At 61.5% G+C, this 461,373-nt stretch carries 389 protein-coding genes, 2 tRNA genes and 23 pseudogenes (1 of these 414 only partly in view); 170 read left to right on the plus strand and 244 right to left on the minus strand.

The window, feature by feature from the left end; translation table 11 throughout:
- The first annotated feature begins 22 nt into the window (after positions 1–22).
- The 6 genes from F3Y30_RS18210 to F3Y30_RS18235 all read left to right on the plus strand — a co-directional run bounded on the left by F3Y30_RS18210 (position 23) and on the right by F3Y30_RS18235 (position 5,181).
- Positions 23–958 (plus strand): EAL domain-containing protein, encoded by a 936-nt coding sequence (locus tag F3Y30_RS18210; RefSeq protein ID WP_246752792.1) that lies wholly within the window; start codon positions 23–25, stop codon positions 956–958.
- 200 nt (positions 959–1,158) lie between these two features.
- On the plus strand, positions 1,159–1,614 hold the full coding sequence (locus F3Y30_RS18215) for a hypothetical protein (protein WP_203424097.1): 456 nt from the start codon (positions 1,159–1,161) through the stop codon (positions 1,612–1,614).
- A gap of 151 nt (positions 1,615–1,765) precedes the next feature.
- Positions 1,766–2,908: a PQQ-dependent sugar dehydrogenase gene (locus F3Y30_RS18220; protein ID WP_246752793.1), complete on the plus strand. Its 1,143-nt coding sequence runs from the start codon at positions 1,766–1,768 to the stop codon at positions 2,906–2,908.
- A 146-nt stretch (positions 2,909–3,054) separates the two neighbouring features.
- Positions 3,055–3,954 (plus strand): DMT family transporter, encoded by a 900-nt coding sequence (locus tag F3Y30_RS18225; protein WP_203424099.1) that lies wholly within the window; start codon positions 3,055–3,057, stop codon positions 3,952–3,954.
- A gap of 446 nt (positions 3,955–4,400) precedes the next feature.
- Positions 4,401–4,616 (plus strand): cold-shock protein, encoded by a 216-nt coding sequence (locus F3Y30_RS18230; RefSeq protein WP_203424100.1) that lies wholly within the window; start codon positions 4,401–4,403, stop codon positions 4,614–4,616.
- Between the two features lie 139 nt (positions 4,617–4,755).
- Entirely contained in the window at positions 4,756–5,181 is a 426-nt protein-coding gene (locus F3Y30_RS18235) for a BA14K family protein (RefSeq protein ID WP_203424101.1), read from the plus strand.
- A 67-nt stretch (positions 5,182–5,248) separates the two neighbouring features.
- Here the strand turns inward: F3Y30_RS18235 and F3Y30_RS18240 are convergent, their stop codons facing one another.
- The 3 genes from F3Y30_RS18240 to F3Y30_RS18250 form a co-directional block, all read right to left on the minus strand.
- Positions 5,249–5,890 (minus strand): MBL fold metallo-hydrolase, encoded by a 642-nt coding sequence (locus tag F3Y30_RS18240; RefSeq protein WP_203426674.1) that lies wholly within the window; start codon positions 5,888–5,890, stop codon positions 5,249–5,251.
- A 96-nt stretch (positions 5,891–5,986) separates the two neighbouring features.
- The gene (locus F3Y30_RS18245; protein WP_203424102.1) at positions 5,987–6,151 is read right to left on the minus strand and encodes a hypothetical protein; all 165 of its coding nucleotides are present in this window, start codon (positions 6,149–6,151) and stop codon (positions 5,987–5,989) included.
- Between the two features lie 137 nt (positions 6,152–6,288).
- Positions 6,289–6,753, minus strand: coding sequence for an Lrp/AsnC family transcriptional regulator (locus F3Y30_RS18250; protein WP_203424103.1), 465 nt, complete (start codon positions 6,751–6,753; stop codon positions 6,289–6,291).
- A gap of 129 nt (positions 6,754–6,882) precedes the next feature.
- Between F3Y30_RS18250 and hppD the strand changes: the two genes are divergently transcribed.
- The 5 genes from hppD to F3Y30_RS18275 all read left to right on the plus strand — a co-directional run bounded on the left by hppD (position 6,883) and on the right by F3Y30_RS18275 (position 11,536).
- Positions 6,883–7,992 carry a 4-hydroxyphenylpyruvate dioxygenase gene (hppD, locus tag F3Y30_RS18255; protein ID WP_203424104.1) on the plus strand — a complete coding sequence of 370 codons (1,110 nt, stop codon included), beginning with the start codon at positions 6,883–6,885 and terminating at the stop codon, positions 7,990–7,992.
- 289 nt (positions 7,993–8,281) lie between these two features.
- The gene (locus tag F3Y30_RS18260) at positions 8,282–8,545 is read left to right on the plus strand and encodes a hypothetical protein (RefSeq protein ID WP_203424105.1); all 264 of its coding nucleotides are present in this window, start codon (positions 8,282–8,284) and stop codon (positions 8,543–8,545) included.
- A gap of 408 nt (positions 8,546–8,953) precedes the next feature.
- On the plus strand, positions 8,954–9,388 hold the full coding sequence (locus F3Y30_RS18265; RefSeq protein WP_246752994.1) for a MarR family transcriptional regulator: 435 nt from the start codon (positions 8,954–8,956) through the stop codon (positions 9,386–9,388).
- A 23-nt stretch (positions 9,389–9,411) separates the two neighbouring features.
- Positions 9,412–10,113: a response regulator transcription factor gene (locus F3Y30_RS18270; protein WP_203424107.1), complete on the plus strand. Its 702-nt coding sequence runs from the start codon at positions 9,412–9,414 to the stop codon at positions 10,111–10,113.
- A 43-nt stretch (positions 10,114–10,156) separates the two neighbouring features.
- Complete coding sequence (locus F3Y30_RS18275) at positions 10,157–11,536, plus strand: ATP-binding protein (RefSeq protein WP_203424108.1); 1,380 nt, start codon at positions 10,157–10,159, stop codon at positions 11,534–11,536.
- A gap of 36 nt (positions 11,537–11,572) precedes the next feature.
- Here F3Y30_RS18275 and F3Y30_RS18280 read toward each other — a convergent pair whose 3' ends face one another.
- The 4 genes from F3Y30_RS18280 to F3Y30_RS18295 all read right to left on the minus strand — a co-directional run bounded on the left by F3Y30_RS18280 (position 11,573) and on the right by F3Y30_RS18295 (position 14,000).
- Positions 11,573–11,914 (minus strand): tRNA-binding protein, encoded by a 342-nt coding sequence (locus F3Y30_RS18280; protein WP_203424109.1) that lies wholly within the window; start codon positions 11,912–11,914, stop codon positions 11,573–11,575.
- Between the two features lie 114 nt (positions 11,915–12,028).
- Positions 12,029–12,847 carry a pyrroline-5-carboxylate reductase gene (gene proC / locus F3Y30_RS18285; RefSeq protein WP_203424110.1) on the minus strand — a complete coding sequence of 273 codons (819 nt, stop codon included), beginning with the start codon at positions 12,845–12,847 and terminating at the stop codon, positions 12,029–12,031.
- A 2-nt stretch (positions 12,848–12,849) separates the two neighbouring features.
- Positions 12,850–13,350, minus strand: coding sequence for a YbjN domain-containing protein (locus F3Y30_RS18290; RefSeq protein WP_203424111.1), 501 nt, complete (start codon positions 13,348–13,350; stop codon positions 12,850–12,852).
- A 389-nt stretch (positions 13,351–13,739) separates the two neighbouring features.
- Complete coding sequence (locus F3Y30_RS18295) at positions 13,740–14,000, minus strand: accessory factor UbiK family protein (protein WP_203424112.1); 261 nt, start codon at positions 13,998–14,000, stop codon at positions 13,740–13,742.
- 197 nt (positions 14,001–14,197) lie between these two features.
- On the opposite strand from F3Y30_RS18295, the gene lgt reads away from it, so the two are divergent.
- The 7 genes from lgt to F3Y30_RS18330 all read left to right on the plus strand — a co-directional run bounded on the left by lgt (position 14,198) and on the right by F3Y30_RS18330 (position 20,958).
- The gene (gene lgt, locus F3Y30_RS18300; protein ID WP_203424113.1) at positions 14,198–15,043 is read left to right on the plus strand and encodes a prolipoprotein diacylglyceryl transferase; all 846 of its coding nucleotides are present in this window, start codon (positions 14,198–14,200) and stop codon (positions 15,041–15,043) included.
- An 18-nt stretch (positions 15,044–15,061) separates the two neighbouring features.
- Entirely contained in the window at positions 15,062–16,162 is a 1,101-nt protein-coding gene (locus tag F3Y30_RS18305; protein ID WP_203424114.1) for a class I SAM-dependent methyltransferase, read from the plus strand.
- 108 nt (positions 16,163–16,270) lie between these two features.
- A complete protein-coding gene (gene pgeF / locus F3Y30_RS18310; RefSeq protein WP_203424115.1) occupies positions 16,271–17,062 on the plus strand; it encodes a peptidoglycan editing factor PgeF in 792 nt (263 codons plus the stop codon).
- Positions 17,063–17,077: 15 nt separating this feature from the next.
- A complete protein-coding gene (locus F3Y30_RS18315; protein WP_203424116.1) occupies positions 17,078–18,229 on the plus strand; it encodes a Xaa-Pro peptidase family protein in 1,152 nt (383 codons plus the stop codon).
- Positions 18,230–18,337: 108 nt separating this feature from the next.
- On the plus strand, positions 18,338–19,138 hold the full coding sequence (locus F3Y30_RS18320) for a hypothetical protein (RefSeq protein ID WP_203424117.1): 801 nt from the start codon (positions 18,338–18,340) through the stop codon (positions 19,136–19,138).
- A 106-nt stretch (positions 19,139–19,244) separates the two neighbouring features.
- Positions 19,245–20,177, plus strand: coding sequence for a ribose-phosphate pyrophosphokinase (locus F3Y30_RS18325; protein ID WP_203424118.1), 933 nt, complete (start codon positions 19,245–19,247; stop codon positions 20,175–20,177).
- Positions 20,178–20,358: 181 nt separating this feature from the next.
- Positions 20,359–20,958 (plus strand): Kazal-type serine protease inhibitor domain-containing protein, encoded by a 600-nt coding sequence (locus F3Y30_RS18330; RefSeq protein WP_203424119.1) that lies wholly within the window; start codon positions 20,359–20,361, stop codon positions 20,956–20,958.
- A 110-nt stretch (positions 20,959–21,068) separates the two neighbouring features.
- Here F3Y30_RS18330 and F3Y30_RS18335 read toward each other — a convergent pair whose 3' ends face one another.
- Positions 21,069–21,953, minus strand: coding sequence for a LysR family transcriptional regulator (locus tag F3Y30_RS18335; protein WP_203424120.1), 885 nt, complete (start codon positions 21,951–21,953; stop codon positions 21,069–21,071).
- Between the two features lie 110 nt (positions 21,954–22,063).
- Here F3Y30_RS18335 and blaOXA point away from each other — a divergent pair, with 110 nt between their 5' ends.
- Positions 22,064–22,867, plus strand: coding sequence for a class D beta-lactamase (gene blaOXA / locus F3Y30_RS18340; RefSeq protein ID WP_203424121.1), 804 nt, complete (start codon positions 22,064–22,066; stop codon positions 22,865–22,867).
- Positions 22,868–22,908: 41 nt separating this feature from the next.
- Here the strand turns inward: blaOXA and F3Y30_RS18345 are convergent, their stop codons facing one another.
- From F3Y30_RS18345 to F3Y30_RS18370, 6 genes and pseudogenes are all read right to left on the minus strand, one after another.
- A complete protein-coding gene (locus F3Y30_RS18345; protein ID WP_203424122.1) occupies positions 22,909–23,292 on the minus strand; it encodes a DUF779 domain-containing protein in 384 nt (127 codons plus the stop codon).
- Positions 23,293–23,446: 154 nt separating this feature from the next.
- Positions 23,447–24,955 carry an aldehyde dehydrogenase gene (gene adh / locus F3Y30_RS18350; RefSeq protein WP_203424123.1) on the minus strand — a complete coding sequence of 503 codons (1,509 nt, stop codon included), beginning with the start codon at positions 24,953–24,955 and terminating at the stop codon, positions 23,447–23,449.
- Positions 24,956–25,124: 169 nt separating this feature from the next.
- The gene (locus tag F3Y30_RS18355; protein ID WP_246752794.1) at positions 25,125–26,084 is read right to left on the minus strand and encodes a helix-turn-helix domain-containing protein; all 960 of its coding nucleotides are present in this window, start codon (positions 26,082–26,084) and stop codon (positions 25,125–25,127) included.
- Positions 26,085–26,222: 138 nt separating this feature from the next.
- Positions 26,223–26,987 carry an SDR family oxidoreductase gene (locus tag F3Y30_RS18360; RefSeq protein ID WP_203424125.1) on the minus strand — a complete coding sequence of 255 codons (765 nt, stop codon included), beginning with the start codon at positions 26,985–26,987 and terminating at the stop codon, positions 26,223–26,225.
- A gap of 56 nt (positions 26,988–27,043) precedes the next feature.
- On the minus strand, positions 27,044–27,604 hold the full coding sequence (locus tag F3Y30_RS18365) for an SRPBCC family protein (protein WP_203424126.1): 561 nt from the start codon (positions 27,602–27,604) through the stop codon (positions 27,044–27,046).
- A 2-nt stretch (positions 27,605–27,606) separates the two neighbouring features.
- A pseudogene (locus tag F3Y30_RS18370) lies at positions 27,607–27,956 on the minus strand (metalloregulator ArsR/SmtB family transcription factor).
- Positions 27,957–28,119: 163 nt separating this feature from the next.
- Between F3Y30_RS18370 and F3Y30_RS18375 the strand changes: the two are divergent.
- Positions 28,120–29,343 (plus strand): benzoate/H(+) symporter BenE family transporter, encoded by a 1,224-nt coding sequence (locus F3Y30_RS18375; RefSeq protein WP_203426675.1) that lies wholly within the window; start codon positions 28,120–28,122, stop codon positions 29,341–29,343.
- A gap of 37 nt (positions 29,344–29,380) precedes the next feature.
- Here F3Y30_RS18375 and F3Y30_RS18380 read toward each other — a convergent pair whose 3' ends face one another.
- Positions 29,381–30,826, minus strand: coding sequence for a hypothetical protein (locus F3Y30_RS18380; RefSeq protein WP_203424127.1), 1,446 nt, complete (start codon positions 30,824–30,826; stop codon positions 29,381–29,383).
- A 243-nt stretch (positions 30,827–31,069) separates the two neighbouring features.
- Between F3Y30_RS18380 and F3Y30_RS18385 the strand changes: the two genes are divergently transcribed.
- The 5 genes from F3Y30_RS18385 to F3Y30_RS18405 all read left to right on the plus strand — a co-directional run bounded on the left by F3Y30_RS18385 (position 31,070) and on the right by F3Y30_RS18405 (position 36,996).
- Positions 31,070–31,675, plus strand: coding sequence for a 50S ribosomal protein L25/general stress protein Ctc (locus F3Y30_RS18385; RefSeq protein ID WP_203424128.1), 606 nt, complete (start codon positions 31,070–31,072; stop codon positions 31,673–31,675).
- A gap of 209 nt (positions 31,676–31,884) precedes the next feature.
- Complete coding sequence (locus F3Y30_RS18390; protein WP_203426676.1) at positions 31,885–34,275, plus strand: EAL domain-containing protein; 2,391 nt, start codon at positions 31,885–31,887, stop codon at positions 34,273–34,275.
- 31 nt (positions 34,276–34,306) lie between these two features.
- Complete coding sequence (locus tag F3Y30_RS18395) at positions 34,307–35,044, plus strand: transporter substrate-binding domain-containing protein (protein WP_203424129.1); 738 nt, start codon at positions 34,307–34,309, stop codon at positions 35,042–35,044.
- 94 nt (positions 35,045–35,138) lie between these two features.
- Positions 35,139–35,855 (plus strand): aminoacyl-tRNA hydrolase, encoded by a 717-nt coding sequence (gene pth / locus F3Y30_RS18400; RefSeq protein ID WP_203424130.1) that lies wholly within the window; start codon positions 35,139–35,141, stop codon positions 35,853–35,855.
- Between the two features lie 175 nt (positions 35,856–36,030).
- Positions 36,031–36,996, plus strand: a complete 966-nt coding sequence (locus F3Y30_RS18405; RefSeq protein WP_203424131.1) for an oxygenase MpaB family protein — start codon at positions 36,031–36,033, stop codon at positions 36,994–36,996.
- Here the strand turns inward: F3Y30_RS18405 and clpS are convergent.
- Positions 36,974–37,285, minus strand: a complete 312-nt coding sequence (gene clpS, locus F3Y30_RS18410; protein WP_203424132.1) for an ATP-dependent Clp protease adapter ClpS — start codon at positions 37,283–37,285, stop codon at positions 36,974–36,976. The genes F3Y30_RS18405 and clpS overlap by 23 nt on opposite strands.
- Positions 37,286–37,556: 271 nt before the next feature.
- Between clpS and ychF the strand changes: the two genes are divergently transcribed.
- The 3 genes from ychF (at position 37,557) to F3Y30_RS18425 (ending at position 39,696) form a co-directional block, all read left to right on the plus strand.
- Complete coding sequence (ychF, locus tag F3Y30_RS18415) at positions 37,557–38,660, plus strand: redox-regulated ATPase YchF (RefSeq protein WP_203424133.1); 1,104 nt, start codon at positions 37,557–37,559, stop codon at positions 38,658–38,660.
- A 102-nt stretch (positions 38,661–38,762) separates the two neighbouring features.
- Complete coding sequence (locus F3Y30_RS18420) at positions 38,763–39,242, plus strand: MaoC family dehydratase (protein WP_203424134.1); 480 nt, start codon at positions 38,763–38,765, stop codon at positions 39,240–39,242.
- Complete coding sequence (locus F3Y30_RS18425; protein WP_203424135.1) at positions 39,229–39,696, plus strand: MaoC family dehydratase; 468 nt, start codon at positions 39,229–39,231, stop codon at positions 39,694–39,696. The genes F3Y30_RS18420 and F3Y30_RS18425 overlap by 14 nt, the downstream gene beginning before the upstream one ends.
- A 17-nt stretch (positions 39,697–39,713) precedes the next feature.
- Here the strand turns inward: F3Y30_RS18425 and F3Y30_RS18430 are convergent, their stop codons facing one another.
- The 5 genes from F3Y30_RS18430 to F3Y30_RS18450 form a co-directional block, all read right to left on the minus strand.
- A complete protein-coding gene (locus F3Y30_RS18430) occupies positions 39,714–40,256 on the minus strand; it encodes an adenine phosphoribosyltransferase (RefSeq protein WP_203424136.1) in 543 nt (180 codons plus the stop codon).
- A gap of 113 nt (positions 40,257–40,369) precedes the next feature.
- On the minus strand, positions 40,370–41,242 hold the full coding sequence (locus tag F3Y30_RS18435) for a cytochrome c1 (protein WP_203424137.1): 873 nt from the start codon (positions 41,240–41,242) through the stop codon (positions 40,370–40,372).
- A gap of 30 nt (positions 41,243–41,272) precedes the next feature.
- Complete coding sequence (locus tag F3Y30_RS18440) at positions 41,273–42,541, minus strand: cytochrome b N-terminal domain-containing protein (RefSeq protein ID WP_203424138.1); 1,269 nt, start codon at positions 42,539–42,541, stop codon at positions 41,273–41,275.
- Between the two features lie 14 nt (positions 42,542–42,555).
- Positions 42,556–43,134 (minus strand): ubiquinol-cytochrome c reductase iron-sulfur subunit, encoded by a 579-nt coding sequence (petA, locus tag F3Y30_RS18445; RefSeq protein WP_203424139.1) that lies wholly within the window; start codon positions 43,132–43,134, stop codon positions 42,556–42,558.
- 273 nt (positions 43,135–43,407) lie between these two features.
- Complete coding sequence (locus F3Y30_RS18450) at positions 43,408–45,276, minus strand: ABC transporter ATP-binding protein (RefSeq protein WP_203424140.1); 1,869 nt, start codon at positions 45,274–45,276, stop codon at positions 43,408–43,410.
- A gap of 413 nt (positions 45,277–45,689) precedes the next feature.
- On the opposite strand from F3Y30_RS18450, the gene F3Y30_RS18455 reads away from it, so the two are divergent.
- Positions 45,690–46,934, plus strand: coding sequence for a sugar MFS transporter (locus tag F3Y30_RS18455; protein ID WP_246752995.1), 1,245 nt, complete (start codon positions 45,690–45,692; stop codon positions 46,932–46,934).
- 125 nt (positions 46,935–47,059) lie between these two features.
- Here F3Y30_RS18455 and F3Y30_RS18460 read toward each other — a convergent pair whose 3' ends face one another.
- Complete coding sequence (locus F3Y30_RS18460; protein ID WP_203424141.1) at positions 47,060–48,913, minus strand: ABC transporter ATP-binding protein; 1,854 nt, start codon at positions 48,911–48,913, stop codon at positions 47,060–47,062.
- A 406-nt stretch (positions 48,914–49,319) separates the two neighbouring features.
- Between F3Y30_RS18460 and F3Y30_RS18465 the strand changes: the two genes are divergently transcribed.
- On the plus strand, positions 49,320–49,781 hold the full coding sequence (locus tag F3Y30_RS18465; protein ID WP_203424142.1) for a tRNA (cytidine(34)-2'-O)-methyltransferase: 462 nt from the start codon (positions 49,320–49,322) through the stop codon (positions 49,779–49,781).
- Between the two features lie 55 nt (positions 49,782–49,836).
- On the opposite strand, the gene F3Y30_RS18470 is transcribed toward F3Y30_RS18465, so the two are convergent.
- A complete protein-coding gene (locus F3Y30_RS18470) occupies positions 49,837–50,409 on the minus strand; it encodes an NAD(P)H-dependent oxidoreductase (RefSeq protein WP_203424143.1) in 573 nt (190 codons plus the stop codon).
- A gap of 84 nt (positions 50,410–50,493) precedes the next feature.
- Between F3Y30_RS18470 and soxR the strand changes: the two are divergent.
- Positions 50,494–50,916 (plus strand): annotated as a pseudogene (soxR, locus tag F3Y30_RS18475) (redox-sensitive transcriptional activator SoxR); the annotation flags it as partial.
- A 36-nt stretch (positions 50,917–50,952) separates the two neighbouring features.
- Here the strand turns inward: soxR and F3Y30_RS18480 are convergent.
- On the minus strand, positions 50,953–52,233 hold the full coding sequence (locus F3Y30_RS18480) for a hemolysin family protein (protein ID WP_203424144.1): 1,281 nt from the start codon (positions 52,231–52,233) through the stop codon (positions 50,953–50,955).
- Positions 52,234–52,356: 123 nt separating this feature from the next.
- Positions 52,357–52,614 (minus strand): hypothetical protein, encoded by a 258-nt coding sequence (locus F3Y30_RS18485; RefSeq protein WP_203424145.1) that lies wholly within the window; start codon positions 52,612–52,614, stop codon positions 52,357–52,359.
- Positions 52,615–52,808: 194 nt separating this feature from the next.
- Between F3Y30_RS18485 and hemF the strand changes: the two genes are divergently transcribed.
- The 3 genes from hemF (at position 52,809) to F3Y30_RS18500 (ending at position 54,392) form a co-directional block, all read left to right on the plus strand.
- A complete protein-coding gene (hemF, locus tag F3Y30_RS18490) occupies positions 52,809–53,720 on the plus strand; it encodes an oxygen-dependent coproporphyrinogen oxidase (protein WP_203424146.1) in 912 nt (303 codons plus the stop codon).
- A 112-nt stretch (positions 53,721–53,832) separates the two neighbouring features.
- Positions 53,833–54,054: a hypothetical protein gene (locus F3Y30_RS18495; RefSeq protein WP_203424147.1), complete on the plus strand. Its 222-nt coding sequence runs from the start codon at positions 53,833–53,835 to the stop codon at positions 54,052–54,054.
- Between the two features lie 152 nt (positions 54,055–54,206).
- On the plus strand, positions 54,207–54,392 hold the full coding sequence (locus F3Y30_RS18500; protein WP_203424148.1) for a DUF1059 domain-containing protein: 186 nt from the start codon (positions 54,207–54,209) through the stop codon (positions 54,390–54,392).
- Between the two features lie 21 nt (positions 54,393–54,413).
- Here F3Y30_RS18500 and F3Y30_RS18505 read toward each other — a convergent pair whose 3' ends face one another.
- The 3 genes from F3Y30_RS18505 to F3Y30_RS18515 are packed head-to-tail and all read right to left on the minus strand — an operon-like array spanning position 54,414 to position 56,925.
- Positions 54,414–55,673 carry a CCA tRNA nucleotidyltransferase gene (locus F3Y30_RS18505; RefSeq protein WP_203424149.1) on the minus strand — a complete coding sequence of 420 codons (1,260 nt, stop codon included), beginning with the start codon at positions 55,671–55,673 and terminating at the stop codon, positions 54,414–54,416.
- Complete coding sequence (locus F3Y30_RS18510; RefSeq protein ID WP_203426678.1) at positions 55,670–56,299, minus strand: CoA pyrophosphatase; 630 nt, start codon at positions 56,297–56,299, stop codon at positions 55,670–55,672. The genes F3Y30_RS18505 and F3Y30_RS18510 overlap by 4 nt, the downstream gene beginning before the upstream one ends.
- A 2-nt stretch (positions 56,300–56,301) precedes the next feature.
- Positions 56,302–56,925, minus strand: a complete 624-nt coding sequence (locus F3Y30_RS18515; RefSeq protein ID WP_203424150.1) for a DUF1285 domain-containing protein — start codon at positions 56,923–56,925, stop codon at positions 56,302–56,304.
- 180 nt (positions 56,926–57,105) lie between these two features.
- On the opposite strand from F3Y30_RS18515, the gene F3Y30_RS18520 reads away from it, so the two are divergent.
- The 4 genes and pseudogenes from F3Y30_RS18520 (at position 57,106) to F3Y30_RS18535 (ending at position 63,943) form a co-directional block, all read left to right on the plus strand.
- Positions 57,106–58,119 carry a MoxR family ATPase gene (locus F3Y30_RS18520; protein WP_203424151.1) on the plus strand — a complete coding sequence of 338 codons (1,014 nt, stop codon included), beginning with the start codon at positions 57,106–57,108 and terminating at the stop codon, positions 58,117–58,119.
- Between the two features lie 14 nt (positions 58,120–58,133).
- A complete protein-coding gene (locus F3Y30_RS18525; protein ID WP_203424152.1) occupies positions 58,134–59,054 on the plus strand; it encodes a DUF58 domain-containing protein in 921 nt (306 codons plus the stop codon).
- Positions 59,051–61,873 (plus strand): DUF4159 domain-containing protein, encoded by a 2,823-nt coding sequence (locus F3Y30_RS18530; protein WP_203424153.1) that lies wholly within the window; start codon positions 59,051–59,053, stop codon positions 61,871–61,873. The genes F3Y30_RS18525 and F3Y30_RS18530 overlap by 4 nt, the downstream gene beginning before the upstream one ends.
- Before the next feature lies 1 nt (position 61,874).
- Positions 61,875–63,943: pseudogene (locus tag F3Y30_RS18535) on the plus strand (hypothetical protein).
- A gap of 104 nt (positions 63,944–64,047) precedes the next feature.
- On the opposite strand, the gene F3Y30_RS18540 reads toward F3Y30_RS18535, so the two are convergent.
- Positions 64,048–64,593, minus strand: coding sequence for an N-acetyltransferase (locus F3Y30_RS18540; RefSeq protein WP_203426679.1), 546 nt, complete (start codon positions 64,591–64,593; stop codon positions 64,048–64,050).
- Between the two features lie 298 nt (positions 64,594–64,891).
- Here F3Y30_RS18540 and F3Y30_RS18545 point away from each other — a divergent pair, with 298 nt between their 5' ends.
- Complete coding sequence (locus F3Y30_RS18545; RefSeq protein WP_203424154.1) at positions 64,892–65,878, plus strand: glutathione S-transferase family protein; 987 nt, start codon at positions 64,892–64,894, stop codon at positions 65,876–65,878.
- Positions 65,879–65,884: 6 nt separating this feature from the next.
- Here the strand turns inward: F3Y30_RS18545 and F3Y30_RS18550 are convergent, their stop codons facing one another.
- Positions 65,885–66,388 (minus strand): NUDIX domain-containing protein, encoded by a 504-nt coding sequence (locus tag F3Y30_RS18550; RefSeq protein ID WP_203424155.1) that lies wholly within the window; start codon positions 66,386–66,388, stop codon positions 65,885–65,887.
- Between the two features lie 159 nt (positions 66,389–66,547).
- Between F3Y30_RS18550 and F3Y30_RS18555 the strand changes: the two genes are divergently transcribed.
- From F3Y30_RS18555 to F3Y30_RS18570, 4 genes are all read left to right on the plus strand, one after another.
- Positions 66,548–67,450 carry a metallophosphoesterase gene (locus F3Y30_RS18555; RefSeq protein WP_203424156.1) on the plus strand — a complete coding sequence of 301 codons (903 nt, stop codon included), beginning with the start codon at positions 66,548–66,550 and terminating at the stop codon, positions 67,448–67,450.
- A gap of 125 nt (positions 67,451–67,575) precedes the next feature.
- Positions 67,576–68,169 carry a tetratricopeptide repeat protein gene (locus F3Y30_RS18560; RefSeq protein ID WP_203424157.1) on the plus strand — a complete coding sequence of 198 codons (594 nt, stop codon included), beginning with the start codon at positions 67,576–67,578 and terminating at the stop codon, positions 68,167–68,169.
- 161 nt (positions 68,170–68,330) lie between these two features.
- A complete protein-coding gene (locus tag F3Y30_RS18565; protein WP_203424158.1) occupies positions 68,331–68,849 on the plus strand; it encodes an RNA polymerase sigma factor in 519 nt (172 codons plus the stop codon).
- A gap of 2 nt (positions 68,850–68,851) precedes the next feature.
- Positions 68,852–69,697: an anti-sigma factor gene (locus tag F3Y30_RS18570; RefSeq protein ID WP_203424159.1), complete on the plus strand. Its 846-nt coding sequence runs from the start codon at positions 68,852–68,854 to the stop codon at positions 69,695–69,697.
- Positions 69,698–69,720: 23 nt separating this feature from the next.
- On the opposite strand, the gene F3Y30_RS18575 is transcribed toward F3Y30_RS18570, so the two are convergent.
- From F3Y30_RS18575 to F3Y30_RS18650, 17 genes and pseudogenes are all read right to left on the minus strand, one after another.
- Positions 69,721–70,653: a TIM barrel protein gene (locus F3Y30_RS18575; protein WP_203424160.1), complete on the minus strand. Its 933-nt coding sequence runs from the start codon at positions 70,651–70,653 to the stop codon at positions 69,721–69,723.
- A 15-nt stretch (positions 70,654–70,668) separates the two neighbouring features.
- A pseudogene (locus tag F3Y30_RS18580) lies at positions 70,669–71,501 on the minus strand (TIGR01459 family HAD-type hydrolase).
- Positions 71,502–71,515: 14 nt separating this feature from the next.
- Positions 71,516–72,798 (minus strand): annotated as a pseudogene (locus F3Y30_RS18585) (FGGY-family carbohydrate kinase).
- Positions 72,795–73,073 (minus strand): hypothetical protein, encoded by a 279-nt coding sequence (locus tag F3Y30_RS18590; RefSeq protein ID WP_203424161.1) that lies wholly within the window; start codon positions 73,071–73,073, stop codon positions 72,795–72,797. Before F3Y30_RS18590 ends, F3Y30_RS18585 begins: the two are co-directional and overlap by 4 nt.
- A complete protein-coding gene (locus tag F3Y30_RS18595; RefSeq protein ID WP_203424162.1) occupies positions 73,073–74,620 on the minus strand; it encodes a glycerol-3-phosphate dehydrogenase in 1,548 nt (515 codons plus the stop codon). Before F3Y30_RS18595 ends, F3Y30_RS18590 begins: the two co-directional genes overlap by 1 nt.
- 15 nt (positions 74,621–74,635) lie before the next feature.
- Positions 74,636–75,310 (minus strand): class II aldolase/adducin family protein, encoded by a 675-nt coding sequence (locus F3Y30_RS18600; RefSeq protein ID WP_203424163.1) that lies wholly within the window; start codon positions 75,308–75,310, stop codon positions 74,636–74,638.
- A 10-nt stretch (positions 75,311–75,320) separates the two neighbouring features.
- Positions 75,321–76,361 carry a 2-hydroxyacid dehydrogenase gene (locus tag F3Y30_RS18605; RefSeq protein ID WP_203424164.1) on the minus strand — a complete coding sequence of 347 codons (1,041 nt, stop codon included), beginning with the start codon at positions 76,359–76,361 and terminating at the stop codon, positions 75,321–75,323.
- Entirely contained in the window at positions 76,358–77,917 is a 1,560-nt protein-coding gene (locus tag F3Y30_RS18610) for an FGGY-family carbohydrate kinase (protein WP_203424165.1), read from the minus strand. The genes F3Y30_RS18605 and F3Y30_RS18610 overlap by 4 nt, the downstream gene beginning before the upstream one ends.
- Before the next feature lies 1 nt (position 77,918).
- A complete protein-coding gene (locus F3Y30_RS18615; RefSeq protein ID WP_203424166.1) occupies positions 77,919–79,043 on the minus strand; it encodes an ABC transporter ATP-binding protein in 1,125 nt (374 codons plus the stop codon).
- A complete protein-coding gene (locus F3Y30_RS18620; protein ID WP_203424167.1) occupies positions 79,040–80,158 on the minus strand; it encodes an ABC transporter ATP-binding protein in 1,119 nt (372 codons plus the stop codon). Before F3Y30_RS18620 ends, F3Y30_RS18615 begins: the two co-directional genes overlap by 4 nt.
- A 4-nt stretch (positions 80,159–80,162) precedes the next feature.
- Complete coding sequence (locus F3Y30_RS18625) at positions 80,163–81,020, minus strand: carbohydrate ABC transporter permease (RefSeq protein ID WP_203424168.1); 858 nt, start codon at positions 81,018–81,020, stop codon at positions 80,163–80,165.
- A gap of 10 nt (positions 81,021–81,030) precedes the next feature.
- A complete protein-coding gene (locus F3Y30_RS18630; RefSeq protein ID WP_203424169.1) occupies positions 81,031–81,954 on the minus strand; it encodes a sugar ABC transporter permease in 924 nt (307 codons plus the stop codon).
- 152 nt (positions 81,955–82,106) lie between these two features.
- Positions 82,107–83,552 (minus strand): extracellular solute-binding protein, encoded by a 1,446-nt coding sequence (locus tag F3Y30_RS18635; protein ID WP_203424170.1) that lies wholly within the window; start codon positions 83,550–83,552, stop codon positions 82,107–82,109.
- A gap of 127 nt (positions 83,553–83,679) precedes the next feature.
- On the minus strand, positions 83,680–84,636 hold the full coding sequence (locus tag F3Y30_RS18640) for a sugar-binding transcriptional regulator (protein WP_203424171.1): 957 nt from the start codon (positions 84,634–84,636) through the stop codon (positions 83,680–83,682).
- A 240-nt stretch (positions 84,637–84,876) separates the two neighbouring features.
- Positions 84,877–86,586, minus strand: a complete 1,710-nt coding sequence (gene leuA / locus F3Y30_RS18645) for a 2-isopropylmalate synthase (protein WP_203424172.1) — start codon at positions 86,584–86,586, stop codon at positions 84,877–84,879.
- A gap of 163 nt (positions 86,587–86,749) precedes the next feature.
- Positions 86,750–86,875: a hypothetical protein gene (locus F3Y30_RS26640; RefSeq protein ID WP_281435399.1), complete on the minus strand. Its 126-nt coding sequence runs from the start codon at positions 86,873–86,875 to the stop codon at positions 86,750–86,752.
- Between the two features lie 191 nt (positions 86,876–87,066).
- Complete coding sequence (locus F3Y30_RS18650) at positions 87,067–87,645, minus strand: ATP-dependent Clp protease proteolytic subunit (protein ID WP_203424173.1); 579 nt, start codon at positions 87,643–87,645, stop codon at positions 87,067–87,069.
- Positions 87,646–87,937: 292 nt separating this feature from the next.
- Between F3Y30_RS18650 and F3Y30_RS18655 the strand changes: the two genes are divergently transcribed.
- The gene (locus tag F3Y30_RS18655; RefSeq protein WP_203424174.1) at positions 87,938–88,516 is read left to right on the plus strand and encodes a HupE/UreJ family protein; all 579 of its coding nucleotides are present in this window, start codon (positions 87,938–87,940) and stop codon (positions 88,514–88,516) included.
- A 68-nt stretch (positions 88,517–88,584) separates the two neighbouring features.
- On the opposite strand, the gene queF is transcribed toward F3Y30_RS18655, so the two are convergent.
- The 3 genes from queF to F3Y30_RS18670 all read right to left on the minus strand — a co-directional run bounded on the left by queF (position 88,585) and on the right by F3Y30_RS18670 (position 92,297).
- On the minus strand, positions 88,585–89,049 hold the full coding sequence (gene queF, locus F3Y30_RS18660; RefSeq protein WP_203424175.1) for a preQ(1) synthase: 465 nt from the start codon (positions 89,047–89,049) through the stop codon (positions 88,585–88,587).
- Positions 89,046–89,966, minus strand: coding sequence for a cation diffusion facilitator family transporter (locus tag F3Y30_RS18665; RefSeq protein ID WP_203424176.1), 921 nt, complete (start codon positions 89,964–89,966; stop codon positions 89,046–89,048). Before F3Y30_RS18665 ends, queF begins: the two co-directional genes overlap by 4 nt.
- Positions 89,967–90,107: 141 nt before the next feature.
- Positions 90,108–92,297 (minus strand): anthranilate synthase, encoded by a 2,190-nt coding sequence (locus F3Y30_RS18670; protein ID WP_203424177.1) that lies wholly within the window; start codon positions 92,295–92,297, stop codon positions 90,108–90,110.
- A gap of 393 nt (positions 92,298–92,690) precedes the next feature.
- Between F3Y30_RS18670 and F3Y30_RS18675 the strand changes: the two genes are divergently transcribed.
- From F3Y30_RS18675 to F3Y30_RS18685, 3 genes are all read left to right on the plus strand, one after another.
- On the plus strand, positions 92,691–93,002 hold the full coding sequence (locus tag F3Y30_RS18675) for a hypothetical protein (protein ID WP_203424178.1): 312 nt from the start codon (positions 92,691–92,693) through the stop codon (positions 93,000–93,002).
- Positions 93,003–93,101: 99 nt separating this feature from the next.
- The gene (locus F3Y30_RS18680; protein ID WP_203424179.1) at positions 93,102–93,941 is read left to right on the plus strand and encodes an extensin family protein; all 840 of its coding nucleotides are present in this window, start codon (positions 93,102–93,104) and stop codon (positions 93,939–93,941) included.
- A gap of 131 nt (positions 93,942–94,072) precedes the next feature.
- Positions 94,073–94,582: a DUF1993 domain-containing protein gene (locus F3Y30_RS18685; protein WP_203424180.1), complete on the plus strand. Its 510-nt coding sequence runs from the start codon at positions 94,073–94,075 to the stop codon at positions 94,580–94,582.
- A 108-nt stretch (positions 94,583–94,690) separates the two neighbouring features.
- Here F3Y30_RS18685 and F3Y30_RS18690 read toward each other — a convergent pair whose 3' ends face one another.
- Both F3Y30_RS18690 and F3Y30_RS18695 read right to left on the minus strand, forming a co-directional pair.
- The gene (locus tag F3Y30_RS18690) at positions 94,691–96,880 is read right to left on the minus strand and encodes a TonB-dependent hemoglobin/transferrin/lactoferrin family receptor (protein ID WP_203424181.1); all 2,190 of its coding nucleotides are present in this window, start codon (positions 96,878–96,880) and stop codon (positions 94,691–94,693) included.
- Positions 96,881–97,244: 364 nt separating this feature from the next.
- Positions 97,245–98,924, minus strand: a complete 1,680-nt coding sequence (locus F3Y30_RS18695) for a formate--tetrahydrofolate ligase (protein WP_203424182.1) — start codon at positions 98,922–98,924, stop codon at positions 97,245–97,247.
- Positions 98,925–99,161: 237 nt separating this feature from the next.
- Between F3Y30_RS18695 and F3Y30_RS18700 the strand changes: the two genes are divergently transcribed.
- On the plus strand, positions 99,162–99,623 hold the full coding sequence (locus F3Y30_RS18700; protein WP_203426680.1) for an Lrp/AsnC ligand binding domain-containing protein: 462 nt from the start codon (positions 99,162–99,164) through the stop codon (positions 99,621–99,623).
- Positions 99,624–99,722: 99 nt separating this feature from the next.
- Here the strand turns inward: F3Y30_RS18700 and F3Y30_RS18705 are convergent, their stop codons facing one another.
- From F3Y30_RS18705 to F3Y30_RS18735, 7 genes are all read right to left on the minus strand, one after another.
- Entirely contained in the window at positions 99,723–100,877 is a 1,155-nt protein-coding gene (locus F3Y30_RS18705) for a DUF2333 family protein (protein ID WP_203424183.1), read from the minus strand.
- Positions 100,870–102,171, minus strand: a complete 1,302-nt coding sequence (locus F3Y30_RS18710) for a DUF6638 family protein (RefSeq protein WP_203424184.1) — start codon at positions 102,169–102,171, stop codon at positions 100,870–100,872. The genes F3Y30_RS18705 and F3Y30_RS18710 overlap by 8 nt, the downstream gene beginning before the upstream one ends.
- Positions 102,172–102,349: 178 nt before the next feature.
- Entirely contained in the window at positions 102,350–104,266 is a 1,917-nt protein-coding gene (locus F3Y30_RS18715) for an AAA family ATPase (RefSeq protein WP_203424185.1), read from the minus strand.
- A 3-nt stretch (positions 104,267–104,269) separates the two neighbouring features.
- On the minus strand, positions 104,270–105,418 hold the full coding sequence (locus F3Y30_RS18720; protein ID WP_203424186.1) for a hypothetical protein: 1,149 nt from the start codon (positions 105,416–105,418) through the stop codon (positions 104,270–104,272).
- A gap of 70 nt (positions 105,419–105,488) precedes the next feature.
- Entirely contained in the window at positions 105,489–106,577 is a 1,089-nt protein-coding gene (locus tag F3Y30_RS18725; protein ID WP_203424187.1) for a hypothetical protein, read from the minus strand.
- A 221-nt stretch (positions 106,578–106,798) separates the two neighbouring features.
- Entirely contained in the window at positions 106,799–107,182 is a 384-nt protein-coding gene (locus F3Y30_RS18730) for a cytochrome c family protein (protein WP_203424188.1), read from the minus strand.
- Positions 107,179–107,841, minus strand: a complete 663-nt coding sequence (locus tag F3Y30_RS18735; protein ID WP_203424189.1) for a thymidine kinase — start codon at positions 107,839–107,841, stop codon at positions 107,179–107,181. Before F3Y30_RS18735 ends, F3Y30_RS18730 begins: the two co-directional genes overlap by 4 nt.
- A gap of 244 nt (positions 107,842–108,085) precedes the next feature.
- Here F3Y30_RS18735 and F3Y30_RS18740 point away from each other — a divergent pair, with 244 nt between their 5' ends.
- From F3Y30_RS18740 to ade, 7 genes are all read left to right on the plus strand, one after another.
- Positions 108,086–109,042, plus strand: a complete 957-nt coding sequence (locus F3Y30_RS18740) for a choline ABC transporter substrate-binding protein (protein ID WP_203424190.1) — start codon at positions 108,086–108,088, stop codon at positions 109,040–109,042.
- 84 nt (positions 109,043–109,126) lie between these two features.
- Positions 109,127–110,002 carry a choline ABC transporter permease subunit gene (gene choW / locus F3Y30_RS18745; RefSeq protein WP_203424191.1) on the plus strand — a complete coding sequence of 292 codons (876 nt, stop codon included), beginning with the start codon at positions 109,127–109,129 and terminating at the stop codon, positions 110,000–110,002.
- On the plus strand, positions 109,999–111,042 hold the full coding sequence (gene choV, locus F3Y30_RS18750) for a choline ABC transporter ATP-binding protein (protein ID WP_203424192.1): 1,044 nt from the start codon (positions 109,999–110,001) through the stop codon (positions 111,040–111,042). The genes choW and choV overlap by 4 nt, the downstream gene beginning before the upstream one ends.
- A gap of 47 nt (positions 111,043–111,089) precedes the next feature.
- Positions 111,090–111,860, plus strand: a complete 771-nt coding sequence (locus F3Y30_RS18755) for a HugZ family protein (RefSeq protein ID WP_203424193.1) — start codon at positions 111,090–111,092, stop codon at positions 111,858–111,860.
- 196 nt (positions 111,861–112,056) lie between these two features.
- A complete protein-coding gene (locus tag F3Y30_RS18760; protein ID WP_203426681.1) occupies positions 112,057–112,389 on the plus strand; it encodes a metalloregulator ArsR/SmtB family transcription factor in 333 nt (110 codons plus the stop codon).
- A 326-nt stretch (positions 112,390–112,715) separates the two neighbouring features.
- Positions 112,716–114,041, plus strand: coding sequence for an aspartate aminotransferase family protein (locus F3Y30_RS18765; RefSeq protein WP_203424194.1), 1,326 nt, complete (start codon positions 112,716–112,718; stop codon positions 114,039–114,041).
- A 228-nt stretch (positions 114,042–114,269) separates the two neighbouring features.
- Positions 114,270–115,967, plus strand: a complete 1,698-nt coding sequence (ade, locus tag F3Y30_RS18770) for an adenine deaminase (RefSeq protein ID WP_203424195.1) — start codon at positions 114,270–114,272, stop codon at positions 115,965–115,967.
- Positions 115,968–116,129: 162 nt separating this feature from the next.
- Here ade and F3Y30_RS26750 read toward each other — a convergent pair.
- Both F3Y30_RS26750 and F3Y30_RS18780 read right to left on the minus strand, forming a co-directional pair.
- A pseudogene (locus tag F3Y30_RS26750) lies at positions 116,130–118,559 on the minus strand (glucose/quinate/shikimate family membrane-bound PQQ-dependent dehydrogenase).
- Between the two features lie 278 nt (positions 118,560–118,837).
- Positions 118,838–120,499 (minus strand): alpha-glucosidase, encoded by a 1,662-nt coding sequence (locus F3Y30_RS18780; protein ID WP_203424196.1) that lies wholly within the window; start codon positions 120,497–120,499, stop codon positions 118,838–118,840.
- Between the two features lie 172 nt (positions 120,500–120,671).
- On the opposite strand from F3Y30_RS18780, the gene F3Y30_RS18785 reads away from it, so the two are divergent.
- Both F3Y30_RS18785 and F3Y30_RS18790 read left to right on the plus strand, forming a co-directional pair.
- Positions 120,672–121,685 (plus strand): Ldh family oxidoreductase, encoded by a 1,014-nt coding sequence (locus tag F3Y30_RS18785; RefSeq protein ID WP_203424197.1) that lies wholly within the window; start codon positions 120,672–120,674, stop codon positions 121,683–121,685.
- Positions 121,686–121,700: 15 nt separating this feature from the next.
- Complete coding sequence (locus tag F3Y30_RS18790; RefSeq protein ID WP_203424198.1) at positions 121,701–122,633, plus strand: sugar kinase; 933 nt, start codon at positions 121,701–121,703, stop codon at positions 122,631–122,633.
- Positions 122,634–122,707: 74 nt separating this feature from the next.
- Here F3Y30_RS18790 and der read toward each other — a convergent pair whose 3' ends face one another.
- The 3 genes from der to F3Y30_RS18805 all read right to left on the minus strand — a co-directional run bounded on the left by der (position 122,708) and on the right by F3Y30_RS18805 (position 125,526).
- Entirely contained in the window at positions 122,708–124,144 is a 1,437-nt protein-coding gene (gene der / locus F3Y30_RS18795) for a ribosome biogenesis GTPase Der (RefSeq protein ID WP_203424199.1), read from the minus strand.
- 37 nt (positions 124,145–124,181) lie between these two features.
- Positions 124,182–124,853, minus strand: a complete 672-nt coding sequence (locus F3Y30_RS18800; protein ID WP_203424200.1) for a tetratricopeptide repeat protein — start codon at positions 124,851–124,853, stop codon at positions 124,182–124,184.
- 91 nt (positions 124,854–124,944) lie between these two features.
- Positions 124,945–125,526, minus strand: a complete 582-nt coding sequence (locus F3Y30_RS18805; RefSeq protein ID WP_203424201.1) for an NnrU family protein — start codon at positions 125,524–125,526, stop codon at positions 124,945–124,947.
- Between the two features lie 156 nt (positions 125,527–125,682).
- On the opposite strand from F3Y30_RS18805, the gene F3Y30_RS18810 reads away from it, so the two are divergent.
- Entirely contained in the window at positions 125,683–126,693 is a 1,011-nt protein-coding gene (locus tag F3Y30_RS18810) for a polysaccharide deacetylase (RefSeq protein ID WP_203424202.1), read from the plus strand.
- Between the two features lie 102 nt (positions 126,694–126,795).
- Here the strand turns inward: F3Y30_RS18810 and sbmA are convergent, their stop codons facing one another.
- The 9 genes and pseudogenes from sbmA to glpK form a co-directional block, all read right to left on the minus strand.
- Complete coding sequence (sbmA, locus tag F3Y30_RS18815) at positions 126,796–128,049, minus strand: peptide antibiotic transporter SbmA (RefSeq protein ID WP_203424203.1); 1,254 nt, start codon at positions 128,047–128,049, stop codon at positions 126,796–126,798.
- A 116-nt stretch (positions 128,050–128,165) separates the two neighbouring features.
- Positions 128,166–129,275 carry a YbfB/YjiJ family MFS transporter gene (locus tag F3Y30_RS18820; protein ID WP_348649871.1) on the minus strand — a complete coding sequence of 370 codons (1,110 nt, stop codon included), beginning with the start codon at positions 129,273–129,275 and terminating at the stop codon, positions 128,166–128,168.
- Positions 129,276–129,464: 189 nt separating this feature from the next.
- The gene (gene map / locus F3Y30_RS18825) at positions 129,465–130,214 is read right to left on the minus strand and encodes a type I methionyl aminopeptidase (protein WP_203424205.1); all 750 of its coding nucleotides are present in this window, start codon (positions 130,212–130,214) and stop codon (positions 129,465–129,467) included.
- A 64-nt stretch (positions 130,215–130,278) separates the two neighbouring features.
- Positions 130,279–131,338: pseudogene (locus F3Y30_RS18830) on the minus strand (LLM class flavin-dependent oxidoreductase).
- Between the two features lie 119 nt (positions 131,339–131,457).
- Entirely contained in the window at positions 131,458–131,943 is a 486-nt protein-coding gene (locus tag F3Y30_RS18835; RefSeq protein WP_203424206.1) for an SRPBCC family protein, read from the minus strand.
- A gap of 83 nt (positions 131,944–132,026) precedes the next feature.
- On the minus strand, positions 132,027–133,280 hold the full coding sequence (locus F3Y30_RS18840) for an RNA polymerase sigma factor (RefSeq protein ID WP_203424207.1): 1,254 nt from the start codon (positions 133,278–133,280) through the stop codon (positions 132,027–132,029).
- Positions 133,277–133,651 (minus strand): YciI family protein, encoded by a 375-nt coding sequence (locus tag F3Y30_RS18845; protein ID WP_203424208.1) that lies wholly within the window; start codon positions 133,649–133,651, stop codon positions 133,277–133,279. The genes F3Y30_RS18840 and F3Y30_RS18845 overlap by 4 nt, the downstream gene beginning before the upstream one ends.
- A 126-nt stretch (positions 133,652–133,777) precedes the next feature.
- Positions 133,778–134,830, minus strand: coding sequence for an alpha/beta hydrolase fold domain-containing protein (locus F3Y30_RS18850; protein ID WP_203424209.1), 1,053 nt, complete (start codon positions 134,828–134,830; stop codon positions 133,778–133,780).
- 213 nt (positions 134,831–135,043) lie between these two features.
- Positions 135,044–136,536 (minus strand): annotated as a pseudogene (gene glpK / locus F3Y30_RS18855) (glycerol kinase GlpK).
- Positions 136,537–136,754: 218 nt separating this feature from the next.
- Here glpK and F3Y30_RS18860 point away from each other — a divergent pair.
- The 4 genes and pseudogenes from F3Y30_RS18860 to xdhC all read left to right on the plus strand — a co-directional run bounded on the left by F3Y30_RS18860 (position 136,755) and on the right by xdhC (position 142,272).
- Complete coding sequence (locus F3Y30_RS18860; RefSeq protein WP_203424210.1) at positions 136,755–137,528, plus strand: 3-hydroxybutyrate dehydrogenase; 774 nt, start codon at positions 136,755–136,757, stop codon at positions 137,526–137,528.
- 21 nt (positions 137,529–137,549) lie between these two features.
- Positions 137,550–139,025, plus strand: a complete 1,476-nt coding sequence (gene xdhA, locus F3Y30_RS18865; RefSeq protein WP_203424211.1) for a xanthine dehydrogenase small subunit — start codon at positions 137,550–137,552, stop codon at positions 139,023–139,025.
- A gap of 82 nt (positions 139,026–139,107) precedes the next feature.
- A pseudogene (gene xdhB, locus F3Y30_RS18870) lies at positions 139,108–141,443 on the plus strand (xanthine dehydrogenase molybdopterin binding subunit).
- Positions 141,444–141,447: 4 nt separating this feature from the next.
- Positions 141,448–142,272 carry a xanthine dehydrogenase accessory protein XdhC gene (gene xdhC / locus F3Y30_RS18875; protein ID WP_203424212.1) on the plus strand — a complete coding sequence of 275 codons (825 nt, stop codon included), beginning with the start codon at positions 141,448–141,450 and terminating at the stop codon, positions 142,270–142,272.
- Here the strand turns inward: xdhC and F3Y30_RS18880 are convergent.
- A complete protein-coding gene (locus F3Y30_RS18880) occupies positions 142,248–142,451 on the minus strand; it encodes a hypothetical protein (protein WP_203424213.1) in 204 nt (67 codons plus the stop codon). The genes xdhC and F3Y30_RS18880 overlap by 25 nt on opposite strands.
- 100 nt (positions 142,452–142,551) lie before the next feature.
- Between F3Y30_RS18880 and F3Y30_RS18885 the strand changes: the two genes are divergently transcribed.
- From F3Y30_RS18885 to guaD, 3 genes are all read left to right on the plus strand, one after another.
- The gene (locus F3Y30_RS18885; protein ID WP_203424214.1) at positions 142,552–143,445 is read left to right on the plus strand and encodes a LysR substrate-binding domain-containing protein; all 894 of its coding nucleotides are present in this window, start codon (positions 142,552–142,554) and stop codon (positions 143,443–143,445) included.
- A 161-nt stretch (positions 143,446–143,606) separates the two neighbouring features.
- Positions 143,607–144,848, plus strand: a complete 1,242-nt coding sequence (gene puuD, locus F3Y30_RS18890) for a urate hydroxylase PuuD (protein ID WP_203424215.1) — start codon at positions 143,607–143,609, stop codon at positions 144,846–144,848.
- Positions 144,845–146,155, plus strand: coding sequence for a guanine deaminase (guaD, locus tag F3Y30_RS18895; protein WP_203424216.1), 1,311 nt, complete (start codon positions 144,845–144,847; stop codon positions 146,153–146,155). The genes puuD and guaD overlap by 4 nt, the downstream gene beginning before the upstream one ends.
- Before the next feature lie 84 nt (positions 146,156–146,239).
- Here the strand turns inward: guaD and F3Y30_RS18900 are convergent, their stop codons facing one another.
- The 6 genes and pseudogenes from F3Y30_RS18900 to F3Y30_RS18925 all read right to left on the minus strand — a co-directional run bounded on the left by F3Y30_RS18900 (position 146,240) and on the right by F3Y30_RS18925 (position 151,718).
- Positions 146,240–148,249, minus strand: a complete 2,010-nt coding sequence (locus F3Y30_RS18900; protein WP_203424217.1) for a cadherin domain-containing protein — start codon at positions 148,247–148,249, stop codon at positions 146,240–146,242.
- A 342-nt stretch (positions 148,250–148,591) separates the two neighbouring features.
- Positions 148,592–148,954 (minus strand): hydroxyisourate hydrolase, encoded by a 363-nt coding sequence (uraH, locus tag F3Y30_RS18905; RefSeq protein ID WP_203424218.1) that lies wholly within the window; start codon positions 148,952–148,954, stop codon positions 148,592–148,594.
- Complete coding sequence (locus F3Y30_RS18910; protein ID WP_203424219.1) at positions 148,951–149,484, minus strand: ureidoglycolate lyase; 534 nt, start codon at positions 149,482–149,484, stop codon at positions 148,951–148,953. The genes uraH and F3Y30_RS18910 overlap by 4 nt, the downstream gene beginning before the upstream one ends.
- Positions 149,477–149,983 (minus strand): 2-oxo-4-hydroxy-4-carboxy-5-ureidoimidazoline decarboxylase, encoded by a 507-nt coding sequence (gene uraD / locus F3Y30_RS18915; protein ID WP_203424220.1) that lies wholly within the window; start codon positions 149,981–149,983, stop codon positions 149,477–149,479. Before uraD ends, F3Y30_RS18910 begins: the two co-directional genes overlap by 8 nt.
- Positions 149,980–150,907: pseudogene (gene puuE, locus F3Y30_RS18920) on the minus strand (allantoinase PuuE). Before puuE ends, uraD begins: the two are co-directional and overlap by 4 nt.
- A 103-nt stretch (positions 150,908–151,010) precedes the next feature.
- Positions 151,011–151,718 carry a DUF1045 domain-containing protein gene (locus tag F3Y30_RS18925; RefSeq protein WP_203424221.1) on the minus strand — a complete coding sequence of 236 codons (708 nt, stop codon included), beginning with the start codon at positions 151,716–151,718 and terminating at the stop codon, positions 151,011–151,013.
- Between the two features lie 195 nt (positions 151,719–151,913).
- On the opposite strand from F3Y30_RS18925, the gene F3Y30_RS18930 reads away from it, so the two are divergent.
- Positions 151,914–152,288: a PRC-barrel domain-containing protein gene (locus F3Y30_RS18930; RefSeq protein WP_203424222.1), complete on the plus strand. Its 375-nt coding sequence runs from the start codon at positions 151,914–151,916 to the stop codon at positions 152,286–152,288.
- A 1-nt stretch (position 152,289) separates the two neighbouring features.
- On the opposite strand, the gene F3Y30_RS18935 is transcribed toward F3Y30_RS18930, so the two are convergent.
- Positions 152,290–153,483 (minus strand): FAD-dependent oxidoreductase, encoded by a 1,194-nt coding sequence (locus F3Y30_RS18935; RefSeq protein WP_203424223.1) that lies wholly within the window; start codon positions 153,481–153,483, stop codon positions 152,290–152,292.
- Here F3Y30_RS18935 and mnmD point away from each other — a divergent pair.
- A complete protein-coding gene (gene mnmD, locus F3Y30_RS18940; protein WP_203424224.1) occupies positions 153,482–154,210 on the plus strand; it encodes a tRNA (5-methylaminomethyl-2-thiouridine)(34)-methyltransferase MnmD in 729 nt (242 codons plus the stop codon). The genes F3Y30_RS18935 and mnmD overlap by 2 nt on opposite strands.
- A gap of 12 nt (positions 154,211–154,222) precedes the next feature.
- Here mnmD and F3Y30_RS18945 read toward each other — a convergent pair whose 3' ends face one another.
- Positions 154,223–157,996 carry a PAS-domain containing protein gene (locus F3Y30_RS18945; protein WP_203424225.1) on the minus strand — a complete coding sequence of 1,258 codons (3,774 nt, stop codon included), beginning with the start codon at positions 157,994–157,996 and terminating at the stop codon, positions 154,223–154,225.
- Positions 157,997–158,223: 227 nt separating this feature from the next.
- Here F3Y30_RS18945 and F3Y30_RS18950 point away from each other — a divergent pair.
- Positions 158,224–159,800, plus strand: a pseudogene (locus tag F3Y30_RS18950) (trimethylamine methyltransferase family protein).
- A 196-nt stretch (positions 159,801–159,996) separates the two neighbouring features.
- Here the strand turns inward: F3Y30_RS18950 and F3Y30_RS18955 are convergent.
- Positions 159,997–160,443 (minus strand): host attachment protein, encoded by a 447-nt coding sequence (locus tag F3Y30_RS18955; RefSeq protein ID WP_203424226.1) that lies wholly within the window; start codon positions 160,441–160,443, stop codon positions 159,997–159,999.
- A 425-nt stretch (positions 160,444–160,868) separates the two neighbouring features.
- Here F3Y30_RS18955 and F3Y30_RS18960 point away from each other — a divergent pair, with 425 nt between their 5' ends.
- Positions 160,869–162,380, plus strand: a complete 1,512-nt coding sequence (locus F3Y30_RS18960; protein WP_203424227.1) for a DEAD/DEAH box helicase — start codon at positions 160,869–160,871, stop codon at positions 162,378–162,380.
- Between the two features lie 174 nt (positions 162,381–162,554).
- On the opposite strand, the gene F3Y30_RS18965 is transcribed toward F3Y30_RS18960, so the two are convergent.
- Complete coding sequence (locus tag F3Y30_RS18965; protein ID WP_203424228.1) at positions 162,555–163,445, minus strand: DMT family transporter; 891 nt, start codon at positions 163,443–163,445, stop codon at positions 162,555–162,557.
- A gap of 330 nt (positions 163,446–163,775) precedes the next feature.
- On the opposite strand from F3Y30_RS18965, the gene F3Y30_RS18970 reads away from it, so the two are divergent.
- Genes F3Y30_RS18970 through F3Y30_RS18980 form a run of 3 tightly spaced genes read left to right on the plus strand, consistent with a single transcriptional unit; the run spans position 163,776 to position 166,998 of the window.
- On the plus strand, positions 163,776–165,200 hold the full coding sequence (locus tag F3Y30_RS18970) for a circularly permuted type 2 ATP-grasp protein (protein ID WP_203424229.1): 1,425 nt from the start codon (positions 163,776–163,778) through the stop codon (positions 165,198–165,200).
- Positions 165,201–165,206: 6 nt separating this feature from the next.
- Positions 165,207–166,148 carry an alpha-E domain-containing protein gene (locus F3Y30_RS18975; RefSeq protein ID WP_203424230.1) on the plus strand — a complete coding sequence of 314 codons (942 nt, stop codon included), beginning with the start codon at positions 165,207–165,209 and terminating at the stop codon, positions 166,146–166,148.
- 28 nt (positions 166,149–166,176) lie between these two features.
- Positions 166,177–166,998 carry a transglutaminase family protein gene (locus F3Y30_RS18980; RefSeq protein ID WP_203424231.1) on the plus strand — a complete coding sequence of 274 codons (822 nt, stop codon included), beginning with the start codon at positions 166,177–166,179 and terminating at the stop codon, positions 166,996–166,998.
- A 338-nt stretch (positions 166,999–167,336) separates the two neighbouring features.
- Here the strand turns inward: F3Y30_RS18980 and araD are convergent, their stop codons facing one another.
- From araD to chvE, 6 genes are all read right to left on the minus strand, one after another.
- Positions 167,337–169,076 (minus strand): L-arabinonate dehydratase, encoded by a 1,740-nt coding sequence (gene araD / locus F3Y30_RS18985; protein ID WP_203424232.1) that lies wholly within the window; start codon positions 169,074–169,076, stop codon positions 167,337–167,339.
- Between the two features lie 52 nt (positions 169,077–169,128).
- Positions 169,129–170,562 (minus strand): aldehyde dehydrogenase family protein, encoded by a 1,434-nt coding sequence (locus F3Y30_RS18990; RefSeq protein ID WP_203424233.1) that lies wholly within the window; start codon positions 170,560–170,562, stop codon positions 169,129–169,131.
- 58 nt (positions 170,563–170,620) lie between these two features.
- A complete protein-coding gene (gene araD1 / locus F3Y30_RS18995; protein WP_203424234.1) occupies positions 170,621–171,619 on the minus strand; it encodes an AraD1 family protein in 999 nt (332 codons plus the stop codon).
- A gap of 133 nt (positions 171,620–171,752) precedes the next feature.
- Positions 171,753–172,961 (minus strand): multiple monosaccharide ABC transporter permease, encoded by a 1,209-nt coding sequence (gene mmsB, locus F3Y30_RS19000; RefSeq protein ID WP_203424235.1) that lies wholly within the window; start codon positions 172,959–172,961, stop codon positions 171,753–171,755.
- Positions 172,961–174,496: a multiple monosaccharide ABC transporter ATP-binding protein gene (gene mmsA / locus F3Y30_RS19005; RefSeq protein ID WP_203424236.1), complete on the minus strand. Its 1,536-nt coding sequence runs from the start codon at positions 174,494–174,496 to the stop codon at positions 172,961–172,963. The genes mmsB and mmsA overlap by 1 nt, the downstream gene beginning before the upstream one ends.
- Before the next feature lie 119 nt (positions 174,497–174,615).
- Complete coding sequence (gene chvE / locus F3Y30_RS19010) at positions 174,616–175,683, minus strand: multiple monosaccharide ABC transporter substrate-binding protein (RefSeq protein WP_203424237.1); 1,068 nt, start codon at positions 175,681–175,683, stop codon at positions 174,616–174,618.
- A gap of 280 nt (positions 175,684–175,963) precedes the next feature.
- Between chvE and F3Y30_RS19015 the strand changes: the two genes are divergently transcribed.
- On the plus strand, positions 175,964–176,968 hold the full coding sequence (locus F3Y30_RS19015) for a LysR family transcriptional regulator (protein WP_246752798.1): 1,005 nt from the start codon (positions 175,964–175,966) through the stop codon (positions 176,966–176,968).
- Between the two features lie 27 nt (positions 176,969–176,995).
- Positions 176,996–177,475, plus strand: a complete 480-nt coding sequence (locus F3Y30_RS19020; protein WP_203424238.1) for a hypothetical protein — start codon at positions 176,996–176,998, stop codon at positions 177,473–177,475.
- A 109-nt stretch (positions 177,476–177,584) separates the two neighbouring features.
- Here the strand turns inward: F3Y30_RS19020 and F3Y30_RS19025 are convergent, their stop codons facing one another.
- Positions 177,585–177,809 (minus strand): hypothetical protein, encoded by a 225-nt coding sequence (locus F3Y30_RS19025; protein ID WP_203424239.1) that lies wholly within the window; start codon positions 177,807–177,809, stop codon positions 177,585–177,587.
- A gap of 242 nt (positions 177,810–178,051) precedes the next feature.
- Complete coding sequence (locus tag F3Y30_RS19030) at positions 178,052–179,275, minus strand: ROK family protein (RefSeq protein ID WP_203424240.1); 1,224 nt, start codon at positions 179,273–179,275, stop codon at positions 178,052–178,054.
- 243 nt (positions 179,276–179,518) lie between these two features.
- On the opposite strand from F3Y30_RS19030, the gene xylF reads away from it, so the two are divergent.
- The 3 genes from xylF (at position 179,519) to F3Y30_RS19045 (ending at position 182,928) form a co-directional block, all read left to right on the plus strand.
- On the plus strand, positions 179,519–180,559 hold the full coding sequence (xylF, locus tag F3Y30_RS19035) for a D-xylose ABC transporter substrate-binding protein (protein WP_203424241.1): 1,041 nt from the start codon (positions 179,519–179,521) through the stop codon (positions 180,557–180,559).
- 254 nt (positions 180,560–180,813) lie between these two features.
- Complete coding sequence (locus F3Y30_RS19040) at positions 180,814–182,127, plus strand: sugar ABC transporter permease (protein ID WP_203424242.1); 1,314 nt, start codon at positions 180,814–180,816, stop codon at positions 182,125–182,127.
- A gap of 15 nt (positions 182,128–182,142) precedes the next feature.
- Complete coding sequence (locus F3Y30_RS19045; RefSeq protein ID WP_203424243.1) at positions 182,143–182,928, plus strand: ATP-binding cassette domain-containing protein; 786 nt, start codon at positions 182,143–182,145, stop codon at positions 182,926–182,928.
- A 58-nt stretch (positions 182,929–182,986) separates the two neighbouring features.
- Here the strand turns inward: F3Y30_RS19045 and F3Y30_RS19050 are convergent, their stop codons facing one another.
- Entirely contained in the window at positions 182,987–185,383 is a 2,397-nt protein-coding gene (locus F3Y30_RS19050; RefSeq protein ID WP_246752799.1) for a mechanosensitive ion channel family protein, read from the minus strand.
- A 988-nt stretch (positions 185,384–186,371) separates the two neighbouring features.
- Here F3Y30_RS19050 and F3Y30_RS19055 point away from each other — a divergent pair.
- The 3 genes from F3Y30_RS19055 (at position 186,372) to F3Y30_RS19065 (ending at position 188,831) form a co-directional block, all read left to right on the plus strand.
- Positions 186,372–187,361 (plus strand): glycosyltransferase family 4 protein, encoded by a 990-nt coding sequence (locus F3Y30_RS19055; protein WP_246752800.1) that lies wholly within the window; start codon positions 186,372–186,374, stop codon positions 187,359–187,361.
- Positions 187,362–187,584: 223 nt separating this feature from the next.
- Entirely contained in the window at positions 187,585–188,568 is a 984-nt protein-coding gene (locus tag F3Y30_RS19060) for a glycosyltransferase family A protein (protein ID WP_203424245.1), read from the plus strand.
- 186 nt (positions 188,569–188,754) lie between these two features.
- Positions 188,755–188,831: transfer RNA gene (locus tag F3Y30_RS19065), tRNA-Arg, on the plus strand.
- Here the strand turns inward: F3Y30_RS19065 and F3Y30_RS19070 are convergent.
- From F3Y30_RS19070 to F3Y30_RS19125, 12 genes are all read right to left on the minus strand, one after another.
- Complete coding sequence (locus F3Y30_RS19070; protein WP_203424246.1) at positions 188,802–190,445, minus strand: recombinase family protein; 1,644 nt, start codon at positions 190,443–190,445, stop codon at positions 188,802–188,804. The genes F3Y30_RS19065 and F3Y30_RS19070 overlap by 30 nt on opposite strands.
- 692 nt (positions 190,446–191,137) lie before the next feature.
- Entirely contained in the window at positions 191,138–191,629 is a 492-nt protein-coding gene (locus F3Y30_RS19075) for a hypothetical protein (protein WP_203424247.1), read from the minus strand.
- Complete coding sequence (locus F3Y30_RS19080) at positions 191,620–192,138, minus strand: very short patch repair endonuclease (RefSeq protein WP_348649852.1); 519 nt, start codon at positions 192,136–192,138, stop codon at positions 191,620–191,622. Before F3Y30_RS19080 ends, F3Y30_RS19075 begins: the two co-directional genes overlap by 10 nt.
- Positions 192,081–192,641 (minus strand): hypothetical protein, encoded by a 561-nt coding sequence (locus F3Y30_RS19085; RefSeq protein WP_203424249.1) that lies wholly within the window; start codon positions 192,639–192,641, stop codon positions 192,081–192,083. Before F3Y30_RS19085 ends, F3Y30_RS19080 begins: the two co-directional genes overlap by 58 nt.
- Positions 192,638–194,140: a DNA cytosine methyltransferase gene (locus tag F3Y30_RS19090; protein WP_246752801.1), complete on the minus strand. Its 1,503-nt coding sequence runs from the start codon at positions 194,138–194,140 to the stop codon at positions 192,638–192,640. Before F3Y30_RS19090 ends, F3Y30_RS19085 begins: the two co-directional genes overlap by 4 nt.
- A gap of 88 nt (positions 194,141–194,228) precedes the next feature.
- Entirely contained in the window at positions 194,229–195,968 is a 1,740-nt protein-coding gene (locus tag F3Y30_RS19095; protein ID WP_203424251.1) for an NERD domain-containing protein, read from the minus strand.
- Complete coding sequence (locus F3Y30_RS19100) at positions 195,956–197,851, minus strand: DUF1998 domain-containing protein (RefSeq protein ID WP_203424252.1); 1,896 nt, start codon at positions 197,849–197,851, stop codon at positions 195,956–195,958. The genes F3Y30_RS19095 and F3Y30_RS19100 overlap by 13 nt, the downstream gene beginning before the upstream one ends.
- A gap of 1 nt (position 197,852) precedes the next feature.
- Positions 197,853–198,701 carry a helicase-related protein gene (locus F3Y30_RS19105; protein WP_203424253.1) on the minus strand — a complete coding sequence of 283 codons (849 nt, stop codon included), beginning with the start codon at positions 198,699–198,701 and terminating at the stop codon, positions 197,853–197,855.
- Entirely contained in the window at positions 198,655–201,048 is a 2,394-nt protein-coding gene (locus F3Y30_RS19110) for a hypothetical protein (RefSeq protein ID WP_203424254.1), read from the minus strand. The genes F3Y30_RS19105 and F3Y30_RS19110 overlap by 47 nt, the downstream gene beginning before the upstream one ends.
- Complete coding sequence (locus tag F3Y30_RS19115; protein ID WP_203424255.1) at positions 201,048–203,027, minus strand: UvrD-helicase domain-containing protein; 1,980 nt, start codon at positions 203,025–203,027, stop codon at positions 201,048–201,050. Before F3Y30_RS19115 ends, F3Y30_RS19110 begins: the two co-directional genes overlap by 1 nt.
- 459 nt (positions 203,028–203,486) lie before the next feature.
- On the minus strand, positions 203,487–205,319 hold the full coding sequence (locus F3Y30_RS19120; RefSeq protein ID WP_203424256.1) for an AAA family ATPase: 1,833 nt from the start codon (positions 205,317–205,319) through the stop codon (positions 203,487–203,489).
- Position 205,320: 1 nt separating this feature from the next.
- Positions 205,321–205,620 (minus strand): DUF6634 family protein, encoded by a 300-nt coding sequence (locus F3Y30_RS19125; RefSeq protein ID WP_203424257.1) that lies wholly within the window; start codon positions 205,618–205,620, stop codon positions 205,321–205,323.
- Positions 205,621–205,795: 175 nt separating this feature from the next.
- Between F3Y30_RS19125 and F3Y30_RS19130 the strand changes: the two genes are divergently transcribed.
- From F3Y30_RS19130 to F3Y30_RS19140, 3 genes are all read left to right on the plus strand, one after another.
- Positions 205,796–206,071: a helix-turn-helix domain-containing protein gene (locus F3Y30_RS19130; RefSeq protein WP_246752803.1), complete on the plus strand. Its 276-nt coding sequence runs from the start codon at positions 205,796–205,798 to the stop codon at positions 206,069–206,071.
- A 511-nt stretch (positions 206,072–206,582) separates the two neighbouring features.
- On the plus strand, positions 206,583–206,798 hold the full coding sequence (locus tag F3Y30_RS19135; RefSeq protein ID WP_203424258.1) for a hypothetical protein: 216 nt from the start codon (positions 206,583–206,585) through the stop codon (positions 206,796–206,798).
- A 68-nt stretch (positions 206,799–206,866) separates the two neighbouring features.
- On the plus strand, positions 206,867–207,013 hold the full coding sequence (locus tag F3Y30_RS19140; protein ID WP_203424259.1) for a hypothetical protein: 147 nt from the start codon (positions 206,867–206,869) through the stop codon (positions 207,011–207,013).
- Positions 207,014–207,131: 118 nt separating this feature from the next.
- On the opposite strand, the gene F3Y30_RS26465 is transcribed toward F3Y30_RS19140, so the two are convergent.
- A complete protein-coding gene (locus tag F3Y30_RS26465; protein WP_246752804.1) occupies positions 207,132–207,383 on the minus strand; it encodes a hypothetical protein in 252 nt (83 codons plus the stop codon).
- Between the two features lie 661 nt (positions 207,384–208,044).
- Here F3Y30_RS26465 and F3Y30_RS19150 point away from each other — a divergent pair.
- The gene (locus F3Y30_RS19150; protein WP_203424261.1) at positions 208,045–208,401 is read left to right on the plus strand and encodes a hypothetical protein; all 357 of its coding nucleotides are present in this window, start codon (positions 208,045–208,047) and stop codon (positions 208,399–208,401) included.
- Positions 208,402–208,647: 246 nt separating this feature from the next.
- Here F3Y30_RS19150 and F3Y30_RS19155 read toward each other — a convergent pair whose 3' ends face one another.
- From F3Y30_RS19155 to F3Y30_RS19215, 14 genes are all read right to left on the minus strand, one after another.
- Entirely contained in the window at positions 208,648–209,736 is a 1,089-nt protein-coding gene (locus F3Y30_RS19155; protein WP_203424262.1) for a LuxR C-terminal-related transcriptional regulator, read from the minus strand.
- Positions 209,737–210,327: 591 nt separating this feature from the next.
- Positions 210,328–211,632: a glucoamylase family protein gene (locus tag F3Y30_RS19160; RefSeq protein WP_203424263.1), complete on the minus strand. Its 1,305-nt coding sequence runs from the start codon at positions 211,630–211,632 to the stop codon at positions 210,328–210,330.
- A 295-nt stretch (positions 211,633–211,927) separates the two neighbouring features.
- Positions 211,928–212,410 (minus strand): glycoside hydrolase family 3 N-terminal domain-containing protein, encoded by a 483-nt coding sequence (locus F3Y30_RS26470; RefSeq protein WP_246752805.1) that lies wholly within the window; start codon positions 212,408–212,410, stop codon positions 211,928–211,930.
- The gene (locus F3Y30_RS26475; RefSeq protein WP_246752806.1) at positions 212,398–212,931 is read right to left on the minus strand and encodes a glycoside hydrolase family 3 N-terminal domain-containing protein; all 534 of its coding nucleotides are present in this window, start codon (positions 212,929–212,931) and stop codon (positions 212,398–212,400) included. Before F3Y30_RS26475 ends, F3Y30_RS26470 begins: the two co-directional genes overlap by 13 nt.
- A 30-nt stretch (positions 212,932–212,961) precedes the next feature.
- On the minus strand, positions 212,962–213,744 hold the full coding sequence (locus F3Y30_RS19170; RefSeq protein WP_203424264.1) for a DeoR/GlpR family DNA-binding transcription regulator: 783 nt from the start codon (positions 213,742–213,744) through the stop codon (positions 212,962–212,964).
- On the minus strand, positions 213,741–214,418 hold the full coding sequence (locus tag F3Y30_RS19175; protein ID WP_246752807.1) for an HAD family phosphatase: 678 nt from the start codon (positions 214,416–214,418) through the stop codon (positions 213,741–213,743). The genes F3Y30_RS19170 and F3Y30_RS19175 overlap by 4 nt, the downstream gene beginning before the upstream one ends.
- Positions 214,419–214,696: 278 nt before the next feature.
- Positions 214,697–216,343, minus strand: a complete 1,647-nt coding sequence (locus tag F3Y30_RS19180) for a GMC family oxidoreductase N-terminal domain-containing protein (RefSeq protein ID WP_203424265.1) — start codon at positions 216,341–216,343, stop codon at positions 214,697–214,699.
- Positions 216,343–217,845 carry a GMC family oxidoreductase gene (locus tag F3Y30_RS19185; RefSeq protein WP_203424266.1) on the minus strand — a complete coding sequence of 501 codons (1,503 nt, stop codon included), beginning with the start codon at positions 217,843–217,845 and terminating at the stop codon, positions 216,343–216,345. The genes F3Y30_RS19180 and F3Y30_RS19185 overlap by 1 nt, the downstream gene beginning before the upstream one ends.
- A gap of 9 nt (positions 217,846–217,854) precedes the next feature.
- Positions 217,855–218,955 carry a sn-glycerol-3-phosphate ABC transporter ATP-binding protein UgpC gene (gene ugpC / locus F3Y30_RS19190; protein WP_203424267.1) on the minus strand — a complete coding sequence of 367 codons (1,101 nt, stop codon included), beginning with the start codon at positions 218,953–218,955 and terminating at the stop codon, positions 217,855–217,857.
- 4 nt (positions 218,956–218,959) lie between these two features.
- Positions 218,960–219,835 carry a carbohydrate ABC transporter permease gene (locus F3Y30_RS19195; protein ID WP_203424268.1) on the minus strand — a complete coding sequence of 292 codons (876 nt, stop codon included), beginning with the start codon at positions 219,833–219,835 and terminating at the stop codon, positions 218,960–218,962.
- Positions 219,828–220,721: a sugar ABC transporter permease gene (locus F3Y30_RS19200; RefSeq protein ID WP_203424269.1), complete on the minus strand. Its 894-nt coding sequence runs from the start codon at positions 220,719–220,721 to the stop codon at positions 219,828–219,830. The genes F3Y30_RS19195 and F3Y30_RS19200 overlap by 8 nt, the downstream gene beginning before the upstream one ends.
- Before the next feature lie 71 nt (positions 220,722–220,792).
- Positions 220,793–222,040, minus strand: coding sequence for an ABC transporter substrate-binding protein (locus F3Y30_RS19205; protein WP_203424270.1), 1,248 nt, complete (start codon positions 222,038–222,040; stop codon positions 220,793–220,795).
- 62 nt (positions 222,041–222,102) lie between these two features.
- Positions 222,103–223,413, minus strand: a complete 1,311-nt coding sequence (gene hisD, locus F3Y30_RS19210; RefSeq protein ID WP_203424271.1) for a histidinol dehydrogenase — start codon at positions 223,411–223,413, stop codon at positions 222,103–222,105.
- Between the two features lie 97 nt (positions 223,414–223,510).
- A complete protein-coding gene (locus F3Y30_RS19215) occupies positions 223,511–225,313 on the minus strand; it encodes a thiamine pyrophosphate-binding protein (protein ID WP_203424272.1) in 1,803 nt (600 codons plus the stop codon).
- 396 nt (positions 225,314–225,709) lie between these two features.
- Here F3Y30_RS19215 and F3Y30_RS19220 point away from each other — a divergent pair, with 396 nt between their 5' ends.
- Positions 225,710–226,399: a hypothetical protein gene (locus F3Y30_RS19220; RefSeq protein WP_246752808.1), complete on the plus strand. Its 690-nt coding sequence runs from the start codon at positions 225,710–225,712 to the stop codon at positions 226,397–226,399.
- 44 nt (positions 226,400–226,443) lie between these two features.
- On the opposite strand, the gene F3Y30_RS26480 is transcribed toward F3Y30_RS19220, so the two are convergent.
- Positions 226,444–226,962, minus strand: a complete 519-nt coding sequence (locus F3Y30_RS26480; protein ID WP_246752997.1) for an XRE family transcriptional regulator — start codon at positions 226,960–226,962, stop codon at positions 226,444–226,446.
- Between the two features lie 474 nt (positions 226,963–227,436).
- On the opposite strand from F3Y30_RS26480, the gene F3Y30_RS19230 reads away from it, so the two are divergent.
- A complete protein-coding gene (locus F3Y30_RS19230; RefSeq protein ID WP_203424275.1) occupies positions 227,437–228,393 on the plus strand; it encodes a Gfo/Idh/MocA family oxidoreductase in 957 nt (318 codons plus the stop codon).
- Between the two features lie 38 nt (positions 228,394–228,431).
- Positions 228,432–229,313: a sugar phosphate isomerase/epimerase family protein gene (locus tag F3Y30_RS19235; RefSeq protein WP_203424276.1), complete on the plus strand. Its 882-nt coding sequence runs from the start codon at positions 228,432–228,434 to the stop codon at positions 229,311–229,313.
- Between the two features lie 103 nt (positions 229,314–229,416).
- Here the strand turns inward: F3Y30_RS19235 and F3Y30_RS19240 are convergent, their stop codons facing one another.
- Together F3Y30_RS19240 and F3Y30_RS19245 are read right to left on the minus strand one after the other, a co-directional pair.
- Positions 229,417–230,646, minus strand: coding sequence for an MFS transporter (locus F3Y30_RS19240; protein ID WP_203424277.1), 1,230 nt, complete (start codon positions 230,644–230,646; stop codon positions 229,417–229,419).
- Between the two features lie 580 nt (positions 230,647–231,226).
- Positions 231,227–236,362 carry a hypothetical protein gene (locus tag F3Y30_RS19245; RefSeq protein WP_203424278.1) on the minus strand — a complete coding sequence of 1,712 codons (5,136 nt, stop codon included), beginning with the start codon at positions 236,360–236,362 and terminating at the stop codon, positions 231,227–231,229.
- Positions 236,363–236,926: 564 nt separating this feature from the next.
- On the opposite strand from F3Y30_RS19245, the gene F3Y30_RS19250 reads away from it, so the two are divergent.
- From F3Y30_RS19250 to glf, 3 genes are all read left to right on the plus strand, one after another.
- On the plus strand, positions 236,927–238,918 hold the full coding sequence (locus F3Y30_RS19250; protein WP_246752809.1) for a glycosyl transferase: 1,992 nt from the start codon (positions 236,927–236,929) through the stop codon (positions 238,916–238,918).
- Positions 238,919–239,031: 113 nt separating this feature from the next.
- Positions 239,032–240,285 (plus strand): hypothetical protein, encoded by a 1,254-nt coding sequence (locus F3Y30_RS19255; protein WP_203424280.1) that lies wholly within the window; start codon positions 239,032–239,034, stop codon positions 240,283–240,285.
- Positions 240,286–240,468: 183 nt separating this feature from the next.
- Complete coding sequence (gene glf / locus F3Y30_RS19260) at positions 240,469–241,626, plus strand: UDP-galactopyranose mutase (protein ID WP_203424281.1); 1,158 nt, start codon at positions 240,469–240,471, stop codon at positions 241,624–241,626.
- Positions 241,627–241,748: 122 nt separating this feature from the next.
- Here glf and F3Y30_RS19265 read toward each other — a convergent pair whose 3' ends face one another.
- The 3 genes from F3Y30_RS19265 to F3Y30_RS19275 all read right to left on the minus strand — a co-directional run bounded on the left by F3Y30_RS19265 (position 241,749) and on the right by F3Y30_RS19275 (position 244,942).
- On the minus strand, positions 241,749–242,777 hold the full coding sequence (locus F3Y30_RS19265; protein ID WP_203424282.1) for a class I SAM-dependent methyltransferase: 1,029 nt from the start codon (positions 242,775–242,777) through the stop codon (positions 241,749–241,751).
- A 140-nt stretch (positions 242,778–242,917) separates the two neighbouring features.
- The gene (locus tag F3Y30_RS19270) at positions 242,918–243,292 is read right to left on the minus strand and encodes a DUF488 family protein (protein WP_203424283.1); all 375 of its coding nucleotides are present in this window, start codon (positions 243,290–243,292) and stop codon (positions 242,918–242,920) included.
- Between the two features lie 228 nt (positions 243,293–243,520).
- A complete protein-coding gene (locus F3Y30_RS19275) occupies positions 243,521–244,942 on the minus strand; it encodes an FAD-binding oxidoreductase (protein WP_203424284.1) in 1,422 nt (473 codons plus the stop codon).
- A gap of 400 nt (positions 244,943–245,342) precedes the next feature.
- Here F3Y30_RS19275 and cysD point away from each other — a divergent pair, with 400 nt between their 5' ends.
- The 3 genes and pseudogenes from cysD (at position 245,343) to cysQ (ending at position 248,973) form a co-directional block, all read left to right on the plus strand.
- Positions 245,343–246,242, plus strand: a complete 900-nt coding sequence (gene cysD, locus F3Y30_RS19280) for a sulfate adenylyltransferase subunit CysD (protein WP_203424285.1) — start codon at positions 245,343–245,345, stop codon at positions 246,240–246,242.
- Between the two features lie 2 nt (positions 246,243–246,244).
- A pseudogene (cysN, locus tag F3Y30_RS19285) lies at positions 246,245–248,145 on the plus strand (sulfate adenylyltransferase subunit CysN).
- Between the two features lie 51 nt (positions 248,146–248,196).
- Positions 248,197–248,973, plus strand: a complete 777-nt coding sequence (gene cysQ, locus F3Y30_RS19290; protein ID WP_203424286.1) for a 3'(2'),5'-bisphosphate nucleotidase CysQ — start codon at positions 248,197–248,199, stop codon at positions 248,971–248,973.
- A gap of 42 nt (positions 248,974–249,015) precedes the next feature.
- Here the strand turns inward: cysQ and F3Y30_RS19295 are convergent, their stop codons facing one another.
- Positions 249,016–249,927, minus strand: coding sequence for a methionyl-tRNA formyltransferase (locus tag F3Y30_RS19295; protein WP_203426686.1), 912 nt, complete (start codon positions 249,925–249,927; stop codon positions 249,016–249,018).
- Positions 249,928–250,608: 681 nt separating this feature from the next.
- On the opposite strand from F3Y30_RS19295, the gene F3Y30_RS19300 reads away from it, so the two are divergent.
- Positions 250,609–251,853 (plus strand): hypothetical protein, encoded by a 1,245-nt coding sequence (locus tag F3Y30_RS19300; protein ID WP_203424287.1) that lies wholly within the window; start codon positions 250,609–250,611, stop codon positions 251,851–251,853.
- Positions 251,854–251,921: 68 nt separating this feature from the next.
- Here F3Y30_RS19300 and F3Y30_RS19305 read toward each other — a convergent pair whose 3' ends face one another.
- The 5 genes from F3Y30_RS19305 to F3Y30_RS19325 form a co-directional block, all read right to left on the minus strand.
- Positions 251,922–252,941, minus strand: a complete 1,020-nt coding sequence (locus F3Y30_RS19305) for an NAD-dependent epimerase/dehydratase family protein (protein ID WP_203424288.1) — start codon at positions 252,939–252,941, stop codon at positions 251,922–251,924.
- A gap of 12 nt (positions 252,942–252,953) precedes the next feature.
- Positions 252,954–254,255 (minus strand): UDP-glucose/GDP-mannose dehydrogenase family protein, encoded by a 1,302-nt coding sequence (locus F3Y30_RS19310; protein WP_203424289.1) that lies wholly within the window; start codon positions 254,253–254,255, stop codon positions 252,954–252,956.
- Positions 254,256–254,398: 143 nt separating this feature from the next.
- On the minus strand, positions 254,399–255,589 hold the full coding sequence (locus F3Y30_RS19315) for a DegT/DnrJ/EryC1/StrS aminotransferase family protein (RefSeq protein ID WP_203424290.1): 1,191 nt from the start codon (positions 255,587–255,589) through the stop codon (positions 254,399–254,401).
- 56 nt (positions 255,590–255,645) lie between these two features.
- On the minus strand, positions 255,646–256,332 hold the full coding sequence (locus F3Y30_RS19320) for a PIG-L deacetylase family protein (protein WP_203424291.1): 687 nt from the start codon (positions 256,330–256,332) through the stop codon (positions 255,646–255,648).
- Positions 256,333–256,576: 244 nt separating this feature from the next.
- Positions 256,577–257,827, minus strand: a complete 1,251-nt coding sequence (locus F3Y30_RS19325) for a polysaccharide biosynthesis/export family protein (protein WP_246752810.1) — start codon at positions 257,825–257,827, stop codon at positions 256,577–256,579.
- A 370-nt stretch (positions 257,828–258,197) separates the two neighbouring features.
- Here F3Y30_RS19325 and F3Y30_RS19330 point away from each other — a divergent pair, with 370 nt between their 5' ends.
- Entirely contained in the window at positions 258,198–259,532 is a 1,335-nt protein-coding gene (locus F3Y30_RS19330; protein ID WP_246752998.1) for a lipopolysaccharide biosynthesis protein, read from the plus strand.
- A 344-nt stretch (positions 259,533–259,876) separates the two neighbouring features.
- Here F3Y30_RS19330 and F3Y30_RS19335 read toward each other — a convergent pair whose 3' ends face one another.
- From F3Y30_RS19335 to F3Y30_RS19370, 8 genes are all read right to left on the minus strand, one after another.
- Positions 259,877–262,129, minus strand: a complete 2,253-nt coding sequence (locus tag F3Y30_RS19335) for an exopolysaccharide transport family protein (RefSeq protein WP_203424293.1) — start codon at positions 262,127–262,129, stop codon at positions 259,877–259,879.
- A 323-nt stretch (positions 262,130–262,452) separates the two neighbouring features.
- Positions 262,453–263,610 (minus strand): glycosyltransferase family 4 protein, encoded by a 1,158-nt coding sequence (locus F3Y30_RS19340; protein WP_246752999.1) that lies wholly within the window; start codon positions 263,608–263,610, stop codon positions 262,453–262,455.
- 435 nt (positions 263,611–264,045) lie between these two features.
- Positions 264,046–266,136 (minus strand): nucleoside-diphosphate sugar epimerase/dehydratase, encoded by a 2,091-nt coding sequence (locus F3Y30_RS19345; RefSeq protein WP_203426688.1) that lies wholly within the window; start codon positions 266,134–266,136, stop codon positions 264,046–264,048.
- A 937-nt stretch (positions 266,137–267,073) separates the two neighbouring features.
- Positions 267,074–267,667: a sugar transferase gene (locus F3Y30_RS19350; protein WP_203424295.1), complete on the minus strand. Its 594-nt coding sequence runs from the start codon at positions 267,665–267,667 to the stop codon at positions 267,074–267,076.
- A gap of 94 nt (positions 267,668–267,761) precedes the next feature.
- Positions 267,762–268,400: a response regulator transcription factor gene (locus F3Y30_RS19355; protein WP_246752811.1), complete on the minus strand. Its 639-nt coding sequence runs from the start codon at positions 268,398–268,400 to the stop codon at positions 267,762–267,764.
- Positions 268,401–268,408: 8 nt separating this feature from the next.
- The gene (locus F3Y30_RS19360) at positions 268,409–270,010 is read right to left on the minus strand and encodes an ATP-binding protein (protein WP_203424297.1); all 1,602 of its coding nucleotides are present in this window, start codon (positions 270,008–270,010) and stop codon (positions 268,409–268,411) included.
- Positions 270,011–270,204: 194 nt separating this feature from the next.
- The gene (locus tag F3Y30_RS19365; RefSeq protein WP_203424298.1) at positions 270,205–270,876 is read right to left on the minus strand and encodes a phosphoribosyltransferase; all 672 of its coding nucleotides are present in this window, start codon (positions 270,874–270,876) and stop codon (positions 270,205–270,207) included.
- A 129-nt stretch (positions 270,877–271,005) separates the two neighbouring features.
- Positions 271,006–271,164, minus strand: coding sequence for a hypothetical protein (locus F3Y30_RS19370; RefSeq protein ID WP_203424299.1), 159 nt, complete (start codon positions 271,162–271,164; stop codon positions 271,006–271,008).
- A 550-nt stretch (positions 271,165–271,714) separates the two neighbouring features.
- Here F3Y30_RS19370 and F3Y30_RS19375 point away from each other — a divergent pair.
- The 3 genes from F3Y30_RS19375 to F3Y30_RS19385 all read left to right on the plus strand — a co-directional run bounded on the left by F3Y30_RS19375 (position 271,715) and on the right by F3Y30_RS19385 (position 276,845).
- On the plus strand, positions 271,715–272,830 hold the full coding sequence (locus F3Y30_RS19375) for a polysaccharide biosynthesis/export family protein (protein ID WP_246752812.1): 1,116 nt from the start codon (positions 271,715–271,717) through the stop codon (positions 272,828–272,830).
- Positions 272,831–272,942: 112 nt separating this feature from the next.
- On the plus strand, positions 272,943–275,186 hold the full coding sequence (locus F3Y30_RS19380) for a polysaccharide biosynthesis tyrosine autokinase (protein ID WP_203424300.1): 2,244 nt from the start codon (positions 272,943–272,945) through the stop codon (positions 275,184–275,186).
- A 354-nt stretch (positions 275,187–275,540) separates the two neighbouring features.
- Positions 275,541–276,845, plus strand: a complete 1,305-nt coding sequence (locus F3Y30_RS19385) for a hypothetical protein (protein WP_203424301.1) — start codon at positions 275,541–275,543, stop codon at positions 276,843–276,845.
- Between the two features lie 20 nt (positions 276,846–276,865).
- Here F3Y30_RS19385 and F3Y30_RS19390 read toward each other — a convergent pair whose 3' ends face one another.
- Genes F3Y30_RS19390 through gmd form a run of 9 tightly spaced genes read right to left on the minus strand, consistent with a single transcriptional unit; the run spans position 276,866 to position 286,556 of the window.
- Entirely contained in the window at positions 276,866–277,774 is a 909-nt protein-coding gene (locus tag F3Y30_RS19390) for a glycosyltransferase family 2 protein (RefSeq protein WP_203424302.1), read from the minus strand.
- Positions 277,771–278,349 carry a putative colanic acid biosynthesis acetyltransferase gene (locus tag F3Y30_RS19395; RefSeq protein WP_203424303.1) on the minus strand — a complete coding sequence of 193 codons (579 nt, stop codon included), beginning with the start codon at positions 278,347–278,349 and terminating at the stop codon, positions 277,771–277,773. The genes F3Y30_RS19390 and F3Y30_RS19395 overlap by 4 nt, the downstream gene beginning before the upstream one ends.
- A gap of 4 nt (positions 278,350–278,353) precedes the next feature.
- Positions 278,354–279,571: a glycosyltransferase family 4 protein gene (locus F3Y30_RS19400; RefSeq protein ID WP_203424304.1), complete on the minus strand. Its 1,218-nt coding sequence runs from the start codon at positions 279,569–279,571 to the stop codon at positions 278,354–278,356.
- Positions 279,571–280,863 (minus strand): hypothetical protein, encoded by a 1,293-nt coding sequence (locus F3Y30_RS19405; RefSeq protein WP_203424305.1) that lies wholly within the window; start codon positions 280,861–280,863, stop codon positions 279,571–279,573. The genes F3Y30_RS19400 and F3Y30_RS19405 overlap by 1 nt, the downstream gene beginning before the upstream one ends.
- Complete coding sequence (locus F3Y30_RS19410; RefSeq protein ID WP_203424306.1) at positions 280,860–282,176, minus strand: oligosaccharide flippase family protein; 1,317 nt, start codon at positions 282,174–282,176, stop codon at positions 280,860–280,862. Before F3Y30_RS19410 ends, F3Y30_RS19405 begins: the two co-directional genes overlap by 4 nt.
- Positions 282,173–283,201 carry a hypothetical protein gene (locus F3Y30_RS19415; RefSeq protein WP_203424307.1) on the minus strand — a complete coding sequence of 343 codons (1,029 nt, stop codon included), beginning with the start codon at positions 283,199–283,201 and terminating at the stop codon, positions 282,173–282,175. The genes F3Y30_RS19410 and F3Y30_RS19415 overlap by 4 nt, the downstream gene beginning before the upstream one ends.
- Positions 283,202–283,220: 19 nt before the next feature.
- Positions 283,221–284,495 carry a WcaI family glycosyltransferase gene (locus tag F3Y30_RS19420; protein ID WP_203424308.1) on the minus strand — a complete coding sequence of 425 codons (1,275 nt, stop codon included), beginning with the start codon at positions 284,493–284,495 and terminating at the stop codon, positions 283,221–283,223.
- Positions 284,492–285,460, minus strand: a complete 969-nt coding sequence (locus tag F3Y30_RS19425) for a GDP-L-fucose synthase (RefSeq protein WP_281435403.1) — start codon at positions 285,458–285,460, stop codon at positions 284,492–284,494. The genes F3Y30_RS19420 and F3Y30_RS19425 overlap by 4 nt, the downstream gene beginning before the upstream one ends.
- Entirely contained in the window at positions 285,453–286,556 is a 1,104-nt protein-coding gene (gmd, locus tag F3Y30_RS19430) for a GDP-mannose 4,6-dehydratase (RefSeq protein ID WP_203424309.1), read from the minus strand. The genes F3Y30_RS19425 and gmd overlap by 8 nt, the downstream gene beginning before the upstream one ends.
- A gap of 488 nt (positions 286,557–287,044) precedes the next feature.
- Between gmd and F3Y30_RS19435 the strand changes: the two genes are divergently transcribed.
- The gene (locus tag F3Y30_RS19435) at positions 287,045–288,064 is read left to right on the plus strand and encodes a substrate-binding domain-containing protein (RefSeq protein WP_203424310.1); all 1,020 of its coding nucleotides are present in this window, start codon (positions 287,045–287,047) and stop codon (positions 288,062–288,064) included.
- A gap of 14 nt (positions 288,065–288,078) precedes the next feature.
- Here F3Y30_RS19435 and F3Y30_RS19440 read toward each other — a convergent pair whose 3' ends face one another.
- The 4 genes and pseudogenes from F3Y30_RS19440 to F3Y30_RS19455 all read right to left on the minus strand — a co-directional run bounded on the left by F3Y30_RS19440 (position 288,079) and on the right by F3Y30_RS19455 (position 291,052).
- Complete coding sequence (locus F3Y30_RS19440; RefSeq protein ID WP_203424311.1) at positions 288,079–289,122, minus strand: Gfo/Idh/MocA family oxidoreductase; 1,044 nt, start codon at positions 289,120–289,122, stop codon at positions 288,079–288,081.
- 8 nt (positions 289,123–289,130) lie between these two features.
- Positions 289,131–289,915, minus strand: a pseudogene (locus tag F3Y30_RS19445) (ThuA domain-containing protein).
- Between the two features lie 166 nt (positions 289,916–290,081).
- Complete coding sequence (locus tag F3Y30_RS19450) at positions 290,082–290,423, minus strand: SMR family transporter (RefSeq protein WP_203424312.1); 342 nt, start codon at positions 290,421–290,423, stop codon at positions 290,082–290,084.
- A 68-nt stretch (positions 290,424–290,491) separates the two neighbouring features.
- Complete coding sequence (locus F3Y30_RS19455; RefSeq protein ID WP_203424313.1) at positions 290,492–291,052, minus strand: TetR/AcrR family transcriptional regulator; 561 nt, start codon at positions 291,050–291,052, stop codon at positions 290,492–290,494.
- A gap of 206 nt (positions 291,053–291,258) precedes the next feature.
- Here F3Y30_RS19455 and F3Y30_RS19460 point away from each other — a divergent pair, with 206 nt between their 5' ends.
- Positions 291,259–291,669 (plus strand): group II truncated hemoglobin, encoded by a 411-nt coding sequence (locus tag F3Y30_RS19460; protein WP_203424314.1) that lies wholly within the window; start codon positions 291,259–291,261, stop codon positions 291,667–291,669.
- Positions 291,669–292,040: a DUF423 domain-containing protein gene (locus F3Y30_RS19465; RefSeq protein WP_203424315.1), complete on the plus strand. Its 372-nt coding sequence runs from the start codon at positions 291,669–291,671 to the stop codon at positions 292,038–292,040. The genes F3Y30_RS19460 and F3Y30_RS19465 overlap by 1 nt, the downstream gene beginning before the upstream one ends.
- A 33-nt stretch (positions 292,041–292,073) precedes the next feature.
- Here F3Y30_RS19465 and F3Y30_RS19470 read toward each other — a convergent pair whose 3' ends face one another.
- From F3Y30_RS19470 to F3Y30_RS19495, 6 genes are all read right to left on the minus strand, one after another.
- Positions 292,074–292,445 (minus strand): VOC family protein, encoded by a 372-nt coding sequence (locus tag F3Y30_RS19470; protein ID WP_203424316.1) that lies wholly within the window; start codon positions 292,443–292,445, stop codon positions 292,074–292,076.
- Positions 292,446–292,447: 2 nt separating this feature from the next.
- Entirely contained in the window at positions 292,448–292,762 is a 315-nt protein-coding gene (locus F3Y30_RS19475) for an antibiotic biosynthesis monooxygenase (protein WP_203424317.1), read from the minus strand.
- Positions 292,763–292,784: 22 nt separating this feature from the next.
- A complete protein-coding gene (locus F3Y30_RS19480) occupies positions 292,785–293,042 on the minus strand; it encodes a hypothetical protein (protein ID WP_203426691.1) in 258 nt (85 codons plus the stop codon).
- A gap of 20 nt (positions 293,043–293,062) precedes the next feature.
- Complete coding sequence (locus F3Y30_RS19485) at positions 293,063–293,449, minus strand: DUF2325 domain-containing protein (protein WP_203426692.1); 387 nt, start codon at positions 293,447–293,449, stop codon at positions 293,063–293,065.
- 381 nt (positions 293,450–293,830) lie between these two features.
- Positions 293,831–294,739, minus strand: coding sequence for an energy transducer TonB (locus F3Y30_RS19490; RefSeq protein WP_203424318.1), 909 nt, complete (start codon positions 294,737–294,739; stop codon positions 293,831–293,833).
- Positions 294,740–294,803: 64 nt separating this feature from the next.
- The gene (locus F3Y30_RS19495; protein ID WP_246752813.1) at positions 294,804–295,214 is read right to left on the minus strand and encodes a hypothetical protein; all 411 of its coding nucleotides are present in this window, start codon (positions 295,212–295,214) and stop codon (positions 294,804–294,806) included.
- A gap of 416 nt (positions 295,215–295,630) precedes the next feature.
- Here F3Y30_RS19495 and F3Y30_RS19500 point away from each other — a divergent pair, with 416 nt between their 5' ends.
- From F3Y30_RS19500 to F3Y30_RS19525, 6 genes are all read left to right on the plus strand, one after another.
- Positions 295,631–296,686 (plus strand): ChuX/HutX family heme-like substrate-binding protein, encoded by a 1,056-nt coding sequence (locus F3Y30_RS19500; protein ID WP_203424320.1) that lies wholly within the window; start codon positions 295,631–295,633, stop codon positions 296,684–296,686.
- 23 nt (positions 296,687–296,709) lie between these two features.
- Positions 296,710–297,663 (plus strand): ABC transporter substrate-binding protein, encoded by a 954-nt coding sequence (locus tag F3Y30_RS19505; RefSeq protein WP_203426693.1) that lies wholly within the window; start codon positions 296,710–296,712, stop codon positions 297,661–297,663.
- Positions 297,664–297,667: 4 nt separating this feature from the next.
- Positions 297,668–298,771 (plus strand): iron chelate uptake ABC transporter family permease subunit, encoded by a 1,104-nt coding sequence (locus tag F3Y30_RS19510; RefSeq protein WP_203424321.1) that lies wholly within the window; start codon positions 297,668–297,670, stop codon positions 298,769–298,771.
- Positions 298,772–298,796: 25 nt separating this feature from the next.
- Complete coding sequence (locus tag F3Y30_RS19515; RefSeq protein WP_203424322.1) at positions 298,797–299,585, plus strand: heme ABC transporter ATP-binding protein; 789 nt, start codon at positions 298,797–298,799, stop codon at positions 299,583–299,585.
- Positions 299,586–299,677: 92 nt separating this feature from the next.
- Complete coding sequence (locus tag F3Y30_RS19520; protein ID WP_203424323.1) at positions 299,678–300,067, plus strand: hypothetical protein; 390 nt, start codon at positions 299,678–299,680, stop codon at positions 300,065–300,067.
- Positions 300,068–300,168: 101 nt separating this feature from the next.
- On the plus strand, positions 300,169–300,612 hold the full coding sequence (locus tag F3Y30_RS19525; protein ID WP_203424324.1) for a hypothetical protein: 444 nt from the start codon (positions 300,169–300,171) through the stop codon (positions 300,610–300,612).
- 226 nt (positions 300,613–300,838) lie between these two features.
- On the opposite strand, the gene F3Y30_RS19530 is transcribed toward F3Y30_RS19525, so the two are convergent.
- The 3 genes from F3Y30_RS19530 to F3Y30_RS19540 form a co-directional block, all read right to left on the minus strand.
- Positions 300,839–302,344 carry an HWE histidine kinase domain-containing protein gene (locus F3Y30_RS19530; RefSeq protein WP_203424325.1) on the minus strand — a complete coding sequence of 502 codons (1,506 nt, stop codon included), beginning with the start codon at positions 302,342–302,344 and terminating at the stop codon, positions 300,839–300,841.
- 133 nt (positions 302,345–302,477) lie between these two features.
- Complete coding sequence (locus F3Y30_RS19535) at positions 302,478–303,032, minus strand: RNA polymerase sigma factor (protein ID WP_203424326.1); 555 nt, start codon at positions 303,030–303,032, stop codon at positions 302,478–302,480.
- Positions 303,033–303,040: 8 nt separating this feature from the next.
- Positions 303,041–303,211, minus strand: coding sequence for a NepR family anti-sigma factor (locus tag F3Y30_RS19540; protein WP_203426694.1), 171 nt, complete (start codon positions 303,209–303,211; stop codon positions 303,041–303,043).
- A 254-nt stretch (positions 303,212–303,465) separates the two neighbouring features.
- Between F3Y30_RS19540 and F3Y30_RS19545 the strand changes: the two genes are divergently transcribed.
- Positions 303,466–304,260 (plus strand): response regulator, encoded by a 795-nt coding sequence (locus tag F3Y30_RS19545; RefSeq protein WP_203424327.1) that lies wholly within the window; start codon positions 303,466–303,468, stop codon positions 304,258–304,260.
- A gap of 356 nt (positions 304,261–304,616) precedes the next feature.
- On the opposite strand, the gene F3Y30_RS19550 is transcribed toward F3Y30_RS19545, so the two are convergent.
- The 9 genes from F3Y30_RS19550 to F3Y30_RS19590 form a co-directional block, all read right to left on the minus strand.
- Entirely contained in the window at positions 304,617–306,200 is a 1,584-nt protein-coding gene (locus F3Y30_RS19550; protein WP_203424328.1) for an FGGY-family carbohydrate kinase, read from the minus strand.
- A complete protein-coding gene (locus tag F3Y30_RS19555) occupies positions 306,200–306,892 on the minus strand; it encodes an HAD family hydrolase (protein WP_203426695.1) in 693 nt (230 codons plus the stop codon). The genes F3Y30_RS19550 and F3Y30_RS19555 overlap by 1 nt, the downstream gene beginning before the upstream one ends.
- A 49-nt stretch (positions 306,893–306,941) precedes the next feature.
- Positions 306,942–308,426, minus strand: a complete 1,485-nt coding sequence (locus F3Y30_RS19560; protein ID WP_203424329.1) for a mannitol dehydrogenase family protein — start codon at positions 308,424–308,426, stop codon at positions 306,942–306,944.
- A gap of 81 nt (positions 308,427–308,507) precedes the next feature.
- Positions 308,508–309,281: an L-iditol 2-dehydrogenase gene (locus tag F3Y30_RS19565; RefSeq protein ID WP_203424330.1), complete on the minus strand. Its 774-nt coding sequence runs from the start codon at positions 309,279–309,281 to the stop codon at positions 308,508–308,510.
- A complete protein-coding gene (locus F3Y30_RS19570) occupies positions 309,278–310,279 on the minus strand; it encodes an ABC transporter ATP-binding protein (protein ID WP_203424331.1) in 1,002 nt (333 codons plus the stop codon). The genes F3Y30_RS19565 and F3Y30_RS19570 overlap by 4 nt, the downstream gene beginning before the upstream one ends.
- A gap of 11 nt (positions 310,280–310,290) precedes the next feature.
- Positions 310,291–311,121 (minus strand): carbohydrate ABC transporter permease, encoded by an 831-nt coding sequence (locus tag F3Y30_RS19575; protein WP_203424332.1) that lies wholly within the window; start codon positions 311,119–311,121, stop codon positions 310,291–310,293.
- A gap of 4 nt (positions 311,122–311,125) precedes the next feature.
- The gene (locus tag F3Y30_RS19580; protein ID WP_203424333.1) at positions 311,126–311,998 is read right to left on the minus strand and encodes a sugar ABC transporter permease; all 873 of its coding nucleotides are present in this window, start codon (positions 311,996–311,998) and stop codon (positions 311,126–311,128) included.
- Between the two features lie 233 nt (positions 311,999–312,231).
- Positions 312,232–313,545 carry a sugar ABC transporter substrate-binding protein gene (locus F3Y30_RS19585; protein WP_203424334.1) on the minus strand — a complete coding sequence of 438 codons (1,314 nt, stop codon included), beginning with the start codon at positions 313,543–313,545 and terminating at the stop codon, positions 312,232–312,234.
- Positions 313,546–313,710: 165 nt separating this feature from the next.
- The gene (locus F3Y30_RS19590; protein WP_203424335.1) at positions 313,711–314,667 is read right to left on the minus strand and encodes a sugar-binding transcriptional regulator; all 957 of its coding nucleotides are present in this window, start codon (positions 314,665–314,667) and stop codon (positions 313,711–313,713) included.
- 389 nt (positions 314,668–315,056) lie between these two features.
- On the opposite strand from F3Y30_RS19590, the gene F3Y30_RS19595 reads away from it, so the two are divergent.
- The 4 genes from F3Y30_RS19595 (at position 315,057) to F3Y30_RS19610 (ending at position 319,777) form a co-directional block, all read left to right on the plus strand.
- Entirely contained in the window at positions 315,057–316,418 is a 1,362-nt protein-coding gene (locus F3Y30_RS19595) for an NAD(P)-dependent oxidoreductase (protein WP_203424336.1), read from the plus strand.
- Between the two features lie 15 nt (positions 316,419–316,433).
- The gene (gene preA / locus F3Y30_RS19600) at positions 316,434–317,747 is read left to right on the plus strand and encodes an NAD-dependent dihydropyrimidine dehydrogenase subunit PreA (protein WP_203424337.1); all 1,314 of its coding nucleotides are present in this window, start codon (positions 316,434–316,436) and stop codon (positions 317,745–317,747) included.
- Between the two features lie 148 nt (positions 317,748–317,895).
- Entirely contained in the window at positions 317,896–318,117 is a 222-nt protein-coding gene (locus F3Y30_RS19605) for a hypothetical protein (protein WP_203424338.1), read from the plus strand.
- Positions 318,118–318,166: 49 nt separating this feature from the next.
- Positions 318,167–319,777, plus strand: coding sequence for a winged helix-turn-helix domain-containing protein (locus tag F3Y30_RS19610; protein WP_203424339.1), 1,611 nt, complete (start codon positions 318,167–318,169; stop codon positions 319,775–319,777).
- A gap of 84 nt (positions 319,778–319,861) precedes the next feature.
- On the opposite strand, the gene F3Y30_RS19615 is transcribed toward F3Y30_RS19610, so the two are convergent.
- Positions 319,862–320,512: a TetR family transcriptional regulator C-terminal domain-containing protein gene (locus tag F3Y30_RS19615; protein WP_203424340.1), complete on the minus strand. Its 651-nt coding sequence runs from the start codon at positions 320,510–320,512 to the stop codon at positions 319,862–319,864.
- Positions 320,513–320,799: 287 nt separating this feature from the next.
- On the opposite strand from F3Y30_RS19615, the gene F3Y30_RS19620 reads away from it, so the two are divergent.
- The 3 genes from F3Y30_RS19620 (at position 320,800) to hydA (ending at position 324,001) form a co-directional block, all read left to right on the plus strand.
- Complete coding sequence (locus F3Y30_RS19620) at positions 320,800–322,050, plus strand: Zn-dependent hydrolase (protein WP_203424341.1); 1,251 nt, start codon at positions 320,800–320,802, stop codon at positions 322,048–322,050.
- 124 nt (positions 322,051–322,174) lie between these two features.
- Positions 322,175–322,456 (plus strand): hypothetical protein, encoded by a 282-nt coding sequence (locus F3Y30_RS19625; protein ID WP_203424342.1) that lies wholly within the window; start codon positions 322,175–322,177, stop codon positions 322,454–322,456.
- A gap of 87 nt (positions 322,457–322,543) precedes the next feature.
- Entirely contained in the window at positions 322,544–324,001 is a 1,458-nt protein-coding gene (gene hydA, locus F3Y30_RS19630; protein WP_203424343.1) for a dihydropyrimidinase, read from the plus strand.
- A 21-nt stretch (positions 324,002–324,022) separates the two neighbouring features.
- Here hydA and F3Y30_RS19635 read toward each other — a convergent pair whose 3' ends face one another.
- A complete protein-coding gene (locus F3Y30_RS19635; RefSeq protein ID WP_203424344.1) occupies positions 324,023–324,433 on the minus strand; it encodes a cupin domain-containing protein in 411 nt (136 codons plus the stop codon).
- 126 nt (positions 324,434–324,559) lie between these two features.
- On the opposite strand from F3Y30_RS19635, the gene F3Y30_RS19640 reads away from it, so the two are divergent.
- The 8 genes from F3Y30_RS19640 to F3Y30_RS19675 all read left to right on the plus strand — a co-directional run bounded on the left by F3Y30_RS19640 (position 324,560) and on the right by F3Y30_RS19675 (position 334,452).
- On the plus strand, positions 324,560–325,351 hold the full coding sequence (locus F3Y30_RS19640) for an ABC transporter ATP-binding protein (RefSeq protein WP_203424345.1): 792 nt from the start codon (positions 324,560–324,562) through the stop codon (positions 325,349–325,351).
- A gap of 3 nt (positions 325,352–325,354) precedes the next feature.
- Positions 325,355–325,693 carry a hypothetical protein gene (locus F3Y30_RS19645; protein ID WP_246752814.1) on the plus strand — a complete coding sequence of 113 codons (339 nt, stop codon included), beginning with the start codon at positions 325,355–325,357 and terminating at the stop codon, positions 325,691–325,693.
- A gap of 3 nt (positions 325,694–325,696) precedes the next feature.
- On the plus strand, positions 325,697–326,581 hold the full coding sequence (locus F3Y30_RS19650) for an ABC transporter permease (RefSeq protein WP_203424346.1): 885 nt from the start codon (positions 325,697–325,699) through the stop codon (positions 326,579–326,581).
- Positions 326,578–327,447 carry an ABC transporter permease gene (locus F3Y30_RS19655; RefSeq protein ID WP_203424347.1) on the plus strand — a complete coding sequence of 290 codons (870 nt, stop codon included), beginning with the start codon at positions 326,578–326,580 and terminating at the stop codon, positions 327,445–327,447. The genes F3Y30_RS19650 and F3Y30_RS19655 overlap by 4 nt, the downstream gene beginning before the upstream one ends.
- 27 nt (positions 327,448–327,474) lie before the next feature.
- Complete coding sequence (locus F3Y30_RS19660) at positions 327,475–328,467, plus strand: ABC transporter substrate-binding protein (RefSeq protein WP_203424348.1); 993 nt, start codon at positions 327,475–327,477, stop codon at positions 328,465–328,467.
- A 363-nt stretch (positions 328,468–328,830) separates the two neighbouring features.
- Positions 328,831–330,033 (plus strand): efflux RND transporter periplasmic adaptor subunit, encoded by a 1,203-nt coding sequence (locus F3Y30_RS19665; RefSeq protein ID WP_203424349.1) that lies wholly within the window; start codon positions 328,831–328,833, stop codon positions 330,031–330,033.
- A 140-nt stretch (positions 330,034–330,173) separates the two neighbouring features.
- Positions 330,174–333,497, plus strand: coding sequence for an efflux RND transporter permease subunit (locus F3Y30_RS19670; RefSeq protein ID WP_203424350.1), 3,324 nt, complete (start codon positions 330,174–330,176; stop codon positions 333,495–333,497).
- A gap of 271 nt (positions 333,498–333,768) precedes the next feature.
- Complete coding sequence (locus tag F3Y30_RS19675) at positions 333,769–334,452, plus strand: Crp/Fnr family transcriptional regulator (protein WP_203424351.1); 684 nt, start codon at positions 333,769–333,771, stop codon at positions 334,450–334,452.
- A gap of 72 nt (positions 334,453–334,524) precedes the next feature.
- On the opposite strand, the gene ureG is transcribed toward F3Y30_RS19675, so the two are convergent.
- The 16 genes and pseudogenes from ureG to urtA form a co-directional block, all read right to left on the minus strand.
- Positions 334,525–335,139, minus strand: a complete 615-nt coding sequence (gene ureG / locus F3Y30_RS19680) for an urease accessory protein UreG (RefSeq protein ID WP_203424352.1) — start codon at positions 335,137–335,139, stop codon at positions 334,525–334,527.
- Between the two features lie 97 nt (positions 335,140–335,236).
- Positions 335,237–335,907 (minus strand): annotated as a pseudogene (locus F3Y30_RS19685) (urease accessory protein UreF).
- Complete coding sequence (ureE, locus tag F3Y30_RS19690) at positions 335,900–336,376, minus strand: urease accessory protein UreE (RefSeq protein WP_203424353.1); 477 nt, start codon at positions 336,374–336,376, stop codon at positions 335,900–335,902. Before ureE ends, F3Y30_RS19685 begins: the two are co-directional and overlap by 8 nt.
- Before the next feature lie 168 nt (positions 336,377–336,544).
- Entirely contained in the window at positions 336,545–337,468 is a 924-nt protein-coding gene (locus tag F3Y30_RS19695) for a GGDEF domain-containing protein (protein ID WP_203424354.1), read from the minus strand.
- A 206-nt stretch (positions 337,469–337,674) separates the two neighbouring features.
- A pseudogene (gene ureC, locus F3Y30_RS19700) lies at positions 337,675–339,385 on the minus strand (urease subunit alpha).
- A gap of 57 nt (positions 339,386–339,442) precedes the next feature.
- A complete protein-coding gene (locus F3Y30_RS19705) occupies positions 339,443–340,084 on the minus strand; it encodes a Urease operon accessory protein (protein WP_203426697.1) in 642 nt (213 codons plus the stop codon).
- Between the two features lie 31 nt (positions 340,085–340,115).
- Positions 340,116–340,469 (minus strand): annotated as a pseudogene (locus F3Y30_RS19710) (lysozyme inhibitor LprI family protein); the annotation flags it as partial.
- A gap of 76 nt (positions 340,470–340,545) precedes the next feature.
- Positions 340,546–340,851, minus strand: coding sequence for an urease subunit beta (locus F3Y30_RS19715; RefSeq protein WP_203424356.1), 306 nt, complete (start codon positions 340,849–340,851; stop codon positions 340,546–340,548).
- Between the two features lie 15 nt (positions 340,852–340,866).
- Positions 340,867–341,121, minus strand: a complete 255-nt coding sequence (locus tag F3Y30_RS19720; protein ID WP_203424357.1) for a DUF1272 domain-containing protein — start codon at positions 341,119–341,121, stop codon at positions 340,867–340,869.
- 4 nt (positions 341,122–341,125) lie between these two features.
- Positions 341,126–341,428, minus strand: coding sequence for an urease subunit gamma (locus tag F3Y30_RS19725; RefSeq protein WP_203424358.1), 303 nt, complete (start codon positions 341,426–341,428; stop codon positions 341,126–341,128).
- Positions 341,429–341,448: 20 nt separating this feature from the next.
- Positions 341,449–342,251 (minus strand): annotated as a pseudogene (locus tag F3Y30_RS19730) (urease accessory protein UreD).
- A 76-nt stretch (positions 342,252–342,327) separates the two neighbouring features.
- Positions 342,328–343,023 (minus strand): urea ABC transporter ATP-binding subunit UrtE, encoded by a 696-nt coding sequence (gene urtE / locus F3Y30_RS19735; protein WP_203424360.1) that lies wholly within the window; start codon positions 343,021–343,023, stop codon positions 342,328–342,330.
- 246 nt (positions 343,024–343,269) lie between these two features.
- Positions 343,270–344,022 (minus strand): urea ABC transporter ATP-binding protein UrtD, encoded by a 753-nt coding sequence (urtD, locus tag F3Y30_RS19740; RefSeq protein WP_203424361.1) that lies wholly within the window; start codon positions 344,020–344,022, stop codon positions 343,270–343,272.
- Between the two features lie 5 nt (positions 344,023–344,027).
- Positions 344,028–345,224, minus strand: coding sequence for an urea ABC transporter permease subunit UrtC (gene urtC / locus F3Y30_RS19745; protein WP_203424362.1), 1,197 nt, complete (start codon positions 345,222–345,224; stop codon positions 344,028–344,030).
- Positions 345,221–346,836: pseudogene (gene urtB, locus F3Y30_RS19750) on the minus strand (urea ABC transporter permease subunit UrtB). Before urtB ends, urtC begins: the two are co-directional and overlap by 4 nt.
- Before the next feature lie 291 nt (positions 346,837–347,127).
- Positions 347,128–348,417: an urea ABC transporter substrate-binding protein gene (gene urtA / locus F3Y30_RS19755; protein ID WP_203424363.1), complete on the minus strand. Its 1,290-nt coding sequence runs from the start codon at positions 348,415–348,417 to the stop codon at positions 347,128–347,130.
- A 237-nt stretch (positions 348,418–348,654) separates the two neighbouring features.
- Here urtA and F3Y30_RS19760 point away from each other — a divergent pair.
- Both F3Y30_RS19760 and F3Y30_RS19765 read left to right on the plus strand, forming a co-directional pair.
- Positions 348,655–352,043 (plus strand): annotated as a pseudogene (locus F3Y30_RS19760) (ATP-binding protein).
- On the plus strand, positions 352,036–352,956 hold the full coding sequence (locus tag F3Y30_RS19765) for a response regulator (RefSeq protein ID WP_203424364.1): 921 nt from the start codon (positions 352,036–352,038) through the stop codon (positions 352,954–352,956). Before F3Y30_RS19760 ends, F3Y30_RS19765 begins: the two are co-directional and overlap by 8 nt.
- A gap of 5 nt (positions 352,957–352,961) precedes the next feature.
- Here F3Y30_RS19765 and F3Y30_RS19770 read toward each other — a convergent pair whose 3' ends face one another.
- The 8 genes and pseudogenes from F3Y30_RS19770 to F3Y30_RS19805 all read right to left on the minus strand — a co-directional run bounded on the left by F3Y30_RS19770 (position 352,962) and on the right by F3Y30_RS19805 (position 360,369).
- Positions 352,962–353,249: a hypothetical protein gene (locus F3Y30_RS19770; RefSeq protein WP_246753000.1), complete on the minus strand. Its 288-nt coding sequence runs from the start codon at positions 353,247–353,249 to the stop codon at positions 352,962–352,964.
- Positions 353,250–353,764: 515 nt separating this feature from the next.
- Entirely contained in the window at positions 353,765–354,736 is a 972-nt protein-coding gene (locus tag F3Y30_RS19775) for a D-glycerate dehydrogenase (RefSeq protein WP_203424365.1), read from the minus strand.
- A 126-nt stretch (positions 354,737–354,862) separates the two neighbouring features.
- Positions 354,863–355,980: pseudogene (locus F3Y30_RS19780) on the minus strand (branched-chain amino acid ABC transporter substrate-binding protein).
- A gap of 121 nt (positions 355,981–356,101) precedes the next feature.
- Positions 356,102–356,446: a DUF6867 family protein gene (locus F3Y30_RS19785; RefSeq protein ID WP_203424366.1), complete on the minus strand. Its 345-nt coding sequence runs from the start codon at positions 356,444–356,446 to the stop codon at positions 356,102–356,104.
- A gap of 24 nt (positions 356,447–356,470) precedes the next feature.
- A complete protein-coding gene (locus tag F3Y30_RS19790; protein ID WP_203424367.1) occupies positions 356,471–357,196 on the minus strand; it encodes an ABC transporter ATP-binding protein in 726 nt (241 codons plus the stop codon).
- Positions 357,196–358,071, minus strand: a complete 876-nt coding sequence (locus tag F3Y30_RS19795; RefSeq protein ID WP_203424368.1) for an ABC transporter ATP-binding protein — start codon at positions 358,069–358,071, stop codon at positions 357,196–357,198. The genes F3Y30_RS19790 and F3Y30_RS19795 overlap by 1 nt, the downstream gene beginning before the upstream one ends.
- The gene (gene livM, locus F3Y30_RS19800; RefSeq protein WP_203424369.1) at positions 358,071–359,462 is read right to left on the minus strand and encodes a high-affinity branched-chain amino acid ABC transporter permease LivM; all 1,392 of its coding nucleotides are present in this window, start codon (positions 359,460–359,462) and stop codon (positions 358,071–358,073) included. Before livM ends, F3Y30_RS19795 begins: the two co-directional genes overlap by 1 nt.
- Before the next feature lie 4 nt (positions 359,463–359,466).
- Complete coding sequence (locus tag F3Y30_RS19805; protein WP_203424370.1) at positions 359,467–360,369, minus strand: branched-chain amino acid ABC transporter permease LivH; 903 nt, start codon at positions 360,367–360,369, stop codon at positions 359,467–359,469.
- A gap of 26 nt (positions 360,370–360,395) precedes the next feature.
- Here F3Y30_RS19805 and F3Y30_RS19810 point away from each other — a divergent pair, with 26 nt between their 5' ends.
- From F3Y30_RS19810 to F3Y30_RS19830, 5 genes are all read left to right on the plus strand, one after another.
- Entirely contained in the window at positions 360,396–360,764 is a 369-nt protein-coding gene (locus tag F3Y30_RS19810; protein ID WP_203424371.1) for a hypothetical protein, read from the plus strand.
- A 599-nt stretch (positions 360,765–361,363) separates the two neighbouring features.
- Entirely contained in the window at positions 361,364–362,371 is a 1,008-nt protein-coding gene (locus F3Y30_RS19815; protein WP_203424372.1) for a hypothetical protein, read from the plus strand.
- Between the two features lie 30 nt (positions 362,372–362,401).
- Positions 362,402–363,199 (plus strand): ABC transporter permease, encoded by a 798-nt coding sequence (locus F3Y30_RS19820; RefSeq protein WP_203424373.1) that lies wholly within the window; start codon positions 362,402–362,404, stop codon positions 363,197–363,199.
- Positions 363,196–363,882, plus strand: a complete 687-nt coding sequence (locus tag F3Y30_RS19825) for an ABC transporter ATP-binding protein (RefSeq protein ID WP_203424374.1) — start codon at positions 363,196–363,198, stop codon at positions 363,880–363,882. Before F3Y30_RS19820 ends, F3Y30_RS19825 begins: the two co-directional genes overlap by 4 nt.
- Before the next feature lie 171 nt (positions 363,883–364,053).
- Complete coding sequence (locus F3Y30_RS19830) at positions 364,054–365,091, plus strand: DUF2793 domain-containing protein (protein WP_203424375.1); 1,038 nt, start codon at positions 364,054–364,056, stop codon at positions 365,089–365,091.
- Between the two features lie 49 nt (positions 365,092–365,140).
- On the opposite strand, the gene F3Y30_RS19835 is transcribed toward F3Y30_RS19830, so the two are convergent.
- From F3Y30_RS19835 to F3Y30_RS19860, 6 genes are all read right to left on the minus strand, one after another.
- Positions 365,141–366,589, minus strand: a complete 1,449-nt coding sequence (locus F3Y30_RS19835; protein WP_203424376.1) for a hypothetical protein — start codon at positions 366,587–366,589, stop codon at positions 365,141–365,143.
- A gap of 131 nt (positions 366,590–366,720) precedes the next feature.
- Positions 366,721–367,059, minus strand: a complete 339-nt coding sequence (locus F3Y30_RS26645) for a hypothetical protein (RefSeq protein ID WP_281435406.1) — start codon at positions 367,057–367,059, stop codon at positions 366,721–366,723.
- The gene (locus F3Y30_RS19845) at positions 367,056–368,747 is read right to left on the minus strand and encodes a capsular polysaccharide biosynthesis protein (protein ID WP_203424378.1); all 1,692 of its coding nucleotides are present in this window, start codon (positions 368,745–368,747) and stop codon (positions 367,056–367,058) included. The genes F3Y30_RS26645 and F3Y30_RS19845 overlap by 4 nt, the downstream gene beginning before the upstream one ends.
- A 121-nt stretch (positions 368,748–368,868) precedes the next feature.
- Complete coding sequence (locus F3Y30_RS19850; RefSeq protein ID WP_246752815.1) at positions 368,869–370,086, minus strand: polysaccharide biosynthesis/export family protein; 1,218 nt, start codon at positions 370,084–370,086, stop codon at positions 368,869–368,871.
- Positions 370,087–370,429: 343 nt separating this feature from the next.
- Positions 370,430–372,883 carry an FAD-dependent oxidoreductase gene (locus F3Y30_RS19855; protein ID WP_203424379.1) on the minus strand — a complete coding sequence of 818 codons (2,454 nt, stop codon included), beginning with the start codon at positions 372,881–372,883 and terminating at the stop codon, positions 370,430–370,432.
- 5 nt (positions 372,884–372,888) lie between these two features.
- Positions 372,889–373,854, minus strand: coding sequence for a phosphotransferase (locus tag F3Y30_RS19860; protein WP_203424380.1), 966 nt, complete (start codon positions 373,852–373,854; stop codon positions 372,889–372,891).
- Positions 373,855–374,026: 172 nt separating this feature from the next.
- Between F3Y30_RS19860 and F3Y30_RS19865 the strand changes: the two genes are divergently transcribed.
- The 8 genes from F3Y30_RS19865 to F3Y30_RS19900 all read left to right on the plus strand — a co-directional run bounded on the left by F3Y30_RS19865 (position 374,027) and on the right by F3Y30_RS19900 (position 381,002).
- Complete coding sequence (locus F3Y30_RS19865) at positions 374,027–374,821, plus strand: DeoR/GlpR family DNA-binding transcription regulator (RefSeq protein ID WP_203424381.1); 795 nt, start codon at positions 374,027–374,029, stop codon at positions 374,819–374,821.
- 682 nt (positions 374,822–375,503) lie between these two features.
- The gene (gene rutA, locus F3Y30_RS19870; RefSeq protein WP_203424382.1) at positions 375,504–376,595 is read left to right on the plus strand and encodes a pyrimidine utilization protein A; all 1,092 of its coding nucleotides are present in this window, start codon (positions 375,504–375,506) and stop codon (positions 376,593–376,595) included.
- Positions 376,592–377,338, plus strand: coding sequence for a pyrimidine utilization protein B (gene rutB, locus F3Y30_RS19875; protein ID WP_203424383.1), 747 nt, complete (start codon positions 376,592–376,594; stop codon positions 377,336–377,338). Before rutA ends, rutB begins: the two co-directional genes overlap by 4 nt.
- Before the next feature lie 34 nt (positions 377,339–377,372).
- Positions 377,373–377,762, plus strand: coding sequence for a pyrimidine utilization protein C (gene rutC, locus F3Y30_RS19880; RefSeq protein WP_203424384.1), 390 nt, complete (start codon positions 377,373–377,375; stop codon positions 377,760–377,762).
- A 60-nt stretch (positions 377,763–377,822) separates the two neighbouring features.
- On the plus strand, positions 377,823–378,620 hold the full coding sequence (gene rutD, locus F3Y30_RS19885) for a pyrimidine utilization protein D (protein WP_203426700.1): 798 nt from the start codon (positions 377,823–377,825) through the stop codon (positions 378,618–378,620).
- A 47-nt stretch (positions 378,621–378,667) separates the two neighbouring features.
- A complete protein-coding gene (gene rutF, locus F3Y30_RS19890; protein ID WP_203426701.1) occupies positions 378,668–379,213 on the plus strand; it encodes an NADH-dependent FMN reductase RutF in 546 nt (181 codons plus the stop codon).
- A gap of 202 nt (positions 379,214–379,415) precedes the next feature.
- On the plus strand, positions 379,416–380,369 hold the full coding sequence (locus F3Y30_RS19895) for a ring-cleaving dioxygenase (protein WP_203424385.1): 954 nt from the start codon (positions 379,416–379,418) through the stop codon (positions 380,367–380,369).
- A gap of 81 nt (positions 380,370–380,450) precedes the next feature.
- A complete protein-coding gene (locus F3Y30_RS19900) occupies positions 380,451–381,002 on the plus strand; it encodes an NADPH-dependent FMN reductase (RefSeq protein WP_203426702.1) in 552 nt (183 codons plus the stop codon).
- 31 nt (positions 381,003–381,033) lie between these two features.
- Here F3Y30_RS19900 and F3Y30_RS19905 read toward each other — a convergent pair whose 3' ends face one another.
- The 3 genes from F3Y30_RS19905 to F3Y30_RS19915 form a co-directional block, all read right to left on the minus strand.
- On the minus strand, positions 381,034–382,590 hold the full coding sequence (locus F3Y30_RS19905; protein WP_203424386.1) for a VOC family protein: 1,557 nt from the start codon (positions 382,588–382,590) through the stop codon (positions 381,034–381,036).
- A 153-nt stretch (positions 382,591–382,743) separates the two neighbouring features.
- The gene (locus tag F3Y30_RS19910; protein WP_203424387.1) at positions 382,744–383,601 is read right to left on the minus strand and encodes an SDR family NAD(P)-dependent oxidoreductase; all 858 of its coding nucleotides are present in this window, start codon (positions 383,599–383,601) and stop codon (positions 382,744–382,746) included.
- Between the two features lie 115 nt (positions 383,602–383,716).
- Positions 383,717–383,929: a hypothetical protein gene (locus F3Y30_RS19915; protein ID WP_203424388.1), complete on the minus strand. Its 213-nt coding sequence runs from the start codon at positions 383,927–383,929 to the stop codon at positions 383,717–383,719.
- A gap of 616 nt (positions 383,930–384,545) precedes the next feature.
- Here F3Y30_RS19915 and F3Y30_RS19920 point away from each other — a divergent pair.
- From F3Y30_RS19920 to F3Y30_RS19950, 7 genes are all read left to right on the plus strand, one after another.
- Entirely contained in the window at positions 384,546–385,430 is an 885-nt protein-coding gene (locus F3Y30_RS19920) for an AraC family transcriptional regulator (RefSeq protein WP_203424389.1), read from the plus strand.
- A 168-nt stretch (positions 385,431–385,598) separates the two neighbouring features.
- On the plus strand, positions 385,599–387,779 hold the full coding sequence (locus tag F3Y30_RS19925) for a TonB-dependent siderophore receptor (RefSeq protein ID WP_203424390.1): 2,181 nt from the start codon (positions 385,599–385,601) through the stop codon (positions 387,777–387,779).
- 33 nt (positions 387,780–387,812) lie between these two features.
- Complete coding sequence (locus tag F3Y30_RS19930) at positions 387,813–388,208, plus strand: iron chelate uptake ABC transporter family permease subunit (RefSeq protein WP_203424391.1); 396 nt, start codon at positions 387,813–387,815, stop codon at positions 388,206–388,208.
- Positions 388,205–389,293: a siderophore-interacting protein gene (locus tag F3Y30_RS19935; protein WP_246752816.1), complete on the plus strand. Its 1,089-nt coding sequence runs from the start codon at positions 388,205–388,207 to the stop codon at positions 389,291–389,293. The genes F3Y30_RS19930 and F3Y30_RS19935 overlap by 4 nt, the downstream gene beginning before the upstream one ends.
- A gap of 316 nt (positions 389,294–389,609) precedes the next feature.
- Positions 389,610–390,842, plus strand: coding sequence for an efflux RND transporter periplasmic adaptor subunit (locus F3Y30_RS19940; protein ID WP_246752817.1), 1,233 nt, complete (start codon positions 389,610–389,612; stop codon positions 390,840–390,842).
- 2 nt (positions 390,843–390,844) lie between these two features.
- Positions 390,845–393,955, plus strand: a complete 3,111-nt coding sequence (locus tag F3Y30_RS19945; RefSeq protein ID WP_203424393.1) for an efflux RND transporter permease subunit — start codon at positions 390,845–390,847, stop codon at positions 393,953–393,955.
- A 38-nt stretch (positions 393,956–393,993) separates the two neighbouring features.
- Positions 393,994–395,415, plus strand: coding sequence for an efflux transporter outer membrane subunit (locus tag F3Y30_RS19950; protein WP_203424394.1), 1,422 nt, complete (start codon positions 393,994–393,996; stop codon positions 395,413–395,415).
- 74 nt (positions 395,416–395,489) lie between these two features.
- Here F3Y30_RS19950 and F3Y30_RS19955 read toward each other — a convergent pair whose 3' ends face one another.
- Positions 395,490–396,173: an FCD domain-containing protein gene (locus F3Y30_RS19955; RefSeq protein WP_203424395.1), complete on the minus strand. Its 684-nt coding sequence runs from the start codon at positions 396,171–396,173 to the stop codon at positions 395,490–395,492.
- Between the two features lie 173 nt (positions 396,174–396,346).
- Between F3Y30_RS19955 and F3Y30_RS19960 the strand changes: the two genes are divergently transcribed.
- Positions 396,347–397,186: a fumarylacetoacetate hydrolase family protein gene (locus tag F3Y30_RS19960; protein ID WP_203424396.1), complete on the plus strand. Its 840-nt coding sequence runs from the start codon at positions 396,347–396,349 to the stop codon at positions 397,184–397,186.
- Between the two features lie 72 nt (positions 397,187–397,258).
- Here the strand turns inward: F3Y30_RS19960 and tsaA are convergent, their stop codons facing one another.
- Positions 397,259–397,783 carry a tRNA (N6-threonylcarbamoyladenosine(37)-N6)-methyltransferase TrmO gene (tsaA, locus tag F3Y30_RS19965; protein ID WP_203424397.1) on the minus strand — a complete coding sequence of 175 codons (525 nt, stop codon included), beginning with the start codon at positions 397,781–397,783 and terminating at the stop codon, positions 397,259–397,261.
- Positions 397,784–397,953: 170 nt separating this feature from the next.
- Between tsaA and modA the strand changes: the two genes are divergently transcribed.
- The 3 genes and pseudogenes from modA to modC all read left to right on the plus strand — a co-directional run bounded on the left by modA (position 397,954) and on the right by modC (position 400,562).
- Positions 397,954–398,724 (plus strand): molybdate ABC transporter substrate-binding protein, encoded by a 771-nt coding sequence (modA, locus tag F3Y30_RS19970; RefSeq protein ID WP_246753001.1) that lies wholly within the window; start codon positions 397,954–397,956, stop codon positions 398,722–398,724.
- Between the two features lie 65 nt (positions 398,725–398,789).
- Positions 398,790–399,489 (plus strand): annotated as a pseudogene (gene modB / locus F3Y30_RS19975) (molybdate ABC transporter permease subunit).
- Positions 399,486–400,562, plus strand: a complete 1,077-nt coding sequence (gene modC / locus F3Y30_RS19980) for a molybdenum ABC transporter ATP-binding protein (protein WP_203424399.1) — start codon at positions 399,486–399,488, stop codon at positions 400,560–400,562. The pseudogene modB and the gene modC overlap by 4 nt, the downstream one beginning before the upstream one ends.
- Positions 400,563–400,583: 21 nt before the next feature.
- Here modC and F3Y30_RS26650 read toward each other — a convergent pair whose 3' ends face one another.
- Positions 400,584–400,712, minus strand: a complete 129-nt coding sequence (locus F3Y30_RS26650) for a hypothetical protein (RefSeq protein ID WP_281435407.1) — start codon at positions 400,710–400,712, stop codon at positions 400,584–400,586.
- A gap of 342 nt (positions 400,713–401,054) precedes the next feature.
- On the opposite strand from F3Y30_RS26650, the gene F3Y30_RS19985 reads away from it, so the two are divergent.
- From F3Y30_RS19985 to F3Y30_RS26760, 3 genes and pseudogenes are all read left to right on the plus strand, one after another.
- Positions 401,055–402,641: a phosphoethanolamine--lipid A transferase gene (locus tag F3Y30_RS19985; protein WP_246752818.1), complete on the plus strand. Its 1,587-nt coding sequence runs from the start codon at positions 401,055–401,057 to the stop codon at positions 402,639–402,641.
- The gene (locus tag F3Y30_RS26755) at positions 402,638–402,802 is read left to right on the plus strand and encodes a hypothetical protein (protein WP_348649853.1); all 165 of its coding nucleotides are present in this window, start codon (positions 402,638–402,640) and stop codon (positions 402,800–402,802) included. Before F3Y30_RS19985 ends, F3Y30_RS26755 begins: the two co-directional genes overlap by 4 nt.
- Positions 402,803–402,820: 18 nt before the next feature.
- Positions 402,821–403,030: pseudogene (locus F3Y30_RS26760) on the plus strand (diacylglycerol kinase); the annotation flags it as partial.
- Between the two features lie 74 nt (positions 403,031–403,104).
- Here the strand turns inward: F3Y30_RS26760 and F3Y30_RS19995 are convergent.
- A complete protein-coding gene (locus tag F3Y30_RS19995) occupies positions 403,105–403,644 on the minus strand; it encodes a cytochrome b/b6 domain-containing protein (RefSeq protein ID WP_203424400.1) in 540 nt (179 codons plus the stop codon).
- Between the two features lie 3 nt (positions 403,645–403,647).
- Positions 403,648–403,914 carry a PepSY domain-containing protein gene (locus tag F3Y30_RS20000; RefSeq protein ID WP_203424401.1) on the minus strand — a complete coding sequence of 89 codons (267 nt, stop codon included), beginning with the start codon at positions 403,912–403,914 and terminating at the stop codon, positions 403,648–403,650.
- Positions 403,915–404,148: 234 nt separating this feature from the next.
- Between F3Y30_RS20000 and F3Y30_RS20005 the strand changes: the two genes are divergently transcribed.
- The 3 genes from F3Y30_RS20005 to F3Y30_RS20015 all read left to right on the plus strand — a co-directional run bounded on the left by F3Y30_RS20005 (position 404,149) and on the right by F3Y30_RS20015 (position 406,581).
- A complete protein-coding gene (locus F3Y30_RS20005; protein ID WP_203426705.1) occupies positions 404,149–404,811 on the plus strand; it encodes a response regulator transcription factor in 663 nt (220 codons plus the stop codon).
- Positions 404,808–406,145, plus strand: coding sequence for a HAMP domain-containing sensor histidine kinase (locus F3Y30_RS20010; RefSeq protein ID WP_203424402.1), 1,338 nt, complete (start codon positions 404,808–404,810; stop codon positions 406,143–406,145). The genes F3Y30_RS20005 and F3Y30_RS20010 overlap by 4 nt, the downstream gene beginning before the upstream one ends.
- 160 nt (positions 406,146–406,305) lie before the next feature.
- Positions 406,306–406,581 carry a hypothetical protein gene (locus tag F3Y30_RS20015; protein ID WP_203424403.1) on the plus strand — a complete coding sequence of 92 codons (276 nt, stop codon included), beginning with the start codon at positions 406,306–406,308 and terminating at the stop codon, positions 406,579–406,581.
- A 497-nt stretch (positions 406,582–407,078) separates the two neighbouring features.
- On the opposite strand, the gene F3Y30_RS20020 is transcribed toward F3Y30_RS20015, so the two are convergent.
- The 3 genes from F3Y30_RS20020 to F3Y30_RS20030 all read right to left on the minus strand — a co-directional run bounded on the left by F3Y30_RS20020 (position 407,079) and on the right by F3Y30_RS20030 (position 410,648).
- Positions 407,079–408,083 carry a L,D-transpeptidase gene (locus tag F3Y30_RS20020; protein WP_203424404.1) on the minus strand — a complete coding sequence of 335 codons (1,005 nt, stop codon included), beginning with the start codon at positions 408,081–408,083 and terminating at the stop codon, positions 407,079–407,081.
- 113 nt (positions 408,084–408,196) lie between these two features.
- On the minus strand, positions 408,197–409,543 hold the full coding sequence (locus F3Y30_RS20025) for a hypothetical protein (protein ID WP_203424405.1): 1,347 nt from the start codon (positions 409,541–409,543) through the stop codon (positions 408,197–408,199).
- Between the two features lie 121 nt (positions 409,544–409,664).
- Entirely contained in the window at positions 409,665–410,648 is a 984-nt protein-coding gene (locus F3Y30_RS20030; protein WP_203424406.1) for a class I SAM-dependent methyltransferase, read from the minus strand.
- Between the two features lie 325 nt (positions 410,649–410,973).
- Here F3Y30_RS20030 and F3Y30_RS20035 point away from each other — a divergent pair, with 325 nt between their 5' ends.
- The gene (locus F3Y30_RS20035) at positions 410,974–411,822 is read left to right on the plus strand and encodes an SGNH/GDSL hydrolase family protein (protein ID WP_203424407.1); all 849 of its coding nucleotides are present in this window, start codon (positions 410,974–410,976) and stop codon (positions 411,820–411,822) included.
- A 307-nt stretch (positions 411,823–412,129) separates the two neighbouring features.
- Here F3Y30_RS20035 and F3Y30_RS20040 read toward each other — a convergent pair whose 3' ends face one another.
- From F3Y30_RS20040 to F3Y30_RS20055, 4 genes are all read right to left on the minus strand, one after another.
- Positions 412,130–413,782 (minus strand): arylsulfatase, encoded by a 1,653-nt coding sequence (locus F3Y30_RS20040; RefSeq protein WP_246753002.1) that lies wholly within the window; start codon positions 413,780–413,782, stop codon positions 412,130–412,132.
- Positions 413,783–414,462: 680 nt separating this feature from the next.
- Positions 414,463–414,539 (minus strand) — tRNA-Met (locus F3Y30_RS20045).
- A gap of 131 nt (positions 414,540–414,670) precedes the next feature.
- Positions 414,671–415,867 (minus strand): tRNA 2-thiouridine(34) synthase MnmA, encoded by a 1,197-nt coding sequence (gene mnmA / locus F3Y30_RS20050; RefSeq protein WP_203424409.1) that lies wholly within the window; start codon positions 415,865–415,867, stop codon positions 414,671–414,673.
- A gap of 307 nt (positions 415,868–416,174) precedes the next feature.
- Positions 416,175–416,924: a LuxR C-terminal-related transcriptional regulator gene (locus F3Y30_RS20055; protein WP_203424410.1), complete on the minus strand. Its 750-nt coding sequence runs from the start codon at positions 416,922–416,924 to the stop codon at positions 416,175–416,177.
- A 432-nt stretch (positions 416,925–417,356) separates the two neighbouring features.
- Between F3Y30_RS20055 and F3Y30_RS20060 the strand changes: the two genes are divergently transcribed.
- On the plus strand, positions 417,357–417,632 hold the full coding sequence (locus tag F3Y30_RS20060) for a DUF1153 domain-containing protein (protein WP_007769470.1): 276 nt from the start codon (positions 417,357–417,359) through the stop codon (positions 417,630–417,632).
- 36 nt (positions 417,633–417,668) lie between these two features.
- Here the strand turns inward: F3Y30_RS20060 and F3Y30_RS20065 are convergent, their stop codons facing one another.
- Positions 417,669–418,118, minus strand: coding sequence for a paraquat-inducible protein A (locus F3Y30_RS20065; RefSeq protein ID WP_203424411.1), 450 nt, complete (start codon positions 418,116–418,118; stop codon positions 417,669–417,671).
- A gap of 120 nt (positions 418,119–418,238) precedes the next feature.
- Between F3Y30_RS20065 and F3Y30_RS20070 the strand changes: the two genes are divergently transcribed.
- A complete protein-coding gene (locus tag F3Y30_RS20070; protein WP_203424412.1) occupies positions 418,239–418,520 on the plus strand; it encodes a GNAT family N-acetyltransferase in 282 nt (93 codons plus the stop codon).
- A 130-nt stretch (positions 418,521–418,650) separates the two neighbouring features.
- On the opposite strand, the gene F3Y30_RS20075 is transcribed toward F3Y30_RS20070, so the two are convergent.
- The gene (locus tag F3Y30_RS20075; protein ID WP_203424413.1) at positions 418,651–419,001 is read right to left on the minus strand and encodes a flagellar export protein FliJ; all 351 of its coding nucleotides are present in this window, start codon (positions 418,999–419,001) and stop codon (positions 418,651–418,653) included.
- A 629-nt stretch (positions 419,002–419,630) separates the two neighbouring features.
- On the opposite strand from F3Y30_RS20075, the gene ctrA reads away from it, so the two are divergent.
- The gene (ctrA, locus tag F3Y30_RS20080) at positions 419,631–420,329 is read left to right on the plus strand and encodes a cell cycle two-component system response regulator CtrA (protein WP_203424414.1); all 699 of its coding nucleotides are present in this window, start codon (positions 419,631–419,633) and stop codon (positions 420,327–420,329) included.
- A 269-nt stretch (positions 420,330–420,598) separates the two neighbouring features.
- Here ctrA and F3Y30_RS20085 read toward each other — a convergent pair whose 3' ends face one another.
- Together F3Y30_RS20085 and F3Y30_RS20090 are read right to left on the minus strand one after the other, a co-directional pair.
- The gene (locus tag F3Y30_RS20085; protein ID WP_203424415.1) at positions 420,599–420,961 is read right to left on the minus strand and encodes a response regulator; all 363 of its coding nucleotides are present in this window, start codon (positions 420,959–420,961) and stop codon (positions 420,599–420,601) included.
- 109 nt (positions 420,962–421,070) lie between these two features.
- Positions 421,071–421,718 carry a histidine phosphotransferase family protein gene (locus F3Y30_RS20090; protein ID WP_203424416.1) on the minus strand — a complete coding sequence of 216 codons (648 nt, stop codon included), beginning with the start codon at positions 421,716–421,718 and terminating at the stop codon, positions 421,071–421,073.
- Positions 421,719–421,933: 215 nt separating this feature from the next.
- Here F3Y30_RS20090 and F3Y30_RS20095 point away from each other — a divergent pair, with 215 nt between their 5' ends.
- Together F3Y30_RS20095 and F3Y30_RS20100 are read left to right on the plus strand one after the other, a co-directional pair.
- Positions 421,934–422,512 carry an EipA family protein gene (locus F3Y30_RS20095; protein WP_203424417.1) on the plus strand — a complete coding sequence of 193 codons (579 nt, stop codon included), beginning with the start codon at positions 421,934–421,936 and terminating at the stop codon, positions 422,510–422,512.
- Between the two features lie 152 nt (positions 422,513–422,664).
- Positions 422,665–423,825, plus strand: coding sequence for a hypothetical protein (locus F3Y30_RS20100; RefSeq protein WP_203424418.1), 1,161 nt, complete (start codon positions 422,665–422,667; stop codon positions 423,823–423,825).
- Positions 423,826–423,831: 6 nt separating this feature from the next.
- Here F3Y30_RS20100 and F3Y30_RS20105 read toward each other — a convergent pair.
- Together F3Y30_RS20105 and F3Y30_RS20110 are read right to left on the minus strand one after the other, a co-directional pair.
- Positions 423,832–424,661, minus strand: a pseudogene (locus F3Y30_RS20105) (RNA methyltransferase).
- Between the two features lie 10 nt (positions 424,662–424,671).
- On the minus strand, positions 424,672–425,058 hold the full coding sequence (locus F3Y30_RS20110; protein ID WP_203424419.1) for a hypothetical protein: 387 nt from the start codon (positions 425,056–425,058) through the stop codon (positions 424,672–424,674).
- Between the two features lie 38 nt (positions 425,059–425,096).
- Between F3Y30_RS20110 and F3Y30_RS20115 the strand changes: the two genes are divergently transcribed.
- Both F3Y30_RS20115 and rpoH read left to right on the plus strand, forming a co-directional pair.
- Positions 425,097–426,125, plus strand: coding sequence for an RluA family pseudouridine synthase (locus tag F3Y30_RS20115; RefSeq protein WP_203424420.1), 1,029 nt, complete (start codon positions 425,097–425,099; stop codon positions 426,123–426,125).
- 273 nt (positions 426,126–426,398) lie between these two features.
- On the plus strand, positions 426,399–427,304 hold the full coding sequence (gene rpoH / locus F3Y30_RS20120; RefSeq protein WP_203424421.1) for an RNA polymerase sigma factor RpoH: 906 nt from the start codon (positions 426,399–426,401) through the stop codon (positions 427,302–427,304).
- 161 nt (positions 427,305–427,465) lie between these two features.
- On the opposite strand, the gene F3Y30_RS20125 is transcribed toward rpoH, so the two are convergent.
- Positions 427,466–429,949 carry a hypothetical protein gene (locus F3Y30_RS20125; RefSeq protein ID WP_203424422.1) on the minus strand — a complete coding sequence of 828 codons (2,484 nt, stop codon included), beginning with the start codon at positions 429,947–429,949 and terminating at the stop codon, positions 427,466–427,468.
- Between the two features lie 69 nt (positions 429,950–430,018).
- Entirely contained in the window at positions 430,019–431,323 is a 1,305-nt protein-coding gene (locus F3Y30_RS20130) for an adenylosuccinate synthase (protein WP_203424423.1), read from the minus strand.
- Positions 431,324–431,517: 194 nt separating this feature from the next.
- Between F3Y30_RS20130 and F3Y30_RS20135 the strand changes: the two genes are divergently transcribed.
- Both F3Y30_RS20135 and F3Y30_RS20140 read left to right on the plus strand, forming a co-directional pair.
- Positions 431,518–432,408: a DMT family transporter gene (locus F3Y30_RS20135; RefSeq protein WP_203424424.1), complete on the plus strand. Its 891-nt coding sequence runs from the start codon at positions 431,518–431,520 to the stop codon at positions 432,406–432,408.
- A 186-nt stretch (positions 432,409–432,594) separates the two neighbouring features.
- The gene (locus F3Y30_RS20140; RefSeq protein ID WP_203424425.1) at positions 432,595–434,415 is read left to right on the plus strand and encodes a methyl-accepting chemotaxis protein; all 1,821 of its coding nucleotides are present in this window, start codon (positions 432,595–432,597) and stop codon (positions 434,413–434,415) included.
- 324 nt (positions 434,416–434,739) lie between these two features.
- Here the strand turns inward: F3Y30_RS20140 and serA are convergent, their stop codons facing one another.
- From serA to tolQ, 15 genes are all read right to left on the minus strand, one after another.
- Positions 434,740–436,335, minus strand: coding sequence for a phosphoglycerate dehydrogenase (gene serA / locus F3Y30_RS20145; RefSeq protein ID WP_203424426.1), 1,596 nt, complete (start codon positions 436,333–436,335; stop codon positions 434,740–434,742).
- Between the two features lie 75 nt (positions 436,336–436,410).
- On the minus strand, positions 436,411–437,589 hold the full coding sequence (locus F3Y30_RS20150) for a phosphoserine transaminase (RefSeq protein WP_203424427.1): 1,179 nt from the start codon (positions 437,587–437,589) through the stop codon (positions 436,411–436,413).
- A gap of 191 nt (positions 437,590–437,780) precedes the next feature.
- On the minus strand, positions 437,781–438,884 hold the full coding sequence (locus F3Y30_RS20155) for a hypothetical protein (protein WP_203424428.1): 1,104 nt from the start codon (positions 438,882–438,884) through the stop codon (positions 437,781–437,783).
- Positions 438,885–439,040: 156 nt separating this feature from the next.
- Positions 439,041–439,436 carry a hypothetical protein gene (locus tag F3Y30_RS26765; protein WP_348649854.1) on the minus strand — a complete coding sequence of 132 codons (396 nt, stop codon included), beginning with the start codon at positions 439,434–439,436 and terminating at the stop codon, positions 439,041–439,043.
- Entirely contained in the window at positions 439,436–439,879 is a 444-nt protein-coding gene (locus tag F3Y30_RS26770) for a hypothetical protein (protein ID WP_348649855.1), read from the minus strand. Before F3Y30_RS26770 ends, F3Y30_RS26765 begins: the two co-directional genes overlap by 1 nt.
- 292 nt (positions 439,880–440,171) lie before the next feature.
- Positions 440,172–440,996 (minus strand): outer membrane protein, encoded by an 825-nt coding sequence (locus F3Y30_RS20165; RefSeq protein WP_203424429.1) that lies wholly within the window; start codon positions 440,994–440,996, stop codon positions 440,172–440,174.
- 299 nt (positions 440,997–441,295) lie between these two features.
- Entirely contained in the window at positions 441,296–442,648 is a 1,353-nt protein-coding gene (gene glmM / locus F3Y30_RS20170) for a phosphoglucosamine mutase (protein WP_203424430.1), read from the minus strand.
- A gap of 252 nt (positions 442,649–442,900) precedes the next feature.
- Complete coding sequence (gene ftsH / locus F3Y30_RS20175; RefSeq protein ID WP_203424431.1) at positions 442,901–444,835, minus strand: ATP-dependent zinc metalloprotease FtsH; 1,935 nt, start codon at positions 444,833–444,835, stop codon at positions 442,901–442,903.
- A gap of 207 nt (positions 444,836–445,042) precedes the next feature.
- Entirely contained in the window at positions 445,043–446,419 is a 1,377-nt protein-coding gene (gene tilS / locus F3Y30_RS20180; RefSeq protein ID WP_203424432.1) for a tRNA lysidine(34) synthetase TilS, read from the minus strand.
- A gap of 4 nt (positions 446,420–446,423) precedes the next feature.
- Positions 446,424–447,437: a tol-pal system protein YbgF gene (gene ybgF / locus F3Y30_RS20185; protein WP_203424433.1), complete on the minus strand. Its 1,014-nt coding sequence runs from the start codon at positions 447,435–447,437 to the stop codon at positions 446,424–446,426.
- A gap of 196 nt (positions 447,438–447,633) precedes the next feature.
- Positions 447,634–448,158 (minus strand): peptidoglycan-associated lipoprotein Pal, encoded by a 525-nt coding sequence (pal, locus tag F3Y30_RS20190; RefSeq protein ID WP_203424434.1) that lies wholly within the window; start codon positions 448,156–448,158, stop codon positions 447,634–447,636.
- A gap of 229 nt (positions 448,159–448,387) precedes the next feature.
- On the minus strand, positions 448,388–449,692 hold the full coding sequence (gene tolB / locus F3Y30_RS20195) for a Tol-Pal system beta propeller repeat protein TolB (protein ID WP_203424435.1): 1,305 nt from the start codon (positions 449,690–449,692) through the stop codon (positions 448,388–448,390).
- A 21-nt stretch (positions 449,693–449,713) separates the two neighbouring features.
- Positions 449,714–450,781 (minus strand): hypothetical protein, encoded by a 1,068-nt coding sequence (locus F3Y30_RS20200; protein WP_203424436.1) that lies wholly within the window; start codon positions 450,779–450,781, stop codon positions 449,714–449,716.
- A 9-nt stretch (positions 450,782–450,790) separates the two neighbouring features.
- Positions 450,791–451,243: a protein TolR gene (gene tolR, locus F3Y30_RS20205; RefSeq protein WP_203424437.1), complete on the minus strand. Its 453-nt coding sequence runs from the start codon at positions 451,241–451,243 to the stop codon at positions 450,791–450,793.
- 26 nt (positions 451,244–451,269) lie between these two features.
- On the minus strand, positions 451,270–451,986 hold the full coding sequence (gene tolQ, locus F3Y30_RS20210; RefSeq protein WP_203424438.1) for a protein TolQ: 717 nt from the start codon (positions 451,984–451,986) through the stop codon (positions 451,270–451,272).
- Positions 451,987–452,543: 557 nt separating this feature from the next.
- On the opposite strand from tolQ, the gene F3Y30_RS20215 reads away from it, so the two are divergent.
- Both F3Y30_RS20215 and ligD read left to right on the plus strand, forming a co-directional pair.
- Entirely contained in the window at positions 452,544–453,377 is an 834-nt protein-coding gene (locus F3Y30_RS20215) for a Ku protein (RefSeq protein ID WP_203424439.1), read from the plus strand.
- A gap of 9 nt (positions 453,378–453,386) precedes the next feature.
- Positions 453,387–456,008 (plus strand): DNA ligase D, encoded by a 2,622-nt coding sequence (ligD, locus tag F3Y30_RS20220; RefSeq protein WP_203424440.1) that lies wholly within the window; start codon positions 453,387–453,389, stop codon positions 456,006–456,008.
- Between the two features lie 5 nt (positions 456,009–456,013).
- Here ligD and ybgC read toward each other — a convergent pair whose 3' ends face one another.
- Positions 456,014–456,478: a tol-pal system-associated acyl-CoA thioesterase gene (gene ybgC, locus F3Y30_RS20225; RefSeq protein ID WP_203424441.1), complete on the minus strand. Its 465-nt coding sequence runs from the start codon at positions 456,476–456,478 to the stop codon at positions 456,014–456,016.
- 138 nt (positions 456,479–456,616) lie between these two features.
- Between ybgC and F3Y30_RS20230 the strand changes: the two genes are divergently transcribed.
- From F3Y30_RS20230 to F3Y30_RS20240, 3 genes are read left to right on the plus strand one after another with little or no spacing between them, the layout of a single operon-like run.
- Positions 456,617–457,837 carry an NAD-dependent epimerase/dehydratase family protein gene (locus F3Y30_RS20230; RefSeq protein ID WP_203426706.1) on the plus strand — a complete coding sequence of 407 codons (1,221 nt, stop codon included), beginning with the start codon at positions 456,617–456,619 and terminating at the stop codon, positions 457,835–457,837.
- Complete coding sequence (locus F3Y30_RS20235) at positions 457,834–458,691, plus strand: glycosyltransferase (RefSeq protein ID WP_203424442.1); 858 nt, start codon at positions 457,834–457,836, stop codon at positions 458,689–458,691. The genes F3Y30_RS20230 and F3Y30_RS20235 overlap by 4 nt, the downstream gene beginning before the upstream one ends.
- Positions 458,688–459,590, plus strand: coding sequence for an NAD(P)-dependent oxidoreductase (locus F3Y30_RS20240; protein ID WP_203424443.1), 903 nt, complete (start codon positions 458,688–458,690; stop codon positions 459,588–459,590). Before F3Y30_RS20235 ends, F3Y30_RS20240 begins: the two co-directional genes overlap by 4 nt.
- Before the next feature lie 70 nt (positions 459,591–459,660).
- Here the strand turns inward: F3Y30_RS20240 and F3Y30_RS20245 are convergent, their stop codons facing one another.
- Both F3Y30_RS20245 and ruvB read right to left on the minus strand, forming a co-directional pair.
- A complete protein-coding gene (locus F3Y30_RS20245) occupies positions 459,661–460,584 on the minus strand; it encodes a metallophosphoesterase (RefSeq protein ID WP_203424444.1) in 924 nt (307 codons plus the stop codon).
- Positions 460,585–461,373, minus strand: partial view of a Holliday junction branch migration DNA helicase RuvB gene (gene ruvB, locus F3Y30_RS20250; RefSeq protein ID WP_203424445.1) — the 3' portion only. Its footprint extends 252 nt past the window's final position; 789 of the gene's 1,041 nt are visible here — the last part of the coding sequence; the start codon falls outside the window, past its right edge — the gene reads right to left on this strand; it ends in the stop codon at positions 460,585–460,587. It lies immediately after the preceding gene.

A 461,373-nucleotide genomic window follows, 5' to 3' on the forward strand; every position in this document is an offset into this window, starting at 1 on the left:
GCGATCGACTGGATCCCGGATCATGGAAAAAAGCATCTTCACAAATCTCGTCCGCGCCTCGGATGGCTCCGTCTCCACCATGCACGAGGGGTTCGAACTTCACTCCGCCCTGCAGCCCATTTTTCGCGAGGCTGAGGATGGAACGCTCTACGTGGAGGCCTTCGAGGGCTTGATCCGCGCAGGCGCCGACGGCCGCGCCTACTCCCCCGCCGACTTCTTCTCCCATGTCAGGGATGAGGACCGCGCGATGGTCGACAGCCTGTGCCGCAGCCTGCACATCCTGAACGCCGGCGCCCTCGGAAGGCGGGATGCGATCCTTCTGGTGAACTTCAATCCCGGCCTCTTTACCACGCGCTATGCGATCCGGCAGGAGATCGACCGGATGAAGCTCGTGGCGCACGAGGCGTCCCTTTCGGTCGGGCAGATCGCCTGTGAGATATGTGAACGTCCGGGCGATGATCCGGAAGTTCTTGGCCGCTTCTCCGACCGGCTGCACGACTCCGGCTTCCTTGTGGCAATCGATGAATATTCCGGCGACGACCGCTGCCTGGAGCGCCTGTGGCGGCTGAAGCCTGACCTGGTGAAGTTCGACAGCGCCTGGGTGCGCAGCTTCGTCGAGAATTCGGCGGGCGTCGCGCTGCTGCGGGTCGTGGTCGGTCAGTTTGTGCAGCAGGGAATCAGGCCCCTTCTCGGAGGGATCGAGGAACCCTGGCAGATCGAACTCTGCCGCGATCTCGGCGGCCCCCTCATGCAGGGGTACCTGCTGGCACGGCCGGAAATCGCACCGACCGACTTCAACCAGCGTTTCCCGGAGTCGGATTCGAGCCTTGTCGCGGAGACGAACGCGCAGACTTCACCCCTCCAGCGCAGCCTGCCTGCACCAGTCCACCAGCCGTCCAATGGCGACCAGTCCCGTCCCGGCAGGCCGCAACGGCAATTCGGCAGGCGAGGACTGTGAGCGATTGATAGAAAACGGTTCAGGCACGGCCCTTATTCGCCTGAAAACACGACAAGACCGTCAATTCATCAACTTCATGATTTCGCCACGATAACTGTCGCGGCTTGCCGCAATTCCGTCCCCCTTGCGCCGATTTCGGCGGGCCTCCTGAGCACCTCGAATGGTGAACGTGGTTTGGCAGAAGACCGGGGGACGACGCGATGTTTCTGGACGACGAAAACGCCCGCAGCGCTGTGAAGGCAAACGAGGCGCGCGCGCTTTTCTATATCGCCATGACCGCGCTCGTCGCCTGCATGCTGATGGTCTTCGGCATGATGGGGACGGCACAGGCGGAAACGAGCGTTCCCGCCCCGATCACCGCGGTCGGTCATCTGTCGCCGTCCGCGGTGCTTGCCGTTGCCCAGCAGGCCGATACGCGAACAGTCCCCCACACTGCAGCATCCGACGCGGCAGCTACGGTAGACGTTGCGGCCAATCCCACGACCGGCAGCATTTCCACGACGAATTCGGCCGTGGATGCACCCATTGCCGACCGCGGGCTGCTCATGGTCCTCGTTGTTATTCTTTTCGGCCTGATGGCCTGGGCAGGCCACGTTCTCGTTCGCCAGAGCCTGTTTCAGTCGAAGCGTCCTCGCAAGCACCAGAGCGAGGCCTGAGCCTGGTTACCTGCTTTCGCCGTCCGGTACGCTGGCGTGATCACCGTCGCGTGACCACCCCTTGAACCTTCCCTCTGGTTGGTCCAACTAACCAGCAAAAGGGAGCATGGGATTGATGCACGAGAATGCGGTAACCGGGAGAAGGAAGTCGATGAGACGCTGGCTCGCGCTGACGTCGGCAGCCGCCATGGTGCTTGCCTGCGCCCCGGCATCCTGGGCCGAACCACTTTACGTTCAGAGCAAGAAGGCCGAACTGCAGGTCGATACGCTCATCTCGGGCCTCGATCATCCCTGGTCTGTCGAGGTGCTTCCGGATGGCGCATACATCGTGACGGAACTGGGCGGAAACCTGCGCATCGTCCGCAACGGGGGCCTCTCCGCTCCGATTTCCGGACTGCCCAAGATCGCCTTGCGCGGCCAGGGTGGCCTGCTCGACGTAGCGCTTGCCCCCGATTTCGCACAGAGCCGGACCCTCTTCCTGACCTACAGCACGCCCGGAAAGGGCGGCGCCGGCACGGCGCTCGCACGGGCAAAACTGTCCGAGGACGAAAAGAGCCTGGAAGAACTGAAAACCCTGTTCGTGATGAGCCGTCCAAGCACTCGCGGACAGCATTTTGGGTCCCGCATTGCGATTGCTCCCGATGGCAGCCTCTTCTTCGGCATCGGCGATCGCGGTGAGATGGACCGTGCGCAAAACCCACGCGACCACGCCGGCTCGATCCTGCACATCAACGCCGACGGCAGCATTCCCGCCTCGAACCCCTATGTCGGCACAGGCGACGGTCTTCCGGAAGTCTGGTCCAAAGGACACCGCAACCCGCAGGGCATCGTCTTCGACCCGAAGGACGGGACGCTGCTGACGGTCGAGCACGGCGCCCGAGGCGGCGACGAAATCAATGCCCCTGCTGCGGGCAGGAACTACGGCTGGCCCAACATTTCCTATGGCAAGCACTATAGCGGCGCGGACATCGGCGTCGGGACGACGGCCGAGGGCTACGAGCAGCCGCTGTACTACTGGGACCCCTCGATCGCGCCCGGAGCGATCGATGTGTATCGCGGCAAGATGTTTCCCGAATGGGACGGCAACCTGCTAGTCGCTGCGCTGAAATACCAGATGCTCGCCCGGCTCGAGCGTGACGACGCCGGAGCCATCGTCTCGGAAGAGAGGATGCTGGACGGCGAGTTCGGAAGGATCCGCGACGTCAAGGTCGCTCCTGACGGCTCCATCCTGCTTTTGACGGACGAGGACGACGGGGCCTTGCTGCGTATCTCCCGGGCACCGGCCGACCATTGAGCGAAAAGGGTTGCCTGTCGGCAACCGGCCGCAACCGCGCGGGGGTTGCCTGGCATAGAGACACCTGCTACCCGTCTGCCCGCCGGGGCATGGCAGCACCGGAGTCACCCCTCCACACACTTTCCACGACGTAGAACTTACACGGCATGACGCGCGTTCGAGCGAACCTTCTCCTGTTGCTGGCCGGTTGCATCTGGGGCGCAGGCTTCGTTGCCCAGTCGACCGCGATGGAGACACTTGGCCCCCTCTGGTTCATCGGCCTGCGTTTCTGCGTGGCCACGCTTGTCGCAACACCGCTGGCATTGGTCGAGCGGCGCCGGTCCGGCAGCACTGTCTCCGCCGCCAGCAAAATCGGCTTCATTCTGACGGGCGTCGCCCTCTTCGCCGCCGCCGCGACACAGCAGGTCGGACTTCAGACGACGACCGTCACCAATTCGGGCTTCCTCACGGGTCTCTACGTCGTGTTCACGCCGATCCTGACGGTCGTCCTCTTGCGACGGCGTCCGCACTGGATCATCTGGCCCAGCGCCGCGATGGCAACGGTCGGGATCTACCTGTTGAGCGGTGGTGGGCTCGCGTCACTCGGGACCGGCGATCTCCTGACCATCGGCTGCGCCGTGCTCTGGTCGCTCCAGATGATTCTGGTCGGCATCCATGCCGGCCGTTCGGGGCGCCCGGTTGCGCTGTCGCTCGTCCAGTTCGCTGTCTGCGGCGTCCTCGGCTGCCTGGCAGGCTACCTCTACGAACCGCTCAGCCTTGATGCAATTACGGGAGCGCTGCCGGAGATCCTCTACGCCGGCCTCTTCTCCAGCGGCCTCGCGTTCATTTTCCAGAACGTCGCCCAGCGCTATACCTCCGCCCCACAGGCCGCCATCTTCCTTTCCAGCGAGGCGTTGTTTGCAGCGCTCTTCGGTGTTCTCCTGCTTGGCGAGACGATATCGCCTGCGGGCTACGCCGGATGCGCGATCATCTTCGTCGCAATCCTCGCCACGGAGCTGGTACCGGAGCTCAGTAAGGCAAGGCGCTTGACTGTAGCGAAGGCTTGAACACCTGGGCTCTAGGCCGGATCGGAAGCAGTGCTGACGGCTCCAAAGAGGTGAAACGCACCCTCCTGCAATCTATTTGGTAAAGAGGAAAGAACGACCGTGCCAATATCCTCCACGTTTTTGCGCGGCACGCTCTCACTTTGACCAAAGTGAGGCGAGTGAAATCGATCCGAAAACTTTTGCTTGCCAATTCAAGATAAACACATCACTCTTGCTTCGTTCGGGCAATTTGCGAACATGGGAAGACCTTTGATAACAACGCGCCGGAGACGCGAAAAAATTCTGAGCAGCCAGAACCGATCCACCTTATGGGCGGCCCGGATAGCTGGTTGCGGCAATAATGGGCTCCTTTCCTCACCCTCAAGAACTGCCTGCCTCACGCCCCCCGGGGCAAAACTGTAGTGCTGCCCGCCGCCTAAACGGGCAGAGAGAAAAGGACCTGACGCATGGCCGAGACTGGCACAGTAAAATTCTTCAACACCGAGAAGGGCTTTGGTTTCATCAAGCCTGACAACGGTGGTGCAGATATCTTCGTACACATTTCAGCAGTGCAGGCTTCTGGCCTGAACGGACTGTCTGAAAACCAGAAGGTAAGCTTCGACACCGAACCTGATCGCCGCGGCAAAGGCCCGAAGGCGGTCAATCTGCAGATCTCCGGCTGATCCGGTTTCTGCTGAAAGATTGAAGTTGTATCCCGGCAGAGATGCCGGGTTTTTTTGTTCAGCCTCTGTTCAGCCATATTGACGTAGTCTGTCACCATCATTCCAGTCGCGTGGAGCTGGATATCGGTGGGAATAAGATATGAACAGATTGCTGAAAGTCTTCGTTTTGACAGCTGCTGTCGCCGCCACGACCCTTTCGTCGGTCGGATACGCGAGCGCTGACGATCGCTACTGGAGACGCCATCATCATCACGACAACAATACTGACGACGTGCTGCTCGGCGGCGCGCTGGGACTGGCAACAGGCCTCGTTGTCGGAAGCGCCATTGCCGAACCTGCTCCGCGCTACTATCGCCCGGCACCCCGCCGCGTTTATGTCGAGCCCGGCTACTACCCCGCCCGTCGCGTCTACCGCGAACCGCGGCCCGTTGTCGTCGAGACCCTTGAGCCTTGGAGCAACGGCTGGTTCCGCTACTGCTCCGACCGCTACCGCTCTTTCAATCCCCGCACCGGCACGTTCGTCGGCTATGACGGCATGGAGCATTTCTGCGTAGCCGGCGGCTGAGGCAGCCGCCACTTGTGAATTCCCGGGAAGGGCGGCCGTGCGATGACGCGGCCGCCCTTCCGGTTTTTCAGAGGCCGCGAAGGAATGGATTGGTGCGCCTCTCCTCCCCGATCTGGCTTCCCGGGCCATGGCCGCAGAGGAAGCCGACCGAATCGCCGAGCGGCAGAACCTTGTCGCGGATCGATTCCAGCAGCTGGCGTTCGTTCCCGCCGGGCAGGTCCGTACGACCGATCGAGCCGTGGAAGAGCACGTCGCCCAGATGGGCGAAATTCTGTTTGCGGTTGAAGTAGATGACATGTCCAGGTGCGTGACCGGGCGTGTGGTAGACCTCGAATTCGTGATCGCCGAACGAAACCGTGTCCCCATCTTCCAGCCAGCGGTCCGGCACGACGTTTTTCACCTTGCCAGCCATGCCGAACATGTCCGCCCGGCTCTCGATTGCCTGAAGGATCGGAAGATCGTCCTTGTGCGGGCCAATGATTTCGAGGCCGAGTGCTTCCTTGAGTTCCTTGGCGCCACCAGCATGGTCGATATGGCCATGGGTGATCCAGATAGCCTTCAGCGTGATGCCGTTGTTCTTCGCCGTGTCGATGATCGTATCGACATCGCCGCCCGGATCGATGACCACGCCTTCCTTGGTGTCCATATCGAAAAGGATCGTGCAGTTCTGCTGGAATGGGGTGACGGGAATGATGCCCGCCTGAAGCATGCCCATGATGTCCTCGCTGGGGAAATGTCGGTCGCTCCGGTATAGCGGCAACGACGCGTTTTTACCAACCCCGAGGCGGGCAAACGCAAGCCTGTGCTACCGCATTGCGACGACCTGCTGGTCTGCGGATGCCGGCCCGGGGAACGAAACCGTCGTGACGAGAAGCGTGGCAACGGCGATGTTGACGGCCGCGTAAACGTAGACGACGGGCCGCAGGCGGGCAGCGACGCTGGATTTTTCGGTGACGGCTTCGATGTGCATGGCTCTGTCCCTCTTCTCTCGACCCGGCACCTGATGCCTGCTGTCGTTGCATGATCGAGACATACAATGCCGCGGTTGCGCACTCTGTTCCCAAGGGAACACTGCAAATCGAAACGGCCTTTTTCTTCGGGCTTTCATCACGGCATCAGCGGCAGCGCCGTCGTCTCCTTCAGCGTGTCGAGAACGATCGCCGTCTTCACGTGCGATACCGACTCGTGCGGCAGGAGCACGTCGTTGACAAAGGCCGAAAGCGACTTGAGGTTCGGCACCACGACCTTGATCACGTAGTCCATCTCCCCGGTCAGCGCGAAAGCCTCTAGCACTTCAGGCAAGCTTGAGATGAGCCGGGCGAACCGCTGGGCATTGTCCCTGTTATGCGTGGCAAGGGTCACCGTGACGATTATGACGATGCCGAGGTCAAGCTTCTCCCGGTCCAGCTCCGCGCGATAGGCGCGGATAACCCCCTCCTCCTCGAGACGAGTCCTGCGGCGGGAGCATTGCGAGGGCGAGAGGTTGATGCGCTCGGAAAGCTCGTTGTTGGTGAGGCGAGCATCGAGCTGCAAGTGCGTAAGCAGTTTTCGATCGAAATCGTCAAGATGCACGACACTGTCCTATCAATCCGGATTCTTGCACGGAACATGCATATTCTCCGCCAAGCACGCGCTAAATGCAAGCACTTTGCACCCGATGCGGCGCATACTGTGCACGAATGGGAACTATGGAGGATGATAATGGGCCCTTTTCCGCACGACGCACCGGCCGCCGAAATCACCGCGGAGAACCCCGCCGGCACTGACGGTTTCGAATTTGTTGAATTCGCCCACCCCGAACCGGGCAAGCTCGAGGAACTGTTCGACAGGATGGGCTATCGCAGGGTCGCAAGACACCGCAGCAAGAACATCAGCATCTGGCGGCAGGGTGACATCAACTACGTCCTGAACGCCGAAAAAGGCTCCTTCGCCGACAGATTCGTCGAGAAGCACGGTCCCTGCGCCCCTTCGATGGCATGGCGGGTGGTCGATGCCGCGCACGCGCTGAAGCATGCCGTAAGCATGGGCGCCGAGGAGTACACCGGCACGGACAAATGCATCGACGCCCCCGCGATCGTTGGTATCGGCGGTTCCCTGCTCTATTTCATCGACACCTATGGCGAAAAGGGATCGGCCTACGACGTTGAATTCGAGTGGCTCGGCGAGCGTGATCCGAAACCCGAAGGCGTCGGTTTCTACTACCTCGATCACCTGACGCACAACGTGTTCCGTGGCAACATGGACAAGTGGTGGGCCTTCTACCGGGAACTCTTCAATTTCCGGCAGATCCACTTCTTCGACATAGCCGGCAAGATGAGCGGGCTTGTCTCGCGGGCTATCACATCCCCCTGCGGGAAAATTCGCATACCCTTGAATGAATCCACCGACGACAAGAGCCAGATCGAGGAATTCCTTCGCAAGTATAACGGCGAGGGAATTCAGCATATCGCTGTCGGAACGGAGGACATCTACTTGGCGACCGACAGGCTCGCCAAGAACGGTCTCAAGTTCATGCCGGGTCCGCCGGAGACCTATTATCAAAGGTCGCAGGAACGCGTCACTGGCCACGAGGAACCGATCGACCGGCTGCAAAGACACGGCATCCTCATCGATGGCGAGGGCGTGGTGAACGGTGGCACGACCAAGATCCTTCTCCAGATCTTCTCCAAGACCGTCATCGGACCGATCTTCTTCGAGTTCATCCAGCGCAAGGGCGACGAGGGTTTCGGCGAAGGCAACTTCAAGGCTCTGTTCGAATCAATCGAGGAGGACCAGATTCTCCGCGGAGTCTTCAACGACGCTGCGGAATGAAACTATAGCGCTGGGTTTCGGGGGGCCTTCTTTACCGGGCCCCACTCCTTTGATTCCAAAACAAATTCCCTCGACTTCCTGCACGGTGGGCCAGACACCCGACGCTCCCGCCACCACGTTCCAGCCCCGCTAAATTGACAGGCTGCTAATTTACAACCACGCTGCGAACTGCCGAGGGGTTCGGCAATGGAGGCGACGGACTTTGTGCGTCTCGCTCGCCCCATCGTTGATGCGCAGCGTCCGTTTCGGCATCCGCTCGTGATCCGGCCGGGCAAAAGTGGAGGGAATCATGGAAGCATTGATGCCACTCATCACTCAACTGATTGCCGGCGCCATCGGCGGCAATGCGGCGGGTGCGGCACTGAAGCAGCAGGCCGTCAGCGTTGTCGTCAGAACCATCGTGGGAGCCATCGGGGGTGTAGGCGGGGGATTTCTTGTCCAGATGCTCGGAGGCGAGGCCGCGGTGGCGGGACTCGTATCCAGCGCGATCAGCGGGCTGGTCGGCGGCGGCGTGCTGCAGGCCATCGTAGGCGCCGTGCTGGGCCGGAAATAGAGGAAACACCGATCGGGGAGGCCTCAATCAATGAATGCAGAAGGCGGCGCGGGTGCCGCCTTCTTTGCATATCGTCAAGTCACAGCCGGATTCCGTCATCGCAAACGACTTTCCGCCGTGAGGAGGCCATTCTTTGTGTTGATTGTCGCGGTTGCTAAGGTTTAACCAGTATCGTACGGCAGGCATGGTGTAAGGATCCTGACAGGGGCGCGAGATCCCGCCGATTCCGACCTATGCCGCGTGACGGTGAAGGGCATGCCAGAGGAAAGGCCTTCCTGGGGGTGAGATAGGTCAGTATAACTGACTTTTTACGATGTTTCGTGGGGAACGGAATAGATGAAGCAGAACAGCCATGCGGCAAGACAGGCGCCGGAGAAGCGCTCCGCCACAGAACGCCATGAGGAAGCGATAACCGAAGAAGGTTCGATCGACTTCGAAGTGATTGAAGGTTTCTTTTTCGCCTATCGCGACTTCATCTCCGATCCGGATGCCATTCTCGAAACGATCGGCTTCGGGCGCGCCCATCACCGCGTGGTCTACTTCGTCAGCCGCGAACCCGGAATGACAGTGGCCGATCTGCTGGACACCCTCAGGATCACGAAGCAGAGCCTCGCGCGCGTCCTCAAGCAACTGGTGGATTCAGGTTATATTCGGCAGGTCACCGGCCCGGAAGATCGCCGGCAGCGCAAGCTCTATGCCACACGCGCAGGCCGGGAGCTCGCGCTGGCGCTGGCGGAGCCACAGTCCCGCCGCATATCCCGCGCATTTCAGGACTTCACGGCAGACGACAAGCGTGCGGTAATGCGCTTTCTAGCCGGAATGCAGAACACGCGCGAAAGCTAAAGCGCGGCAAGGGAACGAAGACCATGATCGCGACCGTACGACCTGCGGACGACGCAGCCCATCTCCTTGTTGTGGACGACGACAGGCGAATACGCGAACTGCTCAATCGTTACCTCGTGGAACAGGGGTTTCGCGTGACCGTTGCAGGTGATGCGGACGAGGCGCGGCGCAAGCTCAACGGCATCGATTTCGATCTGATCGTGATGGACGTCATGATGCCGGGCGAAAGCGGCCTGACGCTGACCCAGAGCCTGCGGGAAATCAAGTCGGTGCCGATCATCATGCTGACGGCGCTCGCGGAGTCCGACGCACGCATTGCGGGCCTCGAGGCCGGGGCCGACGACTACCTCCCGAAGCCCTTCGATCCGCGCGAACTGGTCCTGCGGGTCAACAACATATTGAAGCGCAACGCGCAACCGTTCGCGCCCAAGATCGAACAGGTAATCTTCGGGCCCTACACCTTCTCGGTCGTCCGGAAGGAATTGCGCCGCGGTAGCGATAGTATCAAGCTGACAGACCGCGAGCAGGAGATCATGATGCTCTTCTCGCTCAGGGCCGGCGAGACCATTCCCCGGCATGAGCTGATCGCGGGCGATGCCGAGGTCGGTGAGCGCACGATAGACGTGCAGATAAACAGGCTTCGGCGAAAGATAGAGGATGATCCGTCCAATCCGGTGTGGCTTCAGACGGTTCGCGGCATAGGCTACCGCCTCAGTGTAGAGTAACGAGAGCAAGGCGCATCAATTTGCGAATGGCCAGGGCGGCGAAATGACCACGTTCGAAAATTTCAAGCGGGAAATTGCCCGCACGCCAGCGACCGGCTGGCGGCGCGTGGCGCGCTGGATGCGCCATCAGATGCCGACCGGCCTCTATGCGCGCTCGCTGCTCATCATCATCATCCCCATGGTGATTCTGCAGTCGGTGGTTGCCGGCGTGTTCATGGAGCGGCACTGGCAGCTCGTGACGCAGCGCCTGTCGACTGCCGTCACGCGCGATATCGCCGCGATCATCGACATGATCGACACCTTCCCGCCCAACAGCGATGCCGACATTGCCCGCATCGCGCGCGAGCGGCTCGATCTCAACATTTCCATCGACAAGGGCACGGAGCTGCCGCCGCCCCGCCCGAAGCCGTTCTTCAACATTCTCGACCACATCCTGAGCGAGGAAATCTCCGACCAGATCCATCGGCCATTCTGGATCGACACCGTTGGCGATAGCAACCTGGTCGAAATCCGCATCCTGCTGAACGACGAGATCCTCAGGGTCTACGCGCGCCGCAGCCAGACCTATGCCTCCAACACCCATATCTTCCTGGTCTGGATGGTGGGAACGTCCCTCGTGCTGTTGGCAATCTCGATCCTGTTCCTGCGCGGACAGATCCGGCCCATCCTTGCGCTGGCGAAGGCAGCCGAAAGCTTCGGCAAGGGGCAGAAAATGCCCGAGGACTTCGCGCCACGCGGCGCCGACGAGGTACGCCGCGCGGGGCTTGCCTTCATGCTGATGCGCGAACGGATCGAGCGGCAGATCGAGCAGCGTACCGCCATGCTCACCGGCGTCAGCCACGACCTCAGGACGATCCTCACCCGCTTCAAGCTCCAGCTTGCGCTTGCCGGCAACAGCCCCGAGCACGACGCGCTGAGCAAGGACGTCGAGGACATGCAGACGATGCTCGAAGGCTACCTCGCCTTTGCGCGCGGCGAGGCCGAGGAGGACGTCGGGCGCCTGAACCTCGGCGAGCTCTTCGACAAGCTAGGAATGGAGGCAGAACTGCTTGAGCGCGATTTCAGCTGCGAGATCCATGGCGACGATACCGTGCTGGTCCGGCCGAACGCCTTCACGCGCCTCGTTGCGAACATCGTCTCGAATGCCCTGCGCTACGCCGGAAAGGTCCATGTGGAGTCGCGCAATCGCGCAAAGTGGCTGACCATTACGGTCGATGACAATGGGCCCGGTGTTCCCGAGGCTTTCCGCGACGACGTCTTCAAGCCGTTCTTCAGGCTCGACGAAGCGCGCAATCTCGATGCTTCGGGAACGGGCCTTGGGCTGGCGATCGCACGCGACATCGCACGCAGCCACGGCGGTAACGTCACGCTCGCCGACAGTCCCATGGGAGGTCTTCGCGCCGTGATCCGTATTCCCGCCTGACCGCACCTCGGGCCAGCGGATCGTTTGATCAATCCGTCAGCAGAGCTTCTTGCCGTTCGGAACCGGCTTGTCGGCTGCCGCCAGCACGATTGCCCCGGCCTCGTCCTCGAAACCCAGCGTGAGAACTTCGGAGCGTACGGGGCCGATCTGGCGCGGCGGGAAATTGACGACACCGAGCACCTGGCGGCCGACGAGTTCCTCGGCGCTGTAATGCACGGTGATCTGCGCCGACGACTTCTTGAGCCCGATCTCCGGTCCGAAATCGATCAGGAGCTTGTAGGCGGGCTTGCGCGCCTCGGGAAACGTTGCCGCTTCGACGATCGTGCCGACACGAATGTCGACCTTTTCGAAATCGGCATAGGCAATCGTTTCGGTCATGGCAAATCCTTGTCAGATACGAGTTCGCCCGTCATGGACGGGCAGCAGGAAGTTCGAAAGGAAAAGCGAAGGGGCGGTCCGAACGCCGCCCCTGGCTGATCGAAGCAGAAACGATCAGCCGGCAAGCTCTTGCGCGCGCTTGCGCGCTGCCTCGATAGCCGCATCGAAAAGCGGCTGCATGCCGTCCTCCGCCATCAGCACAGCGAGGGCGGCCGCAGTCGTGCCACCAGGTGACGTCACGTTCTGCCTGAGGCGAGAAGCGTCATCGGGGGACTGGTAGAGAAGTTCACCAGCCCCCGCGACAGTCTCCCGTGCGAGGCGCATGGCAAGGTCCGCCTTAAGACCGGCCTTGCGACCGGCCTCCGCCATGCACTCCACGAGATAGAAGACATAGGCAGGCCCGCTGCCCGAAACCGCGGTCACCGCATCGATGTCGGCTTCCGAATCCACCCATTCGACCGGACCGCTCACTTTCAGGAGCGAATGTACGAACTCGCGCTGGCCATCCGAGACGCCGGCGCTGGCATAGGCACCCGTCACGCCGCGGCCGACCATGGCAGGCGTGTTTGGCATGGCCCGCACCATGGCCGCATCGCCCAGATGGGCGCGCAGGTTGGCAAGCGTCTTGCCCGCAGCGACCGACACGACAACCGTCTCCGGCCCGACGAGCGACTTCAGCGGCGGCAGCACCTGGTCGATGACCTGCGGCTTGACGGCGATGAGCAGGACGCCGGCCTTCAGCCCTTCGGGCGCACCGGCTTCATGGCGGATGCCGCTATCGGCAATTACCTTCGCCATGGTGGGATTGGGGGCAGGATCGATGACGACGATGGAACTGCCGGGGACGCCGCTCTTCAGCCAGCCGGACAACATGGCACCACCCATGTTGCCTGCACCGACGAGAACGATCGGACCGGACGCTGCCACCGACATGCTCATGCCTCTCCCACGGTCTCGAACAGAACTGCATCGACAGCGCCCTGCGCGTCCATGCCGGACCAGACGACGAACTGGAACGCCTGAAAATACGCTTCGCAGGTTTCAAGAGCACTGGAGAGCAGGACTTCCACCTGCTGATTCGTAGGCTCCGCCCCGCCTGCGAGAAGAAGAGACTGCCTGAAGATCACGACATCCTCATGGCGCCAGAGATCAAAATGTCCCATCAGCACCTGACCATTCACATGGGACAGAAGGCGGATGACCTCGTTGACGCGGCTCTCGGGAACCTTGATGTCGAAGGCACAGGCCAGATGCAGCGCCTCGAACTCCTCCATCCAGGAAAAGGACACATGGTAGTCGGTCCACTTTCCTTCGACGGTCATCGCGAGCTCATCCTCACCCGATCGCTCGAAAGACCAGTCGTTGTTGGCAGCGACGAATTCGATCGTATCGACCGGATTTGACTGGCGCTCGACTTCCAATTCCATGAGGCTCATGCATCACCTTCTTGACCGGCAGGCATGCGTCGTCGTGTTCACACACGACGCGGCAAACCATACTCCGGATACGACATTGAATGATTGCCCGGCACTCTGCGCAGCTTGAACCAATTACCCTGCCTGAAGCTTGCGCGGCCCGTTTCGAATCATCATTTAAAATCAGTGTATAATGACGGATTCACTGCGCCAGCCCCCCGACGTCAATTTGTCGGGGACCATTGTGGACAGATGCTGTGAAAGAGATTCAGCCCAGGAACTTAAGCGACTCTGCGATAAGCGTTTTTCGCGAGTGTCCACAGGGGTAAAAAAATCATTAAAAAATTTGGTTGGCAGCGCCAGAATCAGCGCAACCGGAAGTCACAACGCGACAAGCAGTGACGGCAGGCTCACTTTCCGCCTGCCGCTAGGGAAGCCTCGAGCGCTTCGATACGCTTCAGGAGCGCGTCGTTCTCGTCGCGGGCCTTGATCGCCATCTCCCTGACAGCCTCGAATTCCTCGCGCTTGACGACGTCGAGATTGTTTATCAGGCGCTCTGCCTGCGCCCGGAAAACAGTCTCCATTTCGCGCCGGACGCCCTGCGCCGCACCGGCGGCATCCGTCATCAGCTTAGCGAAGTCATCCAGAATGCGGTTTGCCCCAGTGCTCATCGTCCGGTCTCCTCGTTCATGTCGTCGGCGGCATCGGCAGACTGCCGCGCCTTTGCCTTGAGGTAGGGTCTGACCCAATCCGTTGCAAGAAGAATCGAACAGCCGGAAGCGCGCCTTCGATCTGGAAATGCCAGAATCGTCTTGACCCGGCCCCGTGCGAACTTCATGTTCCGCGCAAAAACGATCGGATCCAGCCCTTGAACAGCGCCCTCAATCTCCTCGCCACCATGCCGTTTCCGGATATCGATCCGATCGCCTTCTCGATCGGCCCGCTCGCGGTTCATTGGTACGGCCTCGCCTATGTCGCGGGCATTCTCATCGGATGGTTCTATGCAAGCCGCCTGATTGCGCGTCCCAACCTGTGGGCCGGCGGCGCTGCTCCGATGACCCGCGCCCACCTGGACGACTTCCTGGTCTGGGCGGCGGTCGGCGTCATCCTGGGCGGCCGGCTCGGCTACATCTTCTTCTACGATTTCGCAAACGTCGCCGCAGACCCGGTCCGCGCGGTTCAGATATGGAACGGTGGAATGTCCTTCCACGGCGGCCTGACCGGAACGATCGTCGCGATGATCCTCTTTGCACGAAGGAACCGGATCGCGGTCTGGAGCCTGTTCGACATCGTGGCCACGGTCGTGTCTGTAGGCCTCTTCTTCGGACGAATTGCCAATTTCATCAACGGCGAGCTTTGGGGCCGGCTGTCCGACGCCCCCTGGGCCGTGGTCTTCCCAAGCGGTGGCCCCTTCGCGCGCCACCCGAGCCAGCTCTACGAGGCAGGGCTCGAAGGTATCGTTCTGCTCGTCGTGCTCGCGATCGCCGTCTATGGACTGGGGGCCCTCAAGCGACCGGGGCTCGTCTCTGGCCTCTTCGTCAGCGGCTATGCGCTGTCGCGGATCTTTGTCGAATTCTTCCGTGAACCCGATGCGCAACTCGGCTATCTCTATGGCGGATGGCTGACGATGGGCATGGTATTGTCGCTGCCGATGCTCGCTGCCGGCATCTGGGTATGCGCTTCCGCAATCGCCAAGCATCCTGTCAGAGAGTGACCAGCAAGGGAGGATGCCATGACGACACCACTCTCCGACAAGATAAAGTTCCTCATCCGCGCGAGCGGCCCGATCAGCGTCACAGATTACTTCGCCCTGTGCCTCGCTGACCCGCAGCATGGCTACTACCGGACCCGCGAACCTTTCGGGCGGGAGGGCGATTTCATCACGGCCCCCGAGATCAGCCAGCTGTTCGGGGAAATGCTTGGCATATTCCTGGTCCATGCCTGGCAGAAGCACGGCGGCCCTACAGGCGTCCGCATTGCCGAGATCGGCCCCGGCCGGGGTACGATGATGGCCGACATGCTGAGGGTCGTCTCGCGTCTCGCACCCGATCTCTACGAAGGCGCCACAGTGCATCTCGTCGAGACCAGCGAGCGGCTGAGGGAAGTGCAAAGGGAGACGCTCGGCACCCATGTCGGCCGCGTCAGCTGGCACGGCGGCTTCGAGGAAATTCCGCCTGGCTTCTTGCTTCTGGCTGCCAACGAGCTTTTCGATGCCATCCCCCTCCGCCAGTTCATCAAGACAGGGTCGGGCTTCCATGAACGAATGGTCGGTCTCGGGCCGGACGACGAGCTGACTTTTGCAACGGGTGTTGCCAGCCTTGACCCGACCCTTCTTCCCGAAGGACATCGATCGGCCCCCGTCGGCACCGTTTTCGAGATTGCGCCCGCCCGGGAAGCGGTCATGGACGCGATCAGCGAGCGGTTACGGGACCAGGGCGGGACGGCGGTGATCATCGACTACGGTCACGAGGTGACGGGCTTCGGCGATACGCTGCAGGCCGTGCTGAAGCACGCCTTCGACCCGCCGCTCGCCCACCCCGGACTGGCGGACCTGACGAGTCATGTGGACTTTGCCGATCTGGCAAGGACAGCGTCCCGCGGCGGCCTCCATGTACACGGCATCATGCATCAGGGCGATTTCCTGATGGGTCTCGGGCTCGGCGAACGCGCCTCGGCGCTCGGCCGTGGCAGGGACCAGGCGATGCAGCAATCGATCATCGCCGACGTCGAGCGACTGGCCGGATCGGGCGCCGGAAACATGGGGGACCTGTTCAAGGTTCTCGCCGTCAGCAGCGCACCGATCGCGCTGTCGCCGTTCCGGCATCCGGATTGACACGGCGATGTCGAGCGGCCAACATCCCGCGCAAATCGCCCGGACCTTGTCGCCTGCGTCCGCCTGCAACTCCCTTTGCCCCGCCATTGAAGGATGACTGACGAAACGATGATGGATGAAGCCGTGCCGTCTCCCGTCCAAAGCCCGCTGATTGCCGAAAAGGCGAACGCGGCCGTCCGCCACGGGTTCTTCACCCGCGAAGGCGGCGTGTCGACGGGCATTTATGCAGGGCTGAACGTCGGCCTCGGCTCCAGCGACGTGCGCGAAAGCGTGGAGGAAAATCGCGCCCGTGTCAGCCGCTGGTTCGGCGTTCCCGCCGGAAATCTCGCGACCGTCCATCAGGTCCACTCCCCCACGGTCCACATCATCGAAGGGCCGTACGACGGTCGTCGCCCTGAAGCCGATGCCCTGGTGACCTCGACGCCCGGAATTGTCCTCGGCGTGCTCAGCGCCGATTGCGGACCTGTGCTTTTCGTGGACGCCGAGGCCGGGGTCGTCGGTGCGGCCCATGCCGGCTGGAAGGGAGCCCTGACCGGCGTTCTGGAAAACACCATCCGCGCAATGGAAACGCTCGGCGCCCGGCGCGAACGGATCGCCGCCGCGCTCGGTCCCTCGATCAGCCGGCGGCACTACGAGGTCGGTCCCGAGTTCGTGGAGCGCTTCATCGGAACCCAACCGGGCTACGAGAAGTTCTTCGGTCGCTCAACGCGCGAGGGACATGCGATGTTCGACCTGCCGGCCCTTACGATCGAACGCCTGACCGACGCCGGCGTCACAGCAGAAAATCTCGATCTCTGCACCTATCCGGACGAGGACCGTTTCTTCTCGTATCGGCGTACGACCCATCGGCAGGAACCGGACTACGGTCGTCAGATTTCAGCGATAATGATACAAAAGTAATCAGGGAGGGACGCGATGGCGCTTCATTTCGAGACGGAAGAATACGCCAACAGGCTACAGCGCCTGACCGCCCGCATGCGCGAGGAAAAACTCGACGCGGTGCTGCTCTTCGCGCAGGAAAGCATGTACTGGCTGACGGGCTACGACACCTTCGGCTACTGCTTCTTCCAGACGCTTGTGGTCAAGTCGGACGGCGACATGGTGCTTCTGACGCGCTCCGCCGACCTGCGCCAGGCCCGCCACACCTCAACGATTGCCAACATCGAGGTCTGGGTGGATCGGGTGAATGCCGACCCGACGGTGGACCTCAAGAACCTGCTCAGCGAACTCGATCTGCTCGGCGCCCGCATCGGCATCGAATACGATACGCACGGCATGACCGGACGCGTCGCCCGCCTCCTCGACAATCAGATGCAGAGCTTCTGCCAGGTCAGTGATGCCTCGATGTTGGTCAGCCGTCTGAGGCTGATCAAGAGCCCGGCAGAGATCGTCTACGTGGAAAAGGCCGCGAGCCTTGCCGACGACGCGCTGGATGCCGCGCGGCCGCTGATCAGGCCGGGTGCGGACGAGGCAGAAATCCTCGCCGCCATGCAGGGTGCCATCCTCGCCGGCGGCGGCGACTATCCGGCAAACGAGTTCATCATCGGTTCGGGCGCGGATGCCCTTCTGTGCCGCTACAAGTCGGGGCGCCGGAAGCTGGACGCCGAGGACCAGCTCACGCTCGAATGGGCCGGCGTCAGCGCCCACTACCATGCCGCCATGATGCGCACGGTGGTGATCGGCGAACCGACGGACCGCCACCGCGAGCTTTACAGCGCCTGCCGCGATACCATCCAGGCGATCGAGATGGTCCTGCGTCCCGGCAACACATTCGGGACCGTTTTCGATGTTCACGCGAAGATGATGGACGAACGCGGCCTTGCCCGCCACCGGTTGAACGCCTGCGGCTATTCTCTCGGCGCCCGCTTCTCCCCCTCGTGGATGGAGCACCAGATGTTCCATATCGGCAATCCACAGGAAATCGAGCCGGACATGTCTCTGTTCGTCCACATGATCATCATGGATTCGGACACGGGAACGGCGATGACCCTCGGCCAGACCTACCTGACGACGACGGATACGCCGAAGGCGCTTTCGCGCTACGGTCTTGACTTCATCAGTTCCTGATCCACGGGTGGCAAACGGGTCCCCGCGGTTGACAGCCCCCGCCGGCGGGCACCATAAATTCGTCCGGGGAACGGAATCGCGAGCGATTCCGGAACAGGACGGACAAGGATGCACGAGCTGAAGACCCGGCTGGCACTGATCGGACTCCTGGTCGCGGTGACGGGCTGCAGCAGCACCGATGCCCTCACCCCGCAGGTGGACATCCCCGGCGGCTTCCAGTCGCCGCCCGTGACCCAGAACGACCTCGATGCCGTCGGCCGGAACGAGCAGCCGGTCGGAATGGCGCAGCAGCGAACCGTCCGCACGCACAGCCAAGAATACGGCGACACCTCGACCACGACGGCTCTCTCCTCTCCCTCCGGCGGCCGTGACACGGCTGGAACCCTCGAAGGTCAGGCTGCGGCGCTGGCGCGTAACGGAAGCGAGCCCCTCGCGAACGAAACCGTGGAACGCCGCGTCGAAACGGAAGCGGAGGCACCGACACGCGCTGCCCGGCAGGAGCAGAAGCAGGAGCAGGTTGCCGCCGCCAGTTCGTCCTCCGAAGGCGATACAATCCGCTTCCTGCCGATCATCGGCGCTCCCGTGAACGCAGTGACGCCGCTTTCCAAACGCCTCGGTGCCCAGGCGCGCGCCAGCGGGCTGACGATCAAGAGCGCATCCGACACGTCGAGCAAGTTCATCCTGAAGGGTTACTTCTCGGCCATGAACGACAACGGCGGCACGACCGTCGTCTACGTCTGGGACGTTCTGGACGGTTCCGGGGCCCGTCTCCACAGAATTCAGGGACAGGACACGATCGCGAGGACGGCGACCGATCCGTGGGCGGCCGTCCCGCCTGAAGTGATGGAAAACATTGCGGCCGAAACGATCCGGGAATACCTCGAATGGCGGCGACAGGCACCCGGATAATCACAGCGAAAAACAAAGAAACGCTTTTGCACTGCCGCAAAGGCCTTGCATTCACGGGCGACGGCGGTAAAAGGCGCCCATCACGTATTCCACAGGCGGACCATAGATGAAGGTTTTCGCGGGCAACTCGAACAGGCTGCTGGCCGAATCGATCTGCAATTATCTCAATGTGCCCCTGGGTCGAGCTAGCGTCCGGCGCTTCGCGGACCAGGAGATCTTCGTAGAAATCCAGGAGAATGTGCGCGGCGAGGACGTTTTCGTAGTCCAGTCGACATCGTTCCCCACGAACGACCACCTGATGGAACTGCTGATCATGATCGATGCCATGCGGCGCTCCTCGGCCCGCCGCATCACCGCAGTGATCCCCTATTTCGGCTATGCCCGCCAGGACCGCAAGCCCGGCCCGCGCACCCCGATCTCGGCCAAGCTCGTCGCCAACCTGATCACCGAAGCCGGTGCAGACCGCGTCCTGACGCTCGACCTGCACGCCGGCCAGATCCAGGGCTTCTTCGACATTCCGACCGACAACCTCTACGCCGTTCCGATCCTGGCGCGAGACGTGAAGGAAAACTACGATCTGAAGAACGTCATGGTCGTGTCGCCGGACGTCGGCGGCGTGGTCCGTGCGCGTGCGCTCGCCAAGCGGCTCGACTGTCTGCTCGCGATCGTCGACAAGCGCCGCGATCGCCCGGGCGAGTCCGAGGTGATGAACGTCATCGGTGACGTCTCCGGCAAGGATTGCCTGCTTATCGACGATATCGTCGACTCGGGCGGCACGCTCTGCAATGCCGCCGAGGCGCTTCTGAAGAACGGCGCGACCAGCGTGACGGCATATATTACCCACGGCGTGCTTTCCGGTGGCGCGGTTGCCCGCGTCACGTCTTCAAAGCTGAAGGAGCTGGTCATCACCGACTCCATCCAGCCCACCACCGCCGTCCAGTCTGCCCACAACATCCGCGTCATCACCACCGCCAACCTGCTTGGCGAGGCGATCAACCGGACCAGCGCCGAAGAGTCGGTTTCGAGCCTCTTCGACTGATAGCGTCGTCGGCTCGCGCAGCCCTCCCCCTGTGGGACCTGGAAACGGCTCCACATCCGGCGGTCGGTCGACGTGGTCGACAACAGCCTGACCCAGTCTCGATTTCTCCGCCACAAGGGATTCCTCGTTCCCGGCGCATAGGTTATGGTCCCCGCCAAGATTGAATCGACGGGAGGCTGGCATGCGGAAAATCAGGAACATAGTGGCGCGAGTTTCGGCCCTGAAATGGGATCGCGGCTCTGGCACGCCCCTTTCGCGCCGACTGCTCCTCAGCCTGGCTGCATTCCTTGCCATCCCGCTCCTGGCCGCATGCACCGTCGACGTCGAGCAGCCCCGGCCCTACCCTGTCCGGCCCCGGCCGGAGCCCATCTGCACCATGGAGTATGCGCCGGTTTGCGGCGAGAGGGGTGGCCGGTTGCAGACCTTCTCCAATGCGTGCCAGGCCCGTGCCAGTGGCTTCGGCATCGTCGGCCGTGGCGAATGCCGCCCAGAGCCGCGGCCCCGGCCCGAAAGGGCCTGCACGCGCGAATATGCGCCCGTTTGCGCTGAGCGCGGACGCCAGCGCCAGACGTTCTCCAACGCCTGCGAGGCACGCAGCCAGGGCTTCGATGTCGTAAACCGCGGCGAATGCCGCCGCGAGCCCCGGCCCGAAAGGATGTGCACGAGGGAATATGCACCGGTCTGCGCGCAGCGCGGTCGCAACAGCCGCACGTTCGCGAACCGCTGCGAGGCGGACGCAAGCGGGTTCCGCGTCGTGTACCTTGGAGAGTGCAGCCGGTAGGCCGTTCCTCGGCCTACAGCCCAAGCTGCCTTGCGAGGCGATCAACCGGGCCGGCGCCGGAGGGGCGGTATCGAGCCTCTCCGATTGCGGGAGAATCTCGAGACGAAGGATCAGTGAGCGGACTTTTCGATCTCCGTCTCGAGCCACCCCGCGAATGCCGTCATGGCGGGTGTGACAGGGCGCGACTGCAGGCGCGTGAGCCAGTAGCTTCCCAACGAGACGTTTGTCTGGAACGGCTGCACGATCGCTCCGGATAACAGACTGCGCTCGAACATCAACGGCGGTGCCAGTCCGACGCCGACACCCTGCAAGATCGCCTCCATCATGGCGAGCGACGTGTCGAACACGATACTGTCGCGCATCGGCCCGAGATCCTGCACTCCGGCCGCCTGAAACCATCTCTTCCATTCGTCAGGCCGGTAGGAGCGCAGCAGCGTCTTGCCGATCAGATCGGACGGCTGATTTAGCTCCTCCGCCATGTCGGGCCTGCAAAGGACGGAAAGCGGGGCGTCGAACAGCCTCGTGGACTCCGTCGCGTGCCACGCACCGTTTCCGAACCGGATCGCGAGATCGAGCCCTTCCGCCGCAAGGTCGACACGATTGTTGTTCGTCGACAGTCGCAGGTCGATGAAGGGGTAGCGCTGCCTGAATGCCGACAGACGCGGCAGCAACCATCCGACCGCGAAGGTGCCCACTGCGCCGACCGACAGGATCTCCCGGACATGGCCACCGCGAAACCGTTCCACCGCATCGGCCATGCGGTCGAAGCTGTCGCGCAGGACCGGCAGCAGGCTCTCGCCTTCCGTCGTGATCATCAGGCCGCGGGGCAACCGCCGAAACAGCGTGACGGCAAGCTGTTCCTCCAGGGCCTTGACCTGGTGACTGACAGCGGCCTGCGTCACGTTCAGTTCGATGGCTGCGCGCGTGAAGCTCAGGTGACGGGCGGACGCCTCGAAGGCTCGGAACGCATTCAGCGGAAGATGAGGCCGAACCATGGCAATGACCTATTTTTTCTAATAGCTACATTGAGTAATGGTCGTTTGCGAGCGCGTCAAACGATTGCTACCCAGTTCCCGAAACATCATTGAAAAGGGAACAATAGGCGATGATACGTGCCATTTCGCTTGGAGTTATGCTTGTCGGACTTGCGGCTTCCGTGTCTCAAGCCAAAACAATTTGTACGGTCATTGCCGATGCCGCAACAGGTGACGTCGTCTTCAAACAGGGCAATTGCGAGGGGCGCTACACTCCGGCCTCAACCTTCAAGATCCCCTTGAGCGTCATGGGATATGACTCCGGCTTCCTGAAGGATGCCCACAATCCTACCCTGCCCTTCAAGAAGGGCTATGCCGAATGGGGTGGCGAAAACTGGAGACAGCCGACCGACGCCGTTCGTTGGCTGAAGTACTCGGTTGTCTGGTTCTCCCAACAGATCGCCGCCTTCCTGGGAGAGGACAAGTTGCATGAGTACGCCCGCCAGTTCGGCTACGGCAACGCCGACTTCTCCGGCGACCCCGGCAAGAACAATGGACTGGAGCGAGCATGGATCGCCTCATCGCTGAAGATCTCCCCTCTAGAACAGGTCGCGTTCCTGCGCAGGCTCGTGAACCGGCAACTTCCGGTCAGGGATCACGCGGTCGATGAGACGATGAAGGTGGTGGAAGGGAAAAAGCTGGAAAACGGCTGGTTCGTCCAGGGCAAGACAGGAATGGCCTATCCCCGCAACGCCGATTACAGCTTCGACTATAACCATCCCTGGGGCTGGTACATCGGATGGGCGGTCAAGGATGACCGGACCTATGTCTTCGCGCGACTGACCCAGGAAGAGAAGAGAACAGAGGGCAGCGCCGGCGGTCGCGCGCGGGACGCGCTGTTCCGCGAGTTTCCGTCGCTTCTGCCCACCGATTGAAGCAATTCAAAAGCAAGCGGCCAGCGCCTTCGCCCGAGAATTCAACGTCCACCGAGGGGTATGGCGCAAGCCTCGCCACCAGAGAACATCCGGGAACGCGTGAGAAAGCGCCGCTCCCGGCCGTTGTCGAGTGAGAACATCCCGCCCCGCCCCGGAACGACGTCGATGATGAGCTGGGTGTGCTTCCACACTTCAAACTGGCTGGCGCTAATATAGACGGGCACGCCGCCAATCTCGCCCAGTTTCACGTCCCGGTCGCCGACAATGTAGTCGTCAGCCGGATAGCACATGGGCGACGAGCCGTCGCAGCATCCGCCCGACTGGTGGAACAGGATATCGGGATGATCGGCCTGGATTTCGCGAATGAGTTGAAGCGCAGCATCTGTTGCCAGGACGCGCGGCTCCTCGGGCGGTTGGTCTCGCATGGGTAAACCCTTCCTGCGGGGTCGGGCTCCTCTCCCCGGTCATGAGGGAGAGGAGCAAGGGGAAGAGGCATGAACTGGGGGAGTGTTGCCTCTTGCCACCTTAAACCGACCTCCCGTCCCTGACTGGCGGGGGACGGAGAGGCCTGGCGGTCACTCAGAAAAATCCGAGCGCCTTGGGACTGTAGCTCACCAGCATATTCTTGGTTTGCTGGTAGTGGTCGAGCATCATCTTGTGCGTTTCGCGCCCGATGCCGGACTGCTTGTAGCCGCCGAAAGCCGCATGGGCAGGATAGGCATGGTAGCAGTTGGTCCACACCCGGCCGGCCTGGATGTTGCGGCCGAAGTGGTAGCACCGGTTGGCATCGCGGCTCCACACGCCTGCGCCGAGGCCGTAGAGCGTGTCGTTTGCGATCTCGAGGGCTTCGGCGTCATCCTTGAAGGTGGTGACAGAAACCACCGGCCCGAAGATCTCTTCCTGGAAGATCCGCATCTTGTTGTGCCCGCGGAAGACGGTGGGCTTGACGTAGAACCCGCCGGCGAGATCGCCTTCGAGCGTGTTGCGTCCACCGCCCGTGAGCACCTCCGCGCCCTCCTGCCGACCGATATCGATGTAGGAGAGGATCTTTTCGAGCTGCTCGGAAGAGGCCTGCGCACCGATCATTGTCGCCGTGTCGAGCGGGTTGCCCTGGCGGATGGCCTCGACGCGCTTGATCGCTCGCTCCATGAAGCGGTCGTAGATGCTCTCATGCACCAGCGCCCGGCTCGGGCAGGTGCAAACCTCGCCCTGGTTGAGCGCGAACATGGCAAACCCCTCGAGCGCCTTATCGAAGTAGTCGTCGTCCTCGTTCATCACATCGGCGAAGAAGATGTTGGGGGACTTGCCTCCCAGCTCCAGCGTGACGGGGATGAGGTTCTGGCTGGCATATTGCATGATGAGCCGGCCGGTGGTCGTCTCGCCGGTAAAGGCAATCTTGGCGATGCGCGGGTTGGAAGCGAGCGGCTTGCCTGCCTCCAGACCGAAGCCATTGACGATGTTGAGAACCCCGGCGGGCAGGAGATCGCCGACGAGTTCGGCAAAGACCAGGATCGAGGCCGGCGTCTGCTCGGCCGGCTTGAGCACCACGCAGTTACCGGCGGCAAGCGCGGGGGCAAGCTTCCAGGCCGCCATCAGGATCGGGAAGTTCCAGGGAATAATCTGGCCGACGACGCCGAGCGGCTCGTGGAAATGATAGGCAATCGTGTCGTGGTCGATCTCGCCGATGGAGCCTTCCTGCGAGCGCACGCAGGCGGCGAAGTAGCGGAAGTGATCGATTGCGAGCGGGATGTCGGCGGCCATCGTCTCGCGCAAGGGCTTGCCGTTGTCCCAGGTTTCGGCTTTGGCCAGCAGTTCGAGGTTGTCCTCCATCCGCTGAGCCACCTTCATGAGGATGTTGGAGCGTTCGGTCGCAGATGTACGGCCCCACTTCTCCTTGGCGGCGTGCGCGGCATCGAGTGCAAGTTCGATGTCGGCCGCGTCCGAACGAGCGATCTGGCAAAGAACGCCGCCTGTGATCGGCGTCGTGTTCTCGAAATAGCGTCCACCAACCGGCTCGCGCCATTCGCCTCCGATGAAATTGCCGTACTTTGCCTTGTATGGATTCTCCACGATCTTCTGATGCAGCATGTCAATCCTCCCTCGGAACGATGGCTTCCTCAAGCCGTCGAAGCCAAGGTGCATGCTTCCGCATTCGGGCGACAGGGGCGGCGCGCCGAAGAGCGGGCCGACTGTTTCAGTTTTGAGACAGGAGTGGATGCACGGCTGTGCTGCGTTGCAACAACAACGCGATCCGCGGTCAGTTGAGCGACAGCTTCTTCATCTTGCGATAGAGCGTGGCGCGGCTGATGCCCAATGCCTCCGCTGCATGCGAGACGTTGCCGCCCGCACGGCTCAGCACCCGGCGAAGTGCGGCGCGCTCGGCCGCATCGAGGTCCGCGCCTTCTTCCGGGCCGGGCTCGCGAAGCAGATCAGAGGCAGGAACACCAGTGGCGATCTTCCGATCGTCCAGCCCGAGAACCTGCCGGGCGGCGCGCGTGGCACCAATGACGAGATCGTCGCGATCGACTGCGAGCAACGCCGGCGCCGTTCGCCCTTCCACGGGTACCAGAAGGATGCGCGAGACGGAAAAGGCACGCCGGAACAGGCCGGCCTCTATGCGCGCTGCCGCATCCCGGACGGCCTGCGACAGAAGCAACATGGTCATTTCGTTCGCGTCGTCGCGGCAGGTGGAAATATCGAGGGCGGCCGCAAGCTTGCCGGTATGGTCGCGGATCGGGGCGGTTGCGCAGGAAAGTCCGGTATTGCGGCTCAGGAAATGCTGGTCGCGGGAAATGACGACGGAGCGCTCGTCGGCGATCGCAGTACCGATGCCGTTGGTCCCCACGCTCGCCTCGCTCCACACCGTGCCGGACCAGAGACCGACACCGCGGAAATCGAGATCATCGCCTGCGGCACCCCGCCGCTCGAGGGCAATGCCCTTCTCGTCGGTGAGCAGCAGGCAGCAGCCCGCACGGCCGACAGTGGAAAACAGCCGGTCAATCTCGGCGGAGGATTCTTCTATGAGGACGTTGGACCGTTCGCGTGCGTCGCGAAACTCTCGCTCGGAGAGCCTTGTCGGCGTTCGCGCCTCGTCGGGCGAAAGTCCGTGGAGCGTCATGCAGCGCCGCCAGGACGCCGCAACCGGCGAACTTGCTGCCGCCGACGTTCTGCGAACGATCTCATGGACATGGTCGGAGTGATCCAAACCGACAGCCAACTCTTCCTCCCAACCTGCCTTGCCTGCGTCTCCTTCCAGAGACGGTCGAAGCGGAAGCCACGACTTCCGCGGGCGAAATATAGGCATGATTGGTTGCGCGGGTCCACCCTCACCAAAGTCACACGGCCGTGAACATTGTCAGTCGACGCTCATTCCGGCCGTAAGGTTGGCCACCGCGCCCGTCATGGATCGTGCGTGGTCGGAGGCAAGAAAAGCCGCGACGTTGGCGACGTCATCGAGGGTCGGCAATCTTTTCAGAAGCGTCATCTCCGAAAGGAAGCCGCAAAATTCGGCCATGCTCATCGGCAGGTCCGGATCGTCGCCGATCGTCTCGCCGATCCGGTGCGGACGCAGGCAGACGGCGCGCACGCCCGACGGGCCGAGTTCCGCCGCAAGCGTGCGTGTCAGAGCTTCGACGGCGGCACAGGCGACGCCGAAACCGCTGGTCATCGCGATCGCAAGCCGTGCCGGCGAGGCGGAAAGGGTCAGGATCGTTCCGGATCCCTGTCTTTGCATGTGGCGTGCCGCCGCGCGTGCAGTGAGGAACTGGGTCCTGGTCCAGCCGGTGATCGGCGCCTCGAATTCCATGGGAGTGAGATCGGTGAGCAACTTGCCCTGGACAAACTCTACGGCAACAGCGTTGAAGACGATGTCGATCCTGCCTGCCCTTTCCACGACGGCCTCCGCGTGTCGCTCGACCTCCCTCTCGTCGAGTGCATCGACGCGCGCGCCCCTTGCCCGGCCTCCGTCGGCGCGGATGGCGGCCGCGAGCGCCTCCACCTTCTCGCCCGTCCTTCCGGCGAGGTGGAGTTCGGCGCCCTCACGAGCAAATGCCTGGGCGGTTGCGGCTCCGATGGCGCCGGCGGCACCGTGGATGATAGCGACCTTGTTTGCGAGCAGCATGCTAGCCTCCGTGACTGGACGGTTTCGATGTCGGCGATGAATGCAGGATTTCTGGCTCAGGCCGGAATACGTCTGCCGTACTCCGCCTCCAGACGGGTATGCTTGGGCCAGAAGACCTCGTAGGCGCGCCCTTCGAGCGCGTCGCGCAGGATATCGAGATGGGTGTGCCAGCCAGCCGCGAAACTCAACATCGTATCGCGTGAGGCAATCCGGCTGTGCGTCAGCGTCAGGCGTACCCTGTCACCCTCCGGCGCAAGCTCGAAACGGACCTCGGACGGCGTTTCTGTTTCCTCGTTCCAGGTATAGGCGATGACGAACGGAGGATCGCAGGCCGTAACGCGACCGCGAGACCGTGTTTTCCCGGCATGCCGGGCGTATTTCGGCGGCGGGCGGTCCCATTTCGCCGTGAGTTTCGAGTTGTCGGCGATGTGCTCGACCGCACCGCCGTCAAAGAGTTCGATCGCACCCGCAGCCATCCACTGACGGCGCTTGTCCGGTTCCGTAACATAGGCCCAGATACGCTCGATCGGCCCAGGCAGGAGCCGTTCGATGCGAAGGGTGTCGACCGCGGTAACGATCCCGTAGTCGCCTTCCGCCATGGAGATAGGGGCAATCATAGTTACTCCTTTCCGGCCTTCGGTGCCTCCTCGGTGGCAAGCAGGGCCTCGAGTGCATCCAGCCGCTCGTTCCAGAAGCGTTCGTAGTGGCGCATCCACTCCATTCCCGCATGCATGGGACCGGCGTCGAGGCGACAGATGTGAATGCGCCCCCTCACCTCCCGCCGCACCAGTCCGGCGCCCTCCAGCACCTGGATGTGCTTGGAGACGGCTGCAAGCGATATCTCGAAAGGTTCGGCCAGTTCGCCGACCTTCCTTTCCCCTTCGTCAGGGCCTCCAGCATCGCCCGACGGGTCGGGTCGGACAGAGCATGAAAGACCTTGTCGAGACTTGGGGAGCTATATTCAACCATATTATTGAATATAAACTTTGACGCCAATTAGTCAACCATTTTGTTGAATATTGCGATCAACGCCCGAATTCGCTCGGTTACCTCGCTTTTGCAATTCCCATGCCCGCACCGGACTGCTACGGCGTTGACCAGAAGTCCAACCGCCACACAGTTGCCAGCCGTCATGCTTCGCGATTTCTCCGCCCAGTCACTCTTCATGGGACTGCTTACCGCCTTCGTCGGCTTCGCAAGTTCCTTTGCCGTCGTGCTTCACGGCCTGACGGGCGCCGGCGCGACCGAAGTCCAGGCCGCCTCGGGCCTGATGGCGCTGTCGATTTCGATGGGCATTTGTGCGATCGGCTTGAGCCTTGCGACGCGCATGCCCGTATCGATCGCCTGGTCGACGCCCGGCGCGGCATTGCTCGCAAGTTCCGGAGCGGTGGAAGGCGGCTTCAACGCGGCCGTCGGCGGCTTCATCGTCTGCGCGGCCCTGATCGTCGTCGCCGGCCTCTGGAAGCCGCTCGGGCGCATGGTCGCGGCGATCCCGGCCACGCTCGCCAATGCCATGCTGTCGGGGGTCCTCATCGGCCTCTGCTTCGCACCCGTCAAGGCAATCGCCTTCAATCCCCTCCTCGGCCTGCCGATCGTGGCGGCCTGGGTCGTCGTGGGCAGCTTGAACCGGCTCTATGCCGTTCCGGCGGCGCTCGCGGCCTTCGTTCTCGTCCTCGCCTTCGGGATCGACATTCCGGACGGGGCGCTGGACAAGGTTGCCGGCGACCTGGTTCCAGAACTCGTGTTCGTCGCGCCCGTGTTCAACCTCCCCGGATTGGTCAGCATCGCGCTGCCGTTGTTCATCGTGACCATGGCTTCCCAGAACATTCCGGGCATCGCGGTGCTGAAGGTCAACCACTACGATCCGAACCCCCGACCGCTCTTCGCGGTCACCGGCCTGTTCTCGCTGGCCAGCGCCCCCTTCGGCGGCCATGCAGTCAATCTCGCAGCGATTACAGCCGCGATGTGCGCCGGGGAAGACGCACATTCCGACCCGAAGCGACGTTACTGGTCCGCTATCAACGCCGGCATCTTCTACGTGATCTTCGGCCTGCTGGCCGGGGCCGTGACGGCCTTTGTGAGCCTGGCGCCGCCAGTACTGATCCAGGCCGTGGCGGGCCTCGCCCTGATCAGCGCCTTCGCCACATCAGCGGTAAATGCATTCAGGGATGCAGAAACGCGCGAGGCTGCGGCACTCACCTTCCTGATCACGGCGTCCGGCGTGACCTTCGGCGGCGTGTCAGGCGCTTTCTGGGGGCTACTTGCCGGCGGCCTTATGATGGGGTTGACCGGCAAGGTCAGGGCCCGCAAGGCAAAGTCGCACGGAAAACAGCCAGAGCCCCGGGCGGGTTCTTAACCACGGGCTCCAAGGGGCCCATTTCCCGGAGAATGCCTCAGAACGGCAGTGGGTTGCCGTTGACGAGCACTTTGCCGTCCTCTCCAACAACGACGTCCCATCGCTGGCTGCCGTCGCCCTGGTCCTTGGCGATGCCCTTGATCATCAGCAGCATGAAGGCCGCCTGGCCGAATTGCGGAACCGTCGCCGTATTCGCCTGCAGGAAACCGACGGTCTTGTCGAAATCCCGCGCGACGATCGTCACGTCCACATTCTGCCGTCCCTGCTGCTCCGGATAGATTTTAATCCTGCCGGTCAGGGTGACATCGTAGATATCCGAGAGCGCGGATACGTTCTCGAGCTCCACCGTCATGCTGCCATCGGGCAGGATGATGTTGCCGAGGGCCTTGTTCTGTTCGTCGCTGAGCGGCTTCCCGACGGTGAAATCCGCATTGTCGAGCAGGTAGCGGGCGGCTCCCTCGAGATCCAGATCGGTGATCGCCAGCTTGACGTCGGCAGTGCGCGGTACGGCGGGCAGGAAGTTTGCGGGCAAGGTCTCCGGCGGACGTGGTTCCTCCACGCTGACCCCGAAACCGAAGCGCGTCGATTTCGAGATCCCGTTCATGTCGAGCGTATAGGCGATCTTGCGGGCGCCGAAGTCTCCTTGCGGCGTCTCCACGTTGACATTGTTGGCGGTTATCGTCTCGAGAAGATTGTCGAACCCCGGAAGGCTCGCCCGCAGGATTTCCTTGAGGCTATCGGCCTCGGAGGGTCCGAGGGCATCCTTGCTCATGTTCCCGAGAAGGAAATAGACGAGATCGCGAAACGCCCGGTGTCGGGCGCCCTCGAGGGACACGTCGATGTTGACGGTGTCCGCCGCGATCTGGACCCGGCCCGTCTGCGGATCCGTGATGTTCTCGGAGAACGCCTTGAACACGCCGCTCGTGGTGATGTCGAGCGTATCGGGCGAGGCCTTCACGGAGGCAAGGTTCATGGCGATTTCGCCGAACTCAGCCTCGACCACCTGCTTGTCCGTCCTGCTCGTCAGGCGCGCGCCGCGGGCGCTCCAGTTGGCCGACTGGAAGTAGCTGATGGCGGGATCGAAAATGCCCTCCATCTTCAGCGTATCGATCAGGTAGCTGAAGGAGACGGAATCGGCTCCGGCCGCCACGTGTCCCTTGATGTCGAGGTTTTGGTCGGTACGAAACTCATAGAGGCCGCTGTCGAGCGGCTTCAAATAACCGACCATCGGCTTCACGCCGCTGAGTGTGACCTTTTCAGCATCCGTCCGGGCAAGAAGCGGCGCGGGATCGAACCGCAGCTCGTAGACGCTCGCCGCGGCCTGTACGGTGAAAAGCCCCGCCTTGACGAGGTCGGCCGGAATGAACCGCGTCAGGTTGCGCTGGATCTCCTCCGCGCCGGACGGGCTCACCTGCGCGCCCGAGGCTTGACCGAAACCGATCAATATGGCCAATGCCGCGACAGACAGGCGGGGAACGCGCATCAAACTCTCCGATCCTTGAACGGCCGACAGTTTCAAACGGACCGGATCTGTCTGTCAACGCCGGCGCGCGAGGGCCATGGATGCTCCGGCTTGCATTTCCGGCCGTTCTGGGCTATGCGACCCCGTCCGCGTAGACACCCTTGGAGGCAACGCGGATGAGGCTTCACAAAAATCCTCAAGTTTCGAACGGCCAGCATCGCTGTCCGCATGAAACTCTCCAGTAACACTTGAAAGGTCTATACCATGAGCCACGCTACTTACGAGCTCAAGGCCGAGACGCGCGAACGGGTTGGTAAGGGGTCCTCCCGTGAACTCCGTCGCAACGGTCTTATCCCGGCTGTCATCTACGGTGACAAGCAGGCCCCTATTTCCATCGCGCTTTCGACCAAGGAAGTGACGCAGAAGATCCACGCCGGCGGTTTCATGACCACCGTTGCAACGATCGACGTCAATGGCGAAAAGATCAGCGTCCTGCCGAAGGACTACCAGCTCGATCCGGTTCGCGACTTCACGATGCACGTCGATTTCCTGCGCGTTTCGGGCAACACCCGCGTCACGGTTGAAGTTCCGGTTCACTTCGTCAACGAAGAAAAGTCCCCGGGCATCAAGGTCGGCGGCGTTCTCAACATCGTTCGTCACGAAGTCGAAGTCTACTGCCCGGCCAACGACATTCCGGAGTTCCTGACTGCGGACCTTACCGGCCTCAAGATCGGCGAAGGCATTCACATCTCGCACATCACGCTTCCCTCGGGTGTATCGCCGGTCATCGCTGACCGCGACTTCACCATCGCAACGATCGTGGCTCCGGCCGGCGGCGTCAGCGAAGAAGCCGAGACCACCGCAGAGTAATCCTCGCGGACTTGAGAAAGTCAGAAACCCGCCTCCGGCACCGGAGGCGGGTTTTTTCGTGCCCGGTGTCGGGAACCTGGCAAGTTTTACATGGGGATTTCAACAACATTTAAGAATTTGATGAAATTCTCTCTAAGCGAACAAGGCTGAAAAACGACAAAGCCGGCAAACGCGAAACAGAGGGAAGAGAGGGGCCCCGTGCGATGAGAATGCACTCGGTTGAAAGCCGGTTCATTGCGATCGTCAGCGGTGCCTTGCTGGTATTCGTGGCGCCCCTTTTTGCGCTCTTCCTTATCCTCTCTTCCGATCGGGTCGCCCGAGAGCGCCTTCAGAACACCGAGGTGCTGCTCCATGCCAACGTGCAGGCGCTTGGCAAACCGCTCTGGGATTTCGATCGCGACAGCGTGAGCCAGATCGCCACCTCGCTCGCAGGCGACGACCGGATCCGGTTTGTCCGCGTTCGCGACACCTCCAACCTTCTCGACGTCCAGTACCCCCTGACAGCGCCTGATCCCTCGGGCACCCAGTCCCGCGTGACCGCCGATATCCTGTATCGCGCGACGGACGGCATCAGGAAAGTGGGAACGGCCGAGATCTGGATCGCTAGGGACGGCCTGTTTTCCCGTTTCAGCAAGGACGAAATGGCGATCTTCGCCATCTTCTTCTTCGCCGTCGGCACGCTCTTCACGGCAGCCATCATCGCCAACCGCATCACGATGATCCGGCCCCTCATGCGCCTGACCGCCGCCATCGAGGCGACGCGCCGGCTCGGCTCCCGACACCAGGTCGACTGGACGTCGAACGACGAGATGGGCAGCCTTGCACGCAACTTCAACGACATGCAGAGCAGGCTGGAACGCGACGAGGCAGAGTTGAGGCTCGCGCACGTCCGGGCCACGGACATCTACAATCTGACCCCGGCAATGCTGTTCTCGATCGACAACGGCAACCGGCTCACGGCCGTCAGCGACTACTGGCTCGTGGCGACCGGCTATTGCCGCGACCAGGTCATCGGCCGCGAATTCACCGACTTCGTCGACGAAGCGTCCCGGGAAGAGTACCTCAATCGCCGCCAGGACAGTCAGGAAGAGGGCGGCATCTGCGAGGTCACCGCCCGCTTCCACCGCGCGGACGGTACGCTGATGGATGTGCTCATCCTCGAAACGGCGCTCAAGGCCTCAAACGATCGTCAGGCATTGTCACTGTCGGTCATGACGGATGTCAGCGATCTCAAGGAAGCGGAAATCCGCAACCACCGCCAGGCGATCACCGACCACCTCACGGGCCTCCTGAACCGTCAGGGCTTCGAGGCGACGCTCGACGAGATGTTCGACACGGCGATCCAATCGGATCTGCAGCTTGCCTGCCTCTTCGTGGATCTCGATCGTTTCAAGTGGATCAACGACAATCTCGGCCACGCGGCGGGTGACGAGGTCCTTCGGGAAGTGGCGGCACGCCTGCGCAAGCAGCTGCGCGCGAACGACATGATCGCACGGCTGGGCGGCGACGAGTTCGCGATCCTGCTTTGCGCCTCGGATGCGCGGCAGGTCGCCGTCGACGTCTGCGACCGGCTCGCGGCGAGCTTCCGTCAGCCGATGACCGTCAACGGCAGCGAACTCAGCATCAGCGCGAGCATAGGCATCGCGGTCTATCCCGACCACGCCTCGTCGTCGGTCGACCTGCTGCAAAAATCCGACATGGCGATGTATGCGCGAAAGCGCAGCGGCAAGAACGGAGCCCAGATTTTCGACAAGGACATGCTCGACATCGCCCGCAAGCGGCACGAGACCGAGCTGTGCATTGATCAGGGACTGCGGGAAGGCTGGTTCGAAGCCCATCTGCAGCCGATCGTCAGCCTCTCGGACGGCAAGCTCGCCGGCTTCGAGGCCCTCATGCGGCTCCGCCACCCCGTCAGGGGTATCCTTCCTCCCGGCGAGATCATTGGCATCGCCGAGGAAAACGGCTCGATCACCAAAATCGGCGAGGCCATCCTTTCGGATGCGATCGCGAACCTCGCGACGATCTCGCGGGTGCCGGGCCTTGCTGACTGCTATCTGGCCATCAACTTCTCACCGCTCCAGTTCGAACCGCCTCTGCCCAACCACCTCGCCTCGCTCCTGCTAGAGAACGGCATCACCCCGTCGCGCATCGTGATCGAAATCACCGAGGCCGTCCTCATGCTCGACAGCCCCGTGGTGCGCCGCGTACTCCAGGCCCTGAGCGCGCTCGGCTGCCGCATTGCTCTCGACGACTTCGGAACCGGCTACTCCTCACTGAGCTACCTGAACCGTTTTCCCGTCGATATCGTCAAGGTCGACCAGTCCTTCGTCCGGTCCCTCACGAGTGACGCCGCCGATGTCCGCCGCAAGAGCCGGATGCTCGTGGAGGGGATCCGCACGATCTCCCACCAGATGGGCTGCGCCGTGGTCGCCGAGGGAATAGAGACCGAGGAGCAGCGGGAAATGCTCTGCGGCATGGGGCTCGACTTCGGGCAGGGCTACCTGTTCTGCAAGCCGAAGCCGATCCGAGCCTTGCTGGATGACCTCCACAAGCTCGGCGCAGGCCAGCTGCCTGACACTCCGCTGGCGATGAACTCTTGAGACGTGGAGAATGGACGTGGGGCGGACGAAGATGAAGACACTGATCCTTGGCCTCGCGGTCGCTTTCGCCCAGCCGGTCCATGCCGCGGAAATCAAGTTCGTCACCGAGGAGTATGCGCCTTTCAACTACTCGGAAGGCGGCGCCCTCAAGGGCATCGCGGTCGATCAGGTGCACACGATCGCCAAGAGGGCGGGCCTCGACTATTCCATCGAGATCATGCCATGGGCACGAGCCTTCGCGCTGGCACAGACCCAGCCTGACCATTGCGTCTTCACCACTGGCCACAGCAAGGACCGCGATGCGAGCTTCCTCTGGGTCGAGCCCCTTCTCAAGGACGAGATGGTGATGGTTAAGCGCAAGGACTCCCCGGTCGCGGCGTCGACGGTCGAGGAAGCCCGGAAGCTTCGCGTTGGCTCCCAGCGCGGCGATTTTGCCGTCGATATTCTGACAGAACACGGCTTTCGCGACATTGATCTCGCCGCCAACATCGAGATCACCCTCGGCAAGCTGGTGAGTGGCCGCATCGATCTGATGCCGACATCCATAAAGACCTTCCAGATGATGGTGAAGGACGGGAAACCCGTCGAAAAAGCCATGCTCATGGACGGCCAGATCTACGGAATTGCCTGCAACAGGAGCACCCCGCCCGAGGTGGTGACGAAACTGCAGGCTGCCCTCGATGATCTCATCGTCGAGGGAACACAGGACAGGATTTTCGCAAGCTACGGCCTGCCGCCGAACACCCGAACGGCCGCGAACGAAGAATAGGCCCTGCCTGCGGGGGTTGACATCCGGCTCGTTTCGCTGTCGGGAACACGCTAGAAACGAAATCCAGCGACACGCTCTGAACGGACAACCCTTCATGCTGATTATCGCGGGCCTCGGCAATCCGGGCCAGAAATATGCGGGCAACCGCCACAATATCGGCTTCATGGCAGTCGACGCGATCCATCGCAAGCATCCCTTCTCGCCCTGGTCGCGCAAGTTCAAGGGAGAGATCTCCGAGGGCGAGCTGGCAGGCGACAAGGTTTTGCTGATCAAGCCGCAGACCTTCATGAATCTTTCGGGCGATGCTGTCGGCGAAGCGATGCGCTTCTACAAGCTCGGCCCGGAATCGCTGATCGCGATCTACGACGAGCTCGACCTGCCGGCAGGCAAGGCACGCATCAAGACCGGTGGCGGGCATGGCGGCCACAACGGCATCAAGTCCCTGGACGCCCATTGCGGCAAGGACTATCGCCGGCTCAGACTGGGGATTGGCCATCCTGGCGCCAAGGAACTCGTGCACAATCACGTGCTCGGTGACTTTGCGAAAGCGGACGCCGCCTGGCTCGAGCCGCTGCTCGACGAGATCGCTCTCAATGCCGAGATGCTGGTGCGTGGGGAAGACTCCCAGTTCATGAACAAGCTGGCACTCGCCACCAGTTCCACCGCCGGCAACGACGCTGCACAGGAAAAGAAGCCGGTCCAGAAGTCGCACATCCATCAGGCCCGCAACCACGCACAGCCCGCCAAGCTGCCGACAACGGGACCAATGGCGGAGATGCTCAAGAAGATGTTCGGCGGCAAGGGCGACTGACCCGATCCCTCCGGCACCACAGAAAATCGGTATCGATTTTCGCAAGCGGTTGTGCGCAGACTGAAGGCGACAGAGCGTTCGCGCGCCTGCTGCTCGATGCACGACGCGCCCGTTCCGGCAAGGCCCCGGGAACCAACAGATCCTCTTCCGGATTTTCCAGGAAAGGGTTTCGATCATGTTGCATGTGCCACGCATCCTGCCGCTGCCCGGCCCGCTGCACGACCGGCTGGATGGGCTGGTAAGTTCGTTCCTGGCGGAGGCCGGAACGCCTATCGACTTTTCCCGCCCTTATGGCGAGGAAGCGCTCGTTCCTGCAGACTCGATCTCGTGGCGGATCTTCAAGAACCAGGTGTCGCTCTTCATCGGTGGCGTCGCTGCCGTTCTTCTCGAAATGGCGGAACCGAAGGTCAGAGATGGCGTGTGGCATCACACGACCTTCCGCACGGACGCGCTCAGGCGGCTCCAGCGCACCGGACTTGCGGCGATGGTTACCGTCTATGCCGGACGCAGGAGCGCCGAGGCCATGATCGCGAACGTTGTCCGAATGCATGCCCGGATAAGGGGCCGAACCTCCGAGGGCGAGGCCTACGAGGCCAATGACCCGGAACTTCTCGACTGGGTGCAAGCCACCGCCACCTTCGGCTTCATGCAGGCCTACCACACCTATGTCAGCCCCTTGAGCAACCGCGAGAAGGATGAACTCCTTGCCGAGGGCAGGCCGATTGCCGCGCTCTACGGTGCCGTAGGCGCACCCGCATCGATGAAGGAAATGGACGCGCTCTTCGAACGCATGGCGCCGCGGCTCGTCTCCTCCCCAATCATCGGCGAGTTCCTGCGCATCATGTCGGACGTGGACGCCCTGCCCTCGCCGGCCCGCCCGCTGCAGAGGATGCTGCTGAAGGCGGCAGTCGAACTGCTGCCCGGCTGGGTCCGGGCGCGTCTTGCCCTTGGGAACAGCTGGAGCCTTTCTCCCCTGGAGAAGGCGGCCGTGAAAATGGCGGCCAAGCTCAACGATCGCGTGGTCCTCTCGTCGAGCCCGCCAGTGCAGGCCTGCCGGCGGCTGGGACTACCGGATGAGTATCTCTACCGAAGCAGGGCGAAAACGACGGGTGGTACGCCTATTCCTCCGGCTCGGTCGTGAACAGCAGCGGATAGCCGATATCCTTCGCCAGATCGGTTGCTTCCTCCGCCTTCGTCTCGGCTATGTCCTTCGCGCAGACCACCACAACGCAGGAGCCAAGTTTGTGCGCGGTCATCATCACACGATAACCGGTCTCCTCGCTCATCCGGAAAACAGCCTTCAGCACAAGCACGACGAATTCCCGCGGGGTATAGTCGTCGTTGATGAGAATGACCTTGTAGAGCTTCGGCCGATCGAGCTTGGGTTCTACGACTGTCTTGATCTTCGGGGTGGTGACGCTTCCGCTCATCGGAGTACCTCTCCTGATGAAGTGGGCCATAGGGCACATCGACAGACGGTTATAATGCGATGCACGCGGCCACGGTTCAAGCCAAGCAAGGGAAAAAGACTTTGCGAAGACCTCATTCCCGCGGTGTTGGTCCGTGGAACCCATCGAGGACGTGCCCTCAAAGCAAGACAGACCCTCGCAGCCTGCGCATTTGCTGGTCCGACACTTGACCATCCTCTGCCCTTCCCCCATAGCGAGGGCAAAGTTTTCTTAGGACGGACGGACCAGTTCCATGGGTTTCAAATGCGGTATCGTCGGACTGCCGAATGTCGGCAAGTCCACACTCTTCAACGCGCTGACCAAGACGGCGGCTGCACAGGCGGCAAACTACCCGTTCTGCACGATCGAGCCGAACACCGGTGAAGTTGCAGTGCCGGATCCGCGCATGCAGAAGCTCGCCGCCATAGCCGGCTCCAAGGAGATCATCCCGACGCGCATTTCCTTCGTGGACATCGCCGGTCTGGTGCGCGGTGCCTCGAAGGGTGAAGGGCTCGGCAACAAGTTCCTCGCCAACATCCGCGAAGTTGACGCTGTGGTGCATGTTCTGCGTTGCTTCGAAGATGACGACATCACCCATGTAGAGGGCCGCATCAATCCGGTCGGAGACGCGGACACGATCGAGACCGAACTGATGCTCGCCGACCTCGAAAGCCTCGACCGCCGCGTCGAGCAGACCCGCAAGCGCGCGACCGGCAAGGACAAGGAATCCATCGCGCAGCTGCCAGTCATGGAAGCCGTGATCAAGCTCTTGAACGAGGGCAAGCCGGCCCGCCTCCTGCTGAAGACGCTGGCGCCGGAAGAGATCGACATTCTCAAGGGTCTCAACCTGCTGACTTCACATCCGGTTCTCTATGTCTGCAATGTCGCCGAAGCCGACGCCTCGACTGGCAATACCCATACGGAAGCCGTCGCCGCCATGGCCAAGGAACAGGGCGCCGAATGCGTTGTCATCTCCGCTGCGATCGAGTCCGAGGTAGCCCAGCTTCCGGAAGAGGAAGCCGCAGAATTCCTCTCCGCGCTTGGCCTCGAGGAAGCGGGTCTCGACCGTCTGATCCGCGCCGGCTACCACCTTCTCGACCTCATCACCTATTTCACCGTCGGCCCCAAGGAGACGCGTGCCTGGACCATCGTGCGCGGCACGAAGGCCCCGCAGGCCGCCGGCGTCATCCACACCGACTTCGAACGCGGCTTCATCCGCGCCTTCACCATCTCCTATGACGACTACATCGCCTACAAGGGTGAAGTCGGCGCCAAGGAAGCCGGCAAGGGTCGTGACGAAGGGAAGGAATATGTCGTCCAGGACGGCGATGTGATCCATTTCCGCTTCAATACCTGAAGCAGCCTTCTTGAGAGACGGCTTGCCTTGAACGGCAAAATCGAAATGATGCCCGTGCTGTCCGCCAGCGCGGGCATCGTCATATCTGCCGGGAGGAACCGCATGACAGAACCCCAGTTGACCTTCGAGGATTTCCCGCCCGGACGCCGCTTCGACTTCCAGCCACGCCACGTCACTACCGAGGAGATCGTGGCCTTTGCCCGGGAATTCGATCCTCAGCCGATGCACGTCGACGAGGCTGCCGGCAAGGCAAGCATACTCGGTGGTCTTTCCGCCTCAGGCTGGCACACCAGCGCCATGATGATGCGCATGCTCTGCGACAGTTACATCAACAGGACCGCCGCCGAGGGCTCGCCAGGCGTCGACAGGATGGAATGGAAACGTCCCGTCCTTGCCGGCGACACGCTCACCGGTCACTGTACGGTTCTCGAGGCCCGCCGGTCGCGTTCACGCCCGGAAATCGGGATTGCCACCTTCAGGGCGGAACTCTCCAACCAGCGCGGCGAAACAGTCGCGATATGCGACTATGCCAACATGATCCGCGTGGCCAACGTGGGAGGCGACGCCGATGCGCATGGCTGAACTCTATCCCGTTGGAGAGATACAATCCCTAGGCTCCCACCGCTTCGACTCCGAGGAGATCATCCGTTACGCCCGACAATTCGATCCGCAGCCATTCCATCTCGATGCGGAGGCGGCCAGGGATTCGCTCTTCGGCGGCCTCTGCGCGTCCGGATGGCACACCTGTGCCGGGTGGATGAAGTGCTTCACTGCCTTCTGGGCGCGTGAGGAGCAGCGGCTGGCGTCACAAGGCGTAACACCACCAAAGCTCGGCCCCTCCCCGGGCTTTTTGGATCTGCGCTGGCTGAAGCCGGTCTTCGCCGGTGATACGATCACCTATTCGGTGACCCTCACGGGTTCCCGCGCGCTTGCAAGCCGCCCCGGACGGCTGATCAACACGCTTTCCTGCGCCGGCGAGAACCAACACGGCGAACCGGTGATCCGCTTCACGAGCACCGTCCTCGAATTTGAATAGGAACGAGGTGCGGCTCCTCAGTGACCGTCGAAGGCGACCAGCGTACGCACCTCGACGCCGAGCGCCTCGAGCTTGGCCCGACCACCGAGTTCGGGCAGGTCGATGACGAAGCAGGCGGCCACGATATCCGCCCCCATCTGGCGCAGGAGCTTCGTGGCGGCTTCCGCCGTCCCGCCCGTGGCGATCAGGTCGTCGACCAGGATCACCTTTTCTCCGGGCTCCACCGCATCGCGGTGCATCTCCATCTCGTCGATGCCGTATTCCAGGCTGTAGGCGATCCGAACGGTCTCGTAGGGCAGTTTGCCCTTCTTGCGGATCGGCACGAAGCCAGTGGAAAGCTGATGAGCCATGGCCCCGCCGAGGATGAACCCGCGGGCCTCGATCCCGGCGACCTTCGCGACACCAGTGCCCGAATAGGGATGAACCAGTTCGTCGACGGCACGGCGGAAAGCCCGCGGGTTGCCGAGAAGGGTCGTGATGTCGCGAAACATCACGCCGGGCTTCGGATAATCCGGAATGGCGCGGATTGAGGCGACGAGTTCTTCCTGGAGGCTGGGCATGATTGATACCGAAATGTCGACGGGAAATTTGAACCGGTTATTGCAGGAGAGAGCCGAACACTCAAACAAAAAAGGCGGCCCGGGGCCGCCTTTTCGTCTGACCGGTGGATCGATCAGTGTTCCTTGTTGGCGTAGACCGACTTCTTCGTCAGGTAGATCAGGCCGGTGAAGATCACCAGGAAGACCATGACCATGAAGCCGGTGCGCTTGCGCGCTTCGAGATGAGGCTCGGCGGCCCACATGAGGAAGGCGGAAACGTCGTGCGCATACTGGTCGACAGTCTGCGGCGTGCCGTCGTCGTAAGTCACCTGGTCGTCGGACAGCGGCTTTGCCATGGCTAGCGCCGCGGCATTCGCGAAGTACGGGTTGTAGTGCGTACCCTCGGCCACTTCGGTTCCGGCCGGCGGCTCTTCATACCCGGTCAGGAGCGAGTAGATGTAGTCCGGCCCGCCTTCCTGGTACTGCGTGAAGATGTCGATGACGAACTGCGGGAAGCCGCGGGTGATGCCGCGTGCCTTCGCGATCAGCGAGAAGTCCGGCGGAGCCGCACCATTGTTGGCTGCCGCTGCTGCTTCCTTGTTCGGGAAGGGCGACGGGAAGTGGTCGGACGGAACAGCCTTGCGGTTGTACATCTCACCGTCGGAGTTCGGCCCGTCCTGTACTTCGTAGTTCGCGGCGAAGGCCTTCACCTGCGCTTCGGAGTATCCAAGGCCTTCCAGCGTGCGGAAGGCGACAAGGTTCATCGAGTGGCAGGCGGAACAGACTTCGGTGTACACCTTCAGACCGCGCTGCAGTTGGCCCTTGTCGTACTTGCCGAACGGCCCGGCGAAGGACCAGTCCTGTTCCCGCGGGTGATGGATCGGGTAGTGCGGCGTGGCGTGCTCTGCCCCGGCGCCGGCGGCGTGTTCGTCCTGTGCTGCCGCGGAAGAAAGTCCGAGACCGGCGACCACAGCGAGCGACAGAATGCTTGCAACAAGCTTTTTCATGATTTTCAGTTCCCTTTCGTCGCGCCGCGATCAGGCCTTGGCCAGCTTTGCGTTCTTCTGGTCCAGAACCGCTTCCGTGATCGAATTCGGAATACGCTTCGGGGTTTCGATCAGGCCGAGAACCGGCATGATGACGAGGAAGAAACCGAAGTAGTAGAGCGTGCCGAGCTGCGACATCAGGACGTAGATGCCTTCTGCGGGCTGTGCGCCGAGCCAGCCGAGCATGATGGCATTGGCGACGAAGACCCAGAAGAACAGCTTGTACCACGGGCGGTAGACGGCCGAACGTACCTTCGACGTATCGAGCCAGGGCAGGAAGAACAGCACGATGATCGCGCCGAACATCACCAGAACGCCGCCGAGCTTGGAGTCGATCGGGCCGATGTTGAAGGTGATTGCGCGCAGCATCGCGTAGAACGGCAGGTAGTACCATTCCGGAACGATGTGGGCCGGCGTCTTCAGCGGGTCAGCCGGAATGTAGTTGTCCGGGTGGCCGAGATAGTTCGGCATGTAGAAGATGAACCAGGCGAATGCGATCAGGAAGACCGAAACACCGAACGCGTCCTTGAGCGTCGCATAAGGCGTGAACGCGACCGTATCGGTCTTCGACTTCACTTCGACGCCGGTCGGGTTGGTCTGGCCGACGACATGGAGTGCCCAGATGTGCAGGATCACAACGCCTGCGATCATGAAGGGCAGCAGATAGTGCAGCGAGAAGAAGCGGTTGAGCGTCGGCTGGTCAACCGCGAAGCCACCGAGCAGGAACTGCTGGACCCATTCGCCGACGAGCGGGAATGCCGAGAAGAAGCCGGTGATAACGGTCGCACCCCAGAAGGACATCTGACCCCAGGGCAGAACGTAGCCCATGAAGCCCGTCGCCATCATCAGGAGGTAGATCACGCAGCCGAGAATCCAGAGGATTTCGCGCGGCGCCTTGTAGGATCCGTAGTAGAGGCCGCGGGCAATGTGCAGGTACACCGCGATGAAGAAGAAGGATGCGCCGTTTGCGTGCATGTAGCGCAGCAGCCAGCCGTGATTGACGTCGCGCATGATCTTCTCGACCGAGTTGAAGGCGACGGCGGTATCGGCGGCATAGTGCATCGCGAGCACGACGCCGGTCAGAATCTGCGCGATCAGCATGACCGACAGCATGGCGCCGAAGGTGTATGCGTAGTTCAGGTTGCGCGGAACCGGATAGGAGACGAAGCTGTCATGGATCATGCGCGGCAGCGGCAGCCGCGAATCGACCCACTTCTCAATTCCCGTCGACGGTTGGTAGGTTGAATGATCAGCACTCATTATCAGTATTCCCCTCAACCGATCTTGATGACTGTGTCGGAAACGAACGAAAATGTCGGTACGGCGAGGTTCTGCGGCGCCGGGCCTTTGCGGATGCGGCCAGCGGTATCGTAGTGAGAACCATGACAGGGACAGAACCATCCGCCGAAGTCGCCGGCCTGGCCCAGCGGCACACAGCCGAGATGGGTACAGGAGCCGATCATGACGATCCAGTTTTCCTTGCCTTCGCCTGCAGAGCGGTCGAGGTCGGTCGCTTCCGCGTCGGCGGGAATATTGGCGTTACGCGCGACCGGGTCCTTGAGCTCGCCGAGCGGCACAGCCTTGGCTTCCTCGACTTCCTTGTCGGTACGGTTGCGGATGAACACCGGCTTGCCGCGCCACTTGGCCGTCAGGGACATGCCTGGCTCGAGGCTGGAGACATCAACTTCGATCGAAGCGAGCGCCAGCGTCGAGGCGTCCGGACGCATCTGGTCGATGAAGGGCCACGCGACGGCAGCAGCGCCAACGACGCCGGCCATGCCCGTGGTCAGGTAAAGGAAATCTCGGCGAGTGGGCTCGCCCAGGGATTCGCTTGATGTCTCGTGTTCGCTCACGGCTAAACCATCCTCTCACGCAAAGTCTGCGGAAACCGCATCGCCCCCTTGGAAACCGGCAAAATCTGGACACAATACGGCCACAGATTCCCCGCCAATCGGGCGCGTTCTATGCTTGATCGCAAATTATGTCCAGTCTTGGCAAGGGGATGTGGGCACAATGTCGCGGGAAAACCGCACACCCTGAATCCGCTCGGCAACACCCCGATCACCCGGGAACTGAAGATATCAGCGAAACGGAACGCAACCGTGCATTCCGATCGCGCGATCACCCTACTCCGCAGCCTCATCGCGACCGAGAAACCCGCCCGATTGACGCGCCCAGAGGTCGGCATAAAGCCCCCTCCTCGCGACGAGTTCGTTGTGGGTCCCCTCCTCCACGATCCGCCCCCTGTCCATGACCACGAGCCGGTCGAGAGCGGCGATGGTCGAAAGCCGGTGCGCGATCGCAAGTACGGTCTTGCCGTGCATGAGACGTTCGAGGTTCGACTGGATCGCGGCCTCGACCTCCGAATCGAGAGCGGACGTCGCTTCATCGAGCACAAGGATGGGCGCGTCCTTCAGCATCACGCGGGCGATGGCGATCCGCTGGCGTTGCCCGCCGGATAGCTTGACGCCCCTTTCACCGACATGCGCGTCGAATCCCTTCCGCCCGCGCTGGTCCTCCAGCCTCTCGATGAAGTCGAGGGCCTCCGCCTTGCGCGCGGCCTCGATCATCTCTGCCTCGCCGGCATCGGCCTTGCCGAAAAGGATGTTGTCGCGGATCGAGCGATGGAGCAGCGAGGTGTCCTGGCTCACCATTCCGATGCTGGCCCGCAGCGATTCCTGCGTGACCTTGGAAATATCGTGGCCGTCGACCAGGATCCGCCCGCCCTCGAGGTCGTAGAAGCGCAGCAGGAGATTGACGAGCGTCGACTTGCCGGCTCCCGAGCGCCCGACGATGCCGACCTTCTCGCCCGGACGAATGACGAGGCTGAGGTTCTCCATCACGCCCGACTCACGGCCGTAGTGGAAGCGCACGTTTTCGAAACGGATTTCCGGCCGCGCGATGACCAGCGCCTTGGCATCGGCACAGTCGACCAGTCCGATGGGCTGCGAAATCAGTTCGGCCGAATTCTGGATCGTGCCGATATTGCGCATGATCCCGTTCAGTTGCGTCATCAGGCGGGCGAGCAGGAAGTTGAGCCGGAGCACAAGCGCCATGGTGAAGGCCACGGCACCGGAACTGATCGCCTGCGCAAGCCAAAGGTGGACACACAGCACCGCCATGCTGACGATCATGATCCCGGAAAGGAGTGCCATGGAGGCCCGCACGCCCGTCAGGAACCGGGTGAACCCGAGGATCGTGGTCTGGAAGATATTGAAGCCGTCACGAATGTAGCGGTCGTTGACGTCGTCACGTCCGAAGAGCTTCAGCGTCTGGATGTTCGAATAGGCGTCCACCATGCGGCCGTTCAGCATCGACGCCGCCTCGGCCGACGCCTTCGAATGCATGCGGATCCGCGGGACGAAGTAGCGGGCAAGGAGCGAGAACACGACGAGCCACGTACAAACGATGGCCGCAAGGCCGAGATCGAGCCGGCCGATCAAGACCAGCGTGGAGGCCGCATAAATGCCGACGAACCAGATACTCTCCATGAACGAAGTGATCACGTCGCCGGTCGCCTGCCCCGCAGACCACACCTTCGTGACGATCCGTCCGGAGAAGTCGTTCTGGAAGAAGGAAAGCGACTGGCGCGCCACGTGGGAATAGGACTGCCATCGCACGAGATTGTAGAAGCCGGGCGTGATGATCTGCTGGTCGACCAGCGCGATCAGGAAGGTCACGACGAAACGCACGAAGCCGATCAGCACGAGCATGCTCAGCAACTCGCCGCCGTGTGCATCGAACAACCCCGACCAGCCCTCCGATGGCTGCACCGTGGCGAGCATATCTACAAGGCGTCCGACGAACCAGAACGTGGCCGCCTCGATGGCTGCCGTCAGGCCGCCGAGTATGAGCATCGCAACGAAAGGGGCTTTCGCCTGCCGGACATAGAACCAGATGAAGGCGAGAAGACCGGGTGGCGGCTGCAGGTCATCCTGGCGCGCGAACGGCCTGATCCAATTCTCGAAATAAGAAAAGAGCGCGCGCAGAGCCATGCTCGAACATATAGGCTGATTCCGGAGGGCAGCAAATTAAAGTTCGGAAAGGTTGGTCTGCGGCGACCTTCGGCGATGCCATGCGACAAACAGAAAATGATGAGGGACCATTTGATGAGAATCGCTTACGAAGCAAGGACTTAGCTTTCCAGCAGATTTGCAGGTCAGTAAAAACCCGGCGATCGCCCTTGCAAATCAGGTCGTTTTTAGAATAGAGCGCCGCTGTCGCAAGGAACTGCGAAGGATTTCCTCCCATCCACTGCCGGTTTCCTGCGAGCCTTCAACCTGGCGCCGCCGGACTTGTCCTCCCCTATGTCCGGCATTCCTCTCCCAGGGCAGCAGCCCGATTACGCGCCATCACACTAAGGTCAGTAAACTTGGTAGCACTCCCGAACAATTCCTCGAAGGCGGACATTGCCGCCGGGTCGGGCACCACTGCGAGCTATCGCTTTGCCCTGGTCGCCTTGACGTCCCTCTTCTTCATGTGGGGCTTCATCACCTGCCTCAACGACATTCTCGTGCCGCATCTGAAGAACGTCTTCTCGCTGAATTATACCCAGTCGATGCTGATACAGTTCTGCTTCTTCGGCGCCTATTTTCTGGTGTCACTGCCGGCGGGAGCGATCGTCCGCCGCATCAGCTACAAGGGCGGCATCGTTCTTGGGCTTGTGATCGCGGCCATCGGCTGCTCCCTCTTCGTGCCAGCCGCGACCTACCGCGCCTACCCGCTTTTCCTGGGAGCACTCTTCGTGCTCGCGAGCGGCATCACGCTGCTGCAGGTTGCGGCCAACCCCTATGTCACCGTCCTCGGCCCGCCCGACACGGCCGCAAGCCGCCTGACCATGACCCAGGCATTCAACGCGCTCGGCACGACGCTTGCACCGATGTTCGGCGCCTTGCTGATCCTCGGCGCGACGGCGGCCGCCGTCGCAGACATAAGCCTGGCACAGGCTGACGCTCTGAAGGCCGCCGAAGCCGCGGCCGTCAAGGCGCCCTATCTTGGCCTTGCAGCCGCATTCCTGCTGCTGGCAGCTCTGTTTGCCATTCTGAAGCTGCCGCAGGTTTCCGACTATGATGAAGTGGCGCCGATCACCGAGAGCGGCTCTGCCTGGAGCCATCGCCACCTGGTCCTCGGTGCCGTTGGCATCTTCCTCTACGTCGGCGCCGAAGTCAGCATCGGAAGCTTCCTAGTGAACTTCCTCGGCGAGCCCGGTATCGCCGGCATGCCGGAAGCAGACGCCGCCCACTACGTCGCCTACTTCTGGGGCGGCGCGATGCTCGGCCGCTTCATCGGTTCTGCGGCGATGCGCTACATCGACGGCGGCAAGGCACTCGCCTTCAATGCCGTTGCGGCCATGCTGCTGCTTCTCGTCACGGTCTTCACCTCTGGCAACGTGGCCATGTGGGCGGTTCTGGCGATCGGTCTCTTCAACTCGATCATGTTCCCGACGATCTTCTCTCTGGCGCTCTACGGTCTCGGGCGATTTACCAGCCAGGGCTCGGGCATCCTGTGCCTGGCGATCGTCGGCGGCGCGCTGCTGCCTGTGGTGCAGGGCGCACTGGCGGATGCCGTCGGCATTCAGCACGCCTTCCTCATGCCGGTGTTGTGCTACGCCTATATCGCCTTCTACGGCCTGAAGGGTCACCGGCCGACCTGAGGCCCGTTGACCGGCAGGCCGCGCAAACCGGCCCTGAACATGAGAACGGCGCGCTTCCGCAGGAAAGCGCGCCGTTATCATTTTCGCTCAGCCTTCCCGCCGGGGCGGAAAGGCGTCGGCATCCGTCATTCCGCTGCCGCCTCGGACTTCTCGTCGTCGGCGATGAAGCCTCCGGACTGCCGGTTCCACAGGTCGGCATAGATGCCACCGCGCGCCACGAGCTCGCCATGGCTGCCCGTCTCGTGGATGTGTCCCTTTTCCAGGACGACAAGCCGGTCCATCTCCGTCAGCGTCGACAGGCGGTGGGCGATCGCGATCACCGTCTTGCCCTCCATCAGCGCGAAGAGGTTCTCCTGGATCGCGGCCTCGACCTCGCTGTCGAGTGCCGAGGTCGCCTCGTCCAGCACGAGGATCGGCGCATCCTTGAGGAAGACGCGGGCGATCGCAACGCGCTGGCGCTGGCCGCCGGAGAGCTTCACGCCGCGCTCTCCGACCTGAGCGTCGAGACCCTTGCGACCCTGCAGGTCCACGAGGTTCTCGATGAAGTCCCAGGCATTCGCGCGCTTCGCCGCCTCGATGATCTCCGCATCCGTCGCGTCCGGCTTGCCATAGGCGATGTTGTCGCGGATCGAGCGATGAAGCAGGGAAGTGTCCTGCGTGACGACGCCGATCTTGGCGCGCAGGCTATCCTGCGTCACCTTGGCGATGTCCTGGCCGTCGATGGTGATGCGGCCGGCCTCCAGATCGTAGAAGCGCAGGAGCACGTTCATCATCGTGGTCTTGCCAGCGCCCGAGCGGCCAACGAGGCCGATCTTCTCGCCCGCCCTGATCGAGAGCGACAGGTCCTCTATCACGCCCTTGTTCTTGCCGTAGTGGAACCGCACGTGCTCGAAAGCGATCGCCCCCTTGCGGGCAGAAAGCGCAACGGCTTCGGGAGCATCGACGATGTCATGCGCCTTGGTCAGCATGCCCATGCCGTCATAGACGGTGCCGATGTTCTCGAACAGCGCGGACACTTCCCACATGATCCACTGGGACATGCCGTTGATGCGCATGGCAAGCCCGATCGAAATTGCAATCGCACCCACGGAAATCGAGCCGTTCAGCCAGAACCAGATCGACAGCGCCGATATTGCAAAGAGCGCCACGCAATTGTTGAGGTAGACGAGCACATGGAATGTAGTGACCTTGCGCATCTGGCGATGGACGGTCTCCAGAAACTCGTCCATGCCGCTCCGCGCGTAGCTCTCCTCGCGGCCGGCATGCGAAAACAGCTTCACTGTCGCGATGTTGGTGTAGCTGTCGACGATCCGCCCGGTCATCATCGACCGCGCGTCCGCCTGTTCCGAGGATATCTTGCGCAGCTTCGGCACGAAGTAGCTGACGATTGAAACATAGACGACGATCCAGACCAGCAGCGGCGTCACCAGACGCAGGTCCGCCGTCGCGACGACCGCGATCATCGACACGAAATAGGTGACGACGTAGACGAAGACATCGAGAATCTTCATCACGGTGTCGCGCACGGCAAGAGAGGTCTGCATCACCTTCGTCGCGACCCGCCCCGCGAATTCGTTCGCGAAGAAGGTCATACTTTGCCGGATGAGGTAGCGGTGCATCTGCCAGCGCGCGATCATCGGATAGTTGCCGAGCAAGACCTGATGCATGATCACCGAATCGAGCGCCACGACCAGCGGCAGGCCGACGAGCACGATCGCCCCCATCCAGAACAGGCGAGTACCCTCCTGTGCCAGGAATGTCGTCTTGTCTGCGGCAGAAAGCCAGTCGACGATATTGCCGAGGAACCGGAACAGCATCACTTCGCCAACGGCGATCAGCGCCGTGAGGATGGCCATGGCGACAAGCCAGGGCGCTGCAGGCTTTGTGTAGTGCCAGCAGTAGGCAAACAGTCCCTTCGGCGGCAGCGTCGGCTCTTCCGCCGGATAGGGATTCAGTTGTCTCTCGAACCAGCCGAACATTGGCTATCTCCGTATGTGTCAGCCGGGCCGCGACGGGCGCTGCGTGAACGCGCGAAGGTCGCAAGGTCCCGGCGGGGGTGCCGCGCATCGAAAGCGGATGTCACGCGGCAAAACTGAAAGAGGAAGTTACTGGGTGAAAGGGCGTACGAACGCCTATGCGAGCCGGAAACTGATCCAGGCAGGAAGGCGCATTCGATACCGTGTGTCCATCGGAAGCCTCCCCTCGTCTCGCGTTGCAGATGAGAACCTGTTACTCTGAATGGCTGCATTTTTCCAGCGTCTTTTGTCTGACGGGGGCAATCCCGGCCCCGTGTTGCCGGATCAGCACAGCCGTTGCGACAAGGTCTCCGACACTCCTCCGGTCTTTTCTGTTTTTAAGCATGCCGCCTTGCGCTATTGGGGATGCATGCCCGACCTTCGCATTGCCCTTTACCAGCCCGACATCGCCGGCAACACCGGAACCATGCTGCGGTTCGCCGCCTGCCTCGGCATCGGCGTGGACGTCATCGAACCGGCAGGGTTCGACCTTTCCGATCGGAACCTCAAGCGCGCCGGCATGGATTATCTCGCAACCGTCGCTCTTACCCGCCATGTCAGCTGGACGCATTTCCAGGCCTGGCGGGCGGAGAGCGGACGCCGGCTCGTACTGGCGTCTACCAAGGCGGCGGTTCGCTACACCGACTTCGCCTACCGGCCGAACGACATCCTGCTCTTCGGCAGGGAAAGCGCCGGCGTGCCTGATGACGTGCACGCGCTCGCCGATGGCCGCGTGCTCATTCCGATGGTGGAAGGTCAGCGCTCGATCAACGTCGCGCTTTCGGCCGCAATGATCGCGGGGGAAGCCTTGCGGCAGACGGGCTTTGCCTGAATCACCGGCCCTCCCCCTCTCACAGTGGTGCGCGTGCGTACGCACCATCCTGGCTTCAGGCCGCGCGTTCGTCATAGACGGAATCCTTCCGCGCGGCCCTCAACGTGTCTGCCCACCAGCGAAGCCGTTCGAGCATGATGAACAGAGGACCGTTTAACTGTCCCGGACGCATGGGATTGCCGGTGGAATCGAAAAGCGCCCAGGCGTGGGCGAGGCTGACGGTGTCGCGTATCGTGACGGCGTGAAGTTCGGCGAAGACCTGTCGCAACTGCTCCACCGCACGCAATCCCCCCGATATGCCACCGTAGGACACGAAGCCGACCGGCTTTGCCTGCCACTGCTTGGACACACTATCGATGATCGCCTTCAATGGCGCCGGATAGCCGTGGTTGTATTCCGGCGTGACGACCAGGAAAGCGTCGGCACGGCCGACGCGGTCCGCGATGATCTCCTGCGACGCGGGATCGGGACCGGCGGCGGAGAACTGAAGCTGCGCCGGATCGATCGTGACGATTTCGAGGCCCTTCAAGGCTGAAAGCTCCGACAGAACCCAATTCGCGACGGTGTCGCAGAAGCGCCCTTCCCGCGCGCTTCCATAGATCAGGGCCAGCCTCAGTGTCTTGTTCATGGGTAGTCGCTCCGTGTTCTCGTTGTCGGGAGCACATGCTATAAAACCTCAACATTAGTTGAGGTCAACAGTACCATGACAGCAATCGATCACGAGCGGCCTTCGCGCGAATTGAGCGTAGGTGAAGTCGCGGAACGCAGCGGCGTCGCCGTCTCGACCCTCCATTTCTACGAGGCGAAGGGTCTCATTCGCAGCAATCGCAACCGCGGCAATCAACGGCGCTATCCGCGATCGGTCCTGCGAAGGGTGGCTGTCATAAAGGTGGCGCAGAAGACCGGAATACCGCTCGCCGAGATCGGGGACGCGCTGAAGATCCTGCCGCACGATCGTCCGTTGACGGCCGACGACTGGCGCAAGCTTTCTGAACGATGGCACCGTGAACTGGACGATCGCATCGCCCGCCTGACCGCGCTCCGAGACCAACTGACCGGCTGCATCGGCTGCGGCTGTCTTTCGATGCAGGACTGTCCGCTGCGCAACCCCTGGGACGAGCTTTCAAGGGAAGGTGCGGGCCGAGACTGCTCGAGCCCTGAGGGCGAAGGCCTATTGCAGGCGGCTCGCCAAAAGCTTGTCGACACGGCGTCCGTCCATGTCGACGACCTCGAAGCGCCAGCCCTGGGTCTCCGCGATCTCTCCGACCCTCGGAAGCCGCTGAAGGGCCTCGATGACCAGACCCGCCGCGGTCTGATAGGCGCGGCGCGGCGGAAGTTGAAGACCGAGCCGCTCGGCCATCTCGTCGATCGGCATGGATCCGGAAATCAGCCAGGAACCATCCTCTCGCTGAACGGCGTAGTCGTCTTCGCCTTCCTCGATATCGGACCGGAAGACGCCGGCAATGGCTTCAAGCACGTCCGCGGGCGTCACCACGCCTTCGAAGTGGCCGTACTCGTCGTGGACGAGCACCATCGGCACCTCGGCATTGCGAAGCGACTCGAGCACCCGCATGGCATCCATCGAATCGGGCACGATCGGTGCGTGGCGAACGAAGGAGCGGATATCGATGGGCTGGTCCGTCAGAAGCGCCGGGAACAATTCGCGCTTCTGCACGATACCGACGATCGTCTCCGGCCCGCCGTCGGCTACCGGCAGACGGGAGTGCGGGCTTTCGGAAAGCTGGGCGCGAATATCCTCGGGACTGTCGGTCAGATCGATCCAGTCGACGTCGTTGCGGGGCGTCATGAGGCCGCGCGCCGCCCGGTCGCTGAACCGCATGACGCCGGCGATCATGAGCTTCTCACCGCCTTCGATGACGCCAGCAGCTTCCGCCTCGGCAACGATCGTCTTGATTTCCTCGTCCGTCACGGCGCTCTCGGGCATCTGATCCTGGCCGAGGACCCGGAAGATAAGCCGCGCGGACGCATCGAGAAGCCAGACGGCCGGTGCACCTATCTTGGAAAGGATGTTCATCGGAGGGGCAACGAGGCAGGCAAATCGCTCGGGATTACGAAGCGCCACCTGCTTGGGCACCAGTTCGCCGATGACGACCGAAAGATAGGTAATCAGCGAGATGACGATGCCGTAGCCGAGCGGATCGGCGAGCCAGTCGGGAACGCCCTCAGCAAACAGAATATCTCTCAGACGGCCGCCGAGCGCGGCACCGGAAAAGGCACCGGCGAGAACGCCGACCAGCGTGATGCCGATCTGTACCGTGGAGAGAAAGCGCCCGGGGCTTTCGGCAAGGCGGAGCGCGGCCGATGCGCCAGCGACATGTTGAGCCGCCAGTGTCTTGAGGCGGGCCTTGCGGGAGGAAACGATGGAAAGTTCCGAAAGTGCAAAAACACCATTCAGAAGAATGAGGAAGACAGCAATTGCAAGTTCTAGCAAGCGCGACAAGCCGTGCGTGGGAACTGCAACGGCGCCTTTCTGTTGTTTTCGATGCCCGCAAGATAAGGGGACGTACTCTGCGCGTCAATGATCTGTGGCCGCACTAACCGAAATTCGGTTGTATCAATCGGCGCTTGGCAGCCTGCGCATGGTGAACTCGATCTGGTCTCCATCGAGCTGGCGCCAGCTTTCCACCTCGGTCCAGTAGGCGGCTTTTGGCCAAGTGTCGAACCATTCACGCGCCTTGATGCGCGCCGCAGCGCGGTCGAGCTGGAAGGTTTCCCGGATGAAATGGCCGGTGCCGCTCGCAGGCTTTTCCTGTCTGCGCCGGTGTATCTGTCGCCGAAGCCCCTCGAGGGGCGGACCTGGAATACGCGCCATGCACTCATTCTCCTGGGTCTCTACCGTGAAGATAGGATGCCTCGGAGCTTTTGGCCAGCCCCGCGGGCGTTGGTGTCGTCACGGCAAGAAGGCCATTCCAAAGGTTGCCAAAAGGCGCGAAACTATGAAGTGTGGCGAAAATGCGATTCGGCGCCAATTCGGTTGCCGAAAGGACAATACCCCAGGATAGCGCCATGGAACGACCCGACCTGCCGAAAGGCCTCCCCGTCGATATCGAGGAGAAGAAAGGGCGCGCGCGCGCCTGGTTCGAGGACCTGCGCGACCGGCTGTGCGCCGCATTCGAGGCGCTGGAAGACGAGGTGACGGGACCGCTCCGCGACCGCGAACCCGGACGCTTCGTCGCCAAGGACTGGCAGCGGGAGGGAGGTGAAGGCGGCGGCGGACGGATGTCCATGATGGAAGGACGCGTCTTCGAGAAGGTCGGGATCCACACATCGACCGTCTTTGGCGAATTCTCCGAGGAGTTCCGCTCCCAGATACCGGGAGCCGCCGAGGATCCGCGCTTCTGGGCGTCCGGCATCTCGCTCATCGCCCATCCGGTCAATCCGAACGTTCCGACCGTGCACATGAACACCCGCATGGTGGTGACCACCAGCCACTGGTTTGGCGGAGGCGCCGACCTTACCCCGGTTCTGGATCGCCGCCGCGTCATGAGCGATCCGGACACGGCCCTCTTTCACCGCGCCATGGAGATCACCTGCAACCGCCACGCGGTGGCCGATCACCCGAAGTTCAAGGCCTGGTGCGACGAGTACTTCTTCCTGAAGCACCGCAACGAGCCGCGCGGGACCGGCGGCATCTTCTACGACTGGCTGCACTCCTCCGACGACCTGGGAGGATGGGACGCCGACTTCGCATTCACGCAGGACGTCGGCAGGGCCTTCGCATTGGTCTATCCGAAGATCGTGCGGAGCAACTTCAACAATGGATGGACCGAGGAGGACCGAGACGAACAGCTCGTGCGGCGCGGTCGCTATGTGGAGTTCAACCTTCTCTACGACCGTGGCACGATTTTCGGCCTGAAGACCGGCGGAAACGTCGAATCGATTCTCTCGTCCCTGCCACCGGTGGTCCGCTGGCCCTGAGCCAGTCGTTCAAACGTGATCACGTCCGCATGATCGGCCGGCAATCCGCGCAGCACCGCGACCGCTTTCATGGTACACTGCGATGGCATGATTCCATCGGGAGGAGGCTATCATGACAAGTGCGACACACATCTCGGCAGCGCCGAATGTAGCCGGCGCCGGCGAAATCCTTCAACGCCCTCTGCCACAGCCACCGGCACCCGAGATTCGGGATGAAGGATCGAAACTGAAGCCATCCGGCCATACCACCAGCGAACAGTTCCAGACTTCGGCCTGCTTCAACGCATGGGCGGTCCCTGAGGACGATCCCAAGCCTGCCGGCGAGTCCCGTTAGACGGAGCGTCCGGAACCTATGCGCCGCCCGTCCGTTCATCGGCAAGGCGGCGCAGTGCACGTTTCCCGAGGGAAGAATGCCCCACAAACACCGTCGCCGAAGTCATAACGATCTCCAGCCACGTACCGAGCACATACGACAGGAGGAAAATCATGAGACTTTTCGAATGCGGTTCACTCGTTCCAGGCTGCAACTGGCACACCCGTGCCGACAATGATGCCGAAGTCGTGCGTCGTGTCGTGGAACACATGCGCAGCGCTCACGGCGAAACGGTCATTCGTGAGAACATGATCGATAACATCAAGATGCGCATCGTGGACGACACGAAGGCCGCCTGACAAGCCCGCCTCACCTCGTGCTCAAGGCGCGTTGCGGATTTCCTGCAGCCGGGCGAGTAGGCTTTCCCGGCCCTCTTTGAAATTGCCGTCCACCCAGTGTTCCTCGAGCTTTGCAAGCCATTCTCCGACCTGCGGGCCGGGCGTTGCACCTGCCGCCAGCACGTCCGCCCCATTGAGCGGGAATGATGGCTTCTGCCATTGCTGCGCCCGCTTCAACAGCCGCTGGTAGGCTCCCGCGGAGGCAAGCGCCTCTGCATCGCCCTCGGCCTTGCCGCGTGCCTGCGCCAGCGCAAGGCGAAGGCGGGTAACAAGGCCCTGCGGTCCATGGCGGTAGAGCATCCGGTCGAAGACGAGGTCGGCCGTCTTTGCCAGAACCTCGGGTGCAGCAGCCCATTGATCGAAGAATTTCTCCTCGTTGCGCGACATCTTGAGCCGGGCCGACATCTGCTTGATCCGCTCCCGGTCCGGCGGCACGATCGCGGCGAGCCTCAGAAGCGGGTCAGGAGCCCAGTCGAAAGCTCCTTCCGTCGCGACCAGCGCAGGAACGGCGTCGATCCCCCATTTTTCCGTCTCGGGCAAGACCTGCGTCAGGACCCCGGACTGGCGCATCCACAGAAGAGCGCGCCCGGGATCGCGCGCTGCCAGAAGCTTGCGCAATTCGGACCACACACGCTCGGCAGACAGCGTTGCCAGCTTCTCCTTCGCCCGGGCGCAGGCCTTCAGCCCCTCTGCATCCGGACGCCCCGCACCGTAGTGGGCGAAGAAACGGAAGAAGCGCAGGATGCGAAGATAGTCCTCGGCGATACGCTTCGATGCATCGCCGATGAACCGCACTGTCCGTGTTTCTATGTCTGCAAGGCCATCCACCAGATCGATGATCGTCCCGTCCTGGCGGGCATAGAGCGCGTTGATCGTCAGGTCGCGGCGCTCCGCATCGGTCTGCCAATCCGTGCCGAAAGCGACCTCGGCGCGCCTGCCGTCCGTCGCGACGTCGCGACGCAGCGTCGTCACCTCGAAAGGCTTGCCATCGATGACCAGCGTGACGGTGCCATGGTCGATGCCGGTCGGCACGGCCTTGATCCCCGCGCGTTCCGCCCGTGCGACGACCTCCGTCGGAACAAGCGTCGTGGCGATGTCGATGTCGCTGACCGGCAGTCCCATGAGACTGTTTCGGACCGCACCGCCGGCAACGCGGCCCTCGCCGCCGTCTGTGTTCAGCAGTTCCATCACCCGCTTCAGGGGTTTTTCGGAAAACCACGGTTCGTGGGCGACGGAGTTCATGCGTAAAGCCTTTCATAAATCACTCGGACGATCCCGGCGGTGATGCCCCAGATGTTGCGGCCGTCATAGGGCATCCGGTAGTAGTGCCGCTCCCCGCCCATCCACACGCCGCTTCCCTGCTCGTGGTTCCTCGGATCCATGAGGAACGAGAGCGGCACGTCGAAGACGAAATCGACCTCGGTGGGATTCGGCACGAGTTCGAAGCCGGGCTGCACCACCGCGAGGACAGGTGTGATCGAAAAGCCGGAGAGCGCCTTGTAGTGTGGCAGGCGCGCAACCGGTTCGACAAAGCGGCGATCGAGGCTGATTTCCTCCTCCGCCTCGCGCAGTGCGGCAGTCTCCGGGTCCGGATCGGTCTCGTCGATCGCGCCTCCCGGAAAGGCGACCTGGCCGGAATGCTTGCGCAACGTCGAGGTTCGCTGGGTAAAGATCACCCGGGCGTCGTCCCCGTCGTCGATGACCGGCACCAGAACCGCGGCATCCTTCAGCTTCATGCCTTCGAGATGGGGAATGGTGGCGGGATTCAACAGGGAATCTCCGTGATCGCGCCAGGACCCATCCGCCAGATGCGCCGACTGCAACAGCGCACGACGCCGGAACTCATCCGCGCTGTAGGGAGAAGGCATACTCATCGGGAAAGTGCGTCCAGTTCCGCGGCAGGCATGATCGGAAAGACCACCCCTCCCGATCGCACCGAAAACATCGCCGCGCCCTCGACCTCGGTCACTTCTCCGAGCGCCACCAGTTCATACATGACGGCTCTGGAAATCAGCGCCTCCAGGCGGCCGCGGACGGAAATATAGGGCTTCAACTCCTTGTGTTCGCCGGCGATGACGAAACGCAGCGGATGCTCCGCACCGGCCTCGACAACATCGCCGACATTGGTCCGGAAGGTGAGCGTCTGCCCCTCGCCCTCGCCGCTCGCATCGACCTCGACGGCGACGAAAGGGGCATCGACGACGCGGATGCCGACTTTTTCCACAGGTGTTACGAGATAGGTCTTTCCATCCTCGTCCTTGCGAAGGACGGTCGAAAAGAGGCGCACAAGTGGCGCGCGGCCGATCGGGGTTCCGAGGTAGAACCACGTACCGTCGGCTCGTATTTCCATGTCGATGTCGCCGCAAAACGGCGGATTCCAGCGCTCGACCGGCGGCAGCGAGCGGCTTTCACCGCCAGTTTGGGCCGCCGCGCGCGAAATCAATGCGGCAAGTCCGGCCGCGTCAGCGCTCGCGTGAATTTCACCCTTTGCCATTGTTCCGTCCCGGTTGGCCCCTATTTCAATCAAAACAAGGGATAGGCGCGTCTGCTTTCACGAGATAGTCATTTCCCTTCGGCTTGTCAGCCGCAGGCGAGCTTATAAGCTCAATATCGGATGGGTGGAACCGCACTCGACGCGATTCGCCCCGCAATCGCACCGGTCATGGAGACGTTAATGGGCGTTACGAAAACACCGGAAACTGGGCTTGATGAAAAGGCGATCGTCGCCGCTGCGGAAAGCGCCCTGGCCGACATAGCGAGGGTCAAAGTCGAAATCGGAAAGGTCATCTTCGGTCAGGAAAGCGTCGTCGAGCAGACCATGCTTGCCATGCTTTCCGGTGGCCATGCCCTTCTGGTCGGCGTACCTGGGCTCGCCAAGACGAAGCTCGTTGCCACGCTAGGCACCGTGCTCGGCCTTGCCTCCAGCCGCATCCAGTTCACCCCCGACCTCATGCCGTCAGACATTCTGGGCTCCGAGGTCATGGACCAGGACGAGAACGGCAAGCGGTCCTTCCGCTTCGTGCCGGGCCCGATCTTCGCCCAGCTTCTCATGGCCGACGAAATCAACCGTGCGTCGCCGCGCACCCAGTCCGCGCTGCTCCAGGCGATGCAGGAGTACCACGTCACCGTCGCGGGCCAGCGCAACGACCTGCCCAAGCCCTTCCACGTTCTGGCAACGCAGAACCCCCTGGAGCAGGAAGGAACCTACCCGCTCCCGGAGGCGCAGCTCGACCGTTTCCTGCTGCAGGTCGACGTTCATTATCCGGAGCTCGCCGCGGAGCGGCAGATCCTGCTCGAGACCACGGGCATCGCCGAGGCGCAGGCAAGCGAGGCGATTTCGTCCGCAAGGCTGCAGCAGATCCAGACGCTCATCCGCCAGATGCCGGTCAGTGAACGCGTGCTCGATGCGATCCTGTCGCTCGTGCGCTCCGCCCGCCCCGGCAATGGCAACAGTTCCACCGACAAGCATGTCGCCTGGGGCCCGGGCCCGCGCGCCGGCCAGGCGATGATGCTCTGCGCCCGTGCCCGCGCACTCTATGAGGGGCGGCTTGCGCCGTCGGTCGACGACGTGCTCGCCCTAGCCGAGCCGGTGCTGCAGCACCGCATGGCGCTGACCTTCGCTGCACGTGCGGAGGGCATGTCGGTCCGCGACGTCATCGCTTCGCTGGTCAAGCAGGCAGGTGGCTGAGCGGGGCTGGCGCGATGGCTTCCATTGGGCAGATTGTCGAACCGACCCCGGCGAGCGCGACATTGTCGCGAGCGCAGGCCCGCGCGAGCCTCATCCCTGACTGCATGGTGGAGGCCAAGCGTCTCGCCAACACGGTGATCGCCGGCTGGCACGGCAGGCGCAAGCGCGGCATCGGCGAGAACTTCTGGCAGTTCCGCCCCTATGTCGACGGAGAAAGCCTTTCCCGCATCGATTGGCGCCGCTCGGCCCGTGATGACCACACCTATGTGCGCGACAGGGAGTGGGAGGCTGCCCACACGGTCTGGATCTGGGCCGACCTGTCGCCCTCCATGATGTACAAGTCGACCTATGGTTCTGTTTCCAAGGAAAGCCGGGCGCTGGTCCTGATGCTGGCGCTCGCCGAAATTCTCGCACGATCCGGCGAAAGGATAGGCTGCCCCGGCGTGATGGAACCGATCGCCGCCCGCAACGCCGCGGAAAGGCTCGCCACCGCACTGATGCATCGCCACACCACCGCCGGCCTTCCCGACACGGGCATGATCCGCGGCAACAGCGACATCGTGTTGATCGGCGACTTCCTCGATCCGGTCGAGGAGGTGATGGCTCGTCTGTCGCCGCTCGCCCGACGCGGGCTGAGGGGTCACGTCGTCGAGATTGCGGATCCGGCGGAAGAGCTTTTTCCCTATGCCGGCCGTACTGAATTCACTGATCCGGAAACGGGCATGAAGTTGACGGCCGGGCGCGCCGAGACATTGAAGGACGACTACACCCGCGCCTACAATGCCAGACGGGCGGGTCTTGCTGACAACCTCCGGCATCTTGGCTGGAGCTTCGTCGCGCACCGCACAGATCACCTCGCCTCCGAGGCGCTCGTTTCCGTCCATATGTACCTCTCGGGCATGCCCGCGATGAAGACGGAGGGCAGACTGCGATGACGGGCTTTGCCTTCGCCTTCCCGGCGGCCCTTGCTGCGCTCGTGCTCCTGCCTGCCATTTGGTGGTTGTTGCGGCTGACGCCGCCTAAGCCGCTCAAGGAGGCGTTCCCGCCGTTTGCCATCCTCGCCTCGATCATGAAGCGCGAGGAAACACCGGCGCAAAGCCCCTGGTGGCTCACGCTGCTGCGTATGCTGATGGCGGCGGCCGTCATCTTCGCCATTGCCGATCCCGTCTTCAATCCCCGCACCAATACCCTCGCCGGCGGCGGGCCTCTCGCACTGGTGATCGATAACAGCTGGGCGACGGCCACCGACTGGCAGCGACGCGTGGACACGGCCGGGGCGCTCATCGATGATGCCGCCGCGCGCGACCTCCCCGTTTCGATCGTATTTACCGCCGACCGGCAGAACGATGCGGTTCCAACCGACGCGGCGACGGCACGCACGCGTCTTGCCGCTGCCTCGCCCCGGCCCCTCCCCGCCGTCCGTCCGGAGGCCACGGCGGCGCTGACGACCGCGCTGAACGGCACGGCTCCCGGCACGATCGCCTTCCTCTCCGACGGGATCGCCCGCGACGAGACCGACAAGACGGTTGCGGATCTGCAGTCGCTCTCGCCTGCAGAATTCCACCTGATCGAGGGAGATGGCCTGCCCACGGTCGCCATTACCGGCGCCAGCAATGAGGCGGAGGCTCTCTCGGTGACCGTCAGCCGTCTGCTGACCGGCGACGCGCGCACGCTCGGGCTGACCGCACACGATGCGAAGGGCCGGCCGATCGCCACCGGTAGTGTCGCCTTCGGAGCCGGCGATGCCGTAGCAACCGGTGGCATCGCCGCCCCCTTCGAGCTTCGCAACGACTTCGCGCGTGTCACCGTCGACAACATCGCCAATGCCGGCGCATCCTATCTGCTCGACGACGGCTTTCGCCGGCGCCGCGTCGCGTTCCTCAGCGGCGAGACAACGGATATCGCCCAGCCGCTGCTATCGCCGCTGCACTACATCAACCGGGCGCTCGCTCCCTATGCGGACCTCATCGAGCCGGGCGTCGCCGATCTTTCCGTCGCGATCCCGGAACTTCTCGCCCAGAAGCCGTCCGTCCTGATCATGGCCGATATCGGCAGGCTCCCGGAGAACGCCTATGATCCCATTCGCAAATGGATCGAGGCGGGCGGAATGCTCATCCGTTTCGCGGGCCCCCGCCTTGCCGCAGCCCCCGCCGACGACCCGCTTGTCCCCGTGATCCTTCGCAAGGGTGAACGCGCGCTCGGCGGAGCGCTCTCCTGGTCCGAGCCCCAGCCACTCGCGGACTATCCCTCGACGAGCCCCTTCTTCGGCATGCGGAAGCCGCAGGACATCCTCGTGAAGCGGCAGGTGCTGGCGGAACCGACGCCGGACCTTGTGGAACGGACCTGGGCGAGCCTTGCAGACGGCACTCCGCTGGTGACCACCAGCGCGCTCGGCGCCGGCCGCATCATTCTCTTCCACGTCAGCGCCGAGACCGGCTGGTCGAACCTGCCCCTCTCAGGCGACTTCGTGGAGATGCTCCGTCGCAGCGTCCAGCTCTCCCACGGCGGCGGCGTGAACGCCAAGGCGGAAGCGAAGGCGCAGGGCCTGCCGCCCTACCGCCTGCTCACCGCCGTCGGCACGCTTTCGGCGGACACCGGCGAGGCCAAGCCGCTCGAGGCCGGGAAGTCTCCAGCGCCCGCCACCTTTGACAACCCGCCCGGGCTCTATGGGTCAGAGGACGGCTATGTGGCCCACAATCTCTTTCCGCCGGGCTACCGGATCCAGCCGCTCGAAGTCTCCGCCGGGTCATCGGTGATCCGGCAGCCGCTGATCGGCAAGGCGGCATGGTCGATGAAGCCGTCTCTTTTCGCGCTTGCCGCGGCGCTGTTGCTCGTGGATTGCGCGGTCGTCCTCCTGATGGGTGGCGCATTTGCCGCCGTCCGTGGCGCCAATACCCGTGGTGCCAAATCTCGCGGCGCTGTGGCCGGAGCACTTCTGTTCGTCGCGGCCACGGCCCTTGCCATTCATCCCGGTGATGCCCGTGCAGACGACAGCAAGCCCGGGGACGAAACCCTGATGTCGCACCTCGACACGACCCATCTTGCCTATGTGGTGACCGGGGAGCCAGATGTGGACGGCATTTCGGAACGCGGCCTTGCCGGACTGACGGACTTTCTGACCTACCGCACGACCCTCGAACCCGGTGCGCCCGTAGGCCTCGACATCGCGCGCGACGAGCTTTCCGTCTATCCCATCATCTACTGGCCCGTCAGCGCCAACGCCGACATGCCATCCGCCGCGGCGATCAGCCGTATCGACGCCTATATGCGCAATGGCGGCACGGTGCTCTTCGATACGCGCGACCAGTTCGCCTCCCTCGGGGAGAATGGCGACACCAGCCCGAACACGCAGCGGCTCCAGGCCATCCTCGCCAATCTGGACATTCCGCCCCTGGAGCCAGTTCCGGCCGACCACGTCCTGACCAAGTCCTTTTATCTGCTGTCGAACTTCCCGGGGCGCTATTCCGGCAGCCCCCTCTGGATCGAGGCGGAACTCGACCGCAAGGAAGATCCCTCGCGCCCGGCACGCGCCGGCGACGGAGTTTCGCCCATCATGATCACGGGTAACGATTTCGCCGGTGCCTGGGCCATTGACGAGAATGGAATGGCTCTGCTGCCGACGGTTCCGCCCGATGAGGTGCAGCGCGACCACGCGTTCCGCTCCGGCGTCAACATCATGATGTACATGCTGACGGGCAACTACAAGGCGGACCAGGTGCACGTGCCCGCCCTTCTCGAGCGACTGGGGCAGTGACATGAGCATCCAGTTTGCCCCGCTCATTCCATGGCTGGCCATCGCGCTGATGGCACTCGCCGCCGTGTTGCTTGCCGGTCTCGGTTTCTGGCGCGGCCTACGGGGCACGCTCTTGCGTTCCGTCGCGCTTGCCATGCTGCTTGCTGCGCTCGCAAACCCCATTCTGCTCCAGGAGGACCGGGAAGCCCTTTCGACCGTCGTTGCGGTGGTCGTGGACCGCAGCCAGAGCCAGCAGAACGCGGATCGCACGGCCATGACCGATGCGGCACTCGCCGACCTGAAGGAGCGCCTAGCCCGCTATCCACGCATCGAGCCGCGCATCGTCGAAGCGGCCGATGACGGTACGTCTGACACGCCGTCCACCCGCCTTTTCGATGCGCTTACGGCGGCCCTTGCCGATGTCCCCCTTCGCGGGTCGGCGGCGCGATCATGATCACCGACGGCCAGATACATGACATTCCGGATGCCGGATCCTTCACCGGTTTCGACGCCCCGCTGCATGGGTTGATCACCGGCAAACCGGATGAGTTCGACCGGCGCATCGAAGTCGTCAGCGCCCCCCGCTTCGGCATCGTCGGGGAGCCGCAGGAACTGCGGTTCCGCGTGGTGGACGACGGCAAGGGGCCGGGCGGCACGGCTCGCGTTACCATCCGGCTGAACGGCAACGAAGTGGCCTCGGAAACCGCCGAGCCCGGCCTCGAAAAACCGTTCGGCTTCACGGTTCCGCGTGGCGGCAACAACATTCTCGAGTTCGAGGTCGCGCCGGTCGAGGGCGAGATCACCACGGCCAACAACCGCGCCGTCCACCTGATCGACGGCATCAGAGAAAACCTGCGCGTTCTTCTGGTGTCCGGTGAGCCCCATGCCGGCGAGCGAGCCTGGCGCAATCTCCTGAAGTCCGACACCGCGATCGATCTCGTGCATTTCACCATTCTGCGACCGCCGGAGAAGCAGGACGGCACGCCGATCAACGAACTCTCCCTGATCGCCTTCCCGACGCGCGAGCTCTTCGTCGACAAGATCAACGAATTCGACCTGATCATCTTCGACCGCTACCAGCACCGCGGCGTGCTGCCGATCCTCTACTACGACAACATCGCGCAGTATGTCGAAAACGGCGGAGCGCTGCTGATTGCGGCCGGACCGGAGCATGCGGGCAACGACTCGATCGCCATGACGCCGCTGTCTGCGGTTCTACCCGCGAGCCCAACCGGCACGATGAACGAGAAGGCATTCTATCCCCGCCTTTCCGAACAGGGACGCAAGCATCCGGTGACCCGCGGGCTTGAAGGGGCCATGGACGAACCGCCACACTGGGGCCGATGGTTCCGGACGGTCGATGTTGCGCCGCCACAGGGCAACACGGTCATGGAAGGCGCCGATCACGCGCCGTTGCTGGTGCTCAATCGCGCCGGCAAGGGCCGCGTCGCCATGCTGCTCTCCGATCAGGGCTGGTTGTGGGCGCGTGGTTTCGAAGGCGGCGGACCGCATGTCTCGCTCTATCGCCGCATCGCCCACTGGCTGATGCAGGAACCCGCACTCGAAGAAGAGGCATTGACGGCACGCACCTTCGGCCGGACGCTGGAGATCACGCGTCAGACCATTGGCGACACGCCGGGCCCGGCCACCATGAAACTGCCCTCCGGCAAGACTGAACCCGTGACGCTCACACAGGACGGCCCGGGGCTCTATCGTGCAGAGATCAAGACGGCCGAGACCGGTCTCTACGAGATCGAGAACGACGGCCTGAGTGCGCTGGTCCATGTCGGCGCGGTCGATGCGCCCGAGTTCAAGGCGACGATCTCGACGACCGAAACGCTCGCTGCCCTTGCCGACAAGACCAAAGGCCTGGTTCGCCGTGTCGTGGACGAGGACGGCAATCTGTCCATCCCGCCCGTGCTGCCGGTCTCCGGCAGCGTGCGCGCGTCGGATCCGCAGCGGCTCTCGTTGAGAATGACCGACGAGACGGTGCTCAAGGGCATCGACAGCATGCCGCTCTTTGCCGGGTTCATCGGCATCGGCCTTCTGCTTCTCGCCCTGTCGGCGACGTGGTATCGCGAAGGGCGATAGCGCGCACAGTCGAACGCACTTCTAAAGCGCAAAGCGGACTTGTTAATCGTCCGGCGCAAAGCGGATCGCCCGGCACTGCGGGCATCCGCGGGCGCGCTCCGTTGTCAGGATATTGCGAAGGCCCGCTCTTCGGCAAAGTGCACGCCGTCATAGGGCCGCCAGCCGATCATCCCTTTCAGCCGCTCGTGCGTGTCAGCAGCAATCGGCACCACGAGAACCCGGGCAGGATCGACCGGCCCCGGAAAGGTCAGGGCGTTGTAGGCGACCTTCTCGAAGCCGAGGGGCCGATAGTACGGAGGATCGCCGACGAGTATCACCCCCTCCGAACCGCCCCTCTTCGCCGCTTCCACGGCAATCCTCACGAGCTCCCGCCCGATGCCCCTGTTCTTGTGCGAGGGACGGACGGCGAGCGGTCCAAGCAGATGCCCCTTCACCGAACCGGCAAGCACGGGCGTCATGCGCACCGAGGCGATCGTCTCGCCGTCGTCGGCACAAATGAACGAAAGATGCCTGTCGTGCGGCCCCTGCTCGCGGATCCGCGCAGCCGCCCGGACGTGCCGGCCGGGACCGAAGGCCTCTTCATTGATGACTTCGATTGCGGCGTCGTGGGTAGCGTCTTCGGTGAGATAGACGAGGTCGTGCTTATGCATGTTCATGGTAGAGGGAAACCTGACTGCGAGACAAAGGGATGGCATGGCGCCCGAAGGGCGTCAGTTGCATCAGCGTCGTCGCGGGTTTCCTGGCAGGAACATCAATCAAGACCGTAATTAAGAGGGCGCAACCGAAGTGGCCACGTTTCTGGGAAGCGCGGATAGCAGAAATTTCGTCGCAGTCAAAGCCCAAAACGCACTGTTCTCAAAAAAGCGCCTATTCGCCGGCGGCGATTGATCTATCTATTCAGCCAAGTTCGACGGCGGTTTTCTTTCCGCCCACCGCAAGGAGATGATCATGGGCATGCTCGTAGAGGGCGTCTGGAAAGACGTCTGGTATGACACGAAATCGACGAAGGGCCACTTCCAGCGCTCCGCCGCGCAGTTTCGCAACTGGATCACGGCCGACGGCGCCCCCGGACCGACGGGCGAAGGCGGGTTCAAGGCCGAGGCAGACCGCTACCACCTCTATGTATCCCTCGCCTGCCCCTGGGCGCACCGGACGCTGATCTTCCGCAAGCTGAAGAAACTCGAGAACATCATTACCGTCTCGATCGTTGATCCGCTGATGCTGGCAAGCGGATGGGAGTTCAAGGGCGTCGACGGCGGCACCGTGGACCACCTCTACGGATCGCAAGCTCTCTGGCAGATCTATGTCCGCGACACCTCGGACTATACCGGCCGAGTTACGGTGCCCGTCCTCTGGGACAAGAAGCAGCACCGCATCGTCTCCAATGAATCGGCCGAAATCATCCGGATGTTCAATTCCGCCTTCGACGACATCACCGGATCACGCGAGGACTTCTATCCAGCCCCTCTTCGTGCCGAGATCGACGCCCTCAACGACAGGATCTACGACACGGTCAACAACGGCGTTTACAAGGCGGGTTTCGCGACGTCGCAGGAAGCCTACTCCACGAACGTACGACACCTGTTCGAAACGCTCGACGAGCTGGAGGAACACCTTGCCGGCAAGCGCTACCTCACCGGTGACCGCATCACGGAAGCAGACTGGAGACTGTTCACGACCCTCGTGCGCTTCGATCCGGTCTATGTCGGCCACTTCAAGTGCAACATCCGCCGCATTGCCGACTACCCCAATCTCTCGGGCTATCTGCGCGAGCTCTACCAGGTCCCGGGCGTGAGCGACACGGTCAACCTGCGCCACATCAAGGAGCACTACTATCGCAGCCATCTGACGATCAATCCGACCGGGATCGTCCCTGATGGTCCAGAGCTCGCTCTCGAGCGGGCGCACGGGCGGGAGCTTCTGAAGGCCGCCTGAACGGGCCTACCAGAGTTCGGAAAACGGCGTCTCGCCGGAAATCTCCTTGAGACGCCGGACCGTCGCGGAGGTTACGCCGGCAGGCAGGGCGTCGAGCGGGAAAAAGCCCGCTTCGACGATCTCGCGGTCCGGCATCTTCGGCTCTATCTGGCGCACGTCGTCGCAGCGGTAGAACAGCACGTGGTCGCGCTTGCTGGTGCGCCGGTTGTAGTAGATGTGCAGCAGCCTCGGCGGTGCCCCCACCATAAGGTTGCCCTCCTCCCGCATCTCCTTCACCAGCGCCTGCTCGGCGGTTTCGAACCGCTCCACACCGCCGCCCGGCATGTGCCAGCCGGGAACATAGCTGTGACGAACGAGAAACACCCGCCCCTCGGCGTCGAAGCATGCGGCCCTCACGCCGATCGTCATCCCTCGGGCAAGGGCGAAATAGCCGTGCATCGCCCGCGTCAGCATGCGTGCCCACACGCTGCGCATTTCCGGCGGACGAAGACTTTCTAAATCACTGCTCATGCAAGCGACTTGGCCACAGCTTGCGGCAGAATCAAGGCCCAAATCGATCGGTTTCGGCCTTTTCCACGCCAAGCACCGGACAAGGTGCGCGGGGCTGCTTCCCGCAACGCCCGGTATGCTGCCCGTTTCCTTTGCCGTTGCGATGATCTAAGGAAGGATATGTTCAGACTTGCCCATATTTCCGATATCCATCTTGGCCCTCTGCCAGCTTTGACCTTTCTGGAACTCGCCTCGAAACGGATTACGGGCTTCGTCAACTGGCATCGCAATCGCAGGCGCCACCTTTTCGCCAATACACTCGACCTGCTTCTGGAAGATCTGGAAGGTCGCGACCCGGATCATCTCGCCATTACCGGAGACCTCGTAAACCTCGCATCATCGCGGGAAATCAGTGCGGTCGCCGACTGGTTGCCTGAGGCTGGTGTACCGGAGAATGTCTCGCTGGTTCCCGGCAATCACGACGCCTACGTGCCCGGCGCGTACGACAAGAGCACGGAGGCCTGGTACCCCTACATGAAGGGGGACCACGGGCCTGAGGCTTGGCACGACGACTTTCACGTCTTCCCCTATCTGAGAGTGCGCGGCCAGGTCGCGATTATTGGCTGTTCGACAGCGGTGGCAACGCCCCCTTTTGCCGCCAGTGGCTATTTCGGCAGCCGCCAGGCGCGCGAAACCGTGAACCTTCTGAGAGCGGCGGGCGAAGCCGGGCTCTATCGGGTTGTGCTCATCCACCACCCGCCGATCCACGGCGCAACACCCTTCCACAAGCGCATGATAGGCATCCGCCGTTTCGCCGCGACGATTTCCTCCGGCGGAGCGGAACTCGTGCTGCACGGCCACACCCATCTCAACACGGTTTATTCCCTGAAGGGCCAGGTCGGTCCCGTGCCGGTGATAGGCATCGCCTCCGCATCGCAAGGCCCAGGCGGGCACAAACCTCCGGCAGGCTACAACATCTTTTCGATTGCCGGCGGTCCCGGACAATGGAACGTGATGCGCGAGCGCTTCGAACTCGCGTCAGACGGGCTGACGTTCGGGCTCGCCGAGACCACGCGTCTCTAGACCGGCACTCGCGAGGGCGATGCAAGCCTTTGTGAACAAGACCGATCACAGCGAATAAAACGAGCCTCCACGGCGTCTCCTTGCCTCAAGCGTTCCGAAGGAACGGAAAGAAGGAAGGATCCGAGATGTCGACCCCTGCCAACAGACTTATTCGCATCTGCGCTGCCGCCTCGATGACCCTCGTTCCCACCCACTTCGCGGCTGCGGCCAGCAGCGGCTCCTCGAGCTCTTCCGGCAGCACCGAAACCACGACGGTCTGCACCAACGGCAAGATCTGGAGCAAGGACAAGAAGCAGTGCGTGGCACCCGAGGCCCAGCGCACCAAGAAGGGCAAGTCCGACAAGAAGACCGAGAGGCTCCCGGACGACACTCTCTATGAAGCCGCCCGCGAATTCGCCTATGCCGGCCAGTACAAGAACGCGTTGCGCGCGCTCCGCGCCGCGGAAAACCAGAACGATCCCCGCATCCTCAACTACTATGGCTACACCTATCGCAAGCTCGGCAATGTCCAGCTCGGGATGAAGTACTACCACAAGGCCTTGAAGATCGATCCCGACTACATTCTCGCCCGCTCCTACATGGGTCAGGCACTGATCGATCAGGGCGACATCCAGGGTGCACGTGTACAACTCGTCGAGATCCGCGATCGCGGCGGGGAAAACACCTGGGCCTATCGCGCGCTGTGGCAGTCGCTCGACGGGGAGCGCGGGACGTACTGAAGATTGACAGAATTGCCTGGAGCGGCATCGCACCACAGGGAAACTGTGTTTCTTCTGACGCCCCCGCTTGCGGTCCAGCGGATAAACGTTTCATATCAGAACAAGCGGCCCAAGCCCGGCGCGAATAAAAATTTGATCCCGAACGTTTCTTTGGAAATGCGATGCGTCCAACGGCAGAATCAAATGAGTTCCGGCAAGAATTGGTCAGTTTGCTCCCGAAGCTGCGCCGTTTTGCGATGACTTTAACGAGAAACGCGAGTGACGCGGACGATCTGGTCCAGGAAGCGTGCGAGCGTGCGATTACCCGGCATCATCTGTGGAATGGGGAGGGAAGACTGGAAAGCTGGGTATATGCAATGACCCGTAACCTTTGGGTTGACGAAATCAGGAAGCGCAAGGTCCGCACAGGATCAGGCACCGTCGACGCATCCGAGCAGGACGACCTGCACATCGAAGCATCGGCCGATAAGGCGGTCTATGCCAAACAATTGCACAAATTGATCATGACCATGCCGGAAGGACTTTCGAGCGTCTTCCTTCTGGTGAACGTCGAGGGCCACAGCTACCGTGACGCCGCGGAAATCCTTGGAATTCCGATCGGCACGGTAATGAGCAGGCTATCGGCGGCGCGCATTCGTCTTGCGGCCATGATCGCAGAAAACACGGAAAGGAGGGCCTGACGTTGGAAAGTACACAGGGTCTCCCGTTGGAAGTCCGCCTCTCGGCCTATCTGGACGGGCAGCTTCCGGAAACGGAAATAGACGAAATCGACGATATGATTGCCAAGGACGACACCGTCAGAAAGGTCTTCGACCGACTGAAGCTGGGAAGCGATCTGGGCGCCAAGGCATTCAACGATATCCTGAACGAACCGGTTCCCCTGCGGCTGGTCAGAGGCATCAAGCAGGCTCCGAGCGAGCCGTTCGGCAATGGTCCTTCGGCAACCACCGCCTCGCTTCCGGAACCTGCCAACAAGAACACGGGTCCCACAAGCTATTGGCCAAGGGCGCTTCTCGCCTCGCTTGCACTCGTCGTCATCGGTGGCGGTCTCGGCTATGTGATCGGCGAACGCCAGGATTCGGAACCACCTCAACTTGGGTCCGGCCGCACCTGGATCGACGAGATCGCCGACTATCATCGGATCTATTCCCGTCAGAGCGCCCATCTTGTTGAGGTCCCGGCCAGCGAGCGGGATCACATCGTGAGCTGGCTGACGAAGACCACCGGCGTCACGTTCAACGTACCCGACCTTTCGGACAAGAACATTACTTTCCAGGGAGCCCGTCTTCTCGTCACGGGTGGAAAACCAACGGGGCAGCTCCTCTACAAGGGTGAGGATGGGGACGTATTCGCAATCTGTTTCCTCAAGAGCGAGCCGGTGGACGAGCAGACCGACATGATCGACACGATGCGTGACGATATCGGCCTCATCTCCTGGCAAAGAGGCAACGGATCCTTCGTGGTCGTCGGCCCTTCCGCCGATCCCGACCTGGAGGCACTTGCCGCGAGAGTGGCTGCAACGATCTGATCTTTTCCTGCCCGCGCGGCGCTTCAATCCTTTCTGTGATTGAAGCCCGTGTCGACGTGATCTTCCCAGAATGCGACGGACTCCCGGATCATCTCGACGACGAGATGGTCCGTCGGCTCACGCTCGCGGAACGAAAGCTCCAGGCAGATCTCGTTGTCGGTCCCCCCGCCCCTCCTCACTGCGGCCAGCAGCTTGTCCGGCGTGATGCGTCCGTCCTTGTTGTGCGTTGCGGTGAAGGGCCAGTGCCCGCCCTTGTTCATCGAGGACTGCTTGATATGGATGATGGGTGAGCGCGACGGGAATGCTTCCGCCCAGGCATAGGGGTCGACATCGGCCGGATTGCTCGAGGTCACGTCTCCGTGGTCGATGTCCACCATCATGAGGAACGGCAGCGGCAGCCCGGCGCCGGCAAGCCGTTCGTCCAGCCTGCGGCAGGCGTCTATCGTGTGGCCGAATTCCCGTCCGACCGACATCGGTTCCCAGAACACATAGGTCAGGCCCGCGGCCTTGCCGTGCTCGGCGACTTCATGCCAGCAGTCTATGGCGATCTTGATCAGCTCTTCGCGGCGCTCGGGCTCGTCGTAGTCCCTCTGTGTGAAGATGGCGAACTGGGTGCCCATGCCGGATGCGCCGAGTTCCGCAGAGATATCGGCGAAGGTCTTGAACCAGTCGACATAATATCGGCGAACGTCTGAATCGGGGTGACCGAAGTGGTTCAGCCGACCGTAGGGCCCGGTCATTCCCGAAGTCACCTTCACACCCGTTCGCGACAGGGCCTTTCTGAACCGGCGGACATGGCTTGCGATCGTCGCTGTCGGCCAGCCCGGATTGACGAACTCGTGGGTAAGCTGCACGTGGCCGATGCGTATCTTGTCCGCGATCGTGTCCATGAGATCGTCCGCCTCGGCGAAGCGATTGACGAGGGGGTTCGTGTTCAGCGAGAGCGTGAACGCCATGGGTGCTGTCCTTGCTTACCAGTTGAACTGCGGCATGATGAAATCGGGTGTGGCGCCGAGTTCGGCATAAAGCCTTCTGCGATCGTCATCCGTCGCCCGCGCCAGGATCCCCGTGGTGACGAGGATCGAGGCAAGCCCTGCATTGCGGGCGCCGACGACGTCGTGCTCGATGCTGTCGCCAATGCAGGCGACGCGCTCGCCGGGCGGATGGCCGAGAATATCGAGCGCGACCCTGTAGATGTCGGGAAAAGGCTTGCCGATCCAGCGGACCGTACCCCCGAGGTCCTCGTAAAGCTCCGCGATCCGGCCCGCACCGAAGGCTTCTCCGCCTCTGGTCAGCATGATCTTGTCCGGATTGGTGCAGAGACAAGGCACGCCGCGCCGCGCCGCCGGGGCAAGCAGCGTCTCGTAGTAGGAAAGCGGATATCGGTCGCCCTCGCTGGCCGAGATCAGCACGACATCGGCCTCGGCGCCCGTTGCGACGCGTATCAGGTCAAGACCGTCGATCGCGGAAAGGTCGGCGTCGCGGCTTATCAGCAGGCAACGCCGATAGTCCATCGTGCCGCCTTTCTTCTCCTCCGCGAGGATCCTCCACGCGATCTCACCGGAGGTCAGAAGCAGATCCCAGCTCGTGCGGTCGAAGCCGACCTGGACCATCCGCGCACTGTTTTCGGCGGAGCGCTTGCCCGAGTTCGAAAGGATCATGACCCGCTTCCTTGCGAGCCTCAGCCTGAGCAGGGTCTCCGACGCGCGGGATAGGGTCCTCTTCCGTTGCGCAGCACGCCAAACTGATCGACGAGAAAATGGTCGAACCGGTGGACGATTTCGCCAAGGCCGGAAATTGCAATTGGGTTTGCTCCAGTCACAGCACACCCGCCTTTCGCGCTCCCAGGAGCGCCAGATAGGCGGCTCCAGCCGCCGCTTCCTCCGATCGCACCGGAAGAAAGGGAACGCCCAGCCTGCGGGAGCGGATCGATCGCCAGGCTGGATTGGACGCTCCTCCGCCGACGCTTCTGACAGAGAGTAACGCAGGCGCACCGAGCTCTGCCAGCCTCGCGTAGGCCAGCGCCTCGATGCCGGCGATCCCCTCGAAGATCGCCTTCAGGAAGTCTGCATCGCTTGCCGGGCGCGGCACCATCCGCGGCTGCAGCAAGGATCGTTGATCGGAAACCGCTCGCCCTGCCTGGGCAATGGATAGTAGTCGAGGCCCGTATTGGTCGCCGGATCGATATGCTCGGAAAGCGCGGCAATCCTTTCCACGTCGAAATGCTGAGCGAGGACGGCACCGCCGCTGTTCGAGGCGCCGCCCGCGAGCCACAGGTCTCCGATGCGATGGCTGTAGAGGCCGTATTCCGGTGCGAAGAGCGGACGGTCCGAGAGCATCTTCACGGTCAGGGTCGTGCCGAGTGCCGAGACCCCGTCGCCCGGACGATCGGCACCCGTCGCGAGGAACGAGGCACAACCGTCCGTCGTGCCTGTTGCGACCAGCGCCCCCTCGGGCAGACCGAACTCGAGGGTCGCGGCTGCGCTTACCTGTCCAAACGGCGTTCCGGCAGCCAGCACCTCCGGCAACAGGTCGATCCGTGCCCCCGTGTCCGCAATCCACTCGGGCCACTGTCGGGAGACCGGGTCGTACCCCGTCTTCAGGGCGTTATTTTCGTCCGACACGCCAAACCGGCCTGTCAGCAGCCCGGCGAGCCAATCCGCCTGATGGATGATCCGCGATACACCGGCAATCCCCTGAAACACGATCGCCTTCGCCAGCCCTGACGTCGAACCATGGGCAGCACTTTCGCGCGGAGCGTGGCGCTTCACGGCCTCCAGCACCGCCACGTCGGAAACCGGATCGTTGTACATCATCGGCGTTGCGAGCGGCCTGCCCGCTCCGTCGACGGGAAGCATCGTTCCGGAGGTGCCGTCGATCGCGATGGCAACGATGCGTCCAGACTTGACGCCATCGAGCATGCGCGCCACCGCGGAAGCCATCGCCGCACGCCAGCCCGCCGGATCCCGATGGAGCGCCGAATGCTCGCTAAGTTTCGCCGAACCAGTAGCGCGCACTTCAAGCGCCTCGGTAACTGCAACGGCGCGCACGCCCGACGTGCCTATGTCTATGCCGACGACGAGCTTTTCGCCGCTTGTCATTTGAGCGCTCCGCTGACGGAACAGATGGTCAGGGTACGGCTTGCTCCCGCGGACCGGCCGAGGCTTCCGGCACGCTTCTTCCCGAGGCATTCGCGGCGCGCTGCCGAGGAGGTGCGGGAGATCACCTCCTGCAGGCAGCGCGCCATGGCAAGGGCACCCGCAATTGCTTCCATCGGAAACGGAGTGCCCTCGCCGAGGGGGACGATACGGCGGCAACGGTCCCATCCGGCCGTGACGCTGGCAGAAACGATCCCAATGTGCGCGGCTCGCGACATCAGGCGGACGCCTTCTTGGTCATCGTTCCCTGCTCCCGGAACCATTGCCCAAAGGCCGTCTTCTCGGCCTCGTTCATATGCAGCCCATGCTTGGTGCGTCGTTCGAGAACATCCGAGGGCTCCACTGCCCATTCCGTCTCGATGAGGAAGCGCGCCTCACGCTCCTTGAAGTGCGGCCCGAAACTGCGGCCGAGGTCCGCGACTGAAGCGGCGCCCGCCAGAAGCTCGGAAGCGCGCGTGCCGTAGAGCCGCGCATAGTGCTTGGCGAGGTCGGCAGGCAGCCAGCGGTAGCGGGCGCGCAAATCTCCGAGGAACTGATCGAAATCCGCATCCCGGATGTCGCCTCCCGGCAGGTGGGCCTTCGACGTCCAGGCCGCTCCCATCCGGGGAAAGAAAGGCTTCAGCTTCTCCAGCGCATGCTCGGAGAGCTTCCTGAAGGTCGTGATCTTGCCGCCGAACACGGAAAGCAACGGCGCCGTGCCATCCCCGCCGTCGACTTCAAAGATGTAGTCGCGCGTAACGGCACTGGGGTTCTCGGCATTGTCGTCATAGAGCGGGCGCACGCCGGAGAAGGAATGGATGATATCGCTCTCCGCGAGTTGCTGCTTGAAGTAGCGGTTCACCGACTTGATGAGGTAGGCGATCTCGTTCGCGTCGGCGCCCACGTCCTCGGGCCTGCCCTCATAGGGAATGTCGGTGGTGCCGATGAGAGCGAGGTCATTCTGGTAGGGATTGATGAAGATCACCCGTTTGTCGGGGTTCTGCACCAGATAGGCCTGCCGACCCTCCCAGAATTTCGGCACGATGATATGGCTTCCCTTGACCAACCGTACGCTGCGCGTCGAATTGAGCCCGGCGACCCTGCCGATCACGTCGTTCACCCACGGGCCGGCGGTATTGACGAGACAGCGGGCCGTCACGCCGCGCTTCTCTCCGGTCACGGTGTTCGTCAGTTCGACCTGCCACAGGTCCCCCTCGCGCCGGACCTGCGAGCAGGCGGTGCGGGTCATCACCGTCGCACCGCGGCTGTGAGCATCGAGGGCGTTCAGCAGCACGAGGCGCGAGTCGTCGACCCAGCAGTCGGAGTATTCGAAGGCCTTGCCGTATTCCTTCCTGATCGGCGCGCCTTCCGGTGCGGTCCTCAGGTTCAGGCTGCGCGTCCCTGGAAGGCGCTTGCGGCCACCGAGATTGTCGTAGAGGAAGAGCCCGAGGCGAACGAGCCAGGCCGGCCGGTCGGCGGGATTGTGAGGCAGAACGAAACGCATCGGCCATATGATGTGGGGGGCGGCCTCGAGCAGCACCTCGCGCTCGATCAGCGCTTCACGCACGAGCCGGAACTCGTAGTATTCGAGATAGCGCAACCCGCCATGTACCAACTTTCCGGAGCGGGAACTCGTTCCCTGCGCCAGGTCGTCCTTCTCGCAGAGCAGAACCGAGAGCCCCCGACCTGCCGCGTCCCGCGCGATTCCCGCTCCGTTGACGCCACCGCCGATCACGAGCAGGTCATATATGCCGGTTTGCGCACTCACGTCTTTCACTCCTGTCATCTGCCGACGGCGGCCTCACGCGGCCTTGCCGTCCTCTTTCGTCTTGTCCTGCAGCCCGTAGCTCGCAAAACCCTTGAGTACGCCCGCAATCTCCTCGTCCGGCAGGATCACCGGCCCGCCGATCAGCAGAGAGTGGTAGTACTGCTTCGCCAGCGTCTCGAGCTCCACGGCCGCCCACATTGCCTTCTCAAGGGTGGAACCGGTCGCGATCATCCCGTGGTTCGCCATCAGGCAGGCGGAGCGCCCTTCCATTGCCCTCAGAATGTTCTCCGAGAGCTCCCGGGTTCCGTAACGGGCATACTCGCCGACCCTTACGTCGCTGCCGCCGAAAGCCGCGATCATGTAGTGACAGGCCGGGATCGGCTTGCGGGCGATCGAGAGTATCGTCGCGAAGGTCGAATGGGTGTGCACCACGGCACCGACGTCCGGACGCGAGCGCAGTATGTCGAGATGGAAGGGCCACTCCACGGATGGCTTCTTCGGCCCGGTCCACTCGCCATACTCCCCCTCGATCGGCATTGAGGCGATCATGTCCGGCACCATGTCCTTGTAGGGGATCGCGGAGGGCGTGATCAGCATCCGGTCGCCGAAACGCACGCTGATGTTTCCCGACGTTCCCTGGTTCAGGCCCGAGGCGTTCATGCCCCGGCAGTGGTCGATGATGGATTGGCGAATTTCGATCTCGTTCATTGCACGGCCCTCAGCACGGATTGACCGGCGGCAAACCGGCGATGTAGCGACGAACCTCCTCCGCAGCCATTTCGGCGGCATAGGTGACAGTGCGCACGGAAGCGCCGGCGATGTGGGGCGTCAGCGTGACGTTGGGCAACTGCAGCAGCGGCCATTCGGCCGGAACGGGTTCGACGGCGAAGGTTTCCAGCATCGCCCCGCCGAGATGGCCGCTGACGAGCGCATCGTAGAGCGCGTCGTAGTCGCAGAGCGGCCCGCGCGCGGTGTTCACGAAGAGAGCGCCGGGCTTCATCTTGGCGAAGGCCTCCGCGTTCATCATGTTCCGCGTTTCCTCGGTCACGCGCGGATGCAGTGTCACGACGTCGGAGCGACTTAGCAGGTTGTCCAACGATACGTGTTCGACGCCCGCATTCCTGTCCTCCGCCGAGAGTTGCACATAGGGATCGTGAACCAGCACCTTGGTGCCGAAAGCGCGCAGCAGGCGGACCACCTTCGTGCCGATATTGCCGTAGCCGATGACGCCGACGGTCAGCTCGGAAAGTTCCCGCCCGGTCACGTCTGCCCGATAGAGTTCGCCGCGCCACTCGCCCTTGCGCAGCGACTCGTGACCGGTTCGGATCAGCCGCGTTTCGGCAAGGATCGCACCGATCGTGAATTCGGCCACCGCGCTCGAATTCCGGCCGGGCGTGTTGACCACCGTAACGCCGGCCTCGCGCGCCGCCGCCATGTCGATATTGACAGGCCCGCCGCGCGACACGGCTACGAATTTCAAATGGGGTAGCCGCTCGAACATGGTGCGCGAAAGCGGCGCGAGCTGTGTGATGAAGATCTCTGCATCGCCAATGAAATCAACGATTTCGTCGGCGGTTCCGAGATATTCCTTGAGCCCGTCCATGCCTTCAACTGCGTAACCGTGCTCCATCGGCACGTCCGGCCAGGGTAGTTCGAGCAGCCTGATCTCATGGCTGTCGCCGCTTGCTTTGACAAGCTTTTCGCGAAACACGTCCGAGAGCATGAATCGGTCGCCGGCAATGGCAATTTTCTTGGTCATGGGAGGATGTCCTGTTCGTTGTGCAGTGTCCTCCACACGGGCTGCAGCGCCTCGCGCGACTGCCTGTAGGCGGGGAAGACGGTATCGAAATGCTTGACGAGGCCCGCATCGGCTGGCTCCGCCGGTCGCTGGTAGGGTGTGACCCATTGCTTCACGCATTCGGCCATTGATCCGTAAAGCCCGAGCGAGACCGCGGCGATCATCGCGGCACCGGCCGCTCCTGCCTCTTCGCGCTCACTCGTCTGGACGCTGGCGCCGAGAGCGCCCCCAAGGATGCGGCGCAGTGAAGCACTGCGGGCCGCACCTCCGGTCAACCGCACGCGGTCTGGCAGCGGCCCCATGGCGAGATAGCAATCCCGCGCAGCAAGCGCGAGCCCATCGAAGACCGCCCGCACCATGTCCGGAAAGCCGCTAGAAATGTTCAGGCCGATGAAGGAAGCCCGCGCGGACGCGTCGACGAACGGGCCGCGTTCTCCTGCTTCGCTGATGTACGGGTGAAAGATCGGCGGCCGCTCCTTGGCATCAGACAGCCAGTCCTCCATGTGGACGAGCAGGTCCGACTTGGACTTCTCGACCCCCATGCTCTTCAGCAAGCCGCCGGCCACCGCGAGTATCCAGTCGATGTTGAGCGTCGCCGCCATGTTCGACTGCATCTGCGCGTAGATGCCCGGTATCGGCATGCACATCGTGTAGCCTGTGCGATCATCGTTGAGCAGAACGTCGTCCGCGCCCTTCGCCAGCCGCATGTGCATGCCCGTGGAACCGACGATCGAGCAGCCCGTGTCGGTGCCCGGATCGTAGATCCCTGCCCCGAGCGACGTGCAGACGACATCTACATAGCCGAGCACGACGGGCGTTCCGGCAATGAGGCCGGTGAGGTCTGCGGCGGCCTCGCTCAAGGGATGATGCGTCGTCGCACCATCGACAATCTCCGGCAGCAGGAACCGTTGCTTCTCGAGGCCGAGGAAACCAATCACCGTATCGGAATAGGTACGCTCCCGGAAATTGCCGAAGGTGAAATTCGCCTCGGAAGGATCGGTCGCCCGTTTGCCGGTGAGGTTGAAGTAGAGCCAGTCCTTGCAATGGAAGGCGGTCGCCGCACCGGTGAGGTACTCCGGTGCATGATCGCACATCCAGCGAAGCTGCGAGCCCTGCTGGCAGGCTGCAAGCCCCGCGCCGGTGTGGCGGAAGCGTTCCGCATCGCCCTGACGGGTCCGCAGTTCCGCGACGGTGTCGCCGGCCCGGGCGTCGAGCCAGAGCCATCCCTTGCCCACGGGCAGGCCTTGCTTGTCGATAAGCCAGGTGCCGTCGCCCTGCCCCGTCACGGCAATGCCGACCACGCGGGAGGCGAGGTTCTCCACTTTCTGAGACAAATCGCGAAGGGTGCGTGCAGCATCTGCCCAGGTCCTGTCGAGGTCCTGGACCGCACCCGTCCGCCCGATCGTCTCGTAGCTGTTGGGAACCGCCGCCGCCGCAATCTGTCGGCCGGCAGTGTCGAAAGCCACCGACTTTATGACGGAAGTCCCTGCATCGATTCCGATCAGGATATCGCGCATCTCAGGCGAGCTCCTGTCCATGGCTGACGGCCCTGCCGCTTTCGCCGTCGAAGACGTGAAGGCTTCCGGCCGCCAGCGACAGTCCGATGTCTTCACCGGCCTTCAGGGTCGTGCGGTCGTGCTCGACGAGCACCATCGAGCCGCCGGCGAAATCCGCCGCGATGTGGGTCTGGTCGCCAAGCCATTGGTTGACCGCCACCTTCGCGGGAACACCGCCCTCTTTCCGCCGTACGGAGTATGGCCTGATCCCGAGCACCACCTTGTTGCGGCGCAGAAGCTCTCCGCGAACCGCAGGAGAAAAGTCGGAGGTGGGGTAGTCGAGCCGCACACCCTGGTTGAGGCCGAACGAGATGGCATTGTCGTTGCCCGCCACCGTCGCCTCGAACACATTCATTGGTGGCTCGCCAACGAACGTGCCGGTGAACAGATTGGCCGGACGTTCCTTGATCATCTGCGGCGTGTCGAACTGCTGCAGAACGCCGCCTTCCATGACCGCGATCCGGTCGGCCAGGGCGTTCGCTTCCGTCTGGTCGTGCGTCACGAGAATGGCCGTGAGGCCGTTCTCCTTGATGAAGTGCTTGATGCGGCCCCGCAGCACGGCGCGAAGCTGCGGCTCGAGCTGACCCATCGGCTCGTCCAGAAGATGCAGGTCCGCATCACGGATGAGAGCGCGGCCGAGCGATGCCCGCTGCTGCTGGCCGCCCGAGATGGAACTTGGATAGCGGCCCATGATGTCTTCGATCTCCAGAAGCTTGGCGATGTGCGCAACCTTCTGGTCGACGACGTTCTGCGGCAGCCGGGAAGCCTTGAGGGCGAAGGCGATGTTCTCGCGCACGGTCAGTGGCGGATAGAGCGAATAGCCCTCGAAAGCCATGGCGACGTTCCGCTTCACCGGCGGGAATGTCTGGACCTCGCGACCGGCGAGCGTGATCGTCCCGCGCGACACCGGCTCGAAACCGGCGATCATGCGCAAGGTGGAGGTCTTGCCGCAACCGGATGAGCCGAGCAGCGCGACGATCTCGCCCTTGTTGATCTCGATGTTGAGTTTCTTGACGGCGTGAACCCCGAAATCGATCGGGCCGTAGAACTTGTCGACGCCGCTAATCTTCAATCCCGCGCCGCTCATGCTGCTTCTCCCTTGGCACCTCTGTTGGTGTCCTTGCGGCCGATGAGGAGGCCGGTTTCCTTGTCGAAGAGGAATGCGTGCGAACCGTCGACGGCGACATGGGCCGGCCCGGAGACCGGTCCCGGTGTTCCGGCGGGTCGCGACACCAGGATTTCACGCTTGCGTACGGTCAGGACTAGCGTGACCGTCTTTTCGTTCAGCGGGGTCTCCGCCTCGACGGTGACCGGTATCGCGCCCGGCGTGGCTGCGTCGACGAAGCGCAGGATCTCCGGCCGAAGCCCGAGCACTGCGGGTTTTCCTGCTGCCGTTGCGGGAATACCCGGCAGCGGGATGCGGATGTCGGAGAGCTGCACGGAGACACCGTCTGCCTCCGCCTTCGGCGTCACGTCCAGGAGATTGACGGTCGGGTCGCCGAAGAGGCGGGCGATCTCGATGTCCGCGGGCGTGTTGTAGATCTCCTGGGGCGTCCCGATCTGCCGGATGCGCCCCTCGGCCATGACGGCGATCCGGTCGCCGAGCGCCATGGCCTCCTTGTAGTCCTGGGTCACGTAGACGACGGTCGCCCCCTGTGCAGCCAGCAGGCGTGGCAGCTCCAGCCTCATCTCGAAGCGGAGCTTGGCGTCGACGTTGCGCAAGGGATCGTCGAGAAGCAGCAGCGGCGGCGAACCGACGAGCGCGCGGGCAAGCGCCGTGCGTTGCTTCTGGCCGTTCGACAGTGCCTTGGGGTGGTGCGAAAGCACATGGTCGATCTTCAAAAGCTTGGCGACGCGCGCCACGCCGTCCTTGATCGCGTCCGTGGTCGAATGCGCCGCCGTCAGCGGGCTTGCGATGTTGTCGAACGCGTCCATGTGGGGAAACAGCGCGAAGTTCTGGAAGGCCATGCCGATGCCACGGTGTTCCGCGTCGACGTCGGTCATGTCTTCGCCACCGATCAGCACCTTGCCTTCGTCCGGCTCGATCACGCCGGCGACGAGGCGGAGCAGCACCGACTTCCCGGCGCCCGAGGGGCCGAACAGCACGAGCGTCTCACCGTTCTTCACGTCGAGCGAAAGATGATCCAGGACGGTCTGGCTCTTGTAGCGCTTGACGATGTTGTCGAGTTGCAGAGTGGTCATGGAGTTACCCTTTGACTGCGCCGAGCGACAGGCCTTCGACGAGGTAGCGCTGGGCGTAGAGTGCGAGTGCGAGCGTCGGCGTGACCGACAGCACGATCGCCGCCGCGATCTGGCCGTACTGGATGCCGGAGGACGTGATGAAGGCGAGCGCGCCCACCGTCACGGGCTGCTTGTCAGCCGAGGCCAGCACCAGCGCGAAGACGAAGTTGTTCCAGGCGAAGATGAAGGCGAGAAGGCCGGCGGCGGCGATGCCGGGCCCTGCAAGCGGCAGGGCGATCTTCCGGAACGTGGCGAACCAGGAGTGTCCGGCGATGCGGTAGGCATATTCGACGTCGGCCGAGATATCCTCGAAATAGCCGCGCACGATCCAGAGGATGAGCGGCAGGCAGATCAGCTGGTAGACCCAGATCAGTCCGAAGTAAGTGTTGGCGAGGCCAAGCCACTGGAAATACTGGGTGAGCGGCAGAAGAACGAGGAGCGGCGGGGCGAAGCGGAACGACAGGAGCGTGAACGCGATGTCTTCCGAGCCCTTGAACTTGTGGCGCGCGAAGGCATAGGCGGCGGGAACGCCGAGCACGAGGGCGACCGCGACCGACGTCACCGACAGGAAGATCGAGTTCCAGAGATTTCCCATGAACGCAATGTCGAGCGTGCCCGCGGCTGTGGTCAGCTTGCCGGTGATGAGGGCCGCATAGTTCGACAGCGTCGGCGTGAAGGTGAGCGTCGGCGGTATGGTCAGGATCGTCTCGTTCGTCTGGAACGACATCAGGAAGATCCAGACGATCGGGAACATGAAGAATATGACGACAAGCGTCAGCGCGATCACGCGAAGCGTTTTCTCGAGGGGGGAAGTGGATTCCATGGTGTTCTCCTCATGCCTCGCCGCGGGCGCGCTCGCGCAACCGGAGCCAGTTCTTGATGAAGATGTTGGAGAGCGTGTAGGTGATCGCCCAGAGGATGATCAGCAGCGCCGCCGAACGTCCGACATTGGTCGACTGGAAGAAGTTGAGGTAGGCCTCGACTTGGAACACCGTCAGCGTGTCGCCCGGTCCGCCCTGCGTCATCGCGTAGATGATGTCGAACTGCTGGATGGAATCGAGCAGCCGGAACAGGGTGGCCGTCAGGATATAGGGTGTCAGCATCGGCAGCGTGATCCGGAAGAACACGAAGCTGCGTGGGACCCCATCCAGCGCCGCAGCCTCGAAGGGTTGCGTCGGAAGCGAGCGCAGGCCGGCAAGAAGCAGGATCATGATGAAGGGCGTGTAGACCCAGATGTCGACCAGCACGACGGTGAGGAGCGCGGTGTCAGGAGACGAGGCCCAGCGGAAGTCCTGAAGACCGACAAGCGACGCCAGATAGCTGAGGATGCCGAAACCCGGATTGGTCATCAGCTTCCACATCAGTGCGGCGAGCGCCGGCGCGATCATCAGCGGCAGAAGCAGCATGATCGAGATGAAATTGTTCACGGTCGAGCGCCGCTGCAGGAGAAGCGCGATGCCGAGGCCGAGCAGGAGCTCGAGAACGACGGTCAGTCCTGCGTAGAGCAGGGATACCCGAAGCGTGCTCCAGAAGCCGGGATCGGTCAGGAAGTTGATGTAGTTCTCGCCCCAGTTGAACTGGCGCGCCCAGGGCTGGCTCAGGCGATAGCGCTGGAATGAATAGACGACCGACGTGAAGAACGGGACGAGGATGCCGATGCAGACGAGCAGTGCGGGAAGGCTGAGCACATAGGGCAGCGCCCGCCTGCTGATCCGAAATCCGGATGCCTTGTTCTGATAGGTTGCCGGTGAAGCCATGGTGAAGTCCGCTTCATGATTTGGGTGCCGCAGGTGCGCGTTCTCGAACCGCCGGAAATGTCAGGCAGCCTCGTTCGATTGCGGGCACGGTCTTGTGTTTTTCGGTGGGAGCCCGCCTTAAGTGGCGAGCTCCCTCGGATGCATCGCGGCAATCAGCCGAGGCCGGCTTCCTGGAGCTGGCGATTGATGCTGTCGACCAGCATGTCGAGGCCTTCGTCGACCGGCACTTCCTTGGCCACCATCTTCTGCAAGGTCGCCGCCCACTCCGTCGTCACGTCGAAGAAGAGCGGCTGCGCGGTGAACTTGATGCTTGCGCCCGGGGCCGATGCGTTGAACATCTCGACGTATCCCGGGTAGCTCTTGTTCAGACGGTCCGTGAACATCGGGTCTTTCCAGACCGACTGGCGGACCGGGTTCACGAAGTCCATCTTCGTCGCGCCGAAGATCGCGTGCTCGAGGCCCGAAGCCCACTGCATGAAGTACCAGGTGGCGTCCTTGTCCTTCGAGAAGGACGACATGGCGAGCGACCAGATCCAGATGTTCGGCGTCGGTGCGGTGGCTTCCGGATTGGCGGAGAAGGGTGCGAACGCGAGTTGGCCCTTCATCTTGTTCTCGCCGCCGTTCATGAAGTAGCCCAGGATATCGGCATCGAAGATCATCGCCGAAGCACCGGCGCCGAGATCGGCACCGACCTGGTACCAGGTATAGGTCGACCAGTCCTTCGGGCCGCTTTCCTGGATCATCTGCACCCACTTGGCGTGGAAGGCCTTGGATTCGGCCGTCCCCATGGCAGCCGAGAGCTTGCCGTCCTCGGAAACGTTGAGGTCCTTCTGGTTGAAGTTGGCGTAGCCCGACAGGAAGCCCGGATGGATCGTCGCCCAGGAGCGCGAACCGCGCACGCCGATGCCGTAGACACCGCCGCCGACATCCTTGGTGAGCTTGGCCGAGACTTCGACGAGCTCATCGAGGTTTTTCGGCACCGACACGCCGGCCTTCTGGAACATAGCCTGGTTATAGGTGAGGTTGTTCTGTTCGAAGCCCCACGGAATGCACCACTGCTTGGCATCGTCCGAGCCGAGCGCGCCGCCGGGCTGGCCATTCCATGCGCAGGAGTTCTTCACGCCCGGCAGGAAATCGTCCCAGGCATATTGCGGGTTCGTCTTTGCCGGATCGTTGATCCATTCCTTGAGATCGGTGACCCAGCCGGCCGGACCGTAGGTCCAGGTCATGTAGGCACCGGTCATGAAGGCGTCGTACTCGGTGGAGCTTGAAGAAAGAGCGGCTGTCACCTTGTCGAAGTAGACGTCTTCAGGGAACACGTCATAGGTGACTTCGATGCCGGTCAGGTCCTTGAATGTCTGAAGGTTGGCGATCATCGCATCGGCATAGGGATGCTTGTTGAGCAGAAGCTTCAGCTTCTTGCCGGAATGGGCCTTCCAGTCGAAATCGGCGGCGAGCGCCTGCGTCGACATCATATTGTAGAGCATGCCGGCCGAGGCGGCGGTCATGCCCAGCGCGCCGAGCCCTTTCAACAGGCCACGGCGGTCTACCTGTCCGCGCATGAATGCGCTGATGAGGTCTTTCTCTTTCTCATGCATCAGTCTTCTCCTCCATTGCGGGTAGTGCTTGCTTGAATAAGCGCTTCGCCGGCCTACCCCGACCGGTATTCCCTCCCCGCCCGGCGGAAGTCTCCCTCTTCTCGCCCGGCGTTGATTTCTCCTCACCTCATGGCGACACCGCCATAAGTGCCTGTGCGGTCGCCTCGTCCGTTATGAGGCCGCTCAGCAAGCCGCTTGCGAGTACGGCCCGTAAGGCCCTCAGCTTTACCTTGCCGCCAGCCACAGCCACGATCCGCCGCTCGCTTAGCTGGTCACGGGACAGCGTGAACGTGCGGTCCGAGAGCGTCGTCTCGATCGGCGTACCCTGCAGGTCGAAGAAGTGGCCAAGGATTTCGCCGACACCACCTGCCCGCTTCACGTCCTCGATCTCGCCTTTCTCGATCATGCCGGTCGCAACCAGCGATGCCTCCGGCTCGGCGGTACCAATGCCGACCATCAGCAGGTTCGCGCCTGCCGCCAGATCGAAGATTTCCCGCACGCCGCGTTGGTTGAACAGGATGTCGCGGTCCTCGACCGAATTGGCGAAGAATGGAACCGGCATGACATAGGCCTCCGCGCCAGTGCGCTCGGCTAGCCGGTGAATAACGTCGTGGGGGTTGGCGGAAAACTTGCGGGTGAGCCCGCCCAGCAACGAAACGAAGCGAACGTTGCTGGTCACGACACGCGGCAGGTATTCGACGCAGGCGGCGAGCGTACGGCCGTGGCCCATGCCGATCAGCATGTCGTCACTGCGCTCTATCTCGCGCTTCAGGAATTGCGCCCCGGAGATGCCGAGCGCTTTCAGCGGCAGGTCTTCGTCGTCGAAATCGGGGACTACCTCGCAGTAGTCGAGGTCGAACTGCCTGGACAGCGCCTGCTCGAGTTCGACGCACTCGGCGACTTCGCCATCGATGTAAACCTTCACCAGACCTTCCTGGTTGGCCTTGGTGATAAGCCTGTGAGCCTTGAGGGAACTCAGGCCCAGGCGCTTGGCGACCTCGGCCTGCGTCAGGCCGCCGGCATAGTGCAGCCAGGCCGCCCGTGTCGCCATGCTCGAGTCATCGTCTCGCACCAGCCCCAACATGAAATTTCCACCCGACTGATATTTTTTTCATTGTGTGCAAAATTTTTCATAAGAGTCGGAGAATGTCAAGAGCGAGCTACGAGCGGACACACATCCGCAACCTCGCTGCAGCGATCGGCGACAGAACCAAGATGGTTGGAGGAGAGGTAGGAAGGAGGATGCCGCCAAACGCAGAAAGGGGTGCCCGGACGAAGATCCGGACACCCCTTCAAGATATCTGCCGATGGATGCGTGAGGCGCTCAGCGCGCCTTTTCGTCGAGCACCCGGTTTGCCGCAGAGACGATCGCCTCCAGCGAGGCGGTCACGATGTTGGTGTTGATGCCCGCACCGAAGAGCTTGCCGCCCGGATGCTCCATCTCGACATAGGCGATGGCGGCTGCGTTCGAACCGTGCTGCAGCGAATGCTCCGAATAGTCGGCAACGGAAATCGGCACGCCGATGTAGATCGAGAGCGCGTTGATGAAACCGTCGATCGGACCGGTTCCGCGCCCCTCGATGCGCTTCGTCTCGCCCCGGTCGGTGATCTCGGCAGCAACGATGCGAACGCCCTTGTGGTCGGTGTCCGGGTAGGTGTGATGATCCACGAATTTCAAGCGTGCGCCCGGCTGCTCGACGTAGCGTTCGATGAACCGCCCGTGGATTCTCTTCGAAGGGAGCTCGACGCCCTCCTCGTCCGTGATGCGCTGGATATCCTCCCGGAACTCGACCTGCAGGTTGCGGGGCAGGTTGATGCCGTAGTCCTGCTGGAGGATATAGGCGATCCCGCCCTTGCCGGACTGCGAATTGATGCGAATGATCGCCTCATAGGTGCGGCCCACATCCTGCGGATCGATCGGCAGATAGGGAACCTCCCACAACGGCTTGTTGGCCTGCTTGATGGCCTTCATGCCCTTGTTGATCGCGTCCTGGTGCGAACCGGAGAAGGCCGTATAGACCAGTTCCCCGACGTACGGGTGGCGTTCCGGGATCACCATCTCGTTGGAGTATTCATAGACCTCCTTGATGCGCTCGATGTCCGAGCAGTCGAGACCGGGATCGATGCCCTGCGTGTACATGTTGAGCGCCAGCGTCACCACGTCCACGTTGCCCGTGCGCTCGCCATTGCCGAACAGCGTTCCTTCAACGCGGTCCGCTCCGGCCATCAACGCCAGCTCCGTCGCAGCGATGCCGGTGCCCCGGTCGTTGTGCGGATGGAGCGAGATGATGACGTTCTCGCGATTGTCGATGTTGCGGCACATCCATTCGATCTGGTCGGCGTAGATGTTGGGCGTCGCCATCTCGACTGTCGAGGGCAGGTTGAGGATCAGCTTGTTGTCGGCAGTCGGCTTGACGATCTCGACGACCTCGTTGCAGATCTCCAGCGCTACCTCGAGTTCGGTACCGGTAAAGCTTTCCGGCGAATATTCGAAGCGATAGCCGCCGCCCGCCTTTGCCGCCATGTCGGTGATCATCTTGGCGGCATCGGTGGCAATCTGCTTGATGCCGGCGACATCCTTGCCGAACACGACACGGCGCTGCAGCTCGCTCGTGGAATTGTAGAAGTGGATAATCGGCCGGTGTGCGCCTTCCAGGGCCTCGAAGGTCCGGGTGATGAGCTCAGGACGGCACTGCACCAGAACCTGCAGGGAAACGTCGGCGGCGACATTGCCCTCCTCCACGCACCAGCGGGCAAAATCGAAATCGGTCTGGGAAGCCGAGGGGAAGCCGATCTCGATTTCCTTGAAGCCCATGTCCAGCAACAGCTGGAACATGCGCGCCTTGCGGTCGTGGCCCATCGGATTGACGAGTGACTGGTTGCCGTCGCGCAGGTCGACGGAACACCAGACCGGCGCCTTGTCGATCACCTTGCTCGGCCAGGTGCGGTCGGGAATGTTGATTTGCGGATAGGCCTGATACTTCTCGCCGGCGTTCCGCATGCCTTGCTTCGGGCTGTAGGTCTTCACGATCATGAACGTCTCTCTTCGTCTTCCCGGCATTCGCGAATGCGTCATAGCGGATTGCAGATCGCTTGGCGACGGCGAATGGCGACCACGGGGGTCACTTACGGATATCTTCTGATTGGATGATGCGAGGAGCAATTGCCTGACGGGCTTTTCGGCCGCCGGGCGCCCCTCAGCGGACCCGGCAACCGCGCGTAAGGCCGAGAAGAAGAAGCGAGGTGACGGCGCGCGAACGCTCACGCGCGGCAATGCCGCCGCGGGAAATCTGTTCGATGATCTGTGCGCCTGTCTTCAACATGAGCGGGCTTATAGCGGCCAACTGCCGGAAGAGCAAGGGGGAGCGGCGCGAAAGGCACGTTTACGAGCAATCAGGTGTTGCACCGGGTGCAGAAGCACAAGAATTGCGCATACGAGTGGCGTGCCTGACAGACATGGAAAAGCCCTCCCGCCCGTTGGGCGGAAGGGCTTCGATCAGGGCGCATGCAGATATCAGATATCGGCCTGCGACGAGATGATGCGCGAGACGAGGCCGTAGGACTTCGCTTCCTCGGCGGAAAGCCAGTAGTCGCGATCCGTATCCTTCGCGATCTTTTCGATCGGCTGTCCCGTCGCTTCCGAGAAGATCCGGTTCAGGCGCTCGTTCATCTTGAGGATTTCGCGTGCCTGGATCTCGATGTCGGAAGCCATGCCACGCGTGCCGCCGGACGGTTGATGCAGCAGGAAGCGGGTATTCTTCAGGCAAAGGCGGCGCTCCTTCGGAGCCGCCACATAGATCAGCGCGCCTGCGGAAGCCACCCAGCCCGTTCCGATCATCCAGACCTTGGGCTTGATGAACTTGATCATGTCGTGAATGCTGTCGCCGGACTCGACGTGGCCGCCCGGAGAATTGACGAAGATACGGATGTCCTCGTCGCTCGCCGCCGAAAGCGCCACGAGCTGGGAGCACACTTTCTGCGCCAGTTCCTGGGTAATGCCGCCATAGATGAAGATCGAGCGCGACTTGAAAAGGTTCGCCTCGGCTTCCTTGCCAAGAGGCAGTTCGGTTGTCTTGTCTTCCTCGTCGCTCATCAGCAACTCTCCGCCAGATAGAATGAATTGTCTTGCCGCCGTCAGATAGTGCGACTCACTGGCAATGACAATGCAACAAATCGGGCGCAGCGCGAAAGGGGGCGGACCCGCTGTCAACCGGACAAGGTAAACGCGCGCCCCTGGCATGGCACCGGGATGTGGACGTCAAGGGTTCGGACCTACGCATTTCGCGTATGGACATTCGCCGAACGCTCCTCCTAAGATGCCATCCTCATTGACGAAAACGACGGCGCGCCGGCCTCCCACGTGCACGCCTGACAACGGGGACCACATGATCAGACGCTCGCTTCTTTCGCTCGGCATTCTTGCCGCAAGCACCCTTCCCGCTTTTGCGCACCTCAATCCGGAAGAACACGGATCGCTGATGGCAGGGTTCTCCCACCCGCTTTTCGGTCTCGACCACATCCTCGCGATGGTCGCTGTCGGGCTTTGGGCGTCGCAGGTCGGCGGGCGTGCGCTCTGGGCCATTCCCTGCGCCTTCATCGGAACCATGGCCATCGGCTTCGCGCTTGCCCTGGCGGGCGCGCACCTTCCGTTCGTGGAGCCCGCGATCCTCGCCTCGGTCGTGGCGCTGGGACTGCTGGTGGCCATGGCTGTCCGGCTCGACACCGCGCTTGCAGCGGCGGCCGTCAGCGTCTTCGCCCTCTTCCATGGCTTCGCGCACGGCGGTGAACTCGGCAGCGCCGGCGCAATCCAGTTCGGCATAGGCTTCGTCGTTGCGACCGCGCTCCTTCACATCGCCGGCGTCGCGCTCGGCCTTGCCATCCCGCGGATATCCGGCGGAAAGATCTTCGCACGCATTCTGGGCGGGGCGACCGCGCTTGCCGGTCTGGCGCTTGCCTTCGGCTGATTTGCCGAGCCGTGAGGAATTTTAAAGGGCGGCGCCGCAAGGGGCCGCCCTTTTCCGTTCAGCAGGCCTTACCCGCGGCCACGATAAGGCTGCACGCCCTGGTCAGGGAGCCAGACGCCTTCGGGCGGGGCACCGGTCTGCCAGAAGACGTCGATGGGAATTCCCCCTCGCGGATACCAGTAGGCGCCGATCCGCAGCCATTTTGGCTCGAGCAACCCGACCAACCGCTTGGCGATGTCGATTGTGCAATCCTCGTGGAAGGCACCGTGATTACGGAAGGAGTGCAGGTAGAGCTTGAGGGATTTCGACTCGACCAGCCAGCCGTCCGGAACGTAGTCGATGACGATGTGGGCGAAATCGGGCTGGCCGGTCATCGGGCACAGCGAGGTGAATTCAGGGGCAGTGAAGCGCACCACGAATTCTGTCCCCTGGTGGCCGCTTGGCACCCGTTCCAGAACTGCGACCTCCGGCCCGGCCGGAAGTTCGACCTTCTGCCCAAGCTGGGACAGGCCAGACACGTCGGTTGTCGTCATTTCGATATCTCCTCGACTTTCACTTTCACGCCATGTGCCTTCTCCGTCTCCGGCTCCACATGGATCGCGATCTTTGCCCCGGGCTGCACCGCTCTTATGGCATCCTCAAGGCGGTCGCAGATATCGTGGGCGTCGCGAACCGGCATGATGGCGGGAACCACCAGGTGGAAGTCGACGAAGATTGCCTGCCCGGCGCTGCGCGTCTTGAGGTCATGGACGCCGAGAGAGCCGTGAGCGTGCGCGGCGATCGCGGCCTTGATTGCCGCTTCCTCCTCCGGCTCGATCGCATGGTCCATCAGCCCGGAGACCGAATGCGAGATCACCTTCCAGCCCTGATAGAGAATGTTGACGGCGACGAGAACGGCGAGCAGCGGATCGAGGATGGAGTAGCCGGTCAAAAGCGCAAGCACGAGACCGATCAGGACCCCGACCGAGGTAATGACGTCTGAAAGGATGTGTTGTCCGTCTGCGGACAGTGCCGGCGAGCGGTAGAGCCTGCCGGCGCGGATGAGCGTGAAGGCCCATGCCGCGTTGATGACGCTTGCGAGCATGTTGATCGCCATGCCGAGCGCCGGCGCCTCGATCGGACGCGGCGCGAGGACGGCAGGGATCGCCTCCCAGACGATAAGCATCGCCGCGACCGTGATCAGGACGCCCTCGATGACCGCGGAGAAATACTCCGCCTTGTGATGCCCGAACGGGTGGGTCGTATCGGCGGGGCGCGCCGCATAGCGGATCGCAAAGAACGCGACGATCGCCGCAATCACGTTGACGATCGACTCGAGCCCGTCAGAAAGCAGCGCCACCGAGCCCGTGAACTGCCATGCCACGAGCTTCAGGCCCATGACGCCAAGGGCAAGCGGAATGCTCCAGAAGGCCAGCAAACTGACGCGCCGGTTGATATCGCTCGATCCCATTTCCTTGCCCTTGACCTTACCCTTGCAGGTGCGAACGAATTGCAGAATTCGTCGCCCTTAACGCAAAACCGCGCGCACGATGGTCGTGCACGCGGTCTGTTTCGCGGTCATATCGGCCAAAAGAGCCGGCGTGTCAAATGCTCATGCGGCTTTCGTCTTGGCCTTGCGAGAAAGGTGCGCCACGACGTTCTCGATCATGCGCATTCCGGCATCTCCGCCGAGCGTCATGATCGATTCCGGATGGAACTGCACCGCCGCCACCGGCTCCTTCGAATGCTCGATCCCCATGATGGTCCCGTCGTCGCTTTCGGCCGTGATGATGAAGTCGCGCGGGAGCGTCGAGGGATCCGCGAAGATCGAGTGGTAGCGCCCGACGGTCACTTCCTTGCCGAGGCCGGAGAAGACGATGCCGGGCTCCAGAACCCGGATGCGCGATGGCTTGCCGTGCATCGGGATGGCGAGCTGGCGCAGTTCGCCGCCATAGGCCTCGGCCAGGGCCTGGAGACCGAGGCAGACGCCGAAGATCGGCAGGTTGCGGGCACGCGCTTTCTTGATGGTCGCCTTGCAGTCGAAGTCCTTCGGCGAGCCGGGTCCCGGCGAGAGCACGACGAGGTTGGGGTCGACCGTGTCGAAAACCTCTTCGGCGACCGGCGTACGCACGGTCGTGACCGTCGCGCCCGTCTGGCGGAAGTAATTGGCAAGCGTATGGACGAAGCTGTCTTCGTGATCGACCAGCAGGATCTTCACGCCGGCTCCGACAGCAGCGACATCGCGCTTGGTGCGTCCGGCATTGCCGGCCTTGGCGTCTCGTATGGCAGCGATCATGGCGGATGCCTTCAGTTCGGTTTCGGCTTCTTCTTCCTGCGGGTTCGAATCGTAGAGCAGCGTCGCGCCCGCCCTCACCTCGGCAATGCCGTCCTTGATGCGGATCGTGCGCAGGGTGAGGCCCGTGTTCATGTCGCCATTGAAGCCGACCATGCCGATCGCTCCACCATACCAGGCGCGCGGGCTCTTTTCATGCGCTTCGATGAAACGCATGGCCCAGAGTTTGGGCGCACCGGTAACGGTCACGGCCCAGGCGTGGCTGAGAAAACCGTCAAAGGCGTCCATGTCGTCACGCAGACGGCCTTCGATATGGTCGACCGTATGGATCAGGCGGGAATACATCTCGATCTGCCGGCGGCCGATGACCTTCACCGAGCCCGGCTCGCAGACCCGGCTCTTGTCGTTTCGGTCGACGTCCGAGCACATGGTCAGCTCGCTCTCGTCCTTCTTGGAATTGAGCAGCTTGAGGATCTGTTCGCTGTCGGCAATCGGATCGTCGCCGCGCTTGATCGTACCCGAGATCGGGCAGGTCTCGATACGCCGCCCTGAGACCCTCACGAACATTTCCGGTGAGGCGCCGACGAGATATTCCTGATTGCCCAGATTGATGAAGAACGAATAGGGCGACGGATTGATCGCCTTCAGGCGGTTCGAGATCTGCGAAGGCTTGCTGTCGCAGCGCTCGAAGAACTTCTGCCCGGGCACGACCTCGAACAGGTCGCCGCGCCGGAAGCTTTCCTTCGCCTTGACGACCAGCTCGGCATATTCGCCGGGTCGGTGATCGCCATGTGGCGGAATGGAATCGATCGTGCGGAATGGCTCGGGGGTGATGTCCGAAGCCTTGCCTTCTGTCGTCCTGCCATCCCTGGTGAAGTCGTAATGGTCGATCCAGGCCTTGGCCGCATAGTGGTCGACGACAAGGATTTCGTCAGGGAGAAAGAGGACCATGTCGCGCTGGTCGTCCGGACGCTTCAGCTTGAGCTCGATGGCGTCGAACTGGAAGGCGAGATCGTAACCGAAGGCGCCGTAGAGGCCGAGGCTGGCGTCCTCGTCCGAATGGAAGAGATCGGTGACGGCGCGAAGCACGGTGAAAACCGTCGGCATCTTCGAGCGCTCTTCTTCCATGAAGATGCGGTCTGGAACGTTGACGGTGAGGTCGAGACGGGTGGCCGTGGACGTGCCGAGAGTGAGTTCGGCAACGGAGGCGAGCCGCTCCGCGATGAAGGAGAGCAGAACCTCGCCACGGGCATTGTAGGCTTCGATCCAGACGGAACGGCCAAAGGACGAGATGGCGAGCGGCGGGTCGACCACAGCCGTATCCCAGCGGGTGTAGCGGCCAGGATACTCGTAGTTCGAGGAGAAGACCGCGCCGCGCCGCTCGTCGAGACGATCGACATATCCCGCGATCGCGTTCGCATAGTCCGCCTCACGCCTGCGCCGGGTGACGGTGATGCCGCCCCGCGTCACATAGGCCTCGGCACCATCCGCCAGTTCTTTCGTCACCATGTCGCTCACTCCGTTCGAAGCCCGTCTTCTGGCGGCCCGAAAAGAAAAAGCCGCCTCGAAGATTTCGGGCGGCTTGTGCTCTCAATCACGCATGACTGGTCAAGGCCGCCTCAGCGAGCCCACCACCAGATCGAAATTTCACGCACGTTGATCATGGACGCGATTGTTAGCGTGATCCGTGGACGAACGCAAGACGGGATCGCCGCAGATGCAGGGCCTCCAACATGCCTGCCACATAGTCCAATTTCCGCTTTAGGTATTTCGCAACCAAAACCGAAAGAAGCGCGGATTAATCTCGATTCCCGAGAATTCGCTACTCCACCCCCTTTGCAGCAGTTTACGTAACATGATAGATGCTCAGAAAAATGCCTCCATAAGATTTTAGGGTCTTTCATGGTTGAAGCCTTAGTCAACCAATTCCGCGAACTCCAGGACAGGCTCCTGGAACAGAACGAGCGCTACGACACGCCGGAATTCCGTGCCTTGGACGCACGGATTACGGATGTCTTTGAATCCATTTATCGTTACTCGCCTGCCAGCGTTGCCGAAGGCGAGGCGATGATCGGATTGTTCCTCGACATGATCTCGCAGACCAGCGAGGCGGAGAACAGCCGCCTGATCGCTCGCGTCCGCAGGCTGACCTCGGAAGTCGTGGCGCTCGCGCAGAAACAATCCGTGCCCCTCTGCTACGGCGCCGGGATCTGAGCATCCTCGAATAATTCGGCGAACAAACTTTCCTCACGTGCGTTCTGTACTCTCGACCTGGTCTTGCAGGAGAGGAGCGCGACAATCCTGAGGAGAGCGATGGCAGCCATTGCGGCCTTGATGTTCCTTTCCGGTGCCTCCTTGCCGGAGGTTGGGCCGTTGCCCGAGACAAAGCCCTCTCAAGACACCGGCGATACATCAGGCTCGAAGCCTGAAGGAAACTCCGAGGAGACCAAGGGTCCGGTTGGTAGCGACGTTCAAGGCAAGAACCTGCCGGCCGCCAAGGAGGCCTCCCCTCCCGGAGAAACCGAGGGCGACAAGCCGACGGAGATCCCGGTGCCATCCGAAAAGGAGGAACCCGCTCCGCCCGTCGAAAAGGAAGATGCCGCGGCTTTCGCCAGATGTGTGGCAGACCTCAAATCCCTGGGCGCGACATTCAAGGAAACTTCGCGCATCGATGATGGCAACGGTTGCGGGATCGACCGGCCCGTTTCCGTGAGCGCGCTTGGAGGCGGTGTCGACCTGCGCCCCGAGGGGGTGGTGCGGTGCGAGACGGCACTCGCACTCGCGCGATGGACAAAGGAAGCGGTCATTCCGGCACTCGGCACAGCAATGCCAGGCGAGAAGCTCACCACCCTGAACCAGGCGTCCGGCTATGTCTGCCGCAAGAGAAACAACGCGGAGAACGGCAAGATATCCGAGCACGCCCGCGGCAATGCCGTGGACATAGCAGGTCTTCGTCTTGGGAGCGGCAAGACGTTCTCGATCGCTCCGCGCGACAAGGATTCCACGCTGGAGGGGGCATTCCAGCGGGCGATAACCGCCTCGGCCTGCCTCTATTTCACGACCGTGCTGGATCCCGGCAGCGACGCGGCCCACGAGACCCACCTTCATCTCGACGTCATCCACCGCACGAACGGCTACCGCTACTGCTGGTAAATAAACTCCCTCCCCGACCGTTGGGCGGAGACGTCATTTCCGTCACCGGCGACCTCAAATGCGCGACGTCCACCACCTATCTGTACAGCACGCGCCGGCACTGCGGCGTCCCACAGCAAGGATTTCTCCTCATGCCTCTCACGATGTACAAACTCTCCGTTCCCGTCTTTCTGCGCGGTCTGACCGTGCTCTCCACACTGGTCGAGAAGGCTGAAACGCATGCACAGGCCCGCAACATCGCTCCCGAGGTGCTCATCAATGCGCGCCTCTATCCTGACATGCTACCATTCTCGGCCCAGATACAGCGTGTCAGCGATACGTCGAAGAACGCGATCGGCAGATTGACCGGCACAACCCCGCCAAGTTTCCCCGACGAGGAAAAGACATTCGCCGAGCTGAAGGAGCGGATCTCGAACACCATCTCCTACCTTCAGACGGTGAGCGAAGCGGATCTCGACGGTACGGACACGCGCCAGCTGACGCTGAACGTCGGCAAGCTGAAGGTGGATTTCACCGGCGAGGACTATCTGCTGAAGTTCGCCCTGCCCAACTTCTTCTTTCACGTGGCGACCGCCCACGACATCCTGCGCCACAATGGCGTGGAGGTCGGCAAGCGCGACTATCTTGGCCCCTACGACTGACGAGGCATGCCCGGCGAAGGCCAGGCCTGCCCTCGCCGCTCCTCAAGTGCGAAAGCAAATGGAAACGGCGCCCCTCGGGCGCCGCCACCACGAGATGGAACTCCGCTCTCAGAAACTCTGCGTAACCGAGATCTTGAAGTAGCGCCCCGCCTCCGAATAGAGCTGGGAGGCATTGGTGACGTCCTTCACCTCGAGAGCATCGAAGTAGGTCTTGTCGAAGAGATTGTAGACGCCTGCCTGGATCCGCAATCCCTCCGTCTGCTCGGGCTCCCACCAGCCGGTGAGGTTGACGATCCCGTAGCCTCCCGGGCGGGTGCTTGCCGTGGAATCCTCATCCACCGCCGCTGCGGCAACGAGGCTGACATCGGTTCCCCAGGTCTCGGTCTCGTATCCTGCCCCGACGACTGCCTTGAGTGGCGCTACGGAGGCGAGGATCTCGTCGGTGTCGAGGTCGACGCCATAGGCATAGGCGACGGAACCGTGCACGTTGAAGCCGTTCGAGAACTTCTTGTGACCCCTCGCCTCGAAACCGGAAATGCGGACGTTTGCGCGGTTGAAGAACTCGTAGCTGCCGATCATATAGCCGGTTTCTGCGACCACCTCGGTATCGATGAAGTTCTTGTAACGCGTCGTGAAGGCCGCCAGGCGGCCACCAAAGTCCTCGTCACCGAGATTCGCGCCGACCTCGAACCCGTAGCTGGTCTCGGCCTCGAGATCCGGATTTCCGATCTGTCTGTAGTAAGGAGCGTTGTCGTAGGTCGAGTAGAGTTGCGACACGTTCGGCGCCTTGAAGCCGGTGGCGAACTGGGCAAACAGCTCGACATCGGGACGCGCCTGCCATGCCGCACGCAGTTTCGGCGATAGCGCCATGTCGGTCTGCCCATCGGGAAGGCCCGCATAGCCGCCATTGTTCCGGTAGCTTTCGGTTTCCTGCGGCGTGTAGTCGTACCAGTCGAAGCGCAGGCCGGGCGTCAGCGAGAAGCCGCTCTGGCCGATCTCGATCCTGTCTTCAAAGAAGACGCCCACCCTTTTTGCGTCCGTCTCCGGCATGTCCGCCTGGTTGTTGTGGTAGAAGGCGCAGCTGTAGACATAGGTCACGTCGCAGCTGTCGTCGCCGGATGCGAACTGTGTCGTGGTGGATAGCGACAGATCGGTCCCGACCGTCAGCTGGTGGGCCAGAACTCCCGTCGAGAAGGAGCTGTTGGCAAAGCCTGAGAAGCCGATCGAGCGATCTTCGCCCGTGTTGATACGCGTGTAGTCACCGATCGGCGCGGTATTACGATAGCCGGTCGTCCCCTCGATGCGCTCGGTCTTCTGCCAGTAGAGCGTGGCAAAGGCGGAATCGATCAGGCTGTCTTCGGCGATCGCCTCGTAGCGATAGTCGAGCGAGACGCGATCGCGCGTGTTCTCGGAAATGCCGTCATAGTCGTCCTCGGCATAGGTCGTCCCCTGCTGGGACTTCAGGTTCGTGGTCGAGTCGAAATTGTAGTGTTCGGCGGTCACGCCGATCTGGTGTCCGCCTTCAAGGTCCTGGCGAACCTTGAAGAGAAGGTTCCTCCGGTCATAGTCCTCCGGATCGGCCTCGGTGCGCGTCGCCCCGTATCCGCCAACGTCTCCGCCGGTCTCCCGTTCGTGGCCCTTCTTGTAGCTGCCCTGGAAAAGAACGGAGGTGTCGTCGAACTTCTTCGCGATTGCTACCGAACCGCCCAACGAATTGTCTGATCCGTCGAAACCGGTCTTGGCGATGCCGCCGAAGGTCTTGCCCTCGCCGATCAGGTCTTCCGGTTCAAGAGTCCGCAGCAGCACGGCGCCGCCGAGCGCACCCGATCCGGCCCGGCTGGAATCGGCTCCGCGCAGGATGTCGACGCTCGAAAGCGACGCGAAATCGAAACTGTTGGCACCGCCATAGGCGGATCTGACTGAATCCGAAATGTAGGGAATCGGGATACCATCGATCGTCGTGAGCACGCGATCGTTCTCGAGGCCGCGAATGTTGACGCTTTGTGTCGCCTCCACGAAGCTGACGCCCGGCTCGATCGTGTTGCCGAGGTCATCGAGGTCGTCGATGTCCTTCTTGGCGATTTCCTCCTTCGTCGTCTGCGTGGCGAGTGGTGTGTCCGCGACCGATCCTTTCACGACGCGCATGCCCTTGACGACAACAGGTTGAAGTTGCGTTTCGCCGCTTGTTGCGGCGGTCGTGCTCGTGGTCGCATCCTGGGACCAGGCATAGGGGGCTGACGTGACGGCGACGAGTGCGGTGCATGTGAAAAGAAGCGGTCGAAAATGCCGGGCGACCATGAAAAATACGTCCTTTCAACGGCATAGCTCGAGCACTCCCTGAATCAGGGTGCGCGGAGCAAGGCCGGTCTAGATGGAGATAAAAGTCGGGGCGAAGCGATGAATCGCCTCAGTCATGTCACCTATAAAACATGAGTTTTATAATCAAGAATATAAATATGATTATTTTACTCATATTATTTCTGAACGTTTCCGGGCCGTCCCGGACAGTGTGATCCGTGCGCGGGTAACACCGGGAAGACGCGCGAAAAACGTCAGCGAGGCGTCGCTGCGACAAGACGCGCAGCGAGCCTTCGGGTTTGCTCTCTAATATCTCGAAGGTCGCTATCCCGGAGCCGATGGGGCTTTCCGGGGGGACGGGATGCTAGAAGAGCCCCTCGATCTGGCCATGCTCGTTGAGGTGAATCCGTTCCGAAGACGGCACCCTCGGCAGGCCCGGCATGGTCATGATCTCTCCGGTGATGACGACGACGAAGCCGGCACCGGCAGATAGGCGGACTTCACGGATGGGAACGGTGTGCCCTGTCGGCGCGCCGCGGAGGTTCGGATCCGTCGAAAACGAGTACTGCGTCTTCGCCATGCAGATCGGCAGATGGCCGAATCCCTGGCTCTCCCAGGCATGCAACTGGTCGCGCACCGCCTTGTCGGCGATCACCTCGCCCGCATGATAGATGTCCTTGGCGATTGTCTCGATCTTGTGGAACAGCGGCATGTCGTCGGGATAGAGCGGCGAGAACTGCGAGTGCCCTGACCCGGCGAGTTCCACCACGTGATGGGCAAGCTCCTCGATGCCTGCGGAGCCTTCGGCCCAATGGGTGCAGAGAATGGCCTCGGCACCAAGCGTATGGACATAATCCTTCACCGCCTGGATTTCGGCTTCCGTATCCGTCGCGAAGTGGTTGATCGCCACCGCCACCGGCACGCCGAATTTCTTGACGTTCTGCACGTGCCGGCCGAGGTTCGCGCACCCCTTCCTGAGGGCCGCGACATCTTCGGCGCCGAGATCCTCCTTCTTCATGCCCCCGTTCATCTTCATCGCCCGCACGGTCGCGACGATAACGGCTGCATCAGGTTTCAGGCCGGCCTTGCGACACTTTATGTCGAAGAACTTTTCCGCACCCAGATCGGCCCCGAAACCGGCCTCCGTCACCACGTAGTCCGCCAGCTTCAGCGCCGTCGTCGTGGCAATGACCGAATTGCAGCCATGCGCGATGTTGGCGAACGGCCCGCCGTGCACGAACGCCGGATTGTTCTCGAGGGTCTGCACGAGATTTGGCTGCATGGCGTCCTTCAGCAGGACCGTCATTGCGCCGTCGGCCTTGATGTCGCGGGCGAAGACCGGCGTCTTGTCGCGTCGGTAGCCGATGATGATCGAGCCGAGGCGCGTCTCGAGATCCTTGAGATTGGACGACAGACACAGGATCGCCATCACCTCCGAGGCGACGGTTATGTCGAAGCCGGTTTCACGCGGATAGCCGTTGGCGAGACCGCCAAGCGAGCAGACGATGTCGCGCAGAGCACGGTCGTTCATGTCCATGACCCGGCGCCATGTGATCCGCCGCGTGTCGATGTTCTGTTCGTTGCCCCAGTAGATGTGATTGTCGATGAGCGCCGCAAGCAGGTTGTGGGCCGAGGTGATCGCGTGGAAGTCGCCGGTGAAATGCAGGTTCATCTCTTCCATCGGGACGATCTGCGCCCGGCCGCCCCCGGCAGCGCCGCCCTTGACGCCGAAGCAGGGGCCGAGCGACGCCTCGCGGATGCAAACGACGGCCTTCTTCCCGATGCGGTTCAGCCCGTCGACCAGGCCGACCGTCGTCGTCGTCTTCCCCTCTCCCGCCGGAGTCGGGTTGATTGCCGTGACGAGGATGAGCTTGCCGTCCTTGCGGCCCTTCTGCGCCTCGATGAATGCCGCGCCGATCTTGGCCTTGTCATGGCCGTAGGGAATCAAGTGCTCGGGCGGAATGCCGAGCTTCTCCCCTATTTCGTATATGGGCCTCTTGGACGCGGAACGCGCGATTTCGAGATCCGACCTGTTTGCATCCATGCTTGCTCTCCCCTGCATCCCTTAAGCGCACCGCGACGATCGACCGGCAATTGTTGGAGTGTCCGCTTTTGCTATCCCGCACTTTGTCGCCGACTGGACCGAAAGCGACAACTTCCGACGCATGCACAGCGTCGTCAACACACCATATCGGGCGAGGAAGGAAGTTCGACGTGCGTTTCGCCGGCAATCTTGTCATAGTCCGAAACTCCAGGAAACATGCAGATCGGCACTCCACGCATGAAGGAACTCGACCGTCTCGACCGCAAGATTCTCCGTGCCCTCCAGAAGGAGGGACGGCTGACGAATATAGAACTCGCGGAAAAGGTAAACCTGTCCCAGACGGCCACCGCCGAGCGCGTAAAACGCCTGACGCGCGACGGCTACATCACAGGCTACATGGCCGTGCTCTCGCCGGAGCGGCTGGGGCGCGGCCTGCTCGTTTTCATCCAGGTGAAGCTTGACCGCACGACGCCCGACGTCTTCGACGCCTTTGCAGCCGCCGTCCAGCGCAGCGACGACGTGATGGAGTGCCACATGGTCTCGGGCGGTTTCGACTATCTCGTCAAGGCTCGTGTGGCCGGCATGGCTGCCTACCGCAATTTCCTGTCCGACGTCATCCTGCCCCTTCCGGGCGTGCGCGAGACGCACACCTATGCGGTCATGGAAGAGGTCAAGAGCACGGGTTTCCTTCCGGTGTAGACGCGGGGACGAACAGGCACGCGCACCCGGCCGGCCAAACGGAAGCATTCGCGCTTCCCGTCGAGCGGCACCACGTTCCTGTCCACCATTTGCCGCCCGCTATCGCGCCAGGACATCCCGCATTTCGACGAGGTTCGAACGAACCCTCAGAATGTAGAAGCCCATGGTCGCAAGATGCGTCGGCATGATCCAGCCGTCCTCGCGACCGTTGGAAATGATGGCGGGCTGGATCTTGAGGGCAGAGCGAAGCTGCTTGATGCTCTCGTTCCAGAGCGGCTCGATGCCGCGTGACTTGATCACCGCATCGAAGTCCGCACCCGCTGCAGACAGGATGCCGTAGTAGCCGTAGAGCTGGCCGTAGGCGAACCAGAAGCGGTCGTCCGCGCGGGTATCGAACCAACCGCCATTGTGGAACTCCGAACGCTCACGGATCACCGCCGACGTACTGCCGATGTCGTTCGCAATCCGGTCGAGGAACTCGATCAGGTTATCGGAGCGGCCGTCGAAGATCGCATCGCACTTCACGAGCGAATCATTGAACTTGCGCAAGTCACGCATGGCAGCGCGATAGAAGCTCGGCGTCGGCGTCTTCGGACCAAACGGATTGAGCCCGAAATACCAGGTTTCCTCGTCGAACTGGATGTTGCCGCGCGCGCTCTGCAGTTCCGCATTGATTCCGGAGGTGCCGCGGACCCGCCCGAGCGAGTCGACGAGTTCGACTGCCGTGCGGCGCACCGCCTGGTTGATGCCACGCTGGAACGATGCCTTGTTGTCGAGCCAGGGTGTATGATCCCAGTCCATTCCGAAAAGGCCGAGCTTGTAGAGAAGCATGGAGGAAATCCACGCGTTCTGATTGACGTTGTAGTCGATCAGGTCTGCTGCGACATCAACGATCGCCGAGCGCACGCATGTCTTCGGCGCCGGTTCGGCTGCCTCGCCGCCGGCCGTAGCCTGGGTCCCGGCTTGTGCCGCGGCGTCTATCCCGGCATCACGCTTTCGTTCGCCGAAATTGTAGGCGTTGACATAGTCCGGGTTGAAGTTGGTCCAGACCTGCGTCTGCCAGACGAAGTAGCCGTAGTAGGCCACAAGTGCGATCACGAAGAGGCCGAGCGGTCCCTTGATGATCCAGTTTCGAGCCCGATACCAGTTCGCAATGGCCACGAAGGGCCAGAGGATCCAGGAGATTATCAGGCCGATGCCCCGGCCGATCGCCGCAAAGACACGCTGGAAAAAGGCGACGATCGGGTCAAGCATTGTTATCGTCCTCTCGTATTCCGTAAAGTTTGCGGCGGAACGCCGCCTTGTCCTGCAAATATGATCGCGTGAGCGTCGCGACAACATACTCGCGGAAGTTTTCGCTGAAATCTTCGTAGGATGCGTAGAATCCCTGCTTGTCGAATACGAAGCGGGACACGAAGTCGTAGGGCGTCATCTGCGCGATCAGTCGGTTGACCAGCCATTGATCGGGATGGTCCGGTGTCGCGCGCACCAGCAGGAAACGGTAGTGCGGAGGCACATCCGACAACCTGATCCCGCCCGTCGCGGCTATCGTGCGCATCGCGTCCTGAAGAAACGGATAGGTCCCCTCGTTTGCCACCAGGGCGGCATTGCGATGCAGCCAGGTCTGGATACAGATGCGATCCACTTTCGACATGTCCACCGTCGGATCGACCGCGTTGATCAACCCCGTGACGATCATGCTGGCGCGATGCGCCAGCAGGCCGGAGCTTTCGACCCAGGAGGCGCGCGGCAATTCCACCCGCCCGGTTGTCAGAAGAAACTCGAAGATACGCTGATAGTCATCGAGTGAGATATAGCTCACCTGCCACGGCCGCGAGCGGCGGAAGCCGGGCACCGAAGGATTGCACACAACCGTGGTGGACCGGTCGTCCAGGAAGACGTAGACGCCGCCGAAATGATTGGCCCAGAAGGCGTCATGGCGGAAGACCAGCTTGTCCGGCACGAGGGCATTCTGCCGTATGTCACCGGTCTGCTTTGCAAGTTCCACCATGCGGTTCAGCATGGCGTCGTCCTGCCAGGCGTTCGGAACGCTCTTCAGGCGATCTACCAGGGTTCTCAGTTCTCCGGCCTTGTCGAGCAGGTCCTCGGCCGAAAGCACCCTGAAATGCACCTCGTTGATTGAGAGCAAGTCGTCGATATCCTCCACGACCGAAACCGAGTCCTCTATCTCGCCATAGAGCGCGTCGCGAATGGTGATCGCGTTGATCGCCCTCGCATTGGCATTGAAGAACTCGTGCATCAACGCCGCGGTATTCGAGAAGCTGGTGTGGACGACCGGCAGCTCTCTCTGATCGGGCGTCATGATGATGAAGCGGCGATTGACGCGGTTCGGATCGAGATAGTCGCGGTCGCCGAGTTCTTCCGCCACCTCGGGCGAAAAGCCTGTCATGTCGATGCGGAATTCTTGAAGGTTTGTGCGCGGCAGGCCGAATCCATCGAGCGCCTTGTTGTAGCGCTCGACGAGATGGGGCTCCGAGATCTCCAGCAGACGCCCGTATATGAGTTCGGCTTCAAGGAGACGCTTCATGGTTCAAGGTTCATCCGTCGCAGGCAGAAAGACGAAATCGAAAAGGCCCGCCCGCTCGACCAACTGACCGTTGCAGACCGAAGGGACTGTTTCAAGGGCCGACCCACTCCCTGCCAAAACGCTCGTAGGCGGATAGGGTGCAAGGGGTCTCCCCGGTCGTTCGCAAGTGCCGACACTGTCACGTTTCCCACCGCCCGTCCGCTTTCATCGCTCCTATCTCCCGGATCGCCTTTTCGCGCTGGCGCTCGCGGCGGACGATATCGGCAACGGCCGCGTCGTCGGACTTGTCGGTGTAGCGGAACTCGCTGTCGGCGTAGCGGTTGATCTCCTGCAGGACCATCTCCATCGCAATCGGTCCCCGCAACTCTTCGATCATCGCTTTCTTTTCGTCGTAGGACTTGTGCATGAAGGCATCCGCGGTCGTGAACCAGTCATCGGGAAGCTCGACATCCATGGCGCGCATCTTGATCGCATCCGTGATGTTCCTGATCGCGCGACCGGTGAAGCGCGGTTCGGCTTCCTTGATCATGTGCAGATAGGCGCCGATATCGCTGAGCGAGGCGGCCGGGCCGTGCTCCTTCTCATAGCGCTCCCAGACCGCGATCAAGCCGTCCTCCTGCGGCTTGGAATGCTGCGCGTAGGACACCGAAACCGCGCGCTTTATCTCCTGCCCTGCGAAGAGATCGTGTTCGCCGAGCGGGATCGAATGGTTTTTCCCGACGAGGAGCGCGAAGATGTCGATGTAGTCGTCCTCCGTCTGCGGCCCGTCCACGAGCCAGCGGGCGCCGGCACGCTGACGAAGCGCATCGTCCACATTTTCCGGATAGTTGGAAAACATGCCGAAGGTGCAATTGCCGCGTACGACGGTGGAAGCCCCGGCGAAACTCTCCATGAGGACCGCCGTCACCTCGTGCTGGCCGGAAGACGCCCGGTCGTCTGAACGCTTCGCGGTGACCTGGTCCACGTCGTCGATCGTGCCGAAGCCGATCGCCTTCGGATTGATGACATTGTTGACGAATTCCTTGCAGTTCTGGCCGGACTTGCCCTGGTAGGAGGAAATCTGGTCGACGCCGAAATTCTCGTAGTGGAAGGGGTAGCCGGCAACGCTGCAATAGTCGTTGAGCAGCCCCGCCAGCATCTGGATGAGGATGGTCTTGCCCGTTCCGGGCATTCCGTCGCCGATGAAGGTGAAGAGAAAGCCGCCGAGCTCGACGAACGGATTCATCTGGCGCTCGAAGTCATAGGCCATCAGCATCTTGGCGAGCTTCATCGCCTGATACTTGGCAATGTGGTTGCCGATGATCTCGTTCGGCTGCTTGAAGGTCATCGCCAGCGGCTTGCGCTTCCGCCCCGGCGCGACATCGAAGCCGTCGAGCGTAAAATCGTCCTGCTCGATGCGCACATGCGTGTTCTCGAAGCTTTGAAGTCCGGTGAAGCGAGCCCTGCGGGCGATCAGCCCCTCGATAGCGACACGCGACAAGGCCCGTGCCCGGGCGGTCATGGCAATGTCGTCGGGTGCTCCCGAAATTGCGCGGTCGAGGGCGGCGATCAGACTTTTGAGCGCGTCCTGCGGCGTATCGAACAGATAGGCCGGCTCGTCCGTGTCATCGACCGGCTCGCCCTCGCCGGCAAGCGTCGCGCCGAGATAGGCCGCGAAGGTGAAGGCCGCCACATAGGCCGACGCCGACAGCAGGGCCTTGAACTGGCTTGCCTCGTCTCCTGACAGCGGCGCTGTGGCATTGCGTTGCTGCAGCGCCTCGAGCTGGGTCTGGCGAGCGAACACGTCGGCGACCGCAAGCGCGACCTGCGCGCCGCGACGCGCGCGGTAGAGAAGCGCATGCTGCGCAGGAGACATCAGCGGATCGCCGGCGCGCACCGTCTGGATCGTCCTGGCGAGTTCAACCTCGCGCGTGCGTCTCACCCCGGAGGTCGAAACCGTCGGGACGAAGCGGCGCCCCGTGCCGGCAAGGGACGTACCGCCCGCCCCCGTGTCGCCTTCCAGCGTGACAAGTTTCGTCACCAGCGCCTGCGCCACCGCCTGATGCTTGGCGATATCGTCTTCGTGGATCATTGTCAGACCCGTATTGAGGGACATCGCCTATACCTCGCTGATGACCTGATTGCCCGATATCACGTGCACCTTGTAGTCGCCGAAGATGGATTGCGCTTCGCCTGCGGCATAGAGCGTCTGGTAGGCATCGTGCGGTACGAGGGCATGCTTCTCGTAGGCGCTGACGCCCATCCGGGTAGCCTCCAGATTCTCCGTGTCGATATGGAATTCCTCCTGAGCCGGCGTCGAACTCCAGAAACCGTGCTTGGCCGGACGCTCCGCCTTGGAGAACACTTCCTGCACCGTCCACGTGAGCAACCAGGCACTCTCCGGCTTGCGCACCTTGGAGAGAATGGCGTTCACCTTGTCGTTGTTCTCCGTGATCCCTGCCGAATAGAAGGGGCCGAGAATGAAGCGGCGAAGCTGTTTCGGGTGAAGCTCGGGAAAATCCTTGTCGAGGTTCGTCGCGATCGTGATCGGCGTCAGCGAATAGGAACTGTTGTTCTTCGCGAAATCGTCGAAGCGGGATGCGAGCTTGGGGTTGAGAAGTCCTCCGACCGGCAGGGGAATGTCCACCTCGCTGTTGAGCTTGCCGTCGCTTGTGACGAGCATCTCGACGATTTCTTCCGTGGAGTCCTCGACAGTCGCCATGTAGACCATAGGCAGAGTATTCGTGCCGTCGAACGCACCCCAGCAAACAATGTAGTAGGGCCGCATAGTTTTCGGATTGACCGCGACGCGGATCGTTTCGGGAAGGATGAAGGGAGAAAAGATCTCGCCTTTGCCGATCTGTTCCAGATAGATCCGCTCCGCCATCCGCGCCTGGAGCTCGGCCGGAAACGCTCTTTGCCGCAGAATGAAGTCCGCCATCTCCGCGCGCAACGCGTCTGCCGCCGGGATGGCGGAGAGGCGCTTCTCGACGCTCTGCCTGTCGTTTTCCAGTTCCAGCACGTTCTGGAACACGGGAAAACCGCTCTCTGCCCGGGAAATGCGGAACTGGTCCATGAAGCCGACGCGGTTCTCCCAGCACGCGAAGGAGGCCTTCAGCCGGGCGAGGTAGGGCATGATGACCTCGCCGACGACGCTGTTCTTGTAAAGCGGCGAGTTGCGGTCTTCCAGGAAGATGCCGAGGCCAGCAAGGGCCGAACGGATGGATGTGAAATACTGCGCCACCGCGCCTTCGGCAGCGGCGTTCATTGCAGTACCCGCCCCATGCCGGAAGCATGGACCATCGCGTGCGCCCGAGGTCTGTCGATTGCGCGATCCATCACTGTTTCACGTAGTTGGCGGTGTTGTGCTTTTCCATCACCGCCGCAAAGCGCCGGGCAAAGGCATCGTCGGCGAGTTTCTTGCGGCGCTGGATGTCCTGGCTGCCGAGCATGTTCTTTTCGTGCATCTCCAGCAGGTCGCCGATATGGCGCTGCGCCGCCGAGCCGATGCCGGCCATCGTTTCTTCCGCCGCCGTGTCGACCTTGCTGCCAAGCGTGTTGATCCTGTGGGCGACATCCTGCTGCGCCGCTGTCTTCAGAGAGTCCTCCAGGGCCTTGTAGAGGACGATGCGCTGCTCGGTATCGATGGTCAGCTTGTTGATCAGCGTGTTCTGCGCGGCGATCTGGTTGTTCAGCGAATCGACGAACGTCTGGAACATCGACGTGTAGCGCTCCAGGGTCTGGCTCTCCGCCAGGAGTTCCTGCTCCTTCGCCTGCTTCTCGTTGTACTCGGTCGCAAGTCGCGAGCGCTCGCCCTCCAGCTCGGTGCGGACCTTCTGCTCGGTCGAGGCGGCGATCCGGTTTTCGATATCCATGAGCATGGGGTTGAGTTCCTCGATACGCTTCTGGACGGCTTCGAGGCTGGCCGTAGTCCCCTTGCGGCGCTCGATCACCTCGATGAGGCTTGCCTCCGAGGTCTTGTAGCGCTGGTCCAGGATGGACTTCTGCTCCTTGAGAATCCCGACGATCGTGTCGGACTTCGACAGAAGCTCCTGCAGGTTGCCGGCGAGCGACATGTTGCGCACCCGGTCCGTGCGCATCCGCTGCATCTTCTGCTTGGAGAAAACGCCGATGAACTTCTCGTAGCCCGTATAGCTCTTCATGCTCTCGAATTCGGAGCCGAACACGTTCGTCGCATCTTCGAGCCCGATGATGAGGTCGGCGATATTGGCCTCCATCACCTTCTGCTGATTGATCACATCCTGAATGCGGGCATTCTCGATGTCGAAATTGACGTCGCCTAGTTTCGTATCCGCCTTGGCGAACTGGTCGAGAACAGTGCCCGACTGTTCGAGCTTGCCCCGCATCTGCTCCACGACGCTGCGTGTCTGTTCGATCTCCGCGTCGAAATTCTGGAGTGTGGCCATTTCGTTCCCCCTGTTGCTGCGAAACCAGACGCGCCCGTCACGGGAATTATTCTGCCAGCGCCATCAACACATTGTATGATGCAACGGCCGTCAGAATACACCGAAACGGTTCGAGACATGATGTGGGGATGCGCGAACACGTCTCAAGGCCGCGACCGAAGATTGTTCGGCCGACGATCATTTTTTCACGCGGGCAGCGATCGGGGACAACGCGCAGTTCTTCAGTGCGCGGCGCCGGAATCCTTCAGATAGGCAATCAGGTCTGCGATGTCCTGCGGCTTGCGCAGCCCGGGAAACGTCATCGCGGTGCCGGGCACCATCGCCCTCGGCGCGACGAGGTATTCGGCCAGCCGGTTCTCGTCCCAGCGCTTGCCGTCGGCAGCAAATGACCGCATCGCTTGCGAATAGCTGAAGTCCGCAATAGCGGCGACTGGTCGCCCGACGATGCCCTGAAGCGACGGCCCGACGCGATTGACCGGCCCCGTCGAATGGCAGGTGGCGCATTTCCGGAAGACCGCCTTCCCCGCCTCCGCATCGCCCCCGGCTTCCGACGGACCGGCGGAGAGGAATGAAACCAGCAGGCCCGCGATAATCGCCCTCTTCACGTTTGTTCGCTTTCGCAGACCTCGGCAATCATCCGTTTGATGCCGGCGCCCGCGGGCTCGTCCTCGCGTCCGACGGCTTCATTCATCGTGTCTTCCCAATGCCGGCGGCAGAAGGAAACGTACTTGTCGTTCCCGCCCACTTCCACCTGCGCACCTTCCTTCATCACCCTGCCATCGGCCCCGAGCCTCACCACCATCGTCGCCTTGCGTCCGCAGTGGCAGATCGTCCTGACTTCCCGCAGTTCGTCCGCGATGGCGAGCAGCGTATTGGATCCCGGAAAGAGCTTGCCCTGGAAATCCGTGCGAAGTCCGTAGGCCATCACCGGTATGCCGAGCCGATCGGCGATGCGGGCGAGCTGCCAAACCTGCTCGGGAGACAGGAACTGGGCTTCGTCGACGAAAACACAGGCAATGTTCCCTGTACCGTCGCCACCAAGGCGCTCGATCAGGGCGAGAAGATCATCGGATGGATCGAACGCGATTGCATCGGACTGGAGCCCGATACGCGACGAGATGCGTCCTTTGCCGGCGCGGTCATCGAAAGACGCGATCAGGGTCACGGTCCGCATGCCGCGTTCCTGATAGTTGTACGACGCCTGCAACAGCAACGTGGACTTTCCCGCGTTCATTGTCGCGTAGTGGAAGTAGAGTTTGGCCATGAATTTCTCCGCGGCCGTTCATGCCCCGGCGCGCCCGGATTTTCCAGAGTTTGCGGTACAAAAATCACAGGAAAGAGCAGGCCCCGTTCATTACGACATTCATCCGTCAGATTGCGAAACGCAGTAAAATAAACTAGCCGCAGACGAGCTATCGCAAGACGCTAGATGGCTTGAAATGTCATTGGTTTGGTGGTTGGCTTCGGCATTAACAACATCAACAAATAATATTGAGGGGATTACAGGAATGAAATTCGCATCGCGTTTTACCATCGCGCTCGCCGCAGCCGTCTCTGTCTACGCAATCAGCACCTCCGGGGCATCTGCGGCCGAAGCCGAGAGCTGCTCCACCGTCCGCTTCTCGGATGTCGGCTGGACAGACATCACCGCCACGACCGCGACCGTCTCAAGCATATTGAAAGGCCTGGGTTACGAAACGGAAGTGACCGTTCTTTCCGTACCGGTCACTTACACGTCGCTGAAGAACAAGGACATCGACGTCTTCCTCGGTAACTGGATGCCTACGATGGAAGCCGACATCAAGCCCTTCCGCGAAGATGGCTCCGTCGAGACAGTTCGGGAAAATCTGGAAGGCGCAAAGTACACGCTCGCCACGAACGCGAAGGGCGAGGAACTCGGCATCAAGGACTTCAAGGACATCGCGGCCCAGAAGGACGCGCTCGGCGGCAAGATCTACGGCATCGAACCGGGCAATGACGGCAACCGGCTGATCATCGATATGGTCGACAAGGGCACCTTCGACCTGAAGGGCTTCGAGGTGGTCGAATCCTCCGAACAGGGCATGCTTGCGGAAGTCGCCCGCGCCGAACAGGACGGGGCACCGATCGTGTTCCTGGGTTGGGAACCCCACCCGATGAACTCCAACTTCAAGCTGACCTACCTTTCGGGCGGCGACGACATCTTCGGCGCCAACTACGGCGGCGCGACCGTCTACACCAACGTGCGGCAGGGCTACACCACCGAGTGCCCCAACGTCGGCCAGCTTCTGAAGAACCTGAAGTTCTCGCTTCCGATGGAAAACGAGATCATGGGCAAGATCCTGAATGACGGCAAGGATCCGGAAGCCGCCGCCACCGAATGGCTGAAAGCAAATGCCGCGGCGATCGAGCCGTGGCTTGCCGGCGTCACGACGAAGGACGGTGGCGATGGCCTCGCCGCAGTGAAGACCGCGCTCGGTCTCTGATAGACAAAGGAAGGCGGGAAGACACTTCCCGCCTTCCTCGCTCTCGGCGACTCCCTTTCAACCTGTGAACAGGGTTCAGATTCCGTGGATTGGCTCACTAACTTCAAGATCCCCATTGGCCCCCTGGCCAAGGAAGGGGTCAACTGGCTTACCTCGAACGGCAAGGGTGTCTTCGACTTCCTGAAGGTATTCCTGCAGGCAGGCATCGACGCGGTGCTCTTTGTGCTGCAGGGCCCCTTTGCCGGCGGTGGTGATGGCAACCTGGCCTATGCGCTCTTCATCATCGTGCTGGTGACTGCGCTCGCCTGGTACTTCCGGCGCTCCGTTGGCGTCGCGGCCTTCACGTTCGTGGGTCTGCTGCTGATCGTGAACCAGGGCTACTGGAAGGAAACGACGGAGACGCTGGCACTCGTTCTTGCCGCCACCGGCGTCAGCATGGTCGTTGGCGTCCCGCTCGGCATCGCCGCCGCCCGGCGTCCTTGGTTCTATGCCGTCCTGCGCCCGATCCTCGATCTGATGCAGACGATCCCGACCTTCGTCTACCTCATCCCGGCGCTCATTCTCTTCGGCCTAGGCATGGTGCCGGGCCTCATTGCCACGGTGATCTTCGCAATTCCTGCGCCGATCCGCCTGACACGGCTCGGCATCATCTCGACGCCGCCGTCACTGGTGGAAGCCGCGCAGGCGTTCGGAGCGACACCGTCCCAGGTCCTTCGCAAGGTCGAGCTTCCCTTTGCCATGCCGCAGATCATGGCCGGCCTGACGCAGACCATCATGCTGTCGCTTTCAATGGTCGTCATCGCTGCCCTCGTCGGCGCAAAGGGCCTCGGCGTTCCCGTGGTCAGGGCGCTGAACACGGTCAATATCTCCATGGGTTTCGAAGCGGGTCTGTGCATCGTTATCCTCGCGATCATACTCGACCGGCTTTTCCGCGCGCCCGATGAAGGAGATGCAGCATGACCGATGCCGTGGTCTTCAAAGACGTCGACATCATCTTCGGCGAGAATCCGGAACGGGCGCTCGCCATGGTGGACGCCGGCAAGAGCCGTGAGGAGATCGGCTCGGAGACGAGCCTCGTGCTCGGCGTCGCCGGTGCCTCGCTGACCATTACGGAAGGCGAGATTCTGGTGCTGATGGGGCTCTCCGGCTCCGGGAAGTCGACGCTGCTTCGCGCCGTCAACGGGCTTGCCCCGGTTGTCAGGGGCGGCGTAGAAGTCAGGACGCCATCCGGGCCGATCAATCCCTACAAGACCTCGCCGAAGGCGCTCCGCGACTTCCGCATGCACACGGTATCGATGGTCTTCCAGCAGTTCGCCCTGCTGCCCTGGCGCTCGGTCGCCGAGAATGTCGGCTTCGGCCTCGAACTGGCAGGGATGCCCGATGCCGAGCGGAAAACGCGGGTGGCCGAACAGCTCGAGCTCGTCAATCTCACCCGCTGGGCCGATCGCAAGGTCAACGAGTTGTCGGGCGGCATGCAGCAGCGTGTGGGACTGGCGCGTGCCTTTGCGACCGGCGCGCCGATCCTGCTGATGGACGAGCCGTTCTCGGCCCTCGATCCGCTGATCCGCACCCGACTGCAGGACGAGCTTCTCGAGTTCCAGCGCAGGCTCAAGAAGACGATCATTTTTGTCAGCCACGACCTCGACGAAGCCTTCCGCATCGGCAATCGCATCGCCATCATGGAAGGCGGACGCATCATCCAGTGCGGCACGCCGCAGGATATCGTCAAGAATCCCGCCAACCAGTACGTGGCGGATTTCGTGCAGAACATGAACCCGATCAACATGTTGACGGCGCGCGATGTCATGCAGTACGGCGTGGCCGCGGCAAGCGGGGGCGTGACGGCGACGGCCCGGCCCGATACGCCTCTCGTGGATGTTCTCGACGCCATGTCGAAGCAACCCGGACAGATCGGCGTCGTTGACAATGGCGCCGTCATAGGAACCATCAGCGCACAGAATGTGGTCGAGGGCCTGACGCAGCATCGTCGCCGCGAATGACCCTCGCAACGGCGGGTCCGCGAGGCCCCGCCAGATAGGAGGGTGGAATGAACGAACAGAAAGAGGACCGGCCAAGCGTCCTGCGCGAAACGGATGACGAAGCGATCGGGCTCGCCCGCTCCCTGCTTCGTTCTGCGCGCAGCTGCGCGCTCGCGGTCATTGAACCGGAGACCCAGTTTCCTTTCGCCAGCCGCACCCTGACCGGCATCGATGTCGACGGCGTTCCCGTCATCCTCGTCTCCGGGCTCTCGGTGCACACCCGCGCGCTTCGCAGGGATGGACGCTCCTCGCTGCTCGCCGGCGAGCCGGGCAAGGGCGATCCGCTTGCGCATCCACGGCTGACGGTTCTCGCTAAAGCCGAGGAAGTATCACGGGAAAGCACCGTATACGCGCGCTTGCGGGAACGCTTCGTCCGGCGCCATCCCAAGGCCAAGCTTTACGTCGACTTTCCGGACTTCGTATTCTTTCGCCTCGTTCCGGCCCAGGCGCATCTCAACGGCGGGTTCGGAAAGGCCTACGTGCTCACCAGAGGGGACCTGATGATAGGGTCTCCGGCCTGCCTGTCTCTCGCAGAAATCGAAAGCGCTTCGATTGATCACATGAACGCCGACCATGCCGACGCGGTCGGCCTCTATGCGACGCGACTGTGCAAGGCTCAGCCCGGAAACTGGAAACTCACTGCTATCGACGCGGCCGGGCTCGACCTGTCTCTTGGCGACGAACTCGTCCGGCTGGCGTTCGAACAAGAAATTCAGGATCCGATGGAACTCAGACCGCTGCTTGTGCGTTTGGCGACTGAGGCGAGATCTGGAAGCTGAACAGCGAAAACACGCAAGAAACTGCACGAATCCCTCAAAAAATGCCGTGCAGTGACCGAAAACTAGCGTTTAGCGTGTGCTAGCTACCCCCATTTCTTGCCCTTGATGTGTTCGATTTTGTTTATATGCTTAACTTGAGTTGATCAAAAGTCTCATAATTTGCAGCGCACGCATCCGAACGAGGTTTCGTATGGATATGATATCTGACAGTGAACAAGCACAGGCCGTAGTCGCATCGGACTTCCTGTCCGCTATGGCCAATCCAAAGCGTTTGCTGATCTTGCAAACGCTGGTAGAGGGCGAAGTCGCGGTCGGAGCCCTTGCGCATCGAGTTGGCCTGAGCCAATCGGCCCTCTCGCAGCATCTTTCGAAACTGCGGGCCCAAAACCTGGTCACGACCCGTCGTGACGCACAGACCATCTACTATTCGAGCAAGTCCGAAGCCGTGCTGACAATTCTGGCGGCGCTGGACAAGATCTATGGCACACGGAGCCAGGTTTTAGGCGAGAAGAAATTGCGGATCGCCTGATCCGGAGTTGACCGGTTGGAAACTCCGGGCGTCAGGCGATGTTCTGATCACCTGACGCGATGGGGTCATCGCCATTGCGGCGCGGCCATTCTTTGCCCTTGGCCGGCCGATCCCGTGAGACACGCATAAGCTGTCACGGCTTCCTTGCCCAAACCTTGCCGTTTCCTTCATTCCCATTCCCTCGCGGTCCGACAGGGTTGGCCCGTGGCCAGCCGAACTGCGCCGCCGGCGGCTTGACGCCGCAAGGTGCATCGCTACCCTGCCCCGCGGAATGAATCTGTTCACACCACGGGATTGGCCCCCGCCCGAAGACCACGGAGATCTCAATGTCCAATCGCCTGACCGCCCCCAATGACATGCGTGCCTTCTGGATGCCGTTTACCGCAAACCGCCAGTTCAAGAAGGAACCGCGCCTCTTCGTCAGCGCGAAGGACATGCATTACAAGACCCATGACGGCCGCACCGTGCTGGACGGGACCGCGGGCCTTTGGTGCGTCAATGCCGGTCACTGCCGGCCGAAGATCACGGAGGCGATTGCCGAACAGGCCGGCGAACTCGACTATGCGCCAGCCTTCCAGCTTGCCCACCCCAAGGCCTTCGAACTTGCGAACCGCCTGGTCGACATCGCGCCGGAAGGTCTCGATCACGTCCTCTACACCAATTCGGGCTCGGAATCGGTTGAGACCGCCCTCAAGGTGGCGCTTGCCTACCACCGTGCGAAGGGCAATGGATCGCGCACGCGGCTGATCGGTCGCGAACGCGGCTATCATGGCGTCAACTTCGGCGGCATCTCGGTGGGCGGCATCGTCTCCAACCGCAAGATGTTCGGCACGCTCCTCTCGGGCGTCGATCACATGCCCCACACCCACCTCCCAGAAAAGAATGCCTTCTCGCGCGGAGAACCTGAGCATGGCGGCGATCTCGCTTCGGAACTCAACCGCATCATAACGCTCCATGACGCCTCCACCATCGCGGCCGTCATCGTCGAACCCGTGGCGGGCTCCACCGGCGTGCTCATTCCACCGAAGGGCTACCTCCAGAAGCTGCGCGAGATCTGCACGCAGCACGGCATTCTCCTGATCTTCGACGAGGTCATCACCGGCTATGGCCGCCTCGGCGCCCCCTTTGCGGCGCAGTACTTCGACGTGAAGCCGGATATCATCACCACCGCCAAGGGGCTCACCAACGGCGTCATTCCGATGGGCGCGGTGTTCGTCACGTCAGAGATCCACGACGCCTTCATGACGGGCCCCGAGCATCTGATCGAGTTCTTCCACGGCTATACCTACTCCGGCAATCCGATCGCATCCGCCGCGGCACTCGCCACGCTCGACACCTACAAGGAAGAAGGTCTGCTCACCCGGGCTTCGGAGCTTGCCTCCTATTGGGAGGACGCGATCCATTCGCTGAAGGACTGCCCGCACGTCATAGACATCCGCAACGTCGGTCTGATCGGGGCAATCGAACTTGCGCCGATTGCCGGAGAACCGACAAAACGGGCCTTCACCGCCTTCCTGAAAGCCTATGAGAAGGGCCTGCTGATCCGCACGACCGGCGATATCATCGCCCTCTCCCCGCCGCTGATCATCGAGAAGCCGCAGATCGACGAACTGTTTGGCAAGCTTCGGGAAGTCCTGGTCTCCATCGCCTAAGGCGCAGCCCGCCCCTTCCGCGGCAATCGTTCAGCCGGCATCCTCGCGATGCCGGTTTGACCGTTGCTGCGATCTACCTCGACTGTCGAAGCGACCGCTAGTTCCTCCATGCGACAGGAAAAGTCGACCGGGGCTTGATCCGGACCATGCAGCGGGGGCAAAACGATAGGCGAATGCCAGACAACATCCTCCCCGCCATGCAGGGAGACGACACCAACGAGGAACAAGATGTCCAGACGCCTCGAAAACCTCATCGACCAGGGCACGGGCCGCGAACCGGCCGATCTCGTGCTCAAGGGCGGACAATTTTTCGATCTCGTGACAGGCGAGTTGGTGTCCTCGGACATTGCCGTCTGCGGCGACCGTATCGTCGGCACATGCGGGGAGTACCGTGGCGTCGAGGAGATCGACATTTCCGGCAGGATCGTGGTGCCCGGGTTCATCGACACGCATCTGCACATCGAATCCTCTCTCGTCACGCCGCACGAATTCGACCGCTGTGTCCTGCCTTACGGGGTCACGACTGCCATCTGCGATCCCCATGAAATCGCCAATGTTCTGGGTACCGAGGGGATCCAGTTCTTTCTCGACTCGGCGCTCGAGACGATCATGGACATTCGGGTGCAGCTTTCCTCCTGCGTCCCGGCAACTCATCTCGAAACCGCTGGCGCCGACCTGCCGGTCGAAAGGCTGCTGCCGTTCCGGTCGCACTCCAAGGTGATCGGTCTTGCCGAGTTCATGAACTTCCCGGGCGTCGTCCACAAGGACCCGATCTGCCTTGCCAAGCTCGAGGCCTTCCAGGGCGGACATATCGATGGCCACGCCCCCCTGCTCAGCGGCTACGACCTCAACGGCTATCTTTCGACCGGCATCCGCACGGACCACGAATGCACAACCGCCGAGGAGGCGCTGGAGAAGATCAGGAAGGGCATGCACATTCTCGTGCGCGAAGGATCCGTCTCCAAGGATCTGCTAGCGCTGATGCCCGTCATCACCGAGCGGCTCTCCCCTTTCATTGCGCTCTGCACGGACGATCGCAATCCGCTCGACATCGCCGAGCAAGGACACCTCGATTTCATGATCCGCACGGCCATCAACCATGGCAGGGCGCCGCTGGCCGTCTATCGGGCAGCTTCGATTTCCGCCGCGAAGGCCTTCGGCCTCAGGGACCGCGGCCTGGTCGCGCCCGGCTGGCGTGCCGATCTCGTGGTGATCGACACGCTGGAAGACTGCAGGGCGGAGATCGTGTTTTCAGCCGGGCGAAGGGTGACCGACGCGCTGTTCGCTTCCCGAAACACGGTCGCGCCCGTCGGGCTGGACAGCGTCAAGGCGCGTCCGGTCAGCGCAGCACAGTTCGCGGTTCCTGTCTCCGACAGGGAAACTCCGGTCATCGGAGTGATACCCGGAAAGATCATTACCGAGCACAGGCGCTACCGCCTTCCCGGTCGCGGCAACCAGACCACCGTCGACCTCGATCGCGACATCATCAAGGTCGCGGTGATCGAGCGGCATGGCAAGAACGGTAACCATGCCAACGGCTTCGTCCAGGGCTTCGGCCTTAAGAAGGGCGCCATCGCCTCCACGGTCGGGCACGACAGCCACAACATATGCGTCGTGGGCGTCGACGAGGACGACATGGCCGCGGCAGCGAACCGGCTGCGCGAGATCAAGGGCGGCTTCGTCGTGGTCGAGGACGGCAAGGTCACCGGTGAGATCGCCCTACCCGTGGCGGGCCTGATGAGCCTCGAGCCCTACGAGCAGGTGCGCGACACCCTGCACCATCTGCGCCAGGCCGCCTACCGCCTCGGCGCAACACTCGAGGAACCCTTCCTGCAGCTTGCTTTCCTTCCCCTGCCGGTCATTCCCCACCTGAAGATTTCCGACAAGGGCATGGTGGACGTGGACCGGTTCGAGCTCATCGTGTGAACCTGCTGCCGCGCGATCGCCAACGACGGGTGCCGGTTCCGCCAGCAGCGGCCCGAGAAGCTCCGCCAGAAGTCACCATGCGTCCGGCAGCTCCCCACCCATCTGCACGAACAGAAAAGGTGCCCCTGGGGCGCCTTTTCCTTGTGTGCGTCTGCGTCCGGGTCAGTTCGGGAGCGCGAAAGCGATCACATAGTCGCCTCTGTCAGGCGACTGCCGAGCTCCGCCAGCCGAGATCACGATGTACTGCTTTCCGGTGGTCGGCGACTTGTAGCTCATCGGGCCACCCTGACTGCCGACGGGCAGCCGGGCCTTCCAGACCTCTTCCCCCGTCGCGGTATCGAAGGCCCTGAGGTAATAGTCCTGGGTGCCGGCGATGAAGACGAGACCGCCCTGGGTCGCGAGTGTGCCGCCGAGGGTCGGCATGCCGATCGGGATCGGCAGGCCCATCTTGAAGCCGAGCGGCCCCGTATCCTGGACGGTCCCCACCGGCACCTGCCAGGCGACCTTCTGGGTCTTCATGTCGATGGCGGTCATCGTGCCGAAGGGGGCTTCTGGCAAGGAATGCCGAGCGGCGAAAGGAAGCGGTTCTTGACCACAGAATAGGGCGTCCCCTTCATGGGAACCATGCCCATGCCGGTGTTGGTGCTCTCACCCCCGCGTTGGTCGCCCCGCTGTCAGGCTCCTGCTCGAACATCTGGATCCAGAGGCCGAGACGCATGTCGTTGACGAACAGGTAGTCGCTGTTCGGGTCCATCGAAAGACCGCCCCAGTTCATGCCGCCGAGTGAGCCCGGGAAGCTGAGCGAGAGGTCGGTGTCCGGCACCGTATAGAGGCCGTCATAACGCATCTCCTTGAAGGCGATGCGGCACAGCAGCTGGTCGAACGGCGTTGCCCCCCACATGTCGGACTCCGTCAGCGTCTCCGCGCCGATCTGCGGCATGCCGACGGACTTCGGCTGCGTGGCGGAATAGGGCTCGTTCGGAATCGTGCCCGGCTTGACCGGGAAGTCCTTCACTTCCGTCAGCGGCTGGCCGGTAGCCCGGTCGAGAACATAGAGCTGTCCCGCTTTGGTGCCGAAGACCAGTGCCGGAGTGCTGGTGCCGTCGGCCTTCTTGAAGTCGAAGAAGGTCGGCTGCATCGGAACGTCGAAATCCCAAAGGTCGTTGTGGACGGTCTGGTAGACCCACTTCTCACGACCGGTCGTGGCGTCCAGCGCCAGCATCGAGGCGCCGTATTTGTGATCCAGCGGTGTCCGGCTGACGCCCCACAGATCGACGGAGGGGCTGCCGACGGGCATGAACACGGTGTTCAGCGCCGGATCATAGGACATCGCGGCCCAGACGTTGGGCGTGCTGCGGGTATAGCTCTCGCCCGAGGGTGGCAGCAGCGTGATATCAGGATTTCCGGGATCGAACGCCCAGCGCAGCGCGCCTGTCACGACGTCGAAGCCGCGCATGACGCCGCCGGGCATGTCGACCTGCACGTTGTCGGCGACCCGGCCGCCAACGACGACGGTCGTTCCGGCAAGCGTGGGAGCCGAGGTCAGCACATAGCTCGGATCAGGAGCGTCACCCATGCCGATCTTGAGATCGACCCGGCCGTTGGTGCCGAAGTCGGGGCAAAATGCACCCGTGTCGGCATCGAGAGCGATCAGTTCGGCCTTGATGGTGTTCATCAGGATCCGACGCTCGCAAACTGCGCCTGGCGCGACCGTCACGGGGTCACCGGCGTCGAGCCCGGCACCGTCGGCTGTGCGAGGGGAGCCGTCGCGTCGAAGTATGCAAGGCCCCGGCACCGCATCCAGACCGAAGATTCGGCGTTGATTTCAGTCTTCCAGAGTTCCTTGCCCGTATCCGCATTGACGGCGATGACGTTGTTGTGCGGCGTGCAGAGGAAGACGCGATCACCGACCTGCAGCGGGGTCTGCTGATCCTCGGCACCGTTGGCGCCGGGGCTGATCGGAGTGTCTCCCGTGTGATAGGTCCAGGCGACCTGCAGATCCTTGATGTTGTCGCGGTTGATCTGGTCGAGGGCGACGAAACGGCTCCCTCCGGCGGTATTGCCGTAGTGCTCCCAGTTCTTCTGCTCGGTCTCTGGCGTTACCGCCGTCAGAGCCGGCGCATTGCCGCTGGCGCCGACCGTCGGGTGCGGTACGAACATGGCGGCAAGCGCCGCGGCAGACGCGATCGCAAGCACGCCGCCGACCGCAAAGGATGAGGCGTAGGCCGGGGCAAGCCCCGCGGCGCGCCGCAAAAGCGGATAGGAGAACGCGATCACCGATGTGCCGATCGCCATGGCGAGAAGGCGGGAGATCAGGGGCCAGAATTCCAGCCCGGCGTCCCATACTGCCCACACGGCCGTCAACAGGAAGACGAGCCCGAAAAGCAAGCCGCCGGACGGCTTGCGCCGCATGACGAGGATACCGGAGACGACGATACCCACGCCTGCCGCGAGGAAGTACCAGCTTCCTCCCAACGACACGAGCTTTGCCCCGCCGATTGCGAAGGCAAGGCCCGCAAGCGTTACGATCGCTCCGAGAACGAACAACCATAGCCTGGCCGGACGCGAGGTTCCATCAGTTGGGTTTTCCATGGGTGATTCCAGATTCTTATTGCAAGGACTGTGTTGTGGCCGCGGTGGCGACACCATCCTTTCGACGGCGCAACGCACGCGCAGGCGACATTCATTGCACCTATGACAAAAGAAGCCGGGACGGAAGTGCGGATGTAGGATTCAAACGGAAAATCAATACACGATCTCGGTTTCCCGCGAACCCTCAGAGCAAAGCGGAAACAACCATAAGTATTTCAGTCGCGCATAGATTCGCGCAACCTGCTTCTTCATAAGAAGATACTGGCGGCTTGGAGGCGTCAGAGCCTGATGCACGCCATGTCGAGTGCGTCGAGTTCGATCGCTCCTTCCTTGAGCTTCGCACCGAATCCGGGAACGGAAACCGCTTCCCCGAGCTTCATGGATTTCGGTGGCGTGAACTCGGCCTTCTCACGGGTAAGATTGAAGACGAAGAGCAGCTTCTCCCCAGCCTTTTCGCGGGTGAAGGCCAAAAGGTCCTGGTTGGAGGGAACGAAGGTCATTTCCCCGTCCCGAAGCACCGGCATGTCCTTCCGGAAGATCAGCGTACTGCGATAGTGGTTGAGAACGGAGCCGGACATCTTTTCCTGGCTGTCCACCGCGAGACGCGCATGCACCTCGGGCACCGGCAGCCAGGGCTTGCCCGCGCTGAAACCCGCATGGGCCTTGCCGGCCTCCCACGGGATCGGTGTGCGGCAACCGTCCCGTCCCTTGAAGGCCGGCCAGAACCGGATTCCATAGGGGTCGCGTAGATCCTCGAAGGCGAGGTCCGCCTCCGTCAGTCCCAACTCTTCGCCCTGATACAGGCAGATCGATCCGCGCAGGGTGGAAAGCAGCGTGATGGCGAGCTTTGCCACGCGTTCGCGCTCCTCCGGCTGTTCGATAAATCGGCTGAGATGACGAACGACGTCATGGTTGGAAAAGGCCCAGCATACCCAACCGTCTGCCACGAGCTTCTGGAAGCGGGAAACGCAGTCGCGGATGTGCGCCGCGGTGAAATCCGGGCCGAGCAGGTCGAATGTGTAGCACATATGCAGCTTGTCGCCGCCGCTTGTGTACTCGGCAACGGTCTTCAGCGAGCGCGCACCGTCACCCACCTCGCCGACGGACGTTCGCCCCTCGTAGCCGTCGAGAAGCTTGCGGAACCGCTTCAGGAAAGCGACGTTTTCCGGCTGCGTCTTGTCATGGAGGTGATTCTGCATGCCGTAGGGGTTGACGTCGGGGGCGTCGAGCCCGGCCTCTTCCGCGTCCGGCTCGTGGGGCGGATTGTTCCGGAGCTTTCTGTCATGGAAGTAGTAGTTGACGGTATCGAGCCGGAAACCATCGACCCCGCGATCGAGCCAGAACCGTGCCGCATCGAGAACCGCCTGCTGGACTTCCTTGTTGTGAAAGTTCAGGTCCGGTTGCGAGGTCAGGAAGTTGTGCATGTAGTACTGCCGGCGCACGCCGTCCCACTCCCAAGCGGGTCCGCCGAAGACCGATAGCCAGTTGTTGGGAGCCGTCCCGTCGGGTTTGGGGTCGGCCCAGACAAACCAGTCGGCCTTTGCGTTTTCCCGGCTGGAGCGGCTTTCCTTGAACCATGGATGCTGGTCGGATGTGTGCGAGATCACCTGGTCGATGACTACCTTGATCCCAAGCGCGTGAGCTTCGGCAAGCATGGCGTCGAAATCCGCGAGTGTCCCGAACATCGGATCGACGTCGCAGTAGTCCGATACGTCATAGCCCATGTCGGCCATGGGAGACTTGAAGAACGGAGATAACCAGATCGCATCGACCCCGAGCGAAGCGATGTGCGGCAGGCGTTCCTTGATCCCCTTGAGATCCCCGATACCGTCCCCCGTCGTATCCTGGAAAGAGCGGGGATAGACCTGATAGAGCACGGCGCCCCGCCACCAATCCGCATCTGCGGCTTGCTTGGCGGTGTCGCGAACGGATGTCGTCATGGGGAACTCCTGCGGCGGGACAGGTAATGTCTATCGCGCCGGCAGGCATCCGTAAATGCAACCGTCGACGATGGAGGCAGAATGGCCTGCCCTTCGCTGCGGGTTGGTCACGGGCGGGAAAGCGACTATGTTACCTGCGCCCTGAACCCATTGCTCGAAACAGGGGGACACGATGGAAGCTTCGGCCGAAACCATCATCCTGCCAGTGCGCGACGCAATCGCATTGGCGCGATCGGCCCTCCTTTCTGCCGGAGCCAGCGAGGCGATGGCAGCCGTGCTCGCGCGTGCAACGATAGATGCGGAACTGGTTGGCAAGCCATCCGTCGGTCTGCGTCATCTAGTCGTTTTTCTCGAAAGCCTCAGGGCCGGGCGCATCCAGGGGCACGCGGAGCCGCTCATCACGTCGCCGGTCCCGGCCCTGATGAAATGCGATTCGGGCGGCGGCATCTCCCAGCTCGGCTTTGAGATCGCCTTCGACGAACTGGTCACCAAGGCGCGGACCTTCGGACTGGTGATCTTCACCAGCCACAATGGCTACACCACCGGGGAACTCGGCTGGTATACGGCGCGATTGGCCGATGCCGGCCTTGCGGCACTCGCTGCCTGCAACGGCCCGGCGATGCTCGCCACGCCGGCAAGTCGCAGGCCCGTGTTCTGCTCCAACCCCCTCGCTTTCGCCGCGCCACGCGCAAACGGCCCGCCGCTCGTCATTGATCAGGCCTCCAGCGCAACAGCTTTCGCCAACATTGCGGAGGCGGCCGAGCGGGAGGAAGCCATCCCTCCCGGCTGGGCGGTGGACGAGAGCGGCGAGCCGACGACTGACGCACGCGCCGCGATCAGGGGCGCCCTCCTCGCCTTTGGCGGATCGCGCGGGGCCAATATCGCGCTGATGGTCGAGATCCTTGCAGCCGGGATCGGCGGCGCCAACTGGTCGCTCGATGCCCCGGATTTCCGCTCCGGAGAGCGCAGCCCGGGTGCGGGGCTGTTCATTCTCGCGATCGCTCCCCAGCTCCTCGCCGGGGATTTCGAAAGTCGCCTCGGGACTCATCTCGACCGACTCTCTGACGAGTATGGCGTGCATGTGCCCGGAGCGGGTCGCCTCGCCGCCCGAGAAAAGGCGGAGCGCGAGGGGATCTCCTTGCCCCGTCAGCTCTTTGACAGTATCTCCTCGTTCCGTCACAGGTAACAGAGGAGCGACGGAATGGCAGGACGGCTGCTTTCGATTGGCGAATGCATGGTGGAGGTTATGCAGGCGGGCGGTGGCCTTATGCGCAAGAGCTTCGCCGGCGACACGTTCAACACCGCCTATTATGGCCGCCTCTTCCTGCCCTCGGACTGGGAGGTCGATTATTTCACCGCAGTTGGCGACGATTCGATTTCCGACGAGATGCTCGCCTTCATGCGCGAGCGCGGGGTCGGAACCGATTTGATCCGTCGGGTCGAAGGCCGCTCTCCGGGGCTCTACATGATCGACCTCAAGGACGGCGAGCGAAGCTTTACCTACTGGCGGTCCGTTTCCGCCGCCAAGTTGCTGGCAGACGATCCCGCGCGGCTGCGCGAGGCGCTCGAAGCCTCGAGGATGATCGTATTCTCGGGGATCACACTGGCGATCCTTTCCCCGGACGGCGTCGAAACCCTGCTTTCCGAATTGCGCCGCGCCAAGGCTGCGGGCAAGCTTGTCGCCTTCGATCCGAACATCCGCCCGCGGCTCTGGCCCGATAGAGAACGCATGCGGCAGGTGATCAGCGACGGCGCCCGCGCCGCGACACTCGTCATGCCGAGCTTCGAAGATGAGGTGGTCCATTTCGGCGATGGTTCGGTCGCTGAAACGATCGCGCGCTACGCCGGTCTCAGCGTTCGTGACATCCTGGTAAAGGACGGCGCCAACGGCGCGACGCTCTCATTCGACGGCAAGCTTAGCCATGTACCGGCGACGCGCGTCGAGACGATCGTGGACACGACAAGCGCCGGTGACAGCTTCAACGGAGGTTTTCTGGCCCGCTACGCAGTGGACGGCGATGCGGACGCCTCCGCGGCCTTCGCCGCAAGGCTCGCGGCCGCGGTCATCCAGCACCACGGCGCCCTCGTCGCGAAGGAGCTCTTGCCGGAACTCGAATTGCCGCAAAGGCCCTAGTCCCGCGCCAGAAGTTCCAGCTACCGGCAGCCGTGACGGATGCCGGTAGTGGGCCTATCGCCCTGGATGCACTCTCAGTAGATCTTGCGCTTCTTCTTAGGCTCGAACGGATTGTCCGACGCCTTGAAGTGGATGCGGATCGGCACACCCGGCAGCTCGAAATCGTTGCGCAATCCGTTGGTGAGATAGCGCACGTAGGATTCCGGCAGCGCTTCCGGCCGCGAGCAGGCGATCATGAAGCCCGGCGGGCGGGCCTTGACCTGCGTCATGTATTTGAGCTTCAGGCGCCGCCCCGAGACAGCCGGTGGCGGATGCTGGATCTGCTGCGCCTCGAGCCAGCGATTGAGCTTGGCGGTCGAGATGCGGCGGTTCCACGTGCGGTCCGTGTCCACGACCGCCTGCATCAGCTTGTCGAGGCCGCGGCCGGTCTGTCCCGAAACGGGCACCGCGCGGATGCCGCGTGCCTGCGGCAGCAGACGGTCCGTTTTCTCGCGCAGGTCCGCGAGCACGGCCTGCGGATCGTCGATGAGGTCCCATTTGTTGAAGGCGATCACGGCGGCACGCCCCTCGCGGATGACGAGGTCCACCAGCTGCAGATCCTGCTTCTCGAAGGGAATGGTCGAATCGAAAACGATGACCACGGTTTCGGCGAAACGGATGGATCTGAGCGAGTCGGCGACGGAGAGCTTTTCGAGCTTCTCCTGGACCTTTGCCTTCCGGCGCATACCGGCCGTATCGAACATCTTGATCGTCCGGCCGCGCCATTCCCACTCGACCGAGATCGAATCGCGCGTGATGCCGGCCTCCGGGCCGGTCAGCAGTCGATCCTCGCCGAGAAAGCGATTGATCAGCGTCGACTTGCCGGCGTTCGGGCGACCGACGATCGCCACGCGCAGCGGCTTGGTCTCGTCGTAGGCCGCCTCAATTTCCTCCTCGTCGTCCCCTGCCCCGACCTCCTGCGGCCGGACGTCGACGTCAGTCTCCGCCTCGTCCTCCTTCGGCGGGAAGGCACGCTCCTCGCCGATCGCGGCAACGATGGCGTCACGAAGGTCAAGCATGCCCTGCCCATGTTCAGCCGAGATCGGGCAAGGCTCACCAAGCCCGAGGGTGAAGGCATCGTAGAAGCCGCCGTCGGAGCCCCGCGCCTCGGATTTGTTGGCGACGAGCACAACCGGCTTGCCGCGCTTGCGCAGCATTTCGGCGAGCGCCTGATCGACGGGCGTCAGCCCCATCTTCGCATCGACGATGAAGAGCGAGAGATCGGCCTCGTCGATCGCCGCCTCGGTCTGGGCACGCATGCGGCCCTGCAAGGTTTCGGGGCCGGCCTCCTCGAGGCCCGCCGTATCGATGATCCGGAAGCGCAGGTCCACGAGCTTGGCGTCGCCCGGACGGCGATCACGGGTAACACCCGGCGTGTCGTCCACGAGCGCGAGCTTCTTGCCCACCAGCCGGTTGAACAGCGTTGACTTTCCGACATTGGGGCGCCCGACGATGGCGACGGTGAAGCTCATGACGTTTTCCGTTCCGATTGCGCCGCGCGAACGCGGCTCAGGAAAGCTTGCCGTCCGCGGCAATCAGATCAAGCAGCATCTGCGCCCGGTTGGCAACATTGCGCGGGCTTTCCGCGTCGTTGGTAATCTGCTCGAACCATTGCTTGGCGCGGGCAAAGTCGTTGTTCTTGTAGGCGGAAAGTCCGAGAACTTCCCGGGCAGAATGGCGTAGCGCGTTCTGCGGCGTCGCGAGTTGCTCGGCCTGCGCGGACACCTGCTCGTAGGTGCCCGTGTCGATGAGCAGGTAGGCGGCGCGCAGGCGGGCCGCGTCGCGCAGCGCCTCCGGAAGCGATGCATCCTTCGAGATCGCGGTGAAGGCGTTGACGGCACCCTCCGCGTCGCCGTTCTCGGCGAGCAGCGAGGCCGAACGCATGCGTGCGAGCACCGGATAGGAGCCGAAGCCGTTCTTCTCGAGCTCGGAGAGCGCGGAAAGCGCCTCGTCCTTCTTGTTTTCCTTTACCAGCGTCAGCGCGGCCAGGAACTGGTCGCCAGCGGCCGACGCTTCGGAATCGCGCCAATAGTCGTAGCCGACCTTGCCGATGGTCCCGAGAACGACCAGGACCGCCGCCCCGAGGAGGATGCGGCCGAAACGCCGCCAGATGGCGCGCATCTGGTCGGATCGCAGTTCCTCATTGACCTCGCGGATAAAGCTGTCGTCCTGGTTTGCCATAGGCGTTGCCGTTCTCGTTCAAGAAATGATTTTTGGGCCTTCTACCCGATTTTCAGGCCATTGTAAGGGGGCCGCAGCGAAAAGCCGCCTCTCATGCGAGCGGCGAGACGCCGATCAGCCATTCATGCAGCTTCCAGACGATTGCTCCGTAGAGCACGAGGCCGAGAACGACGGCGACGAGGTCGTAGCGCACCGAGACGAACTGCGGCAGCACGGCCTCTCCCCTCGCGATCCTTTTCTTCAGGCTGATGCGCAGGATGACCGCCCAGGCGAGGATCGCGCCGAAGAGCACAACTGAATAGCTTTCGCCGTTGGCGAGCAGATGGGCGAGCGCCCAGATCTTGATGGCAACGAGCACGGGAAACTTCAGCCTGGCGCGAATATGCCCGGCCGGCAGGAAGCCAGCCACGAGACAGATCGACGAGATCAGCATCAAAGTCAGCGCAATGTGCCGCATGGCGACGGGTGGGTTGTAGAGCATGCCGCCGGTCAGCCGTGCCTCGGCGAAACCAAGTGCCATCATCGCAAGGCTGAGAAGCGAGACGAGCCCGTGAATGCCCATCCAGACGGGCTTGCCGAGATGTTGAATTCCCGCTGCCCGGAGGCCTGGCGCAAGCGGGCGGACGAGATGTGTGGCGATGAAAAGTACGATGCCGGCAATGAGCAGTGCCATGAGAATTCACCCTTCGTGAATGAAATGAGAGCGTCGCCCGTCTCCAAATGTGGGACCTGGATGGGATAGCCTCCCGCGGGAATGTTTTCCAGCCCGATCAAAGGAATGCCGCATTCACAATCGATAGACACCCCTTAGCAAATTGTCGCGGTACTCATGTTTCGATTCTTTTCCTTTGCCCTCTGCGCCGCAGTAGCGCCCCTTCATATCCTTCACGCCGAACCGGCTTCTTCCTCCCCACCAGCCCGCAAGCAGCTCGTGGTCGTCTCTTTCGACGGCGCGCACGACAACAGGCTATGGGAGAAGAGCCGGGCGATAGCCAGGAAGACCGGTGCACATTTCACCTACTTCCTGTCCTGCACCTTCCTCTTCGACAAGTCGCAACGCAGCACCTACCAGGCGCCGCATCAGAAACGCGGCCGGTCGAATGTCGGATTTGCCCCCGACAAGGATGACGTCGTGACGAGGCTCGGCGAGATCTGGCTCGCCCACCAGGAAGGCCACGACATCGGAAGCCACGCCTGCGGCCATTTCGACGGAGCAAAATGGAACGAGGCAGACTGGGATGCGGAGTTTTCCTTCTTCCGCGCGGCATTGCGTGACGGCTGGAAGAATGCCGGAGCCGCGGAACGCGAGCCGAAGGAATGGCAGACTTTCGTCAGCAACGACATCAAGGGATTCCGCGCACCCTACCTCGCCTCGGGGAAGGCGCTGGCGGACGCGTTGAAGAAGGCTGGCTTCGTCTATGATGCAAGTCTTGTCTCCAAGGGACCTGTCGTTCCGGCCCAGTCGGATGGCCTTGTCCGCTTCGCTCTTCCTCTCATTCCTGAGGGCGCATCCAGTCGGCCCGTCATTGCGATGGACTACAATCTCTACGTCCGCCATTCGAAGGGAAAGGAAGACGTAGCGAACGGCCCGACGTACGAAGAGCGTACCCTTGCGGCCTATCGCGCCGCGTTCGACAAGCAGCTTGCGGGAGAACGCGTTCCCCTGCAGCTTGGCTTCCATTTCGTGGAAATGAACGGTGGCGCCTACTGGCGCGCGATGGAACGCTTCCTAACGGAAGTCTGCGCCAAGCCGGATGTAGCATGTGTCAGCCATCGGGAAGCGATGGACATTCTGGCGAAGGAAAAGAAGGCGGGCGAGGCCGCCCCTGAAGCACTCTGAGCGCGTAACGCAATCCTTCGGACGCAATCTACGCATTTGCGTAGTCTCTATCCCGGAAACGCCGACCGCTTCCGGGATAATTTCTTGAGCATCAAAGCCCGGTCAGGCGAGCTCCTCGTTGCCGCCGGCGGCAATGAACTCTGCGTCTATCTCAGGAAGAGGCTTGTCGTCGATCGCGGCTTCAAAGGCCTTGAGGCGCTTGTGGATCGACTGCAGTTCGATGATGGTCGACCACTGGTTCACAAGATACTGGAACGAGTTGGAAACCTGCCCGAACGCCGTGAGGATCTGCTGCAGGAGGCCAAACGTGATCGTTCCAGCGACGAACGTCGGGATCAGGAAGAAGTACACGAAGATCGCATCGGCCTGGCCGTAGAGCGCGCTGATTCCGTTGAAGTACAAGTAATTGTAATACATACGGAAATAGTTGACCCTCACATTGTCGTACAGCTGCTTGAGGGTTTGCGGCTCGGCTCGGCCCGTGTCGTCCTCGCCATATACCAGTTCCTTTCGATAGGCGGCTTCCACGCGCTGGTTCTTGAAGTAGAGCCCCGGAAGCCTGATACCGGCCACCATCAGAAGACCCGTTCCGAAGACGGACCAGAACAGCGCCAGCCAGAACAGCGCATGCGGAACGGCACCGATGATCGGCAGTTCGGGAACGTACTGAGACAATCCGAACAGAAGCGGAAGGAACGCAATCAACGTCATCACGGAATCGATCAGGCTGATGCCGAGACCTTCGGTGATCTGCGCAAAGCGCATCGTATCTTCCTGCACACGCTGCGAGGCGCCTTCGATTCCTCTCAGTTCCTGCCAGCGCGACGTATAGTATTCGTTCATGGCAGTCCGCCAGCGGAACACGTAGTGGCTGGCGAAGAAGCGCGTCAGGATGACCGACGCGACACCGATTGCGCCGATCTGGCAGAAGCTGAGTAGCAGGCTGTAGAAATCCCACGCTACGATTCCGGGCTTGTGGTCCAGCGCAGACTGAACCAGATCCCAGAAAGGACGTCGCCAGTTGTTGACTGCAAGAGAGATCTGCACGCCGAAATAAGTCAGGAATACAATCAGCTGGCTTCCCCAAACCGACCAATTGAACCAGCGGTGCGACCCATCGTAGAGCTTCCACGCGCAACCAAACGCCAGGCAGCAGACAAGGAAGAACAGATTGAACCACATCTGGTCGGCGGTAACGAAATAGGCCGCTCCGACCGGCGGTTCCGCAGGTGTCTGTATCCCCAGATAAGCACCCAGGTCTTTCACGGCAAAATACCAAAGACCGATAGCCACGATCGTCCACGCCAGAGCGGAGAGGAAGAATTTTTTCGGTTGGGGGAAGAAGGAATGGAACAAGGCGCTAGACTCTCATTGCAGGAGCGGGTCGTCCGCTCCGGTTCGCGTGGAAACTAAAGCAGTTTCCATGTGGCAACAATGCAGCCATGCCTCCATTACCGAGATTTAATAGAGGATCAGCAGCGCTTCACGGCAAGTGTGACCCAGGCGGAGACCGCGAGAATGACCGCGGCCGCGAGGCTTGGCGCGCCGTAGGAGCCGGTCGCCGACGCCATCCATCCGGCAAGCAGCGGCCCGATGATCTGGCCTATTCCAAACGCCGCCGTCATCGTGGCGAGCACCCGCCGCTGGCTCGAAGGGGCCATGATCCGCCCGAGCTGCAGTCCGTAGGCCGTCACGATCATGAAGGTCGCGCCGAACAGGAAGCCACCGACCAGAGCCGACAGCGGTGGCGGCAACACCACCGTGGCAGCAACCCCAATCGCCTCGAACACCAGGGCAAACCTGTAGGATCGCAGGACACCGATGCGTTTTTCCGACGATTTCCATACGGCGAGCGACGCTGCCGCGCAGAACCCGGTAACAAGCCATGTGAGACATTCGAGGAAGGCGCCCTGCCCGCTTTCTCTCACGATTGCGACGATGAAGGTCGCCGTTACCACGTAGCCGATGCCGAACAGGCCGTAGCTCAGCGTGAGGGCCGCGAGCGATGGCGTCCATTTCAGCCCCGGCTCCGGCTTTGCGTCCCGGCTCGCCTCGCCGCGAGGCAGGAGCACGTGCACGACGGCAACCGCAGCGGCGACAAACGCTGCTCCGGTGAGCCAGTCGATCCGCCACCCCGCAAGATTGCCCCATCCCAGAGATGGAATGGCATAGACGACGAGCGCCGACAGCGCGATCCCCAGGCCGACGCCAGAGAAATGCAGTATCTGCACGCGCCCGTCCCTGCTCTCCAGCCCATGCGAGAGCACGATCCCCGAGGTGAAGATCATCGCCAGCGCACTCGTGACGCCGGCAAGGAAGCGGATGATCATGAAGGCGGGTATTGTGCTGGCAAGCCCCATCGCCGCCAACAGCAGCGCATTGGCGACAAGCGCCGCGAGCGCCAGGCGACGCTCGAGGCCCGCCGCCCAGCCGTACGCGGCAAGGACCGCTCCCGCAAGGTAGCCCGCAAAATTCGCCGATGCGATTAGGCCCGTCTGCGATGCATCGAGGTGGAGATCGGCCATCATCGCCGGCAACACTGGCGTGAAGAAGAACCGCCCGAAGCCCATGGCGGCGGCCATGGCCACGGCACCCCCGATCGCTATTGGGATGGTATGGCGCGGGGACGACTGTGGTGAATGTAGCATGGGCTTTTATTGCACCGCAGCATCGGTGGCGCAAACGACAAATTCTGATTGCTCGGATCGATTTCGCTGAACGAAGCCGGTGCTATTCCTGCCCCCAACCGCCTGCCTAACTGCTCGGCTGAATCAGCCCGGCAGCGTCAAAATCAACGGACCGTTGCGCGTCGCGACCACGGTGTGCTCGAATTGCACCGTCGGCGCGCGCGGATCACTGTAGAGCGTCCACTCGTCGTCACCACCTTCGGCCCAGTTGGCGCCCAGCGACAGGAAGGGTTCGACGGTGAAGACCATGCCTTCGGTCATTTTCCGCTTCTCGCGCGGATCCGGCCAGGTGGCGATTTCAGAAGGCTCCTCGTGCAGCGACCGGCCGACACCGTGGCTCGCGAGGTTGGCGACGAGCGTGTAGCGGTTCCTGCGGGCGAAGGCGCCGATGGCATTGCCGACGGAGGCAAGCGGCCTTCCGGCGCGAACTTCCTTGAGACCGACCCACATGGCGCGCTTGCCGTCGCGGCACAGGCGATCGATCGCAGGTGCGACCCTGCCGACCGTGAAGGAGGCGCCGGTATCGGCGAAGAAGCCATCCCTTTCGGCAGAGACGTCGATGTTGACGAGATCGCCCGGCTCGATGACGCGGTCACCGGGGATACCGTGGGCGACTTCCTCGTTTACGCTGATGCAGGTGGCACCCGGAAAATTGTAGCAGTGCTCCGGCGCGGAACGTGCACCGGCCTTTTCGAGCAGGCGCCGGCCGATCAGGTCGAGTTCGCCGGTCGTCATGCCCGCGCTCAACGCCGTCCCCATATCCTGCAATACGTTTGCACAGATGCGGCCTATCGCCTGCATCTTCTGCAAATCCTCGTCGTTTGTCAGCGTCATCGTCTCTCGCTTTCGCCCGCGCGACGCGTTCGCGTCGTCACGCCTTCCGAAAAGTGGCCGCGCTTCAGGCGTCGGACTTGGCCGCAACAGCTCCCGCCTCGGCCAGCATGGCGCGGACGAGCGGGGCCACCTTGGTGCCGTAGAGCTCGATGCCCCGCATTATCTGCTCGTGGGGCATGACGCCGATCGCCATCTGAAGCATGAACCGGTCATTTCGGAAGATCATGTAGTGGTCGACGATCTTGCGCGCAACCGTTTCCGGATCGCCGAGGAACAGGTGTCCCGATGGACCGTGGGCCTGGTCGAACTGTGCCCGGCTCGTCAGGCCCCATCCGCGTTCGCGCCCGAGGCGGTTCATCACCTCGGCCTGGGGTCCGTAGAACTGGTCCGCGGCAAGGCTGGTTGTGTCGGCAATGAAACCGTGGACATTGATGCTGGTCTTCAGGCTGGCCGGCTCGTGACCTGCTCGCCGCGCTTCCTCCCGATAGAGATCGAACAGCGGCTTGTAGCGGGCCGGCGTTCCGCCGATGATCGCAAGCGCCAGCGGCAATCCGTAGGCGCCGGCGCGGGCGACCGACTCGGGCGTGCCGCCAACGGCGATCCAGATCGGAAGCCGCCCATGGAGCGGTCTCGGATAGACACCGACGCCGTTCAGCGGAGCCCTGAGGGTCCCGCTCCACGAAACCTTCTCGTCGTCGTTCAGCGCCAGAAGCAGATCGAGTTTCTCGGAGAAGAGCTGATCATAGTCTTCGAGGTTGTAGCCGAAGAGCGGAAAGGACTCGATGAAGGACCCGCGCCCTGCCGTTATTTCCGCCCGTCCTCCCGAAAGAAGGTCCAGCGTCGAGAATTGCTGGTAGACACGGACGGGATCGTCGGAGGAGAGCACCGTGACGGCGCTCGTGAGGCGGATCTTCTTCGTGCGCGCCGCGGCAGCGGCAAGGATGACTGCGGGGACAGAGGCCGCATAGTCGGGCCTGTGGTGCTCGCCGAGGCCGAAAACGTCGAGGCCGACCTGATCGGCAAGCTCAATTTCCTCGATCAGGTTCCTGAGCCGCCGTTCACCCTCCCGCCCCTGTCGGGGTATTCGGATCAACATCGGCGAACGTGTAGAGACCAAGTTCCATGGCGGTTTCCTGAGCAATGCGTTTCAGGAGAGATATGCAGCAACGCGCCGCCATGGAAGTCGAGATTTTGAAACAGTCCGTTTTCCGCAGCACCGCAATGGCGAGGCGACGGCGCGGCTCTAGAGCTTCGAGGCTACGGCCTCGAGCTGTCCGGCGACCTGGCCCCATCCCTCGTGGAAACCCATCTTCTCGTGTGCCTTGCAATCCTCCACCGTCCAGTGGCGGGCGTAGGCGGTGTAGCGGGTCTTGCCTCCTCCGAGATCCTCGAGGATCACCTCGGCCACCATGAAGGGCTTTTGCGAGGGGAGCCAGTCCTTGCCGAAGGCATCGGTGAAAACGATGCGGCGATCCTGCTCGAGTTCGAGGAATACGCCGGAGTGCGGATGCTCGGTCCCATCGGGAGCCAGCATCAGCGTCTTCATCATTCCGCCGGGGCGCGCATCGAGCTCGACTTCAGGAGTCTGGTAGGGTTTCGGCGCCCACCACTGCTTGATGAGGTCCGCCGTCGTCCAGGCCTTGAAGAGCTGCGCCGGCGTGGCATCGAGAATCCGGGTCAGCACGAGTTCGCGGTTGTTGGCCGGCTTCGTCTCAGTGGTGGCGTTCATCTGAAGTCTCCTCGGTTTCGATACGGGTTGTGCCCCAAGGACGCGGGAAGGACCGGCGCTCCGACAGAGCCGGGCGGAAAATTCTACTTCGCCCCGCCGGAACTGCCCCGAAGGCTATCGATGTGCTGGCGGATATGCGCTGCTTCCGCCGGTGTAGTGGCGAGCGCGATCGCCCGATCGAAGGCGTGGCATGCCTCTTCCGCGCGTCCGGCCTGCTTGAGAAGCCCGCCCTTCAATCCATGAAAGTAGAAATATCCGGAAAGCCTCTCCTCCAGCGGCGCGATCAAGGCCAGTGCTGCCTCCGGTCCTTCGAGCTTGGACACGGCCACCGCCCTGTTGAGGGTCGCGACCGGCGATGGCTGCATGCGTTCCAGCGAAAGGTAGAGCAGGTTGATCTCGTGCCAGTCGGTGTCCTCTGTCTTTTCCGCGCGCGCATGCAGCGCGGCGATCGCCGCCTGGATCTGGAAAGGCCCGGGCCTTCGATGGCGTAGCGCCTTGTCGATGAGCGCCAGCGCCTCGTTGATCGCACGCCCGTCCCAAAGCCCGCGATCCTGGTCTTCGAGAAGAACGATCTCGCCGCCGGCGTCGAAGCGCGCCTTCAACCTTGAATGCTGCAGCAGGAGGAGCGCGGTAAGCCCCATGACTTCAGGTTCGGCCGGAAATAGCCGCAGCAGCAAACGGGCAAGCCTGATCGCCTCTTCGCAGAAAGGCGCTTCGGCCCTCTGTGCCTCACCGGCGGAATAGCCTTCGTTGAACACGAGGTAGATCATCGAGGCGACGATGCCTAGTCTTTCTGCCCGGGCAATCGCATCGGGCGTCTCGAACGGTATGCCCGCGGCCGCCACCTTCGCCTTCGCGCGGGTGATGCGCTGCTCCATGGCGGCCTCCGAGACGAGGAACGCGCGCGCAATCTGCTTTACGGTGAGCCCCGACACGATGCGAAGCGCCAGGGCCAGCTGCTGGGTCGTCGGCAGATCCGGATGACAGCAGACGAACAGGAGCCGCAGGATGTCGTCACGGTAGTGCGAACCGTCGAGCCGTTCCGCCAGGTCGCCCTCGGCGTCTTCGAGGTTCGATATCGTCTCCTCCGGCGGAAGTGGCTGCTGTCTCGCGCGCTTGCGCACCTGGTCGATGCCGCTGTTTCTCCCGACAAAAATGAGCCAGGCGGCGGGATCGCGCGGCGGGCCCTTGTCAGGCCATGTCTTCAACGCCCGCAGGCATGCCTCCTGAAACGCTTCTTCGGCCAGATCGAGGCTGCGGAAGTAGCGCAGCAAGGCCCCCATCACCTGTGGCCGCGCCGATGTCAGCGCCAGATCGATCCAGACCAGCTCGCTCAATTCGCCCCTCCGCCCGGTTTGAAGATACGCAGCGGACGGATCTCGTAGGCGCCCGTACCGGGATTGGCGACCGAAAGTTCCCGGGCGAACTCGATGGCCTCGTCGAGCGTTTCGACATCGACAATGAAGAACCCGAGAAACTGTTCCTTGGTTTCCGCAAAAGGCCCGTCGAGGACAAAGGTCTCGCCGGCGCCCTTGCGCACGGTTGTCGCAGATGTCGTCGGCATCAGGCGCGCGACGGGGCCGAGCCGGCCCTGATCTGCATACTTCTTCTCGACGACTGCGAGATCGGCCATCACCTTGTCGTCCTGGTCCTTGCTCCAGGCGCAGACGACATCTTCGGAATTATAGCACAGCACGGCATACAGCATGGGTCACTCCTGTCTTGCTGAAGACGAATGAGTACCCCCATCACCGACAGGGCGCATGGAAAAAATCGGAAGAATGGGACCGGAACCGAAAGGCAGGTGGGCGCGGACTGCGTCAAGCTCAGAGCGTTACTCGAGGTGGCGCGTCATGAACGCGTTCAGTTCCTTCAGATGCTCCTGCGCTTCGGGCGTTTCGAAGGCGACCGCATAGTCGCCGCGCGACTGCCCCTCATAGACGTTGAGGTCGGCCTCGACCCCTGCCCGCCTCAGCTTGCGATGGATCAGCGCGGTATCGCTCAGCATCATGTCTCGCGTGCCGGTAATGAGGTAGGTCGGTGGAAAGCCCTGGAAGTTGCCGTAGAGAGGCGAGATGTAGGGATCCTCGTAACGCATCGTCCCGACATAGAGGCTGAGGGCCGCTGCCGGCTCCGCGTCCCAGGTGACCGTGTTCCGGTCGACGCCTTCCATCAGGTACTGGCTGTCGCCTTTCTTGTCGAGGAAGACCTGGGGCGCGCCGAGGAAGAGCGCTCCGGGCAGCGCGAGGTCGAGGTCCTTCATGCGAAGCGCAGCGACAAGCGCGAGATTTGCCCCGGCGGACGTTCCGCCGAGAATGATCGAAGCCGGGGGCGTGCGTTTTACCAGTTCCTGCCACACGGTCATGATGTCGTTCATCGCGGTCGGCGCGGGAAACTCGGGCGGCATGCGGTAGTCGATGGAAATCACCCGGATGCCGGCCGAAGCGGCGATCCCGATCCCTTCGATAGTTCCGCCGATCCCCTTGCCCCGAACGAAATCGCCCCCGTGAATATAGACGAAAAGATGGGTCTTATGGTCCGGGGTGAGCCTGCGCGGGTCGAGGCGGTGGATGGTCACGCCGCCGATGTTTTCCTCCAGGATCCTGACGTTGAGCGTATGCGCCAGCTCGATCGCGGCTGCATCATCCTTGGAGGCCTGCTCCTTGATGCTGGCTTGCCACTCCTCCATCGATTTCGGAACCCTGGCGACGGCTGCGGTCACGTCGGGGGCCGGCGTCTGCGAGAGGATCCGCCGAAACTCCTCGCTCGCCCCCGCCGAGGGCGGAAGGAAGCGTTCCCTGATCTTCCAATCCTGTGCATGGGTAATTATCGACCCCGTCGTTGCGAGCACCGACGCGAGAAGCAAAGCAATACAAAGTTGCCTCATTGGGACCTCAAATCGTCGGATACACCGACTGGACTCCACCCCGCCATCAGGGGAAAGAGGGCACCAACCTTCCGCCAATGGTTCAAGCCGCTGATCCGTCGATCCGCCAACTTGGCAGCAATCTTAGCACAAACTAATCGATTGGCGAGAGCAGGTAAGCGACCGTCTACATAACGGGATCGGGCCTCGACCTGGTGCGTCGTGCGGAGATCGCTACCCGGTGACGAGCGTCCGCCTCACCGCGTCCTTCCAGCCCCGGATCTTCGTCGCCCGCGTCTTGTCGTCCATGTCCGGTTCGAACCGCCTGTCCCGTGCCCATGATTTGGCAAAAGCCTTGCGGCCGGGCCATACGCCGGCGCGATGTCCCGCGAGCCAGGCCGCCCCAAGGGCCGTGGTTTCGCGGATCGTCGGCCTGTCGACGGGAGCGTCGAGGATGTCGGAGAGCCGCTGCATGGTCCAGTCCGAGGCGACCATCCCGCCGTCCACGCGCAGCACGGTCTCCTTGGTCGTCGCCTTCCAGTCCTTGTGCATCGCGTCGAGAAGGTCCCGGGTCTGGTAGCAGACGGCTTCCAAAGCGGCGCGGGCGAACTCCGCAGGGCCGGTATTTCGCGTCATGCCATAGATGGCAGCCCGTGCATCCGGATCCCAATAGGGCGCGCCGAGCCCCGTGAAGGCCGGAACGAGATAGACCTCCTGCGTCGGGTCCGCCTTGGCGGCAAGTTCTCCGGTGTGGGGCGCGGCCTCGATCATCTTCAGCCCGTCCCGCAGCCATTGCACCGCGGCCCCCGCAATGAAGATCGATCCCTCCAACGCATAGGTCGTCTCGCCGTCCAGCCGATAGGCGATCGTCGTCAGAAGCCGGTTCTTCGAGCGCACGATGTCGGTGCCGGTGTTGAGGAGCGCGAAGCATCCGGTGCCGTAGGTGGACTTCAGCATTCCGGGTTCGAAGCAAGCCTGCCCGATGGTCGCCGCCTGCTGGTCGCCGGCAACACCGAGGATCGGTACCTCCGCGCCGAACCAGACCTTGTCGGTGACACCGAAATCCGCGGCGCAGTCCAGCACCTCCGGCAGCATGGCGGGGGAACGCGGAGGATCTCGAGCAATTCCTCGTCCCAGGCATTGGTCGCGATGTTGTACATCAGCGTGCGGCTGGCATTGGTCGCGTCCGTAACGAATGACTTACCACCCGTGAGCCGCCAGATCAGAAACGTATCGATCGTACCGAAGCAGAGCTCACCCTTTGCCGCACGCGCCCTTGCACCCTTCACGTTGGCAAGCGCCCATGAAAGCTTGGTCCCGGAAAAATAGGGGTCGAGCAACAGACCGGTCTTCTTGACGAAGGTCTTTTCAAGACCCTGCTTCTTCAGCTTTTCGCAATAGGAGGCGGTACGGCGGTCCTGCCAGACGATCGCATTGTGGATCGGCTTGCCGGTTTCCCTGTCCCACACGACGACCGTTTCGCGCTGGTTGGTAATGCCGATGGCGGAGATGTCCGAGGCGGAGATTTTCGCCTGCTTGAGCGCTTCACGGACAGACCAGAGCACACTCTCCCAGATCTCTTCGGGGTCGTGCTCCACCCAGCCGGACCGGGGGAAAATCTGCGTGAACTCCTTCTGGCCCGCACCCGCGATCTTCTCCGCATCGCTGAACACGATCGCACGTGTGGAAGTCGTGCCCTGGTCGATTGCTAGAACAAATCCGCCCATTCAAACCCTCCCTCTCCTGCCGCTCCCACGGCCTTGAAATCTTTCAATACGACATCAAAACGAATGTCAAAGGAAAACAAAACGAAAATCTCCTTTGCCCTGAATGCACGGGACGGGATGGAAAAACGCAATTGTCATACGCCGAGCTTTGCGCGTAGGCTGCTGCAACGCAACCAGCATTGGCAGCGCAGAAGCGGATAGAGGTAGGAGAAGAATCCATGAGAACCGTCGTCGTCACCGGCTCCACCAGCGGCATTGGACTGGCAATCGCCACCGCCTTTGCCAAGACCGGCGCGAACGTCGTCATCAACGGCTTCGGGACAGAATCGGAGATCGGGGAAATCACGTCGCGCCTCGACGCGCTCGGCGAAGGAAAGATCCTCTACCACCCCGCCGACATGACCAAGCCAGCGGAGATCGCGGATCTGGTCGCGACCGCAATCTCGACCTTCGGCGGTGTCGACGTGCTCGTCAACAATGCCGGCATCCAGCATGTCGAGAAGATCGAGGACTTCCCGGTCGAGAAGTGGGACCAGATCATTGCCATCAACCTTTCGAGTTCCTTCCACACGATCCGCGCGGCAGTCCCCGCCATGAAGGAAAAGGGCAAGGGGCGCATAATCAACATAGCCTCCGCGCACGGCCTGGTGGCTTCACCCTTCAAATCCGCCTATGTGGCTGCCAAGCATGGTATAATGGGCTTGACCAAGACGGTCGCGCTGGAGCTTGCCGAGAGCGGCATCACGGCAAACGCGATATGCCCCGGTTATGTGCTGACGCCACTCGTCGAGAAGCAGATTCCGGATACGGCAAAAGCTCGTGGTATCACCGAGGCCGAGGTGAAGTCGGAGGTCATGCTGAAATTCCAGCCGACGCGGGAGTTCGTCGCCGTCGAGGAAATTGCCGCCACAGCGCTGTTTCTGGCGAGCGACGAAGCAAAGTCGATTACCGGCACACACATCTCCATCGACGGCGGCTGGACGGCACAGTGACCGCAACACAGAAGGAACGGCATGAGCACTGACGACGACAGCATACGTTTCATCCTGAACGGCGAAGACGTCGTGCTCCGCCACGTGCCTCCCACGCGAACCCTGCTCGACTGGCTGCGCTTGCGCCGGCGGCTTACGGGAACGAAGGAGGGATGCGCGGAAGGCGACTGCGGCGCCTGCACGGTTCTGATCGGACGGCTGCTCGATGGCGAACTCGTCTATGAAGGCGTCAACGCCTGCATCCGGTTACTCGGCTCGATGAACGCCACCCATGTCGTCACGGTCGAGCATCTCGCAGGCAAGGACGGCACGCTTCATCCGGTGCAGCAGGCGATGGCCGACTTTCACGGATCACAGTGTGGCTTCTGCACACCCGGCATCGTGATGTCTCTCTACGGCCTGTGGCTCACGAATGACCGGCCGAGCCGGGCCGAGATCGAGCGGACCCTGCAGGGCAATCTCTGTCGATGCACGGGGTACGAGCCGATCGTCGCCGCAGCCGAGGCCGTCGCCGCGGCGCGGCCAAGCGCAGTTTTCGATCCGATCGTGAGGACACGGGCGGAAATCAGTTCCAAGCTTTCGGCGCTTCAGCCGCAGTCCTCGATACGCGTGAGCGATGGCGACGGCCGGATCATCATCCCGGGCTCCGTCGGCGATCTCGCGGACGCTCTCGCTGACGAGCCGAATGCGACCGTCATTGCCGGCTCGACCGATGTCGGCCTCTGGGTCACCAAGCAGATGCGAGATCTTAATCCAGTGATCTTCATCAACCACCTCCAGGAGCTTCAGGCCATCGAGGTTTCCGACGAAGGTGTCCGGATCGGCGCAGGCGTGACCTACAGCCAGGCCTTTGCAGCCCTGTCGAAGGCAGTCCCGGCGCTACGCACTCTCATCGAGCGAATCGGTGGAGAGCAGGTGCGCAACATGGGAACGATCGGCGGCAACATCGCCAACGGATCACCGATCGGCGATACCCCGCCGCCGCTCATTGCGCTTGGCGCGATCCTGACGCTGCGCTCGAAACAAGGACGCCGGGAAATTCCGCTCGAGTCGTATTTCATCGACTACGGCAAGCAGGATCGACGGAGCGGCGAGTTCGTTGAGAGCGTTTTCGTGCCTGCGCTTCCTTCCGCCGAGCGCTTCGCCGTCTACAAAGTTTCCAAGCGCCGCGACGAGGATATTTCCGCCCTCTGCGGTGCGTTCCGCATCGCCGTTTCCGACAACGGAACGGTGACGAAGGCAGTCATCTGTTTCGGCGGCATGGCCGGAATTCCAAAACGGGCTGCCAATGTGGAGGCGGCACTTACGGGCAAGGCTTGGACAGAGGAAACGGTCCTTGCCGCTCGCGCGCAGTTCGAGAAGGACTTTTCTCCGCTTACCGATTGGCGGGCCACGGCCGAATATCGCTTGCTCGCGGCCAAGAACCTGCTGACGCGGTTCTTCCTGGAGAGCCAGGGAGAGACTGCGCAGGTCGTGCGCTACGAGGTGGTGGCATGAACGGCCGGCAGCCCAAAGATATATCATGCGCTTCCCCTGCGCTCGGGATGATAGGGCGCTTCGCGCCCGGAGGTGAGGGCTGATGGACCGATCTACATTCGACGATCGCAAGACGATCTCCGCGCCAGTGCATTCCTCGCTGCGCCACGATTCCGCGCACAAGCACGTCACCGGCGAGGCAGACTACATCGACGACATTCCCGAACCGGAAGGCACGCTTCACGCAGCGCTCGGCATGAGTGACCGCGCCCATGCCGAGATCCTGTCGATGGATCTCTCCGCCGTCGAGGCCTATCCCGGTGTCGTCTGGGTGATGACGGGCCGCGACATGCCCGGCGTCAACGACATCAGCCCCTCTCACCGCGACGATGAGCCGGTACTGGCGGAAGGCAAGGTGGAGTTTCACGGACAGGCCGTTTTCGCGGTCGTCGCCGAGACGCGTGAGGCTGCGCGGCGCGCGGCACGGCTGGCAAAGATCGAATACCGCGACCTGCCGCACCTGACCGATGTGGCGGACGCGCTGGCTAACGGCGCCCAGCTTGTGACCGAACCGCTCACCCTGTCGCGCGGCGATGCCGAGACGGAGCTCGCAAAAGCGCCGAGAAGGCTGTCGGGCGAGATGCGCATCGGCGGGCAGGAGCATTTCTATCTGGAGAGCCACATCGCCTTCGCGATCCCCGGAGAGGACGACGAGGTTACCGTCTGGTCTTCCACCCAGCATCCGAGCGAGGTCCAGCACATGGTCAGCCACGTGCTCGGCGTTCCCTCCAATGCTGTGACCGTGCAGGTCCGGCGCATGGGCGGCGGCTTCGGCGGCAAGGAAACGCAAGGCAACCAGTTTGCCGCGCTCGCGGCCGTGGCCGCGAAGAGGCTGAAGCGCCCGGTGAAATTCCGGCCCGACCGCGACGAGGACATGACGGCGACCGGCAAGCGCCACGATTTCCTCGTGCAATACGATGCAGGCTTCCACGAAGACGGCCGCATTCACGCCGTCAAGGCCAACTACGCCGCCCGCTGCGGCTATTCCTCCGACCTTTCGGGACCCGTCACCGACCGGGCCCTTTTCCATGCCGACAACGCCTACTTCTATCCGCACGTGAAGCTGACCTCGCAACCCCTCAAGACCCATACCGTTTCCAACACCGCATTCCGCGGCTTCGGCGGTCCCCAGGGCATGGTCGGCGGTGAGCGAATGATCGAGGAGATCGCCTATGCACTGGGCAAGGATCCGCTCGATATCCGCAAGGCAAACTTCTACGGGGAGGCAGGTTCCGGGCGAGACGTTACCCCCTATCACCAGACGGTCGAGGACAACATTGCCCTGCGCATCGTTGAAGAGCTCGAGCAGTCCAGCGACTATCGGGCGCGCCGCGAGGCGATCGTCAACTTCAATCGCACGAGCCGCGTGGTTCGCAAGGGTATTGCGCTTACCCCGTGAAGTTCGGCATCTCCTTCACGGCCACCTGGTACAATCAGGCGGGCGCGCTCGTTCACGTCTATCAGGACGGTTCCATCCACCTGAACCATGGCGGCACGGAAATGGGCCAGGGCCTGTTCACCAAGGTGGCGCAGGTGCTGGCCGATGCCTTCCAGGTCGATATCTCCCGCGTGAAGATCACGGCAACAACCACTGCGAAGGTCCCTAACTCCTCGGCCACCGCCGCCTCCTCGGGGTCCGACCTCAACGGAATGGCCGCCTACGATGCCGCCCGCCAGATCAAGGAACGGCTGGTCGCCTTTGCCGCAGCGAAGTGGAATGTCGCTGCCGAAGAGGTCGCCTTCGTGCCCCACCACGTGCGCGTGGGCGAGACCTTGATCCCGTTTCCGGACTTCATCAAGCAGGCCTACATGGCCCGCGTCCAGCTTTCTGCGGCGGGTTTCTACAAGACCCCGAAGATCCACTGGGACCGCGCCAAGGGCATGGGCACGCCCTTCTACTACTTCGCCTATGGTGCAGCCGTGTCGGAAGTTTCCATCGACACGCTGACGGGCGAGTATGTTGTCGACCGGGTGGATATCCTGCACGACGTGGGCAAGTCGCTCAATCCGGCCATCGACAAGGGTCAGGTCGAAGGCGCCTTCGTTCAGGGCATGGGATGGCTGACGACCGAGGAGCTATGGTGGGACGCCAAGGGAAGGTTGAGAACCCACGCCCCCTCGACCTACAAGATCCCGCTGGCCTCGGACCGGCCGAAAATCTTCAACGTCCGCCTGGCCGAATGGGCGGAGAACGCCGAGCCGACGATAGGCCGCTCGAAAGCGGTCGGTGAACCGCCCTTCATGCTGGCGATTTCCGTCCTGGAGGCCCTCTCCATGGCAATTGCGAGCGTCGCCGAATATCGCCATTGCCCAAGGCTCGACGCACCCGCGACGCCGGAGCGGGTGCTGATGGCCATAGAAAGATTGAAAGTCCTTTGAAAGAATGAACTACCTGCAAGACAGTCTCGACGCCTTCCTCGCGCGTGAGTACCGGCTGGTGATCGTGGAGATCGCCGAGGTCAGAGGATCCACTCCCCGCGACGAAGACGCATTCATGCTCGTGGCACCGACGGATGTCTACGGCACGATCGGCGGTGGCCGGCTCGAATTCATCGCCATCGAGAACGCGCGCAAGCTGCTGGCCGAAGCGGGCGGCGAGAAGTCGCTCGACGTGCCGCTCGGCCCTGACATCGGCCAATGCTGCGGCGGTCGCGTGGCACTCCGCTTCACCATCGGCGATGACGAAGCCCGTTCGGCCTTGTTGCGAAAGCTAAAGGCACGCGAGCAGGCCGAGCCGCAGGTATGGCTCTTCGGTGCGGGGCACGTGGGCCGCGCGCTCTCGGACGCGCTTATCCTGCTGCCGCTGCAGGTCTTCGTCGTGGAAACGCGCCAGGTCGAGCTCGACCTCCTGACCTTCGAGGTGCACGGCCGCCTTGCCGCCATGCCTGAAGCGATGGTCTCCGACATTCCGGCAGGTTCTGCCGTCGTCATCATCACCCATGACCACGCCCTCGATTTCCTCATCGCGCGCGAGGCCCTTGCGAGAACCGATCTCGCCTATGTCGGCATGATCGGCTCAAAAACCAAGCGGGCGAGTTTTGCCAGCTGGCTGGAGCAAGAGGGCGCAGAACGATCGATGGCCGAAGGGCTGGTCCTGCCCATCGGCGGCAAGGCGGTCCATGACAAACGTCCCGAGGTCATCGCGGCGATGACGGCGGCGGAAATCCTGACCGCGATCAGCACCTACCGCGCGAGCGAGCGGTCGTAGCGCGGATCTCGACCGTCCTTGAAACCAAGGTCCCGCTTCATGTGATCGTCGATCGCTTCGACGTCGAGGCGCGGGTAAGGCGTGCGAAGACTTGCAATCCAGCCTGCAAAGGCCGTCAGCCAGCGACGGTCACTCGGCTGTTGGCATTCAGGTATGATCTGCGAGGATTGATACGCCATGATTGCACCTGTTGATCTGATGAATGTATTTGCAAGGTGCACCCAAAAGTGATGAAATTCCAATCGAACATCCGTCTGGACGCATCAAGAGAACTTATCCATGAAAATGTCGAGACAGTTTCCGCTGAATGCGCTGCGCGTGTTCGAGGCCGTGGCGCGGCTCGGCAGTTTCACCAAGGCTGGTGAAGAGCTGGGCATGACCCAGACCGCCGTCAGCTACCAGATCAAGCTTCTCGAGGAGAACATCGGAGAACCTCTTTTCCTGCGATTGCCTCGCCAGATCGCGCTCACCGACAAGGGCGAACGTCTTGCGCCGAAGGTGACGCAGGGGTTTTCCCTTCTCGCCGAGGCCATGGCGGCCGTACGCGAGGAAGTGGAGGAGATGCTCCATATCCACTCCACGCCGACCTTTGCACAACAGTGGATGACCCGGACCCTCGGCTCCTTCCAGCTCAAGCATCCGAAGATCGCCGTGCGCCTTTCGACTTCGCAGGCGGTGATCGATTTCAACCAGGAACCCGCGGACGTGGCGATCCGCTGGGGCAAGGGCGATTGGCCGGGGCTGGTGTCGCACCGGGTCATGCGGCTGGATTTTACGCCGATGCTGAGCCCGAAGCTGGCCGAAGAGGTCGGCGGCATACATGAACCCGCAGACCTCCTGAAGCTACCGATCATCAGCGCCCGTGACCCGTGGTGGCGGCAATGGTTCGCCGCGGCAGGGATCGACGACCCGAAGCTCGAGCGCTTCCCCGCCAACGAACTCGGAACGCAGACGTTCGACGCGGGAGTGGCGATGGCCGGACAGGGTGTTGCCATTCTCAATCCTGACCATTTCCGTGATGACGTGGCAGGCGGTCGTCTCTATCAACCGTTCGACATCACCTGCAATGACGGGCGCGATTACTGGCTCGCCTATCCGGAAGCACGCCGGAACGTGCCAAAGATCCGCGCCTTCCGCGACTGGATGCTCGCCGAATTTCGTGTCGCCGAATGAGAGGATACGGCCCCGGCTGCGACGGGCGGATTGCCCGCAGTCACCAGCATCCCCTTACCGATTCAAAGCTGGGCAATCGCGATCGGGGAATGCAATCTACCCTTTCCTCGCCTTCGAAATTCTCGCAATGTGCGATGTGGGGGGATAGAAAGGGGAACTGAATGTACGAATACGCCATCGCCTGGGAGTGGATCTCCTTCGCGGTCCGCTGGCTCCACGTCATCACCGCCATCGCCTGGATCGGATCGTCCTTCTACTTCATCGCGCTCGACCTCGGGCTCGTGAAGCGCGACCACCTGCCCGTAGGCGCCTACGGCGAGGAGTGGCAGGTGCATGGCGGCGGCTTCTATCACATTCAGAAGTACCTGGTCGCACCCGCCTCGATGCCGGAACATCTCACCTGGTTCAAGTGGGAGTCCTACGCCACATGGATGTCCGGCTTCGCCATGCTCTGTCTCGTCTATTACGGCGGTGCGGACCTGTTTCTGATCGACCGGCAGGTGCTCGACGTGTCGGCGACGACCGCGATCCTGATTTCGCTCGGCTCCCTCGGTCTCGGCTGGATCCTCTACGACCTTCTGTGCAAGTCACCGATCGGCAAGAATACCTGGGGGCTGATGCTGCTCCTCTATATCGTGCTTGTGGCCATGGCCTGGGGCTATACGCAGGTCTTCACCGGCCGCGCCGCCTTCCTGCATCTTGGCGCCTTCACGGCGACGATCATGTCCGCCAATGTCTTCTTCATCATCATTCCCAACCAGAAGATCGTCGTCGCAGACCTGATCGCAGGGCGCACGCCCGACCCGAAATACGGGGTAATCGCCAAGCAGCGCTCGCTCCACAACAACTACCTGACGCTGCCAGTCATCTTCTTCATGCTGTCGAACCACTATCCGCTGGCTTTTGCGACGGCCTTCAACTGGGTCATTGCAGCGCTGGTGTTCCTGATGGGCGTCACCATCCGCCACTGGTTCAACACCACCCACGCCCGCAAGGGCCGCCCTACCTGGACGTGGCTTGCCACTGCCATCCTCTTCGTGATCATCATGTGGCTGTCGACGGCGCCCAAGGTGCTGACAGGCGAAAATGCCGATGCCGCGATCGCGCCGGTCTTCCAGAAGTTTGCAGAGAATGCGCATTTCCCCGCGGTAAGGGACCTTGTCGCAAGCCGCTGCTCGATGTGCCACGCTGCGGAACCCGTCTGGGAAGGCCTGCGTGCGGCGCCGAAAGACGTCGTGTTCGAGAACGATGCGGAGATTGCCGCCCACGCCCGGGAGATCTATATCCAGGCAGGGCGCAGCCACGCGATGCCGCCCGGCAACGTCACCGACATGACGCCGGAGGAACGCAGGCTGCTCGTCGCCTGGTTCGAAAGCGCGGTAACAGGAACGACATCCCGATGACAACCAGACTTCTGCGCGCGCGCCTCCTCAGTTTCCTCCGCCGACCGGACAGCGTCGACGATCGCGGCAGCTACCGATACGAGGAGGACGGCGGCCTGCTTATCGAAGACGGCAAGATCGCCGCGGCCGGAAGTTATGCCAATGTCGCAGCCCTGGCCCCGGCCGATGTCGAAACGGTGGACCATCGCCCCTTCCTGATCCTGCCCGGTCTTATCGACACGCACCTCCATTTCCCGCAGATGCAGGTCGTCGGCTCCTACGCCGCCAACCTGCTCGAGTGGCTGAACACCTACACCTTTCCGGAGGAGTGCCGGTTCGTGGAGCGGGCGCATTCCGAGCGTATCGCGACCCACTTCTACGACGAAATGATCCGCCACGGCACCACGACTGCGGTCGCCTACTGTTCCGTCCACAAGGCCTCGGCCGACGCCTACTTCGCCGAAGCGCTGAAGCGCGGCATGTGCATGGTCGGCGGCAAGGTGATGATGGATCGCAACGCTCCGCAGGGTCTGCTCGACACCGCGCAGATGGGCTACGACGAGACCCGGGCAGTCATCGAGGAGTGGCACGGCAAGGGCCGCAACCATGTGGCGATCACGCCGCGCTTCGCCATCACCTCGACGCCGGCGCAGATGGAGGCAACGGCGACGCTCGCCCGCGAATTCCCGGATCTGCACATCCAGACGCATCTCTCGGAAAACCACGACGAAATCAGCTTTACGCTCGATCTCTATCCCGAAGCGGTGGACTACACGGATGTCTATGCCCGCTACGGGCTCCTCGGGCGCAAGAGCCTGTTCGGACACTGCATTCATCTTTCGGACCGCGAAGCCGATGCCATGAGCGAAACCGGGGCCGTCGCTGTCCACTGCCCGACATCCAACCTCTTCCTGGGCTCGGGACTGTTCCCCTTGAAAGCGCTGGCACGGCGCGAGAAGGGTGTGCGCATGGGTGTCGCGACCGACGTTGGCGGCGGAACGAGCTATTCGATGCTGAAGACAATGGACGAAGCCTACAAGATCCAGCAGCTGCTGGGTGAGCGGCTCAATCCCTTCGAAAGTTTCTACCACATGACACTCGGCAATGCCGAGGCGCTTTCACTCGCCCACTGCATCGGCACGCTCGAACCCGGAACCGATGCGGATCTCGTGGTTCTCGACGCCTCCGCGACGCCCGCGATGGCGCTGAAGATGGAAGTCGTGCGTTCGTTGACGGAGGAGCTGTTTCTCCTCCAGACGATGGGGGACGATCGTGCAATCCACGAGACTTATGTGGCAGGCGCGCCGATGAAGAGCGCTCTGACCTGATAGTGACCATTCCTATTTGAACAGGAAAATGAGAAGGGCCGCGCCGTCTTCCGACGGCGCGGCCCTTTCTCGTAAGCTGCGAGATTAGAACAGGAAGTAGCTTTCGCGAACGTTCACCGCTCCGGCAAGCGCGATGGCGAAGTCCGCCAGACCGTCTCCATCCGTGTCACCGCTAATCAGCGTATTGCCGAGAGCCTTCGTGACACGAAGCTCACCGGCCTCGCCGGAGAACGCGTTCTTCCCGATGTAGGTAAAGTCCTGCATCCCACGCTCGACGCTGTTCGCATCGAAATCCGAAAGATCGATGCGATCGCCCTCTTTTCCGTTGAAATCGAAGATCGTGTCCCTGCCAGCACCATTCACGCGGGATTCGCTCGCCGCCAGGAACACGAAGGTATCCGCACCGGCGCCACCATAGAGCTTGTCGGCTCCCTTGCCGCCGTAGAGCTCGTCGTTCCCGGCGCCGCCCTTCAGCACGTCCTTGCCGTTTCCGCCCTCGAGCACGTCGTTTCCAGCGCCGCCGAGAAGCGTGTCGTTGCCGGCCCCGCCAAAGAGCATATCGTCCCCGTTTCCGCCATCCAGATAGTCTTTACCTAGACCTCCGAACAGCTGGTCATCGCCAGCGTAGCCATAGAGCTTGTCGTTTCCGGCATAACCGGAGATCTTATCGGCGCCACTGTCACCCTTCAGGATATCGGCCTTGCTGGAACCCGCGACGATATCGAGAACGTCGGTGACACCGATCTTGACCGAGGTGGAGCTCGACAGGCCGTCTGCGTCCTTCGCGACGATCTTGATGGTCTGGGACGTGCTGTCCTCGTAGTTCAGCTCCTTTGCGAGGATGAGCTTGTTGCCCTTGATCTCGAAGAAACCGCCAGGATTGGACGACAGGCTGTAGCTGATCGCATCGCCATCCGGATCCGTCGCGCTGAGGACGGCGACGGTCGATCCGACCTTGGCATCTTCTGCAACGGAGTTCTTCGACAAGGTGATGTCGGTTGGCGCTTCGTTGACGTCGGTGACTCCGATCGCGAAGGTCTTGGTCTGCGAGTTTATACCGTCGCTGACCTTGATCGTGACGTCGTAGGAAGCGGAAGCCTCATGATCGAGCACACCGTTGACGACGAGTTGCGTGACGCCGTTCTTCGTTACGAGCGCAAACCGACCGCCCGCATTGTTCGTAAGGGTGTAGGTCAGGGTATCGCCGTTCGGATCGACCGCGGAAACGGTCGCGACAACCGTACCCTTCGCAGAATTTTCAGCCACCTTGCTCTTGGAAATGGAGAGGTTGGAAGGGGTTTCGGCGATGTTGAGGCTGCCGTCGTTGAAGGTGATGGATTCGATGTTGGTGAGCGTCGCGGTCCAGGTTCCGTTTCCGACCGAGAACGTTCCATTGCCGTTGTTGGTCACCGTGAAGGCGGAAAGGTTTCCGCTTACTACGAAGGTGTCGTTTCCGTCTCCGCCGTCGATGGTGTCGTTACCGCCGTTGCCCTCGATGAGGTCGTCAAAGATCGTACCGGTATAGTTGTCGTTGCCAGTGGTGCCGAGGAAGTGCTGGGCGGAAAGCCCGAGCAAGGCGTAGAGCGCATCTACCGATGCGGTGCTGGTGCCAGCGCCCGTAAGTGCATCGTAAAGCGCGTGGACGAGGTTACCCGTGCCGTCGGCGATGTTGTACGTGGTTGCCGAACCCGCGGCGGCATAGAGGTCGAGACCGGAGATGACCAATCCGGGGATGACACCTGTCAGTTCCGAACGGGTCGTTGACGTTTCGGTGTAGGTCGTGCCCGAGTCATAGGAGCCGAACGTCAGCGTATCGACCGAGCCGGTGATCGAATGAACGCCGTTTCCGTAGTGGATGAAGTTGTAGGCGAGATCGGCACCTTCTACGACAACCTGATTGCTCGTGGTTCCGTACGTCATGCCGATTTGCGAACCGTTCATGAAATAGGGACGACCATAGAAGGTATCCACGGTACCGCCATAGAACTTGTAGGAAGATGCCCCGGCGGAAGCGAAATAGTCGTAAAGAAACTGATTGAAATCGATCGAAGAAAACGCTGAAGCATCGATCGTGATCATCGTGGTGGTCGCCATAATCTGTTCCCTAAACACTGAGAAGGTTGAGAAACTCTACCTTCTCCCCCATTGGACTAGTCGGCCGGCCCGTAATTGCAGGCCGGAGGCGGCCCGCCGACACCAGAATGAAGCTCACGGCAAATCGCCCCGAATCGTCATGAGACGATCAGGTGACCGGCGCACGCACGTCTGGCGAGAAGACCAACCCTATGAGGGCGTTTTATGAAACATGACTCTATGAGTCAACATAAATAAGTATACTATTTGCGGAAAGTTTACCTAACGGAAGTTCTACAACTTCCTCACGCTCCATCATCCCGGAAGAGAGCGCGATTTCCGAGCGTACCGATAGGGGTCGCCTCAGCTTCCCCGGTAGGTCGAATAGCCATAGGCCGATAGCAACAGAGGCACGTGGTAGTGGCTGGAGGGATCGGCGACGCCGAAGCGAAGCGGGATGAGGTCCAGGAACGCAGGTTCCGGCACATCCGAGCCGGTCCGGCGGAGATAATCACCGGCGTGAAATACCAGTTCGTACACGCCCGCCATGAAGCCGACGCCCTCCACCAGCGGCGCATCGACACGGCCATCCGCATTGGTTTTCACCGTTGTGATCCGCTGGCGGTCGCCGTTCTCCAGCCAGAACAGCTCGATCGTCAAACCCTCCGCCGGCTTGCCGAGTGACGTATCGAGAACGTGGGTGGTGAGGCGTCCCGCCTTGGTCATGAAGTTGCTCCCGGATGCTCGATAACGAAGGGCCTGTCGTAGAAGAACTCCTCAAGGTTTGCGCTGGAGCTGCTTCGATCGACGACGAGAAAGTCGCTGGCGGCACCGAGAGCCATCAGCGGGTGATGCCAGACATTGCGGCGATAGTTGACGCCCTGCCGGCCGGTGGCGAGAAACACCTGCGGCACTCCCGGCCGCCCGTTCTCATCTTCCGAGACGACTACTAGCCAGGGCCGGTTGTCGATCGGCGAAAAGCTCTGGCTGCCCAGCGGATGGCGTTCCATCATGTCGACCGTATAGGGAAAAGCGCGCGGGCTGCCACGGAAGATGTTGATGATCACCCGTGCATCCGCCCCCGCCACTTCTGCCTCGGCCAGTGCATGATAGCGCTCCGTCGTGCCGCCGTTGATGTGGCGCATGGTCGACGGGTCCGCCTCGATGACCGTTCCGAACGGGGCGAACGCTTCCCTGGTCAAAGGGCGGATGGACAATGCAATCGGCGGGAGGCCGCTCGTGCCGCGGTCAGGCATCTCCGCCTCCGGGAAGCAAGGCGGTCAGCCGCAGCAACGCGATCTTCTCGACCTGCGCCTTTGCCGTCTCGAACTCCTGATCGCGGCCATTGCCGATCCGCGCTTCGAAGGCCGAAAGAATGTCATCCTTCGTCAGCCCTTTTACGGCAATGATGAAGGGAAAGCCGAACTGTCCAACATAGGCGCTGTTGAGTTCGGTGAAGCGTGCGTGCTCCGCCTTGCTCAGCCGATCGAGCCCAGCGCCCGCCTGTTCGTTGCGGCTGTCCTCCGTCAGTTCGCCGGCGATCGCGAGCTTGCCCGCGAGGTCCGGATGCGCGCGAAGGACGCCAAGCTGCTCGTCTCGTGAGGCGGCACGGAACTGCGCCGAGAGCGCCTTGTGGATTGCACCCGACGTGAAGGGTTCTGCCGGTGCGCCCGCGTCGAATGCGCGCTCGGCGATCCAGGGCGAATGTTCGAAAACGCCTCCAAAGCGGTCGATGAACTGCTTGCGCGTCGTCATTCGTTGGTGCTCTCAGGCTTGTGATGCGCATGCCAATGGCGCGCGATGTCTATGCGGCGAGGAACCCAGACCTTCTCGTGACCGAGCACATAATCGACGAACCGCGCAAGGGAGGCAGCCCGCCCGGGCCGTCCCACAAGGCGGCAATGCAGACCGACGTTCAGCATCTTCGGGCTGCCCTCCCTGCCCTCTTCATAGAGCACGTCGAAGGCGTCCTTGAGATAGGTGAAGAACTGGTCGCCCGAGTTGAAACCCTGCGGCGTCGCAAAGCGCATGTCGTTCGTCTCGAGCGTATAGGGGATGATGAGGAAGGGCTCCTTGTCCAGTCCCGGAACCCAGTAAGGGAGATCGTCGGCATAGGAATCCGACGAGTAGACGAAGCCCCCTTCCTCCATCACCAGACGCAACGTATTCTGAGAGGGCTTTCCCTGGTACATGCCGAGGGGTGAGACCCGGTCAGTTCCTTGTGAAGCCGCACCGCCTCTTGAATATGCCAGCGTTCGACGTCCTCCGGAAAGTCCTTGTACTCGAGCCAACGGTAGCCGTGGCTCGCGATTTCCCAGTCTGCCTCCTTCATCGCCGTAACGGCTTCCGGGTTGCGGGCCATCGCAAGCGTCACGCCATAGACGGTCACAGGCACATTGCGGCTGGTGAAAAGCCGCCACAGCCGCCAGAAGCCGGCGCGCGACCCGTATTCGTAGATGGATTCCATGTTGAGATTGCGCTGGCCCGCCCAGGGCTGTGCGCCGACGATCTCCGACAGGAGGCATTCGGATGCCGGATCTCCGTCCAGAACGCAGCTCTCGCCCCCTCCTCGTAGTTCACCACGAACTGCACCGCGATCCGCGCATCGCCCGGCCAACGCACCTCAGGGGGAGTCCGTCCGTAGCCAACGAGTTCGCGCGGATAAGTCTTGTCTGCCATCTGTCTGCCCTTGCCGGTTTCGCCGAACGGTATCATCCGCGATCGGAATGTCGAGGCGAAATTGCTGGCATCCAAAGGACACTGGAACGGGGGCCGAAGCGTCTCAGGCGATCCGCCGGCTGTCGACGCGGCCGATCGGATGGAGCGAGTGGACCCGGAAAGGCGAGCCTGTCTCCTCCTCTACGAAGAGGGCAATGCTCGACACCTCGAGCGGCAGGCACGCCGCGGCGGCGAACTGTTCGCGCAACGCCTGCACGACACGGGCCCCGTCGCTCGGACCGACCGTTCCGGTGAGGCTCATTTGGAAGCGATACTCGTCCATCACGTGCGGATCACCCCAGCGGTGGAGGTTGGCGAACTGCGGGGCCGTGAGGCTGTCGGGATCGCGCCGCTCGATTTCCGCCTCGCTGAGAGGCGCGCGAAAGGCATCGAAAGTCTGCACCACCTTTGCCGCCAGCAGGCTCATCGAGGAATCAGGCAGCGCTGGCGCCAGTCCATAGCTGTCGCCGCAGCGGACGATCTCCATCGGCGCCAGATGAAACGGCTCCATGGCACCTGCAAACAGCATGAGCTCCTTGAGCAGCATTGCTTCGGTCATTCCCTCCGCGAGACGAAAGGGCGCCTTGAGGCTGGCATGGAAACCGTAGCGGCGCGGAAGCGCCGTATAGTAGGCCAGCTCCTGGACGGTGAGCCCACGCAGGGGCGGCGCGTCCACCAGCTCGCCGGAAAAGGCGTTGCGCCCAAGCCACGCCGCCGCGGCCACCGACAAAGGATGGTGCACGGGCGGCGTGAAGTATATCGCGTATCGCATGGGTTATCCTCGTCCCCGGATCGTATTCTTCGCATTGGGGAGAAGGGCTAGGTGATTTGCATGACAGCTTCACGAAGCGCCCATCACCAATTCTGCTGATCGGGAGAACGGGAGTGCCTGTCGTTTCACTGCAATTGCGGGGAACAATTGCCGGATCCCCCCGTTCTACTTCAGCAAAACAAGAAGGAGACACTCATGACCATGCAGGACGCGAGCATCAGGGAAACATCGGAGCTCATTGCGAGTGACAAGGTCGAGGGTACGAGCGTCTACGGCGCAGACGGCAGGCACATAGGTTCGGTCGAACGCCTCATCCTCGACAAGCGGAGCGGCCACGTCTCTTACGCCGTCCTGAGCTTCGGCGGCTTCCTTGGGATTGGGCACGATCACTATCCGTTGCCCTGGGGCAAACTCAACTACGATGAGAGCCTCGGAGGCTATCGTATCGACGTTACCAAGGAGCAGGTTGAAAACGCACCGCACTACGAGAGCGAAGCGGAGTACGAGTGGGACCGCAAGAATGGCAAGGTCATCCACGACTACTACGGCGTGCCGCCCTATTGGATGTAATTCATCTTTTCTCCGGCGCGCGGCTTGCAGCCTTGAGGTGTGAGCCAACCGCGAACGACGGCGGCAGCCCCTCGGGGCTGCCGTTCTCGATTCCGGCAATGACCGCCCGTGCAAGCTCGTGGGCGATGCCGAAGCTGATCTTGAAGCCCCCGGTGAGCAGACTGACATTGTGCAGGTCCGGATGCCTTCCAGCCATCGGATCGCGGCCGATCGCCTTTGGTCGCAGGCCGGCCCATCTTTCGACCACCTCGGCCTTTTCCAGCAGCGGTGCCACCCGCCGAGCCTCATCGATCAAACCTTCCAGCTGGCCGTCCGTGCCTGCCGGATCGGTATACGTGTTCTCGCTCGTGCTGCCGACTGCCACATGACCGTCTTCGTGCGGCACAATATAGAGGCCATCGAAGAAGATCACCGGCATCGACGGGTCGACGGCCGCCTTAAAGAGCGCTGCCTGCCCCTTCACGCCCACACCCAAGGGCCTAGGCAGGGGCGGAGCCATCGACCGTAATAGATCGAAACTCGAAGTGCCCGCAGCAAGGACAAGATGACCGAAGCGCCTGCTGGTACCGTCTTCAAGGACGGCGGTGCCACCGGGCGAATCCACCCGGGCGACGCCCGTGTTCTCTCGGATGGCGACGTTCGGCATCATCTCCAGCGCGGCGCGAAGCAGGGCGAGAAGTCTTCTCGGCGCAACGCGAGCGGCGAGCTCGTCATGCACCAGCCCGCAAGCCGCGACCTCCTCCGCCGGCCAACCGGGCATCGGCACCTGCTCGAGAACGTTGAAGCCGAATGTTGCCGATCCCTGGGCCCAGCTGTCGCCGGCATCGCGGCTATGGCCGAGCGCAAGATCTCTGAGGTGTGGCTTGGGAAGGGGAATCAGCCGCCCCGACCGACGGTAACCGGCCGAAAGACCGGTCTCACGTTCGAGGTGGGCAATCTCCCGCGGCAGCGACACGAGGGCGTCGAACTGGAACTGCTTCTTCTCGTTCCATCGGTCCGGGAGGTGCGACATGAGCGCGCCCAGCACTCCGCCGCTCGCGCCGGAACCGATCGTCGCCCTGTCTACGATCTCGACGGAAAGCCCTCTCCGCGCTGCCATGACGGCGGCCCACAACCCCATGACGCCGCCGCCGACGACCAGCACGTCCGGCGCCTGTTGACCCGGAGCCTTCGTGCGACTATCGGCATTGGTCATGGCTGAGCACGATCTCCTCAATACGGCCGCGCCGAGCGGGCAGACCCTCGAATGGCACGAGGGCGATATGCCCTATTCACGAGAATTTGGCGATCACTTTTATTGCCGCACCGATGGACGCCGGGAATGCGACCATGTCTTCCTCGGCGGCAATGGCTTACCAGCGCGCTGGTGTCGCCCCTCGCTCTTCACCATCGGCGAGCTTGGCTTCGGCACAGGACTGAACTTCTGCGAGACATGGCGACAGTGGCGCGCGACACGTGTACCTGGCGGGATGCTGCGCTTCGTTTCCTTCGAGCGATACCCGATGTCGAACACCGAAATCGACCGGGCGCTTTCGCGGTGGCCGGAAATCGATGCGGAGCGTGCGGCATTGACCGGTCAGTGGCCCGCCGATCCCACGGGCGAGGTCAACCTTGCGCTCGACGAGCAAACCGTCCTTACAGTCGTATGTGGTCCGGCGCTGGAAAACCTGCGGCTGAGCGACCTCGTGTTCGACGCCTGGTATCTGGATGGTTTTGCGCCATCGAGAAACCCCGACATGTGGTCCGACGAACTGATGGGCGAGGTCTTCGGCCACACCGCCCAAGGCGGAAGCTTCGCAACCTATGCCGCGGCCGGTTTCGTTCGCCGCAACCTTTCGACGGCGGGTTTCGCCGTGGAGCGGCGCAAGGGTTTTGCGGGCAAGCGTGAAATGCTCTGCGGGCTCAAGGCGGTGGCGCCCTGATATCGCTGGACCTCAGTGAAGCGTCGCGACCTTGTCGGCTTCCAATCTGACGGGATCCAGCCAGCGCCGGATCTTCTGCTCGAGCCGCTCCATGCTGATCGGCTTGGCGAGATAGTCGTCCATTCCGGCAGCCGCGCATTCTTCGCGATCGCCGTCGAGCACATGCGCGGTGACCGCCACGATCGGAACATGGTGGCCGGTCGTTGCCTCCAGCGCGCGAATTTCTCGGCTCGCCTGGTGGCCGTTCATCACCGGCATGGACACGTCCATCAGGATCATGCCCGGCTTCAGGCTCTGATAGGCCTCCACGGCCTCGCGCCCATTCGCCACGATATGGAAACTCAGGCCGGCTTCCTCGAGAAGTTGCGTGAAGAGGATCTGGTTGACCTCGTTGTCCTCGGCCACGAGGACGTCCACGCCAGCGCGGGCTCCATTGCGCAGCGTGATCACTTCGGCGGTCGCGGCGGGTGAGGACGCTGCCACGGCACCCGACGGCGATGGCGCGGATACGATGGCCGTCCTGTTGCGACCGGCACGAATGACTTCACAGACCGTCTCGCGCAAGAGATCCGTCCGGACCGGCTTCATCAGGTGGGCCTGGATATCGAGAAGGTCAAACAGCTTGTCATCCGAGGGAATGTTCATCGAGGTGAGAGCGATGATCGACACCTCCGCGCATGCTTCCTGTTCGCGGATCGCGTTGACGATCGAGGCACTTCCTGCACCAGCCTGGAAATCCAGGATGACGGCATCCACGGTGACGCCCATCTCCCTCGCCGTCGTCAGCAGGGCGATACCCTCCTCGCCCGTGGCCACGGCTGTCGCATCGAATCCGAGTTCCGAGAGCAGGCGATGGGTCGAATCGCGCGTCATCTCGTGCTGGTCGATGACGAGGACACGCGCACCGGCGATGCCGGCCGGCAATCCGCCGGGTCGGGGTGAAGCCTGCGCAACTCCCATCGGAAGCGAGACGGTAAAGACGGACCTCTTTCCGACCTCGCTTTCGACTTCGAGCGTGCCGCCGAAGAGACGGACAAGCCCGTTGGTGATCGCAAGGCCAAGGCCGGTTCCCTCATGGCGTCGCGTCGAGGAGGAATCGACCTGCGAAAACTTGTCGAAGATGGATGCGAGCTTGTCGGCCGGAATGCCGGCACCGCTGTCTTCGACCCTGATGGTGGCGATGACGCCGCTCCCCTCGTCGTCGGTCGTCGCACTCATGTCGATCAGCACGTGTCCGCGGTCGGTGAACTTGACGGCATTGCCGACGAGGTTGGTGACAATCTGACGGAACCGCCCGGCATCCCCGATAACGCTTGCCGCCATCTCGGCCGCTCCGCGCACCACTAGCTCGATATCCTTTTCCGCCGCTTTCGCAGAGAGAAGCGAGGCGACGTCCTCTACGGCCTCCACGACGTTGAACGGCACCTTGCGGAGCGCCATCTGCCCGGCATCCAGCTTCGAGAAGTCGAGGATGTCGTTGATGATCGTGAGAAGCGCATTGCCGGATTTCACGATGATGTCGATGAATGTCTTCTGGCGCGTGTCGAGATCCGACTTCGCGAGCAGCTCCGCCATCCCCAGCACGCCGTTCATCGGCGTGCGAATTTCGTGGCTCATGTTGGCCAGGAATTCCGACTTCGCCTTGTCGGCGTTCTCCGCGCGCACGACGAGCTGCTGAAGCTGCTCCTCGCGGATCTTGAGTTCAGTGATATCGGAGACCACGAGAACGAGGCGGCCATCGCCGGTTGGCGTGGCATCGAGCTGTAGCCAGCGATTGTCTCGGGTATTGAGCACCATGGAGACGTGGCGATCGGGCCGGATCACGGACGGGAAATCCCGCGCCTCGATCCTTTCGTCGCCGATCAGGCCGACGAGTTCGCGTGCCTCGCATTCGCGGAAGATGTCGTCGAAGTCCGCGCCGGGGCGCAGGAGATGGTCGGAGAAGTCGACCATCGCATGGAGAGCCTCGTTGGCGAGCACAACGCGGCCGGAATCCACGATCAGGAGGCCCTGGCCTATCGACGACAGCGCATCTTCCATCAGATTGCCGACATTCTCGAGCGCACTGCGCGTCTCGAGCACCTCGCGTTCGCGTTCCCGGCGCTCGGTTATGTCGATGTAGGTCAGAAGGCATCGGCCGTTGGAAATGGGCTGACCGGCCTCGATCAGCGTGCGGCCGTTGAGATATGCAACTTCGCGCCTGGCGAAGTTGCCAGAACGGATGGTTTGCAGGCGACGCTGCGCGTCTTCCGTAGGCTCGCCGGGCGACGGCGCTATGGCGGCGTGCTGCTGCTGGTAGCTGAGGAGGACGTCGAAATGCTCACCCTTGATTGCGGGTAGTTCATCGTTCCACAGTCCCTCGAACGCGCCGTTGACCAGCTCAATCGTATCGTTCTCGTCCACCACCAGAACGCCGACATGGAGAGACTCCACGATGTTCTCGAGATCGGACTTGATCACCTCGGCATGCTGTTGCGCCTCGATCAGCTGGTGCTCGCGCTTCTTGAGGACCGAGGTATTGGTGACGGAACCGATCAGGTAGTTCTTGTCATCGATGGTGGTGACCCGGCAAAGCCGGGCGATCGCCGGCACGGTGCTGCCATCTCCGCGGGCGAATTCGATTTCGGACTCGAGCAGGTCTCCTGTGTCGAAAACGGCCTGGCTCTCGCGATAGACGATCTCGCCCCGATCCGGGTACATCTCGATGGCCGTCTTCCCGAGGATCTCCTCGGCGGACTTGCCGGACAGGTCGAGGAACGCGCGGTTGGCGAAGATCAGGCGCTGCTGGTCGTCCCGTACGAAGCTCGCGACCGGCAGCTCGTCGAGCAGCGCCCGATAGAGGCTGATATCCTGGGAGAGCTGCTGCAGGCGGCCTTCCGTCTCCTTGGCCACCGTGACATCGAACCTGAGTGCGACAAGCGTACCGTCGGGTCGGCGTTGCGTGACGAGACGCATCCAGCCACCGGGGGAACGGTTGACCGTTTCGAAAAGGGGCAGATCGTACTTCGCCATCCTGGACGAAATCCAGGCGGACCTTGCCTCCTCGGACACGGGGCCAGCCGACAGTTCGAGATCACAAAGCGCCGTCGCAATGGTCGAAAGGTCGAGCGGGCCATCGACGGCATCGCCGACCAGCACGCGGTAGAATTCCCGCATGCTCCGGTTGGCATAGGCAAGCCGGTTGTCCACCGTGAACACGGCAACCCCTGCCCCCATCACGTCGAGGGCCGCGTGAATGCCGGTTTGCGAGCAAGCCTCCTGCTGCACCGACGGGTCGCTCTCGGGAGGTACGTCACCCCCGCTTTGATCCTGCTGTGCGAAAAGGTCGATCGGTTCCCTCAGCCCGGACGCCACCGGACGGACATGCGCCGAACGTGTCGAAACGGCCCGGCTGTCGTTTGCGGCAAGACCGAGCGCGCTGCCAAGCGCGGCCTCGGACGGGGTAAAGATGCCCACGAGGATCGAAAAGTCCTCGGAAAGGCGTTCTCTTCGCATGGAGATAACGTAGCTTCCGCCGCCGAACGGATGGAAGTAGCGCGCGGTTTCCTCTGAACCGAAAATCAGGCAGCGCCGCTCATGCTCCTCGCGCTCCTCGTGACCCGTCGTCTCGCCGATATCGTCCCCGCGGCTGCCTACGATTTCCGACGCATCCAGGTTGAAGAGGCTGGCATAAGCCGCATTGACCGCGAGAAAGCGCATCTCGCTGCTCTTGATGTAGGCCGGATGTCCATGCTGCCAGATCTGCTCGCAGGCGCTCACCAGCAATTCGTCTTGGATATCAGCCACAAAAAGGTCTTCCGCAAGCAAATGGATTACGGGGGATTGGTACCACGCTGGATTGAACAGATGGTTAAGGGATTCTTGCCGTAACTGGAGGAAGTCCCTCTGGGAGGAGCCCCGAACGCAGATCGTGCGGCCTTCCTCGCTAAGACACCATGCTGTCGCAAATGACCGCGTGGAGCGCGCCGCAGTATGTCACAACAGGCACGTGATAACTCAATTCGGACAGGATCATGGGCGACATTGTCAAACTTGAACGCCGAGCCGAACCTCCTCCGGCGAAAGCTGTGTCAGGCCGCGGACGGGCCGCGACGACGGAGCGTAAAACGCCGGTGGCGTCGCGCTACCTCAATCTCGTCAATGAGAGTGCGAGATGGCCTCTCTTGTCCGACGACGCCCTGGAAGCGGTGCACCAGGCGTCGCTGACCATCCTTGAAGAAATCGGTATGGACATCATCCTTCCCGAGGCCCGCGAACGCATGAAGGCGGCAGGGGCAGAGGTGACCCCTGGCACCGACCGGGTCCGGTTCGACAGGGGTCTGATCCTGGAGATGCTCGCCAGCGTACCAGCCCGCTTCACGATGCATGCCCGCAACCCCGTGCGCAATGTCGACATCGGCGGCAACAGCCTGGTCTTCGCCCAGGTGGGGTCCGCCCCTTCGCGTCCGATCGCGACAACGGACGCCGGGCGGGAAACCAGCGGGATTTCCGCAAGCTCGTCAAGCTCGCGCAATGCTACGACGTCATCCACACCACCGGCGGCTATCCGGTCGAACCGGTGGACCTCGATGCTTCGACGCGCCACCTCGACTGCCTGTCCGACCTCGTGAGGCTGACCGACAAGGTCTTCCAGGTGCCGTCGCTCGGACGGCAGCATAACCTCGACGGCATCGAGATGGCGCGCATAGCCCGCGGCGTCTCGATGGAACAGATGGAGACGGAACCGTCGCTCTTCACGATCGTCAACACGTCGTCGCCGCTGAGGATTGACGGGCCGATGCTGGAGGGGATCATCGAGATGTCCTCTCGAAACCAGGTCGTCGTCGTCACGCCCTTCACGCTGGCGGGCGCAACCGCGCCGGTGACGATCGCGGGGGCGCTTGCCCAGCAGAACGCCGAGGCGCTCGCCGGTATTGCGTTTACGCAGATGGTGCGCCGCGGTTCTCCGGTGATGTATGGCGGCTTCACGACGAACATCGATATGAAGACCGGTGCCCCGGCCTATGGCACTCCGGAATACATGAAGTCCGTGATCGCGGGTGGGCAGCTTGCCCGCAAGTACGGCATTCCGTACCGCACGTCGAACTCCAGCGCGTCGAACACCCTCGACGCCCAGGCGGCGTACGAGGCGGGGTTCTCGTTGTGGGCGCTCGTCCAGGGCGGGGGCAACTTCGTCATGCACGCGGCCGGATGGAGCGAAGGCGGCCTCACCGCCTCCTTCGAGAAGTTCATCCTCGACGTCGAGATGTTGCAGATGGTCGCGGAATTCCTGAGACCCCTTGAGGTCGGCACGGATACGCTGGGACTCGACGTCATGCGCGAAGTCGGGCCCGGAGGGCACTTCTTCGGAATGCCGCATACGCTCGCAAGGCAACAGACCGCTTTCCACGCGCCCATGCTCTCCGACTGGCGGAGCTTCGAAAGCTGGACCGAAGCAGGCAGCCCGACGACCCACGATCACGCCAACCGGGTCTACAAGGAAAAGCTGCGCAGCTATGAGCAACCGCATCTCGAACTGGCGATCAAGGAAGAACTGGAGGCCTTCGTCGCCAGACGAAAGGAAGAAGGCGGCGTCACGGCAGACTTTTGAGACACACATCCGGAAAAGTGCCGCCCCTCGCCCCGGGGGCGACACTTCAAGACGTCGGCGCGTTCGGACTGCCTTCGTCCACGCTGGAGAAATGAATAGCAGTAGTCGCCGCTTCAGCGAATGCCGAAGGCGACTTCTCCATGGTTCCGTCCGTTCTTCGCCCTCTCACCTCAGTGGGCTGACGAGCGGGCGACGGCTACTCGAACATGATCGACCGTACCGAGGAAACCAGTTTGTCTGTCGGGAGGTTGGTGAAGTCCTTGTCGATCTCCGCGGTTGTCTTCTCTCGCGATTTGCTTCCGAGCATGGCGCGCAGATCGCCGAGCGTCTGCGGCGCGGCGCAGACGATCAGGCGGTCGAACGCCCCCTCATGCGCATAGTCCTCCAGGCGGCCCGCCACTTCCGCCGTAAAACGCTGCTGCTCGTCGCGCACCGGGTCGCTGCTGTACTCCATCGCCGAGCCCCCAGGCCCATGCGATGAATAGCTGCGCCCCGGCTTGTCCGACATGATGTCCTTCGCCCGTTTCGGCTCGCTGCGGAAGATCTCCTGCTCCGGGCTCTTCTGCCCGTTCTTCAGAAAATTCACTCCCTTGAGCAGGCGTGCCTGGTTACCGTCGGCGGCGAGGATCCAAGTGTTTGTCATCGTATTGCGCTCCTTGGCGGATCCTTGCCGCGACACCCGTTGCCGCGGCCTTTTCTTGCGAGGTCAGTGCGACGACCCGCCCGGGCCCAACGCAAGGCCCCCGCATTGGTTCCTACCTCGATCGGAACACGGAGGTTCATGCTGCGCTGCGAAACTATTGCTTGACTTTCAGGTACAAAAACACGACATGGGGCCTGCGTCACCTTCCGGCCGCCGCGTGAGCGAGCCCTGCGACAGTCCCAATTGGATCGCGGAAGAAGGCTGAGCGCAAGTAAATAGTTCCGCACGATCGCGGATGACTGCGCCAGACGCCTCTATCAACCTACAAGTTCCCAAATCACGCGGGGTTCTTGACGCCAAACGAAACCGGAACGGCATGGTGCCGTTGCGGGTAACGTGTTTGGCGCCCCGAAAGGCATATTGACTTGACCACTTTTCACGACCTCGGCCTGTCGAAGAATATTCTTGCAGCGCTTGCAGCGCTCGGCTTCGACAAGCCGACGCCGATCCAGGAAAAGGCCATTCCGCTGGTCCTGGCAGGCAACGATCTGATCGGCCTCGCCCAGACGGGTACCGGCAAGACGGCCGCCTTCGGCCTTCCGATGATCGAGCGGCTGCTCGCCGACACCCGGCGCCCTGACCCGCGCAACATCCGCGCCCTGGTACTCGCCCCGACCCGCGAACTGGTGAACCAGATCGCCGACAACCTGCGCGACTTCGTCAAGAAGACGCCGCTGCGCGTCGTCACCGTCGTCGGCGGTGCCTCCATCAACAAGCAGTCGCAGATGCTGGAGCGCGGCACCGACATCCTCGTTGCCACCCCCGGCCGCCTGCTCGACCTTGTCTCCCGGAAATCGGTGACGCTGACGCAAGCCCGCTATCTCGTGCTCGACGAAGCCGACCAGATGCTGGACCTCGGCTTCATCCATGACCTCCGCAAGATTTCGAAGCTCGTGCCGAAGAACCGCCAGACCCTGCTGTTCTCCGCCACCATGCCGAAGCTGATCGCCGAACTTGCCGGTGAATACCTCACCAACCCCATGAAGGTCGAGGTTACGCCTCCCGGCAAGGCTGCCGACAAGGTCGAGCAGTATGTCCACTTCGTGCCCGGAAAGGACCAGAAGACCCAGATCCTCAAGCAGTCCCTGAACGACAATCCGGATGGTCTGTCGCTCATCTTTTCGCGCACGAAGCATGGCGCCGAAAAGCTGATGAAGCATCTGGATCACATCGGCTTCAAGGCCGCCTCGATCCACGGCAACAAGAGCCAGGGCCAGCGCGAGCGCGCCCTCAAGGCATTCCGTGATGGCGAAATCCGCGTTCTCGTCGCAACCGACGTTGCGGCCCGCGGCATCGACATTCCGGGCGTCACCCACGTCTACAACTACGACCTCCCCGAGGTACCGGACGCCTACGTCCACCGCATCGGCCGCACCGCCCGCAACGGACGCGATGGCATTGCGATCGCCTTCTGCGCGCCTGACGACATTCGCCTGCTGCGCGACATCGAGAAGCTGATGGGCATCAACATCGCAGTGGCGAGCGGCGAGCCTCCGGTCTCCGTCCCGGGTCCCGGCGGCAAGTCCCGCAAGGGTCGCGGCGGCAATGGCGGCGGACGCAACGGCGGCCAGCACCGCCAGCCCCGGCCGCAGGGCCAGGGTGCACGCGGCCTGCATGGCCAGCGGCAGTCGGAACACGGCGGCGAGGGGCAGATCGTCGATCGCGGCTTCAGTGACCGCCCGCAGCGCCAGGAACGCCGTGCCGAAGCCGGAGCCCACGAAGGGACCGGCAACGGCAACAGGCACGCACCCGGCCGCCCTGCCCAGAAGCAGGGCGATCCGCGCAATCGCAACCATGCCGGCGGCCGTCCGCAGAACAAGGGCGGCAACCGCGGCCAGACGCGCAAGCCGAACGGGCAGCGTCGCGAACAGGCCTGAAACATGCTCCCCGGAAAAGCTTGGCGGTTCCGGGAGATAGCATGCTGGCAAGGCAATGAGCCAGAGCGTGAATGGCAAATCCGAAGGATTGCGGTACGCCTTGGACCTTGACGAGAGAGAATTCGGAAACGGCGGGCTTCGGTCCGCCGTTTTCATGTCTGCCGGATCTCGCCGCTACTCGGCCGGGACGGACTGCGTATCGCGCCGATTGGCGAGATAGACGCCGGCAGCGACGATGGCTGTCCCAACGATCATCGTCGGGGTCAGTTGCTCCCCGAAAACGACCGCGGCCTGAAGCGCGGCGAGCGGCGGCACGAGGTAGATCAGGGACGCGGCACGCGCCACCTGCCCGCGCCTGAGCAGATAGAGCAGCAGCAGGATTGCGCTCATCGAAATTCCGAGTACCGACCAAACCATCAGGGCCACGAAGCCGAGCGAAATTTCGACGCGCATGGTCTCCAGCATTGCCGCAAGCGGCAGCGTGACGAGAAGCGCACCGAGATATTGCAGCGTTGCGATCGCCCGGATATCGCCCGTGTGCAGGTGCTGCTTCTGGTAAATCGTACCGTAGGTGACCGACACCATCCCGAGGATGTTGATGATGAGGGCTGCAGTCGGAATCGCCGCGGCGCCGACGCCCATCAATTTCGGCAGGATTGCGATCGCCACGCCGAGAAAGCCGAGGCAAAGGCCGGTCTTCTGCATCGCACTCAACCGCTCCCCGATGAAGAAGGGAGCAGCGAGCGCCGTCATCAGGGGCTGCAGCGCCGCGATGATGCTCGACAGCGCGGCAGGTACGCCCTCTCCGATCGCCCACCAGACCGCGCCGAGGTAAAAGCCGTGCAGGAACATCCCGGACACGACCGCATGCAGCACGGTCTTGCGATCCGTGGGCCATTCGACATTGGAGTAGAGACAGAGGAGCAGGAAACAGATGGCTGCGAGCGCGTAGCGCAGCGTCAGGAAGGTAAGCGGCTCCGATACGATCCCCCCGAACTTCGCCGCGACCCACCCGGTAGACCACAGGAGAACGAAGACGGCCGGAGCCATGCGATAGAGACTCATGCAAACTCCGGTGGCGGGAAGCTGGATCAAACGGTGGGCCTGAAGCGTTAAGCCCGGCCACCTGGATCGTCAAAGCAAAAATCCTGATGCTATTGTTCAAGGGGACGCGAAATACCGCACGAGAATGCGGCGATTGCCTATTCCTTGATCAATTTCATCCTTCGACGCCCGGGCTGGAACCGCTTTCCGGCCGGCAAGCGCGGCGGTTTCGCCGATGCTTGCCGCTCCCGAGTATCGGCAAAACCGTTGGAATGCAGTGCAATATTTCTTCCTCGTAAATTGAGCATGGTTCTTGCATTGCCCAAGGCATTGTACTCAAATGGCATAAAAATGGGGAATAAGCCGTTGGCATTTGACGAAATGATGAATACGGGCGAAGACCCGCGCCAACCCTATGAAAACTATCACGATTGGTATTCCAACCAGGACCGGGCCCGCCTGATCGCAAAATCCAGGGATGCAGAAAATCTCTTCCGCAAGACGGGCATCACCTTTGCTGTCTACGGGCATGCGGATTCGTCGGAAAAGCTCATTCCCTTCGACATCATACCCCGCATCATATCCGGCCGCGAATGGCGAAAGCTGGCCCAGGGCATCGAGCAGCGCGTGATCGCGCTCAACTCGTTTCTCGATGACATCTATCACAAGCAGGAGATCATCAAGGCGGGCAGGATCCCCCGCGAACTGATCGAGCGTAACGAGGCTTTCCTGCCGCAGATGATCGGTTTCAAGCCGCCGGGCGGGGTTTACACGCACATCGTCGGCACTGACATTGTGCGCACCGGCGAGGATCAGTTCTACGTGCTGGAAGACAATGCCCGCACGCCGTCCGGGGTCAGCTACATGCTGGAAAACCGCGAGACGATGATGCAGATGTTTCCGGAACTGTTCCAGCGCAACAAGGTGCGCCCCGTCGAAAACTACCCGAACCTGCTGCGCCAGAGCCTTGCTTCGCTTGCACCGCCTGGCTGTTCGGGCCGGCCGCGCGTCGCCGTCCTCACGCCGGGCATCTTCAATTCGGCCTTCTACGAGCACGCATTCCTCGCCGACATGATGGGCGTCGAGCTGGTCGAGGGATCCGATCTGCGGGTGATTGACGGCAAGGTCAAGATGCGCACGACGCGCGGTTACGAGGCCATCGACGTTCTCTACCGCCGCGTCGACGACGACTTTCTCGACCCCCTCACCTTCCGTCCGGATTCGGCGCTCGGCGTTCCCGGTATCATGGACGTCTATCGCGCCGGAAACATCACGATCGCCAATGCCCCCGGCACCGGAATTTCCGACGACAAGGCCATCTATTCCTACATGCCGGAGATCGTCGAGTTCTATACCGGCCGCAAGCCGCTCCTGGAAAACGTTCCCACCTGGCGATGCTCGGAACCGGACAGCCTGAAGTATGTGCTCGAGCATCTGCACGAGCTGGTAGTCAAGGAAGTCCACGGCTCCGGCGGCTACGGAATGCTCGTCGGTCCGACCGCTACGAAGAAGGAGCGGATCGCGTTCGCGGAAAAACTGAAGAGCCGGCCGGCCAACTATATCGCCCAGCCAACGCTCTCGCTTTCCACCGTGCCCATCCTCGTCAACAAGGGGATAGCCCCGAGACACGTGGACCTGCGCCCTTACGTGCTGGTCTCCGACAAGGTGCAGATCATTCCGGGCGGGCTGACCCGCGTTGCCCTGAAGGCCGGGTCCCTGGTGGTGAATTCCAGCCAGGGCGGCGGCACCAAGGACACCTGGGTACTGGAGGACTGAAGCGCGATGCTGGGTAGAACTGCAAACGGGCTCTACTGGATGTTCCGGTACATCGAGCGCGGCGAGAATACCGCGCGCCTGATCGACGCGGGCCTTCGCATGTCACTGACGCGCAGCGGCGCGACGGAGGACGACTGGGACGGCGTTCTGCAAAGCGCGGGCGTGCGCGAAGACTATGACCAGGTCCACAACACGCTGACGAGCGCGGATGCGATCGACTATCTGCTGCGCGATCGTGCGAACCCCTCGAGCGTGATGTCCTGCGTGGAAGCCGCCCGCAACAATGCGCGCATGGTGCGAACTGCGCTCACCCGGGAGACCTGGGAGGCCACCAACGAGTGCTGGATCGAACTCAAGCAGATGTTGTCGAAACGGGCCCGCCCCGCCGACATGCCCGAGATCATCGACAGGATCAAGCACCGGGCGGGGCTGATACGTGGCGCCTTCCACGGCACGATGCTCCGCGACGACATCTACAATTTCTCGCGCATCGGCACCTTCATCGAACGTGCTGACAACACCGCGCGGATCCTGGACGTGAAGTACTACGTGCTCCTGCCGGCGATCTCGCAGGTCGGATCGTCCCTCGACAACATGCAGTGGGAATCGATCCTGCGCTCCGTGTCGGCGCACCGGTCCTACGGCTGGGTCTATGACGGCGAATACAAACCCGCCAACATCGCGGACTTCCTGATCCTCAACGGGCGGATGCCCCGTTCGCTGGCCTACAGCTATGACAAGATCGTCGCCAATCTCGGCTATCTTGCGCGGCTCTACGGCGAAACCCATCCCGCCCATGAGACCGCCTCCGCGACGTTGATGCTCCTGCGCAACCGCGCGATAGAGGAAATCATGGAACAGGGGCTGCATGAATTCATCGAGGAGTTCATCATCCACAACAACAGGCTGGGACAGGAAATCTCGGACGGGTACCGCTTCTACCAGTAGCGGATGTAACGATGAGGAACAGCAGACCATGCGTCTGAAAATCAGCCACACGACGGAATATCACTACGCCAGCCCGGTCCAGTATTCCCTTCAGCGCCTGCGTCTGACGCCGAAGAACCAGCCTGGGCAGACTGTCGTCGAATGGAAGACCACGGTTCACGGCGTGCATGTCGAGGCCGACTACGCCGATCACTTCGGAAATCAGGTCCAGCTCGTCAGCACCGATGCCGAACAGCACACGATCCGCATCGTGGCGGAAGGCGAGGTCGAGACTGAGGACCGTGCGGGTGTCTTCGGTCCTCACCAGGGGTTCGTTCCGCTCTGGCTCTATCTGCGCGAAACGCCGCTGACCAAGCCAGCCAAGCCCGTGCGCAATCTCGCCAAGTCCATGGTTGGCGACAACGAACTGGCGCGCATGCACGCGCTGATGGCCGCAATCCACGAGACGATCGAGTACAGGCCGGGCGAAACGGGAACCCATACCACAGCGGAACAGGCACTCCTCGCCAGGAGCGGCGTCTGCCAGGACCATGCGCACGTGATGATTGCTGCCGCACGGGTACTGGGCCTGCCGGCACGCTATGTCTCGGGCTATCTCAGGATGTCCGGCACAGACGACCAGACGGCCAGCCACGCATGGGCCGAAGTCCATATACCCTCGCTCGGCTGGGTCGGCTTCGATCCCGCAAACGACATCTGCCCCAATGAGAACTACGTGCGGCTGGCAACGGGCCTCGACTACCGTGATGCCGCGCCGGTCTCGGGCCTGGTAAACGGGTCGACGACGGAAACGATGAAGGTGAGCATCAAGGTCGAACCGTCCGGGCAAAGCCAGAGCCAAAGCCAGTAATCGTCCGCTCCAGCGTGACGCATCAGCGGCAACGACATAGAGCCCGGGTCCGTACGGACAGATTCCGCCTTTACCACATGCGGCGGCAGTGCACATGCTGCCGTCTCCAGGAGATCCAACGCCTCTCCGGATCCCACGCGGTCGCATCGCCGCCAAGGCCGAGAAAGAAATCCGGACAGGTACCGAAGAAATGAGAAAAGGCAGGGTCTTCACCCTGCCTTTTCATTGATTTGCGGTTTTGAATGCTGCCCGGCTAGAGCTTGTCCGCTTTTCGCCAGACCACGAAAATGCTCCGACTTTCAGTCTTGGCGCAATTCCGGTCTCAAAGCCGCGTTGCTTTAGTGGCTGTCCTTGCCAACCGCGTTGCCGCGACATCCCTTGAGGAAGTCGAGGTCGGCGCCCGTATCAGCCCCTTGGACATGCTGCTGGTGCAGCCAGGCATAGCCGGACTCCGGCAGCTCATGGTTCGGCTTCCATTCGGCCAGACGCCGCGCCAATTCCTCCTCGGAAATGTCGAGGTGCAGACGACGGTTGGGCACGTCCAGCTCGATCATATCACCGTTCTTAACCACTGCGAGCGGTCCGCCAACCGCCGCTTCCGGCGAGGTGTGGAGCACGACGGTGCCGTAGGCGGTACCGGACATGCGGGCATCGGAGATGCGCACCATGTCGGTGATGCCCTTCTTGAGCACCTTCGGGGGAAGACCCATGTTGCCCACCTCGGCCATGCCCGGATAGCCCTTCGGACCACAGTTCTTCATGACCATGACGCAGGTCTCGTCGATGTCGAGGTTGTCGTCGTTGATCTTGGCCTTGTAGTCGTCGATATCCTCGAACACGACCGCGCGACCACGGTGCGTCAGCAGATGCGGAGACGCAGCCGACGGCTTAAGGACTGCGCCCTTCGGCGCGAGGTTGCCGCGCAGAACGACGATGCCGCCCGATTGCGTCAATGCCTTTTCGGCCGGCAGGATGACGTCCTCGTTCCAGTTGACGACGTCCTTGACCTCATCCCACATGGTTTCGCCCGAGACCGTCAGCGCGTCCTTGTGCAGAAGACCCGCTTCGCCGAGGCGCTTCAACACCACCGGCAGGCCGCCGGCATAGAAGAACTCTTCCATCAGGTACTTGCCCGACGGCATCAGGTTGACGATGGTTGGGATGTCGCGGCCGCAGCGATCCCAGTCATCCAGTGTAAGATCGATGCCGACGCGGCCGGCAATCGCGAGCAGGTGTATGACGGCATTGGTCGAACCGCCAATCGCCGCGTTGGTGCGGATGGCGTTCTCGAAGGCGTCCTTGGTCATAATATCGGAGGGCTTCAGGTCGTCCTTGACCATCTGCACGATCCGCCGGCCGGTGAGCTGGGCCATGACCTTGCGGCGGGAATCGACACCCGGGATCGCTGCATTGCCTGACAGCGCCATGCCGAGGGCTTCCGCCATGGAAGCCATGGTCGAGGCGGTGCCCATGGTGTTGCAGGTGCCCGACGAACGGCTCATCGAGGCTTCCGCCTCGAGGAACTCGGCCTGCGTCATCTCGCCGGCCTTCACCATTTCGGAGAACTTCCACAGATGCGTGCCGGAACCGACTCGCTCGCCACGGAAATAGCCGTTCAGCATCGGACCACCGGTGACGACGATCGAAGGCAGGTCGACTGAGGCAGCTGCCATCAGCAGCGATGGCGTGGTCTTGTCGCAGCCGACCATCAGCACGCAGCCGTCCATCGGCTGGCCACGGATGGTTTCCTCAATCGAGAGCGCGGCGAGGTTGCGGTACATCATCGCGGTCGGGCGGAAGGTGTTTTCGGAGGCCGAGAACACCGGCACTTCCATCGGAAAGCCGCCGGCTTCCCAGATGCCAGCCTTCACCTTTTCGGCAAGCTCGCGCAGGTGGCCATTGCACGGCGTCATATCCGACCAGGTGTTGAGAATGCCGATAACCGGGCGTCCGTCGAAAAGGTCGTGCGGATATCCCTGGTTCTTCATCCAGCCACGGTGATAGATCACGTCGCGGCTCGTGCCGCCGTACCATTCCTGCGACCTCAGCCTGCGCGGCCATTCTGCTTTCTTTTTCATTTCCTAACGTCCTTGAAGAAGATGCCCCGGCTCCACTGCCAGGGCCCTGTAGTCATGCCAGCGTGTAGGCGGTCTTGACGGTTGTGTAGAATTCGGCCGCGTAGCGGCCCTGCTCGCGCGATCCATAGGAGGATCCTTTGCGCCCGCCGAACGGCACGTGGAAATCCACGCCCGCGGTCGGCAGGTTCACCATGACCATGCCGGCCTCCGCATTGCGCTTGAAGTGCGTGGCGTATTTCAGGCTGGTGGTCGCGATTCCCGAGGAAAGGCCGAACGGCGTGTCATTGGCGACAGAAAGCGCTTCCTCGTAGTCCTTGACCCTGATCACCGATGCGACCGGCCCGAAGATCTCCTCGCGCGAGATCCGCATCTGGTTGGTCGCTTCCGTAAACAGCGCCGGCTGCAGGTAGAAGCCGGGCGTCTCCCGCTTCAAGAGATCGCCGCCAAAGGCGAGCTTGGCGCCCTCCTGCTTGCCTATCTCGATATAGTCGGTATCGGTCTTCAGCTGCTTTTCGTCGACCACCGGGCCGATATGCGTGCCGGCCTTCAGCGCGTCGTCTACCATCACGGTCTTCAAACGCTCGGTCACGGCAGCGACGAACTTGTCGTGGATGCCTTCCGTGACGATGACACGCGACGATGCCGTGCAGCGCTGGCCGGTGGCGAAGAAGGCCGAATTGACGGCAGCCTCGACGGCCACGTTGAGGTCGGCATCGTCAAGCACGACGAACGGATTCTTGCCGCCCATCTCCAGCTGGAACTTGCGATTGTGCTCGATGGAAGCCGCCGCCACGCGCTTTCCGGTTCCGGTCGAACCCGTGAAGGTGATGGCATGCACATCGGGGCTGTCGAGCATGGTCTGGCCGACGACGGAGCCCTTGCCCATGACGAGGTTGAGGACACCCTTCGGCAGGCCTGCGCGATGCAGGATGTCGACGATGGCCCAAGAGCACGCAGGCACAAGTTCCGCCGGCTTGAAGACGACGGTGTTGCCATAGCAGAGCGCCGGCGCGATCTTCCAGGCGGGGATGGCGATCGGGAAGTTCCACGGCGTGATGATGCCTACGACGCCCACGGCCTCGCGAGTGATCTCGACGCCGATGCCCGGACGGACGGACGGAATGACCTCTCCGGCAAGCCGCAAGGCTTCGCCCGCGAAGAAATCGAAGATCTGCGCGGCGCGGATGGTCTCGCCGATGCCTTCGGGAAGCGTCTTGCCCTCTTCCCGCGACAGCAGCCGGCCGAGCTCGTCCTTGCGCGCCATGATCTCGTCGGAGGTCTTCTTGAGAACCGCATGGCGCTCGAGGAGCCCCGAGCGCGACCACGCCGGGAATGCCGCCTTCGCGGCGGCGATGGCTGCCTTGGTGTCTTCGGCGGAGGCGCTGGCATACTCGCCGACCACATCGTTGGTGTTCGACGGGTTGATGTTCTTCACCACATCTGAGCCAACCCATTCGCCGGCGATGAGGTTCTGGTGGATCGTCATGGCCGAAGCCTCCTTGTCGTATCCCTCGGGCGATGCGCGGTCGGCGCTGCCCGTTCAATCACAGCTGGCGGACTTCGATCTGCTCTTCCTTGGCCACAGCCAAGGGGTTGCGCAGCGGCAGGCCGAACCCTTCCGCGCCGATTTCGAAGACATCGCCCTCCTGCGTGGAGATACCGTCGCCGAAGGAAAGCGTGGCCGTGCCGAACATGTGCACGTGCACTTCTCCCGGCACGCGGAACAGGCCGTACTTGAAGTGGTGGTACTCGAGGTTCGCGAAGGTGTGGGACATGTTCGCCTCGCCGGAGACGAACGGCTTCTCCCAGAGAACCTTGCCGCCGCGAACGATGCGCGAAAAGCCGCGAATGTCTTCCGGAGCCACTCCAACGCGGATTTCGGGACCGTAGCTCGCCTGGCGCAGCTTGGAATGCGCGAGGTAGAGGTAGTTGATCCGCTCCGTCACGTGATCGGAGAACTCGTTGGCGACAGCAAAGCCGAGCCGGAAAGGCGTACCGTCGCTCGAGATCACGTAGATCCCCGCCATCTCGGGCTCCTCGCCGCCGTCGAGCGCGAAGGAGGGAGACGTGAGCGGCGCGCCCGGGGCGACGGCCTGGGTGCCATTGCCCTTGTAGAACCACTCGGGCTGCACGCCCTTCTCGCCGGCCTTGGGCTTGCCGCCCTCGAGCCCCATCTTGAACATCTTCATCGAATCCGTGAGCGTCTCTTCGGCCGCTTCACTCGTCTTCTTGTGCATCGAATCGCGCGTTGCAGCCGAACCGAGATGGGTAAGGCCGGTACCGGTCAGGTGGAGATGCGCCGGATCGGGATGCGTTATCGGGGGCAGCATGCGGCCATCCGCATAGGCCTTGTCCAGGTCGATCGTCTCGCCAAGCCCGTAGGCATCGACGACCGCCTGAAGGCTGCGGCCACTGTCTGCCGCCTCGAGAGCCAGCGCGTGGACACTGGGCGCGCCTTTGACGACGCGACCGTTTTCGCCCTGCTGCTGGCGCACCACGACGGAAATCGTGCCGTCTTCGTTCTTGACCTGTGAGATAAGCATTGTCGTTTCCCTAGCACTGGGCGGACCGTCAGCTGACAAAGCTCCGCCATTGGCGCGACACGTGCCGCACCGCCCGACCGCCTCTGCGGCCCATGTTCATTGCAACTTGCCTGCGCAGGCTGACCGGTAACGGTCAGCCCTTGTTCTTGTTGTAGACGTCGAAGAAGACGGCAGCGAGCAGCACCAGACCCTTGATGAGCTGCTGGTAGTCGATACCGATACCCATGATCGACATGCCGTTGTTCATCACGCCCATGATGAATGCACCGATGACCGCGCCGGTGATCTTGCCGACGCCGCCCGAAGCCGATGCACCGCCGATGAAGCATGCAGCGATAACGTCGAGCTCGAAGCCGACGCCCGCCTTGGGCGTGGCAGAGTTCAGGCGCGCGGTGATGATCATGCCGGCCAGTGCCGCGAGTACACCCATGTTGGCGAAGGTGTAGAAGGTCAGCCGCTCGGTGTTGATGCCCGAAAGCTTCGCCGCCTTCTCGTTGCCGCCCATGGCATAGATACGCCGGCCGACAGTCGAGCGCGTGGTCACGAAGGAGTAGAGCGCGATCAGTACGCCCATGACGATCAGGACGTTCGGCAGGCCGCGGTAGGTCGACAGCTGGAAGCCGATGAACAGCGCCACGATGGCAATGACCGCCATCTGGATCACGAAGAACACAAAGGGTTCGTTCTCCGTGCCGTGGAGTTCATTGATCCGGCGATTGCGGAAACCGGAGTAGATCGCGAGGCCGACCAGGATCAGAACCGCAACCAGGGCGACCATGTTCTTGATCGTCTCGGGCGCGGGGTTCAGGAAGTAGAGGAAATCGGGCACGAAGCCAGTGGACAGGATCTGGAATTCCTTCGGGAACGGACCGATCGGCCGACCGCCGAGCACGACATAGGTCATGCCGCGGAACACGAGCATGCCAGCCAGCGTCACGATGAACGAAGGAATCTTCTGATAGGCCACCCAGTAGCCTTGGGCCGCCCCCATGATACCGCCTACGATGAGGCAGAGGGGAACCACGATGATGGCCGGCAGGCCCCATTTGACCAGCATGATCGCCGAGATCGCGCCGATGAAGGCGACGATCGAGCCGACCGACAGGTCGATGTGCCCCGCCACGATGATCAGCAGCATGCCCAGCGCCATGATGACGATGAACGAGTTCTGCAGCACCAGGTTCGTGATGTTGACCGGCCGGAACAGAACGCCGTTAGTCAGGATCTGGAAGAACACCATGATGACGACGAGCGCGACCAGCAGGCCGTACTCGCGAATGTTGTTCCTGAGATAGTCCCCGATGGACGGTTTGGAGGTAGGAGCGTTGGTATCGGCGACCATTAGTGTTTCTCCCCGGAGCGCATGATGGCCCGCATTATGGTTTCTTGGCTTGCCTCCTCCTTGGAGAGCTCCGCGACGATACGTCCTTCATTCATGACATAGATGCGATCGCAGGTTCCAAGCAGTTCGGGCATCTCCGAAGAGATCATGAGAATGCCCTTACCCTCGGCTGCAAGCTGGTTGATGATACTGTAGATTTCAAATTTGGCACCGACGTCGATGCCGCGCGTCGGCTCGTCGAGGATCAGCACTTCCGGATTGGTGAACAGCCACTTCGACAGCACCACCTTCTGCTGGTTGCCGCCCGAAAGGTTCACCGTTTCCTGATAGATCGAATGCGAACGGATACGCAGCTTGGTTCGGTAGTCGGTCGCGACCTTCGTTTCCTTGTGGTCGTCAATGATACCGTTCCGCGACACCGCGCCCAGATTGGACAGGGTCGTGTTCTGCTTGATGTTGTTCATCAGGACGAGGCCGAGGTGCTTGCGATCCTCGGTGACATAGGCGAGGCCCGAATCGATCGCCTTCGGGATCGTGCTCACGTCGACGTGCTTGCCACGCATGAGCACTTCGCCGGTGATCTTGTGCCCCCAGGACTTGCCGAAGATGCTCATGGCCGTTTCGGTACGGCCGGCGCCCATCAGCCCGGCGATACCGACGACTTCGCCGGCACGCACCGTGAAATTGACGTTGTGCAGGAACTGGCGGTCGCGGTGATGCTGGTGGAAGACATTCCAGTTCTTCACTTCCAGCAGAGTCTCGCCGATCTTGGGTTCGCGCGCAGGGTAGCGGTCTTCCATGTCGCGGCCGACCATGCCCTTGATGATCCGGTCTTCGCTGATGTCTTCACTATGACAGTCGAGCGTCTCGACCGTGCCGCCATCGCGCAGGATCGTGATCTTGTCGGCGACCTTTTTGATCTCGTTCAGCTTGTGCGAGATGATGATCGAGGTCATGCCCTGCTTGCGGAACTCCATGAGCAGCTTCAGGAGCGCGTCGGAGTCCTTTTCGTTCAGCGAGGCCGTGGGTTCGTCGAGGATCAGCAGCCGGACCTTCTTCGACAGCGCCTTGGCGATTTCGACGAGCTGCTGCTTGCCGACGCCGATGTCCGTGATGAGGGTCGCGGGCGACTCGGTCAGACCGACCTTCTTCAGAAGCTCCTGCGTCCGGGCGAAGGTCTGGGGCCAGTGAATCACACCCTTATCGGCGATCTCGTTGCCGAGGAAGATGTTCTCGGCGATCGAAAGAAGCGGAACGAGTGCGAGTTCCTGGTGGATGATGATGATGCCAAGCTCTTCGCTATCGGAAATCGTCGAAAAGCGGCGGACCTCGCCATCATAGTGGATTTCACCGTCATAGGTTCCGGCGGGATAAACGCCGCTGAGGACCTTCATCAAGGTCGACTTACCGGCGCCATTCTCGCCGACGAGGGCGTGGATCTCGCCTTCGCGAACCTTGAAGCTGACATTATCGAGAGCTTTGACGCCTGGAAACGTCTTCGTGATGCTCTGCATTTCGAGGATGATATTGTCCATGTTCAGGCATTCCAGCGGCAATCTGCGGGGGATGAGGTCAGTCTGCCGACAGTACAGGCTCCCTCATCAAGATAAAAGGGTCCGCAACGGATCGCGGACCCCGGTTTCGTGACGACCGATCAGTTGTTGATCTGGTCTTCGGTGTAGTAGCCAGCGCCGACCAGGATGTCCTTCGCGTTCGTCTTGTCGACTGCGACGGGCTTCAGCAGGTAGGACGGAACAACCTTGACGCCGTTGTCATAGGTCTTGGTGTCGTTGATTTCCGGCTCCTTGCCACCGATGATAGCATCGACCATGCCGACAGTGACCTTCGCGAGTTCGCGCGTGTCCTTGAAGACCGTCGAATACTGTTCGTCAGCGAGGATCGACTTGACGGACGGCAGTTCGGCATCCTGGCCGGTGACGACCGGCATCGGCATGTCGCCCGAGCCGTAGCCAACGCCCTTGAGGGCCGAAATGATACCGATGGAGAGACCATCATACGGCGACAGAACGCCATCAACCTTGGCATCGGTGTAGGTCGAGGAGAGCAGGTTCTCCATGCGAGCCTGGGCAACGGCACCGTCCCAACGCAGCGTGCCGACCTGGTCCATGCCGGTCTGGCCCGACTTCACGACGATCTTGCCGCTGTCGATGAGAGGCTGCAGGACCGACATCGCGCCGTCATAGAAGAAGAAGGCGTTGTTGTCGTCCGGCGAACCGCCGAAGAGTTCGATGTTCTTGGGCTCGGTTGCGCCGTCGAGCTTGAGGCCGTTGACGAGCGAGGTGGCCTGCAGAACGCCGACCTGGAAGTTGTCGAACGTCGCGTAGTAGTCGACGTTGCCCGAGTCGCGGATCAGACGGTCATACGCGATGACCTTGACGCCGGCTTCGTGTGCCTTTGCCAGGATGTCGGAAAGCGTGGTGCCGTCGATGGCGCCGATGACGAGAACTTTGGCACCCTTGGTGACCATGTTTTCGATCTGCGCGAGCTGGTTCGGGATATCGTCGTCAGCAAACTGCAGGTCCGGGGTGTAGCCGGCGTCCTTGAACAGCTTTTCCATGGTCTCGCCGTCGGAAATCCAGCGGGTCGACGTCTTGGTCGGCATGGAGATGCCAACGGTCCCCTTGTCCTGCGCGAATGCAGGCATGGCAAATGACGCCACGCTGATGGCAGCAGCGGCGAGAAGCGAGGTAATCAATTTCATTGCTAGGTCTCTCCCTTATATTTGCTCCGGCCCAGCTGTTGGACCGAACCAGATTCAGTGCATCGCAGCCCGCTGTCGCAGACGACGGTCTCCAACGGAGGAAAAGGATACTGTTACTACCCCTCCCGGCCTCACACTCCCTTGGGCACGAGCGCACATGGGCGCAACCTGTTATGAATTCCCATAACTGTCAAATACAATAATCTTCTAAAGACATATCAATTCTGATATAATAAAAAGAAATCATATGATTTTTGAAAAAATGCGGGAAAACTCGTTAATGCGTGGGCAAGAGTATACGGAAAATCCACAGATTGAAGGGGTAGACGCAGGAGGCTCCGGCCTAGGCCTGCTGCGCTCGGGCCTCAAGCTCACGCACTTGCGCATGATCGTGGCTATCGAAGACCACAAGCAGATCAGCGCAGCGGCCGAGGTGATGAACATTTCGCAGCCCGCCGCATCCCGGATGCTCAACGAGATGGAATCGATCCTGGGAACACCGCTCTGCGAGAGGGTGTCGCGCGGCGTCGCGCTGACGGCATTCGGCCGCGCCTTCGCCAGACGCGCGCGGACCATCCTGCTCGAGCTTCGCGAAGTCGATCGCGAGATCGGGGCGATGAAATCGGGCGCCGGCGGGACGGTGTACCTCGGAAGCGTTGCCGCGCCGGCCGTCAGCCTCGCCGTTCCGGCCATCAACCACGTCAGCGCCGCCTATCCCGGTATTGAAGTGAATGTCCGGATCGAGACCAGCAACGTCCTTTCGCGAGAACTGCTTGCGGCCCGGCACGACTTCATTATTGCGCGCCTGCCCGACGACCTCGATCCGCGCCAGTTCCATGCGGAAGAGATCGGCATCGAACGGGCATGTCTTATCGTACGCAAGGGGCATCCGCTCCTCGACAAGCCGATCGTCAGCCTGTCAGACCTGCACGGCCACGACTGGGTCTTCCAGCCGCCCCGCACGCTTCTCAGGCGCCGGATGGAGGAACTGTTCATTTCCGCCAACGTGCCCCTGCCCTCCACGGTGATCAACACGTCTTCCATCATCCTGACGGTGGCGATCGTCTGCGGCTCGAACGCAATTGCCCCGATTGCCCGCGATATGGCGGACTTCGTTGCCGGAAATGCTGCGGACGCCGGCAATGTCCGCATCCTTCAGACCGATTTCGAGATCGACATCAAGCCGTACAGCCTGATTTCCGTCAAAGGGCGGGCGCTGCCGCCGAGTGCGAAACTGCTCTATGATCTGATTCAGCAGCGAAGCCGGATGCTCGCGACTGACTGAGAAGGAAACCGGGAAAACATGCTGGGTATGACTGTATTCGAGTCCGTTCTCGAACGTCTGAAAGCCGAGATGGCCACAGAAGAGCAAGAGGACGAGGCCGGAAGCAGTACGTCCCGCGGCGGTATCACCGGTCTCCCCTCGGGTTTCGCCGGCCTGAAGGACGGGCATGTCTTCGCGCCGGGCTGGCAGGCCGCTGCAGCCTACCGCGATCTCTATGAGGATATGCCGCCGGCCGAAATCGAGGAGGCGCCGGTCAAACCTCCCTCGCCGCCGCACCTGTTGCGGATCGCTCCGGAAGAGATCGCCGACGACCTCGCCCTGAAGGGCACGGAAACGCTCGATGAACTGGCGGCGCTGCGCCGGGCGTTCGCACGGGAAAACCATCCCGATCTCGTGGACCCCGACCTTCGGGACAATGCGACCCTGCGCATGAAGATTGCCAACATGCTGATCGACGAGACCCTCCGCCGGATCAACGTCGAGTCGTCATTCGGCATCAAGCGCTAGAAGCGCTCCCTCGATCTCTCGGATTTGTCATCGACGCGGCAGCCGCCATTTCGTGCACACGTCCGTGTCCCGGAACCGATGATCGCTTCCCTGAGGAATGTCTTGGCAGTTACTCGTCGGTGGGCTGTTTCGGAGGTTCCTCGGCCCCGGACGACGGCTTGTAGAAGAGGAGGAGCTGCGCGGTGGCGTAAGCGGAGACCACGAGGAAGATGGTGCCCCACATTTCCTCGTTGTTGTAGAATTCCAGCGCCGTCCACCCAACGCACACTGCGACGATCACAAGCCTGATCCAGAGAGGCTTGTAGAATGGATGTCCGGGGTCGATGAACTTCATGAAGGGGCCTCCTGCCCGTATGCACCGTCAGCGAAATCGCCGCCTTACATAGGAGGTTTTGCCTCCGGATGAAACCATCGCCGGAGAGCGAATGAGGCATGGGCTGTTCTATTTTAGCCCGCGTCGGGACCTGACCATTCTTTCGGATATTGTTTCTGGAAGACGACGCTGGCGGAAGCCACATTTGATTGGCCAACGAAGGTCTTCAACGCCACCGTTATCTAGGAGGCATCCCGCCGCCCCTACCCCGCGTGACCGGCCTTTTCCGCCGCGATGCTCTGGTCGAGTTCGCTCAATGCGCGGTCGAGATGGCCCTCGAAGACCAGCATGGCCTCCTCGGACACGATCGAGATCTGCGGGAAACCGAGAAGCCTCACCTGCTGCGACTGACGCAACCCCTCCTCGATGCCGCGGCTGAGCAGGTCGGCGTAGCGCGTGCCCGGTCCCGTTATGTAGATCGGCATGGTTTCGTAGAGGCTCAGCACGCGCGAAAGCCCCTGACCCAGCACCAGGCCTGCCTGCCGGAAGGCGTATTCCGACATCCGATGTCCCTGCCGGGCGCGAAGGGCAATCTTGTCCATTTCCGCCACCGGCACGAACTTCGCCGGGATCGTGTCCGGCGGAACCTCGAATGCCGTGCGCAGGATGCCGTAGAAGCCTGCGGAGGCCTCGATGCACCCGAAGGAGCCGCAGCGGCAGAGTTTCCCGTCCGCCGAGTTCAGCATATGGCCGAAGTTCGGGGCATTGGCGTGAAGTTCGCCTGACGCATCCTTGCGCGCAATGCCGAGACCGACGCTGTGGCCGAGCGACAGCACGAGCAGGGACGGCGACGACGTCTCCGCCGACTTCTCAGCACGGATGGCTAGCGCGTGGGCGACGAGCAGGCTCTCGTTGTTCAGCGTCACTCTTGCGCGCCACTGATCCGAAAGGACCTCTGCGAAATCGATCTGGTTTCCGCCGAAGACGGGCGACCAGACAAGTTGTGCCGACGATGGGTCGACCAGGCCCTTGCTGCTGATCGAAATGGCGAGCACGCGCGAGGGCTCGATGCCGGACCGTTGCGCCAGCCGCATGAGGGCCCGCCGGAAATCCTCTACGAACTGCGCAGTGGAGGCATCGCTTTGCACGCGCGCTTCCTCGAAGCGGTCGATCAGCGTTCCGGCATAGTCGACGAGCGAATACTGGACGACATCCGACGCGATGCGCACTGAGATTAGGTAGCCGCAGTCCCGCCGCTGGGCGAACAGCACGCGCGGCCGCCCTCGCCCGCCGAGCGACTGCTGCTCCTTCTTCTCGATGATGGCAGCGCGCTCGAGATCAGCCGTGATCGCAGAGACGGTTGCGGAGGCAAGTCCGGTGTGCTCGGAAATATCGGTGTGGGAGAGCGCACCGTGCCGGCGCAGCGACGACAGCACAAGCGCGCTGTTGTGCTGACGCACCAACTCGGTGCTGGATTTTGTCAGCATGGCTCGTCGTCGTCCAGGTCCGTCATGTCTTGCAAGAGTCTCCTCCCGAATGCGCTGCAGCCGCCGCCAATACCCCTCCATAAGCATTGTTGACAGCCCTGGAAAACTCTGACATTTATTTTCTCGACTGTCGAGAAAAAAGCCGGAGAGTTGGGGCTATCAATTCCAGACAGTATTCCACGGCCGGCGGCTGACGGGACGGGAGGTTCGTCCGGGCGGCCGGTATTCATTCGGGAGGATAATATGAAATCAGTTTTGAAGCTGATGGCAGGCGTTGCCGTCATCGTATCGCTGCATTCTGCGGCACATGCCAAGGACCTCGTTGTTGGCGTTTCCTGGTCGAACTTCCAGGAAGAGCGCTGGAAAACCGACGAAGCCGCCATCAAGGCCGCTCTTGAGGCCTCCGGCGACAAGTACATTTCCGCCGATGCGCAGTCTTCCGCTGCAAAGCAGCTCACCGATGTTGAGTCGCTGATCTCGCAGGGCGCAAACGCCCTCATCGTTCTTGCCCAGGACTCGGACGCCATCGGCCCGGCCATCGAAAAGGCCGCTGCAGAAGGCATCCCGGTCGTCGGCTACGACCGCCTGATCGAAAACCCGGCCGCCTTCTACATCACCTTCGACAACAAGGAAGTCGGCCGCATGCAGGCCCGTGAAGTCTTCAAGGCGAAGCCGGAAGGCAACTACGTCTTCATCAAGGGCTCCTCGTCCGACCCGAACGCAGACTTCCTGTTCTCCGGCCAGCTCGAAGTGCTCAAGGAAGCGATCGACGCGGGCAAGATCAAGAACGTCGGCGAAGCCTACACCGACGGCTGGAAGCCTGAAAACGCCCAGAAGAACATGGAGCAGTTCCTGACTGCCAACGACAACAAGGTCGACGCAGTTGTCGCTTCCAACGACGGCACCGCCGGTGGCGCCGTCGCCGCACTCGACGCACAGGGCCTCGCCGGTTCCGTTCCGGTCTCCGGACAGGACGCGGACAAGGCCGCCCTCAATCGCGTCGCACTCGGCACCCAGACCGTGTCCGTCTGGAAGGACAGCCGCGAACTGGGCAAGCGGGCAGCTGAAATCGCAGCAGCTCTCGCCGCTGGCAAGACCATGGACGAGATCGAAGGCGTGACGACGTTCAACGGCGGCCCGAAGGGCGTCGAGATGAAGTCGGTATTCCTCGCTCCGCTGCCGATCACCAAGGACAATCTGAACGTCGTCATCGACGCCGGCTGGATCTCCAAGGATGAAGCTTGCCAGGGCGCTGCGGCCGGTTCCGTCGCCGCGTGCAAGTAAATCGCCCTCACCTGGGCTGACCTGAGCCTTCGTCAAGCGCCGCAACGAAAACCGTTGCGGCGCTTGTGCAAGAGCCCCCGGGCAAGCGAGGGATTGCGGTTCGCACCCTCCATGCAACGAAGCCCGGCCGGCCTGCGCGGCCCGAATCCATCCCGGTCCGATCGGTGTTGCGCTATTCTAAACATTGCTGCGTCTCAGGGTCGCCCGGCCGTTCGACGCAGGAAGATCAACAAAAGTGGGGGGAACGGCAGACCATGGCCGACATCACACACAGTACCCAGGCGAACCGCGCCCGAAGCGCGACCGAGGGTCCGGTGAAGCGCTTCTTCCGCGCCACCGAAATCGACACGCGACTGCTCGGCATGGTGGGCGCGCTGGTCATCATCTGGCTCGGCTTCCAGCTCATGACGGGCGGCCTGTTTCTCACGCCGCGCAACCTCTGGAACCTCACCGTCCAGACGTCGTCCGTCGCGGTCATGGCGACCGGCATGGTGCTCATTATCGTGACGCGCAACATCGACCTCTCCGTCGGCTCGGTGCTCGGTTTCTGCGGAATGATCATGGGCGTCCTGCAGGCGCAGATCCTGCCGCAGTATCTCGGCCTCGAGAACCCCGCCACCTGGATCATCACGCTTGCATGCGGCATTCTCGTCGGTGCTGCGATCGGCGCCCTCCACGGCTCCATCATCGCGTTCCTGAATGTGCCCTCTTTCATCGTCACGCTCGGCGGGCTGCTCGTCTGGCGTGGCGCGACCTGGTTCGTCACGAGCGGCCAGACCGTCGCCCCGATGAACAAGACCTTCCGCCTCATGGGTGGTGGAACGGAAGGATCGATTGGTGCCACCGCAAGCTGGATTGTCGGCATTCTAGCCTGCATCGCCATCATCGGCGCAATCCTGAATGCCCGTAAGCAGCGCAAGCGCTTCGGCTTTCCCCGTCGCCCGCTGTGGGCCGAGTACTTCCTCTCGCTTCTCGGCTGCGCACTCGTTCTCGGCGCGGTCTGGGTTGCCAACATCTACTATTGGCCGACCAACATCGCCCGCAAGTACGCAGATGCAAACGGTATCGCGTGGCCAGAGGGTGGTCTGCAGATCCCGCACGGCATCGCCATCCCCGTGCTGATCGCCATCGCCGTCGGCATCGTCATGACGTTCATCGCGACACGTCTGCGCTTCGGTCGGTACGTCTTCGCGATCGGCGGCAACCCGGAGGCGGCAGAACTCGCCGGCATCAAGACCCGTTGGGTAACGGTACGCATCTTCGCGCTGATGGGCGTTCTCTGCGCCATAGCCGCCGCGATCTCGACGGCACGCCTCAACGCAGCGACCAACGCACAGGGCGAGCTTGACGAACTCTACACGATCGCCGCCGCGGTCATCGGCGGCACGTCGCTGGCGGGTGGCACCGGCACCATCGCTGGCGCAATGCTTGGCGCCTTCGTCATGCAATCGCTGCAATCCGGCATGGTGCTGCTGGGTATCGACAGTCCGTTCCAGCGCATCGTGGTTGGCGTCGTCCTTGTCGTTGCCGTGTGGCTCGACACGGTCTACCGCGCCCGCGCGAAGTAAGAAGGAGTACGATCAATGAACGACAAACGCACTCCGCTGGTGGAAATGAAGAATATTTCCATCTCCTTCGGCGGGATCCACGCCGTCGACAACGCATCCGTCGATCTGTTCCCCGGAGAAGTCGTGGCGCTGCTCGGCCACAACGGCGCCGGCAAGTCGACGCTGATCAAGATCCTGTCCGGTGCCTACAGGCGCGATGCCGGAGAGATCCTGATCAACGGTGAACCCGCCGATATCAACAATCCCCGGGATGCCAAGAAGTACGGGATCGAGACGATTTACCAGACGCTCGCAGTCGCCGACAATGTCGATGCCGCCGCCAACCTCTACCTCGGCCGCGAACTCAGAACCCCCTGGGGCACGCTCGACGACGTGGCGATGGAAGCCAAGGCCCGCGAGGTCATGGGTCGGCTCAATCCAAACTTCCAGCGCTTCAAGGAGCCGGTGAAGGCGCTCTCCGGCGGCCAGCGGCAATCGGTGGCAATTGCCCGTGCGATCCTCTTCGATGCCCGTATCCTGATCATGGACGAGCCGACAGCTGCCCTCGGGCCGCAGGAGACCGCCCAGGTCGGCGAACTCATCAAGCAGCTGAAGCGCGAAGGCATCGGCATCTTCCTCATCAGCCACGACATCCACGATGTCTTCGATCTCGCGGACCGCGTGTCGGTGATGAAGAACGGCCAAGTTGTCGGTCACGCCCGCACCGAGGATGTCACCAAGGATGAGGTGCTTGGCATGATCATCATGGGCAAGGTGCCGCCGAAGGCCATTCCCGGCCCGGGGGCGATGCAGACGGCCTGAGGCCATCAGGCGGACGGAAATGAGGAAGGCCGCATGTTTCGCATGCGGCCTTCATGCGTCAGGCGGCGGGTGCGACGCCCGATCCTTCCGGCGGGTGCGAGGCGCGCATCATCTGGCTTGCAGCCGCGGCGATCGCACCGGACTCCGCATCCTCGTGACGCGACACCTGCACGGTCGGAACGGCGAACTCGATGCCGTTGTCCCTGAAGGCTTTCTTGATCTTCACCATCGCATCGCGGCGGATCATGAACTGTTCGCCCGGCTTGGTCGTCATGCCGACCCTCACCTCGATCGCGTACTCCCCGAAGTTCTGCACGCCCTTCATCTTGAGTGGCTCGATGATGCTGGGCCGGTATTCCGGGTTGTCCATCAGCTCCTGGCCGATCCCCTTGATGATTTTCTTCAGCTTGTTGAGGTCCGTGTCGTAGGTCACCCGGATCGTGAACTTGTCGACGGTCCAGTCGCGGCTCGCATTGCGCACCGCGCCGAGTTCCCCGAACGGTACGGTCGTCACCGGCCCGCGATGATGGCGCAGTTTCACCGAGCGCAGGCTGAAGGATTCGACAGTTCCCTTGTGACTTCCCGTCTCGATGTATTCGCCGATGCGGAAGGCGTCGTCCCAGAGGTAGAACATGCCGCTGATCACGTCCTTCACGATGGTCTGCGCCCCGAAGCCGACGGCCACGCCGACCACGCCGGCGCCGGCGATGAGCGGCCCGATCTGAATGCCGAGACCGGCAAGCACCATCAGCACCGCGATCACGCCGATCACTCCGGCAAGTATGTTGCGAAAGATCGGAAGGAGCGTCCGGATGCGGGCAGCCCTCGCCCTCTGTTCGTCGTCGTGCAGCAGGGAATCGGAGGCGGCATCGAGCCTGTCGTTGATGTAGGCCTTGGCCAACGCCCAGATCAGATCCGCCACCAGGAGGATGACGACCCCGCCGAGAACGCCCTTGGCGATCCGGTCCACCACTGTCTCGCCCGCAGCCATCGTCGAGGCCTCGACCCCCAGCACGCCGGCGAGCCACCACGCGGCAAGCGCGATCACCAGGGCGCGAATGCCCCGCTCCAGGAGAACGACAGCCATGCTGTTCTCGCGATAGCCGCTGGAGAAGGCGAGCGCCCTGATCGCACGTACGGTCGCCGAGCAGATTGCAAGCACGCGCGGTAGAAGCACGATGTAGATGCCGATCCACAGCAGCCCGCGCAAACCAGCCACCCAGAGGCACCAGAGTACAATAAAATAGGCGGTGAGCAGCCAGGACATTGCATTGCCCGTGTTGGCGCTACCGGGCGCACGGGGTCGCGACCATACGGCTTCCGTTGCAATGGCCACCAGCCCGATGCCAAGGATATACGCCACCAGAAGCCGCGTACCGTCGCTGAAACCCAAGGGCCGCATCACGATGACCAAAGCCCACCCGATCGCAAAGTAGGACACGAAGAGGAGGCAGCGACTGTACCAGAAGGCAGCCGGCGGCCGTGTGACCGGCAACGGCGCCGTCACGGCAGCGGTCTCTGTCGTGGACGGAACGGACATCTCAGGAACGGGCTGCGTTGCAAGGGTCGTCTCGGAGGTTGGCTCTACCTCCATCCCTGCCCCCGCCAGGACTGGCTCCGCGCTTTCGACTGCCTCAGTGGCACCCTCCGCTTTCACCGGCATCTCGGGACCGGGTTCCGCCTCGAGAACGAGATCTTCCTCGAAACGCTCGGCCAATGCAGCTTGCGCTAGTGCTGGCGGCACCTCCGGTTGGTCGGGCTCGGGCTCGGGAGCGGGGAGCACATGTGCGGCCTGGGCTGCGCGCGCTTCGGCCAGTATCACGAGGGCCTTGCCGACGGCGACGAAGATCCGGATCGCGACGATGACACCCGCAACGGCGAGCGCTGTCCGCAGCAGGAACGGCGGCCACTCGAAGATGAGGAAAGGCACGATGCTCCCGGCCGCGAATGCCACTGCTGCGACCAGTCCCTTCAGCGCCTCAGCTACGGGATGTTCTTCCACGTCCGCGGACACGCCGGCGGCGGACGCGCGCCGCCGTCCGATAAGCCGCACGAGCCACTGACCGGCAAAGGCGAACAGCGGAATGGAGAGCAGGAACGCCAGCGAGGTTGCATGTCCGGTTGTCTCCACATCCTGCTCGACCGTGGTGACAGCATGCTGCGCCTCGACTGGATAGGTCATGAGCGCATTCTTGAGGAGGCCGAAATGAGCCTTGATCTGCGCGAGTTTCGTGACGACAACCGACATCTCCTCGCTGACGACCGGGTTCGATCCGGCGGCACCCGCAGGACCCGCGGTGCCTGCAGCACCTGACGGACTTTCCTTGCCCGCCGCGGACTGCGTTTGCAGCCAATTGCGGACATCGGGTTCATCGAGAAGTTTCAGCAGTTCGCGAACCTTTTCAGGCTGGGCGACCTCCGGCTGTGGTCCCGCAGCCGTACTTTGAGCTCGCACCGGAACCGCTTCGGCCGAAAGGATCAGCAAGGCAAGTAGCGCCCCGCGTGACAGGTATCTTAGGAGAAGTACGCAATTCAAAACCATTCTCCCTGTGTTTATGCACCTCCGGCGCCCGGAGGTGCAGACGGCTGACGTCCCATGCGAGCGGGAGGCGGACCGCCGCCGCCGCGCGGAGGCACGCAGGCGCTGGTAACGTCTGCTGACACCGGTCCGATGCCCCTCCGCATCCACTGCTGGCAACGCTGGGCGCCAACAGCGGTCGAGCCTCGCGATCGCGCGCCCTCTCCCCTCATTTCGCCGACCAGATTGCATCGCTACGTGCATAAGATCAAACAAATTGAATCTCGAGCCTGACAAACGACAAGCGGGCACGGCGCGGAGGGCCTCGGCTGCTCGTCGCCAATGTCGCTGATGTGAGAGCCGAAGCCGTGGGCGTTCGCCCCTTCCCTTGACGACCGCCCCTCCGACCTTCCTGGTGATTGGATACTCGAAAGGCGTATTGAAAACGAAGCAATGCAACAAGAGGAGGTGCGAGCGCGCCTTGTCTACCCACCGACGGGTTTGCCTCGGTCAAAGGGCGGCGTTGCGGCAGCGGGCTACTGTGAGGAAAGTTTGCATCGGGTCAACATACAGGTTGAGACGCCAATGCCGGGGATCGGGCGTGGGTCGAAGACACTGTGACGGAACGACAGGCGTTGGAACCAGAAGAATTCGAGCCATGTTCTGGAGGAACTGGAACACGATGCTAGCCACCATGGTAAGTTCGGCGCGGGCTCAAATCGGCCGAAGAAGCCGCCAGGCCCGTAGCATTCTGGCTGCAGAGGGATACAGAGGGATCATCGATCGCGCGAGATCCAAGGCATCGGATTGGCTCAAACCCCAGACCGAAGCCTGGCCGGTCTTTCCCGATGACGTCCTTGCAGCTGATCTCTCCCACCCCCCCGACATCGCCGAACCTCCCCTTGAAGAAGGAGAGCAAATTACGGTGAACTGGATAATCGGTCCGGCCGGTCCTGGATCGGGCGGGCACACAACGGCATTTCGGATTCTCAACTTTCTCGAGAAGCTTGGCTACCGGAATCGTGTCTATTTCTACGATCCGTATGGCGGAGATCTCCAGTATTTCACCGATATCGCCAGGGACTACTACAAGCTGAACTGCGAGATAGCGAATGCGCGTCGGGGCATGAAGGACGCTCACGCAGTCGTCGCCACCAGCTGGGCTTCGGCCTATGCGGCCTACAATGCGAAATGCTCGGGAAAGCGGTTCTACTTCATCCAGGATTTTGAACCATTCTTCTATCCGACCAGCACGAACAGCCTGCTTGCGGAGAATACATACCGCATGGGCTTTCACGGCATTACTGCGGGCCGCTGGCTCGCCGACAAGCTCACGCGCGAATTCGGCATGAAAACCGACCACTTCCCCTTCGGTTGTGATACGGCACAGTACAGGCGCAGTGCGGGATCAGAACGGAAAGGGATCGCGTTCTACGCCAGGTCCCATACGCCGCGGCGCGCAGTGGAGCTTGGAATTCTCGCGCTCGAAATATTCGCCAAGCGGCATCCGGATGTCGAGCTGCACCTCTTCGGACAGCATCTTGGCGCCTTGCCGTTCAGGTTTACCAACCACGGCCCATCAAATCCGGCAAAGCTGAATGACATTTACAACAAGTGTTTCGCCGGCCTGTGCCTGTCGCTCACGAACGTTTCGCTGGTCCCCTATGAGATGCTCGCATGCGGATGCATACCGATTGTAAACGACGGCCCCCAAAACCGCGTCGTGCTGGAAAATGCCTTCGTTCGCTTTGCGGATCCAACGCCGATATCACTGGCACAGGAGCTGGAAGCCGTCATGGGTGCACCAGACCGGGAAGATATTTCCAGGAAGGCGGCTGAGAGCGTTACGCTCACCTCCTGGGATACAGCTGGCGCGGCCGTTGATGCGGCATTGCGCCGGGCGCTGCAGCCATGAGGCACGATCATTCGAAATCTGTGCATGGACCGGATGCCGGCGAACTCTTCCAGAAACAAAGGGCAAGTGTCCGCGACATCACCCCACCCCGCCAAGGCGCCGTTTTGCCGAACGCCTCGCCACACGACAACGACTGTTTCCCTGAACGCGTAGAACAACGCCCGGGGTGCACACACCCTGGTCCGTTGACCAAACCCGTTTGCCTATGAATTCTGGAGCGCCCATGGCTACGACAGTTGATGTGGTCATCCCCTGCTACAAGTACGGCCGCTACCTGCGGGAATGCGTCGAAAGCGTCCTTGCGCAGGAAGGCGTGGCTGTTCGCATGCTCATTCTGGACGATGCGTCCCCGGACGACTCGGCTGAAGTGGCGCAAGAGCTGGCACGCCAACATCCCGAAGTGGAATTCTGCGGCCACGCCACCAACAAGGGGCACATCGCGACCTACAACGAAGGCATCGAGTGGGCCTCGGGTGATCTCTTCCTGCTCCTGTCGGCAGACGACTATCTCCTGCCCGGCGCTTTCTCCAGGGCCGCAGAGATGATGGCGACGACCGCGGATATGAGCTTCACCTTCGGAAATGCCACGATGCTTTTCGACGACGGTTCGCGCATCGCCAGCGAACCATTCGGACGAGGCGGCACGGCGAGAACCACAGTTCTTCCCTGTGTAGACTTCCTCAAGGCAATGGAGGGCAGGAACATCGTCCCTACCCCCACCGCCGTCGTCAGGACCGAAATGCAGAAGCGTATCGGAGGCTACAGCAGCGACCTGCCGCACAGCGGCGACATGGCGATGTGGATGCGCCTCGCCGCGGAAGGCCCGGTCGGCTTCATCAATACGCCCCAGAGCGTCTACCGAATCCATTCACGCAACATGTCCCACTCCTATTCCTCTCCCCGCCTGCCCGATATTCAACAAAGACAAGCTGCGATCGAGCATTTTCTGGAGCATTGCGGAAGTAAACTGCCGACCGAGGCATTCTCGAACGCTTTGCTGTTCCACCCTCTCGGGCGGGAGGCGACCCGGCAGGCCAGCGCCGCCTTCAATGAGGGAGAGGTCGAGATTTCCCGCGAACTGTCCCGCATCGCGCGAAAGCTCTATCCCGGAATTTGGCACACCGCGCCCTGGCTTCGGCTGCAGATAAACAGGGCTGTCGGCCCGCGCGCATGGAGCGCACTCAGATCGGCCTACCGGGGAAGCTGACGGAGACTCATCGATCTGGAAATGCGCGAGCCCGGCGGATGCGCAGGATCACCAAAGGCGTGGTGGCCGAGACGTAAGCTCTCGCCAGACGACGATCTCGATCCACTTCAATTTTCCACATTGATGCGCGCACGATACTGGGCTAAGAACGCCCCATCGGACCGGCGAGTCGCCTCGCCTGCGGATGCACCCGTAGCTCAGCTGGATAGAGTGTTGGATTCCGATTCCAAAGGTCACAGGTTCGAATCCTGTCGGGTGCGCCATTTCCGTTCAAAAACGCGAACGGGGGGGCATGGCAAATTTCCGCCGGCTACCGCCTTCTCCAGACCAGCATTGATGCCGACTATTCGGATTTCTTCGTCAGCAACTTCAATACGGTGCACGACAGATCTAAAGTAAGCTTTTCGGAAAGACATCTCGCCTTCCGCTATGTTTGTTCGCATAACGGTCGCAAATTCAGAAATCGCGTCTTTTGTAATTATCGGCTGAAGGGCTACCTGCCCACGCGCTAGTTCGAGCGCCAAGGCCGTTTGCTCGTTTTGCCCTCTCAATGAAACGATACGCTCTTTCAGAATTTCATCGAGCGCAATGTCGCCTTCTTCCACCATTCGATAGACCCTAGCGAGTTTCATTTCGATCTGCTTCTTCTCATTTTGCAGCGTAGCAACACGCCCATTGGATTCAGCCGCCTTGTTGCCTCTGTTTTCCGCCACCAAAGCCAATATTTGCGCGATACGTTCTTCGTTCAGCAACCTATCTCTAAGGTGCGACGTCACTAGATCGTCGAGGGTATCCATTCGAACTGATCGCCCGGCGCAGATGTCGGTGCCAGCACGTTGATGCATCGAGCAGTTATAGTATCTGTGTACTTTCCCGTTTCTTGAGGTCCCCGTCCTTAATGTCATAGCGCCACCACATGAGGCACAGAACGCCAAGCCTCCCAAAAGGATCGTGCTTGTAACGGTTCTCGGTGGGGTAATTTTGGGTGAATTAATATGAAGCTTCCGTTGGACTTCCTCAAATTCGTCGACGCTTATGATCGCTGGTACGACAATCGTAATTTGCTCCGACTTCGGCTTCAGTTGTTTCGTTTTTGATTGTCGCCGATTGAAAATGTACTCACCAGTGTATATGCGATTCCTAAGCAACTGACTCACAGAACCTATTCCAAAATGGGCCCCTTTTCGCGTTAGGTACCCTTGGTCGTTGAGGAAACTCACTATTCTCTTAATTCCCATCGGCCCCAAACCTGCTTGTCCTTGCCGATAGAGCCGGAAAATCAAACGGACGATCTCAGCTTCAGCCTCATTCAAGACAATGTGTTTTTTAATCCGGGCACCACGACGCTCCACCTCAACTGCCGAATATCCCAAAGGCAACGGTGCTCCGTTGTAAAAACCTTGCCGCGCGTTCTCCTTCATCGACCTTAGAACGTGCTTCCCGGTCTCTTTCGACTGGTACTCGTCGAAGAGACTAATCATCTGCCTCATCATAACGTGTGCTGGATCATCCCCGAACTCCTGCGTAATCGAAACTAGGCGTACGTCGTGCTTCGAAAGCGACCGGATGTACATTTCAAGGCTAAAATGATCTCGAAATATCCGTGAATACGAATGGATCAGGATCACGTCGTAAGGCCGATCTCGATCCTTGGCCCGCTCAATCATTCGCTGGAATTCTTGACGGTTGTCATCGGTTCCAGTTGTGGCGTCACTGTACACACACACTAACAGCCAGCCCTTGTTGGCGCAGTAAGAAGAAATTTGGTTGATCTGGTCGGGGATTGACAGGTCTGACTCGGCCTGTCGTCCGGTCGAAACTCGAACGTAGGCAACAGCACGCACGACCCCAATACTCTCGATTTCATCTCCAAACATTACCGCGTCCTCCTGTGAGAATGGCAGGAACTAGAGTGCCGTTGTGTTTTTTTACGAGGCGATGGCCGGAGCAGACTGTCCAGGGCCACCAGTAGATAGTGTTCGACTGCCCCAACCTCGCCGTCGAAGACGGGTACGGCAGCATTCCAAGTGTCGACGATAATGATACATTGAGACCCAATATTGGGTTGTTCAAACGAAGCAGCCCCGATTTCGTCAATCGCTCCTTGCCTGAGCGGCGGCCGACTATCGCCTGTCAATTTCCTCATTACGCGACCTCTACTCAATACCGTGAATTGCGCTCTGCGTATTGGACAGTAAGATGCCTGCATCTCGAGGGTCGGACCTCAACCTGCTGCGAGCAATTGATGCCAACCTGAAGCCTACGTGGGAAAATGCCACTTGTGCCTGTTCCCTGCGCAGAGGGGACCACCGAAAAAGTCGCGACGTCAAGCCGGTTCGGAAAGGAGGCCGTGCGGTCGTAACTGTCAGCGTGAGCAGCCGAGATTTGACAAACGAAGGACTAAATCTTTCAGAGGAAGAATTGAGTTCTTGTTAGCCACGGAAGAAGTGGCATTAGCGTAGCGCGATAATCACGAAGAGATCACGAAAACGTGATGAAAAAGAGCCATTGTAGCGGCCAGTGCCCCGCTATTGTGTTCGCGGGTAACGACAACACGACGGAGAGGTCGCTAATATTTCTTCGCTTGCGAGAGCGCCTTGCCTGACAAACCAACATACCAGGCGTTCATACGTTTGTCCCAGCTACGGACACGGACAAACGTTTCCCAATCGAATTCGAAGATTGAATCGAGTGCCCAGTCCGGGGTTAATTTCACCACCAGCAGATATTCAAATAGCTGTCTGTCCGGATACACTGCATCCGGATAGACAGTTCCAGTCTTCTTCGCATCCAATACACCTTTGATCGAATAACGGTCGCCGCGACGCGACAAGGCATCAACATTAGCGGTATTCACCGCTGCCTCGCTAAGATTGGGACATCCTGTATTCGAGTTAAAGAACGATATAGCCAACTTTTCTGCAACTTGGCCAACGCTCAATGCTAGCTTGCGGCGCTTCATCTCTGTATGAAGCTGCGCACGAAGGCGAAGAAGGCTGACATCATCAAAGGCAGTTAGGTCTGGCAGATCGACAGATGGCACCGTGCTGACTATTCCCATTCGCCTGTGATCTCCATTCTCTTGGTATCGCCGTCTAAGAAGCTTTCGCACAGGTCCAACACCTCGCCTACCGGCCTTTTTGCGCGGCCCCTTGTTGAACATTCCCAAATTACGAGTACTCGCCACCCTTGAGCCACCAGCTCCTGAGAGTTCCGTTGATCTCGAAGCCTATTCGCTCCAATTTTTCTGATCCAGAACTCTGTGCGGCTCGCCGGCACTCGAAAAAGCGGACATGTATGGCCATGCCAGAAGCATCCATGAACGAAGAATGCCGCTTGGTGCTTAGGGAAAAGAAGATCGGGGCGACCTGGAACGTTCGGGGTATGGAGACGAAAGCGGCGACCGCGGGCATGTAGGCCGCGCCTAATTAACATCTCGGGAGCAGTATCGACTGACCGGATGCGGCTCATATTGAAGCTGCGAACGGATGGACTGTGGACGTCGGTTCGCTTCAACGCGGGCATCCAATCCCTAATGCTATAGCTGAAGCAGGACGAACCGCCACGCATGCAGGGACCGGCGGGAAAAGCTCGGCAAGAGCATCGAAACCTTGTTCCCCAAACTGAAACAGCGCAACATTATGTTGCAGAGCACCATCTGAAAGCATCGCGGCCAGACCGGCTTGAATGAAACGATGTGACCGCCGACCTACAAACGTTAGCAGGATCGGACTGGAACCATCATTGTGCTTCACCGACCGTAAAAGTGCAAAGTCACGGCTGTCCAAATCTCCGAAAATGGGAGCCTCGAACTGCCTTCCACCTAGCCTCCAGTTCTTGCCGCCTTTATTGATCCGGCGAACTTCGCGGTTGGTGATGGAGCCAAACGAAGTAATGCAATCGAAATCGCCACCGCGAGCCGCAATGACAGCCGGATCCAGCAGGCGTTCGGTGGCAGGCGTGGTAAGTGCAATAGCACGTTGGCGACTAGCAGTCGCTTTGCGATGAGCCGAGAAAAGCCCCATATCGGAGTCGGTGAGCGATCTCACGATGATGATATCTTGATCGTTCAAGTCGCAGTCCTCGACTTAATTGGATAGGCGTCAACATCTGCCACGGCTGCCGTTATTTGTTGCCTAAGGGTAGAGGCGACACGCCAAGCCAAAAGTGGTGGCACGGCATTCCCAATTTGTCGGAATGCAGGGTTCATCGTCCCTGCGAAACTGAAGCCATCCGGAAAGGACTGTAGTCTTGCAGCTTCTCGAACTGAAATTGGTCTTGCTTGACTGCTATCGTGGTGAATATGGCTATATCCATCTTTCCCAAGATGAGCGAGAAGTGTCCTGGCTGGCTGATCCGCCTCCATTTTTCTCCACTTGTTAGGGAATTTCCCAGCGTCGTAAGGAGGCACTATACTTGCCCGGAGTGAGTGCCATTCCACCGTTCCTTCTGCAACTTCCGCACCCTTGCTTTTCAATGCGGCCAACTGCTCTTCGAAGAGCTTCACCGCATACTTATGCGCTTCCGGGTACTGATCGCCTGGTTTAAGACCAGCAAAAATCCTATAGTCTCGCGGCAAGTAGCGAATGACATGGTCATAGACGGCCGCCTTCCCTTCATATCCCGGCCACCGCCGCATCGTATGGACATAGCCTGACTGCGTGGTACCACTGTAAGGAATCGCAACGTCAAAGGCCTTTCGCCCGCGCTTCAGGACACCTTCCTTCAACAAAGTTAAGGCGTTGATCGGTGGAAGATCAGATATAGCATCTCTGGTCGTAACAGCCTTCTCCAGATCCGAAGCCGGCAGCGGTGCTTCAACGTAGTGATGGCGTCCTCCCAATGCGGTCTTCGACGCCAGAAGTTTGAGTGCTACCGCTCTGGAGCCCACGTAACCCTGCGGCAGTTCTATCCAATGCGTAGGCTTTGGCAGCATGACATCGCTGGCGACTTCCCGGTGCACAGCAATCAAGAGCATTCGCTCGCGCATCTGCGGAACGCCGTAGAACGCGGCGTTAAAAAGCGAATAACTGCATACATAGCCTTTTGCCTCGAGGACTTCGGCAATTTCTTCCGCTAGATTGTGCCCACCGTGATTGAGCATGTCCGGAACGTTTTCCATCACCACAGCTAGCGGCGCGAATGCCTCTACGTATCGGAGATACTCAATGTAAAGTCGGGCTCTGCTGTCGTGCCGAAAGGCCTCCGGATGCTCAGCAATCTCCCGAAGCTTCGACCGACCCACCCGCGCAAAAGCCTGGCAAGGAGGGCCGCCAATGAGAACATCGACAGCTAACGAAACATCTCCTAACCTCAATTCTTCCGCGAGCTTCGACGGCGGGGTGCAAGTAATGTCACGTGGTACGGCGTGTTGCCATTCTCCCGGATGGAAGTTGTTTCCGTGGGACTGTGCAGCGTTAGCATCGAACTCCACTGCCGCCACGACGTCATATCCAGCGCGCTTGAAACCTAAGGAAAAACCGCCGCACCCAGCGAATAGGTCAAGGACTCGCGGCGCTCTCCCCCCACCCCTAAGCCGTTGGATCTTCTGGAGAATTGGTCGGACGTCCATTATCAAGCCTTTAGTCTAAAGCACGGATCGTCGCCGTCCGTATACATGGAGACGCACAGATCAGAGCGAGCGTCACCAGTGTTCCATCTCAAGCAATTCGTCCTTTCAGCCGCATACCAAAAGCTTCTGCCTGGCGTTCATAGGCGCGATTCGCCGACGAAGGTAAGAAAACATATAGCAGACACCGAGCTCTCGACAGACCAGCATAGTGCAACATCGACCACCTATCCTGCCCTGTTTCATCCATATCCACTGCTATCACAGTCTGCCGTTCAAGCCCTTTGAACGCATGCATGGTACTGAACAGGATCTCGCCGCTTTTCGGCTGACCCACGCTGACCGGATCAAAGAGCCGTCGTCCGGCCAACTCGCGTTTTCCAGCGAGTAGCGAATTCTGGTGCTTTCTCGTTGAAAGGATTGCGATATCTTCAGGGCGTACATCAGAGCTGACTAGGTCTCGTAAGAGCTTCTCAAGCGAAGCAAGGGCGTCCTCACGATCGGAGTAATATCTGATCTCTGCTTCAGGTCCATCTGGCGCACCTGCAACGGCTAGATCGACGCCGGACACAATCGACGCCTGTACCGCAACTTGGCGTGTATTCCTACAATTCTCGAACAGATCGTCGAAAGCGGGAGCCCCTTCGGCCAGCCGGCCATCAACTTGTGCCGCGATATCGCCCTTATAAATATTCTGTTGTGGGTCTAAAAAAAAGTGCCACCGGCCTCGGCGGAGACCTTCCTTGAGAAGTAGATCGAGAACGTCCAAATGCTGAGGCGTCAATATGTCCTGCGCCTCGTCTACAACCAGGACATCCCAACTATCGTATGGCTTTTCACACAGAGCCTCGGCGGCAATATCTGGAAAACGGGTCGAGAAAAAATCGAGGCTAGCCTCATCTTCACTCTCCAGCTTATGAAGCAGCCCGGCACGCTCAATGATGTCGCGATACAATGCATGAACATGCCTCGCTTCGAGTGAGCCCAAGGGCAGATCTGCCCCGGCACCGCCCCGAACATGCGCTGCAAGTAGCTGGTTGAAACACAGATACAGCACCCGGTGTCCTTCGGACGCGAGCTGGCGGCAGCGATCAATCGCGATCACAGATTTTCCAGTGCCAGCCGCTCCCCTCACCACTGTGCGAGGGTTCGCAGCCATGCGTCGGGACGCACGAATTTGTTCATTGGTGAGATGCACCAATCTCGACTCGACGCCGGTTAGATAGCTGCCGATACTCAAAGCAGTTTCCAGATCCGGACGCAGGATCTGACGTGCTTCTCGGAGCTCTGTTGGCGTTAGGCCGCGGTAGGCCTGACCATGTTTCTTAAACAGCTCCGCGGACCAATATTTTTCAAGGGAATGTATGTAAGAGCTTAGGGACTGTCGAAAGCGCCGCCGATCGAGCAGAACATCCTGCAATATTTCTGCACCGGATGCGGTAAAGGTCGTATACGGCATAACAACACCGTACCCGAAAAGCACCTGACGAAAAGCAGAATTGGCTGATCGAAGTCGATCTCGAATAGCTCCCAACGCACCCATAGCCTGAGACCACGGGCTCTCCCGCTTTGAATAGCTGTTAAAGTCTCCGCCGAAACTCCAGACGCCATTGGTGCAATCAACGGTTCCGCCCTTTACCTCTAGCGCGAAAACGCCGGCAGTCGATAGGACAACGATATCAGCCTCACCCCAGATCTTCGAACCATGGGTCGGCAAGCCAAGAGAATGTAAAACGATCCAGTCTTCAGGAAGCTCTCGACCAAGCCTCTCATAGACATGACGCTCGCTGTTCGGGCAGTTCTTGGGAACGTCGGGAATTAAGATAGCCACAGTTCATCCTCGGCAACACGCCCGAAATATCCGGAAAAGGTGTTTTCGATATCGCCGATGAGCACCGCGCGATCCAGCTCTCTGTTGAACTTCTCACACGCCGTCTCCGGAAGAAGTAGACAGCAGTGACACGCGGCACCGCTAACACGATCTCCGGATTGCTTAGGGTCAGTCTCAAGGCAAACCGGATCACTGCCACACCAGCCAGCACTGCGGAGTGTGCGAAAGACAATCGGCTCGAGCAACTCGGGCGCAGCGAGGCGAACCAAGCCCCCCAAGCTTCCCTCAGAGTCCGGGGATCCGGTATAAACAAGAACCCCATTCATTGCAGCACGGTCAGCGGTAGCTTCAGATACATATAATCGCTCGCGAAGAGCCGACGCTGAATACCCGCACTCTATGCTTATTTGCCGAATGAAGGCATGGGAGAACGAATGTACCAACAGGAGTCTCGGCGTCACCGTGTATTCACGAGTATAACCTCGTTGGTGGGCCAAATGGCTGCTTCTCTCTTCAAGAACTGCCGCCCTACTACTCAGGGCAGGGTTCTTTTCGATCCAATCGTCTATTGCCTCCGTCCTAAACCTCAGAAAAATCCCTTCACCACGAATTTCGGCGGCAGGCAGCCAGTTTCTGGGCGTCTTGGACAGAGGCGAAACAAATCCGTCCCTAATAGCCTGGGCCACACGCTCAGCACTCACTGGATATGGCTCGATCCGGGAGAAGCCAGCTAAGGCGCGCACTTCCCGCAATCGAGAAGCCGCGCCGACCTTGTCGAACCAAGCGTGCAATGACCTCGGTGGCTCAAGGGCATGATTTCTGAATTGAGGAACAACTCCCCCGATGACCGGATCCTCGCGATCCTCGGACAATGCTTCGTATTCCTCCGCACGAGCAAGGTACTCAGTTAGAGACGTACTCCGGGTCTCGATCCCGCGTAGCTGTCGATACGCCGCCAAAAGGGAGTCGACGGAAACGCCGTGCTGAAGTGCTACGCCGCTCAGTACAGCAGGAAGTGTCGCTTCCGGAACGCCGTCCAGAAATGGGCGAATCTCTTGAACGATTAAACTGACTGCTTCAGAGGCAGGCGGGATTGATAAGCTTGAGCAGACAACTCCAAAATGCACATTCGAAGCGCCGCGCTGTAACGTGCGAACGGCTTGGTCGCAATCCTCCTCACGATCGTAGAGCCACGGTCTGAAGCCTGTGCAATTGAAAGCGGACAACGCATCGGGACTGAATGCCTCACCCAGTGAACTCCGCGTGGGCTTCCCTTCTATGCTGCAAGCGTTGCAAGTAACATGCAGATCGGCAAGCGATGCGGAACGACCGTAAGACCCAAGGTAAAGACTTGGCGCATCGCAAATGCCGTCAGGCCTTTCCTTATGCGCCCACCATTCCCAGGGAAAGTCACTAATGTGGCCATGCCGGCATGCCGTCACGAAGCGTACCGGCGTAGTGTATACAGTCGCTTGATGAGCAAGACATACAAGCCTGCCGCCGTCTGCAGCAAGCTCGAATGGCGAGCCTTGCTTGCCTATGCGATGGCACCGGGGGCATTCGTGCCACTCGGGAAAACGCATAGCTGGCGCCGCGCTCCGGGCACGCACTTGGTTCGTCCCTGGAATATCTTCTTTGACCGGACCCAATCTGAAATGCGAAACGCCGAGCATAGCCTGAAGCCGCGGTTCACCTATGCTCAAGGAAGGCAAACCCGTTGCCCGCTCCCAATCCTCGAGCCCCATCGGCATAAAAGAACCTTTTTCTAGGTCGATTATCGCTCCTATCCCAAACGTCGACGTCAACTGGGACCTTCTAACCGCTCCGAGGGGCTCGATGGCATCGGTGGTCATGGTTGCTGGGCTTCGTGTTGCTCTGGCCATGTCAAGACTTTCTTATCAGTCTAAGGGCAAATGCTGTGGACGGTTCGACCTCGCGCATCGAATTGGGCGTCGGCCAAGCCAAACGACCTGGTCGCCCGCCTTCCTCAGCGGAGGTCATTAAATGCGGACGCGTGGCACCGAAGGGAGCTTTTATCTCCCAGTAGAGAAGGTCCTGGCGAGACGAGCGCGCATCTCGGCTGCGCTGTGCCCATTCTCGAGCTATCGCTTCGAGATCCTCAGCGGTTTCGTCTCCCTCAATTTCGCCGGAGCAAGAGCGGGCTCTTTCCTGCAGCTCACGGAGGATTCGTTTCACTTCTTGCGTTGATGGATCAAAAGCCTTGGCATCCGGATCGTATTGCATTCCTGATGCAAGGTGACGGACGGCACTTGCAAAAACGGCGTGAAGAGCCTTGTCTCGAGCGCGCGGTGCCCATGGTGTAACGCTAGTGGCCTCGACACTTCGATATAGCGCACCGTGATAGGTGAGGAAGTGTTCAAAATGGGAGACGTCGCGCGGGCGCCCGAAATTGTACAACGTCAAAACCAGACCGTCTAAGCCACGGCCGACGCGGCTGCTGGCTTGAATATATTCAGCCGTAGATTTCGGCTGGCCGTTCACAAGCATTAGTCCGAGCCGGGGCACATCGACCCCGACAGAGATCATATTGGATGCCAGCACGGAATCGCGAGGTTGTGGACCAAAGGGATCGTTGAGGCCCTGCACTAATCCCACGCCCAGTTGAGTGAGATACTCTGGCAGTCCCCTAGATGGCACGCGGCTACTCAATTCAATTGGATCGGCTTCAAGTGTTCTCCGCGCTCCTCCCATGCGGCTTGCAAGAAAGGTCATTTGCCGGGGATGTCGTCCTGCAAGAGTGCATGCGCTCCTCCGAGCTCTCGCAAACTGTTGAAATATAGCACCGTTGTCCAATATGGATCGAGGAGAACAGGATCAGCACCGTCTTGTCGCAAGGATTCGGCTGCTTGCAGCAGCGCGGCTGCAACAGCTTGGAGCGCGAACTTCGGGCTTCGGCCGGCTGAGGTGAGACCAACGTAAACACGATCGGCTCCTTCGTCATCTCGATACGCGAAAAAGGAGTCCGAAGCCTTGAATCCCGACGGCGGGAACTGCAGAACATTGCGATCAAACAACGCCCGAACTTGGCGAGCCGCCTGCCCAATTGTTGCTGTCGACCCGATGACCTTCGGCCTGATATCGTGACTGGTAGACAACAAGTCCACGACAGCCTCATATAGTCCAGCCATAGACCCAAGGGGCCGGAAATCAGATGAAGCTCGTCCTGTATGATGAGGCCCGGCGGAACACTATCATCGATACCAAAGAGCGTTCTGAGGTCCCTACGCCTCGGGAGCTGTGCGAATTTGTCGACTGTCCCAATCAAAAGACTCGTTGGAGAGAGGTAGATAAAATCGTCTACCGTAATCACTGGCAGAGGATCGCTCTGTGTCTGGCAGGATGCGTTGCTGCACCTAATGTCAATCGCAGACGAATCTGGGCGCATAGAGTAGTTCGAAGGCGTCAAATCGCTGCCGCAGACGGGGCAGTTTAAAAGTTGACATGGCGTCGAACGCGGCTTCTGTCCATCGCGTTCGGCCTGCAGTGCATCGCGAGCGTCAGAAACTCGATTTGGGGTCGCATCGCCTCCAACATAGAGGCCCAAAGATATGGCAGCCTCGCCTAGATCAATGTGCTCTTTTCGAATGCTATCGCACGCGCATATGAGTGAGGCAGCACGTTGGAACTGCTGTACTGTCAACAGTCGCAGCGTGTATCGCATCAAGACATCTACACCGCCCTTCTGCCGTCGCGTATTCGCCGTTAGACGGCGTAGAAAAATCTGGAAAGCGGTAAGGCCCAAGTAGGCTTCGGTCTTACCACCGCCAGTGGGAAACCAAAGAAGATCGACCGTCGTTCGGTCGTCATGTTGCGGCTCAACTAGGGTTGGAATGACAAGCAAAATGTAGGCAAGCTGAAACGGTCGCCATATGAGGGGGCCCTTCCGGTCGCCTTTTGCATCGAACCTCGCTTGGCGATCCATAGCTAAATTCGCTAACGCAAAAGCCCTCCAGGCGTCGTCAGATTCAGTAAGGACTCGAACACCCTGTTCGATCCTACGTGCAGCGGTTCTGCATTGCTCCAGGTTTATTTCTGCAGCCGCCTGAAGCGACGCTTCAATCCCATCTTTCTTGGAAGCGAGTTCTTCAGCTATCCAATGCTGATATGCATTGGCGAACCTCGCCAAGGCGGCAACAACCTCTCCCCTGGCTTCAAAACGAGACAACCACTCTGCACGAAATGCTGAAGGGTATGTTCGATGAAATTCGATGAGCTCAGGGTGTCCGGATGGATCCATGCCCTTCACTATAGCTGCAGGCATCCACGACGTCCTCACGACAGCAATACGCTGATCGATAGGCAGCTCCCAAGTTGCCGCTACGCCGTGCCCGACCGCATACTCAACCACATCTTTGTACAGCAGAGCCGAGGAAAGCGCGTCAGGATCAGACCCCTGTGGTGGGAGAGCTGGACGAGGCTGGATCGCGCCTTGGCCGTTCGGAGTTACAGCTTTGACCTCCAATCCCGATTGGAACAGGCATCGCTCATCACGGAGGCGTTGATCATCATCGCTTGACCGGTTGATCATAGTGATCGTCAAGACCTGGAGGGCACCGCTAACTCTACGGCGCACATGAATTTCCATATCCTGATCAACAAATGTGGCTCCATCAGAACCTATGAATTCGTTGGTGCGCCAAGTCGCAGGTTCGCGTCCGGAAAGCTCGATTCGGTAGTCCAGCTTCTGGCGGCGCCAATGTCGAACTGGCCGGCCACCACCTGCGGGCTCACGTTCGATCGGAACATACCGCGAGGTGTCGAGTGTTGACACAACAATCGTGGCCTCGACGCTAGCTGCAAATGTAAGGCCCAGCGAGCACGGCCTGACGGCTCTATAGCCAGGAACACCAACATCGGTGTCTCCATCATCCGAACTTGAGGCCCCATCGTCTTGATCGTCTTCAATCTGATCCAGCAACTCGCCTTCAGGCCACAGGATACCACTCAGATAAGTATCGGCCGGAGGAGAACGAATGATCTCATCATCGTCCAAAGGCCCTACCAACAAACCCGTAACTCGATGCAAAAGTTCGGCACGGATGGAACGGTGTTGCGTCATCAACGATTACCTTTAACGGTTTTAAAGTCGCCGGTTCCAAATAGGCTCACGCCCAGCCACAATCGGCTGCTGCGCTCAGGCTCCTCTAATGTTCGGTCACCAAGATCTGTAATGGTTCCAACGCTAGAAATGCGCAGGTTCAGTATCCTGTAAGGCAAGGCGTAGCCCTTATCGTGGAGAGCCTGCAGCAAATCGTAGGTCAACTGCGGCGAGGTCCGGCCGATCCGTCGACCAGGGCGATTTCCATTTTGAAGGTGTATGTCCCAATGGGCTTTTCCGCTCTGGACGACTTTGCAAAGCATCACTTTGTGGCCCGCAAGCATCCGTGCGTTTTTAAGAAGGAAATCTTGGTTCTCTTCGATTTCTTGGAGACCAAGATGTAGGCTTGGATCCACGAAGCCATAGGGATCGACATCGCCTCTCAGACCGATTTCGATGTTCATCCAGCCATTCCACCAAAAGCATAACCTCTCACGTCCATTGCTGAACTCTCTAGGAGTTGGGCTTCGGTAAAGGGCGTCGCCACCCAGCCGGTTGAGCTCTGTCCCCGCTCTGGAAATCGCAACAAAGCCAATATTCGCCTCTTCCTCAGAGCTTTCACTCTCCTCAGCGCCTTCGTTGTGGGTCGCGTTCAAAATCGTGACGATGTCGAATTCCATGCCTTTCGACTGGTGTATCGTCGTGACGAGCACGCCTTCGTCGAACACGTTCTGGTCGTCGGGAAATGCGTCGGGCCACCCGATACGGTTCCGGAGAGCGGACAGTTGAATGGAGCTGGCATCGTCTGGCTCGCCTGATGCAAGCGAAAGGCGCGCCCACGCGACCTCTTCTGTCGGCAAGCTCAAGGCAATCCGTGTTTCATCGTCCCAAAGGTTGTGAAGATGGGAATAGATCCTCGAAAACTGCGACCGGGTGATATCCGGAGATCTCACCTTCCGTAGAAGTGCGCCAATCCATGCGGGGGGCAAGGAAGCATAATTCCCGGCATGGAGCCTGACAGGCGACGTCGGCCCCTCAACGCGATTACCTAGCACCCTCTGCATAACACGCAGAGCTTCGCCGTTGGTCCTTGTCAGAATCGCATGCGTTCCTGGACCACTTTGAGTGACGGTTTGCTCATCCTGGAATGACGTCGATGGAGGAAGCTGCGCAATTGCTTCACGTACATACAGCAGTTTCTCTTCATCAGGGCGATCACCCAGCAAGACTGATCGAACTTTTGCTGATAGCTCCGCAAGCGCAGGCTTTGCTCGATAATTGTGTCGTAGAACCTTATGTTGCAGCTCACCGCTATAAGTTTCCCGGATGCGTCGCCAATAGACGGAAGCACTCGCGTCGCTTTGCCCGGCACCCACAGCAAAGCCATAAATTGCCTGCGCGGGATCACCGAGGACGGTGAAGCCACATTCTGCCGCACCGTTTGGCGCCATTAAGCCCAGCAAGCTAAGGACTAACTCCCCCCGGATGCCGGGCATGTCCTGGAATTCATCGACTATTATGTGGCGGCGCTCGCCAATAAAGTTGCGCACCTCGTCTCGTCTCGGTCCTTGGATCAACGTTACGAGTTCGGCAATGTTTTGGTCGTAGTGGCGAGACAAAAGAAGGGTTGGCGAATATCCCATGAGCCGGAGTATACGAAACGTCCACGAATCAAACGTTCTAAGCGAAACGTGTCGAAGCTGCTCGAGCGTCCTGAGATTCGTCTGCGAAATAAGGGATATCCGCCGCGTCAGAGTGCGAACGGCACTCCTTGAGAAACTCAATACGAAAACCTGACCTGGCGACAATGAAGAGTTGACTAGATGACTAAGTCGACGCGCTGCCAGCTCGGTCTTGCCGGTACCCGGTCCCGCCTCAACGAGGATCCGCGCCGTCGCATCTGCCGCGATGATCTGCGCACGATCCAAACTATCATCGGGTTGTTCAAAGTCCTGCTCGAATCCTTGATCCCCGGGGTTCTTTTTTGCTGTCTCAACCATGATTCCCGCCCGCCTCATTGATATTGAAAATCGGCGGGAATTCAAGAAGCGGTTGTATTACAGGTGTTCGACTTGCACGAGGAGTGCAAATAGGCATCAATTACTAGAGCGCGGTGCCGTGGCTCTCAAAAAAATAGAGGATTCGCAGCTACGTTTCCGGACACCTATTCGGCGGTTTCCCTTTCTTCAGAGTTTTCCTTGGTTTCCCTTGTGAGACGATTTTGCGTCCGACTTTGGCCGCCTCGAAACCGTGCTTTGACAAAGCGTCGCCGAGAGTTTCTTTGCTGACCGCTGCTTTCCCCAAGGGGCCATGCTCGCCGGCATTCCCATCGTCCTTCGCATTGTGTGACATGCTCCTCTTTTCCTGACATTCTGTTATGGCGGCAACGATTCCACGGCTGCACCAAGCCAATTGACCAAAGCAGCGATCCATCCGTTGCTGTCTGTACGCGGCAAGAGCTATCCCTCGCGTTCGATCTTCACGTGCAGGTTCAACATTACTTCCTTCGCGAGAGCGATAATTCGATCGCGCTGTGGTTCGAGCATAGCCAGAACTCTCTCGTACTGCGCGTCAAGGATTTCGAAAACGTTGTCCTCCAGACGCCAGTTGATAGCGCTGTCTTTCGCTCTGGGATTCATTTCTGCGACGATCGGTGTGTTGCCCAGGCCGTATGAGTAAACCACTTTCCGAGCAATCATCGTTGCGCGCTCTACATCACTCCCTGATCCCGTCGAGCGGTCTCCGAACACCAGGAATTCGGCCGCCATCCCCGCGTAGGAGACAGCAATGCTGTTACAAAGCGTGGTGTCGGTTGGAATGTGGTTCTCTTCAAACTCGTATTCGGTAACACCTCCCAGTCGCCCCGGTGAGGCAGGATCGAAGCTTGGCTTGATTGTAATCATAGCGCTCGAAGCGTAACCTAAGGATAGGGCAACGAGCGCGTGGCCGGCCTCATGAACAGCCAAGCGAAATAAATTATCTGGTGAAAAGGATCCTCGCTCCGGAATCTTGGCAAGCAGGTCGCCCAGTTCAAGGTCTCGCTCCTGGTGCCGGGATATCGCGCTGGCGTCTCGCACGAGCCTTTCCAGGTCGGAGCCAGACCAACCTTCGAGGTTGTCGGCAATTTCGAGCAAGGATTCGAATTCAATCGTAGCGGCTGTATGCCAGTTGAGAATCTCGGCGCGAGTTTCCCTGTCCGGCAATGAGAGAGCGAACTTGTTCTCAATACGCCCACTTCGCAAAACTGCGGGGTCAATGAGCAGCGGGAAGTTAGTTGCCCCAACCAACAACACATTATCCTGCAACTTGTCCAGGCGGATCAGAAATTCATTGACCACCACCTGCCAGTACTGACCATGGGCATCATCGGCGAAATTGTCTCGGCGGCCAATGCTGTCCAGCTCGTCGATGAAAAGGACGGTTCCGCGACTGTCCTGTGCCGCCTGGAAGCAGGCTCTCATTGCCGCCAGCATGTCTCCAAGGTGACCTTTCGACTGCCAAGCGCCCACGGAGGTCTCGACGAATTTCATCCCCAGAGAACGTGCCAGTGCCTTAGCGGCAAAGGTCTTTCCCACGCCTGTCGGACCGTGGATCAGCACACCTGTGCGTAATTTTTTCCAAGACAGCTTACCCTGTCGGCACAGATCGACATCCTTGGCTAGTTGTCTTGCCCATTGCTTCAGGCTCTCATACCCGGGAAGCTCAAAAAGACTGGGCCCCTCATACGATAAGCTCTCGAAGTCGTCGAGCATGCGGAGTTGCTCTTCGTCGAGCGTCTGACGTGCAATCGCTGCCAGAAGGATACTCTGCGTGCTGGTTGTCAACACGGCCGCAACCTGATCCGGAAAGGGGCGCTTACCCGTTAGGCGTCGAACTGCCTGGATTTGGGCTGGAGAGGGAACCTCAATCGCAAGGATGGCGGCTGCTGCGAAACGCACCTCCAACGATACCTCCTCAATGTTCGTCGCTACCAGGACAGCGAGTCCTTCGAGATCGAAAGCGGAGACACTTTCCTCAAACCTCCCGTTCCTACGTTCAGGAACCGCGGTTCGAATCTTGGAGTTTCCCTCTACCCAATCGAATTCAGGAACGCCCTCAAAGAGGTATCGCGCTGCGGTACAATAGTCCGTCGGTCTGTAGCCTGCAGGTATTATGAAGATCACGAGACCTTTACCAACCAGTGCAAAAGCTTCCGCCTTCCTCAGCGCCCGGCGTATACCGGAATAGGCGAGAAACAGCGAGGGTGATTGCCGAAGTTTGTCGAGGCGATAACTAGGCATATGCTGACCCATCTTAATTTCTCTCGGAGCCGTGGGGCATGCCCAGTCGATACCATCGGTTCAGCGTTCGCGCGACAGCACGTTCGGAATCGAGGAAGAACAACTGGCTCGAAACGATCTCACGACCGTCCGGTATGTATGGATGCCCCGAGACAGTTCCTGACAAGGCATAGGCTGGCCCTAAGGTGAGCCTGTATGAGCGGAGAACGGGCGCCATCGCAAAATCTTCCTCGTCTAGCTCCTTGTTGCTGAAGCGGCGCAGGTCGTCGAGCAGGCGACGGGCGACATGGGGATCAATCAGGTTAAACGCCACGGCAGCAATCCTTCCAAGTTAGACCAATGAGCCTTACTAGCATGCGACGCCCTGGGCGTCACCCGGGCGCCCGCGGCGTCTAGCTTATTTTTTGAATCTTTGTCCGTGATGCTGTGGCGGCTTTTTGCTCAGCCAGCAGATTGCCAGATTCTGCAACTCGTGCGATTTCAAGCCCATGATGATCGTTCCGCCAAACGTGCTGCGCGCAGCACGAGAACTTCTCGGCCTGAAACAGGTGACCGCCGCCGAAGGCGCAGGCATCTCCAGGCGAACCATTCAACGGCTCGAAGCCGGAGATTTCGATCAGAAGCACACCTCGATCGTACTTCGGACTTACTACGAGGGCCAGGGAATCGTTTTCGTTCGGCCGACAGACGGCCACGGTTGGGGGCTGATTGATAACTCGGAGCCGAGCAAAGCCGATCGACTGGGTTCGGTCGAGGGATACTAGGACCTTATTCGCGAGCGTCGAACAAGCTCTGACGGGTTAGCTCGCGCCATCTCGACGAGATCAGTCCGCCGCCACGCACTCACGTACCGAATTTAATTCGTATAATCCAATACTTAGCATGGTTCGCAGTTTCATACGTAGTGGCGCGCCACTATTTTCAGAAACTTGCGAGACGCCATCCAAGCAGATGAAGTATGCGGAGCGGTGTTTGGATTGTGACCAAACACGAGAGCGCTAGCCAGGTATGGCGGCGTCAGCTGAAGCCACGAGATTTTACTAGCATCCAGATGCAGCACCTCGTTCAAAAGCTCGCCTGCACTGACCTAACCAGTGCGGAGGCTATCGACAGCCTAGACCCCGCTGCTCAGGCTTCACATTTGGCGGCAGTACCGCTTGACTCCTCATGTCGCCATGGCAGGTTCCGGACAGAACAGCTCTGTGAATCGCAAGCGAGATGAGCAGAGACCGAGACAAGCAGTAAGTGGAATAGTGACGGATAAGGAAACCTGCCATGACTCCAGCCCGCTTCACCGAATGCCTTCTCCACATCCGTTGGACGCCGATCAATCTTGCGTCGGCACTGCAGTGCCAGCTGTCCTGGGTAGAAGCGTTGGAAGCGGGAAACGAGGAGATACCAGCCGGGCTGGCCGCATGGCTCGAAGAGCTCGCGCAAGCTCATGAGGCTTTGCCTCCGCCTACGAGCTACCGCGGCAAGAGGTCTGCATGACCTTGGCGAACAACCTGGACGGTGATGGCCCGACCAAAGGCGAAGCCTAGGAACGGAGTGGCAAGAATATGGAAAACGGCGATGAATCTGGCTCCCTCTACTATCGGATCGTAGGAGAGAACTCGAACACCAATGAAGGGCTTGGCCGACTGCTCGCGGTGATTGCCGTCTTCATCGTTGTTTTTGGAACGATTTTTTGGGCGCTGATCCCCTGACGACGACAGCAAAGCCGACGAAGCTGCTTTGAGAAGCTTGCCAAGAGGACGGCATTGAAATGGTGGCGTGTTTACTCATATCGCGCCCCTTTTTTTTGTCTGGCCAAGCCCAATCCAATCAATACGTTTGACCCAAAACTTCAGGCTCGACCTTGGTGACGTCATCTCCCACAAAAACAATGAGATAACCGCTTTCGGCTTCAACTTTGTTCGCAAGTATCCGAAGTTGGAGATGATATGGTTCCTGCTTCCATGCATCGGGCCGCTCCGGCGCGACCAGCACGGTTGTTTGCGGTCCCTGACTGTAGATCATCATTTTCGAACGTGACGGCTCCCACTCCGCGCCCAACGCCTCATGGGTCATCCACATGCAGAGAAAATCCCGACAGAGCTGCGGTCGGTTTTCGTAGATCGTGCAACCATGACCCTCGACGCAATTTCCGCACATTTCATTGGCGGGCTTTGCGAACTCATCGATTTCCGGCAGGCGACAGCAAAGGGTGCAGGTCCCGCATGTACGGCCTGGAACTATGTCAACGCGTGTGTTCATGCCTGTGTACTTATCATTTCAATCTCTACCTCAGTAGAGGTAGTGCTTGGCATTAGCGAAGTCGGCAACTGACCAAATGCCTTCCCGGCCTTCCGGCATACCAGCACTCTATCATGGAGCGCCACGGACACATGTTCGGATCAGTGCGTTGTGGGCACGGTTTCCGCTCTGCGCCGCGTTCCTTGGTGCCTCTGTGCTTCTGGATGGTAGGCATTGCCGTTGGGAGCGGCGCCAACTGGTGCATGATCTTCGCCAGATTTTAAGATCTCAGAGGCCCTTGAGACACTTGCAGTTTCAGCGAGACCCAATTCAACACAGGTTTCGTAGAACCAACATCGCTCGCATTAATCAGGCTTGTTAAGCCAGGAGCGCGAGTGCCCAGCTTCGCACTTTAAAGTGTCTGATCTCCCCAATCTGGGTGATGTCACGGGGTCATGTCTGCCGTACCCCTTGGCCGGTCACGCAACAGAAGGGGACAAATATGCGCATTTCTGCCGCAATGATGACGATGGCGATTGCAGCATCTTGGATGACGTTCACCCAGCCGGTCGAAAGCTTCGCCGCGTCGAAGAAAGCCGCTGCTCAGACCACCTCTTGGGACGGCACCTGGTCCGGAAAATGGGGTGGCAAGTCGTCTGGCAAGGTCACTATCAAAAACAATAAAGTGACCTCTTACTACTTTAAAGGTCGGCCCCAGGCCGTCGGCGGCACGAAAGTGTCTGGCAAGACGCTCCGGTTCGGATCGGGATACAGCGTAACGATGACAATGACCGGCGCCAATTCGGCTGACGCGACATGGAAAGGCGACGGAACAGCTACGGCCGCCATGACCCGATAGTGATCCTTGGCTAAAGCAGTCCACAAGTGAACTCGACGCACATTAGAAGGCTGCCGCTGCCAACCGTGGAAAGCGGGTGCAGGACACCAGAGTAACCAGCCCGACTTTTGAAGATGCGCGCCAATCCCCCTGAGAGAGATTTGATCTCATGGGGATTGTATCTTTTGTGTGTAGCTCCGTCGGCAGGCAAACCGGTTCTCGTCGACCGTTTTGCCCTCGTATCAGCCGGGATTTCGGGAAGGGAGCTTACCGCTCGATAGACCTGATACTTGCGACCGCGGCAAGGAAGTCTGCTTGACGAGGCATTCCCGACTTCGAGAGGATTGCCTTGACATGGCTGCGTACCGTTTCCGTGCTTACGGAAAGCTGTAGTGCCACGGACGTGACGTCATGTCCCGTTGCCAGAACACGCGCGACCTTCGCCTCTGCCGGCGTGAGATCGAACAATCCCTGAATGGTTTCGGCGGAAGGCACGCGTTGGCGGTCAATCGGCGTGACAATCAGGAAAACAGCCGCGTTGGTGAAAATGTCGCGTGCATTGCCTTCGACCGCAACGATGTGGACGACGGCGGGAGGCTGGTCGTCTAACTGAGGCAGCGGAAAAGAGCGACTGGCCAGACTTCCGTAAATTCGATGCTGCTCCAAAATGTTCGACAAAAGAGTGTTGGCCGGAACATGGTGAAAGCCGACGCGACCATAGGCTGCCGTCACGATCTGGGGCTTCATTTCCTCCAGAAGCTTGTTCGCGCCAATGACGCGCCCATCGCTTCTCAGTATGGCCGATGGCAATCCACTGATTTGCAGAGCTTCGATGGCGGCATTGATCCTCTCGAATTCCAGCCGACTGGACATCATGGCGGCGCGCGCAAGATGCGGACGAAGCTGATCGAGATAGGAAATTGCAGCCCTCGTGATCGGACCAGTCACTTCCTTTTTCTCAACCGCAAAGATAATGCGGTCACCACTCGGGGCGGTGATGAAAGTAGAAGTACCGAAGCCATAGCCCAACGGCCTCATAACCTCCGTGAAAATTGGCTGTGCGGCACACTCCTCCTCCGTGAACAGCTGCGCCTCGTCAATGAACCCTTGATGATCGACGGTCAGCAGTTTGGCGGCGCGCGTATTTCGGGCAATCCAACCCTCGTCTAGCATCTTCTGACGAAGGTCGGCGAGCGACGCAGATGAGATTGCCCTGCTCGAGGCCGCGTTCGAATTGAACAAAGCCGTGCCGTGAGCGCCCGCTGCTCTCGCCATGTCATCAAGAACCTGTGGCCACGTCTCGGGTACGAAGGCGGCTTCATAGATCAGGTCCAGTGTCCGGGCGGTGTCATGCATGCGCCGTGTTCCCTGCAGCTTTTATCGCAATTCGGATCGATCAAAAGAAAATAGGAGAGTTGTCTCAACCCCTGGTAAACACAGCGCTCATGATCACTCTTTTTGGGAAGATGGAATTTACTTCCAGGACCAAGAAAGCGTTTTCACGACATCACCCAAATTGGTGGTGACGATCACCTATCGTTTCGCAACTATTCGGCGTTCCGCTGCGAGGATGCGTCGCTGATAAAACCTGACGACCATGTGCTTATTGATGTGCTTGCTCATGCATCCCCTCAGGAGAGCGGCGACGCCGCCACGAAAAATGTGCATCGCTCTCCGCATAAAGGTAGCGGAAACGGCACGTGACGTCGTGAGGGCAGGTTGAATCCCGACTGATGGCGCAGTTTTTGCGGGGAGAGCATCCGAAAGGCATGGGATCACGTATGATCCCATGCCTTCCATGCGTTCCGGCAACAGCGGATCACCGGCAGCAAGCGCAGCGGACGGGTGTTCGGTTTGGGATGCTGCGCGGTACTGTTTTTGGGCTGGGCCACACTCCTTGACGCTTCTGTGCTTCTGCTTGACGCGCTCACAACTCCCCAAATGACACTACGACGCCCGCTTGAGATCGTGCCCGTGTTGAATGTCCAGCAGTTCGAGACCGCGCCGGACTTCGGGCGCATTCATGAAGAGCTGCCAGAGAAGGCCGGAACGATAGTTCTCGATCATCGCGACGATCGGTCCCTGGTTTATGGCGAGCCAGGTCTTCGCAATCCACGATCCGTTCGCCGAAAACGAATCCACAAATCCATATTTTCCCCAGAGTGCGCCCTCCCGGAACCGGAAGAAGTGCCGAAGAGCTGCCTCGGCTTCGGCTGGCAGGAAGGGAAAGCTCGAAAGGGCGGCCGTTGGCGCGATGATACCCACGTCATTTTCCGGGCAGCTCGCAATGTATCCATTGGGTCCGTGCGAGGATGTGAGACCCCAGCACGCGGGTCCGTAGCCATCATGTCCGCCCGGGTTGCTTACGCAATGGTGATAGTTGATGCGCGTATGCGCCACGGTCTGCTCCCAGTAGTCGGCGTATCGGTCACGCATGGCCCGCGGATCCAGCGTGCAGAACGAATAGTGGGAGAGGAACAGCGGCCCGCCGTAGGGCGGTCCCATCGGCAAGATCTGACCGTGGTAAGAGTTGTTGTTCGAAATCGTGCCATTGCGCGCCCAACCCGAATGATAGGCACCGGCATCAATACGATGTCGCGTGGCACCTGCGCCAAGGACATAGGCAATCAAGCCTTCGTTCCACCCGGTGATCGGCGTGTTCATGTGCCAGTCGTGTCGGTGGCTCCAGTGCCAGAAGAGGGTGGCCTGCCCTCCCCGCGTGTACCACGACCATTCGACGGCATCCTTGATGGCATTGATCTTCGATCTCACTGCTGCTTCCGTTGCCTCTTCCCGCGAAAAGAACTCCCGGGCGCAGATCATTCCCTGGACCAGCAATGCCGTCTCGACGAGGTCTCCGCCGTCATCGAACTTGGAGAAGGCCACGGCCTCGCTCGTCGCCCCGTTGACGAAATGCGGAAACGCCCCGTGAAATCGTGGAACGCGGTCCAGCGCCTCCAGCATCTGGTTGAGCCGGCCGCAGGCTTCTCCGCGCTCTATCCAGCCGCGACTGACGCCGACAACGATGGCCAGGAACGCAAACCCCGTCCCTCCGATCGAAACGAGATCATTGCGGGGGTTGGAGCGAACCAGCCGCCTGTCATAGGTGAGACCGCTCACAGGGTGAGCACCATCCCAGAAGTAGGCGATCGTCGCATGCTGAAGCCGATCAAGCAGTTCGGCGAGTGGAGTATCCGGGTGCGCCTCCGTTTCTGGTGATTGGGGTTTGAGCTTCGATAGGTAAGACTTCATTTCAAGATGCCGTAGGCCATTGTGGTATTGAATGGAGGGGTAAGCTTCCCGCCCTGGATGACACCGTTGCGAGACGTGAGACTGGGCCGCACACCATCGGCCCAGACCGCATAATGGGGTCGTCCTTCTAAAGTCGCTGGTGATGCGAACCGGACGTTAGGCTCCGCCGCCAGCCAGTTCAATTTCGTCAGGACGAAGGAACTGACGCAACTCGACGCAATCGATGCATCAGCAGGAATGACACCCCGGCGCCTCCTCAGCGGTTGTCGCCCTGCCGTAGTCGGATAGCATCCGCTCAGGCGCCGCCTACGATTTTCCTCACCCGGCTCGCCGCCTCGGACAGGCGTTCGGCAGAAAGGTCCCCCGCCCGCACGGCAGCGGCAACGCCTTCGCACAGGGCGTCGAGATGCGGCCCGCCACCGACGAGCAACAGATCGGCCCCCGCATTGAGGGCCGCCGTCGCCGTTTGCAGCAGCGATTTTCCGCGGATCGTCGCAGGCGCATCGAGATCATCGCTGACAATCAGGCCCCCAAATCCGAACCGTTCGCGCAGGAGACCAATGACGGCGGGCGACGTGCTGGCAGCATTCTCCGCGTCGAGCGCCACCACCGGTGCGGGTCCGGTCATGATTGCCTTGGTCCCGGCTTCAATGGCCGCCGTGAAGGGCAACGCGTTCTTGAGGATGCGGTCGAGGGGCGTATGCAATGAAACATCGACGAGCGCCGGGTCCGCGTCCAGATGGTTGAATCCCGGAAAGTGCTTCGTTACGGCCGACACCCCGCCCGCTGGACACCCCTGACGAATGCCGCCACCATCCTCGCAGTGGCCTGCAGATCGTTGCCGGGCGTGCGACCGCTTAGCCAGGGATTGCTGCCATCAACGATGTCGGCAATCGGTGCGAGGAACATGGTCACGCCAAGCTCGCGCGCCGCTGCCGCGGTTCGGAAGCATCGTTCTTCAAGCATCTCTTCGGACAATGAATTGGCTTCAGCGCGTCCCGGGAGCGGCGAAACCAGCCCCTGTAGCCGTTCGATCCCTCCGATCTCCTGGTCGACGGCGACGATCAACTCCGGCCTTCGGGCCTTGAGCCTTGCAATGCAGGCGCGAAATTTGTCCGGCGTTTCTGCTGCCAGCCTCTCCTTGGACATGGCACGCGCCACGTACTCCGCCCGTGATTCCCCGATCAGAACGGAACAGCCGCCCATCTCGAGAAACGAAACCAGCGCTTCCTCGAACTGAAGATTGTCGAATGCAGGCAAGAAGACCGCCCTGGCATCCTGGTCGATTGAAGAGGTCATCGCAAAACTCCGAAAATAGTGTTGATTTTATTAGACTTTCTCGACGTCGAGGCCGAGTTCCTCGATCCGCTTCAAGATGGGGTTGTCGTGAGCGTCCGTAAAAAGGCTCGAAACGGCGGATAGCGGCGCGACCTCGTGTGTCGCGGCGCGCCCGAGCTTTTCAGATGATGCCAGCAGCAACGTCTTGTTTGATGCCTTCATCATCGCGGCCTTCATAAAGGCGTCGTCGTAGTCATCCGCTCGAACCACCAGATCGTCATCGATGCCGCATGTGCCGAGAACACAGAAATCCGCGCGCAACGCCCGGATTGCTTCCACCGTTGCGGCGCCAGTCGAACTGCGTGTCAGTTTGTTCAGCCGCCCGCCAAGCAGGATCACCTCGGCAAGGGGATGTTCGAGGGCGGCGGCAGCCACATCAATGGCGGTGGTAACCACCCGCACGGGAAGCGTCGCAGGAAGACTACGGATGAAATGAACAATCGTCGTGCTGGAGTCGACCAGCAATGTCGACCCCGCAGGGATCGTGGCAGCCGCCGCCCTGCCGATTAGCTGCTTCTCCTCGTTCCCGAGTGCTTCTCGCCTTTGATATTCAAGGGCCGGGGTCACCAAACGAGATGCTCCCCCATGGAAGCGCTGGACAAGGCCTGCGTCCGAAAGGTCACGCAGGTCGCGCCGGATCGAGTCCTCCGAAACTCCGAATTCGGCAGCCAGTGCCGTGGCAATCACGCGTCCGGTTGAATTCACACGCTGGAGAATGATGGCCTGTCGCTCTTCCGGCGCGAGGGACGCCGCGTCCATTTTCTCTTCGCTCATGCCTGGCTGTCCGCAGATCGAGTAAGGATGCCAAGATCGACAAGGCGGCGCTCAAGATCGCTGGCAGTCCTGAAGTGCTCGGTTTGAAAACCGACCTTCTGCGCGGTCTTGATGTTTGCCAGATTGTCGTCGATGAAAATGCACTGATCAGCAGGAACCCCAGCGCGCTCAAGAAACAGTTCGAAGATCTCCGAACCCGGCTTCACCAGCTGTTCTCTGCCGGACACCACCAGGACGTCGAACAAGCCGAGAAATGGAAAGCGCTCGGAAGCGCGTGGGAACGTTTCGGCCGACCAGTTGGAAATCGCATGAACCGCCACTCCCGAGGACTTCAGGCGCTCGAGTATGCGCGCCGTTCCGGGCACCTCCCCTCCAAGCATTTCATCCCAGCGCAGCCAGTAGGCCTCGATCAGCTCGGCTTTCTCCGGATGAAGCTTTGACAGTTCCGCAATCCCGTCTGCGAAGGGCTTGCCGGCGTCAAACTGCTCGTTCCATGCGCTCGTGCAAACCTTGCCCAGAAACTCGGACACCTCCGCGTCATCGGCGAGCAACTTTCGATAGAGGTAAGCGGGGTTCCAATCGATCAGAACGCCGCCAATATCAAAGACAACTGTGTTGGGGACCATAGCGCACCTTTTCGCATGAAGACAAAAAAATAATGCATGAAAACGCACATAGCCGCAATATCACGCATAAGTATTTATAGTCACACTTTGTCTCACGCATTTACATGCATCTTCGTGCATCCATGGCGAACCTCATTGGAAGCTCCGCTTCACAAGCCGAAAAGGAAGAGCCGGATAGACAGACTGTCGTTTCCATGGAGCGTATTTGCGGAAGCTTCGGCGGTCAGGCCGCTCGCTCCGCCCATGCTGAAGCAGCCGCCAAGCAGGATTTGTCCGTCGGGCTGCTGCCCGGGCAACCTGGCGGGCGTCCGCGCGCATGCTTGCCGTCAGGAGCGAAGGAAATTCGCCGCCCGTTCACCGATCATGATGCAAACAGAATTGGGATTGCCGGAGATCAGCGTCGGCATGACGGACGCGTCGGCCACACGAAGCCCGTCGATGCCTCGCACCCGCAATTGCGGGTCGACCACCGCCATCTCGTCGCCACCCATCCGGCACGTTCCCGAGGGATGCAGCGCCGCGTGCGCATCCCGCTGGCAGAACGCCCTGATGTCCTCGCGGGTCTTGAGCTTCGGGGAAGGAGTGTGTCTCGTCGCCACATATTTCGCGATCGCAGGCTGTTCCATGATGTCGATGGCCGCCATGGTCCCGTCCGTTATCGCTTCCAGATCATAGGCATCCGAGAAATATCGAGGAGCGACGCGCGGATTTGCAGCCGGGTCGGCACTCGCAAGCGTCACCTCCCCCCTGGAACGCGGCCTAATCTGGCCAAGATTGACCGTGCAACCGTTTCCACCGGGCACGGCATCGACCCCTTCCTCGATCCCTGCACCGACGACCATGAAATATTGGATGTCCGGCACCGCTTCACTCTTGTCTCCCCACCAGAAGGCGCCGCCTTCGATGAGGTTCGAGGAAGCAGGGCCATTGCGAAAGAGGGCGTAGTTCAGACCCGCCGCTGCCTTCCAGTGCAGCTTCTTGTACTTGTCGTAGCTGTGCGGCCCGTTGAGTTGGTAGACCAGCGATATCTCAATGTGATCCTGAAGGTTCTGCCCCACGCCCGGCAGATCGGCATGCACCTTGATGCCTTGCCGCCGGATCTGGTCGGCGGGACCAATCCCGGACAGCATCAGGAGCTTGGGCGTGGCAATCGCACCGGTCGAAACGACTATCTCGCCCCGCGCCCTATAGGTGACCTGCCGCTTGCCCTGGATGCACTCGAGACCAACCGCCCTTCCATTCTCGATGATCAGCCGCGTGACCGTCGTCCCGGTCGCGATGCGCAGGTTTCGCCGCTTGCGGGCTGGATTGAGATAGGCAACGGCCGCGGAACTGCGCCGACCATTTCGCGCGGTGATTTGATACAGGCCACATCCGGTCGGATCTCCGGAGTTGAAGTCGGGATTGTAGGGCAGGCCAGCCTGCTGGCACGCCTGCAGCCAGGCGCGCGTCAACGGATGAATGTAGTCGACGTCGGAAACGCCAAGAGGTCCGCCGACACCATGGACCTCATTGCAGAAGCGGTTGTTGTCTTCCGCGCGTTTGAAGTAAGGCAGGACGTCCTCGTAGGCCCAGCCCTCGGCCCCCATGGCAACCCACTGGGCGTAGTCGGACGGAACGCCTCGTATGTAGATCATGGCGTTGACCGAGCTTCCACCTCCGAGCACCCTCGCCTGCACCATGGTGGGAACCTCGGCGCGCCCTTGCTCCGGCATGGACTCCCACGGAATGCGCTTCAGGAGCGGCCCCTGAGCCGTCTTGTAGTATGCGCCAGGAATGTGGATGTACGGATTGAGATCGCGCGGACCTTCCTCGAGAAGCAATACCTTCGCGGTCGGATCTTCGGAGAGCCGGGAGGCGACGACGCATCCGGTGGATCCACCGCCGACGACGATGTAGTCATAGGTATGGAGCTCATCGGCCTCGCCCGAACGCTTCCCCAGCTGTGCCGGTCCTTGATCACCAAATCCCATTAGCCCTGCCTCGAAATGGAGGCTCCGGCCTTGATCGCCAGAGCAGAAATCGTGAGTGCTGGATTGACCGCCGCCGACGTTGGCAAAACCGAGGCGTCGGTGACGTAGAGGTTTTCCACGTCGTGGCTGCGGCAATCCAGATTGACCACCGACGTTCGCGGATCGTTGCCCAGGCGAGCGGTGCCGCACTGGTGAGAGGTCGTCTTTCGACCGAAGGTGTGAGTGAGAACGATTGGAAAGCCGGCCTTGCGCATCACGGCGCGCGTCTTGCTGATCAGTGCCTCGTGAGCCCGCATGTTCGTGCGGACCCAGTGCATCACGATGTGGTCGTCGCGAACCATGACCCGGCTCTCTGGGCTCGGAAGATCCTCGCTGGTCAGGAACCAGCCGTAAGCGTAGCGCGCCAGCAGCCTTGTGAACCAGGCAGGAGCCGGAACTGGAAAGTTGGCCTTCAGAATGTTGCCCGTGATGTGGCCAAGGAGCTGAACGTTCCCTAGCGGGAAACCGAACTCGTTGTCCTCGTTGTAGAAGTCGTTGAACGCGATCGTCTTCTGGTACACGCTGGTGTTCGGCGAGAACGGGTTGATGGTAAGCATCGCGGTCGTGTTGTGGTTCATGAAGTTGCGACCCAGCTGATCGGAGCTGTTTCCGAGACCCGTTGGGTGCGCCTTGTTGGCCGACCGCAGCATGAGTGCCGCGGATTGCACGGCTCCGGCCGCCACAGCGAACAGATCCGCCGAGATGCGATGCTCGACCCCGTCCTTCACATAAACCGCCGCCGTAACCCTGCGTCCGCTCTCGTCCGTTTCCAGCCGTGACACGCTCGCGCCTGTGATCACGGTGACATTTGGATTCTTCAGCGCCTGTGCAAGCGGGCCGGCTTCCGCATCAATCTTGCCTGCGTCGGTGCCGGGAAATGCGTCCCATCCGGTCTTGGCCCTTTTCAGCCAGGCGTCTATGTCAACTGCAAGCGGAAGCGATGACGGGTGGATACCCACCTTTTCCAGTTTCTTGCGAACCGAAGCGATTGCCGGTTCGTCAGGAACTGGCGGAAAGTCGTAGGGCTTGGCGTGGAAAGGTTCCGTCGCATCCTGCTGAGTGGATCCCCGAACCTGGAACACGGTCTCCGCCGCGTCGTACCATGGGGCAAGCTCTTCATACGAGAGCGGCCACCCCGGGGATGCACCATCCATGTGCGGCCTCGGGAGGAAATCCTGCGCGCGGTAGCGATACATGACCGCGCCGTAGAACTTCGAGTTTCCGCCCACATAGTAGTAATTTCCAGGAAGGAAGCTCTCTCCGTCAGTGCCTAGCCACTCCTCGGAAGAGCGGTAGAACCCCTTCTGAAAGATCGCGACGTCATCCCTGGCCTCGGGGCTGTCCTTGAGATAGCCACCCCTTTCGAGAATGACGATGCGTCGCCCGGAAGAGGCCAAGCTGTAAGCCAGCGAGGCTCCACCGATCCCCGACCCGATGATGACGATGTCAGCCGTCTGCGCCATGAATCGTCCTCAGTCGATACGCGTTTCGGTTTCGAGATCGAAAAGAACGACCTTGGAGGTGTCGATCGACAAGCGGGATTCGCGGCCTGCACCAGCCTGCTTGGGCGGCAATCGCGCGGTGACTTCCACACCCCCGAGATGGAAGACGACGAGCGTATCCGGACCTGTAGGCTCGACGACGTCGACGTCCACCGTCACGGTCGATGCCGACGAGCCGTTCGCGAGCGAGAAGTTCTCGGGACGTATGCCGACAAGCAAGCGCTTGCCCGCGTACTTCCGCGCGGCTTCCGCGGAAAGGGAGATCCCGGAAATTCGGCCCGCCGGCTTTCCTTGAATATCCACGACGGCGGTAACGACATCACCCTGCACATCCAGGACGGCGGGAACGATGTTCATCGCTGGAGAGCCGACGAACTTTGCGACATACACGTTGGCTGGGCGGTCATAGACGGCCTGTGGCTCGTCAAGATGCTGCACCACCCCGTCCTTCATGACCGCGACCCGCGTAGCAAGCGTCATTGCCTCGATCTGATCGTGAGTGACGTAGACGATCGTGGTCCCAAGGCGGGCATGCAAACGCTTGATTTCCGTGCGCATGTCGACGCGAAGCTTGGCGTCGAGGTTGGACAGCGGCTCGTCGAACAGGAAGAGTTTCGGCTGCCGGACGATGGCCCGTCCCATCGCGACACGCTGGCGCTGGCCACCCGACAATTGGGCAGGCTTGCGGTCAAGAAGGTGGGTGATCTGCAGCAGGTCCGCCGCTGTTTTTGTGGCCTTGTCGCGCTGGGGCTGGGACAACCCGCGGATCTTCATGCCGAACTCAATGTTCTGGCGCACCGTCATCGTCGGATACAGCGCATAGGACTGGAACACCATCGCGATATCCCGATCCTTGGGTGACAGGTCGTTGACGACCTTGCCCGCGATCCGGATCTGGCCGCCGCTGATGGATTCAAGACCGGCAATCATGTTGAGGAGCGTGGACTTGCCACAACCGGATGGTCCGAGAAGGACGAGAAAATCACCCGTGCCGATGTTGATCGACACCTCCTTGAGGACCTCGACACTGCCGTATGTTTTGCGAACGCGATCAATTTCAAGAGTGGACATGGGATCAGCCTTTCACGGCACCAGCGGTCAGCCCGCGGACGAAGTAGCGCCCTGCGACGATGTAGACCAAAAGGGTTGGGATAGCGGCGATCATGGCAGCGGCCATGTCGACGTTGTATTGCTTGCGCCCGGTCGTCACGTTGACGATGTTGTTGAGCGCGACTGTAATCGGGCTGCTTGAGCCGGATGTGAAGGACACGCCGAACAGGAAGTCGTTCCAGATCTGAGTGAACTGCCAGATGCAGGAGACCACGATGATCGGGATCGACGTCGGCAGAATCACGCTCCAGAAAATGCGGAAGAATCCGGCGCCATCGACCATCGCAGCCTTCGTCAGCTCGTCGGGCAACGACACGAAGTAGTTGCGGAAGAACAGCGTCGTAAAGCAGATGCCGTAGGAAACGTGAACTAGGACGAGGCCTGGAATGGAGCCTGCGAGACCCAGGATTCCGAGGGTTCGTGCCATCGGAATAAGGGTTGCCTGGTATGGCAGGAAGCAGCCGAACAGCAGCAGGCCGAAGACGAAGTTCGAACCCGGAAACTTCCATTTCGTGAGGATGTAACCGTTGATCGCTCCGATGCCCGTCGACAGGATGACGGCCGGGATCACCATCATCAGTGAATTGACGAAATAGGGCTTCAGACCGGTGCATTCGGTCCCGATGCACGCTTGCGACCAGGCGGCCCGCCAGGCATCGAAGGTAACAGCCTTCGGCACGCCGATGAACGACCCGCCATAGATCTCATCGAGTGACTTGAGAGAGGTCACCACCATGACCCAGAGAGGCATGAGGTAGAGCAAAGCAACAACAAACAGACAGCCGTAGACGAACAGGCGCCCGAGGCGGACCTTGCCGGATTGTGAGAGAGCTTCAGCCATTGTTACGCTCCCGGAGTTCGGAATAGAGATACGGGACGATGATGGCCGCGACCGTCATCAGCATCATCACGGCGCTTGCCGCGCCGACCCCCATCTGGTTGCGGCGGAAAGTTGCGGAGAACATGAAGGTGGACGGGAGCTCCGTAGCCGTGCCGGGCCCGCCGTTCGTCAGCGCCAGAACCAGGTCGAAGCTCTTGATGGCGATGTAGCTCAGAAGCACGATCACGCTGAGCATCGCGGGGCGCAACATCGGGATGATGATCTGCCGATAGATCAGGGGCAGGCTCGCTCCCTCGATCTGGGCGGCCTTGATGACGGAATTGTCGATCCCGCGCAGTCCTGCCAGGAAGATCGCCATCGCAAAGCCCGAGGATTGCCACACCCCTGCGACGACAACCGTATAGATCGCCATCTTCGGGTCGGTGATCCAGTCGAACCGGAATGTCGTCCAGCCAAGATCGTTGACGACCTTCTGAACGCCGAGCCCCGGGTTCATGATCCACTTCCAGGCCGTACCCGTCACGATGAACGACAGAGCCATCGGATAGAGATAGATAGCCCGCAGCGCACCCTCGGCGCGTATGTTCTGGTCGAGAAGGATCGCCATCAGCAACCCGAGCCCGGTCGACAACGCAAGGAAGAGCGCAGAAAAGATAAAGAGATTGGCGACAGCCGTATGCCATCGAGGCGTGGCCCAAAGGCGTACGTATTGCTCGAGACCCACGAAATCGTAGACGGGTACGAATTTCGAGGAAGTGACGGAAATCAGACCGGTCCAGAGAATGAACAGGTAGACGACTACGATGACGACGAGCAAGCTGGGAGCAACCACAATGCGCGGAAGCCAGCCTGCCAATCGCGAAGACATGCGCGTGGAGGCGCTCATGGGTCAGCTCCGATGGCGAGTTCTATCGGGGGGCCGGGACAGACCCGGCCCACCCTTTCAACAACCTGGGTTTAGCGGGCGTTATCGATGCCGGAGACCAGCAGCTTCACCGCGTCTTCCGAGCTCATGTCGCCCACGAAGAACTGTGCGGTAACGTCACTGAACACCGACGCGAATTCCGGCTTCGCTGCGAAACCATGGGTCATCGCGCCCTGCATGCTGCCCTTTTCGATAGCGGTTGCACGCTCGGCAAAACCGAGCTTCGCGCAATCGTCGAAGTCATCAACGGCTACGTCCGTGCGGGCAGGAATCGAACCCTTGATGAGGTTGAAGCCCTTCTGAACCTTCGGATCCATGATCGTCTCGGCGAGCGCTACCTGTGCCTTCTGGACGTTTTCATCCTTCACCGTGAACATGCCGAAGCTGTCGATCACGTACTGGAAGGAAGTGATCTGGGCGGGCGTCGCAAAGCAGTAGAAGTCCTTGTTCGGCTTCAGACCCTTTGCGAGGAACTCCCCCTTGGCCCAATCGCCCATGAACTGCATGGCGGCTTCGCCGTTGATCACCATGCCCGTGGCGACAGCCCAGTCACGTCCGACGAAGTTGTCGTCCACCAGGCCACGGACTTCGCGAAGCATGTCGAAGACCTTGACCATCTCGGGGCTGCCGAGAGCTTCCGGATCCAGATCGATCGCCGTCTTCTGGTAGAATTCCGGTCCGTTCACGTCGGAGAGAAGCGCATCGAAGATGATGCCGATCTGCCAGGGTTCGTCACCCATTGCGATCGGAACGATGCCCTTTTCCTTCAGCTTCTTGCCGGATTCGATCAGCTCGGCCCAAGTCTTCGGCACGGCGATGCCCGCGTCGTCGAAGATCTTTTTGTTGGCCCACACCCAGTTCTGGCGGTGCATGTTGATCGGCGCCGCGATGAAGGCATCGCCGGAGGTGACAAACGGCAGGAGCTGGGGAGCCAGAGCTTCGCGCCATTCATGTGTCGTAGCCAGATCATTCAGGTCACGGACGACGCCCTGTTCGGCCCACTGAACGCCTTCCCAGCCGAGAAACTGCATTGCGCCCGGGGGATCGCCGGCGGTGAGACGCGAGCGGAGAGCCTGCTGAGCATTCGCGCCGCTCATGCCGCCGACGGCGGAATCCTTCCACTGATATCCCTTCGCTTCAAGGTCCTTGCGGATGACGTTCAGTGCGTCGACTTCACTCTGGGAAACCCAATGGTGAAGAACTTCGATCGTTCCGTCAGCGCGGGCCGCGACGGGCGCGAGCATCGTTGCGGCAATAAGGGTAGTAAAAAGCTTGTTCATCAAATCACTCCTCTGGTTAGGTTTGGTTCGCAGGCCCTTGGCAGGCTCTTGCGCGAAAGCTCTTAGTTGGGGTCCGCAGGCATCGCGTAGCCGACATTCCTCCCGCCATAGCGGCGGACACGAATGTTTGCCTGTTCGGCATGGCCGGCGAATCCTTCCATCAGGCAAAGCCGTGACCCGTAGGCACCGATCATGGCGGAGGCCTCATCGGTGAGGATCTTCTGGTAGGTGCATGTCTTCAGGAACTTTCCGACCCACAAGCCGCCGGTGTAGCGGGCAGCCTTGTTCGTGGGCAGCGTGTGATTGGTTCCGATCACCTTGTCGCCGAAGGCAACGTTTGTCCGGGCGCCCAGGAAGAGAGCCCCGAAGTTCTTCATATTGTTAAGGAAGTAGTCTGGCTCGCGCGTCATGACCTGAACATGTTCGGAGGCGACGCGATCCCCTTCCGCGACCATCTCCTCGATTGTGTCGCACAGGATGATCTCGCCGCAGTCTTCCCATGCCTTGGCGGCGATACCCGCGGTCGGCAGGATCTCGAGCAGGCGCTCGATCTCGGACAGCGTGTCGCGAGCTAGCTTTTCCGAATTGGTGATGAGGACGGCCGGAGAGTTCGTACCGTGCTCCGCCTGGCCAAGAAGATCGGTCGCTACCAGTTCTCCATCAACGCTGTCGTCGGCGATGATGAGCGTTTCGGTCGGACCAGCGAAGAGGTCGATGCCGACCTTGCCGAACAGCAGACGCTTGGCCTCCGCGACATAGGCGTTGCCCGGTCCGGCCAGCATGTCGACGGGTTCAATTGTCTCCGTGCCATAAGCCATGGCAGCGATCGCCTGGACCCCGCCGAGGCAGTAGATTTCGTCGGCACCCGCAAGCGCCTGGGCAGCGACGATCTTCTCGGCAATCTTGCCCTGGAAGGGCGGTGCACAGGTGATGACGCGCTCGCAGCCAGCGACACGAGCAGTCAGAACCGTCATGTGCGCCGATGCCAGCAGGGGGTATTTGCCGCCCGGCACATAGCAACCGACGTTTTGGATTGGCACGTTCTTGTGGCCGAGGACGATGCCCGGGAGCGTTTCTACCTCGATATCCTTCAGTGCTGCCTTCTGGGCTTCCGCGAACTTGCGGATCTGCTCCTGGGCAAAGTCGAGATCCTCGCGCTCCCGCTTGGTAAGCGAGTTTATGCAGTTCGCGATTTCGTCCTTCGTCAGTCGGTAGGACTCGCGATCGAACTTGTCGAACTGAACGGAGAGTTCGCGCACGGCCTTGTCGCCACCGGTTTTTACCTTGGCGAGGAGAGCTTCGACGGCCTTGGTGACCGCGCTGTCTGTGCTTCCTTCTGCCGAAGCGTGCGCTGTTTTGATGTGTCGTATCATGACAATAGCTCTTCGTTTGCGGAAGCGATGCGCTCCGCCGTCCGAGGGATCTGTGGGAAATCGAGGGGTGCGTATGAACGCACCCCGTCTGGGTTGATTACAGGTGCTGTTCGCGGACCCGCATCTCGGCGTAAGCGGCCTGTTCCTTCTCGTAGTAGGCCGGCGACGGGAAGTCCCACCAGCCGGTCGCGAACGGACCTGCCGCGTCGCGCGACACGATGACTTCGACAAGTGCCGGGCCGCCGCATTCAAGGGCTGCTTTCAGGCTGCTTTCGAGATCCTCGTCCTTTTCGACCTTCCAGGCTTCCAGGCCGAAGGCGCGGGCCGAAGCTGTGATATCCGCCGAGTAAGGCGCACCATTGCCGGCGTGATGATTGAATTCCGACGCGATATGACGGCCCATGAACTTGCGCTGCCCACCGCGGATCGACATGTAACCCTGGTTGTTGAGCACCAGGAACACCACGTTGATCCCGTTCATGACGGCGGTTCCCATTTCCGGAAGCGACATCATGAAGTCGCCGTCGCCGACGATGGCCACGACCTGACGATCCGGGCAAGCGAGCTTCGCGCCAAGTGCGGCCGGAACTGCCCAGCCCATCGGTGAGTATGAGCCAGAGGTGAGGTGCGTGCGGGGCTGGTAGACAGGGAAACTCTGTTTGACGGACCCTTGCGTGTTGCCCGAACCGACAACGACGATGCCGTCGCGATCGAGAACCTTACGAAGGGCTACCAACGGGCGTTGCGACGTGAAGGGGGTTTCGCGGCTGTTTTCACGCGGCTCGACCTGAGCCCGCCAGTCTGCCTTGGCCTTCTGCACGTCTGCAAGGAATGGTTCGCGGCGCGAAAGCGCCTTTTGCGACTGCGCATCCGAAATGAGCGACAGAATTGCCTCGAGCGTCACCTTGGCATCAGCGACGATGCCGACTTCAGTTTCATAGTTCTTGCCGATCTCACGCGGGTCGAGGTCGATATGGATGAGCTTCGCCGACGGGATCGAGAAGGACACACCCTTCGCGTAGGACGATGCCGACCAGTCCGTGAAGCGGCATCCAACCGAGACGACAACGTCAGCGGAGGCAGTGATCTTGTTGCCGCACGTCGTACCCGTCTGACCGACAGCACCAATGAAGAGGGCATGGTCTTCGGAGATCGCACCCTTGCCGTTCCAGGTAATGGACACGGCTGCGCCGAGCTTTTCGGCAAGGCGGGTCAATTCGGACGATGCACCCGAGGTGATCGCGCCACCGCCGGCGACGATCACAGGACGCTCGGCTTCGAGCAGAACCTTGACCGCCGCCTCGATTGCCTTCGGATCCGGGTACGCGACCCCGATCGGCAGGCGCTTCTGAAGCGGATGAATGTTGACGTCGGCAGCTTCAACCTGAACGTCCATCGGCACTTCCACGTGCACTGGTCCAGGGCGGCCCGTCATCATTTCATTGAAGGCACGGTGCATGATGCTTGGGAGGACCTTGACCGAATTTGCCTGCCAGGCGCGCTTCGTCACCTGTTCTGTAATACGGGGGAATGCGTTGTCTTGCTGGCGCTCCAGCTCCTGCATCGTGCCGTGGCCGTGCATATAGGTCTGGGGCGAGCCGGAAACATAGAACAGCGAGGTGGAGTCGCAGTAAGCAGTCGCCAGACCGATGATTGTGTTGGCGGCACCCGGTCCCACGGAAGTCGAGCAAGCCATGGGCTTGCCGGACGCGCGGTAGTAGCCGTCAGCCATGTGAACGGCGCTCTGCTCATGCATCACCTGAATGAAGGGAAGCTCGGAGCCCTCTTGCAGGAAGGCGTCAAAAAGCGACCAGATGCCGTGTCCCGGCACACCCGCCACATACTCGACACCATATTCCTTCAGCGCTCTCGCAACGACTTGGCCACCTGTCAGTTTCATGTGATCGACCCTCTGAACTCGTTATGGTTATGAACTGGAAGCACCCATTCATGGCCCTCCCAACGATGACACCATTCTTCGGCCGGACCGCAAAAGCTTCAAGTTCGCAGGATTTGAAACACTGACGCACACTGACGCACATGTGGTATCGCAACGCATCAGTTGGTTGGCGCGGCGGGAATGCCCTCCCGTCAAAGAGGTCCGGACAAATCGCCAGCAACGCGACGATTCAAATCGGGAGCTGCGGAATCGTAACGGGCGCCTGTTGCGCCCATTCGCAATATGAAGCGCATCTCACTTCGTTATGCGAATAAATAAATTGGGACGCGCACTTCTTTGCGGGCGTACAGTATGGCTTGCTATGGTCACGAAAGTTCCAATGAGGGAAGTCCCGACGTGCAGAACCTGACCAGAGACCTGGCATTCGCGGATGATTTCATCACCGCAAAGCTCGTTGAAAATGTCGTTGATTTTGAGGTGGCGGACGCGGTGGTGGTCAACCTCGGACCGTCGCCCATGGTGACGGGTGATGAACACCCGGCCATCGTGCCCGCCTGGAAGTCGACCTGGCTCAAGGGCGGACGCATCCGGTCCGCTGAGCGGGCCGCGGTCATCAAAGTGGTTAACCCCACGAACCTCGGCGGTTGCATGTTCCGCGGCTGGGACTGGTTGGGAAACCGCATACGAAGCTTCCCCCGCGACACGCCGCTCTACATTTCGGCGCAGGATGAAATCGGCACGGTCACCCTCGATCCGCGGGTCTTTACGAACGAACGGGCGACGTCCGAAGAGCCCCAGGTTTTCAAGCTCAAGCTAAATCTCTGGTGGTCTCCGGGTGATACCGACTGCTTCATACACAACGAGCACCCCTTCCTCGAGACACACACCCAGATCCATGGCGTGGGCCGGATGCAGAAGTTCAGGAAACGGGACCCGTCTACCCTCTACGAGGATGTCGTTATGCCGATCGGTTATTCGCATGACCCATTCTGCCGCGTGACTGGTGCGAACCAGTGGACCTACCCCTGGCACCGTTACTACGCCGACACAGACAGTGTTTGGCTCGCAGTCGAATTGCACCCCTGACGGTCGACACCGTTCGGGCATGTCCGGGCCGAGACTTCGACGCCTCAGCTCATCTGGATCATGTCCGAACCATCTCCGAGGTATTGGAGTGCTTCACGCGGGATCGCAGGGTCGTTGCGGTCCATCACGGTCAAGCTCTTCAGATGCTCCCGGCGCAGCAGGCCCGGACCGCGATAGTGCAAGGCGACCTTCGTGGAGTACGGCTGGCGGAAAACGGTTGCCGCGATACCGCTCGATATGCCGAACATGAACCTCTTCGCATTCCGCTTGACCTGTGCGTAGACGCCGAAGGTCAGTTCGTTGGACTGGATACCCTCGAAATCTGCGGTGAACAGGCGATCAGCGACCGGGAAGCAGAATCCGTAGTATTTGAACACGTATTCCGTTTTCCTGGGATCGTCGAAACTCGGAAATCTCTCGACGTAGTAGTGCTGGAGGAACTCCTTGTTCTGATAGATGCAAAACGCGGACCTCAGCACGAACCCCTTGTAGATCGAAGAGAACTGATAGCGATCATAAATGCCAACTATATCGTTATGATCAGCGTTATTCTCCACGATCATGTTCGATACAAATCGGGAAAATTCGGGCAACTGCCTGGCAGTCGACATGGCGTGGAAAAAATTCCCGTCCACCAACGTTCGGAATTCATCCGGATCCGCAAACAAAATAGAGACGCTGAGACCGAAGTAGTTTGCAATTATCCTGATGTTCGCGGCTGATGGTACATGGGCCCCGGAAAGATACTTGTTAAACTGCTGCCGATTGACATTTATCTTTCGGCACACGGCCGCAACCGAGCCGTGCCTTTCGCACAGTGTCCTCAGATTGACCGCGAGGGCGGCGCTGTTTCGTCCCAGATGTTCCATCGCCATGCCTTCTCGAATGTGAAGCGATATGAAGCTACTTCTACTTCATGGTGATAAGGAGTTCAACAACTTGCGAACTTGTAGCCGCGCGTCGCGCCGTCCAATCTCCATGATGCGAGATCGGAGGAGAGGACTGTGATTTCTTCGGGAAAAGCAGGATGGTCGATAATGGGCACGGGCACCATTGCGACGGAGCACATCGTCGCGGCGATCCGGACCGTCGGCCATGAAGTGCACTGGGTCGTAAGCAGGAATAGGAACTACGCCAAGTACTTTTCCGAGGACATGAGGATCCCGAAGACGTCGGTCGAGGCTCGGCAGGCACTGGGTGATCCGCAAGTCGATTTCGTGTACGTCAGCGCGGCACGCGACAGACGAAAGCACTACATTGCAACCGCCGCAGCCGCTGGCAAACACATCCTTTGCGACGGCCCGATATCGAGCAGCAGCCGCGTCGCAGGCGCTCTGGTGCAAAAATGCAAGGAGGCCGGGATTTCCCTCACCTTGAACCAGCCCTCTCGTGCGTCGACGATCCATCAGACAATGCGCAGACTGCTGATCGAGGGCGAAATCGGAACGCTGCAGTCCCTGTTGATCGTCCGCGGCGCGCCCTTCCAGTCGCCGCCAAACCGCAGGAACGAGGATGAGGAGAAGGAGGGCAACATCCTTCTCGATTTCTCCGCCGAAAGCATCGATCTGGCCCGCTTTCTGACAGGGCAGGAACCGATCGACGTCTCAGCGCTGGAGACGGCGCCGAGTGACACCAGCCAGCAGATTTCATACGCGGTTCGCATGTCCGGGGGCGTGCTGTTCCAGGCCTATGAGAGTTTCGCGACCGCAGAAATCGAGAGTGTCGTGATGCTGGCGGGCAGCCACGGCGCTCTGATCGCCCACGGCACCCTGAACGGCAAAACGTCAGGCACGCTGATCCGCCGGACGAATGCCCGCAACGAGCTAATACCCGTCAGGGAACGGGATCAGCACTTCACGACCATCGAAGGCTTTCTGGCGTCGGTGCGGCAACCCTCGACGTGGATGTGCCAGGGAGACGACTGCGTCACCGCGCTGCGGACCGCCGAAGCGATCAAATCCGCGGGCGGGAAACGCCGAACCATCGTCATTTGACCATCCGCACCAGGCCAGAATCAACAAGGACTTCAGCCATGCCAAACGACGACAAACTGATATTTCACTCGATGGCCTCGAAGATGAATACATTGGCGATCGACATCGACATTGCACGAACGGTCGGATTTGACGGCCTTGAAACATCCGGTCCGAAGATCGCAGCATTTCTTGACGCCGGTTTCACCCAGGTGGAGTTGAGGCAGCGCCTCGAAGGACTTTTATTGCCCGGCATCGGCTTTCTCATCGACCTCGAACGGCAGGGAGACCAGCGGGACGACATGCTGCTGGAAGCCGAGAAGCTGTGCCGGCTCGCAGTTGCAGCTGGAGCAAAGGGTATCGAAGCGATTACCGGCCCTCTGGATCTTCGCGTGTTCGAAGCTGGCTCCGCCGAGCGCCATCCTGAACTGTACCGGGGCCTCATCGATCGCCCGAGAGATCTCCAGACGGCTCTGACCGCCGAGAATTTGCGGGCCGTGGCGGACATCGCCGCAGGTCACGGCCTTCTGGTCTACCTCGAGGCGCTTTCGTGGACGCCGCTGAATACGATGGACGCACAGATGCGCGTCATTGATCTCTGCGGGCGCGACAACGTGCGCGTTGTCATAGACTTCTGGCACTCCTTCACGTCGGGCGACACGCCGGAGCGTATCGCGCGCCTGGACAAGGACCTTATCTACGGAGTGCACGTTTGCGATTCATTGCCCTTTGCGGGCGGAATACCGAATGAGGCTATTCTTCGCGACGTTCCGACAGGAAGCGGCGTACTCGATCTTAAGAGCTGGGTCGATGCCGTCAAAGCCACAGGGTACAAAGGCTGGTGGAGTTGCGAGCTGTTCTGCAATCGCCAGCATCAGGACAACAGCTATGAAGTGGCCGAGGGACTGAAAAAGCTGATGGAACGCCTGATCTTGGAGTGAGGTGACGCGCCTCGCGCGTCGGCTCGATAATCGCCATTTCACCCCTCCCCGGCGATCGGAAATGCCGCGGAGGGACTTTATCGCCCGCGTCGCTGAACTGCGTTCACGCGGGGTTTTCGCTCAAGCGTTCCTTCTTTTGAAAATCCTTGAGGCGTCGGCCGACAAAGAAAGTACCCGCTGAGATCAGTGCGAACGCCACGGCAATGAGCCCGAGACTGACTGTCAGGCTCGAGACCTGCGCGATAAACCCAAGCACGGCGGGACCGAGCAGGAGGCCCGTATACCCCATGGTTGTGACGATCGACATCGCCCTTCCTGCTGCACGCGAGCCGATCCTGCCGGCCGATGCGAACACCGCCGGTATCATGTTGGCCACGCCAAAACCGCAGAAAGCCAGGATGACCAGGCTTACTCCAACGCTCCTGCCAAACAACATTGCAGAAAGCGAAGCGGCGCAAACGATTCCGCCAAATCGCAGAACATTCACGTGTCCTACTCTTCTGGTCACGGAGTCACCGACCAACCGGCCGAGCGCCATCGCAGCCGCAAAGATCGCAAAACCGTAGGCACCGACACTTTCCGAAGCGCCGACCGTGTCGACGAGATAGACCGCCGACCAGTCCATGATTCCGCCCTCCGCGAGAAACGCCAGGAAGGCGATGATCCCGAACATGAAGACGAGCACAGTTTGCGATGAATTCAGTTTGGCTGCAGCGCCGGAAGCAGCGGTCTTCGCGGCATGTGTACCGTGGTGGTCGCTGTTCCTGGCGAACAACAGTGTCGCCAGCGCCGTAAGCACCACCAGAACTCCCGCTCCGCCCAGGCACTCATGCAATCGGCCACCATAGGTCACGATCATTCCGACAAGAAAAGCGCCGATGATGTTGCCGATACTGAACAAGGCATGGAACGAAGACATCAAGTGCCTGTCGGTGTCGCGCTCGATCTCGGAAGCTTCAATGTTCATGGAAACGTCGAGCGTTCCAAAGCCAGCGCCAGCAACGAACAGGAGCATCCCTAGCGACATCAGACCATCTACGAAAGGAACCAGAAATATGGCGAGGCCGAACGCCACACTCCCACAGAGGCTCAGCGCATAGCTCGTAAAGCGGTCACTGAACCGACCGACATTCACCATGAGGACGATCGCCCCGAAGGCAAAACACAGGAGCAAAGTTCCGAGTTGCGCCTTGTCCAGGCCCATCTTTGCGGAAAGCAGCGGCAGGCTCGAAGCCCACGCCCCAATTCCGACGCCGCCCGCAAGGAAGAGAAGGCTGCAACGCACGCGCTTCGAGCTGCGGACGGTGTCAACGGAAATTCCATACTTGGCCATGCAGATAAACCCAAATCGTCGCCATAAATGAAGAGGTGCGGTTGTCGACGCAGGCGAACGGACAGAAACCTCGATTCCAGCCGTTCTAGTGCGTGGCTGGCAAGAAGCAAGCTCGCACTGGTCATTCTTGTAACGCACGCTGATGCACCCGGCGACCTGCGACCCCTCCCTCGCTTCGCTCCATCTCCGATGTGCAGGCTGCGCCGACGTCTTGCCACCATCTCCGTAAATGCGAAATCGTGGGCGTTTCCATGGCGCTTCGAGCCACATCTTCACCAGAGGCATGCTGCCAGGACGATGGGGGAGAGAAATGGTTCGCCCATCCGGCGCCGGAATTATCGTGCTTGCTGGGGAGAGCTTCTTCCAGCTGGATCGGAGTCTCCGGCCGGTCGCCCGGTCCGGTTCAGAGAGATAGCTGGTCGCGTACCCGTGCCGCCCGCCGGCTGGCGTCGCAATTCCCGCCAAACCGCACCAGGCCCTCTCACGCCAATTGCACGGCGCCCTTTTAGAAGAGCGCCGTGCAACGATGGCATAGCTGATGGATGCGTTGGTGGCGCGGCCGGAGCCGCGCCGCCCTCTATTAGATTGCCTGGTAGGCAGCGATGACCGCCGCAACCTGATCCGTGTCCAGTGCCTGCAGCTGGGACGTCGACAGAGCCTGCAGCTGATCGCTGTTGAGGATCGTGATGTCGTCCGTGGACAGACCCGACAGTGCCTTGACGCTTATCGCCGCGATATCGTCGGTCGAGAACGTCGCAATGTCTTCCGTGGACATGGCGGCGATGGAGGCCGACGTGAGGGCTGCGACCTGAGCGGAGGTCAAAGCCTCTACCTGGGCGGAGCTCAGAGCGTCGATCTGGGTGGAGGTCAGAGCTGCCACCGCCTTCGTGTTCAAGGCGACAACCTGGTCAGTGGAGAGCGTGCCGATGCTCTCGGTGCTCAGGGAGCCGATCTGCGTTGCGCTGAGCGCGCCGACCTGCGTGGTGCTGAGCGCCCCGATCTGGTCGGAGGTGATTGCACCGACCTGGCTCGAGGTCAACGCAGCGACCTGGCTCGTCGAGAGGGCACCAATCTGGCCGCTGGAGAGCCCTGCGACCGTAGCCGTGGACAGTCCCGAAAGCGCCTTGGCGCTGATTGCGGCAATATCGGCCGTGTCGAACGTTGCCATGTCGTCCGTGGACATTGCGGCAATGTCTTCCGAGCTCAGGGCGGCGATCTGCGCGGTCGTCAGGTCGTCTACCTGATCGGAGGTCAGAGCCTCGATCTGGCTGGAGCTCAGTCCTGCGATCTGGGTCGTGGACAGGCCGGCGATCTGATCCGACGAGAGCAGCGCGATGTTGTCGGTGCTGATCGCCGTCAGCTGCGTTGCCCGGAGAGCGCCGATCTGCGTGGAGGTAAGACCTGCCAGCTGATCAGTGGTCAGGGCACCGAGCTGGCTCGAGGTCAGCCCTGCGACCTGGCCCGTCGTCAGAGCGCCGATCTGGGCGCTCGACAGTGCTGCGAAGGTGTCGGTGGACAGCCCAGCCACAGCCTTTGCGCTGATAGCCGCGATGTCTGCGGTATCAAACGTTGCGAGGTCTTCCGTCGACATGGCGCCGATTGCGGTCGAGCTCAGTGCTCCGATCTGCGCGGTGGTGAGACCGTCGATCTGGTCGGAGGTGAGTGCCCCGATCTGGCCGGAGGTCAGAGCGGCGACCTGTACCGTGCCGAGCGCGCCGATCTGGTCGGACGAGAGCAGTGCCACGTTGCCGGTGCTGAGAGCTGCGACCTGTGCTGCGCTGAGGACGCCGATCTGTGCCGAGGTCAATGCTTCGGCCTGGTCGGAGGTCAGAGCACCGATCTGGCTCGAGCTCAACACCTTGACCTGGCCGGTCGTCAGGGCAGAGATCTGGTCACTGCCGAGGGTCGCCAGGCTGGCGGTGGAGAGGCCCGAGACAGCCTTCGTGGAGATCGCAGCGATATCGGCGGTGTCGAAGGTCGCGAGGTCCTCGGTCGACATCGCGGCGAGCGCAGCCGAGCTGAGGGCGCCGATCTGCGCGGTGGTCAGATCGTCAACCTGATCGGAGGTCAGAGCGCCGATCTGGCTGGAGCTCAGTCCTGCGATCTGCGTCGTCGTAAGGGCACCGATCTGGTCGCTGGAGAGCAGAGCGATGTTGTCGGTGCTGATTGCCGAGAGCTGCGTCGCCCGGAGAGCGCCGATCTGCGTGGAGGTAAGACCTGCCAGCTGATCAGTGGTCAGGGCACCGATCTGGCCGGAGGTCAGCCCTGCGACCTGGCCCGTCGTCAGGGCGCCGATCTGGGTGCTCGAGAGAGCAGCGAAGGTGTCGGTGGACAGCCCAGCCACAGACTTTGCGCTGATGGCCGCGATGTCTGCGGTATCAAACGTTGCGAGATCTTCCGTCGACATGGCGCCGATTGCGGTCGAGCTCAGTGCTCCGATCTGCGCGGTGGTGAGACCGTCGATCTGGTCGGAGGTGAGTGCCCCGATCTGGCCGGAGGTCAGAGCGGCGACCTGTACCGTGCCGAGCGCGGCGATCTGGTCGGACGAGAGCAGTGCCACGTTGCCGGTGCTGAGAGATGCGACCTGTGCTGCGCTGAGGACGCCGATCTGTGCCGAGGTCAATGCTTCGGCCTGGTCGGAGGTCAGAGCACCGATCTGGCTCGAGCTCAGCACCTTGACCTGGCCGGTCGTCAGGGCAGAGATCTGGTCACTGGAGAGGGTCGCAAGGTTCGCCGTGGACAGGCCCGCCAGAGCCTTCGTGCTGATCGCGGCAATATCGGCGGTGTCGAACGTTGCCAGCTCGTCGGCGGACATGGCGGCGAAGGCAGCCGAACTCAGGGCACCGATCTGGCCGGTGGTCAGGCCAGCGATCTGATCGGAGGTGAGAGCTCCGAACTGGGTGGAGGTGAGGCCGGCGATCTGGCTCGTCGTGAGAGCTGCGATCTGGTCACTGCCGAGCGCTGCAATGTTGTCCGTGGAGAGACCCGACAGGGCCTTCAGGCTGATTGCAGCGACATCCGCCGTCGAGAACGTGGCGATATCGTCCGAGGTCAGTGCGGCAAGGGCAGCGGAGCTCATCACGGCGACCTGCGCGGTGGTGAGTGCCTGGACCTGGTCGGTATCCAGAGCCTCGAACTGCGCGGACGTGAGGGCCGCGATTGCCTTGGTGCCAAGCGTTGCGATCTGGTCGGTGGAGAGTGCGGAGATGTTATCCGTGCTCAGTGCCGCGACCTGGATTGCGCTCAGTGCGCCGATCTGAGCCGACGTCATGGCGCCGAGCTGATCGGAGGTGAGAGCCGCGATCTGGCCAGAGCTCAGCGATGCAACCTGGGCCGTGCTGAGCGCGGCGACCTGGTCGCTTCCGAGTGCTGCGAAGTTGCCGGTCGACAGACCCGACAGGGCCTTTACGCTGATCGCGGCGATGTCGGCGGTCGAGAACGTCGCCATATCTTCCGTGGACATTGCGGCGAAGGCAGCCGAGCTCAGCGCGCCGATCTGCCCGGTGGTCAGGCCGTCGATCTGGTCGGAGGTGAGAGCGCCGATCTGGGTGGAGCTCAGGCCTGCGATCTGGCCAGTCGAAAGTGCCGAGACCTGATCAGACGACAGTGCGGCGATGACGCCGGTGGAAAGTCCCGACAGCGCTTTCACGCTGATCGCGGCGATATCTGCGGTCGAGAACTTCGAAATGTCTTCCGAGGAGAGGACTGCGAGGTCTTCCGAACCCAGTGCGCCGATCTGCGTGGAGGTCAGAGCCTCGACCTGGCCCGTTGTCAAAGCGTCGAGTTGTGCGGAGGTCAAAGCTCCCACGGCCTTGGCAGTAAGAGAAGCGACCTGGTCCGTCGAGAGCGCGGTGACGTTGTCGGTGCTGAGTGCAGTGATCTGCGTCGCGCTCAGGGCAGCGAGCTGCGAAGAGCTCAATGCGCCAACCTGGTCGGACGTCAGCGCGCCGAGCTGGCCGGAGGTCAGGCCAGCGATCTGGGCCGTGGTCAGCGCTCCGATCTGGCTGCTCGAAAGCGTGGCAAAGTTGTCGCTCGTCAGTCCGGCCAGAGCCTTCACGCTGAGTGCAGCGACATCGGCGGTCGAGAACGTTGCCAGATCATCGGTGGACATGGCAGCGATTGCAGTCGAACCGAGTGCACCGATCTGGGCAGTACTGAAGCCGTCGATCTGGTCCGAGGTGAGAGCGTCGATCTGCGCGGACGTAAGGGAGCCGACGATCTTTGCGCTCAGAGCGGAGATCTGGTCGCTGGAGAGGGCGGCGACGTTGCCCGTGCTCAGTGCAGCGACTTGCGTTGCGCTAAGGACGCCGATCTGTGCGGAGGTCAATGCGCCGATCTGGTCGGAAGTGATTGCCCCGATCTGGCTCGATCCCAGTGCCTTGACCTGACCGGTGCTCAGGGCAGCGATCTGGTCGCTTCCAAGCGCGGCAAGGTTGGCGGTGGAGAGACCCGCGAGGGCTTTCACGCTGATCGCCGCGATGTCGGCGGTCGAGAATGCAGCCAGGTCCTCGGTGCTCAAGGCAGCGATGGCAGCCGAGCTGAGCGAGCCGATCTGTGCAGTGCTGAGAACACCGATCTGGTCGGAAGTAAGAGCATCTACCTGTGCGGACGTGAGCGCAGCAACAGCCTTCGTGCTCAGCGAACCGATCTGGCCGGTCGAGAGCGTCACGAGGTTGTCGGTGCTCACTGCTCCAACTTGCGTTGCGCTAAGGGCGGCGACCTGCGTGGTGGTCAGAACGCCGAGCTGGTCCGAGGTCAGAGAGCCGACCTGGCTCGAGCTGAGGGCAGCAACCTGGGCCGTCGTCAGGACGGCGACCTGATCCGTGCCGAGAGCCGAAAGAGTGGCCGTGGACAGGCCCGACAGCGCCTTCACGCTGATCGCTGCGATATCTGCGGTCGAGAACTTCGAGAGGTCGTCCGAGGACAGGACTGCGAGATCCTCTGCAGTGAATGCAGCGATCTGCGCGGAGGTCAGGGCCTCGACCTGATCGGAGGTGAGTGCATCGAGCTGGGCCGAGGTCAATGCCCCTACAGCCTTGGTGCTGAGCGTGGCGATCTGGTCCGTCGAGAGCGCTACGATGTTGCCGGTGCTCAGTGCAGCAACCTGGGTGGCGCTCAGGGCACTCATCTGAGCCGAGCTCAGCACGCCCATCTGGTCGGTCGTCAAGGCGCCGATCTGGCTGGTCTTCAGGGCTGCGATCTGGCCGGTGGACAGGGCGGCGAACTGGTCGGTGGAGAGCGCTGCGAGGTTGCCCGTGGACAGGCCTGCAAGGGCCTTGGCGCTGATCGCCGCAATTTCGGCGGTGGAGAAGGTTGCGAATTCGTCCGAGCTAAGAGCGGCAATCGCGGAAGAGCTCAGGGCGCTGATCTGTGACGTGGACAGACCTTCGATCTGTGCGGAGGTCAGGGCTTCGAACTGGGTGGAGCTCAGAGCTGCGATCTGGGCGGTGGCAAGGCTTCCGATCTGCGCCGAGTCCAGGATCGCCAGCTGGTCAAGGCTGAGACCCTTGATCGCCGTCGTCGATACCGCGCTAAGCTGCGAGCTGCTGAGGGCAGCGAAATCTTCCGTCTCAAGGGCCGCGATCTGGGCCGAGCTCAGCACCTTGATCTGCGCGGTGCTCAGGGCCGCGATGTCGCTGGTGTTCAGAGAAGCGATTGTTGCAGTGGAAAGCGACCGGATCTGATTGACGGTCAAGGAGGAAATGATCGAAGTCATGAACGCGCGCCTATGATGTTAGCCCGTGGCCGTTCGACTCGACGCCACCATCGGCTTCGACCCGTTCAGCGCCCAGTGGGACGGAAACAATGTTGCATGGAACATGGCTCGCAGGAGCCGGCGCGTTGGAATGGCATCATGCATCCAGAGCGCCTAGACGCCCTGATTCCTACGCGTATGACGCGATCGTCTTGCCGGGAGCAAGAACGTTTCACCGAGAACTGGCTGCAGTGCCTCGACGAGTCGCGTTCCTTAAGAGAAACCTTGCGCAACATTTATCCATCAGTTTCTAATTTTGTGTTAACGGCTCGTAAGGAATTCGGTGTTCCGGATTTCGCGAAGCGCTCATTTTTGGGGGATTCGTTTGATGTAAGGACAAGCGCCTTGAGTGGGCGCACGGGGGCCGTTCACAACAAAACGACAAGCTCAAGGCAAGTTAGCACCGATAGAAAGAGAAATGACGCTTTCGCGCATCGTTGCAACTCCAGCTGTGAAGCCGCCTGCACCCGGGATGTCCATGACCATCAACAACGCATCAGACTTCGTTTCCCCCGCGCTGGCCTGTTGGAGCGGGCGCGTAATCAGACCCTCCCCCTCGCCGAAGTATTCCAGATCGCCGAGGGCCTGAATGCAGCCGGACAGCGGGCGCAGGCAGCGGAACTCTACAAGAGCTGGATTGCCTTCAACGATGGCAATCCCCTGCTTCACCTCGTCTACTTCAACTATTCCGTCACTCTGCGGCAGTTGGGCGATATCGCCGGCTCGATCCACGCCCTGCGCGCCTGCCTCAAGCTCGACCCGAAGTTCGGCCCCGCGCATATCAACCTCGGCCGGGCGCTTGAGGATTGCGGTCTGGCCGGCCAGGCCATCCAGCAGTGGCGGAGCTATGCGGAGGCGACGTCGGAAGTCACGCCCGACAGGCTGGGTCATCGCCTGATGACGTTGCAGCACATTGGTCGCGTTCTCGAGGGCGCCGGCATTCTGGAGGAGGCTGAAGCCGCCTTGTGGCAGGCGATCGAGTTGCAGCCCGACAGAACAGAGGCAGGCCAGCACTGGACGTCGCTCAGGCAAACCCAATGCAAGTGGCCGACCCTGGTGCCGTCGCTTCATGTCACGGCGCGGCAATTGCTGGACGCCATGTCCCCCCTCACCCTCGGCTGCTACTCCGACGACCCACTGTTCCAGCTCGCCAAGGCCTATCGCTACAACAAGTCACTTGTCGGCCGACCCGACCTCAGAGGTTTCCCGCGCAAGCCGCCACGCCAGAAGTCCGGCACCGCGCAGCGACTTCGCATCGGCTACGTCTCTTCCGATCTGCGCGATCACGCGGTCGGCTTTGCGTTGAGCGAAGTTCTGGAATTGCACGACAAGAGCAGCGTCGAGATTTTCGCCTACTACTGCGGCGAGGCGCGCGTCAACGATCCCACGCAGGAGCGGATCAAGAGGGCCGTCGATTGCTGGCGCGACATCAGTGCGCAAGGCGACGAGGAAGCGGCCGCGCAGATCTTTGCCGATGAAATCGACGTTCTCGTGGACGTCAACGGTTACACCAAGCACGCGCGCACGAAGATCTTCGCGTATCGCCCGGCACCGGTCATCGTCAATTTCTGCGGCTATCCCGGTTCGATGGCCAGCCCGTTCCATCAGTACATCATCGCCGACGAACACATCCTCCCGCCTGAGAACGAGATCTACTATTCCGAAAAAGTGCTGAGGATTGCCTGCAACCAGCCGATCGACCGCAAACGGCAGATCGGCGCGCGCCCCAGTCGCGCCGAGGCCGGGCTACCCGAGGACGCATTCATCTTTGCCTCCTTCAACGGCATGAAGAAGATTACAGCCAATTGCTTTGCCCGCTGGATGGCAATCCTTTCGGGGACGCCTGGAAGCGTGCTCTGGTTGCTCGGCGGAGATGCGGGCGTCAATGAGCGCCTGCGAGAAGCAGCAACCCAGGCCGGCGTGGCGCCAGAGCGCCTCATCTTTGCGTCCAAGGCCTCCAATCCGAACCATCTCGCCCGGATCGGCCTCGCGGATCTCTTCCTCGACACTTTCCCCTATGGGGCCCATTCCACCGCGGCGGACGCGATCACCATGGGATTGCCGGTGCTCACGATTTCCGGGAAGAGCTTTGCCTCGCGCTTCTGCGGCAGCATCGTTTCGGCGGCCGGCGTTCCGGAGCTGATCTGCAGCGGCCCCGACGAGTATGTCAGCCGGGCCATCGCCTTTGCACACGACCGCCAGAGCCTTGCAGAAATCAGGGAGTCGTTGCAGCGCCAGCGCGAAACCAGCGCATTGCGCGACATACCGGGCCTGGCGAGCCGTCTCGAAGAACTGTTCTGGCAAATGCAGGGAGAGGCCGAGCGTGGAGAAACGCCCGTACCGGACCTTCAGAACCTCGACATCTACTACGAAATCGGTGCCGAGATCGTCCTGCAGAACATCGAGTTCGAGGACGATCATAGCTACAGACAGCGCTATCTCGAAAAGCTGACCGAATGGGACAACTACGCTCCGCTCGCACGCGATTCCCGACTGTGGTCGGAACGGAAGGCTTAGGCGCCTTCAGCGCAGCATTGGTTGAAAGTTGAATTGCCGGAATGTTTTCCTCGCCGCGGCGGACGCTAGCGAGGCGGCTTCAGGCGGCATCGGTTGAAAGCGACGAGGACAGCATGACTCCAGTTATTCTGGTAACATTTGCCGGACGGCAGAAACGAATGGAGATCCTGACGCAATATATCCGCAAGGCGATGGATGACGGCATCATCGACGAGTGGCATATCTGGGACTTTACCCGTTCCGCCGAGGATCATGACTGGGTTACACGCGAGTTCGGCCCGGTTCGGTTCATGGGATCCAAGGCCCCGTATCAGTTGAAAGGAACGGTCACGCCACGTTCCTCCTTCCGGACGAATGCGAGAATAGACAACGACCTCCATATTGCCGTTCTTCCGAATGGCGACACGGACAGCTGCTTTGAAATCGTGGTCGGTGGCTGGAACAACACCCATTCGGTCGTCCGCAAGATCAAACCCGATAACCTGAAGAATTTCGAACGCGCCGAGGCATCGACCATCTGGAGCAGATCGACGCCCAGTGTTCTATCGCCGAGCATGCCAAACCAGGTGATCCTCACGGTCGACTCTGCGGGCGTTCCCACACTTCAGGTCAATGGCGTGGCCATCGGCCGCTGGCCCGACCTTGATTTGAGCGCCGGAGCCAGGGTCATGGTACGCGGCGGATGGGGTGCCGATCTGGAGCTTTGCGACGTGAGCGCCCGCGTGCAGCGCTATGTCGGAAATCCGAACGAGAAGATGCCCTACTGGCAGGCCTATGACTACTACGCAAAGAGAGTGCAGAAATTCTCCGATGCGATTTTCCTGAAATGCGATGACGACATCGTCTATGTCGATCTGGAGAAGCTCAACGGGTTTATCGAGTTCAGACGGGCCAACCCGAACTACTTCGTGGTCTCCGCCAATGTGGTCAACAATGGCGTATGCGCCTACTGGCAACAGGAAGGCGGATCGCTTCCCGATGATCTCGGACATTTCGAGCGCCCACCCGGCGGATTTGGCGGAAGCCTGTGGGAAAGTGCCGAGCGTGCGACCCGGCTTCACGAGTTCTTCCTGCAAAAGAACGACAAGCATCTGCCGTTGCCGGACGATGTTATCGAGTGGAGAGAGCGCCAGTCGATCAACTTCATATCATGGCTCGGGAAAGACCTCCTGCACATGGCGCTCCCGAAGGGAGACGACGAGTTCGCCCTGACCGTCGACCTGCCTGCCTTCCTCAACAGGCCCACCGCCATCTACGCTGACTTTACCGTGAGCCATTTGAGTTTCGGCCCGCAGGAAAGAGGTCTGGACCTCGATCGATTGATCAGCGGGTATGACGCATTGATGCGCGACAAGCTCGCGCTATAGCGGCCGATCCACGGTTCGCGCCGCAACGATGGGAAACCAGGGTCCAGTGTCCAAAGCTACGATGGCAGACATTCATCCCCGGGTCCCGCGCGGCGCAACCGGGGTCAGCGCACGGACGGTAGGGCGCGCTGGATGCTGCTACCGGGACTTCACACGGGAACCATCGGATAGGACTGGCTTCGAATGCACGTGAATGAAAAGATTGCTGTGATTGGAGCCGGCCTCTCGGGTGCGGTCATCGCGCGTGAGCTCGCCCAGGCCGGCTACGAGGTCGAAGTCATCGATACCCGCGACCACATCGCCGGAAACTGCCATACCGAACGCGACAGCGAGACCGGGGTGATGGTCCATGTCTACGGTCCGCACATATTCCATACGGACGATGCAGAAGTGTGGGACTATGTGAACGGCTTCCAGACGTTCATGCCCTACAAGAACCGCGTCAAGACGACGAGTGACGAGCAGGTCTATTCGCTGCCCGTGAACCTGCACACGATCAATCAGTTCTTTGGAAAGACATTCAGGCCCGACGAGGCACGCTCCTTCCTTGAGGAACAGGCCGACAAAACCATTGCGGAGCCGGAGACATTCGAGGAACAGGCCCTGCGCTTCGTCGGGAAGGACCTCTATGAAGCCTTCTTCAAGGGCTACACCCAAAAGCAATGGGGTTGCTCGCCCACGGACCTGCCGGCCTCCATCCTGAAGCGTCTTCCCGTCCGCTTCAACTACGACGACAACTACTTCTTCCACAAATACCAGGGGATGCCCGAGAACGGCTATACGGACATGATCGGGCGCATTCTCGATCATCCCGGCATCGCGGTGAGACTTGGAACGCACTTCAAGCGCGGCGAAGGTCCGGACTACGAGCATGTCTTCTATTCCGGTCCGCTCGACGGCTATTTCGACTACGAGCTTGGCCGGTTGGGATATCGCACGCTCGACTTCGAGCGCTTCACCTATGAGGGTGACTATCAGGGCTGTGCCGTCATGAACTATGGCGATGTCTCGGTGCCCTACACGCGCATTACCGAGCACAAGCATTTCTCTCCGTGGGAAGAGCACAAAGGCTCCGTCTGCTATCGGGAATTCTCCCGCGCCTGCGGCCCCGAGGACGTCCCCTATTACCCAATTCGCCTGGTCCAGGAAAAAGAGCAGCTGGCGCAATACGTCTCGCGCGCCGAACAGGAGACATCCGTCACCTTCGTCGGACGCCTTGGCACCTATCGCTATCTCGACATGGACGTGACGATCCGCGAGGCGCTCGACACCGCACGGCTCTATCTCTCCAGAAAGGTTGAGAAAGCCTCAATGCCGGTATTCCTTCACTCGCCAGTGTAAGCGCGAGCGGATCTGGTGAAGGATTGCCCCTCACCTTGAGCGCGTCGCCGGCGGATACCATCGGCGGGCTTGATCCGGAGCATGTCGCGATCCCAGGGGACCGTCTCCGGCACGGATACTCCCTACGGCTCCAGGAGGAACATGCTCGCAGGCGTGCGCGGCAGTGGCCTCACGGTCGCGCTCCGAAAGCCGGCGAGCCGACCCATCTCGGCGAGTTCCTTCTCCGTGTAGGCATCACCCTTCGGCGTCGTGACGAGCATTTCCCATGAGAACGCTGCCGGGAATGGTGGCGAAATCCGGTCGTCGTTCGGAACGAACTCGACACCCGCGACCCGACCTTTGGCGGACAGGCTGGCCCTGACCTTCGTGAGCAGGTTCACGCATGTGTCGATATCGAAGTGATGAAGGAAGTTCGGCAGCAGCACGAGATCGTAGTCCCCGCCCCAGTCCACGTCGAAGGCGCTGCCCGGCAGCGGCCGGTAGCGGTCGGCGATCCCGGCCTCCTCGGCATGCTCTTGCGAAAGCGAAAGGACGGAAGCCCAGTCCACCGCAACGATTTCCGCGGCAGGAAACACCTTGCCCATCTCGATCCCGAAGAACCCCGGCCCCGCCGCTATATCAAGGATTTTCCTCGGCGCTTCTCCCATAACCGCGACCTCGGCCGCTAGGCCCGCAGCGGCGCCACGCGTGAAGGGACCCATGGCGCGGGCGAACTTTACCCAGACCGGATTGTCAGCCGAGATATTCGCAAGGCCAACCGAACCGCCATTGCGGACGATCGCTGCGGGGTCATCGAGAAAGAGGCGAACCATTTCGGGTGCGGCAATAAATTCGATGGCGTCTCCCAGATAGCTGGGAGAACGACGGTCGAGGAAAGCGATGGTCGAGAGCGTCGGTGTGTAGCGGTCGACGGCCTTTGTCAGGAAGCCGTTTACGACGAGACAGTCACAGAGAATGCGGATACCGCGTTCGGCGGCCCCGAGCGCCGTGGCGACCGATTGCGCGCTGCCCCCTTCGGGACCCAATGTGGTGAAGAGATCAAGCTCGATCGCTGCCTTGATCGCTCCCGTCCTTCGCACGGCAAACATTGCTTCGACAAGGAGGATGGGCGAGATCTCGTCTGCTGCCGTCTCGTCTACGGTGGTCGACATCAGCTGCTCCCATGTTTCCCAGAAAGATATAGGCTCGAGAGTGTATGGATCGCGCTTTCGCATCGGACTTCTACGGCGGTGGATCCTACCAGATTTCTCCGCCCACCGACGGTTGCCTGCCCTACCACATCGGACGTAGATCAGCCGCCCGCGGCAAGCTGACCCTCCAGCCACTCTTTCAGCGCCACGGCATTGTTCCGCTCCTCGTCACGAGCGGCATAGAGAAGCGTCACCGGGCCCTCCCCTATGTGGAGCAAGAGGTCAGCGACGGCAGCCTGTGCCACGGCTTTCTGAAGCTCTTCGGCATAGGCGACGCGGAAATCCTCCCACGCCTCCGGCCTTCCATGAAACTGCTTGCGCAAGGCATCGCTCGGAGCGATGTCCCTGAGCCAGAGGTCGATGCGTGCCTTTTCCTTGGAAATGCCGCGCGGCCATAGACGGTCGACCAGAATACGCATCCCGTCCTCCACGGCCGGGGGCTCGTAAATACGCTTGAGGGAGATGCCTTCCGTCATGCAGCCTCCCGGCAATTGCGGTTGCACTGCCGCAAGGATCGCTTTTCCAAGGGCATTTCCACGGTCCGTAGCTGCCGCAGAACGCGAAAGATCGCGCGCCACGTCAACAGCACCTTGCCCGAGAAACGCGGCAGGGCCGACCGCAGACGCGGCCGGCCCTCGAGCGAAGTTTTGCGCAGACACACACGGCACCCGTCCGGACCCGCAAGCCTCAGAATGTGCCCACTCCTATGCGGGAAGGACATTCTGGTTCATTCGGAAGAGGTTCTGCGGATCATAGCGCCGCTTGATCTCTGCGAGACGGCGGTAGTTGGCGCCGTAGGCAGCCTCGACACGATCGACCTCGTCGGACGGCATGAAGTTGATGTACGCCGTGCCTGCAGAATAGGGCTTGGCTGCCTCGAAAAGCTTCCGTGCCCAGCCGATGCAGGCCTGGTCCATCTCCGGCTCTCGCCAGCGGGCGTGCACGTTCATCACGAAGTGCGAACTACGCTGCGGGAAAGCGGTCGAGTCAGCCGCGATACGGCCGGCAACTCCACCGACATGACCGATGAATATCTCGCATTCCGGTCCCGGAAGGTTCCGCACCGCATCGAGAAGAATATCGATCGTCGCATCCGAAAGCTCCATGAAATCGTGGCTCTTCCAGTAGTTGCGGGCGCCGGGGGCCAGCAGCGGATCGAATGCCTGTTGCCATCCGGCGAACGGGCTGGGACCGACCACGTCGGCGATCGGGGTACCGATGGATCGGAGCGCGGCGGTCTCCCTCTCGCCCGTCTGAAGGTCACCGCAATGGCACATGGCCAGCACCAGGATTTCCTTGCCGTGCCACTCGGCCGGCAGGAAAGGCAATGGGGGTGCCTGGCGCATGACGGCCCAGCAGGTGAGCTCGTCCGGCGCATTCTCGAGCGCCTGCCTGTACTGCTGGAGCACGCTCTTTGCATCGGCGAAGGGGTAAACCACGAGGCCCGCAGTCACCTGTGGCCCGACTTCGTGGAGCTTCAGCTCGAAAGCGGTGACGATGCCGAAATTGCCGCCGCCCCCACGCAGGGCCCAGAAAAGATCAGCGTTCTCACCAGCACTTGCCCGGACGAGCTCGCCATCCGCTGTCACGACGTCGGCCGAGACGAGATTGTCGAGCGTCAAACCGTACTTGCGGGTCAGCCATCCGAAGCCGCCGCCAAGCGTGAGCCCCGCCAGCCCGGTGGTAGAGTTGATACCCGTCGGCACCGCAAGGCCGAAGGCCTGGGTTTCGCCGTCGACATCCGCAAGCGTTGCGCCGGGTTCGACCCAGGCCCGTTTTGATGCCCTGTCGACCCGAACGGACCGCATGCCCGACAAATCGATCATCAGACCGCCGTCGCACACCGCATTGCCCGCGATGTTGTGACCGCCGCCTCGAACCGCCACGAGCAAATCGTTGTCGCGCGCGAAACGTACGGCGCGTATCACGTCGGCAGCTCCTGCGCACCGTGCGATCAGCGCAGGCCGACGATCGATCATACCATTCCAGATAGCGCGCGCCTCGTCATAGGAAGCATGCTGGGAATCGAGCAGGTCTCCCCGCTGCTGCGCCGCGAATTCCTCGATTGCAGCGGCGCTGATCTTGGTCTTTCCGGCATGCAAGTTAGTGAGGCTCATATCGTTCATGATTGGCTCCTCCACGTGAACCATTGCCCCAGCGAGCGGCATCTTGCGCCTTTCCACTGACCCAGGCAACGGGAATGCGGGCGGTGATGTGATGGTGGTCACGATCGGTTCGGCGGATCGTTCAGGCCGTGCGGAACCTGTCGGGAGCGGATGTTGGCGCCAGCGGGCTGGACAACGAGGCCTGCCGTTACTAAACAGTCGGCGTTCGCAAACAGGGACGCGAACGAGCTTAAATCGCGGGAACATCCCTGCAATTTCCGTTTGGCCGCTTGTTTCGAGTTCAATAATATACAAGATAGTTTTTTGGGGACTTCCCCGCGAAACGCGGGTTTCAAGTATAGATTGACAACAACGGCATCGGATTGATTGCAGGTTTATCGTCTAGGAGCAATCGCAGGCTATGCCCCTTACTCATCTTGAGCGTCTGGAAGCGGAAGCGATCCATGTCTTCCGCGAGGTTGCCGCCAATTTCACGAATCCGGTAATGCTGTATTCAGTCGGCAAGGATTCGTCCGTCATGCTTCATCTGGCGATGAAGGCGTTCCATCCGGCCAAGCCGCCTTTTCCCTTCCTGCACGTGGACACCACCTGGAAATTCCGCGAGATGATCGCATTCCGTGACCGGATGGCGGCCGAGCTGGGCTTCGATCTGCTCGTCCACATCAACCAGGATGGCGTCGCTCAGAAGATCTCGCCCTTCACCCACGATTCGACCGTCCACACCCACGTGATGAAGACGCTCGGCCTGCGCCAGGCGCTCGACAAGTACGGCTTCGACGCCGCCTTTGGCGGTGCGCGGCGCGACGAGGAGAAATCACGCGCCAAGGAGCGTATCTTTTCGTTTCGCAACACCAGCCATGGCTGGGACCCGAAGCGCCAGCGGCCGGAGATGTGGAAGACCTACAACACCCGCGTCGGCCCGGGAGAATCGATCCGCGTCTTTCCGTTGTCGAACTGGACTGAGCTCGACATCTGGCAGTACATTCTCAAGGAGGATATCCCGATCGTCCCCTTGTATTTCGCTGCAAAGCGCCCGGTGGTCGAGCGCGACGGCATGCTGATCATGGTGGACGACGAGCGCATGCCGCTGACGGCCGAGGACCGTGTCGAGAATCGTCTCGTCCGCTTCCGCACGCTCGGCTGCTATCCGCTGACAGGCGCGGTGGAGTCGGATGCCACCTCGATCGAGGAGATCGTGCGCGAGATCCTGACGGCGCGGACGTCCGAACGGCAGGGCCGCTTCATCGATCGCGATGAGGCAGGCTCGATGGAAAAGAAAAAACGCGAAGGCTATTTCTGATCATGGACGTTCTCTCCGCCAAAGATCGCAGCGCCGTTCGCGCATACATCTCCGAACAGGAACAAAAGTCCCTGCTCCGCTTCCTGACCTGCGGCTCCGTCGACGACGGGAAATCGACACTGATCGGCCGCCTGCTCTACGACACGAAACTGCTCTTCGACGATCAACTGGCTGCCCTTGAACGCGACAGCGCGAAACACGGGACGACGGGAGAGGACATCGACTTCGCGCTCCTCGTCGACGGCCTCGAGGCCGAGCGTGAACAGGGCATCACCATAGACGTCGCCTACCGTTTCTTCGCCACGTCGAAGCGGAAGTTCATCGTCGCCGACACGCCCGGCCACGAGGAATACACCCGCAACATGGCAACGGGCGCCTCGACGGCCGACCTGGCCATCGTGCTCGTCGACAGCCGGCAGGGGATCCTGCGACAGACGCGCCGGCATTCGTTCATCGCCTCGCTGCTGGGAATTCGCCACATCGTGCTCGCGGTCAACAAGATCGACCTGGTGGACTACGATCAGGCGGTCTTCGACAAGATCGTCGCCGACTACAACGATTTTGCGCAGGATCTCGGCTTCGAGACGATCTTGCCTATCCCGATGTCGGCGCGTTTCGGCGACAACGTCACGGCACCCTCGGAAAAAATGCCCTGGTACCGGGGGCGACGCTGCTCGACCACCTGGAGACCATTCCGATCGAGAACGACAACCGGAACAAGCCCCTGCGCTTTCCGGTGCAGCTGGTACTGCGACCCAACCTCGATTTTCGCGGCTATGCAGGACAGGTCGCGTCCGGCCAAGTCAGCGTCGGCGACAAGATTACCGTCGCCAAGTCGGGGCAGGTGTCCACGGTCCAGCAGATCGTCACGCGGGACGGCAACCTCGAGACCGCGGTCGAGGGTCAGGCGGTGACCATCGTGCTTGAGGACCAGCTCGAGGTGTCGCGCGGCAACATGCTGGTGGCACCCGACTGCCGTCCGCACGTGGCAGACCAGTTCATGGCTCATGTCATCTGGTTCGATTCGAATGCGCTGATGCCCGGCCGCAGCTATATTCTGCGGACCGAAACGGACAGCGTCGCTGCCACGGTGACCTCGCTCAAGCACCAGATCGACGTCAACACCTTCGCGCAGCAGGCGGCGAAATCTCTCCATATGAACGAGATCGGCGTCTGCAACATCGCGACCCAATCGCCCCTCGTGTTCGATCCCTACAAGGAGAACCGCACGACGGGGAATTTTGTGCTGATCGATCGTCTGACCAACGCCACCGCCGGCGCCGGGATGATCGACTATCCGCTCCGCCGGGCACTCAACGTCCACTGGCAGGCACTCGACATCAACAAAGAGTCCCGCGCCCAGCTGAAGCACCAGAAGCCGGCTGTGCTCTGGTTCACGGGCTATCCCGGCTCTGGCAAGTCGACGATCGCCAACATGGTCGACAAGCTGCTTCACGCGCGCGGTAGGCACACCTTCTTGCTGGACGGCGACAACGTGCGCCACGGCTTGAACAAGGATCTTGGTTTCACCCAGGAGGACCGGGTAGAGAACATCCGCCGCATCGCGGAAGTCGCGAAACTGATGACCGACGCCGGCCTCATCGTCATCGTCTCGTTCATCTCGCCCTTCCGGTCCGAACGGCGCATGGCGCGAGAGCTCTTCGAGCCCGGCGAATTCGTCGAGGTCTTCGTCGACACGCCGCTGGAAGAATGCGTCCGGCGCGATCCGAAGGGTCTCTACAAGAAGGCGCAATCGGGCGAGATCGCCAACTTTACCGGCGTCAGTTCGCCCTACGAGCCGCCGGAACATCCCGAAATCCATCTTCACACTGTCGGGCACGAACCGGTGGAACTGGCCCTCCAGATCGAGGAATTCCTCGAACGGGGAGCACATGAGTCCTGAACGCGGCCTGGTGTCCCGCAATGCAGCAGCACCTGAGAGCGAGGAAAAGGAATGCTCGACGTACTGGAAAGAGCGGCGCTGAAGGCAGGCAAGGCCATTCTCGAGGTCTACAATGCCGGTCCCAACGTGGAGTACAAGGATGACCACTCCCCGGTCACGGAAGCCGACGAGCGGGCCGAGCGCATCATCCTCGAGGAACTCGCTGCCGCCTATCCGGACATACCGGTCGTTGCGGAGGAGTCGGTTGCCGCAGGCCACGTGCCGGACGTGGGCGGCCGGTCCTTCTTTCTCGTCGACCCGCTGGACGGCACCAAGGAGTTCATCAACAGGCGCAGCGACTTCACCGTCAACATCGCCCTCATCGAAAACCAGATCCCCGTGGCGGGCATCGTCTACGCGCCCGCCCGCAAGATCGCCTACACGGCCGAGAACCGCACGGCCGCCATGTTCGACGTGAACGACGATTTCGAAGCCGTCAACCGGCGCCCCATCCGTTGCCGTGGCGAGAGTAGCGCCCCGGTCGCTGTCGCAAGCCGGCTGCACAACACCCCGGAAACTGAAGCCTTCCTGAAGGAAAACGCGATTGCCGACTGCACCTCGGTCGGCTCTTCGTTGAAGTTCTGCCTGGTCGCAGAGGGTCTGGCCGATGTCTACCCCCGCTTCGGCCGTACGATGGAATGGGATACGGCGGCGGGCGACGCGATCCTGCGCGCAGCAGGCGGACGCGTCACGCTGCCGGATGGCACCCCCCTCACCTACGGAAAGACCAGCCAGGCTCACGACAGCGACTTTGCCAACCCGAATTTCGTGGGATGGGGCTCGCCGTAAAAGCACAGGCAGGCCCGCCTCTGCTCCAGTCTTTCGCCTCGCTCAGCGACCGTCCGCCAACTTGCAATGCATAGGTGGGCGTTTTTCGAGCGGCGACCGCCATTCCTGGATGTCAATGCAGCGCCCGTCGCCGCACAGCACCGCGAAGCCCTTCTCCGTGTAGGCCTGCACCTGCCCAACGATCCCGATGTACTGCGGCGCTTCCGGGAGAAAGGTGGCGCCGTCGATGTGAATCTTCGTGCCGCCGTGAAAGGTGAAGGCTCCGGGATAAGGATCGCCGACGGCCCGAATGAAACGCAGGACTGTGGATGCCGGCCAGCGCCAGTCGATGAGGCCGTCCTCCGCCGTGCGCTTCGCACAGATCGACGCCATGCCGTGGTCCTGGGGAATCCGCGGAGCCGATCCGGCCTCGATGAGCGCGACGGCCTCAGGCACCATATCCGCGAGGTTCTGCACGTGCTTGGCGTAGAGGCTCCGCGCCGTCTCGTCACTCGCCACCAGAAAGAGCCGCTGAAGCAGGATCGGGCCGGAGTCTACGCCTTCATCGAGCCAGAAGAGGGTGGAGCCGCTGGTCTGCTCGTCCTGGAGAATGGTCCAGGGGATCACGCCGCGCCCCCTCAGTCGCGGCAGGGCTGCGGGGTGAAAGCCGACGCTCCCCCCTCGCGCCACGGCGCGGAACGGCTCCCTGCAGACCTGCGACCAGCCAATCACCAAGGTGAGGTCAGGGTCAACCGCCCTCATGGCTTCCAGTGTCTCCGGTGAGTTGATGTTCGTTGTCTCGAAAACCCGGCTGCCGCAAGCGCGGGCCAGAGACCTCAGGTCGGAGAAATCGGAATGCCTGTGCGCCGCCTCGCGGGGCAGGGTGATGACCAGAGCCGGCGGCCGGCCGGCCCGCACGAGCGCTTCCAGCGCCACCCGAGAGGTTTCGACCGCACCCACGAATACAATTCGCATCATGTACCGCCCAGATTGGAGCAATGAACCGCGACAGGAAGCCGCGAGCGGATTTGATCGACGAAATATAGATCCAGACAACCGCAGAGATATTCTGCGAATGAGATAGAGTTTCTGAAGTCTAGAGCGACGTTATCTCAACAAAATCAAACACTATTTCAAATTCTCTGTCCAGAGCCGGATTGCGCGAAACACATCTCGCGAGTTTGGTTCGGAGGGCTTCCGGTAGGACCGCAGTCGCATTGCCGCGTCGCATGCCCCGAACTGTCCATCCACTCGCGATTTATTGTTCCATGCACCCCCTCCAATCTATTGAATATCGCCAAAAAAAACGTCACCGTGGCGTCGATATGTGCCACAGGTTGCGCATAGGCTGGAATTCCCGAGACATGCCGACAAGGAAGCCTTCGTAGAACGCGGCGCATCTGGAGCGGCAACTACCCGCAGGACAGGGAATAGGCCTGAGGAGGCTGCTCGATGGAAAAGTCTGCACGAATTGCCGGCAGCAGCGGGAGTGCCGCTTGCCGGAGAAACCATTCCCGAGCCGGTTCTAGCCCCGTTTATCTCGGGGCCTTTGCGCTCTTCCTGTCATTGCTGGCCCCTCTTTTGTCCGAGGATCGATCCGCCGCACTCGCCAACGACGGTGTCCCCGCTTTTCCGGGAGCAGAAGGCTTCGGTAAGATGACCCAAGGCGGCCGAGGCGGACAGATCATCGACGTCACCAACCTCGACGATTCCGGTCCGGGCAGCCTGCGCGCCTGCGCCGAGGCGGAAGGTCCGCGAAACTGTGTGTTCCGGGTGTCCGGGGTGATCCGGCTGGAGCGCTCGATCGTCGTGCGCAAGGATAGCAGCAACCTGTCGATTCTCGGCCAGACGGCGCCTGGATCCGGTATCGTCATCACGATCGACGCGACGAACGAAGACAAGAAACACACACCGCTGTATATCCGTGGCGCCAACGACGTCATCGTCCGCCACATTCGGGTGCGTCCCCGCCTGCCGAATACCGTCAGCAACATAGACGGCCTGACAACCGAGAGCAGCGCACGGGTCTATGTCGACCACGTCTCCACCTCATGGGCGACGGACGAGAACATCAACACGCATGCCAACTCAACCGAGATCACGATCGCGAACTCCATCTTCGCCGAAGGCCTCAACAAGCACAGCAAGTGCGCGCTGCTCGGCTCCGATCCTCGGATTCCGCAGCAGCTTACCTTCTGGAAGAACCTCTGCCTGTCCAACCGCGACCGCAATCCGGACAACAACCATTACGGCGACTCCTGCATCGAGATCGTCAACAACGTCTTCTTCAACGCCCGCTCGGAATGGGCTGAGATCTACTCCCAGTTTCCGGGCGGCACGCCGATTTCCTTCGTCGGCAACTACTTCAAGGCCGGCCCGAGCACCGACGACAAGACATACGCGCTTCGCTGGAAGCCAGCCGACAACCAGGCTACGCCGAAGATCTACCAGTCGGACAATGAGACCTGGACGCCATCCGGCAAGACAATCGAGCTCATCGGACCGGACACGCAGCAATTCATGGTCGACAAGCCACCTTGTGCGCTCGCCATCGACAAGGTGCTGCCGGCCAAGCAGGCCTATGACGAGGTGCGCGCAGGCTCGGGCGCTTTCCCGCGGGACGCACTCGACAAAGCCTGGATCGAGGATCTCGGCGACCAGGGCAAGGAAGGTCGCGGCAAGATGGTCATGGAATCGCGGGAGCTTCCCGAAGTCGACGCCGGCACGCCGTACAAGGACGAGGACGCAGACGGAATGGCTGACAGCTGGGAGGCCCAGTCCGGAGCCGAAGTCGGCGTGAACGATGCCTGGACGGACGCCGGCAAGGACGGATGGACCCGCTTCGACCTGTTCATGCAATGGCTATCCGAGGAACGCATCGCCGGCCGCTATCCGCAATAGCGGCCATGTCATGAGAGTAAGCTTCCATGCCGGTCCCGGCTAACCCCGGGAAGGGATAGGTACGGACGCTACGCCGTGAGCTCCCTGCCGGTTTCCAGGTACCACTTGACGAAGGCCCGTATGCCTTCCGGAAGCTCCGTGGTTGGCCGGAAGCCGGTGAGCGCCGAAAGTAATTCGAAGCTCGCATAAGTTCGCGGAACATCGCCCTGCTGCATCGGTAGCATCTTGCGCAAGGCCTTGCGCCCGAGCGCATTTTCCAGTTCATCCACGAATTCGAGGAGCCCGCGCGGTTGCCCCCCGCCGATGTTTACGACCCGATAGGGTGCAATGCGTGAAAGCGTTTCCACCCCGGCAGGGGTTTCCACCCGGTTCGCCTCTGACGGCACGATGTGGGACAGCCGCACGATCGCCTCGACGAGATCGTCGATGTAGGTGAAATCGCGGCTCATCTTTCCTTCGCCGTAGATCTCGATCTCGTTGCCGTCGAGTATGGCCTTCGTGAACTTGAAGAGCGCCATGTCCGGCCGTCCCCATGGACCGTAGACCGTGAAGAAGCGGAAAACCGTCGTAGGGATCTTGTAGAGATGCGCGTGGCAGTGGGCGATCAGCTCCATGCTCTTCTTGGTCGCCGCATAGATGGTCAACGGCTCATCAGCCCTGTCGACCTCACGGAAAGGAATGGAGCTGTTCGCTCCATAAACCGACGAGGTGGAGGCGAGCAGAAGATGCTTGCAGCCGCTCGCCTTGGCAGCTTCCAGAATGTTCCATGAGCCCGTCACGTTCGAATCGAGATAGGCTTCCGGATTTTCGAGGCTGTAGCGAACCCCGGCTTGCGCCGCGAGGTGAATGATGACGTCGGGTCTTGCCTCCGCCACGGCTTCGTTCACCCGTTCGCGTTCCTCCAGCATGGCGATGTGCCTGCTGAACTCCGGAAACTGCATCAGGGCGGCGTGACGCGCCTCCTTGAGCCGAACGTCATAGTAGGGCGTCATGCCGTCGAAGCCGGCCACGACATGGCCATCCTCGAGCAGGCGGCGTGCAAGATGAAAGCCGATGAAGCCGGCCGTTCCGGTGATCAGGTATCGCAACGGCTTCCTCCGTCAGCTTCCGACGCCATAATAGCGGAAGCCTGCTTTCTGCATTTCTACACGATTGTAAATATTACGCAAATCGACAATTGCCGCGCTATGCATGACCGATTTCAGGCGCGGAAGGTCGAGCGCACGGAATGCGTCCCATTCGGTCACGATCACCAGCGCGTCGGCACCCTCGGCGATATCATAAGGGCTCTCGCCGTAGACGACATCGTTGAGGTAGTGCTTTGCGGCCCCCATGCCCTCCGGATCGAAAGCGTGGACGATCGCGCCATTGTCCTGCAGGGCCTGGATGATGGAAAGTGAGGGCGCCTCACGCATGTCGTCGGTGTTCGGCTTGAACGTCAGGCCGAGTATGGCGATCTTCTTGTCGCGCACGCTGCCGTCGCAGGCGGCGACCACCTTGCGCGCCATGGCCCTCTTGCGCTTGTCGTTGAAGCTGACCGTCGCTTCGATCAGGCTGACCGACATATCGTGGTCCTGCGCGGTCTTGACCAGCGCGAGCGTGTCCTTCGGGAAGCACGAGCCGCCATATCCGGGACCGGCATGGAGAAACTTGTCGCCGATCCGCTTGTCGAGACCGATGCCCTTGGCGACCTTCTGCACATCGGCGCCGACCTTTTCGCACAGGTCCGCGATCTCGTTGATGAAGGTGATCTTCATCGCGAGGAAGGCATTTCCGGCATACTTGATGAGCTCGGATGTCCGACGCTCGCAGACGAGGATGGGCGCCTCGTTGAGATAGAGCGGCCGATAGACGGCACGCATGACCTCGGTCGCACGCTCGCTGCTCGTGCCGAGCACGATGCGGTCCGGGCGCTTGAAATCCGCAATCGCGGCGCCCTCGCGCAGAAACTCGGGATTGGAGACGACGTCGATATCGGCATCCGGATTGACACGGCGCACGATCCTTTCAACTTCGTCGCCCGTCCCCACCGGCACGGTGGATTTGGTCACGACGACCGTATAGCCCTTTGCCGCGCGCGCGATCTCTTCGGCCGCTGCATAGACATAGGCAAGGTCCGCATGACCGTCGCCGCGCCGTGAAGGCGTACCGACGGCGACGAAGACGACATCAGCCTCGCTCACGGCTGACGCGAGATCCATCGAGAAGCTGAGGCGGCCGGAATTCATGTTGGTCTGGACGATCTCGCTAAGGCCCGGCTCGAAGATCGGTATGATCCCCTGCTTCAGGGCCTTGATCTTTTCCTCCACGATGTCGACGCAGATCACGTCATGACCGAAGTCTGCGAAACAGGCACCCGAAACGAGACCTACATATCCGGAGCCGATCATCACAAGGCGCATGTTGCCCTACCCATCTTTTTGTTTTCATTATGCGGTCACGTCGAAACAGTGAGCGCGACTCTTGCAGAACGCTCCGGCGCCCGCAAGTCGCTGGCTTGCTCTCGAGCCCGAAACGAAGACGGTATCCAAAGCCGATCGGCAGCCTAAGCCTCCGCCGCCGACAGACTGACATGCGGATCGGTCGCCTGCAGCACGACTGTGCGAACGACCCGCGCGACCTCTTCCATGGCCTGCCGGTCGAAGGACGGATCGACCAGGAAGGCGATGCTCGTTTCCCCAAGCTCCCGCGCGACGGCAAGGCCCCACTTCGGCGAAAGCCCCAGATCCACGAAGCACTTTTCGAGATAGATTTCCGAGCAGCTTCCGTAGAAGCACGGAACGCCCGCGGCGTTTATCTCGGCGATGATCGTGTCCCGGCTGGCGCCGGCACGCAGGAACTCAGGACGAATGAAGGTGTAGAAGCGATAGAAGGCGTGCTCGATACCGGGGCCTGGCATCGGCGTGCGAAGTGCCTCGATATCACCAAGCGCATCGGCAAGGATGCCGGCGTTGCGTGTGCGGATGGCATGCCAGTCATCGAGACGCTCCAGTTGCCTCAGGCCAAGCACCGCCTGGATCGAGGTCATCCGCCAGTTCGTTCCGATCGTTTCGTGCAGCCACCGGAAACCCACCGGATGGGCCGCCTTGAAGACCGTATCGTAGGACTTTCCGTGATCCTTGCGGCTCCACGCCTTTTTCCAGAGAGCTTCGTCGTCGAGAGCGATCAGGCCGCCCTCCCCGCCCGTCGTCAGGATCTTGTCCTGGCAGAACGAGAATGCGGCTATGTCTCCGAAGCTTCCAACCGGGCGACCGTCGATCCGTGCGCCATGCGCCTGGGCACAGTCCTCGATGACCCAGAGCCCCTTCTCGCGGGCAAGCGCCATGATTTCCGGCATGTCGCAGGGCCAGCCCGCCAGGTGGACCACTATGATACCGCGCGTCTTCGCAGTTATCTTGTCGGCAATCGTTTCGGCCGTGATGTTCTGGCTGTTCGGATCGATCTCGGCGAAGATCGGCACGCCGCCGCAGAAGGGAACGCAGGACGCGGAGGCGACGAAGCTGCGGGGGGTGACAATGACCTCGTCACCCGGCTGAAGGTCGAGCGCATAGAGCGCCAGATCCAGGGCAACCGTGCCATTGGCGAGTGCGATCGCATGCCCGCGCCCGAGCAGCTGCGCATAGGCTTCCTCGAAGCGTTTCACATGCGGTCCGGTCCAGGCGTTGACCTCCCCTGACCTCAGGACCGCGACGACATCCTCTATCTGCTCTTCGTCATATATGGGCCAACGCTTCATGAATGGTCCCTCTCGTTTCAGATTCCGTCCCGGCGCGACGTTGCGCGACGGTACGGTCACATCACCTGGCGGATGAGGACAAAAGCCTCTGCGGCACGCCGCATCACGGTGGCCCCGCGCAGGGTCGCCAGCGCCTTCAGGGTCTCGATCGATCTTTCGTGCGGCGCTTCTCTTACCTGCGATGCATAAGCCTTCATCGCGGAAAGCTTTGTCTCCAGGTGATCGGCCACATCCACATAGACGTTTGGCACGAAACTGGGCGTCACATAGGGGGCGTTCCAGTTTGTTTCCGAAACGGTTTCGTAGGCGAGCACCAGCCGTGGATATTCAGCCTGGTGCGGCCGTGCCGAGACGAGCGACGACAGGAAGATCAGCTGGTGATCGATATGCATGTCGCCGATGAACGGCACCAGCAGCGTCTGCGGCCGCAGTTTCTGCACGAGTTCGAGAAGCGCGGCATTGAGCGCCGAATGAGCCGTCTCGGCAATGCCGGCCGCGGGAAAGCCGAGCCAGAAGGTCTCCCTTACGCCGAGCAGGCGATGCGCCTCGCCGGCCTCCGCCTTTGCCCGCGCGACCGTCCCGGCCGGGAAGGCAGGCGGCAGGGCCTGGGTCACGATCGCGACAAAAACGTCGTTTCCTTCCGCGGCAAGCCGCGCCATCGTGCCGCCGGCACCGAGCACCTCATCGTCCGGATGCGGCGCGATGACGAGCGTTCTTCCGAAAGTGTCCAACCGATGTTCCATCACAGAACACCTCTTTCATCGGGGGCGCATTCGCAAAGGCTGGGCTTGCAGGCCAAATGGCTCGCATGCCGCAGCGACATGGCCGCCAGCAGATGAGATGCAGGAGAAGTCTCGAGGGGTGAAAGGCAGGCGGCAGGGATGTTTTCAGCAGCAAGATAGGAATGCGACACTCTCATACAGAGACTCCAGTGAACACAGATCCGGCGTTGAATGGGGTGGTCCGAGGTGGTTTGCCCAAGCCCCGTCACGTGCCCGACAAGGAGACGACGACCACGTCGCCGGGCAACAATTCCGTGAATGTCGAGGCAGTTATGCTCTTGCGTTTTCCGCTCTCCTCGCGCCGCACCTCGTAGGAAAAGGAGATCTTGCTCTTGGCCCTGTCCTTCTCCTCGGACTCGATCGACGCTAGGAGGAAGAACTGCTCTTCGGCGGACTGCCTGGAGGAGATCAACTTCTGAAGCGTTACCTCGCGCTCCTGAAGCTTCATCAGCAGTTCCTTCTCGCGATCGGCGGAAAGCTGCGTCAGCTGAAACTTGAGGTTTCCGAGCTCGCGCCGGGACCGCGACATTTCCGCATAGATGCCGAGCAGGCTTGCCTTTTCACCGGATGCCTGCGTCTTGGCACGGGAAAGGTCCGCTTCCGTGTTGAGTTCGCGGGCTCTGAGCCCAGCTACCCGGTCCAGATCCTTCAGGCTCATCGCAACGACTTCTTTCTGCTGCGCTTCGAGTTCCGTCAGAATCCTCAAGCTTTCGGTGCTCTCGGTAATGCCCTCGTTAAGAATATCGGTCTGAGACTTCATAGTCGCCATGTCCGACTTAAGTATCTTTTCCTCGAGGTCGATGAGACTTTTCAGATTTGTATTCTTGACATAGTTCTCGGCAGCCTTCGGAACCAGCGCAAGATCGAGGTGGTCGAGCCCGCGTAACTGCGACTGAAGCCGAGCCGCATAGACCGCCTCGCTGACGATCAACGCATCTGTTCCATCGATCTCGCCACGCAGGCGTGCACGGACCATCAGCTTGTCCGACGGATTGATGACCGCGGTCTGCGTTCCACCCGCGAGGCCGATTGACTGCTCGACCGTCAGGCCCGGGTAGAACGGAAAAGAACCGGGCGACTTGACGTCACCCAGAACGAAGATAGGCCTGAAAGTAGCGATATTGAGGGAAATCTTCGGGTCTACGAGGATTTCTCTTTTCTTGAACTCTGTGCGCAGCTTATCGAGCGCCTCGGATACCGTCAGCCCTCCGACTTCCACGCCACCGATCAGGGGAAACTGCCCCTGCCCATCGGTCGTGACAATCAGGGTGACCGGAAGTTCCGTGTCATCAAGAAAATCGAACGTCACCGCATCTCCGGGGGCGATGCGGTAGGAGTCCACGCCCGCCAGAGCGCAGTTCACGGAGAACAGTCCGAGGCCCAAAGCGAATGCGGCCGCGATACCCATGCGACCGGCCCGGAGGATCCGACGGCGCACCGAATTCCAGAATGCCATGCAATGCTCCCACAACTAAAACTTCGGATGCAATGCTTTTCCTAGACGTTAGCATATATCTTCAGGCAAATCAGACAATTTTTATGACATAAAGAAAAATAATTTACCCTATGATCGGGAAAATATACACGGTCAATAGGTGTATTTTTTCTGTTTACATTTAAAATCTACACTCACACCACCCTCAGTTGCCTTCTCTCCAAGATATAAATTTTGACTCTCGTATAGTCATAAGTGGAGAACCGGGATAAGCTACGCCGCTGGAACCGCTAAGCGGCGTGCAAACGCGGGAAAGTCGAATTCTATACTCATAGTAAACTGGTGACCTGGTGTTTCGCGAGGGGTTCGGTTTGTGCGTATTCTGAGAAAGATAAGCCATAGAATAGACAACGCGAGATCGAGCTGGCAGATAGAAAAAGGCAGTATCGAACGCATCAAGAGCATCCTCCACCTATTAACGGGTAACTTCGCCAGTTCATTCATCGGGCTTGCAGGTTTTGCATTGACGGCGAGAGCACTCGGCCCGGCAGACTACGGGATGCTTGCGCTTTGCTTCTCCTATTCGCGCGCAATCGAGCGGCTCGTCGCCTTCCGATCGTGGCAACCCCTGATCAAGTTCGGATCGCACGCGCTGCACACCAACGCGATGGCGGACTTCAAGGCGCTCCTCAAGTTCGGCCTGGCGCTGGACGCGGGTGCCGCCCTGCTCGCCTGGGCCGTGGCCATTGTCCTTCTGCTGTTCGCAGCGCCCTATCTGGGCATTTCTTCCCAAACGGCCCATTTCGCGATCATCTATTGTTCGGTCCTGCCGTTCCAGATCACCGGAATGCCCACCGCGGTCCTGCGGCTTTTCGGCCGTTTCCACATCATGGCCTACGGGCAGGTCACGGCGAGTATCATTCGTGTGCTGCTCTGCCTGGCCGGCGTGCTGCTTGGCGGAGGGTTGTACGAATTCCTCTTGATCTGGATGGGCTCCCAGATCATCGGGTCGCTCTGCACCACGACACTCGCCTTCATCGAGTTGCACAGGCGCGGAATCAAGGGGGTTCTCACGGCCCCACTTCGTGGCATCGCCTCGCGGTTTCCCGACATCTGGAAGTTTTCCATCTCCTCGAACTTCTCTCTCGCAATCCGCTCGAGTGCCTTCGAGGTCGACACGTTGCTGGTGGGCTTCCTCGCCGATCCGGCATCGGCGGGCCTGTTCCACATCGCCAAGCGCATCGGCAAGATCGCGCAGCAGGCGGGCCTGCAGGTCCAGGCCGTGCTTTACCCCGACCTTTCAAAGGCCTGGGCCGCGGGAGACTATACGGACTTCCGCAAAATCGTCGGCCAGACACAGTTGATCCTTCTGGCATTCGGCGTCGCTTCGCTGGCCTTCCTCTACGCGACGATCGATCAGGTTCTGTTGTGGACGGCCGGCGCGAGCTTCCTTGCGGCGGGCTCCCTGGTGATGGTGCAAGCGATCGCGGTCACGCTGAACCTCTGCACGCAGATACTGCACTCCGCGCTGCTGTCGATGGGGCTCGCGAGCTACATCCTTCGCAATGTGCTGATGGCGACGGCCGCGTTCCACCTGACGGCAATCACCCTCGTGCCTGAGATCGGCGCGATGGGAGCAAACATCGCGCATATCGTGATGGGTGCGATCTCGCTGATCACCATGACCTATACGTACCGGAAGTATTTTTCCGACCGGGCCATCTGAACCTCCGGCTCCAGCGCGCATGCCCGCAACCCATCGCCGCCGCGCGCGCCCTTTCTGAAGAGCTGTCCTGCCCGAGCTTTCGGGATTTCTCAGGCTCGGAGGTCTGCCATTTCAACAGGAAGCTCTTATCGACCGGCAGCTCGAGCCTGGGCGAGAAGGATAACCGCGATGGCGCAAGGCACCATCGCATTGGCCAAGCTTGAGACCCGAGCGGCCCCACCCCAGAAGGCGCTCTCGCCGCTCTCAAAAAAGCAAAGACCCCGCGCAGCGGCTGCACGGGGTCTTTTGCGTTTCAAGACGCTGGCCATCAGCCGGAAACATCCGGCCGACGATGACAGGGGTGACTAAGCCCGGAGCGGACGTCCGGCGACCCATTCGGCAACCCTCTGTATCCAGGCAGTTCCGCGCTGGGCCGAGGGCGCCTTTCCAAGGAAGTTCGTAACGCTGCCGAGGATGACAGGATGGTTGAGCGAAAGACGCTCGAGGGCATCCTTGACGCTACGCTGCTTCGTGCTCGCGCTCTTGACCACCATGATGATGGAATCGACCTGCGAAGCGAGCCAGACAGAATCTTCCGAGCTTTCGATCGCCGGCGGATCCACGATGATAAGATCGTAGCGATCGCGAAGACCTTCGAAGAGCCGGTCGTAATCCTGCAGGCCGGGTCGCAATGAAATGACTTCGAGGAATGGATAGCTTGCCGAAACGGAGGCCACCTCTCCAAGTTCACCGCGCCCATCTAGGTAACGGCTCAAGGCGGAATCCGATGCGGGCGTTCCGACCTGCTTCGATGCGCTCTCCGGTCCAGGATTGAGATCGATGAGCACCGTACGCATTCCGTTGGTCTTGGCCGTAGCGGCCATGGCCAGGGCGAAGGCCGTCTTGCCTTCTCCCGGTCGCGCCGAACACAGCATCAGCACCTTGTCACCCGGAGCATGATCCATCTTCCGCCAGGCAAGGCATACGGCACGCGCTGCCTTGTCGAGTGCGGAATCCGGATTGCCGAGCATGTGCTGGTACACGGACTGACCCTTTGCCAGAGCCTTGCCCATGTCGGGAACGCTGGCGAGATTCGGGCGATCGATGAGCGCCTCCACGTCAAGCGGCCTGTAGAGCCTCGTGTCGAGGGCATCCCGGATGATGACGATCAGCACGCCGAGGATCATGAATCCGATGATGCCCGCGGTGAACAGCAACGAAGGAACCGGGAAGGTCGGCACCGTGGGAACTTCCGCATAGGAGGCGATGCGCGACGACGGCTTGCCGTCTTCCTTGGCCGGGTCGATCGTTCCCAGTCTCAGGATGACCTGGTCATAGCGCTTCTGGTCGCTGAGCAGGTCGCGCTCGAGCTCGCGGCGACGGATTTCGGCGAGGTTGCGGCTCTTCATGCGCTCCTGCAGAACCCCGACTTCAGCCGAGAACTTGCTGACGCGCACGGAAGCGATCTTGGCGTCGTTCTCCAGTTCCTGCGTGATGCGGGACGCTTCGTCGCCGATCATCCGCCGGTTGGTCTCGAGTTGCGCATCCGTGTCCTGCACGAGAGGATGGTTGCGTCCGAACTTGGCGCTGAGTTGCGCCCGCTGGCGTTCCAGCGTCGCCTCCTCCTTGCGCAGGTTATCGAGGAGTTCCGACGTCACCACGCGGCCGACGGCCTGCTTGCCGGTCGAGGCAAGGCGCAGCTTGGCCTCGTTGAACTTCGCCCATGCCCCCGCCTCGTCAACGCGTGCAATAGTAAGTTGCTCGTTCAACTGCTCCATCCGCGCCCGGATGAGATCATCCTTGGGATCGAATGTCAGGTCGCTCGTGCCGGTGAAGGCCGCGATCTGCCGTTCCTTGTCCGCGATGCCGGTGGCGAGTTCGGCGGCCTGGTTCCGGAGATAGGCGACGGTCTGCTCCGTGGCATCGATCTTCAGCTTGGACGTCCAGAGCACATACTGCTCGGCGATTGCATCCGCGATCGCGGCCGCCTGCAGGGGGTTGGCCTGCTGGACATGGATCGTCAAGGCCAGGCTATCGCCCTTCCTGTCCGCGGAAAAGGTGCTGAGCAACTTGGAGATGGCCCGGTTACGCTGGACGCTTTCCGAGACGATCCGTCTTTGGGGCGTTGCTGCATCCCCGTCGCCTGCTCCGTTCATGAAATTTATGACGCTGTCGATAAGGGAGCCCAGGAACGTGTCGCTCTCCCGCTTCGGTGGCGGCAGGTAGGTGTTGTAGGTGGGATCCTCGACCAGCTTCAGCGCATCGACGACGTTGCCTACGAAAACGCGCGAACGCAGGTTGTCCATTTCCGTTTCCATGGCCGACTTGTCGCGGGCCTGGGTCTGGAATTGCAGATTGACTTCGTAGGGACGGTTGTCGTTGCGGTCGAACACCAGAGCCGAGGAGGCCGTGTAGATCTTGGTCAGGGACGCATTCAGGAGGATCGTGAACAGGATGCCCGCCGCGATGAAGCATACGAGAAACCGCTTGTAGCGCAGGATGATGGCGAGCACGTCCTGCAGGCCATACGCGAACGCCGCCCGAGGCGAACCGGCGCCCAGCGAGTCCTGCCTGTTTCTTATCGTATATGCGTCCAATGTACGATCAGTGGTAAGCATCATGCCTCCGGTAACTATGCCCGATATGACATCACTTCTCGGATCAACCAGATCCTGTCAGGCGACTGCTGCTTCCCTCTCCAGTTGGGGACAAAAAGCAACGGTTGTCAAAACAAAACATCACTCGGGCGAGTGACCTCCCGTTTCTGCGTCAGGCCCGGATATCCGGGCCCCAGTCTCCCGTGGCGCCGCGTTGACGATCAAAATGGGCAACCTGCGATAAGGTCATCCTCCTGATCACGCCCCGCCCGGGCCTCAGCACCACTTCCTCCCACCGCCGGCGCACCTGCCGAAACGGCAGCTCAGCGACACCTGCAGTCATGTCAAACCAGTTGCATTCGCTCCAACAGCACCCGGTTTACCTGATGGACGTCGAACCGCGCCCGAACCAATTCGCGCGACCGCTCTCCCATCGTCCCGGCGAGCCCGAGATCGTCGGCCAGCTTCGCCATTGCTTGCGAAAGCGCCTCGGGGTTTCGAGGCTCGACCGAAAAGCCGTTCACGCCCTCCTCGACCGTGTCACGGCACCCGGGTAGATTCGTCGTAATGACCGCGCGACCCGTCGCCATTGCTTCGAGAAGGCTACGCGGAATTCCTTCTCGGTAGTATGACGGCAGAACGAAGACATTACATCCGGCAAGAAATGGCCGAACGTCCCTCGTCTCTCCCAGGTAGTTCAGGACCCCTTCCGCGACCCAGGCTTCGATCTGGGCAGGAGAGATCGCGGCAGGATTGGGATCGAAGGGTCCAAGAAGCTGGAATTCGGCATCCGGATGCCGCGCCTTGATGCGGCGCGCCGCTTCCACATATTCCTCGATGCCCTTGTCCTTCAGAAGACGTGCAATCAGGAGGAACCGCGGCCGGTCCATCGGCGGAGGCACATGGGCGTAGTGTTCGAGGTCTACGCCCGATCCCGGTATCGCCTTTATCAGGCTGTTGTCCTTCAACATCCGATGGCTGCGGATGTCCGCTTCATCAGCGTCGTTGTAGACGAACACGACCTTCGCTCCTGCAAAGGCCAGGCGGTAGAGAAGAACGCTTACCTTTCGAACGACCTTGCCCTTGAGGCTGGCGTAGCCGGCATCCGAGAACACATGCCCCAGTCCGGTGACGAGGAAGCAGCGATCCTTGACCCCGGCCAGCCGCGCGGCGATTCCGCCATAGACGATGGGTTTCATCGTGTAGGGAACGATGGTGTCCGGTGCGATCTCGCGCAGGTTCTTCCAGAGCGAGAGCAGGGTGGCGAAATCGCCGAAGGGGTTGAGACCGGCCCGAGCCATGGGGATCTGGATGAAGCGGACGCCGATCCTGGCGAGTTCGGCCTTGACGACCTCGTCGTCCTCCGGGGCGAGTGCTGTGACGGAATGGCCGGACTCGACCATGCGCTTTAGCAGCTCCAGCCGGAAATTGGTCAGCGAGCGGCTGTAGCTCGCTATGACGGCCACCCGTTGGCGATTGGCCAGCGTGCGTTCCCGCACCACCGGCGCCGGCGCGGCGCCGTCACGGATGTCACCTGCAATCGATGCGTCTGAATAGGTCACCGCTGGCGCTCCTGAATAGCAGCACCGCCCGGCTTGCCGAGCGCGCGCTCGCCAGCCAGCCGCCCCGTCACCCGGCTGCGAGCCATACGCAGCTTGCCCGAAGCACTTGTGCGCGATCCGGTGGAATGTTCTGGGAGCGGGCCGACTGCCGTCGTTGAGGGACGAACGAGCATTTAGTGGGCCCCGCCGATGTTTGTGCATCCGGTCAGGTCTGAAGTCCGCCTGTTATTCAAGACCACTGCAACTCCGTATTCCGCTTGAGGGGCAGGAGAACCTGCCACTATCGCCATGCTCCCCGGCGCCGGACGAATCCGACACCGGGATAATGCGCAAGTCCGTCCGGCGCTCCGGCAATGCCGGGCGCCGGACGGATATTCAGTTGATGCTCAGCCCGTTGGCCGTCGGAGCCGGTCCACGACCGGAAACCAGCTTCTCGATGAGGCTGTTGCCGGCATCGACCTTGTACTCGTCCTGCGAAATCGTAACCTCGGTCTCGTCAGCGGTGTCGGCGACCGGGGCGGTCGCCGCCTGCTTGCGGTAACCCGGGATCAGGCTGCTGATCAGCGCGAGCACCATGCTCTCATCACCGATTTCCGCGAAGAGCTGCAGCCGCGCGAAGGTCTGCATGAGGATCGGCAGCTCGACCGGGTTCGGAACGGCGCCGAGAACACCGGGAACAGGCGAGCTGACGCGCTGCTCATGCGTATCGAAGAGTTCCTCGTAGAGCTTCTCACCCGGACGCAGCCCGATGATCTTGATGGCGATGTCCTCGTCCGGCGTGAAACCAGCCAGACGGATCATGCGACGCGCTATGTCGATGATGCGGATCGGCTCGCCCATATCGAGCACGAAGATTTCGCCCTGGCCGATATCGCCTTCCAGACCGTAGGCCGAAGCCTGCAGCGTCAGCTCGACGGCTTCGCGGATCGTCATGAAGAAGCGGGTCATCTGCGCGTCGGTCACCGTCAGCGGTCCACCATTCGCGATCTGGCGCTTGAACAAGGGAATGAGCGAACCGCTGGAGCCGAGCACGTTTCCGAAACGAACGGTCATGAAGCGCGGGCCTGTGCCTTCCTTCAGCCCCTGCAGGTCGAGTGCCTGACAGAAGAGTTCGGCGAGACGCTTGGTAGCGCCCATGACGCTGGTGGGATTGACCACCTTGTCGGTCGAGATCTGCACCATGGCCTTAACGCCGATCCGCTTGGCGGCTGTGGCAACGTTCATCGTCCCGATGATGTTGGTAAGCGCTCCCTCGCAGGGATTGAGCTCCACCATCGGCACGTGCTTCAGCGCCGCTGCATGGAACACCAGCTCCGGACGGTGGACGTCGAAGATGTCGTTCACGCGCGTCGCACGGCGTATGTTGCACAGATGGGCGGAGCGCGGCACGTTCGGGAACCGTTCGTTGAGCTCCATGTCGATCGCATAGAGATTGTACTCGCAGTTCTCGATGAGAACGATTTCTGCGGGCTCGCAGGCTGCGACCTGGAGCGTCAACTCGCTGCCGATCGAACCGCCGGCGCCGGTGACCAGCACGCGGCGGCCGCGCACCAGGCGATTGATGGCTTCCTTGTCGAGGGCCGCCTGCGGGCGCTCCAGAAGGTCGGTGAGTTCGATCTGCCGAAGTTCGAAGCGATTCTCGCGCTTTGCATTCTTCAGTTCCGTCATCTGCGACAGGCGCGATACCGTCATGCCGAGGCTTTCGGCCTTCTTGATGAGTTCCTCCGCCTTCTCCTCGCCGAAGACGGACGGAGCTTCCGTGAAGACCACGTGCCTGGGGAGCTGGTTGTCCTGCCGGAAGCGGGCGATCACCTCGTCGAAATCGGAAAGCGAGCCGACGATCGGAACGCCGCGCAGGGTCATCCCCTGCTGGTCGCCGGTCCTGTCGAGGCAGGCGATCGGATGGTGCGTGCAATTGCGGTCGCGTTGCAGCGCGCGCAGATAGAGTTCCGCGGCATCGCCGGCACCGACGAGCAAGGTGGGAACACGCGCGCCATCGCCCGAGCCCGGCCGCTTCTGTGAGAAGCCTTCAAGCTTGAGCGGCAATTCGTCCATCCGGAAACTGAGCCGAGAGGCGACGAGGAACGTCGTCAGCAGCAATGCCTCGACCAGGATGGTGCTACGCGGAATGGCTGTGAGCCGCGTGGAAATGAAGAGGACCCAGACCAGCATCGCCGTGGTGACGATGACGGCACGAAAGATGGTGAAGAGATCCGAGATGGACCCATAGCGCCAGTTGCGGCTGTAGAGACCGGTCAGGGGGAAGACGATCGCGCAGATGGCGAGATACTGCGGTCCCGTGACCAGGAGCACCCGCATCAGCTCCGGACGAGAGATGATGGTGTCCGATCCGTAGCGCAGCACGAAGGCGAAGATCAACGCAAGCATTGCGGAGAGTATATCGGTCACGTAGAGACCGAAGGACTTCTGGACCTTGCGGGCTGACGACCGCCCGACCCCGACCATCGCCTTCCATAGACGATGTCCGATATCAGCAAACGATGCACGCCTGAAAGCCTCGATCAGCACCTGACCTCCAACGCCCTTCCCTGCGGAGAGCTTACCTAGCCTGGTACGTATAGTGGCATCTCTGCGACTCATTTCCGTACTCCCCGATCTGCCGGACACACAGAATTCGCCCGTCCGATCATCGAACCGGAGCGTAACAACCCGACTGATTTTTAGTGCCTGACTCTGACTGAATGCTGGAAGGCATAGAGGACCGCTCCCCGCAATCCCTCATTGCGCGGGCGGGCAGAAATACTTGTAATTTCATCATTATTACATTGAGATAATTCGCATATATATAACTTCTTGTAAATAACTTTCTGCATTGCGGCAGCTGCCGTAGGGGGAGTATTGTATATAGAATTACTAGAATACTCGATCGAAAGATTAGTCTTTTCAATCCTGTCGATCTTCACTTGAATAACTTCAACTTTTGCCTCCTTACGAAATGAGTGTTGAACGAATATTGAAAACATTGAATATTTTGCCGTTTGCAGTGACTGGTGTCACAGCACAACTCACGATCTGGAGTTGTTCGAAAATTGGGCGCGCCCACTGCTTAGTGCACGACTCGTGTCAAATAGAGACGAAAATTCCCCTTACGTGATACGCAAACAGAAATTCTCACCTTTTATTGCCCCCAATTTGTCCAGCACGCCTCGGCGAAACTCGGCCGGATTTGAGCGAACCTACTGCCAAAAGACGGAAAAACGGCCCTGTGGGACACGAAAAGTAGCCAAAACGCCAGCGCTTACATCGTGGACGACACAACGAGAGTGTCTTGCCGCGCAAAGCAGCGGCGAGAAAATATATTGTCGTCCGCAGTATTACGGCGCCTTAATACCAGAAACCGATCACGGCAAACAAAGGACCAGCGTGGACCTTCGCGAAGGAATCAGCAGGTCGCGCGGCGCTGCCGGCGGGCGGCGTCCAGATGGCGCTCGTTCAGTTTCTCGCCGAGAATCATCACCAGGACCGTGGCAGCGAGGATCTGCAGGTCCACACGGAAGGAGCGGTTCTCTATATACCAGAGGTCGAGGTCGAGCTTGTCCTCATTGGTGAGCTTCGCATTGCCGCTGATCTGCGCCCACCCGGTGAGACCCGGCCGAAGCGCGCAGCGCCTTAGGCCCGCCTCGCCCAGGCTGGCGACAGTCTGTGGCAGCAGTGGACGCGGCCCGATCACGCTCATGTCGCCGATAAGGACGTTCCAGAACTCCGGAAGCTCATCAAGGCGCGAACGCCTGAGAAGGCGTCCGAAACCCGTGGCGCGTTCGCTGTCGCTGAGAAGCCGGCCATCCGCATCCCTGGCATCAGACATGGATCGGAACTTGAACATCTTGAATGGCTTGCCGCCCCGGCCCACCCGCTCCTGAATGAAAAGCACCGGACGGCCGAGAAATATGGCAACGAGTACCGCCGTCACGAGCATGATCGGCAGCGTGAGCAAGCCCGCCACGAACGCAAAAACCATATCGAAAACACGCGTCATGAAATCTTCCTGTCGATTGCCTGCCGGCGGAAAATACTTTCGGGCGGCGATCCCGGCCGTACCCCGGTCGGCAGAAGAAATGCCCTTCCTTGCCTTAGGTCTTCAGCGAGATGATCTTCGCCGCCAGTGTCGTGCGGTTGAAGATATTGAGCTTGCTGAAGATGTTGTGGACATGGATCTTCACCGTCCCTTCCGAGACATTCAGCAGGCTCGCGATCTGCTTGTTGGAGTAACCTTCCGCCACCATGTAGGATATTTCCTTCTCGCGGCCGGTCAGCTTGCAGAAGGAATCGAAGAAGGATCGGCTGCTATCGTCCTTTTGCTCGCTCGTTTCCGCCGTGCGTTTCGACGGCAGCCAGAAGCTTCCCTTCCCGACCGCGCGCATGCACTCCACCAGCGCCTCTGGGGCACTTTCCTTGAGGAGGATGCCCCGCGCGCCCATGGCGGTCGCCTGCATGTTCTGCTCTTCCGAGATGAATGCCGTCAGGAATATCACCTTGACGCTCAGCTTCATGCGGTTGAGCTCACGCAGCACGTCGAGCCCGCTGAGGTTGGGCATCAGGATGTCGAGGACGGCGAGATCGGGCTTGCGTGACAGGATTTCCTGGAAGGCCGACTTGCCGTCCGACGCCGCAGCCACCACGTCGAAGTCCGGTTCGTTCGCCAGCAGGTTCACGAGACCGCGCAGAACCAGGGGGTGGTCGTCCGCGATGACAGCCGATGTTCTTGGCAAGCGTGTCTTCATTGGGGCGGCAACTCTATCTGAAGGTGGACCCCTTTGCGCGAGGTCACCAGGTCCAATGTTCCTCCCAGGTCGTCAACCCGCCGGGTTATCGATCGCGGCTTGATCAGGATGGGCATCTGCGTGTCTTCCGGCAGTCCTTTTCCGTCGTCGTCTATCTGTATGCGAAGCCTGTCCTGTCCTTCGACAATGCTGACCTGGACGTGTTTGGCACCCCCATGCCGGACCGCGTTCGCAGTCGCCTCGCACACGAGTTGGAAGATCTCCGAGATCGTCGAGCGGGAGAGTTGAAGATTCGACGGGCTGACCTCGGTGGTTATTCGGCAGCGCCACTGCCTCTCCAGCGTCGCGGCCAGAAGGTCGAGCTGGACAGGCAGGTGATCATTCTCCGTGCCAGGCGTGGACTGCATGTCCTGGATCAGCTTGCGGATGCGCTGCTGCTGGTGCGTGAGGAGCCAGGCGATCTCCTTCAGGGAACTCTCCAGATATCCTGTGACCTGGCTTGTCGAGGCTTTCAGCATCAGGCTTGCTGCGGCAAGATCCTGCAGGATGCTGTCGTGCATGTTCATCGCCAGCCGAATGCGATCCTGGGCGATCGCCGCATCGGCAACCTCCTTCGCCAGCGCCCGCTGCTCCAGCTCGTAGCTGACACGCGTCGCAACGATCTCCGTAAGAGAGACGGTGTCTTCGTTGTGGTACCTGGGATCGAAGACGAATACGCAGCCGCGATAGTGATTGCTGGAAAACGGCGCCACGCAGAAGGTATCGATCTCGTGATCCTGCTGTGCGCGGTCGAGTTGCTCCAGGTCGGCAAGGAGAGGAACGGCGAAGCTCATGAGTTTCGCTCCCGCCCGGCTGTCGCGTCTGTGGAATGCCGCCTGCCCTACCATAGCGATCAACTCGACAATCCGCGCGGAGTTGGACGCCTCACGCAACTCGCTTGAGTCACGAAGGCAAAGGGCGACGCTTGCAGCAGGATGGAGGCTCTCCTGCCAGCACACAACGAGCATCGGGGTGCCAAGCACCTGGGACGCATGCCGGAGCGATTCAATCGTCAGCGGACGATGATAAGGTGTAATCCCGCCGCCGGGCCACGCCGCAAGCTTGTTGATCCTGTATCGGCTACGCTGAAGATAGGCGCCGAGATACCCGAGCATGCCGGCTATGAGGAAGAGCGAAACGCCGCGCATGATCAGAACATTGAGCTTCGAATCCCGCACGAAGTCCATTTCGATCTCCTGCCAGCTGATGGTAACCAGGATGATGGCAAGCACCAGCGCCGTGTGGACCGAGCCACGCCACCCCCAGCGGAACGTCGCCGTGAAGATCGGAAAGATGAAGAAGGTGAAAAAGGGACTCGCAAGACCGTCGGTCAAGTAGATCAGCAGCGACAAAACGGCAATGTCGACCAGGTGAACGAAACTACGCCACAGGACGGATTCGGATCCTCCTCCTGAAAAATAGAAGATGACTGCAGAATAGAAGCCGAAAGCGACGAGGAGCGCATAGGTTTCCTCAACGAAACTCGCAGGACGTGTCGGGTCAAGGTAGACTGCAAGGAGTGCGAAAGCCGAGAAGACCAGTCGGGTAAAGCTGATCAATCTCTCTGGTTGCGCCGCAAACAGAAAGTCACTCAGTTGCAATCGTGAAAACCATAGAATCCGATTGGATTTCATGCCGGAACCCTGAATGCTACATGTTGAGCATACAGGATTTTCATGCAGCAGAAAGCATTTCACCAGGCACGGAAGTAAACAATATTTGTTCTCGTAATTATTCTTGAAGTCATCCTTAATCAGGCGGGCGTTTCATCCGCACTCCCCCTCGCGAGGGCGAGAATTTCGATGACCTCTTCATCGCTCGTCTGGTGGAAGTCCCTGTAGTGCAAGCCCACGGCACGGAAATCTGCCGGCATGTGCAGGCAGACGATGCGGTCGACGTCGGCGCGAAGCTCGCTGATCACTTCAAGTGGTGCGACGGGGATAGCGAGGAGAACGGATCCGCAGCCAAGGCGACGTAGCGCCTTGAGCGCCACCTTCACGGTCGCTCCAGTCGCAATGCCGTCATCGACCAGAATGACATTGCGCCCGGCGAGCGGCAGCGGCATGCGGTTGCCAACATACATTCTGCGTCGCCTGTCGATCTCCGCGAGCTGCCGGCGGGCCTCCACATCGATGTAGCGTGGCGTCACTCCACAAGCCGCCATGATGTCGTCGTTGAGGACGATCTGTGGCTGCGCTCCATCGACGATGGCACCCAAGGCGACCTCCGGATTGGCGGGCGCACCGATCTTGCGCACGAGGAGCACATCCAGCGGCGCACGGAATCGCTTGCAAATCTCGTATGCGACAGGAACTCCGCCGCGAGGCAAGGCGAGAACCACGGGCTTGGCTGGCTCCTCGACTGCAATCTTCGCCGCCAGTTGCGCGCCGGCGTCCTCGCGATCCTCAAAAAATACGTCCAGCATGACAAGTCTCGACAGGACTCTGTAGGGGAGCGAGCGTGCAGCCCGCGAAAGGCAGCACTTCAACGCACTATATCCCATCCCGCCCCTGTCGTTTAGCGCCGATCACGCCTTTGCCCGCCTGTGGCAGGTTCACGCGGACTTCTCCGGTTCCGGGTTTTCGTCGGGATTGGGCAGCGGCACTTCGTCAGGCAAGCGGGCCGGATCCGGCTCCTGCACGGGGATCTGCTCCGGGAAAGGCGGCGGCGGCACCGGCATCGGCGTGGTTTCGGGGATCTGAGGCTTCGGCATGATCTGCTCCTTCGTCCATTGGCAAACCGAATTGGCGCCACGAAGGTTCCTCCGAGTGACGATATTTGACGAATGTGAGTGCCGTCGCTCTCGGACAGAAACCCGGATAATCTACAGGAACCACAATCCAAAGTAGCACGTTTGAGTGCAATCAATAATTGCATATGACAGGGATTTCCCAATCGCACATCGTATCACAAACCAAAGACCGCAGTTGCCCGAGCCGCTGCAACCGTCGTCAACCTACGGTTATTTCTTGTCGAGCTGACCTCGTGAGCGAACGCGGAGTGTGAAGGTCGAAATTGCGGACTCAACAAGCTGAAATACAGGAGACGAACTCGAATCAGAGATGGTTAAAATTGTATTGCGAAATACAACTTATCATGGTTTATTTCTTGCAGGGGATCATCACTGGCGGCTCTCATCCAGCGTGCAGAGAACGCAGTGCATGCGTGCGCGCTGGGCGTCGTCGAGTAAACTCATGGTTGGTAAATACTGTTTACCCAATGGATTTCTGTGCCTGGCGCTGGGTCTCTCCGGTTGTACCGTGATGCCGTCTGCCGGCCCGGACAGCAGGTCGATTGAGGCGAATGCCTATGCTAGGGTCGAAGGTGGTGGGCGAAGTGCGGGAATAGACTACGCGCTTGCCGATATCGATGCGGAGGTGCTGGCCGCAGTCGCCTCAGCCAACGTCAATACTCTCTCCGGTTTCGGGCAGCAGCGCTCCACGCCGGCAGCCCTGCCGCTTGGCGTCGGCGACCTGGTACAGGTTTCGATCTTCGAAGCCCAGGCGGGCGGTCTGTTCATCCCCGTCGACGCGACCGGCAGGCCCGGAAACTTCGTCTCCCTTCCCGTCCAGACGATCGACCGGGACGGATCGATCAGCGTTCCCTATGCAGGACGCCTTCGTGCATCCGGGAGATCCATTGCCGAAGTTGAGGCCGAGGTGCAGCGGCTGCTCTCCAGCCGGGCCATCGAGCCCCAGGCGGTCGTGACCGTCGTGAAGAGCCGATCGAGCCAGGTGGCCGTTCTCGGCGACGTGAAAACGCCAGCGAGACTGGAGCTGAACCCGATCGGTGACCGCATTCTCGATGTCATCTCCGAAGCGGGAGGCCTGAGTGCGCCAAGCATGGAGAGCTATGTCACGCTGCAGCGTGGCCCGCACTCCGTGACCGTCCCCTATACGCACCTTGCGGGCAAGCCGGAGGAGAACATCTATGTGCGGCCCGGCGACACGATCTTCGTCAACCGGGAGCAGCGAACCTTCCTCGCTTTCGGCGCGTCTGGACTGAACGGCCGGTTCGACTTCGAGAATTGCGACCTGACGCTCGGCGAAGCGCTCGCCAAAGCCGGGGGGCTTCTGGATACGCGGGCCGACCCCGCTCAGGTACTCCTCTACAGAAGAGTGCCGCGGGCACTGTCGCGGCAGCTCGGCATTGCTTCGACCCGTTTCGTGGCGGGCGAAGTGCCGATGATTTTCCGGGCGAACCTGCGCGATCCCGCGACCTTCTTCGCCGTTCAGAAGTTCCCCATGCAGGACAAGGACATCATCTACGTTTCCAATGCGCCTGCAACCGAGCTTCTGAAATTTCTCCACCTGATCAACGCCGTCTCCACCACTCCCTCGAACGTCGTCGACACCAGGGACGCTGTACGGACGATGTAGGGAAGCTTCGGACGGCATCGCGTCATGTGAACACCTGCCGACTGATCGGCGAACGATACGAAGGGGATCACCTTGACACTGCTTCAGACCTTCGCGGCCCGTGGGCAACCCGATGCTCCAGATCAACAATAGCCGCATGGCACCGCCCGCGACCGGCCTTTGGGCGAGCGATGCATCGCCGGTCTCTCCGATCGACTTCGACAAGGGCATCGCCGCGATGCGCAGGCAATGGCCGATCGTGGCCGCCTGCACCCTCGCCGCTGGCCTCCTAGGCTTGATCTATGTGATCGCCGCAATACCGCTCTACACAACGCGCACCAGCATTCTCATTGATCGCCAGTACGGCGCGGCCATCCAACAGCTCTCCGGTTCCGCCGGCCTCCTGGACGAGGAAGTGTCGGTGCTGAGCCAGATCGAGCTGCTGAAATCGGAAGCGATCGGCCTTGCCGTCGTCAATCGCTTGCACCTCGCCGACGAGACGGCTGCTGCCCCTTCGAACATGTTTCTTGCCCTGAACCGCTGGATCTTCGGCACTACCGGGAACCCGGCGAAAAGGCCTGCCGCAGACGAGGGAGAAGGCAGGCGGCGCGCGGCTCTCGAGACCATCCGGGCCAACATGGCGGTCACGCGTGCCGGTCGTTCCCGCGTGCTGGAAATCTCCTATGTCTCTCCTTCCCCCGAGCTGTCGCAGCGTGTCGCCGCGGCGATTGCGGACGCCTACCTCGCCGACAGGATTTCCTCGCGATACGAAGCGACGCGGCAGGCATCCGACTGGCTTCTCGCCCGCATGGAGGAACTCAAGCAGCGTGCCGTTTCCTCCGATCTCTCCGTCCAGAAGTTTCGCACCGAACACGGACTTGTGGCGACGAACGTGGAAGGACGGTTGGTCAGTGACCAGCAGCTCACGGAGCTCAACAGCGCCCTGATCGAAGCGAGGGCCGCGGCCGCGCAAGCCGCGGCCCGCTACGAACGAATACAAACCCTCATCGCCGGCAACCGGGAGGAAGCCGTCGTGGCGGAAGTCCTCGGCGGAACGATCTCGAATACTCTTCGCGAAAAATATCTGAGTGCGGCCAAGCGAGAGGCCGAGATATTGGCACGCCTCGGCGCCGGCCATGTCCAGGTGCAGAGGCTGCGCGGCGAGATGGAGGAATACCGTCGCCAGATGTTCGACGAACTCCTTCGCATTGCGCAGGGCAACCGCAGCGAGCTCGATATTGCGAGATCCCGGGTCCAGAGCCTGACGGAAAGCGTCGCTCAGGCGACCCTCGTCAGCGCCTCGGCAAAAGAGAACGAGGTGCAACTGCGTGAACTGGAGCGGGAATCGGAGACCTATCGGAACGTCTATGAAGCATTCCTTCGCCGCTACCAGGAAGCTGTCCAGCAGCAATCCTTTCCCGTGGCCGACGCCCGCATCATCTCGCGTGCCGTGGTTCCCGATCGTCCAAGCCACCCGAAAAAGATGCTCGTCATCCCGCTTGCGCTATTGATCGGTGCCGGAGCCGGTGCCTTCGCCGGCGCCTACCGGGAGTACAGGGAGCGCTCCTTCCGCACCGGAAGCGATGTGCGCCAAGCATTGGACCTTCCCTTCATCGGTGGCATTCCCCTCCTCAAGGCGGAGGATGAGAAGCCATCGGCCGACGGCCTTTCCTTTCACCCGCGGTCCGTCCGCAAGGCGAATGCTATGGTCGACCACGTCATCGACCATCCCTTCTCCCGCTTCACCGAGACGCTGCGCGGCACCAGGATCGCGGTGGACCTCGCCCTGCCGGGAAAGGCGGCCAAAATCATCGGCATCATATCGTTGTTGCCGGCCGAGGGGCGATCAACGATTGCAATCAACCTTGCGGAGCTTCTGGCGGCGGAGGGCGCCCGCACACTTCTCATCGACGCGGACCTCCGCAACGCAGGAGCGACGAAGGTCATCGGCGAACATGCGACGGCCGGACTTGGGGAGGCGCTGGTCGACGAGCGGTCAATCCGCGACCTGTTGCTCGTCAATCCGAAGACGAGACTGGCATTTCTGCCCGCGACCGCCGGACCGCTCGGGTCTAGGTCATCCGTCCTGCTTGCTTCATCACGCATGAATCATTTGCTGGAACAGGCGTCGGCGAGCTTCGACTATATCGTGCTCGACCTACCGCCGCTTGCCCCAGTAGCGGACGCGAGAGCCGTGGCACCCCATGTGAATGCTTTCGTTCTGGTCGCGGAATGGGGAAGAACGAACCGGTACGCCTTGCAGGAAGCGTTGTTTTCCGACAGGTCGATCGCCGCGAAATGCGTCGGCGCAATCCTCAGCAAGATCGACCCCGACAAGGCAAAACTCTACAGCACAGCGAGCGATTTCGAGATGTAGAAGCGAGCCATCACCCCGCGAACAGCTCAATGAAGGTCTACAAAATCAGGAACTTCGTCAAATTTCGGTGCCCCGCACACGGGCAGTGCCCGTTTCTCGCCGTGCCTCGGCGAGCGCCATCCCGAAGCGGGTGCCTTCCAGTACATACCCGGGACAAGGTCGCTTCCCGTCTCCGGCATATAACCTTTCGCCCCTTCGCCTTTTTCCCCGCGCCCGGACGGCGAAATAGGATTCCGGTCCTGTTTCGAGATGGAGGCCTGCGATGGATGAAACTGTACGACCCGTGTCGGGGAAAATGGCGACGGATGGCGCTCGATGGATTTCTACTTCCGCCAAGAGCCGGGTGCTGTTCTCATGACGACACCAGCAATCGGCCTCTCGCTGGGCGGACACGCCATATCCGATGCATCCGTCATTCGAAACATAGCAGCCTGGGGCGATAGCCTGACGGCGGGCGCCGGCGCCTCCACGGCGCTCACCTCCTATCCTGCCCGGGCTTCCTTGCTGTTTGCGCCCGCCCGCGACATCGCCAATTGCGGCGTCGGGGGACAGGATGCAGAACAGATCGCCGCCCGGCAGGGCGGTGTTCCGATCACCGTAACCGTGGAAAACAACAGCATTCCCGAAAGACGCGGCCACGACTGGTCCTGGAATTTTGCCGACGGAGAAGCACAGGGATGGCGTGACACCGTTCTCGCCGGACCGGCGCTCGTAACGGGCGGCTGGATATCCTGCAGTGCGACGAATGTCCTCGATGGTCTGTACCGCCCGTTGGAGGTCACGCTTCCCGCCGGTCTCGATATTCGGATCGCGTTCGACATCGTGATTTCAGCGGGAATGACAGTTTGCGTTAATGGACTTGGCGGCGGTGCATGGGGTGCAAAGACGCCGGATGGCGCCTATGGACACAATCTGTCGTCCTCGGGACACTATTCCGTCGCTCTCGTCAGCGGCGGCGCCATCGCCGATTATGTCGACCAGATCGGTTTCCTGCTGCTGTCGGGCAGCGGTACCTTTTCTGTCGACAACATCGTGGTGTCCGTTGCCGCCGCAGAGGTCCAGCTATCGGTCACAGACCGATCTCCGAATGTCCTGACCGTCGACAACGGCTTTACGGGAATGCTGTCCGGTACGCTCGCCGGCGTGCGCGGAACCATGACGACGGACGCCTCCGGTAACTGGACCTTTCTGCGCGAAAGCGAGGGCGCGGCAGTCGCGTGCCCGGTGGGAACGCGGTTCATCCCCGAAGAGGCTCGATCGCTTCGCAATCGTATCGCCTGGTTCTGGGCCGGCAACAATGGCATCGCGGATGCAGACAGTTCCGCCGCCGGTCTTGCGGCGATCGAGGCGATGATCGCTCATCTCCCGCATCGGCGTTTTCTGGTCGCCCCGGCACTCGCCGCCAGCGACGCCAGTCCGGCGCTGATGGCTGTGATCTCCGATTTCAATGCATCGCTCGCATCCCTATACGGCACGCGTTTCGTGGATCTGCTTGTCGAACTTCAGGCGAGCGGTAACCATTCGGCGGACGACGACGCCGATATCGCGGCCGGCCACGTGCCGCGCTCGCTGAGGGTCGACAGCATTCACCTGAATGATGTCGGCTACGCCGTCGTCGCCGGGGCGATGAAAGCGCGCACACTGGCACTCGGCTGGTGAGAGTGAACGGGATGCGTCGCTCAGAGGTCAAGCCCGGTGACTTGGGCAAGCGACTGTCGCTTTTCATCGATGGTCGAGCACGAGGCGAGTGCCCGTTCGCATTCCAGAACCTTCGCCCCCACCAGGAACCGGTACCAGTAGCCCTGAAGCACGTGGTAGATCAGCCCCTCTCGACCATCGAGAAAGCCCAGTTGCAGGAAGTATCGCAAGACAAAATAACAGGAGGCGGCGAGCGGAAAAGGCAGCCTGTCGTGGATGTAAACCTTGGCAAACCTCTTCGCCCGGGTTGGGGCCGGCGCAGTGCGCCATGGAATGTTGTCCTGCGGAAACAGGCGGTGACGTCGGTTGAGGATTTCGACAGCCTCGCGCGTCGCATAGCCGTTGTGCTTGTCGATGAAGTAGGTGAGTGCATTGAGGTTGTGGTCGGCGAAAGCGGCGCTGAACGTCACCGTCCGGCCTCCGCTGGTCGTGACGTGCTCGTCCATCCAGCGGTCTTCGACATGGCCATGCCCACGCCGCCAGATGCGGGTGAAGATCAACGGATAGCGCCCTCCCCATCGGATCCAGCGGCCCATGAAAATATGTTTTCGTTTCAGGTTTATGCCGACCGTATCGGGAGGAAGACAGGGAATCCGCGCGCTTATCTCGGCCGCAAGCGCCGGTTCGACCACTTCGTCGGCATCAAGGCGCATGATCCATTCGGAGGCGATCGCCGTATGTTCCAGTGCCCAGCGCAGCTGACGGGATTGATTGGCGAAGGGATGCTGCAACACCCTCGCCCCGAGCTCTGTTGCGATTTCCGTGGTCCTGTCGCTGGAAAACGAGTCGACCACGACGACCTCCTCGGCAAAGGAAGCGACGGAGGCGATCGCGCGCTCGATGTGACGCTCCTCATTGTAGGTCAGGATGATCACGCAAAGGGAGATCATTCGACGGGATATCGCTCGCGCAGCAGTCGCGCCGGATTGCCCGCGTAGACGAACATGGGTTCGAGGTCACTGAAGGCAACTGCACGTGCGCCAAGCACTGCACCGTCTCCGACCACGACGCCAGGGCCGACGAATGCCTCTGCGGCGATCCACGCCCGCCGGCCGACCACGATGGGCCGCGCAACCAGTCGGAAATGCGGATCGTCGATGTCGTGGGTCGCGCCGCAGAGCCTCGCCCCTTGCGACACGATCGCATGCTCGCCGAGACGGATGAGGTCCACACAATAGCAATCCACGTCCCGCCCAAGGCAGGAGTGAGCCTCCATGAAGAGATTGGGCGGATACCAGACCCTGACGCGCGGGTAGATCCGCGCTGTCCTATCTATCCGCGCACCGAAGAGCCGCAGGAGAAGCCGCCGCCAGCCATGCGCCGCAACCGGCGTCCATGCCCCCAGGCCATGCCACACGAACCACCAGGCGAGCCGGTGCAGCCGATGGCGAAGAGAAAAGGTCGGCCCACCCTTCAAGGGTTTCGATTGGCGGGTGTCGAGCAGTCCGGCGATAGCGTTTCCCATTCAGTTACTCCGAGCCGCTGGCACTGTATCGGAACGGCGGGTGCCTTTCGCCGTCGTCCCTTTCTTCCACGGTCCCTGACCCTTTCGCGCGCCTCAGGACAGACAGAAGAGCGTCGACGAAAACGGGCGCATCCGCGAGTGCGGCCGTGATGACGGTTCCGCGCCGAAGCGCCTGCCAGTGGGCCTCCGACGACGCCATGAGCTGGAGCGCCCGGATCAGCGGTTCCGGATCGCGATGGTCTATGAGATGGCCGTTCAACCCGCCTTGCACGAGCTCCGAAACCCCACAGGCGCGCGTCACGATCACCGGGACGCCGACGGCCCAGGCCTCGATCGCCACTATCCCGAACTGCTCTTCGCTGCTTGCGAGCACCAGCGCGAGCGAAGCCGAAATGAGGGCCGGCAGTTCGCGGCTCCCGACATATCCGAGAATGTCGACTTGGGCCCGCAGCAAGGCCGACTGCGCGATCCGCGCCCTGAGGGCGGGCTCTTCTACGCCATAGCCACACAGTTGCAGACGCCGATCACTGCCCGAGCGCAGGAGAAAGGCCTCATAGGCATCGAGCAGGAAGAGAAGATTCTTCTTCTTCACAAAGCGAGCGACACAGATGAAATCCCGCTCTTCGTAGGAAACCCTCGGCGACCCGGCGTCCCCACGGACACGCTCGATGTCGATGGCACAACGATAGAGGGCGATGTTTCCCTTGCCGAAATAGTGGAGATAGCCACGCGCTCGCTCCGTCGCGGCCAGGAAACCCCCGTAGGGCGCAAGCAGCAGGAGTTTCGGGAGGTCGAAAACGATGAACCGCCGATAGTCCTCGAAGCCGGAATCGTTGAGCGACACTGCCTGGGCGCCAAGAATCCGGGAAAGAACTGCTGCAAGAAAGCTCGAGATCCGCTGATAGCCGTAGACAATGCAGATATCCGGCCGGAAGCGGCAGAGGTCGACCAGGACGAGCAGGCTGTTCAGCCGGCCAAGTCGGCCCCACCGTTGCGACGGCCGTCGGATGGTCAGGCGCCCCTGCATGTCTTTATCGAGCGTCCAGCGATAGTCCTCGCTGTGCAGGTAGCTCGAGATCCGGACATCGGCGCCAGCCACCATCAGGGCCCGGCAGCGGTCCTCGTCGGGAACGCCCACCTGCCCGCAGACGTAGAGTACCTTGCGCCCGGCAAACGCCCCCCTTTCCTGGCCATTCTCGCCTGACTGGGTGCGGCCGGGCATCACCTATCCTCCCGCCGCCCGGAGGCATAGGCGCGAACGTCCCTTAGCAGGAGGAGCGCCGCGGCGATCGCCACGGGATCGTTCGTCCGGCTGAAGATCGTGATGGGAGAGAACAGGATGTCCCATGCCAGACCGACCAACAGATAGGCGAAGATTGGCAGCATCTGCCGATTTGCGAGGGCGGCGAGGATGGCACGAGGCACGAGGGTGAGGATGTAGATCCAGAACACCCCTCCGAGGATACCCGCCTCCACCCACGAGCCCAAAAGATGAGAATGCGCCGGAATCTCCGTTTGCTCGAAGTCCCTGGGGTCGATTGGCAGGCCGGCCTCATCGAGGCTGACGAGGCGGCCGATCGCCAGGCCGTAGTTCTCCGCCCCCGGACCATGGCCGAGAAGCGGCGCCATGGCGATTGCCTCGAATGAAACGAGAAGCTCGGAGCGGCCCGCGACAAGCAGGTTTATGTCGCCGCTGCTCTGCATCTCGTACTTCGCCAGAGCATCCGCACCGAGGAAGCCGGACGATGCGGCATACTCATAGACCACCTTGGTCGCCAGCAATCCGGCAACGACGAGCAGCGCGACCTGCAGGAGAAGACCGGGACCGGGTGGCCGCCTTCGTGTGACGAACGCTGCAAATTCGAGCGTGAGCGTTCCCATCAGGATCGCGAAGAGGCCCCGCGCGTTGAATGAAAGGCTGGCAAGGGCAAGGACCAGCGTGGCCGGCACCCTCGACAACCTTCCGTGTGCGGTTGCAGGTCCCGCGAGGGAGACGACCGAAAGAACAATGATATTGAGTGCATTGCCCATGCCGAACTTCCAGAAGTCCCGGCCCTGCTCGTCGAGCAATCCGATGATGTCGTCGGGAAAAAGCAGAGCCTTGGCCATCGACGAAGCGCCGAAGATCACCAGGAAGACGAGCATCCGTGGGATCGATCCACGTACGATCCACGAGATCGCCAGCACGTTGGAGGTGATGACGAGAACCTTCGACAGCGAGCGTAACGTGGCCATTGCGTCGCCGGCATTCCACAGTGCGGCCACCACGGTTGCGAGCGCCCATACGCCGGCCAGCAGGACAAACCACTTCGTCCGCTCGTCCCGGTGGAAGACCGCCCCCTGCAGATGGACAGGCAAGAGCGCCAGCGAAAAGAGGTCGAAACCGGTAAGCCTGCCCAGCGGATTGATCTCGGCGATCGTCAGCACGGGCGCGAGGAGCAGGATATCGAACCTTGCAACTACGGGCGGGCGTCTTTCGAGGGAAAGGTCGGAGAGTTGCACCATCGGCTTCACTCAGGAACCGCCCGCAAGGGAATTGCAGGGCGCAAAGTCATGAAATCGCCCTCGTTCCAGTGCTTGGCGATGGCGCCCCCGACAGCCATTGCGACCGAAACCAGCAACACCAGCGGCGGCGCCGCTCCGAACGATCCGACGGCCGTTCCACCGGCGAGAAGCAGCATCAGCGATACAGCATTCGCGAGCATGTTGCCGGCGAGGTTGCCGGTCACGAGCGCCATGTTGTAGGCGGCGGCACCACGAGCATTCATGACAACGCCGAAGGCAAGCAGAAGTACGAAGAGGCTGTAGCGCGCTTCGAAGTGTCCGAACCAGAACCAGGATGCGACCGGCGAAAGCACGACTCCGGCCAATGAAATGCCTGCAACCGATGAAGTGGCGGTCTTCGCAAGCGACCTGTAGAGCGGAGGCGCGCTGTCGGGATCATGTCGCGACAGCGCGGTCAGTGCCGGGACCACGGCGGTGACGCCGCCAATGACCGCGTTTCTCGGCAGCCACAGGCTCTTGAAGGCCAGTTCGAACAGACCCTGCGCCTCCAGTCCGCAAAAGCGGCCCACAAGCAGTTTGGAGAGTGGCTCGAAGAGACCGTTGACTGTGGAGGTCATCTGCTCCCGGACGCCGAAACCGACAAGATCGCGAAGGAGGCGGGGGGATACCCGGATTGGGAGAAGGGCCTCGATCCCGGCTGCGTGCCGCAGGGCAAGCCAGCCAACGGAGAGCAGGAATGCGTATTGCGCCACCTGGGCCAGGGCGAGCCCGGTGAGCCCCTGCCCGGGAACGAGGGCGATCACGAGTGCGAGCTGGACGAGACTGCCCGCCACGGTCAGCTGCGAATTGAGGTAACCCCGGTGCACGCCCTGGAGACCGGAAAGGACGATGCCCGAGACGTTCATCAGGAAGAAGACGAGGCAGACGAGCGGGAGGAGCCCAGGCGCCTGCGGCGTGACGTCCGCCGGAAGGAAATGCCAGAGGAAGGCATCGACGAGCAGGTAGCCTGAAAGGGCCAGCACTGCATGAACGACACATCCGGTGACAAGGGCAGTCTCGAGATAGCTTCGCGCCTTTTGCCTCTCCTGTGCCACATCGCACAGCGCGACATGACGAAGGCATGCGTTCGCAAGGCCAACGTCTGCAATGCGGATCAACGAAATGGCAGAAGCGAGGGCCGACCACAGGCCCACCGCCGCGATCCCGCAATCGGCGATCACCACGCGATAGCTGACCAGGACGAGAACGATATTGGTGACGACCGCTATGACCGCAAAGACGACATTCGCCCGGATGTTCAACTGAGACGAGAGTGTGGTCATGCGGCACGATCCCTCGGCGCGCCGAGCACCTCATGAAGCGTGGTAAGACTGGTTTCTGCGAAGCGTCCGGCAAGCGCCTTGCCCCGGCGATGATCGACCGCCGACAAATCGCGCGCGAGCAGCGCCGAAACGGATTCGGCGGTCGCAGCAAGGTGGGGAATGCCTTCTGTTTCGCACAGCCGATGCGACAGCGATCCCTCCCGGACCAGCACCGGGACGCCGAACTGCACCGCCCGGCCGAGAACCCCGGAGGCCTGATCGTATCCCGGCGCATAGAGACACCAGACGAGATCGCTTGCGGCATAGAGTTCGATCCACTCCTCCTCGGAAAGCCACCTGTCGATGGCGGAGCCGCCAGAGCGCTCAAACCGGCTGACGAGGCCGATGCAGCCGATGCCGCTCTTGCCGCCGAAAACGAAGTGAAAGGGAAGGCCCGCGCGTTTGCTGCCTGCCAGCGTATCCACGAAGAGATCGAAACCCTTGTGCAGGTCCTGTGGACCGAAGGCGCTGAGAACCCTTTGGCTGCCCGCCCGGAAACGAAGGGATGCGGGGAGCTGGCTGATCGCTTCTCCCGGATTTTGACGGATCTTCTCATAGTACCGGTGGTCCTCGTCCGTCAGGTCCCAGAGCTGGAAATCGTAGATCCAGCCATCTGCAATCTCTGCCATCTCGGGTAGGGTCGCAAAGGGCAGGATCGTCAGCGTACGAACGGAAGGGATGCGTTTCAGAAGTTTCAGCGCGCAGCGTTTGAAGGACAGACGCAGGGAACCACCTTCGAGGACAGGCTTCGGCCTGAAAAGCAGGCCCACTGTCCGCCGGCCGAGCGCACTACGCCAGAGACACGCGACCACGTAGAAAAGGAACCCTTCCTCGACCATGAGGAACAGCGCCGGCTCCATCCGGAAGAAGAGATCACCCGCCCGGGCGCGGCAGCCGCCGAGAATCCCCATGGCGAACTGGAAGTACTGCGCGCGGTGCCCGTCCTCGCTCCTGCTGAAGATAAGCACCTCCTCCCCCTTCGCCATGGTCGTGCCACCCCTCCGCTCAGCGATCCACGATACTCAGCATGGCGGCCAGCCCATCTCCTCGCGCCAGCGTGCGACAGAGCTCCTTCCCGTGATCGGGCCTTGTCCGCAGCGCCCCGCTCCTGACCTTCAGGATCGTCGAAACAAGGGCAGCCGGATCCTCCGGCGGAATGACCAGTGCGGCATCCCCGACAAAAGTGGCCAGCTCTGTTTCCGGATCGGCCGTGACCACCACCGGTTTCCCGGAGGCAAGCAGCGCGCCCAGCTTGGACGGCAGCAACAGGTCGGCAGCTCCCCTCCTCTGGGGCAATAGGTGAAGGTCGGCCATGTTGAGGAATTCGTTGAAACGGTGCGCAGGCTGGAGCGGCAGGAAGCGCACGTTGCCTAAAACGCTCCCCAGCCGCTCCAGCTCCGCTTTCGCCGGTCCGTCGCCCCCGATGACGAACCGGATCCCCTGCACGCCTTGCAGTGTCCGCGCGGCTTCGATCAAGAGATCGAGCCCCTGCTTGGCGCCGAGGTTGCCGGAATAGAGCACGACGAAGTCCTCGTCCGCGTAGCCGAGTTCGTCGCGATAAGGACTCGCGCCCGGCAATGGAAAGATTGCCGACAGATCGACCCAGTTTCGCACGACGGCCACGCGGTCGGCGGCCACGCCCTTTTCCAGCAATTTTTCGGCCATTCGCCGCGAGATCGTGACGACGATGTCAAAGCGTTTGCGAACAGCCGTCTCGAAGAATTCTCCTACTCGCATCAGCCAGCGGTGCTTGCCGAGGTGCCCCATTGCAAAGGCTGCATCGATCTCGAGGTCGTGGACATGCAGCACCGTGCGCGCGCCGACAAGCTTTGCCGCGAGCAGGGCAAAGGGGGCTCCCAGCAATGTCGGTTCGACACAGAAGACCACATCCGGTCGCTTGCGCAGGATCTGCCAGAGAACGACCGGCGCGGCACTCGCGGCAAAACTCGCCGGCGCCAGAAGCCTCCACAGCCTCGCCCCCGGCCTGAGGATCAGAGGAACGCGCACAACCGTGATGCCGTCCTCGATCCTTGATGCGTATCGATTGCCGTATCCACGATCCACTTCCCAGGCCGGGTAGTGCGGCGGAGTGGTGACGACCGTGACAGCCATGCCCATGGCTGCGAAATGACCTGCGATATCACCGGTGTAGCGTCCGGCGCCCGTCTTTTCCGGCGCATAGTTCATGGCGTGAACAAGAACGGTTTTTCGCTTTCGAGGCCGTGAGGCAGCCGTCAGGTGTTCGCCACCGACCGGGAAGGCGTCGCTGCGAATGTTCATGCGGCAGCATCCTCGCGGCGCATGGACAGCCCTGCGACATAGGCGGCGTAGGTGGCACCGAGACCGTCGGAAAGCGATATGCTCGGGCTCCAGCCGAGTGCACGAAGGCGCCCGCTGTCGAGCAGCTTTCTCGCCACGCCGTCCGGTTTCTCGGTGTCGTAGCGAAGGCCGCCGCTATATCCAGCCAAGCGGCAGATGAGCTGCGCCAGATCGCGGATCGCGATCTCTTCGCCCGAGCCTATGTTGACGTGCATGTCCCCGGAATAGTGTTTCAGGAGATGCACGCACGCTTCCGCGCAATCGTCCACATGCAGGAATTCCCGCAAGGCCGATCCGGAACCCCATATGCAAACTTCAGGAGCCCCGCTGGCCTTGGCTTCATGCACCTTGCGGATGAGAGCGGGAACGACATGGCTGGACGCAAGGTCGAAATTGTCGCCCGGCCCATAGAGACTGGTCGGCATCGCCGAGATGAAGTCGCACCCGTATTGCCTGCGATATGCGGCACAAAGCTTGATGCCGGCGATCTTTGCTATGGCGTAGGCTTCGTTCGTCGGCTCAAGCGGCCCGGTTAGAAGAGCATCCTCGACGATCGGCTGGAGGGCGTCGCGCGGATAGATGCAGGACGAGCCGAGGAAGAGCAGCCTGCCAACGCCTACGCGCTGGGCGGAGCTGATGATGTTGGTTTCCAAGACCACATTGTCGTAGAGGAAATCCGCAGGTGCTGCACTGTTTGCAAGGATCCCGCCGACTTTCGCCGCAGCGACCACGACGGCGTCCGGCCTCGTGCGGCCCATCCATTCCTCGACTTCCGACTGGCGCGTCAGGTCCAGCTCCGCGCGCGAGGCCGTGAGGATCGCGCAGCCCTCGCGCTGCAGCCGGCGGACGATCGCCGAACCGACCATGCCGCGGTGACCTGCGACGAAGACACGCTTCCCCGACAGCCGATACAACGGCTCAGCCATGAGCCAGCTCCAGGCCGGTTGAACGCGGCGACGATCGCTTCGCCATGCCCCTCAGATCCTCCCGAACCATCTCTCCCACAAGCTGGTCCAGTTCGACTTCGGGCGCCCACCCGAGCCTCTCGTACGCCTTGGTGGCGTCACCGAGCAGGCAGTCCACTTCAGTCGGGCGGAAATAGCGCGGGTCCACTTCCACGATGCACCTGCCGCTATCCGCATCGTATCCCTTCTCGTCCGCGCCGACCCCTTTCCATTCGATGGTCGTGCCCACTTCCGCAAAGCACAGCTCCACGAAGGAGCGCACGCTGTGCGATCGACCGGTGGCCAGCACGTAATCGTCCGGCTCCGGCTGCTGCAGCATCAACCACATTCCGCGCACGTAGTCGCGCGCATGCCCCCAGTCGCGGCGAGCGGCGAGATTGCCGAGGTACAGGCGATCCTGCATGCCGAGATGGATTGCCGCCACGGCCCTGGTGATCTTGCGCGTCACGAAGGTTTCCCCGCGCAGCGGGCTCTCGTGATTGAAGAGAATGCCGTTGCTTGCATGAAGGCCGTAGGCTTCGCGGTAGTTCACCACGATCCAATATGCGTAGAGCTTGGCGGCGGCATAGGGCGAACGCGGAGAGAAGGGCGTGGCTTCGTTCTGAGGCGCGACCGGCGCGTTTCCGTAAAGTTCCGAGGTCGACGCCTGATAGAAACGTGTCTTGTCGGACAGTCCCAGGAGCCGGATCGCCTCGAGAAGCCTGAGCGTACCCATGGCGTCGGCATTCGCGGTGTACTCCGGGGTCTCGAAGGAGACCTGCACATGGCTCTGGGCCGCGAGATTGTAGACCTCGTCCGGCTGCGTCTCCTGGACGATGCGGATGAGGTTCGTCGCATCGGTCATGTCGCCGAAATGCATGACGAACTGCGGATCGTTGACGTGCGGATCCTCGTAGAGGTGCTCTATCCTGCCAGTGTTGAACGACGATGATCGCCGCTTGACGCCGTGGACCTTGTAGCCCTTCTCAAGCAGCAATTCACAAAGATAGGCACCATCCTGCCCCGTCACGCCCGTAACGAGCGCCACCTTGTTGTGTCCGGGCTTCACGATCTTCATGATCACATCCCATACGCGAAAATCTAAAATGCAAAGCAAGCGGAAGCTAACGGTCTCACCGTCCGGCGAGCCGCACTCAGGCAATGAAAATCACTGTCACTCGCAGCTCAGGCTCGAAGAAAAAAGGCCTGATACTTCGGCATTTTCAAAGGGATTACGTGATACAATGCGGCGTGGCGTTGCCCTTGCCGAGAAAATTTTTGACCCCATCAGTCCCCACAACACACTGCAACCATAGTTTGCACAATGCAAGAGGTTGTTAACAGATTTTTTTAACCCTTCGGCAACGCACGCCGGAGTGACTGTTGTGACCGCCGCGCAAAGCACTCTCAGGGGTCTGAAGAGCGAGTTGCCCTTGTCCGGCTGCAACTGTCGGTCGGCGGACCCGCAGCCCGGCGCTAAAATGTTGAAATCGCGCGCGCTGCACCGATGTCGGTTTCGACTTCGGATGTTATGCGCTAAGCTCGCCCCTCCATCGGAAGAAACAGATGAATCTCAAGGAATTCGCCGCCCGGATCGGTCTTTCTCCGACCACCGTGAGCCGTGCGCTGAGCGGTTATCCTGAAGTGCGCAATGAGACCCGCGAGCGCGTACTCAAGGCAGCAGATCAATTCGGCTATCGGCCGAACATGAGCGCCCACAGCCTTGCCACCGGCCGTGCCGGCGCAGTCGGCCTCGTCTTTCAGGGCGGGGCGAAATTTGGTCCCCACACCAGCGAGTTCATGGGCGGCCTGTCGGCCCGCCTGCAGGCCGATGGCATGGATATCCTCGTCTCCACCGTGGATTCGCTCGAGGCGGAGATTGCCACCTATCGGCGTCTTGCCGCGAGCAAGAGGGTCGATGCGATGATTGTGCACACGCCCGCCCGGAAGGACCGACGGATCGGCCTTCTGAGGGAGCTCGGTATGCCCTTCGTGGTCCATGGGCGCAGCGACGATCGCGAGCCCTATGCCTACCTCGATATCGACAATTTCGGCGCGATCGAGGCGGCGACCCGACATCTGCTGGACCTCGGGCACCGCCGCATCGCGCTGATCAACGGCGACACGGCGAATACCTTTGCACGCGATCGCGAGAATGGCTTTCTCCGGGCCCTCGAGGCACGCGGCATCGCACCCTTGGCGCATCTGCTCGGCCACGGCGAATTCACCGACGAAACCGGTTTTCGGCTGATGCAGGGCTTTCTCGCAGCCGAGGAGAAACCGACCGCCGTTCTCGCCGGCTCGATGATGTCGGCGCTCGGGGCGATGCGCGCCATCCGTATCGCGGGCCTGACGCTCGGCGACGACATCTCGCTCATCGCCCACGACGACGTCTTTCCCTACCTCAGCCCGGAAAACCTGGTCCCCACGGTCTCAACCACGCGATCCCCGATCCGCGACGCCGGCGACCGGATCGGCGGCCTGGTCTCGCGCTTGCTGCGGGGCGAACCGGCCGACACGCTGCAGGAGGTCTGGCCGGTCGAGCTTGTGATCCGCCGCTCGACCGGTCCTGCGCCACGCCCCTAGAACGGAAACGTTCGTTATATGGTCAGTTCCCGGCGCTCCCGCTCCGTTTCCATGGCAAGGTCGAGAACCTTCTGCAAATCGGCGGCATGACGGAAACCGGGTTCGACAGGCGTTGCCGCCTTCACCGCAGCGGCAAAGCGCTGATAGTTGGTCGGCACGGTCCCGGCGTCGATCTCGACCCAGGTCGCCGTCTCCACATCGTCGTCAAGGCAGGCCCGCAAGCTCGAACCTTCCGTCGAATGGATCACTTCGATCGCCCCCTTCTCGCCATGCATCCGGAGCCTCAGCTCGTTCAGGTGACCGGTCGCCCAGCGACTGGCGTGGATCACACCCAGCGCGCCGTCGGTAAAATCGACGGTCATGATGAAGCTGTCGTTGGCATCGAGGTCATATTCGCCGATGCGGTTGTTCGGCGCCTTGTCGAAGGCCTTCATGCGGGCGAAGATATGCGACACGTCGCTCGCTGCCCCGTAGCTCACGAAGTCGAGGATGTGGATCCCCACGTCGCCGAGGACGCCGTTGGACCCGTGCTTCGTGGAGAGCCGCCAGAGCCACTGGCTTTCCGTCGCCCAGTCCCCCCAGGCCTTGGAAACCAGCCAGCTTTGCAGGTAGGAGGCCTCGACGTGGCGGATCTTGCCGATACGCCCCGCAAGGACCAGTTCGCGCGCCTTCTGCAATGGCGCCACGTTGCGATAGGTCAGGTTCACCATGTTGACGAGGCCGGATCGCTCGGCGGCATGCGCCATCTCCGCGGCCTTGGCGTAGTTTTCGGCGAGCGGCTTTTCGCAGAGGACGTGCTTGTTGGCCTGCAGGAGGGCGAGCGTCGTGGGATGATGCGCCTTGTCCGGCGTGACGTTCGCCGCGGCATCGAACGCCCCCCAGGCAATAGCTTCCTCGAGTGAGGTGAAGACGTTGGGGATCTTGTGGGTTTGCGCGAAAGCCTTGACGCGGTTCGGATCCACGTCGACCGCGCCGACGAGCTCAACGCCGTCGATCGCCGCGAAATGTTCAGCGTGATTGTTGGCCATCCCGCCGGTTCCCAGAATGAGAAGACGCATGGCAGACCTCAACGATATCCGGCTTCGCCGGCTTGGTGGAGCCGTGGCCCACGCTCGACGATCGCCTCCAAAGCGCTTTCAACGGGGACATTCGGCGCGTCGTGGATCGCGGCATAGGTGCCGAGCGGGTTGTGCGCCCATTTCACGCCGTTGCGCAGCACCTTCTGGACTGTGGCGTCATGGTAGGTTGGATAGGTTTCGTGCCCGGGACGGAAGTAGAAGATGTTGCCGGCGCCGCGGCGCCAGGTCATCCCCGAACGGAAGACTTCCCCGCCCTGGAACCAGGAGATGAATACGGTCTCCAGCGGCTCGGGAACGGAGAACTGTTCGCCGTACATCTCCTCGTTCTCCAGAACGAAGTTGTCGCCGAGCCCCTCCGCGATCGGATGGCGCGGATTGATGACCCACAGGCGCTCCCGTTCCCCTGCCTCGCGCCATTTCAGCGCACAGGGCGTGCCCATCAGCCTTTTGAAGATCTTGGAGAAATGGCCGGAATGGAGGACGATGAGCCCCATACCCTCCCAGACACGCCTGGCGACGCGCTCCACAACCACATCCGAGACGGCACCGTGGTCCTTGTGGCCCACCATAGCAGCACGTCGGTATCGGCGAGCCGGGTCTCTGTCAGGCCATGCTCTGCCTCCTGCAGGGTCGCGGTCGTCGCCTTGATCGCCGGATCTTCGTTCAGCGCGTCGGCAATGGTGCGATGCATCCCGTCGGGATAGATGCTTCGAACGACCTCGTTCGTCTGTTCGTGGATGTTCTCGCCCCACACGACGGTGCGTATCGCCATGATCTCTTCCTCCATGGACTTGGCGGCGCCGGAAGCAGAATGCTTCGCATCGGGGTTGGGTCCCGTTCACCGCAGAATTGAAACCGCTTTCAAATTTGTTCCCTGATTAAAGCATCCCGGTCAGCCTGACAAGACCGGGATCGAGCCAGGCAGCTTTGTTTCGCGGTCAGTGGAACGTGGATTTGGAGAAGAGATTGAGGACCAGAACGCCCGTGACGATGAGGCCGAGACCGACCACGGCGGCGAGATCGAGCTTCTGGCCGAACATGAAGTAGCCGACGAGGGAGATCAGCACGATGCCGAGGCCGCTCCAGATCGCGTAGGCGATGCCAACAGGCACATAGCGCAGGCTCCACGACAGGAAATAGAAGGCGACGGCATAGCAGACAACCATGATCATCGTCGGCACGAGTCGGGAAAAATGCTGGGCGGCCTGCATTGCGGACGTACCGAGCACCTCGAACACGATTGCAATGACAAGCACGGAGTAGACGGCGACCAGGTTCATGATTTCCTCAAAGGCAAAAGGTTACGCGGCAGGGGCAAGTCGCTTGTGCGACCCCTGGCGATCGTTGTTCACAGCATTGAAAGCTCGACGAGCCGGTCCATCAGTTCTCGCTGGCGATCGGGTTCTATCGCATGGCTTTCAACCGCCTCGGCGAGCCACAGGCCGTCGGCCGCAAAACGCACGAGCTCGGCATTGACGGAAGAATCCGTGCCGACGTGCTCGGCAGCCCTTCCCGCAACCCATTGCCGCCAGCGCTCGCGCAGGTACGGCTCGCCCATCAGGGCTATGGTCAGCGACTTCCACGCTTCGCCTTCCGGCATGCCCCCCGGAACAAAGCAAACTGCGAGATAGGCCCTCGTGAACCGTCCGCGGGGCTGAGGATCGATCAGCATTCTCGCCTCGATCGCCTCATCCAGGTTGTCCACGAGGGACTCGAACAGCCCGTCGAGAAGAGAGACCTTGTTGGGAAAGTGGTGCAGCAGCCCGCCCTTGCTGACGCCGGCGGACTGGGAAACGGCATCGAGCGTCACGCTCGGGAGGCCCTTCTCAATCATCAGGCGTGCAGCGACCTTCAACAACTGGCCACGAACCAGCTCCGGCTGCTTCTTTCTGTGATGTGCGCTCGTCATGCACAAACATACCGTCTGGACGGTTTTAAAGTCAAGTGAAAGCAGCAAATGTGAGCTGAACCGACGACCGTGTCGGCGCAAGACACAGTTCCGATGGAGACCGCCCCCGTACGTGCGTCGTAAGGTCCCGGCTTGCGCTTCGTCATTGTGCGCCATGATGTTCCGGGCTAATCCGATTGCAGCAAAATAGAGAGTTCGACGGGGCGATGAGCGAACAGACGGGCGAGACAGTCACGCTTTACCAGGCGATCGGCGGCGATGCTGCCGTACGCGCGCTGACAGAGCGTTTCTATGTTTTGATGGATACCCTGCCGGAAGCAGCCCGCTGCCGTGCGATACATCCGCCAGACCTCTCCGGCAGCCGCGAAAAGCTTTATGAGTATCTGAGCGGCTGGCTCGGCGGCCCTCCCCTCTACACGGACAAGCGTGGTCATCCGATGCTGCGCCGTCGTCACTTCGTCGCCCCCATCGGCCCTCAGGAACGTGACGAATGGCTTCTGTGCTTCACCCGCGCACTGGAAGAAACCGTACCTAGCGCCGAGTTGCGGAAGATCATCCTCGAGCCGGTGACACGCCTCGCCTACCACATGCAGAACAGCGAAGAGGATGCACCCTGATGACCTTATCGCCGGGACGTTCCCTTACCCTCTTCTCTGCAGGCCTGATGGGTATAGCAGGCGTCGTGAGTGCCGCAGCCGCGTCGCATGTGGGCGGTGACCCGCGCCTGCTCGCCGGAGTTTCGGCCATGTGCCTTGCACATGCTCCGGCGCTCATCGCCCTCTATGCTGCCTGGCCAAGCCTGCGCACTGCCCCGATCTCCGTGCTGCTCATTGCGGCCGGCACCGCACTCTTTGCCGGTGACCTGACGATGCGCCACTTCACCGGCGAGGGACTGTTTCCCATGTCGGCTCCAACCGGCGGCTTCATGATGATGGCCGGCTGGCTTGCGGTTTCCGCCGGCGCACTGTTTGGCGAACGAAAGGGCTAATCCGCCGGTTCTGATTTCGGCTGCAGAGCACGCTCAGGCTCCGCCCGGCACGCGCCCGAAACGCAGAAGGTTGCCATGGGGGTCGTGGACATAGAATTCCTCCATGTTCCACGGCCTGATGCTGAGCTCGCTGAGACGCTCAACGCCGCGCGCACTGAATTCGCGGTGCAGGTCGACGATCCCGCCCCCGCGCAAGTAAACGGACGTGTTCTCGCAGAGGCTGCGATTGTCGGTGAGCCAGAAATGCAGCTCGATGCCGTCGCGCCGCAGGATCAGGTAGTCATGAGCCTCGTAGACCGTTGCGGTGAAGCCGAGCTTTGAGCAATAGAAGGCCTGCGTCTCCTGAAGATCAAGGGATGGCAGGACTGGCAGTGCCTCGACCCTGTCTTCGATGGGCCCGCTCACGCTCACGCCCCTTCGATGACCGAGAAGCCTTCGAACTTCGGCGGTCCCATGTACATGGAGAGATTGCCCGCCGCGTTCCTGTGGGCCTGCCGGAAGTTCTCCGATTTCGTCCAGGCCACGAAATCGTCCCTGGATGCCCACACCGAATGAGAAGCGAAGAGGGTGTAGCCGGCCTCGGCCGCCGTATCGCCCCTCAAGAGCTTGAACTCTTTGAAGCCGGGCTGCCCTTCCAGGCTGGAGTCGCGGGTCTGCCAGACCCTTTGAAACGCCTCCTCCTGGCCGATGACAATCTTGAACCGGTTCATCGCGATATACATTTCACACCCTCCCGGGATGCGCTCAGACGGAATCCTTCCGCCGGATCCCTGCCGGCGCAGCTTGCGGGAAGGCTACGACATTGTCCTGCTGTGGTTCAAGGTCGAGGCCATCAGACTCGAATGGCAGTCCGCGGCCCGGAAGGCGCGTTTCCCATGTCGGAAACTCGACGACATTCGGATTCTGCTCGAGCATTTCCGCCCGCCGCGTCATCAGGGCGTAGAGCTCGGGCAGCAGACCGTCGCCATTTTGCGCGGCCAGCTTGTGAAGCCCGATCATCATGAAGCCATCTGGTCTTTCATTCACTGGACAGAATCTCCCTGGCTGAGACTTTGGAGGGCGCGCTCGAAGCTGGACTTGCTGCCGTTGCGAAGCGGGACGAAAGCCTTTTCCCACTTCTTGCAACCCGTCTTCACGCGCAGACACGCATCGTGGCTGATGCAGTCGATGGGGCAGAATACGCAGTCGACGGATGGCAGCACGTTGTCGATCCGCGAGACCGCTTCGCGCAGGCCGCCGTCATGGTGGATGAGGTTGGCGCCGTAGGAACTGGCGATCTGGCGCAGATGCGCAACCTGGCAGTCGCGTCCGCCGACGTAAAGGAAACTCCGCCCTTCAAGCGCCTGCTTGTCGCTGGCGCTCACCTGCTCCTCACGAGCCCTGGCCTGTTGTCTCTGCTTCTCCCGCATGGCTTTTCTCTCCGCTTCCCCGTGACGCCGCTTGACGCGCGTGACCTCTACGGTCCGCGGTTGCCGGGCTGGCGTTTGCTCCGGGCTCTTCACCTGAGGTCTGGCTGTTTCCGATGCGCCGAACCGGGCCTTGAGTTCGGCCACTTCCCGCTCGAGCTGCGCAATGCGCCTGTCGCGCTCGGCGATCGCCGCCCTGAGGGCCGCATTCACGCGACTTTCACTCTCACTCAACATGCATCCGTCCTTGTTGCTGTGCACCGGTGTCATTGGTCGAGGCGGACCTTACAAAACATGAGTATTGGAGTAAAGTATAAACATGATAAAAAAACTCATATTTATACGCACAAAAACGCCCCACGTCGGGGGCGTAATGGAGACCGGTTAGTTGAAGACGATGGGAACGTTGAAGGACCAGGACGCGCGCCCGGCGTCCTCCGGAATCTTCGGGAAGGGCCCGGCCCGGCGAACCGCATCGATCGCCGCCTTGTCGAGCGAGGCAAAGCCGGAACTTCTCGACACCCGGATATTGCCGGCCTGGCCGCCGGAGGACACCACGAAGCTCACGACAACGCTGCCGCTGTCACCACCGGGGACGCGCCGCTTTGCGCGGTTGATCTTGTTGCGAACCTTGCCCGGATAGTTGCTGACCGCCGCATTGCCGGCGCTCGACGAATTGCCGCGCTTCTGGCCTCCCAGGGAGGCGGTCTTCACATCCTCCGAGCCGTCCACCTGTCCCTTGGCGGCATTGGCCTTGCTTTGGCCCTTCTCGCCCGCCTTCTGGGTGATTTTCGGCTTGCGCTTCGGCTCGACCTTCTTGACCGGCTCTTCCTTCTTGACCTCGGGAACGGGCTGGAGAGCCTCGACAGGTTCGTCCTCGATGATCTCAGGCTTGATTTCAGGAATTGGAATGGCCGCGATCTCGACTTCGGCTCCCGGAACGATCAGTTCCTCGATCGGCTCGGCGGCAACGGGCTCCATGTCGATCGGCTGCTGCGGATCGACCGGCAGCGGCTCGATCTCGGTCGGAACGGCCTCGGCAACCTCCTGGACGACCGGCTGCACCTCATCGGGGAGGATCTCCTCCGGCTTGACGATATCCTGCGGGTTTCCGGACTCGAGGGCCTCGAAGGCTCCGTTGCCGAGCATCGCCACTTCGGCGACCACGCCGCCGGCGATGAGCGCCTCTTCCTGCTCGGGCTCGGGCGTCATGGTCAGAATAGCGGCAGCGCCCGCGTGGCCAAGCAGCGACAGCACGATTGCTCCGCTCCAGATCACCCTGCTTCCGATCATGGCATCACCTGTCTATTTGCATTGCCGCCCGGAATTCATTCCGGCGCTGTCTCGCTTTGTCCGCTCACCCTTCAAAGGTGGCGGTGGTGTTGGAACGGGTAACGAGGCCCGTCGCGCATGCGTCCTTGGCCAGCCCCTCGCCTTCGCAGACCGGGGCGTCGTTGATCAGGAGGCGCTTCACCGCCTCGCATTTCGTCCCAGGCAGATCGAACTGGCGCACCTTGGTCTTGCCGAGCGGAAGATCGCGGAAATCGAGAACCACCATGCGCTCGACGGTTCCCTTCTCGTTGAAGATCACAAACTCGAAGGAAACGCGGGAAATCGCCCGCTCGAGATGGTTGCCCGCAACGAAGGTGAAGAGACATCCCTTCTGGGAAGGCGCCAGAGTGTTGAGCTCGACTTCGAGCGCCGCCTTCGCGGGAGCCGGCTCCTGCGCCACCGCGGGCACAACCAGACCCAGCAATGCCGCAGCCACAACCACTCCTCGGAACGCAATCATCTGACTTAACCTTTCAAAACGTCGCCCGGCGGTTTGCGGCCGCCCCTGGCCGGCCAATGGGGCGCGGCTTTCTTCGCCCGGGCATCTTTCCGGCTATCGAGTGCGCAAGGCCATAGCTGCGCAACAATCAAACCGAGCGTGCATCCGGTATTGCCTCCTTAAATAAATATGAGTAAGTAAGTCAAGATAGATATTGGGCGCGAGGCGGCAAATATCTGTTCCAACTTGTGAATTTGGATGAATGTGGAAGCGGCGATGGGAGGAAGCTCTCGGATGCGACAAGAAGAGTTTGCTTGCCGGCGTTCCACCTGCGGATACCGCTGTCCATCCGGTTTGCAGCACGCCCGACGCCACATTTTCAGAGCCAACGGATTTAACCGCATAGGGACCACATGACCGACAACAAACGCCCCAGCCCCGACGAGATTCGCGCCTTCCGTGCCGAGAACCCCAAAATGCGCGAGCGCGACATCGCGGCCCAGCTTGGCATATCCGAAGCAGCCCTGGTCGCTGCCGAGGTCGGCCTCACCGCGGTCCGCATCGACGGCGGCGCCAACCGGTTTCTTGAACGCGCCGAAGCACTTGGCGAGATCATGGCGCTGACGCGCAACGAAAGCGCCGTGCACGAGAAGATCGGCGTCTTCGAAAAGATCAACACCGGTGCGCATGCCTCGATCGTGCTCGGCGAAAACATCGACCTGCGGATCTTCCCGGGACAGTGGGCCCACGGCTTTGCGTTCACGAAGACGGACGGCGAAGAGGTCAGGCGCAGCCTGCAGTTCTTCGACAAGACGGGCAATGCGGTCCACAAGGTTCACCTGCGCCCCGCCTCCAACCTTGCGGCTTACGAATCCATCGTTGCCGACTTCCGCCTCGAGGACCAGTCGCGCGAATTCATCGAGGAGCTTCCGACGGCGAAGCAAGCCGACGAGAACGGTCCCGTCGACGTCGATGCGCTTCGCGACAACTGGAGCCGCATGACCGACACTCACCAGTTCTTCGGCATGTTGAAGAAGCTCAAGATCGGCCGCCAGGATGCCGTACGCAGCGTCGGTCCCGACTTTGCATGGCAGGTGAAGAGCGATGCGGTGGCGACCATGATGCATGGCGCCGCTGCGCGCGCGACCGAGATCATGTGCTTCGTCGGCAACGACGGTACGATCCAGATCCACACCGGCAAGGTTGAGAAAGTCGAGCCGATGGGCCCCTGGCTGAACGTGATGGATCCGACCTTCCATCTCCATCTTCGCATGGACCACATCACCGAATGCTGGGTCGTGCGCAAGCCGACCGTCGACGGCCATGTGACATCGCTTGAAGCCTACGATGCGGCCGGAGAGATGGTCATCCAGTTCTTCGGCAAGCGCAAGGAAGGCAAGACCGAGCTCGCCGAATGGCGGGAAATCCTCGACGGACTGCCACGCCACGAAGACGTCGCAGCCGCCTGAACAAGGTGACAGAGGGACAAATGATGAGCATTCGTTTCGAATTCCGCCGCTCTCGCAGCAGGGCGACGGCCCTTGCCGTGTTCGCGCTCGCCGCGCCCTTCGTCCTGCCGCTCGCGGCCGGCGAGACAATCGGTCCCGTCGCAGTCGCTCATGCCGAAGAGCAGCAGAAGATCGATACCTCGCGCCTCGTCTCGATCGGCGGGGCGGTCACCGAGATCGTCTATGCACTCGGTGAAGAGGGCCGCCTGGTGGCTCGCGATTCCACGAGCACCTTCCCGGAAGCGGCCGCAGCGCTTCCGGACGTCGGCTACATGCGCGCCCTCTCGCCGGAAGGCGTGATCGCGACCAACCCGACCGCCATCCTGGCGGTCGAGGGAAGCGGCCCGCCCGATGCACTCCAGGTCCTGAAGAGCGCGGGCATTCCCTTTGAAACCGTACCCGAGGGCTACGACCGCGACGCGATCGTTCGCAAGATCGAGACCGTCGGCAACTTCCTCGGCGTTTCCGACAAGGCAAAGGCTCTGGCCGATAAAGTCGCGGCGGAGATCGATGCCGCGACGGCCGACTCGGCCAAGCGCGAGGACAAGGATCGCAAGCGCGTTCTCTTTGTTCTGAGCTTCCAGAACGGAAAGGTCATGGCGGCCGGTGCCCATACGGCAGCGGATGGGATCCTGAAACTCTCGGGTGTCGTCAACGCCACCGAGGGAGCATTCCAGGGCTACAAGCCGCTGTCCGACGAGGCGATCGTCGAAGCCAAGCCGGATGTCATCATGCTGATGACCCGCGAGGGCATGCATGGAGGCACGGACGAAGAACTGTTCGCGCATCCGGCATTCGCATTGACCCCGGCTGCCAAGACCAAGTCGGTCATCCGCATGAACAGCCTGCACCTGCTCGGCTTCGGCCCGCGCACGGCAACGGCGATCCGCGATCTGAACGCGGCAGTCTACGGCAAATCCGGTAATGTCTCTCAGTGACACTATGAAGCAAGGGACCTCGCTCAAGGGTGCGGCCCGACGCCTCGCCGGCAGGCATGCACAAGGCGACAGGAGCGCGATCGCAAAGGCGACCGTACTCCTGCTCGCAATCCTCGGCGTGGTGGTATTTCTCTATTCCATGACGACAGGTGCGTCCGGCGCCTCGGCCTGGGACGTGATGACGTCGCTCCTCTCCGGGGGCTCGCTCTCGGACCTCGACGCGCGCGACCGTATCATCGTTCTGGACATACGCCTGCCGCGTGCCGTGCTCGGCGTGCTGATCGGCGCCGCATTGGCTATTTCCGGCACGGTCATGCAGGGTCTGTTCCGCAATCCGCTTGCCGACCCCGGCCTCATCGGCGTCTCTTCAGGTGCCGCTCTCGGCGCCGTCGCCATGATCATCTTCGAGAGCACGCTGCCCGCTGGCGTGGTCGCAGTCATCGGCGCTTTCGCCCTCCCCCTTGCCGCATTCGTCGGCGCACTCGTCTCGACGCTGCTGCTCTACCGGATAGCCACCCTGAACGGCCAGACATCCGTCGCGACCATGCTTCTGGCCGGCATCGCCATCGCCGCCCTGGCCATCGCGATCACCGGTATCCTCATCTACATGGCGGATGACAAGCAGCTGCGTGACATCACCTTCTGGAATCTCGGCTCGCTCTCGGGCATCACCTGGAGCAAGGTTCTTACCGCCGGGCCCATCATTGCCGTCTCGCTGATCGTCATTCCCATGCTGGCGCGCGGGCTGAATGCGATCACGCTGGGCGAAGCCACTGCCTATCACATGGGTGTCTCGGTCCAGCGCCTGAAGAACGTCGCGATCGTCGCAGTTGCCGCCGCGGTCGGAGCATCTGTCGCCGTCAGCGGCGGCATCGGCTTTGTCGGCATCATCGTGCCGCACATGCTGCGGCTCGTGATCGGACCGGATCATCGGTACCTGTTGCCGGCATCGGCGTTGCTTGGCGGCATCCTGCTGCTCGTCGCCGACATGATTGCGCGTGCGATCGTCGCTCCCGCGGAATTGCCGATCGGCATTATCACCGCGCTCGTCGGAGCACCGTTCTTCCTCTGGATCCTCTTGCGGGGCCGCGCCGCACACGGTCTGTGAAGACCGCGCGGCGACTGGAGTGCACATGATTTCCGTTTCCGGCCTTTCGGTAGAGCTTTCCCGCAAATCCATTGTCCGAAACGTCTCCCTGGAGGCGCGAGCGGGCGAGATGACAGCCATCGTCGGCCCCAACGGTTCGGGCAAGACGACGACGATGAAGGCGATCGCGGGAGAACTTGCGAGCACCGGTACCTTGACGATCAACGGCCACGAGATCCGCAGTCTCAAGCCGTCCGAACTTGCCCGCAAGCGCGCCGTCCTGCCCCAGGCGACAAACCTCGCCTTCCCCTTTACCGTGCGCGAGATCGTGCGGATGGGTCTGTCCATCGGCTCGAACATTCACCCGGAACGCATCGATTCGATTGCCGCCGCGGCGCTTGCCGTCGTCGATCTCTCCGGCTTTGCCCCGCGCCTCTACCAGGAGCTTTCCGGCGGAGAGCAGCAGCGCGTCCAGCTGGCACGCGTCCTTTCCCAGATATGGGAGCCCGTGGTGGAGGGCGAAGCGTGCTTCCTGCTCCTCGATGAGCCTGTGTCGAGCCTCGACATCCGCCACCAGCTGACGATCATGACCCTGGCACGGGACTACTGCAGACGCGGCGGCGGCGTCATCGCTGTCATGCACGACCTCAACCTGACCGCGATGTTCGCCGATCGGATGGTCATGATGAAGGATGGCACGGTCTTCGCAGCCGGAGCGCCTGCCGAAATCATGACGGACGAGACGATGGAGGCCGTCTTCGGATGCCGCATGCGCGTCAACGGCCTGCCCGAGGCGGGCGTGCCCTTCGTGTTGCCCCAGACGGCCGCGTGTTAACCGTGCCGCCCGGAAAACCCTCGAACTATTGAACCTTTGTGCTCCCCATGCGTTTAATGTTCCCGTTGAGGACCGCAAAAGGAGAAAACGGCATGGTCAGTGGAATTTTTCCGTCGCGAAGCCGTAGGCACCGTCGTGGCGACTGGAACCCGCAGGTCGAGGATATCGAGCAGCAGCTCTCCGAGTTGCGCGATGAAATTGCCGCCCTCGCCAAGGTGATGAAGCGTGATGCCGCCGCAGGCGTCGCCAGTGCGCGCGAGCATGCGAGCACGGTCAAGGGCAAGGTCGAAGACCTCAAGGATGTTGCAGAAGGCGATATTGCCGATCTCATCGCCGCCGGAGAGGATATCATTGCCGACCTGCGCGAGCGCTATCGAGACTCGGGCCGGCAGGTCCGGGAGACAGTCCGCGAGCATCCGCTGGCAACGATCGGCGCAGCCGTCGCCGCCGGCCTTCTGCTCGCCGCCATCTTCCGTCGCTGATCCGGACGCCGGCACGCAGCATGTGAATGCCGCGCGCCCGGTGCGCTCGCCAGTCAAATCCCGGCGCGCCGGGCATATCAAAAACCCAGGAGCCGGTCAGCATGCTGTCCATCGCAGCGATCATCGCCCAGAACTTGATGTCCCGCGTGGAAAACAACGTCGCGGCAGCGGTTGCGCAGGCGCGCCGCAACTTGATTTTCGGACTTGTTGCTGCGCTGTTCCTGTTGACCGCCTACGTGCTCGCGGTGATCGCCGCATGCATCGAGCTTTCGAACCGCTATGGGGAAGTGCCGGCACTGTTCGGACTGGCCCTGGCCACGCTCATCCTCGCATTGATCGCGATCGGCATTCTCCTCTATCTCAACCGGCGTGATCGCCGCTTGCGGCGGTTGCGGCGCCGGCAGACCCAGATGCAGCGTGATCTCGTCACGGCTGCTGCGGCGATCGCCGCCAAAAGGCCCTTCGCCTCGACCGGACTTGCGCTCGCGCTCGGATATCTGCTTTCGCCAAGGCCGCGCCGTCGCCGCCGTCGCTCTCGCGACTGAACAGTCGCAGACCTGGTCCCCGAATGGCGAAGGGTATTTTTTCGCCCGGATCAGAAAAAGACAGGCTCACACTTGGCTGTCGCGCGCGTGTTCGCCCATCCTTGCGGGGCGATCGCGCACTCAAAGGCCGCATCGCGATCGGCGCGGATCGTTTGAGACGCTCCAGACCACTGATTTCAGATTGTTTGGTCCCGGAGACTATTTTCCCGCTCCAGTCAGTCAAACCTCAAAGCGGAAGGCGCACAACTGCCGTGACGCCCTGTGGCAGGTACTCCACGTGCACGCTGCTACCGAGCACCTTGTCGAGACTGCGCTCGATCAGGATGGTGCCAAAGCCACGCCGCTGCGGCGGTTCCACGGGCGGACCGCCCATCTCGTGCCACGTCATGTTGAGGACACGCTGGCCATCTTCGTCGACGACACGCGCGGTGACGACCACCTTTCCGCTCGGGGTCGAGAGCGCACCATACTTGCGCGCGTTTGTGCTGAGCTCGTGGAGCACGAGCCCGAGGCCCACGGCTTGATCGGGGCCCAGTTCGACCTCGTCCTTGTGGATCTCCACCTGCTCTGCGTAATTCATCGCATAGGGCGAGATCTGCTTCTCGAGAAGCATCTTGAGGTGGATCAGTCCCCATTCATGGTCGCTGAGCAATCCGTGTGCCTCGGAGATGGATTGCAGCCTGCCGGAGAACGCTTCCATGAACTCGGCTGGGTCGCTTGTCTGGCGGAGGGTCTGGCGGGCGAGCGACTGCAGCATTGCCAGGGTATTCTTGACCCGATGGTTGAGCTCCCTGAGAAGCAGCCGGGTACGCGCCGACGCAATGTGCGAGTCCGTCACGTCGATGTTGATGCCGAGAAAGATCCTCGGCCGACCGTCGGCATCCCATTCGTGAACGCGGCCACGCCCCAGGAGCCACCGCTCGGACTTCGCGGTCCGGAACAGTCCGTCATATTCCTCGCCGGTCTTGAGCGCTGCCCGTAGCCGCCCAATCGCCGCCTTGCGGTCGCTCAGGGCGATTGTGGAGAAGAGACCCCGCGCATTGGTCAGTTCGGCAGGACCAAGGCCGAGCATCCTGTAGAAGGGGTCATTTCCGACGACCTTTCCGGTTCGCACATCCCACTGCCAGCTCGAGACATTTGCCGCGTCGAGCGCCAGGGCGTGTCGCTCCTCTTCCCTAGCAAGGACTTCTGCCGCCTTTTTCCGTGCCAAGGCCTCCTCCTTTGCGAGAAGGAGGTTCGAGACCACGGCCGCAAGGCTTATTAGTTGCTCGAGAGTATGTGGCGAGAGCCCCTCGCGCGGAAGATAGTCGAAGACGGAGACCGCACCGATCGCCTGCCCCCGGACAACCACCGGCGCCCCGGCATAGAACCGGACACCGCCATCAGCGCGCACGACTGGCAAACTGGCGAAACGGACGTCGAGACCTGCATCCCCGACGACGAGGCAGACGGGCGTCTCGCCGACCAGCATATGGGCGCCGAAGCTCTCGCACGATGAACCTTGGATATCGCCAAAGCCATGCTGTGCAAGAGCCCATTCCTCGACTTCTCCCAGGAGGGAGACGAGCGCGACCGGCGCTGAAAGAAGGCTCGCCGCAAGCCCTGCAATGCTCTCGAAATCGGGATCCGGCCCGTAGTAGGCGGGAACGGTCTCGGACAGCACGGCCATTCGGGCGGGCGCGCTTAGCGCAGCGACGATGTCGTTTTGCAGGGGTTGGACACTATCATTCATTTGAAACTCTTTTTGACACCCGGCGGCCCGACCTTCAAGGCGTATTCGGGGACAGAGATACCACCTGTTTGCTTCCCTTCCCTCCTCTCCTTTCCGTCCCTTCAGACCGCAATCTAATTTTCGCTCACGGAATTCAGCTCGCGAAAGATCGGGATGTCAGCGGGGCCGACACCGAGTCCGGTCCGTAGTCGCTCTCACCGCTTACGTCGAGAAGCTCCTGGAGCCGCAGGCGGGCCCGGTTCACGCGGCTCTTGATCGTCCCGAGCGCGCAGCCGCAGATTTCAGCCGCCTCTTCATAGGAAAATCCGGAGGCGCCGACGAGCACGATGGCCTCACGCTGCTCGCTCGGCAGCTTTTCCAGTGCTCGCTGGAAATCCTGCATATCAAGCGATCCGTACTGAGAGGGATGCTGCGCGAGATTCTCGGTGAACAGACCATCACTGTCCTGTACCTCGCGGCCCCGCTTACGCAGCTTGCTATAGAGCTCGTTGCGTAGGATCGTAAAGAGCCAGGCCTTCATGTTCGTGCCCATTTCGAACTGCTCCTGCTTCGCCCACGCCTTCATGATGGTGTCCTGCACCAGATCGTCCGCCTGGTCATGGCGCCCGATCAGCGAGATTGCGAAAGCCCTGAGGCTCGGCAACATGGAAAGGAGTTCACGCTTGAAGTCGTTACCTTTGGTTTCCATCATTGCCCTCAATCAGACGCGCGGGTGTTGAAGCGCTGTTCAGCAGCGTCGAGCTTTTCCAGGAGGTCGAGAAATCTTTGCGGCACATCTTCTTCCTGTATGGAACGGTAGAAGCTGCGAAGCCTCAGCGCAATCTGGCTGTTAGGGTTCTCCGACACTCCCGGTAGACCGGGGGTCATTCTGTTTCTGTTGCTGTTATCCACGTTGTCACTTCCGTTTGGTTGCCCTTTGCCAAGCAGTACCGCTGGAAATGCCCAGGGAACAAAAAGGTTCCTGCTGCGGAACTAAAATCTGCATTGAACGTTCCGATCTCGATAACGGCTACTGCGTGGCGCATCAGAATGGCGCGGAGGGGTAGCAAGTTACGCAATTCGCGCGCGGACCGTGCGGCAATCGACCGAAAGTCCACGCGCCCAAGTAAGGGGGAAATATCATGCCTGTTTCCGATCGTATCGTATCGCACCTTCCGTCGTTGCGCCGCTATGCCCGTGCACTCACGGGCAGCCAGACGTCCGGAGACGCCTATGTCGCGGCCACCTTGGAAACGATCCTGACCGACGGAACGCTCTTTCCCGACAGCGCGGGAGACCGTGAATGCCTCTTCCGGCTGCTGACGAGGATAATATCGTCGCTGCCGGTCTCTATGAGCACGGATGGATACATCGAGAGGCAAGGCGAGGGTGTTCCCTTCGACCTCTCGACGGTCCCACCCCGCGCCCGGCAGGCCCTGCTCCTGGTCACCGTCGAAGGGTTCGCGGTGGACCGTGCTGCCGAAATCCTGGAGGCAAGCCACCCGGAAATAGAGGAATTGCTGGAAACCGCCTTCGCGGAGATCGCCGCGCAGCAGGAGACCGGCGTGATGATCATCGAGGATGAGCCGCTGATCGCTCTCGACCTTGCCCATATGGTCAACTCGATGGGCCACCACGTGACCGGAATTGCGCGCACTCAGGCCGAGGCTGAAGCGCTGTGGAGCTCGACCCACCCGGGGCTGATCCTTGCCGACGTCAAGCTGGCGGACGGAAGCTCGGGCATTGACGCGGTGAACAACATTCTCGCGCAGTCCACCCTGCCCATCATTTTCATCACCGCCTATCCGGAGCGGCTTCTGACCGGAGAGCGCCCCGAGCCCACTTTCCTGATCAGCAAGCCCTTCAACCCGGAAACGGTGAAGGTGCTGATAAATCAGGCTTTGCTCGTCACCACACCCACACAAGCTGCCGCCTGATTTCCTGCGCTGGAGCAACTGCGGAGCTGCTCCAGCAACGCTCTGCTGGGTGCCGGCAGCTCTGTCAGCGTGCGCCTCGAACGCTGCCTTAGGCTTCCGGCAGGGTCGGCCAGTTCATCACGGATCGCATTTCCAATTCTCTTCGAAAAATGCCCCTCACAAAAGAAACAGCCAGTGCGAGAGAGAGCACTGGCTGTCTGAATTCTCGCGGACCGGAGGGGGACGCGGTGCCGCGATATGGCACCGGCATGAGGGCCTCGCATTGGGGAATGCGTGTGCCGGTGTCCGACGTAAATGCACAAGTCCGAACTTGGTTCCGGCGTCCCCAAAATTTTTTCGGGATTTTTTTGGGAGCTTCAGTCGATGCTGTCGATCTCTGCGCGATGGCGTGCGAGCGCGAGGAATCGGCGGTAATCGCGGTCGTAACCCTCCTTCAGGGCAGGGTTCGGCGCGAACTCGGAACCACCGGGATACATCGCCTCGCCGGCAGCAGCGAGGTCTGGATAGAGCCCGCCCGCGACGGCCGCGACCATTGCCGTCCCGAGCAGAACCGCATCGTTCGTGTCGGGTACGACCACGCGACATCCCGTAACGTCGCGATAGAGTTCCATCAGGAGGGAATTGCGCACATGGCCGCCCGTCACGTGCAGCGTATCAAGCGGGTAACCGCACTCCGAGAGCTTGTCGAGGATGTGGCGAATGCCGAGAGCAATCGCAACGCAGGTGCGCCAGTAGAGACGGCAGAGACCATCGAACGACGAATCGAGCGTCAGCCCGCTGATCACGCCGAGGGCATGCGGATCGGCAAGCGGAGAGCGGTTGCCATGGAAGTCCGGCAGGACATGCAGCCGTTCCCCGAAGGCTTGTCCTTCTTCCGCCAAAAGCTCGCGGCAGCGCGCAATGATGCGCGCGTGCATTGCCGGGGCGGGATCGCCGCCCGCGCTGTGGCTACGAACGATGTGATCCAGCAGGGCTCCGGTCGCCGATTGTCCGCCTTCCACCAGCCACCATCCGGGCAGCACCGCCTCGAAGTACGGTCCCCACATACCGAACCCGAACTTCTTTTCCTGCGAGAATGCGACGATGCAGCTCGACGTCCCGCCGATCAGGGCAAGCTGGCGCTCGAGCACGGCCGGCTTCCCGGCAAAGGCACCGAGCACGCCGAGTGCGCCGGCATAGGCATCGATGAGACCCGTGCCGACGGCGCACTCGACATCGAGCCCGAGTTCTTGCGCGGCCTGCATGCTCAGCAAGCCGACCGAGGAACCGACCGGCAGGGTATCTTCCGGCAGCGCACCGCGTTCCCGGATGTCCTCCAGCCCGATCGTCTCGAGGAAGTCGGCCTGCCACCCCGTTTCCTCATGCGCGAGATAGTTCCACTTGGCGGTAAGCGTGCAACGCGATCGCCCGGTGGAGCCGGTCGCCTTCCAGGTCAGGAAATCGGCAAGGTCGAACAGATAGCCGGCCCTCGCCCATTGGTCCGGACGATGCAGCTTCAGCCACATGAGCTTCGGCATTTCCATTTCCGGCGACATCACCTTGCCGGAATGATCGAGGACCGAGTGGCGGGTCGCTGTGCAGAAATCCGCTTCTGCAAGTGCTCGGTGGTCGAGCCAGACGATCGTGTCCCAGTGCGGTTCGGCGCCGTCCGAAACGGAGAGCGGGTCGCCGTTCCCGTCACGAACGACGAGTGAACAGGTCGCATCGAAGGCAATCGCCCTTACGCGGCTTCCATCGATACTTGCCTCGGCACAGGCCGCACGCACGGACTTGCACACAGCGTTCCAGATATCTCCGGAATCGTGTTCGGCGTAGTTTTCCCGCGGTCGTCGCATGGCGATCGGATGATCCGCTCGCGCCAGCAGGGCGCCTGCCCTATCGAACACACCCGCACGCGCACTGCCGGTCCCGACGTCCACAGCAACGATCAGATTGCGCATCAGTGTTTCGTCCCATCGCCTTCTTGTTTTGCCACAAAGTGTAGCAATTCCCGCATGTCGTCAAACATGGCGTCGGGTTCGAGCTGCTTCAGGACCGAACGATGCCTCTCGTTGTTGGCGTGAGAGCCACCGGTGAAGGCAAAGACCCGCATGCCCGCAGCCTTTGCCGCCGCAATTCCGGCGGGACTGTCCTCCACCACGGCGCAGCGATCGGCTGGAACATTCATCAAGGAACTCGCGTGGAGGAAGAGATCAGGTGCCGGCTTGCCGCGCGATACCATAGACGCGCTGAAGATGTGCGGCTCGAAGTAGTCGATCAGTCCCGTCACGGAGAGCGAAAGCCTGATGCGTTCCGGCTGGCTCGACGACGCCACGCAATGGGGTGTCCCGAGCAGCTCCACCACCTCGCGCACACCGTCGATCGGGCGGAGTTCGTTGTGGAATCGCTCGTAGAGCGTTTTGCGCATCTTTTCGAGGAAATGATCGTCGATTGCCAGGCCATAATCCTCGTGAAGGATGTCGGACATGCTCTGGAGGCTCTTGCCGAGAAAGCGGTCGCAAGCTTCCTCGACGCTCATCGAAACACCTTCGGCATGCAGTGCGGTCACGAGGACGGAAATGGAGATCGGCTCGCTGTCGACAAGCACGCCGTCGCAGTCGAAGATGACCAGATCGATCGGGTTGGGCGTCATACTCGTCATTCCATTCTCGTTCGGCACGCCGTCTCGGCCCGGCGCCTGATCAATCGGCAAGTTTTCCCGCCTGATAGAGCTGAAGCGTCGCGCGGGTTCCCTTTTCCCAGAGCGTTCTCAATGCGTTGGCAAATCGCTTCTGGAAAAGATTCGAGGCCGCAACTTCGCCGAAAATGTCCGAAAGGGCAAGGAACGCGGCCGGATCTTTCTTCGCTTCCAGTGCCGCTGCTTGAAGGCGATCGGCGCTTGCATCGTTGAACACGATCGGCTTGCCAGTGTCGGACGTGCCGGCGAAGTACCGGCACCAGAGGGCGGATACGAGCGAAAGACCGACGACGTCCTCACCGCGGCGCAGCCGATCCGCCGTGGAGGGCAGGATGAACTTCGGCTGCCGGTTCGAACCGTCCTGCGCCAGCCGCGGTATCGTGTCGCCGATTTTCGGGTTGGAGAACCGCTTTTCGATGAGCTTGAAGTAGTCGTCGAGATTGGTATCGGGCACCGGCGGTATGACCGGAATGATCTCCTCGCGTTCGAGCTTGGCGAGGAACGCGCGAATGTCGGGATCCTCCATCGCCTCGTGCACGAAATGGATGTCGAGCAGCGCGGCCGGATAGGCAATCGCGGCATGGCCGCCATTGAGAATGCGGATTTTCATATGCTCGTAGGGTGCGACGTCAGGCACGAACTGAACTCCGGCCTGCTCGAGCCTGGGTCGTCCCTGCGGGAACTTGTCCTCCAGAACCCATTGCTTGAATTCCTCGCAGAAGACCGGCCACGCATCGTCGATGCCGTAGTCGGAGGCGACCATGCCGATCTCCCGAGGGCCGGTCGCCGGCGTTATGCGGTCCACCATTCCGTTCGGAAAGGCCACATTCGCGTCGACCCAGTCAGCGAAGCCGGGATCCGAAAGCTTCGCGAGCCCCACGACGGCCGCGTGCGTGACCTCGCCATTTCCCGGGATGTTGTCGCAGGACATGACGGTGAAGGGTTCCAGCCCCTTGGCCTTGCGCGCTCTCAATCCGGCGAGGATGAGACCGAACACCGTTTTCGGTCCATCCGGGTTGGTTCCGTCGGCGACGATGGCGGGATGGGCAGGATTGAAGATGCCGGTCGCCGGATCGATGAAGTAGCCGCCCTCGGTGATCGTCAGCGAGACGATGCGGATCGCCGGATCGGAGAGCCGGGCGACGATCGCCGGCACGTCGCCGGGCTTCAGATAGTCGATCATCGCCCCGGTCACATGTGCGCCACTCCGGTTGTTGTCCTGTTCCACGACCGTCGTCAGCCAATCCTGCTTCTCGAGTTTGTCGCGCATCGCCTCGTCGGAAGGCATGACGCCCGCCCCGACGAGCGCCCAGTCGAGGTCGACGCCGGAATTGAACAGCTGGTCGAGATACACCGCCTGGTGCGCCCGGTGGAAATTGCCGACTCCGAAATGCACGATGCCCGCTGTCAGCGACGCCCGATCATAGGAGGGCACGCCGGCGGTCTTCTTCACCGTTTGCAGGTTTGCGAGGGACAGTTTCGTGGTCATGTTTCTTTCCTTCCGGTCAGAACCGGGCAGCGGACGATGCCGGTCTTTCGCATGTTCTCGCGTGGCGGCGGGGGCTTGCGGTCAGCTCATCCAGTTGCCGCCATCGACGTTGTAGGTCTGCGCGACGACGTAGTTGCTTTCGGACGAGGCGAGGAATACGGCCATGCCGGTAAGATCCTCCGCCGTCCCCATGCGGCCGTATGGGACTTCCTGGCCGACGAGACGCTTCTTCTCGCCGAGCGGGCGATTCTCGTATTTGGCGAAGAGCGCATCGACGCCGTCCCAATGTTCCCCGTCGACCACGCCAGGCGCGATCGCATTGACGTTGATGCCGTGCTTGATCAGGTTCAGCCCGGCCGATTGGGTCAGGCTGATGACGGCGGCCTTGGTTGCGCAATAGACCGCCACCAGTGCCTCGCCTCGCCTGCCGGCCTGGCTCGCCATGTTGATGATCTTGCCGCCATTACCCTGGGCGATCATCTGCCTGGCGACGGCCTGTATGGTGAAGAGCGTCCCGGAGACGTTGATCGCGAAAAGCCGCTCGTAGCTTTCGCGGGTGATCTCGACGATCGGCTGAAGGTCGAACAGGGCAGCATTGTTGATGAGGATGTCGATGCTGCCCGCCTCCTCGACGCAGGCCGCGACGGCCGCATCGATCGAGTGCTGGTTCGTCACGTCCATCTCCACCGCATAGGCGGCCGATCCGATCTCGGTTGCCGTCCGGCGAGCCCGCTCGATGTTGATATCGGCGATGGCGACGCGCGCGCCTTCGCGGATGTACGCCTCCGCAAAGGCGCGACCGATACCCCGCGCCGATCCCGTGATCAGCGCGCTTTTTCCCTCAAGCCGTTTCATCGTATTGCCAGTCCTTTTTCATTGAATCGATGCACGCGCCCTTCCTGAGGAGTGAGGAAGACGCTGTCGCCGTGTTTCACCGGGAAGTCGCCGGAGACGCGGGCGGTCATGGTGCCGATGTCGTCGACATTCACATGCAGGAAGGTGTCGGAGCCGAGATGCTCGGCCACGCCGACCGTGCCGCGCCAGGCGCCAGCAGAGGTCGACAGGTCCAGATGCTCGGGCCGTACGCCGATCGTGTCGGCATTGTAGGCCTTGGCATGCGGGCCGGAGACGAAGTTCATCTTCGGCGAGCCTATGAAGCCGGCCACGAAGAGGTTGTCGGGCCGATGATAGAGCTCGAGCGGCGAGCCGACCTGCTCGACGTTGCCGCGGTTCAGCACGACGATCTTGTCCGCCATGGTCATGGCTTCCACCTGGTCGTGGGTGACATAGATCATGGTCGTCTTGAGTTGCTGGTGAAGCTGGCTGATCTCGAGACGCATGTTGACGCGTAGTGCGGCATCGAGGTTCGAAAGCGGCTCGTCGAACAGGAAGGCTGCAGGCTGGCGGACGATCGCCCTGCCGATCGCGACACGCTGGCGCTGCCCGCCCGAAAGCTGGCGCGGCTTGCGCTCCAGATAGTCGGTGAGGTTGAGAACCCTGGCGGCGTCCGCGACCTTCTTGTCGATCACCGACTTGTCCTCTCCCGCCATCTTCAGCGGAAATGCGATGTTGGAGCGCACGCTCATGTGCGGATAGAGCGCGTAGGACTGGAACACCATGGACAGTCTTCTTTTTGACGGAGGAAGGCCGGTGGCGTCCTTTCCGTCGATGACGATCTGCCCGCCCGACACGTCCTCGAGGCCCGCGATGAGCCGTAGTAGCGTCGATTTTCCGCAGCCGGAGGGCCCGACAAAAACGACGAACTCACCCTCGTTGATGTTGAGATCGATCGAGGGAATGACATTGGCTTCCCCGAAGCGCTTGTTGACCTTGCTGAGAGTTATGCTTCCCATTGTCGTTTTCCCTATTTGACCGCGCCGAAGGTAAGGCCGCGAACGAGCTGCTTCTGCGAGAACCAGCCGAGGATGAGGATTGGTGCGATCGCCATGGTCGATGCGGCGGACAGCTTGGCGTAGAACAGGCCCTCGGGACTGGAGTAGGAGGCGATGAAGGCCGTCAGCGGCGCCGCCTTGGAGGCAGTGAGGTTGAGGGTCCAGAACGCCTCGTTCCAGGCGAGGATGATGTTCAGGAGAAGTGTCGAGGCGATGCCGGGGATCGCCATCGGCGTCAGCACGTAGATGATCTCCTTGCCGAGCGAGGCGCCGTCCATGCGGGCGGCCTCCAGGATTTCGCCGGGAATCTCCTTGAAATAGGTGTAGAGCATCCAGACGATGATCGGCAGGTTGATCAGCGTCAGCACGATGACGAGGCCACTGCGCGTGTCCAGGAAGCCGGTGTTGCGGAAGATCAGGTACATGGGCACCAGGACGCCGACGGGCGGCATCATCTTGGTCGATAGCATCCACATCAGCACGTCCTTGGTCTTCGGCGTCGGCGCGAAGGCCATGGCCCAGGCGGCCGGTATGGCGATAATCAGACCGAGCAGCGTGGAACCGAACGAGATCACCACCGAATTCATGAAGTGCTTGAAGTAGTCGGACCGTTCCTGGACCTCGTGATAGTTCTCGAGCGTCCAATCGAAGAAGAGCAGCGAGGGAGGCGATGCGATTGCTTCCGCCTCCGTCTTGAAGCCGGTGAGGAAGGTCCACAGGATCGGGAAGAAGATCAGGATCCCGATGATCCACGCGATGATCGTCACCGCGACTTTGCGTTGGGTGGAAACCTTGCGGGCCATGATCTCATGCCTCCAATGTCTTGCCGATCATCCGCATCAGGAAGAATGCGACGATGTTGGCGAGAATGACCGCGATGATGCCGCCGGCCGATGCACCACCCACGTCGAACTGCAGCAGCGCCTGCGCATAGACGAGGAAGGTCAGGTTGGTGCTCTGCGTACCCGGGCCACCATTGGTCGTGACCAGGATTTCCGCGAAGACCGAGAGCAGGAAGATTGTCTGGATGAGAATGACGACAGTGATGGCACGCGAAAGATGCGGCAGGACGAGATAGATGAACCGTGACAGGGCGCCGGCGCCATCCATCTGCGCGGCCTCCTTCTGCTCTTCATCCAGCGACTGCAGCGCCGTCAGGAGGATGAGCGTCGCGAAAGGCAGCCACTGCCACGCCACGATGACGATGATCGACAGCAGCGGCGAGTTGTTTAGGAAGTCGTAGGGTGCAAGTCCCAGTGCGCGGGCCATGTGGGCGAAGAGACCGTTCACGGGGTTCATGAACATGTTCTTCCACACGAGTGCGGCAACGGTCGGCATGATCAGGAATGGCGCAATGACAAGAATGCGGACGATACCCTGCCCGAACATCGGCTGATCAAGGAGAAGTGCCAGCCCTATTCCGCCGACGACGGTGATGAGCAGCACACCGAGCACGATCGCGAGCGTGTTGAAGATTGCCTGGAAGAAGGCGGGATCCGTCAGGAAGTAGCGGTAATTGTCGAAGCCGGCGAACTCCTCCATGCCGGGCATGAGCAGGTTATAGCGCAGGAAGGAGAAGTAGATCGTCAGTGCAAGCGGGACGATCATCCACAAGAGCAGTAGCAGAACCGAGGGCGCCATCATGGCGCGCGCTGCGGAGCGGGTATGTAAGGTTGCCATGACTGTCCCCGGTCAGGTTGGCCGCCTCCAGTCTCGCGACACGAGGGGTGGCGCGGGAACTGCGGGCAAACGCGGTTGACAAAAAGGCCGGCGCCGCAGGCAGATGGCTTTCGATCGGCTCGAAAGCCATCCTGTGTCCCGGCACCGGCAAGAGGGTCTCTCCGCCGGGAGCGACGTCAAGACCCCACCGCGTCACCGACGGTCGACCCGCCGGCGGCACGGTCCTTGGGAGCTTACTTGATGTAACCGGCCTTGGTCATTTCGCGGGTAGTCAGCTGCTGGGCGCTCTGCAACGCCTGGTCAACCGAGACCTGGCCCGCAAGGGCTGCCGAGAACTGCTGGCCGACTGCCGTGCCAAGTCCCTGGAACTCGGGAATGGCCACGAACTGCACGCCGACATAGGGCACCGGCTTGACCGCAGGATTCTTCGGATCGGCCGCGTTGATGCTGTCGAGTGTCATCTTCGCGAACGGCGCGGCCTTCTGGTACTCGGGGTTTTCGTAGAGCGAGGTGCGCGTACCCGGAGGAACGTTTGCCCAGCCTTCCTTGTCGGCAACGACCTTCAGATAGTCCTTGCCAGTCGCCCAACCGATGAATTTCTCGGCTGCTGCCTGCTTCTGAGTGCCCGCCGGTACTGCCAGGCTCCAGGCCCACAGCCAGTTGCCGCGCTTGCCGAGGCCCGTGTCCGGGGCGAGTGCAAAGCCGACCTTGTCGGCGACGGTCGATTCCTTCGGGTTCGTCACCATGGAGGCAGCAACAGTGGCGTCGATCCACATGCCGCACTTGCCGGTCTGGAACAGTGCGAGGTTTTCGTTGAAGCCGTTGGACGATGCACCGGGAGGGCCGGCATCGTTCATAAGCTTCACATAGAAGTCGAGGGCGTTCTTCCATTCCGGCTGGTCGAACTGAGGCTTCCAGTTTTCATCGAACCAGCGTGCGCCGAAGGCGTTCGCCGTCGCGGTCAGGAAAGCCATGTTCTCGCCCCAGCCGGCCTTGCCGCGAAGGCAGATGCCGTAGATCTCGTTGTCCTTGTCGGAGATCTTGCGGGCTGCGTCGGCAATGAACTCCCAGGTCGGCGCCTCGGGCATGGTCAGGCCGGCCTTCTCGAACAGGTCCTTCCGATACATCACCATCGAACTCTCGCCGTAGAACGGCGCGGCATAGAGCTTGCCGTCCTCGCCCGTGAGACCCGCGCGGATGGCCGGCAGGAGGTCGTCGACGTCATAGTCGGCGCCGAGATTGTCGAGTGGCAGCAGCCAGCCCTGCTTCGCCCAGATCGGTACTTCGTAAGTTCCGATTGTCAGCACATCGTACTGACCGCCCTTGGTGGCGATGTCGGTCGTCACGCGCTGGCGCAGCACATTCTCCTCGAGGGTGACCCATTCGAGCTGGATATCCGGATTCTTGGAGGTGAAGTCGTCCGTCAGTTTTTGCATGCGGATCATGTCACTGTTGTTCACGGTGGCAATCGTCAGGGTTTCCGCATTCGCAAATCCGCACAGGACAACGGCCGAGCACGTGCCCAGCAGAAGGGTTTTCAAATTCATCATCTTCCTCCCAGAAGGTTATGAGCATTTGCTTCGCTCATGGGCAATTACTCACTCAATCACGAAACAAGTCAATAGCAATTCGTTGCTGCAATGCCGAAGGGCGGTCGAGGAATGGAAAATGCCGACGTTGCGGCAGCACCCGATACGAGAGTTTAGGTGCAATCAGGCCGCGGACAGGAGATAGCGCGCGGTGGCTTCGTCGGTGATCAGGCCGTTGATTATCCGGCCTTTCAGGGCCGCAAGGATGGCCTTGTACTTCCGCGCGCCCATGGCGAGGCCGATCACTGCAGTCGTATCGCGGGGCGGCAGCGGGACCGAAGCGACGCGCTCATTGATGCTGCCGGAAAGAAGGACGCCGTTGCTGTCGAACATCCAGCCGCAGATCTCGCCCTCTGCCCCCTGCTCCATCAGACTGGCCATTTCCGTGGGTTCCAGGAAGCCGTCGACGCAAAGGGGCGCGTCTGTGCCGAGCTCGCCGACACCGACGAAGGCGACGTCTGCCTCGCGACCGAGTCGCAGGGTAGTCTGCACCAGGCTCTGCTGATGGAGGAGGTCACGCTCCTCGGCAGACGAGACCAGAACCGGCAACGGCATAGGGAAATGACGACCCTTGATCGCATCGGCCATGCTGAAGATGACGTTGTAGTAGGCTGCCGATCCATCGGGACCGATGCTGCCCGTGAGCGAGAGAATCCTGTGCTGCGGACATTCCATTGCGGGAAGCTGGTCGACCGCAGCTTTCAGCGTGCGTCCCGTGCCGACTGCCAGGACAATCGGATCGGGTCTTTTCAGCCAGCGTTCGATTTCGGCAGCGCCTGCCTCTGCGATGCCGACTGTGGTCGAGCTCGACCCCGGATCGGTCGGAACGACCTCGACATGCACCAGATTGAACTTTTCCTTGAGACGTGCGCCGAGTTCCAGGCACTGCGCAATAGGATGGTCAAGGCGGACCTTGATCAGCCTCTCGGCCACGGCGAGCGATACGAGCCGCTGGGCCGACTGACGCGAAATGCCCATTGCTGCGGCGATCTCGTCCTGTGTCCGCCCGGCGACATAGTAGAGCCATCCGGCCCGCGCCGCATCGTCCAGCCGCCCACTCGATTCCGCGCGCTTTGCCATCATTCCTCCTCGCCACCTTGCAAAGGTGCTGCCATCTTTGATGGGCATCTGTCAAACGCCACGTGCAAAGGCGAAGGCCTACAGCCTGGCCTCGGAGGGAGGCGTTTTGCTTAAGCGACAGCAGGCGCATCATTCCGGAGACCAAATTTGCACCCGGACGGCAATCAAGACATTGAATTCCATTGAACAATGCCAAACAAATGCTGCGATGCACATGAAATACTGCGGCGCACTCAAGAAAACATTACTGCGAAACTCATATTAAATCATTTGGTCAGCACACCTAATCTTGTACTATGCTTCCAGGTCAGAACTTTTACCGTTTGATAAAAAAATAAACCTGAGTTACCGTTTCCTATCCAGTGCTCGTCATTTGGGAGACAACAATAATGGGAACGAAAGAATCCGGAATTCACGAACGGCGGCTCTCCGCACCGGAGTATGAGGCCAACTTCGAGGACCTGCATCCGGGCCTCGGCGGCCATGAGGCGCTGGTGGCATCCGACCGCTGTTACTTCTGCTACGACGCGCCCTGCATGACGGCCTGTCCGACATCCATCGACATTCCCCTGTTCATTCGACAGATCTCCACCGGCAATCCGGTGGGCGCGGCGAAGACCATCTTCGACCAGAACATCTTTGGCGGCATGTGCGCCCGCGTCTGTCCCACCGAAACGCTGTGCGAGCAGGCCTGCGTGCGCAACACCGCCGAAGAGCGCCCGGTGGAAATAGGCCGGCTGCAGCGCTACGCAACAGATATCGCGATGCGAGAAGGCCGCCAGTTCTACGAACGCGCCGAACGATCGGGCAAGAACATCGCCGTGGTCGGTGCCGGCCCGGCCGGTCTCGCCTGTGCGCACCGTCTTGCCGTCAGCGGCCACGACATCGTCGTGTTCGACGGTCGCGAGAAGGCAGGCGGACTGAACGAGTACGGCATCGCCGCCTACAAGGCGATCGACGATTTCGCACAGAAGGAGGTCGACTACGTGCTTGCGGTCGGCGGCATCGACGTCCGCAACGGCCTCAAGCTCGGCCGGGACTTCAGCCTCGCGACACTGACCCAGAACTTCGACGCCGTTTTCCTCGCCATGGGTCTTTCCGGCGTCAACGCCCTACGAATGGAAGGAGAGAGCGCCGAGGGCGTCTCCGACGCGGTGGACTTCATCGCAACGCTCCGCCAGGCAGGCGACAAGGGCACGGTGCCCGTCGGAAGACGGGTGGTCGTGATCGGGGGCGGCATGACCGCCATCGATGCTGCCGTGCAGGCAAAGCTGCTCGGGGCCGAGGACGTCACCATTTGCTATCGCCGCGGCAAGGAAGACATGAACGCCTCGCAGTTCGAGCAGGACCTCGCGACATCCAAGGGCGTGACCATCCGACACTGGCTCCAGCCGAAGCGCGTCATCGCCAAGGATGGCAGGGTTGCCGGCATCGAAGTGGAGTATACTGAAATGCGCGACGGGCGGCTCACGGGTACCGGCGAAACCGGCATCCTCGCCGCGGACCAGATCCTGAAGGCGATCGGCCAGACGTTCGATCCCACAGGTCTCGGCGATATCCGGCTCGAAGGTGGGCGGATCGTCATCGACGACGAGGGCCGCACCTCCATCGAAGGCATTTGGGCGGGCGGGGATTGCGTGGCGCGCGGAGAGGACCTGACCGTCACCGCCGTTGCACAGGGCCGCGACGCGGCCATTTCGATCAATCGCGCGCTCGCCGCCACGGCGCAGCCCAGCGTCGCTGTCGCATGATGGGGAGGATGAACAATGGCTGATCTTCGCAACACTTTCGTCGGCATCAAGTCACCGAACCCATTCTGGCTCGCGTCCGCTCCGCCGACCGACAAGGCCTACAATGTCGAGCGCGCCTTCAAGGCGGGCTGGGGCGGCGTGGTCTGGAAAACGCTCGGCGAGGAAGGCCCGCCGATCGTCAACGTGAACGGCCCGCGCTACGGCGCGATCTGGGGTGCGGACCGACGCCTGCTCGGTCTCAACAACATCGAGCTCATCACGGACCGCGACCTCTACGTGAACCTGCGCGAAATGAAGCAGGTGAAGATGAACTGGCCCGATCGGGCGCTTGTGGCATCCATCATGGTACCCTGCGAGGAGGAGAGCTGGAAGGCGATCCTGCCGCTGGTCGAGGAAACCGGCGCAGACGGCATCGAGCTCAACTTCGGCTGTCCGCACGGCATGTCCGAGCGCGGCATGGGCTCCGCGGTCGGCCAGGTGCCGGAATACATCGAGATGGTCGTGCGGTGGTGCAAGCAGTACACGCGCATGCCCGTCATCACCAAGCTGACGCCGAACATAACCGACATCCGCAAGCCGGCTCGCGCTGCGAAACAGGGCGGCACCGACGCCGTTTCGCTGATCAACACGATCAACTCCATCGTGTCCGTCGACCTCGACAGCTTTGCCCCCAATCCAACGATCGGCGGCATGGGCAGCCACGGCGGCTATTGCGGTCCGGCCGTCAAGCCGATTGCCCTCAACATGGTGGCCGAGATAGCCCGCGATCCGGAAACCTACGGCCTGCCGATCTCCGGCATCGGCGGCATTACCACATGGCGGGACGCCGCGGAGTTCATGGTGCTCGGGGCCGGGAACGTACAGGTCTGCACCGCGGCAATGACCTACGGCTTCAAGGTCGTCCAGGAGATGATCACCGGACTGTCGGACTGGATGGACGCGAAGGGCCACAAGACCCTCGATGACATCACCGGCCGCGCGGTGCCGAACGTCACCGACTGGCAATACCTGAACCTCAACTATGTGGCCAAGGCCCATATCGACCAGGATGCCTGCATCAAGTGCGGACGTTGCCATGTCGTGTGCGAGGATACGTCCCATCAGGCGATCACCTCGATGGTCGATGGCATGCGCCGGTTCGAGGTGATGGAAGACGAATGCGTCGGCTGCAACCTCTGCGTCAACGTCTGCCCGGTGGAGAACTGTATCACCATGGTTGGCCTTGAAGCAGGAACCATCGACCAACGGACAGGCAAGCCGGTCGATCCGAACTACGCCAACTGGACCACGCACCCGAACAATCCAATGGCCCGGCAGGCCGCGGAGTAAGGGACCGCCGCCATCGGGAACGGCTTCGTTTTCCGGTGGCGGCATTGCCCGCCGCTCTTCACGATTTCAGCGAAATTTCAGAACCCGTTCCGGACTTCCGGAACTGGAAGCCGCACACTCTCCGCATCCGTTGAGAGAGGTGACGACGATGACGACGCACTTTCACGAACGAACGATGGATCAGGAGCGGCGGGATCAGGTCCTGGAGATCGTCGCATCCGGTTGCCCTGCCTACCCCGGCTCCGAAATCGCCTACTTCGTCGACATGCTGACGCTCACGGACGCCCCTGCGGAGCCCGGAAAGGCACGCTCGCTCTTCGGAGCATGGAGCACCCTGTTCCCGCAACGCCTCGCCTTTCGCTTGACTTGACGGCAGTGTCGAGGTCCGATGGAAGCGGCGTTCCACGAAGGCTCCATCGGTGGCGGACAAGGTCGAAACGTGCGTGTTCCACATCGGCGACTGCGTACTCGATCTCGGTCGGGGTACGCTTGAGCGTTGTGGCATTCGCGTTCCGATCCGAGCCAAGACATTCAGCATGCTTTCCCACTTTGCCCTGCGGCGCGGACAGGTCCTCTCGAAGGAAGAGCTGATTGCGGCCGTCTGGCCTAGCATCGTCGTTTCGGATGACTCGCTGACCCAGTGCGTTCACGATCTTCGCAAGGCGTTAGGCGACGACGGGCAACGCCTTCTCCAGACGGTGGCCCGCCGCGGATACATTCTCGCAACTTCCGCCGAAGGCGCCGTCAGCTCCGAGGTCCCGCACTCCGCGGTGGCTCAAGCCGCGCCGGGATGCTCCGCCGGCGAGCCCCGGGTGGCGGTGCTGCCCTTCGCCAATGCCGGCAATCCCGAGGATGCGTTCTTCATCGACGGCATAGTCGAGGAGATCACCAACGGCCTTTCCCGCTTCAAGACGGTGACCGTTCTTGCCCGCAACTCGGTATTCGCCTTGCGGTCCGGATCGGCACCGGCACCGGGCAGGCTCGGAGACGAACTCGGCGCCGATTTCGTTGTCGAAGGATCGGTGCGCCGGTATGCCGGCCGCGTCGGCGTCTCCGCCTTTCTGAGCGAGACCAATGGCCGCCGGCTCTGGGGCGAAACCTTTTCCTGCAGCGAGGAGGAGATTTTCGAGACCAGCGATGTGATCGCCTACAAGATCATTGCCCGTCTGATGGCCAACATCGAAGGCGCCGTGCTGCGCCGCCCTCCGGCACCCGCGGCCTCGAGCGTGGAAGCCTTCGAGCAGCTAACGCGCGGCATTGCGCTGCTGCGAAGCTACGGCGAAGGCGTGAACGAGAAGGCGCGCGTGCATTTTTTGAGGGCGGTGGAGCTCGACCCGCGATACGGACTGGCCCATTCCTACCTGTCCCTCGCAGATGCCATCATCGGCGGCTACGGGGGAGCGCCACTCGACGTTCTGACGGCTTGCCGCGAGCGAGCGGCGACGGCGCTCATCGAGGCGCCCGAGGAGGGACGCTGCCATCGGATCATGGCCCAGATCCTGCTCTGCCTGCGCGAATACGATGCCGCCGAACAACACTTCCGGCGCTCGCTGGACCTCAACCCCTACGATGCCGACACACTCGCCCAGATGGCGTATCTGCTGACGCTTCGCGGGCGAGCGCAGGATGCCAGGGCATGGATGGAACGCGCTATTCAGCTCAATCCGCTCCATCCGCTCTGGTACCATCTGGACCGGTCGATGATGCTCTACATGCTCGGCGAATACGCCGAAGCCGCCGAGGCTCTGGCTTGCATCGACTACCACGGACCAATTCACAGGGTCCGGCTGGCGGCCAGCTATGCCATGGCCGGCATGGAGAAGAAGGCCGCGGATTGTCTCAGGCGAACGCTCGAGACTTTTCCGGAGCTGCGCCCGCTTGAGGTCATGGTAACCCGGCTCGAATTCGAGCGAAGGGAGGACAGCGAACAGGTGTTGCACGGTGTTCGCCTCGCCATTGAGTGCCTTGAAGCCAGCGCCATCGAAGGCCCGCAGACATTCAGGCCAGGGCCGGAAGAGCAAAGCTCCTGAGAAGGGCTCGACGCGGTGACAGGCCGCCGGCATCGGCTGCGTTCCGGCAAGCCTCGCCGGGCCCGGTTGGCAGGCAAGAAACCATCAGGACGGCTCGTCCCGCACTTCCAGGCCGCCGAGAAACAGCTGCTCCAGGAACCGCGCCGCATCCTCGAACCGTCCGTCGCCCGAATGCTCCTGCCCGAGAACCGCACGCACCTGCACGTCGAAATCCGCATAGTGCTGCGTCGTCGACCAGATCGAGAAGATCAGGTGGTAGGGGTCGCACTTGGCAATCTTGCCGGCCTTCGCCCAGGTCCGGATGACTTCCGCCTTCTCGTCGACCAGCGACTTCAGGGGTCCCTTCAGCTCGTCCTCGATATTAGGCGCGCCCTGGAGCACCTCGTTTGCGAAAAGGCGGCTTTCACGCGGGAAATCCCGCGCCATTTCGAGCTTGCGCCGGATGTAGCTTCTGATTTCGGCAACCGGACTGCCCTCAGCGTCGAGCTCACGAAGCGGATCGAGCCAGGTGTCGAGCACCCGCGTGATAAGCGCCCGGTGCATCGCTTCCTTGGTGCGGAAATAATAAAGAAGGTTGGGCTTCGACATGCCGGCGACTTCGGCAATCTGGTCCACTGTCGCACCACGAAAGCCATGAAGGGAAAAGACCTCCAGCGCCGCCTCCAGGATACGCTCTTCCTTCTCTTCCTGAATGCGTGTGCGCCGTTGTGTTTTCGCCGCTCTTGGCAGTACCATTTCGCTCCCCGGTCCTTCCGATCAGTCGACTAGATGCCCTCAAATTCACCAATTTTTCAATCGCCATTTTTTTAGGCGAAATCCACGTATTTTTTGGTTTTTCGGCTTGAGTGCAGCAACGGAAGTTGTAATGTTTACCAACCGGTCAAATTATCGGTCAGTTGCTGAGCAAAGGCAACAGTCGATCCGAGGACACAAGAAGAAAAGAAGCATATGCTTCGGAAGAGACCGGTGGGAACAGAATAGGCGAGCCCGCAGAAGGCGCGCGACGATAGGGAGCTATGAACATGGCCGCACCCGGCGAGAACATGCGCGTCAATGCCGACCGCCTTTGGGATTCTCTCATGGAAATGGCGAAGATCGGTCCCGGCGTCGCCGGCGGCAACAATCGCCAGACTCTGACCGACGCGGACGGTGAAGGACGCAATCTCTTCAGGAAGTGGTGCGAGGAAGCCGGTCTGACGCTCGGCGTCGACAAGATGGGCACCATGTTCGCGACCCGCCCCGGCACGGATCCGGATGCCCTGCCCATCTACGTCGGATCGCATCTCGACACCCAACCGACGGGCGGCAAGTTCGACGGCGTCCTCGGCGTGCTCGGCGCGCTCGAGGTCGTGCGCACGATGAACGATCTCGACATCAAGACCAAGCATCCGATCGTCGTCACCAACTGGACCAATGAGGAAGGTGCGCGCTTCGCTCCCGCCATGCTCGCCTCCGGCGTGTTCGCGGGTGTCCACTCGCTGGAATACGCCTATGAGCGCAAGGATCCGGAAGGAAAGTCCTTCGGCGACGAATTGAAGCGCATCGGCTGGCAGGGCGACGAAGACGTCGGCGCCCGCAAGATGCATGCCTACTTCGAGTACCACATCGAGCAAGGCCCGATCCTCGAGGCGGAGGAGAAGCAGATCGGCGTGGTCACCCACTGTCAGGGGCTGTGGTGGCTGGAATTCACGCTGACCGGACGCGAAGCCCACACGGGTTCCACTCCGATGAACATGCGGATCAACGCCGGCCTCGCCATGTCGCGCATTCTCGAAATGGTCCAGACCGTGGCGATGGAAAATCAGCCGGGCGCCGTGGGCGGCGTCGGCCAGGTGTTCTTCTCTCCCAACTCTCGGAACGTCCTGCCCGGAAAGGTCGTCTTCACCGTGGACATCCGTTCGCCGGACAAGACCAAGCTCGACAAGATGCGCGCTCGGATCGAGGCAGAGGCCCCGAAGATCTGCGACGCGATTGCCGTCGGCTGCTCCGTCGAGGCGATCGGGCATTTCGAGCCGGTAACCTTCGATCCGAAGCTGGTCACGGCCGTCCGCAGTGCCGCCGAAAGGCTCGGCTACAGCCACATGAACCTGATTTCCGGCGCCGGGCATGACGCCTGCTGGGCAGCCAAGGTGGCGCCCACGACCATGGTCATGTGCCCCTGCGTCGGCGGGCTTTCGCACAACGAGGCCGAAGACATCTTCAAGGACTGGGCCAGTGCCGGCGCCGACGTGCTCTTCCATGCGGTGGTCGAGACGGCGGAGATCGTGGTGTGAAAGCGCTGCGGACATATTTACGGTCCGCGGCATTTCCGCCCGGTTGGATGAGCGTGCCGTGCGGATCGGCAAGGTCATCGAGCTTGCGGAAGCCTGACGGGTCGCAAATCGCGGAGGAAGCAGCATGACTTCTGATCCGGACGACGATCTGGAAGCGATGCCCCATGCGGAACTGCTAGCGGCGGCAAAAGCGATGCGGGTTGCGATCCGCGCCCATCGGGATGCGACGGGCCACGACCTTTGCTGGCATCATCCGCACATGTGGAACCTGTTGCCCGACCTCGTGAGCCCGGAGATCGCCGTGCCGGACTGGCCGCAGTTCATGCGCGGATGCGTCCGCTATCGCCAGTCGCTCGACGAACAGCTCGCGACGAAACCGCGGACCAAGGAGGAATTCAACGCCTGAGAGGAGCTGCGCCCGAAGAGGACGGGCGCTCCCGGGATATCATCGACTGACGCCCAAGTTTCAAAAGACAAGCAAAGGGAACGTGAAATGGCGAGCACAGTTATCAAGGGCGGCACGATCGTTACCGCCGACCTGACCTACAAGGCCGATGTGAAGGTCGAAGGAGGCAAGATCGTCGAGATCGGCCCGAACCTTTCCGGCGACGAAACACTGGATGCGGCCGGCTGCTACGTGATGCCGGGTGGCATCGATCCGCATACCCATCTCGAAATGCCCTTCATGGGCACCTACTCCTCCGACGACTTCGAGAGCGGAACCCGCGCGGCTTTGGCCGGTGGCACAACCATGGTCGTGGATTTCGCGCTCCCCTCGCCCGGTCAGTCGATGCTGGAAGCGCTGCAGATGTGGGACAACAAGTCGACCCGCGCCAACTGCGACTATTCCTTCCACATGGCAATCACCTGGTGGGGAGAGCAGGTCTTCAACGAGATGGAGACCATCGTCAAGGACAAGGGCATCAACACCTTCAAGCACTTCATGGCCTACAAGGGCGCGCTGATGGTGGACGACGACGAGATGTTCTCCTCCTTCCAGCGTTGTGCCGCCCTCGGCGCGCTTCCGCTCGTCCATGCGGAGAACGGCGACGTCGTGGCGCAGATGCAGGCAAAGCTTCTCGCTGAAGGCAATAACGGTCCCGAGGCTCACGCCTACTCACGTCCCGCCGAGGTCGAGGGAGAAGCCACGAACCGTGCCATCATGATCGCGGACATGGCGGGCTGCCCGGTCTATATCGTGCATACCTCCTGCGAGCAGGCCCATGAGGCGATCCGGCGCGCCCGGCAGAAGGGAATGCGCGTCTTCGGCGAGCCGCTCATCCAGCACCTGACGCTTGACGAGAGCGAGTATGCGAACCCGGACTGGGACCATGCCGCGCGTCGCGTCATGTCGCCGCCCTTCCGCAACAAGCTTCATCAGGATTCCCTGTGGGCGGGCCTTGCCTCGGGTTCCCTGCAGGTCGTAGCGACCGATCACTGCGCCTTCACGACAAAGCAGAAGCGCTTCGGCGTCGGGGACTTCACCAAGATCCCGAACGGCACCGGCGGTCTGGAGGACCGGATGCCGATGCTGTGGACCCATGGCGTGGCGACCGGCCGTATCACCATGAACGAGTTTGTCGCGGTGACCTCGACCAACATCGCCAAGATCCTCAACATCTACCCGAAGAAGGGCGCGATCCTCGTCGGCGCGGATGCCGACATCGTCGTCTGGGATCCGAAGCGCTCCAAGACGATCTCGGCAAGCACGCAGCAGTCGGCGATCGACTACAACGTCTTTGAAGGCAAGAAGGTGACCGGCCTGCCGCGCTTCACGCTGACGCGCGGCGTGGTCGCGATCGAGGAATCGACCATCAGGACGCAGGAGGGACATGGCGAGTTCGTCCGCCGGGATCCCTTCCCGGCAGTCAGCTCCGCGCTTTCGACCTGGAAGGAAGTCACCGCGCCGCGCCAGGTCCAGCGCAGCGGCATTCCGGCAAGCGGAGTGTAAGACTTGATCGTCAACGCGCCTCTAGGGCACCAGCACATCAAGCTCCGGAAGCAGCACGACGCTTTCCTGCTCGTGCGGGTCTGTCCGGGCGATGACGGCCGAACAGGGAGCGTCGGAAAGATTGGCGGGCAGATGGGGCACGCCGGCGGGGATGTAGAACATCTCGCCGGCCTTGACGACCACATGCTCCTCGAGCCGTTCGCCATACCAGGTGTGCGCCTCGCCCGAGAGCACGTAGATGGCCGTCTCATGCGACTCGTGAAGATGCGCCTTGGCGCGCGCGCCCGGCGGTATCGTCAGAAGGTGCATGCAGATTCCCGAGGAGCCTACGGTTTCGCGCGCTATCCCCTCGAAATAGCTGAGCCCCTGCTTGCCGTCATAGGTACTGCCCGGCCGCACTATGCGGCACTCCGCCTTGCCAGAAATACCCATCGAACGTCCCTCAACCAGCTCATGTGAATTTCCATTGCCCTATCTGTTCATCAAGACATTGCCGATTGCAATGCGCATGCCGGACATGCACTCTGCCATCCGCGTCGCCATCCCGAGCGCAAAGCCATGAAGCATCCGTCCTCACCCGTCGTTTCCGCGACCAAACTTGGCCTGACTTTCGAAACGTCGGATGGGCCGGTCAACGCGCTGACCGGCGTCGACCTTACCGTCGAGAAGGGAGATTTCGTCTCCTTCATCGGCCCATCGGGCTGCGGCAAGACGACGTTCCTGCGTGTCATCGCGGATCTCGAGAAGCCGACGTCTGGAACGATCACCGTCAACGGCATGAGCCCGGAGGACGCCCGCCGGCACCGTGCCTATGGCTATGTTTTTCAGGCCGCCGCCCTCTATCCCTGGCGGACGATCGAAAAGAACATCGCCCTCCCGCTCGAGATCATGGGCCATTCGCGCGAACAACAGAAGGAGAGGATCGAGCGGACCCTGGACCTTGTCAATCTCACGGGCTTCGGCAAGAAATACCCCTGGCAACTGTCGGGCGGCATGCAGCAGCGGGCATCCATCGCCCGCGCGCTCGCCTTCGATGCCGACCTGTTGCTGATGGATGAGCCCTTTGGTGCGCTCGACGAGATCGTCCGTGACCACCTAAACGAACAGCTCCTGAAACTCTGGGCCCGCACCAGCAAGACGATCTGCTTCGTGACGCACTCGATCCCGGAGGCGGTTTATCTCTCGACCAAGATCGTCGTGATGAGCCCCCGCCCCGGCCGCGTGACTGACGTGATCGAGTCACCTCTTCCAAAGGATCGCCCGCTCGACATCCGCGAGACGCCCGAGTTCTTGGAGGTCGCCCATCGTGTCCGGGAAGGACTGAGGGCGGGACACAGCTATGAGGAGTGAGGCATGATGAAGCTTCCCTTCATTCTCTGGCTGTTCGGCGCGACGGCAGTGTTCATCGGCGCCGCCACCGCTTCACGTGCCTATCTCAATAACAGCAATGTCCTTTTCCTGCTCTTCTCGATGGCTCTCTACATCGTCGGAAACCTGATGATGCTGAAGGTCATGCGCGATGGAGGGCTCGGGCTTGCCGTCTCGTTGTCGGCGGTCACGCAGCTGATACTCGTCAACATCATAGCTTTTGCAGTCTTCGGCGAACGGTTGAACGGCACCCAGATCGCCGGCGTGGCGCTCGGCGTGGTCTCCATGTGCCTGATGATGCTTCCGAACGTGGAACGGGGCTGAGCGATGCGGGAACACAGCTTCTTCAGGGATCGTCTTCTTCCGATAAGCACGGTCGTCCTGGCGCTCGTCGTCATCTGGTATGTTTTCGTCGTCGTTCTGAACGCGCCCTTCGAGCGCGATACGGCGGCACGCGCGGGCACGACGATAACCTTTTCGGAGATCGTGCCGAAAACCATGTTCCAGGAACGTCCGGTTCTGCCGGCGCCGCACCAGGTGGCAGTCGAGCTCTGGGACACGACCGTCAACAAGGCGGTAACGTCCAAGCGCAGCCTCGTCTACCACGCCTGGGTGACGCTCTCGGCAACTCTTGCCGGTTTCGCCATGGGAACCGTGCTCGGTATCCTGCTGGCAATCGGCATCGTGCACAATCGCGCGATGGATCGGTCGCTGATGCCATGGGTCATCGCGAGCCAGACAATCCCGATCCTGGCAATCGCGCCGATGATCATCGTCGTCCTCAACGCGGTGGGCATATCCGGCCTGATGCCGAAGGCACTCATTTCCACCTATCTCAGCTTCTTTCCCATCGTCGTAGGCATGGTGAAAGGGCTGCGCAGCCCCGAGGCGATCCAGCTCGATCTCATGCACACCTACAATGCCTCACCCCTGCAGACCTTCCTCAAGCTGCGGTGGCCGGCATCCATGCCCTACCTCTTCACCTCGCTGAAGGTGGCCATCGCAATCTCGCTCGTCGGTGCGATCGTCGGCGAGCTGCCGACGGGCGCAGTCGCCGGTCTCGGCGCGCGTCTGCTGGCCGGCTCCTACTACGGGCAAACCGTCCAGATCTGGGCAGCCCTTTTCATGGCCGCCGCCGTCGCGGCCCTGCTCGTCGTGATCGTGGGCATGGCACACACCGCCGTGCTCAAGCGAATGGGGGCAAGGCCATGAATTCTTCCTATCTGGTTGCAGCCCTTCTATTCTGGCTCGTCGCCTGGGCTTTCAACGAATGGCTGGTGCGCCGGCACTTCTCCAGTCCGCTCGCCGAGCGGGCGGCGCGGCTCGCCGTACCCCTGCTCTTCGGCATCACCATACTGGTGCTGTGGGAGGGCATAGTCCGCGGCTTCGCCATTCCTTCCGTGCTCCTGCCGGCACCGACCATGATCTGGGCACGTCTGATCAATTCCGTGCCGACGCTGATGGCGGACTTCCGACAGACCTTCCTGAAATCCGTCATTCCCGGCTACGTGCTCGGATGCGGCCTCGGTTTCCTGATGGCGGTCGCCATCGACCGCTCGCCGTTCCTGCAGAAGGGCCTGCTGCCGCTCGGCAATTTCGTCTCCGCCCTGCCGGTAATCGGCGTAGCACCGATCATGGTGATGTGGTTCGGCTTCGACTGGCAATCCAAGGTCGCAGTCGTGGTCATCATGACCTTCTTCCCCATGCTGGTGAACACCGTGACCGGGCTCGCCTCCGCCAGCCACATGGAGCGCGACCTGATGCGCACCTATGCGGCGAGCTGGTTCCAGACCTTGGTGAAGCTTCGCCTTCCCGCCGCGTGGCCTTTCATCTTCAATGCTCTCAAGATCAATTCCACGCTGGCCCTGATCGGTGCCATTGTGGCGGAATTCTTCGGAACGCCCATCGTCGGCATGGGCTTCCGGATTTCCACGGAAGTGGGCCGCATGAACGTCGACATGGTTTGGGCCGAGATCGCGATCGCCGCGGTGGCTGGCTCCGTCTTCTACGGTATCGTCGCGCTCGTCGAGCGGGCGGTCACCTTCTGGCATCCGTCTGTCCGTGGTGGCCAGGCGTAACTATCCAACAAAAAAGAGGGAACGAACATGAAAACAAAAATCGCATCGCTTCTGATGGCAAGCGCCTTCTCGCTTGCCGCATTCCAGGCCGAGGCCGCAGACAAGCTGACACTGCAGCTGAAGTGGGTGACCCAGGCCCAGTTCGCTGGCTACTACGTGGCGAAGGACAAGGGTTTCTACGAAGAGGAAAACCTCGACGTTGAAATCAAGCCGGGCGGACCGGACATCGCACCGGCACAGGTCATCGCAGGCGGTGGCGCAGACGTGATCGTCGACTGGATGCCGTCGGCGCTGGCGACACGCGAAAAGGGCGTGGCACTCGTCAACATCGCACAGCCCTTCAAGTCCTCGGGCATGATGCTGACCTGCCTGAAGGAATCGGGCGTCGCGACGCCTGCGGATTTCAAGGGCAAGACCCTGGGTGTCTGGTTCTTCGGCAATGAATATCCGTTCCTGTCGTGGATGAGCCATCTCGGGATCAAGACGGATGGTGGCGCCGACGGCGTGACGGTTCTCAAGCAGGGCTTCAACGTCGATCCGCTCATCCAGAAGCAGGCCGCCTGCATCTCCACCATGACCTACAACGAGTACTGGCAGGTCATCGACGCCGGCATCAAGCCGGAAGACCTGATCACCTTCAAGTACGAGGACCAGGGTGTCGCCACCCTCGAGGACGGCCTCTATGTCCTGGAAGACAAGCTTGCCGATCCGGCCTTCAAGGAAAAGATGGTCAGGTTCGTGCGTGCCTCGATGAAGGGCTGGAAGTACGCCGAGGCCAATCCGGACGAAGCAGCTGATATCGTGCTCGAAAACGACTCGACCGGTGCCCAGACTGAAGCGCACCAGAAGCGGATGATGGGCGAAGTGGCAAAGCTGACGGCCGGCTCCAACGGCGCGCTCGACGAGGCCGACTACAAGCGCACCGTTGCCTCCCTTCTTTCCGGCGGCTCCGACCCCGTGATTTCGAAGGAGCCGCAAGGCGCCTGGACCCACGCGGTAACGGATGAGGCCCTGAAGTAGCAGAGGCTGGATCCGGCGGTAGAATCGGGGCGCGGAGCGATTTTCCGCGCCCTTTTCAGTTGGAAATGGTGCGATTGACCGAAATCCCAGTGAGATTCGAGGGTTTTGACTGAGCTCTGTTGCTTTGGCGCACAGCGACGGATAAAATCGTGAGGCACCATTTTGTCGAGGCCTTGCAAGCCTTTGAACCTCTCATTACATAGGTTTGGCAGCTTGGAGCAGGCGATTTCAGCGCGCCGCCGATGCTATCGGAACGAGTGTTCCGGCGGTCGGCCAATCTGGGAAGGAATACGCGTTTCGGCAAGAGGACCATCAGGGGCCGACGCGACTGCACGCTACTCTTGGTTCGAAAGAAGTCGGCCGATGGCTCGTGGATACACAAACGCATTGCGTCTTTCCGTCGCCCTGTTGCTGGCGACCACTCCGGCCGCGTCTTTCGCTGCCGATGCCGTCGCGAGCGTCAATGATACGGATCAGGTCGAGAATTTGCCTGCGATCGTCGTGACCGAGGCGAAGAAGCAGAAGATCGTCGATCGCGTCATCGCCACCGGAACGATCCAACCGGTGCAGGAAATCTACGTTGCCCCGCTGGTCGAGGGCCTTTCCATCCGCACGCTCGAAGCCGATGTCGGCGACAAGGTGGAAGCTGGCGATGTGCTAGCCACGCTGAACGATGACGCGCTCGTGCTCGAGAAGAGCCATCTGGAAGCAACGCTCGCGCGCGCGAACGCCAGCCAGGCGCAGATCGAGGCGCAGTTGGTCGAGACGCAAAGGAACGCGGAGGAGGCGATCCGCGTTCGCGACAGGACCGTAAAGCTCGCCAAGAGTGGCTCTCAGTCCCAGGCGGCCGCAGACGAGGCAACGACTGCCGCGGCGGCATCCGAGGCACGGGTAAGCTGGGCGGAGCGAGCCGTCTCCGTATCACAGGCCGACATCAAGATGGTCGAAGCACAGATTGCCGACATCGAACTCAAGCTGAAACGCACGGCGGTCAAGACGCCGGTCGCCGGCGTGATATCGGCCCGGACCGCGAAGGTCGGCGCAATCGCCGCCGGCAATGCCGAACCCATGTTCTCGCTCATTCGCGACGGCGAGATCGAACTCAAGGCGGACGTCTCAGAAGAGTACATCCAGAAACTTGCGCCGGGTCAGAAGGCGACCGTGACCTTGACCGGTGGGCATACGAAATTGGCCGGCAGCATCCGCCTGATCGAACCGACGCTCGACGCCCAGACGCGCCTCGGCCGCGTGTTCATCCGGATCGAGCAGCCTGAAAAAGCACGCGCCGGCATGTTTGCAAGTGCCGAGATCATCGCAGAGGAAAAGGACGGACTGGTTCTGCCCCTCTCCGCCGTCACGACGTCGCGCAGTCAAACTGTGGCCCGGCGCGTGAAGGATGGCGTGGTGGAGATGGTCAAGGTCGAGACCGGCATACAGGACGGCGAAGTGATCGAGATCGTGGACGGGCTTGCGGCCGGCGACGAAGTGGTCGCGAAGGCCGGAGCCTATGTACGCGACGGCGATCGCATCAAGCCCGTGAAGGCGGCATCGGCCGCGACGAACTGAATGCGCTGACGGATACGGGTGCAATGACTGATGCGCTCGCCGCGGGATACCGGCCCATTGATCCGCCGGATGCTGTAATGTGAGGCACATCGAGGTCCGACGAAGAGACGGTCGGTTCTGACGAGAGGACTTTTGAGCTAATGAACTTTTCTGCTTGGTCCATTCGCAACCCGATTGCGCCTCTCCTGGCCTTTGTTCTTCTCGTATTCGTCGGGATTCAGTCGTTCCTGACGCTGCCGATCACGCGCTTTCCGAATATCGACGTTCCTGTCATGGCGATCACCGTCACGCAGAGCGGCGCGGCTCCTGCCGAGCTCGAACTGCAGGTGACGAAGGAAATCGAGGATGCCGTCGCCGGCATTTCCGGCGTCGACGAGATCATGTCTACGGTGACGGACGGCAGCTCGGTCACGTCGGTGCTGTTCGAGATCGAGGTTCCCACCAACCAGGCGCTCCAGGACGTCAAGGATGCGATCGACAGGATCCGCAGCGACCTGCCCGCATCGGTGGACGAGCCGGTCGTAACCAAGATCGACGTCGAGGGCCAGGCGATCCAGACCTTCGCGGTATCCTCGCCCAACATGACGCTCGAGGAACTCTCCTGGTTCGTCGACGATACGGTCAAGCGAGCGCTGCAGGGCCAGTCCGGCATTGGCAAGATCGAGCGCTACGGTGGCGCGGACCGGGAAATTCGCATCGACCTTAACCAGGACCGGCTGGATTCCTACGGCGTATCGGCGGCCGATGTGAACGCGCAGCTGCGCCGCATGAACACCGACATCGGTTCCGGCCGCGGCCAAATCGCCGGTAGCGAACAGGCAATTCGCGTGCTTGGCGACGCGAGGTCGGTAGAAAAGCTGTCGAATTCGACGATCGCCCTTCCGAACGGGCGCTTCGTGCGGCTGTCGGAGCTCGGCCGGATTTCCGACACCTATGAGGAACCGCGCTCCTTCTCGCGCTTCAACGGCACGCCCGTCGTCACCTTCTCGGTGTTTCGCTCCAAGGGCGCGAGCGAGGTCACGGTCGCGGAATCTGTCCAGAAGTCGCTCGCTACGGTGAGGGAAAAGAACCCGGAAGTTTCGATCGAGCTCGTGGACGATGCCGTATATTTCACCTACGGCAACTATGAATCCGCCATCCACACGCTGATCGAAGGTGCGCTGCTCGCGATCATCGTCGTCCTGCTCTTCCTCAGGAATTGGCGCGCGACCCTCATTTCCGCCGTCGCCCTACCCCTATCCGCGATTCCGACCTTCTGGATCATGGATCTCCTGGGCTTCTCGCTGAACCTCGTCAGCTTCCTCGCGCTGACGCTCGCGACAGGCATCCTCGTCGATGACGCGATCGTTGAGATCGAGAACATCGCCCGCCACATCAAGATGGGCAAGACGCCCTATCGCGCCGCGATCGAGGCGGCGGACGAGATCGGTCTTGCCGTGATCGCCACGACATTCACGATCATCGCTGTGTTCGTGCCCGTCTCCTTCATGCCGGGCATCGCCGGCCAGTATTTCATCCAGTTCGGCCTGACGGTCGCCGTCTCGGTCTTCTTCTCGCTTCTTGTCGCGCGCCTGGTCACACCCGTAATGGCCGCCTACCTCATGCGATCCAGTGACGCCGACGGTCATGAGGAAGAGAAAGACGGGCTGTTCATGCGCGGCTACACCTGGGTCGTCACCGTGACGACCCGCCATTGGTACAGCCGTTACGCGACGCTGCTTGCGGCGATCGGATTCCTCGTCGGATCGGTGATGCTGCTTTCGACCGTTCCGGGCAGCTTCATGCCGCCGGAAGATGCGTCACGCGTCGTCCTCTCGGTAGAACTGCCGCCCGATGCGATGCTGGAGGACACCGACCGCACCACGAGCGAGATCTACGAACGGGTGAAGGACCTCGACGGGGTCGAGAGCGTTTTCGTGCTCGGCGGCTCCTCTCCGAAGGGCGACCTCGAACTGCGCCGGGCCTCTGTGACCGTCATCCTGGAGAAGCTCGACCATTCGCTGGCCTACAAGCTCGTGAACGGCGTGCTGGCCAAGCTTCCCCTGGTCGGGAGCTACGTTCCGAAACTGGAACCGCATGGCCGCATCAGGCCGCAGTGGGAGATCGAAAAGGAACTCTTCGCCACCCTTCGCGACCTGCCCGACGTACGGATCATCAAGCTCAACGACCGCGGCGAGCGCGACCTGGCGTTCAACCTCCTTTCCAATGACGAGGCGGATCTCAACAACACCGTCGGCCTGCTGGAAGCCAAGCTCCGGGCCGACCCGGTCCTGTCGAACGTCAGCTCCGAAGGATCCCTTCCACGGCCGGAACTGCAGATCCGTCCCCGCTATGACCAGATGGCGCGCCTCGGCATCACCACCGCGCAGATTTCCGAAGTGGTGCGCGTCGCCACCATCGGGGACATCGACTCGCAGCTGACCAAGGTCTCGCTCGACGGCCGGCTGATCCCGATCCGCGTGCAGGTCGACCGCGACTTCCGCGCCGACCTTGCTGCAATCCGTAACCTCAAGATCGCCACGGCCACGGGCGCGATGGTCCCGCTTTCGAGCGTCGCCGATATCGATTATTCGGAAGGTCCGAGCGCCATCAAGCGTCACAACCGCAACCGCGTCGTCTCGATCGGCTCCGACCTGCGACCGGGCGTGGCGCTCGATACCGCGACGGCCCGATTCAAGGAAATCGCCTCGAGCATCGACATGCCGCCGACCGTGCAGTTCGCCGAAAGTGGCGACGCCAAGGTTCAGGCCGAGATGGTCGAGAATTTCGGCAAGGCCATGCTGCTCGGCCTGATGCTGGTTCTGATGGTCCTTATCCTGCTGTTCAAGGACGTCATCCAGCCCTTCACCATCCTCTTCTCGCTACCACTCGCGATCGGTGGCGTGGCTGCGGGTCTCATCCTGACGCAGAACGCCCTGTCGATGCCTGTGCTGATCGGCATTCTCATGCTGATGGGCATCGTGACCAAGAATGCCATCCTGCTCGTCGATTTCGCAATCGAGATGATGCACCGGGGCATGGAGCGGAAGGAGGCGATGGTGGAAGCAGGTCGCAAGCGCGCCCGTCCCATCATCATGACGTCGATCGCCATGTCCGCCGGCATGCTGCCGTCTGCGCTCGGTGTTGGCGAAGGCGGCTCGTTCCGCGCGCCGATGGCGATCGCGGTGATCGGCGGAATCATCGTTTCCACGGTGCTGAGCCTCGTGATCGTCCCCTCCTTCTTCCTGATCATGGACGACCTGTCGCGGCTGCTCGCCTGGTCGTTCGGCCGCCTTGTCGGCAAGAAGGACGAGGAAGGCGAGGTGCTGGAGCCCGAAGCACTGACTCGCCTGGCCGAGGAAAATGCGAAGAACGTCGCGGAACTCGGCGAACGCATAGAGTCGCTCGAACAGCAGCTGGAAGGCCAGAAGCGTGCCGTGGGAAAGTCCAACGTTCTCAACCATCCGGCGCTGGCGGCTGAATAGGACATTATCCAGCCACTTGGTCGGCCGTCCTTGATCGGATGGCCGCCGTCTTCGCGCGGCTATGATCGCTGCTTGTTGCATCGCTCATCGAACCGTTGATCGAAATCAATTTCGACCTGCCCCGCGTCCTCTATCGTCAGAACCATCGAATGGCGTCTCGAGCACCCGTGCGCAAAAGGGCGGGCAGTCTGTCGGACGCGTCGAAACGGGAACCTCGCTCCGTCCTTGAGCAATTCGGCTCGGATGAGCGGCCACTGGTTGAGGACGATTGATGAACAGGCATCTCAGACCCACACCGCGTGACGCCGACCTTCTGGTGAACTGCAACGTCCTTTCCCGACTGGACGGTCCTTCGCTGACATCCATGATGGAGATCGTGTCGATCGGGAAGCTGGCCCCCCGGCAGATGCTGTTCCGCGAGGGTGATCCGGCGGAGACGCTCTATTGCATCCTCACCGGCTATGTCCGGGTCTTCAAGGCAAATCCGGACGGACGGGGCGCCGACGTGGCGCTTTACGGCCCCGGGGAACTGATCGGGCCAAGTGCGGCCTTCGGCGATGCCAGCTACTCGGCCAGCGCCCAGGCGGCAGAAACAGCCACCGTCGCAGGCTTCAACCTCAAGCGCGTACGCGATATCGCAAGCCACCACCCGGACGTAGCCGTGGCCCTCCTCGGGACGCTTTCATCCCAGCTTTCGGCCTCCTACGCCTGCGTCGCGAACGATCGCCTTCATACGGCCGTGCAGCGGGTCGCCCGGTATCTTCTCGAAAACTGCGGCCATGACGGCAAGGCCACGACGTTCCGCCTTCCCTATCCGAAGAGTCTGCTTGCCGGCAAACTCGGTCTGGCGCCGGAAGCCCTGTCACGCGCCTTCGCCGCCCTACGGCCGTGCCACGTCACCGTCCGTGGCCGCCAGGTCCAGATCGGCGATCCGCGCTCGCTCGCCCAGTTCTGAAGCACGCCGCAACCCTGGAGGTCTGCTGGTCAGGCCTCAGGGTATCGTACTCGCGCCTGCGGAAGCGGGCCTTCAGTGAAGTCCGCCCTGCACTTTCAGGAAATCGACGATTTCGTCGATGCCGTCTCCCCGCTTCATGTCCGAGAACACGAAGGGGCGGGTTGCGCGCATGCGCGTGGCATCGCTTTCCATGATACCCAGGTCCGCACCGACATGGGGCGCAAGATCCTTCTTGTTGATGACGAGAAGATCGGACCGCGTGATGCCCGGGCCGCCTTTCCGCGGAATTTCCTCTCCCTGACAGACGGAGATCACGTAGATCGTCAGGTCGGCGAGATCAGGTGAGAAGGTGGCCGCAAGGTTGTCGCCGCCGGACTCGATGAACACGACGTCGAGATCGGGGATGCGGCGATTGAGGTCGGCGATCGCCTGCAGATTGATCGTCGCGTCTTCCCGAATCGCGGTGTGCGGGCAGCCGCCCGTCTCGACGCCGACGATTCGGTCGGACGACAGCGCCTGCATGCGCACCAGCGCCTCCGCGTCTTCCTTGGTGTAGATGTCGTTGGTTACTACGGCCACGGAATATTGCTCGCGCATCGCCTTGCAGAGCTTCTCGGTCAGGGCGGTTTTGCCGGATCCGACCGGACCGCCGATGCCAACGCGCAAGGGGCCATTTTTCGATGTCATGGAATGTTACCTCCGGAATGGATGTGTGCTGCGCGCTGAAGGGTGCTTGGCGCAGGATAGGACGCGGAAGACGTGATGGCAAAATCGGAAAGGCCGGTCATGAGCGGAACAGCCTTGACGAAAGGGTCTCATGCCTGAGGCTCGTCACATCGGCGAGGATCGCCGCCGACCCAAGATCGTCGAGGCTGCTTCGCGCCGCCCGTGACGCAGTTTCACTGATCAAACCTTCCGCTTGGGCGAGAGTAGCCACGCCCTCCTTCTGGCCGATCACGCCGCAGCGGATGGCAACCGATATGAGGTTGGAAAGCTGGGCATGGAGGTAGGCGGCGATCGCGGCGTCGGGGCCGGTCTCATGAGCCCCAGCGACCGCACCGACGGCCACTGGGTAGGCCGCGTGCTCGCCGAGGAGGCCGAACACCGGATGTGGCCAGTTGGCGGCCGCAGCAAGGAAAGCTTCACCCTGCAACATCGTTTCCCGATGGCGCTCGGCGGAGCCGGGCAGTGCCTCGGCCAGTTCCATGATTGCCCGCAGGCGCTCCTCGTCTGAGATTGCCCGATAGGCCTCGGCCATGATCACGGCATCGTTCCAGAGTGCCCCGTGCATTATCGATGCCGCCGTCCAGCTCGAAAGGCTCTCCCGGTCCCGGACGCGATTGTCGTGAACGGCCTGCTCGAGCCCCCCGAGTAGGAGAAGGCCCCGACCGGGAAGGCTGGTGAAAGCCAGGCGATGAGGCGAAGGAGCGCGGCGGTGGAACCTGCCTCAGTCATGGTGGTGATGATGGTGTCCGTGACTGTGGCCACCTGAGGAATGATATGCGCCGCGCACCGGATGAAACGGCTCAACGACATCATTGACCGTCGCCCCGAGGCCGATCAGCATGTCGCGGATCACGTGGTCCCTGAGAACAAGGATACGCCCCTCCTCCACCTGGGCCGGAAGGTGGCGGTTGCCGAGGTGCCATGCGAGTTCAACGAGATGCAGCCCGTTGCGTGGAAGGATTTCGTACAGTTCCTCCTGCGCGGCCACCACCTGGACGCAGTCGCCGGTATCGAGCAGCAGAAGGTCGCCATGCGCGAGTTGCACCGGCTCCTTGAGGTCCAGCATCACCACGTCGTCATCATGCAGGTGCAGGAGCTTCCGGCGAAGATGGCGCTGGTCATGCTGCAGGACGATCGTTCCGATGAGTGTTCCGTGCTCGGTGTCTGGAGACAGGATTTGCGTGGAACGATAGGGCATTGAGCAGTCCTCGGATGATGCGAATTGACGCTCGCCCAGGGCAAGGCCCCTTTTCGTCCGGCCGGACGCCCTGCGGCGAAGGAACCGACAAGAGCATGTTTGGTGGCGCAAGAAAACCGACAAACTACGTAGCCCCGGCATTTCTGCGCACGGGATACGGTCGATCGGTCAGCCGGAACTTTGGGCGGGCCGAAGCGCATCCCCAGCGTGCCGCTCGGCAGGAGACGGCTTGACTGCGCGCGCCCTGGAATTCTTGCCGCTCTTTCGCCGCCGCACGGTATCCGACCGCCGGCTTGGTGCCAGAAGTTGCTCCGTTTCCGACTCGTGGACGGTCCGGTCGCGTCCGAGCGACTTGGCCAGATAAAGCGCGTGGTCGGCGACCTTGAGCGCGACGGCCGGGCTCCTGTCTTCCCGGAAATCGGCGACGCCCGCCGAAGTCGTCACGGAGAACGCTCTCGTGCCGACCCGGATCGAGCGCGATCCGATGGAACGCCGTACTTCCTCGATGCCAAGGAGGCAGTCATCGTAGTCCATTCCGGTGAACAGGACTGCGAACTCCTCGCCGCCGTAACGGCATATGATGTGCGGCGAGCGAAAGGTCCGGCGCAGATCCTCGGCCAGCGCGGCGATGACCGCATCGCCGGCATCCCTGCCATAGCGCTCGTTCACGATGCGAAAGTGATCGATATCGAGGAGCACGAGAAAACCGCGTACCTTCGTCATGTGCATGAAGTCGAGGAAGGCGTCCCGTTTGAGCAGGCCCGACAGCGGATCAAGCTCCTTGCGCCGGCGGTGTTCGGCCCGCGTCACCAGCATCTCCTGAATTGCCATGCTGGCAAGGCATGCAAGAAGTGCGGTAACGCTCGCCGCGATGAGCAGGGTCTTCAGGCTGCCGAGATGAATTGCAGTGGCATAGGATACCGGCAGAAGCTCGAATTCGGCGAGAACGGTCGTCAGCGCCAGGAACACTGCGGTGACGAGCGCCGTCATCGTCAGCACCGTATAAAGCACGAACGTCGATATATCCGCCCTGTTTTCCACCGCACCGGCCCCGATACGGGCTCGAATCCAGTGCGCCAGACTTCCTGACATTTCATTCTCCGACATGACACGTCTTCAGACCAGTCCGAAGCTGGTCTGCAAGACAGCGCTACTCAAAACAATGCTGCGTCCAGAAAGATCCCGGCAGGATCCGGGTCGCAGCAAAGATGAGCCGACAATAGCCGGGGAACTTTCACGTCCTTTCAACTTATTCGCTAAGAATTTATGGGTTCGTGCCGTAGCGGGGCATCTTCGTCCTAAAAGAGAAAATACCGTTGGGCCATCGGCAGCACCGTTGCCGGTTCGCAGGTGAGCAGTTCTCCGTCAGCCCGCACCTCGTAGGTCTCCGGGTCGACCTCGATATGTGGCGTCAGGTCGTTGTGGATCATCGACGCCTTCGATATGCCGCCGCGGGTATTTTTCACGGCAACGAGGTCCTTGGCCACGCCGAGCCTGTTCTTCAATCCGAGATCAAGCGCTGCCTGCGACACGAAGGTGACCGACGAGTTGGTCAGGCTCTTGCCGAAGGAAGCGAACATCGGGCGATAGTGCACCGGCTGCGGCGTCGGGATCGATGCGTTCGGATCGCCCATGGGAGCGGCCGCGATCGATCCTCCAAGCAAAATCATGTCCGGCTTGACTCCGAAGAAGGCTGGGTTCCACAGAACGAGGTCGGCCCTCTTTCCGACTTCCACCGAGCCGATCTCATGGCTGAGGCCGTGGGCGATCGCCGGATTGATCGTGTATTTGGCGATATAGCGGCGGATGCGCATGTTGTCGTTGTCGCCGGTTTCCGTCGCGAGCCGCCCGCGCTGGCGCTTCATCTTGTCCGCCGTCTGCCATGTCCGGATCGCGACTTCGCCAACGCGGCCCATGGCCTGGCTGTCCGACGAAATGATAGAGAAGGCGCCGATATCGTGGAGGATATCCTCGGCCGCGATCGTCTCCTTGCGGATGCGGCTTTCCGCGAACGCAATGTCTTCCGGGATCGACGAGGACAGGTGATGGCAGACCATCAGCATGTCCAGGTGTTCGGCGATCGTGTTGACCGTGTAGGGACGGGTCGGATTCGTCGAGGAAGGGATGACGTTCGGTTGGCCGCAGATCTTGATGATGTCAGGTGCGTGACCGCCCCCTGCACCTTCCGTATGGAAGGCGTGGATGGTCCGGCCCTTGAGGGCCCCGATCGTGTCCTCCACGAAGCCGCTCTCGTTGAGCGTATCCGTGTGGATCATCACCTGCACGTCATACTCGTCCGCCACCGAAAGGCAGCAGTCGATCGCGGCGGGCGTCGTGCCCCAGTCCTCGTGGAGCTTTAGCGAGGTCGCGCCGGCCTGGACCATCTCCACGAGCGCACCGGGCAGCGACGCATTGCCCTTGCCGGCGAAGGCGAGGTTCATGGGGAAGGCATCGGCAGCCTCGATCATCCGCGCGATATGCCACGGTCCGGGGTGCAGGTTGTCGCAAGAGTTCCGTGAGCGGGGCCGGTTCCCCGCCGAGCATCGTGGTGAGGCCGGACATCAGCGCCTCCTCGATCTGCTGCGGGCAGATGAAGTGGATGTGGCTGTCCATGCCGCCAGCGGTTACAATCTTGCCCTCGCCGGCGATTGCCTCCGTGCCGGGTCCGACGATGATGTTGACGCCAGGCTGCGTGTCCGGATTGCCGGCTTTGCCGATCGCCGCGATCCGCCCATCCTTCAGCCCGATGTCCGCCTTGACGATCCCCCAGTGGTCGATGATCAGGGCGTTGGTGATGACCGTGTCCACGGCGCCGTCGGCGCGGGTCACCTGGCTCTGGCCCATGCCGTCACGAATGACCTTGCCGCCGCCGAACTTCACTTCGTCGCCGTAGGTCGTGTAGTCCTTTTCCACCTCGGCGAAGAGTTCCGTGTCCGCCAGGCGCACCTTGTCGCCGGTCGTCGGTCCGAACATGTTGGCATAGGCGGCGCGGGACATTCTGTAGGACATGATGTTACCTCTGGGAGCGAATACGTTCGGACGAATGGGTGTAAACGGGAGCGTCGATCACGACGAGACCTCCGCGATAGCGGGCTGTAGGGCATCGGACGCAGCATGCAGGCGGCGAACCAGACCCGCACGCGCGAGGTCGTCGGCCCAGGCACGCTCGGCCTCGAACGGATGCCACTCCCAGCCGGCATGACCGAAGCCGGCGAGCACAACGGTATCATCGGGTCCCGCCATGGTCTCTAGCACGTCCGCGATGACGACGAGGCCGGAGCTCGGCACCACGTAGGGCGGCGGCGCTAGCGCAAGCAACTCATCGTCAAGGGTTTCGTGCACGGCGGCCGGAATGACGCGGAACCTTCGCCCCGTGACCGCGGCAAAAGTCGCAAATCCCTCGGTGTAGTCGTCGCAGAAATCGTCGAGCTCGGGATGGGTCCCGGCAAGCGTCGCCCTCATCGCCTCGAACTTCGCGGGATCGCGCACCCCCCAGAATTCGGATGCCCGCTCGACGGCGGGGCTCGATTTCCAGACGCCTCCAGCCAGCATCGACAGTGCCGGCCTGCCTGTGTTGCAGACAGCGATGATATCGGTCTTCGTCCCGCCCCTTCCGACGGAACGGCAGTCGTTGAAGCGGATCACGATGTCGGACGCGTCGATCCTGCCGGCAGCATCGTCCGGCAGGTCTCCGTTTCCGACAATCATTACCGTTCGGCTCTCAGCCAAATCCACGTCCTTAGTTTTGGGAACTCTGCACAAGGCTCTTCAGTTCGTCGGTTCTCTTGCGCGTCAGGTCGGCAAGGCAGCCGGATACGAGCATCGGTTCCATCGATCCGCCGCGCGCCTCGAAGCCTGCCAGTTCGCACTGCCCGTCGCGATAGGGTATCCATGCCCGCTGGGCCTTCTTGAGCGCCTCCACGGCGCCGACATAGGCGGGATCCAGTTCGGCGAGGTCCTTGTCGGTCTTCTCCATCGCCTTCAGCGTCTCGCGATACACCCGGTTGAGCTCCGCGTCGGCCGCTTCGTAGTCCCTGCCCGCACAGATGTTCATCTCCATCTGCGTCATCGCATTGGCGCAATCGACCTGAGGGACTGCGTCCTCGGCCCCGCGGGCGGCGCGAAAACCGCAAGCGCGCCGGCAAGCAGCAAGGGACCTGCGAAACGCATCAGAGTTTTCCCATCACGTCCTGGCGGAAACCGTAGATCTCGCGCTTGCCGGCGAAGGGGATGAGATTGACTGAGCGCGTCTGCCCCGGCTCGAAGCGCACGGCCGTGCCTGCGGGAATATCGAGCCGCATGCCGCGCGCCTTCTCGCGTTCGAAGACGAGACCGGGATTGGTCTCGAAGAAATGATAGTGGCTGCCGACCTGCACTGGCCGGTCGCCTGTATTGGAAACCTCCAGCGTCACGACAGGCAGGCCCACATTGAGTTCGATCTCGCCGCTCGCGGCAATGACTTCGCCTGGGATCATCTTCGTTTCCTTCCGTCAGGCAGCCCTGGCGGGGCCGCAGCCTTCCGCCTTGAGGACACGCCTGGTTGATGCGGGATACTTCTCGAGTTTCTCAACCGGTCGCACCGGCCGACGAACCAGTTCGCCGCTGCAGTTCGGGCAGATGCCGGAAAGAACCCCGGTCGCGCAGTCGGCGCAGAACGTGCACTCGAAAGTGCAGATCATCGCGTCCCGGCTTTCGGGCGGCAGATCGCGGTCGCAGCACTCGCAATTGGGACGCAGTTCCAGCATGGGATCACCGGATCGGTTCGTGGACGGTTACAAGCTTGGTGCCGTCGGGAAAGGTCGCCTCGATCTGGATGTCGTGGATCATTTCCGCAATCCCCTCCATCACCTGGGCGCGCGTCAGCACATGCGCGCCTGCCTCCATGAGTTCGGCGACGGGACGCCCATCACGCGCGCCTTCCACCACGAAATCCGTGATGAGCGCGATCGCTTCCGGATGGTTGAGCTTCACGCCGCGCTCCAGCCGCTTGCGCGCCACGATGGCCGCCATTGCGATCAGCAGTTTGTCTTTTTCGCGGGGGGTCAGGTTCATCGTTGTTCCATTCGTTCAACTCACAGTGTCCAGACTTTCGGCACTGACGCTCCGTTCCGCAAGTGCGAAATCACCGGGATGAGAATTTTTCTGAGGGCAAAGCCATCGGGAGCCACCACGCGGGCAACAAGCTTGTCTTGCCAATGACTTGCGCCAGCCAGCGACGTGCCGAGGAGCTTGCGGACAGGCTCGAGAGCACCCTCGGCGCCTCGCCCACAGAAAAGTACAGTTGCAAACGCAAGGTTGCCGTCGAGAACCGCCGATGCCGCGCCGATCTCCGCGATGCGACCGGAAAGCCGGGCCTCTTCGGCATGGATCAGCCGCCCCTTCCTCCGGATGCGCCACCGGTCGCGAAACAGCCCCTCGACCATGGTCTCGCCCATGGCCTTGCGACCGAGCAGCACGGCCTCCACCGCCAGGAACTCGGCATCGTCAGCAAGCTCGACATCGAGATTGCGCGTCATCGATGCCCGGTCGAAGAGGATCGTCTCCTGCGGCAGCCAGTCGGCCCGGGCGCCGGAGGAAACCCCGATACGGGTCTCGACCGTCGCCGTGCCGGCGTTCGCCTTGTAGACCTTCTCGCAGGCCTGCGTGGTGAGTGTGAGGTGCGTGCCGGCTTCCGCCTCGAACACCCAGTCGAGCCGATCGCCGCCCGTCAGTCCGCCAGCCGTGTTGATGAGCACGGCCTCCATGGATGTGTCGAAGGTCTTGGGAAGGCGGATCTTCGCGCAGCCTTCCTGGTAGAAGGTATCGAGACGCGTAGTGCCGCCGAGAGACTTCGTCTTCAGCCGGCCGCCCCCCGTGCCCGCTGGGGCCTCGCCATCGTCTGCACAGTCACCTGCTCCGCCCATCCCATCGGTATTTCCGCGGCAATCGCGCCCCCATCGTTCGGTGCGGCGTCAAACCGTCAGATGCCGCCTCGCCTCCGGGGTGTCGAGCGTTTCGGCCGGTCCCTGGTGGACGATCTCGCCGCGATCCATGATGTAGACGTGATCCGCAAGTTCGCGGCAAAAATCAAGATACTGTTCCACAAGCAGAATTGCCATCCCCGTGGAATCGCGGAGGTATTTGATCGCCCGGCCGATATCCTTGATGATCGATGGCTGGATGCCTTCGGTCGGCTCGTCGAGAACGAGGATTTTCGGGCGCGTCACTAGCGCGCGGCCGATCGCCAGTTGCTGCTGCTGGCCGCCCGAAAGGTCGCCGCCCCTCCGGCCGAGCATCGACTGCAGGATGGGGAAGAGGCTGAAAATATCGTCGGGGATGAAGCGCTGGCTGCGCGGCACTGGGGCGTATCCGGATTCAAGGTTTTCCTTGACCGTCAGGAGCGGGAAGATCTCGCGCCCCTGCGGCACGAAGCCGACGCCGAGCTTGGCCCTGTTATAGGGTGCCATGCCGTTGAGCGCCGTGTCGTTGAACGAGATGGTGCCGGCACTCGTCGCGTGCTGGCCGGTGATCGCACGCAGAAGGCTCGTCTTGCCGACGCCGTTTCGCCCGAGAACACAGGTGATCTTGCCCATCGGCGCCGAGATCGATACGCCGCGCAGCGCCTGAGCCGCCCCGTAATGAAGATTGATGTTGTCGACGGTCAGCATACCGCACCTCCCGAATTTGCGGGGGTCATGTCCCCCTCTGACGGCTTTGCCGGAATGCTCCCTTCAAGGGGAATGATTGTTTGCGAGCGATCCCTTTGCGCGAACACCGCCCATTCGTCTGCGTGAGGGGCCATGAAACTCGAAATCCCGTGTATTCCCTGGAGCGGAAGGGCATCGGACGGGACGGAGGGAGGTGAAAGCGGGGAAACCAGCATCGCGAACATGGAAACATTGTAGTGCATCGGATCACCGCCCCAGATAGTTCTCGATCACCTTCGGATCGTTGCTCACGAAGTCGATCGATCCCTCGGCAAGCACCGAGCCTTCCGCAAGGCATGTGACCTTGACGCCGAGATCCCGGATGAAGCCCATATCGTGCTCGACCACGACGACCGACCGCGTCTTGGCGATCTCCTTGAGCAGGATCGCCGTTTCCGCCGTCTCGGCGTCGGTCATGCCGGCAACCGGCTCGTCGACAAGCAACAGCTTCGGTTCCTGGGCAAGGAGCATGCCGATCTCCAGCCACTGCTTCTGGCCATGGGAGAGGTTGGCGGCGAGCTCGTCCTTGCGCCCCAGCATCCGGACGGTCTCGAGGATTTCCTCGATGCGGGCCTTGTCTTCGGGCGTAAGCCGGTAAAACAGGGTTGCGAAGACGCCGCGCTTACGGTTCAGGGCAAGCTCGATGTTGTCCCATACGGTGTGGCTCTCGAACACGGTCGGCTTCTGGAACTTGCGCCCGATCCCGAGCTGGGCGATGTCCGCCTCATCGCGCTTGGTGAGGTCGATTTCCCCGTTAAAGAAGACCTGCCCCTCGTCCGGACGCGTCTTACCGGTGATGATGTCCATCATCGTCGTCTTGCCCGCTCCGTTCGGTCCGATGATGGCTCTGAGTTCACCCGGCTCGACCACGAAGGAGAGCGAGTTCAGTGCCTTGAAGCCGTCGAAGGAAACGGAGACGCCGTCGAGGTAGAGAATGCTGGTGGAGACTTTCTCGTTCATGGCGGTCACTCCGCTGCCTGGGGTTCGGGCGATGCGAGAGAGCCGAGTCCGCCCTTGCCGCTGCCGCCGTCCTGGTATGCGCTCTCCGCCGCGGCGGCTGCCTGCTTCTCCTTGCGCGAACGGGCGAACTGCTGGATCGTGCCGACGATGCCCTTCGGCAGGAAGAGCGTGGTGGCCACGAAGAGTGCACCGAGCGCAAACAGCCAGAACTCGGGAAACGCCGCGGTGAACACGCTCTTGCCGAAGTTTACGAGGACGGCGCCGATGATTGGCCCGATCAGGGTCCCGCGGCCGCCGACCGCCGTCCAGATGACGACTTCGATGGAGTTTGCCGGCGCGAACTCGCCCGGGTTGATAATGCCCACCTGCGGCACGTAGAGCGCGCCCGCGATACCTGCCATCATGGCCGACACGGTGAAGATGAAGAGCTTCATGTTCTCGACCCGGTAGCCGAGGAAGCGCGTCCGGCTTTCCGCGTCACGCACGCCAACCAGGACCTTGCCGTACTTCGACTTGACGATTGCGGAGCTCAGTACAAGTGCTGCGGCAAGCGCGATTGCGGTGGCGGCAAAGAGGACCGCGCGCGTCCCGCTCGCCTGCACGTTTGCGCCGAGGATGTCCTTGAAGTCCGTGAGCCCGTTATTGCCCCCGAAACCCATCTCGTTGCGGAAGAAGGCAAGGAGCAGGGCGTAGGTCATGGCCTGCGTGATGATGGAAAGATAGACGCCGGTAACGCGCGAGCGAAAGGCGAACCAGCCGAAGACGAAGGCGAGAAGCCCGGGCACGGCGAGCACCATCAGCGCCGCGAACCAGAAGCGGTCGAACCCGTACCAGTACCAGGGAAGTTCCTGCCAATTCAGGAAGACCATGAAGTCCGGCAACACGGGATTGGCATAGACGCCGCGTGAGCCGATCTGGCGCATGAGATACATGCCCATGGCGTAGCCGCCGAGAGCGAAGAAGGCGCCGTGTCCGAGCGAGAGGATGCCGCAATAGCCCCAGACCAGATCGAGGGCGAGCGCAAGCAGCGCATAGCACAGATACTTGCCAAGGAGTGGCACGAGGTGGTCGGGCACGTGCAGTGGATTTCCTGCGGGGATCGCCAGGTTGGCAACCGGCACGGCCAGTGCGGCGAGCAGGATGAGAAAGGCGACGGTGACAACCTTCCTGTCGTGATTGCGGAGAAGCATTTGGGTGATCATTGTTCGACCGCCCTTCCCTTGAGAGCGAACAGGCCGCGCGGCCGCCGCTGGATGAAGAGGATAATGAGAACGAGGATGAAGATCTTGCCGAGAACTGCCCCGGCATAGGGCTCCAGGAACTTGTTGGCGATGCCGAGCGACATTGCTCCGACGAACGTGCCCCAGAGATTGCCGACACCACCGAAGACCACGACCATGAAGCTGTCGATGATGTAGTTCTGGCCGAGGTTCGGCGAGACGTTGTCGATCTGGGAGAGTGCCACGCCGGCCATGCCGGCGATGCCTGAGCCGAGCCCGAAGGTGAGTGCGTCCACCCACGGCGTGCGAATGCCCATGGACGAGGCCATGCGGCGGTTCTGGGTTACCGCCCGCATCTGGAGCCCAAACTTCGAGCGCTTGAGCAACAGCAGCAACGCCACGAACACGCCGAGCGAAAAGACGATGATCCAGAGCCTGTTCCAGGTGATGGACATTGCGCCGAGTTCGAACGCGCCCGACATCCAGCTGGGGTTGTCCACCTGCCGGTTCGTGGGACCGAAGATCGTGCGGATCGCCTGCTGCAGGATGAGCGAAAGGCCCCATGTGGCAAGCAGCGTCTCCAGCGGCCGGCCGTAGAGCCATCGTATGATGCCGCGTTCGATGCAGACGCCGACAAGACCGGTGAAAAGGAAGGCCGCGGGGACGGCGAGTGCGAGCGAATAGGTGCTGAACCCCGGCGCGAAGGTGTTGACCCCCTGCTGCACGACATAGGTCGTATAGGCCCCGAGCATGACCATTTCGCCATGGGCCATGTTGATGACGCCCATGACGCCGAAGGTGATCGCAAGGCCGATCGCCGCCAAGAGCAGCACCGATCCGAGCGAGAGGCCGTACCAGATGTTCTGCGCCACATCCCAGACGGCGAGAGAGCGATTGATCGCGTCGATATTCTGCTGGATCGCCGGAACCAGGTCGGCCGGTGCGCTCGAGAGGGCCGCAGTAAGCGTATTCAGCGCGTCGCGGTTGCCGCGCGCGGCAATGGTGTCGATTGCGGCCTTCTTGTCCTCGGCACTCGCATCGGTCTGCAGGAGGATGACCGCGCGCGCGGCTTCCATCGTCGCCTTGATCTCCGCATCCTGCTCCTGCGCAAGTGCGCTGGTCAGAAGCTCCAGGTTGTCGGCTTCGGGCTTTTTCAGCAGATCCTGGGCCGCCACCAACCGGGCTGACCGGTCAGGGCTGAGGAGCGTCAGCTGGCTGAGGGCGGCGCTGATGGCGCCACGCAACGAGTTGTTGAGCTTGATCTTCTGCAGGCTTGCCGGCGCGACGTCGGCAGCCGGGGCACCCGAGAGGGGATCGGAGAACACGGGAGCATCCTCCGTGCCGCCGAGCAGGTAGACGGCGCCGCCGTTCTTCGGAGCGTAGAGCTTGCCGTCCGCCAGATAGGTCAGGATCTCGCTGACATGTGGGTCGCCCGATGCGGCGAGCGCCTTGACGGCTGCGACGCGCTGGGGAAAGCCCCCGTGCCGAGCGCATCCACCAGCGGCTTGATGTTTTCCTGTGCCCGCACACCGGTCGCAAGACCACTGACGACCAGGCACACAAGGACGAAAAAGATCTGAAGGGCGCGATACATGAGTGTTTCTGCTCTTTGTCCCGCGCGGCACAACGCCGTGCGATTGCCTAGTATTTCCGCAGGCAGCCCGACCGGAGATCGATCAGAAGGCGTCAGGCCGGCGAGACCCGCTCCTTCTTGCAACGATGCAGGAAGCATGCCAGCCGCAGCTTCACCGTCCGGTTGTCCTGAGGAAGGTCCTCCGCCGGGAGAAGATCCCCCGGCGGAGCTAGCAGGGCAGTTTGGCTGCTTACGCTATACCGAGCGGTGCGACCGGTTCGCCGGCCGCTCCGCCTGAAGGTTCATGCCGGATCAGGAACCCTTGCCGCCGCACTTGCCCGTTGCCACGTTGAAGTTGCCGCAGGACAGGGGCTTGCGCCAATCGGAGATCAGGTCCTTGGAGTCGGGCAGGTAGTCCGACCACTCGTCGCCGACGACGGCCGGCGTCTGCTGAACGATCTCAAACTGGCCGTCTTCCTGGATTTCGCCGATGAGGACAGGCTTGGTGATGTGGTGGTTCGGCATGACGGTTGAGTAGCCGCCCGAAAGGTTCGGGACGCTGGTGCCGATGATGGTGTCCAGAACCGCGTCGGTGTCGGTCGTGCCGGCAGCCTCAACAGCCTTAACCCATGCGCTGAAGCCGATATATGCGGCTTCCATCGGGTCGTTGGTCACGCGCTTGTCGTTCTTCGTGAAGGCATGCCACTGCTTGATGAACTCCGCGTTGACCGGAGCATCGACGGATTGGAAGTAGTTCCAGGCAGCGAGATGGCCGACGAGCGGCTTGGTATCGAGACCGGCGAGTTCTTCTTCGCCAACCGAGAAGGCCACGACCGGGATGTCCGTTGCCTTGATCCCCTGGTTGCCGAGTTCCTTGTAGAAGGGAACATTGGCGTCGCCGTTGATGGTCGAGACGACGGCGGTCTTCTTGCCGGCCGAGCCGAATTCCTTGATCTTGGCGACTTCCGTCTGCCAGTCGGAAAAGCCGAACGGCGTGTAATTGATGAGGATGTCTTCCTTCGCAACACCCTTCGAGATCAGATAGGCCTCGAGGATCTTGTTGGTGGTGCGCGGATAGACGTAGTCGGTGCCTTCGAGAACGAAGCGCTCGACGCCTTCCGTGGCCATCAGGTAGTCGACGGCGGGGATGGCCTGCTGGTTCGGTGCTGCACCCGTGTAGAAGATGTTGCGCGAGGATTCTTCACCCTCGTACTGGACCGGATAGAACAGGATGGAGTTCAGTTCTTCGAACACCGGAAGAACCGACTTGCGCGAGGACGAGGTCCAGCAACCGAACACGGCGGCAACCTTGTCGACGGAAATCAGTTCGCGAGCCTTTTCGGCAAAGAGCGGCCAGTCGGACGCCGGATCGACGACGACGGCTTCGAGCTTCTTCCCGAGCAGACCGCCCTTCTTGTTCTGCTCCTCGATGAGCATCAGCATGGCGTCCTTGAGCGTCGTCTCGGAGATCGCCATGGTGCCGGAAAGCGAATGCAGAACGCCGACCTTGATGGTGTCGTCGGCAGCGAATGCGCCGTGCAGAGCAGTGCTCGACAACACGGCTGCGAGGAATGCGCCAGCGGCGCGTGCCTTGATATTCATCGGATGAACCCCTCTAGTTCTTATCTGGCTCCTGGGTCGCAACGGGGCGGGAGGCGCCTTAACCGTTGCTTAAGGGATCATCGGGGAGTCACGTTGCACTGCACATACGACATATTGCGTAGATGACGGGGGGAAGAGGGAAGAATCTTTCGCAACGCACCAATTCCGCGCTCCCGGCATCTATGTTACGGGTTGAAAAAGCGGTGATGGACGCCGCGCAGCACACCACGAGGCCAAATGGCGGCACGCCAGCGCATCATTCCCGTTCGTCGAGAATACAATCGCTGGGTCGCCAACCAGACGCTCGAGGACTATGCGCTGCGCTTCACCGCCAAGAGCGCCCGCCGTTTCTCATCCGACCGGATCTCCCAGACCGCGATTGGCGCAATCTCTTTCCTTGCGCTGGAGGCCATCGGCGGCGCCATCACAATGTCCTACGGGACGACGAACGCGGCTGTGGCAATCCTCGTCGCGAGCCTGATGATCCTCATCGTCGGTTTGCCGATCAGCCGCTATGCGATCCGCCATGGCGTGGACATCGATCTTTTGACCCGCGGTGCGAGCTTCGGCTACATCGGCTCGACGATCACCTCGCTGATCTATGCGAGCTTCACCTTCATTCTTTTCGCCATCGAAGCCTCCATCATGTCGGGGGCGCTGGAGCTTGCACTCGGTATCCCGCTGTGGATCGGCTACATCATCAGCGCAGTGATGGTGATCCCGCTGGTGACCCACGGCGTGCGCCTGATCAGCAAGTTCCAGCTCGTCACCCAGCCGTTCTGGATCGTGCTGAACATCCTTCCCTTCGTGTTCATTGCGTTTGCGGACTGGGAGAAAGTCAGCCTCTGGCTCGCCTATGCCGGCATCCACCACGCGTCGGGACCACCCGGAACCTATGCCCCCTTCGACCTTGTCGAGTTCGGGGCAGCCTCCGCCGTGATCTTTGCGCTGATGGCGCAGATCGGCGAGCAGGTCGACTTCCTGCGCTTCCTCCCGCCGAACGGCCAGCGAAAGCTGCACCATCGCGTTGCGATCTTTCTCGCCGGCTCCGGCTGGGTGATCGTCGGCGCGCCTAAGCTTCTGGCAGGGTCCTTTCTGGTGGTTCTGGCCCTCAGCGCGGGTGTTCCTTCGACGCGGGCCGCCGATCCGGCACAGATGTACTATACGGCCTTCGGCTACATGATCCCGTCCGAGACCGCCGCTCTCCTGCTGATGGTCGCATTCGTCGTGGTCTCGCAGTTGAAGATCAATGTGATGAACGCCTATGCGGGCTCGCTCGCCTGGTCGAACTTCTTCTCGCGCCTCACCCACAGCCATCCCGGACGCGTCATCTGGCTCGTCTTCAACGTCGCGATCGCGCTGCTTCTGATGGAGCTCGGCATCTACCGGATGCTCGAGGAGACGCTCGGCATCTTCTCGATCATTGCCATGGCGTGGCTCTGCACGATCTCGGCCGATCTTTTCGTCAACAAGCCGCTCGGCCTTTCCCCACCCGGCATCGAATTCAAGCGCGCCCATCTCTACGACATCAATCCGGTCGGTCTCGGCGCCATGGCGTTCTCCGCGGTCGTCGCGCTGAGCGCCCACTTCGGATTGTTTGGCGAAATTGCAGCCTCACTCGCCCCCTATGTTGCCCTTGTCGCCGCCTTCATCGCCTCGCCGGTGATCGCCTGGGCGACCAAGGGGAAGTTTTATCTGGCCCGCAAACCCCGCAAGAGCTGGCATGCCAAAGGTTCGATCACCTGTTCGATCTGCGAGCATCCCTTCGAACCGGAGGACATGGCCTGGTGTCCGGCCTATGCTGCGCCGATCTGCTCGCTTTGCTGCTCGCTCGACAGCCGCTGCCACGACATGTGCAAGCCCAAGGCGCGGTTCAATGCCCAGGCTGCCGTCGTCGCCAGGACGATCCTGCCCCAGCCGGTCGTGGCGGCCCTCGCGACGCGGCTTGGCCGCTACGCCATATCAGCGGTGCTTTCGATCACCGGGATAGGCGTCATCCTTGCGATGATCGCCCACCAGACGGCCGGCGCCTCCCCCGAGACCGCGGAGGTCGTTCACCGCACCGTGGCGATCGTCTTCTTCGTCTTCGCTGTCGTGACCGGCGTCGTCTGTTGGTTCTACGTGCTCGCCCATGACAGCCGGGTCGTGGCGGAGGAGGAGTCCTCCCGCCAGAACACGCTGCTGCTCAAGGAAATCGCCGCGCACAAGAAGACGGATGCCGCGCTGCAGAACGCCAAGGAAACGGCCGAGGCGGCAAACCGAGCGAAGAGCCGCTATGTCGTGGGCCTCAGCCACGAACTGAGAACGCCGCTAAACGCGGTTCTCGGCTATGCGCAGATCCTGGAGCGCGACGAGACCATTCCCCAGCCCCGCCAGGGCGCCATCAAGGTCATCAAGCGGAGCGCGGATCATCTCTCCGGATTGATCGACGGCCTGCTCGACATTTCCAAGATCGAGGCTGGAAAGCTGCAGGTCTACGCGAACGAGATCAACATCCACGATTTCCTCGACCAGATCGTCGACATGTTTCGTCCCCAGGCGCAGGCGAAAAGCGTGGCCTTCGAGCACGGTCGCGCGGCCTCCCTGCCACAATACGTCCGGACAGACGAGAAGCGCCTGCGCCAGATCCTGGTCAACCTGCTGTCCAACGCGATGAAGTTCACCGAGAGCGGCCACATCCGTTTCGAGGTCACCTATCGCAGCCAGGTCGCGACCTTCGTCATCGAGGACTCGGGCCGCGGGATTTCGCAGAAGGACCTTCCGCGGATCTTCGAACCCTTCCAGCGTGGCGAGGCCGAGCATGTCGGCCGCATGCCGGGGCTTGGGCTCGGCCTGACCATCACCCGGCTTCTCACGCAGACGCTCGGCGGAGAGATCTCGGTCACCAGCGAACACGGCAAGGGCACCGCCTTCAAGGTGAGGCTCATGCTTTCCGCGATCGATCGTCCGAAAGCGCTCAAGGATCCGGATCGCAAGATCCGTTCATACAGGGGACCGAGGCGCACCGTCATCGTGGTCGACGACAACGAGGACCACCGAAACCTCATGCGGGAACTGCTCGTTCCACTCGATTTCATCGTGCTTTCGGCAGCAAGCGGATCGGAGTGCCTTGCGTTGATGGAGGGCATCCGGCCGGATCTCTTCCTCATCGACATCCTGATGCCCGGCATGAACGGCTGGGCGCTGGTCGAGAGACTGAGGGCAATCGGACAGCACGCCCCGGTCATCATGCTTTCCGCCAACATCGGCGACGGTTCGGCGGATTCGACTGCGGGCCGGCCCGACGACACGCTGGCAAAGCCCTTCGACATCAAGCAGCTCTGCGACAAGCTCGCGATCCACACGGGCGTGGAATGGGTCTACGACGATGGCCCCCGCCCGATGCGCCCGACAGCACGTTGAAACGCATCATCAATCCTGGCGAACAGCACGTCCAGGAGTTGATCCGTCTCGGAGAAATCGGTTACGTGAGGGGTATCGAGGCAAAGCTCACGGAAATCGCACTTGAGCCAGAGCACCGGCCGTTCGCCGACGCGGTACGCTCCTATGTGCGTGCATTCGACCTTGCCGGATATGATGCGTTCCTGAGAGCGCTGGAAGGTGAAAGGATAAGCGGACGTGACTGACGCATCCGGCCCACGGGATATCGTTCTGCTGGTGGACGATTCACCCGAAGCGCTCGGCTTCCTGACGGAAGCGCTGGAGCAGTCCGGCTTCTCCGTGCTCATTGCAACGTCCGGCGCCTCGGCGCTCAACATCGTCGACCGTATCACACCCGACATCATCCTTCTCGACGCGGTCATGCCTGGCATGGACGGCTTCGAGACCTGCCTGCGGCTGAAGGCGGTGGCCTCGGTGAGCCAGGTGCCGGTCGTCTTCATGACCGGCCTGACGGAGACGGAACACGTCGTGCGAGCGCTGGAGGCAGGCGGCGTCGACTATCTGACGAAACCCATCAACATAGACGAGCTGCGCGCACGCATTCGGGTGCATCTGTCCAATGCCCGCTCCGCGCAAAGCGCGCGCGTGGCACTCGACGCTGCGGGAAGACATTTGCTTGCGGTGCGGGGAGACGGCAAGATCCGCTGGTCTACACCTCAGGCGACGCGGCTGGTGAACGCGGCGACCGGCAGCGACGAAGGGCTCGATTCCGTCGCCGTCGAGATCTTCCGCTGGATGCGGCAGAAGGACAGGCCCGGCGTCCGGGACGCCAGTTTCGTCATTCGACAGCACGGGCAGGCGAGCCTGCACCTTTCATTTCTCGGCGCGATCGGCTCCGACGAGTATCTCTTTCGCCTGACGGCGGAGAGCAAGCTCAGCGATGACGAAATTCTTCGCCAGCACTTCACCCTCACCCATCGCGAGTCCGAGGTCCTCCTGTGGATCGCAAAGGGCAAGTCCAACCGGGATATCGGCGAGATTCTCGGCCTCAGCAGCCGCACGGTGACGAAGCACCTCGAGCAGATCTACGTGAAGCTCGGCGTGGAAAACCGCGCGTCAGCCGCCGTCAAGGCGGCGCACGTCCTCCACGCCGTGTGAAACGCTCAGAAGGACCTAGGCGGAACGAAGAGACAGAGCGTGCGGCTCTTTTCCTTTCCGGCCACCGAACACCAGTGGAATTCACCATCCGGAGACGAGCGCACGCGCGTGTCGGTGTAGGGTACGACTTCGCCGGTGACATTGATGACATAGCCCTGCGGCCTTTCGCTGATCGCCTTCGTGGCGACCGGGCGGCAATCCTGGTCCGAGCAACAGGAATAGGGATAGCTCCATCCCGAGGGGGCATCATGCGCCCTGGCACTATTGAACGGGACGAAGCAGGAGGCGAACACGAGAAGCGGCACAATGCTCGCTGTCCATGCAAAGTTCGTCCGGTTGGAGCCGGTTGGCAAAATGGTATCGGAAATTGCGCGAACTGATCGGATCGAAAGGCTGGAGTTTGGCATGAACATCTCCTGGCTCGGGTCAAAGCTGAAGCTTCCCGTCCTAGAGCGTTCATCCCTATCGGCTGCATTCCGCGATCTAGCAAGAACCCGGAATGTCGACCTCTGCTCCGCCAACCCAGGGCGCCACGCATTCGACCGAACACGCAACAATGCCCTAGTTTGTTGATTCTAGAGCACTTTTCACATTCCGGCGCTTCACCGGAAGATGCAAGCCCTTGGCAGATCGTGATGCATCGGTTCACGTACCGCGACGCTGCACCTCGCTCGGCGCTGCGCCTCGGCCTGCCTTATGCCGTCAGGGTCATTCGATTCTTACGATCTGGCAATCGCGCAGGGATGATTTCGTCCCTGTGCCAGGGTCATGTTTCTCGGGCGTGCGACGTTTTTGCATCGGTGCTCGCTCAGCCGACGCGGTCCTGCGGCTCTCGTCCTTCGAAATAGGCCGTGATGTTTTCGACCACTCTCATGCCCATGGCGGTCCGCGTTTCTTCCGTCGCACTGCCGAGGTGCGGCAGGATCGCGACATTTTCCATTTGCCTGAGCGCAGCCGGCACGTTTGGTTCTCCGGCATAGACATCGAGGCCCGCGCCGCGAATAGTTTCGGAACGGAGCGCGCTGATCAATGCCGTCTCATCCACCACGTCACCCCGCGCGGTATTGATGAGGAAAGCGGAAGGCTTCATCAGAGCGAGCCGCTCGGCGTTGATGAGATTGCGGTTCTCCTCCCCGCCCGGGCAATGAAGCGACACGAAGTCGGCCGTCGCCATCACGTCCTCGATGGTATCGAGCTGGCGCGCGCCGTAGCGGGCGGCCTCCGACGGATCGATACGGGACCTGTTGTAGAAAACCACATCCATGTCGAACCCGAAGTGGCACCTCTTCGCCATCGCCTTGCCGATGCGTCCGAAACCGACGATCCCGAGCGTCTTGCCCGTCACCTTGGTCCCGATCATGTGTGTCGGGCACCAGCCTTTCCACTCGCCGGCCCGCAACTGCCGCTCCCCCTCTCCTGCCCTGCGTGCGACGGACAACAGCAGCGTTACCGCAAGATCGGCGGTGCACTCGGTCAAGACGCCGGGCGTGTTCGTGACCACGATCCCGCGTGCGGATGCCGCACGGACGTCGATGTGATTGTAGCCCACGCCGAAGTTGCCGAGGATGCGCGTCCGGATATCGGAACGATCGAAGAGTGCTGAAGGCAACCGGTCCGATACCGTCGGCAGGACCGCGTCATGGGAGGCAAGCGCCTCTCCGAGCGCGGCTTCGTCCATGGCCCGGTCATCAAGGTTGAACGTCGCATCGAAGCGCTCGGCCAGGATGGACTCAACGGCCGCCGGCCAGCGACGTGTGACCAGGATACGGGGTTTGCTCATGGGGAAATTCTCCGTCACGGATGGCTGGTGCTCTGCGACAAAAAGCAAAAAAGCCCGGCGCGCAAGCGGCCGGGCCAAATTTGTCCTGTGTGGGACGAACTCAGTCGCCCCGCACCGGCAGAATGATTACTGGTTTTCGGTGTAGGTGTACTTGCCGTCGTCACCCTTGTGCCAGGTGTACATGACGTAGTCCGGACGGGTGATGTCGCCCTTCTCGTCGAAGCCGAGCTCGCCGATCGCGGTCTTGAACGGACCCTTTGCCTTGACGGCCTCGGCAACAGCCTGCGGGTCGTTGCCGCCGGCAGCCTTGGCGCCTTCCGCGATGACCTGGAGAGCAGCGTAGGAGTAGAGCGTGTAGGCTTCCGGTTCGAAGCCGGCAGCGCGGAACTTCTCGACGAGTTCCTTGGCGGCCGGGTTCTTGCGCGGATCCGGAGCGAAGGTCATCAGCGTACCGTCGACCGCGTCGCCAGCGATCGAGGCAAGCTCGTTCGAAACGATGCCGTCACCCGACATCACAACGGCGTCGAGACCCTGGTCCTTCATCTGGCGCATGATGAGGCCGGCTTCGGTGTGCAGACCGCCCCAATAGACGAGCTTGACACCGGCTTCCTTCATCTTGGCGATCAGAGCCGAGAAGTCCTTGTCGCCGACGGTAACGCCTTCGTAGAGGGCTTCGGTTACGCCTGCTTCGTTCATTGCCTTCTTGGTTTCGTCGGCAAGACCCTGACCGTAGGTGGTCTTGTCGTGAACGACGGCTACCTTGGCATCCTTGAAGTTGGCGGCGATGTAAGCGCCGGCTACGCCACCCTGCTGGTCGTCACGGCCGCAGGTACGGAAGGTGTTCCAGAGGCCCGCTCCGTGAAGGTCGGGTTCGTGGATGCCGGCGTGATCTGGAAGATGCCGTTTTCAGCGTAGATTTCCGATGCCGGAATGGAAACGCTCGAGTTGAAGTGGCCGATGACGAACTTGACGCCGTCAGCGACGAACTTGTTGGCAACCGAGACGCCCTGCTTCGGGTCGGACACGTCGTCGCCGAGGACGATCTTCACCTGTTCGCCGTTGATGCCGCCGGCAGCGTTGATGTCCGCTGCAGCCTGTTCGGCACCCTTCTGGAGCTGTGCACCGAATGCCGCGTTCGGACCGGTGAACGGGCCGCCTACGCCGATCAGCAGGTCTGCCCACGCGTTGCCGCTGAAGGCGACCATGGCGGAAAGCGCAACAGCCGACAATAGAACTTTCTTCATCTTGTTACTCCCGAATTTAAGGCAGGTCGTTTTTGAACCGGTCGCAATACCCACCATCATTGCGCCAGCATCTTTGTACCCGGACCGGCTGTAAGAAGTCCGATCTCGGAGGTTCCCTCTGTTATTTTGATCTCCACGAGAAGGGCGAGGCCTTCTCGTAAAGCCAGTAGTATATGTTGGTCATCTGCCGCGTACGGTAGAAGCGATAGCCGGCCGTAGCAAACAACAAAAGTATGACTGTGTCTACGAAATAGTACTGAAAAGTCAGCATGCTACCTTCGAAGAGCGCGTGATGGATGAACCGGATCGCGACCCCCAGCAACAACACGTAAACGAAGAGTCTGCCAAAGCTCTGCCAGTTTTCCGCGCACGCTTTACCGGTCCGCCATGCGGTCCAGCCACCCATGATGATGCTGATGAACAAAAACTGGAGGAACGATGCTTCCTCGTACAGAATTCCCTGCATGTCAGATACTCCCTCTGGCAGTCATCAGTGGCGCCCGCCTTCAAGATAGGCGGCGCGCACCTCCGGATTGGCCAGCAGTTCCTTGCTCGGACCACTCATCGTGACCTGTCCGTTCACCATCACATAGCCGCGGTCCGAAAGCTTCAGGGCGGCAAAGGCGTTCTGCTCGACGAGGAACACGGTCAGCCCCTGTTCCTTGTTGAGGACCTTGATCGCCTCGAAGATCTGTTTGACGATCAATGGTGCGAGGCCGAGCGAAGGCTCGTCGAGAAGAAGAAGCTTCGGCCGCGCCATCAGCGCGCGCCCGATCGACAGCATCTGCTGCTCACCGCCGGAAAGCGTGCCGCCACGTTGCGCCTGACGTTCCTTGAGACGCGGGAAAAGCGTGAAGATCTTCTCCACGTCCTCGTTGAAGTGCTTCAGATTGTCGAGGCTCGCGCCCATCTGAAGATTTTCGTAAACGGTCATGCGCGGGAAGATGCGGCGCCCTTCCGGAGACTGGGCAATCCGCAGACGCGCGATCTGATGGGTCGGTAGATGCGTGATGTCCTGTCCTTCGAACGTCACCGTTCCCTTGCGGGCCTGAGGGCTGCCGCAGATCGTCATCATGAGCGTCGACTTGCCTGCACCGTTCGCGCCGATGAGGCAGACGATCTCGCCCTTCTTGACATCGACGTTCACGCCGCCGAGGGCACGGATGTTGCCGTAGTATGTCTCGACGCCCTGTACATTGAGGAGGGTCTGGCTCATCAGTGCATCCCTCCCTGGTCGCCTTCTATTGCCTCGATCACCTCTTCGACCTCTTCGTCCTCGACACCCAGGTAGGCCGCGATGACCCTCGGATCGTTCTTCACGTGGTCGGGCGTTCCGTCCGAAATCTTCTGGCCGTATTCGAGCACGATGACGTGGTCGGATATCTCCATGACCACGGACATGTCATGCTCGATCAGCAGGATGGACGTGCCCGTTTCCTGGCGGATGTTGCGTAGCAACTCATTGAGCGCGAGCGACTCCCTCGGGTTCAGGCCCGCGGCGGGCTCGTCCAGGCACAGGAACTCCGGCCCGGTGCACATGGCACGCGCGATTTCGAGACGACGCTGCGCCCCGTAGGGCAGGTCACCGGCGGGGTCATCCGCACGATCGATGAGGTTCGCCTTTTCCAGCCAGTGCTTTGCGACCTCGATCGCCTCCGCGGACTTGCGCTTGTAGGCACCGATCCCGAGAAGCCCGAGGATCGTGAAGCCTGAAGCGCGCATCAGCATGTTGTGCTGCGCCACCAGAAGGTTTTCGAGAACGGTCAGGCCCGAGAAGAGCCGGATGTTCTGGAAGGTCCGCGCGACCTTCGCATGCTTCGTGATCTCGAAATCCGGCATACGTTCGAGAAGAAACGTCTTCCCGGACCTCTGCGTCATCGAGATCATGCCCATGGTCGGCTTGTAGAAGCCGGTCACGCAGTTGAACACGGTGGTCTTGCCGGCACCGTTCGGGCCGATGAGTGCCGTGATCTCTCCGCGACGAGCCTCGAACGACAGGTCGTTGATGGCCATAAGGCCGCCGAAGCGCATGGAGAGATGTTCTACTTTCAGAATGAGGTCATCGGTCATGGTATTGGTCTCGAGGGCCATCAGCCGTGCCCTTCCTTGGTAAAGCTGCCGGACACGCTCTTTCTTTCGCGAAGGAAGGCGGTCGGTTCCCGACTTCCGACGAAACCGCGCGGCTTCCACACCATGACGACGACCATCGCCAGACCGAAGATCAGCATGCGATAGAGTTCCGGCGTGAAATCAGGACCGAAGACGGCCTTCAGGAAGGTCATTTCGCGCAGGAGTTCCGTGCCGCCAATCATGACGGTGGCCGCGACCGCGATGCCGGTGAGCGAGCCCATGCCGCCGAGAACGACGATGGCGAGAATGATTGCCGATTCGAGGAACACGAAGGATTCCGGCGAGACGAAGCCCTGGCGGACAGCGAAGAAGGAGCCCGCAAAACCGCCGAACATCGCACCCGTCGCAAAGGCGGTGAGCTTTGTCGTCACCGTATTGATCCCCAGCGAACGGCAGGCGATCTCATCCTCGCGCAGTGCTTCCCAGGCGCGTCCGATCGGCATGCGGCGCAAGCGAATCGTCACATAGGCCGTGAGCAGAGCGAGGCCGAGGATGAGATAGAAGAGGAAGATCTTGTAGTAGGCGGACGAGAGCGGCAGGCCGAACGACTTGGCGAAATTGTTCGCCGCGCCGACATCGAAGGACCAAATTCCGAAGATCGAAGCCTTCGGGATACCGGAGATGCCCGCAGAGCCTCGGGTGACTTCCGACCAGTTCAGAAGAACGAGGCGAATGATTTCACCGAAGGCGAGCGTGACGATGGCGAGGTAGTCGCCCTTCAGACGCAGAACCGGGAACCCGAGGATCATGCCCCAGAATGCCGCGAGGATACCGGCCATGGGCAGGAGGATCCAGAACGACAGTCCGAAGTGCTGCGACAGCAGCGCATAGGAGTAAGCGCCTACGGCATAGAAGGCGACGTATCCCAGATCGAGGAGACCGGCGAGACCGACGACGATGTTTAGTCCCCATGCCAGCATCACATAGATGAGGATCTGGATACCGAAGTTGTCGACCCACTTCAGCGAACCCTGCACGCCGACGAGAGCAATGGCAATCGGCGGAAGAAGGACGAGGAACAGGATTGCGAGCTTGTTGAAATTCCGGGTGACGAAACCCTCCGGAGCTTCCTGGACCTTCGCAGCCGCCTTTTCCGCTCGACGCGCAGCAACCCATGGGGCGACGTAGGCGACCATAAGGAAGCGGCCCACGGCAGCGACGATGACGAAGATCGCAAGCAGGCCCCACCGTGGCCGGAGCACCAGCTCGTTGCGAATGTTCTGGGTCGTCTCGAGTCCGACGAAGAGGACGAAGAGACCGAGCGAGATGAGACCCGCGAACAGACCCTCGCGTAGAGCCCGCGCCGTCAGGCTGCTGCCGGCGCTTGCTTCATTGTAGGTAATGTTTGCCATGGATTTATACCTTCTCGACTTCCGGCCGTCCGAGAATGCCGGAAGGCTTGAAGATCAGGACGATCGCGAGAATGGAGAATGTCGCGACGTCCTTGTAGTCGATTGTGAAATAGGCCGACCACAGGGATTCGATGAGACCGATCAGAAGCCCGCCAAGCACGGCACCGGGCAACGAACCGATGCCGCCCAGAACTGCCGCCGTGAAGGCCTTGACCCCGGGCACGAAACCATCGGTGAACACCGTCACGCCATAGTACATCAGGTACATGGTTCCGGCCACGGCGGCGAGGCTCGCACCCATGACGAACGTGATCGAGATCGTGCGGTCCACGTCAATGCCGAGAAGGGCCGCCATCTTTCGGTCCTGCTCGGTGGCGCGTTGTGCGCGTCCCAGCGACGTCTTGTTGACGATGTACCAGAAGACGGTGAGCAGGATCACGGTCAGCAGAACGATGACGAGCTGCTTGAGCGAAATGGAGATCCCGAAGACCGAGTAGACCGACGAGACCAGCGGCGGGATCGGCTTGTTGCGCGGCCCCTGAGTCACCTGGATGAAGTTGGAAAGCGTGATCGACATGCCGATCGCAGTGATCAGCGGCGCCAGCCGGAAGGAACCACGAAGCGGTCGGTACGCGATGCGCTCGATCGTCCAGTTCCAGAGCGATGCTGTCAGCATGGCTGCGGCGATCATCACCAGCAACAGAATGACGACGGGAAGCCCCACGAAGACCCCGGTCAGGATCAGAAAGACGATGAGTGCGGCAAAACCGCCCAGCATGAAGATATCGCCATGGGCGAAGTTGATCATGCCGATGATGCCGTAAACCATGGTATAGCCGATGGCTATGAGACCATAAATAGATCCGAGCGTCAGCCCATTGACGAGCTGCTGGACAAAATATTCCATTGCCTATCCCCTGGATGCGATCCGGTGTGGCCGCATCTCTTGTTATTCGAGCTCTTGTTGAACCCTTGTATAAATGGGATTCCATACTGCTTTCGAACGAAAAGGGAAGCCTAAAATGTCTTCGCCCCGAACTTCTTCCCCTTTTTAGTGAATTTGACGATTTTATAGCCGGAAAAATCGAAAAAAATGGCAGAAAAAGCCTGCAAATGAGCACATTGCGGAGAATTCTACGGCGAACACCTTTCTTATCGGCGAAACATCCGGACGTTGTTGAGCGCCGAAGTGCGGGCGGGCAAACACCTGGAGACGAGACCATCGATCTGCCGGAAGGACATAAAATAACCCAAGTGCCCCGTCATGAACACCGCCAAACGATGATGCTGCCTGTGAGTTGAGTGGCTAGGACGATGGGCCGCACTCGAAAGGAATGGTTTATCCTGATATGGTATGCCGTGAACGAGTTGCCGATCGATCGTCGGCGCGATGCGCTGATCGATGCGCCTGCCGGCCGAAGGGCTGGCGCCTTGTGGAACGTTTTGAATTCGAATAAACTTTCCGTTTAGTCTGGCAGTCGGACGGCTGCCACCAGAAACTCGACCGAAGAGACCGCTGACGTGAAGAATGAAACCTTCCCTGCCGTGCCGGAAATCACACCTCCCGAGAACCCCAATGAAAGCAATTTGCTGGACATGGCGAGGGAACGTGCGGCCCGCCGGGCAGAGCATCAGAAGCGTAAACTGATCAAGCAGGCGTCAGCGCCTCGCGGGGCACGGACCCGCTCGATGACGACGAACGTCTGCTCGGCAAGCGCAAGCGGTCGGAGAAATTCACGGCTCAGTCGCTCCTCGAGCTTCCCAAGATCCGCGTCAAGGCGCGCCACCGCTTCTGGGGCATTCTGTCCTTCTTCCTCGCGGTCGTACTGCCGACCGTTGCCACCGGTCTCTACTTCGCCTTCATTGCTAGCCCGCAATACGAAACCGAAGCACAGTTTACGGTGCGCGGAACCCAGGAGGCGTCACTCGGCGGTCTTGGCATTACGGCTCTGGTCGGTTCAACCGCACAGGGCGGCGATTCATATATCGTTGCGGACTATATCCACTCGGCCCAAATTCTGAAGGATCTGAAGGATATCGCCGGGCTCGACATCAGGGAGATCTACTCCCGAAGCAACATCGATTTTTTCTACCGCTCCAACCCCGATGCACCGCTGGATGAGTTCGTGAGCTATTGGCGCGACATGGTCAACGTCAGCTTCAATTCGACCACGGGCAACGTGACGCTTCAGGTCTTCGCGTTCTCTGCCGAAGATGCCAAGTCCGTGACGGACGCCATTCTGACGGTCTCCGAAAAGTTGGTTAACACGCTCTCGGAGGAATCGCGCAATCAGTTCGTGAGCGTTGCCAACCAGCAGGTCGCGCGCGCTGAGGACCGTCTCAAGCAGGCCCGCAACGCCATCACCCAGCTCCGGCAGAGCGAACAGGCGGTGGATCCGACGGCTGTCGCGTCGATGGAGTCTTCCATTATCGGAGAGCTGGAGAAAGAGCTCGCCACACTCAAGACCCGCTACAAGGCCCTGGTTGACACCATCAGCAAGGATGCTCCTTCGGCCAAGGTGCTTGACCGCCAGATTGCGGCCCTCGAGGCCCAGCTTTCGGAACAGAGGGCTCGCGTCGGTTCGGGCAGTGCGACCAAGACTGCACGCGACGGGACCGAATCTGCCGGCAATAATGTCTCGGAAGTTATCGACAGGTTCTCCGAACTGCTCGTAGAACAGGAATTCGCAACGAAGGCCTACACGGCGTCCCTGGCATCGCTCGAGGCAGCCGTGCAAGATGCACAGAAACAGGAGCGTTACTTCGCAACTTACGTGCAGCCGCGAGTTCCGGAAATCGCCCTTTACCCGGAACGCGGCATGAACACCTTGCTTACGCTGCTGGCGTTCACCGCACTTTGGCTGATCGGTTACTTCGTCGTAAGGTCCGTCAAGGACCACGCAATCTGACGCTCAGTGGCGAGTTGACGGGAACAGAACATGGCGACCCATGTCGTTGAGAAGGATCTGGCCTACGCTCTGAAGGAGAACCTTCGCGTCATTTCGGCGCTGGTGGTGCGGACCGCTGCTACGCGATTTGGAGAGAGCAGGTTCGGCATCGTGTGGACGCTTGCCGAGCCGGCCGCGTATGTGGGCGTCTATATCTTCCTGCATGCTTTCGTGAAGGAAGCGGTTCCCTTCGGGGACAGTGCACTCTTGTTCCTGCTGTCCGGAGTGTTTGGTTTCCGGATGACTCGAGGCATTGCGCGCAAGGCAGAAAAAGGTATAGCCCAGAACCAGCCGATGTTGACCTATCCGCTGGTCCGCCCGCTGGATACAATCGTTTCGGCGTTCATCCTCGAAGCGATCATCTGGCTGATCATCTGTGCGCTCTTCATCCTGTTCATGGCACATGTGCTCGACCGGAAGATCATCGTATTTCCGATGGAGTTTGCCACCTGCATCCTGGCAATTCTCTACTTTGCCTTTTCGCTCGCCCTGTTCAATGCGGTTATCGGGACGCTGGTGCCACTCTGGGACACTCTGTTCAGCATGATGAGCATGCCTTTGATGCTCATTTCCGGCGTGTTCTTCGTGCCGTCACAGCTACCGCCGGACTTTCAGGCCGTGATATCGTGGAACCCCTTCCTCCATTGCGTCGAATGGTTCCGGTCGACGACCTACCTCGACTATCTGACGATCCTGGACAAGGGATACCTTCTTGCCGTTTCGACGGGACTGCTCATGACGGGGCTTGCAGCGGAACGGATTTACCGAAACAGGATCATGAGCGAATGATCATCTTCGACAGGGTCAGCAAGGCCTTTCCCCGTCCGGGCGGCGGCAAGAAGGTTATCCTGAACAATTTCACTGCAGCCTTCCGTCCAGGGATCAATGTAGGGATCCTGGGACGCAATGGCGCGGGCAAGTCCACGCTGATGAACCTCATGTCTGGTGGCGACATGCCAGATTCCGGGCGCATCATCCGCGAGGGGCGGATTTCATGGCCTCTCGGCTTCAAGGGCGGCATTCACGCTAAGTTGACGGGCACCCAGAATGCCAAGTTCATTGCCGATATCTATGGTAGGAACTGGCGGAAGGTGATCGACTTCGTCACGGATTTCGCGGAACTCGGCCCCTACATAGACATGCCGGTGAAGACCTACTCCGCAGGCATGCGAGCACGCCTGGCGTTCGGCATCTGTATGGCAATCGGCTTCGAATATTATCTGATCGACGAGGTGATCGCCGTCGGCGATTCGACGTTCAAGAAGAAGTGCAAGGCTGTCTTCGAGGAACGGCGGGAGAATGCCACGCTGCTCCTCGTTTCTCACTCGTCCGCCCTTCTGCGCGCTTTCTGCGATATCGGCGGCGTGCTCGCCGATGGGGAGCTGACCTTCTACGATGACATCGAGGAAGCGATCCAGGCGCACGAGGACAATCAGAGCCGCAGCGAGCGGAACCGGATGCAATCGGCATAGCAAGTAGCTTCGCCTGCCGAGCCTTCGATACGCAGTCATCTACGACACCGGGATCTCGTTCACCAGCCAGGTACACTGGGGTGGAACTACCCGGATTTTCCCCGCGTCCCCCTGCCCCGCTATGCTATCCCGTGCCCGCAAGATCGGGCGGCTGCACAGCGGAGAATGTCGATGCCGGATCAAACCGCAAACCTTGAGCTTCCCTTCATCCTGCAGTCGCAGGCGCAAAAGCATGTCCCTCACAACGAGGCCCTGCAAAAACTCGACGGCATCGTTCAGCTTGCGATTGCCGGCTTTCGCGACGCGCCGCCGGAGGCCCCGATCGAAGGCATCACATACGGGATAGGCGCGGTGCCTTCCGGCGAGTGGGTTGCCGCTGCAGGTATGATCGCAATGTGGCAGGACGGCATCTGGAACTTCGTAGCTCCGCGAAGAGGCTGGCTTGCCTGGCACACCGACGAGGAACGGCTCTATGTTCACGACGGCGCGAATTGGCGGGCCTTCGGTACCCTGGGTACGCTGCCGATGCTGGGGATCAATGCCACGCCGGACGCAACCAACCGCCTGGCCCTTTCCTCCGAGTCCACTCTCTTCTCGCATGCGGGTGGCAGCCATCGCCTCAAGATCAACAAGGCAGATGCATCGGACACGGCATCGATCCTGTTCCAGTCCGATTGGAGTGGCAGGGCCGAAATCGGCCTGACGGGATCGGGGAGGCTGTCGGTCAAGATCAGCACAGACGGAACCACCTGGACGGAGGCCCTCACCGTGACGGACACGGGCCACCTCGCGACGCCCCAGAGGCCAATCGCACGGGCGCATCTTTCCGCCGGAACGTTCAGTCCGTCGGATGGCAGCAATACAGGTTTCTCCTCCCTTGCACTTGCGGCGGGAGGCTTCTCACTGGGAGACGCGATTGCCGGAGGGACAGGAAATCGCCTTGTCGTTCCCGTCGATGGAGACTACGAGATCCATCTGACAGTTCTCACCTTGGATACCGGACCATCGAAAACCTCGGTCGTCGTCAACGGAAACGATGTGGTCGCTGATACGGGAGCAGTCGTTTCGATCGGGGCGGGAAGAAAGATCACGACCGTCGCCATGGCCCGCCTTCAGAAAGATGACTGGATCTGCTTCAGACACGAAGGCAGCGCGAGCCTGCAATTTGGATACAACGCGACGGAACTGCAGATGGTCGCTCTGTCGTAAGTTCGACACGCGAGAAAGGCGGCCCGCGAGGACCGCCTCCACTCCTAACTCACGTCCGTGTGCGCGTTGCCCGTCCTGGCGGAAACTCGGTAACGACACGGTCCCGGGCCGGCGCAGCAGGTACGGGTACGGACTGGCTCTTTTTTTCTGCCTTTCCCTTCAGCAGTTCGAGAACCGCGGCCGTCGCGAGTTCCATGCCGTCACGCACATAAAAGTCGCCGGCCTGGAGCGATTCCCGTGTCAGCCACGAGAGGTAATTGCGGCGAACCTCGTAGGAAGCAGTCTTCCCGCCAGTCCAGAACTCGTCGAGTTCGATGCCCTTTCGAACGCAGAAGGCAAGCTCCGGGTTTCGATAGATCGCATGCCCCATCACAGCGAGCGGCACGCCGTGGAAGATCGCTGACAAGCCCGATGTGCTATTGATGGTCACCATCCCGGCGGCATGTCGCGTCAGGAGACCCATCGATCCGCCGTCGAGAATATGCACCCGTTCGGCAACGTTGTTGAGTGCGCTTACCTGGCGAATAAAGTGGCCATCGCGGCTGTGCCCGCGCTCCATCGGGTGGATCTTGAAGACCAGCTGGTAGCCGGGCGGTGCGTTGCGCGCAAACGAAACGATCGATTTCAGGATCAGCTTCTGATTGTTCCAGCTTCCTGCAGCCTGCCCGAGCTGGCTATCGTCGTGCACCTGCAGCGGGATGAGGAAATACCTGTTGTCGTGATCCTCAAGCAGGCGTTCCACGAGGCGATAGTTGTGCCCGAGATTGCGGAACTTTCTGTAGTAGTTCTTCAGCCAGTAGAATCCCTCGGAAACCAGGGTCCTCTTCTGCTTGTGGAACAGCTTGCGTTCGCTAACCGTGGAAAACAGCCCACGCACGGAAAAATACAGAAACGCGAATGTAGCCATCGCCCCGAAAGAGGATGGGTAGGCAGTAACCTTGCCCGAATCACGCGACGATGCCGAGATCTTCTCTGGCGCAAGCTGCCCGGCAATCGGCGAACGCCAGTTGTTGCCGCCGAATTCCATGGTCACATAACCCGGACGCAGGTATCCTTCCTCGAGGCAGAGTACGGGTATGCCGTTCTCATGACAGCAATCGATGGCGACCCGATGTGCGACACGTTCGCAGCCGAACAGGACGACATAGTCGAATGCGTTCTCGATCACGAACTCCGAGAACCACGCCTGCCACGCATCGCGCGAACCCGAGAAGTTGAGAGTCTTTTCGCTGCGGGAGAAAAGGCGATCGCCGGCATTGAAGCATACTCTCCACGCGTCAAAGCCGTTCGCATTGAGATGCGCCTGCGCCTTCTTGAAAAAGGGGCCGACGGGTCCCTGCAGCAGAAGCACGCGCAGTTCGCTCTTCGACGGAAACTTGCGCGAGGGCCGACGACGGAAATTCAGGTGGACGAGACGCGAAGATCTGCTGTCCGGGGAATTCCTTCCCTCTTTCCTGTCCCTGTCCCGCCGCTCCGGTGCGTCGTCTTTACTCGCCATGTCAAATGAACTTTGTTTCCGCGGCTGCTCGACCGAAATTTGCGCAGATCCTTACATACTCCTTCCGGCTTTTCAACCGAAGGAAGTAGATACTCCCACCTAGTAGCGTCCCTGCCTCTACTGGTCGTTTTTTATTTTAGTCGACCATCGCGCAGCTTTACGGCCACGCGATTCACCCTTTGCGCCACGAAAGTGACAATCGCGTGGCCGGGCGACGTTTTGCGCGACCGATTCGCTGAAAATGCGCCGACGATCTCCTCGGGCCGGCACGGCATACCACTCAGGGGATGAATGTAAAACGGATAAAGAATGAGCGCGGCCGCCACGAGCATATCGAGAGTGATTCGCCGCGTGCGGCGCTCTATCGGCAGACGGTCATCGGTTAGCCCCCACCCGGCATAGAACGGCAGGCCGTGCACCCCGGTGGCCTTGCCGCGCAGCAGCGCCTCGAAGCCCGCAAGCGACGTCATGGTCTCCACACGGTCCGCCCAGCCGATCCAATGCAGGATATCGCCGCTTCGCACCACGAGATCTGCTGCGTCCGGGACACGTCCCCCGAGCGCAAGCCGGACGTTACGTCCGGATGCTCCTTGTAGACGACGAAGGCGCCGGGATAGCGCTCGCGAACCGCCGACACGAGCACGGCATTGCTGCGGACGATCGGCGAACCATAGCGTATGGAGGCATCCTGTTCGACTTGTCCCGGCACGAGTATCTTGAGGCGCCCTTCTTCGACGGCCGGCAGTTCGGCAATCGTCCCCAGGTTGTATTTCGAGACGCCGCGCTCCACGAGAAGCCGGACAAGATCCCGCGAACGCGCCAGCAACGCCTCCTCGAAATCGTGTGTGGAGATGATGCGCTCCAACTCGCTCTCGCCCCGGGCGTCATAGTAGACATGCTCGCCATCGAGAGCGAGAGAAGACGGGTAGGTCAAATTGACCCCCAGGCCTTTCGACCGGATGAAGCCGTCTTCGAGCCGCACGCCGTCGACGCCCGGCGGAAGCGAACGCTCAGAGCCCCAGACGGCCACGATGCCGTTGTCGCGATGCGCTGCTTTGGCCGCCTCGGTTGCTCGCCGGCAGTGAACCGGCGCGCCGGCTGCGCCGCGAAGAAACGGCGTGGTCGCCCTTCTTTTCCAGGGCGAAAAACCGGCCGTGTAGACCTTCCTGTCAATCCTGTTGCGCTGGTCACGAACAGCAACCGCCTGTTCGATTGCATCTTCCAAGCTGCATGGGAGCCGCGTGTGAAGATCGAGATAGCTCGAATAGCGGAGAAAGGCTGCGTGGAAGATCTGTTCGACGGTGGCCGCCGGCCGCTGCACCTGGCGGGAACCGTGATCCGTCGTGACGCCACGGCCCGAATAGTACGTCACCCCGAAGCAATGCACGGGACGACCTGCCATCAGCGCCTCGAAACCGAGTTGGCTCGACACCGTATAAACGCTGTCCGCCTCCTCGATCAGCGGCCAGGGGTTCATTCGCTCCGGCACGACGATCGGGATACCGGATTTCTGGGCGGCCTGGCGAAGCAGGCTGCGATCCCCGGCGGCCGGGTGCGTCCGCACCACGATTGCCTTTCCCGGATTGTGCGCTGCGGCGTGCTCCAGCATGCGGGCGAAGGTTCCGCTTTCGGCGCCTGCAGCCGCGATCGATGCATCGCCTGCAACCTGATCGACCAGCAGCACAAAGGGTTTGCCCGCCGGGATTCCCGCCTGTCTGAGCCCGATCATCGGCCCGTTGTTATATTTCGTCAGCCGCTGCGAACGTAAGGAATGAATGAGCGAAGAGGCGCGAAGCTCCTCTCCCGGGTCGATATCTGGAACGCGGAGCAGGTCATCGAGATCATTGGGCAGCATCGTCTCGAAGTAGATGCCGCGGCGATCGACCACGAACGAATGAGACGGCTCCTCCTGCCCCGGCCAGAACCCCTTGAGAAACCCGTCCTCGATGGTAATCGCCGGCTTTCCGAGGCGTGACGCAAGAGCCGTGGCGCGAAGGCCGGACGGTCGCCGGCCCCAGCCGACGAACCCGTCGACACCACCCGCGCCGCCCCACGGCCACAGCACGATCCTTGCTTGAAGAAGCTGTGAAATGTCCGATCGCAACCGCCACAGTCCGGTGGAAACGACGGCATAGGTTCTGCGCTCGCTATCCGTCACGCTCTTTCCAAAATCACAATCGTTGGCGAAAGCATCGCCCCAGGTCAGGACCTAGCTACCAGCATGCTCATACCACATCCGGACCGTTTTGGCTGTCCGCCGGATTTTCCCGGCTGAACGCCTAATTGTCGAATGCGAGCTGGAAGTTTCGCGAGGCAGACGCGGTCGTCGACATCATCGTTGCGAACTTCTGGAAGTCGGTAGCCGGGTGGCGCGACAGATAGATGACGTCCTTGTTCCGGACCGGGAAATTCTGCGCAACCATGTAGCTCTGGGTCTGGCCGAGATCGAGCCTGTAGACGATCGGATATCTGCCTTCGCTGTCCGCTGTCATGCCCTTGGCAAGCAGATCGCGGAAGCGGTCGTCGCCCACGACGTTGCGGTAGGCCCGCTCGTACTCGTAACGGAAGACAAAGTAGCCCTTCGGATCCGCGGTGGTGATGTTGCCGCCGCCTGCCAGGGCGGCTGCTTCGACGAGACTGACGTTCGCCGCATCGAAGCGGATCTTTCCGGTCTTTTCCGTCTGCCCCAGCGCAGAGAAAGTCTGCGGGTCGTAAGTCACGTAGATCTGGTCGCCCGGCCGGACGAGAATGTCTTCCTTGGGATTCTCGACGATGCTCTGGAGCAGCACGGTACCCGTGCGGTTCCGCCGCTTGAGGGTCACGTAGGTGTCGTAGGGCGCCTTCTGCGGCCCGCCGGCCATTGCCAGCGCTTCGGTCAGATGCGCCTCGCTGAGGCCGAGCGGCACGACCGAGGGTTTGCCGACATCTCCCAGAATGGAAACGGTTCGCGACTCGTTGCCGTCCAGCGACACGATCACGTCAGGCTCGACGGCCTTGGCCTTCAATGCTTGCACGATCGTGTCGCGCGCAGAATCGAGCGTCATGCCGGCGAACCGGACCGAACCGACGTAGGGAATCTGGCCGCGGCCATCCGGCTGCACGACAACCGGGATCGAGGTAGACTTGCGGTCGGTGGTCGAGAACAGGCCATCGGGGCCTGCTTCGAAGATGGTGACCGCGAGCTTGTCGCCAACGCCGATGACGGGCGTTCCGGTGGGACCGCCGAAACCGAAGGTGCTGGCGAGACTCGGGCGGCCGAGCGCGGTCACACTGCTGGCGACGCGCTGGTCGATATTCACCACATCGAAAACGATGCGCGTTTCGGGAATCTGATAGGTCTTGCCGCCGGCGCCGGAGGTGAGAACTTCCGCGGTCAGGGGACCATCGCTTGGCACAACGCAACCGGAAACAGCCAAGAGTGCCGTGCCAGCCAACATGCGCACGAGAACAGACGCAGTAACCGTTCCCGACTCGCCCGCATACTTAGTTCTGATCATAACAATGCAATTCCCTTTGGCCGCGCTCGCTAGAGCACTGTGCCGAACTCTGACGAATGTTCGCATCCATTCCGTTAACGATGCGGAAGACCAATCTCTCACCGTCCGTTGCGCCAAGCCTTCCCGCGCAACCCCAATACCCCAACATGGAGCAAATCCCTTGCACATTCGTTACGGCAAGAAAAGTCGATTTGTCGGCTCGCCTTGTTTTTCAAACTCTTTCGATGGCGGTTCCCGTGCGGGTGCGGTAAAAAAATCGCAATCTTCCGAGGTCCGCTACACCTTGCAAAGGCGACGAAAGCAAGGCCGCTGCGATCAGCGACAGCATTCGGGGCGAATCGCCTCAGGATCGAACCCGTCTCATTTCGGGATCGTAGAGTGGCTTGAGATGAATGGAACACGCTACGCGGCGCGTCGCCACTTCGAGCTCATAGCTGCCTGACAGAGCATAGGCGGAATCGACACCCGCCTTGTTGCGGAGGTAGCCGTAGCCGATGGCCTTCCCGAGCGTATGGCCGAAGCCGCCACTCGTCAGCCAACCGGCCCTTTGCCCGTTGCGGTAGATGGTTTCCCTCCCCAGCAGAACGACGCTTGGATCGTCAGGAACCAGGCAGACGAGCATCTTGGAAACGCCTCGCTCCGACTGTGCCTCCAAAGCGCCGCGCCCCCTGAAGTCCAGCGGCTTTCCGAGCTTCACCGCCCAGCCAAGGCCCGCCTCTATCGGTGTATGGTCCGGCCCGATGTCCGATCCCCATGCACGATATCCTTTTTCCAGGCGGCAGGTCTCGATCGCCCGGTATCCGGCGTTGATCAACCCCTCGGCTCTGCCGGCAGACATCAGCGCCTCATAGACGGCCAAGGCATCATTCACCGACACATGAAGCTCGAAGCCGAGCTCTCCAACATATGTGATGCGCAAGGCACGAACCTCGGTGCCCGCGATGCGGATCGCCTTCCAGCTTCCGAATGGCAGGGCCGCATTGGAGACGTCGTCGGATGTCACCCGCTCCAGGATACGCCGCGAATTCTGCCCCATCAGGGAGAGCACGGAAAAATCTGCGGTAACGTCGGAAAGTTCGGCGCGCAAACCCGCCGGAATGTTCCGCGCAATCCAGTCAAGATCATGGGTTGCGAAGCCCGTTCCGGTGACGATGTAGTAGGCATTCTCCGCGAGGCGGGCAGCTGTAACGTCGCATTCGATGCCGCCGCGATCGTTGAGCATCTGGGTGTAGGTAAGCGAACCGACGGGACGCCCAACGTCGTTGGCGGCGATCCATTGAAGCGCGGCTTCCGCGTCCGGCCCCTTGAGGAGATACTTCGCAAACGAAGTCTGGTCGAAGATCACGGACGCCTCGCGGACAGCACGATGCTCGCGCGCGACCGCGTTGAACCAGTTCGGCCGCTCGAAGGAATAGCTGTCGCTGGCGACCTCGCCTGCTGCCAGATCGGCAAACCAGTTCGGCCGTTCCCAGCCGAGCTTTTCCCCGAAACAGGCCCCCTGTTGCTTGAGCCGTTGATAGAGCGGCGACGTCCGGGACGGCCTTCCCGTCTCGTACTCCTCATTCGGCCAGGCAATAGTATAATGGCGACCATACGCCTCTAGCGTTCTCCGGCGGACCCAGTCGGTATCGAGGTGCGAACGACCGAACCGGCGGATATCCACGGGCCAGAGATCGAAGGGCGGCTCGCCCTTGTGCACCCACTCGGCAAGCGCCATGCCGGCGCCGCCGCCTGAAGCGATGCCGAATGCGTTGAAACCCGCCCCCACGAAGAAGTTCCTGAGTTCGGGAGCCTCCCCGAGGATGAAGTTTCCATCCGGCGTGAAGCTTTCCGGCCCATTGATCAGTTGCTTGACGCCGGCCGATTCGAGCGCGGGAACACGCGCAAGCGCCTGCTCCATCAGTGGCTCGAAATGATCGAAATCAGGCTGAAGCAGGGAGAAATGGAACCCCTCGGGAATGCCGTCCACTGCCCAGGCCTTCGGGTTGGGTTCATAGCCCCCCATCACCAACCCGCCGACTTCCTCCTTGAAATAGGTGAGACGGTCGGGATCGCGCAGCGTCGGCAGGTTGGACGGAACCCCGAAGGGCTCCGTGACCAGATACTGGTGCTGTACGGGCACGAGCGGGACGTTCACCCCATGTTGCGCGGCAAAGGCGCGGGTCCATTGGCCGGCGCAGACGACGACGCGCTCGCACGCAATGCGGCCACGATCCGTGATGACAGCGCGGATACGCCCATCTTCCACCTCGATCCCGACCACCGCCGTGTCCTCGAAGATCGAGACGCCCGCCATGCGCGCACCCTTGGCAAGTGCCTGGGTTATGTCCGAGGGATTGGCCTGGCCATCCGTTGGCAGGAATGCCGCACCAACGAGATCGTCCGCCTTCATCAGCGGCCAGAGTTCCGCGGCCTCCTTCGGCGTGAGCAGTTGCATATCCAGTCCGAAGGAATGCGCGGTCGTCGCAAGGCGCTTGAGTTCCGTCCATCTGTTCTCGTTGCAGGCGAGCCGCAGCCCGCCATTCATCTTCCAGCCCGCTGAAAGCCCCGTCTCGGCCTCCAGCCTGCGATAAAGATCTACGGAGTAGCCGAGAAGCTGGGTGATGTTGGCACTGGTGCGCAGCTGGCCCACAAGGCCAGCCGCGTGGAACGTCGTCCCGGACGTGAGCTTGTGGCGCTCAAGGAGAACCGTGTCGGTCCAGCCAAGCCGCGCCAGATGATAGGCCGTTGAACAGCCGATAATCCCTCCGCCTATGACAACCGCCCTCGCCGCATCGGGCAAATCCCTGGTGGACATGTTCCTTACGCCTCCCGGAAGTCGTCATAGGAGCGATGGAAACGGCTGAGATTGTCGGCCGTGTAGGCCGCATAGTCGAAATCGATCGCGGAATAGAGTTCGGAGACCATGCTCCACATCGTCTCGCGCAGCAGCGAGGCGCATTTCATTGCCCGATATCGCCGCATGAAGCTGTCGGAGACGGAGGTATCGAAATAGGCCTCAAGCAACCATCGTTCCTGCGCCTCAGAGAGCTCGTTGTTCGAAGCGAGCCCGCCCAGATCGAAGAGCGGCGAGTTGTATCCGGCATAGTCCCAGTCCACCAACCACAGCCGATTGCCGTCATCGAGAAAATTGGCCGCCAGCAGATCGTTGTGGCCGAAGACGATGTCATACGGTGACGCGGCCTTTTCGAGGAGGCGCGCCTTGCCGAGCAGATCGGCCAGCAGCGGAACGTGGGGGCTGCCGGCTTCGGTCAGTGTCGCAGCATAGTCCTCGACCACGTGAAAGACCCAAAAGAACGCTGCCGCACCCCGAAAATGCCGTCCCACTTCCTGGTGGCATCGGCGCAGAAGCGTCACGATCCGCTCCAGGTAGAAAGGATTCCTGACGTCCTCGGGTCCAAGCGTCCGCGCTGCGATGTATTCGAACACCAGAATGCCGGGTGCATGATGAACGAGGGCGGGCGAAAGGCCAGCCGCATGGGCTGCCCTGCTTGCAGCCAGTTCGTTCGCGCGACTGATATGATGAACCGGGATGTCCTCGCCAATCCTGACGAAATATTGACCTCTCCCGTCAGACACGAGATAGTTGCGGTTGGTCATGCCTCCGGCGACCGGAGATACGGCCACATCGCCCTTCCAGATCGGGAGCGACTGAATTTTTTCTCGAGCAAGCGCCTCGCTGCCGCCTTCCACTTTCGTCCCCGTCTGGCACCTCTGCCAGACCGCAAGTTCCTCCAGTCCCACATCACTGTCAAGGACATCCCACATATTGTAACGGAGTTTTGGTTTTTTGTTGCAATTTGTTGCTGCGAGCCCTTTCCAGCGCTAACATCATCAAAAGATGGCGCAGGCCCCTTCATCGTCCTCGAAAATTGACTTACGACACTCGCAAAAGTTCATACCAGTCAATTGCCTTGCTGCACGTCGGACGGAACCGAAGATGAACGAAAACACCCCAGCACTTTCCAATCATCGCGAACGCGAGATCCTGGATGAGCTTCGCCTTGCCGGCGGCTCGAGCCGGATTCAGTTCCTTGCCGAACGGCTGAACGTTTCCGAGGAAACCATCCGTCGAAACATCCGGTCGCTCGAGGCAAGTGGCCTTGTGACGAAGGTCCACGGCGGGGTTCATATCACGGAAGGGGTCGCGGAAAAGCCGCTCCATTTCCGCATGAACGAAAATCCCGAAGCAAAGCGGGTCATCGCCGCCAAGGTCGCCTCGCTGGTGCAGAACGGCGACACGATATTCCTCGACATCGGCTCCACCACGGCTTTCATCGCGGTGGCGCTGCAGAACCATCGCGATCTTCTCGTGGTCACCAATTCGCTGTCGGTTGCCCATACCCTCGCCGCGCGCAACGGCAACCGCATCTTCTTCGCCGGCGGTGAATTGCGGGGGCACGACGCCGGCGCCTTCGGCAGCGAAGCGTCGAAGTTCATCGAGCGCTTCAACGTGCGCATCGCCATCCTGTCGGTCACCGCGATCAACGCGAGCGCCGGCTTCATGCTGCAGGACATGCAGGAGGCGGAGATTTCGCGCGTGGCAGCCCGCCACGCACAGATGCGCATCATCGTCGCCGACACGCAGAAGTTCGGGCGCACCGCTCCGATCACTATCGGCGATCCCAAGGACTACGACATGCTGGTAACGGACGGCGAGCCGCCGGTGGAGATCGGTCAGATGCTTGCGTCCAACTCGATCGAAGTGGTCATTGCCTGCAGTCGCCACTCCTGACAAAGCGGGCAACGCGAACATCCGAGAGGGGAGCTGCGACCTGAACGGATTCGCAATCGCGACCGCTGATCACTCCTACACCCTATCCTGTCATTGACGCTGATCGCCCGTCCACGGAGCGCGCACGTCGCAGCCTTCCAAGAAATGGAAAGGCTGCCGAACCGAAATCAGCGGACCTTCTGAGAAGATCGCGATGTCAGCGCGGCAGCCTTGTCTCCTGCGACCTTCATTGGGGCGCTATTTTTATTCTGGTCCCCTCTGGACCGCTAAAAGGGAAGCAGGATCCGTGCCAGTCCGGAAAATGGCGCGAATCGAGCCTTGAAACCTGCACAAAATCAACCTCGCGGCGCGCCGAGCCCAGGGAGGGAGCAAGACACTGACTACTTTTTCGGCGTCCGCCCACCAATTGCAGCACCAGAATGACTCCCCAACGCATCGATGACCTCAGGCGCCCAATTCCGCGGCAGGGGGACGATCTGCTGCAATTTCCGGCAACTGGGATCGGAAAAATTTGACCAAACGATAAATATTTGTTCATCCGGTAAATTTATCTCAGGGGCCGACACAACAACGAATTGTTTTTATTGAAATATTCTAGATGGCACGGAACCTGCTTCTCCTTCGATGACGAAGCAACGCGGCTCAGTCGGTCGCGGACGCAGCAGCATCGAGGAGAATGACAATGGAAATAGGTGTTTTCATCCCGATCGGGAACAATGGCTGGCTGCTGTCGGAGAATGCTCCGCAGTACAAGCCGAGCTTCGAACTCAACAAGGAGATCACGCTCAAGGCGGAAAAGTACGGTCTCGATTTCGTGCTCTCCATGATCAAGCTGCGCGGTTTCGGCGGCAAGACCGAGTTCTGGGATCACAATCTCGAATCCTTCACCCTCATGTCGGGGCTCGCTGCCGTCACCACGCGCATCCGGCTCTTCGCCACGGCCGCGACCCTTGTCATGCCTCCTGCGATCGTCGCCCGTATGGCTTCCACGATTGACTCCATCTCCAACGGGCGCTTCGGCCTCAATCTCGTGACCGGATGGCAGCGTCCGGAATACTCCCAGATGGGCATGTGGCCGGGGGACGAATATTTCGCGAAGCGCTACGACTACCTCGCCGAGTACGCGACGGTCCTGCGCGAGCTCTGGGAAACCGGGACGAGCGACCTCAAGGGCGAATTCTTCCAGATGGAAGACTGCAAGCTCAGCCCTCGCCCGCAGACTGACATGAAGATCATTTGCGCAGGCTCCTCCAACGCTGGGATGGAATTCTCGGCGAAGCACGCCGACTACAATTTCTGCTTCGGCGTTGGCGTCAATACGCCGACGGCCTTCGCACCCGCCGCCGAGCGGCTGCAGGCCGCTACCGAGAAGACCGGCCGTGAGGTGTCCTCCTTCGTGCTCTTCATGGTCATTGCCGACGAAACCGACGACGCTGCCCGCGCCAAATGGGAACACTACAAGGCGGGCGCCGACCAGGAGGCGATCGCCTGGCTGGGCATCCAGGGAGCGGCCGATACGAAATCGGGTTCCGACACCAACGTCCGCCAGATGGCCGACCCCGTATCGGCGGTCAACATCAACATGGGAACGCTGGTCGGCTCCTACGAGACGGTGGCGAAGCTGCTCGATGAAGTGCCGAGCGTGCCCGGCACCGGCGGGGTCCTCCTGACCTTCGACGATTTCGTCAAGGGGGTGGAGGATTTCGGAACGAGGATCCAGCCGCTGATGAAATGCCGCCAGCACGTGAAGCCCCTGCTGGAGGCCGCGGAATGAGCGAAACAGTGACAGCCGGCTATCAGCCCCGGAAGGCCACGACGGAAAGCGTCACGCTGCCCGCCCGCCCGGAACCGATCACTCTCAAGCCCTCGGAGACCGCCGTCGTCGTGGTCGACATGCAGAATGCCTATTCGACCGAAGGCGGCTATGTCGACCTCGCAGGCTTCGATATCTCGGGCGCCAAAGGGACCATCGCGAACATCAGAAAGACCCTGGACGCGGCACGCGCGAACGGCGTCCTGGTCGTCTATTTCCAGAACGGCTGGGACAAGGACTATGTGGAGGCCGGTGGTCCCGGTTCGCCCAACTGGCACAAGTCGAATGCGCTGAAAACCATGCGCGCCAGGCCCGAACTGCAGGGCCAGCTGCTGGCCAAGGGCACCTGGGATTATGACATCGTCGATGAACTCAAGCCCCAGCCGGGCGACATCCTGGTTCCCAAGACCCGTTACAGCGGCTTCTTCAACACCAACATGGACAGCGTTCTGCGGGCGCGCGGCATCCGCAATCTCGTCTTCGTCGGCATCGCCACCAATGTCTGCGTCGAGAGCTCGCTGCGCGATGCCTTCCACCTCGAATACTTCGGCGTGATGCTCGAGGACGCCACGCATCACCTCGGCCCCGAGTTCATCCAGCAGGCAACAGTCTACAACGTCGAGAAGTTCTTTGGCTGGGTCGCCACCGTCAACGACTTCTGCGGAGCGATCTCGCAGGCGGCGCCAGCCGCGGCGGCCGAATAGTCACGAACCCCTTCCATCGAACAGAGATCACAGAATGCCGAAATCCATCATCGTGCCCGAAGGAACCCAGAAGCCGATCGCGCCCTATTCGCCCGGAACGATTGCCGACGGCATCATCTACGTCTCGGGCACGCTTCCCTTCGACAAGAACAATGACGTCGTTCATGTGGGAGATGCCGGAGCGCAGACCCGCCATGTCCTGGAGACCATCAAGTCTGTGATCGAGACGGCAGGTGGCACCATGGAGGACGTGACGATGAACCACATCTTCCTCACCGACTGGGCCAACTACCAGGCCGTCAACAAGGTCTATGCGGAATACTTCCCCGGCGACAAGCCGGCCCGCTTTTGCGTCCAGTGCGGCCTTGTGAAGCCGGATGCGCTGATCGAGATCGCCACCGTCGCGCACGTCGGCAAGAAATAGGATCGATCCGTATCGGTGGCGAGATCCGCCGCCGATACGGCCCAGCGAATGGAAGCGACCATGCATTTCGAGGTTCACGGCCTTCAGGGCAAGGATGTCCGTACCGTCATCCTGTCATCTGGTCTCGGCGGCGCCGGGTCTTACTGGGCGGAGCAAATGGAGGTGCTTTGCCCTCATTTCCGCGTCGTCACCTACGACCACCGCGGGACCGGCCGGACAGGCGGAAGCGTTCCGGAGAACGGTGGGATTTCCGCCATGGCTGACGACGTCATGGAGATCGCCCGCGCGCTCGACCTCAGCCGTTTCGATTTCGTCGGCCACGCGCTGGGCGGGCTGATTGGGCTCGATCTCGCGCTGAGATTTCCCTCGGTTCTTGACCGTCTGGTCGTCATAAATGGCTGGAGCAAGGTGTCCCCCCATTCCGAACGGTGCTTCGACACGCGGATCACGCTTCTGAAGGCGGCAGGCGTGCCGGCCTTCGTCAAGGCACAACCGATCTTCCTCTATCCCGCCCGCTGGATGTCGGAAAACGCCGCACGGCTTGCAGCAGACGAAGCCCACGGAATCGTCCACTTCCAGGGAGAGACGAATGTCCTGCGCCGGATCGCAGCTCTTCGCGCCTTCGACGTCGATGAACGACTCGGCGAGATCGGTGCTCAGACACTCGTGATCGCGACCGAGGACGACATCCTGGTCCCCTACACCCGCTCCCTTCGCCTCGCGGAAGGGCTTCCGCACGCCCGCCTCGTGCTGACAGCCTCCGGGGGCCATGCCGTCAACGTAACCGAAGCGCAATCCTTCAACCGCGCGCTAACCGATTTCCTTCTATCGGATGCATCGCAGGAAGCGGCTCAATGAGCGCGAACCTCCAACGCCGCGGCCTTTCACCCATCTCCGCCACGTGCATGCAAGGACAGCTCTCCATGTCAGCTGAATCGATCGAATGGCCCGCGGCCGATCCGCACGCATTCAGCAAGACCGAATTCCGCGATGCGATGGCGAGGCTTGGCGCAGCGGTCAACATCATCACGACGCAGGGCGCGGCAGGACTGGCCGGCTTCACGGCTTCCGCCGTTTGCAGCGTCAGCGACGAACCTCCAACCCTGCTCGTCTGCCTGAACAGGGCCGCCTCCGTCTACTCGGCCGTCACGGCAAACGGTGTGCTTTGCGTCAACACGCTCGCGGCCGGGCAGGAACAACTCTCTCAGCTCTTCGGCGGAAAGACGCCGGTGGCGGAGCGCTTCGCCGCCGCCGGATGGAGCGAACTGAAGACCGGCGCACCCGCCCTACACGACGCCCTCGTCTCCTTCGATTGCCGTATCACGCGCGTCGCCGACGGCGGGACGCACGACATCCTGATCTGCGCGGTGGAAGCGATCCGCAGGCGCGGGGACGGGCATGGCCTGATCTACTTCGATCGGGCGTACCACCACGCCCGGGGCGCGGCTTGACCTGCGCTCCCGACAGGGCTTCAATCTCCAGCTGCAACGCCGGACTGTTCCGCGGACGTGAACCTTCGGAGCAATTCCTGGGCGTGCGTTCGCAATCGCTGAACACAGCGTTTGCCGCCGACCGGCTTTAATCGGGCCGTGGTTGAGGCGATATTCGTCTCAACGGAGCGATTGCTGCTCCCCTCGAAGTCAGGAGTTCATCATGACAATGCAATTGACAGGCATTCATCACCTGACGGCCATCACGGCGAATGCTCCGGCGAACCTGCGCTTCTACACCCAGGTTCTTGGCCTTCGCCTTGTGAAGAAGACCGTCAATCAGGATGATACCAGCGCCTACCACCTTTTCTACGCCGACGGCCTTGCCTCGCCGGGAACGGATCTCACTTTCTTCGATTGGCCGGTAGGCCATGAGCGCCGCGGAACGCACAGCATTTCCCGCACTGGCCTTCGTGTCGGGAGCACCGATTCGCTGCAGTGGTGGAAGGATCACTTCCAGAAGCAGAAGGTCAGAGCCGGCGAAATCCGCGATGTCGGTGGTCGTCCGTCGCTCGATTTCGAGGATGGCGAAGGCCAGCGTTTCCGCCTCGTCGTGGACGATAGCGGCGCTCCTTCGCATCCATGGGAAAAGAGCCCCGTGCCCGCCGAGCATCAGATCAAGGGCCTCGGACCGATCACGCTCAGCGTGCCGGACCTGCGCAACACAAAGATCGTGCTGACCGACGTGATGAACATGACAGAGACGTCAACCTATCCGGCTCCCGAGGGAACCGGTGAGGTCCATGTCTTCTCGATGGGCGAAGGCGGACCCTCGGCCGAGCTGCATGTGGCAGTGGAGCCCGACCTCCCCGCCGCCCACCAGGGTGCCGGTGCGGTTCACCATGTCGCCTTCCGTGCGCCGGACGTGGAGGCCCTCCATGCCTGGACCGAGCGCCTGCGCGGTCTCCGCGTACCATCGAGCGGCGAGGTCGAGCGTTACTACTTCCGTTCGCTGTACTTCCGCGAACCGAACGGCATCCTGTTCGAGATCGCGACCGACGGTCCGGGCTTTGCGGTCGACGAACCGCTCGAGACGTTGGGCGAAGCCTTGTCCCTGCCGCCGTTCCTGGAACCAAAGCGGGCACAGATCGAGGCACGCCTGAAGCCGCTGGCCTAAGGCCGATGAAGACCGGCGCCCCCGCACCCGGAACATTCCCTTCCGGGGGCGACCATGTGAACAGCATTTGAGAGGACCATGATGACACGATTGATCGCTCTATCGGGAAGCTTGAGGAAAGATTCCTACAACACGGCATTGATGAAGGCCGCGATCGCGATGGCGCCGGCGGGAACCGATATCGTGGAGGGTTCGATCCGCGGCATTCCGCTCTATGACGGCGATGTGGAGGCAGCGGAGGGCATTCCCGAAGCAGCGACGCGCCTGAAGGATCTGATTGCGGGCGCCGACGGCGTCATGCTCTTCACCCCGGAATACAACAATTCCATTCCCGGCGTTTTGAAGAACGCGATCGACTGGCTGACCCGGCCCTCCTCGGACATCGGGCGCGTCTTCGGCAACAAGCCCTTCGCGATCACCGGCGCCTCCCCCGGAAACTTCGGCACGCTGCTCTCCCAGGAGGCCTGGCTTCCCGTGATGCGGACCCTGGGCACGCGCCCTTGGTTCGGTCAGAAACTGATGGTGTCGAAGGCCGGCTCCGTGTTCGACGCAGACGGCCGGATCGTCGACGAAGCGACGGAAAAGCGGCTTCGATCTTTCGTCGAAGGCTTCTGCGCCTTTGTGGCGTCCTGAGGATGGGAGCGATGCGCGAGGTCGCTTGAAACTATCCGGCGACCTTCTGCACAAAGGAGCGGGCGAGCTCGATATCGGGTAATCCGATGTCGTGACCGGCGGGGAGCAACCGGCTTTCCACCCTCGCGCCCGCTTGCACGAGTTGCGCTTCGAGATCGGGCGCATAGGGACCGTACGGATCCGACTGGCCGGTGACCATCAGCACGTTGGTACCGGCAAGATCCGCTTCGGGCACCGTTTCCAGCACGTTCATAGCCCGCATCAGGACCGCGTTCTTCACGACATGCGGATGTAGGAACATCACGGCGCCGATCATGTTCGCCCCGTTCGAATAGCCGAGATGCACGGTCCTTTCCGGGTCGAGCCCGTAGGCCGCATTTGCATCCTCCATGAAGGCCGCGAATGCCTCGGCCTCGGCGACGACGTCCTTCTGGTCGAAGCTGAACGGGGTCAACCGCCGGAAGAACCGCGGATAGCCCTCGTCGGCGCTGCGTCCGCGCAGGCTGATGAGCATTGAATTGGGCGCTGCACGCACGCCGAAAGGCAAGAGACTGGTTTCGTTGGCGCCGGAACCGTGCAGCAGGACGACGGCGCTGCCATCGTGGCTTTCCGGGCGACGTACGCGATGAACGAAAGGCAGCTCCCGCTCGATCACGCGCTCCTCTCCCGGCAGGGAAAACTGCGGCAACCGCGCGTGGACGTCTAGGGGATCGGCTCCGAGATGCGATGGTATGAACAGTGTCCGCCCCAGGCTCTCCTCGGTCTCGTCGACCAGCATTCCCGGCGAGTCCGTCGCAAATTCGAGGAGCGAGCCACCGGGCTCGCGGGCATAGAGCGAATAGAAATACTTGCGGTCGTGCGCGTTCGTTGCGCCCGCATCCCCGGTCGCGAGACTGGCCTCGACACGCTCGACCGCCGCGCGGTCCGGCGCGCGAAGGGCGATGTGGTCGATCGTCCCGGTCCCCGGCGCAGACGTCCAGAACCCGCCGGCATCGCGAATGTCGATGATATCAGCGGCATCACCGGCAAGGCGGCGGATACCGTTCGCCTCGCTGACCGCACGAAATCCGAAATGGGTCGTGATGAAGCTTGCCGTCGCTTCCGGCTGGTCGCTGAAGATCGTCGCGCCGCGAATGCGCTGAACGGCGTCTGCCTGATCGATGCCCCGGGCCGCCCACGGAGCCGGAGATTCGACCCCGACCTCGCCGACCAGTTTGACGATGATACCGTCCGGATCCTTGAACCTCAGCACCGGCTCGCCGAATTCCTGGGCGGGACCTGAGACCGCGACATTGTGGGAAAGCGCGCGCGTCAACCAGAAGCCGATCGCCTCCGGTCGGATGGCAAGGGCGATTTCCGCCGCCTGGCCGATGCCGACGCGTCCGGCAGAACCATCCTCCCAGGCAAGGAAGGTGAGAAGCGTGCCCGGCGAGCCCTTGGCGTCGCCGTAGAACAGATGGAGCTGGTCTGCATCCTCGAACCCGGCCGTGCGCTTGACGAGGCGCAGGCCGAGGAAGCCCGCGTAGAAATCCACGTTGAGCTGAACCTTGCGCGTGATCGCCGTGATATGATGAATTCCACTTGTCACGATACGTCTCCTTTGGCGCTACCCAATCAGGAAACGCCAACCCCTGCCAGTACCGGCGAGGTGAATGCACTGTTTACCGATTGTGACCGGTAGGTTGAGGTGAGATCGGGCGAGGCATTTCACCCGCCAGCCGAAATGCTCGGATTGCCGCGGCTATTTGCCCGTTTCGGCGAGGAAAGCCCGGAAGGCCTCCCCATAGTCCGGATGCCAGCGGGAGAGTGGCGGACGGTTCTCGACAATATCCCGCGCAGCCCAGAGAATGCGCTTCTCGTCGGTCGCGCGATCGACGTCGTTGTCAGGGCACAGAATATAGAAATCGCCGCGTTCGAGGCTTTCCACCATGAAGTCGACCGTCTGCTCCGACGTCCAGGCGCCCGTGGGACGCTCTGCTCGCCCTCCGGCCGTCATTCCCGTGAAGACGAAACCCGGAATGAGCAGGTGCGCGGAGACCCGGGCTCCCTCGAGACCCCGCAGGTCATGCTGCAAGGCTTCGGTAAAGACCTTCACGCCCGCCTTCGAAACATTGTAGGCGGGGTCGCCGGGAGGCGTCGTGATCCCCTGCTTCGATCCTGTATTGATGATGAGAGCGGGCTCGCCGTGGGCGATCATCCCCGGCGCCATCGCGCGAGTACAGTTGATCACGCCCCACAGGTTGACCGCAAACACCTTCTCCCAGTTTTCCCGCGGACCGAAGAGCGCACTTCCCGGCTGGACGCCCGCATTGTTCATCAGGAGATGCACCTTGCCGAAACGGGAAACCGCCGCGTGTTCCAGCGCCTCGACGGCCTTCTGGTCCGAGACATCCGTCGCCACGGCCATGACGTCCGCCGCTCCGGAAGAGGCGATCGCCGAGACTTCCGAAGCGGCCTGATCAAGCTTGTCGCCGCCAAGATCTGCCAGGACGACCTTCATCCCGAGGTCGGCAAATTTCTTGGCAGCGGCGAGGCCTATCCCGGAAGCAGCACCGGTGACAACTGCGACATTGTTCGGAGAAAGAACGGCGTGCGGCATGGGAATATTCCGTCAGGGAAGGGTGTTTCGGGGACGGCCGCATGCTGGATGCGACCGCGGCGCCGGATCGATTTACGCTCCGGCGCCGCGCAAACGGGATTGTATGGCCACGGTTTCAGGCCGCGGCAATACCAGGGGTTTTGGAAGCGGCATGAGCCGAGTTGCTCATCAACTGGCGAATAGCCGCACGCACTTCGTCTGCCGACCCGAAGCGCTGAGAATCGAGATCCCAAACATGATACTTCACGGCGACGAACTTCAGCCGGTCATTGTCCGGAACAACGACGCCAACGGCTTCACCGCCGATTTCGATAACTTGCTTTTGCATAAACACTCCCGCCGCGCTTGAGCGCAGCCAAATTCCAGAAACGTGCTTCAATCAGACGAGGGCAGAATACATTCGGCAGGGTGCCGAACGGCGTTTCCTCGAAATCGTTCCAAGACAGGAGAACTCACCACAAGCGGAAGCAATGCGGACGAAATGATTCAATGCACTCTCCCTCTTGGTTGGTGCCACCACCGTTGCGGTGGTTGGTTGGTACGGTCCGCAATTTGAACTGCATGCGAGCCTTATGCATTGGTGAATCAAATAAAATGAACTCCGTGGCTTGTCAAGGAGCATCAAGGTTTGTTGGAAAAATCTACCTCAAGATTGGTATGACAATTCGATTCACAAAAAATTGTTCGCACATGCAACAAATTCGTAGAAATCCGTTGTGTAAGCCAGATTTGACTAAATTTCTCGCGACCTGCGAAAAAACAGGCAGCGCAGGTGCACAAGAAATGCGCGGGCATGTGCTCTCGACAGTGTCAGATACTCGCACAAATGCCTTGTGCTTTCACCGCGGACACGCTAATAAACTTGAGTAAAACTTACAAGTTTAATGCCCGCAACGGAGGGCGATTTACGGCGCATCTGGACCATGCGCTTCGAAGAGGCCGCAATGACGTTTCAGCCGCGCATGCAAAACAGGATCGAAGGCTTCTCGGTCATCGGCGACCTGCGAAGACGGAACTGGAACGGGGTTGTGGCCGACCTCTGGGACGTGGAATGCGCACCCGGCGCAGGCGGATACTATGTCGCCCAGGACCCGCGGCTCGTCGTCGTCCTAGACATGAAGGGTGGGCGAAATGGCAAGGTCAGCTTCGCTCCCAGCCGCAACGGCACGACCGTCGAGCAACGGCGGCACACGCTCTCCTATATACCCGCAGGCATGGAGCTCTGGGCGGAACTGCGCGATGTCGAGTACATTCGCCACCTGGACCTGCATTTCAACATAGAGGCGCTCGGCCGAAGGTTGATGGAGGATCTGGATCCCGTCCGGCTGTCGGATCCCCGTCTCATGTTTCAGGATCCGCGTTTCCTCGCGCTTGCGGAACTGATCGCCGCGGAATGCGACAACCCCGATCCGCTCCACAATCTCTACGGCGACGGACTGACGGTCGCACTCTTCGTTGATCTCATGCGCGTTCCTCTCGCAAGGAGCCGCAAGCGCAGCCAGCTGGCATCCTGGCAGCTCCGCCGGGCGACCGATTTCATCGAGGCCAATTGCCTGCGTGGCATCAGGCTCGAGGAGCTTTCGCAGCTGACGGGTCTGTCGCAGTCCTATTTCAGCCATGCCTTCAAGGCTTCGACCGGCGTGGCGCCGCACCAGTGGCAGATGAACCTCAGGATCGAGAAGGCAAAACAGCTTCTGCTCGAGACCGATGTTCCGCTGACCATAGTCGCATCCGACACCGGGTTTTCCGACCAGGCCCACTTCACCCGCACATTCAGGCGCGTCGTTGGCGCCACGCCCTCCAACTGGAAGAAGAGCCGGCGGACCTGAGCGTTTTCTCTACCCTGTGTGCAACGCAAAATTTGACCAAGATTATTCAAATTCCCGCAGACCCGACAAGCCTCCCGTTTAAAGTTGATATATTTACTCACCTTAAATCGGGGCCTGAACCGTACCCTCGCCGGCCGGCAGGGGCGCGGATGCAATGGGGTATGAGGCATGAATGAAACGACGAGGCGGTTCGACCGCGTGATTCGGGCAGGTGTGGCGATCGCCGCGATCGTGGCGTGCGGAGCGGGGAACGCCGCCGCGCAGGAAGCGGAGGCACAAGGCGCAACGTCTCTTGAACGCGTCGTCGTGGAAGGCGGCGGCACCGAGAACGCGGCCAGCGCAACGGGTCCCGTGGATGGATACGTTGCCACAAACACGGCCACAGGTTCGAAGACGAGCACCCCGATCACGCAGATCCCGCAGTCCGTCTCGGTGATCGGGCGCGAGGAGCTGGAAGACCGCGGCGTCGTGAACAAGATCGACGAAGCGCTTCGCTACACCCCGGGCGTCACCGCGGCGCCCTTCGGCACCGATCCGGACACCGACTGGCTTTATATCCGCGGCTTCGACGCCACGCAGACCGGCGTCTTCCTCGATGGCCTCACGCTCTATAGCTATGGCTTCGGCGGCTTCCAGATGGATCCCTTTATGCTCGAGCGGATCGAGGTGCTGAAAGGCCCGTCCTCCGTGCTCTACGGCGGGGCCAATCCGGGCGGCATCGTCAATCTCGTTCGCAAGCGGCCGCAGGACGAGAGGCTCTATTACACAGAGACCGGCATCAACAGTGACGGCAACGCCTTCTTCGGCTTCGACTTCAACGACAAGCTCAATGCCGACGGCACGCTGACCTATCGCCTGACAGGCAAGATCGCCGGCGGCGACAACTACAGCGACTTCTCCGAGGATCTGCGCGGTTTCGTCATGCCGCAGATCACCTATGCGCCGGACGACGCCACCAGCATCACCGTATTCGGCTATGCCGGCGGACTTGACCAGGTTCACACCGGAAACGGATTCTTCCCCTATGTGGGTACGGTCGTCGACGCGCCGTTCGGCAAGATCCGGCGCGACGCGAACTATGGCGAACCCGACATCGACAACGGCCATTACGATCAGCAAATGATCGGCTACGAGGTCAGCCACACCTTCGACAACGGCTGGACGCTCAGCCAGAACGCGCGCTACGGCCATCTCTACAAAAGCGAGACCGGTCCCTATGTCTATGGCTATGTCGGCGGCACACCGACCGGGCCGGATTATCTGCTGAACCGCATCGGCTTCGACGCGACCTCCAAGGTGGACACCTTCGCCATAGACAATCGCGCCGAGACAGAATTCTCGACGGGCGGACTGGACCACACGTTCCTGGTCGGCCTCGACTACAGCTACTACCGGCTGGACCACGTGCAGGCATGCTGCGGCGCGACCCCGATCAGCGCCGTCCATCCCGTCTACGGCGTTCCTCAGGGCGCGAACTTCGTCTATCTCGACCAGGTGCTTACGCAGCAGCAGACCGGCGTCTACGTTCAGGACCAGATCCGCTTCGGCGGCGGGTGGCTGGTTACCCTCAATGGTCGCTACGACTATGTCGACACCGACTCCGATGCTGTCGTCGGCACGAGCTACAAGACCAACGACGGAGCGCTCAGCGGACGCGTTGGCCTCGCCTACGAGTTCGACAACGGGGTGACGCCATACGTGAGCGCCTCGACCTTCTTCCGTCCGGTCATCGGCGTCAGCGCCACCTCCGCCTTTGCACCCGAGGAAGGCTATCAGGTCGAAGGCGGCGTCAAGTACGAGCCGACGATGTTCGACGGCCTGATCACCGCCTCGGTCTTCCAGATCACCAAGCAGAACGTGGCCGTTACCATCCCCGGCACCTTCCTGCAGGAGCAGCTCGGCGAGGTCCAGTCAACCGGCGCCGAACTGGAAGCCAAGGTCAACATCAACCAGAACTGGAAGGTGCTCGGCTCACTGTCCTACACCGATCTGGAAGTGACCGAGGATGCCGACCCAACGCTCGTCGGCAAGTCGCCGGTGCTCGTTCCCCGCTTCACTTCCTCGCTCTGGATCGACTACGCGGTGACGGATGGCGGCATGGAAGGCCTCAGCCTCGGAGCCGGCATGCGCCACCAGGGCAATTCCTGGGCGAACGCCACCAACACGCTGGAAGTGCCTTCGGCGACGATCTTCGATGCCGGCATTCGTTACGAGAAGAAGGATTGGGGCGCCTCGCTGAATGTCACCAACCTCTTCGACAAGAAGTACGTGGCGGGATGCCAGGGCGAACTGGTCTGCGGCTATGGCGATGCGCGCACGGTGACCTTCAAGATCAGCAAGAAGTGGTGAACCGATAGTGCACCATCGACTTTGCCTCGATGCATGACAGAAGGTTTCGGGAGCGGCACTGGTCGCTCCCGAAACCGTTTCGAACGGGAAACAGAACACTGCAACACCGGCCGTTCGCTGGGCTTGCCGCTCGCTCGCAGCCGGCTCGTTGTCGCGGTCTTTGCCGCACTCCTGACGGCCGTCTCCACATTCGTGGTCGGTCCCCCGAGCCTCGCCGGTCTGATAGCCCCGCACGTCGCGCGCCTGGCGGGTTTCGTGCGCATAGGCCACCAGCTCGCGGCCTCGGCACTGGCGGGTGCATGCCTTCTGGTGGCAGCCGACTGGCTGTCGCGGGTCATCATCTATCTCTACAAGGTACCGACCGGTCTGTTCGCCTCGCTGATCGGCGGTCCCTGCCTCCCATGGCTCTTGAACAGGAAAGCGCCTTGAAAACCGCCACCACGAAGCGTTCGATCGCAACCGGCACAGCCTCTCCCGCCGACCCGGCACAAATGCTCGACATGATATGCGAGCATTTCGTCGAACACGGCGTCGTAACCCGCGATGGCAGCCGCGGCAGGATCGACAGTCCGATCGGCAGTGCCGAATTTACGGTCGACGGCAGACATCTTCGCATCCGGGTCGACTGCCCGGACGCCGACACGCTGTTCACGGTGAAATCGGTGCTCGCGGAACACCTGTTCATGTTCGCCGGGGAAGAGGAGCTGGAACTCGTGTGGGACGGCGCGCCACCCTCGGGGAGCATACCCTATTTCCGGGAGGCGCACGTCGTCGCGGCGCGGCGCGTCACGCCCCTCATGCAGCGCGTGACATTCGCGGTGAGCGACGCTGGAGCCTTCGCCGAGGGCGGGCTTCACGTCCGCCTCCTGATCCCGCCCGCAGGTCGACCGCCGGTTTGGCCGACGGCACGACCCGACGGGCGCCTGTCCTGGCCCGCCAGCGAGGATGCCCTCACCATCCGTGCCTACACGATCCGCGCCATCGATCAGCAGCGCGGGACCATCGACATCGACTTCGTTCTGCACAGGGGCGGGGTGACGCCTGCGGCAAGCTGGGCCGAGGACGCCCTTCCCGGCGCCATCGTCGGATTCCTCGGACCAGGCGGCGGTGGACTGCCGGAGGCGCGGCGCCTGCTGATCGCGGGCGACGAGACGGCATTGCCGGCAATTGCCAGGATGGCGACGCTCATGCCGGAGCATGTGAGCGCCCGCATCTTTATCGAAGTCGCCGGTCCGCAAGAGGAACAGGCGATCGCACTCCCGTCCACCTCCGAGATCACATGGCTCCACCGGAACGGCAAGGACGCGGGCACCTGCGGCCTCATTCCTAATGTCATCCGACAAGCGCTTGCCGGCGGAGCCGACGATGATCACCATGTCTGGGTCGCGTGCGAACATGCGGAGGCGAAAGCGATCCGCAGGTTCTTGCGAACCGAACTCCGGCACGACAGGTCACGCCATACGGTCGCAGCCTATTGGCGCCTCGGACAGTCCAGCGACACCGACTTCGATTGAAAGATCCGGAAACATTTCCCCTTCCACCGGCCACATAGCAACGTTTCGACACAAAAATGCCTGCGATCGATACAGTTCGACATGTCTCGGCAAGACATCGGCAACGCGTCCTGCATAAGCGTTTACTTCTTAGTCACCGTCTACGGGCATGATGCCCTGACATGGACGCGGTACTGGAATCGATTCACCTCGCGGAGAGGTCGCGGAGTACCGGCGCATGCGGGCGAAAATGCCTGCCGGCCTCGGGTCGCAAGAAGCACGCAGACAGCTAGTTCGTCTGAGTGTTGGCCTCCCATGGAACGGAAGTTTTTTGCCGATGACGGACAGAACGTCACGAATACTGGCAGCGGGCGCAGTCGCCCTCGCCCTCCTCTCTCTTAGCGCCTGCGGCGACCAGCAATCCAAGGGGCCCGCGGGAATGCCCGGGGGCGGCATGATGCCGGACGCAGGCTTCATCACTCTGAAAGCAGAGCAAGTTGAAGTCTCGACCACCCTTCCCGGCCGCGTCGTGGCGCTTGCTTCGGCAGACATCCGGCCGCGCGTCGGCGGCATCATCGAAGAGATCGCCTACGAAGAAGGACGCCCGGTCCAGAAGGGCGACGTGCTCTACAAGATCGCCGACGATTCCTACGTGGCGGCTGTCGCTGTTGCGGACGCTGCCCTGCAAAAGGCGCTTGCCAGCATTCCCGTCGCTGAAGCGAACGTGAAACGCTACCAGGAGCTCGTCAACAGCGGTGGCACGCAGATCGAGCTCGACAACGCCCGGCTGACGCTTGCGCAGGCGCGGGCCGACGTCGCCTCCGCGGAGGCAACGCTGAAGTCCGCCCGGATCGACCTGGATCTCACGGAAGTTCGCGCACCGATCTCCGGTGTAACAGCGGTTTCCCAGGTAAGCGTCGGCACGGTCGTCACTGCCAGCCAGAGTGATGCCCTGACGACGGTCAAGGAGCTGGATCCCATTTACGTCGACATGATCGACTCGAGCGCCAACCTGCTGCGCATCCGCAAGGCAATCGAGTCCGGCGCCCTCGCCCGCACGATCAAGGAAGGACAGGTCAAGCTCACTCTCGAGGACGGCAGCGTCTTCGACGAGATTGGAAGGCTGGAAGTGCCGCAGTTCAGCGTCAGCGAAACCACGGGCAGCTTCTCCATCCGCACGCGCATTGCCAATCCCAAGCACGTCTTGCTGCCGGGCATGTATGTACGGGCGACGGTCTCGCAGGGCACGGAAAAGGGTTACCTGGTGCCGCAGCTTGCCGGCAGCCGCGACCCATCCGGCAACCTTACGGCCAAGTTCCTCACCGAGGACAACACGGTCGATGAGCGGGTGCTCGCCACGACACGTGCCATCGGCAACAATTGGCTGGTTACCACAGGTATATCGGACGGCGACCGGTTGATCGTCGACGGCTTCCAGAGGATCACGACAGGGCAGAAGGCGAACCCCGTTCCGGTAACGGTCAACAGCGACGGGATCGTCGTGGAGGAGCAAGCCGGGCAGACATCGGATACTGATAGCACGGCTCCCGCCGGGGAGACGGCGAAGTAACCATGGCACTCTTCTTTATACATCGCCCGATCTTCGCCTGGGTCATCGCCATCACCATCATGCTTGGCGGCCTGCTGGCGATCACGACACTTTCAGTTTCCCAGTATCCCGAAATCGCGCCGACGACGGTGCGCATCACAGCCACCTACACAGGCGCGACGGCAGAAGCCATCGAGAATTCGGTCACGATCCCCATCGAGGAGGCGATGACAGGGCTCGACGACCTCACCTACATGACCTCGAGTTCGTCGACCGGCTCGGCATCGGTCTCGCTCACGTTCGGCGACAGCATCGATCCGGACATCGCCCAGGTCCAGGTGCAGAACAAGCTGCAACTCGTGGAGTCCCAACTTCCCGATACCGTCCGCCAGCTGGGCCTGACGGTGACGCGGTCGACGCAGAGCATCCTGATGGTCGGCACGCTGGTCTCGACCGACGGAAAGCGCAGTTCGCTGGAGCTCGCAAACATCCTGTCGGGTTCCGTCGAGGACCAGATCAAGCGGCTCGAAGGCGTGGGAGGCATCAATTCCTTCGGCTCCGGCTATGCCATGCGCATCTGGCTCGATCCACATAAGCTCAACCAGTATCAGTTGACGCCGAGCGACATCACCGCGGCCGTCGAAGCGCAGAACACGCAGGTGTCTGCCGGCTCCATCGGCGGGCAGCCTGCTGTCGAGGGCCAGCAACTCAACGCCACCGTGACCGCGCAGAGCCAGCTGAAGACGGTGCAGGAGTTCGAGAACATCATCCTCAAGACTGCGACGGGAGGCGACATCGTCCGCCTTTCCGACGTTGCGCGCGTGGAAATCGGACAGGAAACCTACGGCAGCAACTCGCGCTACAACGGCCTGCCCGCCGCCGGTTTCGGTATCAACCTCGCCACCGGAGCCAATGCGATCGACACCGCCGAGCGCGTGCGCGCGGCCATGGACTCGATCAAGAACACCTTCCCGGAGAATGTCGAGGTCTATTATCCCTACGACACCTCGCCGTTTGTGGAACTCTCGATCGAGAAGGTCGTGCACACGCTGATCGAGGCGATCGTGCTCGTCTTCCTCGTCCTGCTACTTTTCCTGCAGAACCTGCGGGCAACGCTCATCCCGACGATTGCCGTGCCGGTCGTGCTGCTCGGAACCTTCGGCGTCCTCGCCTTATTCGGCTATTCCATCAACACGCTCACCATGTTCGCAATGGTGCTGGCGATCGGTCTCCTCGTCGACGACGCCATCGTGGTGGTGGAAAACGTCGAGCGCATCATGAGCGAGGAGGGGCTGAGCCCCAAGGAAGCCACCATCAAGTCCATGGGCGAGATTACCGGCGCGCTGATCGGTATCGCGATGGTCCTGACCGCGGTCTTCATACCGATGGCCTTCTTCGGCGGCTCTGTAGGCGTGATCTACCGGCAGTTCTCGGTCACCATCGTCGCGGCGATGCTGCTGTCCGTGGTGGTGGCGATCGTGCTGACCCCTGCCCTGTGCGCAACGCTGCTGAAGAACGAGCACGGTAAGAAGAAGAACCGGGTCTTCAGGGCCTTCAATGATCTCTTTGCCCGCACGACGAACGGTTATGTCTCCACGGTCCGCACGCTACTCGGCCGCTCCCTCGCCGTGGCCATCGCCTTCGTGGCGGTCGGTGTTTCGACGTGGTGGCTCTACGACAGGCTGCCGACCTCCTTCATTCCCGAGGAGGATCAGGGCGTTCTGATGGTCATGATAACGCTTCCCGAAGGCGCCATGACCGAGCGCACCGAGGCAGTGGTCAAGACCGTCGAGAATCACTTCCTGACAGAGGAGAAGGATTCGGTCGAAAGCGTCTTTGCCGCTCTCGGCTTTGGCTTCGGCAGCAGCGGCCAGAATTCGGCCATGGCTTTCGTCCGGCTCAAGGACTTCTCCGTCCGCACCGGAGAGAACCAGACGGCGCAGGCAATCGCCGGCCGTGCCATGATGGCATTCTCCAAGATTCGCGATGCTCAGGTCTTTGCACTGTCTCCGCCATCCATGCCCGGTCTCGGCAACTCCAGTGGCTTCAGCATGTATCTCGTCGACACCGGCAAGAACGGCACGACGGCACTGAGAGAGGCTGCAAACACCCTTGCCAAGCAGGCCGAGGCAAGCGGAGAGATCAGCAGCTTCCGCGGCAATACCACCAGCCTGCAATCTCAGCTGAAGATCAACATCGACCAGGAAAAGGCGGGTGCGCTCGGAGTCGGCCTCACCTCCGTAAACGGCATGCTCTCGACGATCTTCGCCGGAACAGAGGTCAACGACTTCATCCTCAACAACGAGATCAGGCCGGTCAAGGTGCAGGCTGACGCTCCCTACCGCATGCAACCCGACGACATCATGCAGTGGTATGCACGCAACGACGATGGCGAGATGGTGCCCTTCTCCGCCTTTGCAACGACGAAGTGGGTGGAAGGCGCCCCGACGCTCGCCCGCTTCAACGGCAACAGCGCGGTGGAGCTCAACGGTTCGCCGGCTTCAGGGGTCAGTTCCGGCGATGCGATGGACCGCATGGCGGAACTGACTGCCGCCCTGCCGGGCGGATACGGGGCTTCCTGGTCTGGCATCTCCTACCAGGAGCGTCTGTCGGGATCGCAGGCACCGATGCTCTACGCCGTATCCATGCTGGTCGTATTCCTCTGCCTCGCGGCTCTCTACGAGAGTTGGTCGGTGCCGGTCGCAGTGATTCTCGCCGTCCCCGTCGGCATTCTCGGAGCGTTGCTTGCAGCCGGGCTCTTCTCGCAATCCAACGATGTGTATTTCAAAGTAGGGTTGCTGACGACCATCGGGCTTGCCGCCAAAAATGCAATTCTTATTGTAGAATTTGCAAAGGATAGGCAGGATGCTGGGCTGGGGATAATCGATTCGACACTGGAAGCCGCTAGATTGCGTCTCCGACCGATCATCATGACGTCACTCGCTTTCATATTGGGAGTGCTGCCGTTGGCGATCGCGACAGGGGCCGGATCTGCCGCGCAGAATGCGATCGGCATAGGCGTTCTAGGGGGAATGATTTCTGCAACACTTCTTGGAATATTTTTCGTCCCGTCGTTTTTCGTGCTTGTGCGCTCGATCTTCGGACGAAAGATGCGTAAAGAAAAAGTGAACTGATTGGTCACGGCGGCGCAGACGCCTGTCAGGGAATGGACATGAAAATCATCAAAGCAGCCTTACCGCTCACCCTTCTTCTCCTGTCCGGCTGTGTCGTCGGACCGGACTATCAGGCTCCCGATACGGCGCTTCCCGCAAAATTTTCGGAGAGCGGATCAAAGCCCACTCCGAATGTTACGCTGAACCCCTGGTGGGAAGCGTTCCGGGACAAGAAGCTGAATTCGTTGATTCAGCAGGGGATGAACGAAAACCTCAGCGTTCTGACCTCGCTTGAGCGGATCGTCGAAGCGCAGGCGAACGTCGTCGCCGCCGGTGCCGGCGCCCTACCGCAGATCAACGGCAGCGGCTCCGCAACGGCTTCCGGCGAAGACGGAAAACCGGTGAACGGCCATACCCAGACCAAACAGATGAACGCCGGCGTCGGCGCCTCATGGCTGCTTGATCTCTTCGGTCAGTACAGGCGCGCAGTCGAATCGGCCAACGCTTCACTCGATGCCGCCTATGCCGATGTGAATGTCACCCGCCTTGCCTACTTCTCGGATCTTGCCACCAGCTACATCGATCTTCGCTACTATCAGGAAGCCCTGGCACAGACCCGCGTCAGCCTGGCGTCCCGCAGGGAAACGCTGAAGCTGACCGAGGATATCCGTCAGGCAGGCGCTGCATCGAGCCTCGATGTCGTTCAGGCCGAGGGTCTCGTCAACCAGACACTCGCAGAGCTTCCGGCGCTGGAGATCGGCTACTATCAGGCCGCGAACCACATCGCGACGCTGCTTGGCCTTCCGGCGGCAACGATCACCAAGAGCCTCGAGAAGGGCGCCGGTCAGCCGGTTGCTCGCTACACGACCAAGACGGGCGTTCCCGCGGACCTCATCCGCAACCGTCCGGACATCCGCAAGTCGGAGCGCGAGCTGGCAGCCGCCACCGCAGCGATCGGCGTTGCGGAAGCCCAGCTCTTCCCGTCCCTCACGCTTGATGGCTCGATCGGCGCCCAGCGGCTCTTCACGAATGCCGTTACCGGCAACCTGACGAGCTGGGCCTTCGGGCCGAGCCTGACCGTGCCGATCTTCCAGGGCGGCGCCCTGCGTGCGCAGGTGGATATCAGCAAGTCGCAGGCACAGCAGCAGTACCTGGCCTGGAAGCAGACGGTTCTGAACGCGGTCGAAGAAGTGGAAGATGCGCAGGTCTCGATCAACCGCGCCATCCAGACCGTTGCAGCCCTCCGGAAGGTTGTCTCTTCCTACGAGGAAGCCCTGTCGCTCGCTCGTGAAAGCTACCGCGGTGGCGCGACGACGGTCCTCGATGTTCTCGACGCCGAACGCAACGTCGCAGACGGACGCCTGTCGCTTGCAGCCGCAATCCGCACGCAGGCCAGCAGCTTCGTTGCGCTGAACGTCGCCATCGGCGGCGCTGCGGACATTGGCTCCCCCAGCCTCGCATCGACCTCGCCCTCGCAGTAAGGTCACACGACGCCTAATTCTGCGTCCATTGAGCCCCGGGATCTTGATGATCACCGGGGCTTTTCGTTGCGTGCCTACGAATCGTTTCCGAAGAACGTTTCCAGTGCGTCGGCAGTGCGCTGGTAGTGCGCGCGAAGGGCTGCGACCGCGCCGAAAGCGTCGCGATCCAGCGCCAGTTGCAACAGGAGCCGGTGCTCGGCCGCGACGTCGCGCGCGCTGCCGGTCACGCTCACCGATATGCGGCGATAGCGATCGGCCCGAGTGAACAGGTTTGTGCAGACCTCCTGCAGGATGGGCGAGCCGCAGCCCGAGATCAGGGCATAGTGGAATGCCTGGTGCCGGTCTTCCCAGTCATCGCGCATCGCCGATGGCATGTCCTCGCGACCCTGCGGAATGCGCGCGAGCATGTGATGAGCGGCCACGAGCCTCGCCTCCCAGTCCTCCTCGCCCTTTTCAATCGACAGCCGCAAGGCCTCTCCCTCGCAGAGCTGACGGTTGGCCGTGATATCCCGCAGCTCGGCCAGAGAGAGCGAAGCCACCGTGTAGCCACGATGATCGTCCAGCGTCGTGAAGCCCTCGGCGGTGAGGCGAACGAGAGCTTCGCGCACCGGCGTGACGCTCATCACGCACAGTGCCTGTAGGTCGGCGAAGCGAAGCCTCTCTCCCGGGCGAAAGGCACCGGTACGGATATTGTCCCTGATCAGCGCATAGGCATCGCTGGCAAGCGTCCGGTTCGCTGTCTTCCTCGTTTCGGTCATCGGCGCCACCTGTTTTCGAAATTTTCCAGATTTTCGAAAATCGTTGACTCCTTGTAAAACTCGTGGAAGGTGAATCGCAATCGAAATCGAGGCTGGAGCCATTTTCGATCGCCTGAATTCGGTTTGGTCGACCGAAACGAGCTCCCGCTGAACACGTCTGAGGAGGACAACGCATGAAACTCGTTCGCTTTGGCGAACCGGGCTCGGAGAAGCCCGGGATTGTGGATGCCGAAGGCAAGATTCGCGACCTGTCCGGGATCGTCCCTGACATTTCCGGTGCTGTGCTCGGCCGCGCCTCGCTTGCCAAGCTGCAGTCCCTCGACACTGCTTCCCTGCCTCTTGCGCCTGATGGCGCGCGGCTCGGCGCCTGCGTGGGCCGCGTCGGCAACTTCATTGCGGTCGGCCTGAACTATGCCGACCATGCGGCCGAAAGCGGCATGGCGGTTCCGAGCGAACCCGTTCTCTTCAACAAGGCCCCCTCATGCGTCGTCGGCCCCGACGACACCGTGCTCATTCCGCGTGGCTCGGAGAAGACCGACTGGGAAGTCGAACTTGCCGTGGTGATCGGCGAGCGCGCATCCTACGTTTCCGAGGCCGAGGCGCTCGACTATGTAGCCGGCTATTGCGTATGCAACGACGTTTCCGAACGCGCCTACCAGCTGGAGCGCGGCGGTCAGTGGACCAAGGGCAAGGGCTGCCCGACATTCGGACCGCTCGGCCCCTGGCTCGTCACCGCCGACGAAGTCGATACTGGCGACCTCGCCATGAAGCTTTCCGTCAACGGTGAACTGGTCCAGAACGGCTCCACGAAGACCATGGTCTTCAACGTACCCTTCCTTGTCCACTACATTTCCCAGTTCATGGCGCTGGAACCGGGCGACGTCATCACCACCGGCACGCCTCCCGGCGTCGGCATGGGCATGAAACCGCCGCGCTACCTCAAGCCCGGCGACACGATGGAAGTCAGCATTGCCGGTCTCGGCACCCAGCGCCAGACGGTCGCCGCTGGCTGACCGGATTGCCAACTCGCCTTCGCCTCCTGCCGGCAATGCCGGCGGGGGCACCTGCCCTTATCGGCAGTTTCTTCAGGCCTTCTGGCAATACTTCGCCTGTTCGGGGTTGCCGGTCTCGTAGTCGCCCGGCTGGGGCGGCGCGATCGGCTTGAAGAGCGAACGATCCGGCTTCAGGTCGATCAGAGGCGTCCCGTCCAGGCAATCGAGGCCACGAACCATGAGGACGTTGCCTTCGATCTTCTCCAGAAGAACGATAGAGGTACCGATGGGATTGGGCCTCACCGGCGTGCGGAGTGCAAATGTCCCGTGGACTTTGCCACTGTTGGCCGGGCTCTGCAGCACCAGATCCCGGCGGGATTTGTCGAGCCAATAGAGGACTTCAAGTCGCTCGAACGCCTCCACGCCTTTGAGAGCCGGCACCCAGGGATCGAAGATCTCGATCTGGCAGAGCGGGCCGTCATGCCGCCCCTGGCGCGGGCAGAGCAGCCGTGATTCCCACGGTGTCCGTATTCGCCCGATGAAGGTGAGACCGGCGTCTTTCCCATCCGGCGGCGTCACGGCCACCTCGTTCTTGCGGATTTCGTTCTCGCGAACCATAGGCACTTCCTGAGTTGCGGACACATGCGCAGAGTGTGGCGCACTTGGTTTCCTCTGGCGATATATTTATTTGAACATATCCCTAGCCAACAAGCGGCTCACCGATATATTCATTGCAATATTTCGAGAGGGCAAGGGAGACGACTATGCCAATCAAACGCCGCAACTGGATGAAACTTGCAGTGGTGACGCTCGCCGCGACATGGGCCGGCCTCACGTTCGTCACCACTCCTGCAGCGGCCCAGGAGAAGATCACGGTGTTCGCGGCGGCCAGCCTCAAGAACGCCCTCGACGCGGCCAATGCGGAGTGGACGAAGCAGACCTCCAAAGAAGCGACAACCTCCTATGCGGCAAGTTCCGCGCTCGCCAAGCAGATCGAGGCAGGCGCCCCGGCCGACATCTTCATCTCTGCCGACCTAGCATGGATGGACTACGTGGCGGAACGGAAGCTGATCAAGGAAGATACCCGCGCAAACATGCTGGGCAACCGGATCGTGCTCGTCGCACCGAAGGACAAGGCCCAGTCGGTCGAAATCAAGGAGGGCTTTGACCTGGCCGGACTCGTCGGCGACGGGCGCCTTGCCATGGGCGCGGTCGATTCCGTCCCGGCAGGCAAGTACGGCAAGGCGGCGCTGGAAAAGCTCGGCGTCTGGTCGTCGGTCGAAGGCAAGGTCGCCGGCGCCGAAAGCGTTCGGGCGGCATTGGCGCTCGTATCACGCGGCGAGGCACCCTTCGGCATCGTCTATCAGACCGATGCGGCGGCCGATCCGGGCGTGGCGATCGTCGGCACCTTCCCCGAAAACAGTCATCCCCCGATCATCTACCCCATCGCGGTCCTGACCGAATCGAAGAACGCCGACGCAGCCGCCTATCTCGAGTTCCTCAAGTCTGCGGACACGGCTCATTTCTTCGAGGAGCAGGGCTTCACCATTCTCAAATGAGAGGTTAGCCTTTTTCGGGAACGACAGAATGCTTGCAACGCTGAGGTGACCGGGTGCCCGCAGAATTGGATTGGCTGAAACTCAGCGATGAGGAGTGGACGGCCATCCGCCTCAGCCTTCTTGTCTCAAGCGTTGCGATGCTGGCGAGCCTTCCGCTCGGAATACCGGTGGCTCTCGCGCTCGCGCGGGGCCGCTTCTGGGGAAAGTCTCTGCTCAACGGCATCGTCCACATGCCGTTGATCCTCCCACCGGTCGTGACCGGCTTCATCCTGCTCGTCCTTTTCGGAAAGCGCGGGCCGATCGGCGCCTTCCTCGATGAGCACTTTGGGATCGTATTCTCCTTTCGCTGGACCGGCGCCGCACTCGCCTGCGCGGTCATGGGCTTCCCCTGATGGTCCGCTCGATACGTCTCTCCATCGAGGCGGTCGACCGCAAGCTGGAGGAAGCGGCGGGAACGCTGGGGGCAAGCCCCCTGTGGGTGTTTTTCACTGTCACCCTGCCCCTGACGCTGCCGGGCGTTCTCGCCGGGATGATCCTCTCCTTCGCCAAGGCGATGGGTGAGTTCGGTGCGACCATTACCTTCGTGTCGAACATCCCCGGCGAAACCCAGACCCTCTCCGCCGCGATCTACACCTTCACGCAGGTTCCCGGGGCGACGCCGGAGCCATGCGCCTGACGATCGTTGCCGTGGCCATATCGATGGCCGCACTGCTCGCATCCGAATTCATCGCCCATGCGATCGGCAGGAAGGTCAATTTCGAATGACACTGCTGGTGGAAATCAGACATCGTCTGGGCGCCTTCACGCTCGACGCTTCCTTTCTGTCGAGCCGCGGCGTGACCGCGCTCTTCGGCCGTTCCGGATCTGGCAAGACTTCGCTGATACGCGCCATCGCCGGGCTTTCCACCCCGGACGAAGGCCGCATCGCGCTCGACGGCGACGTGCTGCTCGATACCGCGCGCAAGATCCGCGTGCCCATGCATCGGCGCCGCTTCGGATACGTATTTCAGGAGCCCCGCCTCTTTCCGCACCTGACCGTACGGCAAAATCTGAATTATGGGCGCTGGTTCTCTCCGCGTGGCGCTCGAAAGGCCGATCTCGGCCAGATCGTGACGCTTCTAGGGATTTCCGCGCTGTTGGATCGCCGACCGGCCAATCTTTCGGGTGGGGAGAAGCAACGCGTCGCGATCGGCAGGGCGCTACTGTCCTCGCCGCGCATGCTGTTGATGGATGAGCCGCTGGCCGCGCTTGACGAAGCCCGCAAGGCAGAAATCCTTCCCTATCTCGAAAAGCTCCGCGACGAGACGAACATACCGATCATCTACGTCAGCCACTCCGTCGCCGAGGTCGCGCGGCTGGCGGACCGCGTCGTTCTGATGAACGATGGCCGGATCGAGGCGATAGGCGCCGCATCCGAGATCCTCAGCGGCCCCTCGATAGTGCTCGCCGCTGATCGACGGGAAGCGGGTAGCGTTCTTGCAGGCACCGTGACCCGCTTCGATACGAACCATCGGCTGGCTATCGTCCAGCTGAAAAATCGCGAGCTCGTCATTCCCAATGTGCATGCGGAGATCGGGAATGCCGTTCGCCTGCATATCCCCGCCCGCGACGTGATGCTCTCGACTGTCAGTCCGGAGGGGATTAGTGCGCTCAACATCCTCGAAGGAACGATCGCAGCCATAGCCGAGGATGGCGATGGAATGGCCAATGTTCGCGTTGACTGCGGGGGCGACGCCATTACCGCCCGCATAACGGTGCTCTCCGTCGAGAAGCTGAAACTGGCGCCGGCAAAGCCGGTCTTCGCGATCGTCAAGACCGTCGCGCTGGAAGCGCACTGAGCGCTCGCGCTGGCCTTTCCGTCAAGACTGGCGTTGCAACGCGTATTGCAGCGGTAGCTTGTCGTGCCTGGTCACAAGCGGAATGACCATGATGGTCGCCATGAGCGCGACGATCAGGACGACGCCGAGATTTATGCTTCGCGATTTCATTGCCCATCCTTCGCCGATTCGCATCATCGAATATGAGGATGCTTGCTGACACCGAGCTGAACAAGAGGCAATTCCAGCTCCTCCGGCATTCAGTAACGCCCTGGACACCGACGTTTTGCCCGGTAGTAGGCGCCCAACCAACCCACCTTTCAGGTTCCTGTCAGGAAATCGGACGAGTTTCCGAGGACCGCAGCAGAGTCCCGCGTCGCTGCGACAGCTGATCCATGCGTGCGCCCGCGGCAAGCCAGCCCCTGCGCATCCGCGGGCCGAAAGGAATGTACGGTGCACTTGGACGCTCGTTCTCCAGCCCGGCCGCGCTGGTCCCGACCCAGGATCGGCAGCGTGACCCTGAGCATTGCCGTCGCTCTCTATGTGCTCGCTGCGACCAACCTCAGCTTCTGGGAGAAGGCCTGGTTCTATCTCGAGGGCCAGCCCCTTGCGCTTGCCCTGCTGGCAACGGGCATCGTGACGGCCTTCGTCGCGATGTTCGTCACCGTTTCCGTCAAGTACCTCATCAAGCCGCTGTTCATCGTCCTTGTACTCGCCAGCGCGGCGGGCGCCTGGTTCACGGACCGCTTCGGCGTGATCATCGATCCTGAAATGATCCGCAATGCCGCCGAAACGACGTCGGCGGAGGCCGGTCACCTCATCACGCCGGGCTTCCTCTGGCACATGGCCATCTTCGGTCTCTTGCCGTCCGCGCTCATCGCGTCGGTGAGGATCGTCCACCGGTCGTTTCCGCAGAAGGTCAAGTGGAACCTCGCGGTCATCCTGCCCTGCCTCGCCGTGTTCGCCATTGCGGGACTGTCTCAGGCCAGCACCTTTGCTTCGGTGAGCCGCGAGCACAGGGACTGGTTCGCCACGCTCAATCCAGTGGTGCCGATCTCAAGCGTCATCAGATACCTCGGTTACCGTGAGGCCGAACGCCATCTTGTTGTGAAGGAGTTGGGAACCGACGCGCACCTGACTTCGCCGGTCGCAAGTTCGCGCAAGCCCCGGGTGACGATCATCGTCGCGGGCGAAACCGCTCGGGCGGAGAATTTCTCTCTTGGTGGATATGGCCGGCTGACCAATCCCGAGCTTGCCGGAAAGGATATCGTCTATTTTCCCAACACGACGAGCTGCGGCACGGCGACTGCGGTGTCCATTCCCTGCATGTTCTCCGTCTATCCGCGAGCAAGCTACTCCCACCGCAAGGGTCTCGAGACGGAGACGCTTCTGGACGTCCTGTCGCATGCCGGCGTTCACGCGGAATGGTGGGACAACAATACCGGCAGCAAGGGCGTCGCGGACCGGGTGACCTACGTCTCCATGCCCGACCTCAACGATCCCCGCTTCTGCCGTGACAACGAATGCGAGGACGGCATCCTGCTGGACCGGCTCGACGGCTGGCTGGACGGAATCAAGCAGGATTCCGTGCTGGTTCTCCACCAGATGGGCAGCCACGGCCCGGCCTATTACCTGCGCTATCCCGAGGCCTACCGGCGTTTCACGCCCGAGTGCCGCAGCGCAGAATTCTCGAAGTGCAGCAGGGAAGAAATCGTCAACGCCTACGACAACACGATTCTCTATACCGATCACGTTCTGGCGACGATCATCGAGAAGCTGCAGGCGCGGGAGGACCACCTGTCGCCATCGATGATCTACATGTCGGATCACGGCGAATCTCTCGGGGAATTCGGGCTTTACCTCCATGGCGCACCGTACATGATCGCGCCGTCGCAGCAGACTCATGTCCCCTTTTTGCTCTGGCTGGGCAAGGACATGCAGGCCTCCGTGGATGTTTCCTGCCTCGCTGCCAAATCCGGGGCTGATTACTCTCACGACAATCTGTTCCACACCGTCCTCGGCATGGCGGACGTCGAGACGACGGTCCGCGACACGAGGCTGGACGTACTCTCGTCCTGCCGGCGCAACGTGTCCTCATGACTGAAGTTTCATCGCTGCCTCCACGCAAGCTCACAGGTCTTGCCCATCTCCAGGCGGCCCTCGGCTACTCATTGGGCGGCGCCACGCGCCTCACGAAAGAGGCGGCCTTCCGCCAGGAGATCCTGTCCTATGCGGCGGCCCTTCTCCTCTTTGCGGCATGAGGAGCGACGGTCAGTGACTACATCATGCTGACGATCCTTTTCGGGCTTCTGATCGCGATCGAGGCGCTCAACACCGCGATCGAGGAGATCGTCGACCGCATTTCTCCGGAGATTTCGCTGACCGGCCGGCATGCCAAGGATCTTGGCTCCTTCGCGGTCTTCTGCCTGCTTGCCGCCAACGGAACCTTCGTTGCGTTCACCGTGCTGATGGCAGCGTTGCGCTGGTGACGCGGACCGGAAAAGCGAACGCCGCGCGATCATGGATCGGCGGCGTTCCGGTGTCTGCGTCTTTGTACCAATTCTCAGGCTACATCGCCAACATCAGGCTTGCGCTTTGAGCCGCTGACCATGGCCGCGACGAGGTTCTCCCGGTGACGTACGCTTTCGTAGGCCACGCCGCAGAGATGCAGCGCGACGCAACCGAGCAGGACATTGGCCAGGGTTTCGTGAAGATTCTCGACCCACTCGACGCCCCAATAGGTGTCCGTCGTCTGCATCCAGCCGGTCAGCGAAAGTGCTGCCATCATGGCAATGAGAACGATGACCATGATGCCACCCAGCGGATTGTGGCCGATGTAGCGCGGCTCGCGTTTGCGAACCATCGCAGCCGCATAGGCGACCACCATACCGGGGCTGCGAACAAACTGCCGGAACCGGGCGTAGCGTGATCCCACAAGGCCCATCAGCAGCCGCGAGGCGACAAGTGCGCCGGCGGCATAGCCGGCGAACTCGTGCATGTCGCGAAGTTCGTCGGCCGTGAGCCACGCCACGACGAAGGTTCCGGCAAGGCCCCAATGAAACATCCGGACGTAGGGATCCCAGACTTTCACGGTAGCGCCCATGGCTCAATCCTCGATTTTGGTCTCGACCGCGTCGAGGCTCTTCGGATTGAAATAGGCCTCCACCTTCTCGCCCTTGGCATTGATCGCATAGGCCTCGTAGCAGCCGTCTTCGCTCTTGATCGAGCGGACCTTCCAGCCCTCTTTTTCGAGGTTGGATTTCAGCGCCTCGCGCGGCTGCCAGTTCGAAAGGGGCTCATCGCATTTTTCGGCCGCGAATACGGCACCGGCGAGAGCGGCGTTGATGGTGAGAGCTGCAAGCAAAACCTTCATTGGGTTTCTCCGATTTGGTTGAAGACACCGCATTTCTGGGAGCCGAAACTGACGGCCGCCTGAACGGCGACGAAAGAATTTCACTCGCCTTGCATCCCTGTTTTCAGCTCCCTGTCAGCTTTTCCGGTCACGCGGGCGATGCTTCGCATGGTCGATAGAGTTTGACCGCCGGACGAAGAGAAAGGATAAAGCGTGAAGCGATTCCGCCAAACTGGCACGCGAAGCGAGCACGGATTGAGAGTTCTGCTGGTCGAAGATGATGCGATCCTTGGCGAAGCCGTGCGTGACCACGTCGCGGCTGGTGACCATGCGGTGGACTGGATGCAGCGGCTCGACGATGCGAGGGGCTCGCTGCGCGCAGTCAACTACGGCCTCATCCTCCTGGACCTTCGCCTACCGGATGGCAGCGGCATCGGCCTGCTGCGCGAGCTTCGCGCCAGCGGCAACCTCGCACCCGTCATCATTCTCACGGCCCACGACCAGATATCCGACCGCATCGAAGGTCTCAACAGCGGCGCGGACGACTACCTCGTGAAGCCGTTCAATCTCGATGAGCTGACCGCGCGCATGCTTGCCGTCACGCGCAGGTATGGCGGCAACCCGGTCCCGGTCATCCGCCTTGGCGATCTGGAGATCAATTCCGTCGATCGGCGCGTTACGGCCGAGGGCAAGGAGGTGACCTTGTCCGGCCGGGAATGGGCCGTGCTCGACAAGCTGATCTCCCGTCCCGGCGCCATTGTTTCCAAGGCGCAGATAGAGGAAGCGCTCTATGCCTTCGGCTCCGAGATCGAAAGCAATACAGTGGAGGTCTATGTCAGCCGCCTGCGCAAGAAGCTGGGCAGGCATCACCTCGTGACCGTGCGCGGCGTCGGCTACAGGATGGACGGCAACGCATGAAGGACCGCAGCATGACGCGCCAGCTCATTCTCTGGCTTGCAGCGGCGATCACGGCCTTCTGGCTGCTTGCCACCGGACTCGGCGTCCTGGTCATGCAGGATGAATTCGGGGAGATCTTCGACAGTTCGCTACAGGAAACTGCCGAGCGGCTGATGCCGCTGGTGATTGACGATCTCTTCCAGCGCGAGGGGCTACAGGCACCGCGCCGGCTGGAGGGGACGGCTGCCACGGAGGCCGAAGAAAAGTACCTGACCTACCAGGTGCGCAATGCCGAAGGCCATGTGCTCCTGCATTCGCACGACGAAACCGCCGCCCCCTTCCCCGCACCGCTGAAGCAGGGCTTCTGGGAGAACGAGGCCTATCGCATTTACACGGTCTCGGCCGTCGACGGTACGGTGTTCGTGCAGGTGGCCGACAGGATGGCGCATCGCCACGAAGCCGCGATGGAAGGTGGGCTCGCTCTCTTTCTGCCCATCTTTCTACTGGTGCCGCTGAGCATCCTCGTTGTCTGGCTGATCGTCCGGCGGATGATTGCGCCCATCAACGATCTTCGCCAGGCGATCGCAAGGAAGGACAGCGGAAATCTCGAGCCGATTGAGTTCGAAACGCTGCCGCGGGAGCTGCGTCCGATCGGCCGCTCGGTGAACCGCCTTCTTTCACGCCTGCGCGCCGCGTTCGACGCCGAGCGGGAGTTCACTGCCAACAGCGCACACGAACTGAGAACTCCGATCGCCGGCGCGCTCGCCCAGACCCAACTGCTGATCGCCGAACTGCGTTCCGGCCCGGCGAAGACACGGGCGCGGCAGATCGAGGCCTCGCTCGCCAATCTCGGGCGCCTCGCCGAGAAGCTGCTGCAACTCGCCCGGGCCGAGGCGGGGATCGGGACCATCGATGATCCAGTCGATCTCGCATCCGTTCTCGAACTGGTCGTCAATGATTTCGAGCGGAGTGCATCCGCGCCCGGACGAATCCGCTACCAACGCGATCCCGGGACGACCCTCGTGCGGCCGGTGAGCCAGGACGCGTTCGCCATCGTCGTCCGCAACCTGATCGAGAATGCCCTCGTGCACGGGAAACCTGACGAGCCCGTCGAGATCCGTCTTGAGAGAAACGGCATGCTCCGCGTCATCAATGGCGCCGCCCCACTGACGGAGGCCGAACTCCAGGCTTTCCGTCAGCGTTTCGCCAGGGGCAAGACGGGATCGCCGGGCTCGGGGCTCGGCCTTTCGATCGCAGAGCGGCTGGCGCACCAGATGAACGGTCGCCTGGAGCTTTTCTCTCCGGTCGCCGGTCGCAACGACGGTTTCGAAGCCCGTTTCACGCTCGACGATTGAAACCCGCCGCGCAACGCGCCATTTTCGGGTGGGAATAGCAATAAGGAACGCTTACTCGTTGTTTCGCGCATCTCATGCGGGAACAATCGGCTCGACTGAGCAACGCAAATCGCTCGAAGCGGGACGCAATCGGGCTGGAACTGGAGGGAAAGGGCAGCAGATGAGAAAGGCAATCATCGCAGCCGCGTGCATCACGAGCTTGGCCGCCTGCACCAGCTACGCGCCGGTCGAACCCATACCGGGCAGCATCACTTATGGTGGCCAGCCACGCACCAAGCTGACGAAGTCGCCCGTCGGGAGCCGCTTCGAGCACCAGTTTATTACCGACATGGGCGGCATGGCCTTCGAAACCTATGTGATACAGCCCGATCGATCGCTGTTGCTGGTCAACCGCTACATCGTCGACAGCTGGCCCCCTGACAGAGGTAGCCGGTAAGATCACCAGCCACTGACCGAAATGTGGAATGCTTTCAGTCGCAGTATCCGTCGCGAAACTCCGACTGTTGCAAATGATGTCCGCCTTGCGGAACGGGGAAATCAGGCCCTCGGAATTATCGTGATCAGGCATTCATCATGTGTATCCAGCCCAGCCCTCGCGCACTGAGGGCTGGTCAGGTTGAAAAAGAACACGTCCGAGCCCCTCCCCCAAGGCCGGATATTTCGCGCGAACGGACCCGCATCGTTCAGCATGACATCGGCAGGAAAAGCTCGGGCGCGGCCGGGCACATGTTCGGGCCTGACAACGATGTAGCGGGGCAGGAAATCTTCCTTGCGCAGTACTCTGGCGGAAAACGTCACCCTGTCCTGCCCCATCCAGTCAACTCCCTCGGTTACCGCCGCAAACTCAACGTTTCGCGACGGGTGTGCGCGCAGAATGCTTCACGAAGATACTTGCAGCAAGATGACCCGGTGGAGTCCGTACCACGATGCCGCTCAGGACATGATGACGAAGTCTTGGCCGCTTCGCGTGTCGGGGTGAAGCGGGACATCGGTCAGGACAAGCATCATGCCGGGGTGCATGTGCTTCTGCAGAGCCGCGAGGAATTCCGGATCCGCCTGCACCTGCTGGAGCAAGCCTTCCTCTTTCGAGATGTCATCGTCCGCGTCGTGCGAGTAGCTTACGACGAACCAGGACATGCCCTTCTGGTCGTCATGCGGACCGCGAAGAACGAAAACGTGTGACCCCGTGGGCGTCTTGCCCGTGAAACTCATCGTGCCTTCTGCGATCTCGGCGCCGTTCTCGAGGAGAACGATCTGCCTGTCTGCAAAGGAACCAATGGCCGAGGCGACCGGCTGCTTCTCCGCTTCCGCCCAGTCCTGCGGCGGCTTCTTGCCGTCGAGCGACGAGACCACGTCATTGAACTCGGACTCGGTATAGCCGGCCAGAACCATGCCGGGATGCTGGAGCTCCCAGGGATCGGTCGCGGCTCCCGCGATGATGACGGGCGTACCGAGATGAGTGATCTCGAAGAGTTTCGCCGAGAAGTCGAGCGGGAGCCGGACACAGCCGTGCGAGGCCGGATAACCCGGCAGGTTACCCGCGTGAAGGGCGACGCCGGACCACGTCAGCCGGTTCATGTTGGGCATGGATGCGTCGTCATAGGTGCTCGAATGGTGGTTCTTGTCCTTCTGGAGAATGACGAAGACACCGGTCGGCGTCTCATGTCCGGGCTTGCCGCTGGAGCAGGTCGAAACTGCGATGCGAATGCCGTTTCTGTAGACATGGACAAGCTGTTCGGGCAGCGAAACGACGACGGCCAATGGTCCCGTCATCTGCCTATCCGGGTGCCAGGTAAATTCACCCGGCTTGAGATCGGAGATCTCCTTCACGACCTCCGTCGAGCCGACCTCCCAGGCTACGAGGGCGAAGGTAAGGGACAGTCCCCCGGCGAGAACGGTTCTGCGGCGAACGCCTGGTTCGTCTACCTCTTCATTCATGGCATCCCCTCCGTTGTCGGGCGGCCCCGCGACAGCGTCGGCGGAAGCTCGGTTCTCTCGTTGAAATCGCAATCGCCAGGTACTGCTTCCTCAGCCGTTTCCGGAGGAAGACGTTACGTGTCCGGCACCTGTTCGGGCATGAAGGGTACGGTCAACGCATAGCCCACATCGACTTTTCGCCGGCCATGACCGATGTCCGACAGAATAGCGCGGATCCGCTCCGCTGCCCGCCCGTCGAAGACACCCGCCGAGAACGCCGAAGCGGCCCACTGCGTATCGTACCGTGCAACGATTGCCGCCGGGTCGCGGCCGGCCTGATCGAGCAGGTCCGACATTTCCAATGCGTTGCGCACGACGGGGATCCGCAGCGAGTCCCATACCTGGTCGAACTCCATGTATTTGGCGCTGACGGCGATCTTTCCGGACAGTGCCGCCTCCAGCAACATGGTGCTGTTCACGGAAACGAGCACATCGCTGACCTCGATCGTCTCATGCGGTGTGAGGAGGTAGAGGCTGGAATCGTCTATCGTGGCACCGTCGCTGTCGTGGATGTAGGCGATCGTTTCGGATGCAAGCACCTGATCCTTCGAAGGCGGGGTTCTGATGATGATCTGGTAGCCCTTCTCCAGCCCGGTCTGGACGAGGTCGCGGATCGACCGGTTCTGCGCCTCGCGAGCGGCCTGCATGTCGAACTGGCTATCGAGAGGCTGGACCGCGAAGGTTGCGATGGGTTTCCCTGGATCGAGCCCGAGCACCTCCACTGCATCCCTTCGACCGGCGTCGCGAATGCGATCCGTATAGTCGAACTTGGGAGCTCCGACCTTGACGATGCGCTCGGCGGGATAGCCTCTTTCCAGGAAGATCCTCTCCTGCAGGTCGCCCCAGGCAAGGATCAGATCGCAGGCGGGCGTGTTTATGCCGAGCACAGGATGTGTGTAGTACATGCTCTTCTTGGCAAACACGGACTCGTGGGGAACCAGGACGGTTGGAATTCTCAGCTGGGCAGCCGCATAGACGACATGGCGTATGAAAGGCTGCCAGTCGAAGGTAGCGATCAGGAACTTCGCCTGGTTCTTGTACGGTGACAGCTTGTGCATCACCATCCGGCGATAGGTCTCAGGATACTTCGCCGCGAACCTCAGCGCCTCCACCCTCTTGGCCTTGGACTCTACGTCCTTGAGGATCCGCAAATCGGCCAGCACATACTCATCCTCGCTGACCAGCGAGTGAACCAGCGCATCCGTGTGCTCGGGTATCCAGGACTGATAGAGGCCGATCGGCAATTCGGTGGCGGGAACCTGCACGCCATGGTTGGAAGCAAACCAGGAAGGAAGCGCTGATGGCTTGGAACTCGCCTTCGACTTGTCGCCGGGACCCTTGCCTTCCGCATGTTTGGAGGGGGACCATCCCGTTGTTCGTCCGATCAGTCTCTTGGTCCATTTTGGGAGAGATGCTTTCACTCTGACCTCCCTCGATCGATGTGCTGATGGCGCCTCATAGCGATGAGACGGTGAGTTGATGCCCCTATGCCCTCATCCGATCCGCAATGCCTGCCGGTACCCTGGTGGCTTCAGTCTTAGCTCATTCGCTGCGGCTGCCGGCCTGCGTGCTGTCAGGCGGCTCTGGCGATTCTGCCTCGGTGTCTTCGTTGGAACGCAACTCTGTGGAGTATCCAACCATCCTTCCGTCGAAGGCTTCAGAGCAGCCTGGAGGGAAGAATTTCGCTAAACGATCTACGTCGCCTGAATCGTAGTCAAGTTCTGGAAGCACTATGGGGTGCTTTCTTACGATGACGCTCACATTGTAGTTATAGTTCATTACTACTGCGTCGGAACAGTCGTTGCCAGATATAATGAGTTGATAAAGCAACAACCCTGCATTCCATAGTGACAGGTGACCTCCGACCACCGCATGTTTCAATGGTGGCACAGTAATGGCAAGCCATCCGTCCGGCGCCAGAAGCGACAGGCAGCGCACGAGAAAGGCGTTCGCATTGGGCTGGTGTTCGAGTACATGGCTACACCAGACGAGGTCGTATTGCCCTGGATCCTCGAGCTTCATGAAGTCACCGACGGTCCGCCGCACGCTATCCATGCTGTCCAGTCCCTGCAGGACCTTCGACTTGTGGACATACACCGAACGCCCGAAGTCCACGCAGTGCACCTTCTTGCCCGCCTTCGCGAACACGAGGGCGTGCTCGCCTCCGCCCGAGCCGACATCGAGCACATTCTCGATGTTCGGTTGCGACATTATGTAAGCGAGGGCCGCGCCGGCGCGCATCGATGCGAACGGATCGCCCGCCTGAAGCAGCCAGTGAACGGTTTCCCGCTCCCTCTCGACCTCCTGATTCCGTTTCTTTGCGAGCGCAAGATCCAGAATTTTCTTCGCCTCTTGAAGTTGTCCGGTCTGAAGGAGCAACCTCCCATAGAAAACGAGATCGTCGAATGATGATCTTTCACCTGCCTTGAACAATGCAACGATCATTGCTGCCTGATCAGATTTTTCCTCTTTCAGGAGAGACTTGATCCTTGTAGCGGCTTCTTTTTTGACGCTTGCTTCCGACATGATCGCTATTCTTTCCAAGAGCGGCATTTTGTCGTTGTTCTACTGAACCGATCGCAGAATAGGTTAAAGAACGAATTGAGCAAACCCCTCGCCGGATCCGACGGCAGTTTCGAGGTCGGAGATCGAAATCTCCGGCTCAACTGCCCCGCCCCGCTGCCATTCATTCCGCCTGTCGGGACCGTCGAGCCGGCCAACGTCTGCGTCCGGAATCCGCCTCGATTTTGTCGCGATCCTGTGGGACTGCGTGCGTGACACGCGCCATTTCATTTTCTGTCCAGGGCAATTGCCGCCCCGGTTCTGCGTCGTTCGAACAAAAGGCTATTTGATGTTTCCCGTTGCGATACCGCTCGTCGCCCTTGCAATGGCAGCTGCCGGCTTCGGCGAAGTCAATGCGCGGCTGAGGCGCGTCACCGACTTCCCGACCTATCACGCTGACAACCAGATCGGATACATTCCCAGCCCCAACCAGGCGGGGTCTTTCCAGGGTCGTGGCCAATGGGCCTTCAACGAGCTGAGCATGGGAACGGACGAGCCTTTCGCCCCAAGCGGGAAGCAGGACGTTCTTCTCATCGGAGACAGCATCGTCTTCGGCCGGCTGACCATGGAGCATCATCAAAGGCTCGCGGGCAGGCTCAACAAGATTTCGGGACAGAAGGTGTGGCCGATCAGCGCCGGAAGCTGGTCTCTCCAGAATGAAGTGCAGTACCTCCAGGATCATCCGAACGTCGTGGCAGGTGTGGACAAGATCGTCTTCATCCTGAACAGCAACGACTTCGTGGGCCCTTCCTCGTGGAGATCCGAGGAACACAGGCCGACAAAGCGGCCGATTTCGGCCTTGTGGTACATGCTGGAGAACCGCGAACGCAAACCGCTTCCACAGGTGCCGCCGGAGTTCAAGGTAAAGCCGAAGGATGCCCTGGGCGAGCTCGCCGCCCTCCTCTCTACGACTGAAATCCCCGTCGACGTCTGGTTTCATCCGAAAAAGAGCGAGCTTGGAAATCCCGGGCAACTCCAGAAGCATGCGGACAATCTGCACCAGAGGCTCGGGGATCGCGTCAGGATCTTCCACGTCGCAGATATTCGCGGATGGTCGAAGAAAGCCTACTCGGATGGCATTCATCCGAACAGCAGGGGCTACGCCTTGATGTCGCGAGGCATCGCGGCGACGTTGTGAGGCTCGCGGAAGGCACCGCGCATACCTTCCGCATCAATTTTCTCCCTGAGATCCTAAGGATCCAGCGCTCCGTTGCGGCCGCGACAGACAAACAGCGACCTGTCCGGAATTCCCCGTACGCACCGGCCGAGGCACATCACCCCCTACCCCGATTGTCCTGCCGGCGAACAGGCGACCCGAAGGTCGCCTGTCACGTTTCAGGTCCCGACGCATGCGTTCCGAAAGCAGTCACCGTTTCCGGCGTTAACGCATGCGCAAGTACCAGGAGCCAAAGCGTGGATGGCTAGTTCGAAGATCAAGGCACGCTTCAGTTGCCTGGCTTGTTCTTGATGGCTGCATCAATCTGCCTCTTCACGGCATCCAGGTTGAAGGAGGCTGGATCCTGCATCGGCGGGTAGTCAACCGCCGTCAGCGCCAGTTTGGCGACTTCCTGCTGGACACTGACGAACCGCCAGAACTCGCGAGCGAAAAAGTCGTTCATGTATCCGCCACCGAGATCATTGAGGCTCTGCTCTCCGATCGATGGTGTCCGCTCGAATGGATCCTGGCGGATGTTGACCATGGTGGGCATGTCCGTCGTCAGCTTGGCTCCGGGCCAACCCTGCGGCTGCTGGAAGAACTGGAACTTGAAGTTGTCGATGCGAACAGCACCGAGCGCGGGGCCGCCGAAATAGAAGAATTCATGCCGCGCAGACGGTCCTTTGCCCTCAAGCAGGTCCAACTGGTTGTAGCCGTCGAGATGGTTCTTGTACGACCGGTCACCCAACGTCACGCCCTTCAAAAGCTGATCTGTGATTTCGGGGTTGCCGGCTGCCGCCACGAGCGTGGGGAACCAATCCAGGGCAGAGAAAATGCCATTCTCGACCGCGCCCGCCTTGACCTTTCCAGGCCAGCGGATGATTGCGGGCGCACGGAAGCCACCCTCCATCACGGTACCCTTCGTCCCTTTGAACGGAGTCATGCCGCCATCGGGCCAGGTGAACACTTCCGCCCCGTTGTCGGTGGTGAAGACGACAATGGTGTTGTCTTTTTGACCCGCATCCTCCACGCATTTCAGGAGCGCGCCGACGTTGTCGTCAAGCTGCGCCATGCCGGCTTCCTCGAGACCAAAGTTGGTCTCGCTGTTCATCAGCGCCTGGTACTTCGGCGAAAGGAAGGTCCAGACGTGCATGCGCGTCGTGTTGTGCCAGACAAAGAACGGTTTGCCATCCGTCTTCGCCTTGTCCATGAAGTCACACGAAGCCTTGGACAAGACTTCGTCGAACGTGCCCATGTCGTACTTGGCCTTGGGCATGATGTCATGCATGTTCGGCACGTTGGTCATGTCGGCGTAGGGTGCCAGTGGACCTTCGTCCACGATCCGCTGCTTGCCGATCTTGCCCCAGCGCGGCTGTTCTGTCGTGTCGTCCGTATCCGTTGCGAAGGTGTGCACCACATTGCGAGGCCCGACCTTGTCCCGGTAGGACTGGTCATTCGGGAACGAATACCAGTAGGGGTCGGACATGGCATCGAGGTGATACAGGTATCCGAAGAACTCATCGAAGCCATGCAGCGTCGGCAGGAACTTGTTCAGATCGCCTAGATGGTTCTTGCCGAACTGGCCCGTGGCGTAGCCCTCGGCCCTGAGCGCAGTCGCCATGGTTGCGGCCTTGTCAGGCATGCCGACGTCCGCGCCCGCCTGACCGACAGTCGTCAGGCCGGTGCGCAATGGGATTTCGCCAGTAATGAAGCTTGCCCTCCCCGCAGTACAGCTTGCCTCCGCATAGTAGTCGGTGAACATCATGCCCTCGGAGGCAAGCTTGTCGAGGTTCGGCGTCTTGCCCGACATGATCCCCCGGTGATAGGCGCCAATGTTGAACCAGCCAACATCGTCACCCATGATGACCAGGATGTTGGGCTTGGCCTGTTCCTGCGCTTGGACCATTGTCGTGCTGCACAGAAGGTTGACGGCAACGGCCATCGCCGCTGCAACACATGTTGATGTTTTCATGTCACTCTTCCTCCCTCGGAACAACCGTTGCAAATAACTGCCAGGCTGCTTTCGGATGGGCACAGGTTAGCGTGACCCGCCGGGACCAAAACGACGTGAAGCGGCACTCGTGCCGTCATCCTGCGATTTCACATTGGTATGGGAAATTGGCCCTATCGTTGCCGGGCAACGAGGCGATGGTTGTCGTCCTCGACTACCCGCGCAACAGTTTACCTCATGTGGTGTCGAAGCGATACGGTGCTTATCGATGAGTGCATCATGCAGGTGTGTTTCGATGCACTGCGCAGGCGCGTTGGGTGGGATCCAAGGCTTTCTCCGCGCCAGACAGCCGTGGTCAAGAACTGTCCAGCAGGTCAAAGGTGGTTGAATTCCCGCCACGAGAACCAAGAGGCGGCGATCGCGAGCATCGTCCAAATAGCGATGACAGCCATGGGTCCGAAACGGCTGGTTGGTCGCCGTTTCTTTTCGGCGAGCGCTCGGAAGTCGGACATGAGCGGTCCTGGTATCAGACGGACAGCAAGAAGTATCCCGAGTGGCAGGATCAGACGATCGTCCAGATAGCCGATTGCAGATCTTGATCGTCCGCCAAACTGGCGCGGGCTGCAGTCAAACAAGCTGAAAGCTGTACTCCCGGCAGGGCCTTGAAAAAATGGTAGCGGAGGAGGGATTCGAACCCCCGACACAAGGATTATGATTCCTCTGCTCTAACCTACTGAGCTACTCCGCCGCCGGGCGGGACTGGAAAACCTGCTCGTTTTCCGTCCGGGTGGGCGGCTTATAAGGTGCCCTTCCCCAAAGTGTCAAGCGCTGTGCGGACAAAAAACGCGTTGTCTGCAAACGCCTCGAAAATCTCGCGATTCATGCGGCCGCAGGGGCTGCAAGAATGCGTTTCAGGGCCGTTTCGGCCGCCTCTTCGCGCTCGGAGCGCAGGATGAAGCCGCCGCCGTAGACGCGGGCGTCCTCGCCCTCGCCCGAATAGAGCGCGCAGGCCTGTCCCGGGGCGACCCCTGCCTCCCCTTCGGAGAGCTCGACATAGATGCCGGCCGAATCGGCAAGAAGACGGGCGGGCCGCGGAGGACGGGTGGAGCGCACCTTCGCATAGCAGTCGAATCCCTCGGCGGCGGTCTGTTCCAGATCACCATCCCCGAGCCAGTTGATATCGCGCAGATAGAGCCGGCGGGTCTCCAGCGCTTCCTTCGGTCCGACGATGACCCTGCGCGAGCGGGCATCGAGATATACCACGTAGAGCGGCTCGCCGGTGGCGATGCCGATGCCGCGGCGCTGTCCGATCGTATAGTGGAGAATGCCTTCGTGCCGGCCGAGCACGCGACCGTCGATATGCACGATCTCCCCCGAGAGCGCGGCATTCGGCTTCAGCTTCGCCACGATATCGCTGTACTTGCCCTGCGGCACGAAGCAGATGTCCTGGCTGTCGGCCTTCGCGGCGACGACAAGCCCCATCTCCTCGGCGAGCGCCCGCGTCTCGGCCTTCGAAAGATGGCCGAGCGGGAAGCGCAGATAGTCGATCTGCTCCTGGGTCGTCGCGAACAGGAAATAGCTCTGGTCGCGCTCGGCGTCGATCGGGCGATAGAGTGCGCGCCGGCCGGGATCCGCCGGGGTCGGATTTGCGCGGGAGCGGATGTAGTGGCCGGTCGCCAGCGCATCGGCGCCGAGCTCCTTGGCTGTCGCCAGAAGGTCCGCGAACTTGACGGTCTGGTTGCAGGCGACGCAGGGGATCGGCGTCTCGCCGGCAATGTAGCTTTCGGCAAAGGGATTGATCACCGTCTCGCGGAAGCGCTTCTCGTAGTCGAGCACGTAGTGGGGAATGCCGAGCGTCTCGCAGACGCGACGCGCATCGTCGATGTCCTGGCCCGCGCAGCACGAGCCCGCGCGATGGACCGCCGCACCATGATCGTAGAGCTGTAGCGTGATGCCGAGGACGTCATAGCCCTCGCGCTTCAGGATGCCGGCCACGACGGAGCTGTCGACGCCGCCCGACATGGCGACCACGACACGCGTATCTTCTGGCTTCTTGTCGAAATCGAGACTGTTCACGCGATCCGTTCCGGTTTGTCTGCTGCGGCCGATCCCGGTGCCGCACGGGCTTCCGCGCGCGCAGTCGAGTGATACGGCTCGAGGGCGGAAGCTGCTTTCGTTTCAAAACGCCGGAGCGCCCTTGCCGCGGTCACCCGCGCGCAACGCTCCAGCCATCCGGGCCAGGGAGTTTCCCGCGCCCTCGTCCAGTTCAGCCGACATATAGAAACTTGGCGCGCCGAGGGCAAGGGACAGCCGCATCCACGCGCTCGCAAGCCCTGCCGCAGGCTTGCGGCGGGAACATCCGGTTTCGGAACGGCTCAGCAGATCAGATGAGCTTCATCCGCATCGCGGAAGCGATTGCCTGCATACGGTTGACCGCCTGCAGCTTCTTGGTCGCGCTCTTGAAATAGCTCGAGACGGTGTAGACGGAAATGCCGAGAATGATCGCAATCTCGTCGCTGCTTTTTCCCGCGGCCGCCCAGCGCAGGCACTCGATCTCCCGGCTGGAGAGCTTCTCGCGCGTCGCAAGACCGGCGATCGACGTCCGCTCCTGGCATTCGAAAAGCTGCACGGAGGCGTAGTAGAGGAAAGCCATCTCCGCGCGCTCGGCCACTTCGCGCTGGCCCGCATAGAGCATCACGTGAGGCTCGCCGCCCGTGGAATGCAGGAGAAAGGCCACACAGCCGCCGAACCCGTGTTCCTCCGCGAGTTCGAGCACTTCCTGCCTCCGGCTGTCCGATGGATCCCGCGGCGCAAGCAACTGACCATCGCCGATCACCGGCCGCTTCGTCATGGTGACTTCGGCAAAGAGCTTGCTAGCATGGAACGTGCCGAGTGCATCGTACTTGCGAACCAACTCCACCGGCCAGTTGCTGACCATCAGCCGCTCGGAGAAGCGTTGCTGATCGTTCGTCGGAAGACGCGCGACGAGGAAATGCGTGAAATTGAAGTGGCTGGTGCACTGCCGCATGAGCCGCAGGACCTCGTACTCGGTCTGCACGGCGTCAAGGACGGATGTAGACAGAAATTCGGGCGACCATTCCTGCTGCATCAGCATATCATCAGGCTCTCTCATGTTTCTGCTTTTCGAATCTCGGGTATTGTGACCATCACGAGCCTGCTTTCAATCCGGAAATCTGGGGAGGGACCAATGCAAGATTGCAGCAGGTCCAATGCGGGCGGCTCCATCGTTGAACAGTGATGGCGCCGTGAATGAGACTGCGGAGAATGCAGGAGGGTTCTGGCGGCACCGACGATGCCCAACTACCCTTCCGCCGGCGTCCCTACAGGATTCGCCGGCTATGAGAAGTGGCTTAAATGCATAGCTCCCATGCAACGCCACGTCCGGGGCCCCTCGCTGGCCATGTCGGCGTGCTGTCATCCGCCGTCCACAGCAACAGTGAACCCGCTCAAATTGTTAGCAAATTGTTACTTCCGGCTTAGGCAATTCTTAAATGTGGCGGGATAGAGTGCCCGCATATGGTCTTGAGTGTGTGTAGAGAGTCCAATGACCGAATTGATACGACCCCGCGTAAAGTATGTCATCGGCCCCGATGGCAGTCCTTTGACGATCGCTGATTTGCCGCCGGCCAATACCCGGCGCTGGGTGATCCGCCGAAAGGCAGAAGTCGTCGCTGCCGTCCGTGGCGGCCTGTTGAGCCTCGAGGAAGCCTGCGAGCGCTATACTCTGACGGTTGAAGAGTTCCTGTCCTGGCAGTCGTCCATCAATGATCACGGCCTTGCCGGCCTGCGCACCACGCGTATCCAGCAATACCGCCACTAGCAATCTTTTCTTTTTTTCAAGACCTTGCGGCCGTGCTTAGCGCGGCCGCAGCCATATTTGCAGGACGCCAGCGGCCATGGCCGACGCCGCATAGAACCACAGTCCCGGCTGACTGAATGCCGATGCCAGTCCGCTGGTCTTCGCCGCCACGATGACAAGGGCCACCAGCATCACGTCCATCATCGACCACTTTCCGAGAAGCGGCAGGATGCGCGCAAACAGCCTGTCATGGTCCGCCCCGTCGCGCGGCACGACGGCTTCGAAGGCGATCCCCACCAGCTTGACCACCGGAAAGACCAGCGAGAACAGCGCCACCACTGTCGCAAGCGCGTAGTCCTGTTGCAGCCAGAGCGAATGGACCACTTCGACCAGCGACGGCGTTTCGCTGAAAAAATAGAGTTTCTCGAATCGGACCAGCGGCAGCACCAGGCCGAGCGCCAGGGAAAACGCCGAAAAGACCAGCAGAAGCGGAACGATCCAGATCATCTTGCACTCGTGAACGTTAGGCACCACTCTTCATAGCAGTTTCGGGACGGGAGCAAGGCCCCCTCACCCGCGCAAGAGTTGCACGTCGGCGCAGGCCGCAACAGGCAGGAGAAGGTATCTGTGGAAATTCGAAGTGAAGAAACGGGCTCGCACGGCCGCTATTCTGCGCTTGTTGAGGGACATGAGGCGGAAATGACCTATTCCCGCACCTCGCCGCAACTGATCATCATCGACCATACCGGCGTTTCGGATGCCCTGCGCGGCAAGGGCGTGGGCCAGGCACTCGCCGCCCATGCGGTCGAAGCGGCTCGCGCCGGGGGCTGGAAGATCATTCCGCTCTGCCCCTTCTTCAAGTCGCAGGCACTGCGCCATCCGGAATGGAGCGACGTGGTCAATCCGTAAGGGCAGATCCGCGTTACCGGACGGAACGCTGGCGCACAACGCCAAGAGGCCTCAGGATCGGTGCTCCACCGGTCCTGAGGCTTCCTGCGCTTCCGACTCTACGTCGCCGAACGGAACCGGCGACCCGCTCTCAGGCTCGAAGGCGAACGGCGCTGTCGCGCACCTCGAGTGCCGCGGCTTTGGCGAATTCCGCCTCCGCTTCCTCGAGCGACAGCTCGGCGGCATCCTGCTGAACCTTCAGTTCCCGGATCGAGACCTGAAGATTGTCGGCACGCTGGCGCGCCGCCTTGGCAAAGGTCGGATAGGCAAAGTGCCCGGGATCGGAGATTCCGGACTTCTTTTCCTCGATGGCGATCTGGCTTTCCAGCTCCTTAGACATCCGGTCGAATTCGGACATCATCATCTGTAGCTGGCTCAACTGCCGCCTTTTTTCTTTCACCTGAAATTCCTTCAGGCGAACTAGGCTCTCACGCGACCTCATACGCAATACTCCCGTGATGCGAGACCCCGGCACCCGGATCAGAACGCGCCATTCTGGCGCCCTCCCCGATCCGGCACTTTCCCTCCGCGTGCCACGCGCCTGAACAAGACGCGGACGACATGGCGGGACATTCTCCGGCGCACGAACCGATCGTGAATCACTGTCGATCTCTGATCCGCACGCCTTTCTGCCCTCCCGACCACCGGTCAGGCACGGCAAAACCGTCTTTTCACCCGCGAATTCGGCTTTCAAACACCGGAACGCACAAAAAATTCGACGATATTAACAAATGCATACCGCCGGTAACCTTTCGTTTACGGGCATCGTTAATCATAGGTGCGATCATTTAAGGGTCGGTAAATGCAAAGCACTAAAAAGCACGTTCCTTGCATTGATGAGTCAAAAGAGTCGGTTAGCGGGTTTTTCTTATGTTTTGGATGAGAGTCGCGATTCCGGATTAGTATGTGAAATCAGGGGTCTGCCCAAAATATTTAACATTTTCGATACATCTTGCCAGAGTGAATCAGAATTTGTTAACCATTCCGTGGCAGCCTCCAAATCAGGCAACGACTGGATCCGTATCGCGTAAGGGGGCCAGACACCTTTGAGCGGCGGAAAAGGGGACAAATATGCGGGTTCTACTGATCGAAGACGATAGCGCGACAGCGCAGAGTATCGAACTGATGCTCAAATCGGAAAGCTTCAACGTTTACACCACCGATCTCGGTGAAGAGGGCGTCGATCTCGGCAAGCTCTATGACTACGACATCATCCTTCTGGATCTGAATCTGCCCGACATGTCGGGCTATGAGGTTCTCAGAACGCTTCGCCTTTCCAAGGTCAAGACGCCGATCCTGATTCTCTCCGGCATGGCCGGCATCGAGGACAAGGTGCGCGGTCTCGGCTTCGGCGCCGATGACTACATGACCAAGCCCTTCCACAAGGACGAGCTGGTTGCCCGCATCCACGCCATTGTCCGCCGTTCCAAGGGCCACGCCCAGTCGGTCATCGCTACGGGCGAACTGATCGTCAATCTGGACGCCAAGACCGTAGAGGTCGGCGGCCAGCGCGTGCACCTGACCGGCAAGGAATACCAGATGCTGGAGCTGCTTTCGCTCCGCAAGGGCACGACCCTGACCAAGGAAATGTTCCTGAACCACCTCTATGGTGGCATGGACGAGCCGGAACTGAAGATCATCGACGTCTTCATCTGCAAGCTGCGCAAGAAGCTCGCCAATGCTGCCGGCGGCGCCAACTACATCGAAACGGTGTGGGGCCGCGGCTACGTGCTTCGCGAGCCGGACGGCGACTACCTCGAAAGCGCCTGATCCCCCGCATACTATCGATCCCCGCATCAAACCCGCTCCGCCAGAGCGGGTTTTTTCTTGTCTGGAAGGGGCCGACGTCCGGGATGCCTATCACCTGCGAAAAACCTCGCGCGACCTTCCTCTCACAGGGGCGCGACGACGCAAGGCCACACCACGGCGAGAGCGGCAGAAGTTTTCGAGAGAGTGCAGCTGGAAGGAGGAAGGGCGCAGCGGCCCGAGCAGTGCTTCTGGTCCCCGGCACGGAGCGACCACTCGCCCCTGCGTGTTGATCAGGCGGCGATCGAAAGGTTTGCGAAGACCGTCGTCAGGATCTTGCGATCGAAGGGCTTCAGCAGGAAGTCGTCGGCACCCGCGCGCTTGCCCATCATCATCTTCTTGAGGTCCGCCTCGACCACGCAGTAGAAGATGCGAACCGTCTTGCCCTGGGGCAGATTACGGATGTTGGCGATGAGGTCGAGCGCTCCGTCCATCGTCGAATCGACGATCAGGATGTTGGGCAGGTCAGCCTCGCAGCGCACCAGTGCCTCGAGCGAGCTCGACGCTTCGAGGACCAGGAAGTTCAGACCCGAGAGGATACGCTTGCCCACCTTGCGTACGACGTCGGAACTATCCGCGATCATCAGGCGATGCATTGCATGCTCCTCTCTCCGGTCCGAAAGGACCGGGCTCACCATGCAACAATTCTATGAGCGTCTGGCAAACAAAGTGTTAGCGCGCATGTCGAAAATTAGCCCTTTGCGATTATTCGGAACGGACTTTCGCACTGAAGACGATCTCCTCGGGCGTGGCCACGACCTCGAGGTCCATCCCGGCTTCCTCAGCGAGCAACACCGTATAGTAGGGCTGGATGCTGTGGGCATCGACCGCTTCCTCGGGGTTTCCGTTGAGGATCTCCATGAACTTCGGCGGCACGCGCAGCATGCGGCCCTTCGCCGTCAGCTTGAACACCGCATCGAATTCGGGGCTCTCCAGGCTCACATCGATCGAGCCGCCCCGCGGGATGGCGCCGTAGGCGACGAGGAAGAGGTTGAGAAGCAGTTTGACGCGGTTCTTGGCGACGATCGCGCGCGGACCGGTCCAGGTGACCTCGGTTTTCTTCTCCGCAACAGCGAAGTCGCGCGCGGCCTTTTCCGCTTCGCCCGTGTCGATCGATGCTCCGACGGAGCCGGACGCTCCGAACGCGAGACGCGCAAACTTCAAACGGACGGAGGCGTTGAGCGCGCTGGTCCGGATCAGGTCCATGGCGTCGGCATCGGCGCCGCCCTCGTCCAGAAGCTCAAGACCGTTGTTGATGGCGCCCACCGGCGAAATAATATCGTGGCAGACCCGGCTGCACAGCAGCGCCGCCAGATCGGGACCGGTCAGGGTGAGATTTGCATTCTTTACCATAGTGTGCTCCGAGCTCCCGCATAGCTTCGACCCCAGGACCCCTATGGGTTCTGAGGGTATATTCGCGAATCGACGCTTAGCACGTGAGAATTGCGCGGAGCGTGTCCGAAATCGAGGCAAACATAATGACACCACATTTGGTAAACCGATTATTAACACCATCGGTTCAAATTGCTCTCAGCTAGGGCTTTTGAACCGAAGGATGGGTGACGGAAATGTCGGTTTCCAACTTCCGCAAGACTGCATACCTGCTGATCGTGGCCGTTCTTGTCGCCGCGTTCGGCGCGCGAAACACGTTCGCCAGTTCGGGCGACCAATACTCCATGCAGGAGATCGTCGATGCCGGTCACGGCTTCTTCGGCTCGACCTCCGGTGGCTTGGCAAAGGTTGTGGAGAAGGCGTTCGAATCCTATGGCCTCCCGAACGGATACATTCTCGGGCAGGAAGGCTCGGGGGCGTTCGTTGCCGGCCTGACCTATGGCGAAGGCGAGATGAACACCAAGAACGCCGGCCAGCATCCGATCTTCTGGCAGGGCCCCTCCCTCGGTCTCGACTGGGGCGGACAGGGCAGCCGCGTCATGATGCTTGTCTACAACCTGCCGAGCGTCAACAACGTCTATGACCGCTTCGCCGGCGTATCGGGATCGGCCTATATCGTGGCGGGCGTCGGCATGACCGTGCTGACCCAGCACGACGTGGTGCTGGTTCCCATCCGCACCGGCGTCGGCGCACGGCTCGGCCTCAATGCCGGTTACCTGAAGCTGACCCGGGATCCCACCTGGAATCCCTTCTGAGCAGGTCGGAAAATCTGCCGCGGGGGCGAATGAAACCGCCGGGGCGCACGTCGATTAACCGATTCCCTTTCTTTTCCGCGGCCGGGGCTTGTTCCCGGCCGCAGCCATGACGATACTGTCGCAATCGACAAACCGATGGAAATGGCTCGACCGTGATCGCGTATGTCCTTCTCTTCGCCCTCGGCTTTCTTGCCGCAACACTGGTAGGTCTTCTGGTGGCTCCGGCGATCCACGGGCGTGTCGTCCGGTTCACCGAAGAGCGGTTGAAGGCGACCATGCCTCTCAGCCCCCAGGAAGTCCGCGCTCAGAAGGACATGGCACGCGCCGCCTATGCGGCGGAGAATGCCCGCGTCTCCGACGACCTGCGGCGCACGCGCGACAAGCTCGTTCAGGCCACCGTCGATCACGAGCGTCTCGTCGGCGAGACGAGCAAGCTGAATGCGGAGAACGCAGACCTCCAGGCCCAGATCGCCGAGATGAATGTGGAAGCGGGCGACCTGCGTTCCGCCATGCGGCGGGAGACCCAGAAGCTCGATCAGATGAAGTCGACGCTCGATGCCTCCGAGAGGGAAAGCCGCAGCAGCCATCGCGACATCGAGCATCTGACCGTGCGCCTGCATGATCTCCTTTCGGATATCGATACGGTCAAGATCGATCTCGCGGCACGCGAAACCGAGATCGAGAGCCTCAAGAGCCGCGTCTCCGCCCTGCGCGACGAGCGTGACAAGCTGAGAGAGGACCTAAAGATTTCCGGCGTCGCGCTGAGGGAGGTGCAGTCACGCCTCTCTCACGAGGAGGGCCGATCCCGCCAGCTCGATACCCGCCTGACCCGGGAACTGGCAGGCAGTTCAGACAAGGATAACGTGATCGAACGGCGGATCGCCGAGATCAACCGGCTGAAAGAAAAGCTCAAGACCGTGACGAACGAAGCCAAGGAAGCGACAAGGCTCTCCCGCATGACCGGCATAGCCCGGTCGAACCTGCTGGAACGCATGCCGGCCAAAAAAGGATCGGCAGAGAAGATCGGGCGCCGGACCAAGGCGCCCGTCGACCTGCAGGCACTCGACGAGGATGTACGCAACCAGAGTTCGGCGCTCTCCGAGAGACTTCTTTCAGCCAAGTCCGGTGCAAACGATGCGGCGCTCCGCGAAGAAATCGCCGACATCGCCACGAAGATGATCGTGCTCACCGCGGCACGCGAAGGACAACACTCCCCCGTGCACGATCTGCTCGCCGCAGTGGACCCCGAAAAGATTGGTGCGAAGAGCCTCGCCCGCCGTAGCCTCGACGCGCTGGACGGCAGCGAAGGCTGACGTCGCTCAGCCGATGCGGCCGGACGCAAGCGCGAGCTGGTAAAGCGCGATCCCGCTCGCGGTCGCGACGTTCAGGCTGTCGAGCCCGGCGCGCTGAGGAATTCGGGCCGAGCGAAATGTCGAAAGGATCTCGGCAGGCAACCCCTCCCCTTCCGTGCCCACCACCAGAGCCACCCGTCTGCCTGGAGCAATCTCCGAAACGGGCGTATCCCCGCGCGGGACAGGCCCCAGATGTCGAAGCCCTGGGCCGCCAGCATCGCAAGCATCGCATCCGCCCCGCCTTCGCGCGCATAGGGCATCGTCAGAACGGAACCGACGGAAACCCGGATAGCCTTGCGGTACAAGGGGTCGCAGCACGTGCCGTCCAGGAACACGGCATCGGCCCCGAACGCCGCCGCATTGCGAAACATCGAGCCGATATTGTCGTGATTGGAAATTCCGCAGGCGGCGAGCACGAGGCTCTGTTCGGGCAGGCGCGAAGCGAGATCACCGATACCGGGCGGATCCACCCTGCGGCCGATCGCCAGAACGCCGCGATGCATGTTGAAGCCGGCGATCGCGTCGAAAACCTGCTGGCTGGCGACGTAGACGGGGATCTCGTCCGGAAACAGCGCCAGAATGTCGCCAAGGCCGGCGATGCGGTTTTCCAGGAGCAGGATCGCCTCGGCGGCAAATCTGCCGGTCTCGCGCGCCGCAGCCGCAAGCATGCGCAGGACGACCGTGCCCTCCGCGATGAAGCGACCGTCCCGGCCGGTCAGATCGCGCTCGCGGATCGACACGAAACCCGCGATGCGCGGGTCGCCGCTGTCGACGATGCGAACGGGTTCGCCGGCCATGGTTGCTTGCCTACTTGCCGGTCACGTCGATGTCGGCGATGGTCCGGCCGGCGGAGATATCGTAGATCAGCGCCTTCCGGGTCCCGTCCGGCAGCGAGCCGTAGAACATGATCTGCGATCCCGCATGGGAGACAGCCGAAACGCTGAAGCCATCCGGCAACGTCATCGTCCCCTTGAGGGGCGCGTCGCTGGGCACGGTAAAGCCGCTGGCAATCTGTTCTTCCGGCTTGCTATCGCGCGCAGTGATTTTGTAGACAATGGCCGCGAGTACCGCCATGAACATGATCAGCATGACGCCGCCCGATACGAGCTGGAGGCGCACCATCTTACGGCGGACACTTTCCATCGCAGGGTCGAGCGGCTTCTCTTCCACTTGGTCTGCTTCAATATTCGACATGGGCGATTGCGCCTCCGGCATGCAGGATGGATTACAGTATGAACGACCCCTTTAAAGAAGCTGGCGCAACAAGGAAAGTCCTGAAGGCGGACGAGGAAGCGGCCGGGCGGCTCGATTCATGGCTGACGGCGGCACTTGCCGGCGACTTCTCCCGCAACCGGATCAAGTCGCTCATCGAGCAGGGCGCCGTTCTGGTCAACGGCGCGGCCGTCACGGAGCCGAAGCGGAAAGTGCATCCGGGCGACGTCATCGAGGTCGGCCTTCCGGAACCGGAAGATCCGGTACCGCAGGGCGAGGACATACCGCTCGACGTACTCTACGAGGACGACGACCTCATCGTCATCTGCAAGCCGGCCGGGCTCGTCGTTCACCCCGGTGCAGGGAACTGGACCGGAACGCTGGTCAATGCACTGATCCATCATTGCGGCGAAAGCCTTTCGGGCATCGGCGGTGTCAGGCGTCCCGGGATCGTTCACCGCCTCGACAAGGAGACCAGCGGCGTAATGGTCGTCGCCAAGAATGACGCGGCGCATCGGCACCTTTCTGCCCAGTTCGCCGACCATGGGCGCACGGGACCGCTGGAACGCGCCTATCAGGCTGCCGTCTGGGGCCGTCCGCGGCAGCTTCGCGGCGTAATCGACGCGCCGCTCGGCCGGGCCGGAGACCGGACGAAGCGCGCGGTGAAGCGGGAGGAAAGCGAAGACGCACGCGAGGCGATCACGCACTACGAAGTGGTGGAGCGCTACGGCGAAAAGCCTGACAGCACTTGCCTCGCCTCCCTCGTCGAATGTCATCTCGAGACCGGACGGACGCACCAGATTCGCGTTCACATGGCTCATATCGGGCATCCCCTGATCGGCGACCCGGACTATGGCTTGGCCTTCAAGACCAAGGCCAATCTCCTCCCACCCGCCGCCAAGGTTGTCGTGAACGCGTTCGACCGCCAGGCGCTTCACGCCTACATGCTGCAGTTCGAACACCCCGCCTCGAACGAGATCATGCACTTCGAGGCACCGATCCCCGACGACATGGAAGCGCTTCTCCAGGCGTTGCGGGCGCTCGACTGACATCTCGCGGCCACCACCGATCGCCCGAAGCTTTTTTGCCGCCGGCCCTTGAATTCGGTTCCGGGTGTTGCATCTAGGGGAAATGTAAAGCCGCTCTGCGAACCGACCCGCCTTCACACTCTCGTGAGAAGGTGGGCGCTTGAACCATTGCGTCGCCACACCTATCTTTGCAGTCGTGGGGTCAGGACGACCCACAGGAGCGTGATCGTGAACGGGATCACGCTCCGGCTTAAGGCTTGCCGCAATGGAAGCCGCTTCAGAAAGGGGTGCTGAATGGCCCGAAATACATTGCCGTCGATTACGGCCGGTGAAGGTGGTCTCAACCGCTATCTCGACGAAATTCGCAAATTTCCAATGCTTGAGCCGCAGGAAGAATACATGCTGGCCAAGCGTTACCAGGAACACGACGACCGCAACGCCGCGCACAAGCTGGTGACAAGCCACCTGCGTCTCGTGGCCAAGATCGCTATGGGATATCGCGGCTACGGCCTGCCGATCGGCGAAGTCATTTCCGAAGGTAATGTCGGCCTGATGCAGGCCGTGAAGAAGTTCGACCCGGAACGCGGATTCCGTCTGGCCACCTATGCCATGTGGTGGATCAAGGCCTCGATCCAGGAGTACATCCTGCGCTCGTGGTCGCTCGTGAAAATGGGGACGACCGCCAACCAGAAAAGGCTATTCTTCAACCTGCGCCGCATGAAGGGGAAGATACAGGCCATCGAAGACGGTGACCTGAAGCCCGATCAGGTGACCGAAATCGCCACAAAGCTGAACGTGTCCGAGGAAGAAGTCATCTCGATGAACCGCCGCCTCTCCGGCGACGCATCGCTCAACGCGCCGATCAAGGCGAGCGAAGGCGATTCCGGGCAGTGGCAGGACTGGCTTGTCGATGATCACGACAGCCAGGAACAGACGCTGATCGAACAGGACGAACTGGAAACGCGCCGCTCCATGCTCGCGCGTGCCATGGGCGTCCTGAACGAACGCGAGCGCCGGATCTTCGAGGCTCGCCGCCTGTCGGAGGACCCGGTAACGCTGGAAGAACTTTCGTCCGAGTTCGACATCAGCCGCGAGCGTGTCCGCCAGATCGAGGTTCGCGCCTTCGAAAAGGTGCAGGAAGCGGTTCAGAAGATGGCGCTCGAACAGGCCCAGGCCGTTCGCGTAATCGAAGACGCCTGAAGGTAACGCCTCAGTCCCGATTGATGGGCGGCGCACCTCGCTGGAAACAGTTCAAACGACAAAGGCCGCGGTCATGCCGCGGCCTTTGTGTTTTGTGTGGTACCCCGCATCGCGGGACGCCCGGACTGCGAAGACGGGCCGTCCGGCGCGGATACCGCGCCTTACTGGCTGTCCGTCGGGGTTGTCCCGAGTGCGGCCCAGGCCTTGAGGACCTTGTCGAAGGCCTCGATGCCGTTCGGCCCCTTGTCGAGGGTGATCAGTGCCCGACGGCCGTTGCGGTAGGTAATCGGGATGTCGATCCAGTTGCGGGTCCGAAGCAGTTCCATGTTCTTGGTGATCGCCTCGGGGAAATCGTTGAGGGCGATCATGTGGAAGTCCTCGGTGATCTTCGCCGGTACCGCGATCAGCGGATCGCCGCGATCCTGCTCCGTCTGCTTCATCGCAACGCGCTGCACGCTTTCGATCGCGCCGCCTTCGAAGTCGTCCGGCAGCGAGAACACGATCTCGACCAGATGGCTCGCGGGAAGCGAACGGTCGGCATTGCGGCGGATCGTCATGAGTGCCGTCAGACCGTTCGAGGGGACGTTGATCTGCGCGCGGATGACAGGCTCCGGCTTGCCGCCGTCGCCCGGTGTTTCTTCCGCGGACGACCACGCTACGGTGCCCTCGATCGCCGTGGGAGCCGTCTGGCCCAGCCGCTCCTCGTAGAGGAACATCTTCTGCGCAGCGCCCGGGGTTGCAGCCGGCTGCTCGGCGGTCGTGCTTGCCGCTGCCGGCGTGTTGTTCACGACAGGTGCGGTCTCCGTCGCCTGTGCTGTCTCATTCGTGGCGGCCGCGGCAGCACCATCCGTTGTTACGGGTGCCTGACCGGTCGGCGTCTCGATGCCCGGCGTCTCGGCAGATGCGACTTCCGACTGTTCGGCGACCGACTTGCCCTCCTCAACCGCGCCCTCGAGCGCAGCTGCAGGCCCCTCGTCGCGCTCGCTTCCGTCAGCCAGCAGGCGCTGGGTGAACTTCCCGCCGCTCGCGCCGGGGTTGAGTGCTGCGACCTCGTTGTTCGTGGTGGCCGGAGCGGCTCCGTTGGTCGTGTTTGCAGTGGTGCTCGGAGAGTTCTCGGTAGCACTGTTTTCGATCGGCTTTTCTGCTGCGTTCTTCTCCGAAACTTTCGGAGCCATCACGCTGGCGATCCAGGCGTGGACCTTGTCGCGGTTCAGCCAATAGCCCGCACCGGCACCGCCGACGATCGCCAGGAATGCGAGGATGACGATGATGGTGCGCAGATTGAAGCGCGACGGACGGGGCTCGGCGCGGAACGAGCGCTGACCGCTCCGGGCCGCTGCCGCGGCCCCCGCCGCAGTTGCAGCGGCTTCAGCAGTCGATCCGAGGGGGGCTTCCGCGGCCGTCCCCTGCTGGGCAGTGTCGGTGCTTCGGTCGTAGCCGATCAGATCCTCGAGATCGCTCCAGGCGCTTTTCGGAGCGCGCGCGGAATCGTCTCCCTTGACCTCGGCCGCCTTCGACTCGTCTCCCTTGACCTCGCCATTTTCATCGTCCGGCCAGAACCATGCCGGATCGCCATGCGGGGAAACCCCGTGCGAGTGGGGGTCTGCGTGCGAATGGGTCTCGGCGATCGGCGCCTTGCCTTCCCATCCCCAGGAATCGTGGGTGGCAGGCATCTTCGGTTCGGTATCGGTAAAGCCGAGCGTCTCGCTTTCGCCGGCAGCCGGGGCGTGATCGTCCGGGGAAACCCTGGCGACAGCATCGTCCGAGCCAGGATGTGCCGTAAGATCCGTCTGCGCAGCGTCCCGGAATTCCTCGAACGCGGGTTCGGCCGGCTGCTCCTGGATGTGCCAGGAAGGCATGTAGGCAACCTCGCCCGCCGGCGCCACTTCGGCGCTTTCGGCCGCAACCTCGTGATCCTGTCTGATCGGCTCGACGTGTTCCGGAACGTGGGCGAGATCGGCGTCGGTCGCGACGTGATAGTCCGGTGCGGCAGGCTCTACGTAGAGTTCCTCGCCATCGGAAACCGGTGGCTCGACATGCTCCCGCTCCTGCGCCCACTGGTCGTGTGCCTGCGGCTCTTCATAGACCTCGGCAGCCGAAGCGACGGGCTCCGGCGCGGCCGCAATCTCGGCCTCATGATACTCTTCGACCGTTTCGTGAACGGTGGTCTCTACCTCGGCCTGATAAGGCACTTCCGCCGCAGGTTCCTCGTGCACGAAGGAAGGTTCGGCGCGCTCCTCGACGCTATCAGGCTCTTCCGCAACTGGCTCTGCATGGTATTCAGCCGTCTCGGGTTCTGCGGTTTCGTGTACCGCCTCGCGAACCGGCTCTTCTTCCTGTTCCGCAGCAACGGGTTCGACCGCAGGCGCAGCTTCATGGGCCACCGGCTCCGCCTCGAATACGGTCTCCTCGACCGTCTCCTCCGCGGGCAGTGCCTCTGCGTGCTCGATTTCCACTTCGCTGATGGCCGATTCGAGCTTGTCGAGCTGGCGCTGCACCAGTTCCTGCGGAGGCTGCGGGTTCATCGCCTCCAATTGCCTGCGCACAGCACCACGCGCCTTTTCGTAGACCTTGACCCGCATTTCGGGAGTATTGTCCGAAAGGCCATCAACGGCTCTACGAATGACTGCTACAAAATCCGCCATCAGAACTTTCTCGTGAACTCCGGCCTCTTGTTATTGAAAAACGGTCCGGAAGTTGCGCTTAACTTAAGATTAATCTTCAAATGGATCGGTCACAAGTATGGTGTCATCCCGCTCGGGGCTGGTCGACAGGAGTGCAACCGGCGCACCGATCAGCTCTTCCACCTGACGCACATATTTGATCGCCTGTGCCGGAAGATCGGCCCAGCTCCGTGCCCCGACGGTGGATTCCTTCCAGCCTTCGAGCGTGATGTACTTAGGCTCGACGCGCGCCTGCTGCCCCTGGCTCGCCGGCAGATGGTCGATTTCCTCGCCGTCCAGCGTGTAGCCGACGCAGATCTTGAGCTCGTCGAGGCCGTCAAGCACGTCGAGCTTCGTCAGAGCAACACCCGTGATGCCGTTCGTCGCGACCGATTGGCGGACAAGCGCGGCATCGAACCAGCCGCAACGCCGCTTGCGTCCGGTGACCGTACCGAACTCGCGTCCCCGTTCGCCGAGGAACTGGCCGATCTCGTCCGTAAGCTCGGTTGGGAAGGGCCCCTCGCCCACGCGGGTCGTGTAGGCCTTGGTGATGCCGAGGATGTAGCCGAGCGCGCCCGGGCCCATGCCGGAACCTGCGGCGGCCTGCCCTGCAACCGTGTTGGACGAGGTCACGAACGGATAGGTGCCGTGGTCGATGTCGAGCAGGGAGCCCTGCGCGCCTTCGAACAGGATGCGCGCGCCGCGACGACGCTCCTTGTCGAGCATGAGCCAGACCGTGTCACGGAACGGCAGAATGCGATCGGCAACCGAGGTCAGCTCGGTCATGATCGTCTCGTGCGAAATCTCCTGTTCGCCCAGGCCACGCCGCAGTGCATTGTGGTGGGTAAGAAGGCGTTCGACCTTGCCGGAGAGCGTATCGAGGTCGGCGAGATCCATGACGCGAATCGCGCGGCGACCCACCTTGTCTTCATAGGCAGGGCCGATGCCACGGCGCGTCGTACCGATCTTGACCCCGCTGTTGGAAGCTGCGGCCGCGTCTTCGCGCAGGCCGTCGAGCTCGCGGTGCAGCGAAAGGATCAGCGTCGCGTTATCGGCAATGCGCAGGTTGTCTGGCGTGATCGTGACGCCCTGTGCGGACAGCTTCTCGATTTCGGCGATCAGCGCATGCGGGTCGACGACGACACCGTTGCCGATGACCGCCATCTTGCCGGGACGCACGACGCCCGAAGGAAGCAAGGAGAGCTTGTAGCTGGTGCCGTCGATTACGAGCGTATGGCCGGCATTGTGCCCGCCCTGGAAGCGAACCACGATATCCGCACGCTCGGAGAGCCAGTCGACAATCTTGCCTTTGCCCTCGTCGCCCCACTGCGACCCGATCACCACGACATTCGTCATTTCGTATTTCCTGTCCTTGCGCGCTCGCGCGCACCACACACAAACCCGCGCATCTATACTGTGTTGCTTCGGGGAAAGCGACCCTGTTGTCAGCGGTCAATCGAGCTTTTTGCGTGGCTTGAACTGGATTATTGGTTTAAGTGGGCCATCTTCCGCGAAGCTTTCCTCAAAATCCCCTTACTGGATACGACACTGTGAATGGCAAGGCCTATTTCTATCTCTGCGTGACCGCTCTCTTTTGGGGCGGCAATTCGGTCGCGGGGAAAATGGCCGTCGGACATGTCAGCCCCCTGGTGCTCACGACGCTGCGCTGGGTGCTGGCTCTCGCCATCATCCTCACATTCATGACGCCGCAGATCCGGCGCGACTGGCCGAAGATCCGGAAACACTGGCCACAACTGCTCGTCTACGGCGCTTTCGGGTTCACGGCGTTCAACGTACTCCTCTACACCGCCCTGAAGCACACGAGCGCGATCAACGTCGTGATCGAGCAGGCCGGCATTCCCATGCTGATCTTCGTGTTCAACTTTCTGCTTTTCCGTGTTCCCGCGTCACCCATGCAGATCGCCGGCTTCACGGTTACGCTGGTGGGCGTGCTCGTCGCCGCCTCCCATGGGCAGTTCGCAAATCTGCTGGCATTGCAGTTCAACCTCGGGGACGCCCTCATGCTGGGTGCCTGCCTGGTCTACGCCGGCTACACCGTGTCGTTGCGGTGGAAGCCGGACATGCACTGGCAGAGTTTCATCGCCGCTCCAGCCCTGGGCGCCCTTCTGAGCTCGCTGCCGATCCTCGGCTGGGAGGCTGCCTCGGGCGGCATGATCCTGCCGGATACCAAGGGCTGGGCGATCATCATCTACGCTGCAATCTTCCCTTCCCTGATGTCGCAGGTGCTCTACGTGCGGGGCATCGAGATGATCGGCCCGAACAGGGCAGGCCTCTTCATCAATGCGATCCCGATTTTCGGCACGCTGCTCTCCGTCATCCTGATCGGCGAGGAATTTCACCTCTACCACTTCGTCGCGCTTCTGCTTGTGCTCGGCGGAATAGCGATTGCAGAATGGGGCAAGGTGAAGCGGAAAGCATAGCGGCTGGCGTCTATCAACTCCGTCAGTTGATCGGCCCCGGCGCGCCGGGCGACGCTTCACTATGAAATTTCACCCCTCACAAATCGCAGTCAGCCTGACCCTCACCGGGCGCTAACACTTAAGTTTTACTTATACTTTTAATGATTCAGTCCTGCACGATAAGGTTTTATTGTGAGGCTTGCCCCGGTGAAGAACATACGCATTTCCGCCCGCATCTATCTTCTGACTGCGATGGCGTTATTTTTCATGGCAGCAGCCATGACCTACAAGACGCAATCGGCCACCGAGGAGGTGAATGCCGAGCGTCGCCAGATGTTGCGCAATGTCACCGACGCGGCAGTCTCGGTTGTTGCCGCCTACGAAAAGCAGGAAAAGGACGGCACGCTTACCCGCGAGCAGGCGCAAAAGGCGGCCATCGCCGATGTCATGAGCATGCGCTTCGGCGAGGGCGGATACTTCTTCATCAACAGCTTCGAAGGCCTGATGGTCGCCCATCCGCTCAACAAGAAGCTGATAGGCACCGACGTGCGCGGCCTGAAGGACCAGAACGGCAAGAGCTTCAACACCGAACTCATCGGCCTCGCGCAGAACCCCGGCGAAGGCTTCGTGGATTATGTCTGGGACAAGCCCGGCAAGAGCGAGCCCGTCGAGAAGTTTTCCTATGTCCGAGGCTTCGCTCCCTGGGGCTGGGGGATCGGCACCGGCGTCTACGCGGATGATCTCGCCGCCCAGTACGTCCGCTCCATGACCGTCACGGTCGTCATCACAATCCTCGCTGGTCTGGCGACGCTTGCCGCGGCCATGGCGATCGGGCGCTCGATCAGCCGCCCCATCAACCGGCTGAAGGACGTCATGCTCGAAGTTTCCCGCAACGACACCCGGTCGGAAGTTCCTGACACCGGCCGCGAGGATGAGATCGGCCACATGGCGGATGCGCTCGTCGTGCTGCGAAACTCGGTGATCGAACGCAACCTGCTGGAAAAGCGTCAGCGCGAACAGCAGGAGCTGATCGACAGCGAACGCAGTTCGAACGAAGACCGCCAGCGCGCGGCATCGCAGAGCCAGTCGCGCGTGGTTACCACGATCGGTGGCGCCCTGGAGCGCCTGGCAAGCGGAGACCTCACCATCGAAGTCCCGGATCTCGGCACTGACTATGACAAGCTGCGCCGCGACTTCAACACTGCCGTTCATGCCCTGAGGTCGACCATCAGCGCCATCGCCGACTCGACTTCCATCGTAAACGGCAGCGCCGGCGAGATCAGCAAGGCCGCCAACGATCTGTCCCAGAGGACCGAGCAACAGGCAGCCTCCCTCGAGGAAACTGCTGCGGCACTGGACGAGATCACCTCCGCGGTTCAGAACTCGACGACCCGCGCGGAAGAAGCAAAGCGGATGGTGTCCGACGCTCGCAAGGGTGCCGCGGCTTCGAGCGAGGTCGTTCGCAATGCGATCGACGCCATGGGGCGGATCGAAAGCTCCTCCTCCAAGATTGGCGAGATCATCGGCGTCATCGACGACATCGCCTTCCAGACCAACCTTCTCGCGCTCAACGCAGGCGTGGAAGCCGCCCGCGCAGGCGAAGCCGGCAAGGGATTTGCGGTCGTGGCACAGGAAGTCCGGGAACTGGCCCAGCGCTCCGCAAACGCGGCCAAGGAGATCAAGACACTGATCACCGCTTCCTCCACGGAGGTCGCGGCAGGCGTCGAACTCGTCGAGGCGACCGGCACGTCGCTGAGCGACATCGAACGCCGTGTCAACGAGATCAACGAGCGCATCGTCGCAATCGCAACCGCCGCGCAGGAGCAGGCTGTCGGCCTGAGGGAAATCAACACGGCCGTCAACCAGATGGACCAGATGACCCAGCAGAACGCCGCGATGGTCGAGCAGACCTCCGCCGCCAGCCAGACGCTTGCCGGCGAAAGCGGCCAGCTGGCGGCACGCATCGCGCACTTCAAGATGGAAGGATCCCATCAGCAACACGGCTACACCGCACGCCGCGCAGCCTGAGCCCCGTCCGACATCAATGCAAAAGGCCCGCCCGGCGCAAACCGGGCGGGCCTTTTGCTATTGGGGAAGCAACCGGTCGGAAATCCGCAAATTCGCGGCCGGATCATTTTCGAGACCCGCACCGGCAATCTCTTCTACGATGCGGATGGGACGGACGCCGCGAAGGCGCTGCGGTTCGCGCTGCTGAAGCCCAAACTCTCGCTGACCCCCAGCGACTTGCTGATCTTCTGGCTCCCGCCCAGCCGCCGACCGTCAAATGGAAAAAAGGCGCGCCACGAAGTCCGTGGCGCGCCCTTCTTGTTTTCGTCTTGGGAGGAGACGAGATCAGTCGACGTTGAACACCAGGGACTTCGCCTGGCGAATTGCCGGGTTGGCGCGAAGCTTGTCGAGAACGGCATCCGAAACCGGGCCGTCGACATAGAGCAACGCGATGGCGTCGCCACCTTCCTTCTCGCGACCGAGCTGGAAGTTCGCGATGTTGACGCCAGCATCGCCGAGCGTCATGCCGATGAAGCCGATCATGCCGGGAACGTCGGTGTTGGTGATGTAGACCATGTGCGAGCCGACGTCGGCATCGAGGTTGATGCCCTTGATCTGGATGAACCGCGGCTTGCCGTCCGAGAAGACCGTGCCGGCGATCGAGCGGGTCTGGTTGGCGGTCTTGACGGTCAGCTTGATGTAGCCGTCGAACACACCCGACTTGTCACGCTTGACCTCGGAAAGGATGATTCCCTTTTCCTTGATCATGATCGGGGCCGAAACCATGTTGACGTCGGCAACCTGCGAGCGGATGAGGCCTGCGAGCAGCGCGCTCGTCAACGCCTTGGTGTTCATCGACGCTGTCGCACCATCGTAGAGGATCTCGATTTCCTTGATGGCGCTTTCGGTGACCTGACCTACGAAGGCCCCGAGAACGTCGGCAAGCCGGATGAACGGCTTCAGGATCGGCGCTTCCTCGGCGGTGATCGACGGCATGTTGATGGCGTTGGAAACGGCACCCTTGACGAGGTAGTCCGACATCTGCTCGGCAACCTGAAGCGCCACGTTCTCCTGCGCTTCGGTGGTCGACGCGCCGAGATGCGGCGTGCAGACGACGTTCGGCAGGCCGAAGAGCGGGCTTTCCTTGGCCGGCTCGACTTCGAAGACGTCGAAGCCCGCACCGGCAACGTGACCGGACTTGATGGCTTCGGCCAGTGCTGCCTCGTCAACCAGACCACCACGGGCGCAGTTGATGATGCGCACGCCCGGCTTGGTCTTAGCAAGGTTTTCCTTGCCGAGAATGCCGCGGGTCTTGTCGGTCATCGGCACGTGCAGCGTGATGAAGTCCGCCTTGGCGAGCAGTTCGTCGAGCTCGACCTTGGTGACGCCCATTTCCTGGGCGCGCTCGGCCGACAGGAAGGGGTCATAGGCCAGAACATGCATGCCGAGGCCGATCGCCTTCTTGCAGACGATGCCGCCGATGTTGCCGGCACCGATGACACCGAGCGTCTTGCCGGTGATCTCGACACCCATGAACTTCGACTTTTCCCACTTGCCGGCCTGGGTCGACGAGTCGGCCTGCGGCAACTGGCGGGCGACCGCGAACATCAGCGCGATGGCGTGTTCGGCGGTCGTGATCGAGTTGCCGAACGGCGTGTTCATCACGATGATACCGCGGCGCGAGGCGGCCGGGATGTCAACGTTGTCGACGCCGATGCCGGCGCGGCCGATAACCTTGAGGTTGGTCGCGGCGGCGATGAGCTTTTCCGTCGCCTTGGTAGCGGAACGGATGGCAAGGCCATCATAGTTGCCGATGATTTCGGCGAGCTTGTCCTTGTCCTTGCCGAGCTGCGGCTGGAAATCCACTTCGACTCCGCGGTCGCGGAAGATCTGGACGGCGGTTTCCGACAGTTCGTCGGATACGAGTACGCGAGGTGCCATGAAAGGCCTCCTTCAATCGGTCAATGGTGATGGATAAAGGGTGGCTTCGCCGAAGGGGCGAAGCCTGTCGCGATGTCAGGCCGCAGCCTTGGAAATCGTTGCCTTCTGGGTCTCGAAGGCCCAGGTCAGCCACGGCATCAATGCCGCGATGTCAGCCGTGTCGATCGTGGCGCCGGCCCAGATGCGAAGCCCGGAGGGAGCATCGCGATAGGCGCCGATGTCGTATGCGACACCCTGCTTCTCGAGAAGGGCGACTATGCCCTTGGCGAAGGCAGCCTGAGCGTCGGCGTCGAGCGCCAGCACGTCCTTGTCGGCGATCGTCAGGCAGACGGACGTGTTGGACCGCGTTGCCGGATCCTTCGCCAGGTTGGCGATCCAGTCGTTCTTTTCGACGAAGTCGAAGATCGCCTTGGCGTTTGCATCCGCACGAGCCATCAGCGCCTTGAGGCCACCGATTTCCTTCGCCCAGAGAAGCGCATCGATGTAGTCCTCGACGCACAGCATGGACGGCGTGTTGATCGTCTCGCCCTGGAAGATGCCCTCGATCAGCTTGCCGCCCTTGGTCATGCGGAAGATCTTCGGCATCGGCCAGGCCGGCGTGTAGCTCTCGAGCCGCTCGACGGCGCGGGGGCTGAGGATGATAACGCCATGGCCGCCCTCGCCGCCCAGCACCTTCTGCCAGGAGAAAGTGACGACGTCGAGCTTGGAGAAATCCATGTCCTGTGCAAAGGCCGCCGAGGTGGCGTCGCAGATGGTCAGGCCCTGGCGGTCGGCCGGAATGAAGTCAGCGTTCGGAACGCGCACACCGGAGGTCGTGCCGTTCCAGGTGAAGACCACGTCACGCGAAAAATCGATCGTGGAAAGGTCGGGGAGAACGCCGTAGTCGGCGGTGATCTTGCGGACGTCCGGAAGCTTCAGTTCCTTGACGACGTCGGAAACCCAGCCCGAACCGAAGCTTTCCCATGCGACCATGTCGACGCCGCGCGGGCCGAGCAGCGACCAGAGCGCCATTTCGACAGCGCCGGTGTCGGACGCAGGAACGATGCCGATGCGGTAGTCCGCCGGAACCTCGAGCACTTCGCGGGTGAGATCGATGGCCTGCTTGAGCTTGGCCTTGCCGACCTTGGCGCGGTGCGAACGACCGAGCGCGGCATCGGAAAGCTTATCGAGCGACCAACCGGGGCGCTTCGAGCAAGGGCCAGAAGAGAAATGGGTATTGTTCGGACGCACGTCCGGCGTGACGGTCTTCGTCATGATCTATCCTCTCAGATAGTTAGCCCTTCGTTGGGGAAGGGTGTCCCGCCGCCGCGTATATGGGATCTCATGGGAAAGCGCAAGAGGAAAACGGCACGCCGTGTTCTCCATGCGACAAGATGGCCTGAGTGCCGCGCGCGAGGGGTGTGCGTGAGTTTTCGCTCCCGCGCCACGCCCCCAGACGCCGCCCGTCAGAGAATGAAATCAGCCGCCCTCAGCGTGATCGCATCATCCAGATGGATTGCGAAATCGGACTTTTTGTCCCCGTTCACATCCGCGTAGATGTAGGTATCGCTCGTAGCCTTCGTATATCTGAGTTCACCGGCATGGCCGGTGAAGGCGGCAGTCCCTTTGAATGCGAAGCCCTGATTGCCTGATGTCGCGGTGTTCGCATCGATATTGGCAAGGTGTATCCTGTCGGCGTCGGCGCGCTTGAAGTCGAAGATGGTGTCGCGGCCGCTCGCCGACACGGTCGATTCGGAAATCGAATAGAAGAGGAAAGCGTCAGCGGCGGCTCCTCCCGTAAGGCCGTCAGCGCCCGCTCCGCCGACAAGGGTGTCTGCGCCGGCGTCACCCTTGATCACGTCGTTCCCGCCGAACCCCTGGAGGTTGTCCTTGCCCTCCCCGCCGAGCAGCGTATTGGCTTCCGCCCCTCCCCAGAGCCGGTCGTCGCCGTTGCCGCCATCCACCTTGCCCGAGACACGGCCGCTTCGGCCATCGTAAAGGTCGCTGCCGCCAAAGAGCAGCACGTCGCCGGTGATCCGACCGGTGTTCGTAACGAGATCGATGCCGACCGCATCGTTCATTTCAAGGGCCGCTCCGGTGCGTCCGACGATCGTGCCGGAGTTGACGATCTTTACGGTTTGCCCGCGCGTTGCGATGTAGGCCCGCTCGATCGCGTTGTCATAGCCATCGATCGTTCCCGAGTTCGTGATTGAAGTCGTTCCGTCGAGACCTGCGAGATAGACAGCGGTTGAGGCAAAGGACCGGATCAACCCGGCGTTCTCGATGACCGAATTGGAGCCATAGAGGCTGTAGTTGTAGATGATGGCGACCTGGGCGCCCTTCTCCACATAGAGATTGTTGGCGACATCCGTGGCGTCACCTCCGAGGAACATGCCCGTCCCGCCGATGGAACCGTAGACATGGACGTCGTGATTGCTGCCATATCCGTAGAGCGTCGTGCCGATGCTGCTCGCAATCGCGACGCCGGTCTGTATCACGGCATCGTCGCTACCGTTGAGAGTGACCACCGTTCCTGGTTGACTTGCCGAAGCGGGAAACTGCCATGCCATAGCATTGACCTCCTGGGCTGAACCTGGAGACAAAATACACGGCACGCGTGCAGTCGGCACCGCCCATTTCTGGGGCAAGCCCGATCGAGTTCCGCCCTGCAGTCACGCCAAGCGGATCGCGGCACGTGGCTAGCGATGGGATTGCGGAACCGGACCCTACCAGAGGTCGATGCGGATGCCTGCCCGGAATTCATGCTTCTGGAACCCGTCGTCCCTACCCTTCACTCCGGATGCGCCGGCCGCGCGCTCCGCGGCCGTATAGCCGAACATGTCGCCGCCGTTCACGTCCGAGAACCGGTAGCCGAAGTCGAGCTTCACGCCCTCGGAGATCTGGTAGGACGCTCCCGCCATCAGCGCATATGTAAAGCGCCAGCTGTCCTGGCCGGGGGCGGAGACCTCATCGTATGTCGTGCCGGAGCATGCGGCCGTGCCGTTCCGGCAACTGGCTGTGCTCGAGAAGTCGTCCCATCGGACATTGGTCATGCCCGCACCAGCGCCGACATAGGGCGTGAAGCCGGCGAAGGTGGCGATGTCGACATAGGCGTTCGCCATCAAGGTGGCGGCCTGATAGGAGGCGTCCTGGGAGTAGCGGCACGAGGTCCCTCCCGGCTCGGCCCAGAGCACGGCTGGGCTGTAGAGGTGTGCCCGTCGAGGTCACCCTGATATATGTCTGCCGTGAAATCTGCACGGAACGTGTCGTTGAACTGATAGCCGACGCCAAGGCCAACGGAGACCGGCCGGGAGAAGCGGGCATCGTCGAAGCTTCCGGGCGTGATCACGAACGGCTGGTTGTCGTTCGCTTTGGGCCGGTCGCCCTTTATCCAGGCTGCGTAGCCAACATCGCCGCGGACATACCAGCCCTGGGCTGAGGCAGCGGTCGACGCAATGTCGATCTCGGGCGCGTCGATGATTTCTTCCTGGTCAGCGGCGAAGACCGGCAGGGAGCCCATTGTGGCAAGAAGAGCCGATCCCAACACAAGCAGCTTCGCAACCATTTCCCGATCCTCCGGCGACGACCGGAATCACCGTGCCGTTTCATTGATGCGGGAAATATCGCAGCCGGAAGTTAAGTGCAGGTTAACCATGTTTCTTAACCAAGCCCGTCTGCACGACGTCCCCGGCTCGCGCGACTGAACATGGTTCGAGTGCGTCACGCCCTGCGCATGGGCTTCGCACCCGCCTCAGGCACACGATTGGCGTCTGCCCGGGATCGTCTTCCTCAGGGCCAAACGAAAGGGCCGCCCGGTGATGCCGGACGGCCCTTTGTAGGGTGAGATTTGATGTGTCCTATTTGTAGACCGGCTGCTCGACCGGCGGCACGTAGGGCACTTCGCATGCGTTGAAGGAGTAGCGCAGGCCGATGCGAGCCTCGTGGACATAGAAGCCTTCATCCTTGCCCGGGCCGCCGTTCATCGCGTAGCCGAACATGTCGCCATCGTCGATGCTGCGGAAGCGGTATCCGGCATCGGCCTTCAGGTTGCAGGTCAGGTCGACGGATGCACCGGCCATGAGCGCGTAGGTGAAGCGCCAGCTGTCGCGACCCTTGTGCGTGATCGTCGGGTCGCAATTGCTTGGGTCGTTCGCGTCACAGGACGTGTTCTTGAGATTGCCCCAGTTGACGCGCGTCGCACCGATACCGGCGCCGACATAGGGCGTTACGCCGCCATAGGTGCCGATGTCGACATAGGCATTGGCGAGCAGGCTGAGGGCCGACATCGAGGCGCGGTCGGTCGAGACGCAGTTTGCGGCAACGCCGCAGCTTCCGCTCGTGGAGCCCTTGAAGTCGCTGTCGAACAGGTAGTCGACCGTCACGTCCGTGCGCAGGTAGTCGTTCCACTGGTAGCCGACGCCGCCGCCGAGGATCACTCCGCCATCTAGGTCGGTGTCGTCGAAATCGGTCTTGAAGCCGCCCGGCCCGCCCTGGTAGTAATTCGCCCCGCGCATATGGGTCCAGCCGTAGCCGAGATCGCCGCGCAGATACCATCCACTCGATGAAACGACGACCTGCTCGACGGGAGCAGGCTGAACCGGCTCAGGCTGGTAGACATCCGCCGCAAACGCCGATGTGCTCCCGATCAGAGCGGCAACGGCGCCATACAAATACTTCCTCATCGCCCAACTCCATAGACATGTTGCTCGGCGCGGCGAACGGCCGCGAGCCCGAATTCATCGATCTGCCATGGATAATGATTGGGAAAGGTTAAGTTGCAATTAACTACGAAGCTTTACCTAAGCGATTAACGTTCTGGCAAGGAATCGCCCGGCGATCAGCATCCGATTTGCAATAGTCTTGAAGACGATACGTTCTCTACAGGCGCCCGGCGGAGCCTCCTTGCGCACAATGAAAAGGCCGGGGACTTGGATCCCCGGCCTTTTCAAATTCAATTGGGTGGCTGGCGCCTCGCCCGAACTCAGGCCGCGCTGCGGACGGCTCCGATCACCGAAACGAGCTCGTCGACGACGCGCTCCACAAGCTCCCTGTCATCGCCTTCCGCCATCACGCGGATGAGCGGTTCGGTGCCCGACGGCCTGATGAGGAGACGGCCGTTGCTCGCAAGCTCGCTTTCCGCATCGGCAATCGCCGCGCGGACGGTCGGGTCTTCCAGCGGCTTCTCCGCCGAGATGCGGACGTTCTTCAGCACCTGAGGAACGGCTTCGAAGCGATTGCAGACCTCGCTCACCGTCTTGCCGCTGCGCTTGACGCAGGCGAGCACCTGCAGCGCGGCCACAAGGCCGTCACCGGTCGTGCCGAAATCGGACAGCACGATGTGCCCCGACTGTTCGCCACCGACGTTGTAGGCGTTCTGGCGCATGTGCTCGACGACGTAGCGGTCACCGACCTTGGTCCGCTCGAGGCCGAGGCCCTTGTCATTGAGGAAACGCTCCAGCCCGAGGTTCGACATGACAGTCGCGACGATGCCGTTGCCCTTGAGCAGGTCGTCCGCCGCCCATGTCTCGGCAATCACCGCCATCAGCTGGTCGCCGTCAATCAGGTTGCCCTGTTCGTCGACGATCAGCACTCGGTCCGCATCGCCGTCAAGCGCAATGCCGATGTCGGCGCGAACCTCGTGCACCTTCTTCTGAAGGGCCGCGGTATGCGTCGAGCCGCATTCGAGATTGATGTTCATGCCGTTCGGCTCGTTGCCGATCGTTACCACGTCGGCGCCGAGCTCCCACAGCGCGGCCGGCGCGACCTTGTAGGCGGCACCGTTTGCGCAGTCGATCGCGACCCTCAGACCATGAAGCGTGACGTCCCTCGGAAGCGTGCGCTTTGCATGCTCGATGTAGCGGTCGTGCACACCGTCGATGCGCTTGGCGCGGCCGATTTCATCGGCCTTGGCGAGCTGCGAGGCGATATCCCGCTCGAGAAGCTCCTCGATCTGGTTTTCCAGCTCGTCCGAAAGCTTGTAGCCGTCGGGGCCGAACAACTTGATGCCGTTGTCCTGGAAGGGATTGTGGGAGGCGGAGATCATCACGCCGATATCCGCGCGCAGCGATCGGGTCAGCATCGCGACAGCGGGCGTGGGGATCGGGCCGAGAACGAAGGCATCGACGCCGGCTGCGGTGAACCCGGCAACCATGGCGTTCTCCAGCATGTAGCCCGAGAGCCGTGTGTCCTTGCCGATCACGACGCGATGGCGATGCGTGCCGCGCCTGAAAATGGTTCCGACGGCAATGCCGACCCGCATGGCGAGGTCTGGCGTCATCGGAAAGGTATTAGATTGTCCCCGGATGCCATCCGTACCGAAGTAGCGACGTTTCATGTCACCTCCTGAAGTTTCTTGCGCCATGCTGCCGAAAGAGTCCGGAGATCATCCGGCGCGCAAGCATGGAGGCTTCTTATGACCTTCCCCTGCCATCGTCCTCGAGAACGTCGGCCTGCCGCTCTGTTTGCCACAATTTTTAGCAAAGAACAGCACTGCCGCCATCAGAATTCGTTACAGGCTGTTACCAATATGAAACCGGCCGCCAGGCTTTCGCCTGCGGCCGGTCGGTCGGAATTGCGACTGCGCGTCCTATTGGGGCTGTGGTTCGAGACCGCCTTCGGTCTCCCCGCCCTTGGTGCCGTCCTTCTTCGGACCGGCTTTCGGAACGGCCGAACCGCGGCTCGGGGGCGTATCGTCGCCAAGATCGCGCGCCGGCTTCTCGCCACGGATCAGGGCCTTGATTTCCTCGCCGGTGAGCGTTTCGTATTCCAGCAGCCCTTCCGCCAGTGCCACGAACTCGTGGTGTTGGTCGGTGATGATCCGCTTGGCCTCGGTATAGGCCTCGTCGATCAGGCGGCGGATTTCATTGTCGATCTTCTGTGCCGTCGATTCAGAAACGTTCTTCGACTGCGCGACGGAGTGACCGAGGAACACTTCCTGCTGGTTCTCGCCATAGGCGACCTGGCCCAGCTGATCGGAAAAGCCCCACTGGGTGACCATGGCGCGCGCAAGCTTCGTCGCCTGCTCGATGTCGGAGGATGCACCTGACGTGATGTTCTCCTTGCCGAAGGTGATTTCTTCGGCCACGCGTCCTCCCATCATGATGGCGAGGCGAGAGACCATCCACTTGTAGCTCATCGAATAGCGGTCGCCTTCGGGCAGCTGCATGACCATGCCGAGAGCGCGACCGCGCGGAATGATCGTCGCCTTGTGCAGAGGATCCGCGACAGGAACGTTGAGCGCAACGATGGCGTGGCCGGCCTCGTGATAGGCGGTGAGCTTCTTCTCGGCCTCGGTCATGGCCGAGGAGCGACGCTCCGCACCCATCATGATCTTGTCCTTGGCGTCCTCGAACTCCTGCATCGTGACGAGGCGCTTGTTGCGGCGTGCCGCCATGAGGGCAGCCTCGTTGACGAGGTTCATCAGATCCGCGCCGGAGAAGCCGGGGGTACCGCGAGCCAGAACCTTGAGATCGACGTTCGGCGCCAGCGGCACGTTGCGGACGTGAACCTTCAGGATGCGCTCGCGGCCGACGATATCCGGGTTCGGCACGACAACCTGCCGGTCGAAACGGCCCGGACGCAGGAGCGCCGGATCCAGGACGTCGGGGCGGTTGGTCGCGGCGATGAGGATGATGCCTTCGTTGGCCTCGAAACCGTCCATCTCGACGAGCAATTGGTTCAGCGTCTGCTCGCGCTCGTCATTGCCGCCGCCGAGACCGGCGCCGCGATGACGGCCGACCGCATCGATTTCGTCGATGAAGATGATGCAGGGTGCATTCTTCTTGGCCTGTTCGAACATGTCGCGGACGCGGGACGCACCCACGCCGACGAACATTTCAACGAAGTCGGAACCCGAAATCGTGAAGAAGGGCACGTTCGCCTCGCCCGCCACCGAGCGTGCGAGCAGGGTCTTACCCGTGCCGGGCGGGCCGACGAGCAGCACGCCGCGCGGAATACGTCCGCCGAGACGCTGGAACTTCTGCGGGTCGCGCAGGAACTCGACGATCTCTTCCAGGTCCTGCTTGGCCTCGTCCACGCCGGCAACGTCCGCGAAGGTCACGCGACCATGCGCTTCGGTCAGGAGCTTGGCCTTGGACTTTCCAAAGCCCATGGCGCCACGCGAGCCACCCTGCATCTGGCGCATGAAGAACAGCCAGACACCGAGGATAAGAAGCATCGGCAGCAGCGTACCGATATAGCTGAGGAACCCGGACGAGCCGTCCGTCTCCGGGCGCACGTTGATGACGACGTTCTTGGACTGAAGCCTGTCGACCAGCGAGTCGTCGACTGCCGGAGAGAAAGTCTGGAAGGTCGCACCGGTCTCGACGTAGCTGCCGACAACCTTACCGCCGGTAATCACCACCTCTTTCACCCTGTTCGAGTCCACTTCCTTGAGGAACTGCGAATAGGGGATTTCCCGCGAGCCGGTCTGGGCGGGGCTCGTCTGAAACATGCTGAACAGGGCGATCAGCAACAGAGCGATAATTGCCCACAGGGCAAAATTGCGGAAATTAGGATTCATCGAACTTCCCGGGCACTTTCTCGGCCGTGGCTTTCCTGGCCGCTTCACTGTCGCCTAACATAGGGTCGGAGCATGTCCTTGCCAAGGCAAACCGCACAACCCTGAGGCTTTTATCGAATCTTCTTGAATGGCACCGGTCTTTCTCGGCCGCGAACGGCGAGCGACCCGGCGGAAGGCATGTGCGGCAGGCAGCCGGGCAACCGCTCCTCACCCGCCGAACGGTGAGGGAAACGGCTCCCGCCCGAACGTGGGTGCAAGTGCATTGGCGAGCTCCAGATCGAAGGCGGGAAGGAAACGGTCGTAGGGGGCAAGATGCGCCTCGACTGAAACGGCGGCCCCCGGGGGCTCTCCGCCCGAGGTTTTCAGGCTGGGCGCGGCCCGTCCCGCCCTCTTCGCGACAGCGTCCGGCACGCTCCCGTCCGCCACAACCCCATAGGGCATGCGGTGCGAACCTGCCGCCTCGACGAGGAGTGGCGATCGCGACGCGTTGACGACCCAGTAGCGCCCGTCCCAGAGGCGTCTTTCGCCCGGCTGGACCGTCAAGGGCAGGATGCCGCGGCATTCGCGGTAGATGTAGAGCCCGTCCTTGCGCCGATCGTATACCACCCGTCCGAAGGTCACCCGCGACAGGATGCCGCTCTCGAGAAACGCTCGTAACGGCGATCGGTCGACCGGGCCGGCCGGAAACACCCTGCCGCCCATGGCCGCGGCCAGGCTGGTCACCGCGCGCCATCCGCCGCGATCGCGCAGCGCACGTCCGATCCCTTCAAGATCGGTCCGGGCGACAAGGGCGGGAACCAGGCGACCGGGACTGTCGCCGTCGACAGCGGAATAGACGCGGAGATGCTCCCTGGCGAAATCGGCAGCCGCCTCTGAGAGCGCCTTACGATCGACCGAGGCATCGGTCGCTTCCTCCGGGGACACGTTATCACCCGCTAGCCCGACACGAACCCGCGCCCGCTCATACGCCATGTTGCGGTTGCTCGGGTCATCGATCCACCCCTCTCCGCTCTGGCTCAGGAACGTACGGATGTCGTCTCTCGCCAGGGCGAGAAAGGGTCTCATGATCCAGACGGAGCGATCGAACAGCACCTCGGCCGCCATGCCCGAGGTCCCTGCCGACTCCGGAGCGCCTCGGGCCTTGCGCATCGTGATCGTCTCGCGCTGGTCGTCGGCTGTGTGACCGGTCAGGATGGCAACGGCCTTCGTCTCGCGGGCGATACCTGCCAGAAGGTCGTAGCGGGCCTCGCGCGAGGCGGCAGACAGACCCGTCGCAGGCTTGGGGCCTTCCCACCTGCGGATGTGGTGTTCGATGCCATGGCGGGCGCACAGGGCCGCAACGGCCCGCGCCTCATCGGCCGACTCGGGCCTCAGCCCATGATCGACGGTGCAGGCAAGAATTGAGAGTCCGGGATAACGCCCGGTCGCGAGCGCGGCGCGAAGCGCCAGGAGCAGTCCGGTGGAGTCACTTCCTCCGGAGACGGCCACAACCAGTCTGGCTGGGCTCGGCACACTTGAAAGAAACGATCCGGCGGCGGAAAGGACGCCAGAAAGAGCGGCGTCGGCGACAGCGAAGGAGCTCATCGCCTCAGCAGGAGAGCCGGCTCTGCTCGCTGTTGACCTTCGTCTTCACAGCCTTGGAAGCGTTGGGATAGCGCTTGCCGACTTCGCGAAGCGTTGCGCAGGCAGTTTCCGTATTGTCGAGCGCCGCAAGCGACATGCCGAGCTTCAGCAGCATTTCCGGCGCCTTCTTCGACTGTGCGAAGGTCTGGTGCGCGTTCAGGAAGGTCTTGGCGGCTTCGTTGAAGTTGCCCTGCGAGTACTGTGCCTCGCCCATCCAGAAGCTAGCGTCCGCCGCCTTCTCGCCCTTCGGATAGATGTCGAGATAGTCGCGAAACTCCTTCTCGGCGAGCTGATAGTCGCCGGAGAGCACATGGCCGTAGGCCGCCTTGTAGATATCATCGGGATTGTCCAGCGATCCCGACGCAGTCCCGGACGATGCCGCAGGAAGCCCGGAATCGTCCCCGGGCATTACCTCCTTGCTGATCGACGCACTCTCGTTGAGGTCGGGGCTTGTTTCGGCACCAATGACGTTGCCTTTCTCGTCGAAGCGGACCGAACCCAGCTGTTGCGGCGGAGCGCCGAGGCCGTCATTTGATCCGCCATTGGCGCTGCCGATCGCCGCAGCGACGTCATCGCCGGCGGCTTCGTCCGCCGGCTGACCCGATCTCGTAGACAGATCGGTGACACTGCCGCTGTCGGCGGGCTTCGTCAGGCTTCCGCTCTTCTGCGACGTTCCCTTTCCGCCTTCCAGGTCCTGGAAGCGGTACTCGTTGTCTTCCTGAGTCTTGCGAAGCTGTTCCTGCATCTGCAGCAGCTGGTAGCTCAGCTCCTCGATGCGGCCGTTGAGCGTGCGCAGTTCTTCCTCGAGCTGGCCGATCCGGCCCGTCTCGTTCGATTGCGCCAGCACAACCTGCCCGTCTTTGGCGGTATGGGGCATGAATCGGCTCGCCAGCGCGGAGAGCGGCGATGCATGAAGCACCCCTGCCGTTCCGCCGAGGGCTGCCAGGCTGATCACGCCTGCCGCGACAAGTTTTCTCATCTGTCTTCGTCCTGTTGGATCCAATAACGCGCTTCGAAGCGCAGGGCCGATTTTTTCCAAATACACCCAAAAAGCAACGGACTTCGGCCAAAGTGTGTTGAAAAAAGAAAAGCCGCTTGCGAAAGCAAAAGGCCCCGCCGAACGAGGCAGGGCCTTGAGGAAATCACGCTCCCGTTTCTTCGGGAACCGCGGCAACTTACATGCCGGCGCCGCCAAGAACGGTGACTGCGCGGCGGTTCTGCGACCAGCACGAAATGTCGTCGCAAACGGCTACCGGACGTTCCTTGCCGTAGGAGATCGTCTTCATGCGGTTTGCAGGAACGCCGCGACCGATCAGGTACTGACGCGTGGCGGCCGCACGGCGGGCGCCGAGCGCGAGGTTGTATTCGCGCGTACCGCGCTCGTCGGCGTGGCCTTCGATGGTGATGGCGTAGTTCGGGTACTTCTGCAGCCACTGTGCCTGACGGTCGAGCGTCGCAGCGGCATCGGCACGAACCGACGACGAATCGGTGTCGAAGAAGATGCGGTCGCCGACGTTGACCGTGAAGTCCTGCGTGGAGCCGGGCGTCGCATTGTTCAGGCCGAGTTCGCCAGCGCTGTTCGGAAGGTTCTTCTTCGAGGCGCAGCCGGCAAGGGCCAGACCCATGAAGAGAGCGAGCATGACGGGATTACGTGCGATGGTCTGCATGCGGCCGGCGGCCGGGGTATCGATACGGCTCATGGGCCGGTCTCCTTGCGTCAGTTCAATTGAGGGCACTAGTTTCAATCAGGGTTGCCGGACTGTAACCGGAAGCGGTTAATCTGCTTTCAAGAATTATGGTTAACGGATGCTTACCGCGTGCTCCCACATTCAACGTCACAAAAAAGAAAGGCCGCCGCCTTACCGCGATTTGGCCTGACTTACAGGACTTTGCGGCAAGAAAACGGCGGCCCGCCATGTTTTCGGGGTGCTATTCGAGGAGCGGAGACCAGGCCGGGTCGGAAGCGAAGCCACCCGTCTTGACCAACTGCTCGTTGTAGCCGGTAAGGTCGATCGAGTAGAGCTGCGGTCCGCCGGCGCCGGCGCCCTGGCGGAAGAACATCAGAACGCGTCCGTTCGGAGCCCAGGTGGGACCTTCATTGTGGAAGCCCGTCGTCAGGATGCGCTCGCCCGAGCCGTCCGGCTTCATCACGCCGATCGAGAACTTGCCGCCAGACTGCTTCGTGAAGGCGATGAGGTCGCCACGCGGAGACCAGACCGGCGTCGAATAGGCGCCGTCGCCGAAGGAGATGCGGTTCTGTCCGGAGCCGTCGGCGTTCATGACGTAGAGCTGCTGGCGTCCGCCGCGGTCGCTTTCGAACACGATCTGGCCGCCGTCCGGCGAATAGGACGGAGAGGTGTCGATTGCCGCGGTCGAGGTGAGACGGGTGGTGGTGCGCGAACGCAGGTCCATCGTGTAGATGTTGGCGTTGCCTTCCTGCTGGAGGCTCATGATGACCCGCTGGCCATCCGGCGAGAAGCGCGGCGAGAAGGTCATGCCGGGGAAGTTGCCTACGACTTCGCGCTGTCCGGTCTCGAGCTGCAGCAGATAGACCCGCGGCTGCTCGTTTTCGAAGGACATGTACGTGATTTCCTGGCGGTTCGGCGAGAAGCGCGGCGTCAGCACGAGGTCGTTCGCGTTGGTCAATGCCCGCGAGTTGAAGCCGTCCTGGTCCATGATGGCAAGCTGACGCTTGCGGGCGGTCTTCGGGCCGCTTTCGGCGACATAGACGATGCGGGTGTCGAAGTAGCCCTTCTCGCCGGTCAGACGTTCATAGATCGCGTCGGCGATGATGTGGGCAACGCGGCGCCAGTTTTCAGGCTGCGTATAGAACTGCTGACCCGTCAGCTGCTGGTTGGCGAAGGTGTCCCAGAGACGGAACTCGGCGCGCAGCCGCCCGTCGCCTTCCTGGGTGACGCGGCCCGTCACGAGAGCCTGTGCGTTGATGACCTTCCAGTCCTCGAAACGCGGCGGCTGGTCGGGATTGGAGATCTTCTCGATGAAGGCCTGCTTGGAAACCGGCGCGAAGAGGCCCGAGCGCTGCAGGTCGGCTGCGATCACGTCGGTAATCTTCTGTCCGAGGTCCCCACTCGAAACAAAGTCGGTGACGGCGATCGGCAGCGGCTCGACGTTACCCTTGTTGATGTTGATTTCCACGAGCGCCCAGGCCGGCGACAGGAATGCCGCCAGGCCGGTCAGCACGACCAGAAAACGGAGAAGATTGCGTTTCAGCATGGTGTCTAGGCCTTCCTAGTTTTACATCATTTGGCTCGGATCGAAGTTCACGATCACTTCGCTCCAGGCATCGTATTTCTCGGGCGGCAGCCCCTTGAACGGTCTCGACTTCATGATCGCGCGCCGGGCACCGCCGGCGAGCGCGCGCCGGGCGGCTTCCGAGCCACCGGTCGCGACGACCTCGGGCTCGCCGATGATGTCGCCGTTCTGGTCGAGCTGCATCTTCACCTGGACGCGGACGTCCGCCGCATCGGCCATGCCGGGGATGATCGACCAGTTGTTCTGGATCTGCCCGCGCAACGCGTCCATTTCGCTCATGCTGAGTTTGGAGCCACCCGTCGTCTTCTTTCCGCCGAGTGCCGCCTCTTCCGTCGAGCTCTTGCGTCCGCCGCCCTTGGCCTTCTCCTTGTTGAGGAGTGCTGCCACCTCGTCGGCGTTGAAGTCGCTGTCGTTGGCTGAAGTCGCCTTCTTCTGCTTCTTCTTTTCCTCGTCCTTGCGATCGGGCGTCTTGGCGCTCTGGGCCTGCGCGGTCTCAACCTTGGGCTTCACGACAGGAACGGGGACGTTGTCGGGCAGCGCCTCAGCCTCGGCGATCTCCGCGGGAGCTTCCTCGGCGGGCTTTTCCTCCGGCTTCGGGTCGGGCTTGACCTCCTGCTTGGGCTCGGCCTCGGCCGCGACTTCCGTCGCCGGTGTCGTCTGGGGCTCTTCCTTGACGATTTCCTCTACCGGCTCCGGCTCGGGTGTCGGGGTGGGAACGACCTTTTCAGCCTTTTCCGGCGCCGCGGCCGTCTCGATATCCCTGGGCTTTTCCTCAGGCGTCGGCGGCGTCTTCAGGTCGAGCTCGTTGTCGCCAACGTTCTCGCCCTCGGTGGGCGTCGCCTTCTTGGTGGGGACTGGCGCGGACTTTTCCTTGAGGGTCGCCTTCTTGTCGCCCTGCTGGATCTGGGTGAGTTCCTCGATCGGCACGATATCGACCGGCATCGCCTCGATGTCGGCGACATCGAAGCTTTCAGGACTGCCGAGCGAGACCAGTGCCCAGGTGAGCACCAGGGCATGAAGCACGGCGGATGTGACGAGACTGCCCTTCATTGCGGCCGTTCACTTGTCCGGTTTCTGCTCGGTTACGAGACCGATATTGGTGAATCCCGCGGTCTGGATGCGCGACATGACATCTGCGATGACGCCATAGGGCGCCGTGCCGTCGCCACGCACGAAGATCCGCTCCGTATAGCCAGTGGTCGCAACCGCCTCGAGCTTGGCTGCGACTTCCTCGATCGCGATCGGCGTCTCCTGCAGGAACACTTCGCCGTCAGCCTTCACGGAGATCGTGATCGGCTGGGTCTCGGCGTTCAGCGCCTTGGCAGACGTCTTCGGCAGGTCGATCGGCACGCCGACCGTCATCAGCGGCGCGGCAACCATGAAGATGATGAGCAGCACGAGCATGACGTCCACGAAAGGCGTCACGTTGATCTCGCTCATCGGCGCCTTCTTGCCACCGCCGCGACGGCGTCGTCCGCCACCGGAATTCTTTTGACCGACTGACATGCCCATGGGATGGTCTCCGTTTCAGCGCCCGGTCACTGCGCCGCCTGGCGCGGCTGCAGCTTCTCGTCGATCTGGCGGGAGAGGATCGCCGAGAATTCGTCGGCAAAGCCTTCCATCCGGGACGTGATCTTGCCGGCGTCGGCCGAGAACTTGTTGTAGGCGATAACGGCGGGAATAGCCGCAAGCAGGCCGATCGCGGTTGCCAGAAGCGCTTCCGCGATACCCGGCGCAACGACGGCGAGGTTCGTCGACTTCGAGCCGGCGATGGCCTGGAAGGAGGTCATGATACCGACGACGGTTCCGAAGAGACCGACGAAGGGCGCCGCCGATCCGATGGTCGCGAGCGAGCCCAATCGGGCTTCCAGCGTCTCGGATTCCCGCGCCAGTGTCACGTCCATCGCCCTGTCGATACGCATCTGAAGACCGATCGGCGAGCGCGCACCGCGCTCGAAGCTCTTCTTCCATTCGCGCATCGCCGAGACGAAGATGGCGCTCATGCCGCTCGTCTGTCGATCGGCGAGTGTCCTGTAGAGCTCCTCGAGCGACTGCCCGGACCAGAACACCTGCTCGAAGCTGTCGAGCTGGCGACGGGCCTTGCCGTAGCTCAGCGTCTTGTCGACGACGATTGCCCATGTCCAGACCGACGCCGCGATGAGCCCCAGCATGACCAGCTTCACCACGAACCCGGCCTGCATGAAGAGCGACCAAAGGGTCACATCCGTCGTTGCTGCCAAACCTACCTGTTCCATAGACCTCTGTCCCCGAATCCAAAGACCCGGCACGGGCGCAGGGCACCGGACCGGGTTTCACATTCCTCTCGGTACCGACCGATTCCAGGAGGTGGAATGTGCCGGGACCGGATTTTCGCAAACCTGCGCAGCCTGCACGGACTTCTCGTCCGCACCCGCTTCGCACGCCCGTCAAGAATGTCCGGTTGATGCCGCCGGCCGCCATGCCGGTCAAATGCTTACAGCCTGCCTTCTTGCCGTCAATTTTGGTTAAAGGATGACGTGCAGTGCACAAAATCCTATGGGGGAGAGTAAGACATTATTATGGTTAAGGCTTCGTTACACTGAAGCCGCAATGTCGGGCAGCAGCCGATTTTCCGTTGCCGGCGCGCCTTAAGCAACAGGAACCAAAGCCTTTACCGTGCGTTGCTTCACGCATGAGACCGCTCGCCGAAAATCCGTCCCGCAATGCGCGGCAGCCTCCGACAGGCGAATGGCGCAAGCGCGCGATCCAGAGTTCCGGTTTGCTTGACACAGCACCGCGCAGGCGAGCATCGACCAACGGAGTGGTATGAACTATGGTTTCAAGGGCGATGTGGAAGGGACAGCTACGGCTCTCGCTGGTCTCCATCGGCGTCGAGCTCTTCAGCGCCACACGATCGAACGCGCGAACTTCGTTCCGGCAGATCCATAAGCCCTCCGGCAAACCTGTCCACTACGAGAAGATCGTCGACGGCATCGGCCCGATCAAGGAGGACGACATCGTCAAGGGCTACGAGCTGGATGACGGTAAGTACGTGCTGCTTCAGCCGAGCGAGGTCGACGCGGTCAAGCTCGAGACGAAGAAGACGCTGGAGCTCGTACAGTTCGTAGAGACCTGCGACATCCCTCCCCTCTACTTTGACAAGCCTTACTACCTCGTCCCCTCCGATGATCTCGCCGAGCACGCCTATCAGGTCGTGCGCGATGCATTGAGGGCAACCGGAAAGACAGGGCTGGGGCAACTCGCGATGCGCGGACGAGAATATCTTGCCGCGGTGCGCCCCTGTGGCGACGGCCTTCTCCTCGAGACCCTGCGCTATGTCGACGAGATCCGCAGCGCCGATCCGATGTTCGCCGGCATTCCCACCCGCGAGGCGGACAAGGAACTGCTCGACGTCGCGACCGCCCTGATCGAGCGCAAGACCGCGCCTTTCGACGCGGCGGCCTTCAAGGACCACTATGAGGACGCGCTGAAGGCGCTGGTGAAGCGGAAGATGAAGGGCAAGAAGATCGACATCGACGAAGAGGAGGAACGCCGTCCTTCCTCCGGCGGCAATGTCGTCGACCTTATGGCGGCCCTGAAAAAGAGCCTTGAGGGAAGCGGCAAACCATCCAGGCCGGCCGCCTCCGGCCGGCGCAAGTCCGCGTGAGGCGCCGCCATGGCTTCACCCCGGTCTTCTCTCGACGAGTACAACCGCAAGCGTGATTTCTCGAAGACCAGGGAGCCGAAGGGCGAACCCAACCGCAAGGCCAACGGCGGGTTCCGCTATCTGGTCCAGAAGCACGACGCGACGCGCCTCCACTACGATTTCCGCCTCGAATGGGACGGCGTCTTGAAGAGTTGGGCCGTGACGAAGGGTCCGAGCGTCAATCCGGACGACAAGCGCCTCGCAGTCCGCACGGAGGACCATCCGATGGCCTACGGCGACTTCGAGGGCACGATCCCCGAGAAGCAATATGGCGGCGGCACCGTGATGCTCTGGGACACCGGGCGCTGGGATCCGGTCGGCGACCCCGACGAGGGACTGAAGGAAGGCAAGCTGAAGTTCCGGCTCCACGGCCGGCGCCTCACCGGCGGCTGGACGCTGGTCAGAATGCGTCCGCGGCAGGGCGAGAAGGGTGAGAACTGGCTGCTGATCAAGGAACAGGACGATGCAGCCATGGAGGACGGGGATGGCGTGCTCGAAGGCAACCTGACCAGCGTCGTCAGCGGCCGGACGATGGGCGAGATAGCCGAAGGCAAGGGCGAGCGGAAGAAAAGGGTCTGGCAATCGAGCACAAGTGCTGCGGAGAACGTGCGTCGCGGCGCCATCGCCCCGCGCAAGGACAGGGTTTCTGGCAAGGCCCGCGGCACCGGAGCGAAGCTGCCTGCCTTCATGCCCCCGCAGCTCGCCACACTCGTATCCACTCCTCCGGCAGGAGACGACTGGGTGGCGGAAGTGAAATTCGATGGCTACCGGCTGATGTCCTCGATTGCGGGAGGAAAAGCCGTCTGCTTCACGCGCACCGGCCTCGACTGGACCGAAAAGTTTGCCGACATTGCCGCAGCGCTTGCCGGGCTCAACTGCGAAAGCGCGCTGATCGACGGCGAAGCGGTGGCCGCGAACGACGAAGGCTCGACATTCTCCGCCCTCCAGAAAGCCCTGAAGCACGGTGGACGTATCGTACTCTACGCCTTCGACCTTCTCAGCCTCGATGGCGAGGATCTGACCGGAAGTCCGCTCGTGGAACGCAAGGACGCACTGCGCGACCTTCTCGCAGGGGGCGACGGGAGCATTGTCAAGTTCAGCGAGCATGTGCGCGGGCACGCCACCGACGTCTTTCGAAGCATGTGCCGGGCCGGGCAGGAAGGCATCATCGCCAAGCGCGCGGGCGACCCTTACCGCTCCGGGCGCGTCGGCAGCTGGCTCAAGGTCAAGTGCACGCGGCGGCAGGAGTTCGTGATCGGCGGCTATTCGCCGTCCGACAAGAAGAACCGGCCCTTTGCCTCCCTGCTTCTCGGCACGTTCGAAGGTGACAGGCTGGTCTACAGGGGCCGGGTCGGCACCGGCTTCGACGAGCGGACGATGGAGGAGCTTGCGGGATTGTTCGCGAAGAGGCGGCGCAAGGCTTCGCCCTTCGCGGCCGTTCCGCCCGAGTTTTCGCATGACGCCGTGTGGCTGAAGCCGGACCTCGTGACTGAGATCGACTTCGCTGAATTTACCGATGACGGCCACATCCGGCACGGGTCGTTCGAGGGATTGCGAAGGGACAAGGAGGCGAGATCCGTGGTACTGGAGCAGGAAAAGAAAACCGCCGAAATCGTGGCTGATGCCACCAACACGGTGGAAGGGAAGTCATCAGGAGAGAAGGCCGCGGCAAAGAGGAAGGGCACGGACGTGACAGAGCGCAGCACCGGCGACCGCGTCGCCGGCATCGCCATCACCCATCCCGAGCGGGTCCTCTTCAAGGAAGAGAACATCCGCAAGATAGATCTTGCGCGCTACTATTCCGCCGTGTCCGGGCGCCTGCTCGAACATGCCGGCGGCCACCCGGTCTCGCTGATCCGCTGCCCGGGCGGCGACATCGAACACTGCTTCTTCCAGAAGCATGCCAGCGACGGTTTCCCGGAAGAGATCGATCAGGTTGCGATCACCGAGTCCTCCGGCAAGACCGAGAACTACATGATGATAACGGACGAGAAGGGTCTGGTCGCGGCCGTGCAGATGGGCACGATGGAATTTCACATATGGGGCGCTTCGGCCGCCCGATTGGAAACGCCCGACCGCCTGGTCTTCGACCTCGACCCCGACGCGGGCATCGGATTTTCGGAAGTAAGGGCGGCCGCGCTCGAGCTTCGGGACGTGCTGGACGCCGTGGGGCTCAGGACCGTGCCGCTCCTGACCGGCGGCAAGGGCATACACGTGATCGTACCGCTGGCACCGAAGGCCGAATGGGAGGCGGTGAAGACCTTCGCCAAGGGTCTCGCCCAACGCCTCGCCGACGCCAGCCCCGATCGCTACGTCGCGACCATGTCAAAGGCCAAGCGCAAGGGAAGGATCTTCATCGACTGGCTGCGAAACGAGCGCGGCGCGACCGCCGTCGCCCCTTACTCTGTCCGCGCGCGCCGGGGCGCTCCGGTGGCGACACCCGTGACCTGGGAGGAGCTTGCCGACATCGAGGCCGCGAACGCCTTCGGCATGTCCGAGGTCCTCGCCCGCATCGAAAGCGCCGATCCATGGGCGCCCGCACGGAAATGGAAGCAATCCTTGACGGACGCGATGGTGAAGGCCGTCGGCTGATAGATTTAGGCGTCGGCGGGACGGGCAGCACCGAGGAATTGTGCCGCCAGCCCTTCCGGTAGCCGGCGGGGCCGCCCCCTGGCATTGATGACCGCGATGATCACCTTGGCTGCAATCAGCATCTGTTCGCCGCGGCGGACTTCCTGCGAGAGCACCATCTTGGCGCCGCCCGCCTTTTCCGTGTGCGTGACGATCGTCAGGATGTCGTCCATGCGCGCGGGTGCCTTGAAGTCGATCTCCATGCGGTGAACCACGAAGGCCAGCCCTTCCGTGTCACCGTCGATGACGAGTGCCCCCTGCTCCACTCCAAGAAGCCTGAGATAGTCAGTCCGCCCGCGCTCCATGAAGTGCAAGTAGCGGGCATGGTAGACGACGCCGGAAAAGTCGGTGTCCTCGTAGTAGACCCGTTGGACCAGCCTGTGTCCGCCATTCGTCAGTTCGCCCGAAAGGGCATGGTTCAGCTCTGCCATCGCTCAACTCGCCGGATCGCTCATTCGTTCGCCTCTGTGGAGGAAAGGGCACGCAATTGCAAGGTTAGCACGCGTGTCACAATTGCCGCCTATCACCGTTGCATTCGTAGATCTCAGGGGATTCGGATGGCCTCGACGATGAAGATTGCAGTACTCGGCGGTGACGGTTTCGTCGGCTGGCCAACCTCTCTCCACCTTTCCAGCGCAGGCCACGACATCCACATTCTCGACAATCTCTCGCGCCGCTGGATCGATACGGAACTGGGGGTCCAGTCGTTGACGCCGATGGACTCGATACAGGAGCGCACCCGCATCTGGCACGAGCAGACGGGTCGAAGGATCCGCTTCCACCTGATCGACCTAGCGCGAGACTATGAACTCCTGAAGAACTGGCTGGCGGCCGAGCGCCCCGACGCAATTGTCCACTTCGCCGAACAGCGTGCCGCGCCCTATTCGATGAAGAGCGACCGCCACAAGAACTACACGGTCAACAACAACGTCAATGCCACGCACAACCTGTTGAACGCCATGGTCGAGACGGGTCTGGACGCGCATCTCGTTCACCTCGGAACGATGGGAGTCTACGGCTATTCGACAGTTGGCGCAGCCATTCCGGAGGGTTACCTGCCGGTCGGCATAGAGACGATCAGCGGCGGAACGGCGAGGCAGGAGATCCTCTATCCCTCCAACCCGGGTTCGATCTACCACATGACCAAGTGCCTGGATCAGCTGCTCTTCCAGTTCTACGCGAAGAACGACGGCCTGCGGATAACCGACCTACACCAGGGGATCGTGTGGGGCACGCATACGCGCGATACTGCTGTTCATCCGCAGCTGATCAACAGGTTCGACTACGACGGCGACTACGGGACGGTTCTCAACCGCTTCCTCATCCAGGCAGCGATAGGCTACCCGCTGACGGTGCATGGCACGGGCGGCCAGACGCGGGCGTTCATTCACATCCAGGATTCCGTGCGCTGCATCCAACTGGCGCTCGACAATCCGCCCGCGCGCGACTCCCGCGTCGAGATCTTCAACCAGATGACCGAAACGCACCGAATCCGCGACCTTGCGAAGCTCGTTTCCGGGATGACCGGAGCGGACATCGCCTGGCTTCCCAACCCGCGCAAGGAAGCGCCCGAGAACGAACTCGTGGTCGAGAGCGCCAAGTTCCGCGAGCTGGGGCTCGCTCCGACGCGTCTCGCAAACGGTCTCCTGTCCGAGATCGTCGATGTCGCCCGCAAGTTCGCCTATCGCGTGGACCGCTCGCGCGTTCCCGCAGTCTCGGCCTGGACGCGCGATCTGGCGCCGCTGATCAACGCGGATCCCGAAGGGCGTAGGCTGAAATCCGTGTCATGACGGCCGACCCCGATCAGGGCCTTCGACGTCAGGGCACCGCGGGGTCGCGGGTCGCCTATGTCACGCTGGTCACGAACGACGACTACGCCCGCGGCGCAACCGCCCTCGCCCGATCACTCAGGAGGACGGGCACGCGCGCCGACCTCGTGGCAATCCATACGCCCGCCCTCGCGCGCAACTGCGTTCGCTCCCTTGCGGGCGAAGGCTGGAGACTGGTGGAAGCCGATCACCTGCCCCTGTCCGACGGTTTCAACCAGCGTCACGCCCGCGGTGAGATCCACCGCGACGCGCCCTTCACGAAGGGAGTAAAGCCCGAATTCCACACGCCGCTCGACAACTTCATCAAGCTGCGGCTGTGGCAGCTGATCGACTACGAGACCTGCATCTTCCTCGATGCCGACACGCTCGTTCTGCGCAGTATCGACAAGCTCTTTTCCTACCCCGAGTTCTCGGCGGCACCGAATGTCTACGAGAACCTTGCGGATTTCCGGAGACTGAATTCCGGCGTCTTCGTCGCACGGCCGTCGCTTGCCACCTTTGAGGCGATGCTTGCGAGGCTCGACCAGCCCGAAGCTTTCTGGCGCCGCACCGACCAGACCTTCCTCGAGGCCTTCTTCCCGGATTGGCATGGCCTGCCGGTCTACATGAACATGCTGCAATACGTGTGGTTCACCATGCCGGAGCTTTGGGACTGGAAGAGTATCCACGTCCTTCACTACCAGTACGAAAAGCCCTGGCAGGACGGTCATGCGAAAGCGGAGAGACTGATGCCGCTGATCGCGCTGTGGCGCGCCTTCCACGATGGAACCCCGATACCGGATATCGGCGGGCTTGCAGGCCCTCGGCGGACATGACGCGCGTGCTCGTCTCGGGTGGATCCGGCTATGTCGGCCGGTTCATCGTCGAGCATCTGGCGGCGCATGGGTACAAGGTGACCTCTGCCGGGCGTACGCCCGCCTCTTCAGGACATTTCACGGGCGATGTCGCTTACGTCCCCCTCCACCTCGATCCGGACCTGGACCAAAGCCATGCGTTTCATGACGTCGACTGCTTCGTGCACGCCGGCTTCGCGCACATTCCCGGAAAGTACCGCGGCGGAGAGGGTGACGATCCCGAAGCCTTCCGGCGCGCCAATCTCGAGGGCTCGGTCAGGCTCTTCGAACAGGCACTGCGCGCCGGCGTTCGCCGTTGCGTCTTCCTGTCGAGCCGAGCGGTCTATGGTCGGCAGGCAGCGGGCATCGCTTTGACGGAAGACATGACCCCGCAGCCGGATACGCTTTACGGCAGCGTGAAGCTCGACGCGGAACGCAGTCTCCACGCTTTGAGCGGGCGCGGCTTCGCGACGGCGAGCCTGCGCGTGACCGGCGTCTACGGGCAGGCAGCCCCCGGATCCCGGCACAAGTGGGAGACGCTCATTTCCGACTATCTCGCAGGACGGCCGGTGGCGGCACGGGCAGGAACCGAGGTCCACGGCGCTGACGTAGCTGAGGCCGTCAGGCTGATGCTCGGGACTGACGCAGCACGGATCAGCGACGAGAGCTTCAACGTCTCCGACATCCTTGTCGACACCCGGGCGATCCTCGCGCCCGTGATGAAAGAGAGCGCCAGTCTCCAAGCCTTGCCGCCTCGTGCCGATGGACAGGGAGTGAACGTCATGTCGACGGACAAGATCCGCACTCTCGGCTGGGCGCCGGGCGGGTGGCCGCGGTTCGAGGAGTACGCGCGGGATCTGGCAGCGCGCTTTCGGGCATAGCGCCGCGTAGGTCAGGGTGCTCCACCTGGCCGCCGCTCACGTGCGATCGACGGCGCGTGCGCCTTGGTAATTATGCGGATGGAGCGGGCGGATATCCCAGCTCGATGATGGTGATCTCCGGCGGCGAACCGAAGCGGACCGGCGCGATGGAGCAACCGAGGCCACCTGAAATCACGATGTCGCGGCCTTCTTCCTGCACATGGCCATAGACATAGCGATTACCGTAGCGCGAGGGCACGACAGGCGCATAACCGAAGATCCTGACCTGCCCGCCATGCGTATGCCCGGAGAGCGTCACAGACACGCGGGAGGGAACCTGGGGAAAAATATCCGGTTCGTGGGCAAGCAGGACGACCGGGTCGTCGTCTTCCACCTGGGCCAGCGTCCCGTGGAGATCGTCGAGCCCCTGGAAGGAGGCACGCTGCCATTGCGAACTCGGCCGCAGCGCGACCTGGTCCTCGAGGCCTGCGATCCAGAAGCCGCGCCCGTCCTTCTCAAACCGAGCGGCACGATTGGAATAGACGTCGATCCCGACGTCTCGCAGCGCCCTGTGGGCGACCGTCTCGCCGCCGCCGGCGGCTTGTGCGTCCGGATCTTCCCACCAGTCGTGATTGCCCAGGACGGCATGGACGCCGAGAGGTGCCTTCAGCGCCTGGAGGCACTTTGCCCATTCCGGCGCCGTGACGGTGCCGACGGCCCCGCGCATGCTCGAGGTGAAATCGCCGAGCAGGACGATCATGTCTCCCGAAAGGGCATTCGCGCGGGCAACGATGCCGTCAATGCGGGACGTCGTCATCCAGGGCTTGCAGGCGTGGATATCGGCAAGCGCCACGATCCGAAGCCGGAGACCGTCAGGCCAGTTGGCCGGACGGATGCGATAGTTGGCAATGCGCAGACGGCCCATCGGCTCGAAGCCCACGGCGTAGCTCCCGGTCGCAATCCCCGAAAGCAGCAGGCCGCCAAGCGTCTTCAACAGTCCGCGTCGCGTCACCACTCAATCGTCCTCCGTAAACAGCCGGAATTGCGAAGCCTCGAGATCCTTGGGGACTGCCAGCCCGAGATGCTTCCAGGCATTGGCCGTCAGCACGCGCCCGCGCGGCGTACGCTGGATGAAGCCCTGCTGGATCATGTACGGTTCTATGATGTCCTCGATCGCGTCCCTGGGCTCCGAGAGGCCGGCCGCGATCGTCTCAATACCGACCGGCCCGCCGCCAAAATTGTGCGCGATCATCGAAAGGTAGCGCCGGTCAAGCTGGTCGAGACCCATATTGTCGACAAGGAGGCGCGTCAGTGCTTCGTCGGCGATCTCCTTGGTGACGGCCTCGGCGTTGGCCACTTCCGCGAAGTCTCTCACCCGCCGCAGCAGACGGCCTGCGATCCGCGGCGTCCCGCGGGCGCGGCGCGCGATCTCGCGGGCGCCGCCATCGGTCATGCCGAGCCCCATCAGCCGCGCCCCGCGCCGCACGATCAGTTCCAGTTCCTCGACCGTATAGAAATTGAGCCGCACCGGAATACCGAAGCGATCACGCAGCGGCGTCGTCAACAGGCCCAGCCGGGTGGTCGCCGCGACGAGCGTGAACTTCGAAAGGTCGATCTTGACCGAACGCGCCGCCGGTCCCTCGCCGATGATGAGGTCGAGCTGGAAATCCTCCATCGCCGGGTAGAGGATCTCTTCCACCGCCGGATTGAGCCGGTGGATCTCGTCGATGAAGAGCACGTCCCGCTCTTCGAGATTGGTCAGAAGCGCCGCGAGATCCCCCGCCTTTGCGATAACCGGGCCGGA

It is taken from the genome of Sinorhizobium sp. BG8 (assembly GCF_016864555.1).
Classification (GTDB): Bacteria; Pseudomonadota; Alphaproteobacteria; order Rhizobiales; family Rhizobiaceae; genus BG8.

Coding starts and splice junctions, on each gene's coding strand:
- F3Y30_RS18365 (WP_203424126.1), bottom strand. CDS start 27,604: ATGATTGCCCCTATCTCCATGGCGGAAGGCGACTACGGGATCGTTACC.
- F3Y30_RS19375 (WP_246752812.1), top strand. CDS start 271,715: ATGCCGTCTGCCGGCCCGGACAGCAGGTCGATTGAGGCGAATGCCTAT.
- F3Y30_RS18790 (WP_203424198.1), top strand. CDS start 121,701: ATGGCAGGACGGCTGCTTTCGATTGGCGAATGCATGGTGGAGGTTATG.
- F3Y30_RS18885 (WP_203424214.1), top strand. CDS start 142,552: ATGAAAATGTCGAGACAGTTTCCGCTGAATGCGCTGCGCGTGTTCGAG.
- ugpC (WP_203424267.1), bottom strand. CDS start 218,955: ATGTCCACTCTTGAAATTGATCGCGTTCGCAAAACATACGGCAGTGTC.
- F3Y30_RS18630 (WP_203424169.1), bottom strand. CDS start 81,954: ATGGCTTCACCGGCAACCTATCAGAACAAGGCATCCGGATTTCGGATC.
- araD (WP_203424232.1), bottom strand. CDS start 169,076: ATGAAAAAGAAAGCAGAATGGCCGCGCAGGCTGAGGTCGCAGGAATGG.
- F3Y30_RS19180 (WP_203424265.1), bottom strand. CDS start 216,343: ATGGGATTTGGTGATCAAGGACCGGCACAGCTGGGGAAGCGTTCGGGC.
- glf (WP_203424281.1), top strand. CDS start 240,469: ATGCACGTGAATGAAAAGATTGCTGTGATTGGAGCCGGCCTCTCGGGT.
- F3Y30_RS18735 (WP_203424189.1), bottom strand. CDS start 107,841: ATGGCCAAACTCTACTTCCACTACGCGACAATGAACGCGGGAAAGTCC.
- hydA (WP_203424343.1), top strand. CDS start 322,544: ATGGCGAGCACAGTTATCAAGGGCGGCACGATCGTTACCGCCGACCTG.
- F3Y30_RS20000 (WP_203424401.1), bottom strand. CDS start 403,914: ATGAAGGTTTTGCTTGCAGCTCTCACCATCAACGCCGCTCTCGCCGGT.
- F3Y30_RS18710 (WP_203424184.1), bottom strand. CDS start 102,171: ATGAAGCGTCTCCTTGAAGCCGAACTCATATACGGGCGTCTGCTGGAG.
- queF (WP_203424175.1), bottom strand. CDS start 89,049: ATGACGACAACCGACGTGTCTGGCCTGTCCCAGCTTGGGCAGAAGGTC.
- mmsA (WP_203424236.1), bottom strand. CDS start 174,496: ATGGACAATATCATCCTCGAAATGCAGAGCATCACGAAGACGTTTCCA.
- F3Y30_RS19720 (WP_203424357.1), bottom strand. CDS start 341,121: ATGCTGGAACTGCGTCCCAATTGCGAGTGCTGCGACCGCGATCTGCCG.
- F3Y30_RS19200 (WP_203424269.1), bottom strand. CDS start 220,721: ATGAGCGCCTCCACGCGCATGTCTTCGCGATTGGCAGGCTGGCTTCCG.
- F3Y30_RS18835 (WP_203424206.1), bottom strand. CDS start 131,943: ATGAACGCCACCACTGAGACGAAGCCGGCCAACAACCGCGAACTCGTG.
- F3Y30_RS18860 (WP_203424210.1), top strand. CDS start 136,755: ATGAGAACCGTCGTCGTCACCGGCTCCACCAGCGGCATTGGACTGGCA.
- F3Y30_RS19510 (WP_203424321.1), top strand. CDS start 297,668: ATGAAGCAAGGGACCTCGCTCAAGGGTGCGGCCCGACGCCTCGCCGGC.
- F3Y30_RS18280 (WP_203424109.1), bottom strand. CDS start 11,914: ATGACCGAAACGATTGCCTATGCCGATTTCGAAAAGGTCGACATTCGT.
- F3Y30_RS19400 (WP_203424304.1), bottom strand. CDS start 279,571: ATGCCCGGCCGCACCCAGTCAGGCGAGAATGGCCAGGAAAGGGGGGCG.
- F3Y30_RS18540 (WP_203426679.1), bottom strand. CDS start 64,593: ATGCATAAGCACGACCTCGTCTATCTCACCGAAGACGCTACCCACGAC.
- F3Y30_RS18375 (WP_203426675.1), top strand. CDS start 28,120: ATGCTTCGCGATTTCTCCGCCCAGTCACTCTTCATGGGACTGCTTACC.
- F3Y30_RS19585 (WP_203424334.1), bottom strand. CDS start 313,545: ATGAATTTGAAAACCCTTCTGCTGGGCACGTGCTCGGCCGTTGTCCTG.
- F3Y30_RS19675 (WP_203424351.1), top strand. CDS start 333,769: ATGAACAGGCATCTCAGACCCACACCGCGTGACGCCGACCTTCTGGTG.
- F3Y30_RS18635 (WP_203424170.1), bottom strand. CDS start 83,552: ATGCATGAGAAAGAGAAAGACCTCATCAGCGCATTCATGCGCGGACAG.
- F3Y30_RS19940 (WP_246752817.1), top strand. CDS start 389,610: ATGACGGACAGAACGTCACGAATACTGGCAGCGGGCGCAGTCGCCCTC.
- F3Y30_RS19380 (WP_203424300.1), top strand. CDS start 272,943: ATGCTCCAGATCAACAATAGCCGCATGGCACCGCCCGCGACCGGCCTT.
- F3Y30_RS19930 (WP_203424391.1), top strand. CDS start 387,813: ATGACAGAAGGTTTCGGGAGCGGCACTGGTCGCTCCCGAAACCGTTTC.
- xylF (WP_203424241.1), top strand. CDS start 179,519: ATGAAATCAGTTTTGAAGCTGATGGCAGGCGTTGCCGTCATCGTATCG.
- F3Y30_RS19255 (WP_203424280.1), top strand. CDS start 239,032: ATGACTCCAGTTATTCTGGTAACATTTGCCGGACGGCAGAAACGAATG.
- F3Y30_RS18650 (WP_203424173.1), bottom strand. CDS start 87,645: ATGAGCGACGAGGAAGACAAGACAACCGAACTGCCTCTTGGCAAGGAA.
- proC (WP_203424110.1), bottom strand. CDS start 12,847: ATGTCGGTGGCAGCGTCCGGTCCGATCGTTCTCGTCGGTGCAGGCAAC.
- F3Y30_RS18510 (WP_203426678.1), bottom strand. CDS start 56,299: ATGCCTTCTCCCTACAGCGCGGATGAGTTCCGGCGTCGTGCGCTGTTG.
- F3Y30_RS19450 (WP_203424312.1), bottom strand. CDS start 290,423: ATGAACCTGGTCGCCGTCTACTCCGTGCTTGTCATTGCAATCGTGTTC.
- F3Y30_RS18290 (WP_203424111.1), bottom strand. CDS start 13,350: ATGAGCCTCATGGAATTGGAAGTCGAGCGCCAGTCAAATCCGGTCGAT.
- F3Y30_RS18500 (WP_203424148.1), top strand. CDS start 54,207: ATGAGACTTTTCGAATGCGGTTCACTCGTTCCAGGCTGCAACTGGCAC.
- F3Y30_RS18275 (WP_203424108.1), top strand. CDS start 10,157: ATGACCACGTTCGAAAATTTCAAGCGGGAAATTGCCCGCACGCCAGCG.
- F3Y30_RS19335 (WP_203424293.1), bottom strand. CDS start 262,129: ATGCTTACCACTGATCGTACATTGGACGCATATACGATAAGAAACAGG.
- rutC (WP_203424384.1), top strand. CDS start 377,373: ATGCCGAAATCCATCATCGTGCCCGAAGGAACCCAGAAGCCGATCGCG.
- F3Y30_RS18245 (WP_203424102.1), bottom strand. CDS start 6,151: ATGCACATCGAAGCCGTCACCGAAAAATCCAGCGTCGCTGCCCGCCTG.
- F3Y30_RS18685 (WP_203424180.1), top strand. CDS start 94,073: ATGCCTCTCACGATGTACAAACTCTCCGTTCCCGTCTTTCTGCGCGGT.
- F3Y30_RS19295 (WP_203426686.1), bottom strand. CDS start 249,927: ATGCGAATTGTATTCGTGGGTGCGGTCGAAACCTCTCGGGTGGCGCTG.
- F3Y30_RS19080 (WP_348649852.1), bottom strand. CDS start 192,138: ATGCGTGGCGGTTCGTCCTGCTTCAGCTATAGCATTAGGGATTGGATG.
- ligD (WP_203424440.1), top strand. CDS start 453,387: ATGGCTTCACCCCGGTCTTCTCTCGACGAGTACAACCGCAAGCGTGAT.
- F3Y30_RS19135 (WP_203424258.1), top strand. CDS start 206,583: ATGACTCCAGCCCGCTTCACCGAATGCCTTCTCCACATCCGTTGGACG.
- F3Y30_RS18520 (WP_203424151.1), top strand. CDS start 57,106: ATGGGCGTTACGAAAACACCGGAAACTGGGCTTGATGAAAAGGCGATC.
- F3Y30_RS19440 (WP_203424311.1), bottom strand. CDS start 289,122: ATGCGTCTTCTCATTCTGGGAACCGGCGGGATGGCCAACAATCACGCT.
- araD1 (WP_203424234.1), bottom strand. CDS start 171,619: ATGCTTATCTCACAGGTCAAGAACGAAGACGGCACGATTTCCGTCGTG.
- F3Y30_RS20235 (WP_203424442.1), top strand. CDS start 457,834: ATGACGGCCGACCCCGATCAGGGCCTTCGACGTCAGGGCACCGCGGGG.
- urtA (WP_203424363.1), bottom strand. CDS start 348,417: ATGAATATCAAGGCACGCGCCGCTGGCGCATTCCTCGCAGCCGTGTTG.
- ade (WP_203424195.1), top strand. CDS start 114,270: ATGTCCAGACGCCTCGAAAACCTCATCGACCAGGGCACGGGCCGCGAA.
- F3Y30_RS19920 (WP_203424389.1), top strand. CDS start 384,546: ATGACGTTTCAGCCGCGCATGCAAAACAGGATCGAAGGCTTCTCGGTC.
- F3Y30_RS18620 (WP_203424167.1), bottom strand. CDS start 80,158: ATGACCACTCTGCAACTCGACAACATCGTCAAGCGCTACAAGAGCCAG.
- F3Y30_RS18460 (WP_203424141.1), bottom strand. CDS start 48,913: ATGTTCGGCTGGTTCGAGAGACAACTGAATCCCTATCCGGCGGAAGAG.
- F3Y30_RS18935 (WP_203424223.1), bottom strand. CDS start 153,483: ATGACCAATGCCGATAGTCGCACGAAGGCTCCGGGTCAACAGGCGCCG.
- F3Y30_RS18545 (WP_203424154.1), top strand. CDS start 64,892: ATGGGCATGCTCGTAGAGGGCGTCTGGAAAGACGTCTGGTATGACACG.
- F3Y30_RS18665 (WP_203424176.1), bottom strand. CDS start 89,966: ATGGGATCGAGCGATATCAACCGGCGCGTCAGTTTGCTGGCCTTCTGG.
- F3Y30_RS19540 (WP_203426694.1), bottom strand. CDS start 303,211: ATGACCCCCGGTCTACCGGGAGTGTCGGAGAACCCTAACAGCCAGATT.
- F3Y30_RS19230 (WP_203424275.1), top strand. CDS start 227,437: ATGGGCACGGGCACCATTGCGACGGAGCACATCGTCGCGGCGATCCGG.
- F3Y30_RS18395 (WP_203424129.1), top strand. CDS start 34,307: ATGAAGACACTGATCCTTGGCCTCGCGGTCGCTTTCGCCCAGCCGGTC.
- F3Y30_RS19835 (WP_203424376.1), bottom strand. CDS start 366,589: ATGGCGAGTAAAGACGACGCACCGGAGCGGCGGGACAGGGACAGGAAA.
- F3Y30_RS19960 (WP_203424396.1), top strand. CDS start 396,347: ATGAAACTCGTTCGCTTTGGCGAACCGGGCTCGGAGAAGCCCGGGATT.
- puuD (WP_203424215.1), top strand. CDS start 143,607: ATGTACGAATACGCCATCGCCTGGGAGTGGATCTCCTTCGCGGTCCGC.
- F3Y30_RS19665 (WP_203424349.1), top strand. CDS start 328,831: ATGGCTCGTGGATACACAAACGCATTGCGTCTTTCCGTCGCCCTGTTG.
- F3Y30_RS19130 (WP_246752803.1), top strand. CDS start 205,796: ATGATGATCGTTCCGCCAAACGTGCTGCGCGCAGCACGAGAACTTCTC.
- der (WP_203424199.1), bottom strand. CDS start 124,144: ATGAGCTTCACCGTCGCCATCGTCGGGCGCCCCAATGTCGGAAAGTCA.
- F3Y30_RS18225 (WP_203424099.1), top strand. CDS start 3,055: ATGACGCGCGTTCGAGCGAACCTTCTCCTGTTGCTGGCCGGTTGCATC.
- rutF (WP_203426701.1), top strand. CDS start 378,668: ATGCAAGGACAGCTCTCCATGTCAGCTGAATCGATCGAATGGCCCGCG.
- F3Y30_RS18600 (WP_203424163.1), bottom strand. CDS start 75,310: ATGAACGAGATCGAAATTCGCCAATCCATCATCGACCACTGCCGGGGC.
- F3Y30_RS20060 (WP_007769470.1), top strand. CDS start 417,357: ATGACCGAATTGATACGACCCCGCGTAAAGTATGTCATCGGCCCCGAT.
- F3Y30_RS19350 (WP_203424295.1), bottom strand. CDS start 267,667: ATGACGCGTGTTTTCGATATGGTTTTTGCGTTCGTGGCGGGCTTGCTC.
- F3Y30_RS19090 (WP_246752801.1), bottom strand. CDS start 194,140: ATGGACGTCCGACCAATTCTCCAGAAGATCCAACGGCTTAGGGGTGGG.
- F3Y30_RS20085 (WP_203424415.1), bottom strand. CDS start 420,961: ATGCATCGCCTGATGATCGCGGATAGTTCCGACGTCGTACGCAAGGTG.
- F3Y30_RS18525 (WP_203424152.1), top strand. CDS start 58,134: ATGGCTTCCATTGGGCAGATTGTCGAACCGACCCCGGCGAGCGCGACA.
- F3Y30_RS19460 (WP_203424314.1), top strand. CDS start 291,259: ATGAGCGAACAGACGGGCGAGACAGTCACGCTTTACCAGGCGATCGGC.
- F3Y30_RS20130 (WP_203424423.1), bottom strand. CDS start 431,323: ATGACGAATGTCGTGGTGATCGGGTCGCAGTGGGGCGACGAGGGCAAA.
- F3Y30_RS20095 (WP_203424417.1), top strand. CDS start 421,934: ATGTCGGTTTCCAACTTCCGCAAGACTGCATACCTGCTGATCGTGGCC.
- F3Y30_RS19590 (WP_203424335.1), bottom strand. CDS start 314,667: ATGGCAAAGCGCGCGGAATCGAGTGGGCGGCTGGACGATGCGGCGCGG.
- F3Y30_RS18715 (WP_203424185.1), bottom strand. CDS start 104,266: ATGTCCCTCAATACGGGTCTGACAATGATCCACGAAGACGATATCGCC.
- F3Y30_RS18565 (WP_203424158.1), top strand. CDS start 68,331: ATGCGTCCAACGGCAGAATCAAATGAGTTCCGGCAAGAATTGGTCAGT.
- F3Y30_RS18495 (WP_203424147.1), top strand. CDS start 53,833: ATGACAAGTGCGACACACATCTCGGCAGCGCCGAATGTAGCCGGCGCC.
- F3Y30_RS18390 (WP_203426676.1), top strand. CDS start 31,885: ATGCACTCGGTTGAAAGCCGGTTCATTGCGATCGTCAGCGGTGCCTTG.
- F3Y30_RS18655 (WP_203424174.1), top strand. CDS start 87,938: ATGATCAGACGCTCGCTTCTTTCGCTCGGCATTCTTGCCGCAAGCACC.
- F3Y30_RS18210 (WP_246752792.1), top strand. CDS start 23: ATGGAAAAAAGCATCTTCACAAATCTCGTCCGCGCCTCGGATGGCTCC.
- F3Y30_RS26465 (WP_246752804.1), bottom strand. CDS start 207,383: ATGTGGATGACCCATGAGGCGTTGGGCGCGGAGTGGGAGCCGTCACGT.
- ybgF (WP_203424433.1), bottom strand. CDS start 447,437: ATGAGAAAACTTGTCGCGGCAGGCGTGATCAGCCTGGCAGCCCTCGGC.
- F3Y30_RS18970 (WP_203424229.1), top strand. CDS start 163,776: ATGGGGAATAAGCCGTTGGCATTTGACGAAATGATGAATACGGGCGAA.
- F3Y30_RS18955 (WP_203424226.1), bottom strand. CDS start 160,443: ATGACAAACACTTGGATCCTCGCCGCCGACGGTAACCAGGCACGCCTG.
- F3Y30_RS19115 (WP_203424255.1), bottom strand. CDS start 203,027: ATGGTTGAGACAGCAAAAAAGAACCCCGGGGATCAAGGATTCGAGCAG.
- F3Y30_RS19855 (WP_203424379.1), bottom strand. CDS start 372,883: ATGTCCACCAGGGATTTGCCCGATGCGGCGAGGGCGGTTGTCATAGGC.
- F3Y30_RS18550 (WP_203424155.1), bottom strand. CDS start 66,388: ATGAGCAGTGATTTAGAAAGTCTTCGTCCGCCGGAAATGCGCAGCGTG.
- F3Y30_RS19825 (WP_203424374.1), top strand. CDS start 363,196: ATGATCATCTTCGACAGGGTCAGCAAGGCCTTTCCCCGTCCGGGCGGC.
- F3Y30_RS20035 (WP_203424407.1), top strand. CDS start 410,974: ATGTTTCCCGTTGCGATACCGCTCGTCGCCCTTGCAATGGCAGCTGCC.
- F3Y30_RS18910 (WP_203424219.1), bottom strand. CDS start 149,484: ATGCCTGACCGCGGCACGAGCGGCCTCCCGCCGATTGCATTGTCCATC.
- F3Y30_RS19625 (WP_203424342.1), top strand. CDS start 322,175: ATGACTTCTGATCCGGACGACGATCTGGAAGCGATGCCCCATGCGGAA.
- F3Y30_RS20165 (WP_203424429.1), bottom strand. CDS start 440,996: ATGAGGAAGTATTTGTATGGCGCCGTTGCCGCTCTGATCGGGAGCACA.
- F3Y30_RS26475 (WP_246752806.1), bottom strand. CDS start 212,931: ATGACCTCTTCAATCGACCAGGATGCCAGGGCGGTCTTCTTGCCTGCA.
- F3Y30_RS18680 (WP_203424179.1), top strand. CDS start 93,102: ATGGCAGCCATTGCGGCCTTGATGTTCCTTTCCGGTGCCTCCTTGCCG.
- F3Y30_RS19310 (WP_203424289.1), bottom strand. CDS start 254,255: ATGCGCCTTGTGATGATCGGCTCCGGATATGTAGGTCTCGTTTCGGGT.
- mnmD (WP_203424224.1), top strand. CDS start 153,482: ATGGCTGAGCACGATCTCCTCAATACGGCCGCGCCGAGCGGGCAGACC.
- F3Y30_RS18590 (WP_203424161.1), bottom strand. CDS start 73,073: ATGTCGCGAGCCGCGCACATTGGGATCGTTTCTGCCAGCGTCACGGCC.
- F3Y30_RS18675 (WP_203424178.1), top strand. CDS start 92,691: ATGGTTGAAGCCTTAGTCAACCAATTCCGCGAACTCCAGGACAGGCTC.
- F3Y30_RS18805 (WP_203424201.1), bottom strand. CDS start 125,526: ATGGCACTGCTCATTGCCGGCATCGTACTTTTCATCGCCACACATCTC.
- F3Y30_RS19235 (WP_203424276.1), top strand. CDS start 228,432: ATGCCAAACGACGACAAACTGATATTTCACTCGATGGCCTCGAAGATG.
- F3Y30_RS18900 (WP_203424217.1), bottom strand. CDS start 148,249: ATGGCGACCACCACGATGATCACGATCGATGCTTCAGCGTTTTCTTCG.
- gmd (WP_203424309.1), bottom strand. CDS start 286,556: ATGAAGATCGTGAAGCCCGGACACAACAAGGTGGCGCTCGTTACGGGC.
- choV (WP_203424192.1), top strand. CDS start 109,999: ATGACCGATGCCGTGGTCTTCAAAGACGTCGACATCATCTTCGGCGAG.
- F3Y30_RS18670 (WP_203424177.1), bottom strand. CDS start 92,297: ATGGTGACGAAAGAACTGGCGGATGGTGCCGAGGCCTATGTGACGCGG.
- F3Y30_RS19775 (WP_203424365.1), bottom strand. CDS start 354,736: ATGAGCAAACCCCGTATCCTGGTCACACGTCGCTGGCCGGCGGCCGTT.
- F3Y30_RS18220 (WP_246752793.1), top strand. CDS start 1,766: ATGAGACGCTGGCTCGCGCTGACGTCGGCAGCCGCCATGGTGCTTGCC.
- F3Y30_RS19615 (WP_203424340.1), bottom strand. CDS start 320,512: ATGGTACTGCCAAGAGCGGCGAAAACACAACGGCGCACACGCATTCAG.
- F3Y30_RS18295 (WP_203424112.1), bottom strand. CDS start 14,000: ATGAGCACTGGGGCAAACCGCATTCTGGATGACTTCGCTAAGCTGATG.
- F3Y30_RS19925 (WP_203424390.1), top strand. CDS start 385,599: ATGAATGAAACGACGAGGCGGTTCGACCGCGTGATTCGGGCAGGTGTG.
- F3Y30_RS19795 (WP_203424368.1), bottom strand. CDS start 358,071: ATGGCCCTCGAGACCAATACCATGACCGATGACCTCATTCTGAAAGTA.
- F3Y30_RS20115 (WP_203424420.1), top strand. CDS start 425,097: ATGAACGACCCCTTTAAAGAAGCTGGCGCAACAAGGAAAGTCCTGAAG.
- F3Y30_RS19205 (WP_203424270.1), bottom strand. CDS start 222,040: ATGAACAAGCTTTTTACTACCCTTATTGCCGCAACGATGCTCGCGCCC.
- F3Y30_RS19265 (WP_203424282.1), bottom strand. CDS start 242,777: ATGTCGACCACCGTAGACGAGACGGCAGCAGACGAGATCTCGCCCATC.
- F3Y30_RS18980 (WP_203424231.1), top strand. CDS start 166,177: ATGCGTCTGAAAATCAGCCACACGACGGAATATCACTACGCCAGCCCG.
- clpS (WP_203424132.1), bottom strand. CDS start 37,285: ATGAGCGGAAGCGTCACCACCCCGAAGATCAAGACAGTCGTAGAACCC.
- adh (WP_203424123.1), bottom strand. CDS start 24,955: ATGCTGCATCAGAAGATCGTGGAGAATCCATACAAGGCAAAGTACGGC.
- F3Y30_RS19595 (WP_203424336.1), top strand. CDS start 315,057: ATGGGAACGAAAGAATCCGGAATTCACGAACGGCGGCTCTCCGCACCG.
- F3Y30_RS18345 (WP_203424122.1), bottom strand. CDS start 23,292: ATGCGAGACCAACCGCCCGAGGAGCCGCGCGTCCTGGCAACAGATGCT.
- mmsB (WP_203424235.1), bottom strand. CDS start 172,961: ATGGTCGCCGATACCAACGCTCCTACCTCCAAACCGTCCATCGGGGAC.
- F3Y30_RS19040 (WP_203424242.1), top strand. CDS start 180,814: ATGGCCGACATCACACACAGTACCCAGGCGAACCGCGCCCGAAGCGCG.
- F3Y30_RS19955 (WP_203424395.1), bottom strand. CDS start 396,173: ATGACCGAAACGAGGAAGACAGCGAACCGGACGCTTGCCAGCGATGCC.
- F3Y30_RS18725 (WP_203424187.1), bottom strand. CDS start 106,577: ATGGCCACACTCCAGAATTTCGACGCGGAGATCGAACAGACACGCAGC.
- F3Y30_RS19345 (WP_203426688.1), bottom strand. CDS start 266,136: ATGGTCGGGGTCGGGCGGTCGTCAGCCCGCAAGGTCCAGAAGTCCTTC.
- livM (WP_203424369.1), bottom strand. CDS start 359,462: ATGGCAAACATTACCTACAATGAAGCAAGCGCCGGCAGCAGCCTGACG.
- F3Y30_RS19515 (WP_203424322.1), top strand. CDS start 298,797: ATGATTTCCGTTTCCGGCCTTTCGGTAGAGCTTTCCCGCAAATCCATT.
- F3Y30_RS19530 (WP_203424325.1), bottom strand. CDS start 302,344: ATGAATGATAGTGTCCAACCCCTGCAAAACGACATCGTCGCTGCGCTA.
- F3Y30_RS20125 (WP_203424422.1), bottom strand. CDS start 429,949: ATGGCGGATTTTGTAGCAGTCATTCGTAGAGCCGTTGATGGCCTTTCG.
- F3Y30_RS19505 (WP_203426693.1), top strand. CDS start 296,710: ATGAGCATTCGTTTCGAATTCCGCCGCTCTCGCAGCAGGGCGACGGCC.
- F3Y30_RS19565 (WP_203424330.1), bottom strand. CDS start 309,281: ATGAAACGGCTTGAGGGAAAAAGCGCGCTGATCACGGGATCGGCGCGG.
- F3Y30_RS19420 (WP_203424308.1), bottom strand. CDS start 284,495: ATGAACATTCGCAGCGACGCCTTCCCGGTCGGTGGCGAACACCTGACG.
- cysD (WP_203424285.1), top strand. CDS start 245,343: ATGCCCCTTACTCATCTTGAGCGTCTGGAAGCGGAAGCGATCCATGTC.
- F3Y30_RS19580 (WP_203424333.1), bottom strand. CDS start 311,998: ATGGCAACCTTACATACCCGCTCCGCAGCGCGCGCCATGATGGCGCCC.
- F3Y30_RS19015 (WP_246752798.1), top strand. CDS start 175,964: ATGCGTGGGCAAGAGTATACGGAAAATCCACAGATTGAAGGGGTAGAC.
- F3Y30_RS18595 (WP_203424162.1), bottom strand. CDS start 74,620: ATGACAGGAGTGAAAGACGTGAGTGCGCAAACCGGCATATATGACCTG.
- F3Y30_RS18880 (WP_203424213.1), bottom strand. CDS start 142,451: ATGGCGTATCAATCCTCGCAGATCATACCTGAATGCCAACAGCCGAGT.
- F3Y30_RS19725 (WP_203424358.1), bottom strand. CDS start 341,428: ATGAACCTGACCCCCCGCGAAAAAGACAAACTGCTGATCGCAATGGCG.
- glmM (WP_203424430.1), bottom strand. CDS start 442,648: ATGAAACGTCGCTACTTCGGTACGGATGGCATCCGGGGACAATCTAAT.
- F3Y30_RS19805 (WP_203424370.1), bottom strand. CDS start 360,369: ATGGAATATTTTGTCCAGCAGCTCGTCAATGGGCTGACGCTCGGATCT.
- F3Y30_RS19650 (WP_203424346.1), top strand. CDS start 325,697: ATGCGGGAACACAGCTTCTTCAGGGATCGTCTTCTTCCGATAAGCACG.
- F3Y30_RS19215 (WP_203424272.1), bottom strand. CDS start 225,313: ATGAAACTGACAGGTGGCCAAGTCGTTGCGAGAGCGCTGAAGGAATAT.
- blaOXA (WP_203424121.1), top strand. CDS start 22,064: ATGATACGTGCCATTTCGCTTGGAGTTATGCTTGTCGGACTTGCGGCT.
- F3Y30_RS19915 (WP_203424388.1), bottom strand. CDS start 383,929: ATGCAAAAGCAAGTTATCGAAATCGGCGGTGAAGCCGTTGGCGTCGTT.
- F3Y30_RS19950 (WP_203424394.1), top strand. CDS start 393,994: ATGAAAATCATCAAAGCAGCCTTACCGCTCACCCTTCTTCTCCTGTCC.
- F3Y30_RS19620 (WP_203424341.1), top strand. CDS start 320,800: ATGGCCGCACCCGGCGAGAACATGCGCGTCAATGCCGACCGCCTTTGG.
- F3Y30_RS18695 (WP_203424182.1), bottom strand. CDS start 98,924: ATGGATGCAAACAGGTCGGATCTCGAAATCGCGCGTTCCGCGTCCAAG.
- F3Y30_RS26645 (WP_281435406.1), bottom strand. CDS start 367,059: ATGACGTCGCTTGCGGGCTTCGAGGCGCTGCTGCGCGGCAAGGCCACC.
- F3Y30_RS19315 (WP_203424290.1), bottom strand. CDS start 255,589: ATGAAGCGTTGGCCCATATATGACGAAGAGCAGATAGAGGATGTCGTC.
- F3Y30_RS18760 (WP_203426681.1), top strand. CDS start 112,057: ATGATATCTGACAGTGAACAAGCACAGGCCGTAGTCGCATCGGACTTC.
- F3Y30_RS18335 (WP_203424120.1), bottom strand. CDS start 21,953: ATGGTTCGGCCTCATCTTCCGCTGAATGCGTTCCGAGCCTTCGAGGCG.
- F3Y30_RS19560 (WP_203424329.1), bottom strand. CDS start 308,426: ATGACCACGAAACTGTCCCTCGCAAACCTGCAAACGGTGAAGAAGACC.
- F3Y30_RS19640 (WP_203424345.1), top strand. CDS start 324,560: ATGAAGCATCCGTCCTCACCCGTCGTTTCCGCGACCAAACTTGGCCTG.
- pth (WP_203424130.1), top strand. CDS start 35,139: ATGCTGATTATCGCGGGCCTCGGCAATCCGGGCCAGAAATATGCGGGC.
- F3Y30_RS18925 (WP_203424221.1), bottom strand. CDS start 151,718: ATGCGATACGCGATATACTTCACGCCGCCCGTGCACCATCCTTTGTCG.
- F3Y30_RS18470 (WP_203424143.1), bottom strand. CDS start 50,409: ATGAACAAGACACTGAGGCTGGCCCTGATCTATGGAAGCGCGCGGGAA.
- F3Y30_RS19860 (WP_203424380.1), bottom strand. CDS start 373,854: ATGTGGGATGTCCTTGACAGTGATGTGGGACTGGAGGAACTTGCGGTC.
- F3Y30_RS19160 (WP_203424263.1), bottom strand. CDS start 211,632: ATGAAGTCTTACCTATCGAAGCTCAAACCCCAATCACCAGAAACGGAG.
- F3Y30_RS19715 (WP_203424356.1), bottom strand. CDS start 340,851: ATGATCCCAGGCGAAGTCATTGCCGCGAGCGGCGAGATCGAACTCAAT.
- F3Y30_RS19140 (WP_203424259.1), top strand. CDS start 206,867: ATGGAAAACGGCGATGAATCTGGCTCCCTCTACTATCGGATCGTAGGA.
- F3Y30_RS19395 (WP_203424303.1), bottom strand. CDS start 278,349: ATGGGAAACGCTATCGCCGGACTGCTCGACACCCGCCAATCGAAACCC.
- preA (WP_203424337.1), top strand. CDS start 316,434: ATGGCTGATCTTCGCAACACTTTCGTCGGCATCAAGTCACCGAACCCA.
- ureG (WP_203424352.1), bottom strand. CDS start 335,139: ATGACATCGAAAAATGGCCCCTTGCGCGTTGGCATCGGCGGTCCGGTC.
- F3Y30_RS18640 (WP_203424171.1), bottom strand. CDS start 84,636: ATGTTGGGGCTGGTGCGAGACGATGACTCGAGCATGGCGACACGGGCG.
- F3Y30_RS18450 (WP_203424140.1), bottom strand. CDS start 45,276: ATGGCTCTGCGCGCGCTCTTTTCTTATTTCGAGAATTGGATCAGGCCG.
- F3Y30_RS18380 (WP_203424127.1), bottom strand. CDS start 30,826: ATGCGCGTTCCCCGCCTGTCTGTCGCGGCATTGGCCATATTGATCGGT.
- tsaA (WP_203424397.1), bottom strand. CDS start 397,783: ATGGTTCGCGAGAACGAAATCCGCAAGAACGAGGTGGCCGTGACGCCG.
- F3Y30_RS19545 (WP_203424327.1), top strand. CDS start 303,466: ATGCCTGTTTCCGATCGTATCGTATCGCACCTTCCGTCGTTGCGCCGC.
- F3Y30_RS18465 (WP_203424142.1), top strand. CDS start 49,320: ATGCCCGACCTTCGCATTGCCCTTTACCAGCCCGACATCGCCGGCAAC.
- F3Y30_RS18610 (WP_203424165.1), bottom strand. CDS start 77,917: ATGCGCGATATCCTGATCGGAATCGATGCAGGGACTTCCGTCATAAAG.
- F3Y30_RS19475 (WP_203424317.1), bottom strand. CDS start 292,762: ATGTATATCGCGATGAACCGGTTCAAGATTGTCATCGGCCAGGAGGAG.
- F3Y30_RS19390 (WP_203424302.1), bottom strand. CDS start 277,774: ATGATCTCCCTTTGCGTGATCATCCTGACCTACAATGAGGAGCGTCAC.
- tolQ (WP_203424438.1), bottom strand. CDS start 451,986: ATGGAACAGGTAGGTTTGGCAGCAACGACGGATGTGACCCTTTGGTCG.
- pal (WP_203424434.1), bottom strand. CDS start 448,158: ATGAGCCGTATCGATACCCCGGCCGCCGGCCGCATGCAGACCATCGCA.
- guaD (WP_203424216.1), top strand. CDS start 144,845: ATGACAACCAGACTTCTGCGCGCGCGCCTCCTCAGTTTCCTCCGCCGA.
- uraD (WP_203424220.1), bottom strand. CDS start 149,983: ATGACGACGCGCAAGCAGTTCATCGACCGCTTTGGAGGCGTTTTCGAA.
- F3Y30_RS18215 (WP_203424097.1), top strand. CDS start 1,159: ATGTTTCTGGACGACGAAAACGCCCGCAGCGCTGTGAAGGCAAACGAG.
- tilS (WP_203424432.1), bottom strand. CDS start 446,419: ATGAGCTCCTTCGCTGTCGCCGACGCCGCTCTTTCTGGCGTCCTTTCC.
- F3Y30_RS18230 (WP_203424100.1), top strand. CDS start 4,401: ATGGCCGAGACTGGCACAGTAAAATTCTTCAACACCGAGAAGGGCTTT.
- modC (WP_203424399.1), top strand. CDS start 399,486: ATGACACTGCTGGTGGAAATCAGACATCGTCTGGGCGCCTTCACGCTC.
- hppD (WP_203424104.1), top strand. CDS start 6,883: ATGGGCCCTTTTCCGCACGACGCACCGGCCGCCGAAATCACCGCGGAG.
- F3Y30_RS19850 (WP_246752815.1), bottom strand. CDS start 370,086: ATGATCAGAACTAAGTATGCGGGCGAGTCGGGAACGGTTACTGCGTCT.
- F3Y30_RS20020 (WP_203424404.1), bottom strand. CDS start 408,083: ATGAATGAAGAGGTAGACGAACCAGGCGTTCGCCGCAGAACCGTTCTC.
- chvE (WP_203424237.1), bottom strand. CDS start 175,683: ATGAAATTGATTACCTCGCTTCTCGCCGCTGCTGCCATCAGCGTGGCG.
- rutA (WP_203424382.1), top strand. CDS start 375,504: ATGGAAATAGGTGTTTTCATCCCGATCGGGAACAATGGCTGGCTGCTG.
- F3Y30_RS20040 (WP_246753002.1), bottom strand. CDS start 413,782: ATGGCCGTTGCCGTCAACCTTCTGTGCAGCACGACAATGGTCCAAGCG.
- F3Y30_RS20055 (WP_203424410.1), bottom strand. CDS start 416,924: ATGAGAGAGCCTGATGATATGCTGATGCAGCAGGAATGGTCGCCCGAA.
- tolR (WP_203424437.1), bottom strand. CDS start 451,243: ATGGGCATGTCAGTCGGTCAAAAGAATTCCGGTGGCGGACGACGCCGT.
- F3Y30_RS19480 (WP_203426691.1), bottom strand. CDS start 293,042: ATGATGATCGGGCTTCACAAGCTGGCCGCGCAAAATGGCGACGGTCTG.
- F3Y30_RS19900 (WP_203426702.1), top strand. CDS start 380,451: ATGACACGATTGATCGCTCTATCGGGAAGCTTGAGGAAAGATTCCTAC.
- F3Y30_RS18270 (WP_203424107.1), top strand. CDS start 9,412: ATGATCGCGACCGTACGACCTGCGGACGACGCAGCCCATCTCCTTGTT.
- F3Y30_RS19485 (WP_203426692.1), bottom strand. CDS start 293,449: ATGCGGGAGAAGCAGAGACAACAGGCCAGGGCTCGTGAGGAGCAGGTG.
- F3Y30_RS19695 (WP_203424354.1), bottom strand. CDS start 337,468: ATGTCAGGAAGTCTGGCGCACTGGATTCGAGCCCGTATCGGGGCCGGT.
- F3Y30_RS18440 (WP_203424138.1), bottom strand. CDS start 42,541: ATGAGTGCTGATCATTCAACCTACCAACCGTCGACGGGAATTGAGAAG.
- F3Y30_RS19660 (WP_203424348.1), top strand. CDS start 327,475: ATGAAAACAAAAATCGCATCGCTTCTGATGGCAAGCGCCTTCTCGCTT.
- F3Y30_RS19270 (WP_203424283.1), bottom strand. CDS start 243,292: ATGACGGAAGGCATCTCCCTCAAGCGTATTTACGAGCCCCCGGCCGTG.
- F3Y30_RS20090 (WP_203424416.1), bottom strand. CDS start 421,718: ATGGTAAAGAATGCAAATCTCACCCTGACCGGTCCCGATCTGGCGGCG.
- F3Y30_RS19865 (WP_203424381.1), top strand. CDS start 374,027: ATGAACGAAAACACCCCAGCACTTTCCAATCATCGCGAACGCGAGATC.
- F3Y30_RS18235 (WP_203424101.1), top strand. CDS start 4,756: ATGAACAGATTGCTGAAAGTCTTCGTTTTGACAGCTGCTGTCGCCGCC.
- F3Y30_RS19785 (WP_203424366.1), bottom strand. CDS start 356,446: ATGCAGGGAATTCTGTACGAGGAAGCATCGTTCCTCCAGTTTTTGTTC.
- rutD (WP_203426700.1), top strand. CDS start 377,823: ATGCATTTCGAGGTTCACGGCCTTCAGGGCAAGGATGTCCGTACCGTC.
- tolB (WP_203424435.1), bottom strand. CDS start 449,692: ATGCTGAAACGCAATCTTCTCCGTTTTCTGGTCGTGCTGACCGGCCTG.
- F3Y30_RS18810 (WP_203424202.1), top strand. CDS start 125,683: ATGTTTCGATTCTTTTCCTTTGCCCTCTGCGCCGCAGTAGCGCCCCTT.
- ftsH (WP_203424431.1), bottom strand. CDS start 444,835: ATGAATCCTAATTTCCGCAATTTTGCCCTGTGGGCAATTATCGCTCTG.
- F3Y30_RS18820 (WP_348649871.1), bottom strand. CDS start 129,275: ATGGCCGCCGCCATGGGCTTCGGGCGGTTCTTCTTCACGCCAGTGTTG.
- F3Y30_RS20230 (WP_203426706.1), top strand. CDS start 456,617: ATGAAGATTGCAGTACTCGGCGGTGACGGTTTCGTCGGCTGGCCAACC.
- F3Y30_RS20010 (WP_203424402.1), top strand. CDS start 404,808: ATGAAGGACCGCAGCATGACGCGCCAGCTCATTCTCTGGCTTGCAGCG.
- F3Y30_RS18425 (WP_203424135.1), top strand. CDS start 39,229: ATGCGCATGGCTGAACTCTATCCCGTTGGAGAGATACAATCCCTAGGC.
- F3Y30_RS18755 (WP_203424193.1), top strand. CDS start 111,090: ATGAACGAACAGAAAGAGGACCGGCCAAGCGTCCTGCGCGAAACGGAT.
- F3Y30_RS19155 (WP_203424262.1), bottom strand. CDS start 209,736: ATGCATGACACCGCCCGGACACTGGACCTGATCTATGAAGCCGCCTTC.
- F3Y30_RS18260 (WP_203424105.1), top strand. CDS start 8,282: ATGGAAGCATTGATGCCACTCATCACTCAACTGATTGCCGGCGCCATC.
- F3Y30_RS18405 (WP_203424131.1), top strand. CDS start 36,031: ATGTTGCATGTGCCACGCATCCTGCCGCTGCCCGGCCCGCTGCACGAC.
- map (WP_203424205.1), bottom strand. CDS start 130,214: ATGACGCTGACAAACGACGAGGATTTGCAGAAGATGCAGGCGATAGGC.
- F3Y30_RS19895 (WP_203424385.1), top strand. CDS start 379,416: ATGACAATGCAATTGACAGGCATTCATCACCTGACGGCCATCACGGCG.
- F3Y30_RS19045 (WP_203424243.1), top strand. CDS start 182,143: ATGAACGACAAACGCACTCCGCTGGTGGAAATGAAGAATATTTCCATC.
- xdhA (WP_203424211.1), top strand. CDS start 137,550: ATGAGCACTGACGACGACAGCATACGTTTCATCCTGAACGGCGAAGAC.
- F3Y30_RS19435 (WP_203424310.1), top strand. CDS start 287,045: ATGAATCTCAAGGAATTCGCCGCCCGGATCGGTCTTTCTCCGACCACC.
- F3Y30_RS18360 (WP_203424125.1), bottom strand. CDS start 26,987: ATGCTGCTCGCAAACAAGGTCGCTATCATCCACGGTGCCGCCGGCGCC.
- leuA (WP_203424172.1), bottom strand. CDS start 86,586: ATGATCGTGAAGACCTACAGCCCGAAGCAAGGCATGCGGAACGCCGGC.
- F3Y30_RS19110 (WP_203424254.1), bottom strand. CDS start 201,048: ATGACGCAACACCGTTCCATCCGTGCCGAACTTTTGCATCGAGTTACG.
- F3Y30_RS19520 (WP_203424323.1), top strand. CDS start 299,678: ATGGTCAGTGGAATTTTTCCGTCGCGAAGCCGTAGGCACCGTCGTGGC.
- F3Y30_RS19425 (WP_281435403.1), bottom strand. CDS start 285,460: ATGGCTGAGCCGTTGTATCGGCTGTCGGGGAAGCGTGTCTTCGTCGCA.
- F3Y30_RS19525 (WP_203424324.1), top strand. CDS start 300,169: ATGCTGTCCATCGCAGCGATCATCGCCCAGAACTTGATGTCCCGCGTG.
- F3Y30_RS26770 (WP_348649855.1), bottom strand. CDS start 439,879: ATGGTTGCGAAGCTGCTTGTGTTGGGATCGGCTCTTCTTGCCACAATG.
- F3Y30_RS18530 (WP_203424153.1), top strand. CDS start 59,051: ATGACGGGCTTTGCCTTCGCCTTCCCGGCGGCCCTTGCTGCGCTCGTG.
- F3Y30_RS18505 (WP_203424149.1), bottom strand. CDS start 55,673: ATGAACTCCGTCGCCCACGAACCGTGGTTTTCCGAAAAACCCCTGAAG.
- F3Y30_RS19120 (WP_203424256.1), bottom strand. CDS start 205,319: ATGGGTCAGCATATGCCTAGTTATCGCCTCGACAAACTTCGGCAATCA.
- F3Y30_RS19195 (WP_203424268.1), bottom strand. CDS start 219,835: ATGGCTGAAGCTCTCTCACAATCCGGCAAGGTCCGCCTCGGGCGCCTG.
- ureE (WP_203424353.1), bottom strand. CDS start 336,376: ATGCCCTATCGTTCCACGCAAATCCTGTCTCCAGACACCGAGCACGGA.
- F3Y30_RS18430 (WP_203424136.1), bottom strand. CDS start 40,256: ATGCCCAGCCTCCAGGAAGAACTCGTCGCCTCAATCCGCGCCATTCCG.
- F3Y30_RS20150 (WP_203424427.1), bottom strand. CDS start 437,589: ATGACGAAGACCGTCACGCCGGACGTGCGTCCGAACAATACCCATTTC.
- F3Y30_RS19025 (WP_203424239.1), bottom strand. CDS start 177,809: ATGAAGTTCATCGACCCCGGACATCCATTCTACAAGCCTCTCTGGATC.
- F3Y30_RS19060 (WP_203424245.1), top strand. CDS start 187,585: ATGGCTACGACAGTTGATGTGGTCATCCCCTGCTACAAGTACGGCCGC.
- F3Y30_RS20110 (WP_203424419.1), bottom strand. CDS start 425,058: ATGTCGAATATTGAAGCAGACCAAGTGGAAGAGAAGCCGCTCGACCCT.
- F3Y30_RS19500 (WP_203424320.1), top strand. CDS start 295,631: ATGACCGACAACAAACGCCCCAGCCCCGACGAGATTCGCGCCTTCCGT.
- F3Y30_RS18740 (WP_203424190.1), top strand. CDS start 108,086: ATGAAATTCGCATCGCGTTTTACCATCGCGCTCGCCGCAGCCGTCTCT.
- xdhC (WP_203424212.1), top strand. CDS start 141,448: ATGAACTACCTGCAAGACAGTCTCGACGCCTTCCTCGCGCGTGAGTAC.
- F3Y30_RS18435 (WP_203424137.1), bottom strand. CDS start 41,242: ATGAAAAAGCTTGTTGCAAGCATTCTGTCGCTCGCTGTGGTCGCCGGT.
- F3Y30_RS19275 (WP_203424284.1), bottom strand. CDS start 244,942: ATGAACGATATGAGCCTCACTAACTTGCATGCCGGAAAGACCAAGATC.
- uraH (WP_203424218.1), bottom strand. CDS start 148,954: ATGACCAAGGCGGGACGCCTCACCACCCACGTTCTCGATACGTCACTC.
- F3Y30_RS19465 (WP_203424315.1), top strand. CDS start 291,669: ATGACCTTATCGCCGGGACGTTCCCTTACCCTCTTCTCTGCAGGCCTG.
- F3Y30_RS20200 (WP_203424436.1), bottom strand. CDS start 450,781: ATGAAGGGCAGTCTCGTCACATCCGCCGTGCTTCATGCCCTGGTGCTC.
- F3Y30_RS19645 (WP_246752814.1), top strand. CDS start 325,355: ATGATGAAGCTTCCCTTCATTCTCTGGCTGTTCGGCGCGACGGCAGTG.
- F3Y30_RS19370 (WP_203424299.1), bottom strand. CDS start 271,164: ATGCCGAAGCCTCAGATCCCCGAAACCACGCCGATGCCGGTGCCGCCG.
- F3Y30_RS18690 (WP_203424181.1), bottom strand. CDS start 96,880: ATGGTCGCCCGGCATTTTCGACCGCTTCTTTTCACATGCACCGCACTC.
- F3Y30_RS26755 (WP_348649853.1), top strand. CDS start 402,638: ATGACTGAAGTTTCATCGCTGCCTCCACGCAAGCTCACAGGTCTTGCC.
- rutB (WP_203424383.1), top strand. CDS start 376,592: ATGAGCGAAACAGTGACAGCCGGCTATCAGCCCCGGAAGGCCACGACG.
- F3Y30_RS19570 (WP_203424331.1), bottom strand. CDS start 310,279: ATGGGAAGCATAACTCTCAGCAAGGTCAACAAGCGCTTCGGGGAAGCC.
- F3Y30_RS19170 (WP_203424264.1), bottom strand. CDS start 213,744: ATGAGCGAAGAGAAAATGGACGCGGCGTCCCTCGCGCCGGAAGAGCGA.
- F3Y30_RS18765 (WP_203424194.1), top strand. CDS start 112,716: ATGTCCAATCGCCTGACCGCCCCCAATGACATGCGTGCCTTCTGGATG.
- F3Y30_RS19830 (WP_203424375.1), top strand. CDS start 364,054: ATGCCGGATCAAACCGCAAACCTTGAGCTTCCCTTCATCCTGCAGTCG.
- F3Y30_RS18385 (WP_203424128.1), top strand. CDS start 31,070: ATGAGCCACGCTACTTACGAGCTCAAGGCCGAGACGCGCGAACGGGTT.
- hisD (WP_203424271.1), bottom strand. CDS start 223,413: ATGATACGACACATCAAAACAGCGCACGCTTCGGCAGAAGGAAGCACA.
- F3Y30_RS19070 (WP_203424246.1), bottom strand. CDS start 190,445: ATGTTTGGAGATGAAATCGAGAGTATTGGGGTCGTGCGTGCTGTTGCC.
- F3Y30_RS18705 (WP_203424183.1), bottom strand. CDS start 100,877: ATGCTTGACCCGATCGTCGCCTTTTTCCAGCGTGTCTTTGCGGCGATC.
- F3Y30_RS19910 (WP_203424387.1), bottom strand. CDS start 383,601: ATGCCGCACGCCGTTCTTTCTCCGAACAATGTCGCAGTTGTCACCGGT.
- F3Y30_RS19320 (WP_203424291.1), bottom strand. CDS start 256,332: ATGGAACATCGGTTGGACACTTTCGGAAGAACGCTCGTCATCGCGCCG.
- F3Y30_RS18720 (WP_203424186.1), bottom strand. CDS start 105,418: ATGAACGCCGCTGCCGAAGGCGCGGTGGCGCAGTATTTCACATCCATC.
- F3Y30_RS26650 (WP_281435407.1), bottom strand. CDS start 400,712: ATGAAATCGCGAAGCATAAATCTCGGCGTCGTCCTGATCGTCGCGCTC.
- F3Y30_RS20075 (WP_203424413.1), bottom strand. CDS start 419,001: ATGAGGTCGCGTGAGAGCCTAGTTCGCCTGAAGGAATTTCAGGTGAAA.
- F3Y30_RS19020 (WP_203424238.1), top strand. CDS start 176,996: ATGACTGTATTCGAGTCCGTTCTCGAACGTCTGAAAGCCGAGATGGCC.
- F3Y30_RS18850 (WP_203424209.1), bottom strand. CDS start 134,830: ATGAGGCAACTTTGTATTGCTTTGCTTCTCGCGTCGGTGCTCGCAACG.
- F3Y30_RS19455 (WP_203424313.1), bottom strand. CDS start 291,052: ATGACGAGCGCACATCACAGAAAGAAGCAGCCGGAGCTGGTTCGTGGC.
- F3Y30_RS18575 (WP_203424160.1), bottom strand. CDS start 70,653: ATGGCGTTCACGCTCTCGCTGAACACGAACCCCCTCGTCAATCGCTTC.
- F3Y30_RS19410 (WP_203424306.1), bottom strand. CDS start 282,176: ATGACCACACTCTCGTCTCAGTTGAACATCCGGGCGAATGTCGTCTTT.
- F3Y30_RS20215 (WP_203424439.1), top strand. CDS start 452,544: ATGGTTTCAAGGGCGATGTGGAAGGGACAGCTACGGCTCTCGCTGGTC.
- F3Y30_RS18240 (WP_203426674.1), bottom strand. CDS start 5,890: ATGCTTCAGGCGGGCATCATTCCCGTCACCCCATTCCAGCAGAACTGC.
- F3Y30_RS19820 (WP_203424373.1), top strand. CDS start 362,402: ATGGCGACCCATGTCGTTGAGAAGGATCTGGCCTACGCTCTGAAGGAG.
- F3Y30_RS19605 (WP_203424338.1), top strand. CDS start 317,896: ATGACGACGCACTTTCACGAACGAACGATGGATCAGGAGCGGCGGGAT.
- F3Y30_RS19150 (WP_203424261.1), top strand. CDS start 208,045: ATGCGCATTTCTGCCGCAATGATGACGATGGCGATTGCAGCATCTTGG.
- F3Y30_RS18330 (WP_203424119.1), top strand. CDS start 20,359: ATGCGGAAAATCAGGAACATAGTGGCGCGAGTTTCGGCCCTGAAATGG.
- F3Y30_RS19300 (WP_203424287.1), top strand. CDS start 250,609: ATGACCCAAGGCGGCCGAGGCGGACAGATCATCGACGTCACCAACCTC.
- F3Y30_RS19635 (WP_203424344.1), bottom strand. CDS start 324,433: ATGGGTATTTCTGGCAAGGCGGAGTGCCGCATAGTGCGGCCGGGCAGT.
- F3Y30_RS18325 (WP_203424118.1), top strand. CDS start 19,245: ATGAAGGTTTTCGCGGGCAACTCGAACAGGCTGCTGGCCGAATCGATC.
- F3Y30_RS19655 (WP_203424347.1), top strand. CDS start 326,578: ATGAATTCTTCCTATCTGGTTGCAGCCCTTCTATTCTGGCTCGTCGCC.
- F3Y30_RS20240 (WP_203424443.1), top strand. CDS start 458,688: ATGACGCGCGTGCTCGTCTCGGGTGGATCCGGCTATGTCGGCCGGTTC.
- F3Y30_RS18780 (WP_203424196.1), bottom strand. CDS start 120,499: ATGACGACATCCGTTCGCGACACCGCCAAGCAAGCCGCAGATGCGGAT.
- F3Y30_RS19490 (WP_203424318.1), bottom strand. CDS start 294,739: ATGATCGGAAGCAGGGTGATCTGGAGCGGAGCAATCGTGCTGTCGCTG.
- F3Y30_RS19705 (WP_203426697.1), bottom strand. CDS start 340,084: ATGATTGTCGGAAACGGAGACCTGCCGGACGATGCTGCCGGCAGGATC.
- F3Y30_RS19415 (WP_203424307.1), bottom strand. CDS start 283,201: ATGGCGAAGGGGGAGGAGGTGCTTATCTTCAGCAGGAGCGAGGACGGG.
- F3Y30_RS19945 (WP_203424393.1), top strand. CDS start 390,845: ATGGCACTCTTCTTTATACATCGCCCGATCTTCGCCTGGGTCATCGCC.
- F3Y30_RS18315 (WP_203424116.1), top strand. CDS start 17,078: ATGGCGCTTCATTTCGAGACGGAAGAATACGCCAACAGGCTACAGCGC.
- F3Y30_RS18320 (WP_203424117.1), top strand. CDS start 18,338: ATGCACGAGCTGAAGACCCGGCTGGCACTGATCGGACTCCTGGTCGCG.
- F3Y30_RS18785 (WP_203424197.1), top strand. CDS start 120,672: ATGGAAGCTTCGGCCGAAACCATCATCCTGCCAGTGCGCGACGCAATC.
- F3Y30_RS18930 (WP_203424222.1), top strand. CDS start 151,914: ATGACCATGCAGGACGCGAGCATCAGGGAAACATCGGAGCTCATTGCG.
- F3Y30_RS26480 (WP_246752997.1), bottom strand. CDS start 226,962: ATGATCGTGGAGAATAACGCTGATCATAACGATATAGTTGGCATTTAT.
- F3Y30_RS19555 (WP_203426695.1), bottom strand. CDS start 306,892: ATGACGCCCAACCCGATCGATCTGGTCATCTTCGACTGCGACGGCGTG.
- urtE (WP_203424360.1), bottom strand. CDS start 343,023: ATGCTGACCGTCGACAACATCAATCTTCATTACGGGGCGGCTCAGGCG.
- F3Y30_RS18515 (WP_203424150.1), bottom strand. CDS start 56,925: ATGGCAAAGGGTGAAATTCACGCGAGCGCTGACGCGGCCGGACTTGCC.
- F3Y30_RS19550 (WP_203424328.1), bottom strand. CDS start 306,200: ATGCGCAATCTGATCGTTGCTGTGGACGTCGGGACCGGCAGTGCGCGT.
- F3Y30_RS20065 (WP_203424411.1), bottom strand. CDS start 418,118: ATGATCTGGATCGTTCCGCTTCTGCTGGTCTTTTCGGCGTTTTCCCTG.
- F3Y30_RS18800 (WP_203424200.1), bottom strand. CDS start 124,853: ATGGCAAACCAGGACGACAGCTTTATCCGCGAGGTCAATGAGGAACTG.
- F3Y30_RS26640 (WP_281435399.1), bottom strand. CDS start 86,875: ATGTTGAAGACAGGCGCACAGATCATCGAACAGATTTCCCGCGGCGGC.
- F3Y30_RS19670 (WP_203424350.1), top strand. CDS start 330,174: ATGAACTTTTCTGCTTGGTCCATTCGCAACCCGATTGCGCCTCTCCTG.
- F3Y30_RS19030 (WP_203424240.1), bottom strand. CDS start 179,275: ATGCTGACAAAATCCAGCACCGAGTTGGTGCGTCAGCACAACAGCGCG.
- F3Y30_RS19535 (WP_203424326.1), bottom strand. CDS start 303,032: ATGGAAACCAAAGGTAACGACTTCAAGCGTGAACTCCTTTCCATGTTG.
- ybgC (WP_203424441.1), bottom strand. CDS start 456,478: ATGGCAGAGCTGAACCATGCCCTTTCGGGCGAACTGACGAATGGCGGA.
- urtD (WP_203424361.1), bottom strand. CDS start 344,022: ATGAACGAGAAAGTCTCCACCAGCATTCTCTACCTCGACGGCGTCTCC.
- F3Y30_RS18700 (WP_203426680.1), top strand. CDS start 99,162: ATGAAGGAACTCGACCGTCTCGACCGCAAGATTCTCCGTGCCCTCCAG.
- F3Y30_RS20030 (WP_203424406.1), bottom strand. CDS start 410,648: ATGTCGGAAGCAAGCGTCAAAAAAGAAGCCGCTACAAGGATCAAGTCT.
- F3Y30_RS19100 (WP_203424252.1), bottom strand. CDS start 197,851: ATGGCCAGAGCAACACGAAGCCCAGCAACCATGACCACCGATGCCATC.
- modA (WP_246753001.1), top strand. CDS start 397,954: ATGAAACTTGCAGTGGTGACGCTCGCCGCGACATGGGCCGGCCTCACG.
- F3Y30_RS18625 (WP_203424168.1), bottom strand. CDS start 81,020: ATGGAATCCACTTCCCCCCTCGAGAAAACGCTTCGCGTGATCGCGCTG.
- F3Y30_RS18605 (WP_203424164.1), bottom strand. CDS start 76,361: ATGACCAAGAAAATTGCCATTGCCGGCGACCGATTCATGCTCTCGGAC.
- F3Y30_RS18560 (WP_203424157.1), top strand. CDS start 67,576: ATGTCGACCCCTGCCAACAGACTTATTCGCATCTGCGCTGCCGCCTCG.
- F3Y30_RS19240 (WP_203424277.1), bottom strand. CDS start 230,646: ATGGCCAAGTATGGAATTTCCGTTGACACCGTCCGCAGCTCGAAGCGC.
- ychF (WP_203424133.1), top strand. CDS start 37,557: ATGGGTTTCAAATGCGGTATCGTCGGACTGCCGAATGTCGGCAAGTCC.
- F3Y30_RS19325 (WP_246752810.1), bottom strand. CDS start 257,827: ATGGCATTCTGGAATTCGGTGCGCCGTCGGATCCTCCGGGCCGGTCGC.
- F3Y30_RS20015 (WP_203424403.1), top strand. CDS start 406,306: ATGAGAAAGGCAATCATCGCAGCCGCGTGCATCACGAGCTTGGCCGCC.
- F3Y30_RS19185 (WP_203424266.1), bottom strand. CDS start 217,845: ATGGCGCAGACGGCTGACATCGTCATCATCGGGTCGGGGATCGGTGGA.
- hemF (WP_203424146.1), top strand. CDS start 52,809: ATGGAACGACCCGACCTGCCGAAAGGCCTCCCCGTCGATATCGAGGAG.
- F3Y30_RS18965 (WP_203424228.1), bottom strand. CDS start 163,445: ATGAGTCTCTATCGCATGGCTCCGGCCGTCTTCGTTCTCCTGTGGTCT.
- F3Y30_RS18990 (WP_203424233.1), bottom strand. CDS start 170,562: ATGACGATCCACCAGAACCTCATCGCCGGCGAATGGGTTGGCTCAGAT.
- F3Y30_RS20155 (WP_203424428.1), bottom strand. CDS start 438,884: ATGGCATGGCAGTTTCCCGCTTCGGCAAGTCAACCAGGAACGGTGGTC.
- F3Y30_RS19245 (WP_203424278.1), bottom strand. CDS start 236,362: ATGACTTCGATCATTTCCTCCTTGACCGTCAATCAGATCCGGTCGCTT.
- F3Y30_RS18845 (WP_203424208.1), bottom strand. CDS start 133,651: ATGCTGTATGCCGTGCTGTGCTATAATTCCGAAGATGTCGTCTGCGCC.
- F3Y30_RS26765 (WP_348649854.1), bottom strand. CDS start 439,436: ATGGCGAACGCCTATGTCGACATCGCCACCTTCGCCGGCTTCACGCCC.
- F3Y30_RS18485 (WP_203424145.1), bottom strand. CDS start 52,614: ATGGCGCGTATTCCAGGTCCGCCCCTCGAGGGGCTTCGGCGACAGATA.
- F3Y30_RS18975 (WP_203424230.1), top strand. CDS start 165,207: ATGCTGGGTAGAACTGCAAACGGGCTCTACTGGATGTTCCGGTACATC.
- F3Y30_RS19385 (WP_203424301.1), top strand. CDS start 275,541: ATGACGACACCAGCAATCGGCCTCTCGCTGGGCGGACACGCCATATCC.
- F3Y30_RS18615 (WP_203424166.1), bottom strand. CDS start 79,043: ATGAGCGGCGCGGGATTGAAGATTAGCGGCGTCGACAAGTTCTACGGC.
- F3Y30_RS18305 (WP_203424114.1), top strand. CDS start 15,062: ATGACGACACCACTCTCCGACAAGATAAAGTTCCTCATCCGCGCGAGC.
- F3Y30_RS19365 (WP_203424298.1), bottom strand. CDS start 270,876: ATGCTGGACGTATTTTTTGAGGATCGCGAGGACGCCGGCGCGCAACTG.
- serA (WP_203424426.1), bottom strand. CDS start 436,335: ATGGCACCTCGCGTACTCGTATCCGACGAACTGTCGGAAACCGCCGTC.
- F3Y30_RS18420 (WP_203424134.1), top strand. CDS start 38,763: ATGACAGAACCCCAGTTGACCTTCGAGGATTTCCCGCCCGGACGCCGC.
- F3Y30_RS18555 (WP_203424156.1), top strand. CDS start 66,548: ATGTTCAGACTTGCCCATATTTCCGATATCCATCTTGGCCCTCTGCCA.
- F3Y30_RS19575 (WP_203424332.1), bottom strand. CDS start 311,121: ATGGCCCGCAAGGTTTCCACCCAACGCAAAGTCGCGGTGACGATCATC.
- F3Y30_RS19790 (WP_203424367.1), bottom strand. CDS start 357,196: ATGAGCCAGACCCTCCTCAATGTACAGGGCGTCGAGACATACTACGGC.
- cysQ (WP_203424286.1), top strand. CDS start 248,197: ATGCTCGACGTACTGGAAAGAGCGGCGCTGAAGGCAGGCAAGGCCATT.
- ctrA (WP_203424414.1), top strand. CDS start 419,631: ATGCGGGTTCTACTGATCGAAGACGATAGCGCGACAGCGCAGAGTATC.
- F3Y30_RS19995 (WP_203424400.1), bottom strand. CDS start 403,644: ATGGGCGCTACCGTGAAAGTCTGGGATCCCTACGTCCGGATGTTTCAT.
- F3Y30_RS19075 (WP_203424247.1), bottom strand. CDS start 191,629: ATGGGAATAGTCAGCACGGTGCCATCTGTCGATCTGCCAGACCTAACT.
- F3Y30_RS19105 (WP_203424253.1), bottom strand. CDS start 198,701: ATGACCTTTCTTGCAAGCCGCATGGGAGGAGCGCGGAGAACACTTGAA.
- urtC (WP_203424362.1), bottom strand. CDS start 345,224: ATGATCACCCAAATGCTTCTCCGCAATCACGACAGGAAGGTTGTCACC.
- pgeF (WP_203424115.1), top strand. CDS start 16,271: ATGATGGATGAAGCCGTGCCGTCTCCCGTCCAAAGCCCGCTGATTGCC.
- rpoH (WP_203424421.1), top strand. CDS start 426,399: ATGGCCCGAAATACATTGCCGTCGATTACGGCCGGTGAAGGTGGTCTC.